Source organism: Stutzerimonas decontaminans, from assembly GCF_000661915.1.
GTDB lineage: Bacteria > Pseudomonadota > Gammaproteobacteria > Pseudomonadales > Pseudomonadaceae > Stutzerimonas > Stutzerimonas decontaminans.
This window is the reverse complement of record NZ_CP007509.1, coordinates 1584127-2038492: the sequence shown is the minus strand read 5'-3', so window position 1 is coordinate 2038492 and position 454366 is coordinate 1584127. Positions and strand designations below refer to the sequence as shown.

Genomic DNA, 454366 nt, shown 5'->3' with positions numbered 1-454366 from the left:
ACCCGCTGGTCGAACTGCCGATGTCGACCCAGGAGATCCTCGCTGGGGTGGACGCAATCATCGTCACACACACCCACCTCGACCATTGGGACGATGCTGCCCAGAAGCTGCTGCCCAAGGATCTGCCGCTATTCGTACAGAATGAGTCGGATGCCAAGATCATCCGCGATCAAGGCTTCAAGGATGTCCGCATCCTTGAAGATGGGACCGAGTTCGGCGGGGTCACGCTGAGCAAGACTGGTGGGCAGCACGGCACCGACACGATGTACGCCAATGCACAACTTGCTGCTCTTCTCGGGGAAGCGATGGGTGTTGTGTTCCAGGCCCCGGGCCAGAAGACCATGTACCTGATCGGCGACACCATTTGGCGTGACGAAGTCGACCAGGCGCTGGCGCGGTACAAGCCGGAAGTAGTCGTCGTTAACGCCGGCTATGCCTTGGTAAACGGTTACGAGGGCGCCATCATCATGGGCAAGGAAGATCTCGCCCATGCAGCGCAGGCTGTGCCCAACGCCCGCATCGTGGCGACCCACCTAAACGCTATTAATCATATGAGTCAAACCCGCCAGGAGCTCAAAGCCTACGTCGTCGAGCAGGGTATTCAAGACCGCGTGGACATCCCGGCAGACGGGGCTGTGGTCAAGTTCTAAGTGCAACGCCAGGCCGCCCTACTCAGGGCGGCCTTTGTGCTTATCGACGTCCAAGCCTAGCGCCCGAAACCTGCGACTGCCGTAGCGTTTGCGGCTGCGGGGCTTTTGCCGAGTTTGGCCGCGCACTCATGCGCACCGTCCCGTCGCCGTCAAGGTGAATGACGTAGTCGGCCTTGGCGGCGACCGACGGGCGATGGGTGATCAGCACCAGCGTCCTGGCGTTGGCCTTGAGCACATCGATGGTGCGCTCCTCGCTCTCGACATCCAGGGCCGAGGTGGGCTCGTCCAGGAGGATCGTCGGTGTTCCCCGCGCCAACGCCCGGGCGATCGCGATGCGCTGCTTCTCGCCGCCCGACACGGCCGCGGCATCGAACCCCACGTGTCTGTCCGTGGTCGGGGTGTCGCTGGCATGGGCGTCGAGTCCGAGCTGGCCGAGTAGGCTGTCGAGCCGGTCGTCGCTCAGGTTTCCCTTCGCGCCGTAGCGGACGTTTTCAGCCACGCTGCCGGCGATGAGAAGCGGGTGCTGGGTAACGACCGAGACGGCGTCGAGCAACGCAGTGCGATCTAGGCTTCTTGTGTCCGTGCCGAACGCCCTGACCGTGCCCTCCTCCGGCTTGATCAGTCCAACCAGCAGGCGCAGCAGCGTCGTCTTGCCGGCGCCCGAAGGGCCGGTGATCGCATAGGTATGGCCCTGGCGTATCTGCAGGTCGACCTTGCTGAGGATCGTCCGGCCTTCGGCGCGATAGGTCACCCCCACAAGCTCGAATAGGACTTCGGCGTCGATGTCGGGGGTCCTATGACCTTGGGGCTCGGCTTCCAGGTCCAGGTAATGAAAGCCCCTGCCCAGCAGGACCAGTTGGTTGCGCAGTTCGATCAGTACGCTCGCCAGCAGCGCCAGGCGCATCGTGAGCTGCATGACGTAGCCGTTGATCATGACGAAGTCACCGACGGTGTAGGTGCCCTTCGCGACCTCACCGACGACGTAGAGCGTCGAGGCCAGGAGCAACGCACCAACGAGGGTGACCTGCAGCAGCATGAGCAGGCCGATGCGCAGGTTGCCCACGGTGACGCTGTCGATGAAGCCGCCCACCTTTGTGCCGAAGCGCTGCTGCTCCAGCGGCTGGGCATTGTTGAGCTTGATCTCCTCGACCAGGCGCATCCGCTCGGTGAAATGCGACATCACCCCGTTGTTCGATTCCATGATGCGCTGGTGGATGCCCTTGGCCTTGCGTGACAGCAGCACGGAAAGCCCAACCAGCCCGACGATGGCTGAAATGAAGAACGCAGCGAAAGCGACGCTGATCAACGTGGCGAGCACCGCGAATACGAACAGCAGCTCGATCAGTGTGGGCAGCACGATCCAGAACAGCGTGCTGGTCAGCGCACTGAAGGCACCCTTGGAACGCTGCGCATCGGCGACCAGCACGCCTTGGTCGAGCTTGCGCAGCTCGGCCTGTGGCACCTTGAGCAGGTGATCGAAGAACGCGCGGTAGAACGCTGCATCGCAGCGCACCAGCACCGCGGCCGAGAGGATGTTCTTGGTCCACTCCAGCACCTGCGCGCCGGTCCAGCACAGTGCATAGGCTGCCGCCGTGACCAGGATAACGCTCATGGCATCGCCTGCGGCGAGTCGGTTGGTTGCCTCGCGAAGCAGGACCGGAACGGTGGCGTTCAGTAGCGCCAACGCCAGCAGGATCGCAGAGGCGATCGCGAAGTAGGTAAAGGCCTTCGGGTAGTAGGTACGGGCCAGGGTTAGGGCTCGGCGGTATTGCTGCAGCGCTTGCGTCATTGGCTACCAGGCCGTGGGGAGATCGGGCGACATGGTTCGGCTCCCCTAGGGGGCTGGCCGTTTTTTCCAGCCAGGCATGCGTCATGAAGCCGTACTACTCCACGCCAATCATGAGGGATTGCGTTAACGTGGTGGCGGACTCGCACGGCGCGAGAGAATCCGAGCCCACTTTGGTTGGCTAGCGTCCGGCACGATGCCGCGCCCATGAGCTTAAAGGTCTCTCTCGGAAAAAATAGCTGTCAGACATGCCAGGGCGACCCTGGGGCTGGGAGCGTCCTCCCTCTTGGAGCATAAGGCCTTCCGCCGCCCACCCTTTCGCGTGAGCGAACGCAAAGGGGCTCCGGAAGCTATCTGACGCGCGACGTCAGCCGCGTGGTGTCGTTCGGCTGTGGGGCTGCTCGTCCGTTACCTTCCTGCGCGCCGACGATGAGTACCAGGAGTCTGTTGAGCGACCGGACTGCCGCGGTACCAAGCGGTCGCTCAGTTGCTCTCGACCAACCATTGAAGGTCGTCGGCGCGTGAGCGTGTCCGCTCCAGGTAACAGCCCGAAGCGTTCAGGCTGTCCATCGTGCCTCCGGTCAATCCGCCCATCAGATTGCAATCGTTGTCACGAAACACAATCCAGGCGCGCTGGGCTGCAATCAGGAGGTCGCGCTGCGATGGGTCCAGCTGGCGCCTGGCGATGCCGTAAAAGTGATTGAGCCGGGCATCCTGCTGCGCATGTTCGGCAGCGTTGCAGTCGAGCATCTGCACGGTGACACCGCCCGAGGCTTCCATACACGACTCGTAGGCTGGCGAATATTCGGAGCCACGAGCGGCCTGTGTCGCAGTTGCGGTCACGGAGATCGCGAACACCATCTTGACCATGGCGGAGTTCATCCGGTGCTTCCCTATGCATGTGACTGGCGGCCAAGTCGGGGTCGCCTGGCGATAGATGATGGCCTCATGATATCATCAATGTCATTCGGAACGAGCGGCGCGCTCGTGACGCACTTTCAAGGAAGAACCGAACCATGACGCGCAAGACGTTCGCTTATCGCCCCAACATGATCAAGATGTTCTTGATTACCCTCGTTTTCGCCCTGCTGAGTTCATTTGCCGCGCTCGGTTCCCACCATGCCAGTGGACCCAGAGTTCTCATTCGTCTGTTCAACAGCATGGGCCTGGATATAAACCAGGTCATCAAACTTGTGGGCTTTCTCGGCATGGGAATGAGCCTGGTGGCACTTGCCATGCTCGTCTATGCCATGTTTGCCACGGGCCGCAGTGTTTCGATCGGCGACGGCAGAGTGAGGATTCCTGGCAGCATCTTCTCGTCCAAGGTTCTGGAAGTCAGAACGAGCGATATTCATGACGTCAGCCTGATCGATGTTTTCGGACAGAAGATCATCCGGCTGAACCATCTGGCTGGCACGATCGATATGCCAAGCAGCATGTTTCCTGACAAGCAGACTTTCGACGATTGCTTTGCTGCGCTTTCGTCCGTTCGTTAAGCCAAACGCTTCAAGGAACGAGTACGCATACTCACAGGGGGTAAAAATGGCTTTCAAGCACACGCTGGCGTCTGCCTCATTGATAACGGCGATCACCACTCTGAGTGGCTGCGGTTCGGGTGTCCCTGGCTGTGGAGACCAGGAGACGAAAGATCTCGTCTCGAGCATTGCCGATCGGGAATTTGCCAAGCAAATGGGGGCCGAAGCGGCACAGTTGATCAAATGGAAAGTCATTGCGATCCGAACCACCGACGAAAACGAGAAGACCGGCGCGTTCGAATGCGCGGCAAACCTGGAGGTCTCCGGTCCGGGTGGTACCCACGAGGCGCCTATCACCTACACGGTTGAAAAGACCGACGACGGCGACTTCTACGTCAACGTATTCGGGCTCTGACCAAGGTCGGCCTCTGCGCTTGCCGTCGCTACCCCGCTAGCGCCCCCTTCACGCCTTCGCCAGGCCGTGGGTGGGCAGCCCATCTCCTGGCGGAACATGTAAGTGGACGCCGACGTCGAGGCGTAGCCCAGATCCAGCGCGATATCCGTGACGTTGCGTCCGGCGCATAGCCATTCCAGGGCAAGGAACAGGTGCAGCCTGTGGCGCCAGACTTGACGGGGTTGGGCTGGCGGACGAAGTGCATCGCCTCTATCCGAAGATCCACATCCTCCTCGCCACCGGTTTTACGACGCGGCTTTCACCTGAGTCCCGATATCGAGTATTGGCAAAGCCTTTCAGTCGCCAGCCCCTTGCTGAGACCCTAGCGGAGGTCCTCGCCTCGGATGGGCCCGGCTTCCCGCAGCGACGTGAATGCGCCGGACCGCGGCCCAATGGCGAACGGCAGTCGCTCCAGACTTGGCTTCGATATCAAAGGCGTAATGCGGATGTGGCCGGAGCGCCTTTCCATACTGTATATTCGTACAGACACATGGATAGGTGCCGTATTCACTAATGGCTCGTTTGCTTGTCCCCCTTCTGCTGGTTTTCCTCGTCTCAAGTGCCCAGGCCGCCGCGCCACGGACCTTCGCCGAAGCCAAGAAGGCAGCGTGGAAGCTGTATGCCTCCCATTCCGTTGAGTTCTATTGCGGCTGTCGCTATTCGGGGAACCGGGTGGACCTGGCAAGCTGCGGGTACGTGCCGCGCAAGAACCCGCAACGTGCAGCCCGTATCGAGTGGGAGCATATCGTGCCCGCATGGGTGATCGGCCATCAGCGCCAGTGCTGGCAGAACGGTGGTCGCGCCAACTGTGCGAAAAAGGACGCAACCTATCGCCGGGCCGAGGCCGACCTGCACAACCTGGTGCCCAGTATCGGCGAGATCAATGGTGACCGGAGCAACTACAGCTTTGCCTGGCTGCCGCACAAGCCGACTCAATACGGCGCTTGCTCGATGGTCGTCGACTTCAAGGCTCGCAAGGCAATGCCGCGCCAACCGATACGCGGCATGATTGCGCGCACCTATTTCTACATGGCTGATCGTTACAAGCTGCGACTGTCCAAGCAGGATCGACAGCTGTTCGACGCCTGGAGCAAGACCTATCCACCGCAGCCGTGGGAGCACGCGCGCAACCAGCGAATCGCATGCGTGATGGGACATGGAAACGCTTTTGTCGGGTCCGTGGAGCTGGCCAGATGCCGTTGAGTTTTCTTTGCCAACATAAACCAGCGATACGGAGACGAACGCCAGGAGCCCCCTGCAAACGGTAACGAATCGGGAATAAGCTGGCCGGCTAACCGAGCTGGCCGCCGCAAAGCCGCGCCGACTCTAGGATTTAGTTCCTTATCCACAGAAGCTGTGGATAAAGCTGTGAACATATCTTGGATTCTTGCCGCAAACGCCCGCCTGGTGCGGACTGGAAACGGATCGGCGAGATTTTGCGCAGCCTTTCATAGCTCTTTTAAATCAATCACTTACGCTGTTTCGTCCATTTGCCGAAGGACTCTCTCGCAGCTAGTGATCCCCTGCAGGCCGGAATGTGCATAATTGTTGGTGTCAACCGCTTTTTAAGACGTTTTGCTGCTTATCACACGGGCGGCGCGTCTTGACTCTCGGTTCGAATAAGCCGGATCACCGCCACCACAAGGTCCCGATTCCCTTCCGAACGGTCAATTGAGTCAATGAAAATCGCGGCTGCGCACATCCAGCCCATCGAGCAGATCGCTTCGGTCCTGAAGGTGTCCGGCGATCAGGTGCCTCACACCGGCCTGGTCCTCGAGCTTGCCCTTGACCTGCAGCAGCCGAGACTGCATCAGCGCTGGCCGGTAGCGCTCGGCCAGATCCCGCCAGACCACGACGTTGACCATACCGTACTCGTCCTCCAGCGTGACGAAGGTGACACCCGACGCCGTCGACGGACGCTGCCGGCCGGTCACGATGCCGATCACGGTAATGAACTGGCCATGGACCGACTCGGCTAGGTCCCTGGAGCTGCGAGCCCGCATCGACCTCAGCGTGGCGCGCAGCAGCGACAGGGGGTGTGGGCCCAGTGTCGTGCCGGTGCGCGCATAGTCGGCGTGCATGTCCTCGACCAGCGTGGGTGCAGGCAGCGCGATCGGCCGGTCCGTCTCGGCGCATTCGAACAGCGGTAGCGGTGCCTGGACACCGGCGATGTCCCAGCGTGCCTGATGCCGATGCCCTGCCAGCGCACTGAGTGCATTGGCCTCGGCCAGCAGTTCGCGAGCCTTGGTATCGAGCCCCGCGCGAAGGCACAGGTCGCCAACGTGGCGAAATGGGGCGCTGTTGCGCTCGGCTTCGATGCGGCGTCCGACCGGCTCCGAGAGCCCGCGCACCATCCGCAGCCCCAGGCGAATTGCCGGTAACGCTTGCTGAGGTTCTTCGAGCGTGCAGTCCCAGTCGCTGCGGGTAATGTCCACGGGCCGCACCTCGATGCCATGCCGGCGCGCATCCTGCAGCACCTGGTCGGGCGAATAGAAGCCCATGGGCCAGCTGTTGATCAATGCACAGGCGTACGCCGACGGCTCGTGGCATTTGAGCCAGCAGCTGGCATAGGTCAGAAGTGCAAAACTCGCGGCGTGAGATTCGGGAAAACCATAGCTGCCAAAGCCTTTGATCTGCTCGAAGATGCGTTCTGCGAAGGCCTCGTCGTAGCCGCGCTCGAGCATGCCCTGTTTCAGCCGCTGCTGGTGGGGCTCGAGCCCACCGTGGCGTTTCCAGGCGGCCATCGAGCGGCGAAGCTGGTCGGCCTCGCCGGCGGTATAGCCGGCCGCGACGATGGCCAGGCGCATGACCTGCTCCTGGAACAATGGCACCCCCAGCGTTCGCTCGAAGACCTCGCGCAGCTCCTCGCTCGGGTAGCTCACCTCCTCCTCGCCATTGCGCCGGCGCAGGTAGGGATGGACCATCTGCCCGACGATCGGCCCTGGCCGAACGATGGCAACCTCGATCACCAGGTCATAGAAGGTCTTGGGCTTGAGCCTGGGCAGCATGGCCATCTGGGCCCGGGACTCGATCTGGAACACGCCGAGTGTGTCGGCACGGCTGATCATCGCGTAGGTCTGCGGGTCCTCGGCCGGGATGGTGGCCAACGTCAGGTCGCGCCTGTCGTTGGTGCGCAGCAGGTCCAGGCAGCGCCTGATCGCACTCAGCATGCCCAATGCCAGGACATCGACCTTCATCAGCCCAAGCGCATCGATATCGTCCTTGTCCCACTGGATGATGGTCCGGTCCTTCATGGCCGCGTTTTCCACCGGCACGAGCGTGGACAGCGGATGCTCCGATATTACGAAGCCACCCGGATGCTGCGACAGATGCCGCGGAAAGCCGACCAGCTGCGAGGTCAGCACCAGCACCCGGTGCAGCGTCGGGTTCTGCGAATCGAATCCGGCTTCGGCAAGCCGTTGTGGCGATGGCATGTGGTCGCTCCAGCTACTACAGCACCTGGCCAGCGCGTCGACGTGTTCGGGTGGCAGGCCAAGGGCCTTGCCCACGTCCCGAATCGCGCCGGCGAAATGGTAGGTGCTGGCCACCGCCGTCAGGGCCGCCCGCTCGCGCCCGTAGCGGTCGAAGATGTACTGGATCACCTCCTCGCGCCGCTCGTGCTCGAAGTCCACGTCGATATCCGGCGGCTCGTTGCGCTCCTTGGAAATGAATCGCTCGAACAGCATGCTCATACGGGTCGGGTCCAGCTCGGTGATGCCCAGTGCAAAGCACACGGCCGAGTTGGCAGCCGATCCCCTGCCCTGGCACAGGATGGCCCTACTTCGGGCGAAGCGGACGATGTCTTGGACCGTCAGGAAGTAGCTCTCGTACTGCAGGTCCTCGATCAGTCCGAGTTCCGCCTCGAGTTGCGCCAGGGCCTTGTCCGGGATCCCGTCCGGCCAGCGCCAGTTGGCCCCTTCGAACGTTAGTTGCCTCAGCCATTCGGAGGCCGATCGTCCTGGGGGTACGACCTCGTGCGGGTACTCGTAGCGCAGCTGGCCCAGGTCGAAGGTGCAACGCGCTGCGATCCGGACCGACTCGTGTAGCAACCCTGGCGGATAGAGATCGGCCAGCGCCTGCAGCGTACGAAGGTGGCGTTCGCCGTTCTGGAACAGATAGGCACCGGCGTCGGCAACCGCGCAGTGATGCCGGATCGCGGTCACGGTGTCCTGCAGCGCCCGTCGTCCCCTCACATGCATGTGCACATCGCCCGAGGCCACGAGGGGCATCCCAAGCCGCTCACCCAATGCGATGAGATCCGACCGCTTGCGCTCATCGTCGCACTCACGATGCAGCTCCACCGCAATCCAACAGCGGTCGGCAAAGCTCGATTCCAGCCACCTGCCTTGCTCGTCAGCGTTGTCCGAGGTCGGGACCCAGAGCGCAAGCATCCCCTCGGTCCCGCTGTCGAAGTCGGAGCGGTAAAGCACGTAGCTGCCCTTCCTGGCACGCCGTCGTGCCTGGGTGATAAGCGCGCAGATCCGCTGATAGCCGACCAGATCCTGAGCCAGCAGCACCAGCCGAGCGCCATCAACTAGCCTTACCTCGGTGCCGACGATCAGGCGAACGCCGGTCGCCTTCGACGCCTGCCATGCCCGCACGATGCCGGCCAGGCTGCACTCGTCGGTGATGGCAAGCGCCTCGTAGTTCAGTTGACGGGCCCTTTCGAACAGCTCGGCCGCGCTGGATGCACCGCGATGGAACGAGAAGTTGCTCAGGCAGTGCAGTTCCGCATAGCGAGTGGGAGTGGAATCGGCGCTGTCCATGGAGAAATCACAAAACTGTATATGCATACAGTATATTTTGAGCGAGTCCAAACGCGTCAATCGAGAAGCGACAGGAGGAAGGATCAATGTGCGGACGACTGGCCCAGCATCGTGCGGCCGAGAAGTACCTGGCATCGCTCGGGGTCCAGGCAACCCTGTTCGGGCGTGCGCCCACCGAGGAGATTGGCCGCTACAACGTCGCGCCGCACTCGCGTGTGGACCTGCTCAGGCGTGTTGGCGCGGGTCTGGTATGGAACCCTGAACGGTGGGGCTGGACGCCCAGCTGGGCGCAGGCCCCCGTGCGCAGCGACATCAATGCGACCCGCGAGAAGGTCGCGCATAGCGCGTACTTCCGGCAGGTCTGGCCGAACCGAGCGCTGCTATGTGCCGACGGCTGGTATGAGTGGTGCTCGGTAGAGGGTCAGAAGACCAAGCAAGCCTATTACATTCGCCGGCGCGACAACGAACCGCTGTTCATTCCCGCGATCGGTCAGTTCTCTGCCGCAGCAAGCGAGCCCCGCGCAGACGACGGCTTCCGGATCATCACGGCAGACTCGCGAGGCGGAATGCTCGACATTCACGACCGGCGCCCCGTCGTACTCAACGCACTGGATGCGCGTGCGTGGCTTTCGGACATCGGCCCCGGCGACGCCGATGAACTGCTTCAGGCCCATGCGATTGCTGTCGATGCCTTCGTCTGGCATCCGGTGGGGCGAGACGTCGGCAACCCGCGAAACGAGGGTCCTCATCTGATCGAGCCGATTGCCTGGTCGACCTACTAAGCCGGTCGGCCAGCCACGGCGATCCATCACGCTTGTTGGTCGCGATCAGCGTTCTGCAGACCCGCAGCGCGGCGCGCTACTGGTACCGTTCTAGAACCGCGCGAAGTGGAGTACGGTCCTGGTTGGGCACCTTGTTCATGAGCAAATGAAGGAACTCGAACGCATCCAGGCCGTCGATGCTCGCCCTTGAGCTGACGATCCTCCTGTAGGGATCAGCGCCGGCCTGCAGGAAGTGCTCGACCAGAGCGGGCTCGTTGTAGAGGATCGCGGCGTTCAAGGGCGAAAAGCCCAACTCATCGGGCTCGTCGATGTCGCAGCCGGCGTTGATGGCCGTATCGATGACTTTAAGCACGGCGACCTTATCCTTGGACAGCTTGTCGTAGGCGCCTGTCATCAGGACGATGGTCGGCGCCTCGAAGCCTCTGCCGTCGGTCAAGCGACAGGGATTCTTATCCTTCGTGCGCAGGCCGAATGAGGCCAGCGAGTCGGACCAGGCGTTGCCGCCCAGCAGCCCGAAGACGACGATGGTCAGCCCAGCGGTGATGGTTTTGGCAGGCATCTAGGAACGCTCGAATCCAGCCGTGAGTTTCACGAACGACTCGCGGCTCGGAATCAGCTCGTCGCGCAGGACCAGCAGTTGCTCGGGCGCCTCGATGGCCAGGCGGGCCCGGCCTCCATCAGTCTGGACGACGGTAATCCAGATGCCGACCTGCTCCAGCTCATCCAGAAAGTCGTCGATCGATGCCCCGGGCTTCAACGTCAGCCTTATCTGCTCATCGGCTCGCCTGCTCAATACCAACCTGCCCATATGCGCTCCTTGCTTGGGTCATCCGTCGAGTTCGACAGTAGCGCATCGCGCGACGGAATCTGAATCGAGTTCCCAGGTTTAGGCAGCCGTTCACAGTCCGCCTTACCCGTGGTCGAGAACGAAAGACAGGGTGTCGTGCAATTTCTTGAAGGTTGCTGACGCGTAGCCCGCGGGACACAAAGTGCGCCGCCCTGTCCATTTTTGTAGCCCGTGGGCCACAAAAAGCAGGTGTTGTCTCTAGGGTCCCAGCGGCTCCGAGCGCCTCCTGCGGTCGGTCTACGCCGTCGCGCAACGTTCATGCAGGAGTTATGAGTTGCTCTTTTGAATTGTTCCGTATACGTTACATCTCTCTTTGTATGTTACGCAAACAAGACATGGACCATGCCTTCATTACAGCTCGCCTTGGCCAGCAGGTCAGGCAGCGTCGACTGAACCTCGGCCTGACCCAGGCGAAGCTTGCCTCCTTGGCGGGCATCACCCGCCAGAAGGTTATCGCCGTCGAGAGAGGCGACTTGTCGGTTGGCATCGCGGCTTATGCGCGGGTGCTGGGCGCGTTGGATTGCGAGTTCGCGGTAACGCCGGCCGCGATGCCCACACTCGATGAAATCCAGGGAGTGTTTGATTGATGACAGCCGTGCTTCAAGTGTCGACGCCAGAAGGCGGCAGCGGGAGGATCCTTAGCAGTGGTGGCGACTATCTATTTCGCTATCACGAAAGCGCCCGGGCGCAGGCGGCGATCAGTTTGCTCATGCCCGTGCGGCAGTAGCCCATCGGCGACCGAGCAAGGCGGTTGACGCTCAAATGGTGACTGCAACTGTGAAGGCGTACGCGGGAGCATTGAGGGCAGAGTTCAAACGCCAAAGGCAGGGGTTCTTGCCCCCTCAAAATCAAGATAAATAGACGGTTTCCACCCGGCCGCTGCGCTGGGCGGAGCCTCCGCGATTTTTCCTGATTTTTTCACGACGGCCTTAGTCGCCCTAGTCGGCAGGGGTTCATGCGCGGCGAAACGCGCAGAACCTTCCAGACAAGGAGCGCAAGCATGAGCAAGCCCATCCGGATCTACCTTGCCGATCTCGCTGCCTACAATGCCGGGCATCTACACGGCGTGTGGGTTGAGGCGACCCAACCCCTGCATGAGATTCAGAAGCAGATCGAGTCGATGCTCCGAGCATCCCCGGTCCCTGGCGCTGAGGAATACGCGATTCACGACCATGAGGGTTTCGACGGTTACCGCCCGGGGGAATACGAGTCGCTCCAGGCCATACACGAGATTGCCTGCCTGATCGAAGCGCATCCCGAGCTAGCCGGCGCTCTGCTGGCCTACTTTGGCGAGGTGGAACCAGCACGCGTTGCCATCGAAGAAAACTACTGCGGCTGCTATACCTCCCTCGCTGACTACGCCCAGGACGTGACCGAGCAAACAACCGATATCCCTGAGCACCTCGCGCCGTATATCGACTACCAGGCCATAGCGCGCGACATGGAATACGGCGGCGACGTGTTCACCATCGAAACGGGCTTCGAGCAGGTGCACGTTTTCCACGCCAACTAGCGGGTCACCTGTGGACGCTTACGAGGTCCGCAACCTGTCCCCTGAGCGCCGCCGCCTCGCACACCCGGTGGCGGTGTCATCCAATTGCAATGCGCCACGGCCTTCAATACATCGCCATCGCCAATCACCGAGGCCAGCGACATGCCCGAGAAAGCCCTGTGCGGTCTGGTAGCCCGCTCCCCGTTCAAGCAGTTGCGCTGCCAATTTGAGCAAGTGCATGGTGCGGTCCAGTTGCTGCTTCCCCTGCTGCGCAGCGCCCTCGACGAGGACTGGCAGCGCGTACAGCTGATCGAGCAGCAGGTCCGGGAACTCAGCCAGGAAAGCGAGCGGGTGTCGCGGGATGTCTGCCTGCACTTGCCGAGCACGCTTTTCATGCCAATCCCGCGCAGCGATGTGCTCGATCTGCTGCGGGCGCAGAACAGCCTGGCCCACGGCGCCAGTGAATTCGCCCGTCTCGTCGCGTTGGGCAGGATGCGCTTTCATCCGGCGATGCAGGATGAAATCAGGATCCATCTGCTGCGGGCGGTCGATACGGTCGCGCACGTCATGGCTGTCGTGGAAAAGCTCGACGAGTTGCTCGAAAGTCGTTTCCGCGGCCACGAGGCCGTCCTGGTGCAGGCGATGATCAATGAGCTAATCAACATCGAGTACTCGTCGCGACAGCGTCGGGACGAGGCAACCATCAAGTTGCTTGGAATGAAGGACCAATTGCCGGCGGCTGAACTGATAACACTCGATAAGCTGATCGAGTATATCGCCGACATGGCAGCGCAGGCCAAGCAAGTTGGTCTGCGCCTGGAGCAACTGTTGGCAAACTAGCGGAAACTTTCGTTCAGGCGACCCAGGACTTCACCGCCTCGGCGCCGTACTGTTTTTTCCAGGCGCTGAGGACCCTATGGTTACCACCCTTGGTTTTGACCACCTCACCGGTGTGCGGGTTGGTATACCTCTTAATTTCACGGGCGCGACGGCGGCCGGCGGGCGCTACATCCCCGGCCGACGCCGGGTCGAGGATATCGAGGACGGTGCGGGCATTGAAACCGTACTCGTTGATCAGGGCCTTGAGCTTGTCTTCAAACTCCATTTCCCGTTTCAGTTGGCCATCGGTCTTGAGCTTGTCCAGCGCCGCGAGTTGCTCGGCAAGTTGGGCTTCAAGGCGTTTGTACTCGGCGATCTTGCTCATCATTTTCCTCTTCAAAGCCATAAAACATAATTGGCCTGGCGATATACCGCGGGCAAACTAACACGGCCACTAGTGGATAACCAGAAGACGCCACGGTAAATCAACTTCCGCCCCGTATTAAGACGAAAACGTAAAGGCGTATTTACTATTAGCAGCACAGTACGCGAACGCACATTTGCGGCTTTGTGTGTATACGCATTTCAGTAATTGCAGTTCTACTGAAATGCGCAATTTCGCTTCTGTTAAAAGTGCATGCGTCGCACCCGCTTGCAGGACATGCGGGCAACGTCGATCACCATGTCTGCCCGGTTGGCGTTGTGACGCAGCAATCGGACCAGGCACGCTGCAATTGGTTTTGTGCCGCGTTGCCGTCTGGTCCGAGACCCAGTCCGGCATGATCGGCACGGGCTGATCGGCACAGGGTAGGCCTCCATTTACAGGAGACCTGCCCATGTCCCTCCAACCTCACCACGCTGCGCCCTCTTCTACCGACCATGACCGGCAAACCCTGCCTGGCCAACCGGTCGCGCCAAGATTGCCCAGGGCTTCGGCGCCGGATCACCCGACCTACCTCAACAATGCTGAGGCCGCGGTCTTCCTTCGGCTTTCACCACGCACCCTGGAAAAGCAGCGTGTCATCGGGGGTGGGCCGCGCTTTCGCAAGTTTGGCCGGCGCGTCATGTATGCCCTGGCCGATCTGCAGGCATGGGCCGACGTGCGCAGCTTCGAGACCACCTTCGACCCCGAATATCTGCAGCATCACTGCGGAGGTGCGCGCCATGAACGTTGAGACGCTCGATACCGATGAGCGGACGTTCCGAGCCGCCTGCCCAGGAACGGCCGCTAGCCCCGTTTCGTGCCCTGCCCGGCGACATGGCCCCGCGCGATGCCCAGGACCTGATGGCGCACCCCTTCTTCTCGCTCGGCAAATCGCGTCGCACGGTGCCGATCGACTTTCGCTCCGGGAGCGTGACGGTACGCGTGGAAGGCACGCACGAGCATGGCATCGCGACGATATGGGATGCGGATATCCTGATCTGGGCCGCCAGCCAGATTGTCGAGGCGCGCGATGCGGGAATTGCGACGTCCCGCCTGATCAGGGCGACGCCCTACGAGATCCTGCGCTTCATCGGGCGTGGCACCTCCCGGCGCGACTATCTGCGGCTGAAGGCTGCCCTGGATCGGCTACAGACCACGAGCGTTGCGACGTCGATACGCGAGACCTCCGGACGCCGGCTGCATCGCTTTTCATGGATCAACGAGTGGAAGGAGCTGGCCAATGCCGATGGCAAGCCCCTGGGTATCGAGTTGATCCTGCCGGACTGGTTCTATGCCGGCGTGCTGGATCGCGCCCTCGTCTTGACCATCGACCGGGCGTATTTCCGGCTGACCGGCGGGATCGAGCGCTGGCTCTATCGCCTCGTGCGCAAGCACGGCGGGCACCAGCCGGAGGGTTGGCAATTCGACTTCAGGCACCTGCACCGAAAGTCTGGCAGTGCTGCCCGCTACTCGGACTTTGCCCTCGATCTTCGTGCACTGGTCGCCCGCCAGTCCCTGCCCGGCTACCAGCTGGACATCGTGCGGATGGACCCTTCCACCGAGCTGCTGGCGTTCAGGCCCGTGCCGTAGGCGGCACGGGGATAAGCCGGGGACAAGCTGTGAAACCCGTCGTGCTATCAGGCGCAAATACACTCGTGCCATCAGGCGCAGGCCTATCGTGCTATCAGGCGCACCGAATTGGATGCAAACCAGCAAACGCGCGGCCTGCGGCGTGCCTTAACTTAACTAACACAGAATCTCTAACTTGTTGTTGTGGGATCGAGGCTACCCGGATCATCCGCGCCGGTTGGCACGCACACGTGGAGGCCGGGTCATGATCCTCGCCCTGCTCAACCAGAAGGGCGGGGTCGGCAAGACCACCCTGGCCACCCATATCGCCGGCGAGCTGGCACGACGCGGCAAGACCGTAATCCTGCTCGATGCCGACCCGCAAGGCTCTGCGCTGGACTGGGTGCAACGGCGTGCCCAGCAGGGCCTGGCGAGGCTGTTCGGAGCGGTGGGCCTGCCACGCGAGACACTCCATCAGGAGGCGCCTGAGCTGGCCAGACGTGCCGACCACCTGATCATCGACGGCCCACCGCGCATCGCTGCCCTGGCCCGATCGACGTTGATGGCAGCCGACCGGGTACTGGTACCGGTCCAGCCCAGCCCCTTCGACTTCTGGGCCAGCGCCGAGATGGTCGACCTGATCCGCGAGGCACAGGTCTTTCGTCCCGCGCTGCGCGCGGCGTTCGCAATCAACAGGCGTGTCAGCACCACGGTGATCGGGCGCGAGGCCAGGGAGGCACTGGCCGACCAGCCGCTACCGGCGCTTCGCGCCGAAGTGCGCCAGCGAATCGTATTTGCCGACAGTGCGGCAGCCGGCCGCCTGGTGCACGAACTCATCCCCGACGGCGCAGCGGCCCGTGAGATCAGCTCGCTGGTCGACGAACTGCTCGGGTGGGCGGCATGAGCGCGAAGCGCGTCGACATAGGCGCGCGGCCCATGGCCGATGCCCAGGCCCGGGCATGGATCCGTCAAGCGTCGGTACAGCTCCCTGCAAAGGGCAGCATTTACACGGCGCGCCTTACGCTCGACATCACCCCCGACCTGCGGGCTCGAATCAAGGTGGCCGCGTTTCAGGAAGGCATTACGGTGGCCCAGATGCTGCGCGAGTTGCTCGAGGCGCGTTTTCCGGAGCGCGAGGCATGAGGCACCGCAAGGCAGTCCTCCTGCTGGCGATCGTGGGCACTGCATGGGTGGCGTCGTCGGGCCTGTTCGAGCTACCGGTGAGGGTCGTCTACAACGCTTCGGACAGCGTGCCACCCGGCTGGTACCGCATCGACCCGGACGCGCTGCCAAAGGTCGGGGACCTGGTCCTGGTACGCCTGCCAAGCGACGCGGCCCAGCTTGCATCTCGCCGTGGATACCTTCCGATTGAGATACCGATGCTCAAGCCGGTTTTCGCAGCGCCGCCACAGCGCGCCTGTGCGATCGGCTCGCGTCTACTGGTGGACGGCGCTACGGCAGTAGAGGCGCGTGCATACGACCGCCGCGGCCGCCCCATGCCGCAGTGGCGAGGATGCCGCCCTCTGGTGGATGACGAACTCCTGCTGCTTTCCCCGCGCCATGACGACTCGTTCGACAGCCGCTATTTCGGTCCCGTCAGCACGCATACCGTGCTGGGCACGGCACATCGTTTGTTTGCCGATTAGTGGCGAATGGCGGAGCTGAGAGGCATGAAAAGCGGAGGGCAAGATAAAAGGAGGCGGCACGAGTGACGCCTGGAGCCAGTCTGCACGTGGGGGTGGGAGCGGCACGGCTGCGCCACGATACGTGCCGGGATCATGTCAAAAGGCGCGCCGCCCGTGATACGCCCGGGTGCACCACGCGCTACTGCGCCGACACGGGAGCGCAACATGAATGACACGCGAGATCGGTCGCTCGAGGAGCGGTTTCAGCCCGAGGCGGGGCCACCCGGACACCGCGGCCAATCACTGGTGACGCAGGTCCTGCGCCAGGCCGGCAAGGCCGGTGGCCGTCGGCGCCCAGGCGCGTACCGACCCGGCGCCGGCCTCGGCCGCGGCCATGTCGCCGCGCGATTCGTCGCCGGCCGCTCGCCACGCAGTCGCCGGGTGACGATCAAGACCCGGCTGGTGAACCTGCGTCAGGCCGGCAGGCGGTCGGTCTCGACGCACCTTCGCTACATCGAGCGCGAGGGCGTCGGACGCGAGGGCGAACCCGGCCAGGCATACGATCCGATGACGGATCGCGCCGATCTCGAGGCATTCGAGGCCCGGGGCCGGGAGGATCGCCACCAGTTCCGCCTCATCGTGTCCCCAGAGGACGCCGGCTCGCTGGAGGAGCTGCGCACCTTCACCCGGCACCTGATGGAACGCGTGGCCGGCGACCTGGGCACGCGCCTGGACTGGGTGGCCGTGGACCACTGGAACACCGACAACCCCCATACCCACGTCGTCCTGCGTGGAAAGGACGAAACCGGGCGGGACCTGATCATCGCACGCGACTATATCGCGCAGGGCATGCGCCACCGGGCCTGCGAGCTGGCCACCGAATGGCTGGGGCCGCGTACCGAACGGGAGATCCGACAGGGACTGCAGCGCGAGGTCGGGCAGGATCGATGGACCGGCCTTGACCGCGAGCTGCTGCGTCAGCGTCAGGCCGATGGGATACGGTTGCAAAGGCTCGCCCAGCATCCCCGTCGCCAGCCGCTGATCGGTCGGCTGCAGAATCTGCAGCGGCTTGGCCTGGCGCGGGAGCTGCGACCCGGGCACTGGCATATCGACGATCGCGCCGAGCGGACACTGCGTGCCATGGGCGAACGGGGCGACATCGTGCGGACGATGCAGCGCGCCATGTCCGGCATGCAGCGAGAGCTCAGCATCCTCGAGCCCGGCTCCGATCAGGTCGTGGTGGGCCGGCTGGCTGCCAAGGGCCTGGCCGGCGAGGCGCATGACCGGGTCTATCTGGTGATCGACGGCGTCGACGGCAAGGCCCATCACCTGCGCCTACCGGCCGGTGCCGATCCGGCCGACTACCCAACGGATGCCGTGATCGAGGCGCGGGCCTCGCAAGCGCCGAGCGCGGTGGACCGACGAGTCGTCTCGCTCGCGGTAGAGGGGCTCTATCACCGCGAGCACCATCGGACGCTCCTGGCTCGAGAGGATGGATTGAGCGGTGAGTCCCAGGGCCTGCTGAACGCCCATGAGCGACGGCTGGAAGCCTTGCGTCGGGCGGGTATCGTCGAGCGAACGGGTGAGGGTCCATGGCGCGTCCCCGCCGACCTGGTCGAACGGGGGCAACAGTACGATGCCCGACGCACAGGCGGCCTGTCGGTCGCGGTGCGCAGCCCGCTGTCGATCGAACGGCAGATCGGCGCCAACGGGGCCACCTGGCTGGACACGCAGCTGATTGCCGGTGGCCAGGCCATCAGTGACCGGGGGTTCGGGGCCGAGGTCCGGGCCGCTCTGCATCGGCGCACGGACTGGCTGGTGGAACAACGCCTGGCGGAGCGCCGAGGGGCACGCACGCTGTTCGCCCGCAACCTGCTGGCCACCTTGCGCGAGCGGGAACTGGCGGCCACGGCCCGCGACATCGAGGCCCGGACGGGCCTGCAGCACCGCCCGCTGGTCGACGGCAAGCCCGCCAGCGGCATCTATCGTCGCCGCATCGAGCTGGCCAGCGGGCGCTATGCCCTGCTCGACGACGGCCTGGGATTCAGCCTGGTGCCCTGGAGGCCCGTGATCGAACCCAGGCTGGGGCAACGGCTGACGGCAAGGGTCCAGGGCGCCCATGTCACCTGGCAGATCGGTCGCTCACGCGGTCCCGCCATCAGTTGAGGACGTCGGCATCGCGTGCCGCCTGCTCCCGCTCGGCCTGGAGCCACTGCTCGAACGCGCGACTCTGCGCCTGCCCTTCCCTGGCGGCGTAATAGACCAGCCGCAGGTCGCGATCCACATCGATGGACAACGAGGTATGGTCGAACACGACCGGGCCGATGGCCGAATAGTGCTCTCCCTTCTGGTCTCTGGCGGGCGAATTCGAGCACCTAGGTGCCCGAATCCGCTGCATCATTTAGCGAGCCGAACGGGCCAGACCACGCTGTTTCACCAGCGTGTAGATCGCTGGAATGACGATCAGCGTAAGAATCGTCGAAGAAACCATCCCGCCCACCATCGGCGCGGCGATGCGCCTCATTACCTCCGATCCTGTACCGGTGCCCCACATGATCGGCAGCAGACCGGCCATGATGGCAACCACAGTCATTATCTTCGGCCGCACTCGATCCACCGCGCCAGTCATCACCGCCTGGTAGAGGTCATCCACTGTCAACTTCTCACCGGCAGCCTCCCGCTCGGCTCGGCGCTCATCGAGCGCGTGGTCGAGGTAGATCAGCATGATCACGCCGGTCTCGGCGGCTACGCCAGCCAGTGCGATAAAGCCCACCGCTACTGCAACAGAGAAGTTGTAGCCCAGCGCCCACATCAGCCAAACGCCGCCTACCAACGAAAATGGCACTGAGAGCATGACGATCAGCGTCTCGGTAAGCCGGCGGAAGTTCAGGTACAACAGCAGGAAGATCACCACCAGCGTCAACGGCACCACGATCTTCAGCCGCTCGGCAGCCCTTTCCATGTACTCGAACTGGCCACTCCAGGTGACGTAGTAACCGGGCGGAAAGCTCACCTGCTCCTGTACAGCCTGCTGCGCCTCGCGCACGTAGCTGCCGATATCCCGGTCTCGAATGTCCACATAGATGTACGCCGATAGCAACGCATTCTCGGTACGAATGCTTGGGGCACCCTTACTGATGCTGATCGCGGTGAGCTGACCGAGCGGTATGTGTGCACCGCTCGGCGTTGGCACTAGCACCTCGGTAGCAATCCGCTGCGGATCGGAGCGCAGCTCGCGCGGGTAGCGCACATTAACGCCGAACCGTTCCCGCCCTTCGACAGTGGTGGTCACAAGCTCTCCGCCGAGAGCGGTGCCGATCACCACCTGCACCTCTCCCACCGTAAGGCCGTAGCGGGCCAGGGCGTCGTAATCAGGCGTGATGTCGAGGTAGAAGCCGCCTGTTATGCGCTCGGCAAACGCGCTGGTTGTGCCGGGCACCGCCTGCACCACTGCTTCAATCTGCGTTGCCAGCCGCTCGATTCCCGCGAGATCCATGCCGAATACCTTGATGCCAATGGGCGTTCGGATGCCGGTGGAGAGCATATCCAGGCGCCCTTGAATGGGCATAGTCCAGCTGTTGGCCACGCCGGGAAATTTCAGCGCCTCGTTCATCTCGGCGATGAGCTTGTCCACCGTCATCCCTGGCCGCCACTCTTTCTCCGGCTTGAGGTTAACCACGGTCTCGAACATCTCCACCGGTGCCGGGTCGGTGGCCGTGGCTGCGCGGCCCGCCTTGCCAAACACCGAGGCCACCTCTGGGAAGCTCTTGATGATCCGGTCCTGCGTTTGCATGAGCTCAGCGGCCTTGGTAATAGACATGCCAGGAAGCGAGGCTGGCATATACAGCAGCGTGCCCTCGTTGAGTCGCGGCATGAACTCGCTACCGAGCTGCCGCGCCGGCAAAATGCTAACGACCAAAACCACCAGCGCCACAAAGATGGTGATTACCTTCCAACGCAGCACACCTTGGATGATCGGGCGGTAGACCCAGATCAGAAAGCGGTTCACCGGGTTCTTGTACTCGGGGATTATCCGCCCACGCACGAACAGCAGCATCAGCACCGGCACCAGGGTCACTGATAGCAGCGCCGCCGCACCCATAGCGAAGGTCTTGGTGAACGCCAGCGGCGAGAACATCCTCCCCTCCTGCGACTCCAGCGTGAACACTGGCAGGAAGGAGACGGTGATGATCAGCAGCGAGAAGAACAGCGCCGGGCCTACCTCCCGACAGGCCTCGATTATGATCTGAACACGTGGCTTCTCCGGCGGCGCTCGCTCCAGGTGCTTGTGGGCGTTCTCGATCATCACAATAGCGGCGTCCACCATCGCGCCGATGGCGATCGCGATGCCGCCCAAACTCATAATGTTGGAGTTGAGCCCAAGCCAACGCATGACGATGAAAGACATCAGGATGCCAATCGGCAGCATGAGGATGGCCACCAGCGCACTGCGCACGTGCAGAAGAAAAACAATGCACACCAGCGCAACGATGATCGACTCCTCAAGAAGGGTGAACTTGAGATTGTCGACAGCGCGCTGGATAAGATCCGAGCGGTCGTACACCGTCTCGATATTCACTCCTTCCGGCAGGCCGGGACGGATCTCCTCTATTTTGGCCTCAAGATTGTCGATCACGGACATAGCATTCTCGCCGTAGCGGGCAACGGCGATGCCGCCGACCACCTCCCCCTCTCCATCGAGCTCAACGACGCCACGTCGCTCGTCCGGGCCGAGTTCGACGCGAGCTACATCACGCAGCAGAACCGGAATTCCGCGTGAAGCTTTCAGCACCAGTTTCTCGATGTCCTCTGCACCGCGCAGGTAGCCGCGACCGCGCACCATGTACTCGGTCTCGCTCATCTCTACGATGCGGCCACCGACGTCGGCATTGCTGGTACGGATGACTTCAGATATCCGGCTCAACGGGATGTCGTAGGCTTGCAGCTTTTGCGGGTCAACGGTGACCTGATACTGCTGGACAAAGCCGCCGATGCTTGCAATCTCGGATATGCCCTCGGCCTTGGTGAGCTGATAGCGTACGAACCAATCTTGCAGGGTGCGCAGCTCAGCAAGGGTATGACGCGTGCTGGTCAGGGCGTATTGGTAGACCCAGCCCACACCGGTGGCATCTGGCCCTAACGCGGGTGTCACCCCGGCTGGCAGGCTCTTCGAAGCGAAGTTGAGGTACTCCAAAACCCGCGAGCGGGCCCAGTAGATATCGGTGCCGTCCTCGAAGATCACATAGACGAAGGAGGCACCGAAGAATGAGAAGCCTCGCACCACCTTGGAGTTGGGCACCGATAGCAGCGCTGTGGTTAGCGGATAGGTCACCTGATCCTCTACCACCTGCGGGGCCTGCCCAGGATATTCGGTGTAGACAATCACCTGCACGTCGGACAGGTCCGGCAGTGCGTCCAGTGGGGTTTTGATTACCGCGTAGATGCCGGCGCCGATAATGATCAGCGTGGCGAGCAAAACAAGGAAGACGTTGCGCACCGACCATTCAATGATTTTGGCAAGCATGCTCAATGCCCTCCATGGGAATGGCCGCTGCCGTCCGGCATCACATGACCGGAGTGAGTCTCAGACTCAGCGCGACTACCGTAGCCCGCATCCACATCCGGCGTACGCTCGTTTTTTTCGTAACTGCCGCTATCACTGTGAGCGTCGTGTCCAGCATGACGATCATGTGCGTCGGCATCGCCTGGCGCGACAGTATCGCCATGAGCATGGGTATCCGTCGCCAGAGCCGCCTGTGCAGCCGCCTGCGCAGCCGGCTTCGCGCTCATGCCGCTCAGCGCTGCCTTGAGGTTGCTCTCGGCATCGATCAGGAAGTTGGCGCGTGTGACCACTGACTCGCCCTCCCTCAACCCTTCCAGCACTTCGAGGTAGCCGTCGGCACGCCTGCCTGTGCGCAGTTCGCGCGGCTCAAAGCGACCTTCGCCCAGGGCAACCAGTGCAATCCGACGAGTACCGCTGTCGATCACCGCTGAGTCGGGCACGGCGAGCACAGGCACCTGTTCACCTGCTGCGAGGTGGGCGGTACCGAACATGGCCGGCTTGAGCAGGCCGTCGGGATTGGGCAGCTCGATACGAACCTTGGCGGTACGAGTCTCCGGCGACAGGCCGGGATAGATGAAGATCACCTCACCCTGGAAGGTCCTATCGGGATAGGCGCTGACCGAGAGCTGCGCCTCCTGCCCAGGCCGAACCAGCGCCAGATCCTGCTCGAAAACCTCAGCGATGAGCCAGACGGTATCGAGGTCAGCAATTCGATAAAGAATATCCCCTGGCTGAAAGCGCATACCTTCCACCGAGGGCTTCTCCAGCACCACGCCGCTCACAGGCGCGGCGATCGTCAGAGTGCGAGTGGCCTTGCCGGTACGGCGCAGCCGCTCAAGCTGTGCTTCTCCGATATCCCAGTTGCGTAGCCGCTCTAGAGCAGAATCGGAGAGCGAGGCGAGCCCCTTCCGCGCGACCGCGCTGCCACCGGCAAGGCTTTGCCGTCCGGCATTGGCGATCAGGAACTCCTGCTGCGCCGACACCAGCTCGGGGCTGTAGACCTCCATAAGTGGCTGGCCTTTGCGAACCGGCTCACCGGTCGTGTTGACGTGGAGCCTTTCGATCCAGCCCTCGAACTTGGGCGCCAAGGTGTATTGGCCACGCTCGTCGACCTGCACCGTACCGACGGCGCGCACTGTACGGGTGAGCACGCGGCGCTCGACTGGCGAAGACAGTACACCCAGCAACTGCACCTTCTCAGGGCTGATGACAACGGTGTTACCCGATTCATCACCCTCATAAACGGGGATGTAGTCCATACCCATGGAGTCCTTCTTCGGCACCGGGGAGGTGTCCGGCAGACCCATGGGATTGCGGTAGTAACGGATCTTGCGCTCGCCCTGCGCGGCAGCATGCGCCTTGTCGGCGTAGACCGGGATGTAGTCCATCCCCATCGGATCCTTCTTGGGCACTGGCGAGGTATCGGGCAGGCCCATGGGGTTGCGGTAGTAGAGAACCTTGCGCTCTTGTGGGGCAGTGCTGCCAGCCGCCTCCGAGGAACTTGTCTTCTGCGCTGCCATGTAGCCGCCACCGAAGCCGGCGATTGCCGCAACGAGGGCAAGCGTGCCTGCGCCGAAAATCATGCTGCGTTTCATAGTTCTGCTCCGACAAGACGTTCCAATTCCACCACTTGCACTCGTTGCTCCAGTGCCAGCGAGAGCAGCGACAGCCGCAGCTGGCGAATCTGTCGCTGGGCATCGAGCAAGGTCGCGAAGTCGACGTTGCCGGTCTGATAGCTGGCGAGCGCCGATTGATAGGTGAGCTCCGCCTGCGGCAGGAGCGTTCTGTCGGTCAGTTCGTGCTGTCGAAAGGCTGTCTCCAACGCCGACCACGCTTCACCTACGCTGCCCGCGAGACGGCTGCTGACTGCCTCGCGTCGAGCCTCGGCGGCGTAGCGCAAGGAAACGGCCTCGCGCTGCTCTGCGTTGCGGCGTTTGCCCCACAGCGGGATGTTCATCTCCACCATCAACTCGAACTCTTCGGCCCGGTTGCCCGTCTGGACGACGGCAGTGCCGACGGTGATATCCGGAATCCAGTTTCGGCTGGCAAGCGCCTCGGCACGCTGGGCCTCTTGAACTCGTGCACTGAGCTCAGCCAATTGAGGATTGCCACCGAAGATACGCGCCTGCAGCTCAGCCAAGGTCGGCACCGATGCAGGCAGAGCAGGCCAACCGGCGGGCTCCGCCAGCGGCGAGTTCGCTGGGCGAGCTAAGATGCCGTTCAGCCGCGCCGCCGCGCCGCGCCGGTCACGCTCCAGAGTCAACAGCTCGCTCTGCAGACTGGTGTGCTCTGTCTGAGCCTTGATCACGTCCTGTTGCGGCACAAGCCCCACTCGGTAGCGAGCCTGGGCAATGCTCTCAAGCTCATCCACCAGAGCCTGCAGTTCCTCGGTGACCTGGATGGCCGCGTGGGCGTATTGATATTCGTTGAAGGCAAGCTTGACGAGACTCCTGAGCTCGACTCGACTCAGGCGCTCCCGGGCCACCGCCTGCTCGGCACCCGCCTCTGCGATCTCGCGGGCAAGCCCTCGCTTGCCGCCAATAGGGAATGTCTGACGGAACGCGTAGCGTGTGCTGCCGACGCCGCTGGGCGATAGGGTCGGGTCGTCGCGGGCGATGCCCATTTCCTCGAAAGTGAGCATCGGATCCGGGAGCGCACCGGCTACATCGGGCCGCTCCCAGGCAGCCTGCCTCTCATGCCCGACGGCCCGCAGCTCTGGGCTCTGCCGTTCGAGCAGGTCTAGCAGCGGAGGCAACGAGGCGCCGAGCTCGGCTGACCCTGGCGAGGCCTGCGCGCCGCTGCTCAGAGCAAGGCCTAGGATGACGGGTGCTAGCAGCCCCCAACTGCGACAGGGCAGCGGCTGAACGATCCAGTTCATAGAATCCCCTTGCTGCTGTGCCGGCCCCTTTGATTGCAGCAACGACAATTAGAGTCTTCGCGTACTTCGGCTACGGCACCACGCCAGTCCTGAGCGGGGAGCGGAAACAGGTATGCCAACCAGGCACGGTATTTGTTCAAGACATTCATCATGTTTAGCTCCGAAGCACGCAAATGTCGGCACAAGGGGAATGCATGGACCCGTTCATGATCGAGCCTCGAATAGTTCATAATTTATTGTTTGGCTTTATTGCAGATCAGGCCTGTCGGGTAGATGACCTCAGCATTACATTCATGTCAGCTTCTTAGACAAAGATCGCTGATGTCATCTTGTGCCAAGTAGTCGCCACCAGCGTCATCGAATGGCATCGGCTGACGAAAGCGCCAATAGGAAAAGGAATACATCCCCCAGCCGTCATGCGCAAATAGCGAGGGTTCAGAACCATTGAATGGCCTGTACTTGTTATTATGGAGGGCTATTACCTAAAGGTAATCCGCTTGATTACGTCTATGTAATTTCGATGTCATCCGACTAACAGTTCGTAATATTTATAATTCCGGTAACATTTTAAATAGGAGCCGGATATGAACACGTTAAAAATCATGGCCGCAGTATCATTTATGACCGCAGCTTCGTTTGCCATGGCGGAAGGCAATTCAGATCGTGTCTATGGAAAAATGATTCGCGCGAACGAAAAGGCCATACAGGAATACGCCGTTTCCATCGGAAAGAACCGTCCCGAAGTAGTCCATTACCGCTATGGAATGAAGCTGGACATTGCCAAAGTTATTCGTACCACGCGGACTGACATGACCTGCAATGAAGTGATGCCAGCCCAGATGACTTACGAGGACTCCAATGGCGATCTGAATATCCTCGAGTACCGGGTCGCCGGAACGAATTGTCGGAGATAGACATATGGCCCCTAGGGATGCCCCATCCCTTATTTCCGGCCCACTTCGGTCCTTCCCGTTTAAAAGCGGCGACATGATATAAGAAGGATCAAGTCGCCCGCTCATTTCTGCGTTTTAACCGCCGCGATAACCTCGCAGCGACCACTTCCCACATTACAGACGCAGCTCTCACGCATTCGTCACTAGATATCGGCGCGCTATCCACAGGGTTCGACAGGACGAACAGTGTGGATGGCGCCGTGCTCTTCTCCAGGCTGCGGAAGCGCGTCTTCACATAACCGAACTGGTATTTGACCCGTAACGGGTGCTCGACCTAGCGCGCACTTGCGCTTGGCTTTGTGCAGTGCGCTGCGCTTACTCAGCTTCTTGTACATGCTGCGGCGGGCCGCGATCTGCCGGATGACTGAAGGCCTGGACCTCAGCAGCCAATTCGTACGCCGGGTCGCTGTAGCCAAACCAGTTCTGCATCAGATGAACCCGAAGCATCACCATCGGCGAATAGGCTAGCGATCACCTTCACCCTTGGGATAATGGGGCAATCAAACCCCTCCACGATTCAGCCTGATTCATCTCGATCAGGAACCGATCCGTGCGGGTCTGCTTGCACTTGTCAGCATACTCGGCGTCGGCGAAGGTCATTTTCTTCGCCGGAAAACTCGAGGCAACGGGACCGGCGTATATCAACAGAGCCGGCTCCCTTTTTCAGACCAACCCTCGATGGCATGCGGCACATTTAGTTCGACTGGCAAAACAGAGCAAAACTGTGGACGAGTTAAGCTTGGTGAAGATTACATTTTTGTAAGATTTTTAAATAGTCGAAACCTCATAGCCTCTCGGCTTGTCCGTTTCTAAGTAACACCGCAGCTCATTTCAGATCTGGGCTCTGACGGCATTCGTAACGCAGCTGCCCGGCATGATCGCGCAAAAATACGCAGATTTTAGTAAGCGCAGTTCAGTGGCAGCACATCACCAAGAGGAGTTGATATGCAAATGTCTTATTGGCGTTTCGCTGCGATGGTGGCCACATCAACCGTCATCATGTACGGCGTTATGTATTTGAATACTTACGCTTTTGAGCATGTTCTATGGAGTGAGACCCGTGCTTGGATGGCGTTAGTAATGGGAGCTGTCATGGCGATAGTCATGCTCGCCTTCATGCTCAATATGTACAAGAAAAAGCCCATGAACATAGCGATATTCGCCGGCGGAGCAGCTTCCTTTGCTATTGCCCTGTGGCTTGTTCGTAGCCAGGCAACTGTCGACGATACGGACTATATGAAGGCCATGATTCCTCACCATTCCATAGCCATCATGACAAGTGAGCGCGCTCAGATTTCAGACCCGCGCGTTCGCAAGCTGGCAGATCAAATCATTGAGGCTCAGCGCCGAGAGATCTCTGAGATGAAGTTCCTGATCAATGATCTAGAGAGGGCTAACTGAAAAAACGTATCGAGCAACTTTCTCGCCCCGGCCCGTTTTTCCTTCAAGCGTCACGCGATCCCGACGAGGTCATTGCGCTTATTGAGTTCGCTGACCTGAGCGGCCAGCACACGAACTAACCCGCGATGACGGCGGTGTAGCAAGACGCTCGTCGCGGTAAAAGCTCAACTACTGCTTGACCACCAAACGTGCCCCGTTGCTTTTAGCTGTCATGTACGTGCTCTTTGCCATCCGCATGAGTGTGAGCGTTGGACGCCGGCTCGGCATGATGGTCGCTGGCGCTACTGCCTTTCGTGCTGGAGTTACTTCCACCATGGTGATCATCGCCGTTACTGCTCGAAGAATGGTGATCGGCCTCTGGAGCTGAGCCGCCGTGGTGGTCTGCAGCCGCTATACCGCGACGTCCAGACTCTCCTCCAGCGGCAGCATTGCCATGATGGTCAGAATTGCTGCCATCCAAGCTTTCATGATTGTGCGTCTGGCTCTCACCGCCACCATGCTGGTGACCGCCACTCGCAGCGACGAGCGCTTGGTATTGCGTAGCGTCGATCTTGGGCAACTGGCTGATGAAGGCAACCATGCCCCAGATATATTCGTCGCCCATACTCTTACCCCAGGCCGGCATGCCTGTTGCTTTGATTCCATGCTTAATGACCCAGAAGGCGGATGCAGGGCCTGCGTCAATGCCGATCTTGGCCAGGTTAGGCGGGGCTGGATACAGCGCCTGACTCAGCTCTGTTTGTTCGACACCGGGCGCCAGATGGCACCCAACGCACATGGCGTTGTAGTTCCCGGCCCCGCCACGAATGAGAGCCTCGTCATCTAGATTGGGAATCTCAATGTCCTTGGACCGCGCTTCGATAGAGCGATCACGCGCCATTGAAAGGAACGCATGCACGGCTGGGTAATGAGGATCGTCAGCACCAACGTTGATCAAGCCGGAATAGGCTCCGGCTAATATTGCTGCACTACCGACAGCGCCTGCTACCACCAGGGTTGTAATTGTTTTTTTCATATCAGGCTCTAAAACCACATTCGAATGCCGGCGACAAAGCGCGCCTCTTCAACATCTTCTCCTTCGTCGCGCAGCATGTCTGCGGTATTACCGTATGAGCGACTCCAAGAAATCCCGATGTAGGGCGCAAACTCGCGAACGATTTCGTAGCGCAGGCGCAAACCCAGTTCGGTATTCGCCAGGCCCGAGCCCACTCCTCTTTCAGAATCATTCTTACCGTAGAAATTGGCTTCCGCAGTTGGCTGGAGGATCAGCCGATTGGTAAGCAAGATGTCATAGTCGCCCTCAAGACGCGCCGCAGTCTGGCCGTTTTCGCCGACGAAGGCTGTGGCCTCGGCTTCAAAAGCGTAAAGCGCCATGCCAAGTCGGAGTACTCGGCAACGCATGAAAACAGGGGCATTGTTCGATCCCCCTCGAAATACCCGTTAATTCGGTTTCCGTTTGAACGGAGTGCTTTGTTCTTCAGGCACGACGCCAACTTAACCGCGGCATCCTGTCACAGGCCTTAGCGAAACATTACAGTTCTGTCAGGTTCTAGTTTTTCTGACTGTTAAGTTCCGGTGTGGCTGTTCAACAAATGGCTGACTTCAGCCGTCACGGATTTTGAAAGTGGAGCATCGGTAAAAACGATCAAGTCATCTGCCCACGTCTTAGCTTTCAGCCGCCGCAAGTACATGCTGCGGCGGGCTGCGATCTGCCAGCTGACGTCGACTTCCGGGAGCGACCAGGTTGCATGCTTTACATTCGGTCGTCGGCTTGACGCAGTCGTTCCAGAAAACTCTCGGCGTCGGTTTCACCAACCGTGCGAAGGTCCTGCCACTCATCACCACTGGGGGCAAACAATTGCAGTGCCGGCGGGCCAAACAGCTGGTAGCGATCAAGCAGCGCGCGTTGCTCGGCATCGCTACGCGTCATATCGAAGCGCACCAGCCGGTAATCAGCCAGCTGTTCGCGCACAGAGGACACTTCGAGTACTTCTCGTTCGATTACTTTGCAACTGATGCACCAGTCGGCGTACCAGTCCAGCAGCAAAGGTTGGCCGGCAGTTTTCGCTGACAACAGTGCCGCATCCAGGGCTGCTGGGGTGTCCAGGGTCTGCCAGCCGACGGTTGCGCCGATTTGAGGCAAGCCTTGGGCGTCCAGGCGACCCAGTGGGCGCAGCGGGTCGGTTTGACCTTGCAAAGCGCCCACCCAACTGCTGATGCCGTAAACCAGCAAGGCCACACCAAGCAACTGGGCAAGCTTCTGCTTGCCGGGCTTAGGAATAAATTCCAGGGCGCCCAGCCACAACGCAGTGCCAACCGCCAACAGGCCCCACAAGGCCAGCGTCACGGGAGCTGGTAACACACGCTCCAGCAGCCATACAGAGACACCCAGCAACATCAGACCGAAAACCTTGCGTACGCCGACCATCCAGGTCCCGGACTTGGGCAACAAGGCGGCGCCACCAGTGGCGAACAACACCAACGGCGCCCCCATGCCCAGACCCAGCGAAAACAGCTTCAGCCCGCCGCCCAGGGCATCGCCGGTGGCGCTGATGTACAGCAGCGCACCGACCAGTGGTGCTGTCACGCAGGGTGATACAAGCAGGCTTGACAGCACGCCTAGCGTTGCGGCCCCTATCATTGAACCCCCGCGGGTTCGGCTGGCCAGGCGATCCATTCGTTCGGTAATAAAGCGCGGCATACGCAACTCGAACACCCCGAACATGGCCAGGGCAAATACCGAAAAGAACAGCGCAAAGGGCACCAGTAGCCACGGTGACTGCAGGCGCGCCTGCAGGTTGAGGCCAGCTCCGAACATGCCCATCAGCGCTCCGAGCAGTGCGAAGCAGGCAGCCATGGGAAGTACGTAGGCAAGCGACAGGCGAAAACCTCGTAGCCCACCGAGTTGTCCTCGCAGCACTACGCCGGAAAGGATGGGCAGCATCGGCAGCACGCAGGGAGTGAAAGTCAGCCCCAAACCGGCCAGAAAGAACAGTGCCAGACTTCCCCAGTCCAAGGTCGTCTCCGGTTGCGCAGGCGATACCGGGGGCGAGTTACCGATCTGAAAAGTGCGCATTTCAGGTGGGTAGCAAAGTCCCAGATCGGCGCAGCCCTGGTAGCTCACCTGCAGGGTGAACGGCCTGTTCTGAGGGTTATCAATCGGTAGTTCTAAGTCCGTAATGCCGTAGAACACCTCGACATCGCCGAAATACTCATCGGTTTTCGGTTCGGCTGCAGGCCATTGCGGGGTGCCGATTGTTACTTGCGGATGGTCGCTGTTGAAGGCGAAACGATGTTTGTAGAGGTAATAGCCATCGGCATTTATGAACCGCAGGCGAATACTGTCGGTGTCGGCTTCTATCAGATCAAGGCCAAAGGCCAGATCCACCGGCAGGAAGTCCTGGCTGTTATTCAGGGGGGCGTTGAACAGGGCCGGCTGTGAGCGAGGCAGATCAAAAATCCCAGCACTGACCGGCAGTGGGATCAGTAAAAGCAGGCACAGCAAAAGGCGGAACATGGGTATCTCGCGGAACAAGAGTTAACGAAAGGCTCCGGACATAATTCCGCCTCGCAAGTCAGGAAACTGTCCTGAGCAAGCGAGCCGGACGGGGTGATCGCTGCGATCATCCAGTGATCACCCCCGCGTTCTCTTTGCTGCCACCCGCCTGGGAAAGCCGGTCAGCGGCACGGAGCCTGAATTTACGGGTACTTGGCGAGGACCTCATCCTGCCCTGAACGGGTAAGCCCGATTACCTCGTAGGCATGTTTGGCATCACCGTGCTCCATACCGGGCGATCCAGCCGGCATGCCGGGCACGGCAATACCTAGCAGGTCGGAACGCTTGCGCAATTCGAGTATCTGCGCCACCGGCACGTGGCCTTCAACGAACTTGCCGTTGATCACACCGGTGTGACAGGACGCCAGACGCGGCTCCACTCCTAGGTCTTGCTTCACCGAACGCATGTTGCGTTCAACATGGTCGCGGACCGCAAAGCCGTTGTCCTCCAGATAGGAGATCCAGTCCTTGCAGCAACCACAGTTGGCGTCTCGGTGTACATCGATGATCAAGGGTTCAGCGGCATGGATCGCCCCACTTACCAGCAGCGCCGCAAGGGCTGATATACGCAGTTTTCTAGACATATAAGAACCTTGTTTGCCTCTCGTTTTCAGTTGCAGCCGCAGCCACCGCTGCCACCGCAACCCGTCTTTTTCATGTTGTTCGTCCCGGCTGCCGGACTGGCCAGCTGCGCGGGATATCCCGCATCAGTCAGGGAAGCAATCAGCACTTGGCTGTCGCTCTGGCCGCTAACCCGCACCCTGGCGGCTTGCAAATCGACATCCACCTTGGTGACGCCCTCGACAGTGTTGAGCGCCTCGGTGACATGCTTGACGCACGAGCCGCAGCTCATGCCTTCGACGTTCAGTTCAATGGTGCTCATGAGAATCTCCTGGGAAGTCACCGTAATGGTTGAGCAGATGTTCAACCTTGCCAGAGCGGCAAGGTCAAGCGTTTCAATCGATCGATACCTTGCGCAGCCTCAACGCGTTAAACACCACTGAGGCCGAACTCAGGCTCATCGCCAGCGCGGCGATAATCGGCGACAGCAGCAGGCCGGTCAGCGGGTAGAGCAGGCCTGCGGCCAGCGGGATGCCCAGAGCGTTATAGAGAAAAGCAAAGGTCAGGTTCTGGTGCATATTGCGCACGGTGGCCACTGACAGGCTCCTTGCGCGCAAGATGCCCAGCAGGTCGCCCTTGACCAGCGTGACTTGAGCGCTGTTCATCGCCACGTCGGTGCCGGTGCCCATGGCAATGCCGATATCGGCGCGCGCCAGGGCTGGGGCGTCGTTGATGCCGTCGCCGGCCATGGCCACGCGGTGCCCTTCTTGTTGCAGGGCGGCGGCCAAGCGTTCCTTGTCCTGTGGTTTGACCTCGCCGTGCACCTCTTCGATGCCTAGCTCGCGGGCCACTGCGCGAGCAGTAGTCAGGCCATCACCGGTGGCCATGATCACCCGCACGCCGTCTGCCTGCAGGCGCTCTACCGCCAGTTTCGACGTCGGTTTGATCGGATCAGCCACTGCCAGCAGACCAGCCAGGACGCCGTCCACCGCCAGGAACATGATGCTCACGCCTTCGCCGCGCAACTGTTCGGCCCGCGCACTGAGGGAGCTGGCATCCACGCCGGCATCATTCATCAGCGCGGTGTTGCCCAGTTGCAGGTGGTGGTCATCAACCTGGCCACGTACGCCGATGCCGGAGGCTGATTCGAATGTCTCGGCCGTGCTCAGTGCCAGGCCGTGCGCGCGGGCATGGTCGACGATGGCGTGGGCCAGGGGATGTTCGCTGCCCTGATCGAGGCTCGCTGCCAGGCGCAGCACCTCATCCGGAGTGAAACCAGGCGCCGCCTCTACACTGTGAAAGGCCGGGCGACCTTCAGTCAGGGTGCCCGTCTTGTCGACGATCAGCGTGTCAATCTTGCGCAAATTTTCGATGGCGCCCGCATCGCGGAACAGTACGCCGCTGCCGGCCGCCTTGCCGGTCGCGACCATTACCGACATTGGCGTGGCCAGGCCCAGGGCGCACGGGCAGGCAATGATCAGCACCGCCACCGCGTTGATCAAACCGAAGACCCAGCTCGGCTCCGGACCCCAAAGCCCCCAGACAAGGAAGGTTAGTATGGCGATAGCGATCACCACCATCACAAAGTAACCAGCAATAACATCAGCCAGTCGCTGCATCGGTGCTTTGGAGCGCTGCGCCTGGGCAACCATCTGCACGATCTGCGCAAGCATGGTCGAGCTGCCGACCTTCTGCGCCTGCATCACCAGACTGCCGTGGGCGTTAAGGGTGGCACCGATGAGACTGTCACCGACGTGCTTCATGATCGGCACCGGCTCGCCTGTCAGCATTGACTCGTCCACCGCGCTTTCGCCTTCCAGCACCAGACCGTCGACTGGCACCTTCTCTCCAGGGCGTACGCGTAGCCTATCGCCCGCATGAACATGGGTGAGCGGAATGTCGTCCTCTGTACCGTCGGGATTGATGCGTCGCGCGGTCTTCGGCGCCAGGCCGAGTAGTGACTTGATCGCCGCCGAGGTCTGCGAGCGTGCCTTCAGCTCGAGGAGCTGGCCGAGCAGAGTCAGTGAGATGATCACCGCCGCCGCCTCGAAGTACACGCCGATGCGCCCGTCTTGTACAAAGTCGGCAGGAAACACGCCTGGCGCCAGAGTGGCAACGACGCTGTACAGGTAGGCGGCGGCGGTGCCGAGGCCGATCAGCGTCCACATGTTCGGACTGCGCAGCACGAACGAGCGTACGCAGCGCTCGAAGAATGGCCAGCCAGCCCAAAGCACTACCGGAGTGGTCAGTACGAGCTCGACCCAGTTCTGCGTGGTGCCGTGGAACAGGTTCAGCGAATGCCCACCCATGGCCAGCACGGTGACGATCACCGTCAACGGCAGGGTCCACCAGAAGCGCCGAGAGAAGTCCTTAAGCTCCGGGTTCTCTTCTTCGTCTAGTTCCGGAATGACAGGCTCCAATGCCATACCGCAGATTGGGCAGCTTCCTGGTCCTGCCTGGCGAATCTCCGGATGCATCGGACAGATGTATTCGGTGCTAGGTCCGGACGGCGCTTGAGCTACATCTTGATGCTGCTCATGCGGCCGGCCGCTTGCGAACCGCTGAGGGGCAGCCTGGAATTTCTCCTGACACCTTGCGCTGCAAAAGCGATAAGTCTTCCCTTCGTAGGTCTCGTGATAAGAACTATCAGGCTTAACCGCCATTCCACACACCGGGTCGTACTGTTTGCCGTTTTGATCGTGCGAATGGTTGGCCTGATGCCGGTCGTGGTTGCAGGAAGAACTGTGCATGCGATCTATGTCCTATCTTCGTCCTTGGAGACACCGGTACCGCTGGAAATGGAATGGCCACCATGGTTGTGGCCAAACAAATGGATCATTGCTATAGCAACCGGATCAGGTACGACGGCCCTTGGAGAGATGACGGTGATGCTCACGTGCCGTATGAAAGGTTCCGATTACGGCCAGCATGATCAGGGCTATGCCGGTCTTGCTCTGCCAAAATGGCAGTTCAGTAGCGCGGTGAAGATGGGTGTGATTCACGGCAGTGACCTCGGGTGACTGGTTACTGTTTGATCCGCTGGGTCAGAATGAGTCGCTCCTCCCGGTGGACGTGACCCCAACCAAAGGGGGGATTAACGTATCTCCACCTTGCCGACCATTCCAGCTTGATAGTGCCCTGGAATATTGCAGGCGAACTCCAGCCCCGTGGCTTTCGAGAAAGCCCAAATCAGTTCTTCGCGTGCCCCAGGCTCGATCAGCACGCTATTCGGATCGTCGTGCTCCATAACGGCACTCTTATTGCCCATGTCATGCCCAATATTGCTCATATCGTGGGCACCAGTCGGGGTAAGCGCGCCGGTCTGGAACATTGCAGTCATTTCTTCCCGGTGTGCAGCATGAGTCGCCGCGTCGCCCAGATTGAATTCATGTAGCAGGGCGCCGTCGTTATGCAGTACGAAACGGATGGTCTCACCGGCTTTAACTTCAATCGCCCCAAGATCGAAAAAGTTATCGCCCATCCGTAACTCGATAGTGCGGTCTACAGCCTGCGGATCACCCGGCTGGCCGAAATCGTAAGCATGGCCATGGTCGGGGCCGGCCATTGCGGCAGTAGCGCTGAAGATCAAACCCATTGCGGAAAAAAAAGAAACGAACTTGATTTTCATTGGTTGGGGTCCTCATTCAAGTCGTCGAAGGAATGACTTAAGGTTATTCAGGCCAGGCTGCCGACAGGCTTACACTGGGATTACATTTCTGTAAGGCTCAACAGCCATGACCAGATCAACAAAAAAAAGGCGCCAGTGAGGCGCCGTTAGGCCAAGGGAGCAATGTGGAAGGCCTGGAAAATTCCGCTGCTGGTACTCTCACAATCTTCTGCTCGTATTTGCTCGAGCAGAGATCTCGACTATGCGAACACTAGGCGCCTCCTTCTGTCAGTGAGCTGAACCGGACGTTACATTTTCGTAAGCTTCTAGTTGGCGGCCTCGTTTGCCTCCAAACTGAGCCAATCGACTCTCGGAATCTGCCCGCATGAAATTACTGGTAGCTGAAGACGAACCCAAAACCGGGGCGTACCTGCAACAAGGACTTACCGAGGCCGGATTTACCGTCGACCGCGTCATGACTGGTACAGATGCGCTCCAATACGCGCTGAGTGAGGTCTATGACCTTTTGATCCTGGACGTGATGATGCCGGGGCTTGAGGGATGGGAGGTGCTGCGCATGGTCAGAGCAGCAGGGAAAGACGTACCCGTATTGTTCTTGACCGCACGTGATGGCGTAGAAGACCGCGTCAAAGGCCTGGAGCTGGGCGCGGACGACTACCTGATTAAGCCGTTCGCGTTCTCCGAACTTCTGGCAAGGGTTCGGACGTTGCTTCGCAGGGGCAGCGGCTCCCCCACCCAAACCACCGTGAAAATTTCAGATCTCGAAGTGGACCTGCTAAAGCGCCGCGCCGTTCGTGCTGGGAAGCGGATTGATCTGACGGCGAAGGAATTTTCATTGTTGGAGTTGTTGATGCGCCGGCGCGGCGAGGTGCTTCCGAAGTCCCTGATTGCCTCTCAGGTATGGGATATGAACTTCGACAGCGACACCAACGTTATCGAGGTCGCGGTACGCCGCCTGCGCGCAAAAGTCGACGACGACTTCGATCACAAACTGATCCATACCGTGCGTGGCATGGGCTATATGATGGATGCACCAGAGTGAGCCTGCGCCACCTTTCGCTGACCGCCCGCATGAGTCTCATGTTCATGTCTGTGGTGGTTGTAGTTCTCACCATAGCGGGGCTGAGCTTCAATTTGCTCAGCCAGCATCACTTCGAAGTGTTAGATCGGCAGGCCCTGGTTGAGAAGCTCGAATCGACCAAACACATTCTCAATAACGCACGCAGCAGCGCGAACCTTGCAGAGGAGCTACCGCAGTTGCGAGCCCTGCTCGGTGCTCATCATGATTTAGCGGCGACCATCTTGAGCGGAGATGGCAGAGTGCTCTTTTCTGATCCCAAGGCAGTCGACGTCCCGGAAAGCTTCAGGCACGCAGAACAGCAGAGCATGTGGGAATGGAAATATGCCGGACACCTGTATAGAGGGATGACTGCCCGAATCTCGGTAGCAGACCAGCCCGAACCGCTTACAGCACTGCTGATTCTCGATGTCACTAACCACGCGCATTTCTTTCAGACTTTGCAGCGTTGGTTCGGCGTTGGATTGATCATCAGCGCCCTGATTAGTGCTGCGCTTGGCTGGGTGGTTGTTCGAAGTGGCCTCAGGCCGCTGAGGCAAGTTACCCATCTCGCCGCATCGATGTCAGCTAGGTCGTTACAGGAACGAATACCCCTTGAGCCAGTACCGTTAGAGCTGCAGCAACTGGTTCTATCCTTCAACGCGATGTTGGGTCGCCTAGAAGATGCCTTCGCCCGGCTCTCGAATTTCTCTGCGGACATTGCTCATGAATTGCGAACCCCTGTCAGCAATCTCATGACCCACACTGAGGTAGTGCTGACCAAAAAGCGGGATATTGATGCTTATGAGGAGAATCTGTACTCCAATCTAGAGGAATTGAAGCGTATGTCACGCATGATTGACGACATGCTCTTTTTGGCCAAATCCGACAATGGCTTGATTATCCCCGAACAAGCGCCTACCGAACTCGCTGATGTCGTTGTTAAGCTGCTTGAGTACTATCACTTACTAGCCGACGAACGCGATATCCGTCTCTCAGTCTCAGGCGCAGGCAATGTGCTTGGAGATAAATTGATGCTCGATAGAGCGGTCTCCAATTTGTTATCCAACGCGCTGCGTTACACCCCGGTTGGGGAAACTATTTCTGTAACCATTCACGAGACGGAAAGGACGGTCACCCTCAGCGTCGAGAATCCCGGAGGGACGATCAAGCCCGAGCACCTGGACAAGCTTTTCTATCGCTTCTACCGGGTCGATCCTGCCCGACGCGAGGGTAGCCCAAGCAACGCTGGCCTTGGCCTGGCAATCACCAGATCCATCGTTGAGGCCCATAAAGGCAGAATCTGGTGTACCTCAGTAGACGGCGTGACGGGCTTTCACATAGAGCTTCCCCGTCTAAATAAATAACATGTCAAAATCAGCCGCATAGCACTCATGAGCAACCTTACAAGATTGTAATTTCAACTATTGAAACGGACGAACTCTACACGTGTCGGATTTATGTGCTACCTGAGGAATGCCTCGGGCCGGCTCAAGGCTGAACGCTTAAATACGAACTTTGGAGGAAGTCATGACTAATACAATGTTCAATAGCTGCATTCAAGCTTGTTCAAACTGCGCACTAGTGTGCGAAGCATGCGCATCTGCCTGTTTACGCGAAGAAAACGTACAAGCGATGGCTCGTTGCATTGAGCTCGACAGGGATTGTGCTGACATGTGTGCTCTGGCAGCCAGACTCATGAGTCGCCAGAGCGAGTTGGCTAAAGAGTTTTGTGCATTGTGTGCAAAAATTTGCCGGGCCTGCGGTGAAGAGTGTGCCAAGCATCAGATGGATCACTGCCAAGAATGCGCGAAAGCCTGTATGAATTGTGCTGAAGAATGTGAGCGTATGGCTGTATAACCAGCAAGCCGCCTCCTGCCAAGATAGTGTTTATGGTCTTGGCAGGATGGCGCTGTTATTCAGCAGCGGAACACCTACTTCTTATACCCAAACCAACGCGCTTGGCTTTACTACTGCCACTCTTATGCAGAGAAATCGGCCACTTTAAAAATAAGTGATAAGCCAATCGCAACGATCATGCGACTGGCTTATAACGACTTTTTAAATCATTAACCGTTATTTATTCCAACCGGCACGCTACGGAACTCAACTGAGTGAACGAGTCCATCAGGAGTACGAATTTTGATTTCGTATGGCTGCACGCGACCACTTGACCTGCCTACAACACTCTTGCCACCCATTGGAGACACACTTAGAACATCACCGCTTTCAAGAAGGACTTTTAGAGCCTGCCTGCCCTCGGCGGTCGAATAGTCATGCTGCATCGTGGAATTTCGATCCACTTCAGCCATTGCGAAGGAAGAAGTGATGGCTATAACAACAGCAAAAACAGCTGCAATATTTTTCATCGGTAACACCTCTTGGTAGTTGATGCTAGATAGCTTAAAGGTGCCAACCTTACGCAAAGATGTTCCTTGCATTACAATATTGCAATGCGGAGCATGTTTCTAAAACGTACTAAAGCAGCGAACTAGTCCTAACTCAGTAAATGCTCTCGCGGAGCAAGTATTCTAGAAACTTGGCTTATCCAGCGAATCTACTAGCCTAAGTTTGACTCCGTACCAATGAAGCGAGTACATGAGTCGCGCTCGCGCAATCCCGCCCAAGTGCCTTGGCAGATCGGTCGCTCACGCGGTCCCGCCATCAGTTGAGAACGTCTGCATCGCGTGCCGCCTGCTCGCGCTCGGTCTGGAGCCACTGCTCGAACGAGCGACTCTGCGCCTGCCCTTCCCTGGCCGCGTAATAGACAAGCCGCAGGTCGCGATCCACATCGATGGACAGCGAGGTATGGTCGAATACGACGGGCCCGATATCGGCCACCTGGAAATGACGAATGCCCTGGCAGGGGCCGTGGATGTCCTGCTGCCGCCACCACGTCCGGAAGTCGGGATCGACCTTTTCCAGGCCCCTGACCAGGCTCCCGATATCCGGGTCCTGCGGGGCGCGGACGAAGTCGCGGCGAAAGCTCGACAGGATTTGCAGCGCCTGATCCTGCCAGGGATCGAACAGGGTGCGCATCGAGGGGGCGGTAAACAGCAGCCAGAGCAGGTTGCGGCGCTCGGCCGGAAAGCTCGAGAAGCCAAACAGCCGATCGGCCGCAGCATTCCAGGCCAGCACGTCCCAACGCAGGTTCAACACATACGCCGGGCGCAACGGCAGATCGGCCATCAGCCGGTGCACGAGGGGCGGAACCACGCACCACGTCTTGCCCGGCTCTGGCGGCAAGCGCTGATGGGCCAGCAGGAACAGATGGCGACGTTCTGTCGCATCGAGCTTGAGCGTGCGCGCCAGGTTCTCGAGAAATGTCGCCGATACGCCGATATCCCTGCCCTGCTCCAGCCAGGTGTACCAGGACAACCCCACCCCAGCGAGCGCGGCCACCTCCTCTCGTCGAAGGCCCGGCGTACGGCGCCTGACGCCCGACGGCAGGCCAACCTCCTCCGGCGTAATGCGTTCACGGCGGCTGCGCAGGAAGTCGGCAAGCTCGGTGCGGTTTCGTTCGAAGCTTCGCGGTGCGCTCATCCAATTACCTCCAGTAACAGCATAACTAGTCAAATTGTAACCCCCTGGCATCGGTACTAAGAATAGCGCCTCGTCGCGCAAAACCCCATTGCAGAGCAGTCCGTAGGGGCAAGGCGGCCAGATCGCTAGGAGAGATACGGATGTACCAATCATTGCTTCGCGAACAGCTGGAGTCATTGAAGTCCTCCAACCAGTACCGCACGTTCACAACGCTCAGCCGCATCTGTGGCCAGTACCCACTAGCCAAGCTCCACGGCAGCGACCGGGAGCCGGTCGTTGTCTGGTGCAGCAACGACTACCTGGGAATGTCCCAGCACCCGGCGGTGCGCCAGCAGATGCACGTCGCACTCGAGACCTACGGCGCCGGCTCCGGCGGCTCGCGCAATATCGGCGGATCCCATGAGCTGTATGCCCGCCTGGAAGCCAGCCTTGCCGAGTGGCATGGCAAGGAGGCCGCGCTGGTCTTTCCAACCGGCTTCGGCTCGAACGATGCGACCCTGCAATGCCTGCTGCGCCAGATTCCAGACTGTTTGGTGGCGAGCGACGCCATGAACCACGCCTCGATCGTCAATGGCATTCGGGCAACACCCAACGAGCGCAAGGTATTCAGGCACAACGATGCCCGTCATCTCGATGAGATCCTGGCTGGCTACCCACTCGGGCAGCCAAAGCTCGTGGTGTTCGAGTCGATTTACTCAATGGACGGCGACATCGCGCCAATCGAACGTATCGTCGAGGTTGCCAAGCGCCACAACGCGCTGACGTACCTGGACGAGGTTCATGCGGTGGGCATGTACGGTCCGCGCGGTGCCGGCATTGCCGCGCAGCTCGGACTGGCCGGCGAGATCGACATCATCCAGGGCACGATGGCCAAGGCCATCGGGGTCATTGGCGGGTACATCGCCTCGAGCCAGGTCATCGTCGATGCCGTGCGTTCCTTCGCAACCGGCTTCATCTTCACCACTTCGCTGCCACCGGCGGTTACGGCCGGCTGCCTTGCAAGCGTCGAATACCTCAAGGCTCACGACGACGAACGCACCCAGCTGCACGCCAAGACCGCGCTTCTTCGTGAACGGCTCAAGCAGTACGACATCCCGGTCATGCCCTGCTCGCAGACGCACGTGTTGCCCGTTCTCGTTGGCGAGGCCGAACGGTGCAAGGCTGCCGCCCAGCGCCTGCTCCATACCCACCGCGTGTACCTCCAGCCAATCAACTATCCGTCGGTACGCGTGGGCACCGAGCGCTTTCGCATCAACGCCACGCCCAACCACAGCGAAGCGCAGATCGCGCAGCTCGCCGCAGCGCTGGACGAGACATTCGCGCGCTTCGACATCCCCAGGGCTTCGCGTGCCTTCAAGACGGAGGTGGCGTGATGGGCGATTCGTTATTCAACGTGCGCAGCGCGACCGCGCTCGACATCCCGATGCTGATCGAGCTGCGCGGCGTACTGCTCGACGGCACCGACGCCAGCTACTCAAGCCGCACGCCAGAAGCGTGCGCTCGCTGGCGAGCGGCGTACCGGACTTGGCTGAGCAGCATCCTCGGCGCGAACGACAATGTCCGTGTGCTTGCCGTCGAGCATCGCGACTCCGGCCAGGTGATTGGGTGCGCGACCGGCATCATCGACGCGAGGGCCCCCACCGCCGCGAACCCGAACGGGTTGTCAGGGTGGGTGCAGTCGGTCGTGGTAGCACCGCAGTTCCGTGCCAGAGGCATAGCCCGCGAGCTCATGACCACTTTGCTGCGTTGGTTCGACAACCGCGAGGTGCGCACCGTCGTGCTGCAAACCACAGAAGACGGGGCGCAGCTTTACTCGTCGCTAGGCTTCCAGCCCAGCGGCGAGCGCTTGCTGGTCCGCCAGGAGACGCCGACATGAAGGTGCTCATTATCGGCCTGGGTTATGCCGGACTGCGATGGCAGCACGCACTCGAATACGTCGGTCGCACATGCGGTGTCGGGATGTCGATCGCCTATCTGGATCGCCGAGAAAGGCCGAGCACGCTAGAGCGAATCGGGACCATCGAGCAAGCGCTCGAGGCGTTTGGACCCGATCTGATCGTGGTCAGCGTCAATGACGTGAGCCATGCCTCGGTGCTTGGCCAACTGCGCGGCTATCACGGATTCGTCATTTGCGAAAAACCGCTGGTCACACCGGCTGACGACCTTAGATCCATCGACACCGCCCTCGCTTCGCTCAATGGCTTCGCGCTCAACCTGGTCGAGCGCTACTCGGCTGCGAGCCAGACGCTTCGCGAGTGGGTCGCTCGACATCGGTGGCGCCTGGTGCGGGCCCACTTCAACTGGGGCAAGGACCGTATCAACGATTATCGCCCGACCTGCGGCGTTACAAGTGAAGTGATCCATGCACTAGACCTCGTGAACTGGATTTGCCCCATCGAAGGTCCGTGGTCAGTCGACGAGGTGATCGGCGTTCGATCGGACTTCTCGATATCCGGCCCCGCCGTGCTCGACACGGTGATGGTCGGCGCAACGCTCGGCGAGGCCCCCGTCACCGGCTACAGCAGTTTCGTCCATGTCGTACGCCAGCGCACCGTCGACTGGTCGTTCGTGGATGACCAGGCGCATGTCATCCACGCACGGCTGACCTTCGATACGCCCTGCTGGGACCACGATCACCTGAGGATCTGGATGCGCGATAGCGACGGAACGCCGTTGACGCTGCACGAAACAAGTGAGGCGCCCAGCAAGCCGGGTCTGGAAACGCTCCACAAGCTCTCGCGCTTGTGCCGGGACGCCGTGCTCTGGATAGCAAGCCGACGCGAGCCCGACCTGCCCTTCGCCGACCTGAACACCGCCATCGAACTGCAGCGCCTGCTCAACACGCTTGAGACACGCGCCAAGGCAATCGCTGTTCCCGCGCACTACAACCGCGCCCTGGACCGGGTCCTGCTCGCCGAAGACAGCGACCTCGAAAGCCTTGGCTAATCAGGAGACGACTATGTGTGGAATTACAGGATGGCTGTCCTACAGCCAGCAAATGCAGGCACAAGAAAACACCCTGCAACGCATGACCGACTCGATGGCCCGTCGGGGCCCGGATGCGCAGGGAATCTGGATCGACGGCCCAATCGGCCTCGGCCATCGCCGCCTTTCGATTATCGATCTGGAGGGCGGCAAGCAGCCGATGTTGGCTCGCCAGGCGGATGGCAAACAGGCAGCGGCCATTACCTATAGCGGCGAGATCTACAACTTCCGCGAACTGCGTGCAGAACTGCAGTTGCGCGGGCATCGTTTCGAAAACCGCAGCGATACCGAAGTGGTCCTTCGCGCGTATCTCGAATGGGGGGAAAACTTCGTCGACCGTCTCAACGGCATGTATGCCTTTGCCATCTGGGACCGACGTCAGGAAAGCCTGCTTCTCGTCCGCGACCGCATGGGCGTCAAGCCCCTGTACTACTACCCCACCGCGGACGGTGTCATTTTCGGTTCCGAGCCGAAGGCCCTCTTGGCCAACCCGAGCGTGCCACGCCGCGTCCGTGCGGACGGTCTTCGAGAAATACTGGAGATGGTCAAAACCCCCGGCCATGCCGTCTTCCATGGCATGTACGAGGTTCTGCCCGGCGAAGTCGTTCGAGTCGATCGCCGAGGGCTGACGCGGCGGCGATACTGGCGCCTCGAGGCGCGCGAGCACGCCGATTCGCTAGAGCAAACCGTCCGGCATACGCGTGATCTGCTGGAAGATATCGTCGAGCGTCAGATCGTCGCGGACGTTCCCCTGTGCAGCCTACTATCAGGCGGTCTGGACTCGTCCGTGATCACTGCGCTGGCTTCAAAGAAACTACTCGAGGCGGGCAAACCGAACATTCGTTCCTTCTCGGTGGACTTTCGAGATCACGGCCAGGGCTTCGCCGGCGACGCGGTTCGGGGAACGCCGGATGCGCCCTTCGTTCGCGAACTGGTTGCGCGAATCCATAGCACGCATGGCGAGATCATCCTGGACAGTGCCGAGCTTGCCGACCCGACCCTGCGCCGACAGGTCGTGCACGCACTGGACCTTCCACCGGCGTATTGGGGCGACATGTGGCCGTCGCTGTATCGCCTGTTCGAAGAGGTGCGCAAGCATTCGACCGTGGCGCTTTCTGGCGAGAGCGCGGACGAGGTGTTTGGCGGCTATCGGTGGTTCCATGACCCCGAGGCAATCGAGGCAGATACCTTTCCGTGGCTGACGTCCGTCACCGGCAAGTACTTCGACGGCAAGACGCTGTTCGACCGTGGGCTGCTGCGCCAGCTCGACATGCCTGCATTCCTTGCCGACAGCTACCGCCAGGCGATTGCCGAAACACCCATGCTTGTCGGCGAGAGTCCGGTCGAGCAGCGCATGCGAGAGCTCAGCTACCTGAACCTCACTCGCTTCGTGCAAACGCTGCTCGATCGCAAGGACCGCATGAGCATGGCGGTCGGACTGGAGGTCCGGGTTCCATTCTGCGACCACCAACTGGTCGAGTATGCCTTCAACATCCCATGGTCGCTTAAGGCCTTCGATGGCCGCGAAAAGAGCATCCTGCGCGCAGCGACACGCGACCTGTTGCCGCCATCGATCACCGACCGCGTCAAGAGCCCCTACCCCTCTACGCAGGACCCAGCGTACGAACACGCGCTGCGCCAGTCGCTGGCCGCGATCATGCAAAGCCAGGATGCCCCCGTCCGACCGCTGCTGGACACCATGCACGTCCAGGAAACGCTTAACCGGCCGCTGGGCGACGTCTCGCCCATGTATGACCGGATGGGCATGGAACTCGCCGTCGGACTCAACACCTGGCTGACGGACCTTGACGTAACACTGGATCTTTAACTCTTCGGGCGTGGCCCGACGGGCCGCACTGCCCTGTCACGACGTGGAGCCCTCATCCGTCATGAGCACCCCCTCAACCAATCCACTTTCCATCTACCTGATCGCGCTCGGCGCCTTCGCACTCGGCATGGCGTCCTACGTGACGGCCGGGCTGATACCCTTGATCGAAGACGCCTTCACGGTTTCAGTTGCCGTAGCCGCGCAGCTGGTTACCGCCTTCACCCTGGCCTATGGCCTAGGCTCGCCCATCTTCGTGGCACTGACACCACCAGACCGCCAGCGCAGTGGCCTGCTTGCCGCACTGGCCCTGTTCGTCATCGCAAACGCGGCCAGCGCGCTTTCCACCAACTTCAATGCACTGCTGGCCTGGCGCGCCGTTGCTGGAATTGGCGCGGGCGTTTACCTGGCGATGGGCATCGGCGCATCGGCTGCCCTTTCGACTGCCGAGCGACGCGGCAAGTCCATCGCGATCATCATGGGCGGAATGGCCAGCGGCGTGGTTCTGGGCGTACCGCTTAGCCTCATGATCGCCGACCACATGGGTTGGCAGGCCGCGCTCTCGCTGGTCACGCTGCTCGGGCTTCTGGCCTTCGTCGGGCTCCTACTGCTGCTGCCGGCACTGCCCGCCGCACCAGCCAGCTCCCTTCGCGAGAAACTCGCCATCCTCGCCGATGGGCACGTAGTCACCATCCTGCTCGTTTCGCTGCTCGCTGCCATCGCCAGCCTCGGCATGTACACCTTTATCGCACCACTGCTGCGCGACCCCGAGTTTGGCGGCGTCCGCTCGGTTACCCCTTTCCTCTGGGCGTGGGGGATCGGCGGCGTACTCGGTAGCTTCCTGATCGGACCGGTCGTGGATCGCGTGAGGGGGCCGGTGCTGGTCCTGGCCATCATGCTTATCCTGGGCGTATCGCTGTTCCTGCTACCCATGGTTGCCACGTTCAGTGCGTGGCTCGCCATGCTACCCATCGTGCTGTGGGGAGCCGTGGGCTGGGCACTGCAGGTGCCGCAGAACAACGAACTGATCCTGGCGCGCCAGGCACAGGGCGACGGCAATCTCGCCATCGCGCTCAACGAGTCCGCGCTGTACCTGGGCAGTGCGATCGGTGCCGCCGCAGGTGGGTTCGTTCTTCTACTGCAGCTGCCCACCTGGTCTCTGGCTGCCAGTGCCGGCGCCGTTGCGCTGGCCGGGGCCCTGCTGCAAACGCTCAACCTTCGTCGCCAACCCGATGGGGCTGCTGCACAGCGGGCTGAATCGCATCACTAATCGCTGAGAGGTAGTAGCCGTGGAGCTTCGTCACCTTCGCTGCTTTGTCGTCGTTGCCGAGGAACTGCATTTCGCTCGGGCAGCCGCACGATTGCATATCGAGCAGTCACCCCTTTCACGCATCATCAAAGACTTGGAATACAGGCTTGGCGTACAGCTCTTCGAGCGCACTACCCGACGAACCCGCCTAACCTGGGCAGGCAGCGTACTGCTTGAGGAAGCCCGCCGGATCTTCGCCGTGGTCGAACAGGCCAAGGCCAGCGTCAAGGGCGCTGCCGCGGGTTTTCGCGGCAAGCTTCGTGTCGCACTATCCGATGGCGTACCGCAGTCCCGTCTCGCTGCGCTGTTGGCCCAATGCCGGGAGGAGGATCCGGACGTCGAGATCTTTCTTCGCGAGGTGCCGTCCTCGGTACAGGCCAACGGCCTGCGCGAGGACCTCTTTGACGTGGGATTTGCACAGACCTCCGCCAACGAAGGTGATGGGCTCCTGTCCGAGCCTGTCTGGCAGGACCCGCTTGTCGTCGTCCTACCTGCTCGGCACCAGTTGCTTGCACACCGACAAATTCCAGTCGACGAACTAGCCCGGCATCCACTTGTGCTATGTGAGCCGGAGGTCTGCGAGGGCTTCTGGCAGCAACTTCAACCCGTGCTCAAACCGATCGAAACGCAGATGACGATTGCCGACCGTGTGCCCACCCTTGACCTCCTGATGGCGCTCGTCGCCGCGGGTTACGGCCTTGGCTTCTCGAGCCTTGCTCGCGTCACCGAACTCAACAACCCAGATGTGACGACCCGGCCGTTGGCAGGCGACAGGACCATGATCACCACATACCTGATCCGGCGTGACGTCGAGCCCAGCGAGCAACTGAGACGTTTCATCAGTCGAGTCGTGAAGGCCGACGATGAGCTAGACACCGTTGCCTGTGCGGACGAATCTGCGACGCCAATGACTCAGGCTGGGATATAGGGTGCCAGGAACAGATGACAGTCAACCCGAGTCGCCCTTCCACGCTAGGAAACACGACGCATGTGCTTCCAGACTGCTTTGCGAAGCGAAATGGCGCGCCCAAAGGTGCTATCATATGACGTATCAAAGTACGTCATATGAGGGTTTCGCAATGACTACCGCAGCGAAGCGATCGATCAAACGGTCCTCCAGCACTCCGGAGACGCCTAGTTTCTGGAGCATGGCGCACGAGCTGTCGAAAAACACCGAGTACGAACGGCTTGAGCGAATTCGCGCGGGCTTCGAGCCCTACTGGCTCCTCGCAACCAAGGCAGCGTTCGGGCTAACCATTCCGATGATCGCAGGCATCGCAAACGTGTCGGCGTCGACAATGGAACGCAGACTGAGAAGTACCGATGCCCTTGATCCAGTAGCATCGGAGCGAATTGACCGATTGGCTCAGGTCGCAGTGCTGGCCGAGGACGTGTTCGAGCAAAGGGACGCCGCGAGCCGCTGGATGGCAACACCGAACGATTCGCTAGGAGGAAACACGCCCCTCTCCCTTTGCGAGACAGAGCTCGGCGCGCGGCAGATCCGTCGGGTCCTGCATGCGATTGAGTGGGGCGGCGTTGTCTGATGCGCGCATGGCGTATATCCAAAGCCAAACGTGCTGCAGACCTGTCCGGCCTGGGCGCTGCGATTGAGGGTGGACGCTGGAATGATGCCGAAGTAGCAGCTGTTTACTTGGGACTATCTCCCGCTATCTGCTGCCTAGAAACGTTTGTGCATCAGAACCAGCGTCCGGTGATTCCCATGAAAATTACCGAACTCGAACTGCCAGACGATCCTGACCTGTATTTTGAACCCGCTGAAAGCGAACTACCGGTGGGCTGGGCAGCATTGCCGGCCGACACGCCCAGCATGTCCTTTGGCACGGACTGGTTGAATCGCGCCTCCCATCTGGGACTGATCGTGCCTTCTGCCGTTCTGCCGCTCGAGCGAAACATCGTACTTAACCCAAGACACCCGGCGATCACGCGCGTAAAGGTCAGCCGGATAATTGACTTTACGTACGACGATAGGCTTTTCGCAATTCGGCCGTAAGAGAAACAAATCCAAGACAGTCCTCGTGCGTGGACTGACCGAAAGCGTCACGCGTCTCGGGCCTGCGACCAATCGTCATCCTCCCTTTGCCCGTTCGAATCGCCCGCGCTCGGCCATCACAGCCAAACGCCCGAACATGCCCGGATGAGATTCCCAGTTATCGACGGCAAGACGAGCCTTGCATCATTTGCATTCGATAATAATTCTTATTACCATCGGTCACTTCACTTAAGCCGATACGTTCTAGCCAGCCAGGGACAGTCCCCAGCCAGCCATCTCATTCTTTCTTAGGGGGTGAATATGCGCAGGCACGCGCTGGCAATGGCATGCATCATGGTTTCCGGAGCGGGGGCAGCCGCCGAGACGACCGAGCTCAATCCGATGGTGGTTACGGCCACCCGCAGCTCCGTCTCATTGGCAGACGCGCCAGCTGCGATGACCGTTATCACCGCCGAGCAGATCCGCGCGCGAGGTGCGACCAACCTGCTTGAGGCGCTCCGTGGGACACCGGGCATCACCCTCAATGGGCGCCAGGTTGGAGGTCGCAAGACCTTGAGCATTCGCGGCGCCGAAGATCGCCACACGCTCGTGCTGATCGATGGCCGACGCATCTCCTCGACCGATGACACGATTGGCCACTCCGACTACCAGTACGGGTGGGTCGGTATCGAGCAGATCGAGCGCATCGAGGTAGTCCGCGGCCCGATGTCCGCCCTTTACGGCTCCGAAGCGATTGGCGGGGTGATCAATATCATTACCCGCCAGGCCCAACGCGAATGGAGCGGCGGGGTAACCCTGCGTGGGGATGTGGGTGAAGGCGACACCGGCAATGGCCATCGTTTGGCCGCGCGGGCGTCAGGCCCACTGGCCGAAAGGTTGAATGTCGCTGTGGCCGTCGAAGAGGTGCGCCGCGAATCGACACCTTGGGAGCAGGATCGGCGAGTGTCGGAAATGGAGGGGCAGGATCGCCAGACGGGAAGCCTTGCGATCAGTTACCGGCCGTTTGAGGGACAGACGCTTAAGCTGGACCTGCTTCGCAGCGATGAAACCCGTGATCGTGACCAGCAGTACGCCTATTACACTCGTCCGATCTACCTGGATACCTACGAGCTTGAGCGACGCCAAAACTCGATGGCCTGGAACGCCGACTGGGGCGACCTGCAGTCGCAACTGCGCTTTACCCGTTCGGAATTCGACGTCACCAACAAGCGTACGCAAAACCTGGCCCCAACGCGCCCCCAGTCGATCCGTGATGACGTATGGGACGGCAGCCTCAATGTTCACATCGGCGAAGACCATGCCCTCACCGTAGGCGGAGAGCATCGGGACGAACGCTTGGAGAACGCCGGCCTGATCGGCGGCTCGGACTCCGCAACACACCAAGCGGTGTTCATCCAGGATGAGATTGCATTGGCGACGGATTGGGCATTGACTCTGGGCGCGCGCCTCGACGATCACGAAATCTTCGGGCGCGAGACCAGCCCCCGCGCATGGCTCGTCTGGCGCGCCACCCCAGAATTGACGTTCAAGGCAGGATACGGCGAGGCCTTCCGCGCACCGACGCTCAAACAGATCTCGCCGAACTACGTTGGGGCCGAAGGCCCACATACGTTTCTCGGAAACGCCGATATCAAGCCGGAAACCAGTCGGTCGTTCGAGCTGGGCGTCGATTGGCATGACGAGCGTGGCGCCTATACCGCAAACGTCTACCGCAACGAGATCGACGATCTGATCTATTACCGGCGCCTGCGCACCGAGCCCGGCATACCGCCGCGCACGATCTATCAGTACGACAACATCGAACAAGCTCGAATCGAGGGCTTGGAGCTCACCGGGCGCCGCGAGTTGGGATACGGCATTGCATTGGGCGCGACGGTCAACTGGATGGACCCGCGCGACGCTCGGACCGAAGCCAAGCTCAACGGACGTCCAGAGTTCACAGCTACGCCTTCGCTGGAATGGACCATGGCGAGGTGGAACGCGCTGGTGCAGTGGGAGTATATCGGCAAGCAGTACCTGGAAGGCTCGAACGGGCAGGAGCGCGCACCCAGCTACAGCATCGTCAACGCAAGCCTCGGGTACAGACTGCAAGACAACCTGACGCTACGTGGTGGCGTGCTTAACATCGGCGACGTGCGACTGGAGGACAAATCCGAACTGTTTGGCTACGCCGAACAGGGTCGCACCGGTTGGCTGGCGGTGGAGGCCGGGTTCTGATGCGCGGCCTACTACTGCTCACTAGAACAACAGTGATGCTCGTCTTCGGCCTCCTGGCGCTGAGCCTGTCGATGCGGGTCCAGGCCGAGACCATGCAGGCCAAACGTTTGCTGTTCGTGGCGGCGGCGCCAGTCCAGGCGGGCAAATTCGAGCGCCTGAAACCCATCGCCCGTGATGCAGGCTTTAGCCTCGAGTATCGGATGATCGACGGCGTAGATGGCAATCCCAACCTCGCACAGCTCGACAGCTTCGACCTGATTGCAATCGACGCGCCCTACGGCGCTGCCCTGGGAGCAGTGCAAATGGGGCTTGGGTCGGCGCTCGACGGCCTTGCGACGCCCTGGATCTGGCTGCGCCGGGATGGCAGCCGCGGCAACGGCCTGCCGCCCGCGCTGATCGAGGAGCTCGACCTCTATTACACAAACGGCGGCGTAGCGAACTTCAACGGTTTCTTCTGCCGTCTCGACGCTCATCTCACTAGCAAAGCGTCACCCTGCCCGTCTCCGGATATTCATCCGCAGGCAGGCATCTATCATCCCCAGGGGGACGGGAGAATCTTCACCAGCCTGGACGACTACCTCAAGTGGAAAGGTGTTGAGCTACGCACCGAAATACCGGTGATTGGCGTTCTCTTCCACAAGGCGTACATGGACTCCGGGCTCACAGGCTTCGTCGACGACACGGTCCGGCGCATCGAAGCGGCCGGTGCGCTGGCAGTACCGCTCTATACCACGGCGATGGGCAACGATGAGATCACCACGTTGCTCGGCACTTCCGGCACGCCCCGTGCGGATGTGCTGATCAACATGCAGATCATGCTCAACGGCTCGGGGCGCAAGGCGGAATTCGAACGACTCGGCATTCCGGTTCTCCAGGCCATGCCCTATCGCGGTGGCGAGCAGGCCGATTGGGAAGCCGATGCAGTCGGGTTGGAGGCCCAGGACATCCCGTTCTATCTCGCCCAACCGGAGTATGCCGGGCTCGTCGACCCGCTGTTCGCTGCCGCAACGAGCAAGGCCGATGGCGACATCGTGCCCATCGACCGCCAACTGCAGGCGGTAGTCGACAAGGCGCTGCGGCTCGCGCACTTGCAGCGGCTGCCAGCCCAAGAGGTGCGAACAGCGATCATGTTCTACAACTACCCACCGGGCGAAACAAACCTTGGCGCGTCGTTTCTCAATGTGCCACGCAGTCTCGAAACGCTGCTCGCCGCCTACGCCGAACGCGGCTATGGCGTGCAGCAGCTCGACGAGCAACAGCTGATCAACGAGCTGGCCCGCTTGCTTGCCCCCTTCTATCGCGACGATGCGCTTGAGGGTCTGCTGATCGATGACCGCGGCGCGCCGTTGTCGCTCGCGGCTTACCAGTCCTGGTTCGACAATCTGCCCGAGGGGGTTCGCCAGCCGATCCTTGAGCGTTGGGGATCGCCAGAAGATGCCAGCTTGTTCTTACCGGCACGCAACGTCTTTGTCATTCCACGCCTTCAGCTTGGCAAGCAGGTGATCATGCCCCAGCCGCCGCGAGGCGAGCGGCTGGACGATCGCGAGAAGGCGCTGTATCACGACACGAAGTCTCCCCCTTCGCACAGCTATCTCGCGGCCTATCTCTGGTTGCGCAACGAGTTCGCCGCCGACGCGCTGGTGCATTTCGGGACACATGGTTCCGCCGAATGGCAACCGGGCAAGGAGCGGGGGCTCGACGTGGTCGAGGCGCCCTACCTCGTGCTGGGCGATCTGCCGGTGATCTATCCCTACATCGTGGACAACATTGGCGAGGCGCTGCAAACCAAGCGCCGGGGCCGAGCGGTCACTATCAGCCATAACACGCCGGCCTTTGGCCCGGCCGGGCTACATGGCGAGCTCAACGAGCTACACGACCTGCTCCACCAATGGCTGAGCATGACCGAAGGCGAGGTGCGGACTGCTACCGCCAATCGGATCCGCGAGCTGACCGAACGGCTGAAGCTCGACCGAGACGCGGCAATCGATACGGCAACTATCGAAAGCAATTTCGCTGCCTTCATCGACTCCCTGCACGTGCAACTGCATGACCTGGCGCTGGAACAGCAGCCGTTGGGGCTCGCACGCTTCGGAATGCCGGCCGATGAAAACGTGCGTCTGTTGACCGTGCAACAAATGCTCGGCAAGCCGCTGCTCCAGGCCATCGCCCCGGACGATCCGGAAGACCTGTTGCTGGTGGACTATGAGAGCATCCAGACAACCCCGGTGTGGCATCTCCTGGACGAGCACGTACGCCAGGGGCAGCCCTGGACCGGCGACCCGCAAGTCGGAGCGCTGCTCGAGCGCGGCCGCACCTACTGGCAAAGCCTTGGCAACGACAGCGAGCTGGACGGCTATTTCGCCGCGTTGCAGGGGCGCCACGTGCCCACGAGCTACGGCGGCGATCCCATAAAGAACCCGGACAGCCTCCCGACTGGCCGCAATCTGTACGGCTTCGATCCTTCACGCATTCCAACGCCCGAGGCGTGGGAGGCCGGCCAACTGGCCGCGACACGACTGCTCGAGCAGCATCGCGAGAAGCATGGCCAATACCCCAGCAAAATGGCCTTTACGCTATGGTCGGTGGAAACCATGCGCCACTTCGGCATGCTCGAAGCCCAGGTGCTGGCGATGATGGGTTTCCGCCCGGTCTGGGACAGCGCAGGTCGGGTCACCGGCATTGAGGTCATCCCTGCCGAAGAACTCCAACGGCCGCGCATCGACGCGGTTGTTTCGGCGACCGGCCTCTATCGCGACCAGTTTCCGCAGGTCATGCAGTGGCTCGCCCAGGCGGCTGACCAGGCCAGCGCGCTGGACGAGCCGAACAACGCGATAGCCGCCAACAGCCGGAGAATCGAACGTACATTGCGGGAGTTTGGGCTGTCACCGGAGGATGCATCGCTGGCAGCCCGAACGCGGATCTTCTCTTCCGAATCGGGCGCGTACAGCACCGGCCTGGAGGACGCCACCCTGGCCAGCGACAGCTTCGGCGAGGCGCCCAATGGTGGCCAGGACCGCATCGCTGGCGAGCAAAAACTGGCCAACCTCTATCTCGATCGTATGCAGTTCGCCTATGGGCCGGATCCGGAACGCTGGGGAGAAAAGCCGGACGTCAACCTCTACGCAGAGCAGCTTCGCGGCGTGGAGGGTGCAGTGCTGTCCCGTTCGTCCAATCTGTACGGAATGCTCACCACAGATGACCCCTTCCAGTACCTGGGTGGCCTCGGCCTTGCCGTACGGCACCTGGATGGCAAGTCGCCCGAGCTTTACATCAGCAACTTGCGCGACGCGGACAATCCGCGCAGCGAGACGGCGGCCGGCTTCCTCGCACGCGACCTGCGCGCACGCTACTTCCATCCCGGCTGGATCAAGGCGATACAGCAGGAGGGCTATAGCGGCACGCTGGAGGTCTTGGGCGCAGCCAACAACCTCTGGGGTTGGCAAGTCACCGCACCGGAAACCGTTCGCACCGACCAATGGGACGAGTTCAAGGCGGTGTATGTCGACGACAAGCTTGGACTGGGCATCAACGAATGGTTCGAGCAGAACCATCCGCAAGCCCAGGCGCAGCTGATCGAACGGCTACTGGAAGCGGCTCGAAAGGAGTACTGGCAGGCGGACGCGCAAACGCTACAGCAGTTGGCGCAGCGCTGGAAGGACCTTGCAGAGCGCCACGACGCGGTCAGTGACAATGCCAAGTTCAGCGCCTACGTCCAACAGGCAGCGGCGGGCTTCGGGCTTGCCGCGCCAAGCGACGCGCCAACCGACGCGCAAGCCTCAGCCGCAAGCGATGCTGCGGATACCCAGCCCGTCACGGGCCAGAAGCTGGAGCGTCAACAGGCCCAACCGCAGCCGTTCGACTGGGCACCGCTAGCGGTGCTGCTGATGATCGCAGTGGCGCTGCTGGCCGGTATATACAACCAGGGCCGGCGCCTGCCGGCTCGCGCATGACTCAGGGAGACACCATGCAACTGTTCATCGAATCCGCGCTGTACAGCGCCAGCCAACTCTTCATGCTGCCGGTGCTGCTAGCCGTGATTGTCATGTTCATCTATGCGTTTTTTGCAGTGGGCCAGTTCCTCACGCAGGCGCGTCAGCGGCACCAGGGCCATCCGCGTGGGTACGACCTTGTCGAGAGCTGGCGCCTCGCGCCGTCCATGAGCGCAACCGAGCTCGAGACACTGGCGTTCAAACGCCTCGAGACGCCGCGCATCGTCACGCGCGTTACGCCGATGCTGGGTCTGGTGGCGACCATGATTCCAATGGGGCCCGCACTCAAGGGCCTGTCCAACGGCCAGCTCGATCAGGTGAGCGACAACCTGACGGTTGCCTTCTCCGCAGTGATTCTCTCCCTGCTCGCTGCCTCGCTCACCTACTGGGTCGTGAATGTGCGTCGGCGCTGGTATGCCGAGGAACTCGTACAGATCGAGCATGAACAGCGAAACGGTACCGGTGCTGCAGCTGAGGTCGCCCACGAGATGACAGTGGAGATGAGCTGATGAGCGTGCGCTTGCTTGAGGAGGCGGAAGCCGATGATCCGATCCTTTCGGTTGTCAATCTGATCGATGTATTCCTGGTGATCATCGCTGCACTCCTGATCGCGGTGGCGAACAACCCAGTCAACCCGTTTACCAGTGAGGATGACGTCACGGTTATCAAGAATGCCGGCAAACCGAACATGGAAATTTTTATCAAGGAGGGCAAGACCATGGAGCACTACAAGTCCACTGGTGACATCGGCCAAGGACAAGGCGCCAAGGCAGGCGTGGCGTATCGCCTCGAGGATGGGTCAATGGTCTACGTGCCGGAGGGATCGAAGTGACGGTCATACGAGCACCGCAGCACCCGTTTGCGGAGCCGGTAGGCAAACACATAGGCGATTCGAACGGCTCGGCTGGTCCCCGCCGCAGGGCCGCGAGCGAATACCTGCTGCAAGGCGCTCGCGAGCTGGTCATCCTCCATGACGGTTGCGAGTACATCCTGCGCGTCACTCGGCAGAATAAGCTGATCCTCACCAAGTAGTTCGCAGTAGGGCTTCGCCGGACGGCGCACGCGTATCCGAGCAATCCGATCACGACGCCGCCAACGGACATAATCGTTGCCCAATCGGTCTTTGAATTCAGGGACCTGATTATCGAACCTTATCCATACGGCACGCCAAGGTGCCGTATGGATCAGGAGCGCAACGGCGGTGAACCAGGCATCGAACGTGCTGTACGGACAGGTGGTGACGACGGTCTCGGTCGTGCTCGCCAGCGTCTGGATTGCGACGCAGTCGGCTGCCTCGTCGCTGGACTATGACCAGCAGCTCGGCCGCCCCTGGTTCGAACTGCGGGGCTATCCCGTGTATCAGCCCTGGCGTTTGTTCGGCTGGTGGTTTCGGTTTGGCGATGCGTCCCCATCTACCTTCGACAGGGCGGGTTTGATAGCAAGCGGCGGCAGCGCAACTGCCGTGTTGCTCGCATTCGGCATGTCTATCTGGCGGGCCCGCCAGTCCAGTACAGCCACTACCCATGGTTCGGCGCGCTGGGCCATGCCCAGAGAGGTACGTGCGGCTGGGCTGACAAAGGACGCGGGTGTCTGCCTGGGCCTTTACCGGGGCCGCTATCTGCGCCACGCAGGACCCGAGCATGTACTTGCCTTCGCCCCCACCCGCTCTGGAAAAGGCGTCGGGCTAGTCGTGCCAACCCTGCTGACGTGGACAGGCTCGGCCGTCATTCACGATATCAAGGGCGAAAACTGGAACCTGACCGCAGGTTGGCGCTCGCGCTTCTCCCACTGCCTACTGTTCAACCCGACCGATCCGGCCTCCGCGGCATACAACCCCCTGCTCGAGGTTCGCCGGGGCGATCATGAGGTCCGGGACGTCCAGAACATCGCGGATATCCTCGTCGATCCCGAAGGTGCAATGGAGCGGCGCAACCACTGGGAGAAGACCAGTCACTCTCTGCTGGTAGGTGCCATCCTCCATGTCCTGTATGCCGTCGAGGACAAGACGCTGCGAGGCGTTGCCAACTTTCTTTCAGATCCCTCCTGCACCTTCGAGCTGACGCTCCATCGCATGATGGCTACCTCCCATCTGCCGGAGGGTCCCCATCCGGTCGTCGCCTCTGCGGCACGCGAGGTATTGAACAAGAGCGAGAACGAACGCTCGGGCGTGCTCTCGACGGCCATGTCCTTTCTTGGTCTGTACCGTGACCCGACGGTGGCCCAGGTGACCTCTCGATGCGATTGGCGCATTGCGGATCTGGTTGCCGCTGTGCATCCGGTGTCGCTCTACCTCGTCGTTCCGCCGTCGGACATCAGTCGCACCAAACCGCTCATTCGATTGATCCTGAACCAGATCGGGCGGCGCCTGACCGAATCGCTCGACGGCGCCGACGGTCTCAGGCGCAGGCACCAACTGTTGCTGATGCTCGACGAGTTCCCCGCGCTGGGACGGCTGGATTTCTTCGAATCGGCCCTGGCATTTATGGCCGGTTACGGCCTGCGGGCGTTCCTGATCTCGCAGTCGCTCAACCAGATCGACAAGGCATACGGACAGAACCACTCGATCCTGGACAACTGCCATGTCCGCATCACTTTTGCCACCAACGACGAGCGTACGGCCAAACGCATCTCCGAGACCTTGGGCACCGCGACGCAACTGCGCGCGCAACGCAACTATGCAGGCCACCGCCTGGCACCCTGGCTGGGGCACCTCATGGTCTCTCGCCAGGAAACGGCACGACCTCTGTTGACGCCCGGCGAGGTGATGCAGCTGCCGGTCGACGAGGCCATCGTGATGCTCTCGGGCGTGCCGCCCATTCGCGCCAGGAAACTGCGCTATTACGCGGATCGCAACTTCGTCCGAAGACTCTACAGCGCCCCGGTGCTCAGCCCGGGTCCCTACCCGGATGCGCCAGACGTAGCACCTCACGACTGGTGCGGCGTCGTTGTGACCGGCGAGCCCTGTCAGCCGGTCAGCGCAATTGGGGACGATGCCGGTGGCCTCGAGCACAGCTCCCTGCGCGAGTCGTGGGACGAGGCACGGCCAATGCCGAACCTGTCGCCCCTGACCAACGACCTCGCGCTGCTGGACGACGATGCGGGAGTCGATTCAGTCGGAACGCCGCTGCGGCTATCGGCGGCGATTGGTCCTGACGATGGAGTATCCCTATGAGACGCGCGCGACTAAACCTCTTCATCGAGCCCGGGCACGCCAAGCGTCTCGATGAGCTGGCAACCAAGAAAGGTGTATCGAAGTCCTCCCTCGTCGCCGCCGCACTGGCGAGTTGGTTGTCGCCCGCTTCGGGTGAACAGCGTGAAGTTGCCATGGGCAAGCGTCTGGATCGCCTGTCGAGGCAGTTCGAGCGGTTGGAACGTGACCAGAACATCCTCATCGAGACGGTTGCTCTGTACGTGCGTTACTACCTGACCGTCAGCACGCCGGTGCCCGAAGCGCACCAGGAAGCCGCGAGAGCCCAAGGTCGCCTGCGCTTTACCCAGTTTGTCGAGCAGTTGGGCAGACGATGGCAGAAGGGCCGACGTCTGATAGACGAAATCGAGCGTGAAGGCCAGGCATTCGAAACACCTGATCACACCATGACAGCGTCGGGAGATCGGCCATGACCGCCCTCCCCGCCACGGCTCTCATGCGCAGCGCAGCGATGTTGCGCACCGCCTTGGGCGCGCGGATCGCGACCGCCCTCGATGACGCAGATGTCGCCGAGGTAATGCTGAACCCCGATGGACGCCTTTGGATCGACAGGCTAAGCGGGGGCCGGCACGAGATCGGAACCCTGTCGGCTTCCGAGGGCGAGCGCGTTGTCCGACTGGTGGCGGCGCACGTGGGGCGGGCCATCAACGCGGCCAGCCCCCTGCTGAGTGCCGAGCTGCCGCAGACCGGGGAGCGCTTCGAGGGTGTGCTGCCCCCCGCCTCGCCCGCTCCCGCCTTCTCAATCCGCAAGCGCGCAATCCAGCACCTCACCCTAGACGACTATGTCGATGACCGTGTCATCACGCCCGAGCAGCGTGACGTGCTGCATAAGGCGGTGCACGAGCGCAGGAACATCCTCATCGCCGGCAGCACCAGCAGTGGCAAGACCACGCTGGCCAACGCCCTGCTCGCGGAGGTGGCCGGCACCGGCGATCGAGTCCTGGTGCTCGAGGATACGGTGGAACTCCAGTGCACGGCCCGCGACCAGGTGTGCCTGCGGGCAATCTCCGGAGTCGTCACGATGAAGGACCTCGTGCGCAGCACCCTCCGGCTTCGGCCGGACAGGATTGTCGTCGGTGAGGTGCGGGGCGCGGAGGCGCTTGACCTCGTCAAGGCATGGGGCACCGGCCACCCTGGTGGGATCGCCACGATCCATGCCGGCTCCTGCCACGGCGCGCTGCTTCGTCTGGAGCAACTGATTCTCGAGGTCGCCCTCGCCGCACCCCGGCCGCTGATCGCCGAAGCCGTCAATCTCGTCGTGTTCCTCACCGGTCGTGGCTGCGAACGCCGCGTACAGGAGATGGTGTGGGTCACAGGGTACGACCATCAGGGCTACGGACTGACAGCAATCGGCGTCCCACTCGCCAACACACCAACCAACCGTCAGGAAGCCCCCGCATGAACCGACTCTTACGCATTCGTCCGAGCCTGGCCGCCGGTATCTCGGGTATTGCATCGGGCCTGCTGGTACTGGGCCTTGCGACGCCAGTCCTTGCCGCCGGCTCGGGGATGCCCTGGGAGGCGCCGCTTGAGTTGATCCTCAAATCGGTTCAGGGTCCGGTGGCCAAGATCGTTGCGGTGATCATCATCGTGGCGACCGGACTGACCCTTGCCTTGGGTGACACCAGCGGAGGCTTCCGCAAGCTCATCCAGATCGTCTTCGGGCTGTCGATTGCCTTCGCCGCTTCCTCGTTCTTTCTCACCTTCTTCAGCTTCGCCGGCGGCGCGGTGATCGCATGAGTGAAGCGGGCCCACACCTGCCCGGCTTCGAGCTGCCGCTGCACAGGTCATTGTGCGAGCCAATCCTGCTCGGCGGCGTGCCCCGCAGCGTCGCCATTCTCAACGGCACCATGGCCGCGGTGGTTGGGTTGGGCCTGCAGCTCTGGCCGGCCGGCCTCGCACTGTGGCTGACAGGCCACATGCTGGCGGTATGGGGGACCCGGCTGGACCCGCAGTTCCTGCCGGTGTTTGCCCGCCACCTCAGATTCCCACCCTTGCTTGACGTGTAGGCCGACCATGCTGAATCTGCGTGAATACCGGGCGCTGCCCGCCAGGCTGGCCGACTGGCTTCCCTGGGCAGGCCTCGTGGCGCCTGGGGTAGTACTGAACAAGGACGGCTCCTTTCAACGGACCCTGCGCTACCGGGGCCCGGATCTCGAAAGTTCGACCGAAGCCGAGCTACTTGCCATAACGGCCCGGCTGAACAATGCGTTACGTCGCCTCGGATCCGGCTGGATGCTCCATATAGAGGCAGACCGGCACGCATCCGAGGCGTACCCCACCAGCCAGTTTCCCGATGCGCTGTCCTGGCTCGTTGACGAGGAACGCAGAGCGACGTTCGAAGCTACTGGCCGCCATTTCGAGAGCCAGTACTACCTGACCCTTACCTACCTGCCGGGCGAGCAAATCCGGGCGCGCGCGTCTGGCCTGCTATACGCCGGCCGGGCCGCACCCGGTGCGGACTGGAAGCGCGAGCTTGGCGCCTTCGTTCGCGACAGCGACCGCTTTCATGATTTGATTCAAGGGGCGATGCCCGAGTCCGCCTGGCTGGATGATAGGCAGACGCTGACCTATCTACACCAAACCGTATCGACACAGCGGCAGGAGGTAACGGTTCCGATTGTCCCCTTCTACCTGGACGCCCTCCTCGCCGATTGCCCGCTCGTAACAGGGACCGCGCCCATGCTGGGCGATCAACACCTGAGGGTCGTCTCGGTCAGAGGCTTTCCGGGCATGACCTGGCCCGGCGTTCTCGACAGCTTGAACCACATCGCCATCGCGTATCGCTGGTCCACCCGCTTCATCTGCCTCGACAAGCAGGAAGCCCTCGCCGAACTCACGCGGCTTCGCCGACAGTGGTTCGCCAAGCGCAAAAGTGTTGCGACGCTCCTGCGCGAAACCGTCTTCCAACAGGAAAGCGCACTGGTCGACAACGACGCGTCCAACCAGGCCGCCGACGCTGACGCTGCACTGCAGGAACTCGGCGCCGACATGACCGCCTTTGGGTATGTCACGACAACCGTGACGGTTCTCGGCGATACCCGTGAGCAAGCCGAGGAGAAACGTCGGCTGGTGGAGCGAACCATCCAGAGCCACGGGCTCGTCACCATTGCCGAGCAGCTCAATGCAGTCGAGGCCTGGCTCTCCTCCATCCCCGGCAATGCCTACGCCAACGTACGCCAGCCACTGATCTCGACCCTCAACCTTGCGCACCTGATGCCGGTCTCGGCCGTATGGGCAGGCCCCGCGCGAAACCAGCACCTTGACGGCCCGCCCCTGATGATCACCCGTACCGAGGCCTCGACGCCTTTTCGGCTGGTTACCCATGTCGGCGATGTCGGCCATACGCTGATCGCAGGCCCAACCGGCATGGGCAAGTCCGTGCTGCTTGCGACCCTTGCCCTGCAATTTCGGCGCTACCCGGGCGCACGCCTTCTGATCTTCGACATGGGTCGCTCGCTGAGAGCGACGACGCTGGGACTCGGCGGCGTCCACTATGATCTCGGGCACAGCGCTTCGATCGCGTTTCAGCCGCTGGCCAACATTGATGATGATCGCCAGCGCACGTGGGCGAGCGAGTGGGTCCAGGCCCGCCTGCTGCAAGAGGGTGTCCAGGTGGGACCCGAAGAACGGTCGGCCATCTGGACGGCGCTGCTGAGCCTGGCCGGCGTGCCCAAGGCCCAGCGGACCCTCACGGGTTTCACCCTGCTGCTGCAGGACCCCACCCTTCGCGAAGCACTCGAGCCCTATCTGCTCGGCGGCCCACATGGCCATCTACTCGATGCGGACCAGGACTGCCTGGCCGATGCGCCGGTGCAGTGCTTCGAGATGGAGGCGCTCATGTCGAGCAAGGCGAGCGTCGCCGCGGTGCTCGGCTACCTGTTTCATCGGTTCGACGATCAATTCGATGGCGCGCCGACGCTGCTCATTCTCGACGAAGCCTGGCTATTTCTGGACGAGCCGCTATTCGCGGCCCGCATCCGGCAATGGCTAAAGACGCTGCGAAAGAAGAACGTCTCGGTGATCTTTGCCACCCAATCGCTTGCCGATATCGACGCCTCGAGCATTGCCTCGGCCGTCATCGAAAGCTGCGCGAGCAGGATCCTGCTGCCCAATCCGCAGGCGCATGAGCCACAGGTCCGCGAACTCTACAAGGCGTTTGGCCTGAACGATCGCCAGATCGCAATGATCGCCAGTGCCGTACCCAAGCGCGAGTACTACTACCAGTCCCGTCAGGGCAACCGCCTGTTCGAGCTGGCACTCGGTCCGGTAGCGCTCGCCTTTGCGGCCGCAGCCACGCCCGAAGACCAGCGCCGGATCGATCAGGTGCTCTCGAGCGGAGCGCCCTTCGCACATTCCTGGCTGCAGAACCGCGGACTGGGCTGGGCGGCCGGGCTGCTTGCGTCCCATCAATCGGCACAGGACCACCAGCCATGACGCTGCAGCGCCTGGTCCTACACACGGTAGTTTTGCTCTGCGCCTCGTCCATCGGACGCGCAGGCGCGATAACCGTCATCGATCCGACCAACCTGGCCCAGAACACGCTCACCGCCGTGCGCACGCTGGAGATGACCAACAACCAGATCAGCCAGCTGCACAACGAGACCCAGATGCTGCTGAACCAGGCGCGCAACCTTGCCGCACTGGACTTCAATGCCGTTAACCGGCTGCGGCAGTCGATCAGGCGAAGCGAGCAACTGCTGGCCGAGGCAACCGGTCTCGCGTACGAGATTTCAAGGCTCGACCAGGCTTTCGCTCGACTGTACCCCGAGCGGTATGCCGCCTCGATCACTGGGTCCGACATGGCCGCACACTCGATCGAGCGTTGGAGCCAGGCACGCGAAGGCGTGCATACAGCCCTCCGGATGCAGGCGCAGCTCTCGCAGGATCTTGCCTTGGATGAGGCTGCGCTCACCGACCTAGTCAGTCAAAGCCAATCTGCAGTGGGGGCGCTTCAGGCTTCGCAGGCGACCAACCAGTTGCTAGCGCTGCAGGCCAAACAGGTCATCCAGGCCCAGCAATTGGCGATCGCACAGCACCGCGCCGTGTCCATCGGGCAGGCCCGCCAGGTTGCCGCCGAGCACGAGGCCCGAGAGCAGCGCAAACGCTTCATGTCTATTGGCACGGCCTATTCGCCTCGCCCCATCCGGGTCTTCGCACCATGAAGCCGCGCGTGTTCGTCCCGGCTCTTTTGGGTGCTGCGCTTGTACTGGCGTGCGGCTGCCAGCAGGCGGATTCGAGCAGCGATGCTGCGCGCCATGCGAAACCTGATGCAACACAGCGCTTCTTCTCCGGGCGGGCACGGCCCGATGAGTTTCAACGGCTGCATCAGCTGCCGGACATCCCGCCGACCTTCGAGGAGGCGGAACCATGAACGACGTGGGGGTCATAGACCGCTTTCTCGAAACCTTCTCGCTCTACATCGACTCCGGCTTCGGGCTGCTCAATGGGGAGATAGCCTTTCTGTCGGCGACCCTGGTCGTCATCGACGTCACCCTTGCGGGCCTGCTGTGGGCCAACGGCGGTGACGATGCCATTGCGAAGCTGCTCAGGAAGACGCTCTACGTAGGCGCATTCGCCTTCATCATCGGCAACTTCAACTGGCTGGCCAAGATCGTCTTTACGTCCTTCGCAGGCCTTGGCCTGCTGGCATCAGGCTCTTCCATGACGCAAGAGCAGTTTCTGCAACCGGGACGGATTGCAGCGCTAGGCATCGAGGCGGGACGCCCCCTGCTCGAACGCATCGGTGGCCTGACGGGGCTCACCGAGACGATGGCCAATTTAGACATGATCGTCGTGCTGTTCCTGGCATGGCTCGTGGTGCTCGTCAGCTTCTTCATTCTCTCCATCCAGCTATTCGTCACCCTGATCGAGTTCAAGCTGACCACGCTCGCAGGCTTCGTATTGGTGCCCTTCGCGCTCTGGAACAAGACCGCCTTCCTCGCCGAGAAGGTCCTCGGCAACGTTGTCTCGTCAGGGATAAAAATCTTGGTGCTCGCGGTGATCATCGGAATCGGAAGCGGGCTGTTCGACGAGTTTCTATCAACACCGGAGGAGCCCACTCTCGATCATGCACTGGCCACGATGCTCGCCTCACTCGCCATGCTGGGGCTTGGAATCTTCGGCCCCGGAATTGCCGCTGGGCTCGTCTCCGGCGCGCCGCAGCTCGGAGCAGGCGCCGCCGCCGGTACCGCCCTAGGGGTTGCCGGCATGGCTGTCGGTGGAGTTGCCCTGGCATCCGGCGCAGCGTCTGCGCTCCAAGGGTCGCGCGTCGCCGCCGGTGTGACGGGCGCAACAGGGGCAGCGAGCGCGGCGCGCATGGCAAGCGGCTCCCTGACTGAAGCCACCATGGGGCGAGGTTCGGATGGGCAGTCAGAAACCTCGACCGCACAACCGGCCTGGGCCAAGCGCCTGCAACGTCGACAGCAGCTCAGCCAGGCGACCGCCACCGTGGCCCACACCCTGCGCGGCGGGGACACTGGCGGCTCGGCACAGGGACCTCGACTGAAGGACCCGTCGGATGGGTAAGGGAGACCGCCTCTATGCGCTTTAGACGTGCTCGCACGCGCTACTCGCAAGCGCCTGCACCCGCGACGCCCTACCAGGCTGCGGCGCAGGTCTGGGACGAGCGCCTCGGGTCCAGCCGCTTCCAGGCCAGGAACTGGCGGCTGATGGCGTTCGGCTGCCTGGGTTTGGCACTGCTGATGGCGGCGGGTTTGGTCTGGCGTTCGGCACAGTCGCTGATCATTCCGTACGTTGTGGAAGTCGACAGTGCCGGCCAGGTTCGTGCGGTGGGCGAAGCTGCGACCGACTACCAGCCAGGCGATGCGCTGATCGCCCAGCACCTGGCCCGCTTCATCACCCAAGTCCGCGCGCTGCCCATCGACCCGATCGTGGTCCGAAGCAACTGGCTTGGCGCCTACCAACTGACCACGAACCGCGGTGCCACGACGCTCAACGAGTTCGCTCGCGAGAGTGATCCGTTCTCACGCATCGGCAGGGAGTCGATCACGGTTGATATCACGAGCGTTGTCCGCGCCAGCGAGAACTCCTTCCAGGTGCGCTGGACGGAGCGCCGCTACGTCGATGGCGCTGCGGCAGGTTCCGAGCGCTGGACCGCCGTGCTAACGGTCGTCCTCAAGCCGCCACACAGCGAAGAAAAGCTTCGCCAGAACCCCCTGGGCATCTATGTCGATAGCCTGTCCTGGAGCCGCGAACTGAACACCAGTCAATGAGGCGAACCCACGATGATGCGGTACCTGCGCTACGTTTGCTCTTTCCTAGTCATTGCAACAACCGGTTGCGCCAGCCGAAACGAAATACCTCCGGCGATTCCACTGGAGGAGCCGGTTGCAGCCCAGCAGATGGCGGAGCCTCCCAAGCCGGTCGAGGTAGTGGCGATACCCCAGCCGCTGGCGCTCCCGTCACAGCTCAAGCCACTGCCGAAGCCGGTCAGTCAGTCGGGACCTGCCTCCCCTGAAGCAAGCGTCTCGCGCGCCAACGATGAAGCCAGGATTGCACCGAGCCAGGAGGGCTATCTCAACGCAATTCAGGTATGGCCTTTCTCCGATGGTGCCCTATACCAGGTCTTCGCGAGTCCCGGCCGCGTCACCGCGATCAACCTCGAACCCGGTGAAGAACTCGTCGCCGTCGCCGCCGGTGACACCGCACGCTGGATCGTTGGCGACACAACGAGCGGGATGGGCGAGAAGCTGCGGATCAGCATCATCGTCAAACCGACCCGCGTCGATATCATGACGAACATGGTGATCACCACCAACCGACGCACCTACCTGATCGAACTGACCTCCACTGAGCAGGCCTGGATGGCATCGGTATCCTGGGACTATCCACAGGATCGACTTCTTGCCCTCAAAAGGCAGGCCGCCGAGGCCCTCGAAGCGGCCCCCGTGGATGCCGGCCTCGCCCTCGAACAGCTGCAGTTTCGCTATGTGATCCGCGGCGACAACCCGTCCTGGAAGCCACTTCGTGCATTCGACGATGGTCGCAAGGTCTACATCCAGTTTCCTCCCGGGATTGCCCAGGGCGAGCTCCCGCCACTTTTCGTCATTGGCGCTACAGGCGATGGCCAGTTGGTCAACTACCGCGTCCGCACGCCCTACTACGTCGTCGACCGGCTCTTCGCCGCGGCGGAGCTTCGGCTGGGCGGCGAAAAAAATGCGGTCGTTCGGATCGAACGCAGCGACGTCCAATCAGGTGGTCATCGATGACGAGCGCGACCGATGCCGCGGAGAACGACGGCCCAGTGCAGCCGCAGACGAAGGTGGCGGCCGAGACGCTGGCATTGCGCGCCCGACCGGATCGCGTCACGCGGCTAAACGCACGAACAGTGCTGGCCATTGCCGGGAGCCTGGCGACTGCGACGCTCATCGCCCTACTCCTGGGACTGAATCCGCAGGATCAAACGCGCAAGAACGCGGCGGGAGAACTCTTCAACGTCGATCACAATATGCGACCGGAGCGACTCGAAACACTTGCAAAGGACTATTCGCAATTGGCGTCGCCCCGCCCAGCGTCGAGTAGCCGTACCGATAGAGCCGATATCGCGACAACCGAGCCTTTGGCTTATGCCCCATCGCACCCAGGCGACGTCGAGCCGAAAACGGCCGAACTGGCGGACGCGGAAGAGGACGAGCAAGCGCGCCTCTCACCTCTCTTCTTCCAGGCCAACAACACCCGGTCAGCAAGCGAGCCCGTCATTGATCCGGGTCGCCCTGGCCGCTCTGTTCAGAGCCCCAGTGGCAACCAGGCGCTTGTCAGTAAAACCTCAGACGCACAAATGAGCGAATCCGCATTGGTGCAGAAGCCGGCCTCGCCCTATCAGGTCATGGCAGGGAGCGTGATCGCGGCCGCGCTGGTGACCGGCATCAAGTCCGACCTGCCAGGCGACGTGATCGCCACGGTAACCGAGCCGGTCTACGACACGGCGACCGGAGCACATGTGCTCATTCCCCAGGGTGCTCGTCTGCTTGGCCGCTACGACAGCCAGATCCGCCACGGGCAGAGCCGTATCGACGTGGTCTGGCACCGACTCATTTTCCCCGACACCTCGTCGCTGAAACTCGACAACCCGATCGCAAGTGACCCCCAAGGCTATGCCGGCCTCGAGGACGGCGTTGATTGGCACTGGGATCGAATCGTTGCCGGCGCGGCTCTGACCAGCCTGTTGGGAATTGGCGCCGAACTGGCGGCCCCGGCCAGTCGCAACGAGGGGGATCGAATCGTGATAGCCGGTCGTGACAGCTTGCAAGACTCGGTCAACCAGGTCGGCCAGGAGGTCACCCGTCGGAACGTGGACATCCGGCCGACACTCAGCCAGCGGCCTGGTCTTCCCCTGCGAATCATCGTCAACCGCGATATCCCGCTGCGCCCGTATCGGCCGCGTTCCGCACCGATACATGGCCGGCCATGAAAATCGAGCGAGACGACGAAGACTCAATCTCCAGACCTGCCCGGCGCTAGTCCACCTATCTTCGTTCGCCGCCCTTATCGGGCGGAGCCGCCATCGCCCCTGCTCACCGTTCGACGTGCTTGCGGCGGGGGTTGGCTCCGCGGACCGGGCGGGCCACATCCGACGACGGCTCACGCAGAGAAACGGACGAGGCGGGTATGCCCGCAACGAGCCCAAGGCGAAGCCCGAATTTTCTCAGGATCGCCTCGATGGTGCCGAGGGTTGGATTACCTTTGTCGGTCTCTAGCTTGTACAGGGCCTTGACGGAAAGGTTGCACATCGCGGCGAAGGTCGCCTGGTCGAAACCGGTCACCTCGAGGCGCAACCGGCGTATAGAGGTCCCCAGCGTTTCCCTTCCCGACGCATGGCCCTGCATGATGTCGTTGATGATCTGCTTTCTTTGCTCGCTATTGGGCGTGCTCATCTGAACCCCCATTCCGCCAGGCGTGTGTCCAGGTTGTTCAGCGGGATGGTCCGGGCCTGCCGCACCTCTGCGGGCAAATCGATCAACAGATCGGGCAATGCTCTGAATCTCTGCGCAGCCGCCCGAAGGCGCTCGAACAGCGCAGCCGGATCGGTAATGGCGTGGAAATAATCGCAGACCGCTCGCCAGTCCGGGCTTCCCATGTGTTCCGGCCTCCACTTGGTCACCCGCGTGACACCCTCCGGATCCAGCACCATCGGCGCGAGGTCATAGATGGGCGCGAGCTCGAATCTGCCGTGATGTCGGAAAATCGCCATGTTGCGTCCGTGGTTGTCAGAGTTGCCGAGGATCCGATTCAACAGATCGCGCTGCAGGTACTCGAAGACAAGCTCCTCGAGTTCGCCGACCTGGTTGTTGGAGGCCCAGAGCCCGATCAACCGCCCCAGCACGTCCTCATGGTTCATCCTTGACCCCGGAACGGTATTTGCGCAGACCGAGTAGATCGACTCGACCGGGATCCTTTCGACCGCACCTTGCTCGACTCGACGATCGAAGCGTGGCATCCACAGGCTTGGCTTCTCGGCTTCCTCAAGCACGAGGCCGTCGGTCGAGACCGTGTTCAAGCCGAGGGCCGAGACCGCCCGGTAGTAGTGGAATTCGGCGCGGAGGATGTTCTTGTCCCGCTCGGTCACCTGGTTGCGCGCGAACTTGACCAGCCAATGACGCCTGGCCAGATCGTCGGACAGCATCGCGTCTGCATACAGCGCCCCATCTACGCCTTCGACCATCAGCAGCTTCGGCGCCTCGCCCTGTGCACCGGTGGCGCCGCCCAGCGCAGCCCCTGACTCGTAGGCGTACTCGAGAAAATCGTTGGTCCTGTCCACGACTTCGCGGCGAGGAAAAGCTTCCCGGCGCGTCTGGTCCACGTGGTCGAAAGACTCTTTTACGCGCAGATGGCCGATCGACGACGGGGTACAGCGGCTTAGCAGAAAGAAATCGAGATCGACTCCGTCGGGCTTCTCACCGCCGAAGCGCTTCTCCAGCGATCTGCGAGCGGCACCGGCTGGCATTAGGTCATAAACGAAAGCCGGATAGCCCCTGGTCTCGACCAGATTCCAATTCACCGGCAGGTTTACGCTAATGGCGGGCTCGAGAAGCGAGTCCAGGTCACCAATGAAGTCGACCAGGTACGGCTGCAGGTAGGCGGTCGTGCATCTCGCTTCCCCCACATGACGAATGTCCGTGATCGAGAGCACCAGCGCATCTCGCCAGCGGCCCTCGATGTGGGTCTGGATCGTAAGTTTTTCAACCATAAGCCTGCCCAATATACAACCGGCACTTTAGTTCCGAATATATCGCAAAAAGCCTGCCTAGTCAGTATTAAAATACCTACAGAAAGAGAAGATGGGCGATATCAGGTATTATAGTACTGGTTGCTGGTCCGACGAAGCCGTCGAGACCAATTGCGAAACGATCAAACGGGATGATGGGAAAGCTACCGCTCTTCAGGTGTTTTCCAGCCAAGCAGCGCTGCCAGAGGATCCGGCTCGCCGATCAATGAGCGAGCGTTGTCCAGCCGCTCGAGAAGCACATCATGCGCGTCATCGTTTCGCTGTCGAAGTTGCGCTCTTGCCGCTGCAAAGAACGAGTCGATACGCTGCGCTTCGTCCCAGCTGGCAATGATCTGCAAAAGCTCATTCCGTGCGTCCTGCCTGGCCTTCTCGCGCCGTTGCCGCTCCCGCTCCTCCAAATGGCGCTGCCATTGCGCTTCTTGTTCCCGGCGTCGGACTTGCTCGGCGAGCTCTCCCTCCTCCACAAGCTGCGCCACGAGGGGCGCAGCTGCACGCACCGCACGAACGATGGTGTCGAGGCGTTTTCGCAGGTCGCCGGACTTGCGCTCGCGCCAGGTTTCGGACCAGTCGGCCAGCGGATAGGGAGAATAGGCCTGCAGACAGAACCGCCCCGTCGCGAAGGCATGCTGGGTCGTCCAGGGCCAGTGCGGCCATCCGTGCCGGGGCCGATGTTGCTCGGCCTGCTCAAGCGGCACGTACTCGCCGTCGATGTAACGCGCCTCTTTCGTTTCCGTCAGCTCGAACAACGTCAGCCCAATGGCAACGGTTCCAATGAAAACGACCGTTGGCTTCGACGGCACCCACAGCGAGGGATAGCGGTGTTCGGCGGTCTTGCCCGGGTTCTCGCGCACATCCACCCCGACCCGACGATAGATCCGATCTCCGGGTGACAAGCTGACCGGGTGCCCTTTTAGCTCGAACCGTCGAAACAGTTCATCGAGCAGCGCGATTCCTTCATCGAGCATCGGACGGGTCACCACGAGATCGGCGAGACGGCGCTTGGAGGGCTTGAGAAAACCCTGGTCGATCTCTTGCCCCTGCCCGAACACTTCCTTCGCACCGGCGAGCACCGGATGGGGACCCGGGCCATCGCGAACCACGGCCTTGAGTCGACGCGACCGTGCGGGCGGCTTTGGCAGTGAACGAGGACCGCTCATATCGACCCGCTCGCCACGGCGCCACGACACGCGCATTCCAGGCCCCAGCGCAGGCAACGGCGGCTGCGGACTGGGTTTGCCGTGACTGAGCTTCGCCCAGTGACCGCGCGGCGGTCGCGGCACTCCCATGCATTGGCAAACCCGAGCCATGAAGCTGGACGATACCCTGTAGCGCTCAGCGACCCTGAGCATGGGTTCGCTCCAGACCAGTTCGTACAGCGTCTCTCTAGTAATCCGCTCGTCGTTGCTCACCTCTACCTCCAGCCAATCGGCACTGCGTCTCCTACCAGGCCCGCTCCAACATGCCAGAGCCGGTTGAGCACATACAGCGTAACGCCCAGCATCTAGCCGATGGTGCCAACCGCACCCTGTCGTTTCGAGCAACCGGTGCCAAAGGCCATGGCAAACCCCAGCAGCCCCACCCTAGCGCCCCTTCCCCCGCGCATTCTGCGAGCCAATTCAGCTCCGGGGTACCTGGGCATGTGTCGCAGCGAGTTCAACAGGACCGTACGTCCCTTCATTCGCGAATTTCCCATTGGGGTCCAGGGCGTTGGCTTCGATCGCCAGGAGCTCGACGCCTGGGCAGATGCCTATATCGCCAGAGCCAGCATTGAAAAGAGCGGTGCGCAGGGGGAAGATCGGCCCTGCAGTAGGCGCCGTGGAGGACAACCATGGCGAAAAGAACAATCAGCGGTCTCTATCAACGCAACGGCGTCTGGTACATCGACAAGATCTACCGAGGTCAGCGCATTCGAGAAAGCACTGGCTCAGGTGACCGGAAGGAGGCGGAGCAATACCTGATACATCGCCTGGAGCAGCTAAGGCAACAGCACATCTATGGCGTTAGAAGGGTAAGAACATGGCGTGAAGCGGCTACGCGCTATCTGGTGGAGTACAAGGACCAGCCATCCATAGGCTTGACGGCGTTGTATCTCGAGCAACTCGACCCCTACATTGGTGATCGACCGGTCGACCACATCGACGACGAGGCGCTCGCACCCTACGTGAAGGACAGGCTCGCCGGTCGCCTGCGCGGATCGCCCGAAAAAGGCAGAAGCGTGGCACCTCGAACCATAAACATCGCGCTGGAGCGAGTTATACGGGTCCTGAATCTCTGCGCCCGTAAGTGGCGTGATGAAGCGAGACGTCCCTGGCTTGATACCGTCCCGATGATCACGCGGTTGGACCTCAGGCGCTCGACGCGTCAGCCCCATCCGCTGTCGTGGGAGGAGCAGAGCCTGCTGTTTACAGAGCTGCCCGATCACCTGAAGAGGATGGCGCTCTACAAGGTCAACAGCGGCTCCCGGGAACAGGAAGTGGTCAAGCTTCGCTGGGATTGGGAGATCCCGGTACCGGAGCTCGGAACCAGCGTTTTCCTTATCCCGGCCGATTTTGGCGGGCGACACGAAAACGCGGGCGTGAAGAACGGCGACGAGCGCCTGATCGTTCTGAACTCGGTCGCCAAGTCGGTGATCGAGGGGCAACGCGGACTGGACCCGTTATGGGTGTTTCCCTACGGCCAAGTCGACAAAGATGGCAACGCCACTCCGATGCACCGCATGAACGACTCGGCGTGGCGCAAAGCAAGGAAACGAGCGGCCGCGATGTACGAGCAGCGCTTCAAGCGAACAGCACCGTCGGGTTTTGCGTCGATCCGCGTGCATGACCTGAAGCACACGTTCGGTCGCAGGCTTCGCGCTGCAGGCGTGACGGAGGAAGACAGGAAGGTACTTTTGGGCCACAAGAACGGCAGCATCACCAGCCACTACTCGGCGGCCGAACTGGGCAAGCTGATCGATGAGGCCAACAAGATTTCGGCGACGGATTCGAGGGGACCGGCGCTGACAATACTGAGGAGAAAGGCAGGATGAAAAAAGCCCCCCCAAAAGTCCCCACATCGATGAGCGTCGACCGCGCAAAAAAAATCCAGCCACCGTTAAGTAACTGGATTTTCTAGGGAATTTTGGTCGGGACGGAGTGATTCGAACACTCGACCCCTTGCACCCCATGCAAGTGCGCTACCAGGCTGCGCTACGCCCCGACTGTTGCTGCCAGCTCTGCTGAAAGCGGAGCGAACTATACAATAACCGCCTGAATATGTGAAAGTTTTTTACGCTCCAGCCGCTACTTCTTCAGCACCTGAAGAACCTCCTCCAGCTCAGAGATCATCTGCCGGATAAGTTGCTTGTATTGAGTCGTGTCGTCACGTGCTTCGTCGCCCGACATACGCTGCCTGGCGCCGCCGATGGTGAAGCCCTGATCGTAGAGCAGCGCACGAATCTGACGAATCAACAGGACATCCTGACGCTGGTAGTAACGCCTGTTGCCGCGGCGCTTTACCGGGTTGAGCTGGGGAAATTCTTGCTCCCAGTAGCGCAACACGTGCGGTTTCACGGCGCACAGCTCGCTTACTTCACCGATAGTGAAATAGCGCTTGCCGGGGATCGACGGAAGCTCGTCGTTATGACTTGGTTCCAGCATAGGCCTCGACTCTCGCTTTGAGCTTCTGCCCTGGGCGGAACGTCACCACACGACGCGCCGTGATAGGTATCTCCTCACCTGTTTTCGGATTGCGACCCGGCCGCTGACGCTTGTCGCGCAGGTCGAAATTGCCGAATCCGGACAACTTGACCTGCTCGTTATGCTCGAGCGCCTGACGGATCTCCTCGAAAAACAGCTCCACCAACTCCTTGGCCTCGCGCTTATTCAAGCCCAGCTCTTCATATAGACGTTCCGCCATTTCAGCTTTCGTCAGAGCCCCCATACGCTATTTCCTTAACGTGGCGTTGAACCTTTCTTCCAGGGAGGTGAGGATTTTCTGCATCACACCGTTCACCTCATCGTCGTTTAGAGTGCGCGAAGGGTGCTGCCAGGTCAAGCCGACTGCCATACTTTTGCTAAGGGGATCAATACCTTTCCCCTGATAGACGTCAAATAGCTTGAGGTCCGTCAGATTCTCGCCCGCAGCCTCACGAATGCAACTCAGGATATCGTCGGCTGCGATCTCCCGCCCGACCAGCACGGCAAGGTCGCGCCGGACTTCTGGGAAGCGCGAAAGCTCTGCAAAGGAAGGCATCCGCCCCTCGGCGATCTCGCTGAGCTTCAGCTCGAACATGTAAACCGGTTGGTCTATACCCAAGGTGCCTGCCAACTCAGGATGGAGACTCCCAACGAACCCGACCAATCGACCGTCGCGCTCGATACGTGCCGTCTGCCCCGGGTGCAGCGCCGGGTGCTCTCCCGCAACGAAACGATAGACGCCAGCATTTCCGGCAAAAGCCAGCAGCGCCTCGACGTCTGCCTTGATGTCGTAAAAGTCCACCGCCTCACGCGAGTTCGTCCAACCCTCTGGCTGACGGCTCCCGGTTAACACGCCAGCCAGCATGCTTTCTTGCTCAAGCTCCTGCAACTGACCGACAAAGCGCAGTCCCGCCTCGAACAAGCGCACACGTGGTTGCTGCCGGTTGAGATTGTACTGCAGCGCCTTAACCAGCCCCGGCCAGAGCGACGCGCGCATGGCCGCCATATCAGCGGAGATTGGATTGGCCAGCTGTAACGGTTTCATGTCAGGACTGAACAGTTCGAACAGCTTGGGATCGATGAAGCTGTAAGTGATCGCCTCCTGATATCCGCGGGCGACCAGCAAACGTCGGAGCAACGGCAGCTCGGCACGAGCCTCGGGCTTCGCCTCAGGCGCAAGCCGGGCCTGCGGATAACGCACAGGCAGTCGGTCGTAGCCATACAAACGACCCAGCTCTTCGATCAGATCGACCTCAAGGCCGATATCGAAGCGGTGACTCGGAACACAGACCTGCCAGCGTCCTTTAGCCTCTTCGGCAACCACCAGGCCCAAGGATGTCAGCAGGCGCACCACTTCGGCGCCATCCATTTCGAGCCCCAGCATCTGTTTGATGCGCTCAGCGCGCAAGGTTACCGGAGCGACTTTCGGCAAGTCGTTTTCGCTGACCACCTCAATAATCGGCCCTGCCTCGCCGCCGACGATATCCAGTAGCAGACTCGTTGCGCGCTCCATTGCCTGGCGGGCAAGCTGCGAGTCGACGCCCCGCTCGTAGCGATGGGACGCATCGGTGTGCAAACCGTAGGAACGAGCCTTTCCGGCCAGCGCAATGGTGTCAAAAAAGGCACTTTCGAGAAAGATATTCTGGGTAGCAGTGCTTACGCCGCTATGCTCTCCACCCATGACACCAGCGATGGCAAGAGGGCGCTGATGATCTGCAATAACGAGCGTATCCGCACGCAGGGTGATTTCCTGGCCGTCGAGCAAGACCAGCTTTTCACCCTCTTCGGCCATCCGAACCCGAATACCACCCTTAATCTCGGCGAGATCGAAGGCATGCAGGGGCTGGCCCAGCTCGAGCATTACGTAGTTGGTTACATCGACGACAGCGTCAATGCTACGGATATCGGAGCGTCGAAGACGCTCAACCATCCAAAGCGGCGTCGGACGCGACAAATCAACATTTCGCAAAACGCGCCCGAGATAACGCGGGCATGCCTTGGGAGCCAGTACCTCGACTGGACGGGTGTCGTCATGATGTACCGGCGCCAAGGCGAATTGCACCGGACTGACCGCTGAGCCATAGATAGCGCCAACTTCACGAGCCAAGCCGGCAATGGACAGGCAATCACCACGATTGGGGGTTAAACCGATTTCGATGCTTGCATCATCGAGACCGAGATACTCCCGAAAATCAGTCCCCACCGGCGCGTCGCCGGCCAGCTCCATCAGACCGCTATCGTCACTACCCACCTGCAACTCGGTTTCTGAGCAAAGCATGCCGTTGGATTCGACACCGCGGAGCTTGGCCTTCTTGATTTTGAAGTCGCCCGGTAATTGAGCGCCAATCATCGCAAACGGGATCTTCAGGCCGGGCCGCACGTTTGGCGCTCCGCACACGACCTGAAAGGTTTCATTTCCATTGCTAACCTGACAGACCCGGAGCTTGTCGGCGTCAGGATGCTGCACGGTTTCAAGGACCTCACCGACAACCACACCGCTGAAGCTGCCAGCAACGGGTGTTACAGCATCAACCTCAAGCCCGACCATTGACAGACGAGCAACCAGCTCGTCGCGGGAAACTTGCGGATTTACCCAGCTCCGCAGCCATTGTTCACTGAATTTCATCCTGCTCTCCTAATAGTTCGTTGACGGGCGGCGGCACTAGCGAAATTGCGCAAGAAACCGCAGATCGTTATCGAAGAACAGGCGCAAGTCATTGACACCGTAACGCAGCATAGCGAGACGCTCGACACCCATGCCGAAGGCGAACCCCGAGTAACGCTCCGGATCGATTCCAGACATCCTCAATACGTTCGGATGCACCATGCCGCACCCCATGACCTCAAGCCAGCCGGTCTGCTTGCACACCCGACAGCCCTTGCCGCTACACATCACGCACTGCATATCGACTTCTGCAGAAGGCTCGGTGAACGGAAAGAATGAAGGCCGGAAGCGAACACCCAGCGGCTTCTCGAAGAACACCCGCAGGAACTCTTCGATAGTGCCTTTCAGATCTGCAAAGCTGACGCCCTCGTCGATCAGCAGCCCTTCGACCTGATGAAACATGGGGGAATGAGTGATATCGGAATCGCAACGATAGACGCGCCCAGGGCAGACGATACGAATGGGCGGCTGGCGTGATTCCATGGTGCGCACCTGAACCGGCGAAGTATGCGTGCGCAGCAACATGTTTGCGTTGAAGTAGAAGGTATCGTGCATCGCCCTCGCCGGGTGATGCCCTGGAATATTCAGCGCTTCGAAGTTGTGGTAATCATCTTCAACCTCGGGACCTTCTGCCACGCTATAACCAATGTGGCTGAAGAACTGTTCGACCCGCTCCAGCGTGCGTGTCACTGGATGCAGTCCGCCGGATGCTTCACCGCGCCCCGGCAGGGTTATGTCGATTCGCTCAGCTGCCAGCTTCGCTCCCAGGGCAGCTTGCTCAAGGTCGGCCTTGCGAGCATTGAGCACATCCTGCACTTGATTCTTCGCAGCATTGATCAGCGCACCGGCCTGCGGACGCTCGTCCGCAGAAAGCTTGCCCAGCGTTTGCATCAGCTGAGTGAGTTCACCCTTCTTACCCAGGTACTGAACGCGCACCTGCTCGAGAGCACCGATATCCTCGCTTCGTTGCACAGCCTCTAGCGCTTGCGAGACCAGTGCATCCAAATTTTCCATGTACACAACCTCCAGAGGTTCTTGCAGAACCGCGCTGGTCAAACGCCTTTATTGGCCGCCACCATACGCATTTTTGCAAAAGCCCCTTCCAGATACGAAATAGGGGAAGAGCACAAGGCTCTTCCCCTATCGATGACGTTGCAACGGACCCGAAGGCCCGGATTGCCGGGGCTTAAGCCAGAGAAGCTTTGGCTTTTTCGACAATCGCAGCAAACGCCGCTTTTTCGTTCACTGCCAGATCGGCCAGAACCTTGCGGTCGATCTCGATGGCCGCCTTTTTCAGGCCGGCGATCAGACGGCTGTAAGACAGACCGTTGACACGAGCACCTGCGTTGATACGGGCGATCCACAGAGCGCGGAACTGACGCTTGCGCTGACGGCGGTCACGGTAGGCATACTGGCCAGCCTTGATTACCGCCTGCTTGGCAACGCGGAATACGCGCGAACGCGCACCGTAGTAGCCTTTGGCGAGTTTCAGAATTTTCTTGTGACGGCGACGGGCAACGACGCCACGCTTAACACGAGCCATGAGTTATTCCTCTGAGTCTTGACCGGATCAACGAACGCGCAGCATGCGCTCCACCTTTGCAACGTCGGACGGGTGCACTTGCGAGCAACCGCGCAGCTGACGCTTACGCTTGGTGGTCATTTTGGTCAGGATGTGGCTCTTGAAAGCGTGCTTGTGCTTGAAGCCGTTAGCAGTCTTCTTGAAGCGCTTCGCAGCACCACTTTTAGTCTTCATCTTTGGCATGTTCGGTACTCCACATTGTGGGTGATTACAAATAACCGCAAGGCCTGCCAGTGCCCTGGAGGTTACTTTTTCTTCTTGGGAGCGATGACCATGATCAGCTGGCGTCCTTCCATCTTCGGATGCTGTTCGACCGAGCCATATTCAGCGAGATCGGTTTCGACCCGCTTCAACAACTCCATCCCCAGCTCCTGATGGGCCATCTCACGGCCGCGGAATCGCAAGGATACCTTGGCCCTGTCCCCGTCACTCAGAAAACGCACCAGATTGCGCAGCTTGACCTGGTAGTCCCCTTCTTCCGTCCCTGGACGAAACTTTACTTCTTTAACCTGAATCTGCTTCTGATTCTTCTTCGCCGCAGCTACCTGCTTCTTCTTCTCGAACAGATGCTTGCCGTAATCCATGATCCGACATACCGGAGGATTCGCATCGGCGGAAATTTCAACCAGATCCAGCTTGGCTTCTTCAGCTACTTGCAGCGCTTCATCAATCGAGACGATGCCAATCTGCTCGCCGTCAGCACCAATCAAACGGACCTCACGAGCCGAGATATTCTCGTTGATCGGGGCCTTGGGTGCAGCTCGTTTATCCTGTCTCATTTCACGCTTAATAGTCATTACTCCAATTCTTGGCGACCACGCCGGGAAACCGCCTGTGCCAACAACTGCGCGAACTGCTCGAGGGGCATGGAGCCCATATCGACGCCTTCACGGGTGCGCACAGCAACGGATCGTGTCTCAACCTCCCGATCCCCGATAACCAAGAGATAAGGAGTCTTGAGCAAAGTATGCTCGCGGATTTTAAAGCCGATCTTTTCGTTTCTCAAGTCGCACTTGGCACGAAATCCGCTTTGGACGAGCGTTTTTTCGACTTCAGCGGCAAAAGGCGCCTGCTTATCGGTGATATTCATGATCACCGCCTGCGTCGGCGCGAGCCAGGCAGGAAAAGCCCCTTCGTAGTGCTCGATCAGAATGCCGATGAAACGCTCGAACGAGCCGAGGATAGCTCTATGCAGCATGACCGGATGCTGCCGATCGTTGTTCTCGCTGACATACTCTGCGCCCAGCCGTACCGGAAGATTGAAGTCCAGCTGCAGGGTACCGCACTGCCACACCCGACCGAGACAATCGCGCAAAGAGAACTCGATCTTGGGGCCATAAAAAGCTCCCTCGCCCGGCTGCAGATCGTACGGCAGCCCAGCACTTTCCAGCGCCGCCGCCAGCGCCGCCTCTGCCCTGTCCCAGAGCTCATCGGAGCCGACGCGCTTCTCAGGACGGGTCGACAGCTTCAACTCGATATCCGAAAAACCGAAATCGGCATACACGGCTTGCGTCAACTTGATGAACGCCGCCGACTCGGCCTGCATCTGCTCTTCCGTGCAGAAGATGTGCGCATCATCCTGAGTAAAGCCACGCACCCGCATGATGCCGTGCAGCGCACCAGACGGCTCGTTACGGTGGCAAGCGCCAAATTCGGCCAGCCGCAGCGGTAGTTCGCGATAGCTCTTCAAGCCCTGGTTGTAAACCTGCACATGACACGGGCAGTTCATCGGCTTGATCGCATAATCACGACTTTCCGACTCAGTCGTGAACATGTTTTCGGCGTAATTCGCCCAGTGCCCGGATTTCTCCCAAAGCACGCGATCAACCACTTGCGGGGTCCTGATCTCCAGGTAACCGTTTTCGCGCTGAACCTGGCGCATGTATTGCTCAAGCACCTGATACAGCGTCCATCCATTGGGATGCCAGAAGACCATCCCAGGCGCCTCTTCCTGCGTATGGAACAGATCTAGACGCTTGCCGATCTTGCGATGGTCGCGCTTTTCGGCCTCCTCGATACGCTGAATATAAGCAGCCAGCTGCTTCTTGTCGGCCCAGGCCGTACCGTAGATACGCTGGAGCTGCTCATTCTTTGCATCCCCACGCCAATAGGCGCCAGACAGCTTGGTGAGCTTGAAAGACTTCAGAAAGCGCGTATTCGGCACGTGCGGACCACGACACATGTCGACGTATTCTTCGTGGTAATACAAACCCATAGCCTGCTCATCGGGCATATCCTCGACCAGGCGAAGCTTGTAATCCTCACCGCGCGAGGCGAACACCTCAATTACCTGAGCTCGCGGCGTCACCTTCTTGATGACATCGTAGTCGCGATCGATCAACTCTTTCATACGCTGCTCGATGGCAGCGACGTCATCCGGCGTGAAAGGCCGCTCATAGGCGATGTCGTAGTAGAAGCCCTCATCAATAACCGGCCCAATGACCATTCGGGCGGCCGGGTAAAGCTGCTTCACAGCGTGCCCGATGAGGTGCGCACAGGAGTGGCGAATGATCTCCAGCCCCTCCTCATCCTTTGGCGTGATGATTTGCAGCACTGCATCTTTTTCGATCAGATCACAAGCATCGACCAGCTTGCCGTCGACCTTTCCTGCCACGGTCGCCTTGGCCAAACCAGCGCCAATAGCCTGAGCCACTTCAGCCACGGTAACCGGATGATCGAACGAACGCTGACTGCCATCGGGAAGAGTAATGGTGGGCATGGCGCCTCCTCTCCTAGTGGTGACCCGTACCAAAGGCCACATGGGTTGGGATGAGCCAGTAAAGCGATTCAGCGAGCATACCTGCCGCACAATGGCAGGCGCCTAGGGCTCACCCGACCGAATCGAAGTCACTGGAAGGAAAACAAGACCGGCGATGCTTTCAGAAACGCCGGGACCTGACAAGCAGGCCAAAAAAAAGGGTCGCCTAAGCGACCCTTTTATTCGAATTGGTAGGCACAATTGGATTCGAACCAACGACCCCCACCATGTCAAGGTGGTGCTCTAACCAACTGAGCTATGTGCCTTCGATGGGGGCGCATTCTAAAGCCAGGAAAAAAAGAGTCAAGCAGTTTTTTCTTCTAACCCACTGATATTTGGAAATTTTGAAAATCTCTGCCCGCCCTGCCTTCGTACTGGCGAACTGCAGACTCAAGCGCTAGCATGCGTAAAAAATTCAGAACAGGGAATCCAAGATGCTGCACAACAGCTATCCCGCCTCCTACTACGCAGCGACGGCCAACCCGACAGCTGCTCGGCCGGAACTCCAAGACAACAAGCAGGCCGACGTGTGCGTGATCGGTGCTGGATACACCGGCTTATCTACGGCCCTGTTTCTCCTAGAAAAGGGTTTCAGCGTAATCGTATTAGAGGCCGCGAAGGTTGGCTTCGGCGCTTCTGGGCGCAATGGCGGCCAGATCGTCAACAGCTACAGCCGAGACCTTGACAGCATTGAGCGTAGTGCGAGCGCTTCGGCAGCGAAGCTAATCGGAGATATGGCATTCGAAGGCGGACGAATCATCCGTGAGCGTGTAGCACGCTATGGCATTCAGTGCGACCTGAAAGACGGCGGCATATTTGCGGCCTTCAACCAGAAGCAGATGCATCACCTCGAAACCCAAAAGGCACTGTGGGAGAGATACGGTTACCAGCACCTTGAGCTACTGGATGGCCAAGGCATACGACAAGTAGTCGCCTGTGACCGTTACGCTGGAGGGATGCTCGACAAGCAAGGCGGCCATATTCATCCGCTCAATCTGGCACTCGGTGAAGCAGCTGCCGTCGAATCGCTGGGCGGAGTTATCCACGAACACTCCCCCGCCATCCGAATCGAGCGAGGCGAAACACCACTAGTCCATACCCCAAATGGAGTCGTACGTTCTAAGTTCGTTGTGGTCGCAGGCAATGCCTACCTCGGCAATCTGGTTCCCGAGCTGGCGGCCAAATCAATGCCTTGCGGCACTCAAGTAATAGCAACCGAGCCGCTAGACGATGAGTTCGCGCGCAATCTTCTGCCGCAGGACTACTGTGTCGAAGACTGCAATTACCTGCTCGATTACTACCGGCTTTCTGCCGATAAGCGCCTCATCTACGGCGGCGGTGTTGTCTATGGCGCGCGCGATCCGGCCGACATCGAATCCATCATCCACCCCAAAATGCTGAAGACCTTTCCGCAGTTGCAAAAGGTGAAGATCGACTACGCCTGGACCGGCAACTTCCTGCTGACGCTTTCACGATTGCCCCAGGTCGGACGACTGGGCTCCAATATTTACTACTCGCAAGGGTGCAGCGGTCACGGCGTTACTTATACGCACGTCGCCGGAAAGGTTATCGCCGAAGCCCTCAGCGGCCAAGCGGAGAGATTCGATGCGTTTGCGAGCCTGCCTCATTATCCATTTCCAGGAGGGCAGCGCTTTCAGGTTCCGCTCAGCGCGCTCGGCGCAATGTATTACAGTCTGCGCGACCGGCTCGGGTTCTGAAAATCAGGGCGGAGAACAGGGTGGAACTGGCAGGCACTGAGCCGCTCGGCCGCCCTCTCCCACGGGCAGCGGGACTCTGAGGCGCTCATCATTCGGAGCAATGCGTATAGCACACGCATGCGCGTCTCGAGCAAGGGAGGCACAACCCTGCTCGGCCAGCACCTGCGAGAGATTGAACCATCCGATGGCGAAACCAGGATCGAGAAGTACGCTCGCACGCAACGACTCTTCGGCTGCAGTCTTTTCTCCAGCCGCATATTGACTGTTCGCTAACGCGAACAGTGAGAGCGCGGAATCCCAGCGCTCCGCAGCAGCCTCGTAAGCGATGCGGGCAGCACGCGCTTGACCTACCTCCTCCAGATCGCTCGCGCTACGCAGCCAGACTGTTTCCTGTGCGGTGTGCGGCATCTGATCAGGTTTGAGCGTAACAACGGCCCAGCGTTCGGCCTTGGCCCAAGACCGTTCGAATTCTCCAAAACTACCTACCCAACGTTTCGTCGTGCCGGAACGTAAAACAATCCGCTGCTTAGAAAGGTCATAGCCCACTACCACAGCGAAGTGCCATTGCGGCCAACGATCAAACGCCAGGTTCTGCAGTACCAAGACCGGATTGCCCGCCGCAACTTCGGCAAGCAAATTGTCCAGACGGGGTTGCAGCGGGTATACGAGAAGCCCACTTGAGCGAGCGGCAGCGACCATTTCTACTTGCAGGCTGCCTTTGCGCTGGGGGATGTACACCTGATCCACCAGAGCATCCGGCGTTGCGGTGATACCCCGCTGCGAGAGCATTGTCGCTAGCGCAGCGGGTCCGCACTGGTAATCTTCCTGCGGGTAGAACGGCACATCGAGCAGCTCAGCTCGCGCCGGAAGCTGTGGATCGTCGACAGTTGTCACCGTCGTCCGAGCACAGCCACCAAGCAGACCGATCAGCAGCAGTATGAGTAGCCGCTGACTCAACGGTTGATGCAGTTGACGAAGTTGAAGATGTTAGTAGCGCAGAGCATGTCGGTAATGATGAAGATCACCAAGAAAAGCACGATCACACCAACCACACCCGCGCCAGCCGGCGCTTGATCAAGTTGCTGATTGAACTGAGCCAGCTCCGCAGCGGTCAGTCCGTTGATGCGCTTCTCGACCTGCTCACGCTCGACTCCCATCGACTCGAGCTTCTTCTGCACATCCTGATCATCCAGCATGGTCAGCAACTGCTGCCTGTCTACCTGCTGCTGATGCTCTGCAACGACTTCCGGCGTGCCGATCATGGCTGCCTGAGCCAGCGGAATCTGCGCCACCAGAAGAAGATGCAAAGCAGCCAGCACTGTCGCGACTCGCTTGAGCAGAGGGGAATTGAACATAGCGAAACTCCTTGTTTTTTTCGTCAACTGAGGATTGCAAAGCGCCATCAGCCAATATGACGAGTCAGCGCCGCTTCGGTTCCCTGACCGTGATCGATTTTTCAACCTCCCACTACGTCTTGCTAGTCCGTCCTTTAACCTAGCTGCTCGCAGCTTTAATAATAGCTTCGATCAAAGATAACGAATGAATAGGGAACGCCCGTGAATCGACACACACTTTCCATGCTGCTGTTGCTGACATTGCCAACGCTGGTGACTGGCTGCAAATCCGGCGCTACGCCTCCAAGCGGATCCCACCACACACAAGAGACTTGCAACTCCGAGGCCGTGAGCAACCTCGTAGGCAAAACAGCGACGCCTGAGCTACTCGAGCAAGCCAAGCACCAATCAGGGGCGAATACTGCTCGCATAATCGGACCCGATGACGTTGTCACGCTGGAATACGATTCCCGGCGCTTGAACCTCAATACCGGTGCAGGCATGACAATAGAGCGAGTCAGCTGCGGCTGACTGCCAGGACCAACCAGGCGCACGTCGATTACCGCCTCAACCTAACAACCGGTGAGGCGGCTTGAGGGCAAGACCCGCTATGCCATTGCCTTGCGCATGCGTAGATGGGACGCAGAAATCCGCTTTGGGGGGGCAAGCAGAAAATGCAGTTTGAAGCGATCTATCACGACCTGAGCAAGTAGAGGCGCGGCGATACCAATCAGAGTTCCAACCACAAGGTGCGCAGCAATCGAGTCAATGCCGAGGAACTTGCTGAGTATTACCCGCACCCCACTGCCCGCCAGAATGTGCATGAGGTAAATCGTCATTGAAGATGCGCCGATGAACAAGAACCAATCGACCCGGAACTGCCCCAGCCACATGGACAACGCAATCATGAAGAAAATGGACACCGTCGCGAGCGCCAGCACCGGAAGCCCGCCGTCGGTGTAGTTCATGCCGAACGTCACATGGAACAGGTACTGCCCTATGACGAACAAAGCCCCGAAGAACAAAGCCAACTGTGCATAGCGCGCCAAGAAAAAAGCCTTGACCTCGTTGAACCACACACCCAGCGCGAAGAACACCGTATTCCCTAGGATAAAGCGCGTCATATTATTGATCGTCAGGTCTTGCTGAAAAACGAACAACACCCCGAACAGCACCACGAACGGAAGGAAATATCGCCTGTCAGCTCGCGCATAAAGGAATGTGCAAACCACGAACACCAAGAAGAGAGCATAAAGGAACCAGAACTGGGCGCGCGGCATCCAGAGCAGCGACAGCACTTCAGTCAGTGTCACCTGCCCATTGGTGTAATTGGAAAGCGCAACCTCGAAAAGGCCCTGCAACAACGACCAGACAATAAAGGGGTAGACGATGGTGTCCACCTTATTGATGATCAGCCCACCCCTGCCCCGTTTTTGTAACGAATCGAAGAAGAACAAACCCGACAGAAAGAAGAAAAGCGGCATATGGAAGCTATAGATGATGCTGTCCACGAGCACGAACTCAGCCTCGTCCATCGGCAGCCCGGCGTTGAAAACTCCGCGCGCGACATGCCCGTAGACAACGAGAATGATTCCGATCGCCTTGGCATAATCAACCCAAACGTTTCTCTCCTGCATGTGCTTGTTCTCCTTTTCTGGCCAATAAGCAGGCGGCATCCACTTTGCTCTGGAGAAAGCAGATGAAGCAGATAGACAACAGATTTTCAGGTTCGTTTAAGCCTGCTCTCAGCTCATCGCATGCCTTTCAGGAGCCCGCAGCAGCCTCGCATCGCAAATGCTGCGGTTGCTGCCGATCGACACCGCTGCTATTTCGGGCTTTTTTCGGAGCGCCTTTATGACCGACCCTTTATTGCCGTCCTGCTCTATCCTGCTCCTGGCTGGCGGTCGAGGGCAGCGCATGGGCGGACAAGACAAGGGGCTGATCGAATGGCAGGGCCGCCCGCTCATCGAGTGGCTGCACGACGTTGTTCGCCCCCTCACAGACGAGTTGCTGCTGTCTTGCAATCGCAATCAGCCTCGCTATGCCGTGTACGCAGACCGCTTGATAACAGACGAAGAGGAAGGATTCCCGGGCCCACTGGCAGGAATACGCGCGGGCCTTGTAGCTGCTCGCAACCCCTGGATGCTGTTGCTCCCTTGCGACACGCCACTGATCGACCGAGCGTTACTACACTCGATTTACTCAGCTGCACTCAGTACTCCGGACAAGCCGCTCATGCTCCGCCGCGGCGCGCAATGGGAGCCACTCATCAGCATTATCCCTACCGACCTACACGAACAGATCGACGAGTACTGGCGTGACGGTGAACGGAGCCCCCAACGCGTCCTGCTTAAGCTAGGAGCGAATGAACTTCGAATAGAACCGGACGATCCACGCCTGGCCAATATCAACACGCCAGAATTGCTCAAGACTGGCATGCCAACAACGGGAACTTCGCGGTGACGTGCTTCGTCCGATGGGTAACGATATCCGCAGAAGGAACAGCGTCATGCAATCAATCACTCTTCCCGCACTTGCCCTAGCGATGAGCTTTGGCCTCCTGGCTGGCTGCGCCAACCCGAGCGTAATTACCCTAAACGACGGCCGCGAAATCCAGACGCTGGACCGCCCGGATTACGATGACGAGTCCGGTTTTTATGAGTACGAGCAGATCGACGGCAAACCGGGGAAGGTAAACAAGGACCAAGTTCGCACCGTGCGAGAACTCTAACCCCTGATCCGCCGCGCCCAGCGAAAAGAGCGACCCAGCAGCGCGGCGGACCGCCCACCGGGCGATATCTCCGACAGATCACCTAGAAAAAATCCCGCCTAACACCTTGTGCAACAAAACTTTTTCTGTAGAATGCGCGCCATCTTCGGAGCGTAGCGCAGCTTGGTAGCGCGTCTCGTTCGGGACGAGAAGGTCGCTGGTTCGAATCCAGTCGCTCCGACCAAATCCCGTCGTTCAGTTATTTATCTGAACTGGACAAAAAAAACCGGCTGACTTAGCCGGTTTTTTTTATGCCTGTAGCTTATGCCTTAGGGCACGGCGCTCCAACAAAGCTCACCACCTGTTCGGCCTCAAACGGCCAATCCAGCTCGGCCCCAGTATCAACACGGCGAAGCACTGGGATTCGCAAGCCATAAAGCTCCACCCAGTCGGACCGCTCAGCGATATCGATTAACTCGACCAGCAGCCCATATTCGACCAAAGGCATGAGCACCTCCTCAGCCTGCTCGCATAGATGACAGCCTAAAGTCCCGAACAGTTGGCATTCCGGCAACATTCTATGTTCTCGCCTTAAATGCATGAATTCTAGCAAGCGCTCCTCGGCTCGCCATTGATTAATGGGCACCAATAAGCAGATATGCTCACAACAAAATGTGAATTCAGCCGCACTCGCCAGGCGATTATGCGATGGCCATTCGACTCCGCCCGAGCAAAACGCTAGGATGCAGCCACCCGCGGCGACGCAGATTGCCCGGTACACCCTTTAGTCTTTAACCGCCAGGCCATTGTCTTGTGCAAGATTACGAGTCGGACGCGAATGTCGAGCAACTGCGCGACTTACCTGCGACCGTCTAGCACGTTGACTTGAGGGACTTGGCGACTAAAGTCTAAAGGTTGAAAAACCTCTGTAATGTTTTATTGCATGGCGCCGTAAAGAGCGACTTCAGAGCATCATCCAACGAGGAGAAATAAGAAATGCTCAAGACCCCCATCGCCCGGGGCGTGGCCCTCGCCACTCTGGGAGCAACACTGGCTATCCCAACCATGGCCCAAGCCGCCTTCATCGAAGACACCAAGGCTGGCCTGGAACTGCGTAACTTTTACTTCAACCGTGATTACCGCGAAGATCCCGGTCAGAGCAAGCAAGAAGAATGGGGCCAGGGCTTTCTGCTCCGCGTCGAGTCTGGCTACACCGAAGGCACAGTAGGATTCGGTGTCGATGCGCTCGGCCTGCAAGGTGTGAAGCTGTACTCCAGCGAAGACACTGGTGGCAGCGGACTTATGCCCAGCTCCTATGGCAATGAAGCACCTGGTGACTGGTCCTCGCTCGGCCTGACCGGCAAAGCCAAAGTTTCGGAAACCGTTCTGAAAGTTGGCACCCTGCAATTCAAGAACCCTGCAATCGGCACTAGCGATAGCCGTTTGCTGCCGCAGACAATGCAAGGCGCCCAGATCATCTCCAAAGAGATCAAGGGGCTGACACTGGATGCAGGTTATGCCAACCGCATCAACCATCGCGACTCCACCAATAACCAAGTAATGGCAGTAAACACAGGCGGCCGCCGCGGTGTTGCCGCCGACGCTGGTTTTGCCAATGAGTCGGACGACTTCCGATTCCTCGGCGGTAGCTATCAGGTGACCAAAGACCTGACCGCGACTTACTACTACAGCAACCTGGAAGACCTGTACAAGCAGCACACGTACAACCTTGTACATGTACTGCCAATCGCTGATGGCCAGTCGCTGAAGACGGATCTGCGCTACTCCCGCTCCAAAGATGACGGCAACACCAACGTCGATAACAAAGCTCTTGGTGCCATGGTCACTTATTCGCTGAGCGGCCATAGCTTTGGTCTCGGCTATCAGAAAATGAGTGGCGATACTGGCTTTGCCTACGTCGGCGGCGCTACTGACCCGTACTTGGTCAACTATGTCCAGATCAACGACTTTGCGAACGAAGACGAGAAGTCTTGGCAGGCGCGCTACGACTTCAACTTTGCCTCCATCGGTGTTCCGGGTCTGACCTTCATGACTCGCTATATCACTGGCGACAATTTTGAGCGCGCTAACGGTACCGAAGGCAAGCAGTGGGAGCGCGACATGGACATCGGCTACACCTTCCAGGAAGGCGCGCTGAAGAACCTGAATATCAAATGGCGTAACGCGACTGCTCGCAACAATTATCTTCGTGCGACCAACGTGGACGAAAACCGTCTGATCGTCAGCTACACCATTCCGCTGATGTAATTAGCGGCTATAGCATGATCGTGCTGTAGAACAAGAAAACCCGCTTCGGCGGGTTTTCTTTTGCGTGCCTTCCAATCATACCGCATAGCGAGAAGCCAATCCCCACTTCGGCCAAGTCTCAATACCAAGTGGAAACCCCCAACGAAACGGGAACCTTTCCAGCGGCAGCATGCTCGAAACTTAAGGCAAAGGGGCCTTTCGCCCTGAAGAATCAAGAGGAGCTGCGCATGTCTACCGAGTCCACTTTCGGCACCAGCGATAACACCCCGATTCCCGAGGGTCCCGCCGGGAGCACCCGCCCACTGTTCGACACATCCGCCCATCGCCGTAACCTGCAAGCAGCGCAAAACGCGCTGATCGAAGAGTTCCACACTCTGATCGGTGACACTGAGCGCTTGCTCAAGCACACGCAGGAAACTGCAGGCGGCCAGACCGAAGAACTGCGCAGCAAGATCAACGCGAACATCGCTAAAGCGCGTGAAATGCTTAAAGAACGCGAAGGCTCAATGCGCGAGCAAGGCCAGGCGGCCATCCAGTGCACCGAGGAATATGTACACACCCATCCCTGGCAATCGATCGGCATCGCTGCCGGCGTCGGCTTTCTGCTTGGTCTGATATCACGCCGCTGATGGGAGAGCCAGCAATGGAAGCGAAGCCCGGCACCGAAGCCCCAAAGCCGTCGCTGAAGAAGCTGGGCGGCGCATTCGTTGGCCTGCTTCAAGGACATCTGGAATTGGTGGGCATCGAGGTTCAGGAAGAAAAAGCCCGGACGTTTCGGCTTTTTCTCCTGGCAGGCGTCAGCCTGATTCTCGGTCTGCTAGTTCTGGTTGGCCTCTCGGCCGCGATCGTAATCGCGTTTTGGGAAACCCATCGAATGGCAGCAATCTTGGCATTGTGCGCCATTTATGCGGTGATCATGATCATCTGCGTCAGCCGAGCCATTTCGCTAGCCAAGCAATGCGCAGCACCTTTCCAAGCGACGCTCGAAGAGCTGGAGCGTAACCGGGAGCGTCTATTGCCATGAGCCGACCTCTGAGCACCTCGAACGAGTTGAGCATGCGCAAGGATCTGGTGCGCCTTCGAATGGAAATGCATCGCCAGCAGATGCTCTATCATGCACAACCACTTTCCCATCCGCTTCAGCAGATCAAGGGTTTCGTGACTTCACGGCGCTCATCCACCGAGTCATCTTCAGGCAAAGGCCCGCTGATGATTGCCGCCACGGTTGTACTGGCTCTGTTCGGTCGTCGGATGGGCAGGCTGGGCAAGTTGGCTCGTGTCGCCTTGACGGTCTATCCCCTGATCAAAGGCCAGCAAAAGTTGCGCAAAAAGCTGCACTGAACGCTGAGACACACAACCTGCAGCACTAGCAGCTCGATCCAGCTCCACGCTGGGTCAAGCTGCCTGCGCGCGCTCGGGTCGCATAGTGCGATAGTAGCGATCAGCGACTGGACGGTTATGGTAGCTTTGCACCAGCCCGCTAATGGCAATATGGAGATGGTCTTTGGACTGGCACACACTGCTTACCCGCGAACGACTCGGAAAATCTGCGCATAGCAGCGATGAGCTCGGTCGTAGCCCGTTTCACAAGGACCACGACCGTATCATTTTTTCTGGCGCCTTCCGTCGGCTCGGGCGCAAGACCCAGGTGCATCCCGTATCCAGTAATGACCATATTCATACCCGCCTCACTCACTCGCTCGAGGTGAGCTGCGTCGGACGATCACTGGGAATGCGAGTCGGCGAAGTCCTGCGTGACGACCTGCCTGAATGGTGCAGCCCGGCCGACCTCGGCATGATCGTGCAGTCGGCGTGCCTGGCTCACGACATCGGTAATCCGCCATTCGGTCACTCGGGAGAGGATGCCATCCGCTGTTGGTTTCAGCAGGCCGCAGGTCGCGGCTGGCTGGATGACATGAGCGATGCGCAGCGTGCGGATTTCCTCAATTTCGAGGGCAATGCCCAGGGCTTCCGCGTACTGACGCAGTTGGAATATCACCAATTCGACGGCGGCACTCGACTCACCTACGCCACGCTGGGCACCTACCTCAAATACCCATGGACGTCTCAACATGCCGAGGCGCTGGGGTACAAGAAGCACAAATTCGGCTGTTATCAGAACGAGTTGTCGTTGCTGGAACAGATCGCGCAAAAGCTGAACCTGCCGAAGGTTGCCGATCAACGCTGGGCTCGCCATCCGCTCGTTTACCTCATGGAAGCAGCAGATGACATCTGCTACGGCCTCATCGATCTCGAAGACGGGCTTGAGATGGAGCTGCTGGAGTATTCGGAAGTCGAAGCGCTGTTGCTGGCGCTGGTTGGTGATGACATTCCCGAAACCTATCGCCAGCTCGGCCCTCGTGATTCCAGGCGGCGCAAGCTGGCTATCCTGCGAGGCAAAGCAATCGAACACCTGACTAATGCTGCCGCTGGTGCGTTCGTGGAGCAGCAGAGCAGCCTGCTGCGTGGTGAGCTTCACGGTGACCTTGTCGAGCACATGCACGGCCCGGCGAAAGAATGCGTACTGCAGGCAAAAGCGATGGCGCGGCAGAAGATATTCCAGGACAAGCGCAAGACCTTACACGAGATCGGTGCCTACACGACGCTGGAAATACTACTTAACGCGTTTTGCGGTGCGGCGCTGGAGCAGCATCGAGGCGGCACCCCCTCATTCAAGAATCAGCGAATCCTCGATCTCCTGGGTCGTAGCGCGCCCTCCCCTGAGCTCCCGCTGTACCAGTCATTCCTGCGCATGATCGACTTCATCGCCGGTATGACCGACAGTTACGCCACGGAAATGGCCGGCGAAATGACCGGTCGCTCCAGCCCGGTCTGAACCCATGAAGCGTCTGCTGCGGCAAAGCATCCATTGGCATCCCGGGCGCCCCGCCTGGGGCGCAGCGATGGTCGCAGGCTTCGGCTGTGCGCTGCCGTTGTTGCTGGGCCTGTTCAGCGGTCACCCAGGCTTTCTCTGGGCGACCGTAGGAGCATTCCAGGCTGCCAAAGCCAACCCGCTACATCGTTTCGGCATGCTACGCATGCTGTTACTTATCGCACTAGGCGCCGGTAGTGCCGGGCTCGGCTTCTGGTCCGCGACTCACCCGCTGATCAGTCTCGGATTATTCGCTTTCTACGGCTTGCTTCTAGCCTGGCTGCAACGCTACGGCAGTGAAGCGGGAAAGCTTGGTATCGGCCTGGCAATCTGCCTGTGTCTTGGCCAGGGGCAATATGGCATCGGCGAGTTCAACAACCCTTACGCGATTGCCGTGCTGTTTGCACTCGGGGGGCTATGGGTGACTTTGCTGGCGTTCGGCATGCGCGGGATGCACGGGCTTCGCATGTGGCCGTACATGCCCAGGCTGATGAGCATTCTGCGGGTGCTGCGCCGGCATGCGCGACGTACACCAATCCGGCAATGGCGCGTGCATGCACTGACCTACACGTTAGCGGGTGCATTGGGCGGGGTAATCGTGAACATGGCGCAATTGCCGAGAGGCTACTGGCTGACGCTGGCGGTGTTCACCACGCTACAGATGGACCTGGAGCGCAGTCTGGTGCGGGCGCTGCAAGCAAGCCTGGGGATATTGGCTGCTGCGGCAATTCTGATCTACATCGGCCATGGCCTAGCCGATCCACCGCTGATGGTGATGATCCTGCTTCCGCTGGTGGTGCTGGGGAGAGCTTTTCAGGCGAACCACTACGGGTTGTTCGTGCTGCAGACAACTCTACTATTCCTGCTCCTGGCAGAGACGCTGGCTCAGGATTGGAACCTGCCGCAGATTCGCCTTGTAAACGCGGCTATTGGAGTAGGTGTCGCGCTGCTCATCGCAACACTTATGCATCTTCTGCATATGCTGCTGGCCAGGCGTTCGCGAAGGAAGGCCCAGCTCGCAGCAGCGCGACGATCAGACGAGCAGACTACTTCTCAGCCCTGATCGGGTTTTCCGGATACCACACGTCCATCAATGGGCTTACGCTGTACTCAGCCAGCTCGCTGCGACCTTTGAGCCAGGCATCGACTGTCGCGCGCTGCTCTTCGCTGACTGAACCGCGGCGACCGAGGCAGACGAAACCGTAATCTTCGCCGCCGATGTAGCCGAGCTCGTTGGCCTCCATCGCTTCGCTGATGAACGCCTCGAGGAAGTCATCCACGGCCTTGCTTTCGATCCCTTCGCGATAGGTGAGATTGATCTCGAAGCCCAGTTCCTGGAACTCATCGACACAGAGTTTCTTGCGCAGGCGGCGTGAACGATTGGTAGCCATTTGGTGCGATCCTTTTTCTACTTGATGACGGCGCGCACTCTAACAGCAAGCCCGCGCCAAGGCGATGACCGGTGAAGAACCGCAGCGCTGGAACAACCAACCCACGCATATCCCTTTGCAGTTACTCCTGTACCGCAGCTACGCTTATCGGATAGAGGCACGGCGCCTCTACTGCCCGGGCATAATGGCCCGCACTCGTTCCCTAATAGCAGTGGGAAATCGTATGTCAGACCGCATCGCCAACAGCCCCCTGTGTTTGCCCAGAGGTGCTCGCATGAAGAACATCCTCCGCGGTATCAGCTTCGCCATTCTTACTTTGCCTGTGGCCTTGCCATCACTCGCCGCAGGGGTGAACCAGACGCTGCCCAGCCGTGTCGAGCAGGCGCTCAAAGCGAACAAGATCAACAACGAAGCACTGTCGTTGGTCATGCTGCCCCTGACGGGGAATGCCGCATCCACCTTCGTCAACGCCGATGTTTCGGTGAACCCCGCCTCGACCATGAAGCTGGTCACGACATATGCCGCGCTGGAGCTGCTGGGGCCCAATCACCAGTGGAAGACCGAATTCTATGCTGATGGCCCCCTGGTGGACGGCACGCTCAACGGCAACCTCTATCTCAAAGGCGGCGGCGACCCGAAGCTGAACATGGAAAAGCTCTGGCTGCTGCTGCGAGATCTGCGCGCCAATGGTGTGAATAAGGTTACGGGCGACCTGGTGCTGGATCGCAGCCACTTCGTGCAGCCCGACCTCCCCATATTCGATGACGATGGAGGCGACCAGAACAAGCCATTTCTGGTCGGACCGGATTCGCTATTGGTCAACCTGAAGGCACTGCGCTTTATCGTGCGCAACGATGGCGGCAGGGTAAATGTCGCAGTGGAGCCCCCAATCGCCAGCGTTCGCATCGACAACCGCGTGCAAGCACTGCCAGCAGCGAAATGTCCTGGCTGGCCGGACGTGCTCTACAACCCGGTAGCAGATGCCGATGGCGTAACCGTGGTGGTCACCGGCAAGCTTGCCGACGGCTGCAGCTCCCAGACCTACCTTTCGCTGCTGGACCATGAGCGCTACGCCGCTGGCGCTGTACGGGCGATCTGGGGTGAACTCGGCGGCAGCATCCTTGGCCGCGATCGCGTGGCTCAGGTGCCCAGCAGCGCACGACTGCTGGCAAGGGCCTACTCGCCGGATCTCACGGAGATCATTCGCGACGTCAACAAGTACAGCAACAACACCATGGCCAAGCAGCTATTCCTCAGTCTGGGCGCGGCGTTCCGCAACGAGGCGGACGCCGATGACGCCAAGGCGGCGCAACGGGTGATCCGTCAGTGGCTGGCAAAGAAGGGCCTGATTTCCCCGCATCTGGTAATCGAGAACGGTTCGGGACTGTCACGCGCGGAGCGCGTTAGCGCACGTGAACTGGCCAGCTTGCTCCAGGCTGCATGGCGTAGCCCGTACTCCGCCGAGTTCATCTCTTCGATGCCGCTGGCGGCCGTAGACGGGACCATGCGCAAGCGCTTGCGCAATACGCCGGTCGCCGGCAAGGCTCATGTCAAGACAGGCACTTTGAATACCGTGCGTGCCATCGCCGGCTACAGTCGCGACGGCGACGGCAATGTCTGGGCGGTCGTGGCCATCCTCAACCATCCGCGACCCTGGGGTGCGTCGTCGATCCTCGATCAGGTGCTGGTCAGCCTCTACAGCCAGCGCAACGAAAACACCGCGCAACGCTGATAGCGAACCGGGCAGGCTCTGTGCCTGCCCGGCACGCCAGGATCAACGCGCCTGCAGCTTCCAGGCGCGGTGGATCCGCGGATTGCGCCGGAAGTCCTCATCCAGCGTCGAGGCGGTGATTTCCTCGACGGCATAGCGTTCGCTCACGCTCGCATCCAGCACGAACTTGCGAAAGTTGTTGGAGAAGTACAGCGCGCCGCCTGCGGCTAGCCGTGCCATGGCGAGATCGAGCAATGCGACGTGATCGCGCTGCACGTCGAATACACCTTCCATGCGCTTGGAGTTGGAGAACGTCGGCGGGTCGATGAAGATCAGGTCGTACTCGCCACGATCCTCCTCCAGCCAGGCCATCACATCCCCCTGCTCCAGCCGCTGCCGGTCCGAAAGCCCGTTTAGCGAGAGATTACGGCGCGCCCAGTCAAGATAGGTCTTCGACAAATCGACGCTGGTAGTGCTCCGCGCCCCACCCTTTGCCGCGTGCACGGTTGCGGTGGCGGTATAGCAGAACAGGTTGAGGAAGCGCTTGCCGGCCGCCTCGCGCTGGATCCGCAAGCGCAGGGGGCGATGATCGAGAAACAGTCCGGTATCGAGGTAATCGGTCAGGTTGACCAGAAGCTTGACGCCACCTTCGGCCACCTCGAGGAAATCTCCCTGGGAGGCCTGGCGCTCGTACTGACGTGTTCCTGTCTGGCGCTCGCGGCGCTTGACCACGACCTTCTCGCGCGGAATTCCCAACGCTTGTGGAATGGCCGCCAAGGCATCCAGCAGCCGCACTTGAGCTTTTTCCGGATCGATGGAGCGTGGCGGAGCATATTCCTGCACGTGCACCCAATCGCGATACAGGTCGATCGCCAGCGCGTATTCCGGCATGTCGGCATCATACAAGCGGTAGCATTCGATGCCTTCGCGACGCGCCCATTTGCCGAGCTGACGCAGGTTCTTCTGGAGGCGATTGGCAAACATCTGCCCGCCTTCGCTGAGGCGTGCTTGCTCCACTGGCGCCTGCTGCTGAGCATGTTCCTCGCTAGCGGTGCTGCGCTGACCGGTGACGAACTGATCCAGCTCGACCTTGATCAGTAGCAGCTTGCACGGCAGCGCACCGTTCCAGAACGCGTATTGCTTGTGGCTGCGGATGCCCATGCGCTTGCCGAGATCCGGCGCGGCAGTGAACACAGCCGCTTCCCAGCCGAGGCAAGCCTGACGCAGGCGTTCGCCCAGGTTTTGATAGAGATAGAGAAGACTCGCCTCATCACCGAGGCGCTCGCCGTAAGGCGGATTACAGATGACCAGGCCCTTCTGATTCTGGTCCGGGCGCGGTTCGAAGTCGCCGACGTCGCCCTGATAGATCTTGATCCAACTGGCCAGACCGGCGCGCTCGATGTTGTTGCGTCCCGGCTGAATCAGCCGTGGGTCGGCCTCATAGCCGCGAATCCACAATGGCGGTTTTGCCAAGCCGGCCTCTGCTCGCGCCAGGGCCTCAGCATGCAGACGGGACCAAAGCGCAGGCACATGTCCCAACCAGGCGCTGAACCCCCAACGTTCGCGCTTGAGGTTCGGAGCGATGTCCGCTGCCATCATCGCCCCTTCGACGAGAAAGGTACCAACACCGCACATGGGGTCAGTCAACGCACCACCGGCAGCAGCAATACGCGGCCAACCGGCGCGGATCAGAATCGCCGCAGCGAGGTTTTCCTTCAGCGGCGCCGCGCCCTGCTGCAGGCGATAGCCCCGCTGGTGCAGGCTGTGTCCGGAGAGGTCGAGCGAAAGCACCGCTTGCCCCTTGTCCAGGCGCAGATGGACACGCAGATCCGGGTCGAGCTTGTCGATGCTCGGCCGTTCGCCGGATGCGGTGCGCAGACGATCCACGATGGCATCCTTGACCTTGAGTGCGCCGAAGTGAGTGTTGTCGATGCCCGAGCCTCGGCCGCTGAACTCCACCGCCAGGCTTCCGGCAGGCTGCAGGTGATCCGCCCAGTCGACAGCGTGTACGCCTTGATAAAGCGTCTCGGCGTCGACAGTAGGAAAACGGCTGATCACTAGCAGTACGCGGTTGGCCAGACGTGACCACAGACAGAGTCGGTAGGCTACTTCCAGCGCAGCGAATCCGCGAATTGCGGAAGTCTGCTCGCGCGCTTCCTCTAGCCCGAGTGCGGTTGCTTCGTCGAGCAGCAGGCCTTCGAGTCCTTTGGGACAGGTAAGGATCAGTTCATGGCGATCGGTCATGGTGCTTCCACAAAAAGTGCTTCGGACCGCTGCGACCCTTTCGTCGGAACAGGCCCAGCAGAAAAGAGAAAAAAATCTGTACGAAAATGATGCGTTGCCAAGAAAGGGCAGCTCAGCAGCGCGTTCTGATGCCTCGCCCGTTCGGGCTTATGGGGAGAACCATAGATTCGTTACCTACTTATGACAAAACGATCATTCCAGCCTTCAGGGCATTAGGTTAGAACTCACCTCAGGACCGGCATCGCAATGGTGTCGGTGAAGTGCGCCACGCCGGCAGCGCGCTTCAAGGCAGTCTATCTGCCCGGTCTCGCCATGAGGCCACAGGAACACCAGTCAACCACTGAGGGCAATACCCAATGAGAAGACTCAAGCGTGATCCGATGGAACGAGCATTTCTGCGCGGTTATCAACATGGCATACATGGCAAATCTCGCGACCTCTGTCCTTTTTCCCATCCCCAAGTTCGCCAAGCCTGGATCAACGGCTGGCGGGAGGGTCGCGGCGACAACTGGGATGGTCTGACCGGCACGGCCGGTTTGCATAGACTCAACGAACTTCACGCGGTCGGCTGATTCACCGATCCATCCGACTTCATATGACGCGCCCTACCCGGGCGACGGGCTAGAAGCCGAGGGGCTCCAACAGGAGCCCCTTCCCAGGCAATCTCAATGCGCCTGTGAGCGTAGCGCCGCAATCGCATCCACCGCCTCGCGGATCAACGCCGGTCCCTTGTAGATAAATCCCGAGTACAACTGAACCAGGCTGGCACCCGCCTCGATCTTCTCTGCCGCATGCCGGCCCTCGGTGATACCACCCACCGCAATAATTGGCAGTCTCCCGCCAAGCGTCTGAGCCAGCACCTTGACGGTATGGGTGCTCTTCTCCCTGACGGGCGCACCAGAAAGGCCGCCGGCTTCGTCAGCATGAGCCAGACCGGCCACGCCTTCCCGGCCAAGCGTAGTGTTGGTCGCAATGATCGCATCCATCCCGGCCTGAAACACCGCCTCGCCCACCAGTGCCGTTTCTTCGTCGGTCATGTCGGGCGCGATCTTGATGGCAAGCGGCACGCGTTTGCCATGCATGATCTCTAGATCCTCTCGACGCAGCCGCAAGGCATCGAGCAAACGCTTGAGCGAGTCACCGAACTGCAGGCTACGCAAGCCAGGCGTATTCGGCGAACTGACGTTTACGGTGACATAGCTGGCGTGGTGATAGACCTTGTCCAGGCAGATCAGGTAGTCCTCGTCTGCGCGCTCGACAGGCGTATCGAAGTTCTTGCCAATGTTGATACCGAGTACGCCCTTGAACCTGGCGGCTTCGACCCGAGCGAGCAGCGCGTCGACGCCATGGTTGTTGAAGCCCATGCGATTGATGATCGCCTCCGCCTCGGGCAGACGGAAAATCCGCGGCCTGGGATTGCCGGGCTGCGGGCGCGGTGTCACGGTGCCCACTTCGATGAAACCGAAGCCCAGCTGCGACATTCCGCGAATGGCTTCGCCGTTCTTGTCCAGACCTGCGGCCAGACCGACCGGGTTCGGAAAATCGAGCCCCATCACTCGCACCGGGAGACTGGCCGGAGCTTTGCCCAGCATTGCATTGAGCCCGAGACGGCCACCGGCGCCAATCAGCTCGAGGGAAAGTTCATGGGAAGTTTCCGGAGATAACTTGAACAACAGCTGGCGGGCCAGGTTATACATACGCAGCCTAAAGTCTCGGTAAATGTGGAGGCGGAGTATAGCAGCCCAAGGTGGGCGCGGCGGAGGTCGCCAGCCACGAAAGAACGTTGCTGAAACGCGATTGCCTGGCAGTCATTTCAAGCGTCTCAGGCATAGCAACTGGCCCTGCTCGGCAAATTCCAGCTCAAAGGAACCATATACGCCTTCGTGGGTCAGAAACGGGCGCAGATGGTGCGCAGGCAGGCTGACTCGCCGGCCGTCGCGGCTGCGAACCAGGACACGATTCGCATGGCCCTGATAAACCGCTTTCATCCGTTCGGCAGATAGCGCGATATCCAGCACCAGATTTGGCATGGAGGCTCCTTAGTGATCGACTCAGCGATATTGCCACATCGGCAGGCGAGGATTGACCCGCCCTGGTCAGGGCGCAGTCGTCAATGGCGCAAAGGCCGTGCGCAATCGTCACAGGTCTGCCACACTTCGGCCGTAGCCCTGAGAGCTCAAGCAACATGATGAGCCTGCCCGAGTCCATGCCCTCACTGACATCTCAAATCGCCAGACTTGCGCAACGCCTCGGGCTGCGCCCCAAGGCTTCGCTGCCGATTCAGGAGCGCGCCAGCAGTTTGCAGCTGCCCTTTTCCCGCTTACCGGAACCCGAGCCCAGCATCTTCTGGAATGACGGCCCTTGCCTACAGCGTCTGCTCGAGCTTCCACGCGGCGCACTATCCGGCCCGGTTCAGGAAGACAAGGCGCGCGCCCATGCGGCCCTGACCCGACTGATCAGCAAGGAATGCGTCCAGTCACAGCTCGACTTGCGACAGATCGACGGCTTCGGTGGCCAGCGTAAAACCGGCCCGAGCTATCCGACCTTCGAGGCCTTCGCCAGTACCTCTGCCTGCCGGCAGGTGCGCATCATCAGTTACAAGGATTTCCTTCGGGCACTCGGTAGCGCCTTGCCCGGATTCGACAAAGGCACCCGGATAGATGTCCGTCAGGCCAGCTGGCTCGGTGAGCGGCTTTACTGGGCCGGCGAGCACCATCTCGAAGCATTTGCCTGTGCGGTCGCCTATGCCCGCTTGCGCGGCCTTGAAGTGATGCTCCGAGCCGACGTAACCGATTACCGACTCGACCGTTCCGGCGTCCACGCGCTGGATACTCAATACCATGCCGTGACGATGCCGGCTCAAGCCTGGAGCGACCGCGAGTTCATGGCGTTGCTTCTCGACAGCCAGGTCCCCTACGCCCGCCTGACACTGCTGCGCGATACCAGAAACTCGGAACTGCTGTTGCTGGAAAAGCGTGATCCCACCGCCAATGCGATCGGCGAGGGGCTGAAGAATGCTGGCGCGCCAGACCTCATCCGCTACCTGCGTGATCTGCCGCAGATCACCCGCTTCACGGTCGGCCTTCCTGTGCAGGACTGATGCACTTGCTGCCGCTGATCCTCGCTACGTCTCAATCCTGACCTGAACAACAAAACAGCGCACCGCCGGGGGCGGTGCGCTGTTCGTCATGGCAAATCGGAGGCAGCCCCTCCCTCGGACCGGATTAGCCGTGGGAGGGTCGACGAGACGCCATCAGCTATGTCCCACCGACTGCGCAAGCCCCTGCAGTTCCCGACTGGCGACGGCGTATATCGCGTAGTCATTGCCGCTCGCACCACGCAACTCCGCCAGCATTGATCGCCACCGCTCCAGCTGTGCGGGTCGTTGAGCCAGCCAGGCATCCACTCGCTCACTGATCGACTCCGGGCCGTTCTCCATCTGCAACACCGATACCGTAATGCTGCGTTGCTGCGAGTCGAGATCATCTCGGAACCCTTCGCGCGCCAGCGCCTGCCAATTGTTGGCTACCGGTAGATTGGTCAGCTGGTGGAGATACCACGGCAGCTCCAGGGCACCCCCAACGGCAAAGTAAGCCGCAGCAACCTGCGCGGGAACCTGCCCGGTTTCGTCGGCCGCCTCCAGAATCGGCAGGAGCGTGTAGAGGTGGTTGGTCCCTGCAACCATGCGCGCCAGCAGCTCGGGCACGCCGGCTTCGGTGTATCGCCGGTAGCGTTCCTGCCAATGGTCGCGAGTCGAACCTTGCAGCAGTTCATCGAGTTTCAAACCAAGGGCAGCAACACGTGGGCCGAAGTGCGCGACATCCCTCGCGGCATCCAGCTCGCTGCGACGATTGCGCAGGAACCAGCGTGTGGCCCGTCGTCCCAGACGCATCAACTCGTCCATCAGGCTCAGTTGCAGCTCGGCGGGAACCTTGTGATCCAACGCCTCGATCTGCCTGAACCAGTGGGGCAGATGGAAGATATCGCGCACGATGACGTAGGCACCGGCGACGTTCGCCGCGCTCATACCGGTTGCTTCGTTCAGACGCTGAACGAAGGTGATGCCCATGTTGTTGACCAGATCGTTGGCGATCTGGGTCGCGACGATTTCGCGCTTGAGGCGATGCTGCAGCATGGCATTGCGGAAACGCTCGGCCAGCTGCTGCGGGAAGGCGCTGTCCATTTCGCGGGCGAGATAATCGTCATCCGGCACACGCGAATCCAGCAGGGCTTTCTTGAGCTCGATCTTGCTGTATGAGATCAGCACCGAAAGCTCCGGCCGGGTGAGCCCCTTGCCGGTAGTCGCGCGCTCGGCCAGCGCCTCATCGGTCGGCAGAAACTCCAGCGCACGGTCGAGCTGCCCGGCAGCCTCCAGCGCGTTGATCAGCCGAACGTACTCGGCAGCCCGCTCACGCGAGCGATGCTGCGCCTGGGACAGCGCCTGGGTTTGCTTGTAGTTGTTTTGCAGCACCAGCTCGGCGACCGCGTCCGTCATCTCGAACAACAGCTGGTCGCGCTGCTTGGCGGTCATGTCACCGGCACTAACCACCTCATTGAGCAGAATCTTGATGTTCACTTCGTGATCCGAGCAATCGACGCCGCCAGCGTTGTCGATGAAGTCGGTATTGCTCGAACCGCCATGCAGGGCGTACTCGACACGCCCCAGCTGGGTCATGCCGAGGTTGCCGCCCTCGCCCACCACCTTGGCGCGCAGATCGGCGCCATTGACCCGCACCGCATCGTTGGCCTTGTCGCCGACTTCGGCGTGGCTCTCGCTGCTGCTCTTCACGTAAGTGCCGATGCCACCATTCCACAGCAGATCCACTGGCGCCTTGAGCAGCGCATTGATCAGCTCGGCGGGAGTCAGCTGGTCCGCTTCGATGGCGAAACGTTCTTTCATCTGCGGCGTGATCGCCACCCGCTTGGCCGAACGCGGGAAAATCCCGCCGCCCTCGGATATCAGCGAGGCGTCGTAATCCGTCCAGGACGAGCGCGGCAATTCGAACAGACGCTTGCGCTCGACGAAACTGCGAGCCGGGTCGGGATTGGGATCGATGAAGACATGCAGGTGGTTGAACGCAGCCACCAATTGCAATGTTTCGGACATCAGCAAACCGTTGCCGAACACGTCGCCGGCCATGTCGCCGATGCCGATGACGCTGATCGGGTCGGTCTGCACGTTGATGCCGCGCTCGCGGAAATGTCGCTGCACGGAAACCCAGGCACCGCGTGCGGTGATGCCCATCTTCTTGTGGTCGTAACCTGCCGAACCACCCGAGGCAAAGGCGTCGCCGAGCCAGAAGTCGTATTCGGCGGCGATGCCGTTAGCGATGTCCGAGAAGCTCGCCGTGCCCTTGTCCGCGGCAACCACCAGGTAGGGGTCGTCACCGTCATAGCGCAACACGTTCGCCGGCGGAGCGACCTGGCCTTCGCGCAGGTTGTCGGTGATATCGAGCAGCCCGCTGATGAAGATGCGATAGCAGGCGATCGCCTCTGCCTGAATATCGTCACGCGTACCGCTGGTAGGCAGCCGACGCGGCACGAAGCCGCCTTTCGCGCCGCCGGGAACGATCACGGCATTCTTGACCTGCTGCGCCTTGACCAGGCCGAGCACTTCGGTGCGGTAATCCTCCTCGCGGTCGGACCAGCGCAGCCCGCCGCGTGCGACCTTGCCGCCGCGCAGGTGCACGCCCTCGACCCGCGGCGAATAGACGAAGATTTCGTACATCGGCGCCGGCCGGGGCATCTCCGGGATCGAGCGCGGGTCAAGCTTGAAGCTGAAATATGGCTTCGGTTTGCCGCTGGCATCCGGCTGATAGAAGTTGGTCCGCAGGGTGGCCTGGATCAGCGCCAGATAGCGCCGCAGAATCCGATCCTCGTTGAGTACCGCCACGTCATCCAACGCCGAGAGAATCGCCTGTTCCAGCCGTTGCTGCTTGTCGGCCAAATCTTCGTCGCCCAACTTGCGCGCCAGGTAGAAGCGCATCTTGAACAGCCGCACCAGCTCGCGGGCGATGTCCGTGTGGTTGAGCAGCGCGCTGGCGATGTAGCCCAGGTCGAAGCCCATGCGGATCTGCTTGAGATAACGCGCATAGGCACGCAGCAGCGCCACTTCACGCCACGCCAGCCCGGCGGTCAGCACCAGACGGTTGAATCCATCGTTCTCGGCGAAGCCACCGTAGATGTGGATGAACGCATCCTGCAGCGCCTCGTTGATCTCCAGCAGGTCGATTTCCAGACCTTCGGCATAGGTGAAGGCGAAGTCGTGTATCCAGTATTCGCGGCCACTGCGGTCGCGCAACCGGAACGGAAACTCACCGAGCACCCGCAGCCCCAGGTTCTCCATGATTGGCAGGATGTCCGACAGCGGCAGCGGCGTATTCAGGTGATAAAGCTTGCAGTGCAGGCGATTCTCTTCAGCCGTGATTGGCTGATAGAAGCTCATCACCAGCGGGCGCTCTTCACTTAGATCAAGCACATGCTGCATGTCGACGGTGGCCGACTGCGGCGAGAAGCGCTCGCGATAGCCGGCCGGGAAGCCCTTCGGAAATTCGCTGAGCAGATGGGTGCCCTTGGCCTCACCGAAACGTTCGACGATCAGGCTCTGATAGTCGTCCTGCCAGGTGCGGCACGCCTGCAGTACCTCCTGCTCGAGACGCGCCGGATCGACTTGCACCGCCCTGCTGGGGTCCAGGCGCAGGATGAACTGGACCCGGATCAGCACCGATTCGGAGAAATAGGTGGAGAATTCGCAATCGCTGGCTTCCAGCCGCTCCTGCAACACTTGCTGAATCTTCAACCGTGTCTCGGTGGAGTAGCTGTCGCGCGGCACATAGACCAGGCAGTAGCAGAATCGTCGATACGGATCGAAACGCAGGAACAGCCGCAGCCGATTGCGTTCCTGGATCTGCACGATGGCGATAGCGTTTTCGAACAGCTCGTCGATCGGCGCCTGGAACAATTCATCGCGCGGCAGCACCTCAAGAACCTGCACCAGCTCCTTGGCCAGGTGCGCGGAGCTGCCGAAATTGGCGCGCTGCACCACCGTCTCTACCTTGCGGCGAATGAACGGAATGCGCCTCACGCTCTGGGTGTAGACCGACGAGGTGAACAGCCCGAGGAAGCGGCACTCGCGAACCACGCGCCCCTCGTCATCGAATTCACGCACGGAGACGAAGTCCGGGTAAGCCGGACGGTGCACGCGGCTGGGCATCGCCGCCTTGGCAAAGGACAGCAGCAGCGGGTCACGCAGATAGCTCACCGATTGCGCGGTGAGTGATTGCTCTTCCTCGGAAAGCCCGGTGCGCATCGTGCGCGACAGCCCCAGCAGCGAGCTTTCGTCGTAGACGATTCGTCCACCGTCGGCCTGCTCCTGCACGGAGAACTCTTCGTAACCGAGGAAGGTGAAGTGGTCATCAGCCAACCAGCGCATGAAGTCACGAATCTCGTCCAGCTCGTCGCCGTCGATACTCAGGTTGACCTGCTCCAGGCGCCCCTGCAGCTCGACGGCCTTGCCCTTCATCGCAGCGAAATCACCGACCACCTGGCGCACGTCGGCCAGCACGCCCAACAGTGATTGCTCAAGTTCACGCAATGCCGATGGGCTGGCGCAGCGGTCGATTTCGACGAAGATCAGCGATTCGGCGTGGCTATCGCCAGCACGCTCATCCTTGGGCAGCAGTTCCAGCAGGCTGCCGTCGGCGGCACGACGGACCTGCAGCACACTGGTCTGCAGGGTGTGGATGCTATAGCCGCGCCGGGTCAGCTCCATGCGCACCGAATCGACCAGAAACGGCATATCCGGATGCAGCACCTCGACCACACTGTGGGTCGACTGCCAGCCATGCTTTTCGAAATCCGGGTTGAATACCTGCACCTCGGGCGTGGAAGGATCGAAGCGCTCCAGCAAGCGCCAGCTGGCCAGCGTCGAACCGACCAGGTCGCTCATGCGCCGCTCGGTGAGCTCGGGCAACGCGACGATACCGAAGAACTGTTCGGCGAACAGATTCAGTTGCGGCAGGATTTTCGTGTCTACGTGTTGCGCTAAGGCTGTCTGCAATTGCTGCTGAAAGTCGGCCTTGCTGGCCGCTGAAAAGAACGCCATGTATGGCTCCGCTTGGCTTGCTGGGGAAAGGCTCGTCGGTAGTGACTGACGGCACAGGTCGAAGGTTCAAGGTTAGTCTAGTCGAGGGTTAATGCAGTAAAGTGGCGCCTCTGCAACAGTCATCTGCGACTGTCTGTAGCAGTCGATAGCAGCCGGCGGCTCCGCCAGCCACGCCAGCCGATTTGCCGCCTACCCTGGAAGAAGCGAAACGATGGATCACCGTGAATCGATAATCGCGCTGCGACAGTTCCTGTCCACCCAGATCCTGGGCCAGGAGCGACTGATCGAACGCCTGCTGATCGCCCTGCTCGCCGACGGCCACATGCTCGTCGAAGGTGCTCCGGGCCTGGCCAAGACACGTGCCATCAAGGAACTGGCCGAAGGTCTGGAAGCCGAGTTCCATCGCATCCAGTTCACCCCCGACCTGCTGCCCGCCGACATCACCGGCACGGAAATCTACCGGCCGGAAACCGGCAGTTTCGTCTTCCAGCAGGGGCCGATCTTCCACAACCTGGTGCTCGCTGACGAAATCAACCGCGCACCGGCCAAGGTGCAGTCGGCACTGCTCGAAGCGATGGCCGAGCGGCAGGTCAGCGTCGGACGGAGCACTTACGATCTGCCCCCGCTGTTCCTGGTGATGGCAACGCAGAACCCGATCGAGCAGGAGGGCACCTACCCGCTGCCCGAAGCACAGCTGGACCGCTTCCTGTTGCACGTGAAGATCGGCTTCCCCGACGCTTCCGTGGAGCGCCGCATCCTTCAGCAGGCCAGGGGCGAAGCCATCAACGGCGAAGCTGCGCCGGAACACCGTGTCAGTCAGCAGGCGATATTCGCCGCACGCAAGGACATTCTCGGCCTGTACATGGCGGACGCCGTGGAGGAGTACCTGGTGCAGCTGGTCATGGCCACCCGCACACCCGCCAAGTTCGACGCCGAGTTGGCCGAGTGGATCGCCTATGGCGCGAGTCCGCGCGGCTCTATCTCGCTGGACCGCTGCGCTCGCGCTCATGCCTGGCTGGCTGGGCGCGATTTCGTCAGCCCCGAGGATATTCAGGCGATGCTCTTCGACGTATTGCGTCACCGCCTGATCCTTTCCTTCGAAGCAGAAGCGGCCGGGATCGACCAGGACCGTGTGATCCAGCGCATTCTCGACGTGGTCGCGGTGGCCTGATGCAACCGCAGGCTTCCGGCAGCCGGCAGCCGAACGAGCAGGACGCCGGGATCAGGGTGAGCCTGGCCGAGCTGATCGATATGCGCCATCGGGTCCGTGAAGTGCCCATCTTTTCCACGCCCCATCGTCGCAGCCCGCTGGTGGGTTTGCATCATTCCAAGCTGCGCGGGCGTGGCGTGGATTTCGACCAAGTGCGTGTTTATCAGGCCGGCGATGATGTGCGCACCATCGACTGGCGAGTCACCGCGCGCACCCAGGAGCCGCATACCAAACTTTTCCACGAAGAACGCGAGCGCCCGATCTACATCGTCGTCGAGCAGAGTCCACGCCTGTTCTTCGGCAGCGGCCGCCTGCTCAAGTCGGTGCTGGCAGCCCAGGCCGCAGCACTGATTGGCTGGGCAGCGCTCAGCCACAACGACCGGGTCGGCGGCCTGGTATTCGGCAGCGAACAGCAAGAGATCAAGCCTCGGCGCAGCAAGCAGAGCCTGCTGCAGCTGCTCGATCGCGTCACGCAAGCCAACAACCGCCTGCACCCGGAGAGCCCGCTCGACACGGAAGCCTTCAGCATGGCGCTGCGCAGGACGCGCGAAGTGTTACGCCCCGGCAGCCTGTCGGTAATTCTCTGCGACGAGCGAACCCTGACCGATGCCGCCGAACAGCAGCTAAGCCTGCTGGCACGGCATGTCGATCTGCTGTTGCTGCCGCTGTTCGACCCGCTGGATCACGCTCTGCCTGCCGCGGGCCTGCTGCGCTTCAGCGAAGGCAACGCACGGCTGGAACTGGACACCCATGACGCAGCCCTGCGTCAGCGCTACCGGGAGATGGGAGAAGCACGCGGTGCGCGTTGGCAACGCCTGGCCGATCGCCTACGGGTGCCACTGATGCCACTCGACACCCAGCATGACCTGGTCGAACAGTTACGCGAGCATCTGAGCGTCCGGCATCCGAGTGCACGACCATGAACCCGCTCGACGAACTGGCCCCCCTGATCAACCCGGAACCTGTCCACTGGTGGCCCCCTGCGCCGGGCTGGTGGCTGCTCGGGTTGTTGCTGCTCTGCGTGTTTGCGGCTTTCTGGCGTTTTCGCCATCAGCTGATCCGGCGTAAACCTCGTGCTCAGCCAGAGGCGCCGCTGGACCCAGAGCGTCAGGAGGCACTGATCGAGCTGTCTCGCCTGAGCAAGCCTTACGGCAGCCAGCCGGCCAGCCAATGGCTGCAGCAGCTCAATGGGCTGCTCAAGCGCCTGTGCCGCATCCGTTATCCCGACGACCACCCGCACACGCTCAGCGGGCGAGCCTGGCTAGCCTTTCTCGACAGCCGCTGTCCGGCTGCCGGACTGACGCGCTGGATGATCCTGGTCGAAGGCGCCTATCGGGCCGAGTGCCGGCTCGACGACAAGGCCATCGACGGCCTGGAACAATCCGTCGATATCTGGATTCGCAAGCATGTTTGAACTGGCCTGGCCCTGGATCTTGGTGCTGCTGCCATTGCCCTGGCTGCTGCGCGCACTGCTGCCGCCGGCGGACAGTGGCGAAGCCGCCTTGAAGGTCAGCTTTCTAGACGAACTGCAGCAGCTGTCCGGTCGCCGTGCTCGCGTCGCCCTGCCCGCCTGGCGCCAGCAATTGCCCTACCTGACCATCTGGTTGCTGCTGCTGTTTGCCGCCGCTCGCCCGCAGTGGCTCGGTGAACCGCTACCACTGCCCACCAGTGGCCGCGATCTGCTGCTGGCCGTGGATGTTTCCGGCTCGATGGATTACCCCGATATGCAATGGCAAGGCGAGGAGCTGACACGCCTGGAGCTGGTCAAGGTGCTGCTGGGGGACTTCATCGAACAGCGCCACGGCGATCGCGTCGGCCTGATCCTGTTCGGCAGCAAGGCCTACCTGCAGGCCCCGCTGACCTTCGACCGCCGCACCGTAAGGGTTTGGCTGGACGAGGCGCGGGTCGGCATTGCCGGCAGCAACACCGCCATCGGCGATGCCATCGGCCTGGCGGTGAAACGCCTGCGGGACCGTCCAGCGAACAGCCGTGTGCTGGTGCTGATCACCGATGGCGCCAGCAACGGCGGCGAGATCGAGCCGCTGCTGGCGGCATCCCTGGCCGCCGATGAAGGCGTACGCATCCACACCATCGGCATTGGCGCTGTTCCAGAGGAAGGCGGCGTGCTCAGCCGCTTCGGCTTCAACCCGGGTCTGGATCTGGACGAGCCCACCCTTCGCGCCATCGCCGAACAGACCGGCGGGGAGTACTTTCGCGCCGCCACCAGCGCAGAGCTGAAGGCGATCGGCGCTACACTGGATCGGCTCGAACCAGCCGCTCAGCAACCGACCCAGGCGCGCATCGCCGAAGCGCTTTACGTCTGGCCGTTGTCGGCGGCGCTGCTGATCAGCCTGCTGATGGTGGCGGCCAGCCTGTGGAGCGCGCAGCTGCAACGGCTGGCATGGCGGCGGGAGCAGCGCCGATGAACGAACTGCTGCCCCACCTACTGCGGCCCTACTGGCTGATCGTCCTGCCCCTGCTGATCTGGTTGCTGTGGCGGCTCTGGCATCGTCAGTTGCAGATCGGCCGCTGGCAGCGCCTGCTCCCGGAAGCCTTTCATGCTGCCCTGCTGACCCGCGGCCGGCTGCGCCACAGTCGCCTGCCCTGGCTGGTGCTTGGCCTTGCCTGGCTGTTGGCCGTCATCGCATTGCTCGGCCCCAGCTGGCAGCGCTTCGAGCAACCCAGCGTGAAGCGCAGCGATCCGCTGGTGGTGCTGCTGGAACTGACCCCCCCGATGCTCGCCGGCGACGTTCCACCCACGCGCCTCGAGCAGGCCAAGCGCAAACTGCTGGATCTGCTGGAGCGGCGACAGGATGTACAGACCGCCGTCGTGGTATTCGCCGGCAGCGCCCACACCGTGGTGCCACTGTCCGACGACCTGGCAACCACTCGCAATCTGCTGGATGCCTTGCATCCGGCGCTGATGCCCGAGCCCGGCCAACGTGCAGACCTCGCTGTCGCCAAGGGTCTCGCCCTGCTCGAGCAGGCGGGGCTGGGCCGGGGGCGTTTGCTGCTGATCGGCAGCAGTCTGGACGAGCACGAACGCAGCGCCATCGGCACCTTGATGCAAGGGCGCGGCGAGCGCCTGCTGATTCTCGGCGTCGGCACCGAACAGGGCGCGCCGATTGCCGGAGAGAGCGGCAGCTTTCTCAAGGACGCCCAGGGCGCAATCCTGATCCCGCGTCTGGATAACGCACGGCTGCAGCGCCTGGCCACAGAACTGGGCGGACGCTACCAACAGGCACGCCTGGGGGACGACGATCTCGCAGCGCTCGGCCTGTTCGATAAGGCCGGATCGCTGCAGCACGACGACGAAATGACCCGTCTGGAAGCCTGGCTCGACCAGGGCCATTGGCTGCTTCTGCCATTGCTTCTGCTTGCTGCCCTTGCTGGCCGCCGCGGCTGGCTGTTCTGCCTGCCGCTTCTGCTGTTGCAGCCGCAACCGGCCAGCGCGCTGGAGCTGGACGACCTCTGGCTGCGGCGCGATCAGCAGGGCCAGCGCCTGCTCGAGGCACAACAGCCGGCCGAGGCGGCCGAGCGCTTCGTCGATCACCGCTGGCGGGCAACCGCCCTCTACCAGGCCGGTGACTATGCCGGCGCCGCAGAGCTGTTCGCCGCAGGCGATACGGCTGTCGACCACTACAATCGCGGCAACGCCCTGGCCCGCGGCAACGAGCTCGAGGCCGCCATCGATGCGTACGACCAGGCACTCGAACTGCAACCCGATCTGCAGCCGGCACAACGCAACAAGGCACTAATCGAAGAGCTGCTACGCCGCCGTGAGGAACAGTCTGAGTCCGAGCAAGATCAGGATCAGCAGGCCGAGCAGACCGAAGAATCCCTGCCGCAGCCGCAGCCACAGCGGCTGCAGGAACCAGGCTCGACCAGCTCACCTTCGCCTGACGACGCCGAGGGCGAACCGGATCGTGAGGCCAGTGGCGCGGCGCAGCCTTCGGCGAGCGAAACGACTTCAGAATCGCAAGGACAGGATGCCGCTGCAGCGCTGGCGCAGCACGAGGCGCTTCCCGAGCAGGAGCGGCAACAGGCGATGGAACAATGGCTGCGACAGATTCCGGATAACCCCGGCGAGCTGCTGCGGCGAAAATTTCTCTACGAACAACGCAAGCACCAGGAAACCAGTCGATGATGCGCCTGATGGCCTTTGTTCTGCTCAGCATCCTTGCCGGCCAGGCTGCTGCAGTCGGTCTTTTTGCCCGAGTCGACCGCACCCAGCTGAGCATCGACGAAACCCTCGAGCTAAGCCTGGAAAGCCAAGGTGGAGCAGTGTTCGGCAAGCCCGACCTGCAGCCGCTGGATGAGCTATTCGAGGTCTTCGATACCCGCCAGGTCAACCAGCTCTCCAGCAGCAACGGCGAGGCGCGTGCGATCACCCGCTGGTTGATCACCCTGCGTCCGAAGCAAACCGGCTATGTGGTCATTCCGCCACTGCAGCTGGGCGACTGGCGCAGCGAGCCGATCACCCTGCTCGTCCAAGAGTCGTTGAAAAGCAGCGAAGGCGATCAACTGGCACCGATCTTCATCGATGCCAGCGTCGATCAGGAAAGTGTTTATGTGCAGGCACAGGTGATTCTCACGCTGCGCATCTACCATTCGGTTTCGCTTTACGATGACAGCACGCTGTCGCCCCTGCAGATGCCCGAAGCACTGGTGGAGCGCCTCGGTGAACCGCGCACCTACGAGAAAACCATCAACGGGATACGCCATGGCGTCATCGAGGTGCGCTATGCCCTGTTTCCACAGAAATCCGGTGAGCTGACGATCCCTGCCCAGCTGTTCAGCGCCACTACCGTGACCAAAGGCAGCAACTCGCTGTTTGGCTCGCGCTCGGGGCGTTCGACCCAGGTCCGCTCGCCGAGCATCCCGCTCAAGGTCAAGGCCAAGCCGGCCGATTATCCCGCCGGCGCCCCCTGGCTGCCGGCAAGCAGTCTGACCCTGGTAGAAGCCTGGAGCCCGGAGCCGGACCAGGCGAAAGCCGGCGAATCGCTCACTCGCAGCCTGCTGCTCAAGGCCGAGGGCCTGACCAGCACGCAGCTGCCCGCCATCGGTTCTGCGCAGAGCGCCGAGTTGCGACGCTATCCGGATCAACCAAGCCTGGCGAACGAAGTCAGCGGCGGCGGGCTGGTCGGGAGTCGCGAGCAGCGCGAGGCGCTGATCCCCACGCGCAGCGGCACGCTGCAGCTGCCTGCACTGGAAGTGGTCTGGTGGAATACCGTTGAGGATCGCCTCGAACGCACCACGCTGGACGAGCGCACCCTGAGCGTCGCCGACAACCCGAATCTCGTGCCGCCCCCTGCGGAGATGCCCGCCGCGGCACCGGTGCCGGTCGACCAGCCAGCCATCTGGCCCTGGCAACTGAGCACCGCGCTCTTTGCATTCACCACGCTCATCGGTTTCGGCCTCTGGTCACGTGCACGGCGACAGCCAGCCGTGCAACGCGCGTTGCAACCCGGCCCGACCCCGCGCAGCCTGCTCGATGACCTGCGTCGCGCCTGCCAGGCCAACGATTCCCAGGCCACTCGCCAGGCACTGGACGCCTGGGCGCGGCAGCAGCCGGAGACGCTGGCGGACATGGCCGCGCGCTTCGTGCCGCTGTCCGATGCACTGGACGGTCTCAACGGTGCGCTGTATAGCGAAGCCGGACAACGTTGGCAGGGCGAGGCCCTATGGCAGGCAATCCAAGCATTACCTCCAGCGACCAGTCCCAGCGTCGAACAGGACCAGAGCGCCCTCCCACCACTCTATCCGCGCTGACCAAACGCTTCCTGACTGGCCACAATCACGCCACCAACCGACGCGGTGCATGCTCACCGCGCCGCGCACCATTTTCACGCTGGCATATCGCTTGCTTCAGGCTGGGCATAGTCCACCTCCTGAGAGGTGGCGCTGTTCATTGAACGGTGCCGCGTACCTCGCAATCGAAAGGCCCATACAGCATGACCGAACCCTCCACGCCGCACCGCCACGATGCACTGGCCTGGGTCGCCGGCAGTGATGCACCGGAAAAGAGCTCGGTCAATCTCGGCTTCCTTCCCCTCACCGACGCCGCATCGCTGATCGTCGCTGCTACCCAGGGCTTCGCCCAGCCATTCGGCCTGACACTCAACCTGCAGCGACAGAGCTCCTGGTCGGCCCTGCGCGACAAACTGATCGGCGGTGAACTGGACGCAGCCCACAGCTTGTATGGGCTGATCTATGCCGTGCACCTGGGCATTGGCGGTAGCCCGGCGACCGACATGGCAGTGCTCATGGGCCTCGCGCAGAACGGCCAAAGCATCAACCTGTCGGCGTCGCTGAAAGCCGCAGGCGTGACCGATCCGGAGGCGTTACGCAAAAGCGTGCGCCAAAGCGGTGCACGCCTGACCCTAGCGCACACCTTTCCCACCGGCACCCATGCGCTTTGGCTCTACTACTGGCTGGCCGCCAACGGCATTCATCCGTTGCGGGATGTGCGGACGCTGGTCCTGCCGCCGTCGCAGATGGTGGCGTACCTGCAGGCCGGACGCATCGACGGTTTCTGCGCCGGCGAGCCCTGGGGCGCGCAAGCGATTGCCGAAGGGGTCGGTTTCACCCTGGCGACCAGTCAGTCGATCTGGCCGGATCATCCGGAGAAGGTACTCGGCTGCACCCGGGCATTCGTCGAGCAGTACCCCAACACGGCCCGTGCGCTGGTGATGGCCGTACTCGAGGCAAGCCGCTTCATCGACCAGAGCCGGGAAAACCGCCGCAGCACGGCACAGCTGATCGCCGGGCGCGAGTACGTCGACGCGCCATTGGCGGCGATCGAATCACGCTTCCTCGGCGAGTATGAGGATGGATTGGGCAACGTCTGGAACGACGAACACCCACTGCGTTTCTTCGCCGGTGGCGCGGCAAACGTGCCCTACCTGTCCGACGGTCTCTGGTTCATCACGCAACTGCGGCGCTGGGGCCTTTTACGCCAGGACCCGGACTACCAGCAGGTTGCACAGCAGGTGCAGCAGATCGAGCTGTATCGACAGGCTGCCGAAACGCTGGGTATCACCGTGCCGGAGTCGCCCATGCGCAGCGCCACGTTGATGGATGGCAAGACCTGGGACGGCACCGAGCCAGCAGCCTATGCCCGCAGTTTCACCTTGCATGCCATGGCCGACCAGGCCGCGGAAACCGCACTTTGATCATGGGACCAAGCATGTTGCGCATCCTGCTGATCGACGACACCCCGCGAAAGATCGGGCGTCTGAAAAGCGCGCTGATCGAGGCTGGCTTCGAAGTCATCGACGAGTCCGGCCTGAGCATCGACCTGCCAGAACGGGTCGAGGCCATCCGCCCTGATGTGGTGCTGATCGATACCGACTCACCCGGCCGCGATGTGCTGGAACAAGTGGTGTTGGTGAGCCGCGACCAACCGAGACCCATCGTCATGTTCACCGACGATAGCGACCCGGGAGCCATGCGCCAGGCCATCCGCGCCGGAGTCAGCGCCTATATCGTCGAAGGCATACAGGCCCAGCGACTCAAGCCGATCCTCGATGTAGCGATGGCGCGCTTCGAGACCGACCAGGCGATTCGCGCGCAGTTACAGGCCCGCGAGCAGCAACTCGCCGAGCGCAAGCGCATCGAGCTGGCCAAGGGCATGCTGATGAAGATGCGCGACTGCAAGGAGGAAGAGGCCTATACATTGATGCGCCGCCAGGCGATGAGCCGGCAGCAGAAGCTGATCCAGGTCGCCGAACAGATCATCGCCATGAACGAGTTGCTTGGGCAGTGATCCGCCCGCCCGCCGTGCATCACTCAACCAAACATCGCTCCCGCAAGCGGTCACCTGACCTGGGCGTACGACACAGCGCTAGAATGCGCGCCTTCTATCGATAACCGAGCGACCCATGGCGCGCCTGAATCTACAGTTCCCGGAAGACCAGTACTGCTTTTCCACTCAGCTCACCGTGCGAATCACCGACATCAACGCGGGTAACCATCTGGCCAACGATTCGATGATCTCGATGATTTCCGAGGCGCGGGCGCGCTTCCTGTTCGCCTACGGCGTTGCCGAAACCCGTCAGGACGGGGCTGGCATCATCGTTACCGACCTGGCCACGACCTACAAAGCCGAAGCCCATGCCCGTGATGCGCTGCTGTTCGAAGTCGGCGTGATGGATTTCAACAAGTACGGCGGCGACATCATCTTCCGCATCACCCGTCCAGCCGACGGCACGCTCATCGCCATGGCCAAGTCCGGTTTCGTGTTCTACGACTACGCCCAAAGCCGCGTCGTCGCCATGCCCGAGTCGTTCGCCAGCAAGTTTCCGCGGGTCAACCGGCTCGACTAGGGGCGCTTTCCGAGGTCTGCAGCAACCGCTGGACATCCTCCCGATGGCATAGCTCGGTGCCCGGACGCATCACGGTCGCGGCACCAGCGGCGATGCCCCGGCGTACCGCATCCTGCAACGTGCGCCCCTCGGCCAATGCCAGCACGATGGCACCGAGCATGCTGTCGCCCGCTCCAACCGCGCTGATCACCGGGACATCCGGTGATGGCAGCCGCTCCAACGCATCGGCGCTGGCAAAGAGTGCCCCTTCGGCACCCAGCGACAGCACGATCATTTCCGCGCAGCCCTGAGCGATCAGGTTGCGCAGTGCTTGTTCCTGCTCGGTTTCGCTGGTGACTGCGCCGCCCATCAACGTGGACAGCTCGTCGAGACTCGGTTTCATCAGGTAGGTGCCGCCTTGCCGAGCCGCGTAGCGCAAAGGCTCACCGGACAGATCAACGACCAGACGGGAACCGATACGTCGGGTAAGCGCCAGCAACTCGTCGTAAAAATCCAGGCCAACTCCGGGTGGAAAGCTGCCACTCAATACCACGAACAACGGGGCGGGCCGCAGTGCCGCCAGGCCGTCGAGGCAGCGTTGAAGCTCCTGTGCGGACAGTGTCGGACCAGGCAACACAAAGCGATATTGCAGACCTGACTCCAGCTCATCGACGGTAAAGCTCTCGCGGGTATCGCCGGCAATCGACACCGGCCGATGCACTAGGCCCGTTTCGTCCAGCGAGCGTTGCAGCAAATCACCGAATGGCCCGCCCGCCGGGTAGATGGCAACCGCCTTGCCGCCCAAGGTCTTTACCACTCGCGCCACGTTGATCCCGCCGCCACCCGGATCGTGGCGCGGCAGCGAACAACGCAGCTTTTCGGTACTGGTCACCCGGGCAGTGCTGACGGAAAGATCCATCGCGGGGTTGAGGGTCAGGGTCGCAATCAGGGGCATCGCTCGCTCCTTGGGCAAAAGCAGGCCAAGCCTATCAGCAACCGCAGTGCCTGAGCTTTGCGTAAGCAAATGAAACGTGCCCCGATATGGCGCGCAGTTGCGCGCTATCTGTGCGCTTCGCCGCCATGGACTGCCCGCGAGGCGCGTCGAGCCCGCACAGGAAGAGGCCCTCGCCGGCTGGCACGCTAGATGCTAGATCCACTTCAGGCAGGCCAACGGCGGTCTGCGAAACACGACAAAGGCGTCGCATCATTCCTGCTCCGGCAGGCGTGCTGCGGCGCCTTTTTGTTTTCCGCCTCGACGACGGGGCGGTATGAGCAGCCCTGGCGGCAGACGCCGCGCCACGCACGCCCTGGAGCAGATTCAATGAGCACGAGTTTCTGGAAAGCCGGCCACACGCCGACCCTGTTTGCCTCCTTTCTCTACTTCGACCTGAGTTTCATGGTCTGGTACGTCCTTGGCCCGCTGGGCGTTCAGATCGCCGCGGACCTGGGCCTGACCACACAACAGCGCGCAATGATGGTAGCCACACCGATTCTCGCCGGCGCGGTATTGCGCCTGGTGCTGGGCATCCTGGCCGATCGCACCTCGCCGAAAACCGCCGGCCTGCTCGGTCAGAGCGTCGTCATCGTCGCGCTATTCGTTGCCTGGCTGCACGGCATCCACAGCTATGAACAGGCACTGCTGCTCGGCCTGTTTCTCGGCATGGCTGGCGCGTCCTTTGCCGTCGCGCTGCCGCTGGCCTCGCAGTGGTATCCGGCGGAGCACCAGGGCAAGGCCATGGGCATCGCCGGTGCCGGTAACTCCGGCACCGTGCTGGCGGCGCTGTTCGCGCCGGTGCTGGCGGCCATCTTCGGCTGGAACAATGTGTTCGGCCTGGCATTGATTCCCCTGGTGCTGACGCTGGTCATCTTCGCCAGCGTGGCGAAGAATGCCCCCAACCGCCCGGCACCAAAGTCGCTGGCCGACTACATGAAGGCGTTGGGCGACCGCGACAGCTGGTGGTTCATGTTCTTCTACAGCGTGACCTTTGGCGGCTTCCTCGGCCTGGCCAGCACCCTGCCCGGCTACTTCCACGACCAGTACGCCTTCGACCCGGTCAAGGCCGGCTACTACACCGCCGCCTGCGTCTTCGCCGGCAGCCTGCTGCGTCCGTTGGGCGGCGCCCTGGCCGACCGCATCGGCGGCATTCGCGCGCTGCTGGTGATGTACACGGTCGCAGCCATCTGTATCGCCGCGGTCGGCTTCAACCTGCCCAGTTCCACGGCTGCCCTGGCGCTGTTCGTGGTCGCCATGCTCAGCCTCGGTGCCGGCAATGGTGCGGTGTTCCAGCTGGTGCCGCAGCGTTTCAACAAGGAAATCGGCGTGATGACCGGACTGGTCGGTATGGCCGGCGGTATCGGCGGCTTCCTGCTCACCGCCGGGCTTGGCGCAGTCAAGCAATCGACCGGTGACTACCAGCTCGGCCTCTGGCTGTTCGCCAGCCTCGGTGTGCTCGCCTGGTTCGGCCTCTATGGCGTCAAGCGTCGCTGGCGCACCACCTGGGGTTCGGCGGCAGTGACCGCGGCTCGGGTGTGATGCACACGCAAATCCGGCAGGGCGCGAATATTGCTCTGCTGCAATGCGCAGCAATTCGAGAACGACCATGCCCCTGCGATTGAGCTATGGCGAGGCCAGCGCCGCCGGGCCGCGCCCGGAAAATCAGGATGCGATACGCATCGTCACCCCGGCGCCCGGGCTGGCAACCGGCAAGGGCTATCTGTTCGCCCTGGCCGATGGCGTCAGCCAGTGCGCCGATGGCGGGCTGGCTGCGCGGGCGACCTTGCAGGCGCTGGCCTTCGACTACTACACGACGCCGGAAACCTGGGCCGTCGCGCAGTCGCTCGATCGCGTACTGGTGGCGCACAACCGCTGGCTGCAGGCCAATGGCGGCAATCAGCCGCTGTTGACCACGCTCACCGCGCTGGTGCTGCGCGGTCGCCGCTTCACCCTGGCCCACGTCGGCGATTGCCGTGCCTATCGCTGGAACGGCACTCAGCTCGAGCGGCTCAGCGAGGACCATGTCTGGGAACAGTCGGGCATGCAGCATGTGCTCAAGCGTGCGCTGGGGCTGGATCAACACCTGGTGATGGACTACCTCGACGGCGAGCTGCAGGAAGGCGACAGCTACCTGCTGCTCAGCGACGGCGTCTGGTCGTGCGTCCCCGAGCGCGACATCGCGCATATCCTGCACGATCAGCCTGACCTCGGCGCCGCAGCACGGGCGCTGGTCAATCTGGCGCACCAGAGCGGCAGCCAGGACAACGCCAGCGCTCTGCTGCTACGAGTGGATGCGCTGCCCGAAGCGGTGCTGGCCGACGCCCTCGCCCAACTCGATCATTGGCCATTGCCGCCGAAGCTGCGCCCCGGCCAGGTGTTCGAGAGCTGGCAGGTGAATGCACTGCTGCACGAGTCGCGACAGTCACTGATCTACCGGGTACAGGATGCCCAGGGCCAGGCCTGGCTGCTGAAGACGCTGCCACCCAGCCGGCAGGACGAGGCAGACGCCGGGCCGGCGTTGCTGCAGGAAGAATGGTTCATGCGCCGGGTTGCCGGGCGCAACTTCGCCGAACTGCATCCGCTGCCAGAACGCCAACACCTCTATTACGTGCAGCGCGAGTACAGCGGGACGACCCTGGCGCAACGCTTCGAACGAGACGGCCCGCTGCCACTGGCCGATTTGCTGCAGGTCGCCTCCCGGCTGATCCGCGCGGTGGGCATGCTGCATCGGCGCAACATCCTGCATCGTGACATCAAGCCGGAAAACCTGCTGCTGGGTGAGGACGGCGAGCTGCGCATCCTGGATTTCGGCCTGGCGTTCTGCCCAGGGCTGTCTCGCGACCTGCCCAACCAACTGCCCGGCACCCCGAGTTTCATTGCCCCGGAGGCATTCACGGGAGCCGAACCCAGCGCAGCGCAGGACCTCTATGCGACCGGCGTGACGCTCTATTACCTGCTGACTGGGCACTACCCGTACGGCGAGATCGAAGCCTTCCAGCGTCCGCGCTTCGGCAACCCGACACCGGTCAGCCGTTATCGCCCGGACGTACCGAGCTGGCTGGAGGAAAGTCTCTGCCGCGCGGTCGCGGCCGACCCACGGCAGCGCTTTGAAACGGCCGAGCAATGGCTGCTTGAGCTGGAACAGGCTGAGCAGCGCAGCGCCAGCCTGCGGCCACGTCCGCTGCTCGAACGTGAACCGCTCAAGGTCTGGCGCGGCATGGCGCTGCTTTCGCTGCTGCTCAACCTGCTGCTGGTCGTGCTGCTGATAAGGGGCGCGTGATGTTCAGCGCCGGGTAATCAGCCCCTGGCGCGCCACTCGGGTCAGCTCGCGCACGCATTCCTCCAGGCGCTCAGCGCTCGGTGCCTGGATGACGGCCAGATCGAAACTGTCGGTGGCGAAACGTGCCAGCGACTCGTCGGCCGTAGCGAACTGGATAAGCAGGGCGCGGGATTTGCGATGGCGTCGCGGCCACCCTTCGAGGTAGCGCAACAGGGACGGCTGGTGAGTACCACCAAGAAGGATTTTCGGATTACTGGGGTGCAGACCACTGGTGATCGGGGCCAGGCGCAACTGGGCGTGCTTTGCGTTCATCGATTTCAACTTCCGCCTCGAGGATTCCGCTGGGCAGCGGTGGGAGGCGACACCGGAACCAGCGCTTTAGCGGTATTTCGAAGCGATCGGCTCCAGGCGCCCCGCAAGTAGCTGACTAAATCGGCGCATGGGCGAAACTTTAGAAAGCTGGTCGCAGCATGTCAACGGCGTTTTTGGAGTCGCTTCGATGGCGATTCGCACCATCAGGGCGCAAGCCGCTGCATATCAGTGCAACGAACGGCCTCGACTGCTCCGTAGCAAGCCCTCAAGCCCTTGAAAAACGAGGACATTGCAAGTTGGCACAGCCTCTGCAAAGCAGAACCTCGAAGAATCATTACGACCTGACCCTCAACGTGGAGCGGCAGGTCTCCCGATAGAGCGGGACACGGACAAAGGCGTCCTCACTGGGTAACCGGTGGGACGCCTTTTTTGTTGTTGAAAAATTTCGAGCAGGCCGGACGGCAGCTGTCGACTGGCACGGAGAACGGGCATGAAGAAACTCAAACTGGTGATGATCGGCAACGGCATGGCCGGCGTGCGAACCCTCGAAGAGCTGCTCAAGCTGACCAACGAGCTCTACGACATCACTGTGTTCGGCGCCGAGCCGCATCCCAACTACAACCGCATCCTGCTCTCCCCCGTTCTGGCTGGCGAGCAGCAGTTCGAAGAGATCGTGCTCAACGACCTGGACTGGTACGCCGAGAACAGCATCCGCCTCATGCTCAACCGCAAGGTGGTGAAGATTGACCGGGTCAAACGCCGGGTGATCGCCGATGACGGCAGCGAGGCCGAATACGACCGCCTGCTCATCGCCACCGGCTCCAACCCGTTCATTCTGCCCATTCCGGGCAAGGACCTGCAGGGTGTGATCGGCTACCGCGACATCGCCGACACCCAGGTGATGATGGAAACCGCCAAGACCCACAAACACGCGGTGGTCATCGGTGGCGGCCTGCTCGGCCTGGAAGCGGCCAACGGCCTCAAGCTGCGCGGCATGGACGTCACCGTGGTGCATATCGGCGACTGGCTGATGGAGCGCCAGCTGGACAAGACCGCCGGCACCCTGCTGCAGAGCGCGCTGGAAAGCCGCGGCCTGAAGTTTCTTTTGCCCAAGCACACCGCCGAACTGCTCGACAACGGCGAAGGCCGGGTCTGCGCGGTCAAGTTCAAGGACGGTGAGGTGATCCCCGCCGACCTGGTGGTAATGGCCGCCGGCATCCGCCCCAACAGCGAACTGGCCGAACAGGCCGGCATTCCGTGCAACCGCGGCATTCTGGTCAACGACACCCTGCAGACCTACGACCCGCGCATCTATGCCGTCGGCGAATGCGCCAACCACCGCGGCACGGCCTATGGCCTGGTCGCACCGCTGTTCGAACAAGCCAAGGTCTGCGCCAATCACCTGGCCATGCTCGGCTTCTCCCGCTATCTGGGCTCGGTGACCTCGACCAAGCTCAAGGTCACCGGCATCGACCTGTTCTCGGCCGGCGATTTCATCGGCGGCGAAGGCACCGAGACCATCACCCTCTCCGACCCCATCGGCGGCGTCTACAAGAAGCTGGTGATCAAGGACGACGTACTGGTCGGCGCCTGCCTGTACGGCGACACCGCCGATGGCGGCTGGTACTTCCGCCAGGTCCGCGAGGGGCAGAACGTCGCGCAGATCCGCGACCATCTGATGTTCGGCGAGGGCGCCATCGGCGATGCCGGCCACCAGGGCCAGAGCAAGGCCATGTCGATGCCGGACGACATGGAAGTCTGCGGCTGCAACGGTGTGTGCAAGGGCACCATCGTCAAGGCGATCCAGGAGCACGGGCTGTTCTCGGTGGACGAGGTGAAAAAGCACACCAAGGCCGCGAGTTCCTGCGGCTCCTGTGCCGGGCTGGTCGAACAGATTCTGATCAATACCGTGGGCGGCGCCGCCGACGTCAAGCCGAAGAGCGAGAAGGCCATCTGCGGCTGCAGCGACCTCAACCACGGTCAGGTGCGCAAGGCCATTCGCGAGCACCACCTGACCAGCATTCCCGCGGCCATGGCCTTCATGGAATGGCGCACGCCGAACGGCTGCGCCACCTGCCGCCCGGCGCTGAACTACTACCTGATCTCCACCTGGCCGGGCGAAGCCAAGGACGACCCGCAATCGCGCTTCATCAACGAGCGCGCCCACGCCAACATCCAGAAGGATGGTACCTATTCGGTCATCCCGCGGATGTGGGGCGGCGTCACCAATGCCGCCGAGCTGCGGCGCATCGCCGATGTGGCGGACAAGTATCAGGTGCCAATGGTCAAGGTCACCGGAGGCCAGCGCATCGACCTGCTGGGTATCAGGAAGGAAGACCTGCCGGGCGTCTGGAAAGATCTGGATATGCCTTCCGGCCACGCCTACGGCAAATCCATCCGTACCGTGAAGACCTGTGTCGGCAGCGAATTCTGCCGTTTCGGCACGCAGAACTCGACGCAGATGGGCATCGATCTGGAACACGCGCTGTTCAACATGTGGTCGCCTCACAAGGTCAAGCTGGCCGTCTCCGGCTGCCCGCGCAACTGCGCCGAATCCGGCATCAAGGACGTCGGCATCATCGGCGTGGACTCCGGCTGGGAGCTGTACATCGGCGGCAACGGCGGCATCAAGACCGAGGCCGGCGAGTTCTTCGTCAAGGTGAAGACAGCCGAGGAGGTCATGGAATACAGCCTGGCGTTCCTCCAGCTCTACCGCGAAGAAGCCTTCTACCTCGAGCGCACCGTGCACTACATGCAGCGCGTCGGCATGGACCACATAAAGAAGGCCGTGTTAAACGACGCCGAGCGACGCAAGGCGCTGCATCAGCGACTGCTGTTCTCGCTTTCCTTCGAGCAGGACCCGTGGCAGGAGCAGCTCTCCAAGCCGCAGCTGAAGAAGGAATTCGACCGCATCGCCGTCTAGCAGCTGGAAAACGCCTGAGAACCCGATCTGGAGAGACACCGCATGAACTGGCTCGATATCTGCGCACTGGATGAAATCAACCCGCTCGGCTCGCGCATCATCGCCGGCCCCAAGGGCGACATCGCGATCTTCCGCACTTCGGACGATCAGGTCTTTGCCCTCGACGACCGCTGCCCACACAAGGGCGGCCCGCTGTCGCAGGGGATCGTCTACGGCAAGCAGGTCGCCTGTCCGCTGCATAACTGGCAGATCGATCTGGCCAGCGGCGAGGCCTTGGCCCCGGACGTCGGCTGCACCCATCGTCACGCGGCGCGCGTCGAGAACGGGCGTGTGCAGCTTTCGCTGAACCCACGCAAGGAATGCGCGGCCTGAACACGCGCAATTGACCAGCACCTTTTTCCAGGAGACGACGCCATGCGTATGACAACCGCCTCGACCTGCTGCTACTGCGGTGTCGGCTGTGGCGTGCTGATCGAGCACGACGGCGAGCGCATCCTCGATGTGGCCGGCGACCCCAACCATCCGGCCAACCTCGGCAAGCTGTGCAGCAAGGGCTCGACCCTGCACCTGACCGGCGATCTGGACGCTCGCGCGCTCTACCCCGAGCTGCGCCTGGGCAAGAGCCTCGCCCGCAGCCGTACCGACTGGGACAGTGCCCTGGAGCACGCGGCCAGCGTATTCGCCGAGACCATCCGCGAGCACGGGCCGGACAGCGTCGCCTTCTATGTCTCTGGCCAGCTGCTGACCGAGGACTACTACGCCTTCAACAAACTGGCCCGCGCCCTGATCGGCACCAACAACCTGGATTCCAACTCGCGGCTGTGCATGTCCTCGGCGGTGGTCGGCTACAAGCGCAGCCTGGGCGCCGACGCCCCGCCCTGCTCCTACGAAGACATCGAGCAGGCTGATTGCCTGCTGATCGCCGGCAGCAACATGGCCTACGCGCATCCGGTGTTGTTTCGCCGCCTGGAAGAAGCCAAGGCGAAGCGACCGGAGATGACCATCATCGTCGTCGACCCGCGGCGCACCGACACCAGCGAGCTGGCCGATCTGCACCTGCCGATCCTGCCCGGCACCGATGTCGCGCTGTTCCACGGCCTGCTGCATATCCTCATGTGGGAAGGCTGGATCGACCGCCGCTTCATCGATGCCCATACCGAAGGCTTCGATGCCCTGAAAAGCCTGGTGCGCGATTACAGCCCAGCGATGGTCGCCGAACTCTGTGGCATTTCTGTAGATGATCTGCAGACCTGTGCACGGCTGATTGGAAGCGCTCCAGCTTTTCTCTCCCTATGGTGCATGGGGCTGAATCAGTCCACTGCCGGCAGTGCGAAGAACAGTGCGCTGATCAACCTGCACCTGGCCACCGGGCAGATCGGCCGCCCGGGCGCCGGTCCCTTCTCGCTCACCGGTCAACCGAACGCCATGGGCGGCCGCGAAACCGGCAGCCTGTCCAATCTGCTGCCCGGCCACCGCGACGCAACCAATGCCGAACACCGCGCAGAAGTGGCGAACTATTGGGGTGTCGAGCAGCTGCCCAAACAGCCTGGATTGTCCGCCATCGAGCTGTTCGAGGCCGTGCGCGCCGGCAAGATCAAGACGCTATGGATCGCCTGCACCAATCCGGCTCAGTCGCTGCCGGACCAACAGAAAGTCCATGAGGCCCTGGCCGCCTGCCCCTTCGTCGTGGTGCAGGAAGCCTTCTTCACCACCGAAACCTGCCGCCACGCCGACCTTCTGCTGCCGGCCGCGAGCTGGGGCGAGAAGGAAGGCACGGTGACCAACTCCGAGCGCCGTATCAGCCATGTACGCCGCGCCGTACCGGCGCCCGGCGAAGCCCGTGCGGACTGGGCGATCGCCTGCGATTTCGCCCGGCGCCTAGAACGCTACCTGCGCCCCGGTGCGCCGAGCCTGTTTGCCTTCGAGAATGCCGAAGCGCTGTTCGAGGAGTACAAGCCGCTCACTGCCGCCCGCGATCTGGACTACAGCGGCCTGAGCTATGCACTGATCGACACCTTCGGTCCGCAGCAGTGGCCATTCCCGCCGGGCAGCGAACAGGGCACCGCGCGGCTGTATGGCGACGGTGTGTTTCCCACTGCCAACGGCCGCGCGCGCTTTATCGCTGAGCATTATCAGGCGCCGAAGGAAAAGCGCGAGGCGCGCTATCCGCTGACGCTCAATACCGGCCGGCTGCGCGATCAGTGGCACGGCATGAGCCGCACCGGCACTGCGGCGCGGCTGTTCGGTCATGTCGAGGAAGCACTGCTTGGCATGAACGCCGAGGACATGCGTCGCCGGCGTCTGCTGGACGGTCAGCTGGTGACGGTGAAAAGCCGTCGCGGCAGCCTGATCCTCCCGGTGCAGAAGGACGACAGCCTGCGTGCCGGCCAGGCATTCCTGCCGATGCACTGGGGCGATCGCTTTCTCAAGGGGCTGGGCAGCAACGTATTGACCCTGGCCAGCGTCGATCCGCTGTCGAAGCAGCCGGAACTCAAGCACGCCGGCATCGAAGTCGAACAGGTCGAATTGCCCTGGCAGTTCTTTGCGCTGGTTGAAGGCGATGTGCAGCGACGCTTCGAGGCGCTGCGGCCATTGTTCGAAACGTTCGACTACGCCAGCTTCAGCCTCGGCGGTCGCGAGCGTTCGGCGCTGCTGATCCGCGGCGCCAGGGATGCGGCGCCAACGGCCGTCGAGCTGGACGCCATCGACCGCCTGCTCGGCCTCGACGAAGGCCCGGTGCTGGCCTATGACGACCCGCGTCGCGCAGTCGGCAAGCGCGTACGCATCGAGGACGGCCGCATCGTTGCCCTGCGCCTGGCCGGCGAAACCGCCGCCCGGCAGTGGCTGCGCGGGCTCTGGGCAAGCGGCAGTGCCGACGCCGAACTGCGTCGCTGGCTGCTGGCGCCGCTCAGTGCACCGCCTGGTGGCGCGACCATCAACACCGACCGCACCCTGTGCAACTGCATGAACGTCAGCCAGAGCAAGGTCCGTGCAGGCATCGAGCGCGGGCTCGACCTCGAAGGACTGAAGCAGGAGCTGGGTTGCGGCACCAACTGCGGCTCCTGCGTTCCCGAAATCAAGCGCCTGCTGGCCAGCCAGCCGGAACGCGCACTTTCCTGATACCAACCAAGACGAGGATTACCCCATGAGCGCAAAAGTCTGGCTGGTAGGCGCCGGCCCTGGCGACCCGGAACTGCTGACCCTCAAGGCCGTGCGCGCGCTGGGCGAGGCACAGGTGGTGATGATCGATGACCTGGTCAACTCCGTTGTGCTCGAACACTGCCCCAACGCACGCATCATCCCCGTGGGCAAGCGCGGCGGCTGCCGCTCCACGCCGCAGGCCTTCATCCACCGTCTGATGCTGCGCTACGCCCGCCAGGGCAAGTGCGTGGTGCGCCTCAAGGGTGGCGATCCGTGCATCTTCGGCCGCGGTGGCGAAGAAGCCGAATGGCTGTCGGCGCACGGCATCGAGGTCGAACTGGTCAACGGCATCACCGCCGGCCTGGCCGGTGCCACGCAATGCGGCATCTCGCTGACCCAGCGCGGCGTCGCCCGCGGCGTCACCCTGGTCACGGCGCACACCCAGGATGACAGCAGCCTCGAATGGCAGGCGCTGGCGAAAAGCGGCACCACGCTGGTGGTGTACATGGGCGTGAGCAAGCTGGAACAGGTCCAGGCCGGGTTGCTGGAAGGCGGGATGAACGCCAGCACGCCGGTGGCGATGATCGAGAACGCCTCGCTGCCCCAGCAACGTGAATGCCGTTCGAGCCTGGCCACCATGTGCCGCGATGCCTTGACCTTCAAGCTGAAGAGCCCGGCCATTTTGGTGATCGGCGAGGTTGCCGCGCAGGCGGCGATGGAAGCCATAAGCCAAAGCGCCTGATCACTCAGCCGACCCGTCACGATCCGCCATAAAAAAACGCGGCCCTAGGGCCGCGTTTTTTGTTGCCACTTGAACATCACGCCTTCTGACGAAGCTTCTCTGGGTTGATCAGGAAACGAGCCAGGGCTGGCAGCAGCCAGATCGCGCCGACCATGTTCCAGAGGAACATGAAGGTCAGCATCATGCCCATGTCGGCCTGGAACTTGATTGCCGAGAACACCCAGGTCACCACACCGATCGCCAGACAGACGCCGGTGAAGATCACCGCCTTGCCGGTGGATTTCAGTGTCTGGTAGTAGGCTTCCTGCAGGGTCATGCCTTGGCGCAGGAAGGATTCCAGACGGCTGTAGATGTAAATGCCGTAGTCCACACCGATACCCACGCCCAGCGCGATCACCGGCAGCGTAGCTACCTTCACCCCGATGCCCATGAAGGCCATCAGCGCATTCCCGAGGATCGAGGTCAGCACCAGCGGCATGATCACGCAGAGCGTGGCCGCCAGCGAACGGAAGGTCAGCAGGCACATGATGCTCACGGCCAGGTAGACGGCGATCAGCATGGTGGTTTCCGACGCGGCGATGACCTCGTTGGTGGCCGCCTCGATACCGGCGTTACCCGCGGCCAGGACGAACTCCAGACCTTCGCGGTTGTTTTCCTCGGCGAAGTCCTTCGCCGCAGCGACCACATGTTCCAGCGTCTCCGCCTTGTGGTCGTTGAGGAACACCAGTACCGGTGCCAGCGAGCAGTCACTGTTGTACATGCCTTCAGCGCGGGCGATGGAGTTGTTCAGCACATGCTGGTTACGCGACAACGTTTCCCATTTCAGGCTGCCCTCGTTCATGCCCTTGATGCCCTGGCGCGCGACCGAGACCATCGACACCGCCGACTGCACGCCCTCGGTGTTCTGCATCTTCCACATCAGCTCGTCCATGGCGGCGAGCGTGTCGTAGTGCGAACAGCCTTCCGGCGCCGTCTTGACCATCACCACCAGTACGTCGGAGCTGGTCGAGTAATTGCGGATGACGAAGTCGTTGTCCAGGTTGTAGCGCGAATCCGGATGCAGTTCCGGTGCGCCCTGATCGAGGTCACCGATCTTCAGGTTCTGGCCGTACCAGAGGCCACCGGCCAGCGCGACCACCGCAATGGTGATGGAGATCGGCGCCACCTTCGGGCTGGCGAAGTTCGACAGCGCGCGCCAGAACGGATGATCACGCGAGGCTTCTTCGCGGGCCTGCTTGATCGCCCGCTGGCTGATGCCCATATAGGAAATCGCCACCGGCAGCAGGATCAGGTTGGTCAGGATGATCACCGCCACGCCCAGCGACGCGCCGATGGCCAGCTCGCGGATCACGCCGATGTCGATCAGCAGCAGGGTGACGAAACCCACCGCATCCGACAGCAACGCCACCATGCCGGGAATGAACAGCTGACGGAATGCCATGCGCGCCGCCGTCACCGGGTCTTCGGTGTAGCCGGAGGCCATGGCGATGCCGTTGATCTTCTGCACGCCGTGGGAAATACCGATGGCGAAGACCAGGAACGGTACCAGCATCGAGTACGGATCGAGCCCGAAGCCCAGCGTGTGCAACAGGCCGAGCTGCCAGGTCACGGCGATCAGCGTGGTGATCAACACCGCGATGGTGCTCTTCAGGCAACGGGTGAACCACAGCAGCAGGACGAAGGTGATGCCGATGGCGACGATGAAGAACAGCGCCACACCGACCAGCCCGTCGATCAGATCACCGACCTTCTTGGCGAAGCCGATGATATGCACCTTAACGTTCGGGTTCTGCGCCTGGTACTTCTCGCGGATCTTTTCTTCCAGCTCGTGGGAGAACTTCTGGTAGTCCAGCTTGATCTGCCGGCTCTGGTCTTCCGGGTCCGGATAGGACTCGAGCAGCGGCACGTCGATGATGCTCGACTTGAAGTTGTTCGCCACCAGACGGCCGATCTGGCCGGACTTGAGGATGTTGTCGCGCAGATCATCCAAGCTCTCGGGCGAGCCGTCGTAGGTCTGCGGGATCACTTCGCCACCGGCGAAGCCTTCCTCGGTAACCTCGGTCCAGCGCACGCTCGGGCTCCACAGCGACTTCATGTTGGAGCGGTCGACGCCGTGGATGTAGAACACCTCGTCATGGATCTGCCGCAGCGTCTCCATGTACTCCTTGGAGAAGATGTCGCCCTCCACCGCTTCCACGGAAATCCGTACGGTGTTGCCGAGGTTGGCCAGGTCGTTCTGGTGCTCGAGCATCTTCTGGATGTAAGGATGCCCCAGCGGAATCATCTTCTCGAAGCTGGTCTGCGGCCGAACCTGGGCCGCCTGATAGAAGAGAAACGCGCTGATCAGCAGGCAGAGTACGACGACTGCCGGCCGGTTGTTGAAGATCAGGCGTTCGAGGAACGACGCCGGCTTCTGTTGGTGCTTGGTCATGCAGACTCTCCCGGCTTTATTGTTTTGGGGCCAGATCCGCGCCCGATGGCGAGGCGATGCGAACACCGCCCTGCCCTACCAGGATCAGGTTGCCTTGGGAATCGGAGGTAACGCCCGACAGCGAACGGCGGTCGGGACGGTTGACGAGTTTGAAGCTGCGGCCCTGATCATCGCTGGTGAGCACGGCACCGCCGTGGCCGACCACCGCGATGCGACCATCGCGCAGCAGGCTGCCATCGGCCAGACCTGACTCCAGCGCCTGGCCGTTGCCGTTCCTGAGCTCGATGGCCTGCCAGCTGTCGCCGAAATCAGTGGAACGGAACAGGTGGCCGCGCAGGCCGAAGGCGATCACCACGCCCGGCTCCGAGCCGCCCACTACGCCGAAAAACGAGCCGTTGTAGGGCGATTCGACCCTTTCCCAGGTTTCGCCCATGTCGGCGGAGCGGAACATGCCGCCCATTTCGCCAACCACGAACAGGCCGGAGCCTTCGATATGGGTGATGGCGTTGAGATGGAAGCCGTCTTCGTTGTCGAGACGCTCGCTGATGTCATCCCAGCTCTGGCCGCCGTCGATGGTCTCGATCAGCGCACCATAGGCGCCGACGGCGATGCCGTGTTGAGTATCTTCGAACCAGACATCGAGCAACGGTGCCTCGCGCTCACGCTCCTCGTACTGCACGGCCCAGCTTTCACCGCCATCGGCGGTAGCCAGCACCAGCGCATCATGGCCGACTGCCCAGCCATGTTTCTCGTCGACGAAATCGATGGCCGTCAACAGCTGACGGGTCGGCACCTTGGCCTGGGTCCAGCTGGTGCCTTCGTCGTCGGAATAGAGGATGTGGCCTCGATCACCCGCCGCAACGATGCGGTCACCGGCCTGGGTGATGTCGAGCAGAAGATTGGATGCGGCCTTGGCCGACTCGATCGAATAGCGAGTCTGGCCATCGGTAGCGGCCTGAGCGGGCGCCGATGCCGCGAGCAGCAGGAGCGAGAACGTGCCGCATAGCGAAAGCATGCCGGCAACCGATGAGTGAAAACGCGACGCCCTCGCCTGGTTTGAAACCTTGGCGCGGCCGGATAGTGTGCGCCGCAGAACGGGCTCACTCATACATACCCCCTTTATTCTTATTAGGTAAGGCCTGTAGTGCAGGCTCGGCCATCCTAGCCAGCTTACACAGACAGGCACAATTGGCCGGACGTTATGAATTGTTAACTCTCACGCAATGATTGACGCGTGATCACCCAAGCTGATTGGGCCAGTGGCCAGTATGGCGGCTGGCTGAGTCGGCGTCGAAGTGACGATCGGACGCGGAGTGCCGGCGCATAGTCACGATATGCAGAAGGTAGTTTTCGGGGACAGCAGCCCGGCAACAGGCTCTAGTCAGAGAAAGGCCGATCGCATTGCACGATCGGCCCAGGTGAATCAGGCGAGGCTCTTGCTCACCACTTCGTAGACGTCGCTGGAAAGCTCGCCGGAAGCAAGGATGCGCTCCAGCTCACCCTTCATCAGCGCCTGGCGCGCGCTGTCGTACTTGCGCCAGCGGGTCAGCGGCGCCAGCAGGCGAGAGGCGATCTGCGGGTTCAGGGCATTAAGGGTGATCACCTGATCGGCAAGGAAGCGGTAGCCCGCACCATCAGCGCGGTGGAAGTTGACCAGGTTCTGGTTGGCAAAGGCACCGATCAGCGCGCGCACCTTGTTCGGATTCTTCAGCGTGAACGCCGGGTGCTGCATCAGCGTCTGCACGCGCTCCAGGCCGCCGGGCAACGGGTTACCGGCCTGTACGCTGAACCACTGATCCATCACCAGCGGGTTGTCCTTGAAGTGCTCGGCGAACGTCTGCAGGGTCTTGTCGCGCTCTGCTTCGAATGGCGAGTTGACCAGCACGGCGAGCGCGGTCAGGCGCTCGGTCATGTTGTCGGCCTGCTCGAACTGCTCCAGACAGGCTGCGACGACCTCCGCTTTCTCGCTCAGCATCAGGTACGACAGGGCGATGTTCTGCAGCGCGCGACGGGCGAAATGTTCGGCCGAAGCGACATACGCGGTGTTGCGTGAGGTTTCGCGATTGGCCTGGTAGCGCTGCCACAGCGGCTCGAACAGCGCATCGGCGATGCGCTTGCGGGCGAACTCGCGTGCAGCGTGGATGGCGTCGATGTCCGCCACTTCGCTGATTTCGGTCAGGTAGGCTTCACCCGGCAGCGACAGCATCTCCGCGACCATCGCAGCATCCAGCTCGTCGTTCTGCAGCAAGGTGCGCAGCGCCGAGATCAGGCGCTCGTCCATCGCCAGCGCTTCACCACGCTGATGCTGACCGATCAGTTCCTGCAGCACCTGCACCGACAACTGCTGCCCGGCCTCCCAGCGGTTGAAGCCATCGGAATCATGCTGCATGAGGAACATCAGCTGGTCGCGGCTGTACGGGTAATCCAGCTTCACCGGCGCAGAGAAGCCACGCAGCAGCGATGGCTGCGGGCGCTCGGCGACGTCGACGAAAGTGAAAGTCTGCTCGGCCTCGGTCACCGCCAGCACCCGGCTGGTGCCTGCTGCCTGCGGCTCGCCTTGCAGGCGCAGCGGCATGTCCGAACCATCGGCAGCCAGCAGCCCCAGCTTCACCGGAATCACGAAGGGCTCTTTGGTCGGCTGGCCCGGCGTTGGCGGGCAGCTCTGGCGGAAGGTCAGACTGTAGGTCTTCGCCGCCTCGTCGTATTGCTCGCTGACCGTCAGGCGCGGCGTGCCGGACTGGCTGTACCAGCGCTTGAACTGGGTCAGATCGGCGCCGTTGGCGTCCTCCATGGCCTTGACGAAATCGTCGACGGTCACCGCCTGACCGTCATGCCGTTCGAAATAGAGGTCGCTGCCTTTGCGGAAGCCCTCTTCGCCCAACAGCGTCTGGATCATGCGCACCACTTCGGCGCCCTTCTCGTAGACGGTCAGGGTGTAGAAGTTGGAAATCTCGATAAAGGATTCCGGGCGCACCGAGTGCGCCATCGGGCCGGCATCCTCGGCGAACTGATGGGTACGCAGGTAGGCGACGTCCTCGACGCGCTTGACCGTCGCCGAGTTCATGTCGGCGCTGAACTGCGAATCGCGGAAGACGGTGAAGCCTTCCTTGAGCGACAGCTGAAACCAGTCGCGGCAGGTCACGCGGTTGCCCGACCAGTTGTGAAAATACTCGTGGCCGACGATCGCCTCGACACGCTGGTGCGCGGCATCGGTGGCGGTTTCGGCGCGGGCAAGCACGGCGCTGGAGTTGAAGATATTGAGGCCCTTGTTCTCCATGGCGCCCATGTTGAAGTCGTTCACCGCGACGATCATGAAGATGTCCAGGTCGTACTCGCGGCCGTAGGCTTCCTCGTCCCACTTCATCGACTTCTTCAGGCTGTCCATGGCGTGCTGGCACTTGTCGACGTTCTCCGGCTCGACATAGATGCGCAGCGCCACGTCGCGACCGCTCATGGTGGTGAAGCTGTCTTCGATGGCCCAGAGGTCACCTGCAACCAGGGCAAACAGGTAGGCCGGCTTCTTGAACGGATCTTCCCAGGTTGCCCAGTGACGACCGTTGTCCTCGCTGCCGCTGGCGATCGGGTTGCCGTTGGACAGCAGCACCGGATAGGCCTTCTGCTCGGCGCTCACGGTGGTGGTGAACTTACTCATCACGTCCGGGCGGTCGAGGTAATAGGTGATCTTGCGGAAGCCCTCGGCCTCGCACTGGGTGCAGAACATGCTGCCGGACTTGTACAGCCCTTCCAGCGCGGTGTTGGTTTCCGGGTGGATCACCACCGAGCTGTCGATGACGAAGCTGTCACTGTCCGGCTGCAGGGTCAGGCAGTCTTCGCTGAGCTGGTAGTCGCCTGCCGCCAGTTCGCGGTCGTTCAGCGCGATGGACAGCAATTCGAGTTCCTGCCCGTGCAGGTCCAGCGGTGGCAGTTTGCCGGCCGGACGCTCGGGGTTGCGGCGCATCACCAGCTGGGCGTGCACCAGGGTGCGATCCTCGTACAGCTCGAAGGTCAGGTGGGTTTCATCGATCAGGTACTCGGGAGCCTGGTAATCCTTCAGATGAATGACTTTCGGTTGTTCGGTGCGCATGGAAACCTCGTCGGCTGAGCTTCAAGCAACTAGCTTCAAGCGAAATGTGCGATGGATTACAGCCCTGACGCAGGGCTGCGGATGAGTTCGAGCTTAGCGTCTGTCGCAGCGGACTTGTAGGGTGGAGAACGGCGCAGCCTTTTCACGCGATCGCCAGACAGCTCATCCTTGAGCCGGCAGCCCTTGGCGCCGTAGGGTGGATGTCGCTTCTTACATCCACCGTATGCACTCACTGTGTCCTGCCCAGCGGTGGACAAGGCTGCGCCGTTGTCCACCCTACGCAGCAGTGCTTGCGGCGACCTGATAAGCGGTGAACTTGCGGATATTGATCACCCCGGTGTCGAGAATCAGATACTGACCCTTGATGCCCTTGAGCGTCCCCTCGACCACCGGTGTCTTCTCCAGATCGAGGCTGACCACCTTGGTTGGATAGGCCTCCACTGGATAGCGAATCTCCAGCACCTCGGCATCGGCCACTGGCTGGATCGCCTGCAACCCGTAGCGCTGCTGCAAGTCGCGCAGACCATCGGCGCAGGCATCGAAGATCTGCTCGCGCATTTCGATCAGGTCGATCGGCTCGGCGTCACTTTTGAGGAGTGCCCGCCAGTTGGTGCGATCGGCCACCTGGCTGCGCAGCAGGTCTTCGACCATGCCCGACTGCTGACGCGTGGCGACGCGCATGATCGGCAGCGCCTGGCTGGCACCCTGATCGAGCCAGCGCGTCGGCAGCTGCGTGGCGCGGGTGATCCCGACCTTGATGCCCGACGAGTTGGCCAGATAGACCACGTGGTCGGTCATGCAGAAGTCCATGCCCCACTGCGGATCGCGGCAGGTGCCGAAATCGTGATGGCACTTTTCCGGGCTCATGATGCAGACATCGCACTGCGGCAACTTCTTGAAGCACGGGTAGCAATACCCCTGGCTGAAGCTCTTGTTGGTCTTGCGACCGCAATGGGTGCAGTTGATGGCGCCGAGGTATTCCAGCCGCAAGGTCTTGCCGATCAGCGGATTGACCGGCACCAGTTCGTCATTCAGGCGGAAGGAATACTGCGCCGGTGCGCCCAGCTGGATCGACATCTTGCTCAGCGCACCGCGTCCCAATTCAAGCATCAGTGGCGGGTTCCCGAAGCGGGAGCGAACAGGCTGGTATCGATGGCCGGATCGGCCTTCTTGCTCTTCGAGCCGCATTCCTGACCGCCCATGAAGCCGGTGCGCTGATCTTCAGGGAGGTTCTTCAGCTCCCAGGCGATCACCGCCTGCATGCAGGTTTCCTTTTGCTCGGGGGTCAGCTTGCGGCCGTCAGCCCATTTGCCGAGTTCGAGGGCCTGCTTGAGGCTTTGGTAGATTTCCGGGGTGATGTTTTCGGCGGTTTGGATAAAGGTCGACATGGCCAGCTCCGAGGGAAACGAGCGGCCATTCTACCGGGCTGTGGCGCTTTAGGGAAAAGCGCAGCCTGCTAGCGGCGCCGCACCAGGGTGCCGCCTATCACACCGGTCACGCAGCCTGCGACGAGGCCACCGACATGCGCCGCGTTGGCGATGGCCAGCGCACCGAAACTGAGCACTTCGATGACGCCAGTGAGGCAGATCACCAGCCAAACCAGCATCAGCACCACCACGCCTGGCGGCAGCCGGTAGGCCTCGTTGGGGGCGAGTTTCTGGTACAGCCAGCAATGCCCGAGCAGGCCGTAGAGCACACCCGACAGGCCCCCGAAGATGCCCGGCCCACCGAACAGGTACTGGGCGAAGTTGGATACCAGGCCGAACAGCAGCGTCAGCGCCAGCAGCATCCAGGCGCGCTGAAGGGCCTCGATGCGTCGCCCCAGCTCCCAGAACCACATGCTGTTCATCGCCAGATGCAGAATGCCGAAGTGCACGAAGATCGGCGTGATCAGCCGCCACCATTGTCCGGCAGCGAGTGTCTGCTCCAGCGAGGCGAAGTAGGCGTATTCACCGTCGATACGGAAGTCGACGAAGTTCAGCCAGCGGATCGTCGCGAAGTTCTCGCCAAGCATGGTGATAGCCGCGACAATCAGGGTGATGACCAATACCGCCGCAGTCAGCGGGCTGGCGCGCAGGGCGGCGACGAAACCGCCGCGGCGACGCGGCTGTTCGATGACGACGCTGTCGTCGCCATGGGGATGCCGCGCGTACAGGTCACGAACCTGCTCGACGACCTCGACCGGCACACGCAGCACCTGTTGATCGCCCTCTTCCGAAACCCGGCACGGCACCCGCAGACGGCGCAGCAGGGCGATGAAGCCACTGAGGTCTTCCGACAGCGGCAGGCGCAGCGCTTCACTCACCTCGACACTCATGTTCGGAACACCGCGCAGACATCGACCCAGACGAACTTCGCCGGGTCCAGACGGACTTCCTGATCCAGCCGATAGGCCACCAGTTTGCCGTTCTTCACCGCGCTGTAATCCAGGCAGGCCAGATTGTCGCGCAGCGGCCCCGGCTGGCCACGCCGCCAATAGTGACCGACGAACAGCAGCGGCTCGTCCGGACCGTAGAGGAACAGACGATTCTTCTGTTGCGCAGACAGAGGCATGCGCGCCGCATGGTCCGGCAGGCCGTCGGGCTGGAACACCACGTCACCGTAGGTCTGTGGGTTCTCTTCCCAGAATTTGGTGCGGAAGAAGGTCCGCACGAAGCCTTCCTCACTGGTCAGGGTCATGCCTTCGGGCAGCGGCATATCGGTGCCGCGCAGCAGACGATCCAGCGCCTGGCAGATGAAGGTGCCCGGCAGGCCGGCTTCGCGCAGGATCGCCGGATTGATGCAGGCGTCGTTGAGAAACGGACGCAGCCGTGCGATCACGCTGCTGTCCCAGCAGGCATGCACGGCACGGAAGCGTTCGGATTCCAAGAACAGTGGCAACTCGTAGAACCATTCGCGGAAGGCTTTCCACTCCTCGGGATAGGGTTCGAACTGCTGGAAGGTTTCCTGCAACAGCCGGGCAAAACGAGGCGAATGCTCGCGCACGAATTCCCGGCCGCTGCCCGGCGGTGCCGGCATGTACCAGCCCAGCGCATTGAACTCGTGGTTGCCCATGATGCAATAGGCGTAGCCATGGTCGACCATGTCGTAGACCAGATGCAGCGCTTCACGGATATGTGGCCCGCGATCGATGATGTCGCCGAGGAAGATCGCCTGCCGCCGGGAATGGCGCCAGACACCGCTTTCCAGACGATAGCCGAGGGTGTCCAGCAGACGCGCCAGCGCACGGCCGCAGCCATGCACATCACCGATCAGGTCGTAGCCGCGTTCGGGATCGAGCTGCATCAATCGCCCCCGCCGAGGCGACTGCCCCAGCCCAGCTTGGTCCGGCACACTTCGTAGTAATTGTGATCCAGCGGGTGAATCAGGTGCAGCTTCTGCGGCTTCTTGCGCACCGTCACGGTGTCGCCTGGGGCACAGGTGAAGTGGTTCTGGCCGTCGCAGGAGACCTGCGGATAGATCTGCATGTTCGGCGACACCACGATTTTCAGCTCGCTGTTGCCGTCGACCACGATCGGGCGGCTCGACAGGGTGTGCGGGTACATGGGCACGACGACTATGGCATCCAGCCGCGGATGCATGATCGGCCCGCCTGCGGACAGCGAGTAGGCGGTGGAGCCGGTCGGCGTTGCCACGATCAGGCCGTCGGCCTTCTGGCTGCAGACGAACTGGCCGTCGATATACAGCTCGAATTCGATCATCCGCGTGGATTTGCCGGGGTGCAGCACCACGTCATTAAGCGCGTCGCCCTCGCCGATCGGCTCATCGAAGCGTCGCGCCTGGGCTTCCAGCAAAAAGCGGTTTTCCAGGGTGTACTGCCCGTTGAGCACCTCGGCCACCTTCTCTTCCAGCTCATCCGGGCGGATATCGGTGAGAAAGCCGAGGCTGCCACGGTTGATACCGAGCACCGGCACCCGGTGCTTGGCCATCGCCCGCGCCGCGCCCAGCAGGCTGCCGTCGCCGCCGACGACGATCACCAGGTCGCAGGATTCGCCAAGACGCTGCCGCGACGAGGTTTGCATACCGTGGCCCGGCAGCACCTCGGCGATGTTCTCTTCGAGAATCACATGCAGATGGCGTTCGACGAGGAATCGCTTCAGCCGGCGGATGGTATCCAGCACCTGGGAGCTACCCAGGCGGCCGATGATGCCGATATTGCGGAATTGCTCCATTGAGGTTCCCTGGTGTGGCTGGGCGGATGGTTGCGGGCAGTCGCAACGCTCGAAAAGTACCATGCAGCGCGCCGGCAACGTGACCGATCAGCGATCTGCGCCAGTCTGCATTCCACCAACAGGCGTTAGAGCGCCTGAGTGGCGGCGGTGTTCAGCGGCAGCGGATTATCGGCGAAACGCCAGACCATCAGCAAACCGACGGCTATGCTGCACCCATGAGCCTTTGCAGTCTTGCCGACCTCCCCAGCCGACTTCAGCACCCACAGGTGCGTGATCTCGCCTGGACGATTATCTCTCCACCCTTGCTGAGCGAAGCGCCGCAATGCCAGCGGCATCCGCTGAGCGCAAGCTGCTGGAGCAGCGAAACGGGATTGCTGGCCGACTGGTTGCTTCGCCAGGATGCCGACCCATCCATCCTCGAGGCTTGGCTATCGCTGCACAGCATTCGGCGGTTGGGTCTGTATTACGAGCGTCTCTGGCAGTACGCACTGGCCCAGGCGCCAGACATCCAGCTGCTCGCGGCGAATCTGCCGATCCGCCAGAACGGCAGCACCCTCGGCGAGCTGGATCTGCTGTTCTGCGACGATCAGGGCGTGCATCACCTGGAACTGGCGGTGAAGTTCTATCTAGGCCCCGACCGCGGCGATGGCGGAGCACATACGGATTGGCTCGGACCTGGCAGCCACGACCGTCTCGACCTGAAGCTCGCTCATCTGTGCCAGCATCAACTGCCGCTGAGCAGCCAGCCGGCAACGCTCGCGGTCCTCGCTGAACTCACCGGCCGAGCCGTCCAAAGCAGCTTCTGGCTCGGCGGCTATCTGTTCCAGCCCTGGCCGCGTGGGTGCAGACCGCCGTTTGGTGCCAATCCATACCATCTCCATGGGCAATGGCTGCGCCAGTCCGATTGGCCAAGGTTCAAGGCGGCAAAACCCGACTCGGTATGGCAACCCGTTGCCCGCGCCGCCTGGCTTGCGCCGGCGCGCATCCCGGCACTGGAGTTGTGGGACGCACCGCGCTATGACGACTGGCTGGCAGGCAATCCGGCACAGTCCCGGGCGCAGCTCCTGGCACGGCTGGAAGCGGATGCATCCGGCTTCTGGCTGGAACAGGAGAGAGTCTTTCTGGTTGCCGACGATTGGCCTCGAAACGGCGTAGCAACGCTGGGTACGTCACCAACCTGACACCTTCGCCGGCTAGAATGCCGGGCCGACTCTACCCTGCAGATCGATATCCGACGGCCCCGCATGCCCACCGACCCACAGCATCACTCAGCCCCCTCCCGCCTCGACGCCTGGACGATCTTTCTGGTGTTTCTGCGCCTCGGCCTGACTTCCTTCGGTGGGCCCATCGCCCATCTGGGCTACTTTCGCGAAGAGTTCGTCCAGCGTCGCCGCTGGCTGGACGAGCGCAGCTACGCCGATCTGGTCGCGCTCTGTCAGTTCCTTCCCGGCCCGGCCAGCAGTCAGGTCGGCCTGGCGATCGGCCTGCTGCGCGGCGGTTATCGTGGCTCGCTGGCGGCCTGGGCGGGCTTCACCCTGCCTTCAGCTATCGCTCTGACACTGTTTGCTCTGGGCATCGCCCGTTGGGGCGATGCCCTGCCAGACGGCTTTCTCCAGGGTCTTAAGATCGTCGCCGTGGCGGTGGTCGCGCAGGCAGTCTGGGGCATGGCGCGATCACTGTGCACCGACGGGCCACGGGTGCTCATCGCACTGGCTGCGGCGAGCGCCGTACTGCTGCTGCCTTTTGTCTGGAGTCAGGTTGGCGTAATCGTTGTGGCCGGCCTAGTAGGGCTGCTGATTTTCCGCCCAGCCGCCACGCTGGCGCATCCAACATTGCCAATCACCGTGACGGCGCGCATGGCGATGCTGGCGCTGACATCCTTCTTTGGGCTGCTCGTCCTGCTGCCGCTATTGGCCAGCGGCACGGGCAGCCAGGTCCTGGCCCAGATCGATGCATTCTTCAGAACCGGCGCGCTGGTGTTCGGCGGAGGCCATGTCGTGCTGCCACTGCTGCAAGCGGAGGTGGTGCCGTCAGGCTGGGTAGACAACGATTCCTTCCTCGCGGGTTACGGCGCAGCACAGGCGGTACCAGGGCCGCTGTTCACCTTCGCCGCCTTTCTCGGCGCCTCGATGAATGTCGGCGCGAGCGGCTGGCTGGGCGCAGCGCTGTGTCTGCTGGCAGTGTTCGCGCCCTCCTTCCTGCTGGTGATCGGCGTACTGCCGTTCTGGGAAAAACTGCGCGGCAATCGACGCACTCAAGCGGCGCTGGCGGGCGTGAACGCGGCCGTGGTCGGTCTGCTGCTGGCCGCGCTGTACGACCCGGTCTGGACCAGCGGCATAAAGGCGCCAGAGCATTTCATCCTGGCGTTGCTCGCACTTGCCGGGCTGATGTATTGGAGACTGCCACCGTGGCTGGTGGTGGTCGCTGGAGCCTTTGGCGGCTGGGCGCTCACGCTGGTGGTTTGACCGTTCAGCTTTCCAGCGCGAGCAGCACGGCGCTGGCGACCAGAAAAATGCTGAACAGCAACCGCAGCAAGCGTTCAGGCAGGGCATGCGCGAGGCGGACGCCCAAGCTGATGCTGAGCAATCCGCCGACGGCCAGCGGCAGGCCCAGTAGCCAGTTGACCTGACCATGCAGCGCGTAGGTGACCAGCGTGACCCCGGTGCTCGGCGCTGCCAATGCCAGCGAGAGACCCTGGGCGACCACCTGCGAGGCGCCGAATACGCTGGTCAGAATCGGCGTGGCGATGACCGCACCGCCGACGCCGAACAGGCCACCCGCGGCGCCGGCACCTGCACCGAGCAGGCTCAGCCAGGGCCAGGGATGGCGTAGCTGCCCGTCACCGGGTGCCGGGCGAAGGAACACCCGCAGCAACGTGTATGCAGCCAGCGCCAGAAGAAAGCCGACGAATGCCAAGCGCATGCGCCCGGCATCCAGCGACACGGCCACGGCCGCTCCGAGGATCGCAAAAATAAAGCTGGTAGTGCCGAGCGCAGCTGCGTTGCGCCAGTCGATGCGATTGCGCTGGTGGTAACGCCAGATGGCGAGCAGCACATTGGGCACGACCATTACCAGAGCGGTACCCTGCGCCAATTGCTGGTCCAAGCCGAACAGCACGCCCAGCACCGGAATCGCGATCAACCCGCCGCCAATACCGAACAAGCCGCCCAGCGTGCCCAGCGCCAGTCCGAGCAGTACGTTCAATCCGACATCCAGCAGCATTCCGGCGCTCCATTTTCATAGGGGCGCTCATCGTACGCCGCCACCGCTGGCGCCGGTACGCATAGCCACGCACAATGGCTTTGCGCACCTCGCACAAGCCAGGAATTCAAATGCTGCCCGACGCCCTTTCCGCCCAGCTCAGCCTGTTCATCGACGTGCTTGATGCGGGCAGTTTCTCGGCCGCGGCGCGCCGCCATGGCCTGACACCTTCAGCCGTCGCTCGCCGCATCGACACACTGGAACAGTCCCTCGGCTGTCAGCTGTTCAGCCGCAGCACCCATGCGGTTCGGCCCATGCCTGCCGCGCTGGCATTTGCCGAGCGCGCGCGACGCATCGTTCGGGAATTGCATCTGGCACGCGCAGAAGCGACGTCGCTGGACAACGCGCCGGAGGGCCGTATCCGGATCGACGCGCCCGCGCCGTTCGGTCGTCGCCATCTGGCCCCGGCGCTGGCTGAATTTCTCCAGGCCTATCCAGGAGTCGATATCCAGCTGCGCCTGATCGACAGCTTCGTCGATCTGCACGGCGAACATCTGGGCGAAGTCGACCTGGTGCTACGCATCGGCCCATTGGCCGACACCCGCCTGGTTGCCACGCCGTTGGCGCCGATGGTGCGCATCGTCTGTGCCAGCCCTGCCTACCTGGAGCGCCGCGGGGTGCCGCTACGACCGGAAGAGCTACCCGAACATGACGGACTGGACTGGGATGCGTTGGCGCCGCCGTACGCCTGGCGCTTCGAGCGCGACGGGCGACCGCAGCTGCTGCGTCCGGGTCGACTTCGCATGGTGGCAAATAACGCCGAGGCGCTGCTGGCCGGGGCGCTAGCCGGGCTCGGTATCGCCCACCTACCAACCTGGCTGATCAGCGATCAGCTGCTGCGTGGCGAGTTACTGCCACTGTTCTGCGAAGGTGGTTTACCGCAACCGGAAGCCAGCGGCATCTATGCATTGCGCCTGACCCGAGAGGCCGATTCGCGCAGTCGCCTGCTGCTGGAGTTTCTGAAGAATCGCTTCGGCCCGGTCCCTCCCTGGGACCAGGCACTTCATAGCGGTTTCAAGAAAGAGTGAAGGAAATCAGACGCTCAGGCCTTCGAGCTCCTGGGTGACGCCCCAGCCATCGAGCACACCGCCGAGGGGCTCGACGAGATGCTCGAGATCCTGCTCGAAGTCACCGATGCCGTCGAACGTTGCGTACATCACCTTGCTTACCTGCAGATTCCAGCTTCCGTCCTCACGCGGAAAGACCTGGGTATTGATGGTTTCGCCGCGAAATTTCTGCGCGGCCGTCTGGGCGCGGTCCTGTTCTGGAAATACCGCATAGAACTCGATGGGATGGACTCGGGCGAAATCGAAACCGCCCTCCTTCATCCGGCGCAGAACGGTGCTGCTGACATCCTCGTGGAAGGTGGTGCTCATAAATCAACCTCCTCTCATACCTGGATGAAGTTGCCACGAGCTCAGCGGGAGGTCGGCTCCGTCGTCAAGACATCGGGCAAACGGGAGTCGCAACAGCTAATCGAAGTGAAGCGGTGGACACTGTCCACGGTGACAAGCTAGCAGGCCGTGAAGCTGACTGCGAGAGCTATATGGCGTCACGCCACATCAGCGGCCAATCACGGCCTCCTACTCAAGATAGAGGGCCGGAGCTGATGGCAGTTCAACCAGCATCCGTCGCAGGTTGCTACACCACTGCTCGCGAATCCCCTCGTAATAGGCGTCGCCCTCCGCCACGCGATAGCCGGCGGGCAGTTCGAGACTGTCCTTGCGATAAACCAGCACATCCAGAGGCATACCTACCGAGAGATTGCTGCGGATGGTCGAATCGAAGGAGATCAGCGCACAGCGCAACGCCTGTTCGAGGCCCGTGGCGTGCTTCAGTGCACGATCGAGAATGGGTTTGCCGTATTTGCTTTCACCGATCTGGAAGTAAGGCGTGTCTACCGTCGCGCTGATGAAATTGCCCTGCGGGTACAGGTTATACAGTTCGGGGACGTCACCCTTGATCTGCCCACCCACCAGGAAAGAGCTGCTCATGTCGATTCCCGAATTCATGCTCGGTGACGCATCGTGCTCCACGACTTCGCGCAGCGTATCGCCAACCAGGCGTGCGGCGGCAAACATGCTGGGAACGTTGTTGAGATTGACGCCGTCGGCCGCTAACCGATGGCGCAACAAGCTCACTACCGCTTGCGAGGTAGCCAGATTACCGGCGGTCTGCAGCACGATCAGGCGCTCGCCCGGTATGCCAAAACGGTAAAGCTTGCGGAACGTGGCGATATGATCGACACCGGCGTTGGTCCGCGAGTCGGACACGAACACCAGTCCGTCGGCGAGATTCATGGCGACACAGTAAGTCATTACTCGGACTCTTTTGATTGAGGAACCGACCTCAGGCAGGCGCGGATGGTAACCCAGCCACGCCGTGCCGCAAGGCAACGCCCGGAGAACTACTGCTGCGCCATTTGCATCGGCATCACCTGCACCCGCGCATGCATCGACTCGCAGCCACCGCCCCGGCGCATCCCGCGCACGGGGCAGGCGTCGAGATAATCCAGCCCCACAGCCAGCTTGAGATGGCGATCCGGACGGATCAGTCGGTTCGATACATCGAAGCTGTACCAGAGCCCCTCCACCCATGCCTCGACCCAGGCGTGACTGGCCAGGTGGTCACTGTCATCGGTGAGCAGATAGCCCGATACATAACGCGCCGGTATACCCAGGCTGCGAGCACAGGCGATGAAGGCATGACTGTGGTCCTGGCAGACGCCTGCACGACCCGCAAATGCCTGCGCGGCCGTGCTTTCTACGTGCGTCGCACCCGGCGTGTAAACCATATGATCGGCAAGCGCGTGCATCAGCTGCTCCAGCGAGTCCCGCTCGGGACGGCTGCCGCACTGCTGCCGAGCGAAATCAGCCAAGGCGTCGTCAGCCTGGGTCAGCGGGCTGACCCGCAAAAACGGTAGCGGCGATGCGTCCTCGGTTTCGCATTCACAGGCTTCATCGATTTCCACCTGACCGCGGGCGCGAATGACGATTTCGTCATGGGGTTCGTCGAGGGTCAGTACATGCAGAACGTTGCCGTAGGGATCAAGCTGCGCACGCACCGGGCGCGGCAGCTCGAGCGCCCAGCTGAATACACGCTGGCGCTGGCTCTGCTGCGGTGTCAGGCGCAGGTACTGGATGCTCGCGCGAACCTGATCTTCGTAGCGGTAGCTGGTGTCGTGGCTTATCGATAGCTTCATGCTGCCTCCAGATAGGACGAGTGAATGGCGCTGCCGAGCCGGCCGATATGCTCGATGTAGACGCTGATCCAATCGTGCAGACCGAACTCGACCACCTCGTCGATTGCCGTATAGCGCAACCCCGCTTCGAGTTCGGAAGCCAGACGTTGCGCGGGGCGCCCGTTCTCCCCCGGCAGACTGGCCAGGATCAGTTGCAGCTCCACCAGACAGGCGCGTAATGAGCGCGGCACGTCCGCACGCAACAGCAGCAGCTCGGCGACCTTGGCCGTACGTGGGGACCCACGGTAGATCTCGGCAAACGCCTCGAACGAGGACAGCGCGCGCAGCAGCGCGCTCCACTGGTAATAGGCACGAGCAGAACGGTCATCGAGCAGTTCGCTTTCCTCGCCAAGCAGCTCGTGGCGCGCATCGAGCAGACGCAAGGTGTTGTCCGCGCGCTCGATAAAGGTGCCCAGCCGGATGAAGCGATAGGCATCGCTGCGCATGATGGTGCCCACGGTAGCCCCGCGAAACAGGTGCGAGCGCTCCTTGACCCACTCACAGAACCGGCTGATGCCGTAGCGCCCCAGGCCCTGCTCGGCGATGCCACGCATTTCCAGCCAGGCCGCATTGATGTTCTCCCACATATCCGAGGTGATGCGGCCGCGCACGGCATGGGCGTTGCTGCGAGCCAGGCGCAGGCAGTTGAACAAGCTGACGGGGTTGGCTTCCTCAAGTGCGAAGAAGTGCAGCATCCGCTCGGCATTCAGCTGGCCGTGGCAGCGCAGGTATTCATCCAGGGTGCCGGTGATCAGCAGCGGCATCGCCAGCTCGTCGAGGCCATCGCCGCGTCCGCTTTGCGGCATCAGCGACAGCGAATAGCTCACATCCATCATGCGCGCCATGTTCTCGGCACGCTCCAGATAGCGGGACATCCAGTACAGGTCGGCAGCGGTTCTACTCAGCATTCAGCAATCCTCCACAACCCAGGTGTCCTTGGTTCCGCCGCCTTGCGACGAGTTGACCACCAGCGAGCCCTCACGCAGCGCAACTCGGGTCAGCCCTCCAGGGACCAGACGTGTCTCGCGGCCACTGAGCACGAAGGGTCGAAGGTCGATGTGTCGTGGTGCGATGCCGTTTTCGACGAAGGTTGGACAGGTCGACAGGCTCAGTGTGGGTTGAGCGATGTAGGCTGCCGGATTGGCCTTCAACCGGGCACGAAAGGCTTCGATCTCGCTCACGCTGGCCGCAGGGCCAACCAACATGCCGTACCCGCCGGAGCCTTGGGTTTCCTTGACCACCAACTCCGGCAAGTGGGCCAGAACGTGGGACAGCTCGTCTGGCTTGCGGCACTGCCAGGTCGGCACATTGGCGAGAATCGGCTCCTCGTCCAGATAGAAGCGGATCATGTCCGGGACGAATGGGTAGATCGATTTGTCATCCGCCACGCCGGTACCGATGGCATTGGCCAGCACCAGGTTGCCTGCCCGATAAGCCGAGAGCAGGCCTGGCACACCCAGGGTCGAATCGGGATTGAAGGCCAGCGGATCAAGAAAACCATCGTCGAGTCGGCGGTAGATCACATCCACCTGGCGCGCGCCGGAGGTGGTACGCATGTACAGGTGCTCGTCGCGAACGAACAGATCCGCCCCCTCGACCAGTTCGACACCCATTTCCCGCGCCAGAAAGGCGTGCTCGAAAAAGGCGCTGTTGAACCGACCTGGCGTCATCACCACCACGCAGGGATTATCCATCGGGCTCGAATGCTTGAGCGTTTCCAGCAGCAGATTCGGGTAGTGGTTGATCGGCGCAATGCGCTGTGCGGCGAACAGCTCGGGGAACAACCGCATCATCATCTTGCGGTCTTCGAGCATGTAGCTCACGCCGCTGGGTGTGCGCAGATTGTCTTCGAGTACGTAATAGGTGCCGTCGCCGTCGCGCACCAGATCCACGCCAGCGATGTGCGCGTAGATGTCCCCGTGCAGGTCGAGCCCCTGCATGGCTGGTTGATAGCCCTCGTTGGTGAGCACCTGCTCCGGTGCGATGACGCCTGCCTTGAGGATGCGCTGATCGTGGTAAATATCGGCAAGGAACAGGTTGAGCGCCTGGACCCGCTGGACACACCCGCGCTCGACCATGCGCCATTCGCTCATCGGGATGGAGCGCGGAATGGTATCGAAAGGAATCAGACGCTCTGTGCCCTGCTCATCGCCGTACAGCGTGAAGGTGATGCCAGCCCGGTGGAACAGTAGATCGGCCTCGCGTCGGCGCTGGTCCAACATATCGGCCGGCGTGCTCGACAGCCAGCTGGAAAATGGCTGGTAGTGAGGTCGGCAGCCGCCCTGGGGGTCGAACATTTCGTCGTAGAAAACGCGGTCCATGCAAAGCCCTCGAGCGCATACGTGCCCAGTCACAGTGCAAACCCCGCGCCACGAGAACAATCCCTTTCAAAACAGGAAGTTACGACCTAGTACAAAAAAGCCCGCACCGTTTTCGGGCGGGCCACGTCATCTACTGAGGCATAGCGCCCCGTTTCGAGACGCTCGTCACACTTGACCTCAGTCGTTGCTGGGCTTGGCGATCGCGTGCAACACGTACTGAGGCAGTGCGAAAGCACCGAGATGCACGTGCGGGTTGTAATACCGCGTAACGATGCCGCTGCCGGCGTATCGCTGTAGTAGGGTTTCCAGAGGCAGCTTGCGGCTCTCTGCGCAGCAGGCTCCCCAAGCGAAGGTCATGGCGCCGCCGATGTAGGTCGGCACTGCGGCCTGAAAGAAATGCCAGTCCGCAAACAAGCCATGCAGGCGCTTGGCAGTGGTCTGTACCTCGCCCAGCCGCATGAACGGCGTGCCGTTCTGCGCGACGAAGATGCCGCCTTCGTTCAGGCAGCGGCGACAGGCCTGATAGAAGTCCTCCGAGAACAGCACCTCGCCGGGACCGACGGGATCGCTGGAGTCGGAAATGATGACGTCGAACTTCTCTTCGGTGCTTGCCACGAAGCGCATGCCGTCTTCGATCACCAGCCTCAGGCGCGGGTCATCGAAGGTGCCGGCGGAATGGTTCGGCAGCAATTCCTTGCACACGTCCACCAAGGCGCCGTCGATCTCGACCATGGTGATGCTTTCGATATCGCGGTGGCGTGCCACCTCGCGCAGGATGCCACCGTCACCGCCGCCGATGATCAGCACGCGACGTGCCAGCCCGTGCGCCAGTACCGGCACGTGGGCAAGCATCTCGTGGTAGATGAATTCGTCGGCTTCGGTGGTCTGGATCACTCCGTCGAGGGCCATGACGCGTCCCATGCGGGCGTTCTCGAAGATGACCAGATGCTGGTGCCCGGTACGCACCTCGTGCAGCAGCTTGTCCACCTGGAACCGCTGCCCGTATCCCTCATAGAGGGTTTCCTGGAAGTCGCTCATAGGGGTATCTCCCTTGGCAGGCACCGAGCAGAGCGCTGCGACCCCTGCAAGCTGGCTGGGACAGGCGATCGGATCGCCCACCGGAAAGAGGCGCATTCTACGTTGGCCAAGATGACAGGGGGAATCACAGGGGCTCGAAAGCACACTTCGGGGCGACAAAGCGGCGCACAGACGCTAGGGTCTGGAAATGAGCGAAACCATACTCCTGCCCTACCTCGAACCCTGGGATTGGCAACAGTTCCAGCGTCACTTCGCGCTGCGTCTGCTACCCGGCGTGGAGCGCCTGGACCCAGGTGGCTATGCCCGCACGCTGCGCCTGGGCGATGCCAGCGGCTGGCTTAGCGTGAACGCGGCGGACGACCGGCCCGTTCTCGAGCTCATGCTCAGCGACTCGCTGCGGCGCGCCACCCAGCCGCTGGTCGCCAAGGTGCGCAAGATGTTCGACCTGGACGCCGACCCGCAGGCGATCGCCGCGCATTTCGTCAGCGACCCGGCACTCGGCCCGCTGGTTGCGGCGCAACCCGGCCTGCGTCTGCTGGCGGCCTACGACCCGTTCGAGCAGGCTGTACGCGCGGTGGTCGGCCAGCAAGTTACGGTCAAGGCGGCTGTGACGATTACCCGCCGAATCGTGGAGCGTCTCGGCGAACCATTGCCGCAGGCGCCAGCCGGGCTGGAGATGCTATTTCCCACGGCGCAGGCAATCGCCGATGACCAGTTGGAAAACATCGGCATGCCGGCCAAGCGCGCCCAGGCGTTACGCCGACTGGCCGCTGCAGTGGCCGAGGGTGCGTTGCACCTGCACGTGGAAGATGGCGCCGATACGCTGGTCCGGCGGCTGTGCGAGCTGCCAGGAATCGGGCCATGGACTGCCGAGTACATTGCGCTGCGTGGCTTTGGTGTCGCCGACGCCTTTCCCGCCGCCGATCTGGGCCTGCTCAAGGCGCCGCTGTGGGGGCCGGATGGCATCAGTGCCAAGGCACTGGCAGACCGGGCCGAAGCCTGGCGTCCATGGCGCGCTTATGCAGCGATCCATATCTGGGACGACTACTCCCAAGGGGCCAAAGAGACCAAGGGCGGCTAAGGCGGCGCGAGACGCAACAGCACCCTGGGCGGGCTAGCCAACGGCAGCTCGAGGATCAGTCCCTCGCCGGATTGCGGAAATATCCCGGTCAGCGCGGTGATATTGACCTGATGGGTGACCAGAATCGCCACCTCGGACGGTTGCAACTGACCGACGGCCTCGCGCAGTGCCGCGGTATGCGATTGCTCGCTTACAGGAGAAGCAAAGAACGAATCCAGGGCCGGCAAAGGCTCCACCGGCGCGAGCGCCATGTGCTCGGCGGTTTCGAGCGCGCGACACCAACGGCTGCTGAACAGACGCACTCCGGTCAGGCCCGCTTCGCGCAGTCGGACGCCCCAACGCTGGGCTTCCGCGCGGCCCTGCTCATTCAGATTTCGTTGAGTTTTACAGTCTTCGAGGACAAAGCCCGGCGGATCGCCTAGCCCAGGCGCGAATGCATGGCGCATAACCAGGATGGCCCGCCCTTCACGCAGCGCCTGCCATGCCACCGCGTCGTCAGCCAGTGCGGCTTCCATAAAAAGGATCAGCAGGCCGATCACCAACCCGCTGCACCACATGCGTCAGAGCCGCGCCTTGCCGAACGGCCCCGCCGCTGCCGCCCACATGATCAACCCGACCACAGGCAGCAGCAGGATCACAAATGACCAAACGACTTTGCGACCGATTTCGATACGACTGCGCCAGACATAGGCGATTGCCAGGACGTCCAACACCAGCACCACAATCGCTAGCGGTCCACTCAGGCTTTCCATCAATCGTTACCGATAAGGTCCACGGGCATCGGGCCGATTGCCGCGCGGCCCCATGATCCCCCAGATGATCAGGCCGAGCACTGGCAGCAGAACAATCAGAAGAACCCAGAGCACCTTCTTGCCGCCGGTGCTGTCGCTACGAACAATGCTGATGATCGCCCAGATATCCAGTATCAGAATGAGCAGGCCGAAAATACCGCCGAAGGCGTCTCCCATGGGTACGCTCCTGTTTGGGTGAGTACCTAACTTAGGATGCCAGCACGGCGGCAGGGTTCAGTTCCCTTGGCCAGGGCAGCTCAATAGCGAGCGGGCCGATCTGCGCAGCGCTGACGACGATTTCTGCTCGCCTAGCGCGCCGCCATCACGCCCAGCCCCCAGACCTGCGTACCGCCTGTTGTGTGGCATTGAACCCATCGACTACATCGGAAAGAACAAACACCTCGCACTGTCTCGATCTGCGCAGCTACCGCGGGCTACGGCACGGCAGGCGGTGTACACCGGCAGATGCGCGCGAGCTCAGGGGTCAGCACGTCGAAAACGAAGCTGACCAAGCTGATGGTGCCTTCGATGTCGGTGAGGATCACCTTGACCGGCAGTTCAGTCGTCCAGTCGCGGGAACTGATCGGCGATGCTTTCGCCGGTGTACTCGGCGACCCAGCCTTCGGGGTTTTTGAACAGGCGGATGGCGACGAAGTGCGGCTCCTCGCCTATGTCGAACCAGTGGCGTGTGCCGGCGGGCACTGAGATCAGGTCGTGCTTTTCGCAGAGTACGGCGTAGACCATGTCCTCGATGTGCAGACTGAACAGCGCGCGCCCGGCGACGAAGAAGCGCACCTCGTCTTCAGCGTGTCGATGCTCGTCGAGGAACTTCGCGCGCAGCTCGTCCTTCTGTGGATGGTCGCGGGTCACGCTGATCACATCGACCGTGACGAAGCCGCGCTCGGTCATGAGCTTGTCGATCTGCGGCCGGTAGGCGGCAATCACCTCTTCCTGGCTGGCACCGGCGGCGATCGGCGCGCTGGCCTCCCAGCGCTCCAGCTGCACGCCGACCTCGGAGAGGGTCGCGGCGATGTCTTCGGCGTGGGTCAGCACCTTGAGCGGCTGGTCGGGTCGGGTCTCGTGATAGACGCTGAGGACACTCATGTTCGGCTCTCCGAAAAGTCGTCTGGTCGGTCGCTACCGGCCAGGCAGGAATTTGCTGGGCTGCGGGGCGCGCATTTTTCAGTTCGCCCCGAAACGAAATTGGCGACGCGTGGCAGTCAGGCTCGGTGCTCCTGCAAGCGGAAGGCAATGATAACGGCTGCAGCCAATGCCGCCAGGCTGGCGATGGCGAACGACCAGCCCGGCCCGAGGCCGGACCAGGCATAGCCGGCGTAAAGCGCCCCCAGGGCCCCGCCGATGCCGGACAGACTGGCGTATAGCGCCTGACCCTGGCCCTGCTGGCGGTGGCCGAAACTGCGCTGGACAAAGTGAATCGCGGCGGCGTGGAAGCTACCGAAGGTCGCCGCGTGCATCAGCTGCGCGATCAGCAGCACGGCAAGATGATCGGCAAACTGCCCCAGCAGGACCCAGCGCAGCGCGGCGATCAGGAAGCTGGCCAGCAGCACCAGGCGAAGCGAGAAGCGCGCCAACAGGCGCGCCATCACCAGAAACAGCAGAATTTCGGCCACTACGCCCAGCGCCCACATCAGTCCAATAAAGCTGCGGCTGTAACCGAGCGCCTCCAGGTGGATGCTGAAGAAGGTGTAGTACGGCCCGTGCGCCAACTGCATCAGCGCCACGCAGGCATAGAACGCCAGCACCCCCGGTCGGCGCAGCTGGGCGAGAAAACCACCCTCCCCGGCCACTTCGGCGCGCTGACGCGGATGGGCATTGGGCACCCAGAGGCTGCTCAGCACGATACCCACCATGACCACGGCCACGGCTGTTGGGTAGAGATCAAGACTCAGCCGCTGGAACAGCAGCCCGAGCCCGACCACCGCGAGGATGAAACCAATGCTGCCCCACAACCGGACCTGGCTGTAGCGCTCGGCCTGCTCATGCAGATGGGCCAGGGTGATGACTTCGAACTGCGGCAGGACGGCGTGCCAGAAAAAGGCATGCAACGCCATCACCATCGCCAGCCAGGCAAAGCTCTTGTCGAAGAAGATCAGACCGAAGGACAGCAAGGTGCACAGGGCACCGAGACGGACGATTTCCAGACGTCGCCCGGTGGCATCGCCCAGCCAGCCCCAGAGATTCGGCGCCAGACAGCGCATCAGCATGGGAATGGCGATCAGCTCGCCGATCCGCTCCGGCGAGAAACCCAGATGATCGAAGTACAGCCCGAGAAACGGCGCCGTGGAGCCGAGCAAGGCGAAGTAGAAAAAATAGAAGCCGGACAGGCGCCAGTACGGCAACGGAGCATTCATGCGCGGCAGGCTTCAGGCCGCAAGCGGAGGCATCGAAGCCAACCGCGTGCGGCTCGCAGGGTGCCGATTGCTGGTCAAAGCTGGCCCAGCACCGGCGTCGTTACCTGCACATCGGCGTTCTGTCCGCGATGACGCAGCAGGTGATCGAGCAGCACGATGGCCATCATCGCTTCGGCGATCGGCGTGGCACGAATGCCGACGCAGGGGTCGTGGCGACCCTTGGTGATGACATCCACTGGCGCGCCGCTGACATCGATCGAGTGCCCTGGTGTGGTGATGCTGGACGTCGGCTTGAGCGCCAGATGAGCGACGATCGGCTGACCACTGGAAATGCCGCCAAGAATGCCGCCGGCATTGTTGGAAAGGAAACCCTGCGGCGTCAGCTCATCGCGATGCTCGGTGCCACGCTGGGCGACCGAGGCGAAACCGGCGCCGATCTCAACGCCCTTGACCGCGTTGATGCTCATCAGCGCATGGGCCAGCTCGGCATCCAGGCGGTCGAAGATCGGCTCGCCAAGTCCCGGCGGCACGCCTTCGGCAACCACGGTGATCTTCGCGCCCACCGAATCCTGGTCGCGACGCAGCTGGTCCATGTAGGCCTCAAGCTCCGCCACCTTGTCCGGATCGGGGCTGAAGAAAGCGTTCTGCTCGACGCTATCCCAGGTCTTGAACGGGATCTCGATCGGGCCGAGCTGGCTCATATAGCCGCGAACGACGATACCCAGGGTCGCCAGATACTTCTTGGCAATGGCACCGGCCGCCACGCGCATGGCAGTCTCGCGCGCCGAGCTGCGGCCACCGCCGCGGTAGTCGCGCACACCGTACTTGTGGTGATAGGTGTAGTCGGCATGGGCCGGGCGGAACTGGTCCTTGATCGCCGAGTAGTCCTTGGACTTCTGATCGGTGTTGCGGATCAGCAGGCCGATCGGGCAACCCGTGGTCTTGCCTTCGAACACACCGGAAAGGATTTCCACCTCGTCGGCTTCCTGACGCTGGGTGGTATGCCGGCTGGTACCCGGCTTGCGACGGTCGAGGTCGCGCTGCAGATCTTCCAGCGACAGCTCCAGCCCGGGCGGGCAACCGTCGACGATAGCCACCAGCGCAGGACCATGGCTTTCGCCGGCAGTGGTGACGGTGAACAGCTTGCCGTAGGTATTGCCGGACATGCAGGACGCTCCGCGATCGACCGAAAAACAGGGGCCGGAAGTATACCTGAGGGCGCTGCGGTGTCATCGCCCCTGTTGCCGGCGCATACTGACCTTTGCGCCGATTGCTGCGTCCAACCTGCTCCGTGACCAACGAAGTCCATCCATGCGTGCCCTGCTGATACTGCTGCTACTAACCATGCCCTCTCTCTCGCAGGCGCAGACCCTGCTCAATCAGACCCTGAATCTGGACACCGGCAACGGCGTACTGCAGGGCAGCCTGCTGTTGCCCAAGAGTGAACAACCGGTGCCAGTGGCACTGCTGATCGCAGGCTCCGGGCCGACCGACCGCAACGGCAACAACCCGGCCGGGCACAACGACAGCCTCAAACGCCTCGCCCAGGGCCTGGCGCGACAAGGCGTGGCCAGCCTGCGCTATGACAAGCGCGGCGTCGGCGCCAGCCTGGCAGCCGCACCGAACGAGCGCGACCTCAGCGTCGACGCCTACGTCAGCGACGCGTTGGCCTGGAGCACGAGGCTCAAGGGCGACCCCCGCTTCAGCGAGCTGATCCTCGTCGGCCACAGCGAGGGCGCACTGATCGCCAGTCTCGCCGCGCCGAAGTCGGGAGCCGCCGCGCTGATCAGCATCGCCGGCAGCGGCAGGCCGATCGACGAAGTGCTGCGTGCGCAGTTGCAGGGTCGCCTGCCGCCCGCGCTGCTCGCCACCAGCCAATTCCTGATTGACGAACTCAAGGCCGGACGCGCCCACGCCGAAGTGCCCGAACCACTGCAGGTGCTGTTCCGACCCAGCGTGCAGCCTTATCTGATCTCGTTGTTCGCCTACGACCCGGCCGCGGCCTTCGCGGCGGTGGATGTTCCGGCGTTGATTCTTCAGGGGCGCCATGACATCCAGGTTGGCGTCGAAGACGCTGAAGCGCTGCAGCGAGCGAAGCCTGACGCCAGACTGGCACTGATCGACGGCATGAACCATGTGCTGCGCATCGTGCCGGCGAGTGCCGCGCAGCTGGCTTCTTACGACGACCCGAATCTGCCGCTCGCACGCGGCGTGCTCGAGCACATCCAGCACTTTTTGCGAGCTAATGGCATCCTGCCAGCCTCCAGTTAGGCGCTGCGCAGCCGATAGCCCCGTGACGATGGCACGATATCACTCCGGAACGAGCCGCCGCGCAGGCCAGGAACGCGCAGATGACTGACACCGAAACCGCCCAGAGCACCGACAACACACAGCCGGCACCGCCAAAGCATCCGTGGGCGGAGCTTAAGCCTGACCGTTTCCGCTTGCTGCGCCTGGCCCCGCTGCCAACCGAGCGCGACGGCGGCGCGCGCCCGCTGTGCTTCGTCGAGCTTGCCCAGCTGGAACGGCATACACCTGAGCAGAGCCTGCTACGAATGTTCATCAACATTCCCGGCCAGGTGCGCTCGCGCAAGAACAACGTGCTGGAGGTCTGGGCCGATCACCGCAGCAAGGAGCTGCGCTTCGGGCCGGACTCGGGTTTGCGGCTGGAACCGGCCAATCGCGGACTCGGCCGTTTTTTGCTGGCGCAAGGCGCCGCGTGGGCACAGCGACGCTGGGGCCATTATCTGGTCGAGGGCGGATCGCTGCCCAAGGACGTAGCGAGTGACGATCAGCGCCTGCGCCGTGACCACTGCCTGCGCACCCAGGGTTTCGATATCGACTTCCCCAAGGATCAGGCGGCCAAGGCGACCTACGGCGCGCCGCGGGTCAGCGCGCTGCGCCCCGACTGGAACGGCGAGAAGGTACAGGTCGTTGAACTGCAGGATGCCGCGGCGATGCTGGAGCAGGCCGACCGCAACCTGCAGGCGCAGGAAAACCAGATTCGTGAACTGCAGGAGCGAATCGCCCGCTTCCGCCGTGAAGACGGTGCGCTGCGATTCACCATCGTTTGCCTGATCGCGCTGGCGCTGTTCCAGGCCGGACTGCTGATCTGGATGGCGACGCGCTAAGGCGCGACTCTTACCACCAGTGTTCTACCTGTACGCCGAAGTTCGAACCGTGCTGCGCATTGCCGAACGCACCGGTGTCGGACAACGCAGAGCCCTCAGCCATCAGGTTGGCGGCACGCTGCGCGGCATCGTTCCAGCTGGCGTAGGTGTAATACAGACGGAACTCGGGCCGCGCCCAGAAGCCAGGACCGGCGGGTGACCAGGTCGGCGCGACGGTGAACTTGCTCAGCTTGCGCGTGCCGTCGGTGGCATCGATCTGGTCATGCCCTACTTCGGCGACGAGTTTGAACTGCTCGCTGAACGCATAGACCGGGCGCGCACCCACCGACCACCAGTCCTGATCGCCGCCGTCAGCACGCTTGTCCTTCTGGTAGACCACCTGGAACTGGCCGCCGAAGCGCGGCGTCAACTGCCAGTCGAAATACTCCACCACGCGCCAGCTCTTGGCGCTTTCGTCCAGGGTCACGTCGCCGGTATAGCCGAGGCCGGTGCCGGGCCCTTCGCCATATTGCAACGCCAGGGTGTTCTTGCCACCGAGAAAGTCGGACTGCACGTGCTGCACCGTCAGCGCCCAACCACTATTGGCGTCGTCTCGACTGGGTTTGTCGATGTAGCTGAGGCCAAATTCCAGCTCCCCGCCCGGGTTGCTGTCGAAGCCGCCAACGTTGAAGTCGTGGCGATTGACGTAGTCCTTCTGGAATACGCTGTCCTTGCGCGAGAAGGCGTAGCTGTACTTCAGCCCGCCAATCTCCATGTCCTCGACACCGGCGCCGGTGGCGCTCTGGTTCCAGTAGTAGAAATCGGAGATATGGATGTCGTTACGCTTGTAGAAGCGGCGACCAGCCCAGAAAGAACCGTTGTTCAGCGCCGGCACCTTGCTCCACTCGGCATAGGCCTGCACCATCCGCGCCCAGCCATGATCACCGGTGAACTTCGGGGTATGGTTGTACTGGTTGTACAGCGCCGCCATGCCCTCCACGCTCAGCACCGAACCATCGGCAAAGGTGTAGAGGTCGTGACGAAGGTCCAGCTCGCCGTACTGCTCACATTCGTTACCGAGGCGGTACTTGGTCGGTGCGCCGGGCAGTTGGAAGCACGATTGCGAGTCGCTGTTGACCGATTCACCGACGCCGCTACGCATGTAGCCGGTGAATTCCAGGGCATGGCCGCTCAATGGCAGGGCCATCGCGGCAACGGCAGTCGCTACGCCCAGGGCTGTCAGGTTTTTTTTCATATCCACTCCGCTTTTGTTGTTATTGATCGCTGGATCGAGCCGAGACGACTCTGTTCATTCCTGTAACCATCCACCTTTCGCACCGCCTGCTGGCAAGGCAGGCGGCATTTCACTGCGCGGTACCCGCTCCGTTGGAAACCAGTCGGGTGACCTTGCTCTCACGCACGGGCGCAGGCTGCACCACGCCCAGCCGCTCGCCGGTCTGGGCATCGAACAGCAGCGCCCGGCGCGGATCGAATTGCAGATTGAGCGTTTCCCCCACCCGCGGCGCCTGATCCGGCGCCAAGCGGCAGCAGGCCTTGACCTGATTCAGCGTGAACACCACCAAGGTGTCTGGCCCGGTGGGTTCCACCACTTCGATGTCGACCGCCAGAGAAAAATCCGCTGATCCTGCTGGAGCCAGGCCGATCTGTTCCGGTCGGATGCCGAGAATGAGTTCGCGATCACGCAACCCGTCGTCGCTGATAATCGGCAACGGCAATTCACAGCTGCCCTGCTCGCTGTTGAGCACACCCACCCAGCGCCCGTCACGCTGACGGATGCGCAGCGGTACGAAGTTCATCGGCGGCGAGCCGATGAAGCTGGCGACGAACAGATTGGCCGGGTTGTTGTAGATCTCGTGGGGCGTGCCGAACTGCTGGATCACGCCATCTTTCATCACCGCGACCTTGTCGCCGAGGGTCATCGCCTCGATCTGGTCATGGGTGACGTACACAGTGGTGGTCTTCAGCCGCTGGTGCATCAGCTTGATCTCGGTGCGCATCTCCACCCGCAGCTTGGCATCGAGGTTCGACAGCGGCTCGTCGAACAGGTAGATCTTCGGCCGCCGCGCCAGCGCCCGGCCCATGGCCACGCGTTGCTGCTGGCCACCGGAGAGCTGCGACGGCTTGCGCTCGAGCAACGGTTCGATCTGCAGCAGCTTGGCGACCCGCGCCACCTCCTCCTCGATCTTCGCCGCCGGCACCTTGCGCATCTTCAGGCCGAAGGCAATGTTGTCGCGCACGCTCATGGTCGGATACAGCGCATAGGACTGGAACACCATGGCGATGTCGCGATCCTTCGGACTGGCCTGGCTGATGTCCTCGCCGTCGACGAGAATCTCGCCGCCGGTGATGTTCTCCAGCCCGGCGATGCAGTTCATCAGGGTGGATTTACCGCAGCCCGAAGGGCCGACGAGGATGAGGAATTCACCGGCGTCGATCTTCAGCGCGATGTCTTTCAGCGTCGCTATCTGGCTGTTGCCATAACTCTTTTGAACGTTGCGCAGTTCCAGGGAAGCCATTGTTGTTCTCCTCAACCCTTGACGGCGCCGGCAGTCAGCCCGCGCAGGAAATATTTGCCGGCGACCACGTAGACCACCAGTGTGGGTAGGCCAGCGATCATCGCGGCGGCCATATCGACGTTGTATTGCTTGGCACCGGTGCTGGTGTTCACCAGGTTGTTCAGCGCCACGGTGACCGGCTGGGTGTCGCCACTGGCGAACACCACGCCGAAGAGGAAGTCGTTCCAGATCTGGGTGAACTGCCAGATCAAGCAGACCATGATGATCGGCACCGACATCGGCAGCAGGATGCGGCCGAAGATGGTGAAGAAGCCGGCACCATCCAACCGCGCCGCGCGCACCAGCGCATCCGGCACGCTGACGTAGAAGTTGCGGAAGAACAGTGTGGTGAAGGCCAGACCGTAGACCACATGGACCAACACCAGACCGGTGGTGGTATTGGCCAGGCCGAGCTTGCCGAGGGTGAAGGACGCCGGCAGCAGGATCACCTGGAACGGCAGGAAGCAGCCGAACAGCAGCAGACCGAAGAACAGCTGCGAACCACGGAAGCGCCACATCGACAGCACATACCCGTTAAGTGCGCCCAGCGCGGTGGAAATCAGCACGGCTGGAATGACGATCTTCACCGAGTTCCAGAAGTAGCCGCCGATGCTGTCCCAGGCGGTCAGCCAACCCATCGCACTGAAAGCTTGCGGCCAGCTCAGGAGGTTGCCCGTGCGGATGTCTTCCGGGGTCTTGAAGCTGGTCAGCAGCATCACGATCAGCGGCACCAGGTAGACGGCGCACGCCAGCAGCAGGGTGGCATGGATGGCCAGGCGCCCGAGGGTCAGGCGCGGTTGCGCGAAGTCAGACATGGCGCTTGTTCCTCAGCTCGGAGTACAGATAAGGCACGATGATCGCCATCACCGCGCCGAGCATCAGCATGGCGCTCGCCGCACCCAGGCCCATCTGGCCGCGGGTGAAGGTATGGGCGTACATGAACATCGCTGGCAGATCGCTGGAATACCCCGGACCACCGGCAGTCATCGCCGCCACCAGGTCGAAGCTCTTGATCGCGATATGGGCCAGAATCATCAAGGCACTGAAGAACACCGGGCGCAGGCTCGGCAGCACGATGCGCAGGTAGATGGTCGGCAGGCTCGCACCATCCACCTGGGCTGCGCGGATGATCGATTGATCGACGCTGCGCAGACCGGCGAGGAACAGCGCCATGACGAAGCCCGAGGCCTGCCAAACCGCGGCGATCACCAGGCAATAGATGACCCGATCCGGATCGACCAGCCAGTCGAAGCGAAAGCCTTCCCAGCCCCAGTCGCGCAGCAACTTGTCCAGGCCCAGGCCGGGATTGAGCAGCCACTGCCAGGCGGTGCCGGTGACGATCATCGACAGTGCCATGGGATACAGGTAGATGGTGCGGATCAGCCCTTCGCGACGAATACGCTGATCCAGCAGTACGGCAAGCACGACACCGATGGTCAGGCTGATGGCGATGAACAGGCCGCCAAAGACCAGCAGGTTCTGGCTGGCGACCCACCAGCGGTCGTTATCCCACAGTCGCTCGTATTGCTGCAGGCCGACCCACTTGTAGCTGGGCATGAAGCGTGAATTGGTGAACGAGAGCAGGAAGGTCCAGCCGATGTAGGCGTAGAAGCCGACCAGCACGATCAGCATGCTCGGCGCCAGCACCAGCTTGGGCAGCCAGCGCTGCAGGGCGTCGAGCGGCGAGGCCTTGGCGGGCCTGGCTTGAAGCGCGATGGAGCTCATGGATTTGATCCCTCATGGAAATCCGGGATGTCGTCGCCCGCGGCACAGGCCAAAGCCTGTACCGGGACGCACGTTTCGGGAACCGGGCGGAGGCGGTCCGCCCTTGGCGTTACTGCACGGCCTTGATCGCCGCCGCCAGCTGCTTGGCCGCCTTTTGCGGGTCGGCCTTGGGGTCGTTGAAGAAGTTGGTGACGACGTCGAACACCGCGCCCTGCACGTAGCTAGAAGCAGCCATGCCATGAGTCAGACTGGGCTGCAGACCGCTGCCCTTGGCGGCTTCCTTGAAGTCGGTCATCGACTGCTGGGCACAGGCATCGAACTCGCTCATGTCCTGGTCCTGGCGAACCGGAATCGAGCCCTTGTTCTGGTTGAAGAAGGTCTGGAATTCCGGCTCCAGCACGGTGCGCGCCAGGTCTTCCTGAGCCTTGCGGTTGTCGTCGTTGCTGAGCTTGAACATCGCCAGGGAGTCGATATTGAAGGCGAAGCTGCCCTGGGTGCCGGGGAATGGCAGGCACTGGTAATCCTTGCCGGCGACCTTGTTGGCGGCGGTGAACTCGCTCTTGGCCCAGTCGCCCATGATCTGCATGCCAGCCTTGCCGTCGATGACCATGCCGGTAGCACGGTTCCACTCGCGCCCGGCGGCATCGGCATCGATGTAGTCGCGCAGCTTTTTCAGGGCGGTGAAGGCCTGGACCATCTTGTCGCCGGTCAGGGTGTCGTTATCCAGCTCGACGAAGGCCTTGTGATAGTCGTCCGGGCCGAGAATGCTCAGTACGAAACCCTCGAACACGGTGCCGTCCTGCCAAGGCTGGCCGCCATGGGCGACCGGAATGAAGCCGGCGGCCTTGAGCTTGTCCGCCGCGGCGAAGAATTCATCGAGGGTCTTCGGCGGCTTGGCGCCGGCCTTCTCGAACACCTCCGGGTTGATCCACAGCCAGTTGACCCGATGCACGTTGACCGGCACGGCCACGTAGGAGCCGTCGTACTGCATGATCTTGCGCACCTGCTCGGGCAGCAGTTCGTCCCAGCGCTCGGCCTTGGCGGTGTCATCGAGGTTGGCGAGCAGGCCGAGTTCGCCCCACTCCTGAATGTCCGGGCCCTTGATCTGTGCGGCGGATGGCGGGTTGCCGGAAACGGCGCGGGTTTTCAGTACGGTCATGGCAGCCTCGCCACCACCGCCGGCGACGGCGAAGTCCTTCCAGCTGTGGCCTTTCTGCTCGACCAGCTTCTGCAGGGTATCGGCCGCGCGCTTTTCACCGCCGGAGGTCCACCAGTGCAGAACTTCGACTTCACCAGCGTGGGCGAGTACAGGCAGGGCAAGGGAAACGGATAGAGCGAGACGATGGAACGCATTCATGGAGGGGCACCTTCTTGTTTTTATCCTGCAAGTCATGGTCGCTTGCGATGGATCGAGTCTATGCGCAGAAAAATGGACACTGGGTAACGAAGGGATGGCCGATGGTCACGAGGCCGTTACAAAGGGACGCTTCAGGTAACGCGGGGCGGACGCAGGACTCAGCGCGGCAGAGTCAGGGTTACCCTCAGCCCTCCCTGCTGCAGATTGCGCATGCTCAGCTCGCCGCCGTGGGCATGGGCGATGTTGCGCGCGATACCCAGGCCTAGCCCGTAGCCCTGCTGCTGCCCCGAGAGCCGCACGTGGGGCTCGAAGACCTGTTCGAGACGCTGTTCCGGCACACCGGGGCCCTCATCATCGACGTGCAGCACCAGCGCGTCCTTGCCATCCTCGACATGCAGGTGGGCGCGCTCACCGTACTTCAAGGCGTTATCCAGCAAATTGCCAATGCAGCGCTTGAGCGCCAGTGGCTTGCCGGGATAAGGCGCCGAAGCGTGGCCGTCGAGGGTCACGCGGGTGCGGTCACAGGCCTGATACGGCTCGACGATGTGCTCGAGGAGCAGATTGAGATCCACCGCCTCGACGTTCTCGTGAATATCGGTGTCCTTCACGCATTGCAACGCGCCCTTGACCAGCAACTCCAGCTCGTCGAGGTCACGGGTGAACTTGATCTGCTGGGCTTCATCCTCCAGCAGCTCGACGCGCAGACGCAGCCGCGTGATCGGCGTGCGCAGGTCGTGGGAAATCGCGCTGAACAACTGGCCGCGCTCGGTCAGGTAGCGGCTGATGCGCTCGCGCATGTTGTTGAAGGCGCGACTCACCTCGACGATCTCACTGGCCCCGGCCTCGGTCAGAGGCCGCACTTCGCCGCCTACCGACATCTCCCGCGCCGCCTTGGCCAAGCGCTTCAGCGGCCGGCTCTGCCAGCGCACCAGCAAGCCAATGAACAGCAGCAGAAAGGCGCTGGTGAGCACAATGAACCACAGCTGCTGAATCGGCAGACCCTCGTCTTCCAGGCTGACGTAGGGTGCCGGCATCAGCGAGGCCAGATAGAGCCACTCCTGCGGGGCGATCTGGATCTGCGTCACCAGTACCGGTGGCGACAGCGGCTCCAGCCCCAGCGCGTAGTGCGCCCAGGAGCGCGGCAGTTCATCGAGCTTGATGCCGCTGTTGAAGATGCGCAGGTCGTCCGGGCTGACGAACTCGATGGTCAGGTCCACCTCGCCACCGAGCCGTTGGCGCAACACCTGCTCCACCTCATGCAGGACGGCCCGCTTGCGCGGCGTTTCGGGGAGGATTTTCATGTCCAGCGGATTGTCGTTGAGCGAGACGAAGAAGCGCGTGCCGCCCATGCTGCGCAACTGATCGAGTACCAGCGGACGATAACCCAGCGGCAGGGAACGGAAATAGCTGACGCTGGCGGCCATCGACTGCGCCAGGCTGCGGGCGCTGGTCAGCAGGCCCTCCATCTGGCTGGCGCGCAGCTGTGACAGCCAGATCAGGCTCGACAGGCCCTGAGCCAGCAACACCGCCAGCAGGGTCAGGAGCAGCATCCGTCCGAGCAGCGAGCGCGGCACCAGCCGCAGGCGCCGCCGCTCAGTGCGCAGATTCATGGTGCGGCGTTACCTGGGTGGCCAAGAGATAGCCGCTGCCACGCACGGTGCGGATCAGCCGCGGCGATTTGCCGGTGTCGCGCAGGCGCTGGCGCAGACGGCTGACCGCCATGTCGACGATGCGCTCCAGCGGCATCACCTCGCGGCCGCGCGTGGCGTTGGCGATGGTGTCGCGGTCGAGGATCTGCTGCGGATGGTCGAGAAACAGCTTGAGCAAGGCGAAATCGGCGCCAGAGAGAAAGACTTCTTCGCCGTCGGCGTGAAAGAGACGGTGGCTGATCATGTCCAGCCGCCACTCGTCGAAGGCCAGCACATCGCTGCCACGCTCCTGGGCGAAGCTGACCCGCCGCAGCAATGCCTTGATCCGCGCCAGCAACTCGCGCGGGCTGAAGGGTTTGCCCAGGTAATCGTCGGCACCCAGCTCCAGGCCGACGACCCGATCGGCCTCGTCGGAGCTGGCGGTGAGCATGATGATCGGCATGGAAGCCAACCGTTCATGCTGGCGAATCCAGCGACAGAGGCTGAAACCGTCTTCGTCGGGCAGCATCACGTCGAGAATCACCAGATCGGCCGGCTCGGCGCACAGGGCAGCGCGAAACTGCCCGCCGTCCGGCACGCCGCGCACCTGAAAGCCCGAGCGGCTGAGATAGGTCTGCAACAGTTCGCGGATTTCCTGATCGTCATCGACCAGAAGGATGTTTTTACCTGCTTGGCTCACGTCACGTCCCTTTTCTTGTTGTTATGGGGTCACCCGTCGACCCGCGATGCCGCAGCCTAGGCTCCCTCCAACAACGGTTGCAATGCCACGCCCGCACCTTCGAGGCCCGGATACGGCGCGGTCACCAGCCATACTGGCAGGTGATCGAAATAGCGGCTCATCTGCCCCTTCTCGCGCAGCGCCTCGCTGAAACCGCTGCGCAGGAACATCTCGGCGAAACGCGGCACCACGCCACCGACGATGTAAACGCCGCCACGGGCGCCGAGGGTCAGCACGTTGTCGCCAACGATGCGTCCCAGCCAGCAACAGAACTGTTCCAGCACCGCGGTCGCGTAGGCGTCGCCGGCTAGCGCGGCCTTGGTGATACCCGCGGGCGAATCGAACTCCACCTGCCGCCCGTCCAGCGCACAGCAGGCGCGGTAGAGCGTCAGCAGCCCCGGGCCGCTTAGCACCGCTTCGGCATTTACATGGCCGAGCGAACGATGCAGATGCGCCCAGATTGCCGCTTCGCGCTCGCTGCCGATCGGCAGGCAGATATGCCCGCCCTCTCCGGGCAACGCGCGCCATCCGCCGCCCGACAACGGCAACAATCCCGCAACGCCAAGCCCGGTACCGGGCCCTATGACCAGCCTCGGGCGTCCTGGTTCAGGCTCGCCCTGGCAAACCGTGATGCGCTCACCATCATGCAGGCGCGTCATGCCGAGGGCCATGGCGGTGAAGTCGTTGATCAGCAACAGCTCCTTCACGCCCAGCTCGCGGCAGAAGGCTTCGCGGCTCAGCTGCCAATGGTTGTTGGTGAAGCGAAACAGATCGCCGCCCACCGGCCCGGCACAGGCCAGGCACACCGCTTCGAGCGCCTCCAGCGGCTGGTCGACTTCACGCAGATAGGCGCGAATCGCCAGCTCCGGGCTCGCGTAGTCCGCGGTGGGGAGCACGCGAATCTGCTCGATGCGCTGATCACGCCAGAGGGCGAAACGTGCATTGGTACCGCCGATATCTCCAACCAGCGCCGTCTTCACTTCAGCGCCTCCAGGCTCTCGGTAAATGCACTGGCGCCCTGCTCCGCCGTGCTGAACGAGGCGCGCATGAAGGCAAAGAGCTCCCGGCCGCAGCCGATGCCCATGTCTTCAGGTCGAATCGCCGGTTCCCGCGCATCCCATTCGGCGGGATCGACCAGCGCTCGCAATTCGCCAGTCTCGCCGTCGACGCGGAGAATGTCGCCATCGCGCACCCGCGCCAGCGGCCCGCCGTCCAGCGCCTCAGGGCAGACGTGAATGGCTGCTGGCACCTTGCCGGAGGCGCCGGACATGCGCCCGTCGGTGACCAGCGCCACCTTGTAGCCACGGTCCTGCAGCACACCGAGGAACGGCGTGAGCTTGTGCAGTTCGGGCATGCCATTGGCTTTCGGCCCCTGGAAACGCACCACGGCGATGAAATCGCGCTCCAGCTCGCCGGCCTTGAACGCCGCTGCCAGCTCGCTCTGATCGATGAATACCCGCGCCGGCGCCTCGACCACACGGTGCTCGGGTGCCACGGCGGAAATCTTCGTCACGCCGCGGCCGAGGTTGCCCTCCAGCACGCGGAGTCCGCCTTCCGGCGAGAATGGCCGCTCTGCAGGGCGCAGGATGTTTTCATCGAGGCTCTGCGTCGGGCCGTCGCGCCAGACCAGCTTGTCACCGTCGAGAAACGGCTCCTGGATGTAGCGGCGCAGGCCCTTGCCGACCACGGTGTGCACGTCCTCGTGCAACAGCCCGGCGTCGAGCAGCGTGCGCACCATGAACGGCACCCCGCCACAGGCGTGGAAATGGTTCACGTCGGCCTGGCCGTTGGGGTAGACCTTGGCCAGCGTCGGCACCACCTCGGAAAGATCGGCCATGTCCTGCCAGGTCAGCTGGATACCAGCCGCGCGGGCGAACGCAGGGATATGCAGGGTGTGGTTGGTCGAACCACCGGTGGCGTTGAGCGCGACCACCGAGTTGACGATGGATTTCTCGTCGACCACCTGACACAGCGGCGTGTAGTTGCCGGCCTGATGGGTCAGGCGCGTGACTTGATGCGCCGCTTCGCGAGTCAGCGCATCGCGCAGCGGCGTGTACGGGTTGACGAACGATGAGCCCGGCAGGTGCAGGCCCATGATTTCCATCACTACCTGATTGGTGTTGGCGGTGCCGTAGAAGGTGCAGGTGCCGGGGCTGTGATAGGACTTCATCTCCGAATCCAGCAGCTCCTCGCGGCTGGCCTTGCCCTCGGCGTATCGCTGGCGCACCTCGGCCTTCGCCTTGTTGGGAATCCCCGAGGGCATCGGCCCACCCGGCACGAAGATGGTCGGCAGATGGCCGAAGCGCAGCGCGCCGATCATCAGGCCCGGTACGATCTTGTCGCAGATGCCGAGCATCAGCGCGGCATCGAACATGTTGTGCGACAGCGCAACGGCGGTGCTCATGGCGATCACTTCGCGACTGGCCAGGCTCATCTCCATGCCCGCCTCGCCCTGGGTCACGCCATCGCACATGGCCGGCACGCCGCCAGCGAACTGGCCGACCGAACCGATCTCGCGCAGCGCCTGGCGAATCATTTCCGGAAAATGCTCGTAGGGCTGATGCGCCGACAGCATGTCGTTGTATGCGGAAACGATTGCGACATTCGCCGCGTTCATCAGGCGCAGACTCTGCTTGTCCTGGGGCGAATTGCAGCCGGCGACGCCATGGGCGAAGTTGGCGCATTGCAACCCACCTCGCTGCGGGCCTTCACTGGCGGCGGCGGCCATCATCGCCAGATAGCGCTCGCGGGTCTTGCGGCTGCGCTCGACCAGGCGCTCGGTGACTTCCAGAACTCGCGGGTGCATGCGTCTCTCCTGCTGCGGAATTTTGTTCTTCGACAACCATAAACCATCCGAAGTCGGTTGGCGTTCGGACAGGACGCAAGGCCAATGGTTGCGCGCGACATGCAGCCAGACAGTGCGGGCGCCTCGGGCGAGCGTTCGCAGCGAGACGCTCTCGGCATCCGGCGATAGCCGCACTCAGGGGCTCGACTGTTCCTCGTCGGGGTCGCTGTCCGCGGCTTGCGCTTCGAGCAGATCGTCGAAGTCGGTTTTCAGGCCCTGCTCCATGCCGTCGAGTTCGGCCAGCAGGCTGCGGAAGCTGGTCTGCTCACGCAGCGGCGCCGCCTCCTCGTCGGCCACCTCGTCGGCCCGCGCCTGCAAGGCGACGGGCACCGGAGCGTCCTCATCGTCGAGTATCGGCCGCAACTCGGGCTCCATTTCGCGCAGCACGGCGAGCGGCGGCAGCTCATCGAGGTTCTTCAGGTTGAAATGGTCGAGGAACTGCCGGGTCGTGGCGAACATCGCCGGCCGACCCGGCACGTCACGATGGCCCACCACACGAACCCACTCGCGTTCCAGCAGTGTCTTGACGATCTGACTGTTGACCGCGACGCCGCGGATGTCCTCGATCTCACCACGGGTGATCGGCTGGCGATAGGCGATCAGCGCCAGGGTTTCCAGCATCGCCCGGGAGTAACGCTGCGGACGCTCTTCCCAGAGCCGACCGACCCACGGCGAAAAGCGCTGACGCACCTGCAGGCGGTAACCACTGGCGACCTCCTTGAGCTCGAAGGCGCGGCCCTTGCAGGACTTTTCCAGCACCTCGAGCGCTTTTTTCAGCTGCGCCGATGACGGCCGTTCGTTTTCTTCGAACAGCTCGCCGAGGCGCTCCAGGGATAGCGGTTTGCCGGATGCGAGCAGAAAGGCTTCGAGCAGCGAAGCGAGATCCTTGGGATCGGACAGGTCCACGATTGACTCCTGCAAATGCCTATTCGGTACGGCTGCGCACATGGATCGGCGCAAAGGGCTCGTTCTGCACCAGCTCGACCAGCGACTCCTTGATCAGTTCGAGCACGGCCATGAAGGTCACCACCACGCCGAGGCGCCCTTCCTCGATGCGGAACAGCGCTACGAAGGGAACGAAGCCACCATTCTTCAAGCGTTCGAGCACCTCGCTCATGCGTTCGCGGGTCGACAGCGCTTCGCGGGTAACCTGGTGACTCTCGAACATATCGGCGCGGCGCAGCACTTCGGCCATCGACACCAGCAGCTCTTCCAGACTGACTTCCGGAAGCAGCTTGCGCGCCCGTGCCTCGGGCGCATCGAGACGCGGCACCTGCAGGTCGCGGCCGACCCGCGGCAGCTCGTCGATGTCTTCGGCGGCGGCCTTGAAACGCTCGTACTCCTGCAGCCGGCGGATGAGCTCCGCGCGCGGATCGTCTTCCTCTTCGGCGACCTCCGCCGAGCGCGGCAGCAGCATGCGCGACTTGATCTCGGCGAGCATCGCGGCCATCACCAGATACTCGGCGGCCAGCTCCAGGCGCACTGATTTCATCAGCTCGACGTAGCCCATGTACTGACGGGTGATCTCGGCGACCGGAATATCGAGGATGTCGATGTTCTGCTTGCGGATCAGGTAGAGCAGCAGATCCAGCGGGCCTTCGAACGCTTCGAGAAAGACTTCCAGCGCATCCGGCGGGATGTAGAGGTCCAGCGGCAGCTCGGTCACCGCCTCGCCATAGACCAGCGCCAGGCGCAATTGCTCGCCGGGTTGGAGCGCGTCGGTGCTGGGGGACTCGGTTTGCTGCATGGACATCCTCAGAGGCTGCGGGCGCGCGTCAGCGGTAATTCAGGCCCATCGCCTGACGGACTTCGATCAGCGTCTCACGGGCTTCGTCACGGGCCCGCTCGGCACCTTCGGCGAGGATGCTGCGAACCAGATCGGGGTTCTGCTCGTAGTCCAGCGCGCGCTCCTGCAACGGCGCCAGGTCCGACTTGATCGCGTCGATCAGCGGCGCCTTGCACTCCAGGCAGCCGATGCCGGCAGTACGACAGCCTTGTTCGGCCCACTGGCAAACGCCCTGGTCAGAGTGCACCAGGTGCATCTGCCACACCGGGCAGCGCGTCGGCTCACCAGGGTCGTTGCGATGTACGCGCGCCGGGTCGGTAGGCATGCGGCGAATCTTTTCGTCGATCTCGTTAGGCGTGTCGCGCAGATAGATCGCATTGCTGTTCGACTTGGCCATCTTGCCGCCGTCGAGGCCGGATATCTTCGGTGACTCGCCGAGCAACGCCTGCGGTTCGGGCAACAGCAGCTTGCCACAGCCTTCCAGGTAGCCGTAAAGCCGCTCCTGATCGCCGATGGTGATGGTCTGCTGTTCTTTGATGATGGCGCGCGCGGTGTTCAGCGCTTCGACGTCACCCTGCTCCTGATAGCTTTTGCGCAGACTCACATAGAGCCGCGAAGTCTTCTTGCCGAGCTTGCGGATTGCCGCCTCGGCCTTTTCCTCGAAATCCGCTTCGCGCCCATAAAGATGGTTGAAGCGCCGCGCGACATCGCGGGCAAATTCGATATGCGGCAGCTGGTCGGCACCGACCGGCACCAGCCCGGCGCGATAAAGAAGGATGTCCGCCGCCTGCAGCAGCGGGTAGCCGAGAAAGCCGTAGGTATCCAGATCCTTGTGCTGCAGGCTCTGCTGCAGCTCCTTGTAGGACGGCACCCGCTCCAGCCAGCCCAGCGGGCAGATCATCGACAGCAACAGGTGCAGCTCGGCGTGCTCCGGCACCTGTGACTGGATGAACAGCGTCGCAGAGCTCGGACTAACGCCTGCGGCCAGCCAGTCCACCGCCATATCCATGATGTTCTGCGAGATTTCGCTGGAAGTTTCGTAGTCGGTGGTCAGTGCGTGCCAATCGACAATGCAGAAGAAGCATTCGTACTCGTGCTGCAGTCTGACCCAGTTCTTCAGCACACCGTTGTAGTGACCGAGGTGAAGCCGACCACTCGGGCGCATACCGGATACCACGCGCCGCTGCGAATCCATGGAGCTCAAAAGGGTGTCCTTAGTTGATAGTGTACGGGCACGCTGCCTTTCAGCCTCAGGCCATGAACGGTGCCGGATCGCCACAACCGACCCGGACCACCTCGGGCTGGTCGTCGACCAGGCTGACCACCGTCGATGCCTCGACGCCACCGTAACCGCCATCGATGATCAGGTCTACCTGGTGCTCCAGCACATCGCGCATCTCGTACGGATCGCTCATCGGCAGCTCCTGTCCGGGCAGGATCAGACTGACACTCATCAACGGCTCGCCGAGTTCTTCCAGCAGTGCCTGGGCGATCGGCTGCGCAGGTACTCGCAGACCGATGGTGCGGCGCTTGGGATGCAGCAGCATGCGCGGCACCTCACGGGTCGCCGACAGGATGATCGTGTACGGCCCCGGCAGGTGAGCCTTGAGCAGGCGAAAGGCGGCGGTATCGACCTTGGCGAACAGGCCCAGCTGCGACAGATCGCGACAGGCCAGGGTGAAGTTGTGCTTGTCATCGAGCTGGCGCAACCGACGGATGCGCTCGATGCCCGCCTTGTTACCCATCGAGCAGCCGACGGCGTAGCTGGAATCGGTCGGATAGACCACCACCCCGCCCTTGCGGATGATTTCCACGGCCTGCTTGATCAGGCGCGGTTGCGGGTTATCCGGGTGAATCTGGAAGAACTGGCTCATTGAAACTCCCTGTTCAGCTGGCAGCAGGTGTGCGGCGCTCATGATCGAAATGTCTCCAAAGCGGCGACAGGTCTTCCGGCAAGCTGCGGTACAGCCCAAGCTCCGACCAGTCGCCGGGTGCATGGAAATCACTGCCAACTGTGGCCATCAGACCCAGCTCACGTACCAACGTCGACAACCCGCCGACCTGTTCCAGCGGTTGCATGCCGTTGACCACTTCCAATGCGTGTCCGCCGGCCTGGGCGAAGTCGATGACCAGTCGGCGTCGCTTGCTGCGGGTGAAATCGTACTGCCACGGATGCGCCAGGCTGATCCAGGCGCCGGAATCACGCAGGGTCTGTACCGTCTGCTCCAGGCTCGGCCAATGCTGCTTGACATCGCCGAGCTTGCCCGAACCCAGCCATTTGCGAAACGCCTCGGCTCGATCACGCACATGACCGGCGCGTACCAGAAAGTCGGCGAAGTGCGGTCGTGCCGGTGCATTGCCACTGTCGCCGAGTTCCTGCTGGATCGCTCGGGCTCCTTCAAGCGCACCGGGCATCCCCTTCGCTTCCAGTCGCTGAGCGATCAGCTCAGCGCGGTGCCAGCGCCCATCGTGCAACTGCGCGATCGCCTGCTGCAATGCCGGTGCTTCGGCGTCGAACGCATAGCCCAATATATGGATGGTAGCCCCGTTCCACAGGCACGAAAGCTCGATGCCGTTGACCAGCTGCATACCGAGCCCTTGCGCGGTGAGCCGCGCTTCGGCAAGACCGTCCACCGTGTCGTGGTCGGTAAGCGCCAGCAGCTGAATACCACGTGCATGAGCGCGCTCCACCAGCCTGGCAGGCGCCAACGCACCATCTGAGGCGGTGCTGTGGCAATGCAGATCGACAATCATCTGGTAACGCACTCCAGTGAGGTGCTGGCACCTCGAGAAAAAACCGTAAGCCGTGGCGATTGGCGTTTTACCAGCCCGAACAACAGGCACTCACATGCAAACGGCGGGCTAGTCTAACGCCGCGCCGAGGCTTTGGCTTGCATACGCGCCCTCGGCGCAGCGCCGGAGCCTGGAAACTCGTTCCTGCTTCGACCGCCGATCCCGTTCACCGTGCGATCTAGCTGCGCCCCGAACAAGCGCGGCACTTCCGCCACAAGCGCCGTTTGCTATGATGCCGCGCTGCACGGCAGGCAATGCAACGCGTGCGGACTAGCGCACCGGCAACGCTGCTGCCACCAACATGTATGCGCTTAGCTTTTCTACCGCTACACCGCAATCCACGCGAACGAGGACCGACCATGCTGTACGCCGTTATCGCCACTGACGCACCGAATTCCCTGCAGGACCGCCTCGCCACGCGCCCGGCCCACCTGGCACGCCTGGAGCAGCTGAAGAACGAGGGACGCCTGGTGCTCGCCGGCCCGCACCCGGCCATCGACAGCAACGATCCGGGCGAAGCCGGCTTCAGCGGCAGCCTGGTTGTTGCCGAGTTCGATTCCCTGGAAGCCGCCCAGCAGTGGGCAGACGCCGATCCGTACAAGGCCGCTGGCGTATACGTGAACGTGGTGGTCAAGCCGTTCAAGAAAGTACTGCCCTGAGCCGACACAGCAGGGAATAGCGATTCTGCCCGGCCGCTGGGAGTCCACGGCCTCGTAAGGAAATAGGAGTTCCGATGCGTCAACGACCGCTTGCCCTGCTGTTTGCCTTGACCCTGCTCGCCCCGGCGCTGTACGCCGAGGAAACGATAACGGACGCTCCTGCTCCATCGACCGAGCCCATCGAATTCGAGCCATCGGAAGCCGCGCCAGAACCGCAGGCCGCGGCCCTGGGTACCGACACCGCCGAGGCGCTGCTGCTGCGCCTGCGAGAGGAAAATCGACGCCTGCGCCTGCAATTGCAAACCGAGCAAGCGAAAGAGTTGCCGGTAGTGCTGAACGAGCAGCAACAATGGTTCGTAGTGGGCGGCGCGGTCGGGGTCATCAGTTTTACCCTGGGCATGCTGGTCTCGCGCGGACGTCGCCGGCGCCAGTGGCTCAACTGATCAACAGAGCCGACATGAGTGAATTACTGCTTATCGACGATGACGAAGAGCTCTGCGAGCTGCTGATCAGCTGGCTGGCTCAGGAAGGCTTCGTCGCTCACGCCTGCCATGATGGCAAGAGCGCGCGCCAGGCCCTGGCGCAACACCAACCAGCGGCGGTGGTGCTGGACGTGATGCTGCCCGATGGCAGCGGCCTGGAGCTGCTCAAGCAACTGCGCAGTGAGCATCCGGATCTGCCCGTGCTGATGCTTTCGGGGCGCGGAGAGCCGCTGGATCGCATCCTAGGCCTGGAACTTGGGGCCGACGATTACCTGGCGAAGCCTTGCGATCCCCGCGAACTCACCGCACGCCTGCGCGCCGTGCTGCGCCGCAGCCAACCGACGACGACACCGAGCCAGATCGAACTCGGCGACCTCTGCTACAGCCCTGCGCGCGGCATTGCCAGCGTCGGCGGTGTCGAAGTCAGTCTGACCTTATCCGAAGGGCGAATTCTCGAAGCGCTGCTGGCCCAGCCTGGAGAGCCGATGGACAAGCAGGCGCTGGCTCAGCATGCGCTGGGTCGCAAGCTGACGCTCTACGACCGCAGCCTGGACATGCACGTCAGCAATCTGCGGCGCAAACTCGGACCGCATGCCGACGGCAGCCCCCGGATCGTCGCGTTGCGTAGCCGTGGCTATCTTTACGCCGTCTGAGCGTCTTTACCGAGGCTTTACCCTGGGCTGACCGCCCTTGACCTTGCCCTGCGTAGACTGAACTCATCCGGTCACAGCCCGCCGCCAGCAATCAGGCAAATCACGCTGCGGCAAGGCCGGTGTCCACTACTTAGGAGAGTATTCAGATGCGCAAATCACTCGTAGCCCTGCTGTTCGCCGCTGCCCTCCCCGCGCTCGCCGTTGCCATGCCTGGCGGCATGCAAGACGGTCATCACGGTGGCAAGCGCGCTCCCCATATGTTTCATGGCCTAGACCTGACCAAAGAGCAGCAACGCGACATGCGTAAGCTGATGGGCGAACAGATGAAACAGCGCCAGGAAATCACCCAGCGCTACCTCGACAAGCTGCCCGAAGCCGAGCGCAAGGCCATGCAGAACGATCTGGACGCCAGCCGGGAAAAGACCCACGAAAGCATGCGCGCCCTGCTCAAGCCCGAGCAGCAGAAAGCCTTCGATGAAGGTCTGAAGAAAATGGAAGAAAAGCGCGCCGAACGCGCCGAGTTCCTCAAGTGGAAGGCCGAGCGCGATCAGAAGAACTGATCCGGCGTCCATCTAAGACCCCGCCCGGCAACTTCCGCCCGTCATCCCGCGATGGGCGAAGCGTGCCGGGCTTTTGCCGTGGAGAGACCCGGTGCGATCACTGTTCTGGCGCATACTCGCAACCTTCTGGCTGGCCATCGCGCTGGTCGCCGGCCTGGCGATGCTGCTTGGCCACGCGTTGAATCAGGATGCCTGGATTCTCGGCCGCCACCCGGCGCTCCAAGGCCTTGCTGAGACCTGGACGGAGGTCTACGAGCGCCAAGGCCCACTGGCTGCACAGCGCCTGCTGGAACAGCACCGGCATCGCTCCCGCGTTGATGTGCAGGTACTGGCGGAGAACGGCCAACCAATCATTCGCGGTACCTTCCCCGCCCGTGCCGCCGCCTTCGAGGCGCGTCATCAGGATCGCGAGCGCCAGCTACCCTGGCGGCGGCTGACCGCCGATTACACCAGCCCCACCAGCGGTGAAACCTATCTGTTCATCTACCGCATCCCCTATCCCGAGTTGCAGGCCTGGCACCGCGGCAGCCTGGCCTGGCCGCTCAGCGCACTGGGTATCGCTCTGGTGGTGCTCACCGGTTTCAGCCTGCTCTTGACGCTGTCGATCACCCGGCCGCTGGATCGGCTGCGCCGCGCAGTGCATGACCTTGGACAGACCAGCTATCAGCAGCAGTCCCTCGCCCGTCTGGCGACACGTCGCGACGAGCTAGGCGTGCTGGCAAGCGATTTCAACCGAATGGGCGCTCGGCTGCAGGCACTGATCGGCAGCCAGCGTCAGCTACTGCGCGATGTGTCCCATGAACTGCGCTCGCCGCTTGCACGCCTGCGCATTGCCCAGGCACTGGCCGAGCGCGCCAGCCCGAGCGAGCGGGAGGTGATCTGGCCACGTCTGGCCAAGGAATGCGATCGGCTCGAAGCGTTGATCAGCGAGATTCTCGAACTCTCGCGCCTGGATGCCGAACCCGGCACGGCGGCGACCGTCGATCTACCCGCTATGTTCGACCAATTGAAAGACAACGCCCGTATCGTCTGTCCTACTCAGTGCATCGATAGCCACGTACAACCCGGTCTTCACCTGACCGGCTGGACGGATATGCTGGAACGGGCACTGGATAATCTGTTGCGCAATGCCCTGCGATTCAATCCGGAGGGCGTGCCGGTGGAGCTGCATGCGCAGCGCGAAGCAGACGAAGTGGTAATCAGTGTGCGCGACCACGGCCCCGGCGTCGCCGATGAGTATCTACCGCAGCTCAGCGAACCCTTTTTCCGCGCACCTGGGCAAACGGCTGCCGGGCATGGCCTCGGACTGGCCATCGCCCGCCGCGCAGCCGAGCGTCACGGCGGGCGATTGCAACTGGCCAATCATCCTGATGGCGGCTTTGTCGCCAGCCTGCGCCTGCCACTGGCAGATGAATCACCCCGAGAGTCCGATTTTCAGGCGTCTGTTTGACCGTCCCAGCCGGAGACGAACGCCTGCGGCTCGAGCACCGGCGCGGTACGTACTCGGCCTTCCGGTGTCCCGAGGTAGAAGAAGCCCAACAAGCGCTCCTGCTCGGATAAACCCAGCCCCTCGAGTACATGAGAGTCATAGGCGAACTCACCGGTTCGCCACACCGCACCGATCCCCTGGGCATGTGCAGCCAACAACATGCCGTGAGCCGCACAGCCCGCAGCGAGCAACTGTTCCCCTTCCGGCACTTTCGGATGCACCTTGAGGCTGGCGACCACCACGACCAGCATCGGCGCACGCAGCGGCATGTTCCGCGCCTTCTGCAAGGCTTCGTCAGAGACTGCAGGATTGCGCGACTGCAAGGCAGCGGCGAACAGCTCACCGAGCTTGTGCCGCGCATTACCTTCGATGGTCAGGAACCGCCAAGGGTGCAGCTGGCCATGGTCCGGCGCACGTAACGCCGCACGGAACAGCAGATCGAGTTGAGTGGCATCGGGGGCCGGCTCGCACAGGCGAGTGACCGATACACGATTGAGCAGCAGGTCCAGAGCGTCCATCCATTACCTCCTAAAGCGGTCGGACATTCTAGAGTGTGTTGCCGCGGTATCGCGAGTGATGGCCGGCTGGCAACGCACTATTCGCTGCTCTGCTCAGGCCACACGATCCGGCGAAAGCTGTGGCTGCAATGGCGGCATCAGTGGCGGCAATCCGTGCGCCGCCCGTGCCGCGTCACAGTTCGGATTGTGCTCGCCGCTCTCCCAGGATGCTTCGAACTCGCGACAGGTGCTCGCCCGCTGCTCATACATGCTGCAGCGAACCCCGCATCCCACATCGCCAAGCAACCCGGCGCAACGGGCCGGCTTGCTGTCAGTACCGAGCATGGCGACGTGAAATGGCGATACCTGTACCGTCAGATGATCCGGAACCACGCCTCCGGCTGATACGCATTCACCAAAATAGAAGGACACACGGAAGTACGCGCAGCAGGCGCCGCACGTCAGGCAGGGATTGTCGATGGACATGGCAGGTGAACACCCAGAGACCGGAAAGGGCCGGCGCCCGGGCGGCTATTCTATTCATGCCGTTTGCCTTGGGAAGAGGCGGCGAGCGTGCAGTGAAAACATTTTTCCGCGAGCAGCCGAGCGGTTTACTGCGCCGACGACGCGAGTAGAATGACCGCCCTCTTTCACCGTGCCGAGCACCTCTACATGGCCCTGCCGACTCTGCGCATCATCGGTTTCATTCTCGGCATATTTCTGATCACCCTCGCGGTCAGCATGATCATCCCGATGCTGACGCTGTTGGCTTACGAACGCACCGACGACCTACAGGCATTCATCTGGGGAAGCCTGATCACCTTCTCATGCGGCTTTGCCCTAGTCGCGCCCGGACGGCCGGCCAATACCAATCTGCGCCCGAGAGACATGTACTTCCTGACAACCATCAGCTGGGTAGTGGTCTGCTGTTTCGCCGCGCTGCCACTGATGCTGATTCAGCACATCAGTTATTCAGATGCCTTCTTCGAAACCATGTCGGGGATTACCACAACCGGCGCGACGGTGCTGTCGGGTCTGGACAGCGCTTCGCCGGGCCTGCTCATATGGCGCTCGCTATTGCACTGGCTGGGCGGCATCGGCTTCATCGGCATGGCGATTGCGATTCTTCCGCTGCTGCGAGTCGGTGGCATGCGGCTGTTCCAGACCGAGTCGTCAGACTGGTCGGAGAAGGTCATGCCGCGTTCGCATGTTGCCGGCCAGTATTTGCTGGTCATCTATCTGACCTTCACTGTCGCGGCGTTCGTGGCGTTCCTGTTGACCGGCATGAGCATGTTCGACGCCATCAACCATGCGATGTCGACGGTTGCGACGGGGGGCTTCTCCACCTCCGACGCGTCAATGGGCAAGTTCGGGCCCTCAGCCCATTGGGTCGCGATCTTCTTCATGCTGCTCGGCAGCCTGCCGTTCACCCTGTATGTAATGACGCTGCGCGGCCATCGCACCGCACTGCTCAGGGACCAGCAGGTAAGAGGTTTCGTCGTGATGCTCGCCATCACCAGCCTACTGTTCAGCGGTTGGTACTGGCTGAACAACGATATTCCGGCGCTGGATGCCCTGCGCATCGTCACGTTCAGCGTGGTGTCGGTGGTGACCACCACCGGCTTTGCGGTGGACGACTACACCCAGTGGGGCGGCTTCGCCGTCATGGCGTTCTTCTATCTCACCTTCGTCGGCGGCTGCTCGGGCTCGACGTCCGGCGGGCTGAAGATGTTCCGCTTTCAGGTTGCCTATTCGCTGCTGCGGGCCAACTTCAAGCAGCTGATTCATCCCCGCGCGGTGATTCGCCAGCAATACAACGGCCACAACCTCGACGAAGAAATCGTCCGCTCGATCCTCACCTTCTCCTTCTTCATCACCATGACCATCGGTGTGCTGGCGCTATGTCTGGCATTGCTCGGGCTCGACCCGATTACCGCGCTGACCGGCGCGGCGACCGCCGTCTGCAACGTAGGCCCAGGGCTGGGCGAAATCATCGGCCCGGCGGGCAACTTCTCCACGCTGCCCGACACTGCAAAATGGCTGCTGTCGATCGGCATGCTGCTGGGCCGACTGGAGATCATCACCGTGCTGGTGTTGCTGACTCCTGCATTCTGGCGTCACTGATCAGGCTGCGGCACCTGAGCCGCGCTTGAACAGCCGACCGCCAAGGCTCACCAAAGCCAATACCACGCCGCCTGCAACGATGCCGAACGCGGCGTCGAGTAGCGTCGGCAGCAGCCCACCCAGCACCGCCCCGACGTATGGCAGCCCAAGGGCGTCGTGGGCGCTGGTCTCGATGAAATGGTGCACGGCACGGATACCGTGGGTGAGGATGCCGCCGCCCACCATGAACATTGCCGCGGTGCCGATGACCGACAGCGATTTCATCAGCCAGGGCGCGACCCTCAGAATGCCGCGACCGATGGCGCGGGCGAGGCTACTCGCCCGTTTGCTCAGAGCCAGGCCAAGATCGTCGAGCTTGACGATCGCAGCCACCAGCCCGTAGACACCCACCGTCATGAGGATGGCGATACCCACCAGCACCATGACCTGCTGACTGAACGACGCCGCCGCGACCGTACCGAGGGTGATGGCGATGATTTCAGCGGAGAGGATGAAGTCGGTACGCACTGCGCCGCTGATCTTTTTCTTCTCGAACGCCACCATGTCCACGGACGGGTCGGCGAGCGCCTTCACCGTCTCCGCGTGATCGCTGCCGTCGTTATGGAGAAAACGGTGGGCCAGCTTCTCGAAGCCCTCATAACAGAGAAAGGCGCCGCCGAGCATCAACAGTGGCGTGATCGCCCAGGGCAGAAAGGCACTGATCAGTAACGCCGCAGGGACCAAAATCGCCTTGTTGCGAAACGAGCCCTTGGCCACTGCCCAGACCACTGGAAGCTCCCGGTCGGCATTCACTCCGGTCACTTGTTGGGCGTTGAGCGCAAGGTCATCGCCCAGCACGCCAGCGGTCTTCTTCGCTGCCACCTTGGTCATGACCGACACGTCGTCGAGTACGGTTGCAATATCGTCGATTAGAGCAAGCAGGCTGCTGGCCAATTGGGTGACTCCATCTCATGAGAATGGCGCATACAAGTAACCGATATGCTGTAAGTAAGGCTACGTGCGCAATCACAGGTTCCTAGAGGCGCGAACGTGCGGCTAGGCGGTATTCGCCGGGCGTAACGCCAAACCAGCGCTTGAACGCCCGGTAGAAATTGCTCGGGTCAGCAAAGCCCAGCAGATAGGCGATTTCCAGCGGCGCCAGATCCGGCTGAGCCAAATACTGGACTGCCAGATCGCGACGGGTATCGTCGAGCAGCTGCTGGAAGCTGCTGCCCTCCTCCTGCAGACGCCGTTGAAGGGTTCGCTCCGACAGGCACAGGGCCTGCGCTACCATTTCGCGCCGCGGCTCGCCCTGCGGCAACAGCCGGCAGAGTATCTGCCGCGCGCGATGCATTACACGGGAGTCGGCGAATCGTGAAAGGTACTCGCCAGCGAAACGGTCGTGCAGCTGCGCCAGTGCTTCGTTGGCTGTTGGCAGCGGGGTCTCGACGTCGACCTGGCGGAACAGCAGCCCATAGCGAGGCGCATCGAAGCGCAGCGGCGCCTGGAACAGCTGCCGATAGGGCTCCAGATCGTCCGGTGCTCGCCCCTGGAAGCTCACCTCTAGTGGCTGCAGCATCGTTCCGGACAACCAGCGGCAGAACGTCAGACACCCGGCCAATGAGCCTTCGGCACTCTGCCGAGCCGGTGGCAGCCGATCGCCGAGGATCGTAAGGCTCAGCCGATAACCCTGTGCGCAGGGCTGGAAATCCAGATCAGCGCCCTCGGCGATGATCCGTTGATAACGCACCAGCCGGGCGAAACCTTCCTTCAGATTGCGACTGGACATCAGCGCATAGCCAACCACGTTGAGCGCCGCGGGGCGAACCTGGCGCGCCATGTCCAGGCCAATCGCCGGGTTGCCGGAGACGGCCACGGCGCGATGCCAGAGGCGGGTCATGTCGTCTTGCGCGAAGCGCGCATCGGGGTCGTTCAGCGCTGCGTAATCAAGGGCCAGTTCGTCGAACAGCTGGCGGCAGTCGATCCCTGCAGACTCCAGCGTCTGGACGATCCCCTGCGCCCAGCTTGAGGAAGTGGTGCGTTCGATCATGTGCTTCTTGTTCTTCGGATGGCGGTCAGCAGCGCTCAAGGCTACTAAACTGGCCGTGATTGTCACTGACTCGGAAGGCCTGAGAAGCCTAATCTGTCCACGACAATAACAGGAGGTACGCCATGAGTACGCAAACCGCCGAACGCTTTACCCGCTTTGCTGACTTCTACCCGTTCTATCTCGCCGAGCACAGCAACCCAACCTGCCGACGATTGCACTTTATCGGCAGCCTGCTGGTGCTGGCCATTCTCGGCTACGCATTGGCCACTCAGCAGTGGCTATGGCTGCTCGCCATGCCATTGGCCGGCTACGGCTTCGCCTGGATCGGGCATTTCATTTTCGAAAAGAATCGCCCGGCGACGTTTCAATATCCGCTGTACAGCTTTCTTGGCGACTGGGTCATGTTCAAAGACATGCTGACCGGTCGTATCCGCTTCTGAGAAGGCGGCGACAAATCCGACGGGTGTGACCGCTGTTTACTCCCTCTGGTTTGGCGATGCGACCTGGCTTGGTTATGATCTGTCGGCTGTTGTGCGGGCCGACTGTCGCCGAGTCGGCTCCGTGACCGCGAGACTGCATGCCGAAGTGCCCTATTTCCGCCGCCATCGTTGCGGACGGAAAGGGCTCGACGTCAGTCTGCAAGGCGCATAGAGAAGGCGTCGAAAAAACTACCAGGGATCGCACGCACATGACTTCCACCACGGTTGAGCGCCGCAACGGCCTCGCCACTCGCCCATTGCGCGAGTACTACTCCCGCGTGCTCGCCTACCTGATCTGCGCCGCGACGCTTGCTGCTGGAACCTACACCCAGTATTTCTCGATGGACCTGCTGTGGATGGTGCCGTATGCGCTGCTCTATCCGCACCTGGCCTATCACCTGAGCTACCGTTTCAAACGCGACCATCCCGAACGTACGGCACAGGTGCTGCTCTGCCTGGATGCCATGAACGCCGGCGCCGGCATCCTGCTGCTCGGCTTCTCCATCGTGCCCAGCCTGATGTTTCTGCTGACCCTGAGCTTCAGCGCTCTGGTGAGCGGCAGCCTGCGCAACCTGGCCATGGCGCTGGTTTGCGTGGGGTTCGGTGTAGCCCTGGCCTATCCGGTGGTGAACCTGCATTACCAAGGCGTGACGCCGCCGCTGGTTTCGCTAGTCAGCATCCTGTTCACAACCCTCTACGTCTGTGCCACGGCCTATTTCGTGCACCAGCAGGGTCAACGCCTGGCCCTGGCGCGCAAGGAGATCGAAACGGAACAGGCCAAGGCCGCACGCCTGGCACGCAACCTCGCCAAATACCTTTCGCCTCAGGTCTGGGAGTCGATCTTCACCGGCAAGCGCAGTGTTCGCCTGGAAACGCAGCGCAAACGACTGACCGTGTTCTTTTCCGACATCAAGGGTTTCACCGAGCTCGCAGAAGAGCTGGAAGCCGAAGCGCTGACCGACCTGCTCAACAACTACCTGAACGAAATGTCGAAGATCGCCCTCAAATATGGCGGCACCATCGACAAGTTTGTTGGCGATTGCGTGATGGTGTTCTTCGGTGACCCCAGCAGCCAAGGCTCGAAGAAGGACGCGGTGGCGGCAGTGTCCATGGCTATCGCCATGCGCAAGCACATGAAGGTATTGCGCCAGCAGTGGCGCGCCCAGGGCATCACCAAGCCCATGGAAATCCGCATGGGCATCAACACCGGTTATTGCACGGTGGGCAACTTCGGCGCCGATACGCGAATGGACTACACCATCATCGGCCGCGAAGTGAATCTGGCCAGCCGCCTGGAAAGTGCAGCCGAAGCCAGCGAGATCCTGGTCTCCCATGAAACCTACTCGCTGATCAAAGACGTCATCATGTGCCGCGACAAGGGTCAGATCCCGGTAAAGGGATTCTCCCGCCCGGTGCAGATCTATCAGGTTGTCGACTTCCGCCGCGACCTTGGCGCGACCTGCAGTTTCGTCGAGCACGAGCTGCCCGGTTTCTCCATGTATCTGGACACCAACGGCGTGCAGAACTTCGATAAGGAACGGGTCATCCAGGCTTTGCAGCAGGCTGCGGATAAACTTCGCGACAAGGTCATCCTCTGATTTTCTGATCCACTGGCCGCCTTCCTTCGATTGCCGATACCGGCCAACCACGCGCCCGCTTTCGAGACTGCTGCCCGATGTTATCGCTGCGCAACTACCATGATGACCTCATCGCCCACAGCCACGACCACCCTCAACTGGTGTTCGGGCTGAAAGGACTATTGGAGTTCGAAATTGCCGGGCGCGCCAGTTGCATCGGCGAGCAGGGCCTGGCGGTAATTCCCTCTACGACTCATCACGCCTGTGCCAGCACTACCGGCAGCCAATGCCTGGTGCTGGACCTTCCCTCCGAAAGCTGGGTCCGTGAGAACCTGGGCCACCATGCCGAACGCAGCCTGCGTCTGCTCGACCAGCCGGATACGCTACGCCTTGCACCTGCACAGCAGAGCCTGGTTGCCTGGCTGGCGCGAAGTCCGATCAATGATTCGGTGATCGCCGCGCAAGGTACCGTGCTGTTGCTGGCCAGCCTGGCCGACGGGCATGAAGCATTACGAGAGCAGTGCGGGCTGCCTTTGGCGGCAATTGATGCATTTATCGACCGGCACCTGCCCTACCCGCTGCAGGTCGCCGACCTGGCCCGCATCGCAGGCCTGTCTGTGGCGCGGCTACATGCACGCTTTCTCCATGAAACCGGTAAAACGCCGATGGAGTACGTGCGCCAGCGCCGCCTGCACCACGCAGAAGCCTTGCTACATGAAACCCCGCTGCCGGTGGGAGAGATTGCTGCAAGAGTCGGCTACACCTCGCAAAGCGCCTTCACCGCAGCGCTGGTGCGCGTGCGAGGTTGCACGCCGCGCATGCTGCGCCGCGAGTTGCGCGACAAAATGAATGACTGACGCGAAAGACACAGCCTTCGCTGTCGACCTAGCATGACTGCACACCACCATACCTGGGCAGCCATGAACCCCCTGCAGCACTCCCGCCTTGCCTGCTCCGATCCTGCATATCAGTCAGGTCGACGACCAAATGACCCCGCGTAACGCTCTGCTGGCGATCCATCTCGGCGCGTTGATGTTTGGCCTTTCCGGCGTGCTCGGCAAGCTGGCCGAAAGCTCGGCGCTGATCATCACCTTCGGGCGCGCGCTGTTCGCCGTGCTGGCCCTGCTGCTGGTCGCACAGCTGTTGCGGCCCAGCGGCGTCTCGCCAAACTGGCGGCAACGTGGCGGCTTGGCGTTGGGCGGTCTGCTGCTCGGTGCCCATTGGCTGACCTTCTTCATCGCCGTGAAGATCGCCGGCGTCGGCATAGCCACCCTGGGCTTCGCCAGCTTCCCGGCCTTCACCGTGCTGCTCGAAGGGCTGTTGTTCCGCGAACGCACGCGCGCGGTCGAGTTCGCCATGGTCGGACTGGTTTGCGCCGGCCTGCTTCTGGTCGCGCCGGTATTTGATCTCAGCAGCGGGCCGACTGCCGGCTTGCTCTATGGCGTGCTGTCAGGGCTGCTGTTCGCCCTTCTGTCGCTGCTCAATCGCGCCGTAACCCGGGGCCTTGATCCGGTTCGCGCGGCGCTGTGGCAGAACCTGGCGATTCTCACCGGCCTGCTGCCATTCAGCTGGCAGGCGATTCCTGCCATTCCGGCGCAGGACTGGCTCTGGCTGGCACTATTGGGCGTGCTCTGCACCGGGCTCGCACACAGCCTGTTTGTAGCCAGCCTGCGGGTGCTGAAGGCGCGTACGACTTCGGTGATCTTTGCCCTCGAACCGGTCTACGGCATCGCCTTCGCCTGGTGGCTGTTCAACGAAGAGCCAACGCTGCGCATGCTGCTGGGCGGCGCCTTGATAATCGTCGCCAGCGTCGTCACCAGCCGGTTGAAAACCCAGCCGATCACTATTCCGAAGTCCGCCAGTTGATTCTCAGCGATCGTTGTGACCCAGCGAGCGCTGCGGGTCGATGCGGTCACGCACGCGCTGCTTGAGCTCTTTTGCCTCGGGGAAGCCGCCGTCCTGTTTGCGCTCCCAGATCTGTTCGCCATCGCAGCTGATATGGAAGGTGCCACCCGTTGCAGGCACCAGGCAGACGCGCCCCAAGTCGTCGGCAAAGGTCGACAGCAACTCCTGGGCGAGCCAGGCGGCGCGCAGCAGCCACTGACACTGGGTGCAATAGGTGATGACAATTTCCGGCTTGCTTGGGGTCATTCGGGGCGTCTCCCACTGGTTCACGGCGGCCTATAATAGCCGGCTTCCTCATGCATCCCCCTGGTTCCGCCATGCTCCGCCTGTTCGTTGCCCTGCTGTTGCTGCTTGTCCTTCCTGCGTCATTCGCCGAACCAGCCCAGCCGAGAACTGGCCTGGTGCTCTCGGGCGGCGCTGCACGCGGGCTCGCCCATGTCGGCGTGCTCAAGGCATTGGAAGAGCAAGGCGTGCGCATCGACGCCATCGCCGGAACCAGCATGGGCGCAGTGGTCGGCGGGCTATACGCCGCGGGCTATAGCGTCGCGGAGCTCGAACGTCTGGCACTCACACTCGATTGGCAGCAGGTGCTCTCAGATGATCCACCCCGCCAGGAGATCCCTTACCGGCGCAAACAGGACGATCGCGATTTTCTCATCAAGCAGAAGCTCAGCTTTCGTGACGATGGCAGCCTCGGGCTGCCGTTGGGCGTGATTCAGGGCCAGAACCTCGCGCTGCTGCTTGAGCGCCTGCTGGTACATGCCAGCGACACCCGCGATTTCGATCAGTTGCCTATCCCCTTCCGCGCGGTTGCTACCGACATCGCTAACGATGAGAAGGTAATTTTCCGCCGCGGCCACCTGCCCCAGGTCATCCGCGCCAGCATGTCGATTCCCGCCGTATTCGCTCCCGTGGAAATCGACGAGCGTCTGCTGGTGGATGGCGGCATGGTCGACAACATTCCCATGGACGTCGCGCGCGACATGGGCGTCGACCGACTGATCGTGGTGGACATCGGCACACCGCTCAAGCCGCGCAAGGAGCTGCTCACGGTGGTCGATGTGCTCAACCAGACCACCACGATGATGACCCGCCGCAACTCCGAGGCGCAGCTAGCCACCCTGCAGCCGCAGGACGTTCTGATCCAGCCTCCCTTGGCCGCATACGGCTCTACCGACTTCGCCCGCGCCGAGCAGCTCGTCGATGCCGGTTACCGCGCGACTCAGGCGCTAGAAGGCCGTCTGGCCGAGATGCGTGCAACATCGGGCGGCAACCCAGCCCTGAGCCTTGCGCGCTCCAGCGACCCGCGGACGCCAGTCATCACGGCGATCCGTGTGGAAAACGACTCCAAGGTCAGCGACGCGGTGATCCGCCGGTATATTCGTCAGCCGCCCGGCGAACCACTGGATCTTGAGGATCTGCAGAAGGACATGGGTACGCTCTACGGCCTCGATTACTTCGAGCGTGTCGAGTACCGCGTCCAGCGCAGCAAACGTGGCAACACGCTGGTGATCAACGCACGCGAGAAGCGTACCGGCACCGATTACCTGCGTCTCGGCCTGAGCCTGTCCGACGACTTTCAGGGCGACAGCGTGTTCAACCTGGGCGCGAGCTATCGCAAGAATGGCATCAACGAGCTCGGTGCCGAATGGCTGACGCGCCTGCAGTTGGGTGATCGGCAGGAACTCTACAGCGAGTTCTACCAGCCGCTGGATGCCGGCTCACGCTGGTTCGTCGCGCCAAACCTGTTCGTCGAGGCACAAAACGTTGAGTCCATTCTCGATAATGACCCGATCGCCGAATACCGGCTGCAGCGGTATGGCTATGGCCTCAACGTCGGTCGGCAGATTGCCAATAATGGCGAGATCCGCTTTGGCATCGGCCAGGCCTGGGGCGAGGCCGACGTGCGCATAGGCGAGCGTGATCTGCCCGATTTCAGTTTCACCGAGGGCTACTACGAGCTGCAGTATTCGTTCGACACCCTGGACAACATTGATTTTCCCCGTGAAGGCGAAGACATCCGCCTGACCATGCGCCAGTACGATCCAAGCCTCAGCTCAGACCAGCGCTATCGGCAGTGGAATATCAAGCTGGACAAGGCGCTCAGCCACGATGCCAATACCTGGGTACTCGGTGGCCGTTATGGCCGCACCCTGGACGATGCCGAAGTGGTGACCTCGAGCTTCCTGCTCGGTGGTGCCCGTCAGCTGTCGGGCTTTCGCCAGGACGCACTGGCCGGACAGAACATCAGCCTGGCACGCATGGTGTACTACCGCCGCGTTACCCCACGGGCGTTCCAACCATTGGACTTTCCGCTTTACCTCGGCGGATCACTGGAACGTGGCCGCGTGTGGAACAACGAAAACGCCTTTGACAGCGGCTACATAAACGCCGCCAGTATCTTTCTCGGCTATGACACGCCGCTAGGCCCGCTGAACTTCGGCTTCGGCTTCAACGACGAGGATGAACGCGCGCTGTATATGAACCTGGGCCGCAGCTTCTAAGCGGCAGCGCACTTGCTCGGCCATACCACGGGTAGCAGCGCTACAGATAAGGCAAAGACGCGCAATAGTGAGGGAAAGCTAAAAACGGCTGCCGATCAGCCCGACCAATGATGACACCGACCGGCAGCCATCAGCGCTTGTCTAGATTGGCGAGGATGCGCGCATGCACCTGCTGGCATTTGCGCAGATCTTCCTCATCAATCCCGGCGAATGCATCATGGCGAACCTGAGTGGATATGGCCTCGATCTTCTCGATCAGCGGCAACGCCGGTGCACCGAGGGATATCCGCTTGGCGCGACGATCCTCGGCCGAAGCCTTGCGGTGTACCAGGCCCTGCGCTTCCAGGCTATCGAGCAAACGAGCAAGAGTCGGGCCCTCTACCGCAACGCTCTGCGCCAACTCTCGCTGGGTAGGCTCGTGATCGAAACGAGCAAGATGCAAAAGAACCAGCCAGCGCGCCTGGGAAAGGCCAAGATCAGCGAGACGTCGATCCAATTCTGCGCGCCAGCCACGCGACAGTTGAGCCAATTGCATGGCGAAGCGATGTTGCTCGGCGTACATGTACGGCCATTCCTGCAAAAACTAATTATTAGTTAGCTAACCACAGCTCCAAAAAGCAGGCAAGACGACCTTCGAGCGGTGATGGGTCGACAAAAGTCGCAATGATGGCAGTGGGACAGTCGAGCTAACCGAGAAGGCTCTAGCACCGGCCCGTTGCGGGCCAGCGCAGCGGATGCACCTCGTTACAATTCGAACTCGACCTGCAGCGCGGCGCGCACGCAATAAAGCACCTGCTCCGACACCCTCCCGGCGAACTGCTCGGCTACCGCACTGACCGCCGGCAGCTCACCCTCACCGTCGAGGAAAGCCTCCTGTATCTCTCCTAGCAGGTCTTCGGGCAGGTCCAGCGCCTGTTCGAGGCTCAACTGCTGTAGCCCGATAGCCTCGGCGAGCATTGCGTAGACGTTTTTCTCACTGCAAGCGAGCTGACGAGCGATCTGCGCTGGCGTCATGCCTGCCCGCGCCAGGGTAATCAGCTCGTGGCGTAGATCGCTAGGCGACTTGGCTACCGTCGCGACACCTTGCAGCACTTCCAGGAATGCCTGGCCGTAACGCTCCAGCTTGCGCGCGCCGACGCCGCTGATCATCGCCATGTCGGAAAGCGATGCGGGCTGGCTACGCAACATTTCTAGCAGGGTGGCGTCCGGAAAGATCACATAGGGCGGTACGCCGTGTTCCTCGGCCAGCTTGCGACGCAACGTGCGCAGGGCTTCCCAGGTCTCGCGTTCTTCGCCACGCACCAGTTGGCTGGCCGCACTGGCGGCAGGTTTTGGCGCTTTGCTGGACAGGTCCCGGCGCAGCTCCAGACTGACCTCACCGCGCAAAAGCGGACGGCAACTGTCGCTCAGACGCAATCCGCCAAAACCGTCTAAATCCACGTCGACCAGTCCGCGCGCGACCAGCTGACGGAACAACGAACGCCATTCCGCTTCGGCAAGCGTTTTGCCCATGCCGAACACAGAGAGGTGCTGATGACCGAGCCCGCGCACCTTCTCGTTGTCGCGACCCAGCAGGATGTCCACCAGATGGCCGACGCCGTAACGCTGACCGCTGCGATAGATGGCCGAAAGCGCCTGCCGCGCGGGCTCGGTGGCGTCCCAGGTCTGCACGCCGTCGACGCAGTTATCGCAATGGCCGCACGGGTTGGGCAACTCCTCGTCGAAGTACGCCAAAAGCGCCTGGCGCCGGCAGCGAGTTTCCTCGCACAGAGCCAGCATGGCGTCGAGCTTGTGCTGCTCGACCCGCTTGTGCCGCTCATCGCCCTCGGAGTTGTTGAGCATCTGCTTAAGGAAGATCACGTCCTGCAGGCCGTAGGCCATCCAGGCATCCGCAGGCAGGCCGTCACGCCCTGCCCGCCCGGTTTCCTGGTAATACGCTTCCAGGGACTTGGGCAGATCGAGGTGGGCAACGAAGCGCACGTTGGGCTTGTCGATCCCCATGCCGAAGGCGATGGTCGCTACCATGATCAGCCCCTCCTCATTGAGGAAACGCTTCTGGTGATAGGCGCGCAGCTCGTTGGGTAGACCTGCGTGATAGGGCAGCGCCGGGAAGCCCTGCTCGCTCAGGAAGGCGGCAAAATCGTCGACCTTCTTGCGCGACATGCAGTAGACGATGCCAGCGTCCCCGCGGCGCTCGGCAAGAAAACCGAGCAACTGCTTGCGTGGCTGCTCCTTGGGAACGATGCGATAGAAGATGTTCGGCCGGTCGAAACTGGAGAGAAACCGCTCGGCGTTCTCCAGATGCAGGCGCTGGACGATCTCCTCGCGGGTGCGCATGTCCGCCGTGGCAGTCAACGCGATACGTGGGACGCCCGGAAACAGCTCAGCGAGCTGACCCAACTGCATGTACTCGGGGCGGAAGTCATGTCCCCACTGGGATACGCAATGCGCCTCGTCGATGGCAAACAAGGCGACGTCCAGCCGCTGCAGAAAAGCCAGCATGCGCGGCTGGACCAGCCGCTCCGGTGCGAGATAGAGCATCTTGATCTCATTACGCCGGATGCGCTCGGCGATATCGCGATGCTCATCGGCGCTCAGCGTCGAGTTCAGCGCGACGGCCGACACCCCGAGCTCATCGAGGGTGGCCACCTGATCATCCATCAACGCGATCAAAGGTGACACCACCACCGCCAAGCCTTCGCGTAGCAGCGCCGGCACCTGATAGCACAACGACTTGCCGCCGCCGGTTGGCATCAGGACCAATGCGTCACCGCCGCTGCCGACACGCTCGATGATCGCGCCCTGGTTGCCACGAAACGCGTCGTAGCCGAAAACGTCTTTGAGGATGCGCTGTGCCTGGTCGAGCATGCCGGTCTCCGAAACAAGGCGCGCAGTATACGCGAGCGAACCCATGGAGTTCAGGATCGCGCTGCCATTACGGACGAGGTGTCGCCTGCAACGGCTCATCCGAAGGCGCGAGTAGCCTGCGCCCCGCGCCTCGTCTAGAATCCCGGTTGTCTTCCAGCCCCCAAGGTAGTTCCCGATGTCATTCGCCGAGCAACTCGCCCGCCTGCAAGTCTTTCTTGATGCAGATGACCTGCACGAGGAAGCACTGGATTACATCGCCGCCCATGGCTACCTGACAGCGCTGTGCATCTGCTCCGAGCAGGTACCCGAGCGTGAGTGGATCGACGCACTGTTTTCCGAGCCGCCCAAGTACAAGGACGACACCGAGCGCGAGGCTATCGAGGCCACGCTTATCCAGCTGAAGGCACACATTGCCCGCCAGCTGGCCAGCGACGAGGACATGGAGCTGCCCTGCGAACTGGACCTGGGCGACGAGCCTGACGACTCGGACCTGCGCGGCTGGTGCATCGGCTTCATGGAAGGCGTATTCATGCGTGAGGCAGTCTGGTTCGAGGACTCCGAGGAGGAGGTCAGCGAGCTGCTGCTGCCGATCATGGTCGGCTCGGGCCTGTTCGACGAGCAGCCGGAATTCGCCGATATCGCCGACAATCCCGAGTTGGTCGACGAGATGGTCGCGCAGATTCCGGAATTGCTGACGGCGCTGTATCTGATCTGTCATGCGCCGGAAGAAAAGCCAGCCTTGCTCAAGCCGCGCCGACACTGACGGCAGCTTCGCCACAGGCGACAGCGGTCGACACCGCCCGTCAACCAGGGGACGTCGGTAAATCTGCAGGAAGGAGGAAGCCCTTGCTTTTGCGATCACTCTTTCCGGCCCGGCAGCCCGCTGGCCCTGCCGATCCTGACCGGCACCGCAGCGAATCCGGACGCGACGGCGGGTAGCATCATGGCCCATCGGGACATTCAGCAGCATCGCAACCCTCTGGTTCGCTCGGCATTGCTGGCCGCTGGCTGGCTGGCTGTCGCGCTGGGCGTCATCGGCATATTCCTTCCGGTTCTTCCGACGACGCCGTTTCTGCTGCTTGCTGCGGCCTGCTTCGTACGCAGCTCGCAGCGCTTTTACGACTGGCTGGTGGGCCACCCGCACCTCGGCCCATGGCTTCGCGATTACCTGGAAGGCAATGGCATCCCGCTTAAGGGCAAGGCGTATGCTATCGCCACAATGTGGATCAGCATTGGCATTTCCTGCTGGCTGGTTCCGTTATTCTGGGCGCGCGTCGGCATGCTGCTGAGCGCGACGCTCGTGTCGCTGTACATCCTCAGGCAAAAGACATTGCCGGTGAGCAACGACACCGGGACCAAGTAAGACGACGCCCCGGGACCATACCGTCCCCCTTCTATACATCGACGTGATTACGCCGATATACCTCCTGCCCCATCGCACCGATCTGCCCTTCGATCAGCGCGTCGAAAGGCCGAAGCAGTTCATCGAATCGGCTAGGGCCTTCCAGAATGTTCAGTGCTGCAACGATCGCCTCAATCGTGGACAGCGCACCGGGCATGGGGGCCTTGCGCAAGCGATAGCGCGAAGTCAGGCCATCTGGCAGCGCCACACGCGGCAGCGCGGCTACCCATGGATTGATGTGAAGGATCTTGCGCGCCTTGCGCCAGGTGCCGTCCGGCACGATCAGACGTATGGGGCGCCCGATAGCGGCAAGCGTGCTGATCGGTACGGCACCCTCGCCGGGAAACAGCAGGTAGCTCCGTTCGTTGCCGTCAGAGTCGTCCTCAAAGCATTCACCGACTTCCAGCTGTGCATTGCGCAACCCCAGTACCGCCAACCGCGCTGTATTCAGCGCATGGCTCGCTTCGTTGGAATGCTGAAGAACGAGCACTCGGGTGCGACTATCCAGCGTCGGTATCAGCGCACACAGGCAGAGAGACAAAGGGCGCTGGCAGCGCGAACATCGTGGACGGGACATGGATCACCTCGGCGGCGGAGTCTGCCATATCCGGCATCAGTGTGCAGACCGACTATGCTTGCACCGACCCAATAACAAGGAACCGGCATGATCACAGTCCATCACCTGAATCACTCCAGATCCCATCGCGTCCTCTGGCTGATGGAGGAACTGGAGCTGCTCTATGAGCTGAAACGCTACGCCCGTGATCCGAAGACGATGCTCGCTCCAGCCGAACTCAAAGCCATTCACCCGCTGGGAAAATCGCCAGTGATTACCGACGACGACCTGACGCTGGCCGAATCGGCAGCCATCTTGGAATACCTGCTGGAACGGTACGGTAATGGTCGGCTTGCACCGCAGCATGACAGCGCGAACTACCGTCGATTTCGCTATTGGATGCACTACGCTGAAGGCTCGGCGATGCCACCGATGCTACTGAAGCTGGTATTCGACCGGGTCGCCAGCGGGCCGCTGCCGTTCTTAGTCCGCCCGGTAGCACGCGCCATAGCCAAGGGCGCCAATCGGGCCTTCATCGGACCGCAGCTAAAGACTCACCTGGATTACATGGAGGCGGAGCTGGAGAAATCCGACTGGTTCGCCGGAGACACATTCAGCGCAGCGGATATACAGATGAGCTTTCCGATCGAGGCGGCACGTGCCAGAGCGGGACTGGACGAGAGTCGCCCAAGGTTGATGGATTTCTTGCGACGCATACAAGAGCGGCCCGCCTATAAACGAGCCGTGGAGCGCGGAGGACCTGCCTTGCCCGCCGCCTAGAGACCGACCAGTCTTAACGGGAAGAGCGGCGATCCTGCTCGCGCCGGGCGCGCATGGGAATCGGCTGCATACGCGGCGGTTCAATCAAGCCAAGAGCGACCGCCAGCTTCCAGAACATCTCGTTGAGCCTTGCTTTCATGGTCATACCCTCCTGCGAAATAACGGGCTACATCGGAGCCATGCGGGCTTCGTGAACAGCATAATCCAACTTTCCCAGCCGCGCTCGTGCGCATTGCTGTCGCAGGCTCGTTAAGCGACGCCGCTTTGTTACGGCGCTTTACAACTGCGACCGGGGCGGCGCAAAGGCGCTCAACCAAATGCGCCGCGTTCACTCGTCGGGCGGAGCTCAGTTACGGTCAGCCTTGCGCCGATAGGGAAAGACGTCGATCACTTTGCCGCCGCGAATGGCATCCTGTAGGCCCTTCCAGTAATCAGCGTCGTACAAGTCGCCATGCAGACTGGCGAAAAGCCGGCGCTGCCCATGGTCGGCGAACAGAAAGCGCGGGAATTCTTCCGGGAACACATCATTCGGCCCAACCGAGTACCACGGCTCTGACGCCATTTCGTCTTCGGGGTAACGCGGCGGCGGGATGTGGCGGAAATTCACCTCGGTGAGAAAGCTGATCTCGTCGTAATCGTAGAAGACCACCCTTCCATGGCGGGTAACGCCGAAATTCTTCAACAGCATGTCGCCAGGAAAGATATTGGCCGCCGCCAGCTGCTTGATCGCAAGCCCATAGTCTTCCAAGACCTCGCGCACCTGCTGTTCGCTGGCGTTTTCCAGATAGAGATTCAGCGGCGTCATGCGCCGCTCGGTCCAGCAGTGGCGTACCAGCACCGTATCGCCCTGGACCTCGACCGTAGAAGGTGCAACCTCCAGCAACTCGGCGAGGCATTCGGGATCGAACTTGGCCTTGGGAAAACGGAAGTCGGCGAACTCTTGGGTGTCGGCCATGCGCCCTACCCTGTCGACACTTTTCACCAGGCGATATTTCTCGATCACGGTGGCGCGATTGACGTTCTTGATCGGCGAGAATCGATCCTTGATCAGTTTGAATACGGTGTTGAAACCCGGCAGCGTGAACACCGTCATGACCATTCCGCGCACGCCGGGCGCCATGACGAAACGGTCGTCGGTGTTGGCAAGATGATCGATCAGCGCTCGATAGAACTCGGACTTGCCGTGTTTGTAGAACCCTATCGAGGTATACAGCTCGGCGATGTGCTTGCCGGGGAGGATGCGCTTGAGAAAACCGACGAACTCCGCCGGGATCGGCACCTCGACCATGAAGTACGAGCGAGTGAAGGAAAAGATGATCGACACCTCTGCCTCGTCGGTAATCAGCGCATCGGCGACGATGCCGTCTCCCTCGCGGTGCAGCAGCGGAATAACCAGCGGCCACTGCTCGTCACGAGTGAAGATCCGACCGAGCAGATAGGCACCTTTGTTGCGGTATAGCACCGAGACGAACAGCTCCACCGTCAGCTCAGGGTCCTTGCAGACCCAGTCGGGCAGCGTTTCACACAACTGCGTTTGCAACCGCTGCAGATCACCCGCCAGATCGCGGTACGGTACGGCAAAGGCGTAATCACGCAGGATCTGCTCCAGCATGCCAGCCAGATCGCCGTTGGGCTGATAGCTGCGCGTCTGCGCCAAGCGCTCGTGGGCTCGTACAGCGGGCCGGGTGGTATGAATGAACATGGTGCCATCACGGATGCAGTCATGGCTGAACAGCCCGCAGAAGATCGAGTTGTACCAGGTCTCCGACAGCTCATCGTCGAAGCGTGGGTTGATCAGCTCGATGTAGGCGCTTTTGATCTGCGGCCACGCCTCTACCTGAAGCAGGTCGGAATGCTCATAACCGGTCAGCAAGCGACGCCGTGTTTCACTGACCTTCTCTTCGTAGAGATTGATTCGCGCGGCGGAGGCACGCTGTGCTTCCTGCCACTGCGCCTGCTCGAAGCGGGCCCGGGCGCCTTCAGTGATCAGCCGAAAGTGCTCACGGTAGCCGTCAAAACCGAGAAGGATTTGCCGAGCAATTTCAGCGGCCAGTTTCTGCTCCACCATGATGCACCCACTGCAGATGAACGTCCGCCGAGCTTAGCAGCACGCAGTTTGAAAGTCGGTTTCGGATTGCCAGTTGGCGGACGGACGACAACACTTGCAGCTCCTTTTGGTGGAAGCCACCCATGCGCCCGCTCGACATGTTTCGCCTGCTTGCCCTCGCCGCCATCTGGGGTGCGAGTTTTCTTTTCATGCGGGTCATCGCGCCGGTGCTCGGCACCTTCCCCACGGCTTTCTTCCGCGTACTGCTGGCGACGGCCGGACTGCTGGCGATCCTCGCCCTGCTCCGCGCCCGCTGGGATTTTCGCGGCAAGTTCGGCTTGTGCCTGGTGCTTGGGGTGATCAATTCAGGCATACCCTTCGCTCTGTATGCAGTGGCGGCTCAACTGGTGCCGGCCGGCTATTCGGCAATCTTCAACGCCACTACGCCGATGATGGGTGTGCTGATCGGCGCGCTGTTCTTCGCGGAAGAGCTGACCCTGGCCAAGGTGCTTGGCGTATTCAGCGGGCTAGGCGGCGTAGCGCTGCTGATGCGCATCGGGCCGGTGCCGCTGGATATGGGCCTGCTGCTCGGAGCGCTGGCCTGCCTGGGCGCCACCGCCTGTTATGGGTTCGGCGGCTTTCTTACGCGGCGCTGGATCAACGGGGACGGCGGACTGAACAGCGAGATGGTCGCATTCGGCAGTCAAGCCGGCGCGGCACTCTGCCTGCTGCCGCTGTTCGGATGGTCACTGCTGAATGCCCCGCCACCGAGCTGGGGCGGCGCAAGCGTCTGGCTCAGCCTGCTTGGACTGGGTCTGGTATGTACGGCGTTTGCCTACATTCTCTACTTCCGCCTGCTGGCGGATATCGGGCCAGTGAAGACGCTGACGGTGACGTTTCTGATCCCACCGTTCGGTGTGCTATGGGGCGTACTGTTTCTCAATGAGCCGCTGTCCTGGGCCTACGTTCAGGGCGGCGCGCTGATTGCGGTGGCGTTGTGGCTGATCCTCCGCCAGGCTCCGGCGGCCCGGCAACCGATCGATGCGCGACGCGGCTGATCGGCTCAGCCGCGTCGCGACGCCTTACTGCACCAGTTCCTGTTCGCTGAACATGTCGCTGAACAACATGCTGGAAAGATAGCGCTCGCCAGAGTCGGGCAGGATCACCACGATGTTCTTGCCCTGCATTTCCGGCCGTTCGGCCAGGCGAACCGCTGCCGCCATCGCCGCACCACAGGAGATCCCGCAGAGAATGCCCTCCTCGCGCATCAAACGCAGTGCCATCTGCTTGGCCTCCTCGTCATCGACCAGCTCGACACGATCGATGATAGACAGATCCAGATTCTTCGGCACGAAGCCGGCACCGATGCCCTGGATCTTGTGTGGGCTGGGTTTGACCTCTTCGCCCGCCAGGGTCTGGCTGATTACCGGCGAACTGGTCGGCTCCACCGCCACGCTGATGATCTGCTTGCCCTTGGTGTTCTTGATATAGCGCGAGACGCCGGTGATGGTTCCGCCAGTGCCTACACCTGCCACCAGCACATCAATGCTTCCATCGGTGTCGTTCCAGATTTCCGGGCCGGTGGTCTTTTCATGGATAGCCGGATTGGACGGGTTCTCGAACTGCTGCGGCATGTAGTACTGCTCGGGGTTCGAGGCGGCAATCTCCGCAGCCTTCTCGATTGCGCCCTTCATGCCCTTGGCCGGCTCGGTGAGCACTAGTTCGGCTCCGAGGGCTTTCAATACCTTGCGTCGCTCGAGGCTCATGGACGCCGGCATCGTGAGCATGAGTTTATAGCCGCGTGCAGCAGCAACGAACGCCAACCCAATGCCGGTGTTGCCCGAAGTAGGCTCGACCAACGTCATGCCCGGCTTGATCCGACCGCTGTCCTCAGCGTCCCAGATCATCCCGGCGCCTATTCGGCACTTGACCGAATAGGCGGGGTTGCGGCCCTCGATCTTGGCCATGATGCTGACGCCCTTCGGGCCGAGGCGATTGATCATTACCAGCGGGGTGTTGCCGATAGAACGTGCGTTGTCTGCGAATATGCGACTCATGGGAATGCCCTGTCCGAGGAGTATCAGGCCAATCAGCCTATGCGCAGTCCATGCGACAGTCCAGCCGAACTCGTAGCCTCCGCCTGGGTCCATCGTCAACACCCAGCACATCCTCGGACTGCCATGACCCGTCGCCTGCTTCCCCTGTGGATCCTGCTCTCGATTGGCCTGCTACTGCTCCTGCTGCATGTCGCCCTGCCTCACTTGGTACGCAATTACCTGAACGAGAAAATGGCTGACATGGGCGACTATACGGGGCACGTCGAAGACGTCGACCTCACCTGGTGGCGCGGCGCCTACCGTGTCGAAGGCTTGCTGATCGAGAAGAAGGACAAGCGCGTACAGGCGCCCCTGCTCAAGGCGCCGGCGATCGACATCGCCATCAGCTGGAATGGCATCCTGCGCCACCGAGAGATCGTCGGCGAAGTCGTTTTCGAGCAGCCTCATTTGAATTTCGTCGATGGTGGTGACAGCGGCGACTCGCAAAATGGCGAAGGCGTCGACTGGCGCGACCAGCTCGACGCCCTGGTGCCGATCACACTCAACGAGATCCGCGTCGTCGATGGCCAGCTGTCGTTCCGCAACTTCACTTCTGATCCACAGGTACACGTCTACGCCAGCGGTATCCAGGCCAGCCTGTACAACCTGACCAATACAGACGATGCCGACGGCACCCGGACAGCATTTTTCGAGGGCAAGGGAAAGCTGTTCAATCAGGCCCCCATCGAAGCGACCGCCAGCTTCGATCCGTTCACCGACTGGGAAGATTTCGAGGTCAACCTGCGTGTCACCGGCGTACCGCTGAAACAGCTGAACGACCTCAGTCGCGCCTACGCCAATTTCGATTTCGCCGGCGGGACGGGTGACCTCGTTGTCGAAGTCGAAGCCAATGACAGTCAGCTCGACGGTTACATCAAGCCACTGCTGCGCAACGTCGACATCTTCGACTACGACCAGGACGTCAAGAACGAGGACAAGGGGTTCCTGCGCGGGCTTTGGGAGGCCGTGGTCGGCGGCGGTCAGGAAGTGCTGAAGAACCAGCGCAAGGATCAGTTCGCCACCCGTGTGGAGCTGTCCGGCACGACCAAGCAAACCGATGTCAGCCCGTTCCAGGCCTTCGTCGCAATACTGCGCAACGCATTCGTCGAAGCTTTCACCGCGCGCTTCGAACGTGCGCTGGACGAAGACGAATGACTGGCATGCGTCACTGGAAACGCACGACCGGCCATTCAGTGACTGAATGATGCACTCGCGTTCACAGTCGCACGACCTTCCCTTATAGTCGTCCACCTGACTACAACGAGTGCCTGCGTGCCAGGCCCCGCCGAAGGAATCTGCAATGAAATTCGAAGGCACCCAGTCCTACGTCGCCACCGACGACCTGAAACTCGCGGTCAACGCCGCCATCACCCTGCAGCGCCCGCTGCTGGTCAAGGGCGAACCGGGCACCGGCAAGACCATGCTCGCCGAGCAGCTGGCCGAATCCTTCGGTGCCCGGCTCATCACCTGGCACATCAAGTCCACCACCAAAGCGCATCAAGGCCTCTACGAATACGATGCGGTCAGCCGCCTGCGTGATTCGCAGCTGGGCGTGGACAAGGTCCACGATGTGAAGAACTACATCAAGAAGGGCAAGCTGTGGGAGGCCTTCGAAAGCGAGGAGCGGGTCATCCTGCTGATCGACGAGATCGACAAGGCCGATATCGAGTTTCCCAACGATCTGCTGCAGGAACTCGACAAGATGGAGTTCTACGTCTACGAGACCAACGAAACCATCAAGGCGACCCAGCGGCCGATCATCATCATCACCTCCAACAATGAGAAGGAACTGCCGGACGCCTTCCTGCGCCGCTGCTTCTTCCACTACATCGCCTTCCCTGATCGCGAGACGCTGCAGAAGATCGTCGACGTGCACTACCCAGGTATCAAGCAGTCACTGGTCAGCGAGGCGCTGGACGTGTTCTTCGATGTGCGCAAGGTGCCGGGGCTGAAGAAGAAGCCCTCGACCTCCGAACTGGTCGACTGGCTCAAACTGCTGATGGCCGACAACATCGGCGAAGCCGTGCTGCGCGAGCGCGATCCGACCCGGGCTATCCCGCCACTGGCCGGCGCGCTGGTGAAGAACGAGCAGGACGTGATGCTGCTTGAGCGTCTAGCCTTCATGAGTCGGCGTGCCAACAGCCGCTGATCGATGCCGGCTTCGGTGAGCCGGCCGCGAACTCACTGGAGGAAGAACCATGCAAACGCATACCGGTAGCTGCCTGTGTGGCGTCGTGCGCTATCGCATCGACGCGCCCATCAATGAGCTGACCCATTGCCACTGCAAGATGTGCCGCAAGGCTCACGGTGCCGCTTTCGCCACCTACGCGAGTGTGCCGCTGGAAGCCTTCCACATCATGTCAGGCAAGGACCAGCTGGGCGTCTACCACTCTTCCGATCACGTGACACGCACCTTTTGCATCCGCTGCGGCTCGAATCTGCAGTTCGTCGACAACCGCGAACATGAGCTCGGGGTTGCCGCCGGCACCCTCGATTCACCGCTGCCGGAGCCGCCGCAATCGCATATCTACGTCGACTCCAAGGCCGACTGGTACGAGATTCGCGACGGCTTGCCCCAACACAACGGCGACAGCCCCCGCTGAGCGCCCCGAACATCGCGCACCACCCGCGGTGCGCCAGAGGTTTCTGCCATGCTGCTTGGCCTGTTCAACGAGATGCGCGCCGCCAAGGTGCCGGTGTCGGTACGCGAACTGCTGGATCTGATCGATGCGCTCAAGCACCGCGTCGTGTTCGCCGACATGGATGAGTTCTATTTCCTTGCGCGCACCGTGATGGTCAAGGACGAACGCCACTTCGACAAGTTCGACCGCGCCTTCGGCGCCTACTTCAAGGGCCTGGAAAACCTCGACCAGCATCTCGAGGCGCTAATTCCCGAAGACTGGCTGCGCAAGGAATTCGAGCGCAGCCTGACCGATGAAGAGCGCGCGCAGATCCAGTCCCTCGGCGGCCTGGACAAGCTGATCGAGGAATTCAAGAAGCGCCTCGAAGAACAGAAGGAACGCCATGCCGGTGGCAACAAGTGGATCGGCACCGGTGGCACCAGCCCGTTCGGCTCCGGCGGCTACAACCCCGAAGGCATACGCATCGGCGATGCCGGCAAGCGGCAGGGCAAGGCGGTGAAGGTCTGGGACCAGCGCGAGTACAAGAACCTCGACGATCAGGTCGAGCTGGGCACGCGCAACATCAAGATCGCCCTGCGCCGCCTGCGCAAGTTCGCCCGCCAGGGCGCGGCGGACGAACTGGACATCGACGGCACCATCGACCATACCGCGCGCGATGCCGGCCTGCTGAACATCCAGATGCGTCCGGAGCGGCGCAATGCAGTGAAGCTGCTGATCCTGTTCGACATCGGCGGTTCGATGGATGCGCACGTGAAGGTCTGCGAAGAGCTGTTCTCGGCCTGCAAGACCGAGTTCAAGCACCTGGAATACTTCTACTTCCACAACTTCATCTACGAATCGGTATGGAAGAACAACTTCCGGCGCACTTCGGAGCGCACCTCGACATTGGACCTGCTGCATAAGTACGGCGCCGACTACAAAGTGGTGTTCGTCGGCGACGCCGCGATGGCGCCCTATGAAGTGACCCAACCCGGCGGCAGCGTCGAGCACTGGAACGAAGAAGCTGGCTACGTGTGGATGCAGCGCTTCATGGAGAAGTACAAGAAGCTCATCTGGATCAACCCCTACCCCAAGGACACCTGGGGCTACACCACTTCTACTGGCATCATCCGCGAACTGGTGGAGGACCGGATGTACCCGCTGACGCTAAGCGGACTCGAGGAAGGCATGAAGTTTTTGGCGAAGTGATCACGTGCGGGAGGGCGTTCGCACCGCTCCAGCCGAGCGGCAAGCGCACACCCGCGGGTCAGCGATACGACTTGTAGCGTCGCGCTCGCGACCTGAGTGGAAAGCTCGCCGCCAAGAACAGGCTTTCCACCAGCCAGGCTAGCAGCAGCGCGCAGCTCAGGCCCCAAGCGATGGCTTGCGGGGCGAGCAATACCTGGAATCGGTAGCTGCTCCATACCTGCGCACGCAGGCTGCGCTCGGCGCCGAGCAATACGTGAACGGCCCGTGCGTACCAGGGTCGCTGCATCGCCTGCCACTCGCGCTCCAGCATTCGCGCGCGGCTCAGCAGCTGTTCGACACTTTGCGCATCGCTCTGGAACACCGGATCGTTACTGCCGCGATAGTGTTGTACGAGCGCATCCAGATCACCGTTGAAGAAACGCTGCGCCGTATCCTGAAAGCCCTGCAACCCCTCCTGCGCCTCCAGGCGTCTCGCTTCCACATGCTGAGCATAGGCCTCGATAAAGCCGGGAACCTGAATGCCTATCAGCAGGCCTAGGGTGAACAGGGTCAGGCGCAGGTAACTTCTCAACATCCGGCCACCTTGCCCTGAGCTATGCATTCGCCGAGGCGCCACAGGCTCCATTGGCCAGGCTCATGCACGGTCCACTGCTCGTTATCGGTGAGCGGCTCGGTGGCCAGTACAGTGACGACATCATCGGGCGTGGTTTCGGCTTGGAAGTTCACGGTCAGTTCAGTATCTCTGAGCTGGGCCGGACCGAATGGAGCGCGCCGGGTAATCTCCGCCAGCTTGGTGCTGCAGAAGCTGAACAGCCACTCGCCATTGCTCAGCAAGCAGTTGAATACGCCTTTGCGGCGGTATTCGACACAGGCTCCAAGCAGGATGGGAAGCAGGTCCTCCGGGGCACAATGGTCCGGAAAATCCAGACGGATACGGTTCAGCAAATCACAGAAAGCGCGCTCGCTGTCGGTGTCGCCAACCGGACGATAGGTGCCTTTGGGGGGCTCGAAATCAGCGAGCTGGCCGTTATGGGCAAAACACCAGTGCTGCCCCCATAGCTCGCGAACGAAGGGATGCGTGTTGACCAGCGAGACCTTGCCGACGTTGGCATGACGAATGTGACCTATCACTACCTCGCTCTTGATCAGGTAGCGCTGCACCATCTTTGCCACTTCCGACTCACAGCTGGCGACCGGATCCTGGAACAATCGCAGCCCGCGACCTTCATAGAAGGCTATGCCCCAACCGTCCTTGTGTGGCCCGGTCTTGCCGCCTCGCTGCATCAGGCCGGTAAAGCTGAAAACGATATCGGTGGGAACGTTGGCGCTCATGCCAAGCAGCTCGCACATGCGTCATCTCCCGATAGTGATCTGATCGGTGCGCCAGACTAGAGCCGCGGCTCTGTGCGCATCCGCCCACGCGACGGTGCGTAGTCGCGCGCGTAATCATCGTCGTCCTGGTCTTCCATGCGCTCACGCAGCGTTCGACTGTCTTCGTCTGCGACATGGTTTTCAGCGCGGCGCCCGTATTTGCGCTCGATAGGCCAGCGAATGGCTACCAGCAGTAAATACAAGGCGAAGGCGATCAGTCCGTACATCGCCAGGTCCGCCACAGCACGCCAGGCGTTGTTCCCCACCTTGAACGCCAGATCCATGGCAGTAATGGCCACAGCAGGCGCGAACAGTTCCTTCGCCGGGTCGACGATAGTCGGCGTAAACAACAATACGGCCACGATCAGCCGCAGCGGTTCGCGCAGCCAGCGCCACATCCAGCGCGTTACCCGGAACCAGAACAGCAGGCACCCAAGTGCAGCTATCCCGTACAGGGTCCAGGCGAGCGAATAGTCGGAGTCGAACATCGGCATGGCGGTTTTCTCGATACAGCACGCGGTAACAAAGGCGGCATGATAGCAGCCAGCGCCCCCTCGCCGTCATTGATGGTGACAACAAGCCACTGGCGGACCCAGGAGCAAGATCGTATAACCTCTTAAACGAAAGGGTGGTCCCTCATACCGCCGGACCCGCCACCGTCTCTGGCGATGGCACGCAAGGAGAAAGTACGCCATGCCCTACCAACACATCCTGGTCGCCATCGACCTGACCGAAGAATGCCATCCCGTTGTCGCCCGCGCGCAGATGCTCGCCAGCACCTCGGACGCCAAGCTGAGCCTGGTACATATCATCGAGCCAATGGCCATGGCCTTCGGCGGCGATGTACCAATGGACCTGTCGATGTTGCAGCAACAGCAATTCGACCAGGCCCGCGAACGCATGAACGGCTTTGCCGACAGCTACCCCGGCTTAGCCCCGGAGAACCGTCACCTCGCCTATGGCCAGCCGCGTCAGGAAGTGCACCGCCTAGCGAAGGAACAGGGCTGCGACCTGATCGTGGTCGGCAGTCATGGCCGCCACGGGCTTGCCCTGCTGCTCGGTTCGACTGCCAACGACATCCTGCATGGCGCGCCTTGCGATGTGCTGGCGGTACGCCTGAAGAAAGACGAATAGAGTTCGTCATCGCGCAGAGTGAAACCACTCTGCGCTAGAGCGAATGGATCAGACCGCTTCGACGCCCTCTCCGGCGCTCATGACCAGCGGACGAATCTTCTGCAGCTGGGTTTCAAGCGAATAGGTCAGGCTGGACGCCATCGAAAAGAAGGCCAGAAAGGCCTTGAGGTTGGAGTCGGCGTGACAAGTGTCGTGAATGCGCTGCCAGAATGCCTGATTGACCAGTTGCAGCTGCTGGAAGGAGCGCACCAAGCCGCGGAGCTCCCAGTCGGCATGCCGTCCTTCGCGCAAATTGAAGTATTGCCGTGCCAGATACAGCGATACCGCGCGCAGCACGAATTCGTGATTGCTGGCAAAGGGAAGATGCTGCTGGGCCATGGGCTTGAGTCGACCAAGCACCGGGCAGGCGCTGGTCGCCATGATCACACCGAGCAACGCACGCAGGCCCTCGTCGAGGCCAACCTGCTTGGTGTACTCACGCTCCGGCGTGCGCACCCACACCAAAGCCTTCTTCACGGCCGGCAACCCCTGGAAATCCTCGATTACCCGGTGCAGGTCGACTGCGGCCGGGCAATGGCTGAAATCGTCCTTGCTCAGCGGGCAGTTCGAACACCGCTGATGATCGAGCCGAGTCCATTTCGGCGCCTGCGCAGCGACTTCCCTGTCGTACTCACGATCCAGCTCGATCCGGTAACTGAAGTCGTGTTCATCGTCCAGGGTGATGCGGTATTCGATTGCCATTAACGCTCCATCATGACTGCATGATCCGATGCGGATACTAACTACGCCCCAGCACGCAGGGCATTGATCCATCTCATAAGCCGTGTCCGAGAACCATCTCCACCGCACCACCCTGCGCTGACCAGTGCAGCCATGAAAAGGCTGCACCGCTCGCCAACTCGGCCGATTACTCCTCGAGTTCTGCCCAGCGCTCAAGCAAGCCATCGAGATCGGCCTGCAGCGCCTCGAGACGGCTCAGCACGGCAGCAGTCTTATCAGCTGCCTGCTGATAAAAAGCCGGATCGGATATCTCCGCCTGCAGGGCCTCGATAGCCTTTTCCGCTTCGTCGATCAGACCTGGCAAAGCCTCCAGCTCACGCTGCAACTTGTAGCTGAGCTTCTTCTTGACCGGCGCGGCCTCGGCAGCAACCGGGGCGACGGGCGCCTGTTGCACCTTCTTGGCATCCTTCGCTTCGCCACCGGACTCGGCAACGCCCAACAGGCGCGGTGAACCACCCTGGCGCAGCCAGTCCTGATAACCACCGACGTACTCGCGCACTTCGCCACCACCCTGGAACACCAGGGTGCTGGTGACCACGTTGTCGAGGAAGGCCCGGTCGTGGCTCACCATGAGCACAGTACCCTGGAAACCAAGCAGTACTTCTTCGAGCAACTCCAGCGTTTCCACGTCAAGATCGTTGGTGGGCTCATCCAGCACCAGCAGGTTGGCCGGCTTACTAAAGAGCTTCGCCAGCAAGAGCCGTGCCCGCTCGCCTCCAGACAGCGCCTTGACTGGCGTCCGAGCCCGCTGCGGGCTGAACAGGAAGTCCCCCAGGTAGCTCAGAACATGGCGATTCTGCCCATCGATAGTGATGAACTCGCGGCCCTCGGCGAGGTTGTCGACGACCGTCTTCTCCAACTCCAGCTGGTGACGCAATTGGTCGAAATACGCCACTTCGAGTTTGGTACCGAACTCGATGGAACCGCTGCTTGGATGCAGCTCACCGAGCAGCAGCTTGAGCAAGGTGGTCTTGCCGGTGCCGTTGGCGCCGAGCAAGCCGATGCGGTCACCGCGCTGGATGACCATGGAAAAGTCCTGGATCAGTGGCTCCCCACCGACGTGGGCGAACGACACATTTTCAGCGACGATGACCTGCTTGCCAGATTTGTCCGCCGTTTCCACCTGAAAGGTCGCTTTGCCCTGCACATTACGGCGTTCACTGCGTTCAGCGCGCAGCGCCTTGAGCGCCCGCACGCGGCCTTCGTTGCGGGTGCGCCGAGCCTTGATGCCCTGGCGAATCCACACTTCTTCCTGGGCCAGCTTCTTGTCGAAAAGCGCGTTGGCCGTTTCCTCAGCCGCGAGCTGCTGCTCCTTGTGCACCAGGAAGCTGGCGTAGTCGCCATTCCAGTCAATGAGATGGCCGCGATCCAGTTCGAGAATGCGGGTTGCGAGATTCTGCAGGAATGCCCGGTCGTGGGTGATGAACAGCACGGCGCCGTTGAAGCCGGTCAGCGCCTCCTCAAGCCAGGCAATAGCGCCGATGTCCAGGTGGTTGGTAGGCTCGTCGAGCAGCAGCAGATCGGGCTCGGACACCAGCGCCTGGGCCAGCAGCACTCGGCGCCGCCAGCCGCCAGACAGTTCGGCGAGCGTGCGGTCGGCGGGCAATTGCAGGCGACTCAGGGTGCTGTCGACCAGTTGCTGCAGACGCCAGCCATCCTTCGCCTCGAGCGCCTGCTGCACATGCATCAGCTTGTCGAGGTCGGCTTCGTTCTGAATGTTCTGGCTCAGGTGATGGTACTCGGCAAGCAACTCGCCGACTCCGGACAGGCCTTCGGCAACCACGTCGAAGACGGTGCGGTCATCCGCACGCGGCAGCTCCTGCGGCAGCTCGCCAATCTTCAGGCCCGGGGCGCGCCAGATTTCACCGTCATCCGCACTACGGTCGCCCTTGACCAGGCGCAGCATGCTGGATTTACCGGTGCCGTTGCGGCCAATGATGCAGACCCGCTCACCCCGCGCGATCTGCCAGGACACGCCGTCCAGCAACGGCGTGGTGCCGTAGGCGAGGGAAACATCGGTGAACTTGAGCAGGGTCATGACTACCTCCGGAAAACAGGGCGCGCATTCTAGCAGATAGCGGTGGTCTGCCCGTTGTAAGCGCCGTTTTATCGGCCGTGCGGCTCTTTCGAATGGCGTTGAACGGCACGTTACGAAGCACGCTCGTCGGAAGTCCGCTTTTGTTTGTTACCGGAGCTTAATGCGCGTTTAACTGGGCCCTGCGGCAGGCTAAGCTAGCCGCTGCAGCAAGCCGCTTTCTGTGCCATTCGCGCAGCAGGCCGCCTGTCTTATCAATGCCCCGTTTTACGGATGTACCATGCGCGGCCGACTCTCCAGTTTGTGTTTCTGCCTGTTTGTTTCAGCCATTGGCCTGGATGCGTCCGCCGCCAGCCTCAGTCAACAACGCCAGTACTACGACGAGGCCAAACAAGCCCTCGCCAAAGGCGACAGCGGACCGTACCGCCGCTACCAAAGTGCGCTGCGCGACTATCCCCTGGAACCCTATCTCGCCTATGACGAGCTGACTCATCGCCTGAAGTCGGCGAGCAACCAGGAAGTAGAGAAGTTTCTCGCCGAGCATGGTGATCTGCCGCAGATCAGCTGGATGAAGCTGCGCTGGCTGCGCCTGCTGGCAGCACGTGGCGATTGGCAGACATTCACCCGCTATTACGATCCGAAGATGAACTTCACCGAGCTGGACTGCCTGTTCGGCCAGTACCAGCTGCGCAACAACATGCCGGGGGCTGACGCCACTGCCGAGCGGCTGTGGCTGGTCGGCAAGTCGCAGCACAACTCCTGTGATCCGCTGTTCGAACTCTGGGAAGCCAAGGGCCTGCTGACCGAAGAGCGACGCTGGAAACGCACCAAGCTTGCCGTGGAGAGTGGCAACTACGGCGTTGCCAGCTTTCTGGTGAAACGTCTGCCGACGCTGCAGAGCCAGGGCCAGCTGATGATTGATGTCGCGCAGAAGCCACAGATGCTCCGCCAGCCGGAGCGTTTCGCGCCGACCAGCCCGGCGATGGCCGACGTCGTATCGATCGGCCTGCGGCGCCTCGCCCGCCAGGATCCGGAGCAGGCGCTAAGCCTGCTCGACAGCTACGCCCGCCGCTTCGCCTTCTCGTCCGAGGAAAAAGTCGCCATCGCGCGGCAGATCGGGCTGACCCTCGCCAAACGCTTCGACGCACGCGCGCTCAAGGTGATGGCCGAATACGACCCCGAGCTACGCGACAATACCGTTACCGAGTGGCGCACCCGTCTGCTGCTGCGCCAGGGCCAGTGGGATGAAGCCTACAAACTGACCCAGCGCTTCCCCGAGGACCTGGCGAACACCAACCGCTGGCGCTATTGGCAGGCGCGCAGCCTGCAGCTGGCCAAGCCCGAAAGCAAACAGGCGGCGGTGCTCTTCCAGCCGGTGGCGCAAGAGCGCGACTTCTACGGCTTTCTTTCCGCCGATCGCATCCAGGCCCCGTACAAGCTGAACCATCAACCGTTGCCCCTGGATCCGAAGGTCGTACAGAAAGTACGCAACACCGCGGGCATTCGCCGCGCGCTGGAGTTTCATGACCGCGGGCAGATCGTCGATGGCCGCCGCGAGTGGTATCACGTCAGCCGGCTGTTCAGCCGTGACGAGATGGTCGCGCAAGCCCGCATCGCTTACGAAAAGGAATGGTACTTCCCGGCAATTCGCACCATCAGCCAGGCGCAGTACTGGGACGACCTGGATATCCGCTTCCCCATGGCGCACCGCAACGCGCTGGTCCAGGCGTCACGGGCGCGCCAGATCCATCCCAGCTGGGCATTCGCAGTGACCCGTCAGGAAAGTGCGTTCATGGCCGACGCCCGCTCACACGTCGGTGCCACTGGACTGATGCAGCTGATGCCCGCCACCGCCAAGGAAACCGCCAAGCGCTTCAACATCCCGCTGGCCTCACCGCAGCAGGTGCTCAATCCGACCACCAACATTCAGCTTGGCACCGCTTATCTCAGCCAGATCTACGGGCAGTTCAACGGCAACCGTGTGCTCGCCTCGGCCGCCTACAACGCCGGGCCCGGCCGCGTCCGCCAATGGCTGCGCAACGCCGAGCACCTGTCGTTTGATGTGTGGGTAGAAAACATCCCGTTTGACGAGACCCGCCAGTACGTGCAGAACGTGCTGACCTATTCGGTCATCTACGGGCAGAAACTGAACTCGCCGCAACCGCTGGTGGAATGGCACGAGCGCTACTTTGAATCCCAGTAGAGCGGCGCGGCGATGGCCGGCCCGCGCTTGCCATCGACATGCCTGCCTTGGTCAGTCGAGCACTTCCACCGGCGCCCCCACAGCCAGTTCGCCGATGCCCTCGGCGATCAGGTTCTGCCCGAAGAAGACCCCGCCCTGGCCCTTGCGATACGACAACAGCGTATTCAGCGGTTCCCGATCGGGTTCGCGCTCCGCGGTGAACGGATCAAGCGTGGGTATGACGCAGCGCGAACAGGGCTTGACGACACGAAAGGTCAGCTCGCCGATACGGATGCGCTTCCAGCTGTCCTCCGCATAAGGTTGCGCGCCGCTGACCACCAGATTCGGGCGAAAGCGCAGCATGTCCAGCGGGCGCCCGACTCGGCGAACCAGGTCATCCAGCGATGCCTGGCCGATAAGCAAAAATGGGAATCCATCACTGAACGCGGTGCGCTCGCCCAGCCGTGCGAAATCCAGATCCACCTGAATACCGTCGTCCAGCGGCAGGTGAACCAGCCGACAGGCCTGTCCAAGAAAATCCGATAGCCAGGTGGCTGCCACCTCGCCTGCATCCGGCACTACGGCATTGGAGCTCCAGATCTGCACGCAGCGCATCGCCCGCGCATCGGGCACCGGCACCAGCAGTTCCGGCATGCGCGGTGCAGTCAGTCGCAGGGTCCGTTCGCCCTGCCAGCGCGCCTGCAACAGCGCCATCCGGGGTGCCACACGCTGGGTGAGAAATCGCCCGGTTGCGGCCGCGACCACCATCCAGCGCCGATCGCCGACGAGGCCGAGTGCATCGCTGGCGCAATGCTGCAGCGCGTCGCCGGCGCCGGACTTGAGAGGAAAGCGGTAGAGCGATGAGAGATGCATGCCGCGCCTCCAGCAGGGAAAGCGCAGCAGCATATCAGGGCTCGGCTGCGTTATTCAGCAGCCGGCAGAGAGCGATCAGTCAGTGCTGCTCGTCCATCTTCAGGCGATCCTGGATCACGTCCACGAGCTTTTCCGGCTGGAACTTGGAGAGGAAGTTGTCGCAGCCGACCTTCTGCACCATCGCCAGGTTGAAACTGCCGGACAGCGAAGTGTGCAGCACCACGTACAGATCACGCAGGCGCGGGTCGTGACGGATCTCGGTGGTCAGCCGATAGCCATCCATCTCTGGCATCTCGGCATCGGTGAAGACCATCAGCAACTTGTCGGTCAGCACCTCACCGGCATCGGCCCAGGCCTTGAGCATGTTCAAACCCTTCAGGCCGTCGCTGGCGGTATGAATCTTCAGACCGAGTTGGCCCAGGGTTTCGCGCAGCTGTGACAGAGCGACGCTGGAGTCATCGACGCAGAGCACTTCGCGACCGCGAGCGCGCTCGAGAATAGGATCGGCCAGCCTCTCGGGTGGGATGCTGGTGTCGTAGGGCACGATTTCCGCGAGCACCTTCTCCACGTCGATCACCTCCACCAGCTCGTTATCGACCTTGGTGATGGAGGTCAGGTAATGCTGACGGCCGGCCGTGGTCGGCGGTGGCATCACCTCCTCCCAGTTCAGGTTGACGATGCGCTCCACGCCGCCCACCAGGAACGCCTGCACGGTGCGGTTGTACTCGGTCACGATGATGGTGCTGCGCTCATCCGGCACCAGAGGACGCAGACCGATAGCCCGTGAGAGGTCGACCACCGGCAACGTCTGACCACGCAGATTGACCACGCCGCAGACCGAGCTATGGCGGTGAGGCATCAGCGTCATCTTCGGTAGCTGGACGACTTCCTGAACCTTGAAGACGTTGATGGCGAATTTCTGCCGCCCGCCAAGCCGGAACATGAGAATCTCCAGGCGATTTTGCCCCACGAGACGGGTGCGTTGATCGACTGAATCGAGAATGCCGGCCATTTCCAGGCTCCTTGGGAAAACGTGGTGATATGAGTATCGGCCGCGTCGCCCATCGCTTTATGCATCGCCGGGGCTTTTTTTCACAATCGGAAGCCCGGTCGGCGCCGTTCCTAAGGCGCCGTGGAAGCCGGACCCAGCAACGGGCAGTCGGCTGGCAAGTGCAGGCGCAACGCCCCGGAACGCACATCGAAGCGCAGATGTGCGGCCGTGGAGGGCTCGCCATCCAGATTGATATCGATTGCGCTGGGTGCTTCTACCTCGAGCCAAGGCACCCGGGCACTGACCGACACCGCGTCGACCCCCAGCAGACCGCCGCTGAGCAACGTCCCGAGGGTACCGACCGCATCCGCAGGCGCCGGCACGATGCACACGTCCAGCAGGCCGTCATCAATCCTTGCCTGCGGACAGAGCAGCTGACCGCCGCCGGCCTGTCTGCCGTTACCGATACCAAGGGCGAGGAAATCCCCCTCCCAGTCAAACCCTGGTCCACGGAAACGACCATGGCTCGAATGGATCTCGGAAAAGCGCGTCAGGCCGGTCAACAGATAAGCACCACCGCCCAATACTCGTTTGAGGTCTTCCGACGTATTGGCAGTGACATTGGAGCCGAAGCCTCCGGTGGCCATATTGACGAACGGCTGACCGTTCATATCGCCAACGTCGACCCATCGGGCTGGCTGATCCATCAGGACAAGCGCCTCGAAGGGGTCCAGCGGTATGCCGGCCGCTTTGGCAAAGTCGTTGGCGCTGCCAAGCGGCATCAGAGCAAGACTCGCCTGCCCTTGCGCTTCGAGCAGCGCTTCAGCCACCTCTCGTAACGTGCCATCACCGCCGCCAGCGATCAGCGTCGAATAGCCGGCATCCAGCGCTTCGATCACCAGGCGTCGTGCATCTCCCGCCTCCCAGGTAACCCGGACAGCCAGGTCCCAACCATTTTCGCGCTGCCGTCGTACAGCCTCGCGCACCTCATCGTTCAGGGCCTGTTTCCCGTGCAGGATCAGCAGCGCCTTGGCTTCGTTCATGGCCGTTCCTTTCTCTCGACTCACACCGCTGCATACGACCCGGCCCACGGGCGGAAGTTGTGGGAAGCATGCGCCGCAGGATTAATCCAAATCTTCGATCAATCGTGCCATTGGTCACCACAGCCGATTTTGATTAGCCCGGCCAGGTGCAGCGGCGCTCTACGCAAAGCGCTTTTAAAACAGCAGTTTGCGAGCTTTTCGAGGATTCGCTCAATTTCTTGGCACCCCGCTGACTACTACTGAACTCATCCCGAGAGGCACGGTCGGAGCAGGAGTCCCGATCACGGTTGCGATGGCGGCCTGCTATCAACCCCCCGCGTACCGCGGCGATTAATTCGAGATTTGAGCCAGCTTTGAGCTGAGGATGGAGCCTTGTATGCGCGTACAGTCAGTTGGAACCCTTGAATATGCTCACCCGAGTTTCGTCGATTACTTCCTGGCCAGCATTCGCCTGATACATGGCCTCACGGCCATACTGCCGGGACTCCTGCTCCTGGCGTTCATGGACTTGCCCACTGGTGGCACGTTCAGCGCTTTTCTGGGCTTCTTCGCCGTTCTCAGCATCGTCATCTTCCAGACCGCAGGCATCTACAGCGAAGAGGTGTTCAGCACCCTGCTGCGCTTCCGCGTGATGCTGATCGCCTGGGCTGCAGCATTCAGCTTCCTGGTGTTCATGCATCAGGGCATGGGCCTGTTCGGCTATCTGGAAGCCAAGCATCTGGCCTTCTGGTTCTTCACCAGTGCCGCATTGTTTGGCGCAGAGCGCCTGGCAATGCTCGCCCTGTTCCGTCGCCTGATGGCGCGCGGCATGTTTCTGCAGAATGCGGTCATCCTCGGCGGCACCGACAACGGTGTACGCGTTGCCGAATACCTGCAGAACCATCGCGACATCCGCACCGGCGTGCTCGGCTTTATCGATGACCGCCTGGAGCGCCTACCCAAAGAGCTGGCCAACCTGCCGCTACTGGGCAATACCCGCGATCTGGAGCAGATGATCCGCGAGGAAAAAGTCACTCAGGTGCTGGTCGCGCTGCCCTGGTTCGCCGACAGCCGAATCGGCCAGCTGATCGCCGAACTGCGCAAGCTGCCGGTGAACGTTCTGCTGGTGCCCGATATGGTCGCCTTCCGCCATGCCGACAAGCGCATCACCGAGATCGGCGGCCTGCCAACCCTCAGCGCATCGGATCTGCCGCTACGCGGCTGGTCACCGATGTTCAAGCGCCTGGAAGATATCGTCATCTCCAGCATTGCGCTGCTCGCCGCCGCCCCGGTCATGCTGGCAATCGCCCTGGCGATCAAGCTCGACTCGCCCGGCCCGGTGCTGTTCAGGCAGAAGCGCTACGGCTACAACAATCGCCTCATCGAGGTGTTCAAATTCCGCTCGATGTACCACGAAAAGTCCGATGCCAACGCCGATCGGCAAACCACGCGTGGCGATGACCGCATTACCCGTGTGGGTCGCTTCATCCGCAAAACCAGTCTTGATGAACTGCCCCAGCTGTTGAACGTCTTCCTCGGCAGCATGTCCATGGTCGGCCCGCGTCCACATGCCACCGCGACCAAGGCGGCCGGCGTGCTGTTCGAGGACGCCGTAGCCGAGTACTCCGCCCGGCATCGCGTCAAGCCAGGTATCACCGGCTGGGCGCAGATCAACGGCTACCGGGGCGAGACCGACACCTTGGAAAAGATCGAGAAGCGCGTCGAATTCGACCTCGATTACATCGAGCGCTGGTCGGTCTGGTTCGACCTCTACATCCTCGTGCGCACCCCGCCAGCGCTGATCTTCAACAAGGACGTGTACTGATCGCAGCACCCCTGCGTGGTGCCGAAAAATACTGCAAGAAGCCACGCCGCCCACAGGCGTGGCAGGAAGGAACTAATGACTCTCGGAAAAATCTCACATTCGTTCACCCCGGGCGCTACCCCGGCGGCTGCGAACCAGCAGCCACGAGGTTGAACTCATGTTCAAGAACATCTTGATCGTCTGCGTCGGAAACGTCTGCCGAAGCCCTGCTGCCGAGGCGCTGTTCGCGGACAGATTACGCGGCCAGGACCTGACGATCAGCTCAGCAGGGATTGGTGCATTAGTAGGTAACCCGATGGACAAGACCGCCCATGAAGTACTGCAGGACAACGGGCTGGAGTTGCCAGCCCACTGCGCGCGCCAGGTAGACAGCCACATGCTGCATCAGGCCGACCTGATCCTGGCGATGGAGCAAAGCCACATCCAGCACATCCGCCAGATTGCACCCGAGGTGCATGGCAAGACTTTTCTCATCGGCAAATGGCAGGACGACTTGGAAATTCCGGACCCGTACCGCCAATCCAAACCCGCGTTTGAACATGTCCACAATCTCCTGACGAAATCCGTCGAGAGCTGGCTTCCTTACCTGAAATGAAGAAGGAACTTCGATGACAACCATGCCCCGCCCAATCTATGAAACCAAAGAGGACAAGGACATCGACCTGGCCCACCTCTTTGACACCTTCATCAACAACCGTGTGCTGATCATGAGCATCACGGGGTTCTTCGCTGCCCTGGGTATCGCTTATGCGTTGCTCGCTACACCGGTCTATCTTGCCAGCGCGATGATTCAGATCGAGCCCAAGAGCGGCCTGCCAAGCCTGACCGATGTGGTCAACACCAACCCGCCAGTGTCCCCTGCGCAAACCGAAATCGCGCTGCTCAAGTCACGCTCGGTAGTGGGTGGCGCGGTCAGCAAGCTGAATCTCGACATCAGCATCACCCCGCATCACTTCCCGATCATCGGCGGCTTCATGGCTCGCCGGTTCGAGCCGAGCGAAGAAGGCGAGCTGGGCTGGCACCCGGCCGGCCTGGGCGGCTACGCCTGGGGTGGCGAGACCCTGAAGGTCACCCAGCTGGAAGTGCCGGACAAGGTGCACGGTAAGGAACTGACCCTCGAAGCGGCCGAGAACAACGGCTTCATCCTGCGCGACAAGGACGGCGAAGTCGTCGTGCAAGGCGTAGTCGGCGAGCCGGTTGAAAACGAAGGCTACCGTGTCACCGTGGGCGAGCTGAATGCACGCCCCGGCACTACGTTCACCGTGGTCAAGAACCGCACCTACAATACGACCGAAAGCTTCCAGCAGCGCCTGTCTGCTGCAGAGCGCGGCAAGCAGTCGGGCATCGTCAACGTAACCCTCGAAGATACCGATCCGGCCCACGCCATCCGCGTACTGGAAGAGGTCGCCAATCTGTATGTCGAGCAGAACATCGCCCGAAATGCGGCCGAAGCAACCCAGAGCCTGGAGTTCCTCAACGAGCAGATTCCGACCGTACGTCGTAACCTCGAAGCGGCCCAGACGGCACTGAACAAGTATCAGACCGGCTCGCGCTCGGTGGACATCACTGCGGAAACGCAGTCGGTGCTCGACCGCATCGTTGACATGGAACGTCAGATCTCCGAACAGAACCTCAAGCGCACCGAGATGGAACGCCGCTTCACCCGCCAGCACCCGAACTTCCAGGCGCTGATGAACCAGATCAACCAGCTGCAGGTGCAGAAGGAAGAGCTGGAGAAGCAGATCGGCACCCTGCCATCGACCCAGCAGGAGCTGCTGCGCCTGACCCGTGACGTGGAAGTTTCCTCGGAAACCTACTCCATGCTGCTGAACAAGACCCAGGAGCTGGACATCATTCGCGCTGGTACCGTCGGTAATGTGCGCATTATCGACCATGCCGCAGCGGATCTGGAAAACCCGGTCAAGCCGAACAAGCCGCTGGTCGTGATCGTCGCCACCCTGCTGGGCGCTTTGCTCGCCACCGCCTTCGTCTATGTGCGTGAAGCGCTCAAGCGCGGCGTAGAGAACCCGGAAGACATCGAGCGCACTGGCACACCGGTCTACGCCTCGATTCCGTTCACCGAGAAGCAGGCTGCGCTGGAGAAACGCCTGGCCAACTTCAAGCGCGACAAGAGCACCGCCTCTTACCTGCTGACCATCAACGACCCGGCCGACCTCGCCACCGAAGCCATGCGCAGCCTGCGTACCAGCCTGCACTTCGCGATGATCGAGGCCAAGAACAACGTGCTGATGATCACCGGGCCAAGTCCGGCGGTGGGCAAGTCCTTCGTCACCACCAACCTGGCTGCCGTGGTCGCTCAGTCCGGCAAGCGAGTACTGCTGATCGACGCCGACATGCGCAAGGGTTACCTGCACAAGGTCATGCGCTGTGATGGCGACAAGGGTCTGTCGGACATCCTCTCCGGCCGCATCACCCTGTTCGATGCCATCCAGAAGACCCAGCTGAACAACCTGCACGTGATCACCCATGGCCAGCTGCCGCCGAACCCGTCCGAGCTGCTGATGCACGAGAACTTCTCGCGCTTCGTCAAAGAAATCAGCCACATGTACGACCTGGTGATCTTCGACACCCCGCCAATCCTCGCGGTGACCGACGCGGCACTGGTTGGCAGCCAGGCGGGCACCACGCTGATGGTCACTCGCTACGGCCTGAACGGTCTGAAGGAAATCGAAGCAGCCAAGCGTCGCCTCGAGCAGAACGGTCTGCTGGTCAAGGGCGTCATCTTCAACGCCGTGGTTCGCAAAGCGTCCACCTACGGCGAGTACGGCTACTACCAGTACGAGTACGCCAGCACCACCAAATAAGGTGCCTCGCATGGCGACGGTCAGCCGTCGCCATGCCGAGCCGGCGTCCCCAACTTCCCGACTGTCCTACAGCTGACCTCTCAAGGGTCAGTGGACGTTTTTTTGCCTGGAGAATAGGTGTAGCGATGACCAGACACCCTAACCGGCCAGCCATGCACTCCACTCGCCTGGCTGTGGCACTGGCCACCGCGCTGTCGGTAACCGGTGCAGGCGCTGTTGAGTGGCCGACCGGTGATCAAGGCCTCGCGCTGCTCGGGGTCAATATCTCCGGGGCCGGTTTCGCCCCGCACATCACGCCGGGCAAGAACGGCACCCACTACTTCTACCCGGAAAAAAAGCATTTCAAGTACTACGCCGATCAAGGCATTCAACTGATTCGCTTCCCCTTCATTTGGGAACGAGTTCAGCACTCACTTGATAAAGGATTGAACTTCGACCAGATCCGGTTGTTGAAGAAGACCCTGGATCTGGCTGCCATGAACGGCCAGAAGGTCATTCTGGACATGCACAACTATGGTCGGTACCACGGCGAGCTCATCGGCTCGAGCAAAGTGCCCTACGAGGCTTATGCGTCGGTGTGGCGTCAATTGGCGGAGCAGTTCAAGGGCCATCGCGCGCTGCTCGGTTACGACATCATGAACGAGCCGCACGGTACCGTAGGTCTTTGGCCGGGCGCCGCCCAGGCGGCGGTCGATGCGATCCGCGAAGTCGATGATCAGACGCTGATCTTCATCGAGGGCGAACGCTGGTCGAGCGCCTATCACTGGCCTCAGGTGAACGCCAACTTCCTCATCAACGACCCGGCCGACCGCATCGTCTATGAAGCGCACCTGTATTTCGACCAGGACTTCTCCGGCAAGTACATGGAAAAGACCAGCCGCAACATTGACCCGATGATCGGCGTAGAGCGCGCCCGCCCCTTCATCGACTGGCTGAAAAAGCACGGCCAAAAAGGCTTCCTCGGTGAGTACGGCATCCCCGACGACCTGCCCGAGGCGGCTGCGGCGATGGACAACCTGCTCGCCTACCTCAATGACAACTGCGTCCCCAGTGCCTACTGGGCAGGCGGCCCAGGCTGGGGCACCTACAAGCTTGCGATTGAGCCGCGCAACGGCAAGGACCGTCCCCAGATGGAACTCATGCGCAAACACCTGGCGAACGACTGCACTGCCATCGGCCCCTTCCCTGCGCAAAACGCTGACTGATTCTGGAGTGAACTCGAACATGAAATTCGGACTGCTGTGGCACTCGTTCTCATCTGGCAACCTCGGGGTTGGCGCACTGAGCATCTCGAACATGCTGCTGATCGACGAAGCCGCTCGCAAGTGTGGGATCACGCCGGAATTCCTCATCATCGGTTCGTCCGGCCCCTGCGCTTACCCGCCCTCCACCGAGCGCTTCAAGTACGAGTTCATAGAATTCAACGAGAGCGCCCTGCTGAAGAATCCCCACGGCCTGTACCGGGCGATCAGCTCCTGCGACGCGGTATTCGATATCGGCGAAGGCGACAGCTTCTCCGACATCTACGGTGCCAAGCGCCTGATCAAGTTGTTGGTCAGCAAAGGCATGGCTCTGGGCGGTCGCGTACCACTGATTCTCTCCCCGCAGACCATCGGCCCGTTCAAGTCGGACTGGGCCACCAAAGCTTCGGCCTGGGCGATGAAGAAAAGCACCATGGTCTTCGCCCGCGACCACCAGTCCTTCGACGTGCTCAAGCAGCTGAACATCCCCAATCGCGACGAGGTGATCGACGTCGCCTTCGCCCTGCCCTTCGAGCGCCAGAGCGAGCATCGCGATCCGAACAAGCTGGCCGTAGGCCTCAGCGTATCGGCGTTGCTGCACCACGGCGGTTACGAAGGCACGGCCAATCAGTTCGGCCTGCGTGCCGACTACAAGGCGCTGACCGACCGCCTGATCCGCACCCTGCTCGAGCGCGGCCACGAAGTGCACCTGGTGCCCCACGTGATCCCGATCGGCTTCCCCGCCGAAGACGACTACACCGTGTCCCAGCAACTGCAGCAGCAGTATCCCGAGCTGAAGTTGGCGCCACGCTTCAAGGGTCCGATCGAGGCCAAGTCCTATATCAGCGGCATGGACTTCTTCGTCGGCGCACGTATGCACGCGACCATCGGCGCGTTCTCCGCCGGCGTACCGGTCGTGCCGCTGGCCTACAGCCGCAAGTTCGCCGGTCTCTATCAGTCGCTCGACTACCACCGCGTGGTCGACCTCAAGACCGAGGACACCGAGAGCGCGCTGGAACTGGTTCTGGCCCATCTGGACAACCGTGAACAGCTCAAGGCCGAGGTTGCCGCCAGCGGCGCCATCATCCGTCGCAAGCTGGACGCCTACAGTGCAGGACTGGAGCAGATCCTCGCCACCCTGCATCAGCCCCAGGCCGCGTATCAGAGATAAAACATGCGCGATCATGCCCTGATGGGGGTTACCACGGCGGCTCGCACCGCCGTGCAGCTCGGCACCCTGCTGATCCTCGCTCGCACGCTGGGGCCGAGCGACTTTGGCTTCATTTCGATCGTGATCACCTGGTCGACCATCGTCGCCCTGGTGACCGACTACGGCTTCGGCATGCGCGCGCTGCGAGACATCGGCGCCGAGCGCCATCGGGCGGGCGGGATCATGTCGGCCAGTCTCGCGGCGAAATCCGTACTGGTCCTGCCGGCCTGCATCGTGCTGCTGCCAATCATTCTGTTCGTCCTCGATCTGCACACCACCGAACGCTTCGCCGCGGTGCTGTTCCTGCTCGGCACCCTTGCTTCGTCCTATGGCGATCTGGGGTTGACGGTGTTCCGCAGCATCGGTCAGTTCCACCGCGAAACAAAGATCGTGGTGGCAACCGCGCTGGTGCATTTCGTGCTCATCGGCGCGGCAATCCTGCTGCGCAACGACGTGTTGGCCATCGGCGTGGCGTTCCTGGTGTCGCGGCTGATCTATGCGACCTTCGCCCTTCGCGCGCTGTCGAAGATCCTCGCGCTGGGCGGCATCCTGCGCAGCTCCTGGCAGGTGCTGGGGGAGCGCTTCAAGTCCTCCACCAGTTTCGCCATCGACAGCGGTGCCACCAACATCTTTGCCCAGCTGGACGTCATCCTGGTCAACCACCTCGCCGGCCGCGAAGCTGCAGGTATCTACTTCGCTGGCTCGCGCCTGATCCAGGGCGCGGTGCCCTTCAGCGTGCTGCTGGCCAGTGTGCACATCCCACGTTTCGCCTATCAGCTGCACAACAACACAGCCGGCCTGATCCGCTACGGCGCACGCATTCTCGGCGAGTACACCGGCATGGGCCTGATCTTCGCCCTGGCGTTCTTCTTCATCGGCCCGCTGTTCACCGACTACTTTCTCGGCGCCGAGTACGTGGAGCTGAACACGCTATGGCTGGCCTTTGCCTGCTTTACCGCGGCGCGCTTCGTCGCCGCCGGGCTGGGCGTGCAGCTCCTGGCCATGGGCACGGGCTTTCTGCGCACCTTCGGCATCATCGCCTCGGGCGTGATCACGGTGGCCTGTTACTGGTTTTTCATCCCCTCGCACGGGATACAGGCGGCTCCCTGGGTGTCCACTCTGGGCATGGTCGTCCTGACGCTTATCTACGGTTATGCGGTGCTCAACATCTATCGCAAGCGGCACCAGCCCGCATGACCGCACTCGTTAAATACTGCCGGTCGCGCCTCGCGCTCGACTGGCCGCTCAAGGGAAGGCAGGTATGAAAGCTTCATTGAATCGCGTGCTGAACAACGACTTGTGCAGTGGCTGTGGCATGTGCAGCTCGGTCGCCGACGACGACGCCATCAAGATTCGCCTGACTGGTGACGGCTATCACCGCCCGGTGCTCAACAGCCAGTACCAGAACAAGCCGGTGGCCAACGAACAGACCAGCGCCGCTTTTGCCAAGTCCTGCCCGGCGCTGAACCTGGATATTCGCCCGTACAAATCGGCGAACTACCACCCGATCTGGGGCGAAATCCTCGACACCATGAAGGGCTACGCAACCGACAACGAAATCCGTCAGGCCGGCTCGTCCGGCGGCGTGATCTCGGCGCTGGCGCAGTACTGCCTGGAGAACAAGCTGGTCGACGGAGTGATCCAGATTCAGGCCTCGCAGACCGATCCGCTGGAGAACGTAGCCACCATCAGCCGCTCGCGGCAGAACGTCATCGCCTCTTCCGGCTCGCGCTACGCGCCTGCCAGCCCGGGGGAAGCGTTGAAGTGGGTGGCCATGTCCACCGAAAAGTACCTGTTCATCGGCAAGCCGTGCGACGTTGCCGCCGTGCGCCAGATGCAGCAGCACAACCCACGGCTGAAGGAGAACATCCCCTACATCGTCTCCTTCATGTGCGCCGGTACGCCGAGCCTGCAAGGCACCGAGCAGGTACTGGACAAGCTGGAAGTCAAACGCAGCGACGTCACTGCCTTCCGCTATCGCGGTGACGGCTGGCCGGGGCTGACCAAGGCCACGCTGAAGAACGGCGACGAACGCACCATGACCTACAACGACTCCTGGGGAAAAGTGCTCAACCGCCACCTGCAGACCCGCTGCAAGATCTGCCCGGACGGCATTGGCGAGTTCGCCGATATCGTCTGCGCCGACGGCTGGGAAGGCGATGAAAAAGGCTACCCCTCCTTTGAGGAGCGCGAAGGCAACTCGCTGATTCTGGTACGCACCGCAAAAGGCCGCGAACTTTTTCGCAACGCGGAGGCCGATGGCGTTGTCAAAGCCGAGGCTTTCGATACGAACAGCATCTTTGCCATTCAGCCGTTCCAGTACTACCGCCGCACGACGATCCTGCCGCGGTTGTGGGCGATGAAGCTGCTGCTGCTCAAAACTCCTTCGTACAAAGGCTTCGAGCTCGGCAAAGGAATAAGGGAGATCGGGTTCTATCAGAGCTTCAAGGCATTCACCGGTCTACTGGTGCGGCGCAAGAAGATCAAGAAGCGAGCGCTGGAAACAGCTTGAAACGCTGTGGCGCTCAAGGAACCAATACCTAAGGACTCAGGTTGATGACGAATTTCAGTTCACGCTTCTTCTTTTTTCCGCTGCTGATCCTGGCACTGATACTGCACTTTTCAGTGTTCGGCGACAGCCCGCACAACCCCTATGGCATCAAGGGGCTGAACGAGCTGTACCTGGCGATCAGCATCGTGTTCACCGTGCTGCTACTGCTGGCTTCGGCAGAAAACGCGCCGCGTGAATTTCGCATCCTCATGTACTACTGCCTGTATAGCGCAGTGGTGTTCCTGATTTTTCCGGCAATTTTCGCCTATTACACCTATGGGCAGCCGGTGGTGTTCGGGCTCATCGAAGAGCGCCGCGTCCTGTTCTGCCTGGGCTTCGCACCGCTGCTGTTCCTCGGCAAGCGCGTCAGCACACTGCAGTTCGAACGCGGCCTGCTGTATGCGGCACTGATCGCAGCGTTCTTCTCGTGGTGCTTCAAGTTCGGCTTGATCCCGGATATGCGCGCTGAAGTGCGCTCAGATGACCGCCCGGACCGCTCGTCCATCGGGCCTTACCTGATCTGTTTCGGCTATTTCTACTGCATCCAGATCTGGTCGAAAGGAATCTCTCCGATCAACGGTGCGGCTCGTAGCAAGACCCTTTATATGGTGATTGCCGCCCTGCTGCTGCTGACCCTGGTATTCGCTACTCAGACCCGTCAGCTGATCGTGCTGTGCCTGCTATTCACACTCTTTTGCCTTCGCGCCAAGGCGGTCATCTGGGCCGCTTCGCTGTCGATTCTGCTGTCGCCGTTCTACTTCTTCCCGAGCCTGCTGGAGATCCTCGGCCTGAATACCGAGTTCTACGACAGCACGCTGGAAGGCGTCGAGGATGGCGTACGGACGCACACCATTTCGTCGATCTTCGCCCATCTCGATCAGGTCAACTGGTTACCCAGCGGATCGTTGTCGCTGATGTGGCAGGACGGCTTCATCCCCTATTTCGGTGAGCACTTCTTCCTGTCCGATGTCGGCGTCTTTGGCACGCTGTTCCGCTTCGGCTTCCTCACGTTCTTCGTCATCCCGATGACGCTGTTCGTCTACCACCGCATCGCGAAGAACATCACCACCGACATGACCTTCATCTACTCGACGATGCTGGCGTTCTTCGCGATCTGGCCACTCAACGGACTGTTCGAGTACGGCCAGCCAGTCATCACGATGCTTTTCGTCATTCACGCCCTCAGGGCCCGCCACCTTCGCAGCCAGGAACCCATCCATGAACGTCGCGCTTATCCTCAACTACAAGGCAGCTACTGAAACCATCAGTTGCGTTGAGAGCCTGCTCGCTCATTGCCCGGCTCTCGACCACGTGGTGGTCATCGACAACGACTCCCAGGACGGCTCCGTCGTGGCATTCAACCAGTGGCTGGAAGCTCAGCCACGCCACAACGTGACGCTACTCGCCAACCCCGAGAACAACGGCTACGCCGGCGGTAACAACTACGGACTGCGCTGGGCCCTGGACAACCTGCCGGTAACCAACTTCTGGATCGTCAACAACGACACCTATGTCGACAGCGACGCTTTCACCCCGCTGCTTGATGCGTTGAAAGAGAACGACCGTCAGTTCGTCGGCTCGGTCATCCTCAGCGCTGATACGGGCCGCCTGGAATGCTACGGCGGCGGCAAGCTCTACCCGCTGCTGGGCAAGGCCAAGCTGCTGGGCAAGGACCAGACCCTCGAGGCAATGGCGCAGAACAGTGAGCAGCCCGATTACCTGATGGGCTGCAGCCTGGCGTTTTCGGCCAAGCTGGTCGAGCGCATCGGCCTGATGGATGAGGCGTACTTCATGTACTCCGAAGAGGTCGACTGGCAGTTCCAGGCAAAGAAGAAAGGCGTTTCGATCCGCGTCGTGCCCAGTAGCCGCCTGTTTCACTACGGCTCGCTCAGCTCCGGCGGTCGCTCGGCCTTCTATCACTACTACCGCAACCGCGCGGCGACTCGTTTCAACAAGCGCTTCTACGGCCAGGGCTTCGCCTTCGCGTCGGCCTGTTTCCTGTCGGCGATCACCGTCATCAAGGAGTTCAACCACCCTAGCCTCGCCTGGTCCGGCATCAAAGGCGCTTTCAAGGGAGTAACGATGAGTGTCTAACGAGACTAACCACGCGTTCGGTGTGAATTTCTACACCGGCAGCAAAGCGACGTTGCTGAACTGCATTCGCGAGGGGGTCAAGCAGCCCTACTCGTTCGTGGTGACACCCAATGTCGATCACCTCGCACAGCTACAGGACAACCCTGCGCTGCGTGAAGCCTATGCCAAGGCGCGCCTGCGTCTGTGCGACAGCCGAATCCTGCAACCGCTTCTGCAGCGTCTCGGCGTGCAGATCGAAGAGGTGATTCCTGGCAGCGACCTGACCGTCGACCTGCTGCAGTGGGCCGATCGCGAGCGCCTGCGCATCGTCCTGATCGGAGCAACCGAAGAAGAATGCGCAAAACTGCGCAGGCTCTACCCCGGCATTACGCTCTATCACCACAACCCTCCGATGGGTTTCATCAATCGTCCGGACGAAGTTCAGCGGGCGTTGCAGTTCGTTCGGGATAACCCGTCCGAGCTAGTGCTTTATGCCGTTGGTGCGCCACGCCAGGAAATTCTCGCCAGTTCCATCGAAAGCCATGAACGAACCGGCATGGGCTTTTGTATCGGCGCATCCATTTCATTCGCCACCGGCAGTATTAAACGCGCCCCGGTGTGGATGCAGAACTGCAAACTCGAATGGCTGCACCGGATGATGTCCGAGCCCAAACGCCTGGTTAAGCGCTACGCCCATGACGCGATGTTCATAGTTCCAGCATTCATGCGGGAAAAAAACTACCGCGTGCAGAAAGCTAAGCCGGCAAAACAGGACAGCTAATCCCAATGATCGAAAAATTGGCTGCAATTGCACTGAACGACGGTGAACCCAGTGAAACCGAGACGGTCTATCCCTTCTGTGTGAGCGTCACAGGATGGCAATTCAACATCTAACTAAACATCAGCGCCATCCCGCCTTGTTGGTAATGCAGCAGCCGTATGTGAAGAACTTTGGAATTAAACCTGCCCAAACCAAACAGCCGCTGACTTTGCAACCAGGAGGGAAATACAACGCGTCTACGTAGCTGAATCTAGAGCTGCTGGAGATGAACAATTCAGGAAGGAGAGAAACTTTGGCTACCGATCCAATCTGGTCGCTGAGGAGTGTGGAGTGATGACTCCGGTCCTCTTGGAAAGGCGAAAAGAGTACTCAAGCGCCTCAAGCAGAAAAGTGAATCAAGCCGTCTCACTCTTTGAACAACAACCACTCCGTCAAGGATGAACAAACCCATGAAACCATTTATCGCTCTTGCTTTTACTTCCGCTCTGGCACTGCAGGGTTGCGCTTTCGCCCCAGGCCAGTACCTCGATCCCGACGAGTTCAAGGAGGGTGCCGAAGCCGAACACGGCACGGTACAGCTGATCCGCATCACCCCTGAGATGCTCAAGGGAGAACTGGCTTCCGACATGGGCACCTCGAGCAAGCAGGAACTACTGAGCTACAAGCCCAGCGCTTACCGCATCGGCGCCAACGACCTGCTCTATATCACCGTGTGGGACCACCCCGAGTTGACCGCGCCGTCCGGCCCGCAACAGCAGCTGGATGCCAACGGTCGCCTGGTACGCCCTGATGGCACCCTCTTCTACCCGTACATCGGCAATGTCGAAGCAGCCGGTAAGACCATCGAAGAGCTTCGCTCCCAGATTGCCCGTCGCTTGACCAACTACATCGACAGCCCGCAGGTAGACGTGTCCATCCTGCGCTTCGGCAGCCAGCGCATCATCGTTTCCGGTGCGTTCAACACCGCTGGCGAAGTACCGGTCACCACCGCACCGATGACCATCACCCAGGCCATCGGCCAGGCGGGCGTGGACACCGAAACGGCAGATCTAACTGGTCTGACCCTGAAGCGTGACGGTCGTGAGTACATGCTCGACGTCGACTCGCTGAACCGTCCGGATTCGTGGCTGCACCAGGTCTACCTGAAAGATGGCGACCAGCTGCACCTGCCGTATAACGACCAGCGCAAGATCTACGTTCTAGGCGAAGTGAACCTGCCGCAAGCCCTGTCCTTCAAGGCCACCAGCATGAACCTGATGGACGCAGTCGGTACCGCTGGCGGCATTCGCCAGGAGACCGCCGATGGTGAAGCGCTGTACGTAATCCGCGGTGCGGAAAACATGGCCACCGAACCGGCCAAAGTTTTCCAGCTGAACGCCAAATCCCCGACCGCATTCGCCCTGGCCAAGCACTTCCCCCTGCAGCCGCAGGACGTGGTGTTCGTGGGTCCCGCCAACATCACCCGCTGGAACCGCTTCATCAGCCAGCTGCTGCCATCGGCTAACGTTATCGGCATCGGCGCCGCTGCGGAATACAACATCAACCGCTAAACCGTATCGGCTGACCGGCTGACGGTCAGGAAAAACAGAAGCCGCAGAGTCAATCATTGATTGCTCTGCGGCTTTTGCGTTTCAGCCAATAAATACGCCCTACTTCTGCAGGAAACACACCCTTCTAGGGAGGCTTGCAACCTCCATTCGCCGCGAGGGCGCGCCTCCTACAGAGCGGTGTGCATGGTCTGCTTGTGGGAGGCCCGACCCTGGGGCGAAGCTTTTAGCGCTTAAAACTCGCGAAGCCCTAAGGCGGGCACCCACGCGGGGTGGGTTTTAGCCCACCACAGACGGCGTTACGCTTGAATTACCGATCCAATGCAGCTCAACGGACCGCTTCGAACAGCCCAGCAGCGCCCATACCCCCACCGACGCACATGGTCACCACGCCATAACGCAGGTTGCGCCGCTGCAGTTCACGGACGATATGCCCTGCCGTACGCGAGCCGGTCATGCCGAACGGGTGACCAATCGAGATCGAACCACCATTGACGTTGTACTTCTCGTTGTCGATGCCCAGGGTGTCGCGGCAGTACAGGCACTGCGATGCGAAGGCCTCGTTAAGCTCCCACAGGTCGATATCGCCAACCTGAAGCCCCTTGGCTTTGAGCAGACGCGGCACCGCGTATACCGGCCCGATACCCATCTCCTCCGGCTCGCAGCCTGCCACAGTGAAACCACGGAAGAACGCGCGCGGCTTGAGGCCTAGCTCGATAGCTTTATCCAGGCTCATCACCAGCGTCATGGATGCGCCATCGGACAGCTGCGAGGCATTACCGGCGGTAACCGAGCCGTCTTCAGCGAACACGGGCTTGAGCCCCGCCAAGCTTTCCAGCGTGGTGTCCGGGCGGTTGCAATCGTCGCCCTCGACCACGCCCTGATGCAGGGTGCGCTCGCCGGTGTTCTTGTCTTCGGTGAAGTACTGAACGTTCATCGGCACGATCTCGTCGCTGAACAGCCCCTCGGCCTGCGCGCGTGCGGTGCGCTGTTGGCTCTGCAGCGAGTAGAGATCCTGCTGCTCGCGGGTGACGTTGTAGCGGCGCGCTACCAGTTCGGCGGTCTGCCCCATGGTGTGGTAAATGCCCGGCACACGTTCCTGGATGATCGGATTGAACAGGTGATCGGTATTGCGGCTCTTGAGCGTCAGGGTGATCGACTCCACCCCGCCGGCGACGATGATGTCGCTGCAACCGGAGGCAATCTGGTTGGCCGCGACGGCGATGGCCTGCAAGCCCGACGAGCAATAACGATTGAGCGTCATGCCGGCACAGCCGATGCCCAGACGCGACAGCACGGCGACGTTGCGGCCGATGTTGTAGCCCTGCGCTCCCTCATTGGAGCCAGCACCGACGATGCAATCTTCGACCAGCGCGGGGTCGAGATCGTTACGCGACAGCAGCGCATCGACGCAATGCGCTGCCATGTCGTCGGGACGGGTCATGTTGAACTTGCCGCGGAAGGACTTGGCCAGGCCGGTCCGCACGCTATCGACGATCACTACTTCACGCATGACATACCTCGGAGACTAGGAGCGATCGCGGGGATGTTGTGACGGCGCTACGCGCACGCATTGTTCCACGACCGCGGGGTGGACGGTGACCGGAGCATAGTTGCGGCCTCTCCAGACTGGCGACGAACATTCAGCATGGATATGCACGGCCATCGCGTCCTCAGCCAGAAGCGCTCTTCGGCAGGGGGTTAATAGCAGCATATGAGTGCGAGCAAACTCCTGGCCGGCGATCTCGTTAAAGATCGGCTCGCGGAGACGTCCGCCATAGACGCGTGGCGCGCCGGTCGCTGTTCGTCGACTGCGAAAGCGCCCGCCGCATTGAGGACGCTGTGGCTACAGATACCGAAACCGCAGCCACTGAAGAGCCGACATGGCGTGGAAGCGGCGTTCACCGCACGCGCGCCCAGCCGCTCCACGGCCAAACCTCACCGGCGACCCTAGACGTCACCGCCTGGCAAGCCTCCGCCGGTTAACGCCCCTTGTCGATCGCCGCTTCCAACGCCTCATTCAACGTGCGCAACACCTTGACCCTGGCGAAGCGCTTGTCATTGGCTTCCACCAATGTCCAGGGTGCGATTTCGGTACTGGTGCGGTCGACCATATCGGCTACGGCATGCCCGTAGTCGTCCCAGCGCTCGCGGTTGCGCCAGTCCTCCTCGGTGATCTTAAAGCGCTTGAACGGGGTTTCCTCGCGCTCCTTGAAGCGCTTGAGCTGCGTTTTCTTGTCGATGGTCAGCCAGAACTTGACCAGCACCACGTCCGCGTCGACCAGCTGCTCCTCGAAATCATTGATCTCCGCATAGGCGCGCAGCCATTCGTCCGGTGTGCAGAAGCCTTCCACCCGCTCAACCAGCACGCGGCCATACCAGGAACGATCGAAGATGGTGAATTTGCCGCGCTCCGGCACATTGCGCCAGAAACGCCAGAGCCACGGCTGGGCACGCTCCTCGTCGGAGGGCGCGGCGATCTGTACGGTCCGGTACATCCGCGGGTCGAGTGCGCCAGTGACACGGCGGATTGCACTGCCCTTGCCAGCCGCATCATGGCCTTCGAACAAGGCCAGCACGCCACGCTTGCGCAGTCGAGGATCGCGCAACAGCTGCGACAGCCGCGCCTGCTCCGCAACGAGCTGCTGTTGGTAGTCCTCCTTTCCGAGCTTCTGGCCCATATCCAAGCTATCCAGCAAACTCAGGTGATCCAGATCTATCTGCAACGGAGCCGAATGAGGTTGGGATGTCACCGGCCCCGGCTGCTCCACTGCCGCAAGCGCAGCCTGCAAACCCTCCAGCAGAATGCGCCCGACGGTGAGACTGCGATAGCGCTCATCGGCACCCTCGATCACGTACCAGGGCGCAAAATCCCGACTGCTGAGGCGCAGAATCTTCTCGCCGTGGTGCACGAACTTGTCGTAAGTCTTGGACTGCTGCCAATCCAGCGCACTGATGCGCCAGCTGTGCAGCGGATCGTTCTTCAGCGAATCAAGTCTGGCGTTCATCCGCTCCTTGGACAGGTGAAACCAGAACTTGAAGATCAGCGTGCCCTCGTCGCAGAGCATCCGCTCCAGACGCTGTGCCCGCGCCGTGGCCAGCTTCAGCTCGGCATCCTTGATGCGCCCGTGCACACGATCCTCGAGCATCTTGCTGTACCAGTTACCGAAAAAAATCCCGGTATGCCCCTTCGGCGGCAAGCGGCGCCAGAACCGCCAGGCCAGCGGACGAGCCAGCTCCTCGTCGCTCGGCACATCGAAACTGTCGACCCGTATCAGCCGCGGGTCCATCCACTCGTTGAGCAGCTTGATGGTCTCGCCCTTGCCAGCACCCTCAATGCCATTGATCAATATCAGGACGGGGAATTGCGCCTGCGCCTTGAGCCGGTACTGTGCCTGCAACAGCGCCTCACGCAGCTCAGGCACGGCGGCGTCATAGGTTTCCTTATCGATCGAGTGACCAATCTCAGCTGATTCGAACATCACGGTCTCCGCACTGGTAATGCGCCAAACCCTAGCAGTCAGGCCGGGCACATAGCGAGCGGAACGGAAAAATAGAGCGCGTAAGACGAACGGCAGTTAAACCTCCCAAACACATGTTTCTGGAGGGTTAATCTCAGGACGACGCTTTGTGGGCCCGCGCGGAGGCGGGGCTTGGATCATGGCGGGCCTACAGCTGCTTTTGTTGGAGGCCCGCCCCCAGGGCGGGGCAGTGGGACTTCGCCGGCTTGCGGCTACATGCGCCGCGAGGGCGCGCCTCGTACACCTTGTTTGCTATGCAGTTGTGGGAGGCGCACCCTCGCGGCGATGCTGCTGACCATGGTCAGCCACCTTAAGGCAGAATAGCGGCCATGAACGACCAGCCTCCCTATCCACGCTGCTGCACGCCACTCACCGACCACTGGCCGCTGCCTCTAGCCCTGCCTGGCGTACGCCTGCTGAGCACGCACTTTGATCCGGCGCTGCTCAATCCCGAGGACTTTGATCGCTGGAAGATTCCGCAGCAAAAAGGTGTCAGCAAACGGCAGGCGGAATTTCTTGCCGGTCGTCTGTGTGCGCGGGAAGCCCTGCGAGGACTGACCGGCACGGCATTCGTGCCGCCAGTGGGCGAAGATCGCGCGCCGCAGTGGCCGACAGGCCTAGTCGGCTCCATCACACACGGCACAGGATGGGCCGGCGCAGTGGTGGCGCGCCAGCAGGAATGGATTGGACTGGGCCTGGACATCGAACGCCTGCTGACACCCGAACGAGCCGACCGCCTGGCCGCCGAGATCCTCACGCCTCGTGAACTGGATATCTACTTACCGCTAAACGCAGGCGAACGCGCCCAACTGGTCACCCAAACGTTCTCGCTCAAGGAAAGCCTTTTCAAGGCCCTCTACCCTTTGGTGAAGCAACGTTTCTACTTCCAGGATGCCGAGGTGCTAGATGTCACTCATCAAGGCATTGCGCGCCTGCGCTTGCTGATCGACCTCTCCAGGACCTGGCGCAACGGTGTCGAGCTCGATGGCCAGATATCCACATTCGATGGCTACCTGCTCAGCCTGATCGGCATTCCTGCTCAGCCTGGGGCCACCACCTAAGCTCAAAACACACACCCAATCCGTAGGCGGCGCGCCCTCGCGGCGATTACAGACAGGCCGGCCAATCAGGCAGCCGCAGCCCATTAATCGGCGCCTCGCATCCGAAAAGTCGAACCGCCAGGCTCCGCGCGAGTCAACCAGACACCCCAATTACCCGGCGCACACGCCTATAATCGCGCCCCATCAAACCCGACACAGGTGCACCATGGCCAATCCATACCACGATCACAACCTGGCCCTGCTGGCCCATCTACGCGGCATCCTGCTCGCCATGGGCGAGGCCGAACAAGTTTCGGAAGAAAGCCACGCACTGTTCCTCGAGCGCTTCGACGAACTGATCATGAACCTGCAGAACGTGCCGGAAGAGCGCCATATGGGTCAGGACCTGATCTGCCAGGTTTTCCACCGCTATCCCCAGATCGCTCACCTGGTACCGCGCGACCTGCTGTGGTTCTTTGGCGGCGACTGCCTGCACTTCATGCCCGATGACGAGATCGCCGTCTTCCAGCAGCTGGAAGAACGCCGCTACGAAGCCGAACAGAACGACGAGCCGTTCGACTGGAACCGTGAAAAGCAGCTGTTGAGCATGCCGGATGAGGGTGCGCGGCACTGATAGCGCAAGGATTCAGCGAAACGGGCTTGCTACTTATCGCGCAGTAACAAGCGGGAAGATCGTTTATCGGCCAAAGGCTGATCAGCCAGTAAGCCCTGCCCCCCACAAAAGCAAAAGGCATTCCCCCAATCGCGTGGGAGGCGCGCCCCCGCGGCGATTAGCGAGCCAAACACCCGCTTAAAAAATCAAAAGGCTCGCCCCGAGTCCAGCCTCCACACAAAAGCGAAAAGCCACCACCAAACCCGTGGGAGGCGCGCCCTCGCGGCGAATAGCGAGCCACGCGCCAGCTCAAGATCACAAGGCTCGCCCCGAGCTCAGACCTCCCACAAAAGCGAAAAGCCTCCACCAAACCCGTGGGAGGCGCGCCCTCGCGGCGAATAGCGAGCCACGCGCCAGCTCAGGATCACAAAGCTCACCCGGAGTTCAGGCCGCCCTCAAAGCACAGCACTATTCCGGCTCCACCCGCCGCTGTTGATAGATCCAGTCGACGATCTCCCCCTCCGGCACATACCCGCTCACCACCTCCCGCAGCAGCTGCCGAACCTGCGGATAGTCGTCGTTCTCCACGGCCTTGACCAGCTTCGCCAACCTGTTCTTCAGCGCATCCCAATCAAGATGCTCTTCATTGGCCCGCATGATCATCGGGTGCTCGGTGGGGCTCACGTTGTCGCCGATCAGCAGCTCCTCATACAGCTTCTCGCCGGGACGCAAACCGGTGTACTCGATCTTGATATCCCCGTGCGGGCACTTCTCCGAACGCACGCTCAAGCCAGAAAGATGGATCAGCTTCTCGGCCAGCTCGGCAATACGCACCGGCTGCCCCATGTCCAGCACGAACACGTCCCCGCCCTGCCCCATCGAGCCCGCCTGGATCACCAGCTGAGCCGCTTCGGGAATGGTCATGAAGTAGCGGGTAATCTTCGGATGCGTAACCGTCACCGGCCCACCCGCCCGGATCTGCGCATAGAAACGCGGGATGACCGAACCCGACGAGCCGAGCACATTGCCAAAACGAACCATCGTGAAACGGGTCTTGTTGACGTGATGCAGGGCGTCCGCAACGCCAAACAAGCTAGGCGCCGGTTCACGACTCAGCGCCTGCAAAATCAACTCGGCAACACGCTTGGTACTGCCCATGACATTCGTCGGCCGCACTGCCTTGTCGGTGGAAATCAGTACGAAGTTGCTGACCCCGGCCTGCACGGCCGACTGCGCCGTATTCAAGGTGCCGATCACATTGTTCAGCACGCCTTCCGCCACATTGTGTTCGACCATAGGTACGTGTTTGTAGGCAGCGGCGTGATAAACCGTCTCGACCTCCCACGTGCGCATCACGTCGAGCAGCCGGTCCGGATTGCGAATCGACCCCAAGATCGGCACCAACCTCGTCGCCAAGGATGATCGCTCCACCAGCCGTTCAAGCTCGAGATGAATACTGTAGAGGTTGAATTCGCAGTGCTCAAACAAGAGCAGCGCCTGAGGTTTGGTGGAAATAATCTGACGGCACAACTCCGAGCCGATCGACCCACCGGCACCCGTCACCATCACAACCTTGCCGCGAATGCACTTCTCGAACAGGGCCTGCTGCGGCGGCACCGCGTCACGTCCCAGCAGGTCGGCGATATCCACCTCCTGGATGTCTTCAACCTGCACTTTGCCGCTCGCCAAATCCATAAAGCCCGGCACGCTACGTACGTGCAAAGGGAAACGTTCCAACATTTCCAGAATTTCACGGCGGCGAGCCCGTGATGCGGAAGGAATGGCCAGCAGGATTTCTCCAGCGCTGGTCTCCTCGACCAGCTGCGCGATCTGCTTGGCCGAATAGACACGCAGCCCGGCAATGACTCGGTTGTGCAAGTTCGGATCGTCGTCGATAAACGCCACAGGCCGCATCGCCCGGCCCATGCGCAACGCCGCCACCAGCTGATTGCCCGCTGCACCCGCGCCATACACGGCGACCTTGGGTAGTCCTGCCTCTTTGCCCTTGAACTTGGTGGCCGTGTTCGGTGAAAACCAGTCCCCCATGAAGTACTGGCGCATCAGCAGGCGCAAGCCACCAATCAACATGAGGCTCAACCACCAGTAGTTGAAGACCATCGAGCGTGGAATCAACTTCGGTGCATCGGTACGCCAGTACACCGCAAGAGAAAGCAGCAATGCGGAGAGCGTGACGGCCTTTGCGATTGCGATCAGCGCATCGTTGCCGAAGTAACGCATGACCGCGCGATACATGCCGAAGCGAACGAAGAGCGGGATGGAAACCAGCGGCGCGATGCCGAACAGCCAGGCGTGTCCTCCGAGCGGATCTACGAAACTTGCGTTCCCAAGTCGGATGTAAAAAGACAACCACAGCGCCATCCAGACCAGCAGCACGTCCGCGGAGACCTGGATCAAGCGTTTATGCTGCCGCGGCAAACTTACCAGTCTCGCCCTTAGCTCTTCAGCACGTCGTAACACAATAACCTCTCGTTATGGCAGCCCACTCAAGCGACTGGATTCGTGGCAAAGGTCATGACCTGCGTTAGGACGGAACAAGTCTTCTTCATCTCTGAATCCGTCAATGTCGGGTGCACCAGGAACATAAGGCTGGTTTCCCCTAACTCCCGGGCGACTGGTAGGCGTCGATCAGGCCGCCAGCCTGTCCCCTCAAAGGCTTTTTCCAAATACACCTCTGAGCAGGAGCCTGAATAGCAAGGAACTCCCTGCTTCGATATTTCTTCCAGAATTCGATCTCTGCTCCAACCAGCCGCTAGCTGCGTGGGCTCAACGAACACATAGCATTTATAGCCGGCGTGGCCGATAACTTGGGGAATTTGCGGGACGCGCAATCCCCGCAATGCTTCGGCTGTGGACCATATCCGCTGACAGTTCGCCAAGCGCGCCGCATGCCATTCCGGCATGCGGCGAAGCTGGATTCGACCGATCACTGCCTGGACCTCCATCATCCGCCAGTTAGTACCAAAGCTTTCATGCAGCCAACGAAAACCTGGGGCATGCTCCCGCTCATAGACCGCCTCCCAGCTTTTGCCGTGGTCTTTGAACGACCACATCTTCGACCACAGCTCGCGATCATTTGTGGTGACCATCCCACCTTCTCCCCCGGTGGTCATGATCTTGTCCTGACAGAAGGACCAGGCAGCTATATGGCCGATCGAACCAACCGGGCGCCCCTTATAAGTCGCACCATGAGCCTGCGCGCAATCTTCAATGATCTTAAGGTCGTACTCGGCAGCCAAAGCCATGATCGGGTCCATATCGCATGGCCAACCGGCCAAGTGAACACAGACAACTGCCCGAGTGCGAGAGGTAAGTGCAGCCTGAATCGTCTCTCGCGTAATATTTTGAGACTCTCTATCAACGTCAGCAAACACCGGAACTGCCCCGGTGTTCACGATGCTGGAAACCGAAGCAAGGAAAGTGCGCGGCGTCACCACAACTTCATCACCAGCACCAATGCCTAACGCCTGTAGCGCTAAATCTAAAGCGACAGTACCGTTAGCTAGTGCGATGGCGTACTCAGTGCCGCTCCACACAGCAAACTCTTTTTCGAAAGCACGGCATTCCTGCCCGGTCCAATAGTTCACCTTGTTGGAAAGAATCACGTCACGAACGGCATCGGCCTCTTCTTCGGTGAAGCTCGGCCAAGAGCTGAACGGTGTGTTAAGCATAAAAATAACTACCTCAGTCGTTTAGCCGGTACGCCAGCAACCGTCACATCGTCCGGAATATCACCGACAACTGCCGCACCAGCCCCCACCATCACCCGCTTCCCGATCGCGACCAATTGACGAACGCTAGCGCCTATACCTACCCAGCTTTCGTCACCAATATGAACGCCGCCAGCTAGGTGAGCGCCGGGGCTAATATGAACAGCCTCACCCAGTACACAGTCGTGGTCGATGCTGCACCCGGTATTAAGAACAGCACCCATCCCTACGGAAGCATCAGCGTTGACCACCGCCCCCGCGAAGATGACGGAGCCAAACCCGATGGAAGCGTACCGGCTGACGCTAGCAGCGGGATGCACCAACGTTGCTAACGAAGCTCCTGCCGCTCGCAACTGGAGTAACTTAGCGTGACGAATAGAGTTATTACCGATAGCAACCACCACACCGTCGAACTCAGCGAAGCGCTCGATGAGCCTCGTCGTATTGCCCGCAACAGGCCAGACGCCGTTATGTCCAAGACGGGGCCACGCATCGTCAAAGAAATCAATTGATTGCCAACCACAGCATTCGGCCGTATCCGCCACCACCTTGCCGTGACCACTAGCGCCCAGAATCGCAAGTTGTTTCATGGCTTGCGCCCCGTGAACTTGGGCATGGTCACGTCACCATCGGCACTGATGCCATCACGAACCACCACAGTCTTGATGGTTAAGAAGATGATTTTCAGATCCAGCCAGAATGAACGGTTGTCCACGTACCAGACATCCAGCTTGAACTTTTCATCCCAACTCAACGCGTTGCGACCATTGACTTGAGCCCAACCGGTCACTCCAGGGCGTACCTCATGGCGCCGATACTGCTCGGGACTATATAGCGGCAGGTACTCCATCAATAGTGGACGCGGACCGACTAGGCTCATTTCCCCTTTGAGCACGTTCCACAATTCCGGCAGCTCATCCAGGCTACTGGAGCGCAGGAATTTGCCAAACGACGTCATACGCTCAGAATCTGCCAGTGGGTTGCCTGCCGCATCCGCGGCATCACTCATGGTGCGGAACTTGATCATCTCAAATGGCCTGCCATTCAGGCCAGGACGGACCTGACGAAAGAAAAGCGGCGAGCCTAATTTCCGGCGAACTTGCCAGGCGACAATGGCAATGACTGGCGCTAGAAGCAATAAACCGAAAGCGGAAGCGGCAATATCGAAAAGGCGCTTGAGCATCAGACTCCCATCTCCTTCAGCATCACGGCATTGACCCGATGTACGTCGTACTTTTGTTCAGCGATCAGTCGTGATCGGGCACCCATGCGAACTACTAGCTCTCGTTCAGCGATGAAACGCTGCATAGCGGCAACCAGCTCATTCACCGCTCTAACAGGCACCAATAAGCCATTGTCGTCGTCCACCACCGTCTCACGACAACCGGGTGCGTCAGTAGTGATGATGGCGCGCCCCATAGCCATAGCTTCCAACACTGTGCGCGGTGTGCCTTCTCGATAAGAAGGCAGCACATAGACGCTGCATGCAGCAATTGCTGGACGTACATCGCTCAGGCGACCGAGGAATTCAAGAGTGCCTTCTGCCACCCAGGCATCCAGCTCTTCTTGCTTAATCGCATCCGGGTTCTCGTCAATCCAGCCGACTAGACTGAATACTGCTTCAGGATGGCGTGAACGTACTTGTCGCGCGGCCTCGGCATACTCGCGAACGCCCTTGTCGCCCAGCAGGCGGGCGATCAGCAAAAAGCGCGGAGCAGGCGGCAACGGCGCTAAGCTGTACTCCGCCACATCAACTCCGGACCCGTTCACCACGAAGGACGGCGTCGCCGGCGGAAGGAGCCCTGACTCAAGGAACAATGCCTGATCGTCGGGATTCTGAAAGAACACTTTATGCGTACCGTGCAGCGCGACGGCATACAAGCGCAGCACCATTGAGCGCAACAAACTACGCCAATGTCCGCCGTCCTCCTGACCTTGGAATGCATACCCCAAACCGGTGATCAAGGCGAATCGCCGTGGAACGCCAGCCAACCGTGCCGCAAGCGAACCGTAGATCACCGGTTTGATGGTGTAACCCAGTACGTAATCGGGACGGATCCGACGCATCAGGCGCCACAAATTCAGCAAACTGCACAAATCAGAGAGTGGATTCATTCCAGTACGGCGCAGGGGAATCTCGTGCACCTGCAGGCCCTTCGCCTCCAGGCGCTGGCGAATGGTGCTGCCTGCAGGAAGGTCCGGGGCCGCCACATGTACAGATAGGCCCCGAGCCAGTAGAGCATTAATCAAAGCACCACGGAACCGCAGGAGCGAGTCGGGGAAGCTTGCGATCAGGAGGAAGGTCATGCTGTAACTACTCCACAAACCATATCTCAAAAATCAGCACATACCCAAAATCATGCTGTTAGTTACATCGCGAGCGGAGGCTTGCGCCCCCCGCATTTGCGCAGACACGGCAATGCCAGTGCTGGGCTGTAAGCAAAACGAAAACACATACAAAACTGGGTAGTTACGCCAAAAAAGCACCAACCTAATACAAACCTTTACATGAAAAATAATTAATTTACACCTAAACTTTATCACCACCCGCGAAGCACTACGAACGCTCGATCATAGATCGCCACTAAAATCTTAACTAATACGTCCTTGCAATACCCGCCCGAGACAATAGTATAAATTCAGCACCATGACACTACAGCTGCGCAAGTGGAAATCGGCAAATAACACGAATTCCAAGTTTTAACCAAATTAGAAACTACGGATCTTAAGCCGGCCGAATTTAAACTCCGAAGCATATCAGACCGTGCGTCATTGGCCTCACCTTTAAAATTTATACCATATAGTGCGGTTTATGTAGTCGGTGTAACTGAGTACGACTCTGACGACCTGCTTCGATACCGGCCCTGCTTGATAGTCCCGCACCACAGGAATCACCCGCCGGTCACGCTCATGCTGGCTGGTTACCACGCGTACCGCATCCAGCACACCTTCTTTTTTCAGGCCACTCATGACCAGCGTGCCCTCATCCATGCCCTCAGGCCGCTCATGGGCATTGCGGATCGTGATCGCTGGCAGGTTCAGCAGCGAAGCCTCTTCGGTAATGGTTCCGCTATCGGACAGCACGCAAAAAGCCGACATCTGCAGCTTGATGTAATCCAGCAGGCCGAATGGTTTGACAAAACGAATTTGCGGGTGCTCCTGCGACTCGCCCAGCGCCTCAAGACGCTTTCGCGTGCGCGGGTGAGTGGAAACGATGATTGGATACTGGTACGTATCGGCGAGAGCTCGCAGGGTTGCCAACAAATCGCGGAGGTTTTCCGGCGTGTCGACGTTCTCTTCGCGGTGGGCACTGACGATAAAGAACTTGTCTTCGTGCAAACCTTCGCGCTGCAGCACATCGGAGGCCTGGATGCGGGGCATGTAGTAATCCAGAACTTCCTCCATGTGCGAACCGGTCTTGATGATGGTTTCCGGGCGAATGCCCTCGGCAATCAGGTAGCGGCGCGCATGCTCGGTCAGGACCATATTGATATCACTCAAATGATCGAGCACCTTACGGTTGAGTTCCTCTGGCACGCGCTGGTCAAAACAACGATTGCCTGCCTCCATATGAAAGACAGGAATTTTCCGGCGCTTGGCCGCAATAATCGCCAAGCAGGTGTTGGTATCGCCATACAACAAGAGTGCATCGGGCTTCTCCAGCTCGAACACCTCGTCAGCCTTGGCAATCACCTCGGCAATGGTCTTGGCTGCGGTATCACCAGCAGCACCAAGAAAATGATCGGGTTTGCGAATTTCTAGCTCATCGAAAAACACCTGGTTCAGCTCGAAATCATAGTTCTGCCCCGAATGAACCAGAATATGCTGGACCTGCTTATCCAGCTCCGCGATCACGCGGCTCATCTTGATCAGTTCCGGGCGGGTGCCGACTAGCGTCATGACCTTAAGCATTGAGCTGCTCCTGAATGTAACCCAGCTTCAGCAATACATCCTTGATGCCTTGAATACTCAGGCGCTCGGTGTTGTGCGAGGTATAGTCATCTAGCTCGGAAATATGCTGTTCACCCTCGACAAAGAACTTCTTGTAGTTCAGGTCGCGGTTGTCTGCCGGAATGCGGTAATACCGGTCCATGTCTTCAGCTTTGGCCATTTCCTCACGGGAGATCAGCGACTCATACAATTTCTCGCCATGGCGAGTGCCAATAACCTTGACTGCATTATCACAGCCAAACAACTCTTTAAGTGCTTGCGCAAGATCCGCCACCGTCGAAGCCGGAGCCTTTTGCACAAATATGTCGCCCTGCTTAGCATGCTCGAAGGCATGCAACACCAAATCGACCGAGTCCTCCAAAGACATGAGAAAACGGGTCATATTCGGATCGGTGACAGTCAGCGGTTCTCTATTCTTGAGCTGACTGATAAACAGCGGGATCACCGAACCGCGTGAGGCCATGACGTTACCGTAGCGGGTCGCACAAATAACCGGACCGCTTTCCGGAATCATCCGAGACTTGGCGACCATGAGTTTCTCCGCCATCGCCTTGGAAATACCCATGGCATTGATCGGATATACAGCTTTATCAGTGCTGAGTACCACCACACGTTTAACGCCAGTAGCAATTGCCGCATTCAACACATTCTCAGTGCCGATAACGTTAGTTCGGACAGCCTCCATGGGATAAAACTCACAAGAGGGTACTTGCTTTAGGGCCGCTGCGTGAAAGATATAGTCAACACCGATCATCGCTTGGGAAATGCTGGTATAATCCCGCACGTCTCCGATGTAGAATTTTACCTTGTCGTTGGCCAACGCAATTCGCATGTCCTCCTGTTTTTTCTCATCGCGGCTAAAGATACGTATCTCGCGTACACCAGTATCCAAAAAACGCTTGAGTACGGTGTTTCCAAAAGAGCCCGTACCACCCGTTATCAGCAAGATCTTATCGTCGAACATATAAAAATCTCAATATAATTAAGCAAATCCAAGGTTAGCAACCAGAACTTTGCAGCGGAATCTAAAATACCAGGCAACAATTATTCGACTCCAAACAGAACCGGTCAAACTATCGAGCAGGTCTTCTGATACATGATTGAAACATCTTCTCCACTAATTCAGGCCAAGCCGGTGCAACATAACCGGTAGCTTGGCGGAAGCGTTCGCAATTGAGAGAGCGGTCAATCACCAGCCGATCGTCAGGCTGTATATCAATATCCTTTTGATATTGACTGGAAATCAGACGCAATAACTCCAGCTTTGAGATAGGCTCCGCGGCAACGTGATACAGCCCGTAAAGGTCCGCATGAGTTAATACGCGATCTTTGATGACCGTAGCCAACTCAACCGTGGGCAAACCGGAAAAGATTGCCTTGGCATACCCCCTAACTTCTCCCCTCTGTGAAAGAAACCAATCCACCAGCGCGAAGTTTGAATTCAGTTCATGCCCGATGATCGAAGTTCGAAGCGTGATCGCATGCTTCAGATCATGGAGCTCGCCGATGAACTTGGATTTGCCGTACAGGTCTTCCGCATCCGATGGATCGGTTTCCGCGTAGGACCCTGCCCGCCCAGAAAAGACACAATCCGTGCTGACGTGAATCACCCGGATGCCGGCGAGCCCACAGAGCCTGGCAAGGCGGTGCGGGAACATCGCATTCACCGGCAGCGTAGAAAGCGGATCCTGGGCGTCGGCCAACTGCTTGATCAACCCGACGCAATTTATAACCGCGCCCGGGCGCACCATATCCAGTGCCCGCACAAGCGCATCTTGGTCCAGAACATCGACGCCCACCAGCAACCGGGCACGCTGCTCTTCCGCGAAATAGCGCAGAGCAGAGGAACTGCGAAGCGTTCCCCAGACCTCGTAAGACGAGTCCTGATTGAAAACATCAATCACAGCGTTGCCTAACATCCCGGAGGCCCCAAGGACTAATACTCGCATTACTCTGCCCCTCTAATTTCGTAAAATGACGCAATAGCGATGTAATGTTATGGCATTCAAATTTTATCCAATCCTATCTGCTTACTCGACATAAAGCTCAGCCAACTCAAGTAGCTAACTCACGCCAGCCGCCTGCGCAGCAGCTGAGCCAAGGACTGCGCCTCCGCTATCCGAAATATCAGAAGACAAATGAAATAAACCAAAGCAAAAGGAATAGCTAAAACCATCCAATAATTAAAAAACATAACATGTAGCCAACTCAGCGAAAAATAAGCAGCGACACCGCAAACGCTGCATAGCGCCAAAAATTTCAAGCATGGAACGAGTAGATAAAACTTCATCTTACGCTCAACCAGAAAGGTAATGAGAACGCTATTAAAAATAGTGGATACCACTACAGCAAAGGCCAATCCAACCAAACCATGCCGCTGATATAGCGCATAACTAAGCGCAAAGTTAATGAACAGAGCGAACAGCGATAACAAAACAGGCGTGAACGTATTACCATATGAAAAGAAAACGCGATTCATAATATCGCGCACCAGACAGAAAGGCAGGGCAAGCAAAACCACTGAAAAAACTGATGCGACCTTGACAACATCGTCTATCAGAAAGTTTCCACGCTGAAACAAAAGCCCTACGATCTCAACAGAGTAGAAACTCATATAGATAACGGCTGGAACCGAACAAATAACGACCAATCGGATACACCCCATCAAGTAGCCAAATAATTCAGCCTGTTCATTTCGCGCTGACACCGCCGCAATACGAGGAAACAGTGAAGCAGTCAAAAACACCAAGAACACTGAAAGAAATATCAAATTCAGTTTATTCGAGTAAGCAAGGACTGATATAGCACCGACACCGAGCTTCGACGCAAAATAAACACCCACGAAACTATTAACCTGCTCTACGTAAAACGCTATGACCGCCGGAAGAAACAGGAGCATAAACTTGCTATCTACAAAAAAAATCAATGCCTGTCGAAATTCGAACGAAAAGCTCTTGCGCGATATAAGATAATTTACAACCACCAACACAAACCAAGCCAAGACTCCTAACACAAGTATTTTATAGAACTCACCAGCCGAACTAAAAAAAAACAAGCCCACACAAAAAACCATATTATTAATAATCGGCATAGCATAGGACGGGACGACAACCTTATTGACTGTCTGTATGGCGTTAAAGAAAGATACGAGAGTCGAAAGCGCAAAAGTCATAGCCATAATAGACAAATAATTTACAGCCAAACCCTTAACCTGTTCATTAATGCCACCAGAAAATAAACTCACCAAAAAACCAGCCGCATAAAAAACATAAACAGCCACACAAAGAGACACAACCAAAAAGAAAAATACCGCTGCAGAAAGATCTCTATTGATACGTATGCGCGTTTCATCTGCTACCAGACGGGCATAAAGTGGCACTACAATCACGGGGATGGCCGAATATATAGCCATGTACAACACTGAAGATATAGAGCTCGATAAAAAATAGGCATCCGTAACAACCGAGACACCATGATAAAAAGTTATTAGAATATCCTTAGCGAACCCGCTCAACTTTCCGAGAAAAATGAGCAAAAGTATGAGAATAAACCTCCAACGCTTACTCATCTTTTCTCCTCTCGGCGACTAAGATCATCCCGGTAGAACGGTGTTGTCGCGAAAAAATACGCGAAAGAACCCATCCTGCAAGTAACACCACCAGTACAATAACGCCAGCCAAACCATGCATGATTTGGTTATTGGCAAAGCTAAATATCAATCCCAACGACAGGTAAATAAACAAAGGGCCGGCAAACGGGTTGCTAGCCCTTATAGCCTCTAACCAAAGCCTTGCATACAAGAACGAGAACAGAGGTGTAAAGAGTAGAATACCAAAAAAGGTAATATCCGAAGCCAACCAAGAAAACAGCGAATGCCACTTATCGAACCCCCATCCATAAGTTAGATCAACACGATAGGGGTACGTGCGCTTCAGAATAGCACCATCCGCCGAGAAGACTATCTCAACAATTCTCCCAAGGGAATACGAATTACCGACAAAATAAGTCCATTCAAAAGGCAGCGTTAGACTTAGATACAACCCATATAGACCGCTGGTAAAATAACTAAGAAACACCCCTAACGCCAAAGCATAGTCCGAACTGACAAGCCCTAACACCAATGCCCCGTCATCCCAAGTAATCAAAGGGTGAGTTTTCTCGTAAATATTATCAAGACCGATACCAGCGGCCGAGTAACGTTGCCGAAGAACCTCCACAAACATAATAAATACGAAGACGGCACCCACAGCAACAGCAGCCAAAGTTCGCAACTTAAACTTCTGCCCCTTGGTGGCGAGATTTATTATCATGCAGAAAAAACCAAATATGACCACATCACCCAAATATTTCTGCTTGCCGGTACCAACCACATTGATTAAAAGATACGTCGCCACCACAAACAAAAAAGCATATCTCGCCGCCCCCCCCATTACCCGAAAATAGTAAAAGGAAAATAGAAGCACAAGGCCAGCCAACGCCTGATCAATAATATTTAAAATATAGAAAAAATCAATTTTGGCTTGCCCACGCTCATACCCCTCATATCCTTTGACGTAACTATCTCCGATGTCGCTTAGACTCAAGCCGCCGCCCGAATCAAAAAATGAATACCATTGCGCTATAGAGCTAATCACACCGAAAGCCAAAAGCCACGCAAGGAATGGCTTAATCCTCCGGTAAGAAATAAAGCGTGACTCAAAGCAGTTCGAGCACTGGCGGTATTCCCCACGAGCACCAATCACATACCCTAGCCAAAACAATAAAACCAAAACCGAAACAAAAGAAACCAAAATAAAATAATCTAGGTCCTTGTACTTCATAGGACCCAGAAACAGACTCGACAAAACAAATATCGAATACCCCACATATATATTCAGAGGAAGATATCGATAGCCAAATATTTTCATTTCTTATTAAATATCTTTTTATAAGCCAGTATCTTTTCAAGACCCGTCAAATGTCCAATCTTTAAAGATTTTTCTTGAGCGCGAATTAGAAAATCTTCCGTCTTACTTACCACTCGAGCCGGATTACCGGCAACAATAGAGCCGTCAGGCACGCTCCTTGTTACAACAGAGTTAGCTCCTACAACGCAATTACTTCCAATAGTCACATTCGGAAGAATCAATGCCCCTGCACCTATAAACACATTATCCCCCACTCTGACTTCTCCCGCCAATTCAAGGTCGGGAATATCCTTTCGGAAGGGCAGTGTCGAACCATCATGACAAATAAAACACGCCCCAATGCTTATATAAACATTATCACCCAAGGTTACTAAGTACGGTTCAGAACTAAACATAGCATAACTAGACCCATATATTGTTACACGACCTTTTAGCTCAACCCCTATTTTTTGTGCATATGACACAGGGTACAAGGCTGCATATAGCATATTTACGGGAGCAGTGAAAAGTTTCAGCAATCTTCTTATCTTCATTTAAAGCTCCACCTTAGCTAGAAATACTGAGACCTTGGCCAAGTAGTTTCTGTAATCAAATTTTCGTGAGCGGTAAGCACGCTGTTTGATGGCATTTATTTCGGCGGAGGAATAATTCATAACTTGCTTAACCAATGCTAGTTCTTCGCCCCGTGAAGTAAGAAGAAGCCCCTCGCTTTGCGCATAATTCTCTAGGCTCATCATCTTGTTTGAAATTACTGGCGTACCGCAGCTAATCGACTCTGCCAATTTCGAGGGGAATCCAGCCAAGGTCACCCGCGTTTCGTCACGAAAGAATATGCTGAAATCACACTCAGCGATGCGCTTCAACACTAACTGGTTAGGTTGTCTACCCCTGAAAAAGGTACACCGCACCATCTTTTTCAACATAGTGGAATGCTCAGGAAACACATGCAAATAATCTTCTGCACTGATGCCATATATTTCAAAACAGAAGTCTTCGCCAGCACAGTACAACTGGTAAAACATTTCAACACATACATCAAGTCGCTCTTTAACGTTACTGCGCGCCTTGTTTATTCGGCCTGCATCAAAAGGCGACCCCACGTAAATGAAATATTTCCGCGTAAATTTTTCGCGTACTGGTGGCGGCTTGAAGTTATTTGCATCGAATAGCGTAGGGAGTTCGACTGTCACCTTACCCATGCGATCATAAAATTGCGTCAAATATTTGCTGGTGGTTATGACTCCATCCGCAAGCCGGTGAACGATGTGCATACGCAGCGAAGTATCGATAAATTTAACGACTCGATGAACGAGACTTCCTGCGCTTGCGTCATACCACTCTGTAGCGTCAGCAATCATTTTTACGCCTGCGCGCTGACACAGCAGTTTTATACGACTTTGGGCCACAGCTGGGTAATTATAGCAAATTACACCCGAAATTTTAACGGAGCGGCTCTTGCGAAGAAACTTGATGATCGTGGACAAACCCATAATATATTTCAGCCACGCCACTCCCCCTATAGGATAGGGAACGCTCCAACATTCAAAGCCGAAAAAGTCGCGACGGGAAAGTTCGGCCCCAACAGATCGAGCGCTGTCGACACCCAAGAAAACAACTTCGTAACCGAGTTCTCGCAGGATTTTGCCATTCGCTAGAACGCGATGCGCTGCAGCATTTCTGTCAGGCAGTTCGAAGCCGCCGATGTAGACTATTGTCCCTTTACTCATATTCAGCCGGTAGCCTTCATGTTATTAACCGCTACTCTCAGGCGCACGTCATGGACGTTCACGGAATTTTAATGGCGATAGAAATCTTACCCACCTAAGAATTTACTTAAAGAGCCCGATGTACCAAGGCATTGCTTGTTCAATGCCAGTATTAATATCAAACTTTGGATCGTAGCCTAATATACGCTGAGCCTTGCCTATATCAGCTTGAGAGTGTCGCACGTCCCCGGCGCGAAAATCTCGATAGACCGGCTCTTTATCGTAGAGAACGCCATTTTTACTCAAGCTAAATTTGAGAGCACTGAACAATTCATTAAGGCTCGTACGAGCATTTACGGCGACGTTATAGACTTGATTACGGGCTGCCGTATCATTGCTTGTAGCCGCCAACAGGTTTGCTTGCACGACATTCGCGATAAAACAGAAATCGCGACTGGTTTCTCCGTCTCCGTTAATAAATACGTCCTCTCGTTTAATCATGGCAGCCGTCCACTTAGGGATGACGGCGGCATAGGCGCCATCTGGGTCCTGGCGTCTACCGAATACGTTGAAGTAGCGCAAGCCGATGGTGTTAAAACCATAGGTTTTTGCGAAAACTTCAGCGTAGAGCTCATTGACATACTTCGTTACCGCATACGGCGATAGGGGTTTACCAATGATGTCTTCTACTTTCGGGAGGCCGGGGTGATCACCGTAGGTCGAGCTTGAAGCAGCGTAAGTAAAGCTTTTCACCTCTGCATCACGGGCGGCGACCAACATGTTGAGAAAACCGCTGATATTGGTTTCGTTGGTGGTAACCGGATCGGCGATAGAGCGCGGGACTGACCCCAGTGCGGCCTGGTGCAGGACATAATCGACGCCTTCAGTGGCTTTTTTACAGTCTTGCAGGTTGCGAATGTCGCCTTCGATGAAGTGGAACCGCTTCCATTGTTCTGCGGTAACTACGGCTTTAACCTCGTCGAGGTTACGCTGGTGGCCTGTGGCAAAGTTATCCAACCCAACCACGCGCTGGTCGAATTTAAGCAGTGTTTCTAATAGGTTAGAGCCAATAAACCCAGCTGCCCCGGTAATGAGCCAAGTCTTGGGGGCTTTGGGTAGTTCTTGCAGCATGGATTCGTAACGACTCATAACGTACTCATTGGTAAATGAAGAAGGAATCCATTATGGAATATGTACTTGCTGCGCCGCAGGTGCGTTTCATTACAGGCGCAGATCTGCTTCCTCAGCAAGCAAAAGGTACTTTAGATCGTAAATGATTTGCTTGGCCTTGCCATACTTTCGGATAGCTTCAACGCCAAGCTCACGGAATTCGTTGTGAGCCACGGCTAGGACAACACCGTCATAGGCATTGACAGCCGGCTCGGTGATTGGGGTAATTCCATACTCGTGCTGTGCTTCCACAGCCGACACCCAGGGGTCATAGACATCGACCTGAATGTTGTATTCCGCCAGTTCACTAACGATGTCCACCACTCGCGTATTACGCAGGTCGGGGCAGTTCTCCTTAAAAGCCAGCCCCATCACCAACACGCGGGCACCATCTACATGGATACGGCGCTTTAGCATGGCCTTGACCAGCTGGGAAACCACGTAGGCGCCCATGCCGTCATTAAGCCGCCGGCCTGCAAGGATAATCTCGGGGTGATAACCGATGCTTTGCGCTTTATGTGTTAGGTAGTAGGGATCAACGCCTATGCAATGCCCCCCGACTAACCCTGGCCGGAAAGGTAGAAAATTCCATTTTGTTCCAGCCGCCTGCAACACGGCTTCGGTATCGATACCCATCCGGTTGAAGATGATTGCCAGCTCGTTGATCAAGGCGATATTGAGATCGCGCTGGGTGTTCTCGATTACTTTTGCCGCTTCGGCAACCCTGATACAGCTAGCTTTATGGGTGCCGGCGATAATGATTTCCCCGTACAAGGCGTCCACCAGATCAGCCACTGCCGGTGTCGAGCCCGAAGTGACCTTCTTGATCGTCGTAACCCGGTGCTTCTTGTCACCCGGATTTATACGTTCTGGGCTATAGCCTGCGAAAAAGTCCACGTTGAACTTCAAGCCGGAAACCCTTTCTAGCACGGGGACGCAATCTTCTTCAGTGGCGCCAGGGTAGACGGTGGACTCATATATGACGATATCGCCCTTCTTCAAAACCGAACCGATAGTTTCTGAAGCCTTGATCAAAGGGGTGAGATCGGGCTGTTTGTGTTCGTCGATGGGCGTAGGTACGGTAACGATGAATACATTGCAGCTTTTCATGTCGTCGTGACTGGCGCTGTAGATAAGCTTCGCAGCTTCTTTCAGCTCGTCATCGCTGACCTCCAGGGTGGCATCGTGGCCAGCCTTCAGTGCATCGATGCGCTGTTGGTTAATATCGAAACCCACCACCGAGCGTTTCTTACCGAATTCGACGGCAAGTGGCAGGCCGACATAGCCAAGACCGATAACAGCGAGTTTTACTTCTTGCAAGCTGAGCATATGAAACGTCCATCTAAACGAAAATTGCTGATATAAGCCCGGGCCGCGCTGTATTTCAGGGTTCCTTCACCTGAGCACGTCGAGCGCACGATTCAATCGTCCGTGTTGCTTTCGCAACTGAGCAGTCAATGTCTGCTTGGCCTGTGGCTCCCCATGCACCACCCGTATCTCCGCCGGCCACTCCCGCATGCCCGTCACAACTCCAACAATCCCTTTTGATCTGCATGAGCCGAGTAGCCACCGATGCTGCTCACCTTTGCTCGGATATCGAAACGCTCACCATCCAGCTCAACATAGCCACCCTTGGGCCCGAATTGCTGGATGGTATGACCGGGTGTGCCCTTGGCCTGGTAGCCAACGAACAGAACGTCATGCCTTGGGTCATGCAGCATAGCTTTCAGGTAGTTGACGATGCGCCCACCGGAGCACATGCCATTGCCGGCAATGATGATCGCGGGGCGTGCGGTTTGGGCAAGGCGGTTCAACACGGCGATATGGTCGGCGTGGTTATCGATCATGATCAGGTTGTCGAACGCCAACGGGTTGCGGCCGGCTTCGACGCGCTCGCGCGCCTCCTGATTCCAGTAGGGCTGCAGGCTTCGGTAGGCCTCGGTGAAGCGTGTGGCCAAGGGGGAATCGAGGATGATTGGGAGTTGCGGCCAGTTTGTTTCGAGATTGCCCTGAGCGTTGTGGCTATTGCCCCTCACCCTAGCCCGCTCCCCTGAGGGGATAGGGGACTGGCTGTGCGGGGCGCGCCCGTTATTTGCAAACTCGTTACCACCCTCATCGGCGTTGACGGGCGGCTTATCTGTATGGGCGTGCAGTTTGCTGTGAATGATCTCTTCAAGCTCGTATAGCAGCTCCTGAGTGCGGCCGATGCTGAAGGCGGGGATCAGGACAGTGCCTTGATCCTGCAGGGCGTGTTCGATGACGGCTTCCAAGCGCTGACGACGGCTAGCACGGTCTTCATGCAAACGATCACCGTATGTGCTTTCCAGCACGAGGATATCGGCGCGTTCGGGTGGTTCAGGCAGCATTAGCAACGGCGCATGAGGCGCGCCGAGATCACCAGAAAAGACGATGCGTTTGGTGTCACCCGTGCCGGGGTAGAACACGTCAATTTCCACGTAAGCCGAGCCGAGAATGTGGCCGGCACGCTGCAGGCGAATACGCACGTAAAGCTCATCGGTTTCGATGAGAGTGAACCATTGTTTGTAGGGCAGTGGTTGAAGGCGCTGCTCGACCAGCTTGATATAGCGCTCCACCTCTTTGTGGTCACGGCTGAAACCCAGTCTGAAGGCATCTTCCAGAACGATGGGTAGCAGTTTGGCCGAGGGCTCACTGCACAGAATCGGCCCTTTGAAGCCGGCGGCAAGCAGGTAAGGAATTCGCCCTACGTGGTCGATATGCACGTGAGTGACCACTAGCGCCTTGACGGTAGCCAGCGAAAACTCGATGGAGGGGTGGTCTGCTCCACTGCGCCCATCGGCTAATGCCTCATTCCCCTGGAACAAGCCACAGTCGATGAGCAGGCTGTTCTCAGGATGCATACATAGCTGGTGACAGGACCCCGTTACACCGCCTTGCGCACCATGATGCTGGATATGCGGGAAGCGCATGGTTAGCTCCTTTAACGCTGCACTTGGAAGGTTGCAATTGTCAGCGGTCGCCCGTTGTTTTCCAGTACAGCGTAATGAGCGTTGAACTAGTGCAACCAGATTTCAGGAAAAGGCTGGCGTTCCGCTCTCCCGTTTAAGCAAAGCGCGCATCATAACAATGAAAGCGCCAGCCATCGTCCCGAGCACGAATCCAAGGGTAATGATTAACAGCGGTTTGGGATGGACAGGCGAACTGAGCTCGTACGAGGGAGACTCCACTCGATACAACATGCTGGACGCAGCTTCATAGTGCAGCTCCATACCCGTGAGGAAGCCATTGAGCTCTGCCGACGCACGAGCTGATGCGAAAGCAAGATAAGCGTCAAGAAATCTGCCGGGGTGGCCGCTCTGGCCAGCCCTAGCAATTACGGTAACCGGGTCGCCTTCAGCGCGGCCTCGTTTGATTTCCAGCGTTACATTTCGCGGCGCTTCGACATGAGACTCATCGAACTCCGCTTTTGACGCTTTCGACTCAAGCTGAGCGATCAGCAACTCGAACGAATCGACAGCCAGCTGCTTACTATCGGCTATGGCTACCGCTACAGGCTGGGATGAACGTGCCTGTATTTGCCCGGCAAGGCTGCCGAAATTGGCGAGCACTCCCGGTGCTATCACGACCTGAGCGCGATAGATGGACGGCGTATAGATGGACGGCGTCCACAGCGCGTAAGCGACCGCAACTATAGTTGCTAGCGCCGCCGCAAGCAGGATGATCACGCGGTCTTTCCAACACTGACGAAAGAGCTCAAGCAAATCGATCTCATCAGACTCCAGTCGTTCCAAACCGTTACGCATTCGCCGCCCCTTGGCCTTAGTAAAAAGCGGGGCATTCTGCCACAAGGTGGAATGAATTTGGACCAACAAGTCATTTCGAGATCAGATCGGCTGTACACGGCTATTGCTCATCAAAAGTGCGCGAACAAGTGCCACAAATATGCCAACCATCAAGCCTAAAACCAGGCCCAGCGCGACTACTAATGCCCGCCTCGGCTTAAGCGGACCAGACGGAGTCATTGCTGGCTGATCGAGGCGAACCAACTTGAGTGCCTCGACATCGAGGTCTATCGCCTTAAGATGCGCAGCTTCCTTGCGCCAGTTCGCCAGATCAGCGAGGAAAAGGTCATCAGTGTCGCGCTGCCGCATCAGCTCTACCTGCGGATTTCGTCCCAGTAGAGCGAGCTCTTTTTCAATTTCAGCGATACGCGGCTCGGCAAAGTCGTCGCTCTCTCGGGCCAGCAGCGCTTCGCGCTCAGCCGACAGCGCCTCTGAGCCGAGAAAGTAAAGCGGCGTTTCCAAGCCATCCGTATTTGGCGTTTGGCCAGTGCCGCGATCGATAGTTGCGGTATTCAGCGCCAGCAATGGGCTAGGTTTTTTGATGCCGAGCGATTCGGCAATCCCTATCGCTTCTTCCAATTGCACAATGCGGTTGTCGCGCTTGGTTCTCAGCTGAATACGCAGTGCATCGCGCTCGGCTTGAAGCTCTGCTGCCTTGATTGCGTCCTTCTCGAGCAGCGCCGCGATCTCCGACTCCTTGCTCGACTCATAGGCTGCTCGACCAGCCGCTATCTGCCCTTCAAGCCCGACAAGCCGATTGGCTGCCAGATGCGCCACTTCGCGGCCAATCGCTTCTCGCTCATGATCCAGCACGAAGTCAACGAACTCATTGACTACGGAGACACCATCCATCTGTGCCGGATAGGCAAGCGCCAGGCCCACGTACGCGTTGCGATCGTCAGTCCGCTTTGGGTCCGGGCGCAATACTTCGAATGCTTTTTCGTTGAAGTCGCTGAAAGAAAGCTGGTCAGGGCGGCCATCACGCATAATCGGCTCGAAAAGATCAGGGTGCTGCCTGAAAAACTCCCGACGTAAATCGTAGGAAGAGAGGCTTGCCGCAACGCGTCCAAGTGCTTCATCCGGCGCCAACTTGTAGATGCCGGTTTCGTTCAGCTGGTCGAGACTGCTGCGATCGGACGGTCGAAGATAGGTGGTTGTCTTGTAGTAAGGCGTTGCTAGAAACGCATAACCAACTGCAACGACTGCACAAGCCAGGGTAATTACCAGAATGAGGATTTTCTGTCGCCAGAGCGCTTGAAATAGCGCTACCAGGTCGATTTCGTCAGTGGAAGCGTTCACCTGCTGCATGGCCATGCCCACGGTTGTTCCCTCGTTGATCATTCATCCTGAAATACAGGCAACGGAGGTCCGACAGGCAATTTGTGACAAGGTTCACTAGATGCTCGCTAGAAACGACGGTTATTCGTCTTCGTTTACTCGATCCCGTAACTCCTTCCCAGGCTTGAAATGAGGAACGAACTTGCCGTCAAGGCTGACCGACTGGCCGGTCTTGGGGTTGCGGCCGACGCGAGGGGCGCGGTAGTGCAGAGAAAAACTGCCGAAGCCGCGAATTTCGATCCGGTCGCCAGTGGCCAATGCTTGAGCCATTTGCTCGAGCATGGTCTTGATGGCCAGCTCGACATCCTTTGACGAAAGCAGGCCCTGCTGGGTGACGATACGCTCGATCAACTCCGACTTGGTCATGGTTTTCCCTTCGTTTTCAAGCGGCTAGATGATTCGGGTTGCGGTCGTTTGTAGCATGTTGTTCAGAGTTTGAACAGCCCGGGCGGGATTGACGGACGAAGGTCTAGCTTGTACTGCGAGGGCAGGGTGAAAGCCTGAGCAGGTTGTTGAACTGCTTTCGCCGCGGGGGCGCGCTTCCTACGTTTGGTGAGCGCTGCTGCTTCTGTGGGAGGCCCGACCTCGGGGCGAAATTTTGGCTTTGGCAGGCTTGCAGTCTGCTTTCGCCGCGAGGGCGCGCCTCCTACGTAGGCGTGCACTGCTGCCTCTGTGGGAGGCCCGACCTCGGGGCGAAGCTTTTAGTTGTGGCAGGCTTGGAGCCTGCGTTCGCCGCGAGGGCGCGCCTCCTACGTAGGAGTGCACTGCTGCTTCTGTGGGAGGCCCGACCTCGGGGCGAAGCTTTTAGTTGTGGCAGGCTTGGAGCCTGCGTTCGCCGCGAGGGCGCGCCTCCTACATTTGGCGTGCACTGCTGCTTCTGGGGGAAGCCCGGCGTCGGGACGAAGCGTTTGGTTTGACGGGCTTGCAGCCTGCGTTCGCCACTACTCTAGATAGAATTAGCGCTTTTCAAGGAGGTGAAAATGAGCAAGGAAGCTTGTGCCGCATCCAATCGGTTACGCCGCGGTCGCTGTTCAGTCGTCAATCAAATTTATCTAGTTACGGCAGTAACGCAGCGCAGGGCCAGGGTTTTCGAGGATCTCTCGGCTGCTCGCACGCTGATACTCACCATGCGCGAGGATGCCAGGTGGGGGTCGCACGAGACGCTGGCGCTTGTGGTAATGCCCGACCACCTGCACTGGCTGCTGCAACTTCAAAAAGGATCGTTATCCGAACTGGTCGGCAGGGTGAAGTCGATATCCGCCAGGCGCTTAGATACGCGCGTTTGGCAGGATGGCTTTCACGACCGGGCGCTGCGGGATGAAGATGATTTACAAGCAGTTGCAAGGTACATCGTCGCCAATCCGCTACGTGCAGGATTAGTTGAGCGCATTGGGCGTTACCCTCACTGGGACGCGGTTTAGCTTTGAGCCTGAATTACGCAGTGAAGTACTCGGTGGGCTGCTGGCGGCCTTCGCCGCGAGGGCGCGCCTCCTACGTTTGGCGTGCACTGCTGCTTCCGCGGGAGGCCCGACCTCGGGGCGACGCTTTTAGTTTTGCAGGCTTGGAGCCCGCTTTCGCCGTGAGGCGCGCCTCCTACGTTTGGCGTGCACTGCTGCTTCTGTGGGAGGCCCGACCTCGGGGCGACGCTTTTAGTTTTGCAGACTTGGAGCCCGCCTTCGCCGCGAGGGCGCGCCTCCTAAGGGCTTGGTGGGCGCACGATGCTTTGTAAGCGTACGCTCGCTACCGTCTTGACCCTCAGGTCTTAATCCGCTTCAGGCGCTGGTTGATGGCGTCGCGGTCAAAAGCCGTGGGATCGAAGGTATCGCCGTACCAGTCGAGCATGTTCAAGTATTCGGGATGCTCGGGGTCGGCAAGCGCATCCAGAAAATCAGCGTAGCCCGGTGCGCCGCCAACATCCTCCGGCGGACTGGCATTGGCGCCGTCGATGCAATACGGCACTTGCGGGCACGCAATGGCCGGCAACAGCCGCTCGGTCTTGATCCGGTGCTCCCAGTTGTCGCCAAAGTCATAGACGTAACGAAACGTCTTCGACCCATACAGCACCTTTGTCAGTGTCTTGCGCTGTTCCGAAACGACCGAAGGGCCCCAGTCGGGATCGGGAATACCGTAGCTTTCGCCAGCGATTTCAAATTCGTGAAGATGGGTGTCGCTCCAGCCCATCACCACCTGAATGACCTGGTGCAGCTTGCTTAGGGTGATGCGCTCGGGCACGGCGACCCGGCGCCAGATGGCGGGTTTTATCCACGTCAGCTCGATGTGCAGTTGCAGGAGACGGTCGCTGGCCGGCTGGCGCAAACGGGTGACGTTGGGCATGGGTCAAGCGGCCTCATGTTCTAAGGTAGGCAGAGCAATATTCCAGGGCAGCAAATCGTCGAGCTGATTGATTGGATAGTCGGCGATGCGCTCCAGCACGTGCGTCAAATAAGCCTGTGGGTTCAATGCGTTGAGCTTGGCTGAACCGACCAGGCTATAGATCGCCGCCGCTCTTTCTCCGCCGGCGTCGGAACCGACGAACAGATAATTCTTGCGACCCAGGGCGACTGTACGCAGGGCACGTTCGGCGGCGTTGTTGTCGATCTCAATGCGGCCATCCGTGCAGTAGCGCGTCAGCGCCTGCCAACGTGCGAGGGCATAGTGGATCGCACCGCTCAGCGCCGATTTGGACGGCAGTTGCGTCAGCGTGTGGTTAAGCCAGGCGTGAAATTGCGCTAGCAGCGGGCTGGCTCGCCGCTGCCGCACTGCGCGTCGTTGATCGAGCGGTTGTCCACGAATTTCCGCCTCAATGGCGTATAGCGCACCAATCCGCTGCAAGGCTTCAGCGGCGATCGGTGAGGCCAATGCCTTGTGCAGGTCGAAAAACTTGCGCCGGGCATGCGCCCAACAAGCCGCCTCGTGAATCGTGCCCGCGGCATAGAGTTGAGCGAAACCGGCATAACCATCGGCTTGTAATGTCCCGGCGAAGCCTTTGAGATGGGCTCGCGGGTGCTCGCCTTTGCGATCCGGCGAGTAGGCAAACCAGACCGCCGCAGGTGTGCTACTACCTGTGGGGCGCTCGTCACGCACATACGTCCACAAGCGTCCGGTCTTGGTTTTACCCTGGCCGGGGGCGAGCACGGCGATCGGCGTATCGTCGGCGTGGACTTTGTTGCTGGTCATGACGTGCTGCCGCAACCGGCCGACCAATGGCTGCAAGAGCCGGCTCGCTTCGCCGACCCAGTCGGCCATGGTCGAGCGCTCCAGGGACACGCCCTCGCGCGCATAGATTTCGGACTGCCGATACAGCGGCAGATGATCCACGTATTTGGACACCAGCACATGGGCCAACAATCCCGGCCCGGCAAGACCCCGGGAAATCGGTCGGCTCGGGGCCGGCACCTGCACGATCCCGTCACAGCAGCGGCAGGCCAACTTGGGCCGCACGTGGCGAATCACCTTGAAGCGCGCCGGCACGTACTCCAGAACTTCGGCCACGTCATCGCCCAGATGACGAAGTTCGCCGCCACAGCCTGGGCACTGCGCATCGGGTCGATGGACGTGGATTTCACGGGGCAAATGCTCGGGCAATGGCTTGCGGCGTACGGGTGTACGTGGGCGCGATTGGGCTGGTGGTGGCGAGGCCAATGCGGCCTGGCTGACCTGCAACTCTTCGAGCGTCAGTTGCAGTTGGTCGAGCATGCCATCGAGTTGCTCGGAACGCCGACCGAACTGCATGCGCCGCAGCTTGGCGATCATCAGTTTCAGGTGCTCGATTTCCCCGCGCTGGGCGGTAACCAAGGCTTTCAAGGCCTGGATGTCGTCAGGAAGGAAGTCGGTCGCGCAAGTCATGGCGCGATGTTACTGGTGTTCTCAAGCGTTGAACATCAGACTGCTCGTACCGGTGCGGTGCGCAGCGGTCGGCGCCAATCGATGCCCTCCAACAGCATCGCGAGTTGTGCCGTCGTCAAGGAGACGCTGCCGCTGGTGGCTTGCGGCCAGACGAAGCGCCCCTGCTCAAGCCGCTTGCAGAACAGGCACAAGCCATCGCCATCCCACCACAGCAATTTGATCCGGTCACCGCGCCGTCCCCGAAACACGAAGATCTGGCCGGAGAACGGATCCGCCTCAAGTTGGGTTTGCACCAGGGCCGCCAGGCCATCGAACCCCCGCCGCATGTCGGTGGCTCCAGCCACGATCCAGATGCGAGTCCCGATGGGCGGGGCAATCATCGCAACACCTGCTGCAAGACCAGTTGCAAGGTTTGCGGGTCGGGCACGCCCTCAATGCGCAAGGTGACCCGACCGCACTCCACAACCAGTCCGCCCGGACTCGACGGCAGTGGCATTGCCTCTTCCGCTGAGGGCGTCGGCGCCTTGCTCAGGTTGACCGGCAACAAAGTAACCTGGTGGGCAACTGGCCTCAGCTGCCCCTCCCGATAGTGACGGCGCCATTTGAAGACGAGGTTGGCGTTGACCTCATGCTCTCGGGCGATCAACGCGACGGATGCGCCGGGCAATAGCGTGGCCTCGACGACACGAAGCTTGAACTCCACCGAAAAGTTGGGGCGGCGACTGCGGCGAGGAGTAGAGGGGGGCGTATCCACAATGGTGTCCACTAAAAAATGGTGGGCACCATTGTGGCTATTCAAGGCTAGGGCAGGCAGTGGGTGCAGGGCGGACGCTTACGATGCTTTTGGGGGGAGGACTGACTTCTGGACGAGGCTTTGCCCAGACGAAAAAAAGGCGGGCTATCGAGCCCGCCTTTCGATATCTACCGCTACGAATCAATCTTCGCGATAGCGGCGCAGCTTGAGCTGTTTGCCACCAACACGGGTGTCTTTGAGCTTGCCGAGCAGGCGGTCGAGGCCGTCTTCAGGCAGTTCGACCAGGCTGAAGCTGTCGCGCACCTGGATGCGGCCGATGGCTTCGCGGGCAAGACCGCCTTCGTTAAGGATCGCACCGAGCAGGTTGCGAGCGGCGATGCCGTCACGCGCACCCAGCGGGGTACGGCAGCGGGCGCGGCCTTCGGCCAGTGGGATCGGAGCGCGACGCTCACGATCACCGCTACGCTCAGGACGATCCGAACGCTCGCTGCGCTCACGCGGGCTGCTGGTCGGAACCAGCGGCTGCTCTTTTTCGACTTCGGCCAGGGTCAGCGCCTGACCATTGGTGGCCTTGCGCAGCAGTGCGGCGGCCAGGGCGCGCGGGCTGCAGCCGATGTCGGCGACCAGCTTGTCGAGCAACTCGCCATGGGTCGCTTCGGCATCAGCCACCAGCGGCGCGAGGCTGTTGGTGAGTTTCTTGATGCGCGCGTCCAGCACCTGCTGCGCATTCGGCAGACGGGCTTCAGCGACCTTCTGATTGGTCACGCGCTCGATGACCTGCAACATGCGACGCTCACGCGGGGTGACCAGCAGCAGTGCACGGCCTTCGCGACCGGCACGACCGGTACGGCCGATACGGTGCACGTAGGATTCCGGATCGTAGGGCATGTCCACGTTGAATACGTGGGTGATGCGCGCCACGTCGAGACCGCGAGCGGCGACGTCGGTGGCGACAACGATGTCAAGGCGGCCGTCCTTGAGCGATTCGATGACGCGCTCACGCTGGTTCTGGGCGATGTCGCCGTTCAGCGCAGCAGCCTTGTAGCCCTTGGCTTCCAGCGCGGCGGCCAGATCCAGGGTGGCTTGCTTGGTGCGAACGAAGGCGATCAGGGCGTCGAAATCCTCGACTTCCAACAGGCGCAGCACGGCCTGGATCTTCTGGTCGGCATGGACCATCAGGTGCGCCTGCTCGATACGAGCGACAGTCTGGGTCTTGGCGGCGATCTTGATGTGCTGCGGTTCGCGCAGGTGCTTCTCGGCGATGGCGCGGATGGAGTGCGGCAGCGTCGCGGAGAACAGTACGCTCTGGCGACTTTCCGGCATGGCTTCGAAGATCACTTCGAGGTCATCCATGAAGCCCAGCTTGAGCATTTCATCGGCTTCGTCGAGGACCAGGAAGCGAATGGTCGACAGCAGACCACTGTTGCGGCTCAGGTGGTCGACCAGGCGACCCGGGGTCGCGACGATGACCTGCGCGCCCTGGCGGATGGCCTTGAGCTGCGGGCCCATCGGCGCACCACCGTAGACTGCGACAACGGTCAGGCCGGGCATCTGCTTGGAATAGGTTTCGAATGCAGTGGCGACCTGCAGGGCCAGCTCGCGGGTCGGCGCGAGGATCAGCGCCTGCACTTCCTTGCGAGCCGGATCGATCTTGGACAGGATCGGCAGCGCGAAGGCTGCGGTCTTGCCGGTACCGGTCTGCGCCTGGCCGATCATGTCGTGACCGCCAAGGATCACCGGGATCGCCTGGGACTGAATAGGGGATGGTTCTTCGTAGCCGACCGCGCTGATGGCAGCCAGAACAGCGGAGTGAATACCGAGTGCGGCAAAGCCGCCGATTTCTTGGGTCATGGGTCTTGTCTCTGATGCTCCGCAAGACCCATTGTTCCGAAGCTGCGCATGCCGTGCAAAACCCGAAGGTCACCCTGGCAGCCTGGTCGGCGGGGTTGCGAAAACGAATGAATGATGAATCGTCAAGGATAGCCCGCTCGAAGCGGACAGCAGCCGAAGCAGCGCTTCGTGTGTTGCAGTACCTGAACGCAGGCTGGTTTACAGCCGGCGCGTACTATACCGGATTAACGTGACGCTGTGCGGTTATTTTGTGCCCTTGATTGGTGTTTTCAGCATGGGTCGCTGGCACGCATTCGCCGCGGGGGCGCACCTCCTACAGCGGTGAGCGCGTTCTGCTTTTTTTGGGAGGCCCGACCTCGGGGCGAGTCTTTTAGACTTGGCAGGCTTGCAGCCTGCGTTCGCCCAGGGCGCGCGCCGCCTACAGGTTTGGTGCCCGCTTGCCACTTTTGTAGGAGGCCCGACCTCGGGGCGAGTCTTTTAGACTTGGCAGGCTTGCAGCCTGCGTCCGCCGCGAGGGCGCGCCTCCTACAGGCTTGGTGCCTGCTTGCCACTTTTGTGGGATGCCCGACCTCGGTGTCAGGCGGCTTCGCTGTTGGCGGCGCTGACGCGGAAGCGGCCCACCAGCTGGTGCAGCTTGCCTGCGGTGTGACGGACGCGCTCGGCGCTGTCCTGCAGCACACCGAGGGTCTGGCCCATTTCGCTGGAGGCCTGATCGACGCCACGAATGGTCTGGCCGTAGTGCAGACTGCGCTCGTTCAGGCCCTTGATGATCTCGAACATACGCTCGACCGTCTGGTGCAGATGTACGTTTTCCGACGATGCTTCTTCGGTCAGGCGCAGACTGCTATCGACATTCTGGACACCCCCTTCCATGAACGACACCGCCTGGCGTGTTTCCGCCTGCAGGCTCTCGACTTTGTGGCGAATGTCCTCGGCCGCCTTGGCGGTGCGCAGGGCCAGCGAGCGCACCTCGCCCGCCACCACCGCGAATCCGCGGCCATGGTCCCCTGCCCTGGCGGCTTCGATTGCCGCATTCAGCGCCAGCAGATTCGTCTGGTTGGTGATATCGCTGATCAGCCCGACAATCTCATCGATCTCGCCCATACGACTATCGAGCAGCTGCACGCTTTCGGCCGAACGCTGCACCACGTCACGGATCGATTCGGTGCCTTTGCGCACGGTGTCGAAACGCTCGCGGGCATGTTTCATCACATCGTCCATCGCGGCCTTCATTTCCTCTGCGGTCATCGAAGCCTGCTGGATCTCTCCCAACTGCTCTTCCACTAGCAACAGCAGCTGATGAATGGACTCCGCGACTTCACCGGTGGTCTGCCCGGCTTCGCTGCTGCGCTCAAGCATCAGCTCGTTATCCTGGCGGACGTGCTTCGACACCTGGATCACTTGGCCGACCACCCCGTCCAGGCTGTCGATGAAGCTGTTGATCCAACGTCCCATGTCACCGCTCTCGTCGTGCTGCATGGTGTTGCTGTCGACCCGCTGACGCAGATTGCCCTCGCCTTCAGCCAGGGTACGGATCACCTCGGTCATCTCCTGCATGCGCGCCGCCAGCCGACGCGGCCCGAACGAAGCGAAGGCCCAGGCACCCAGCATGAGCAGCAAGCCGTTGACCACGTGAAGCGCCGACGTGGGTAGGCCGCTGTATTCCTGCAGCAGACCGCCAATGGCGAACAACGTGGTCACGGTGACCAGGTAGGTCTTCATCAGCCCGACGCTCAGCGAACGTCGGCGATAAACCTCCTCCAGATCCGCCTCGCACATCATCCCCCAGCGGTCCGCCGAACCGGGCAACTGAAAGGTAACGCCCTTGCCGATGACTGGGATGTGGCGGTAGTCCGAATAGCCCGGATAGGTGACGAACAGGTTGGAACCCTTGGCAATGCTTTCACGTACGCCAGGGTGCAGCTGCCCGGTGGCGGGATCAGTAAAGCGCAGCTCGAGTTCGGTATGCTGCTGCACGCACACGGTGCCCCAACGAGTGTGCACGCCGCTCTTGAGGTTCTCGCCATGGCTGAAGGTGGCGTCCTCGAAGCGCGAGCGTGACAGCGCCGTGCCGGTCTGAACGCTGTTATCGAAGCGCGACTCGACCATGAACAGGTAGTTGTCCCCGGATTCCGGGTAGATATGGCCGGCCTCGCGCTGGATCAGGTCTCCGATCACATCGTTGGGTACGCGCGCACAGATACAGCCAAGGTGTTTTCCACCCACCTGCACCGGCTGATAGAACATCAGCGTCACCGCATCATGGAAGCGCGAGGTGCTCGCCCCCAGGCGCTGGGTCAGCGGATCACGATATGGCCCATGCAGGAACGGCTCGCTCAGGCCGCGTGCCACGGCCCTGCCGTCGAGATCCTGCTGTCCGACATGGGCTGCGCAGGTAGAGGCCAGCACGCGCCCTTGCGGGTCGATTACGAATAGCTCGGACAGATCCGGCATCTGCGCACGCTTCTTCTCCAGCAGATCGACATCCACATGGGCAAAGCCTTGGCCCAGGCCTGCAGCGAGTTCGGCGAGGTGGCCCCAATGGCTGTTCGTCCAGTTCTGCAGAATGCGCACACGGGATTGCGCCACACCCTCGAAGACCTGTTCCACCACCGGATAAACACCGCGATTCAACCAGCACGACCAGCGCATCGACAGCTTGCCGGTTGGCCCCAACCAAGGGAGCCACTGGCGTTCGCTGGCGGACAGGTGCATGTGGTCGCTCTGAAGATGGGGCACGGGCGGTTCCTTACTGCCGACAAAACATGCTGGCGCTCTGCAATTAGCAGACCAGCCGCCCCTACGCGAGCGCGCATAAGTGCCACCGGCGGTATCACCCAAGCAATGAATGCACAGCAAAGGTGCAACAGCGACGAGGTTTCGGGTTGCCTGCTAACTGCCGCGCCAGAGCGCTGCGCTATCTGGGCGACAGAAGAGGCACAGGAGCAGTGCGCACCGATTCGGGACAGATTAGGCGCACCGACTGAAGCCTTGCACCAACATGACGCAACATTCAGCTCGCAGGCCGCAGCGCCGCAATCAACGATTCCAACGAATAGCCCAAGCGCGAGGCCAACGCTTCAGCCCGATGGCGCAGCCCCGCCATATCCAGCTGCTGATCGAGATCGGCCGGCACCAGCAACACCACGTTGCCCTCCTTCACCGGGCACTCCCAGTAATGCCGATGGTAGAGACCGCGCAGCAGCGCCGCGCCCAAAGGGCGGTCGTCATCAGTGCCCCACTGATTGATGATCAGCCAGCCACCCGGATTGAGTTTTTCCTGACACCGCTTGAGGAACGACCAGGCCAGATGAGCGGCATCCGGCCCGCAATCGTTGTAGAGGTCGACAAAAATCAAATCGGAACTCTCCGCCGTATCCAGCAGCTCGGTGGCGTCGCCGATGCGTATGTACAGGCGCGAATCGTTCTGCAATCCCAGGTACTGCATCGCAAGCTCCGGCACCGCCGGCCGCAGCTCGATGACTTCGACATCTTCCAGCGGCAGGAACTGCAGGCAGGCCTGGGTCAGGTTACCGGCGCCGAGCCCGAGAAACAGCGCCGTCTCCGGATCCGGGTGACAGAGCCCCCCTAGCAGCATGGCGCGGGTGTAATCGTACTCGAGCCACGTGGGATCGGCGGTGAAGACGCAGCTTTGCTCGACTGCCGCGCCGAACTCGAGAAAGCGGTATTCACCCACCTCGATTACGCGAATCATCCCGAATGCGTCATGCACTTCGGCAAGCAAGCGCTCCTCTTTATCCATCATCTGCTCCACAGCTATCCGATCACCGGCGTATCGGCGAAGCGCATCTTACGCAGCCCCATAGGCCATCGCTATCTCCGAGGCCCGGACGCTTCAGGTAAAATCACCGCACTTTTAATGATTGGAACGACCATGAACGACGCCTGGAGCCCCGATAGCTGGAGACGCAAGCCGATCCAGCAGCAGCCCGAATACCCGGATGCCGAACACCTCAAGCGCGTTGAACAGACCCTGGCCGGATTGCCGCCATTGGTTTTTGCTGGAGAAGCGCGCGAGCTCAAGCGGCAGTTCGCTGAAGTGACCCAGGGCCGTGCTTTCCTGCTCCAGGGCGGCGACTGTGCAGAGAGCTTCGCCGAGTTCTCCGCCACTAAGATTCGCGACACCTTCAAGGTGCTGCTGCAGATGGCTATCGTGATGACCTTCGCGGCCGGCTGCCCGGTGGTCAAGGTCGGGCGCATGGCCGGCCAGTTCGCCAAGCCGCGCTCGGCGGGTGATGAAACCGTTGATGGCGTCACCCTGCCCGCCTACCGCGGCGATATCGTCAATGGCATCGACTTCAACGGCAAAAGCCGCATACCGGACCCGGAGCGCCTGCTGCAGGCCTACCACCAGTCCACCTCCAGCCTGAACTTGCTACGCGCCTTCGCCCAAGGCGGGTTCGCTGACCTGCACCAGGTGCATCAGTGGAACCTGGACTTCATCGCCAACTCGCTGCTGGCCGAGAAGTACCACCAGCTCGGCGCGCGCATCGATGAAACACTGAAGTTCATGCGCGCGTGTGGGCTGGATGGCGCGCCGCAGCTGCGTGAGACCAGCTTCTTCACCGCCCATGAGGCGCTGCTGCTCAACTATGAGCAGGCCTTCGTCCGCCAGGACAGCCTCAGCGGCGGCTGGTACGACTGCTCGGCGCACATGCTGTGGATCGGTGATCGCACCCGTCAGCTGGACGGCGCTCACGTGGAGTTCCTGCGCGGCGTCGGCAACCCCATCGGGGTGAAGGTCGGCCCCAGCATGGATACCGACGAGCTGATCCGCCTGATCGACATCCTCAACCCGCAGAACGATCCAGGCCGTCTGAACCTCATCGTGCGCATGGGCGCCGACAAGGTCGAAGCCGGCCTGCCACGCCTGGTGCGCGCCGTGCAGAACGAGGGCCGCCAGGTGCTGTGGAGTTCCGATCCGATGCACGGCAACACCATGAAGGCCTCCAGCGGCTACAAGACGCGCGACTTCGAGCGCGTACTCGCCGAAGTCCGCCAGTTCTTCGACGTGCACCGCGCCGAAGGCAGTTATCCGGGGGGCATCCATATCGAGATGACAGGGCAGAACGTCACCGAGTGCATCGGCGGCTCGCGCCCGATCACCGAGGCCGGCCTCTGCGATCGCTACCACACCCACTGCGACCCGCGCCTGAACGCCGACCAGTCACTGGAAATGGCCTTCATGATCGCCGAAACCCTGAAGCAGGTCCGGCCGGACTGAGCCTCCCGCCCCTCTGCGCGGGCAGCACCGCCCGCGCGCACGAAACGAAACGAAACCCCGCCGGCCCTGTCCGCCCTAAGTAGTAGGGGCTGCGCGGGCTCAGTCCGTACGGCCCACTTCCATAGGCAGCTCCAAAGAGGACGAAAATGGCGGAATCATCTCAAAGCCGTGGCGCCGTACTGGCCGCGTGGATCGGCCTGATCCTGGGCCCACTGCTGTTGCTGGCCTGCATCCTGACCGACCCACCCGGCGGCCTGTCGGAAAAGGCCTGGCTGACCGTGGGCCTGGCCGCGCTGATGGCGGTCTGGTGGTCGACCGAGGCCATACCGATCCCGGCCACATCGCTGCTGCCGATCCTGCTGATCCCCCTGCTCGACATCGACACCCTGGCCAAGGCCACCGCGCCCTACGCCAACCCGACCATCTTCCTCTTCCTCGGCGGCTTTCTGCTCGGCCTGGCGATGCAACGCTGGAACCTGCACAAGCGCATCGCCCTGGCGACCCTGCTGGCGGTGGGCAACCAGCCTAGCCGGCAGATCGCCGGCTTCATGATCGCCACGGCGTTCATCAGCATGTGGGTGAGCAACACGGCAACCAGCATCATGATGCTGCCGATCGGGCTGTCGGTGATTGGCCTGCTGATCGCCGGCAGCGAGGAAAAGGAAGGCGCCCGTTTCGCCGTGGCGCTGCTGCTGGGCATCGCCTATTCCGCCAGTGTCGGTGGTATCGCCACGCTCATCGGCACCCCACCCAATGCTCTGCTGGCAGCATTCATGCGGGAGAACTACGACGTCCAGATCGGCTTTGGCCAGTGGATGCTGCTGGGCTTGCCGCTAAGCATCGGTATGCTGATTTTCATCTGGTGGTCGCTTACCCGTGGCGGTTTCCGCCTGACGGGGGGCGACAGCAGCGGTCTGCTCAAGAAGGAAATGGCCGCGCTCGGCCCGATGTCGCGTGCCGAGAAGATGGTCGCCGTGGTATTCGTGCTGGCAGCGGCGGCCTGGATCTTCCAGCCCCTGCTCGCCGACTACATCGACGGCGTGAACGACACCAGCATTGCCATGGCCGCGGCGATCGCACTGTTCCTGATTCCAGTGGACCTGCACAAACGGGTGTTTCTGATGGATTGGGAACAGGCCAACAAAGCGCCGTGGGGCGTGCTGCTGCTGTTCGGCGGCGGCCTCTCGCTGGCCGGCGTCATTGGCGCGTCCGGGCTGGCCGAATGGATCGCCAGCAGCCTCGGCGCCTTCGATGCCCTGCCCCTGCTGCTGATGATCGCGCTGGTGGTAACGGTGATCATCTTCCTCACGGAGATCACCTCCAACACCGCGACTGCAGCGGCATTCCTGCCGTTGCTCGGCGCGCTCGCCGTCGCCCAGGGACTGTCACCTGAAATGCTGGCGATTCCGGCCGCGGTCGCCGCCAGCTGCGCCTTCATGATGCCGGTCGCGACGCCGCCCAACGCCATCGTATTCGGCACCGGGCAGCTGCCGATTCAGGCAATGATCAAAGCCGGCTTCGTACTCAACCTGTTCGGCGTGCTACTGGTTTCGCTGCTCTGCTACGCGCTGGTAGGGTGGATCTGGAGTAGCTAAAGGTGTCACCGCAGAAACGAAAAAGCCCAGCATATAGCTGGGCTTTTCCTGTCCACCGAAGGCCGAGGGATCAGGCCTTGACGCGGGACTTGTACTCGCCGGTGCGGGTATCGATTTCGATCGAATCACCGATTTCGCAGAAGGCCGAAACCTGCAGTTCGGCACCGTTCTTCAGGCGGGCGGTCTTCATGACCTTGCCGGAAGTGTCGCCACGTACGGACGGCTCGGTGTAAACGATTTCACGAACGATGGTGGTCGGCAGTTCGACGGAGATCACCTTGTCGTTGTAGAAGACTGCTTCGCAGACGTCGGTCATACCGTCTTCGATGAAGGTCATCACGCCTTCCAGGTCGTCTTTTTCGATTTCGTACTGGTTGAACTCGGTGTCCATGAAGACGTACAGCGGGTCGGCGAAGTAGGAGTAGGTCACTTCCTTGCGCTCGAGGATGACCGGCTCCAGCTTGTCGTCGGCCTTGTACACAGTCTCGGTAGCCGAACCGTTGAGCAGGTTCTTCAGCTTCATCTTGACCACGGCACTGTTACGACCGGACTTGTTGAACTCGGCTTTCTGGATGACCCAGGGTGCGCCGTTGATGATGGCCACCTGGCCGGCACGGAACTCTTGTGCGGTTTTCATACGAAATATCCGAAGGGAATTAGAGACAAAAAAACAGGCCGCGTATCATAGCCAATCTGTGTAAAAAAACACCAGCTTTCCAGCCAGATCCCCATTGGCGACCTGTGCGTGGGTCCAGGCCTCTGCATGCTCCAGCAGCGCCGGATATTGCTCCAGCAGTCCGGTCCACGCCTGCTCGGAACCCTTTCCATCATTCCAGGCATGCCAGAATCCTCGCAGCGCCGAATCAGCCACGGGCGAGAGCCCCTGTGTATAGAGATCGAGAAACGCATTGAGCTTGTCCCAGTGCGCATCATCCTCCTGCGGGTAGATATGCCACACCAGCGGGCGCCCCGCCCATTGGGCTCGGATGAAGGATTCCTCGCCGCGCACGGCGTTGAAATCGCAGCTCCACAACAGCAGGTCGTACTCGTCCTGAGTCATGAACGGCACGATGGATATCTGCAGGTTGCCGCGCTGGTAGCTCGTCCCCGGCTCGAGCTTCGGCTCGCCCAGCCAGGCCGCGACGTCGCCGAGCACCCGCCCTTCCGGGACCAACAGCTGATTGATGCATGAGTCAGCGGCAAGTACATCCAGCCATCCGGCGACGGCCGTGTTCTCATAAGCGAACAACGACAGCAGACGTGCCTCGGGCTGGCGCACCACCCCCAAGGTGGCGAGAAAATCGATCTGCTGCTGAGAGTCGCGCTGGAAGCTGGCGCGCCGCAGCATCAGATCAGCCTCGCGAATGAGGCCACCGGTCTCGGCCTCGAAGCCCGGGAAGAAGAAGTACTTCTGGACCCCGTTTGCCTGCAGCGAAGGCAACGCATGGCAACCGACGATCCAGTCCTCGGCGCTCAGGTATTCGAGATTGAGCCAGAGAATGCGGCGCCCGCAAGCGGCCATGGCATTTATATAGGCGGGCGGCAGGTTGCAGGCGAAAGCCTCGATCACCACATCGGCCGGCTCGGCGCCCTGCCACTGGCTGGACCAGCGCCTGACATCCACCCCCTCATGGAACTGCTGATCAGCATCGGCACTGGTCGCCGGACAAAGCCGGGCAAAGGTATGCAGATCATCTACCCACAGCCGAACCTGCTGGCCATGCTCGGCCGCCAGCTGCCGGGCCAGCCGCCAGGTGACGCCGATGTCACCGAAGTTATCCACGACCGCACAGAAGATGTCCCACTTCGCTTTGACAGACAAACCCGTGCTCCTCGAATAAGTATAGGCACATCCTGCATTTGGTAAATGCAGCCCAGAATACAAGGTTCAGGCAGCCGCCGGCCTGCAGCCAGCGCAGAGAGAGATTTGCTGCCATCCCACCGTTAAAAAAGACAGACGTGCGTCTACGCCCGAGCCTGTAATAGGTCAGCTGCAGTCGAATAAAAAGAGAAGGAAAACGAACAAGATGGTCGTTATGGAGGTGAACCCTACCAGCCACACCCCGGCACACAATGTCACCGCTGCGGCTGCTCCCTTCCGGGCCTGACCGGGTTCACGGCTGATCGTTGCGAGGGGACCGGCAGCCCTCTCAAATCCTGGCTTCCAGCGACTTTCGCTCATCACACTGCTTTCAAGTTGGGCGCCATTCTATAGACCTGATGTACGCCATTGCGAGCACTTTGGATCACCGTTTCGGATCACTTCTGGATCCCTTTTGGATCACCTGGCCACACCCCATCGGCTATTTTTTGAACAAAAATGCGAGGCGGTATCTATGACGTCGCGGCGCTACTTTCCCCCCGGCACCCTGGGGTGGGTCGGAGCAAAAAGCGGCACCCCCGGTATCACCAACGATGCCTTTGTTAGAACTGCTCGCGGTGACTTCTACCAAGAGAAACGGCGTCAGGCTTGTTGACCCTGCCGAAACTCCCAGGTCGCGAGCAGGAAGGTTGCCATGGCACCAGCGAGGTTCACTGCTAGCTCCGCATGGCGAGGTGCTGGCTTGACCCAGCTAGCGCCCTTACCGTGGGAATCGCCGAGCCTGTTTCTAAGGCCGCCAAGCCCCTCAACCACTGATGTACAGCCTCCAAGGATGCGCTTGAAGTCCTTATCAGCGTGCTGGCTCGGAGAGAGATTCAGTTGCTCTGCCGCCAAGCTGTAGAGCTTGTTTATGTCGGGAGCATCGCCATAGCTCACCCCTGCGCCATCGAGGATGAGCTTGCAGACAGCCTCCAGCAGACTTCTGGCCATCGTGATGGCTCCTTCTGGATCGCTGTTCCTACGCTCAAGAGCTTTGCCCCAGGCAGCGTGAACATAGGCACCATCCAATCTCTTCACCGAGCCACTGATCAGCTCGTCTGAAGGCGAGCCGGTCGCAAGCTCAAGGTGATCAATAAGAGGCTGAAACTCAGCAAAAAGGAAGTCCCTTCGTTCTTGGTAGGTGCTGAACTTCTGTTTGATCGCTCCCCAGAACTGCCCGAGAGAGCGGCAAGTCTGCACTGTCCGAGGCACCAGATCGCCCAGCGTTGTAGCCTCAAGAATCTGCTTCCGTAACTTGGCATAGTCGGCGTCACTTCCAGGCGATCCTGTGGCGTGGCCAATCAGTATGTTCAACAGCGACTCGGCAGCTATCAGAAGGTCGTTGCGCATGGCATCCCTGTCTCGCCTCTCGTGGGTAATCGACGAACTATACCGGACGGGAGCGACATGGATCAGAAGGTGTACCTTCCGAGCCAACCTGGGCACAGCTTGAGCCGGACGAAACGCCGAGCCCTCTAGGTGGATCAGAATTGTTGATTTCTACCGATCCACACAATAGCATCTTGAGCCAGCTTTGTGATCCACATAGCGCTCAAGGAGCTATCAGCCATGACCGCCACCATCGCCTACGTCCGAGTCAGCACCGACGACCAAACTACCGAGGCCCAGCGCCACGCCATCAGCCAACGCTTCAACGTGAGCGAGTGGTTCTCTGATGAGGCCACTAGCGGGGCCACCAAGGCACTGCAACGGGAGGGCTTCAAGGCACTCCACGCATACGCCAGGAAGGGAGACACGGTTGTCGTGGCAGCCATCGACCGATTGGGCAGAGACACCATCGACGTTCTGGAAACAGTCGAAGCCCTGAAGGCCAAGGGAGTGACGGTGGTATCCATGCGCGAGGGATTCGACCTATCCAGCCCAGTCGGCAAGGCCATGCTCGCCATGCTGGCTGCCGTAGCGGAGCTGGAACGAGCCAACATCAAGGCACGTCAGATGGCCGGGATCGAGCGGGCCAGGGCACAGGGCAAGAAGCTGGGCGCTCCGAAAGTAATCGATGATCAGGCAGTGGCTGTCTGGAGGAAGGAGAACGAGGCCAGCATTGCGGATACCGCCAAGCACTGGGGGATCTCAACGGCTGCCGTGAAGCGGGCTTGCAGGGTGCTGCGAGTGCCAGAAGCGGCAGCCGTGTAGACGAGGTTGTGGGTTTGGGGGTGCATTATTTTTTGCTCCCCCCAAAGCACCGTTACCGCATGGCCGAGTACACGCTCTCACCAGCCCCGTAGTAGCTCGTGAAGATGTGGTGGAAGGCCAGCTCGCACTTCTCGTTGTAGATCCCCTCGTCATAGCTCTCAGGCAAGCCCCGGTCGAAGACGATCTCCAGAGTGCGCCGCACATCACTCCTGGCTCTATCTTTCTTGCGCCAGTCGAGCACCAGCTTCTCGGCCTTCAGGGTCTCCAGAAGCTCCTTGCAGACCTTCTTCACCTGCGCCTTTTCCTTCTCCGCAAGCTCAGGTACTGGCTTGGTCAGGATGTCGAACAGAGCCAGCTCTTCCTCGGAGAGGTTCTCGCGGATAGCTCGTTGATCCTCGACCTGCAGATCAGCAGTGAGATCCACCAACTTCTTGAAGAACACCTCGATGTTCAGGCTGCCAGAGTTATAGGCGTCGATCAGCTTCTGGAACTTCTCCATGAAGTCCTTGCGAGTGGGGTTCTCGGTCAGCATGGTTTCCAGCTTCATGCTCAGCAAGGCCCGGAGCTTCTCGGCCTCGGTGCGCTTACGTCCCTGATTGAACTTCTCCTTGAGCTTCTCGAAGTCGATCTGGCTGAGGTCATGCAGTGGCTGATCATCGTCTTCCTTGATGATGTAAGGCACCGGAGCGATGGAGCGATCCAGCAATTCCTCGACCTGCTGCATTACCTCGGAGATGTCGACAGGAGGGGCCAGAGCTTTGATCTTCTGGGCAATCACGGAGATCAGCACAGCGTCAGGAGCAAGCTCATTGGCATCAGGGTCGGGAAGAATCGCTCTGTAGACCCGAGACACAATCCGGGCCTGACTCATGAAGCTGTTCTTGGTTTCCTCATTAGCAATGAGTTGCTCAACAGCATCGTCCAGCTTGGCCACCTTCTCGAAGCCTTGAGCATCCTTGATGGCCTGGGCATTCACACCATGCTCGGACAAGAACGTGATACCCCTGGCAAGCAGGTGCTTCAAGTACTCGACCAACTCGGCCTTGTTCTTGATTGGCTCTCCCTCACCACCTTCGCCAGAAGAAGCCCCACCGTAGATCGCCAAGGCTTCCTGCAGCTTACGGAAGACCCCCACATAGTCGACGATCAATCCCGCTTCCTTGCCCGGATACTTCCGGTTGGCCCGAGCAATGGTCTGCATCAGGGTGTGGTTCTTCATCGGCTTGTCGAGGTAGATGGTCGAGCAAGACGGCACGTCAAAGCCGGTGATCCACATGGCGCACACGAAGACCAACCGCAGCGGATCCTTGGAGTCCTTGAACTTCTCGCCCAGGTTCTCTTCATTCATGCGCTTACGGTGCGGGATGATGTCCAGCCCTTTGTCGGCTAGCTCCTTCACCTCGTTCTGACCTTGGGAGACAACCACCGCCATGTCGGTCGATGTCATCACCTGGATCTTGTGCTGCAACTTCTCTTGCTGCTCCTTGGGAGCCTTTGCGAGCTGAGCTTTCAAGTCAGCCAGATACGTCTTCCAGTGATCCTGAACCTTGTTGTACATGCGGACGGCGGTGGCCTTGTCGATGCACACCAGCATGGCCTTGCCCTGGTAACCACGACCAACGAAGTGGTTCACCAGATCCTTGGCGATTGCCTCCAGTCGATCCTCTCGGGTGATGAGGTGGTACTCACGGGCGAAGACCTGCTCGACTTTGCGCTCCTGCTCCTCGTCCAGCTCGGCCTCTTCGAGTAGAGCCGCCATGTCCTCGTTGAGGTTGTCATTGATGAGCTGCATTTCGGGAATGCGGTTCTCGTAGTACAGCGGAACCGTGGCACCGTCAGCGATGGACTGGCCGAAGTCATAGACGGAGATGTAGTCACCGAAGACCTCTTTGGTCTTCTCCTCGCCAGCCATAAGTGGCGTCCCGGTGAAGCCCAGGAAGGCGGCATTGGGAAGTGCCGTCCTCATGTTCATGGCCAGCGTGTCGTACTGGGAACGGTGAGCTTCGTCGGTGATGACGATGATGTCCTGGCGATCCGAGAGCTGCGGGTAGACCTCGCCTTTCTTCGTGCCGAACTTCTGGATCAACGTGAAGACGTAGCGGTGGTCTTCGCTGAGCAACTGCTTGAGGTGAGCACCGCTGGTGGCATGGGCCTCGACCTCACCTACAGCACCAGTAGCAGCGAAGGTCTTGTAGATCTGCTCGTCCAACTCGTTGCGGTCGGTGACGATCACGAATGTCCAGTTGCCTGGGATCTTGCGCAGGATCTTCTGAGCGAAGAAGACCATCGATAGAGACTTGCCTGAGCCTTGGGTGTGCCAGAAGACGCCAAGCCGCCCAGCCTGATCCTTGGGGCGATCCTTGGTGCGCCAGACCTCGGCGATGGCCTTATTGACCCCCAGGTACTGGTGGTTCTTGGCGATCTTCTTGATCACACCACCAGCTACGTCCTCGAAGACGGTGAAGTTCTCGACGATATCCAGCAGCCTGGAAGGCTCACCGATGCCCCTGATGGCCGTCTCCAGGGAGACAACGCCCTTCTCACCTTCATCGTTGATCCGCTTCCACTCGAACAGATGCTCCCACGGCGAGAAGGTGCTACCCACCACCGTCTGGGAACCGTTCGACAGCATCAGTGCGCCGTTGTAGGTGAAGAGCTGCGGGATGACAGTCCGGTAGTCGGTGAGGTTGTCGTCGTAGGCGGCCTTGAGCGTCTTGTGGGTCGCCTTCAGTTCAACGAACAATAGCGGGATACCGTTCACGAAGCCCAGCAGGTCAGTGCGCCGCGTGTGGTAGTCCCCCTTCACCCAGAACTGGGAGGCGAGGAAGAAGTCGTTCTCCTCGACATTGCCCCAGTCGATGACCCTGGCCACCTTGAGTGTGTTGTGCCCATGCTCATCGGTGACCGAGACAGGTACTCCATCCTTCAGCAGCCGGTAGACCTCCTGATTGGCGTTGACCGGCAGCAGCTTGGAACGATCTCGGGCCAACTCCTCGACTACCAGATTGATGGCATCGCTGGGCAAGTCGGGGTTGAGCTTGCAAAGCGCAGCCCGCAGACGCCCCTCCAGCACCACATCCTGCTGGGTCTGTCGACCTTCGCTGGAGGAACTACCTGTCCACTCTGCGTAGAGGTTTCCAGTTTCCCAGCCGAGAGACTCGAACAGAGCAATGGCTGGCTGCTCGACCAGCGTGTCCTCGGAATAGTCGTGCGAATGTGGTGCTGCTGGACTCATGCGCCTGAACTCCTTTTAGGTCGGCATGGGGATGTCGGATACGTCGATCTCACCGGAGATTAGCTTGGGAAGCAGCAGATCTCTCTGGGCTCGGAGATTCTTTTGCCTGTTATATTGCTTTTTTATCCAACTCAGAAACGGAGAGGCCAGTTCATCGTATCTTTTTAAGAGCTCATCTGGGGGTATAACTATTGGGAAATCCTCCAAAGACCCCTCCCAAGCTGCATACGGAATAGTTGCCCCTTTGCTATGAGCAGCAGCATGATCAACAACATCTTCGCGAAACGCGGTTAATGCACTAAATGCCCAGGAATTAGGCTTTCTTGGGCGTAGAACAAAGCATGTAGATCTTGTTACACCACTCAGGGGAGCAATAGCTACTTTGTGAAAATAGGGGCGCATTGCACCAAAAAGAATGTCATTTTCCTCAAACAGGACGAGGCTACTCTGGGCTTCCTGCCAGCTCTTTACCTCGCTTAGAGCAAGAGTCTTTTTAGCAATACAGTCTATAGGCACATACGCTCTATCTGACAAATGATCACCAGAACTCGTTTTATTACTATGCTTTTCCAGCACATCACCAAGCCGACCTACACCCCAGCCTTCAGGAATCAGCCCAAGCTCGCTCTCCTTGAACTCCACCCCCTCATGACCCGGAAAGCGGAACTGAACGAACCACTCCTCGTACAACCGCCGCGCCATTTCTTCGAGGATCTCGATGCGGCGTGTGTTGTTTTCGATGAGGTCATCGTAGGCACCGAGAATGGAAACGATACGATTCTGGTCGCTAAGGCTAGGAACCCTCACCTTAAGAGCGTTCAGTATTGTCAGAGTAAGGAACTTAGTTGCAGACCCTGTTGAAAGAGACTGCAACAAATCAAGCTCAAGCTGCAGTGCATAGAACAGATACCTATTATTCAGCACGCCCTCGTCTACAGAGCGAATAACATACGTCCGCTGATAAGCATCAAACCTACCTTTATAATACTTTACAGGATAGACACCGTTGGCATTATTCCCTGCCAATAAAACTGCTTCGCAATCAAAAGAATAGGTGTCAACCTTGTAGGTTTCGCGAGAGCATGTAAAGAAAGGATATGCACCATTCTCAACTGCCGCATTGGAGTTCAACTTGCCAGTCTTTATAGAGACCAAGTCAGCGAGCGCGGCAATACCACAGGGTTCATTTCCATATTGCATGATCACTTCACCATAAGCTCACTAATACTCTGAGCTATGTTGGCCTCCAGCTCACGCGCCTCAGAATTCAGAACCTCAAGCTCCTCAGCCAACTCCTCAAAACGCTCCATGAAATCCACATCCTCAGCCTCCCTTGCAGCCGCTCCCACATACCGCCCAGGGTTCAGCGACCAACTCTGAGACTCGATAAGCTCGCGAGAAGCAACCTTGCATAGTCCGGGTACATCCACATAACCATCTCCCAGCCCTCTCTCGGCCAGCAACTCAGCACTTCCCTGCTCCAGTTCGGGCGCTTGGCCACGGTACAGCCGCACGACGTTGGCAAGAAACTCGATCTGTTCAGGCAGCCAGTCGCGGTGAGCCCGGTCGATTTGCCGGTAGATGTGGCGAGCATCGATAAAGAGAACCTTGTCTGCTCGCTCCGCATCACGTTCTTTCGCCCTGTCGAAGAACCACAGCGTGCACGGCAAGGTCACGGTATAGAAGAAGTTCGAGCCGACCGAAACGATCACATCGACTGCGCCGCTCTCAATCAGCTTCTGCCGGATCACCTGCTCGCTGCCTCGGGCATCACCTGCTGAGTTCGCCATAACGAAACCAGCGCGACCGTTCTTGTTCAGCGAAGCGTAGAAGAGCTGGATCCAGAGGTAGTTGGCATTGTCAGTCTTAGGCACACCGAACGGGAACCGCAGGTCGCCTTCAAGACGCTCCTTATCGACACCCGATACGTTGAACGGCGGATTGGCCATAACGAAGTCGAAGCGCCCGCCATCACGAGTAACGGCCTCGTGTGGGTCTTCGTAATAGGTGTTGGCAATACGCACATCACCCGACAGGCCATGCACAGCCAGGTTCATCTTGTTCAGATTGACCGTGACCTGCTCTTTCTCGGTGCCGAAGATGGAGATTTCTTCCATCGCCGTCTTGTGGTGACGCTTAACGAAGTCAGCCGACTGGGCGAACATGCCGCCCGAACCACAAGCCGGGTCGAAGATCCGCCCATGGAACGGCTCGATGATCTCGACGATCAACTTCACGATAGACTCGGGGGTGTAGAAGACCCCGCCCTTTTGGCCTTCCTTCAGCGCGAAGTTGCCCAGGAAGTACTCGTAGACCTTGCCGAAAGCGTCCCCGCTGAGATCCACAGGCCCGAGCAGCTTGATCAGCTCCAGCAGTACCTTGTTGCCAAGCTGGACGTAGTTGCGAGGCAGAGCGCCTTTGAGATCGACGTTCTCTTCCTCAACCGCCTTCATGGCTTCGTTGATCGCCAATCCGATGACATCGCCCTCGGTAAGGGTCTGCAGATAGGAGAAGCGGGCCTTCTCTGGAAGGAAGATCACGCCCTCGGCCAGATAGTCATCTTTGCTGACCTTACGGCGACCACCAGAGCCAATCGGCCCCAGCTTCTCTTCGGCAGCGGCGTACATCTTCTCGGCATATCGCAGGAAGATCAGCCCCAGAACAGGCACCGAGAACTCCCCCGGCCTCAACCCCGTGTTGGCCCATAGTTGGTCAGCTACAGCCCACAAACGCTTCTCTACATCTCCAGTGACCAAGGCACATCTCCACGCAGTAATACACAAATGCCGATGAGCTTACTACAGACGAGAGCCGATCAAACGCATGGCTATAACCGGAACAGACCAGAGTGCCATCACGCGCTCTGCTACCAAAGAGGAGCAGCCTACTTGCCACCAACGCCATGCTAGCAAGATCGCAGCACGTTCGACGAAGATCGATTACCACACTGTTATGGAGGAAAGAACGCGCAATCTCGCACGTTCGATCCTCAACCATGACGCTCGATCTTCACCGCCGCAAACCGCCGGAGGAGCTGATCGAGCCAGGGAAAGGCAACAGCCCAGCGAGGCGACCGCCGAGTACCTACTGCTACTTTGAGCTTCAGGCGTACAGCCCCTCTCACTGCCCCGACAAATCGGCAAGCAGTCACGGGTGATGACGAACCTGACATAGCTGGCTGGGAGGTGATGGCACCCAGTCGAGGCTGGCTACCTGCGATGACTCGCGGGGTGTAGCGGTGGATGGCGAAGCCACTCTATGAGTGTCTTTGAGCTGTCCTTCATCCATGGCCATTACCATCAATCCATCAATGAAGAACGAAGCAATGAGACAGCATCAAGTCTGTCTTGCGGAGAACACTGGCAGGTGCTCTTCAAGGTGCTCTTCAAGCTGCACCGCAAGTTGCTCTTGATGCCTCCCCAACTCTGCTGACACAGGATCGATGATCACCGATGACGACGTTGTCAGTGACCATCCCCGTCAGTGGTTGTCAGGAAGCCCAAGCCTCTCTGTCAGTCCACCTCCTGCTCATCTTCATGTACCTCCAGATGACTCTGCCCAGGAGTTTCCCCTTTCGCCTCTGTCATCCATCAGCCCTGGCCTCAGCACAGTAGCGACCTAGGCAACCACTGCTGCCCAGGCTTTGGCCCATGGATGGCATCCAGGCACCGGGGAACTCCTGGGCCAGTCACCAGCATCAACCCTGCATCCCTTGCAGATACCCTCAAACCCAGCCCGTTTTGTCCAGCCGTCCGAGCCGTCCGTGTTTCCCTTGTAGATGGGAGCTGGTGGCATGGATGGAAGGGACTCTGACGGCTGAACAAAAAGGAACATCTACGCCATGAAAAGCAAACGAACTGGCAAGTCCTTCAACTACACCCCGGCTGATTGTCCGAAGCATGTGATGCTGACTCTCGGTTTCACCGAGGAACAGACTACGAGGATGACCAAGGTTCGCCGCATCCTCCCGTTCGTTGAAAGCAGAACTGCACCCTGCATTGATGCCCGCAAGTTGTGGGAGAACATCGGCAAGCCCGAGGGGAAGTTCGCAAACTGGGTAACTCGCGGAGCTTCAGCCATATTTCACAGATTCGGGAAAAATGGGGAAGTCCTAGAGCACCAGACTCCGACAGGCAAGCGCCCTCGCACTGACTACACCCTCAGCCGCGACTGTGCTGCACATCTAGCGATGACGGCAAACACTAACGAGGGTTTTTTCGTGCGCGACTACTTCCTCGATATGGAGGAACTCGGAAACAAGCTCCTGAGGTACACGCCGATCCGTGGCTCCATGATCACCACCATCGACAACCAAGTGGCCCATCAGGCATTCGTGGTTGCTGGTAACAAGGCCAAGGCTGGTGAGCTACCGAAGAGCCTGGTCAAGCAGGAAGCCTTCAATACCCAGAAGACACTCATGTCGCTGGTGTGCAGGGTGATGACTGGTCTCTCTGCAGGTGAATGGAGGGCCAAGGTAGGCAAAGGCATCCGTGATGTACTCTGCCCAGAAGACCTAAACCAGTACGCCCGAGCCTACGACTCCGCCCTGACCATGTTGGCTGGCGGCCTCACGCTGTCGCAGATCGAGGCAGTACTGAACCTGCCTTACGGAAACAGCGTCGACCCGAGCGACTACATCAAGACCCCAGAGGAGGTAGCCTGATGCGTCTACCTGAACTGATCTTCCTGGGTGCTCTGTTGCTATGGCCTCTGGTTCCCCTGGTGTACCTGCTCTGCATCGCCTGGCAGACCGACTTCAAGCTGGTAGCTCGATCCAAGCAGAGAACCACAGAAGGGTCTCGCTCATGAAGAGCATCGCCAGCGAAGTAAGGAAGGCCAGGAGTCGGAGAGCTTCGGGCTTGGCTACGACTGCCGGAGGCACCGTCCAGCATCCGCTGCTGAGCGAGATCCTGGCCGCAGACAAACGCAGATGGAAAGCAGCCCAGCAGATGAACCTTCCGGTGCTACGGCTGGCACCTACAAGCAGCGACTAACAGAACCCCCATCGCCCTTCGCCTGGAGAGCCAGGAGGCCGACTTATCGGCTTGGTGCTGGGGGTTATTTTTTACCGTGCCGCCTTCGAGAACGACGACAGTCGAACCGGGTTCATCACCGCCTCGGTCAGGGAGACGGCCAGTTGCTTCCCCTTATCGGTCAAGTGGACGACCTTCCTGCGACGCTCCATCGGATCTGGCGTTGCCACTATCAGTCCGAGTCCTGGCTTTTCGAGACGGTGCCACTCCGACAAGGCCGAGACATTCCTTGAGCAGGACGCTTGGCTCATCCCGAGATTCGTCTGCAGATCCGTCATCGTGCAGCCTGGGTAGATCGCCGAATAGAGAAACAATGCAGCACTTTGTGATGGCATCTCAGGGTCAACGGCACGGAACTCTTCTATCGCTTTGAAAAGCTGGACAAGGGCATACCGATCATAAGCCAGGGCGTGTTTGCTGAATGTGGTTTCCATGTGCGTCACGCTCCATCCTTACCGAAATAGAAACCAGTGCCATTCCAGGCCAACTCAAAGCACCTCGGCACTCGGACGTACACGTCACCGATGAATAAGCAAAGACGTGCTTTGCCAATAGAGACGCTGAAGCCAAATTGATTGCCGCTCATTGGCTGAAACCTCCGATTCATTTGTCGTGTTCGCTACAGATAGCAAACCGTATCGGGGCGCTTCAACGTTCCCACTTTCGCGTTATTTTCACTGCAGAATCAATTGCATAACTCAATAGTTGGCCGTGCCAGTCTTTATCGAGGCTGCAGCGGCATCGTGTCCCAACCAGCCAGTCCAACTAACCGCGCGCGCATAGTTCGCCTCTCGCTCTTGCCTCCCGACGAGAGGCCCGCATGATCCAGCTCAACAAGATCCTCAAGTCCTTCAAGAAGACCATCGACCAGCTCGAACAACTGACTGCCAGCAACAACATCGAGGTCAGCCGTAACACCGAGCAGATCGACCGACTGCAGGAGAAGAACCTGCTGCTGATGGCGGAAGCCCAGGCAGCAAAGGACACCGCCGAGAACCTGAAAGCCCTGGTCAGCCCAGCCCTCTGACCTTTTTCCACGATCACGGAAAAACCCTCACTACAAACGAACACCCATAGCCCGCCTCTGAGCGGGCTTCGTCTTTTCTGGAGGACAGAACATGAGCAACGCACTGGTAACCAAGCCGGTAACCATGAGCAGCCGCGAGATCGCAGAGCTGACCGGGAAGCGTCACGACAACGTCCGCCGCGACATCGAAAACATGGCATCAGAGCTTTCCCTCAGTTTTGAGGAAAAGGTCATCCCCACTGGTGGGCGCCCGATCAAGGAGTACCTGCTGGAGCGCCGCGAGGTTGAGATCCTGCTGACCGGCTACAGCATCCCGCTCCGCGCCAAGGTCATCGACCGTCTGCATGAACTAGAGGAGCAAGCCAAGGGCGCTGCCTTCCGTGTCCCGCAGTCGCTGCCCGAAGCCCTGCGTCTGGCTGCCGAGCTGGCAGAGAAGAACGAGCAGCTCGCCCTGGAGAACAAGGAGATGGCACCGAAGGCTGTCGTCTTCGACAACTGCGTGGCGTTGCGTCAGGAATCCCTGGCCACCTTCGTGCGTACCCTGGAAGGTGTCAACACGATGGCCATCATCACCAATCACCGCAGCCACTCAGCAGCATCAAAATCCACTGCCTCAATCACCGGAGCCAGCACCTCCGGCCTGAAGTCCTTTCCGTATCGACTGAAGGTAATCCCACCGCTCTGATGGCCAAGAATGCCGCCAACCAGCGACTCGACTATTCCCTTCTGCTTCAGATGATCAGCAAGCGTGTGCCGGAAGCTGTGGAAGTCCTTGCGCTCTGCCCCATCACGGAAGCCCAACTGATCACGAACCCGAGTGAACCACTTGGAGGGAGCGGCAGCGTAGCCATGCGCCTTGTGCAAGGTCAGCTCCGCGAAAAGACGTTGGTGGCCAGCCTCCCGCTGCGACCGGACGAACTCAAGGAACCCCAGCGCTTTCAACTTCGAGTGGATCGGCACGAGTCTTTCCGAAGTGACGGTTTTCAGCTTCTGATCGGACCTGGTCGCCCGGATGTGTAAGCAATCGATGCCGTTAATGCAGACCACATCATCCAGATAGAGCTGGCATAGCTCATTGAGTCTCGCCCCGGTGTACAGGCCGAGCAGTGGCAGCCAGTACTTGTGCGGCTGAGCTGAGTTGGCTGATGCGTAAACCTGCTTCGAGAACAGACGGCGCAGATCGTCCTCGGTGAAGACACTGCGCTCCTCGCTGACCTTGCCTCGCTGCCTGACTCGAAGCCCGTCGAACGGGTTGCGCTCGCAGTAGCCCTCACGGATGGCATAGGAGAAAAAGGTCGTCAGGTTCTTCACGTAGTTGTTGAACGTGGTGAGGCTGATCGTGGTGGTGGCAGTCTCGATGATCTGCTCCAGCGATTGTCCCTCGGGAAGCTGATTCATCCTCGGCGGCAGCTTGAGTGCCACCTCTCGGAACTTGCGGGCATCCTGGCGAGTGATGAGATCGACCGGCAAATCACCCACGATCCGAGTCATCAGCTCAGCCACGGAACGCTTGTCGGATAGCGTCTTCGCAGCCACGCCTTCATGAGACTGCTGCTCCAGGCACTCCTGAACCACCTTGGAGAAGCGTGGAGCGTTGCTTGGCGCATCTGCTACTAGCCTATCTGGCTGCCCCTGTTTGGCTCTTGAAGGGGCACTGCGGGGCTTCTGTGGCCCACTCACCTTACCTCCCTCCCCTTGCCCCAAAGGCTTCTCCGCAAGCGCAACCAACTGCTGCTGACGGAGCCACGCAGCCCAACTAGCAACTCGCTTACCGCCCGCCTCCCAGGCGCCGCGTAGGGAGTCGAGGGATGGCCGAATGCCTTGGAACGCCTGGGTGTAGAGCTGCTGAACCTGCAGAAGCAATTCGCGGCCACGGATCAGCGCTTCGCGCTTGCAGCGTGTCTGCAGCGAACGGCGGATCTCGGAACAAGGGAAAAGCGGACGCAGAACTCCAGGCACTACGATCCTGAAATAAAAGATTGAGTGTCGGGACAACCAGAGGTAGGAAGGTACAGAAGACACGGTGGATCACCCTATGGATCACTGGCGTGATCAGAGCGAAAAACCGTTAGAAATCAAGGAGATACGTTATGGAGGTGAACCCTACCAGCCACACCCCGGCACACAATGTCACCGCTGCGGCTGCTCCCTTCCGGGCCTGACCGGGTTCACGGCTGATCGTTGCGAGGGGACCGGCAGGGCCCACCATAACGAAACCCGCCTGGCGGCGAGCGGCGCCATTGTACCGGCTTATCAGCAACTTACAACCACCGGCTGCAGACGGCGCGCGAGGTTGGCCGATCGCCCCCTGCCCACGAGCAAGCTACCGCCGGTCAGCAACACCCGAAACCGCCGGATTGTCTGTCGCATTGCGTCAAAACCCTCTAGCCAAAGGCGGACGTCTGTCCGAGGATGGCAAGGCTCAAGCGCTGTATCGAACGCTTGTCATGAAACCATGCTGCACAGCGATTCGCCGTGCAGCTGATGGCATCAGCACACGAGGTAAACATGAGCAAGGCTCCAATCGCCATCATCGGAACCGGGATCGCGGGACTCTCCGCGGCAGGTACGCTCCACAATGCCGAACAGGCCGTACATTTGTTCGACAAGAGTCGCGGCAGCGGTGGCCGCATGGCCAGCAAACGCAGCGACGCGGGCTCGCTCGATCTCGGCGCGCAGTATTTCACCGCGCGGGACAGGCGCTTCGGCGAAACCGTACGCCAATGGCAAACCGAGGGCTGGGTCGACCAGTGGTCGCCGAACATGTACCAGTGTCGCGACGGACAGCTAACCCCTTCTGCCGATGAGCAGTTGCGCTGGGTCGGCACGCCAACCATGAGCTCGATCACCCGAGGCCTACTCGGCGAACTGCCGGTGACATTCAGCTGCCGTATTACCGAGGTCTTCCGCGGCGAACAGTACTGGACGCTGGTCGACGCTACGGGTGCCAGCCATGGCCCCTTCAGTCACGTCGTCGTGGCCGTGCCCGCGCCACAGGCCGCTGCGCTGTTGGCAAGTGCGCCCAAGCTGGCTGCAGTGGCGGCGAGTGTCGCCATGGAGCCAACCTGGGCGGTCGCACTAGGGTTCGCGGCACCACTGTATACCGCGTTGGAAGGATGTTTCGTCCAGGACGATGCGCTGGACTGGATTGCCCGCAACCGCAGCAAGCCAGGGCGCGATGGGGCGCTGGATACCTGGGTGCTGCACGGCACCAGCAGCTGGAGTCGCCAGCATCTGGATCTGCCCAAGGAGGCGGTGATCGAGCGGCTGCACGGGGCATTTGCCGAATTGATCGACTGCGTGGTGCCTGCCCCGGAGTTCACCCTGGCGCATCGCTGGTTGTATGCCAGACCGGCGCAGGCCCATGAGTGGAATGCTCTGGCCGACGCCAGTCTGGGCCTTTATGCCTGCGGCGACTGGTGCCTGTCTGGCCGCGTGGAAGGCGCCTGGCTCAGTGGTCAGGAAGCGGCGCGCCGACTGCTGGAGAACCTCTAGCCGCACAAACGCGAGAGCGGCTGCCCCGGCGCTGACCCAGGTCAGCCGCGCTCGATTGGCGAGCGGGTATCATCGCGCGTTTTCCGTAAGACCTTCCTTGCAGCGGAGTCTCGATGAATCCCTCCACCCTGATCGGCATCCTTGCGAGCATCGGCCTGCTGGCTGTCGTCATGCTCTTTGCAGCCAAGGAGCCCGCGCTGTACATCGATGTTCCGAGCCTCGGGATCGTTCTGGTCGGCACCCTGGCAGCAACCTTCATCAGCTATCCGCTGCGCGAAGTCACTCGGGTGTTCGGCCTGCTCTGGACGGTCCTGCGTAACGAGCGTCTGTATACCCGCCAGGACCTCGACGAATTGGTGCAGATTTCGCGCCTGTGGATCGGCGGCGACCTGCAGGCCGTTGAAAAGGCCATGGAGAAGGTCAGCAACCCCTTTCTGCGCACCGGCGTGCAGCTGGTAATCGACAACACGCCGGAAGAGGACATTCTGGAGCTCCTGCAATGGCGCATCGCCCGCCTGCGCGCCAGAGAGAATGCCGAGGCGCAGCTATTCCGTGCCATGGCCAGCTACGCGCCGGCGTTCGGCATGATCGGCACGCTGGTTGGGCTGATCAACCTGATGTTCATGCTCGGCAGCGGCGACATGGACCTGATCGGTCGCAGCCTTGCCGTTGCATTGATGACGACCTTCTACGGCGTGCTGCTGGCCAACCTCATCCTCAAGCCGGTCGCGGTGAAGCTCGAGCGGCGTACCGAACAGCGGGTCGCTCTGATGAACCTGGTGATGCAAGGCATCTCGATGATGTGCAACCGGCGCAGCCCGGCCTACATGCGTGAAACGCTGAAATCCTTCATTGCCCATCACGACGACGAGATACGCGATGGCAGCCCCGCCGCGCCACGTATCAAGCCGCAGGAAGACTGAACGTGAACGGGCCGACATCCCAGGGCAGCCGCTTCTCCAAATGGCATATCGAACCGCAACGGGAGGAGGAGCAGGAAGCCTGGCTGGTCACCTATCTGGACATGCTTACCCTGCTGCTGGTGATGCTGGTCATCATGCTGGCGATGGCCGGCAAAGGTGACGGCAAGCAGATTGAACAGGCGCAGCTTGCTTCGACGGCTCTTCAGATCGCTGACGGGCCGAGCGCTTCACCAGACCTTTCGGCCACCCCGATACCCTTGATCGCAGCGTTGCCGACGCCGCCCATTGAGGCCGAGCCAAGCGGTGCTGACGTCCCAGAGACGCTGTCGGACATGGCCCTTGGCGACGACATCGAGGTGATCGTCAACGAAGGCAGCATCAGTTTCCGTATCAGCAGCGAGATCCTCTTCGGCTCCGGGCGGGCAGAACTGGAGGATGCCGGGCTGGATGTGATCGACCGACTGGTTCCGACGTTGGCCGCTAGTCGTTATCGGATCATCGTCGAGGGCCACACGGACAACCTGCCGATCCAGACCGAGCGCTTCCCTTCCAACTGGGAGCTTTCCGCCAGCCGCGCGAGCAGCGTGGTGCGCTATCTGCAGCTGGCCGGTATCGAAGCGACGCGCCTGAGTGCGACTGGCTATGCCGATACCCGCCCGATTGCCGACAACCGCGAGGATCGCGGTCGCGCCAGCAATCGCCGCGTCGAGCTGATCATGCAGACCGAGCCGGACAAGCCCTGACTGCATTGCCCTCCTCTCACTCAGCCCAGTGCGGTATCGAGGAACATCATCACCGCGAAGCCCACCATCAGGCCCAGCGTGGCGGGCGTCTGGTGGCCGTTGCGATGGGTTTCCGGAATCACCTCATGGGACACCACGAAGATCATCGCCCCCGCGGCCAGCCCAAGGCTGATGGGATAGGCAATGGCAAATCCGCTGGAGATGCCGATACCCACCAACGCACCGATCGGCTCCATCAGTCCGGATGCCGCAGCAACCAGCACCGAGCCCAGCGCCGACAGACCGGTGGTGCGCAAGGCCAGCGCAACGGCCAGCCCTTCCGGAATGTCCTGGATGGAAATTGCGGTGGTCAGTGGCAGACCGACACTCAGGTCGCCATTGGCAAAGCTCACCCCGATAGCCATGCCTTCCGGGATGTTGTGCAACGCGATGGCAAGCACGAACAGCCACACACGGTTGAGCCGCTCGCACTCGGGGCCGCATGGCCCAGTGCTCTCGTGCTCGTGCGGCGTGAAGTAATCCAGACCGAGCATCAGCAGCACGCCAAGGCCGAGCCCCACCACCACGGTCAGCGCTGCAGCAGGACCGCTGCCGAACAGTTCACGCCCTGCCTCGATCCCCGGAAGGATCAGCGAGAAGGCACTGGCTGCCAGCATCATTCCGGCTGCGAAGCCCAGCATGCTGTCCTGAGTGCGCGTCGAAATGTCGCGCAAGCCAATCGCCAGAAAAGCGCCAACGGCCGTCGCCACGAAGCCCGCAGTACCGCCCAGCAGCGCATTGCGAACATTATCCGACTCGCTGCTCTGCAAGGCGTTGGTGGTACCTGCCACGAGCAGAACCAGCACCGCTACTGCCGTAGCAGCAAGGCCAGTCGTGATCCAGGGGCTGGCTTGCGCCTGCGCGAGCCAAGCGGCACGCAGGGTGGCCGCCGGACTTTGAACGGTGGACGCCATGATTAGAGATCCTTGATGCGGGCCCTCAGTGTACCCCGCCAAGGCCTTTCCCAGAGCCTATGGCTGCGATAGGCGCAGGCCATCACACAGCGCGCAGATCGCAACGCCTGCGTTGTACCCCCGCGGGTATGACCGTAAGCTTGGGGCGTTCGATGGCCCTCGAGGGCCGCATCCAGGAGTGGTCCGTCGTGCCCGCCGCAAAATCCATTCGTCGCGTGCTTTTGCTCATCAGCGTGGCCCTGCTGTTTGGCGGCTGGCTCGTCTGGCGTCAACTGCAGGGGCCAGAACTACCCGGTTATCGCCTGGAGACACGGCCGCTGGTGCAGCGGGTGGTCGCCAGCGGTGAGGTGGACAGCCAGTCACTGGCCCAGGTCGGCAGCGAAATCACCGGCGTCGTTGCAGTGCGCCATGTGCGCGAGGGCGACGCGGTGGAAGCTGGCGACCTGCTGCTCGAGCTGCGCGACGAAGAGCAGCGCGCGCGCCTGCGCGAGGCCGAAGCTGCGCTGCAGCAGTTGATCGATTCCACCCGCCCACAGGCACAGGCAACCCTGCGCGAGGCACAACACAATCTTGAACAGGCAAGCCGTGAGCTGAAGCGCCGCGAGACGCTCTTCGAACGCAAGCTACTGGCGTCCGAGCCGCTGGAGCAGGCGCGCCGTGCGGAGCTGACCGCCCGCGTGATACGTGATCGTGCGCGCTATGCCGCCGCAGCCCTGGCCGAGGGCGGCAGCGAAGAGCAGGTCTTGCGTCAACGGCTGGAAGCTGCTCGCGCCGCGCTGGCGAAAACCCGCATTCATGCGCAGGTGGCTGGCATCGTCCAGACACGCGACGTCGAGCCGGGTGATCTGGTCCAGCCGGGCCGCACGCTGCTCGCCATCGCTCGTTCGGGCAGCAGCGAAATTCTACTGCCGCTGGACGAGAAGAACCTGGCGCCCATCGAACTCGGGCAGGCCGCGAAGATCATCGCCGATGCCTACCCGGAGCGAGTGCTGCCGGCCCGGGTCAGCTTCATAGCGCCGAGCGTCGATACTGCGCGCGGCACCATCGATGTCCACCTGGACGTCGAGGAGCCGGCTGACTTTCTGCGCCAGGGCATGACCGTCTCGGTGAACATCGAAACCGGCCGCCGCGAGCAGGCGCTGGTACTGCCAAACGATGCGCTGCGTGCCCGCGACGGTGTGCGGGCGCAGGTGCTACGGGTCAACGAAGGCGTCGTCGAACGGGTAAACGTGCACCTTGGCCTGCTCGGCACGGCACTTAGCGAGGTGATGGAAGGCCTGACCGCCGGTGATCTGGTGCTGATCGGCGACGCCGAAGACGGCCAGCGCGTGCGCGTGAAGGAACGGCCGATCCCCAACGGCATTCAGGACTGACCGCATGCGCCTGGCCGACTCGCTGTGGACCGAATGGAAGATCGCCCTGCGCTTCCTGCTGGACAACCGCATGCAGACGCTGCTGATCATCTTCGGTATCGCCGTAGGCTCGGCGGTGATCGTCTTCATTACCGCACTGATCACCGGCCTACAGGCCAACGTGGTGGAGCGCACGCTCGGCACCCAGGCGCATATCCGCATCCTGCCGCCGGATGAGATCAACCGCACCCTGCCTGCCGGTGACGACAACTGGTCGCTGGTACTGGAGAGCCCACGGGCGCAACGCCTGCGCTCGATCATCAACTGGCAGGACATTCGCGATGTGCTGGATCAGGACCCGCAGGTCCTGGCCGTGTCACCGGTGATCAGCGGTCCGGCCATTGCCCGACGCGGCGTGGCGCGGGCTTCGGTGGCGCTGCTGGGAATCGACCCACCGCGTTATCAGCGCATCATCCCGCTTGCCGATGACCTGATCGCCGGGCGCTTCGTGGTCGGCGCGGGCAATGCGATTATCGGCAAGGAACTGGCTCGCGACCTTGGCCTGGGCATCGGCGACAAGCTGCGGCTGGATGCGGGCGAAGGCCGGGAAGCCGTGGTGGATGTTGCAGGCATCTTCGAGCTGGGCGTGCGTGATCTGGATGCACGCTACGTCTACCTGGATCTGAAGCAGGCGCAGACGTTGCTCGACCTGCCCGGCGGCGTCACGGTGATCGATACAACCGTCGCCGAAATCTTCGAGGCCGATCGCATCGCCAGCCGCCTGGCCCGGCTCACCGGCTTGCGCGCGGAAAGCTGGATGGAAACCAATGGCCAGCTGCTAAACGCGCTCAGCTCACAAAGCATGACCACCGAGATGATTCGCGTCTTCGTCGGCATTTCGGTCGCCTTCGGCATCGCCAGCGTACTGGCCGTAAGCGTCGTTCAGCGCACGCGCGAGATCGGCATCCTGCGCGCCATGGGAAGCCCGCGCGGGCAAATCCTGCGGGTGTTCCTCCTGCAGGGCGGCCTGCTCGGCCTCCTCGGTTCGGCCTGCGGCGGAGGTGTCGGCTGGGGGCTGGTCCAGGTATTCAATCTGTTCGGGCCGCGTCTGTTCGAAATCCCCGTCGATCCGACGCTGGTACCGCTGGCGATGCTGGTGGCGACCATCACCGGCGTGCTGGCGGCGGCTATGCCCGCACGACGCGCGGCGCGTTACGATCCAGCGGTAGCGATCCGCTATGTCTGAAGCGACGATCAAGCCCAACGCTGCAGAAGTCTTGCGCCTGGACCAGGTACGCAAGGCCTTCAACCTCGGCACGCCACTGGAGACCGAGGTTCTGCACGGTATCGACCTGTCGCTGTCGCGCGGCGAGTTGGCCGCATTGATCGGGCCGTCCGGCTCCGGCAAAAGCACGTTGCTTAACCTGATTGGCCTGCTCGACACGCCCAGCTCAGGTGAGCTGTACCTGCTTGGGCAACCCACGCGCAACAGCGATGATGAAGCCCGCACTCATCTGCGCAACCAGGCGATCGGGTTCGTTTTCCAGTTCCACCACCTGATCTCGGCCTTCAGCGTTCTTGAAAACGTGCTGATGCCGCTGATGATCCGCCACGGCAAACCGTCGCCTGCGGATATCGACCTGGCGCGCGGCCTGCTCGATGAAGTTGGGCTGGGCCAGTTCGCTGACAATAAACCCACGCAGATTTCCGGTGGCCAGCAACAGCGGGTCGCCATCGCCCGGGCGCTGGTGACCCGCCCTCCGCTGCTGCTGGCCGACGAGCCGACCGGCAACCTCGATACGCGCACCGCACAAAGCGTGTTCGAGTTGTTTCATCGCATCAATGCGCAGTTCGGCTGTGCGGTGCTGGTGGTGACTCACGACCCACGACTTGCCGCGGATTGTGCACGGACCATCCAGCTCGTCGATGGCCTGATCGTCAGCGACGAAGCCAACGCCGCCAGCCGCTGAACGTCGATTGCCGCAGTTCGGCACAGCCCCTTCCACCCCGCGCTCAGCGCGCATGTTCAGCCAGACCCCTAATAACTAATAATTCTAAGCATATAACCTTATTTCAGACTAAGATCATCCTCACGCAGATACCCCTACCGGTATATAGAATCAATAAGGAGCACGCGATGAATGCCCATGTTGAAGCCTTTTTCGATCCAGCAACCTTCACCTACAGCTATGTGGTCAGCGACCCGGAAACGCATCAGTGCGCAGTGATCGATTCAGTGCTGGACTACGATCCGGCTTCGGGGCGCACTTCCCATGCCACAGCCCAGCGTCTGGTCGACTATGTGCGCGAGAAGGAGCTGACCGTGCAGTGGTTGCTGGAAACCCACGTGCATGCCGACCATCTCAGCGCTGCGCCCTACCTCAAGCAGCAGCTGGGCGGTCAGCTGGCGATCGGCGATCAGATCACGGTGGTGCAAGACACCTTCGGCAAGTTGTTCAACGCCGGTACCGAGTTCGCCACCGATGGTCGACAGTTTGACCACCTGTTCCACGACGGTGACACCTTTCAGGTCGGCAAGGTACAAGCGCGCGCCATCCATACCCCGGGCCACACGCCGGCCTGTATGACTTATGTGATCGGGGACGCCGCGTTCGTTGGCGACACGCTGTTCATGCCGGACTATGGCACCGCTCGCTGCGACTTTCCCGGCGGCAATGCGCGCACGCTGTACCAGTCCATTCAGAAGCTGTTCGCCCTGCCAGACGAGACGCGCGTCTTCATGTGTCATGACTACAAGGCACCCGGCCGCGAGGAGTTTCTCTACGAAACCACCATCGCCGCGGAGCGCGAGCACAATGTGCACGTGCATGCCGGCATCACTGAAGAACAGTTCGTCGCCATGCGTAGCGCCCGCGACGCCACACTGGGCATGCCCACCCTGATCCTGCCATCAGTACAGATCAACATGCGCGGCGGCGAGCTGCCCAAGCCCGAGAGCAACGGCACGCGCTACCTGAAAATCCCCCTGGACGTGCTGTAACTGCGAACGCGGAGGACGTCGACATGCAAACAATAAAACGCCTGACACCTTTCATATCCGTTGCTGCTCAGCTGCAGCCGGCCGACATGGCTCTGCTGGCAGGCATCGGCTTTCGTTGCGTCATCAACAATCGTCCGGACAACGAGGATGAAGGTCAGCCCGCCAGCGCGGCTATGCGTGTCGCCGCCGAAGCCTCGGGCCTCGAATACCACCATCTGCCAGTCGTATCGGGACAGATCAGCGACGCCGATGTCGCCGCGTTTTGCTCACTGCTGGAACGCGTCAGGGGCCCGGTCCTGGCGTTCTGCCGGACCGGAACCCGCTCAGTCTCACTCTGGGCATTGGCCGAAGCGCATCACCTTGATCCGCAGGTGCTGTTACAGACCGCCCAGCAGGCAAACTATGACCTCAACGGGCTGCTGCCTCGGCTGGAACAGTACTGGCAATCGGCGAACGACCAGCCGCTACCGGCCGCGGGGAAGTTCGCGGTTACGCCGCGCTACGACGTACTGGTGGTTGGAGGTGGCGCAGCCGGCTGTGCGGTTACCGCCAGCCTGCTAAAACGCGATCCGGATTTGCGCATCGCGATTATCGAGCCGCGCGATCAGCACTATTACCAGCCCGGCTGGACGCTGGTGGGCGCCGGGGTGTTCGACCGCGCCAACACCGAGCGTGCGATGAGTCGCTGCATTCCGGCCAAGGCGCAATGGATCTGCGCTGCTGCCCAGGCCTTCGAGCCAGAGCATCAGCAGGTCGTGCTCGAGGACGGCAGCCGCATCGGCTATAGAGCGCTCGTGGTTTGCCCCGGTTTGAGCCTCGACTGGGACGCCATCGAAGGCGCACGCGAAAGCCTCGGCAAGTTCGGCGTGACCTCCAATTACGCATTCGAACTGGCACCCTACACATGGCAATTGGTGCAGAGCCTGCGCCACGGCAAGGCCTTGTTCACCCAGCCACCGATGCCTATCAAATGTGCCGGCGCACCGCAAAAAGCGATGTACCTGTCGTGCGACCACTGGCTCAAGCAGGGCGTATTGAAGGATATCCAGGTGGACTTCTGCTCGGCGGGCGCCGTGCTGTTCGGCGTTGCCGACTTCGTGCCCGGCCTGATGAAGTACGTTGAACGCTACGGCGCACAGCTCCAGTTCAACAATCGCCTGACGGCCATCGATGGGCCTGCGGGCAAAGCCTGCTTCAACGTCGTCGATGCTGATGGCCAAAGCCGGACCGAGGAACGCGAGTTCGATCTGCTACATGTAGTTCCACCGCAGCATGCGCCGGAGTTCGTTCGCCAGAGCGCACTGAGCAATGCTGATGGCTGGTTCGAGGCCGAGCATGAAACCCTTCGCCATCCGCGCTTCGGCAACATCTTCAGCCTGGGTGACGTCTGCTCTGCGCCTAATGCCAAGACTGCCGCCGCGGTACGCAAGCAGGCACCGGTTGTAGCAGAGAACGTTCTCAGCGTGCTCAATGGCAAGGGACCGCGAGCGATCTATGACGGCTACGGTTCGTGCCCGCTGACCGTGGAGCGTGGCAAGGTCATCCTGGCCGAGTTTGGCTATGGCGGGAAGCTGCTACCAACCTTCCCGCTCGATCCGCGGGTGCCAAGACGCCTCGCCTGGCGACTGAAGACGCAATGGATGCCTTCGATCTACTTCGACATGATGCTCAAAGGGCATGAATGGCTGGCCGAACCGAAGCACCTGGATTTCGAGCCACGCCCGGCCGAGGCGCCGAACGCCTGCGACTTCACTCAGGAGAAAAAGGGATGATGAAGCGGCTGGCCCGCTTTCTGCCATGTCTGGACTGGGCGAAGCAATACGATCGCGCAGCCGCCGCCAAGGACGGACTGGCCGCGTTGATCGTGACATTGATGCTGATCCCGCAGAGCCTGGCTTACGCCATGCTTGCGGGCCTGCCGCCGGTGACCGGCCTGTACGCCAGCATGCTGCCGCTGATCGCCTACACCCTGTTCGGCACCAGCCGCACCCTGGCCGTCGGCCCAGTGGCGGTGGTTTCGCTGATGACCGCCGCCGCATTGGGGCCGCTGTTCGCGGCGGGCAGCGCGGAATACGTCGGCGCGGCCATGCTGCTGGCGATGCTGTCTGGTGCGGTGCTGCTGATCATGGCGGTGTTGCGCCTGGGCTTTCTGGCAAACTTCCTTAGCCACCCGGTGATCTCCGGCTTCATCAGCGCCTCGGGCATCCTCATTGCCCTCGGTCAGCTCAAACACATCCTTGGTATTTCCATTGTCGGTGACAATGCGCTGCAACTCGCTGCAGGGCTGATCGCCGGCCTGCCACAGACTCACCTGCCGACTCTAGCCGTAGGCGCCAGCAGCCTGCTGTTTCTCTATCTGGTGCGCAGCCAGCTAGGTGGTTGGCTGCATCGCCTGGGGATGAACCCGCGCACAGCCGCCACCCTTACCAAAATCGGCCCCGTCGCCGCCCTGCTTCTTGCGATAGCTGCGGTCGGTGCTTTTCAGCTCACCGACGTCGGCGTGCGGGTAGTCGGCGAGGTGCCGCGCGGGCTGCCGTCACTGAGTGCGCCGTCACTGGATCTTGCGCTCGCCGTACAGCTCTTACCGGCCGCGGTACTGATCAGCCTGGTAGGCTTTGTCGAATCGGTGTCGGTGGCCCAGACGCTGGCAGCCAAGCGCCGCGAGCGAATCGAGCCCAACCAGGAGCTGGTCGCACTCGGCAGCGCCAATATCGCCGCAGCGTTCAGCGGCGGTTTCCCAGTCACCGGCGGCTTCGCCCGCTCGGTAGTGAATTTCGACGCCGGCGCCCAAACCCCACTGGCCGGCGCCCTGACCGCCGTCGGCATTGGCCTCACGGTATTGTTCTTCACACCGCTGTTTCATAACCTGCCGCACGCCGTCCTGGCCGCTACGATCATCGTGGCTGTACTCAGTCTCGTGGACCTCGCGGCGCTGCGGCGAACCTGGCGCTATTCACGCCAGGACGCCGCGGCCATGACCGCCACGATGCTCGGTGTATTGCTGGTCGGAGTGGAGAGCGGGATTATCCTGGGCGTAGGCCTGTCGCTGCTGCTCTTTCTCTGGCGCACCAGCCAGCCGCATGTTGCCGTGGTTGGGCAGCTGCCAGGCAGCGAGCACTTTCGTAACATCGAGCGCTTCGCCGTAGTGCAGAGCCCGAAAGTACTTTCGGTGCGTGTAGATGAAAGCCTGTACTTTCCCAATGCGCGCTTTCTGGAAGACCGCATCGCCGAACTGATCGGGCGCTATCCTCAAGCCGAGCATCTGGTGCTGATGTGCCCAGGGGTGAACCTGATCGATGCCAGCGCATTGGAAAGTCTCGAGGCCATCACAGCCCGCCTTCACACCGCCGGCGTCCAGCTCCATCTTTCCGAGGTCAAGGGACCGGTAATGGATCGGCTGCGGCGCACCGACTTTCTCGAGCACTTCGGTGGCCAGGTATTCATCAGCCAGTACGAAGCCTTGCTCGCACTGGATCCGCAAACCACTCATCGCGCCCTTGAGCGACAGCGCGACCACCTTTCCAGCATCAAGGAGAACGCAGGATGAAGAGCGCCCATGATCTCGTCGAACAGGCCCGGACTGGCATCCGGGAAGTATCGATGATCGAAGCCGACGCGGCGATCCAGGCCGCAGACGTTGTGATCGATGTACGCGAGCCAGACGAGTTTCGCGAGGGGCATATCGACGGCGCCCTGAACATTCCGCGCGGCGTGCTGGAGTTCAAGCTCAGCAGCACGCCGGAGCTGGGCGCTCGGGACCTGAGCGTCGTGCTCTATTGCAAGACCAGCGGTCGCGCTGCGCTTGCCGCAGCGGCGTTGCAGGAGATGGGCTACATGAACGTCAAGTCCATAGCCGGCGGTTTTGATGCGTGGGCCGAAGCCGGTAGGCCGGTCATAAAGCCGAGCTTGCCAAGCTTCGACTGAGGCGCTCGTTAACCAAGCAAAAAGGCCGACATCGCTGTCGGCCTTTTTGCTTTATGCCCTAGTGGCCTGACACCCCGGCATTCAAGACTTGGTGCTGCACGCCTTGCAGGTCTTGATTCCCAGCAGCGTATACGCCGGGCAAAAGCGAAAGATGCCAGTGGCCAGCGGCAACAGGCCAATCCAACCCCACACTCCAATCACCCCGGCCAGGCTCAGGCCGATAAGCGCCAAACCGACGATGATGCGCAGTGTCCGATCAATGGTTCCAACGTTGGCTTTCATAATGACCTCCCGGTCAGCAAGTGCGCCGGCGTTCCAGCGCAGAGAACAACAGCATTCCGCCGAGCATGGCGGCTACGAAAAGCACCACTTGCCAGTGGCCGCTCAGCAATACGGCTACGGCCGGCCCTGGACAGATGCCCGCGATGCCCCAGCCCACACCGAAGAGCAGGCTGCCGCCGATAAGGCGTCCATCGAGCTCTCGCTTGGTGGGCAACTGCATCGGAGCGCCAAGCAGCGAGCGTTCACGTTTCCTGGACCAGGTGAAGGGCACAAGTGCCGTGCCTATGGCACCAGCCATGACCAAGGCAAGCGAGGGATCCCAGGCACCAGCCAGATCGAGAAAGCCGATCACCTTGGCGGGATTGGCCATCCCTGAAAGCAGTAACCCCAGGCCGAACAACAGGCCAGCGGCGAATGAAGTCAGTTTGCGCATACTCAGCCCCCCAGAAGATGACGCAGAACAAAGACGGTAATGAAGCCAGCCGTCATGAACATCAGAGTGGCGATGATCGAGCGCGGCGAGAGTCGCGAGATTCCACACACGCCGTGACCACTGGTACAGCCAGCGCCATAGCGCGTGCCGACACCGACCAGCAGCCCAGCTGCTACCAATCCGATCCATCCGGACTGAAACTCCATGACCGGCAAGGAGCCAAACAGCATCCAGAGCAAAGGAGCGAGCAGTAAGCCGAGAAGGAACACCAGCTTTTCGCCGCGACCTTCGGCGCCACGATCCAGGAGACTGGCCAACAGCCCACTGATCCCGGCGATGCGACCATTGAGCAACACGAAAAGACTTGCCGCCGCGCCGATCAGCACGCCCCCGGCGAGTGCGCTCCAAGGTGTGAAATTGCCCCAATCGATAGTCATTGCTGCCCTCTCTCGCAAAACAGCTGGTACAGGGTGGTGATCACGGCCAGCGCCTCAGCGCTACTGATCCGATAGTGGATCTGCTTTCCCTCGCGCCGGGTTGCCACAAGCCCCTCGCGCCGCAGCACAGCAAGTTGTTGCGAAAGGGTCGGCTGCTGGATACCCAGCAACTGCTCGAGCTCAGTGACGTTCCGCTCACCCTGGGACAGCTGGCACAGAAGCAATAGGCGATCAGGGTTTGCCAGTGCCTTCAACAAAGCACCGGCCGAAGCGGCGTTGGCTCGCAGTTGCTCGATATCCAGATCGGGAGTCATGATCGCGGCCGATACGATTAAGTTAAAAACAATATATTTTTTTATATATTGTTATGCAAGTGCTTACCGAAAGAAGTTGGCCCCGGACTTCACCCTCGATAGCATGCCCCTACCCGTATACGATGCAGGCGATCCCAGCTCAGGCCCATCGCCGCCTTCCCTCCCGTGATGTAGAGGTACTCGCATGAATGACCAGACCACGCTCAGCGAATCTGCAGACCTGCAGGATCAACAGCAGGCCATGCTGAAGCGGCTAGCGAGAGTAGAGGGTCAGGTGCGCGGCATTCAGGCGATGATCAAGCGCGGGGAGGATTGCGAGGCGATCGCCCAGCAGTTTTCCGCCGCTCGCAGCGCGCTGGACAAGGCCTATCGGCTGATGCTGACTTGCCTGATCGAGGAGGCCCTGCACGATCAGGCACAGGACACTGGCGAGACACTGGCCAGAGTGCGCGGCATTTTTACCAAGTACACCTGAGGCACGCGCGCCTTCAAGCAGCGTGAACGGCAAGGCGGCCGACTAAGCGCATTCGATGGATGGCCCTGCCGGGACGCGCACCGGCGAGGCGGGCGCCGACCATCAAGCATGAGCTAGTGCGTGCCGCTTCAAATAGCGGCTGGCAGAAACGAAAAAAGCGACCATTAGGTCGCTTTTTCGATCTTCACAACTTCTAAGAAGCCTGAAGAGAATTTGGAGCGGGAAACGAGACTCGAACTCGCGACCCCGACCTTGGCAAGGTCGTGCTCTACCAACTGAGCTATTCCCGCAAATATGGCGTCCCCTAGGGGACTCGAACCCCTGTTACCGCCGTGAAAGGGCGGTGTCCTAGGCCACTAGACGAAGGGGACGCTGCCCGGAAACCTCAACTTCATTCCGGCTTCCAGCGCTCTGCTTAGTGCTTCACGCTGCAAGTGGCGCGCATTTTATGGAGGCCTCCCAGGGTCGTCAAGCATAGTTTGAAAAAATTTTACCGATATAACCAAACGGCAAGCAGAACTATCAGCCACACCGCCGAGCCACTACACTCAGGCCAAAAACCAGCGGCTCGAGAGGTGTAGTTCGTGTCTCCACTAATGATCACAGGATTGATCCTGGCCGGTGTGTTTCTGCTGGTCACCATCGTCTACACCATCCAGATCGTCGAAAAAAGCAATCTGGAAAAAGCCCGGCAGCGAGCAGATCTCAATGATCGTTGCCGTCGGTGCGCCAACTTGTCCGATGGCCTACCAGGTCAGATGATGACGCCAGCTCTCAAGCTGTTGCTCACGCACCTCGAGCTGAACCTGAGCGAGCGCCTGCTACCGCTGGACAAAGGAAACGACAAATTGAGCGCGCGCATCCAGGCATTGCGCAGCGAAGCAGCCAAGGGCGAAGCCATCCAGATAAGCAATCCGCCACGGCAGATACTGACCGAAGCACAGGCCAAGGAAAGCCGCTTCATGCTCGAAGACCTTCATGCGCAGATCGTTCGCGCCACCAAAGAGGGGCTACTGCAGCAAGCCGAGGCCAAGCGTTGGGCGCAGGATATCCAGCGTATGCTGGCGATACTGCACATCGAGTACTTCACCGGCCTGGGCCGACTGGCGCTGCAACAAAACCAGCCCCAGCGCGCGCGCCTGGCCTTCGAGCGAGGCATTCAGCATATCCGCCGCCAGCCTGCACCCGCGCCCTACCAGGCCCAATTGAAGCAACTGGAGGCGCTGCTGGAACACTCCAATGCGCTGGTACTGAAGCATGAACGGCCGTCGGCAGATGAACCAAGCGAGCTGGCCGAAGGGATGAAAGCCTTCGATGACGAAGATCTCTGGAAGAAGAAAAACGTCTACTGATGGCTCGAGCGCCTATCGAGCGCCCTGATCGAGCACCCCACCTATTACGGAGAACCATATGTCGCTCACCGTGTTTGGCGCCCCTCTCTCGCCCTTTGTGCGCAAGGTACGTCTTTGCCTGCTCGAAAAAGGCCTCGAATATCAGCTCGAAACGGTAATGCCCTTCACACCGCCACAATGGTATCTGGAACTCAATCCTCTCGGCCGCATCCCGGCACTCAAGGATGACGATTACACCCTCGCAGACTCGAGCGTGATCTGTCAGTACCTTGAAGAAGCCTATCCGGAGACGACGTGCCTTTACGGCACCAATGCCCAGGAGCGAGGGCGTGTACGCTGGCTGGAAAAGTACGCGGACTACGAACTGGCGCCACTGACTACCTTTGCCATCTTCCGTAATCGCATTCTCAAACCCACATCCGGCCAGCCCTGCAACGAAGAAGCCGTGCAGGCCGCGCTGCAGCAAAAGCTCCCGCCACACTTCGATTATCTGGAGCAGCAGCTCGGTCAGGGGGACTTCTTCGTCGGCGACAGCCTTTCAATGGCGGACATCTCTATCGCCTGCCAGCTGATCAATATGGCGCACGGCGGCGAGCAGCTCGACACCCAACGCTGGCCGGGCCTTGCCGCCCATCATGCGCGGATGCTGGCGCTGCCATCGGTTGAATGCCTGCTACCGGACGAACAGCGCATGAACGCCAAGCTCAAGGAAATGGGCAAGGCCGCTACTGCCTGATCGACGTCTGCCCCCTCAAGGCCCGCTGCCAACACAACGCAGCGGCGCGCCAAGGTGTTTGCAACCCGCGCTCAGCCGCGCGCCTCGAGCAGGCGCTTGCCTACCCATTGGCGGGCGTACTGGTAGGCGCAACGGCCATTACGATTGCCCCGCCCGGTGGCCCAGCGAATCGCATCCTTCTCCAACGCTTCGTCCCAGTCCCACTGCAATTGGGCGCCGCGCGCCAGCGAATCGATCCAGTGGTGCACCACACTGAGGTAATGCTGCTGAGTAAAGGGATAGAACGACAGCCACAGGCCAAAACGATCAGACAGCGCAATCTTGTCTTCCACGGCTTCGTTCGGATGCAACTCCCCGTCGACCATCTGCCAGTTCTCGTTATCGCTCTGACGCTCCGGAACCAGATGCCGGCGATTGGAGGTCGCGTACAACAACACGTTTTGCGGTGCTCGCTCCAGCGATCCGTCGAGCACACTCTTGAGCACCCGATAGTCGCCCTCTCCCGCTTCGAACGAGAGATCGTCACAGAACAGCACGAACGCCTGCTGCAGCTCAGCGAGCTGCTCCACCACCCGAGGAAGATCCGCCAGGTGGTCACGCTCGATCTCGACCAGGCGGAGCCCACGTCCGGCATATTCGGCCAATAGGGCACGGATCAACGAGGACTTGCCCGTGCCTCGGGCGCCCCAGAGCAACACATGATTGGCCGGCAGCCCATCTACGAACTGGCGGGTGTTGGCTGCCAGCAGATCGCGCTGGCGATCGACACCGATCAGGTCCGCGAGGCTCAGGTCCAGACTGACCTCCAGCGGCGCCAAAAAGCCCCTGCGAGCATCCCGCTGCCAGCGCGCCGCCAATGTGCACCCCCAATCGATCACCGGTGGCTGCGTGGGCAACAGCGGCTCGATACGTACCAGCAAATCCTCGGCACGCTGCAAGAAGGCCTTCAACTCGACATCCATTGGATCACTCCAGATACGAAAAGGCCCGGCTTGACCGGGCCGAACAATACCCAACTAAAACATCTCGCGCGTTTGATCCGCGGCAATCACAGCAACGCTTCGATTTCCGCCGCCAGCGCCTGCGGCGCAGTACGGGAGGCATAACGCCTGACTGTCCTACCCTGATCGGAGATTAGGAACTTGGTGAAATTCCACTTGATCGCCTTGCTACCCAGAAGGCCAGGCGCGCGCTTCTTCAGTTCGATAAACAGCGGGTGCGCCTCCCCGCCGTTGACTTCGACCTTGGCGAACAGCGGAAAAGAGACGCCAAAACGCCGCTCGCAGAACGCGGCTATCTCCTGTTCAGCGTCCGGTTCCTGTCGGCCGAACTGATTGCAAGGGAAGCCGAGCACTACCAATCCGCGTTCGCCATAACGCTGCCACAGCTCCTCCAGCCCCTTGTACTGCGGCGTGAAGCCACACTGGCTGGCGGTGTTCACCACCAGCAGCACCTTGGCGCCGAAGTCGGCAAGCGTCTTTGTCTCGCCCTCGATGGTGACACAGGGGATATCCAGCAATGGATCGTGCATGCGCGGCTCCTTGCGACCGACGAGACTTCAGGCCTCGCGCGGTTTCAGGTTGAGAGAGGCTGAATTGATGCAGTAGCGCAATCCGGTTGGCTTCGGGCCGTCAGGAAATACATGACCAAGATGGGCATCGCAGCGCGCGCATCTGACCTCGATCCGGTGCATACCGTGACTGAAATCGTCCAGGCTGGCGATCGCTGTATCACTAACGGGCTGGAAGTAACTGGGCCAACCACAGCCGGAGTCGAACTTGGCGTCTGCATCGAACAGCGGCGCGTCACAACAGGCGCAATGGTAGATGCCGGGCGTCTTTGTGTCGTTGTACTTACCGGTGAAGGGCCGCTCTGTGGCGCCCAGCCGGCAAATTTGGAACTGTTCATCGGACAGCTCCTCGCGCCAGACGTCGAGCGGTTTTTCCAGCTTATCCATCGATACACTCCTCAGCTCAAAAAAGGCCGATCTGTACCTTTTCCGGTGGTCGGGGCGCACGTATCATGCGTCCCTCTTCGACGCCTAGTCTGGCAGCGGGGTTTCCGACTGCCAAGGCGCCCGGGTTCATGCCAAGCGCGGCCAGCCATTTCCGGAACTGGCGCGTTTTCACTTCGGGACACTCAGGATCATGCAGGTCAGCAAATCGAACAAGCTCGCCAATGTCTGTTACGACATCCGTGGGCCCGTGCTCAAGCACGCCAAACGCCTGGAAGAGGAAGGCCATCGCATCCTCAAGCTGAACATCGGCAACCCGGCGCCGTTCGGTTTCGAAGCACCGGAGGAAATCCTCCAGGACGTGATCCGCAATCTGCCAACTGCACAAGGCTATAGCGACTCGAAAGGCCTGTTCAGCGCCCGCAAGGCGATCATGCAGTACTACCAGCAGAAGCAGGTGGAAGGCGTCGGCATCGAGGATATCTACCTGGGTAACGGGGTGTCCGAGCTGATCGTCATGTCCATGCAGGCCTTGCTGAATAATGGCGACGAAGTGCTGATTCCCGCCCCGGACTACCCACTGTGGACTGCAGCGGTCAGCCTGGCTGGCGGCAAGCCCGTGCATTACCTCTGCGATGAACAGGCCAACTGGTGGCCTGACTTGGCCGACATCAAGGCAAAAATCACGTCAAACACCAAAGCACTGGTGCTGATCAACCCGAACAATCCCACCGGCGCGGTCTATCCGAAGGAAGTGCTCGAAGGCATGGTGGAACTGGCACGCCAGCACAAGCTGGTGCTGTTCTCCGACGAGATCTACGACAAGATCCTCTATGACGATGCGGTGCACATCTCCACCGCCTCACTGGCGCCGGACGTGCTCTGCCTGACGTTCAACGGCTTGTCCAAGTCCTACCGGGTTGCCGGCTTCCGTTCGGGCTGGGTGGCGATCTCTGGCCCCAAACACAGGGCACAGAGCTATATCGAAGGCCTGGACATCCTCGCCAACATGCGTTTGTGTGCCAACGTGCCATCGCAGCACGCGATACAGACCGCACTCGGCGGCTATCAGAGCATCAACGACCTGATTCTGCCCCCGGGCCGCCTGCTCGAGCAGCGTAACCGCACCTGGGAACTACTCAACGACATCCCGGGCATCAGTTGCGTCAAGCCCATGGGCGCGCTGTATGCGTTTCCCCGGATCGACCCAAAGATCTGCCCGATCCACAACGATGAAAAATTCGTGCTCGACCTGCTTCTGGCTGAGAAGCTGCTGATTGTTCAGGGCACCGCGTTCAACTGGCCGTGGCCTGATCACTTCCGCGTGGTCACCTTGCCCCGCGTAGATGATCTGGAGCAGGCCATCGGCCGCATCGGCAACTTCCTCAAGACTTACCAGCAGTAGCGCCGATGGATCTGCAGATTGACGATTTCTACAAGGACGCAGCGGGCGGCCTGCTCATGCTCTACCAGGCTTTCCCGCGCAAGGTTGCGCTGTACATCGAAGATCTGATCGGTCGGGAAGAGCCGGATGAATTCGGCCTTCCCTCCAAACGCCACCAAAGCTGCCTGGGCGCCATGCTCTGGCTAGCCGAAGAAGGCTATATCCGCTTCGACAGCACCATTCAGTTCCAGGCCCTGGACCAGGCGGTGCTCACCGAGAAAGCCTTCATGCGCCTGACACGGGCAGTGCCGGGGCAGATGACCAGCGACCTCAGCCTACCCCTCAGCATCCTGCGCATTCAGGCCAGTCTCGCCCACCAGCTTCGTACCGCCATCAAGGACGGGCACGGCGAGCGCATTGCCCAGCTTGCCCGTTTGCTGTTCGAAAACGACTCCGGCGCGCCGTTGCACTCCAGCCTGTCCGGGCAGGCGACATAGCTTGAAATAGTCGCTCGGTTGAATAGCTCAAGGGCGCACCTTATATAGCCTATCGTTCTTCAATTCCTACCCGGAGTCTGCCGCAACATGATGCGCATTTTCTTGTTCCTGGCCACCAACCTTGCGGTACTGGTCATCGCCAGCATCACCCTGAAACTTCTTGGGGTCGATCGCTATACCGGCCAGAACTACGGCAGCCTGCTGGTCTTCTGCGCGGTCTTCGGCTTCGCGGGCTCGCTGATTTCGCTGTTCATCTCCAAGTGGATGGCGAAGATGAGCACCCGCACCGAAATCATCAGCCAGCCGCGCACCCGTCACGAGCAGTGGCTGCTGCAAACCGTCGAGCAATTGTCGCGCGAAGCAGGCATCAAGATGCCGGAGGTCGGCATCTTCCCGGCCTATGAGGCCAACGCCTTTGCCACCGGTTGGAACCGCAACGATGCACTGGTGGCGGTCAGCCAGGGGCTGCTCGAGCGCTTCTCGCCGGATGAGGTGAAAGCGGTGCTTGCCCACGAGATCGGCCACGTGGCCAACGGCGACATGGTGACCCTGGCGCTGATCCAGGGTGTGGTGAATACCTTCGTGATGTTCTTCGCTCGTATCTTTGGCAACTTTGTCGACAAGGCCATCCTGAAGAATGAGGACGGCCACGGCATTGGCTACTTTGTCGCGACTATTTTTGCTGAACTGGTACTGGGCCTGCTCGCCAGCATTATCGTCATGTGGTTCTCGCGCAAACGTGAATACCGTGCCGACGAGGCCGGTGCTCAACTGGCCGGCACCAACGCCATGATCGGCGCCTTGCAGCGCCTGCGCGCCGAACAGGGTATGCCGGTCCACATGCCCGACACCCTCAAGGCATTCGGCATCAACGGCTCACTGAAGCATGGCCTGGCCGGGCTGTTCATGACTCACCCACCGCTGGAAGATCGCATCGAAGCCCTGCGCCAGCGCGGCTGAGAGCAGCAAACGCAGCAAGGGCGACGCAAGTCGCCCTTTTTATTTGTCTACGTAATCTCATCCTGCGCCCAAGGAACTGCCATGCGTCGCCTCATATTCGCCTGCTGCGCCCTCCTCACCCTCATTGGCTGTCAGAGCGCCTACTACTCGGCCATGGAGAAGGCCGGCATTCATAAGCGCGACATTCTGGTCGACCGAGTGGAAGATGCCCGTGACTCCCAACAGCAAGCCAAGCAACAGTTCAAGGACGCCCTGGAGCGCTATCGCAGTGTCGTCGAGGTCAAGGGCGGTGACCTGGAGAAGCGTTATGACGCACTCAACAGAGAGTACGAAGCCAGCGTGGCAAGCGCCCGCGATGTTCGACTTCGCATCGAGGCGGTCGAAGACGTGGCTGACGCGTTATTCAAGGAGTGGGAAAGCGAGCTCAAGCAATACAGCAACGCCAGCCTGAAAGTCGCCAGCGCAAAGGAACTAAGCCGTACCAGAGCCGAATACCGGACCCTGCTTCAGCGCATGAAGGCGGCCGAGAAGCGCATCGATCCGGTGCTTAGCGTACTGCGCGACCAGGTCCTGTTTCTCAAGCACAACCTCAATGCCCGCGCGATCAGCGCATTGCACGGCGAATACCGAACGCTGCAGGGCAATGTCGACCAGCTGATGGCGGACATGCAGCGCGCCATCGACGAAGCCGACACTTTCATTCGCCGCTTACAGGCCGACAGCTGATCGTTTCAACGTTACCTGCGTCGGGTCATACCCGCCGTTGTAGCCAATGGAAGTGCTCCTCGAGGCGCGTCAGGCCGCGCTCGCGCATCTTGGGATTACGCTGCAGTACCTCCTTGGCTTCCAGCAGCTCCACGTTCCATTCAGAGGCATACAGATCGCTCACTTCGCCGCGACTCACGGCGAAGGGCGGGCCGTCCATCTCCGCCTGGTCATAGTCCAAGGTGACCAATAGCTGCTGACAACCGGTCGGCAGGATGGCCGACAGAAGCGCCGCATAGCGCTGACGCATCGGCGGGGGCAGTGCGATCAGCGCAGCGCGGTCGTAGACAGCCCGGCACCCGACGACATCGGCCGCGCTAAGCGCGAAAAAATCTCCGCAACGAATTTCCAACGCACCGGAGCGATAAATCCTGAACGGCCCGCTCTGGGATACTTCAGCTTCGAGCTGCTGCTCCGAAAAGAACGTTTGGACGGCCTTCTCGCTCAGCTCCACCCCCACGACCTTAAACCCTTGCCCGGCAAGCCAAACCATATCCAGGCTCTTGCCACACAGCGGCACCAGCACCGTCGCACCCTCGGATAGAGCAAGTCGCGACCAGTGACGGCGCAATCCAGGATGAACATCGTCAAGGTGAAAACCGATCTCGTTGCGAGCCCAGCGCTCCTGCCAGAAGTCTTTATGCACCTGGAATTCTCCATCATGAGGTTGGCGGCAGCTTATCAGAGCGACGTTGAGCGAAGCGCGGTCAGCTCGCGTAGAGCGATGCTTCGACATCCACTCCAGCATCGCGCATCTGTGCCAGTTTGTAGCGCAGCGTGCGCGCGCTGATTCCCAGCCGATCAGCCGTCTCCTTGCGGCGCCCGCGCTCGGCACGCAAGGTATCGATGATCAGCTGGAACTCACGACGACGTAGATCATCGCCCAAGGCCGAACCCGCTCCGCTCTCCGAGGCAGGCTCCTCACACGGCTGCGCCACGCTGGACCCGACCGGCATGCTCGCGACACCATCCAGGCCCGCTAGGCAAAGGTCCTGAGGCTGGATCACTCCGCCCTGCTGCAGAATCAAGGCCCGCTGTATCGCATTGTCCAGTTCGCGCACGTTTCCTGGCCACGCATACTCGACCAGGCAGCGCTGCGCCTCAGCCGAGAGCCGCGCAGGGGCCTGGCGCATCTTCCGTGCATGGCTGGCCAACAGGCGCTCGGCCAGTGGCAAAACATCCGCCGGGCGCTGCCGCAGCGGCGACCATGCCAGGGGGAAGACTGACAGCCGGTAATAGAGATCCTCACGGAAGCGACCTGCCGCAACCTCACCGGCGAGGTCACGGTTGGTGGTGGCGAGCACGCGAATATCCAGAGCAATAGGTCGCCGGCCACCGACTCGCTCCACCTCGCGCTCCTGCAGCACGCGCAGCAGCTTCGCCTGCAGACCCAGCGGCATCTCGGATATTTCGTCGAGCAACAAGGTGCCGCCATCGGCCTGTTCGAACTTGCCCGGCCGGCTGGCGATCGCGCCAGTGAAAGCGCCTTTTTCGTGCCCGAACAGGGTCGCCTCGAGCATGTTGTCCGGAATCGCAGCACAATTGATGGCGATGAATGGCTTGCCGTATCTAGGCGACTGCTGGTGGATATAGCGCGCCAGCACCTCCTTGCCCGTGCCGGACTCACCGGAGATCAGCACTGTCGAGTCACTTTGCGCCACCCGCCGAGCAAGACTCAGCAATTGTTGGCTGGATGGCTCAAGCGCCACCGGCCCTTCCGCCTCGGAGGTACCAATAGTGCCGTTCACGTGCCGCCCCAACAGTTCAAGCAAAGTACCTGGCTCGAATGGCTTGACCAGATAATCGACAGCGCCCAAGCGCATCGCGTCCACCGCCCTCGTTACAGCACCAAAGGCAGTCATCAGCAGCACAGGCACCTGTGGGTAGCGTTGCCGTACCAGCGCAAGCAGCTCGTGGCCGTCCATGCCAGGCATGTTCACGTCACTGATGATCATGCCAAATGGCTCTTCCTGCAGCGCACACAAGGCCGCTTCAGCGCAATCGACGCCACGGTACTCGTAGCCACCCAGCTGCAGCGTGATACCGAGGGCTTCGCGCAAGGCGTGATCGTCTTCGACCAGCAGTATCGTGGCAGTCATACAGGTCATCCCGGTTTGTGAGTGGCTGGAATCAGCGGCAGGCTCATCAGCGCACAGGTCCCGCGCCCGGGCCGCGATTGCAACTGCAGATCACCTTGATGGGCTCTGGCAACGGCCTTGGCCACTGCCAGCCCGAGGCCGGTTCCCGTAGTTCGGGTAGTAAAAAATGGCTCCCCCAACCGTCCCAGCGTTTCGGCATCAATGCCTCTACCGCGGTCGCTTATGCAGATCCGCAACGTTTCTTCGCGGCGATACAGGTGCACCTTCAGACGCGGGCCCCCAACGCTCGCTTGTAGCGCATTCTCGATGAGATTGAGCAATGCCCCGACCAACGTATCGCGATTGCACAACACCTCCACCCCCTGCACGTCACACTGCCAGCGCACGCTGACGCCCTGCAGACGTGGCTCGCCGGCCGAACGCAGCGCCGACAACAGCGCAACCGGACTCAGTCGGTCGTTCAGCGGCAGATCACCGCGGGCGAAGATCAGCATGTCACGGACCTGATGCTCCAGTTCATGCAGGCGAGCCTTGAGGCTACCGGCGAAGCGCTGCTGTTGCTGTTCGCTCAGGCCACCCTGTTCGAGGTGACTGGCATATAGCAACGCGGTGGACAGCGGCGTGCGAATCTGGTGGGCAAGCGAAGCCACCATTCGCCCTAGCGACGACAGCCGTTCATGGCGCGCCAGCTGATCCTGGAGGCGACGGGTCTCGGTAAGGTCGGTGAGCAGCACCAGCTGACCAGGTTCCCCGGCAAGCGAGCGCGTAGCGATCGATAGGCGGCGACCATTGCGTAGCGAGATCTCGTGCCCGTCGTCCCGCCGCGGCGCAAAACAGCGGCCAATCACCTCGCGCCAGGGGTGCCCCACGAGTGGCTCGCCCAACAGCTCAAGACCAACAGGGTTCGCATCGCGCACCACACCCTGCCCATCGATCACGATGACGCCACCTGGCAGCAGGTCGAGAACGCTCTGCAATCGCTGCGCGAGACGCTCTTTCTCCTCCAGCTCCTGTCGTCGAAGCTCGCCGGCCTCGGCAAGTTGCCCCTTGAGCTCGGCGACGCGTACCTGCAACAGCTCTTCGGATTCACCGAGCTGCCCGGAGACCTGGCGAAAGAGCTCGAGTGATCGAGTCAGCGCCAGCACATCTGGGGCATCGAGTGAACTCTCGGATGGCTTGGTGACGGAATTCACGGGTCGCTTGCGCCTGTCAAAAGAAAGTCGGTTGACGGGGACCAGCAATCTTCGTGCCCACCACTCAGCACTTCCCAGCGCCCGTCATCGACACGACCAGGCCAAAACGAAAAAGGCCACCTGATCCAGGTGGCCTTTTTTGAAACGCATTTTTAGAATCGCCTAGCAGCGTGCTAGTCGCCCATATCGTCGTCGCGACGATTCATACCGTACTTACGCATTTTCTCGACCAGCGTGGTCCGCCGAATCCTTAGCCGTTCCGCGGCCCGAGCCACCACGCCGCCTGCGTCTTCAAGAGCCTGATGAATAAGGCCCTGCTCCAGATTGCCGAGGTACTCCTTGAGGTCCAGCCCTTCGGTCGGCAGCATCGCCTGCGCTTCGGGTACGACCATGGGCGCGCTAATTGCTGCACGCTCTTCCATTTCATCGTGCAGGCTTGTTGCGTATTGCTCGTCGTCGTCATCGACGTGGCGGAATTTCTTCGGCAGCTCCATCACACCGATGACCCCATAGGGATGCATGATCGCCATGCGCTCCACCAGATTCGCCAGCTCGCGGACGTTGCCCGGCCAATCGTGCCGACACAGCGACATGATTGCCGCTGAATTGAATCGGATAGAGCCGCGCTTTTCATGCTCCATTCGCGAGATCAGCTCGTTCATCAGCAGCGGAATATCTTCGACACGCTCCCGTAGTGGCGCCATCTCGATTGGGAAGACATTCAAGCGGTAGTAGAGATCCTCGCGGAAGGTCCCCTCCTCGATCATCTTCTCCAAATCTTTATGCGTCGCCGCGATGATACGGACATCGGCATTCTGCGTGCGGTTGCTGCCGACTCGCTCGAAGGTGCGCTCCTGCAAAACCCGCAGCAGCTTGACCTGCATGGGCAGCGGCATATCGCCGATTTCATCGAGAAAAAGCGTGCCGCCTTCTGCAAGCTCGAAGCGGCCTGCACGTGCAGTGATGGCCCCGGTAAAGGCGCCCTTCTCGTGGCCGAAGAGCTCGCTTTCCAGCAACTCCGCCGGGATTGCCCCGCAGTTGACGGGCACGAAGGGCCCCTGACGCCGCTTCGAGTGATAGTGCAGATTTCGCGCGACCACTTCCTTGCCGGTACCGGATTCGCCAAGAATCAGTACGCTAGCCTCCGTATCAGCGACCTGCTCCATCATCTGCCGGACATGCTGTACCGCTCGACTGGTACCGACCAGGCTACGAAAGAGATTGGGCTCGCGCTGTCGACCCCGGGACTTGGCCTGATCGTACATTTCACGATAAATCTGAGCGCGATGCAGGGAGTCGAGCAGCTTGTTATAGCTAGGCGGCATTTCCAGGCTGGTGAGCACTCGACGGCGAACATCGTCCGGCCAGTCGGCATGGGCTGGCTCGCCGATGAGCATCAGTGGGACATTTTCATCCCATTTGCCCATCTGCTTGATCAGTTCGACGGCTCCGCCTTTGGAGGACACATCACCCAGCATAACGCCATTGACGACGCGGCTGGATTCCAGACCGGCGACAGCGCCCTGCCACTCGCTGCTGGAGCAAGCCAAATGATCTTCACTGAGAAAATTCAGAATGACTGCCAAGTCGCGGCGGCGGTCGTGATCATCATCTATCAACAAAATCTTGGTTTCACGCCACATCTTGTTTATAGGGCTCTATAGAGGCTGAAAGAAAGCCTGCGCTCGCATCCATGGAAGAACGGCGATCACACTCATGGCAGATGGGCGTAGATTAATGAAAAAATGAACTGAGTCAAATTTATGGCGTGAATTAGCGACCAAAGAACGAGCTTAAAATCAACACCCTGTGCGATATCGCAGCGTTGACGTAGGCAGGTTCGACGCACGATGGCAGCTATAGCCGCTATTTAAGGCGCAATAAGTACCACGTAATCGCTGACCAACGGTTTGATAGCGACCTAATGACACATACTTTGTAATGATAAAACCAGGAGCTTGAGCGCGCCCGTTGCTCGGACGACGATATGGAAATAGCTGCCTGGTTAGGTAGTTGGCAAGCGTCAAGCGAACAGCTGGTAGACCTTGGCGCCTTGTTGGGATTGGCTTAGCTGACGCAGTTCGCCTGCGACTCGCGCCTGCTCGATCTGACAGGTCATCACCAACTCCCCATAGAGATCAAGCAGTTCCTGCAGACGCTGACGGACCATGCTGCTATCGCGCTCGTGGGCTCGCATCGCCTCCTCCACCGCATTACGGCATTCGCGATCGAGCATGCCTATTGCGGCCCAGTCCTGATGATTCAGCGCATCGCGCAGAGCGGTGCCGGTTTCTTCGAGGCGCTTGACGGAAGCATTCATGATCGACTCCGGGGCATAAGCCCGATGAGGCGGCGTGGGCCGAACCAGCTGGGAACATTGCGAAGCAACGGTGCTAGTTAGTTATCGGCAATCGCCGAGTGGCCTTTAGGCTGAAGCGCTAAAAGTTGTCCTGCCACTGCGACCAGCCATCCCATCAGTAGCGATCACGCAACCCTGGAGGCACGCTGGGGGGTGCAACTGGTTCCCAAGGGCCTTCTGGACGTCCGGCACAAAACCAATCGCCGTCCCACCGGTAGTACAGTCGCTCCCGATAGAAGAGATCGCGACCTTCAACGACGTAGACCCCCAAGCGATTGTCCCAGTGCGCCGCAACATGCGGTGGAGGGGCGTAACGAGGGTGGCTTCGCTGGGTAGCTGGAGCCCGCGGAGCAGGCGGCGCCTTAATAGGTGGAGGGGCGATCACCGGGCCGCTTGGCTCGGGCGTGCGCGGGGTCGGTGCGGGCACTGGCCCCTGCGGTGCGGAATCATAGGGAGTGCCTGCACAGGCGCCGAGCAACAGCGTCAATCCGAGCAGCATAGCCCGCTGACCAAATCGCACAAGCGTAAGCGGGGGTGCTGCCGGTAACCTGTTCATCTACACCTCATGAGCAATCAGGGAGCCTCGGCGCGGTCAATCACCAGGCGCACGGGGCTGTGCTCACCCTCTGTGTCGAGCGCTTCGCTTTGACCCATCCATTCCCCTTTTGTTGCATCACCGGATCGCGAGACTCGCGCCATCACCATGACCTGCTCGACACTGGATATCTTCATTGATGGAACCATCGCGTCGGCGTCGCCAAGCGTAATGGTCGCAGGCAGATCGGCGATTACCAGACGCTTGGCCGCTAGCGGAACCGGCGGCCCTGATACTGCCCGAACGAAAACGAACACCGCATCCTGTGGTGATACGGCCGCGGCTACTGTCGGGTCCAACGCTACCTGGATCTGCAGCGTGGCCCCTGCCGCGTCGCTAGCCGCCTGACCTTGCTCGGCTGCGGGCTCGCCATCGATCTGCTGCCGGGCACGTTCGATACCGCCACGGATAGCTTCACGCGAAGGGTCTTGCTCGGGGAGCGCCGCGACCAGCTGCTCCCAGAAACGTACCGCATCCTGATAACGCGACTCCTCGAACGCGGCAATACCGAGCAGACCAAGGCTAGTCAGCTCCTGCGGATCGCCCTGCAGCGCTTCGTCAGTCAGCGCTTGCAACTGCTCGGACCACTGCCGGTCACGCGCGAAGTACAGCGCCTGGGCCCACTGGCCAAGGAGCTCAGGCTGGCGGCCGGCGATTTCCACAACGCGCGCGAACGCCTTGGCTGCATCACCTGGCCGCTCCTGATTCATGTAAGTGCGGCCCAGGAAATACCAGGCTTCAGCCGATTCCGGCTGTTCCTGTACAGCCTGTTCCAAATGCGCTGTCATTTCTTCAACGGTGCGCGGCTGCTCCGAAAACTGGCGAGCCATCTGTACTTTGTCTATGGAGCCCCAGTGCGCGTAGAGCCCATAGCCCACCAACGGCACCAGCACCGCGGCGATCAGCGGCACGCTGCGGCCCAGCTTGGCAATTCTTGGCCTGTCGCTGCCCTCGGTATCCTCCAGGAGCTCGCGCGCCGCGTCCGCACGGCCAGCATCCAGCTGTTCGTCACTCAAGGTTCCGGCACCGTGCTGAGCTACGAGCTCGCCCAGACGTTCTTCGTACAGAGCGACATTCAGCGCGGTACGGTCTTCTTCGGCTTGGGCACGACGGCCGTGAAGAATAGGTACCAGCAGGAAAGCCAATGCCACCAGCAGCAAAGCGCCAGCGGCTATCCAAAAATCGGTCATGAGTCTTTTTTATCCAGAAGCTGGGCGAGACGTTCGCGCTCGGTCTCGGAAAGAGTGTTCGCTGCAGGAGCCTTCTCGACTCGACGGCGGCGCACCAAGATGACGGTCAACACGCCGAAACCCAGCACCAGCAATCCAGCTGGCCCATACCAGAGCAACAAGGTCTTCGCGTTTACCGGCGGGTTGTAACGGACGAAGTCGCCATAGCGATCGACCAGATAGTCGACGATCTGGTCGTTGCTTCGGCCCTCCTCCAGCATGCGGAAGATTTCCTGGCGCAGGTCCATGGCGATCGGCGCATTGGAGTCGGCAATGTTCTGATTCTGGCACTTGGGGCAGCGCAGTTCTTCAGTCAGGGTGCGATAGCGCTCGCGCTCGGCCTCATCCCTGAATTCGTAGGTATCAATCGCGGCCTGGGCCGTCGTGGCCAGAAAAAGACCAAGCAGCGCGCCATGGATCAGTCGTTTCATTCGTCCACCAGCTCCTGATAGAGCGCTGCCAGCTGTTCGCGCCAAACACGATCGTCGATCACCCCAACAAATTTGTGTCGAATGATGCCCTGCTTGTCGATCAGAAACGTCTCGGGTGCGCCATAGACGCCCAGGTCCAGGCCGAGGCTACCGCGCTCGTCGCGAATGTTCAGTTGATAAGGGTCATGAAATTCGTTCAGCCACTTCAGCGCCGCGGCATTGTCGTCCTTGTAATTGACCCCATGAATAACCACGCCTTGGGCAGCCAGGCGGTTCAACACCGGATGTTCGACCTTGCAGGCGACGCACCAGGTTGCCCACACGTTGACCAGCGCCGGCTTGCCCTTGAGGTCAGCAGCGGTGATGACGCGCTGCTCGTCTTCCACCGAAGGCAACGAAAACTCGGGGAGCGGCTTGCCGATCAGTGCCGAAGGCAGCTCGGAAGGATCGAGAAACAGGCCGCGATAAAGGAACACTGCAACCACCAGGAAAATCACCAGCGGCAGCAACATCAGCAATCTTTTCACATCAGGCTCCTTGTGCGGCCATGCCCAGCGCTTCACGCACGCGGGTCTTGACCTTGACTCGATAACGACGATCACTCGCCGCCAGCACACCGCCAAGCCCCATCATCAGCGCTCCGAGCCAGATCCAGCGAACGAAGGGTTTGATGTGAACGCGCACTGCCCACGCCCCATCACCCAGCGGCTCACCCAGCGCGACATAGAGGTCGCGGGTGAATCCGGCATCAATACCCGCCTCGGTCATCGGCATCTGTTGCACGGTGTACAGGCGCTTTTCCGGGTGCAGCGTGGCGATCTGCTTGTTCCCGTCGAGCACGCGAATGGTCGCCTTGTCCGAAGTGAAGTTCGGTCCTTCGTGATGTACGGCGCCCTCGAAGACAAACTCATAGCCCCCCAGGGACAGCGATTCGCCAGGCGCCAGACGAAGATCCCGCTCGGCGCTTTGGTGGCTGGTGAGTACCACGCCGATCGCGCAGACCGCCAACCCGAGGTGCGCCAGATGCATGCCCCAGTAGCTGGGTGCCAGACTTCGCATACCCTTGAACAAGCCCTTGTGGCGCGTCTTGTCCAGCAGATCACGAATGCCGGCTATCACAACCCAGGCCGCCAACAGCGACACCGCGAGCACTGCCCAATTGAAGTCGCCGAACAGCAAGGAGCCGAGGCCGCCGAGTACTACGCTGGTGATCAACACCGGCGTAAGCATGCCGAGCAGCCACTTAAGCGGTGTGTCCTTCCAGCGGACCAGGATGCCAACGCCCAGCGTCACCATCAGCGCGCCAATCAGCGGTACGAACATGGCATTGAAGTACGGAGGCCCGACGGAAAGCTTGGCACCGGACAATGCATCCAGCAGCAGCGGATAGAGCGTGCCGAGCAGAATCATGGCCGTCGCGACGACGAGCAGCAGGTTGTTGACCAGCAGCAGGGTTTCGCGCGACCAGAGACCGAAGCCAACCTGGCTCTTGACCACCGGAGCGCGCAGAGCGAACAGCGTCAGCGAGCCACCAACGACCATCAGCAGGAACACCAGAATGAACACGCCGCGTTCGGGGTCGGTAGCAAACGCGTGCACCGACGTGAGTACCCCGGAGCGGACCAGGAAGGTACCCAGCAGGCTCAGCGAGAACGCCGCGATTGCCAGCAACACGGTCCAGCTCTTGAACACGCCGCGCTTCTCGGTCACCGCAAGCGAATGAATCAGCGCCGTGCCGACCAGCCAGGGCATGAAGGAGGCGTTTTCCACCGGGTCCCAGAACCACCAACCACCCCAGCCGAGCTCGTAGTAGGCCCACCAGGAGCCCAGCGCAATACCCAGGCCGAGGAAGGCCCAGGCAACGAGTGTCCACGGGCGCGACCAGCGCGCCCAGGCGGCGTCCAGGCGACCGCCGAGCAACGCAGCAATTGCGAAAGCGAACGCCACCGAGAAGCCCACGTACCCCATGTAAAGCATGGGCGGGTGGACGATCAAACCGAAATCCTGCAGCAATGGATTAAGGTCACGTCCATCCATTGGCACCTGCGGAAGCAGCCGCTCGAAGGGGTTCGAGGTGACGATAAGGAACAACAGGAAACCAATGCTGATCAAGCCCATCACGCCGAGCACTCGCGCCAGCATGTCTTCCGGCAGCTGACGGGAAAAGATCGCCACGGCGAAGGTCCAGCCGGCCAGGATGAAGGCCCAGAGCAACAAGGAACCTTCATGCGCACCCCAGACGGCACTGAACTTGTAATACCAGGGCAGAGCACTGTTGGAGTTATGGGCTACATAGGCGACAGAAAAGTCATCGACCATGAAGGCATAGGTCAGGCAGGCGAAGGAGAAGCCGAGAAAGGCGAACTGTCCCCAGGCCGCCGGTTGCGCCAGCCCCATCCATTGCCGATCGCCGCGCCAGGCACCGATCAGTGGGAGCGTGGCCTGGACCACAGCCAGGCACAGCGCGAGGATCATCGCCAGATGGCCAAGCTCGGGAATCATTTCGCGTACTCCTGCTTGCCACCTTCGTAGTGCTTCATCATGCCGCTCTTCTCCAGCGCCTGAGTGACCTCTGGTGGCATGTAGTTCTCGTCGTGCTTGGCCAGCACTTCGTCAGCCACCAGCACACCGTCAGCGTTGACCCTCCCCAGCGCGACGATGCCCTGCCCTTCGCGGAACAGGTCCGGGAGAATTCCCTGGTAGGTGATGGTGATCGCCTGGGCACCGTCAGTGACACGGAAAGCGACGCTGAGCGAGTCGTTGGTACGCTTCACCGAGCCCTCTTCGACCAGGCCTCCGGCGCGAATCCGGGTGCCCTCTGGGGCTTCCCCCGCTGCGATCTGGGTCGGCGTGTAGAACAGGTTGATGTTCTGCTGCAGAGCGGACAACGCCAGCGCCACGGCGATACCGACACCAGCGAGAATCGCCAGGACGATGAAAAGACGCTTCTTGCGCACCGGATTCACTTCGACTCCTCCCGGCGCAAACGACGCGCCTCATCTTGCAGGTAACGCCGACGAGCCAGCACGGGCAACGCGACGTTGAGAATCAGGACAGCCAGGCTGATGCCGTAAGAGGTCCAGACGTACACGCCATGATTGCCCATGGCGATGAAATCGGCGAAGGACGAAAAGTTCACGAGTTGTTTCCTACCAGAGCCTTGACCTCGTTCTTCACCCAGCTGGCGCGCGATTCGCGGCGCAGCACTTCCAGGCGCATGCGCATCAGCAGCACCACGGTAAAGAAGCAGTAGAAGCCAATCACCATCACCAGCAGCGGCAGCCACATTTCCACTGGCATTGCCGGTTTCTCGGTGACGGTAAATGTCGCCGGCTGGTGCAGCGTGTTCCACCACTCCACCGAATACTTGATGATCGGGATGTTCACCACTCCGACGATGGCCAGCACAGCGCACGCCTTGGCCGCGCTGTCACGATTGCTGATTGCCTGTCCGAGCGCAATGATGCCGAAGTACAGAAACAGCAGGATAAGCATCGAGGTCAGCCGCGCGTCCCATACCCACCAGGCGCCCCATGTCGGCTTGCCCCAGACCGCGCCGGTCAGCAGGGCGATGAAGGTCATCCAGGCGCCGATGGGTGCAGCCTGCTGCAGAGCCACATCCGCCAGTTTCATCTTCCAGACGAGCCCAACCACGCCCGCCACTGCGAGCATCACGTAGATCGACTGAGCGAGAAACGCAGCTGGCACGTGGATATAGATGATCCGGAAACTGTTGCCCTGCTGGTAATCCTCGGGCGCGAACGCCAGCCCCCAGACCACACCGACGCTGACCAGCAACACAGCTGCCCAGGCCAGCCAGGGCAGCCAGCGGCCGCTGATCTCGTAGAACCATTTGGGTGAGCCCAGCTTGTGAAACCATGTCCAGTTCATCGGATGACTCGTCGTCCAGCGAGACCTTTCAATGCAGGCCCCAAGATTCGTTACATCGACCGGGCGTGAGCGCCGGCCATCTGGGTATGTCGCTATTCGCCGACGCTGATCTTCAGCCCGGCAGCTATCGCAAAAGGTGTAAGGGTAACGGCCAGCGCAGTCAGGCTGGCCAGCCAGAGCAGATGCCCGACTGCCGGCAGGCCCTGCAGCGCCGCTTGCAGCGCGCCGCTGCCGAGAATCAATACCGGGATGTAAAGAGGCAGAATGAGCAATGCCAGTAGCAGCCCGCCGCGCTTGAGCCCTACTGTCAGCGCCGCACCAACCGCACCGAGAAGACTCAGGATCGGCGTACCGAGCAACAGCGAAATCAGCAGCACCGGAATGGTCCCAAGCGGCAGCCCCAACATCAAGCCCAAAAGTGGCGCCAGCAGGACCAGCGCCAGTCCTGAAAATGCCCAGTGTGCCAGCACTTTGGCGAGGACGAGGAGCGCGAGAGGGTGCGGCGAAACGACCCACTGCTCAAGCGAGCCATCCTCGAAATCGCTGCGAAACAGGCCGTCCAACGAAAGCAACACCGCCAGCAACGCCGCGACCCAGACCAAGCCAGGTGAAATGGTTTGCAGAAGTTGCGTTTCCGGCCCAACCGCCAAAGGGAACAACGCAATGACGATGGCAAAGAACACCAGCGGGTTGGCCAACTCGGCCGGGCGGCGGAACAATAGCCGCGTCTCACGTGCCAACAACAATGTGAATACGCTGCTCATGCGGCCCGTAGTCCCAGATCCAGCTCACGATAGCCGGCAGGCTTTTCCGTCAGACTGTGGTGAGTGGTCAGCACGACCAGGCCGCCCTGCTCGCAGTGCGTTGCCAGATGTTTCTCCAACTGCGCCACGCCATGCTTGTCGAGGGCAGTAAAGGGTTCGTCGAGAATCCACAACGGCGGTGGCGAGAGATAAAGGCGCGCAAGACCCACGCGACGCTGCTGTCCGGCAGAGAGCGTGTGGCACGGGACGTCTTCGAAACCGCGCAGTCCAACTTCGGCGAGCGCGTGCCATATGGCTTCGCGACTGGTCGGCTGATGCAATGCACAGAGCCAGGTGAGATTCTCTTCTGCCGTCAGCAAACCCTTGATTCCGGCGGCGTGGCCGATCCACAACAGGTTGCGCGCCAGTTCGCCACGCTGGAGATTGAGTGACTGTCCGTTGAGTAATACTTCGCCAGCAGTTGGTTGCATCAGTCCGCAGAGCAAACGCAGGAGACTGGTCTTGCCGCTGCCGTTGGGCCCAGAAATCTGCAACATCTCGCCGCTCTCAAGGCGCAGATCGAGCTTGTCGAACAGCAGGCGCCAATCCCGCTCGCAAGCGAGCGCTACAGCTTCGAGGAAGGGAGTTGACACGCTAGCGACACCTCAAGATGAAAAAGGCGTGGCCGCTATACTCTTGGAGCATGGCCAGGCGGGCGGAATTATACATGGCAACCCTTGGTGCCGAGGGCCGCAAACGCGAAAGGTTGTAAGAGCATTTGAGGAAAGATGACCGAGATCAAGAGTACCACTGCTCTGCCACCGACCAGCGCGCCACGCCAGCCGATAGCGGCCAGCGACCTTGCGCTCAAGCTGCTGCAACCAATGCAGGGCCTGCTCGCGGCGGGCGAAAATGCGGAAGCCGAAGTAGTCAGCATCAGGGAGGCGGCGCAGGCGTTTCGGCTGGTGTTGCGCCTGACCATGGGCAGTGGGCGCCAGGCCACCGTCGAGGTCAGCAGCAACAAAGCCCCCGCCCTCGGTACCGCATATGTTATCACCGCGCTGTCGGACACCCGCCTGCTGGCTTCCGCACAACCGGCCGGGCGCCAGCCGGTATCGATGATCGACCTTCAACAACTGCCACCCGGCAGCGTCATTCAGGGCCGGGTAGTCGCTACCAGTCAACAGCAGACTGAGGACGGGCAGAAGATCTTCAAAGCGGTTATCAGCCTGCTCAACGCTTCTGTGACCGGACAAAAGCTGAATATCGAGTCGACCAACCCGCTCACACTCGGCAGCCTGCTGACGGCGCAGGTCAAGGACGGCCAATCGCTGGCGTTTCTCCCGCTGAGTGGGCGCCTCGATCAGCTGCACCTCGGCGAACAGCTAGGCGCCCAGCAGAATCGCCAGGCATCGCTGGAAGGCCTGTTCAAGGCATTGCAGGGTGGGACCGCTGCGCTACCCGAGGGGCTGCGCGGCGCCGCCGAGAAGCTGCTGGGACTGATACCGGAAATGCAGCAGCTAGGCGACGCCAAGGCGGTCGCGGCAGCGCTGGCCAGAAGCGGCGTGTTCCTTGAGGCACGCCTCCTCGCCGGGCAGACCGAAGGGCTGCAGGGCGACCTGAAGGCCGGCCTGCTCCGGCTGCTCGCCCAGATGCCCAACCTTCCGGGCAGTACCCCGCTCGCCAGCGCTCAGACAGGCGCGCTTGGCCAGGCACTACCCGCGTTCGCTCGCCAGGCACTGGGTTCGCTGGCGCAAAGTAACGCGCGCCAGCTCGCAATCGGGTTTCCGTTGCCCACCAGGCTGCCCCCGGGCCTTGATGAAGAGGCGGACCTTGAAATGCTGCTCAAGCTTGCAGCTGCTGCCGTGTCGCGGCTCCAGACCCATCAGCTGTCCAGCTTGGCGCAGACGCAGGTCGGACCCGACGGAGCACTGCTCACTACCTGGCAGCTGGAGCTTCCGATGCGCGATCAACGCGACATCGTGCCGCTGCAAATCAAACTGCAGCGCGAAGAGCAGCCTAAAAGGCAGGAAAAGGAACGCGGCGAGCCGCTCTGGAAGATCGAACTTGCGTTCGATGTCGCGCCCCTCGGTCCGCTGCAGGTCCAGGCGCAACTGACCCGCGGCACCCTGTCCAGCCAGCTCTGGGCCGAACGTGGCGCTACGGCGCAACTGGTCGCCGCTGAGCTGACCCATCTACGTGGACGATTGCAGGCGGCGGGACTGAACGTCGGCGAACTGTCCTGCCGACAGGGCACTCCGCCGCAGGGACCAAGCACTACGCTCGAACAACGCTTCGTGGACGAAAAAGCATGACCGACAAACAATCGCGCCAAGCCATCGCGCTCAGCTACGACGGCGTCAATGCGCCGAGCCTGAGCGCCAAAGGCGATGATGAGCTGGCCGAAGCAATCCTCGCAGTCGCTCGCGAACACGAAGTGCCAATCTACGAAAACGCCGATCTGGTCAGGCTGCTGGCAAGACTGGAGCTAGGCGATGAGATTCCCGAAGCGCTGTATCGGACCATCGCCGAGATCATCGCCTTCGCCTGGTATCTAAAGGGCAAGTGCCCACCTGGCTTTCAGGCATCAAACCATGAGCCATCAGGAACGCTGCCTTTGCTCAGTGGGCCTGAGCATTGAGCGTTGCACCTGCGCGATCTTCGCCGGTGACCTGTGGGAAATCATGCAGCTGCCAGGCGAAGTAGCCCGAGCGGAAATAGAAGACCTGCTTGTAGCCCCAAGCAACGGCCATGCGAGCGGCTTCTGCGCTTCGTGGGCAGATCTCGCTGTCGCAATAGATCACCAAAGGCAATTGGCGAGGCCACTCCTGCGCCGCCAGATTGATGAAGTCGCTAGCGAGGTCGAAATGCACGGCACCTTCGACGTGCCCCCATAACCATTCCCGGTCGTTGCGCACATCGATAAACACCGCACCCAACTCATGCAATCGCTTGGCCTGGAATACGTTGACGGTCATCGCCCCTTCGACGTCTTCCGGTGCTTCCGCAGCCTGTACGACCGCAGGCGAAACCACGAAAAACAACAGCAGAACCAGTATGCGCCGCATCACTGCCCTCCTCGTCCCGAAGCCGAGACCTGGACAAGCCCGGCAAAGCCAAGCCGATGAGGTTTGGAATGGGTGCAGGTCAGGAGGTTCCGGCAGGCTGACGGAAGACAGCCCAAAACAAGGTTTTCGGCCGCTCAGGGCTTCTGGCGATTCTGATGCAACTTGCTCATCAGCTCGGCTTCGGACTGGGAAAGGCCACAGGTTTGCGTCAGATCGTCGATGCTGGCCCCCATACCAACCAGCTTCGCGGCCTGTGACAGAGCAAAATTGTTGGGATCGCGTTGTTCCAGCTGGGTGAGCTTGTCTGGCAAGGGCGCGACCAGACGGCCCAGCTCACGGAGCTCGTCGCCCATGCGCAAGTTGCCTTCCAGATAGGCATCCAGACGGCCGCTCAGCTCTTTGATTCGTTTGTCCCTGCTCGCATCACGCTGCTGCTGTTGCTCTGCCAATAGACGCTGTCGTCTGAGCAGCCACAGGCAGAAGCCCAGCAGCCCCAGACAACAGAAGGCCAGCGCAACCAGCGATGCGACCAGAGACGCAATCAGCATCTGTCAGATGCTCTCAAGCTCGGCCCACTCTTCTTCGCTCATCATCTTGTCGAGTTCGACCAGAATCAGCAGCTCGCCGTTCTTGTTGCAAACACCCTGGATGAACTTGGCCGATTCATCATTGCCGACGTTGGGCGCGGTTTCGATCTCGGATTGGCGAAGGTAGACAACTTCGGCAACGCTATCGACCATGATGCCGACGACCTGACGATCCGCCTCGATGATCACGATACGGGTATTGTCGGACACTGGCGCAGTATCGAGGCCAAAGCGCTGACGGGTGTCGATCACCGTCACAACGTTGCCGCGCAGATTGATGATCCCCAACACGTAGCTCGGCGCGCCTGGCACCGGAGCTATCTCGGTGTAGCGCAACACCTCCTGCACCTGCATTACGTTGATGCCATACGTCTCGTTGTCCAGACGGAAGGTCACCCATTGCAGAACAGGATCATCGGAACCCTGCGCAGACGTCATCTTCATAGTCCCACCTTCTTCAGTTACCGCTATGGCGGTCGATTCTATCGCTGGGTCGCGCCCAGGGCGCGACCGTCATTTTTAGTGTATTCAGTGCGGCCGCGGCGTCACTGCGCCCGGCATCTGCTTGACCGCTCCACTGGCGATCAACTCGGCGAGCGCAGTCACATCGACCAACGCGCACATGTGTTCGATTACCGTGCCGGCCAACCACGGGCGCTGACTGCGTTGCGTGCGCCACTTGACCTCACTCGGGTCGAGGCGAATAGAGCGACTGACCTGATGCACCGCCAGCCCCCACTCATAGCCTTGAACCGAAATAACGTACTGCAACCCTTCACGGAAATCGTCGCGGTAACGATCAGGCATCACCCAGCGCGCAGTGTCGAGCACCTTCAGATTGCCTGCCTGGCTGGGCAGTATGCCAAGAAACCAATCAGGCTGGCCGAATAGCGGCGTGAGTTCCTGACCGGCTAGTGGATAGATCGAGCCCAGGCATACCAGCGGCACCGCCAGTGTCAACCCGGCAACGTCGAACAACAGACATTCGAAGGGCTCATCACCCCAACCTGGATGAGTCTCAGAGGCCACGCTGACCGGCTCGCTCGGCGGCGGCGTAATTTGCAGCTCGACGACCGGCTCAGGGTTAAGCACCGGCGCCGGCGGCGACGGCACCTCAGCAGGAACGCTCACGGACGGCACCGGCTGGACTATCTCCAGCCGAGGCGGCTGATTCTGCCGTGTGTCGCGCAGCTGCTCCTCGAGCACCGCGGCCTGAAACTCATCCTGACTGACCGAATCCGCCAACTCGATGGCAGCGTCCTGCAACAAGCCATCGAGATAGGACTGCAGCGCCAGCTGGGAACGGGTTTCTGTAAGGACGGTGCGGCTCATGGAACGAACTCGAGAAGAGAATCTGAAGAGGCTATCGGCCACCTGCGCGACAAACTTGAGCCTTCAGGCGCCGAGCGGCACGGCATTTCATGCCACCTGCGGTGACGCTTGCGTCGCCAGCAGGTGCTTGAGCAACGCCCGGTACGCAAGCACCGCACGGCTAGCAGGATCGAACTGCGAAGGCGTGAGGCCGGCTCGGCTGGCGTCGCGCAGGCGCGTGTCGATTGGTATGAACGCCGGCCACAGGTGGTCAGCGTAACCGGCACGCAGCACCTTCAGCGTATTCATCGAGGCCTGGGTACGGCGATCGAACAGCGTCGGGACAATGGTGTAAGGCAGCGCCTGCTTGCGCGACCGATTGATCATCGCCAGCGTACTGACCATCCGTTCGAGGCCCTTCATCGCCAGGAACTCAGTCTGCACTGGGATGACCAGCTGCTGACTGGCAGCCAGCGCATTGACCATCAGCACACCAAGCAATGGCGGGCTGTCGATGATCGCGTAATCGAAATCCTGCCACAGCTGCGACAAACTCTTGGCAATGACCAGACCCAGGCCGTTCTGCCCGGGCGACTGACGCTCCAGCGTCGCCAGCACGGTACTTGAGGGCATCAGCGAAATACGCTCATGGCTGGTGGCCAGCAGCAGTTGCCAGGGCAGGCCGTCAGGCACTGTGCCCTGATGCTGGAACAGATCGAAGACACTGTGTTCGAGGTTATCCGGATCGTGACCGAAGTAGCTGGTCATCGAGCCGTGCGGATCCAAATCCAGCACGACGACGCGCTTGCCGGAAGCGGCTAGCAAGCCCGCCAGGGCGATCGACGTCGTGGTCTTGCCCACTCCACCTTTTTGATTGGCTACAGCCCAGACTCTCATGTTCTTCCACCCGGTTCGCTGCTGACCGGCATTGCATCACCCACCAGGGGTAACACGACGGTGTTTTGACGATTGCGCCTACCGACGCCTACATGGCCCGAGCCGGTGCAGATTGTGTGCCAGCACGACGCAACGCATCGTCGGGACGCGCATTGCCGCTGCCTGTGCCACTGACGCTACGGCGCACGTCGAGATTGCGCGACACCACCAGAATCACCCGACGATTGCGCGCCCGCCCCTCGGCGGTCGCGTTATCGGCCACGGGCTGGAACTCGCCATAGCCGACCGCTGCCAGCCTCGATGGATGTACGCCCTGCGCCGCGAGCATTCGCACTACACTGCCGGCACGCGCAGCAGACAGCTCCCAATTGGTCGGAAACTTGTCGGTGCTGATGGGAAGATTGTCGGTAAACCCCTCGACATGAATCGGGTTATCGAAAGGAGCCAGAATCCCGGCCACCTTCTCGATGAGCGCAAATGCGTGATCGTTAGGTAGCGCATCACCACTGGGAAACAGCAGGCTGGAGTTGAGTTCGATTTCGATCCACAGCTCGTTGCCGCGTACCGTCAGCTGCTCGTTGGCGATCAGCTCACCGAAGGTCTCACGCATGCTCTGCGCAATACGCTCCAGCGGGTCGAACACTGGCTCTCCGCTCAGTACCGATTGGGCGGATGGATCGTCGACCTGCGATACGTCCGGCTCGGTGGTACGCGGTCGTTCCTCGCCGATCGGGATGGGCTTGACCGAGCGATCGACCTGATTGAACACGCCAACCAGGGAGTCCGAAAGGATCTTGTACTTGCCCTCGTTGATCGAGGAGATCGAGTACATCACCACGAAGAAGGCAAACAGCAGGGTGATGAAGTCGGCGTAGGAGACCAACCACCGCTCGTGATTCTCGTGCTCTTCCGGCGCTCTGCGTCTGGCCATGGGGTCAGTCCATGAAGCCTTGCAGCTTCATCTCAATCGAGCGGGGATTTTCGCCCTCGGCGATGGAAAGAACACCTTCGAGCAGCATCTCGCGATAGGCGGTCTGACGCTGGACTACACTCTTTAGCTTGTTACCGACCGGCAGCACCAGCAGGTTGGCGAACGCAACGCCATAGATGGTTGCGACGAACGCCACGGCGATACCGCTACCCAGCTGGCTAGGATCTGCGAGGTTGCCCATCACGTGGATCAGCCCCATGACCGCACCGATGATGCCGATGGTAGGCGAGTAGCCACCCATGCTTTCGTAGACCTTAGCGGCGCGTAGATCGCGGCCTTCCTGGGTATACAGATCGACCTCGAGGATGCTGCGGATCACTTCCGGTTCAGCGCCATCGACCAGCAACTGCAGGCCCTTGCGCGCATAGGGGTCAGGTTCCGTCTCGGCGACCGGCTCGAGGCCGAGCAACCCCTCCTTGCGCGCGGTATTGCTCCAGGAAGTGACCATCAGGATGCCGCGCGCGAGATCGATGCGCGGCGGAAAGAAAATCCAGCGGCCGATACTCATCGCCCGCATGAATACGGCGATGGGGGTTTGCAGCAACACGGCGCCCAAGGTGCCGCCAAGTACGATCAATGCCGCAGGCCCGTTGAGCAGAGCCGAGATGTGGCCGCCCTCGAGAAAGTTGCCTCCGACGATGGCAACGAACGCCAGCAACAGCCCGATAAGGCTGAGTACATCCATCAGATGCACGCCTCAGCAAGGTTGCGGCCGATGTCGTCCAGCCCGTAAACCGCGTCGCTCAGGTTAGCCTTGACCACTGCCATCGGCATGCCATAGATCACGCAGCTGGCTTCATCCTGCGCCCACACCTGGCTACCGCTCTGTTTGAGCAACCGCGCCCCTTCGCGACCATCGGCGCCCATGCCGGTCAACACTACGGCGAGTACCTTGTCATGAAATGATTTGGCCGCCGAGCCGAAGGTCACATCGACACAAGGCTTATAGTTGAGGCGATCATCGCCCGGCAGGATGCGCACCGCACCGCGCGAGTCGATCATCATCTGCTTGCCACCCGGGGCCAGCAACGCGAGCCCAGGGCGCAGCACGTCGCCGTCTTCGGCTTCCTTGACGCGAATACGACAGAGCTTGTCCAGACGGTCAGCGAAGGCCTTGGTAAACGCGGCGGGCATGTGCTGGATAAGCACGATAGGCGCCGGAAAATTGGCCGGCAACTGGGTAAGTACGCGCTGCAGCGCTACGGGCCCGCCGGTCGAGGTACCGATGGCGACCAGCTTGTAGGCCTTGCGCTTGGGTGCAGGCGAGCGGGCTGCTGGCGTAGCGGGCGCTGACGCTGTACCGCCAGTCCGCGGCGCCGTCGTAGCCAACGTCGACGCAGCTCCACGCGACGATGCCGGTGCGGTACCTGCGCTGGAAGTACAGAACGTGCTGTAGCGACGGTTACTGCGCGAAACGGTGTGCACCTTCTCGCAGAGCAGTTGCTTGACCTTGTCCGGGTTACGCGAAATATCTTCGAAGTTCTTCGGCAAATAGTCGACCGCGCCAGCATCCAGCGCATCGAGGGTCACTCGCGCGCCTTCGTGCGTCAGCGAGGAGAACATCAGCACTGGCGTCGGGCAACGCTGCATGATCTGCCGCACGGCCGTGATGCCGTCCATCATCGGCATCTCGTAATCCATGGTGATGACGTCCGGTTTCAGCGCCAGCACCTGATCGATTGCCTCCCGACCGTTGGTGGCGGTACCGACGACCTGAATATTAGGATCAGAGGATAGGATTTCCGAGACACGCCGGCGAAAGAAGCCGGAATCGTCGACGACCAGGACCTTGACTGCCATACATCACTCCTAGCGGCAAGCGCCCCCACCTGCGGGCGGGCGGCGCTGCCTGACCGAATCAAATCCTGCGTGCGTACCGCTTGAGCATGCTGGGAACGTCGAGAATCAGCGCGATGCGGCCATCGCCAGTGATGGTGGCACCAGACATACCTGGCGTGCCTTGCAGCATCTTGCCCAGCGGTTTGATGACCACTTCCTCTTGCCCAACCAATTGGTCGACGACAAAACCGATGCTCTGGTTGCCAACACTGAGGATCACGACGTGCCCCTCTCGCTGCTCATCTTGAGCCGCATCCTGAATCAACCATCGCTTGAGATAGAACAGCGGCAGCGCCTTGTCGCGCACGATCACCACCTCCTGACCATCCACGACGTTGGTGCGCGAAAGGTCGAGATGGAAGATCTCGTTGACGTTGACCAGCGGGAAGGCGAAGGCCTGGTTACCAAGCATCACCATCAGGGTCGGCATGATCGCCAGAGTCAATGGCACCTTGATCACCACCTTCGAGCCTTGGCCCTTGGTGGAGAACACGTTGACCGTGCCGTTGAGCTGGGAAATCTTGGTTTTCACCACGTCCATGCCGACACCACGGCCGGACACATCGGAGATCTCGGTCTTGGTCGAGAAGCCCGGCGCGAAGATCAGGTTGTAGCATTCCAGATCGCTCAGGCGGTCAGCGGCATCCTTCTCCAGCATGCCCTTTTCCACGGCCTTGGCGCGCAGGACGTTGGCGTCCATGCCCTTGCCGTCATCACTGATGATCAGCAGGATGTGGTCGCCTTCCTGTTCAGCCGACAGCACCACCCGCCCGGTACGCGGCTTGCCAGCGGCCTCGCGCTCCTCGGGCATCTCGATACCGTGGTCGACCGCGTTGCGCACCAGGTGCACCAGCGGGTCGGCCAGCGCCTCGACGAGGTTCTTGTCGAGGTCGGTTTCTTCACCGACCAGCTCGAGGTTGATCTCTTTCTTCAGGCTGCGCGCCAGATCACGTACCAGCCGCGGGAAGCGCCCAAAGACCTTCTTGATCGGCTGCATGCGGGTTTTCATCACCGCACTCTGCAGATCGGCTGTGACTACGTCGAGATTGGAAACGGCCTTGGCCATCGCCTCGTCGCCACTGTTGGAGCCCAGGCGCACCAGACGATTACGCACCAGCACCAGCTCGCCGACCATGTTCATGATTTCATCGAGGCGCGCGGTATCCACGCGCACCGTCGTCTCGGCTTCGGCCGGCGCTTTTTCTGCCGGAGCCGCGGCAGCAGGCTTGCTCACCGCGGCCGCTGGTGCAGCCTTGGCTGGAACAGCAGCACGAGCGGGCTCGGGCTTGGGTGCCGGCTTGCTCGGCGCGGCAGCCGCTACCTCGGCAACCGCAGGCTCAAATTTGCCTTTGCCGTGCAGCTGATCGAGCAGCGCTTCGAACTCGTCATCGCTGATCTCATCAGTGGCGCTGGCACTGCCGACCGGCGCAGCACTCGACGGCGCAGCGGGTTCAGCGCTTACGCTGCCAACGGGCTCGAACTTGCCCTTGCCATGCAGCTGATCGAGCAGAGCCTCGAATTCGTCGTCGGTAATCTCATCGCTGGTCGGTGCAGCGACCTCAGGCTCGGGTGCCGTGCTGGATGCACTGGCCGAGAACTGACCTTTGCCATGCAGCTGGTCGAGCAACGACTCGAATTCGTCGTCAGTGATTTCGTCAGCGCCACCGCTTGCCGGCGCGGCTGCAGACTCGCCGGCTGGCGGCTGAACGGCGTCGAGCAGCTGCTCGAATTCGCTGTCGTCAGCTTCGACCTGGGGCTCGGGCATAACCGGCGTCTCGACCGGAGCCGCCGGTTCGTCAGCAGAAGCGGGTTCTGCCAGACGCGCCAGAGCGGCGAGTAGCTCGCGTGAGGCGGGAGTCGGCTCGACGCGCTCGCGGACCTGACTGAACATCTCGTTCACGGAGTCGAGGGCCTGCAACACGACATCCATCAGTTCGGAGTCGACGCGACGCTCACCCTTGCGCAGGATGTCGAAGACGTTTTCGGCGATATGGCAGCACTCCACCAGCTCATGGAGCTGAAGAAAGCCCGCACCGCCCTTTACCGTGTGGAACCCGCGAAAAATCGCATTGAGCAACGCCATGTCATCGGGGCTGCTTTCCAGCTCCACGAGTTGCTCGGACAATAGTTCGAGAATCTCGCCGGCCTCTACCAGGAAATCCTGGAGGATTTCTTCATCGGCGTCGAAGCTCATATTCACTTCCCCTAAAAGCCCAGGCTTGAAAGCAGATCATCGACATCGTCCTGGCCGGAAACGACGTCTTCACGCATATCGGCATGCATCTGCGGACCTTCACCGTTGGAAGGCATTTTTTCTTGTTTTTTCTTCTCTTGCTCGGCACGCATGGCATCGCGGTCGTGCTGGATGCCGGCGACGCGGTCGACCTGCCCCGCCATGAGGACGAGATTGAGCAGGTTGCTTTCAAGCTCGGTGATGAGGCGGGTCACCCGCTTGATCACCTGGCCGGTCAGATCCTGGAAGTCTTGGGCAAGCATGATTTCGCTGAGATTCTGCGACAGCTGGCTGCCGTCATTCATGCTGCGCTGGAGGTATTGGTCGATGCGCTTGACCAGCTCGCGGAATTGCTCGGCATTCATTTCGCGACGCATGAAGCGCTGCCAGTCGGCCGTCAAGCTCTGGGCCTCGTAGCTCACGTAGTTCACCAGCGGAGCGGACTCCTCCACCAGATCCATGGTGCGATTGGCGGCCTTCTCGGTCATCTCCACCACGTAGGACAGGCGATCGGTCGCATCGGTAATCGGTGACGGATCGCCCCCGGTAGCGCAGGTATCCATCTCGAGCTTGACGATAGCGTTGTGCAGCTCGCGGGTGAGCTTGCCAACCTCCAGATAGAGCCCGTGATTGCGCACCTGATTGAGCTCGTTGAACATCTGCGTCGCTTCATCGAAGCGGCCCTGCTGCAGACTTTCGATCAGCTTGGGTGCATGGGCCTTCAGAGTCGCTTCGAACTCTGCCAGGCTTTGATCTGCTTGCGTCATAGTGCCCTCGCGGCGTTGCTGCTTCAGCCGTTGACGCGCTCGAAGATCTTCTCGATCTTCTCCTTGAGCACCTGGGCAGTAAAAGGCTTGACCACATAGCCGTTAACCCCGGCCTGTGCCGCCTCGATGATCTGGTCGCGTTTCGCCTCGGCTGTCACCATCAGTACTGGCAGGTGCTTGAGGCGCTCATCAGCGCGCACGGTGCGCAGCAGATCGATACCGCTCATGCCCGGCATGTTCCAGTCGGTGACGAGGAAGTCGAAGCTGCCGCTCTTCAGCATTGGCAGCGCGGTGGTGCCGTCATCCGCTTCGGCGGTGTTGGTGAACCCCAGATCACGCAGGAGGTTCTTGATGATTCGTCTCATCGTCGAGAAGTCATCGACGATGAGGATTTTCATGTTCTTGTCCAAGTCGACCTCCGTAAGTCCAAAAATGCCTCAGCAAACCGAGCACGTCATACCGCAAACAATCGTCAATTGGCGCGCCATTCGCCGAGGCGTGCACGCAAGCGCGCAGCACACTGGCTATGCAACTGGCTCACACGCGACTCGCTAACTCCCAGCACCTGCCCAATTTCCTTCAAGTTCAATTCTTCGTCGTAATACAGCGACAGCACCAGCTTCTCGCGCTCGGGCAGGTTGGCAATGGCGTCGGCCAGGGCCTGCTGAAAGCGTTCGTCCTCGAGATCGCGGAAGGGCTCAGGGTGGGTACTGGCAGCATCCTCCTGAAGCTCGCCGTGCTCACCCTCCTGCAGCAGATCATCGAAGCTGAACAGGCGGCTGCCCAGCGTATCGCCGAGAATGCCGTAATACTCATCGAGGCTTAGCTTAAGTTCGGCCGCAACCTCGTGATCTTTAGCGTCGCGACCGGTTTTCGCCTCGATCGCCCGAATCGCCTCGCTGACCATCCGCGAATTGCGGTGCACCGAGCGCGGCGCCCAGTCGCCCTTGCGCACTTCGTCGAGCATGGTGCCGCGAATGCGGATACCGGCGTAGGTTTCGAAACTGGCACCCTTGCCGGCGTCGTATTTCTTAGCTGCTTCCAGCAGTCCGATCATTCCAGCCTGAATCAGATCGTCGACCTGCACGCTGGCAGGCAGACGCGCCAGCAGGTGGTAAGCGATTCGCTTGACCAGCGGGGCGTACTGATCGATCAGGCGGTACTGCGCATCCTTTGCCTGAGCCTTGCTGTAATACATAGCGGATCCGGCACCTGTCATTCGTGGCTTTGTGAAGCGGGGGTGATGAGACGCTCTACGAAGAATTCGAGATGACCACGCGGCGTGGCGGGCAACGGCCAAGTATCGACCCTCTGCGCGATGGCCTTAAACGCCAGCGCGCATTTAGATCGCGGGTAGGCTTCATAGACCGCACGCTGCTTCTGTACAGCCTTGCGCACAGCCTCATCGTAAGGCACGGCACCGACATACTGCAGCGCTACATCCAGAAAGCGCTCGGTGACCTTGGTCAGCTTGGCGAACAGGTTGCGCCCTTCCTGCGGAGCATGAGCCATATTGGCGAGCACCCGGAAACGGCTGATGCCGTAATCACGGTTAAGCAGTTTGATCAGCGCGTAGGCATCGGTGATCGAGGTCGGCTCATCGGTGACGACCAGCAGCACCTCCTGCGCGGCGCGCACGAAGCTCACTACTGAATCGCCGATACCAGCCGCGGTGTCGATGATCAGCACGTCGAGCTCGTCGCCGAGCTCGCTGAACGCCTGGATCAACCCCGCGTGCTGCAGCGAAGACAACTGCACCATGCTCTGCGTGCCGGATGCGGCCGGCACTACGCGGATGCCGCCCGGCCCCTGGATCAGCACGTCGCGCAGATCACATTCGCCGGCGATGACGTCGGCCAGGGTGCGCTTGGTGGTAAGCCCCAGCAGCACGTCGACGTTGGCCAGGCCGAGGTCGGCGTCAAGCAACACCACACGTCGGCCAAGGTCAGCCAGCGCCAGTGCCAGATTGACCGACACGTTGGTCTTGCCGACGCCACCCTTGCCGCCGGTCACCGCAATCACCTGTACGGGATGCATACCCATGTTCACATGCCTATATCTTGCTGGGGCCTTGCGGCCGGCGATGCGCCCGCATGGCACGCATCTGATTCATTCAGGTACTGCTGTCGCAGCATCATCCGGCCCGCCGTGACGAGCCGTTGTACAACCCGGCGAACATATCGGCCATGGTTTCCTCGCTCGGTTCCTCGCCGGATTGCAGACTCACCGCGCGACTGACCAGTTGATGGCTGCGTGGCAGGTGCAAGTCGTCCGGAATCCGGGGGCCGTCCGCGAGGTACGCTATCGGCAAGTGCTGGCTGATCGTGAGCCCAAGCACATCACCGAGGCTGCCAGCCTCGTCCAGCTTTGTCAGGATACAGCCAGCCAGGCCACAGCGACGATAGTTGTGCCACGCCGCCTTGAGCACCTGGCTCTGGCTGGTTGCAGCCAGCACCAGATAATTCTTCGATTTGACGCCCTTGTCGGACAGCGCCTCGAGTTGCATACGCAGCGTCGGATCGCTGGCGGGCAGACCGGCGGTGTCGATCAGGATCACCCGCTTGCGCGCCAGTGAGGCCAACGACTTGTTCAGCGGCTGACTCGGATCGAGCTGCAGCACCGGCACATCGAGGATCCGCCCCAGAGTCTTGAGCTGCTCCTGCGCGCCGATCCGGTAGTTGTCCATGCTGGCCAGAGCAATGCTCTGTGCGCCGTACTTCAATACGTAGCGCGCCGCGAGCTTGGCCAGCGTGGTGGTCTTGCCGACGCCAGCTGGGCCTACCAAGGCGATGACACCACCCTCTTCCAGCGGCTCGTTCTTGCTGACCTTGATCGCCTGCGCCAAGTGCGCCAGCACCATGCGCCAAGCCTGGCGCGACTCGTTGATGCCGGCAACTTTTTCCAGCAGGCTGCGCGACAGCTCAGCCGGCAGCCCCATGCGCTGCAGACGGCGCCAGAGGCCAGCCTGTTGCGGCCGACGGCTCTGCTCCTGGCCCCAGGCAATCGAACCGAGCTGCACTTCGATCAGCTCGCGCAGACCATGCAGCTCCGAATACATCGCTTCGATCGCACGCGAATCGACCGCAGCGGTAGCCTCGGCAACCGGAGTGGGTTGCGGCTTGCTCGCTGCGGCGGCCGGCTTCTCGTCAACCAGTTGACGATCCTGCATCTTCGCCCGCGGTGCGGCGCTCAGCTCGGCGTGGGCATTGGCCAGACGGGCCTGAGTCTTGCGCAGCTCGGCTTCCAGCGCCGGGTTGGGCTTGTTGGCGGCCGGCGCAGATTGCATCGGGTAATCGAGCACGGCAGTCAGCTCGACGCCACCGGCCACCCGGCGATTGCCGATGATCACGGCATCGGCGCCCAGCTCGTCACGCACCATTTTCATGGCGATGCGCATATCGGCGGCGAAGAAACGTTTGACCTGCATGGCCTGTACCCTCGGTTAATTCTGACCCACCGTCGAGACGATGGTGACCTGCTTGTTGTCCGGTATTTCCTGGTAGGCCAGAACATGAATGTTCGGCACTGCCAGGCGCGCGAATCTCGACAGCATCGCCCGTACCGGGCCGGCCACCAGCAGAACTGCCGGCTTGCCGAGCATTTCTTGACGCTGTGCCGCTTCTACCAGAGACCTTTGCAACTTTTCGGCCATTCCCGGCTCCAGCAGAATTCCGTCTTCGGAACCCTGCCCAGCCTTCTGCAAGCTATTGAGCAAAATCTGTTCCAACCGCGGCTCCAGCGTAATCACAGGCAGCTCCGGCTCTAGTCCCACAACGTTTTGCACGATCGCCCGAGACAGCGCAACGCGTACCGCAGCGACCATTGCGGCGGGATCTTGACTCTTGGCCGCCACGTTGGCGATGGCTTCGGCAATAGTGCGGATATCGCGGACCGGCACCTGCTCCTGCAACAGCGCCTGCAGCACCTTGAGCAGGGTCGACAGCGAAACCATACCTGGCACCAACTCCTCGGCCAGCTTGGGCGAACTCTTCGCCAGCAGCTGCAGCAATTGCTGAACCTCCTCATGGCCAAGCAGTTCGTGCGCATGCTTGTGCAGCACCTGATTGAGATGGGTGGCAACCACGGTGCTGGCGTCCACCACGGTGTAGCCGAGTGATTGGGCCTGATCGCGTTGACTGGCTTCGATCCAGACCGCTTCCAGGCCGAACGCCGGGTCCTTGGCGGCAATGCCATTGAGCGGGCCAAACACCTGCCCTGGGTTGATAGCCAGCTCACGGTCCGGGTACACCTCGGCTTCGGCCAGGCTCACCCCCATAAGCGTCAGCCGATAGGCATTGGGTAGCAGATCGAGATTGTCACGGATGTGTACCGAGGGCATGAGAAAGCCAAGATCCTGGGACAGCTTCTTGCGTACCCCTTTGATGCGAGCCAGCAGCTGCCCACCCTGATTGCGGTCAACCAGGGGAATCAGACGGTAGCCGACCTCCAGGCCGACCATGTCCACCGGGGTCACGTCATCCCAACCGAGCTCCTTGGTTTCCGCGGAGCGCTGGGCCGGGAGCATTTCCTGCTGCTTCTGCACTTCCTGCTCGGCTTTTTTCTCACCCTGCTTCTTGCGATGCCAGATCCAGTACGCACCCGCTGCGGCGGCCGCGCCGAGGCCGAGGAAGGACAGGTGCGGCATGCCCGGAACCAGGCCCATCGCTATCATGATCGCGGCAGCCACAGCCAGCGCCTTGGGCGAGGCAAACATCTGCCGCTGCACCTGCTGGCCCATGTCCTCGGAACTGGTGACGCGGGTCACCATGATCGCTGCTGCGGTCGACAACAGCAGCGACGGGATCTGCGCGACCAGACCATCACCAATGGTCAGCAGGGCGTACACCTGACCGGCTTCGCTGAAATTCATGCCGTGTTGCGCCATGCCGATGCCGACGCCGCCGATGAGGTTGATGAACAGAATCAGCAGACCGGCAATGGCGTCACCGCGCACGAACTTGCTCGCACCATCCATCGAGCCGTAGAAGTCCGCCTCGGAGGAAACCTCGACACGGCGCTTCTTGGCTTCATCCTGATCGATCAGGCCGGCGTTGAGGTCGGCGTCGATGGCCATCTGCTTGCCGGGCATGGCATCCAGGGTAAAGCGCGCACTGACCTCGGAGATCCGCCCGGCGCCTTTGGTCACCACGACGAAGTTGATGATCATCAGGATCGCGAAAACGACGATACCGACCACGTAGTTGCCGCCGATCACCACATTGCCGAACGCTTCGATCACGTGACCGGCGGCAGAGCCACCTTCATGGCCGTTGATCAACACCACGCGGGTCGACGCCACGTTCAATGCCAGACGCATCAGGGTGGCGACCAGCAGAATGGTCGGGAACACCGCGAAATCCAGCGGGCGCAAGGCGTAAACGCTGACCAGCAGCACGACGATCGACAGCGCGATATTGAAGGTGAACAGCAGATCCAGCAGGAACGGCGGCACCGACAACATCATCATGCCCATCATTACGAGCAGCAGCAGCGGCACGCCGAGGTTGCCGCGCCCCGCGCCCGTCAGGCCATTGCGAATATTGATGAGTTGCGTGCGATCCAACGTAGCCCCCGGCGTGCAGAACGAATTCTTGACGCAAAATGCGCCTCGCCCGGGTTATAGCAAGAAGGGGTCCAACTTTTTCGCCCCGCCCCAGAGCCCGCCCCACGGTTTGCGCCAGCGGGACAGGCGGCACGGCAGAGCTGGCGAACGCGACCGGCAACTGGCAGTCACACTAGCACCGGCGACAGCCCGTCGCCGTTCGTACAAAGGAGCTTCCAGATGAAACAGTGGATCATCGCCGCGCTCGCCGGCTGCACGGCCCTCGCCGCTCAGGCCGAAACGTTGAGCGTCAAGGTCAACACCGTAAGCGCCCAGGGCATCGGCGAATCCGTCGGCAGCGTGAAGATCGAAAGTAGCGAGTACGGTCTGGTATTTCGCCCGGAACTCACCGGCCTGCAGCCAGGCGCTCACGGATTCCACATCCATGCCAAGGGCAGTTGCGAGCCGGCTGAGATAGATGGCAAGCAGACCCCGGCCGGCGCCGCCGCCGGACACTGGGACCCGAAGAACAGCGGCAAGCATGGCGAGCCTTGGGGTGACGGGCATCTGGGCGACCTGCCTGCGCTGTATGTAGACAGCGAAGGCAAGGCCAACCAACCGGTGCTGGCCCCGCGCCTGAAGAGTCTGGGCGACATCAAAGGCCTGGCGCTGATGGTCCACCAGGGCGGCGATAACCACTCCGACCACCCGCAACCACTCGGCGGTGGCGGCGCAAGGGTTGCCTGTGGCGTGATCGAATAACCGCAGCGATACGCGGCGCGCTCGAGCGGGCGCCGCGTGACCGAATCATTCGTCGCGGCGCAGATCCGGCGGAATGGGCACGTCGTTCAGCGGGTCCGGCCGCCGCCCCTTGCCAGCTCGGTACTGCCGCAGCTGATAGACATAAGCCAGGACCTGCGCCACTGCCAGGTAGAGGCCGGCGGGAATTTCCTGATCCAGCTCGGTGGAGTAATACACCGCCCGCGCCAGCGCCGGCGACTCCAGAACCGTAACCTTGTGCTCCTGCGCAATCTCGCGGATCTTCAGCGCCACGAAGTCGCCGCCCTTGGCTACCAGCCGCGGCGCCCCGCCCTTGTCGCCATCGTATTTCAGCGCGACGGCGAAGTGCGTCGGGTTGGTGATCACCACGTCGGCCTCCGGCACGGCCTGCATCATGCGCCGCTGCGCAGCTTCGCGCTGCAGCTGGCGAATCCGCGATTTGACCTCCGGCTTGCCTTCCGAATCCTTGTATTCGTCCTTGACCTCCTGCTTGGTCATCATCAGCTTCTGCTTGTTGTCCCAGAGCTGAAACGGCACATCCACAGCGGCGATGACGATCAGCCCGCAGGCCATCCATAGGGCACACCAGCCGACGATCTCCGCACTGTGCATGATCGCTAGATCCAACGGCTGCTTTGCGATCGACAGCAGGTCGTCCTGATAGGCCGAGAGCACCAGCAGCGCGACGCCAAGCACCACGAGGAATTTGCCCAGCGCCTTGAGCAGCTCAACCAGCGCCTTGGTAGAGAACATGCGCTTGAGCCCGGCAGCCGGATTCATCCTGCTGGCCTTCGGCGCCATGGCTTTGGCGGAGAACAGCCAGCCGCCCAGCGAGACAGGGCCGACAATCGAGGCGATCAACAGCGCGATGAGCAGCGGCATGATTGCCTCCAGCGCCATCAGCCCGCTGCCCATCAGCAAGCGCACCATCGAGCCTTCGTCGAGCAGGGTTTCCCGGCTCAGCTCAAAGGTGCCCTGCATCATTGCCATCAGGGTCTGCGCCAGACTTCCGCCGGACGCCAGCAAGCCACCGATGCCACCGAGCGTCACCGCGACCGTGCTGAGCTCGCGAGAGCGCGCCAGCTGCCCCTTCTCGCGGGATTCACGCAGCCGTTTCTCGGTGGGTTCCTCGCTTTTGTCGGCACCGCTTTCGCTCTCAGCCATGAGCGACCTCCGGCAGATACGGGAAGCAAGGCATCAGCGGGCCCCGGCCAGCTCGCGCAGCATCAAGAGCGCCTCGCTGACGAAGATCTGGTACTGCGCGAAGATGTCGGCCATGCCGATCCAGACGATAATCAGGCCCAGCACCAGCGTCAGCGGGAAGCCGATGGAGAAGATGTTCAGCTGCGGAGCGGCCCGCGTCATCAGGCCGAACGCCAGGTTGACCACCAGCAGCGCAGTGATCGCCGGCAGGACCAACAGCAGGCCGGCGCCCAGTACCCAGCCAAGCTTGCCCGCCACCTCCCAGAAATGATTGGTCGACAGCCCACCGCCTACCGGCAGGGTCACGAAGCTCTCGGCGAGGATTTCAAGCACTACCAGATGCCCGTTGACCGAGAGGAACAGCAGGATCACCAACATGTTGAAGAATTGACCAAGTACCGGCACCGAGATGCCGTTGGCCGGATCGACCATCGAAGCGAACCCGAGGCCCATCTGCATCGCCAGCATCTGCCCGGAGACGATGAAGACGTGAAAGAACAGCTGCAGGACGAAACCGAGCATGACGCCGATCAGCAACTGTTCGGCAATCAGCAACAGCGAGGCCAGACTCAGCGATTCAACCACCGGCATTGGCGGCAATGTCGGCACCAGCACCAGCGCAATGGCCAACGCCAGATACAGCCGTACCCGCACCGGTACCAGCTGAGTGCCAATAATTGGCATGCTCATCAGCAGCGCAGCGATGCGAAACAGCGGGAGGAGGAATTGCCCGACCCAGCCGCCGATCTGCGCATTGCTCAGCTCCAGCACGGCGCTACCCGATCAGCAACGGGATGTTGTGGACCAGGTTCTGCGTGTACTCCATCAGCTCGCGTACCAGCCAGGGGCCGGCCCAGATCAGCGTCAACAGCATCACCAGCAGGCGCGGGAGGAAGCTCAGCGTCTGCTCGTTGATCTGCGTCGCAGCCTGGAACATCGCCACCACCAGACCCACCAGCAGGCTCGGCACCACTAGCACACCGACGATCATCGCGGTCATCCACAGGCCTTCGCGAAACAGGTCCACCGCAACTTCTGGAGTCATCTGCTTGCTTCCCTAAAGGGTGCCGAAGCTTCCGGCGAGGGTACCAATGATCAACCCCCAACCGTCCACCAGCACGAACAACATGATCTTGAACGGCAGCGAGATGATCAGCGGCGAGAGCATCATCATGCCCATCGCCATCAGCACGCTGGCCACCACCATGTCGATGATCAGGAACGGGATGAAGATCATGAAGCCGATCTGGAAGGCGGTTTTCAGCTCCGAGGTAACGAACGCCGGCACCAGGATCGTCATCGGCGCAGCTTCCGGCGAAGCGATGTCGCTGCGGCGGGACAGCCTGACGAAAAGCTCCAGATCGCTCTCGCGGGTCTGCGCCAGCATGAAGTTCTTCAACGGCACCTCGGCTCGGGCAATCGCCTCCTGCGCCGGTATCTGCTCGCTCAGATACGGCTGCAGCGCATCCTGATTAATCCGCTCGAACACCGGCGCCATGATGAACAAAGTGAGGAACAGGGTAAGACCGACGAGAATCTGGTTCGACGGCGTCTGCTGCAGCCCCAGAGCCTGACGCAGAATAGAAAAGACGATGATGATCCGGGTGAAACTGGTCATCAGCATGACGAACGCCGGAATGAAACTCAGCGCCGTCATGATCAGCAGAATCTGCAGGCTGACCGAGTATTCCTGCTGCCCTTCGGCGTCGGTAGTCAGCGTTATTGCAGGAATCGACAAGGGGTTGTTGCCCTGCGCCAGGATGCCGGACGGCTCCTGTGCCATGGCAAGCGGGCCGCACAGCATCAACGCGGCCACGAGCAGAATGCGCAACATCAAGGCTTGTCCTTGTGATCCTTGCCGAGCAGCTCCATCAGACGCTGGGCGAATTCGGGATTGGCCGGCTCGGCATCCGGAAGGTGTACCGGCTCCTGCATTACGTGCAGCGGCGTGATGCGCCCACCACTCAAGCCGATTAGTACCTGCTCGCTGCCAACCTGTACCAGCACGAGCCGCTCGCGCGGCCCCAGCGCCTGAGTGGAAATCAGCTTGATCACCTGGGTGCCGCGCGGATTCAGCTGCTGCACGCGGCGCAGCAGCCAGGCGAGCAGAAAGATCAGTCCGACCACCAACAACAGCCCGAGCATCAGCTTGGTGAGCTGCGCGCCCATGTCGGTACTGCTCATGTTGCCAGCCGGCTCCGCAGCCAGCACCGGGAGCGCAATCAAGGCGCTCAGGAATGCAAGCGCGCGCATATCAACGCAGCTTCTTGATGCGTTCGGTGGGGCTGATCACGTCGGTCAGCCGGATGCCGAACTTCTCGTTGACCACCACCACTTCACCATGCGCGATAAGCGTTCCGTTGACCAGCACGTCCAGCGGCTCCCCGGCCAGACGATCCAGCTCGACCACCGAGCCCTGGTTGAGCTGCAGCAAGTTGCGAATGCTGATCTCGGTGCTGCCAACCTCCATGGAGATCGAAACCGGGATATCCAGAATCACATCCAGGTTGGGCCCTTCCAGCCCCAGCGGCACGCCAGTGGATTTCGGCGCGCTGGCGAAATCCTCCAGCGGCGCACGTGGCGCTGCCGGCGCCGCAGCTGCGGGCGCCTGGTTCAGCAGCGCATCGATGTCGTCCTGACTGGCGTCGCCGGCTTCGGCCAATGCCGCCGCCCACTCGTCGGCCAGCGCCTGTTCCTCGGGGGATGTGTTGTCGTGCTCGTCTGCCATCGCTAATCCTCGACCGGCTCGAATTGAGTAATGGGCTGGCTCAACGTGGGCGAACCACGGGCTCCAGCACCTGCAACGCCAGGTTGCCCTTGTGGGCGCCCAGCTTGACCTTGAAGGCCGGCATGCCATTGGCACGCATGATCATGTCTTCGGGCATTTCCACCGGGATCACGTCACCGGGCTGCATGTTCAGAATGTCGCGCAGCTTCAGTTGCCGCCTGACGACGGTGGCGCCCAGCGGTACGTTGACGTCGAGAATGTCCTCGCGCAGGGCCTTGACCCAGCGCTCGTCCTGATCGCTGACGTCCGACTGGAAACCGGCGTCGAGCATCTCGCGGATCGGCTCGATCATCGAGTACGGCATGGTCACGTGCAGATCGCCACCGCCGCTGTCCAGTTCGATGTGGAAGGTGGAGACCACCACCACTTCACTGGGGCTGACGATGTTGGCCAACGCCGGGTTCACTTCCGAGTTGACGTATTCGAAGTTGACGTCGAGCACCGCATGCCAGGCTTCCTTGAGATCGGCGAAGGCCTGATCCAGCACCATGCGCACCACGCGCAGCTCGGTGGGTGTGAACTCGCGCCCCTCGATCTTGGCGTGGCGACCGTCGCCGCCGAAGAAGTTGTCCACCAGCTTGAACACCAGCTTGGCGTCGAGGATGAACAGTGCCGTGCCGCGTAGCGGCTTCATCTTCACCAGGTTGAGGCTGGTAGGCACATACAGCGAATGCACGTACTCGCCGAACTTCATCACCTGGACACCACCGACCGATACATCAGCCGAACGGCGCAGCAGGTTGAACATGCTGATCCGGGTGTAACGGGCGAAGCGCTCGTTGATCATTTCCAGCGTGGGCATGCGCCCACGCACGATGCGGTCCTGACTGGTCAGGTCGTAGCTTTTGATGGACCCCGGCTCGGAATCGCTCTCGGTATCCACCAGACCGTCGTCGACCCCGTGCAGGAGCGCATCGATCTCGTCTTGCGAGAGCAGGTCTTGAACAGCCATCTGGGCAGCCTTCTATTGCAATACGAAGTTGGTGAAAAGCACTTGCTCGACGGCAAGCTTGCCAATTTCCTTCTGCGCCAGCTCCTGCACGCTAGCAGTGGCCTGCTGACGCAGCATCTCCTTGCCGACGGGCGTTTTCAATGCCTCGAAATCCTGGCTGGAAAACAGCATGACCAGGCGATTGCGCAGCAACGGCATATGCACTTTGAGGGCATCCAGCGCGGCCTGATCGCGGGACATCAGTGCGATGCTGACCTGCATGTAGCGCTGCCGCCCATTGTGGCTGAAGTTGACGACGAAGGCCGGCATCAGCACCTCGTAGATCGCCGGCTGCTTGCCGGACACTGCTGTCGATTCCTGCGCCTTGCCGGCATCGAGATCGTCACCTTTGCCCATGAAATACAGCGTGCCGCCGATGGAAAGCCCTACGGCCACTAACATGGCGACCACGATCACGATGATGAGTTTCAGCCGGCCCTTGCCTGCCGAACCCGCTTCCGGACCAGTTGGCGGTACCGTCGGTGGAGCCTGTTTCTTAGCCATGCCAAATATCCGTCATCAACAGCGTTTCGATCCGAGTTTCCGAGTTAAGAGCAACAGCTGTGCCAACGCTTCGACACGGCCGTTGCGCCACGCTGTGTTACTGAGTCGACACCGTATCAGGAATAGAGGACCTGCACTGCCAGGGCTGACCGCGCCCAACGTGTTGCTGCGACAGGCGGCAGAAAACCGACGCTGCCAGTGCAGCAGCGTCGGTTCTAGAGATAAAACGGGTAAACCACGCGTTACGCGTAGTAGTCCACCAGGCCGCGATCGCCCGCGCTGCGATTGCTGGAAATCTCGCTGACACCCTGCTGCAGCTCGCCTTCGCCAGCCTCGCCATCAGCTGAGGAGCCACCGCGTGAGGCCCCACCATCCGCGCCGCCTTGCCAGCCCCGCGCAAGCGACTGATCGGAGACGTTGACGTCCATGAGATTCATGCCCTGCTGAGTGAACATCTCGCGCAAACGCTGCATCTGGCCTTCGAGCGCGTCACGCACCCCGGCATGGGGGCTAAGGAAGGTGACCTGGGCCTGGTCCTTGGTCAAGTCGATACGCACCTCCATGCGCCCGAGCTCAGCGGGATCGAGCTGAATCTCGGCCGATTTCAGATTCTGACTGGACAGCCACATCACGCGGTTCACTACAGCCTCGCTCCAGCCGGACTGCTGCATCTGCACCGGCTGCCCGGGTACCAGAGCTGGCCGCTGCGCCTGCTGAACCTGCTGGGTGATCGCCTGGCTCAAGGGATTGAGACGCGCTGCGGCCAATTCACTGGCACTCGAGGAGCGGCTTTCCTTGGGGGCCTCAACGCTGTCCAGCAGATCCTTTACTGCAAGCTCCAGTTCAGGCTCTTCGCTATCCGCCGAGTCCTTGCCCGCCAGCAGAACGCTGGCAAAACCATCGTCCGCCTCGGCCTTTGCCTGCGCATCAGCCAGCGGATTCTGCAATTGCTGCGTCGACTTCTGCACGCCCAGCGTCTCAGCCGATGTCTGCAAGCCGGTGACCGCTGGCTCATCCGCGACCAGCTCCCCTTCCCCGGCAGTAAGGCTTTGCGCCACTGGAAGCCCGGCCAGCAGCGAATCGCCCTCCGGCTCCCCTGCCGGCTGAGCGTCTGCCTGGGTCACGAATTGTCCGCCCAGGCCCAGCAGCAACAGCGGGTCCAGCTCGGTCTCAGGCAGTTCTTCGGAGGCTGCGTCCGCGGGCAATGCATTGCCGCTTTCGGCAACTGCCGACTTTTCGTCGGCATTTACGCCGGCTGCTTCTTGCCGGCCTTTGTCGTCAACGGGCTTGTCGCGACCACTGTCATTGCGCGCCGAGCGCTCGACAGGTTTGCTCTGGCGTTCCTTGGCGTAGACGTCCGAAAAGCTGGCGCTGCCGCTGTCCCGCCCTTCGCGCGGCGCGTCCGGGGCCTTGGCCGAAGCCTTGGCTCGGGCATCAACGGAAGGCGTTTTGAGTAACAGGTCGGGGGAAACAGCCATGAGGTCATTACCGCTACGGGTGGATCGTAGCGGTAGTAGAGCAAGTTCCGGGCCAGGATCAAATGATGCTCAGCGCAACGACAAAGGGGCTCGCAGGGCCTGCCACATGCAGCAACTGCGGGGTTTCGCGGCATCGCAAGCCGCGTCGACGGCGGTTGAGTAGGCGACCCGCGTCAGAGATTTGGCCATCAGGCGTAGCGTTGGCGCTCCGCTCTGAACAGAATGCCGACAATAGCGAATTCGCGTTCGATGGACGCGATGAGGGCAGGCGCCTGCGCAAGCTGCTCACCCCGAGCGGCCGCTTCCAGCTCCTGGCAGAGCTCTGCCAGGAGCAAAGCGCCCATGTTGCTGCAACTGCCCTTGAAGCTGTGCGCGGCACGGCGCAGCGTTTCGGCCTGCTCGGCTTGGCAGGCCTGGCGCAGCAGCCGGACACGCTCTTCGGAATCGGCGAGAAAGGTATCCAGCAGTGCCGGATACTCACTCTCCATTACGTCCTGCAGCGTGGCCAGCACGGCGCTATCGAGATGAGTGTTGGACACCGGCACACCCCTGATTGAAAGCGACGGATTATGCCTCAGCCGGCCAGATGAACTCCACGCTCAGCCCCTGACCGTCCGACTGCCAGTCGAATCCGTCGCTCAACTGGCGTATCAGGTGCAGCCCCCTGCCACTGAGGCGGTCCCCAGCCAGCTGAACCTGCAACGCTTGCGTCACGTCGAACCCGCCGCCACTGTCGTCGATATCGATGCGCAAGCGCCCGCCGCGGGCGTCCGTCCTGATGGCCAGCTCCAGATGAACATGCCCTTCGGCCAAGGCCTGCAGCCGTTGCTGGCGTAAGTCGTAGTAGCGCTTGAAACCCTCGGCATCGCACTTGAGCGCCGAGTCGAGACCAAGCACGCCATGTTCCAGAGCATTGGAATAAAGCTCGCCAAGTACGGCATAGATGGCACCGGCGCGCGGACGTAGCTGATTGACCTGCAACAATAGCTGCAGCAGCATCGGAAGCGGATTGCCGCTGCGCAGGCTTTCGGCTCGCATTTCGAGTCGAATCGACCAGTCCATGGGCCGCGAGCGATGTGCAGTAGCCGCCGCAGCGAGCGGCGCGGCGATCGTCCCGTCAGTTACCACCACCTCGACCAGACTGAGATCGTCATGCTGCTGACCATGGAAATCCAGCAGCGCCTGCTCGACCTCATCAAAGAGCTGCGCCGGATCGCGATTGGCGGTCAGCGCAGCCAGCAAGCGCTCCTCACCAAAGAGCTCATCATCGGCATTGCGACTCTCCACCACGCCGTCGGAGAGCAATAGCAGACGGTCGCCGGGTGCCAGCGGGTAATGCTCGAACTTATCGTCGAGCGCCGCGGCGGACACCACGCCCAGCGGCAAATGACGGGAAACCAAAGCGGTGCGCTGGCCATTGGCGGAGATCAGGTAACCGTCCGGCAAGCCACCGTTCCAAACCCGCAACGTGCCCTGCTGGGGGTTGATGTCGAGCAGGGCCGCGCAGCAGAACATTTCCACCGGGAGGATCTGCTTGAGCTTGGCATTCATCTCGCGAAGGATATCGGTGCTGGAATAACCCTTGGCGGCCATCCCATAAAAGGTTTCCGCCAACGGCATGGCCCCGATTGCTGCGGGCAACCCATGCCCCGTGAAGTCGCCGAGCAGGACGAACATCTGCCCTGCTGGCGCCTGGACCGCCAGCAGCAGGTCTCCATTGAACAGGGCCTGGGGCGACTGCCGGTAACGGATGTTCGGCGCGCTCAAGCAGCCGGCATGGGCGACCTTATCGAAGATCGCCTTGGCTGCCCGGTGCTCGGCAAGCAATTGCTGGTTACGCCTTGCAATCAGGTCACGCTGCTCTAGCACCGTCGCCTGGAGTCGGCGCAGGCGGTGCATGGCCTGGATCTTGGCTTCGAGGATGATCGGGTTGTAGGGCTTGGCTATGAAGTCATCGCCGCCCGCTTCCAGGCAGCTGGCCAGCGCTTCGTGCTCGGTCAGCGAGGTCAGAAAGATGATCGGTACCAGCTCGTCACCAGCCAGCTGCTTGATGCGCCGCGCCGCCTCGAAGCCGTCCATCACCGGCATCAGCGCATCCATCAGCACCAGCTGCGGACGCTCCTGCTGAAACAGCTCGACTGCTTCCTGACCATCAGCCGCGGTAAGTACCCGATGACCCTGTTTGGCGACGATGGTGGAAAGCAGCATCCGATCGACCGGGCTGTCCTCGGCGATCAGGATCGACAGCCGCATCGGCATGTCAGGCAATCACGAACAACTGTTCGAAATTGGATACCGAAAGGATCTTGCGTACATCGGGACTACAGTTGAGCAGGCGAATATCAGCTTCATCGCCGCCGGCGTGGTCACGCAGCAACAGCAGCATTCCCAGCGCCGAGCTATCCATATAGGTGGTGCCCTGCAAATTCACCACATAACGCTGGGGATTCACATCCTGACGCTGGTAGGCATCGCGGAAGGCCTGATGCGCATTGAAGTCGAAGCGTCCGCTAATGGAAATGGTCAGCTCCTGCCCATCCACCGAAGGCTGCGAGTTAATGGTCATGCGGGACTCCCTGATCCGGAACATCTAGAAGGCTGCTCGCGCTGGCGGCCGTCGCTTATGCGAAGTGGACAGCCGTATGCGGGCTGAATATGCAGTGATCCGAACCAGGCCGGACCGACCGTCCATCAAGGGCTGATGAACGCTGCGTAAGGAACGGGTGAAGATTTATCACTCAAGGCGCAACACGGCAAGCACGAATCCGGCGTGGGCGCACACCGGGTCGAGGCGACGGGCAGGCAGGCGGCGGATCATCGATCACGAGCACGGCCGGCCAATCGCTGAGCAAATTCGTCGAGCAGCTTCTGTTCACGCTTGTCCGCGGCGATGCGAGCCTCGCGCTGATAACTTTCGATCAGCTTGCTCAACCCTTCCACTCGCGCATGCTTTTGATGCCATTGCTGGCGCAGCTTGAGCAAATTGTCGCGATACCAGTTGACGCTGCGCTGCTGCTGGCCGATAGCCGATTCCAGCTGGGACAGAAAGCGCTGATAGTTCATCAGCCACTGCCCGGAAACGCCCTGGCTGCCCTGCTGCATCCATTGCTGCTGATAATCACCGAAATACTGCTCGAGTTCGGCGAGCTTGGTTTCGGCCTGCGTCAGCTGCGTCTGGGCCTGCCCGAGCAGCCGTGCGGCATCACGTTCGGCACGCTCGGCCATTTCGATGACCGGCGCCAGGCGCGCCGCTCGACTGGCCGCCATCGGTTAGCCCGCTTGCCGAGGACTGAAAACCGCAGCCAGCTGCGCGGCACTCTGGTTGAGGTCCTCGCTTTCATCTAGCCCCTGGCGCAGGTAGCGGACCATCTCCGCCTGCCGGGCGATGGCCAAGTCGGTTTCCGGGTCGCCACCCGGCACGTAGGCGCCGACGCTGATCAGATCGCGGCTCTGCTGATAGCGCGACCACAGCTGCTTGAAGCGTTGCGAGGCCCTGACATGATCGGCGCTTACCACCTGCGGCATGACCCGGCTGATGGAGGCCTCGATGTCGATCGCCGGGTAGTGGCCTTCCTCGGCCAGCCGACGCGACAGCACGATGTGCCCGTCGAGCACGCCACGAGCGGCATCCGCGATTGGGTCCTGCTGGTCATCACCTTCCGACAACACGGTATAGAACGCGGTGATGGAACCACCACCCTGTTCGGCATTGCCGGCGCGTTCGACCAGGCTGGGCAGCTTGGCGAATACCGATGGCGGGTAGCCCTTGGTCGCCGGCGGCTCGCCGATGGCCAGGGCGATCTCGCGCTGGGCTTGGGCGTAGCGGGTCAACGAATCCATCAGCAGCAGCACGTTCTTGCCCTTGTCGCGGAAGTATTCCGCGATACGGGTGCAATACTGCGCGGCACGCAGGCGCATCAGCGGCGCTTCGTCGGCAGGCGATGCGACGACTACCGAACGCTTGATGCTCTCCTCGCCGAGGATGTTCTCGATGAACTCCTTGACCTCGCGGCCACGCTCGCCGATCAACCCGACCACGATGATGTCGGCCTCGGTGAAGCGGGTCATCATGCCCAGCAGTACCGACTTGCCGACGCCTGTGCCGGCGAACAGACCTAGACGCTGGCCACGCCCGACGGTGAGCAAGCCGTTGATGCTGCGGATACCGACGTCCAGCGGCTCGCTGATCGGATGGCGCTTGAGCGGGTTGATCACCGGGCCGTCCATCGGCACCCAGTCCTCGGCCCTCATGCCGCCCTTGCCGTCCAGCGCACGCCCTGCCCCATCGAGCACACGGCCTAGCATGGACATGCCCATGGGCAACCGTCCGGTATTTACCAACGGCACGACCCGCGCGCCAGGCGCGATACCAGCAAGACTGCCGACCGGCATCAGGTACAACTTGCCGCTGGAAAAGCCCATCACCTCGGCCTCGACCTCGGTGGGGTGATAGCTATCGTCGTTGATCACCAGGCAGCGACTGCCGACCGCTGCGCGCAGGCCCTCCGCCTCCAGCGTCAGGCCGACCATACGTAGCAGGCGCCCCTCCAGCATCGGCTGGCCGGGCAGCTTGATCGCTTCGCTGTAGGCTTCGAAACGCTTGGCGAAACTGACTCGCTCAAGGCGCATCGGGCACGTCCAGTTCGATGGTCAGATCCGCCGCAGGAGGACGGGTAGCGTTCTCCCGCTGCTGTTCGAACAGTTGCTTGATGGCCTGGGTGAGGCGCGTCTCGATGCTGGCATCGATTCGGCTGTGTTCGGTTTCGATATGGCAGCCGCCAGGCAGCAGGCTACTGTCCTCGAGAATTCGCCAGGTTTCCTCGTGCCGCTCACGCAGCGCCTTGATCAGCTCGAAATCCTGCGGATTGACATGAATGCGCACGTTGTTGGCGCCCATGGGCAACAGCTTCAGCGCTTCGCGCAATACCTGGCGAATCTGGCTGGAATCGATCAACAGATCGCGCTGAATCACCTCGCGCGCCATATGGCTGACCAGGGTGGCCATGGCGTGCTCTAGATTACGATCCTGATCGGCGATCGGATCGAGTAACTGCTCCATCAGCCGTTCCAGGCTCTCCACCCGTGGCGCCAGCGCCGCATCGGCTTCCTGCCGCGCCTTGAGCTGCCCGGCGTGAAAGCCGTCTTTCTCTCCAGTAGCAAAACCTTCGTTGTAGGCCTGCTGGCGGATCGCTTCGAGCTCGTCGAGCGTCAGCGGTTTGACTTCCTCGACCGGCACGTCTTCGCTACGCGCCAACTCTTCAACAGGTTCCTCCACGGCCTGAACCGCAGGCACCACCTGTTCCTCACCTTGCGGATCGAAACTGGGCAAAGACCAGCGATCGAACAGGCTGACATCTTTCGCACGAATGACGTCGCTGGGGTTGTCCTTGGCCATGTGAGGGATTCGTACCTGCTTAGATCATTTCCTCGCCGCCCTTGGAGCCCAGAACGATTTCTCCGGCCTCGGCCATGCGGCGAGCAATGGTAAGGATTTCCTTCTGCGCGTTTTCGACATCGCTGACGCGCACCGGACCCTTGGCTTCCAGATCATCGCGCAACAGTTCGCCGGCGCGTTTGGACATGTTCTTGAAGACCTTCTCTTTGATGCCGTCGTCGGCGCCCTTGAGCGCCATCACCAGCACATCGGAGGATACCTCACGCAGCAGCACCTGGATGCCACGGTCGTCGACTTCGGCGAGGTTGTCGAAGACGAACATGAGGTCCTCGATCTGGCTGGACAGATCCTCGTCCACGTCGCGAATGGCGTCCATCAGCTGGCCTTCGATGGAGCTGTCCAGATAGTTCATTATGTCTGCGGCACGCTTCACGCCACCCAGGCTGGCCCGGCTGGTGTTGGTACTGCCGGAGAACTGCTTTTCCAATATCAGGTTCAATTCCTTCAGCGCAGCCGGCTGCACGGTATTGAGCGAGGAAACGCGCAACACGATATCCAGTCGCACCTTGTGGTCGAAGTGCGAGAGCACTTCGCCGGCCTGATCCGGATCGAGATAGGCCACCACGATGGCCTGGATCTGCGGGTGCTCGTAGCGGATCACGTCGGCCACTGCACGCGGCTCCATCCACTTGAGGCTATCCAGACCACTGGTATTGCCGCCCAGCAGGATACGGTCGATGAGCCCACCAGCTTTATCCTCGCCCAGTGCCTGGGTGAGCATCTTGCGGATGTAGCCATCGGAGCCCACACCCAGACTGGTCTGATCACCGACGATCTCGACGAATTCGCTCATCACCTGTTCGATCTGGACTTTCTGCACATTGCGCATTTGTGCCATGGCAGTACCGACCCGCTGCACCTCCTTCGGACCGAGATGGCGCAGAACCTGCGCGGCATCGGTTTCACCCAGCGAGAGCAGTAGAATGGCGGCCTTGTCGACCTTGTTGAGCTTGGCTTGAACTCGATTGTCACTCATCGGCGTTGATCCACTCTTTCACCACCTGGGCTACCCGTCCCGGGTCATCGGCCACCAGGTTCTTGATCGCGTTCAGCTGGGCTTCATATCCCTCGCTGGGGCTTGGCAACAGGATGTTCTGCGGGCCACTCAGGCTGACCCGGTCATTCGACAGGCCCGACTCCAGGCCTTCCTCGTCGCCCAGATCACCCGGACCATTGGCGACTTGCAGCTCCTTGCCACTGGTGGGGTTGGTCAGGCTCTTGAGCACCGGACGCAGAACACCGAACACCAGCACCAGGATGAACAGCACGCCGAGCACCTGCTTGACGATGTCCCAGAACCAGGGTTGCGAATAGAACGGAATCTCTTCGAAGGTTTCGCCAAAACTGTCGGCCACGAATGCCGTGTTGATCACGCTGACGCTGTCGCCGCGGCTTGCATCGAAGCCCACGGAGTCCTGCACCAGACGGGTAAAGCGCGCCAGATCGTCGGCAGTCCATGGCACGCGGACCATCTCACCGGCGGCGTTGATCGACATCTGATCGTCCACCACGACGGCTACCGACAAGCGACGCAGGCGGCCGTGCTGTTGCTTGGTATAGCTGATGGAACGGTCGAGCTCATAATTGCGCGTGGCCTGTTCGCGCTTGTCGGCCGGGAAAGGCGCGAGCATCGGCTGGCCGGTTACCGGATCCATGATCTGTTGGCCATTGGCATCGAGCAGCGGCTGGCCGGGAGCCACGGCGCCAGCGGCAGCGGCGGCCTGATTGGCCTGCTCAGGCGCAGCAGCCGGCCCAGGTGGCTGGTTGCTCAGGGCGCCCGGTACGCCTTGGGGCGGCAGGCTGCTCTGGCGCTGTTCATTGACGCTCTGCTCGCTGCGCAGCGCCGGCTGATCTGGATTGAAGGTTTCCGAGGTGGACTCAACCGCGCTGAAATCAACATCTGCCGATACTTCCGCCTTGTAGCGACCGCTACCCAGTACCGGTTGCAGGATGTTGTGTACGCGCTGGGTGTAAAGGCTCTCCATGCGGCGGCTGTAGTCGAACTGTTTGCCGGCCATGCTCAGCTCGGTCAGCTCTTGCTGGTCGGACAGCAGGGTGCCTTTCTGGTCCACCACGGTGATCTGCGACTTGTTCAGCTCCGGCACGCTGGTCGCGACCAGATTGATGATCGCCATCACTTGGCTCGGCTCCAGCGCGCGGCCCGGATACAGCTCCACCAGGACTGAGGCGCTAGGCTTGCGCTCGTCGCGGACGAACACGGAGCTTTTCGGAATGGCCAGGTGCACCCGGGCACCCTTGACGTTGTTCAGGCTGGAGATAGTACGACCCAGCTCGCCTTCGAGGCCGCGACGATAGCGAGTCGCCTCCATGAATTGGCTGGTGCCGAGGCCCTGATCCTTGTCGAGAATCTCGAAACCGATATTGCTGTCGGCCGGCGCAACACCGGCACTGGCGAGTTTGAGGCGGGCACGCGCCAGATCATTGGCTTTGACCAGCAACGCGCCGGAATTGGGCTCGACGGTATAGGCGATATCCGCGGCGGCCAGGGTTTCCATTACCTGGTTGGCATCCATCCCGGCCAGGCTGCCAAGCAGCGGGCGATAGTCGGGCTGCTGCGACCAGAGCACCACAGCAAAACCGATCGCCACACTCGCCGCCAGACCGACCAACAGGCCGACCTGCCGCAGCATGGACATATCCGAAAGGTTTTCCAGGAAGGACAAGCCCAGCAGGGGCTTCTTGACGCCCTCGACGGTAGCCGGCACCGGAACGTTGCTCAACGCTTCAGCCATGATTCAATCCGCCTCAAACCGGCATCTGCATGATGTCTTGGTAAGCCTGAACCAGCTTGTTACGCACCTGGGTCATGGCCTGAAAAGAAACGCTGGCCTTCTGCGAGGCGATCATCACTTCGGTCAGGTCAACACCGCCCTGCCCCATTTCGAAGGCAGACGACAGCTGGCTCGAAACCTGCTGGGTTTCGTGCACCTTGTTCACCGCCTGGCCAAGCATGTCGGAGAAGCTCGGAGCGCCGACCTCCTGGGTCTTGACCTCCGGCTTGCTGCGCGCCATTGCATCGGTCTGCATGGCCCGCATTTCCAGCATCAAGCGATTGAATTGAACACCCTGACTCATCTAACCCTCCAACAGCCGCGGTTTTTTTGACGCATCGCGGCAGGCATGGAGTAGATAGCAACAAGGGTGCCAGATCGAGCCGCGTCGCACAGGCGCGGCGATGACCTGCACTCGGACTGACGACTGTTACGCCCAATGCACTCGCCGCTGTACCGCGACGCTTCCCGTGCGGGGCCCATAGGCTTGTAGGATAGGTGCGCTCTAGCGCGCCGCCGCGCCCTCATATAAGTAGAAACACAGAATGAACCAGATCAGCCGCACCGCCTTGCACCCCCTGAGCGACAGCTCGCCTTCTACCGTCGTGGCCGGTTTCATCGCCATGCTCACCGGCTATACCAGTTCGCTGGTGCTGATGTTCCAGGCCGGCCAAGCCGCAGGCCTGAGCGCGGCGCAGATATCCTCATGGATCTGGGCGCTATCGATCGGCATGGCGATCTGCAGCATCGGTCTGTCGCTGCGCTATCGCACGCCGGTGGTGGTTGCCTGGTCGACGCCGGGCGCCGCCCTGTTGATCACCAGCCTGCCCGGCGTGCCGTACGCAGAAGCCATCGGCGCGTTCATCTTCGCCTCGGCGCTGATTGCCCTGTGTGGCATTACCGGCAGCTTTGAACGGCTGATGCGGCGAGTCCCGGCATCGCTGGCAGCGGCACTGCTGGCGGGCGTGCTGTTCAATATCGGCAGCGAGATTTTCCGTGCTGTCGAGGTTCAGCCGCTGCTGGTGCTTAGCATGTTCTTCAGCTATCTGCTGGCCAAACGCTTGCAACCACGCTACGCCGTGCTCGCCGCCCTGCTGGTCGGCTGCTTGATCGCTGGAGTCTTCGGCCTGTTGGACTTCCAGCGTTTCAGCCTGCAGGTCGCGGTGCCGGTATGGACCACGCCGGCGTTTTCCCTCGCCGCGATCTTCAGCATCGGCATACCGCTGTTCGTCATCGCCATGGCGTCGCAGAACATGCCGGGCCTGGCCGTGCTGCGTGCCGAGGGCTATCAGGTGCCGGCTTCGCCACTGATCTCGACCACCGGCATCGCCTCGGTGTTGCTGGCGCCATTCGGCTCCCATGGCATCCACCTGGCGGCGATCACCATGGCGATCTGCGCAGGCCCCGAAGCCCACCCCGATCCGAACAAACGCTATACGGCGGCTGCCTGGTGCGGCGTGTTCTACGGAATCGCGGGGATCTTCGGCGCAACCCTGGCGGCTTTGTTCGCCGCCTTTCCGGCGGCACTGGTGTTGTCGGTCGCCGCGCTGGCGCTGCTCGGCTCGATCGGCTCGGGGCTGACCCAAGCCATGCAGCAGCCCAACGAGCGCGAGGCGGCGCTGATCACCTTTATGGTGACGGCGTCGGGGCTGACACTGTTCGGAATAGGCGCCGCGCTATGGGGGCTGATTGCGGGGGTGTTGACGCTGGTGATTCTGGGCCGCCGCAGCTAGGCCCGCGTCAAAAGTGTTGCCCGGCCCAGAGAGCGCCGGGCAGACTCGCTAGACCGCCGTCGCACCACCATCCACCGCCAGCGCTTGGCCGGTGGTGAACGCGGCACCATCGCTGCACAGGTACAACACCGCGGCTGCGATCTCCTCGACCTTGCCGATGCGCCCGACCGGGTGCATTGCGGCGGCAAACTCAGCCTTGCGCGGATCGGCCTCGTAGGCGCGACGGAACATGTCGGTGTCGATCACCGCCGGACATACCGCATTCACGCGGATCTGCTTCTTGGCGTACTCGATGGCCGCGGATTTGGTCAGGCCGATCACCGCATGCTTGGATGCCGCATAGATGCTCATCTTCGGCGCGGCGCCCAGGCCCGCGACCGACGCGGTATTGACGATGGCGCCACCGCCCTGCGCCAGCATGACCGGCAGTTGGTGCTTCATGCACAGCCAGACGCCCTTGACGTTGACGCCCATGATCGCATCGAACTCCGCCTCGCTGCCTTCGGCCAGGCGTCCCTGCTCGATCTCGATGCCGGCGTTGTTGAATGCGTAATCGAGTCGCCCGTATTGCCCCAGCGTCTGCTCGATGAGCGCCTTGACCTCCGCGTCACGCGTCACGTCGCAGCGCACGGCGATCGCCTGGCCGCCAGCAGCACGAATGCTTTCTGCGCCATCGCAGATGCCCGCTTCGTCGATGTCGGCCAGCACCACCTTGAGGCCCTGCTCGGCGAACGCCTGCGCCGTGGCGCGACCGATGCCTGCTGCTGCGCCGGTAACCAGGGCAACCTGCCCGGAGAATGTCATGCTCATGATTGTTCTTCCCGAAGAATTCGTCTCACCTTGATGCCCGCGAAATGACCGCACAAGGCTTCCCGGTCGAACTTATACCGCCATGCGCTCGCGCATTTCACTGCTGCCAGGGTCATATCACCGAACTGGATGCCCATTCATTCCAGCCTGCTGACGTACCTTGCGGCGCCGCGCTGGCCGGGCTAAACCAAACCTTTCGCAAACACGAGGCTTATTTCATGACCCTGCTCAACCAGCAATTCCTGCTAGCCCAGCGGCCGATCGGTGCGCCGACCCGGGAAACCTTCGACTACGTCGAGAAGCCGGTGAGCGAGCCTGGCCCCAATCAGATTCTGGTCAAGGTCGAATACCTGTCCATCGACCCGGCCATGCGCGGCTGGATGAACGATGCCAAGTCCTACATTCCGCCGGTGGGCATCGGCGAAGTGATGCGCGCCCTCGGCGTCGGCAAGGTGATCGCCTCGCAGCATCCGGACTACAAGGAAGGCGACTATGTAAACGGTGCGCTGGGCGTGCAGGCGTACTACCTCGGCGAGCCGAGGGGCTTCTACAAGGTCGACCCGCTGCAGGCGCCGCTGCCCCGCTACCTCTCGGCACTGGGCATGACCGGCATGACCGCCTACTTCGCTCTGCTGTCGGTCGGTCAGCCCAAGGCCGGCGAGACCGTGGTGATTTCCGGCGCCGCCGGTGCGGTCGGCAGCATTGCCGGACAGATCGCCAAGATCAAAGGCTGTCGCGTGGTGGGCATCGCCGGCGGCGCAGATAAATGCCGCTTCCTCACCGAGAAGCTCGGCTTCGACGGTGCCATCGATTACAAAAACGAGGATCTGGCGGCTGGCTTGAAGCGCGAATGCCCGAAAGGCGTGGACGTGTACTTCGACAACGTCGGCGGCGACATCTTGGATACCGTGCTGCAGCGCATCAGCGTCGGCGCGCGTGTGGTGATCTGCGGCGCCATCAGCCAGTACAACAACAAAGAAGCGGTGAAAGGCCCATCCAACTACCTGTCGCTGCTGGTCAATCGCGCACGGATGGAGGGCATGGTGGTGACCGACTATGTTTCGCGCTATCCCGAAGCGATGCGCGACATGGCGGAATGGCTCGCAAGCGGCCAACTCAAGAGCAAGGAAGACGTCATCGAAGGATTGCAGACCTTCCCCGACACGCTGATGAAGCTGTTCACCGGCGGCAACTTCGGCAAGCTGGTGCTCAAGGTCAGCTGATCACCTTTTCCACTCAACAAAGGCTGAGCCGCAAGGCCCAGCCTTTTTTCGTCAAGCAAGCTCGGCCACTACAGCTGCCAGCGCTTGCGCCGGATCGGCTGCCTGCGCGATCGGCCGGCCGATCACCAGATAATCGGACCCCGCAGCCATGGCCTGGGCCGGAGTCAGGATGCGGCGCTGGTCGTCCAGCGCACTGCCGGCCGGGCGGATACCCGGAGTGACCAGCTGCAGCGTCGGGAACTGCGCCTTGAGCGGCACCGCCTCCTGCGCCGAACAGACCAACCCATCCAGCCCGGCTTGCGCGGCCAGACCGGCCAGCCGCAACACCTGCTCCTGCGGCGTGATATCCAGACCGATTCCGGCGAGATCGTTCTGCTCCATGCTGGTCAGCACTGTCACGCCAATCAGTAGCGGCGCGGGTCCGGCCATACCGGAAAGCGTTTCACGGCACGCCGCCATCATCCGCAGCCCGCCGGAGCAGTGCACATTGACCATCCACACACCCAGCTCGGCAGCGGCCTTCACCGCCATCGCGGTGGTGTTGGGGATGTCGTGAAACTTGAGATCGAGGAACACCTCGAAGCCCATTCCCTGCAATGCCTCGACCACCGCCGGACCACAACGCGTGAACAACTCCTTGCCGACCTTGACCCGGCAAAGCCGCGGATCGAGCTGGCGCGCCAAGGCCAACGCGGCATCGCGGGATGGAAAATCGAGCGCTACGATAATCGGAGTCTGGCAGGTCATGGCACGTCCTCGGAAAAGTCGGCGCGCATTGTCGCAGAAAACACCGGGCGCGACGAAAGCTGCAGATCGCGGTCAAAATCTCATGGGGTTTGACCTAGAGCGGTGACCCCAAAGCCGCACCGACGTAAAGTGCGCGGGGGGTCGCCACCCGAGCGGCCCCATTCACCACCCGCCTGGAGGAATAGCATGCCCTGGTATTTCTGGCTGATTCTGGTCGTCGCATTAGGGTCGATCGTCGGCAGTCTGTTGATGTTGCGCTCCACTGCCCGGAAAATTCCGCTGACCGACGAGCAGAAGAAGCGAATTGCCCAGCGCAATGCCGAGGCCGACGCGCAGGAGTCGCGCGATCGCTGACCGCCGACGAATGCCGGACCGCGATACCGGCTGACGTTTACAGATGCCCGCTGCGCTCAATAATGGCACTATGCCCGTTTGCCGCGTACATGCAGTTCTGGCAGGACTCCTTTAATGCAATCTCCCTACTCCATTGACGGCCCGGCCAAACCGAAGGCTAAGGCGATCTTTGCCCGTCGCATTCTCCCCGGCATGGTCGCGCTGCTGGTGGCGGCGATTGTTGCCGCCGCTTTTGCCATCGCTCATATCGCCCGCAAGATCGACCAGGACGCCCTGCAGCAGAGCCATTTCCTTGCCAGCAAGGCATTACAGGCACAGCACGACTGGATGAATCGCTCCATCGTCGATTACGCCTTCTGGGGCGACGCCTATTTGCATCTGAGCAAGCAGGTCGACGCGAACTGGGCTTACGCCCAAGCCAATCTTGGGCCCTCGCTGTACAAGGATTTCGGCTATGAGGCGATACTGGTAATCACCCCGTCGGGCGACACCTCGTACGCCGTGATTCACGGCGAGCTGCAGGCGGTGGATGCTTTCCAGTATTTGCAGCACGGCCTATCTGAGCTACTTGCTCGGGCCCGTGAGGCAGCAGAAGACGATGCCGGAGCCTCGGCCTTACTCTGGCTACACGGGCAACCTGCATTGGTCGCGGCTGCATCGCTGGCCACGGGTGGCGCCGACATCGAAGAGCACGAAGGGCCGCCATCCACGCTCGTCTTCGTCGACGTACTCGACGCCGAACGGCTTGAGGCGATCGGCGAGCAGTACGCTGTGGAGAAACTGAAGTTGCTTACCGATCCAGCGGATCATGCCGGGCCGGCGATTAGCCAAACCCTGGAGGATGGGACTGCGGTCTACTTCACCTGGACAGCCGCGCAGCCGGGCCGCCTGCTGCTACTGGTCACGCTGCCCGTTCTCGCCGCCGTGGCGCTGGGTCTTGGGCTGCTCGCCTGGCTGCTAGTGCGCCATGCGCTACGCGCGATGCACCTGCTCGATCTGAGCTACGCACGCCTCGCCTCCAGCCGCAGTGCATTGGCCGAGAGCGAGGAGCGTTTTCGCGATGTAGCCGAAGCGGCCTCCGACTGGATCTGGGAGACCGACGAGCAGGCCCGCCTGACCTTCCTCTCCAACCGCTTTCGGCAGATCACCGGCTACGAACCGAAGCAGTGGCTGGGCCGCCCCTTGCTGGAGCTGCTGATCACCGACAGCGCGGCACTGCGGAGCTGGCTCGAAGCGCCGGAGATCACGCCATTGCGCAGCAGTTACCGAGCAGCCGATGGCTGCGAGCGCTTCTGTCGCCTGGCCGCGCGCAGCATCCGGCACGACGGCGCACTGGTCGGCTACCGCGGAACGGCCAGCGACGTCACCGAGGAAACCAAGGCGCAGGCACGCGTCCAGTATCTTTCCCAGCACGATCCGTTGACCGGACTGCCCAACCGCAGCCGGTTGCGCGACTACCTCGAGCAGAACCTGGCGTCGCTGCGTAGCGGCTCGACCCTGACTCTGCTCTATATCGACCTCGATCGCTTCAAACCGGTCAACGACACCCTGGGACATGCGGCAGGTGATGAGGTCCTGATGGGCGTAGCGTCTCGCCTGCGCGAGCGCACCCGGGATGGCGACCTGGTGGCACGTCTCGGTGGCGACGAGTTCGTCGTCGCGCTGCACCGCATGAGCGAGGACGGCGGCATTGATCGCCTGTGCAATCGCATCATCGAGGCGCTCAGCGCACCCTTCATCTACGAAGACCAGCAAATCAGCATCGGTGCGAGCATCGGCGTTGCCCTGGCGCCTGACGATGCCTCCCAGGCCAACGAACTGCTACGTTGCGCCGACATCGCGCTCTATCAAGCCAAGGACGCCGGGCGAGGCACCTGGCGGGCGTACGGCAGGGAGATGGACCAGCGCCTGCATGAACGACTCAGGCGTGAAGAGGAGCTGCGCGTTGCGATAGCCGAGCAGCAACTGGAAGTCCATTACCAGCCACGCTACTTGAGCCAGAGCATGCAGATCATTGGCGCCGAGGCCCTGGTGCGCTGGCACCACCCCACGCAGGGCATGCTGCTCCCCGAACAGTTCATCCCTCTGGCCGAAGAGGCCGGATTGATCATCCCGCTCGGACGTTGGGTGTTGCACCAGGCCTGCCAGCAAGCCGCCAGCTGGCCGGTCGAAATGACCGTGTCGGTCAACCTCTCGCCGCTGCAACTGCACGATGATCGTCTGCTCGACGAAATAGCCCGCGCGCTTCGCGAGAACGGTCTGCCGGGAGAGCGTTTGGAGCTGGAGGTCACTGAAAGCGCGCTGCTCCAGGAGACGCAAAGCACGCTGGACGCACTCAAGCGCATCAAGGCGCTCGGCGTTCACCTGGCGGTAGATGACTTCGGCACCGGCTATTCGTCGCTGACCAACCTGCGTCATTACCCGTTCGACGTCATAAAAATTGACAACAGCTTCGTGGCTGGCATCGAGCAATCGACGGAAGACCACTCAATCGTGCGCGCGCTGATCGAGCTGGGCCGCGGGCTGCAGATGCGAGTAACCGCCGAAGGGGTAGAAACCGAGGAGCAACTACGCCTGTTGACAGATGATGGCTGTACTGAGGTACAGGGATTCCACATGAGCCTGCCAATGCCAGCCGAGGAACTGCGGCGGCTGCTCGCACGCCCGACTGATATCAGCTGAGGCCAGAATTGCAGGCGCGCTCCAATCAGCGCTTGAACTCGAATCGGATTTCGGCGCCGTCGATCAGTGCCTCGTCTTCATCCTCACCGGAGATCAGACGACCGCCGATCTGCATCGACTGAGACGCCTTGCCTTTTTCAAAAAGTGGCGGCAGCAACCGTGCAGCCTCGGCGCTGGGCGCGGGCATCAGCTCCTCGGCGAGCTCCTCCGGCAAGTGCAGATCAAGTTCGGCCTCGGGAAGGTCAACGTCCTCCGGCTTCGCTGGCGCAGGGCGTTTGGCTGGTGCAGCCCGCGGTACGGGTTCCGGTTCGGGAATACTGATCTGCACGTCTGGCGAAGCCGAGTCTTCGGACTCTTCGGGTGCAGCCAGTTCAATCTGCAGATCTGGCGGCTCCTCCGCTGGCTCAGAGGCAACCGGGGCCTGCTCTGGTTGCTCGACCGGCCTCGGCACATCCTCAGGCTCGGGCCTCGGATCATCACCACAGCCACTCAGCAAGGCCAACGAGATCAACAGCAGCAGCGGCCTTTGCATGAAATGAACCTCAGGACTGCGGGGTCAAAACGTTATTGTGCGTCCTGGCACAACTCCGAAGCCAGCTGCCCAAGTGTGCGCAGCGCGCGCTCGGTCTCGTTGTTCCAGGGCAGCCCACAGTTGAGACGAATGCAGTGATTGAATTGTTCAGTGTTACTGAAGATCAACCCCGGCGCGATGCTGATGCCCTGCGCCAGCGCCCGCACGTGAAGCTCCTGGGTATTGACCCGCACCGGTAGGCTGACCCACAGAATGAAGTTTCCCTTGGGCCGCGTCATCTGGGTGCCTTCCGGGAAGTAGCGTTGCACCGCCAGCTGGAAGGCACTGAGGTTCTTGCGGTACTCCTGGCGAATCGCCCGCAGGTGGCGGTCGTAGCCGCCATTCTCGAGATAAGCCGCCACGCCCATTTGCGTGACGCTGCAGGCGGAGTGAGTGCTGAACGTCTGCAGGCGCTCGATCTCCGGCTGATGCCGGCCAGCGATGACCCAGCCGATCCGCACGCCAGGCGAGAGCGTCTTGGAGAAGCTGGAACAGTAGATGACACGTCCGTCCCGATCATTGGACTTGAGCGCCTTGTACTGGCCCTGATCGAACATCAGTTCGCCGTAGATATCGTCCTCGACGATCTGGATGTCGAACCGCGCGGCCAGGCTCAGCAGCTGCTTCTGGCGATGGTCCGGCATGCTAACACCCAGCGGATTGCTCAGCCGCGCGGTCAGGACCAGCGCCTTGATCGGCCACTGTCCCGCCGCCAACTGCAAGGCTTCCAGACTCATGCCGGTATCCGGGTCGCTGGGTATTTCGATGACCTTGAGCCCCAGCAGATCGGCCAGCTGCAACAACCCGTAGTACGTCGGCGACTCGGCAGCAATCAGATCACCGGGCCTGGTAAGTACACGCAGCGACATCTGCAGCGCATCGACGCACCCATGGGTGATGACGATTTCACCGGAATCGACCACCACTCCGGCGTCACGCATTCGAATCGCTACCTGGCGACGCAAGGGCTCATAGCCAGGGCTGAACATGTAGCTGAACGCCCGTGGGCTCTGGAAGCGCGTGACCCTGGCCAGCTGCTGATGCAGCGCGCGAACCGGCAGATAGTCGACATGAGGTACTGCAGCCCCCAGCGGGATCAAACCCTCGCGGCGTGACTCGCTGAGCACCTGATTGATGATGCTACTGCGGGTAACCAGGGTTGGCCGTTCGACCTGGGCAATATCCGGCGTTGGCGCGGTGAGGACCGGCGTCTGGTGCACATAGAAGCCGGACTGCGGCCGTGCACGGATCATGCCCTGATCCTCGAGATTGGCATACGCCTGCAACACCGTCGCATGACTGACGCTGAGCCGCTGGCTCATCTTGCGCACCGAAGGCACGCGCTCGCCGGGCCGATACACACCGCGTCGGATGTCCTCGGCGAGCTGCTGGGCAATGCGCTGATAGAGCAACAGATTGGTCATCTCGCCGGTCTCCTGCCAACTGAACCGTAACAGTAGCTCAGGGCAGCCGCAGCGGACCAATACAGTTAAGCTGCGGATGGGCGAAACAGTCTATGCAGACAGCCTACTAGCGATCGGGGCCGAGATTGCCCGCAGCATCGGAAAACAGTATTTCTACGCGCCGATTCTGCGCACGCCCGCGCGCCGAAGCGTTTTCGGCGATCGGAAAACGCTCGCCGTAGCCGCGTACCTCGACGCGCTCAGCTTCGATGCCTAGGCTGATGAGCAGCTCGGCCACCGTTTGCGCCCGCGCGCGCGACAGTTCGAGATTGGCATGCGGGTCGCCACGGCTGTCGCTGTAGCCCTCGATGCGCACCTTGCGCTGCGGATTGAGCTGAAGGAAGTGCACCAGCTTGAGCAAGGTGCGGTTGGCCGAGTTGCCAAGCTCGGCACTGTCAGGGTGGAAGAGCACGTCACCCAGCGTCATCACCAGGCCGCGGTCGGTCTCACTGGCCGCCAGGCTCATCATCTGATCTTCCAGCCAGCGCCCCTGCTGTTCGGCAGTCATAAGACGGGCATCCTGCAGCATGCGCCGCAGCCGGTCGCGCTCCATCTCCAGACGCGCCACCTGCTCCTGATGCTGCAGCAATTCACCCTGTTGCGCGGCGATTTCGCTGTAGCGTCGGCTCAGGTAAGCGTAGTGCCGAGCATCCTCGGCCCCGCCCCAGTAGTCATTGAAGCGCTCGGCGCGCTGCAGGGTTTCCAGCGCACGCTGCAGGTCCTTCGGCGCGCTGCGCTGAACCATACTGTCGGCCTGGACGCGCTCCAGCGCTGCGGACGCCTGGGCGATTTCGTTTTCGGTGTCCGGGCTTGTGCAGCCGACCAGCGCCAGCGCGGCCAGGAGGAGGGAAATACTAGCCTTCACCGAACCTCTCCCAGCTGCTGGCGTAGACGCTGGATACGCCGAGTCAGATCGTCAATCTGCGCCTGGCGCTGATCCTTTAGCACTCGTGCCTCCGCCAGCCGCGCATCCAGCTCCGCCTGCTCGGCCAACATGCGCGCCTCGCGATTGTCGCCAGCCGCCAGCGCTGCACGAGCTGCGCTCAGGTTGCTTTCGGCCCTTACCAGCTCCTCATAAGCTTCGGAAGCTTCCATGGAACGGGCTTGTGCCACGGCCTGCTCGCTTAGGCGCAGCTGTTCGGTCGGGACGGGATCATTGGCACAGCCGCCCAGCATGAGCAAGGCGAGCGAGGCACTAAGGACTAAACATTTCAACACGGCGAATCCTAGTTCTTCGGAGCGCTTGCCCGCTCCGACTGCTGGTTCTTCCAGACTGTCAAATTATGCGCCACCAACTGCTCCGGCACGCCGGCGGCACGCAATTCTGTCATCTTCCGCGCCAGTTGTCCGCGCAGCCAGGGATCATTGCAGGCGGAGTCATGTGAGATGGCAAGGTGCATGTCTCTGGCGGCAACCGGAGGTTCAAGACGCTGAACCTTGTCCAGCACGCCTGCCGCATCGGCTGCAGCGATAGCGCTATAGCGCTCATGCAACAGGTAATCGGCACCACCCGCCACTAGCCTCTGCAGCCCCTGAGATAGACTGGCAACCTGTTGCAACTGCAGATTGCCCTTGGCGAAGGCGTCGAACTCACTGCCCAAGCGGCTCGCCCCAACCGTCATACCTGTGTGGCCTCGCAAATCTTCGCGACTCGCGTAGAAAAACCCAGGCTCATTTCGCACCCAGGCCACGGTCTGCAGCTGCAGGATGGAGGGGTGGACGAAATCCATCTCCTCGAGCCGCTGCACGGTCAGGGTCGCATCCGCCAGCACATCGACCCGCCCACTGCGCACTTCGTCGAGCGCCTTGGTCCGGTCCCCGGTGTAAAGCAGATCCAGCTTCAGATTGAGCGACTTGGCGATCTGCCCGAGCAGATCGGCATTGGCGCCCATCAGGCGCTTCGGATTCTGCGGGTCGCGCCAGAGAAACGGTGGGTTGTCGGCTGCGCCGGTAGCGACCAGGCGGTCGCACTTTCCCGCGGCTGCTGCCGGAAGTGGCGTTGCCAACACCAACGCGATCAACACCGTTTTCAACGGAAAAGCGAAACGCATGAAAATCCCCTTGTTGCGCGATTGAACCGATGCCGATCGGGTTTAGCCGATGTTACACCGGCAAACCCGTCCATCCCCCATGAAAAAACCCGCTACATGAGCGGGTTCTTTCCTGCAGCGCTGGGCTTCAGACCAGCTTCTCCAGCTCCGGCACGATCTCAAACAGATCGCCAACCAGGCCGTAGTCAGCTACCTGGAAGATCGGGGCTTCCTCGTCCTTGTTGATCGCGACGATCACCTTGGAGTCCTTCATACCGGCCAGGTGCTGGATGGCACCGGAGATGCCGACCGCGATGTACAGCTGCGGTGCGACGATCTTGCCGGTCTGGCCGACCTGCATGTCGTTGGGCACGAAGCCCGCATCGACCGCGGCGCGCGAGGCACCAACCGCAGCACCGAGCTTGTCGGCCAGCGAGTACAGGTGCTTGAAGTTGTCACCGTTCTGCATGCCACGGCCGCCAGATACGACGATCTTGGCAGCGGTCAGCTCAGGACGATCCGACTTGGCCAGCTCTTCGCCAACAAAGGCGGATTTGCCGGCATCACCGGAGCCGGAGATCTGCTCGACCGCAGCCGAACCTCCAGTGCCATTGACGGCATCGAAGCCGGTAGCACGCACGGTAATGACCTTGATCGCGGCGCTGGACTGCACGGTAGCGATGGCGTTACCGGCGTAGATCGGGCGCTTGAAGGTATCGGCGCTTTCAACCGCGATGATCTCGGAGATCTGGTCGACGTCCAGTTGAGCGGCAACGCGCGGCAGGAAGTTCTTGCCGTTGGTGGTCGCTGCAGCCAGCACGTGGCTGTAGTTCTTAGCCAGGTCGGCGATCAGCGGTGCAACGTTTTCCGGAAGCTGATTGGCATAGGCCGCATCGTCAGCGACCAGTACCTTGGCCACGCCTTCGATTTGAGCGGCTGCTTCGCCAATGGCACCGCAGCCGCTGCCGGCCACCAGTACGTGAATGTCGCCACCGATGGCCTTGGCTGCGGCAACGGTGTTCAGAGTAGCGGCCGCGAGGACGGCGTTGTTGTGTTCAGCGATAACCAGGATAGTCATTTAGATTACCTTCGCCTCGTTCTTCAGTTTCTCGACCAGTTCAGCCACGGACTTGACCTTGATACCGGCGCTGCGGGCAGCCGGTGCTTCGACTTTCAGGGTCTTCACGGTAGAGGCGGTGGCGACACCCAGCGCATCGGGAGTCAGCACTTCCAGCGGCTTCTTCTTGGCCTTCATGATGTTCGGCAGCGACGCGTAGCGCGGCTCGTTCAGACGCAGGTCGGTGGTGACAATCGCCGGCAGGCTCAGCGCGACGGTCTGCAGACCGCCATCGATTTCGCGGGTCACGTTGACCTTGTCACCAGCCACTTCCACCTTGGAAGCGAAGGTGCCCTGGGCATAACCGGTCAACGCACCAAGCATCTGCCCGGTCTGGTTGTTGTCGCTGTCGATGGCCTGCTTGCCGAGGATGACCAGCTGCGGCTGCTCCTTGTCGACCACGGCCTTGAGCAGCTTGGCGACAGCCAGGGAGTTCAGTTCATCGTTGGACTCGACCAGCACGGCGCGGTCGGCGCCCAGCGCCAGCGCGGTGCGCAGCTGCTCCTGGGCAGCGGTCGGACCGATGGAGACGACAACGATTTCGCTCGCCACGCCCTTCTCTTTCAGGCGAACGGCTTCTTCCACGGCAATTTCGCAGAAGGGGTTCATCGACATCTTGACGTTGGCGAGGTCAACGCCGGAATTGTCCGCCTTGACGCGAACCTTGACGTTGTAATCGACCACTCGTTTGACAGCTACAAGAACCTTCATGGATTCCTCGTTACTCTCCGGTGAATAGAATTCCGCCGAGGCGAACCGAGCCTTGCTCGTGGCTGGGGTTTTGATAGCCGCTGCCCTGTTCGGCGAGTGCAAACCGTCCGTATCTTGACCGCAGGCCGCGGACGGGGTCAACAACGCATATGACCCGTCATAACGACGCGGTTCGAGCGATTCTAACAGGCTTCCAGAAAATTCAAACAAACGTTTGTATTGGACCGATTCGAGCGTCTATATATAATGCGCCGGCCCGGCTCGGTCAGGGACCGATCACAGCCCTCCACCACTTATATAACAACCAAGCCCTGAGTAGGAGAAAGCCCAATGGAACGCGAATACATGGAATTCGACGTTGTCATCGTCGGCGCCGGCCCTGCAGGCCTATCCGCAGCCTGCCGCCTGAAGCAGAAAGCCGCCGACGCTGGTCAGGAAATCAGTGTATGCGTCGTTGAGAAAGGCTCCGAAGTAGGCGCCCATATTCTATCCGGCGCAGTCTTCGAGCCGCGCGCACTGAATGAGCTGTTCCCTGACTGGAAAGAGCTCGGCGCCCCGCTCAACACGCCGGTCAAGCGTGACGACATCTACCTGCTCAAGACCGCCGAAGCCGCCAGCAAGCTGCCCAACGCACTGGTCCCCAAGACCATGCACAACGAAGGCAACTACATCATATCCCTCGGCAACCTGTGCCGCTGGCTGGCCCAGCAGGCCGAAAACCTGGGTGTCGAGATCTACCCCGGCTTCGCCGCTCAGGAAGCGCTGATCGACGAGAACGGCATTGTGCGCGGTATCGTCACTGGTGACCTCGGCGTCGACCGCGAAGGCAATCCCAAGGAAGGCATGTACACGCCAGGCATGGAGCTGCGCGCCAAGTACACGCTGTTCGCCGAAGGCTGCCGCGGTCACATCGGCAAGCAGCTAATCAACCGCTTCCAGCTCAACGCCAACGTCGACCCTCAGCACTACGCCATCGGCATCAAGGAACTCTGGGACATCGACCCGGCCAAGCATGAGCAGGGCCTCGTCGTGCACACCGCGGGCTGGCCGCTGAACGACGAAAACACCGGCGGCTCCTTCCTGTATCACCTGGAAAACAACCAGGTGGTCGTCGGCCTGATCGTCGACCTGTCGTACAGCAACCCGTATCTGTCGCCGTTCGACGAATTCCAGCGCTACAAGCATCATCCGGTGATTAAGCAGTACCTGGAAGGCGGCAAGCGCGTTTCCTATGGCGCACGTGCGATCGCCAAGGGCGGCATCAACTGTCTGCCCAAGATGGTGTTCAACGGCGGCGCGCTGATCGGCTGCGATGCCGGCACCCTGAACTTCGCCAAGATCAAGGGCAGCCACACGGCGATGAAGTCCGGCATGCTGGCTGCCGAAGCCGCTGCGGACGCGCTGCTGGCCGGGCGCGAAGGTGGCGACGAACTGACCGCGTACGAAGAGGGCTTCAAGTCCAGCTGGCTGTACGACGAGCTGTACAAGAGCCGCAACTTCGGCGCTGCCATTCACAAGTGGGGCGCAATCAAGGGTGGCGCGTTCAACTTCATCGATCAGAATATCTTCGGCGGCAAGATCCCCTTCACCCTGCATGACACCAAGCCGGACTACGCCTGCCTCAAGACGACTGCCGAGTCGAAGAAGATCGACTATCCCAAGCCGGACGGCAAGCTGAGCTTCGACAAGCTCTCCTCGGTATTCCTCTCCAACACCAACCACGAGGAAGAGCAGCCGGTTCACCTGAAGCTGACCGATCCGAGCATTCCGATCGAGAAGAACCTGCCGATGTACGACGAGCCAGCACAGCGTTACTGCCCGGCCGGCGTTTACGAGGTCGTAAGCAACGACGATGGCAGCAAGCGCTTCCAGATCAACGCGCAGAACTGCGTGCACTGCAAGACCTGCGACATCAAGGACCCGGCGCAGAACATCACCTGGGTGGCGCCGGAAGGTACTGGCGGGCCGAATTACCCCAACATGTAAGCAACAAAAAAGGCTCCCTCGGGAGCCTTTTTTTATCGCCGTTGAAAGCGACATGCAGCGATCGCTATTCGGCACGACCAATGGGAAAGAACAGACCGCCGCTCCACACACCGAGCCAGCTCTCGCCATCCACGTCACCCGGCACGGCCAGATCCACCAGCTGATAGAACACGTTGCGATGAACAAGCGCCTCGAGATTGGCGCGCACGTGAATGTAGGGCGACGGCTCCTGGGTCTGCGGATCGAGGCTTACCCGCAGCGGATGCTCCTTACCCACCTCAACCTCATCATCGACGTTGGTGACGAAGCGCAGCAGCTGCCCTTCGCCCTCCCCACTAACATCCAGTCGCACCGCGACGAAGGGCGCGTCATCCACCCGGATCCCGACCTTTTCCACCGGCGTGACCAGAAAATAATCGTCGCCGTCGCGGCGAATCACGGTGGAAAACAGACGCACCATCGCTGCACGCCCGATTGGTGAACCCTGATAGTGCCAGGTCCCATCGCGCGCAATGCGCATGTCCAGATCACCACAGAACGGAGGGTTCCACAGGTGCACCGGCGGCAACCCTTTCTTCTCGCCAGCGGAAAGCTGCGCCAGCAGATCCCCAGCCTTGCCTGTATCGGTCATTCGGTCCTCCTCGGTTGAATGAGGTAATCGCCTGCTCCCGATACTGCCACATCACTCAACGTGACAGGCCCAACAACCGACGAGCATAGTCCTGCAAAGGCGGACGCAAGAGTTGTTCTGGTCTAGCGTCGTAGATGCCAAGCACACCGCCACGACTGCGAATACGGGCCGTATCGACCAGATAACGCGTACCGGTTTCCACCAGCATCAGCTGTACCACCCCGCTGTCGACGCCAAGCCGGTCCAGCGCGCGCTGATCATTCAGCTCATCGAAGCTGCCGATGCGGTCATCGGCGGCAGCGAATCGCAGGTACAGCAGATAATGGGCGCCAGCCTCAGAAGCCTGCCCCATCGCCTCCTCCAGCCCCATAGGATCTCGGGCCCGGCGGACCATCGGAAAGTATTCAACAAAGCCATTGAAGGCCTCTTCCGCGACGACATTTGGCCTCGGATAAACGTCCCCTGGCGGCACGAAATGGCCCTGAGCGATATAGATGAAAGAGTCAGGCTGCAGCCGCCAGGAGCTGGAACGGCGGGTCTCGCTATGATCGAGAATGCCAGCATCGCGCAGGTGATAGCGGGTGCCCTCGGCCATGTCGCTGACCTTCATGCAGCCCGCCAGCGCGAGCATTGCCAGCAGGCCTGGCACTCCTAACAGATAACGCATGGAACTTACCTCCAGTGGCCGGCGACGAAAAACCGACGATCCGACAGCCAATGCAGCATCCACGCCACTTCATGCCCTGGCAGGTCCGTTCCCGCAACGCTCTCTGCCCGAGAATCCGTATTGCCGCTTCGGTTACAGCCCGCGCTGCCACTCCTGGCGCAGCGGAGCGTTACGCGGGTCCTCGATAGCTTCACGGACTCGACGTAACAGGCCTTGCTTATCAACGCCAAGCACGCCCTTGAGCACCAGATAGTTAGACGCATGATCGCTGCGAAAAACCGTGTCGCTCAACTCGAGATCGCCCAGCAGCCATTCCAACTCACGAAGCAGCTCGTCCGGCGGCAGCATTTCGAAATCTTCAAAGGCTTGCCGAAAGCGGGTCTCGCCCTGCGGAAAACTGACCACCAGCGTGGACAGAAACTCGGGCTGTGCTTCGTTCATCAACCGCGCGGAGTTGCGTGCGTGCTGCCGGCTCAGACGGCGCCCGCCCAGGCCGTTAAGAATCATCACCGAGCGGGTGATTCCCGCCTGCCCCAGCTTATCCAGCGCACTAAGGGTCGATTCATAGGTTTCGCCCTTGTTGACCAGCGCCAGCACCTCATCATCCCCGGACTCAGCGCCGACATAGGCCATGCCAAGTCCGGCATCTGCGAGCTCCCGCAGCTCCGAAACGGACTTCTTGCGCAGATTGCGCGGCAGGCAATAACTGGAGACGCGCTGTACTTCAGGCAAACACAGGCGAACCTGCTCAAGGATTTTCAACAGCCTGCGAGTTGGGAGCACCAGCGCATCGCCGTCAGCGAGGAACACGCGCTGCACGATCAGTTGCTCGCCGCAGCGACGGATCTCCTCAAGCACCTCAGCCTCATCGCGGGCGCGAAACTTCTTCTGCGCCGCGGTATACATTTCGCAGAAGGTGCAGCTGTTCCAAGAACAACCATTGGTTACCGGCAGGATCAGCGAATGCGCCTCGCTGGGCGGCCGAAATACCGGTTCTATGTAGCGAATGGGAAACTCGCTCGCGCTCATTGCGTCCATGTCTGTTCGATCTTCACGCTGCCAGCAATTCAGTCACGCTTGCGCTTGTTGCCCATGCGCACGCCGATGTCCATCAGGAACTGAAAGAAGCCGTCCTGATCTTCCAGTACGTTGCTCCAGAACGGCGAGTGGTACAGCGCCACCGCACCATGCACCAGCGCCCAAGCGGCGCAATAGTGGAAGTACGGCGGCACGTCTTCGAGCTTGCCTTCGGCGATGCGACCTTTGATCAGCTGGGTCAGATGCTCGAAGTTGGAGGCGCGGATGCTGTGCAGCTGCTCGACCATCTCCGGCACCTGATTGCCCTTGACCACTTTTTCTTCGAGGCGGTCGAACAGCCGATAGCGCTGAGGATCACGCATGCGGAATTCGAAGTAGGCGCGCGAAAGCGCTTCCTTGTCGTGGTCCAGATCAGGCGAGTGGAGGATCTGATTCAGGTCGCGCTCGTAGTCGAGCATCAGCCGCAGGTAGATTTCGGCCTTGGACTTGAAGTGCTTGTAGATCGTGCCTTTGCCGATACCGACCGCATCGGCAATCATCTCGACAGTAACGCTGTCCTCTCCCTGGTCGAGAAAAAGCTGCAACGCGGTATCGAGGATTTCCTGTTCGCGGCGACGAAATTCGCGGACCTTACGAGGTTCATTCTGCATAGGAAGGCTGCTTGAAGGCTGATTCGAGGCAGCCATTATGCCTAACCGGTCATGAAATGCACGGAACATCCAAACATGATTCAAATAAATGACGAATTTCCGCAAATAGTCGATTTGCGATATCTGAACCATGCCGCCGTCGCGCCCTGGCCGCTGCGAGCAGCGCGCGCCGTCAGCGCTTTTGCCGAACAGAACGCGACCCTCGGTGCGCGCGACTATCCATCTTGGCTGACAGTAGAACGAAGCCTGCGCCAACGCCTGACGCGACTGTTGAACGCACCCAGCAGCGCCGATGTGGCGCTGGTGAAGAACACCTCTGAAGCGCTGTCGTTCGTTGCATTCGGGCTGGACTGGAGAGACGGCGACCAGATCGTCATCAGCGATGAAGAGTTTCCGTCGAACCGCGTTGTCTGGGAGGCGTTACGGCCGTACGGCGTAGAAGTGATTCAGGTCAACCTCCAGGGCACCGACCCTGAAGGCGACTTGCTGGCGGCATGCGGCCCACGGGTACGCCTGATGGCGATCAGCGCCGTTCAATACGCCAGCGGCATGCGCCTGGATCTGGTCCGCCTAGGTGAAGGCTGCGAGCACCGCGGCGTACTCTTGTGTATCGATGCGATCCAGCAGCTGGGCGCCCTGCCCTTCGATGTGCAGCAGAACCGCTGCGCCTTTGCCATGGCTGACGGCCATAAATGGATGCTCGGCCCGGAAGGGCTCGGCGTTTTCTATTGCCGCAGCGACCTGCGCGAACGACTGAAGCTGCACGAATACGGCTGGCACATGCTGGAACACGCTGGCGACTACGACCGCACCGACTGGGAGCCCGCACGCAGCGCCAGACGCTTTGAGTGCGGCAGCCCGAACTTGCTGGGTGCGATGGCCCTGGAAGCCAGCCTGTCGCTGCTGGAGGATGTCGGGATGGAGCAAGTCGCCAAATCACTAGGCGAACGAATCGAGTGGCTGGCTCAGGGGCTCACCAAGCTGAACGGAATCGAGACCATATCCCCAGTCCAGGCGGAACGCCGCTCCGGCATCATCACATTTCGTCTCGAGGGCTGGAAAAATGCCGAGCTGTTCGAACGACTCAAAGCAGAACAGGTGGTATGCGCAATGCGTGGGGGGGGTATCCGCTTCTCGCCACATTTTTACACCCCAGAACGGGTGGTCGAAGAAACGCTTGCTTTGCTACGGGACATGGCTGCGCACTGATGGCGATCAACCACTGAGACATGTATTCCAAATGCGTTTAAGAATCGTGCAAATGCGCCTGCAGGGTGCAGATGCAGCGCTAATACTTGAGTAACTGGCCGGGCAATCCCCCCACTACCCAGCCAGATGAGGTCGCTAGGATTGCGATTTCATACTCCTAATGGTCTTGGCCCGGCTTCTCAGGAAACCGGGTTTTTTTTGTCCGCGCTCGCCGTGAAACGCTTATACCGCTTTCGCCAGCAAACGAGCCCGCAGCCGGTAGCACAGCCAGAGAAACCCGACCCAGACCGGAATGGCGAATACCGACATGCGGATGCCGGGCAGCCATAGCATGATGATCAGGATCCCGCAGACGAAGGCTAGGCATAGGTAATTGCTCAGTGGGAACCAGAACGCCTTGAAGCTCGGCTCAACGCCTTGGCGTTGCATGGCACGACGAAATTTCAGATGCGCAAGACTGATCATCGCCCAGTTGATAACCAGCGCAGCCACCGCAAGGGACATCAGCAGTTCGAGCGCACCTTGTGGGAACAGGTAGTTCACCCCCACGCAAAGCAGCGTCACCAATGCCGACACCCCGACCGCGAGAACCGGCACACCGCGGGAGTTGATTTTCATAAGGCTGCGCGGTGCATCGCCCTGCTCTGCCAGGCCGTACAACATTCGGCTGTTGCAATACACGCCACTGTTATAGACCGACAGCGCTGCAGTCAGCACGACAAAGTTCAGCAGGTGCGCCGCCGTATCGCTGCCGATCAGCGAAAATATCTGCACGAAGGGGCTGCCACTGTAAGGATCGCCCGCCGTACCCAGCGTCAACAGCAACGCATCCCAAGGGTAAAGCGCCAGCAGCACCGTCAGCGCACCGATGTAAAAGATCAGTATGCGATACACGACCTGATTGATAGCCCTGGGAATGACGGTTTTTGGCTCGGCCGCTTCTGCCGCCGTGATGCCGACCAGTTCCAGCCCGCCGAAGGAAAACATGATGATCGCCAACGCCAGCAGCATGCCACTGAAGCCATTGGGGAAGAATCCGCCGTGCGTCCATAGGTTGCTGATGCTTGCCTGCTCGCCCCCTTGGCCACTGACTAGCAGGAACAGCCCGAGCAGGATCATGCCGACAATGGCGGCGACCTTGACGATGGCAAACCAGAACTCGGCCTCACCGAAGGCTTTGACGTTGCTGAGATTAATCAGATTGATCAGCACGAAGAACGCCGCGGCTGTGGCCCAGGTCGGAATATCAGGCCACCAGAACTGCACGTACTTGCCGACCGCCGTAAGCTCGGCCATGCCCACCAAGACGTACAGCACCCAGTAATTCCAGCCGGAAAGAAACCCCGCATAACCGCCGCCATATTTGTGCGCGAAATGGCTGAACGATCCTGCCACAGGCTCCTCGACGATCATCTCACCGAGCTGGCGCATGATCAGAAAAGCAATGAAGCCACCGATTGCGTAACCCAGGATCATTGATGGCCCGGCACTTCTCAGAACCCCGGCCGACCCCAGGAACAGCCCCGTCCCAATTGCCCCGCCCAGGGCGATCAGTTGGATATGACGATTCTTCAGACCGCGCTGGAGCGGTCCGGTGTGCAGCGTTTCAGCGGTCATACGCCACCTTGTGGATCTTCAGGGCAAGAAAAGCGCCGCTTGTGTCGGCGCGAAAGAAGGCAACGCGCCAGGCGCGCTCAAGAAGCATGAATCCTGCGCGGCGGTTACGTCAGCTGCGCACCCTGGCCAGCGGGAACAATGCCTTGAAGTTGGCGGTGGTTTGCTCAGCCAGCGTCTCGAATGGAACGCCACGCAGCTCCGCAAGAAACTCGGCAACCTCCCGCACGTACTGCGGCAGGTTGGCTTTGCCTCGGTGGGGAATCGGCGCCAGATACGGCGAATCGGTTTCGACCAGCAGGCGATCAGCCGGAACTCTGCGGGCCACATCGCGCAACGCATCCGCATTGCGGAACGTGACGATCCCCGACAACGAGATATAGAAACCGAGATCAAGCGCAGCCTTGGCCATGTCCCAGTCTTCGGTGAAGCAATGCAATACACCCGCCTGCGGCAGCGCCGCTTCACGTAGCAGATCCAGCGTATCGGCGCGGGCCGCCCGGGTGTGCACGATGACCGGTTTGCCGGTCAGCCTGGCTGCCTCGAGATGCAGCCGGAAGGACTGTTGCTGCATCTGCGCAGCTTCGGGCTCGTAGTGGTAATCCAGGCCAGTTTCACCGATGGCAACCACCTGTGGGTGCTGCAACTCGCCAAGCAACCAATCCAGCACCGGCTGGCTGGTCGGCTCGAGATCCAGAGGATGAACACCAATCGAGCAGTCCACATCGGCATAGCGCTCGGCCAGCGATCTGACCGCCGCTGCGTTGTCCGCGCTGACGCCGATGCAGAGGAAATGCCCGACACCGCGCGAGCGTGCGGCTTCCAATGCGGCATCGAGTGAGCCGTTATGGGCGGTGAGATCGAGGCGATCGAGGTGACAGTGGGAATCTACCAGCATGAAATGCACTACTTGCTATCGCGAAAAGGGGCGATTGTAGAGCAAATAAGCGGCACTCAGGAGAGGATGGCGGGCCGCACGGAACGTGACTGGCCCATGCATTACATCGTATGGGTCGGGCGATCCGACTTGAGCGCACCGGCCAGATAGGTTTCGATCTTGTTGCGTGCGGTGCTGTCGCCCTCGTTGAACTGCACGCCGATGCCCGCGGCGCGACTGCCCTGAGCGCCTTTCGGGGTGATCCAGACCACCTTGCCGGCGACCGGGATCTTCTCCGGCTCGTCCATCAGATTGAGCAGCATGAATACTTCATCGCCAAGCTTGTAGCTCTTGTTGGTCGGGATGAACAGCCCGCCATGCTTGATGAAGGGCATGAACGCGGCATAGAGCACCGATTTGTCCTTGATGGTCAGGGACAGGATGCCATTACGCGGACCAAGATTTGCTGGCAGGCTCATGCGGTGTTCCTAACGAAAATTCGAGTCGATTCTAGCCCGCGCTGGGCAACGTTGCCCACTGCACCAGCAGCGCTTCGAGAAGCAACACACGGTTGAGGTTGGCTTTGCCTAGCACTTTCTGCCGATGTTCGAGCAGCCAGTCCTGCATTGCCATCACTTTGTGCTGCGCTGACTTCTGCGCGAGGTACTGCAACACCTTCTGCATATCGGCAGCGCCGAGCTCGGCATCATCGCCGGCCATCTGATAACGCAGGATCAGATGCACCCATTCGCAGAACCAGTCGAAAAGCAGAATCAGCGGCAATGCATTCCAACCCTCGGCCAGCTGACTGGGCGATTGCTGTTGCTTGAGCAGCTTCTTCACCCCGTCGACGACCTGAGCGCGCAGGTCCAGCACTTTCTGCTCATGAAGTTTCAGGGCTGCCAAAGGCGACCCAGCTGCCAATGTCAGCAGCTGTTCACGTAGCTCAGGCGCCAACTCAGGCAGCTGTCCAGCCAGCCAATCGAGACTTTGCTGCCGCCCTGGCAGTGGGCAGGCCTGCTGCACGCAGCGACTCTTGATGGTTGGCAGCAAACGGCTGGGCTGATGACTGATGAGCAGCAGCACCGTATCGCCGGACGGCTCCTCGAGGCTTTTCAGCAATGCGTTGGCCGCGTTGAGGTTCATCGCCTCGGCCGGCTCCAGCAATATCACCTTGCGCCCGCCCAACTGCGCCGTCTGGGTGACGAAGCCGACCAGATCACGCACTTGATCGACGCGAATGGCCTTGTCGACCTCCTCCGGCTCGAGAATGTAGTGGTCCGGATGCGTATGTGCAGCCAACAGCTGACAAGCCTTGCAGGTGCCACAAGCCATGCCGTTCACGGGGCGCTGGCAAAGCAGCAGCGCCATCAGCTGCTCGGCCAGCAGCCGCTTGCCGATGCCTCCGGGGCCATGCAGCAGGTAGGCATGAGCATGCTGCGTACGCCCTGCCAACTGCCGCCAGAGTTCCGCCTGCCAGGGTAGGACGTCAGCCATTGAGGCGCTCCATCAGGTCGGGAATCAATGCCTCGACGTCCTGCTGCACCGCGATGAGCGACTGGCCGGAGTCAATGATCCGGTAGCGCGATGGTGCGGCTTGCGCTCGCTCCAGGTAGGCACGTCGTACCGACTCGAAAAAGCGCATGCCTTCCTGCTCGAAGCGATCCAGACGCCCCCGAGCAGCCGCTCGTGCCAGACCGACCTCGACCGGCAGGTCGAAGACCAGCGTCAGGTCAGGACGCAGATCTCCCTGCACAAACGTTTCCAGCTGTGCAATCCGCTCGACAGGGAGACCACGGCCGCCGCCTTGGTACGCATAGGTGGCATCGGTGAAGCGATCACAGAGCACCACGGCCCCACGCTCCAGCGCTGGACGGATGACCTGCGCCAGGTGCTGGGCGCGCGCTGCGAATACCAGCAGCAGTTCGGTATCCACCGCCATCGGCTCGTCGGATGGAGTAAGCAACAACTCGCGAATGCGTTCGGCCAGCGGCGTACCACCGGGCTCGCGGGTCAGTACCACATCCAGGCCCCGGGCCCGTAAACGTTCGGCGAGGTATTCGCGATTGGTGCTCTTACCGGCACCTTCAGGGCCCTCAAGGGTGACGAAGAGTCCTTTCATCGAGCGCTCTCACTGTTGTCCGCCGGCTGCCGCGGCAGGGGGCTGGAACGATAGTCGGCGCGTCGCTTGAGCTGGTACTCGCGCACCGCACGGTTATGCTGATCGAGCGTGTCACTGAAGACATGGCTGCCATCGCCACGGGCGACAAAGTAGAGGCTGGTACCGTCCGCAGGATGCAGCGCGGCATGAATCGCCTCGCGCCCGACCATGGCGATCGGCGTCGGCGGCAGGCCGGCGTTGGTGTAGGTATTGTAGGGCGTCGGCGTGCGCAGATCGGTGCGAGTGATTCGACCCTTGTAGCGCTCGCCCATGCCGTAGATCACGGTCGGATCGGTCTGCAGCAGCATGCCGCGTGCCAACCGGCGCACGAAGACGCCGGCGATCTCGCCCCGCTCTTCCGGCACACCGGTTTCCTTCTCGATGATGGAAGCCATGACCAGCGCCTGGTAGGCGTTCTGGTAAGGCAGGCCTTCGCTCCGCTGCTGCCATTCCTCCTCTAGGACCTGCTCAAGGCGCGCATAGGCACGGCGCAGCAGGTCCGCGTCGGATGTGCCGCGGGTGAATCGATAGGTATCAGGAAAGAACCGCCCTTCCGGGTGAAGCTCCGGCGCGCCGATGTGCGCCATGATCTCGGCATCCGACAGGCCGTCCAGTGTTTGCTGCAACTTAGGCTGATTCTGCAGCGCGCTACGTAGCTGACGGAAATTCCAGCCTTCGACGAGCGTCAGGCTGTACTGCACGACCTCGCCGCGCTTCCACAGCCCGATCATTTCTCGCGCAGTCATGCCTGGAGTCAGTCGGTATTCACCGCTATGCAGGCTCTGCCCGGACAAATTCAACCGCCAGTACAGCCGCAGCCAAAAGGCATCATCCAATACACCCTCTGCCTCCAGCCGCTGAAACACGCCGCTGGGCGTATCGCCGGGGCGCACGTCGAGCAGGAGGGCTTCGTCAGTTACGGCCAGAGGCTGCTCCAATGCTGAATGCTGCTTCCAGGCGAACAGTCCGAGTGAAATTGCTGCCAACAGTACGATTACCAGCAGCAGAACAAGAAATTTACGAATCACGAATCACTCAACAGGTCGGCGACAACGGACTGCAGTTTACGGGTCAGCGGACCGACGGGCCAGACGCGCTCGGCCAAACCTGTGACAGGCCAGATACCGTAAAGACTGTTGCAGAGGAAAATCTCATCCGCCTGCAACAGCTCGGCATAGCTGATGTCCAGCTCGGCCACCGCAAACCCCTGCTTCGATGCGCGGGCCATAATCTCCGCACGCATGACTCCGGCAACTCCGCAGCGCGTCAGAGACGCTGTGCGCAGCTCACCACCGACAGCCAGAAACAAATTGCTGAAAACGCCTTCCACCACCCTGCCGGACATGTCGCGCATCAGCCCCTCGGCGAAGGCGGGATCATGCCATTCGGCACGCGCCAGCACCTGTTCCAGCCGGTTGAGATGCTTGATTCCAGCGAGCCGCGGCTGTTCCGCAAGGCGTGTGATGCAGGGAAAAAGCCGCACGCCGGCTTCAGCGTGTCGCGGTGGATAAGCAGGAAGTGGCGAACCTAGCAGCACGCGTTGTGGCTGACAGGGCTGTGGTGGCGCATAGCCGCGCTGCCCGGTACCGCGGGTAACGATGAGCTTGGCGATGCCCTGCCCCAGCGCCTGGCAGAACCGCGTCAGCTCGTTGCGCAGCTCAACTGTATCAACGGGAATGGCGAGACGCTGACAGCCAACGGTCAAGCGCTGCAGGTGCCGATCGAGCAGTCGTGCCCGGCCGCCTACGACGCGGATCGTCTCGAACAGTCCATCGCCGTAGGCGAGACCGCGATCATGAACGGACAGCCCTTCACAGGGCTGCCCGTTCAGCCAGCTCAATGTCACTCGGCAAACCGGCGGAACACCAGCGACCCGTTGGTCCCACCGAAGCCAAAGGAGTTGGACACAGCGACGTCGATCAGTCTCGGCTTAGCCTCATGCGGCACGAAATCAAGGTCGCAGCCTTCATCTGGTTCGTCCAGATTGATGGTCGGCGGCGCCACCTGATCGCGAATCGCCAATACACTGAAGATCGCCTCCACGGCGCCGGCAGCGCCGAGCAAATGCCCAACCATAGACTTGGTCGAACTCACCGACAATTCGTAGGCGTAGTCACCGAATACGTTGCGAATCGCCGCAGCCTCGGCCTTGTCACCCGCGGGAGTCGATGTGCCGTGTGCATTGATGTACTGCACCTGGTCACCATTCAGCTGGGCATCCTTTAGAGCATTGCGGATACAGCGCGCCGCGCCGGCCCCGTCTTCCGGCGGAGAGGTCATGTGGAAAGCATCGGCGCTCATGCCGAAGCCGATCAGCTCGGCATAGATGTGTGCGCCCCGGGCCTTGGCATGCTCAAGCTCCTCGAGGACCAAAGCACCCGCGCCGTCCGACAGTACGAAGCCGTCACGCCCTTTGTCCCACGGACGGCTCGCCGCAGCCGGGTCATCGTTACGCGTGGACAGTGCCCGCGCTGCCGCGAAGCCACCGATACCAAGCCCGCTGGCCGCCATTTCGGAGCCGCCGGCCACCATGACATCGGCCTCGCCATAGGCGATATTGCGCGCGGCCATGCCGATGCAATGGGTACCCGTTGTGCAAGCGGTGGCGATCGCATAGTTAGGGCCCTGCAATCCCAAATGGATCGACAGGAAGCCAGACACCATATTGATGATGGAGCCCGGCACGAAGAAAGGTGAAATACGCCGCGGCCCCTGCTCGATCAGCGCCTTGCAGCTGTTTTCGATGTTAGTCAGGCCGCCGATACCGGAACCCATCGCAACACCGATGCGCTCCCGATTGGCATCAGTTACCTCCAGCCCGGAATCGCGCACGGCCTGAAAGCTCGCCGCTAGACCGTATTGGATGAAAAGGTCGAGCTTGCGCGCCTCCTTTGCCGGCAGATACTGCTCGACATCGAAGTCTTTGATCGATCCGCCAAAACGAGTGGAGTAGGCAGAAAGATCCATGTGCTCGATCAGGCCGATACCACTGCGGCCGGCAAGAATTCCCTGCCAGCTGCTCGGCACATCGTTACCCAGTGGCGATAGCATGCCCATCCCGGTGACTACGACGCGTCTACGCGACACAGCGATTACTCCTATACCTAAACGTACTGGCTCGACTCTTGCCGAGACAGGACGATCATTCAGCCCGGATGCCAGATCGCGCCCGTGACCTGAACGAATCCTTCTCAAAGAAAAGCCGCACTACCTCGATCAAGGCAGTGCGGCTTTCCTGTTTCCGAAGCGGATTACAACTTACTGCGCATGCGCATTGATGTAATCGATGGCTTCCTGAACGGTGGTGATCTTCTCAGCCTGCTCGTCCGGGATCTCGGTCTCGAATTCCTCTTCCAGAGCCATCACCAGCTCAACGGTGTCAAGAGAGTCGGCACCCAGGTCTTCGACAAAGGAAGCGCTGTTGGTTACTTCCTCTTCTTTAACGCCAAGTTGCTCGGCAACGATTTTCTTGACGCGTTCTTCGATGGTGCTCATACCTTGTTTTCACTCCTATGGAAAAATCAGGCAGCTGGTTTGCGCGGTAGTGTATAGAAAGCGTTTTCCGCATTTCAAGCTGGAAGCAGGCAAGCATGATACCGCCTTCAACCATCTGTCTATAAACCAGCTGAGGTTTTATAGCTAATTTAAAGACAGCCTCTATGACTGTCCTCCTGCGCCGGGCGTCACACTCAACTCATGTACATGCCGCCGTTCACCGGAACCGTAGCACCGGTGACGTACGCAGCACCGTCTGATGCGAGAAACGCGACGACCTTGGCAATCTCTTCGGCCTGACCGAGACGTCCCAGGGGTATCTGCCCCAAGAGCGCATCACGCTGGGCTTCCGGCAACTCGCGAGTCATATCGGTATCGATGAAACCAGGCGCCACGGAGTTCACCGTGATACCACGAGAACCGACCTCACGAGCCAATGCACGGCTGAAACCCTCCAGACCGGCCTTGGCTGCCGCGTAGTTTACCTGTCCGGCGTTGCCCATGGCACCAACCACCGAACCGATATTGATGATTCGCCCCCAGCGGGCTTTGGTCATGCCGCGCAGGACGGCCTTGGAGAGGCGGTACAGGCTGTTCAAGTTGGTGTTGATGACGTCATACCACTCATCATCCTTCATGCGCAGCATGAGGTTGTCACGGGTAATACCGGCATTATTGACTAGAATCGCCGGCTGTCCGAGGTGCTGCTGAATGTGCTCCAGAGTGCTGCTGACCGACTCATCATTGCCAACGTCTAGCACCAGGCCGGCGCCTTCGATACCGTTTTGCTTCAGCGTCTCGGCGATGCGCTCGGCACCGGATGGCGTGGTCGCAGTACCGATGACTATCGCGCCCTGGCGGCCCAGCTCAAGGGCAATGGCCTGGCCAATACCGCGGCTCGCGCCGGTTACCAACGCCACCTTACCTTGCAGATTCATAGCATTCTCCTTGTTCAAGCCAATGCGGCACGAGCGGCCGCGAAGGCCTCGGGGGTATCCAGATTGTAGGTGTTGACGCCCTTGACGCAGCGTTTGTTGAGGCCCGACAGAACCTTACCGGGACCGCATTCAACCAACGAGGTGACGCCGCGATCCCCCAAGACCACCATAGATTCGACCCAACGCACTGGACTATAAAGTTGTGCCAGCAGGTCACGCTTAAGAGCGTCCAGGTCCGCAACGACTGCCGCGCTGACATTCTGTACCAGCGGAATCTGCGGCGCCTGCCACGCAATTGCCTCTACCGAGGCAGCAAAGCGTTCTGCAGCCGGGCGCATCAGATCGCAGTGCGACGGCACGCTCACCGGCAAGGCCATCGCACGCTTGGCACCCTTGGCCTTACACGCCTCGATCGCACGCTCCACGGCTGACACACTACCGGCGATCACGACCTGACCGGGGGCGTTGAAGTTGACCGCACTGACGACTTCACCCTGCGCAGCCTCAGCACAGGCGGCCAGCACATCGACATCATCTAACCCAAGAATGGCAGCCATGCCGCCCTGCCCGGCCGGCACTGCCTGCTGCATCAACTGACCACGCAACTCGACCAACTTGACCGCATCGGCAAACGGAAGACTGCCGGCGGCCACCAAAGCCGAATACTCTCCGAGGCTGTGACCCGCAACGAAGGCAGGCTGCGCACCACCTTCAGCCAGCCACAGACGCCAGATTGCAACCGAAGCCGCCAGAATCGCCGGCTGGGTCTTGTCGGTCTGATTCAGCTGCTCTTCCGGGCCGTTCTGGGTCAATGCCCAAAGATCATAGCCCAGCGCCGAGGAAGCTTCGGCAAACGTATCGACGATCACGCTCTGCTGAGCACCCAATTCGGCCAGCATGCCAAGGGACTGAGACCCTTGACCGGGAAAGACGAAAGCAAGTGATGCGGACATGAAAACGACTCTCTTGTGGTTCTGTTCGTCTAAAGAATACGCCAGTGACAGGCGCAGCGAATTTCAGTTGGATGGCGCGCCATCAGCTGCAGTCACATCATCGCCCGCAACGGAAGGGCGAGAGCCACCAAGATAATGCCCCAGCCGGCGCGCCAGCTGCCCGGGAAGATCATGCTCGACGTCCTCCGCTGCGCGCCGAACGGCTGCCTTGAAGCCGTCCGCACCAGCACCGCCATGACTCTTGACGACGATGCCCTGCAAGCCGAGAAAACTGGCACCGTTGTATTGCGCAGGATTTAGCTCCGCGCGGAGCCGACGCAAAAGCGGCAGCGCCATAGCACCGACGATGCGCGCCCCAAGTGACCGTCTGAAAAGCGCCTCGACCTTGGCGACCAGCATGCCCGCCAGCCCCTCGCTGGACTTGAGCAATACGTTACCGACGAAGCCATCGCAAACGACGACATCGGCCTCACCGCGATAAAGCCCATCCCCCTCGATGAAACCCCGGTAGTTGATGTCCGGCGCCTGCTGCAGAAGGACAGCTGCCTGTTTGACTTGCTGGGTACCTTTGATTTCTTCGGTGCCGACATTCAGCAGCGCGACTCTTGGCTGAGCCAGCCCCAAGGACTCGGCTGCAACCACCCCCATCACCGCAAATTGGTATAGCTGGTCGGCCGGGCAGTCGACATTCGCGCCGAGATCCAGCAACAGACAGGGGTTACCCTGCGTGGGTAGCGCTGTCACCATCGCCGGCCGGTCGATACCCGGGAGAGTCTTCAGTATCTGACGCGCCAGCGCCATAAGCGCCCCGGTATTACCGGCACTCACACAGGCCTTCGCCTTACCGTCGCGCACCTGCTCTAGTGCGACTCGCATCGATGAACGAGGCTTTCCGCGCAACGCCTGAGCAGGGCGCTCATCCATGCCGATCGTTTCGGGTGCATCGACGATTTTCAGGCGCGACTGATCGACCCCTGGATGCTGGGCAACGAGCTGTTCGAGTAGAGAGGCTTGGCCGACGAGGACCAGATGTAGCGAGGAGTTTTCAACCAGGCAGGAAAGACTGGCCGGAACAATGCAGTGGGGACCGAAGTCCCCACCCATTGCATCAATCGCAATGATCGGAGCGGACAAGGATTACTCGTCAGCGCCCTTGTCGATCACCTTGCGACCACGGTAGAAACCATCCGGGGAAACGTGGTGACGCAGGTGAACTTCACCAGTGCTCTTTTCCACGGACAGAGCGTTCGGCTCGAGAGCGTCATGGGAACGACGCATGTCACGGGCGGAACGGGATTTTTTGTTCTGCTGAACAGCCATTTGGATCAACTCCTAAACGTTTGGGTCACGCTTTAACTGCGCCAGTACGCTGAACGGGTTGGACCGCGTTACCTCGTTCTCACTCGGTTCGGGCTCATCTGGCCCAACCGGCGGCTGGCAAATTTCAGGGTCATGGAGTGGAACAATCGGCAGAGCGAGCAACAGCTCGTCTTCGACCAGCGCCAGCAGATCCAGAGGATCCTCTCCCACTTCCAGCACGTCATAGCCTTTGGGCAGGTGCTGGCTGCTCGCCCCTTCATTCACAACCGCATAGTCGCACTCGCTGTGAATCGGCAGAACAACCGGCTCCAGACAACGCTGGCAAATCATCTTGACCTCAACGTCGAGCTGACTATGGATAACCACAGTACGCTGCTCGTCGCGCCCGAAGGAAAAACTGGCGCGCACCACACCCTTATCATCCTCAAGAGGATCGGCGAGCCGCTTCAGCTGCGACAACTGCAGCTCACCTGCAAGGGTGGCCGCTCGGTCAGCGAGCTTGCGCGGATCAACGTGCGGAGGTATCGGTCCTTTCAACATAAGCGCGGCATTCTAGGGACGCACCCGCGACCTGTCAAAGGAATTCCACCCCGCCTTACGACGCAACGCATACAATCTTCTACCTATATAAGGAGGGAATCATGCGCCGCCTGCTGCTCGCATCCAGCTCACGTTATCGCCAGGAACTGCTGTCCCGTCTGCGACTACGCTTCGACAGCTGCGCACCGGAAATCGACGAGACCGCCTTACCCAATGAGAATGCAGAACAACTCGTGCGCCGACTCGCAGAATACAAGGCACGAGCACTGGCCGCACGCTATCCCGACCATCTGATCATCGGCTCCGACCAAGTGGCGGTGCTGGGCGAGGAGATTCTTGGCAAACCACACACGTTCGAACGAGCGAAGCAGCAATTGCTGGCCGCCAGCGGAGAAAGCGTAAAATTCCTGACCGGGCTTGCCTTGCTCGACAGCGTGAGTGACAGGCTGCAGGTGGACTGCGTGCCATTCACCGTACACTTCCGAACACTGGATGAAGCGCGGATCGAGCGCTACCTGAATGCCGAGCAACCCTACGATTGCGCCGGCAGCTTCAAGGCCGAAGGGCTAGGCATCAGCCTTTTCCGCAGCACCCAAGGCGAGGACGCTACCAGCCTGGTGGGCCTGCCGCTGATCCGACTGGTAGACATGCTTCTTATCGAGGGCGTCGAAATCCCCTGAATAAAAATCAGGGGAAATTACCGCAAAGCCGGCCCCTGCAGCCCAACCAGCAGCGCCAGGCGCTCGGCGACCCCAGCACCCAACTTCTTCGTGAAACGATCCAGCGGTGATTCCTTGATAGTGAAATCGACCATCTCGGGCTCACCGATCACCTCGCGAGCCACATGAGCCGTGCTGCCCAGACCATCGATCAGCCCCAGCTCAAGAGCTTGCTCTCCCGACCAAACCAAGCCAGAGAACAGCTCCGGATGCCGCGCATCCTGAAGGCGATCACCACGCCCCCGCTTGACGCTATCGATGAACTGCTGATGGGTGGTTGCGAGCACTCCCCGCCAGAATTGACTCTCCTCAGGCTTCTCGGGTTGAAACGGGTCAAGGAATGCCTTGTGCTCACCTGCGGTGTAAACACGACGCTCCACCCCGAGCTTCTCCATGGTATCGACGAAACCGAAGGTAGCGGCAGTTACCCCGATCGACCCCACCAGACTGGATTTATCCGCATAGATCTCGTCCGCTGCACTGGCGATATAGTAGGCGCCCGACGCCCCCAGATCGGTGATTACCGCATAGACCTTGACGGCCGGATACTCACCACGCAAACGCCGGATTTCGTCATAGATGTAGCCCGACTGAACAGGACTGCCGCCAGGACTATTGATGCGCAGCACAACACCCTTGGTATTGGCATCCTCGAAGGCAGCCCGCAAGGCCCCTACTATATTGTCGGCGCTGGCTGATTCTTCATCCGCGATCATCCCACGCACATTGATCACCGCTGTATGGCTTTCCTGAGCCCCCTTGCTCTTGCCGAACTGCAAGGCCGGCGAGAATAGGGCCAATGCGCCGAACAAGTATGCGAATGTCAGCAGCTTGAAGAATATGCCCCAACGCCTTGCACGCCGCTGCTCCTGAACTCCCGCTAGCAGAGTTTTTTCCAGCAGCTTCCAGCTATTGCGATCTTCCTTTGATTCGTCCACCGGAGCCTTCCACTCATCCGACATTTGCATTCACCTCAATACCAGCCACGGAGCACAACCAGTCGCCAAGCTCCGAAAAATGATTGATTGCAGCGCGGGGCTCATAGCCTTGCAGGATATGCAGCGGCTGCGCCCCATAGGCGACTGCCACACTGTCCACACCGGCTCGCCGCGCCATCTGGAGATCGAATATGGAATCACCGACCATCAAGGCATTCTCTGGCCGGGCACCGCAGTGAGCGAGGATCTCCTGAATCATTTGAGGATCAGGTTTGCTCGCCGTCTCGTCTGCACAGCGAGTGATATCGAAGAAGCCCTCCCAGCCCTGCCCGGCCAACACACGATCAAGACCGCGTCGACCTTTACCAGTCGCAACCGCAAGCAGATACCCTGAATCCCGAAACTCCGACAGTGCTTTTGCCACACCCGGGTAAAGCGCCGAGGGCTCAGCCTCCAAAGCAAGATAGTGCTCGCTGTAACAGTGACGGAAATCTTCAATGAGCCTTATATCGACCTGCTCCGGGTACAACGCGGCAATGGCCTCAGGCAATGCCAATCCGATGATACCCCTGACCAGACCATCATCGACCTGCGGTAGGCCACAACTGCGGGCCGCGACATGTATCGACTCGACGATGCGGCCAATGGAATCGACCAGCGTGCCATCCCAATCGAATATGAGTACCTGATATTTACTCACCGAGGCGCTCCAACGTACGCGCCCACATTTCATCGACCGGCGCCTCAAATGACAGCTCACCCCCATCAGGTAGCGGGACCTTCAGTGCGTATGCATGCAGGAACAAGCGCTTGCCGCCTAGCTCGCGAATCTCGCGCGTGAACTCCTCATCACCGTACTTGCTGTCGCCTGCGATGCTGTGCCCAGCATGTCGCGCATGCACGCGAATCTGGTGAGTGCGCCCGGTCACCGGTTTGGCCTCGACCAGCGTGGCGAACTCACCGAAGCGACGCAGTACGCGAAACAGCGTCAGCGCCTCCTTGCCGTCCTCGGTCACTTCGACCATACGCTCGCCGGAGCGAAGCGTATTCTTTAACAAAGGCGCATTAACCTGCTTCTTGGAGGTTTCCCACCGCCCACGGACCAGAGCCATGTAGCGCTTGTCCACACCATCACCACGAAGTGCCTGATGCAAGTGTCGCAACATGCTGCGCTTCTTCGCGACCATCAGCAGGCCGGAGGTATCCCGGTCCAATCGATGCACCAACTCGAGCTCTTTGGCATCGGGACGCAACTGGCGTAGAGCCTCGATCACCCCATAGCTGAGCCCGCTACCACCATGCACGGCTATTCCGGCTGGCTTGTTAAGCACAATGAGTGCTTTGTCCTCGTAGACGATGGCCTTTTCGAGCCGCTCCAGCAGGCCCTGCGCTAGCGGCTCCGGCTCATCCCGCTCAGCTAGGCGCAGCGGCGGCACCCGCACCAGATCACCGGCCTGCAGCCTGTACTCGGGCTTGATGCGCCCCTTGTTCACTCGCACCTCGCCCTTGCGCAGGATCCGGTAGATCAGCGTCTTGGGCACACCTTTGAGCTGGTTACGAAGAAAGTTGTCGATTCGCTGGCCGGCAAGTTCCGGCGCGACCTCGAGTATTTGCACACCGGAGGTCTGGGAGGGGGTATTGGTCATCGCGGCATCATATCAATTTTCATGGAATTGAAGCACTTAAACATTGCTGTTATAGTCGCGAACGCCGCCAAAAGCGGACAGGCCCTGGGATGCCAGCGATATCGCCAACCCGGGCCGGCAAAAAAAATGTTCTAGGACGTGAGGCCGTCCGACGGAGCTTCCCTCAAGTAGCGGTGAAGTTGCGAAACAAGCCTTGAAGACATGATGCGTGCCCCCTCTGGGGAATCGCGATAATCGCCAACCCGCTCCCTGGATTCTGCGAGCGGCACCCGATTTTCAAAGTATGCGTGTTGGGTGGAGATGCACAGCATCGGATTGCGTAGCAAAGGCTTTCACAGACGCTTCATTCCGTCCGCTACCGATGCCTGATTCCTCCTCCCGAACCATTGCTTCTGTTCCGACAGCAAGCAGGAGACGTCGTCGCGACGCCGGCCCATTTGGCCGCACATCGCTGGACACTGGAGTGCCTTACAACCATTCCTGACTCACCTGACACCGACCGCGAGAGTCGTGTGTGCCGAACGCCGTTTCCGGATGCCACGGAAACCGACGGTACTACATGAAAAGAATGCTAATTAACGCAACTCAGCCTGAAGAGTTGCGTGTCGCACTGGTCGACGGCCAACGTCTGTTCGATCTGGACATCGAATCAGGTGCCCGCGAGCAGAAGAAAGCCAACATCTACAAAGGCAAAATCACCCGCGTAGAACCCAGCCTTGAAGCCGCCTTCGTCGATTTCGGCGCCGAGCGTCACGGCTTCCTCCCCCTCAAGGAAATTTCCCGCGAATACTTCAGCAAATCACCTGAAGGCCGCGTGAACATCAAAGACGTCCTGCGCGAAGGCCAGGAAGTCATCGTGCAGGTTGAAAAGGAAGAACGCGGCAACAAGGGCGCCGCGCTCACTACCTTCATCAGCCTCGCCGGCCGCTATCTGGTCCTGATGCCGAACAACCCGCGAGCAGGCGGCATCTCCCGCCGCATCGAAGGTGAAGAACGCAACGAATTGCGCGAAGCTCTGAATGGCCTCGACATCCCTGCCGACATGGGCCTGATCGTCCGCACGGCCGGCTTGGGCCGCTCCAGCGAAGAGCTGCAGTGCGACCTGGATTACCTGCTGCAACTCTGGACTGCAGTCAAGGATGCCTCCAAGGACCGCGCCGCACCGTTCCTGATTTATCAGGAGTCCAACGTCATCATTCGCGCGATTCGCGATTATCTGCGCCAGGACATCGGCGAAGTGCTGATCGACAGCGTCGAGGCTCAGGACGAAGCACTGAGCTTCATCCAGCAGGTGATGCCGCAGTACGCCAGCAAGATCAAGCTGTATGAAGACTCCGTTCCGCTGTTCAACCGCTTCCAGATCGAAAGCCAGATCGAGACAGCCTTCCAGCGCGAAGTAAAGCTACCTTCCGGCGGCTCGATCGTGATCGATCCGACCGAAGCACTGGTATCCATTGACATCAACTCGGCTCGCGCCACCAAAGGCGGCGACATCGAAGAAACCGCACTGCAGACCAACCTGGAGGCTGCGGAAGAGATCGCACGTCAACTGCGGCTGCGCGACATCGGTGGCCTGATCGTCATCGACTTCATCGACATGACGCCGGCCAAGAACCAGCGCGCCGTCGAAGAAAAAGTGCGCGAAGCGCTGGAAGCCGACCGCGCACGCATTCAGGTTGGCCGCATCTCCCGCTTCGGGCTGCTGGAAATGTCCCGTCAGCGCCTGCGCCCCTCCCTCGGCGAGACCAGCGGCATTGTCTGCCCTCGCTGTAATGGCCAGGGCATCATCCGCGATGTGGAATCCCTATCGCTGGCAATTCTGCGCCTGATCGAAGAAGAAGCCCTGAAGGACCGTACCGCAGAAGTGCGCGCTCGCGTGCCATTCCAGGTCGCCGCATTCCTGCTTAACGAGAAGCGCAACGCGATCACCAAGATCGAGCTACGCACTCGCGCCCGCATCTTCATCCTGCCGGACGACCATCTGGAAACGCCGCATTTCGAAGTACAGCGCCTGCGCGACGACAGCCCGGAGATCCTGGCCGGCCAGGCAAGCTACGAGATGAGCCAGACCGAAGCCGAGGAAGCTCAGCCGGTCAGTTCCACCCGCACCCTGGTGCGCCAGGAAGCGGCGGTCAAGACCGCCCCGCAGCGCACCGCACCGGCAGCCGCCGCAGCGCCAGCAGAAGTACCCGTTGCCGCGCCGGCACAGGAACCAAGTCTGTTCAAGGGCCTGATCAAGTCCCTGGTCGGCCTGTTCGCAGGCGAGACGAAAGAACCGCAAGCCACTGCCGAAGTCGAGAAGAAGCCCGCTTCGCCGCGCCCGCAGCGCAATGACGAGCGCCGCAGCGGTCGCCAGCAGAACCGCCGTCGTGATTCACGTGGAGGCCGTGACGAGGAGCGCAAGCCGCGCGAAGAGCGTCAGCCGCGTGAGGAGCGTCAAGCCCGTGAGGAACGCCAGCCACGTGAGGAGCGCCAGCCACGCGAAGAGCGCCAGCCACGCCCGCCGCGCGAGGAGCGCAAACCACGCGAGCAAGTTGAAGCCACCGAGGCCCAGCCGCGCCGCGAGCGAGCCCCACGCGAGGAGCGCAAGCCCCGTGAGGAGCGCAAGCGCGAACTGCGTGCGCCGATCGACGAAGCACCGGTAGTTGCGGAGGAAGAGCAGGTTGAGCGGCAGCCCCGTGCGCCGCGCGAAGAGCGCAAGCCGCGCATGGAACAGCAGACTGCGGCAGCCGCTGCCGACGAGTTGCTGCAGCAAGCGGACGACACGAACGAAGTCGAAGATGCCCAGGACGCCAACGAGGGTACCGAAGGCAATGATGGTGAGCGTCCACGCCGCCGCTCTCGCGGTCAGCGTCGTCGTAGCAACCGCCGCGAGCGTCAGCGCGATGCCAACGGCAATGAGATCGACGAGGTCGACGAGAGCAACGCTCCGGTGAAGACCGAGGAGATTGCCGTCGCTGCAACCGCAGCCGCCCTGGCCGCAAACACGGCCGACACCGAAGCTGCTCCCCAGGCGAAGCTAGCCGATGATGCCGTGATCCAGACGAGCACCGAAGGGGTTGCAACCATCGTCGAGCAGACGCCGGCCGCGCAGAGCGCTCCGGAACCTATGGCTGCCGAGAAGCCGGCAGTGGTCGCGACTGCAATCGAGGTTCCGTCACAGCCTACCGAAGCCGCACCTAGCGCAAGCGAGGCAGCGCCAGCCATCCAGGCCGATTTGACTCCGCAAGCAGCTCCCGAGCCGGTTGTCGAGAAAACCGAATCAGCACCGGTTGTCGCACCCGCACTGACGCCTAGCGGTCGGGCACCCAACGATCCGCGCGAAGTCCGTCGCCGCCAACGTGAAGCTGAGCGCCTGGCCAAGGAAGCAGCTGAAGCCGAAGCCAGGGCCGCAACCGAGCAGCCACTGGCCAGCCCAGAGATCGTTGTCAGCGAGCCGGCCGTAGATACCCAGGCGGAAGCTGTTGCACAGCCGAAGGCCACCGAGTTCCAGCCGGAGCAAGTGGAACAGCCCATACCTGCCGCGGTTCAGCCCGCTATCGAAGAGCAATCGGTCAGTCTGACTGCCGAGCCCGCTCAGCAGGCGCAAGCTCCGGAAGCGGAAGCGACCGAGCAAAAACCAGAAGCTCCGGTAACCGAGCAGGCACCTCAACGTGCACCCGGGGAGTCGGTAGAGACTGCCGAAGGCGACGAGCCAGATAATCGTGATAAGCCGCAAGGCTAAAGACCTCTGGCACGTAAAAAAGGGATGCTTCGGCATCCCTTTTTTGTGCGCGTCTGCCCGGAAATAAGGTCTACACCCCCAGCGTACTCATCGGCAGAACGCTGGCATGCAGCGCAGTTCAGCGGGACTATTCACCCCTTGTTCCGTCCTGCGGTTTACAGCGGCCCACCCTGAAGCAGACCAGGCACATACGCCCATACGCGGCAGCTCGGGTGCTATTTCGGTTTTGGCTGAACACGTTCGGTTGGCAGAACGAATTCCGAGGCACATCAGTGGTGCTGGGCGACAGGGCCGCGGACCTAGCACATCGAGGCAATCACACGGTAGCAGCGGCTACCCCAGCCGCAGAGCAGCCATAGCCGACCGCGACCGGGACACTCAGAACACGTTCGGCTCGATTTCAAGCGCAACCCCGAAGCGCTCGCGCACGTCGAACTGGATTCGGCGCGCCAGCTCAAGCAACTGCTCGCCGGTGGCCTGGCCATAGTTCACCAGCACCAGCGCCTGCAGCCGGTGCACACCAGCGTCGCCATCTCGAAACCCCTTCCAGCCAGCTTTGTCGATCAGCCACCCCGCGGCCAGCTTCACCTGGCCGTCGACCTGGGGATAGGCAACCAGATCAGGATGGCTATGGCGAAGCGCCTGGGCAACGCCCGCCGTTACCAGAGGGTTCTTGAAGAAGCTGCCTGCGTTGCCGAGCTGCTGCGGATCCGGCAGTTTTTCACTGCGAATGGCGCAAACCGCCCGACTCACATCTTGCGCGGAGGGCGTGGTTACCCCCTGCTCCATCAGGCGCTGGCGAATCGGCCCATATTCGAGATGCAGCACTGCGTGGCGGCGTAACGCGAAGCGCACGCGCAGGATCAGGTAACGCCCGGGCTGCTGCTTGAACAGGCTGTCGCGGTAGTCGAACAGGCAATCGTCGAGGGTGAACTCGCGCAGTTCCCCGGTCTGACTATCCAGCGCAGTGAGCCCCGCGAAAACATCCTTGATCTCGACGCCGTAGGCGCCGATGTTCTGAATGGGAGATGCGCCTACCGTCCCCGGTATCAGGCTGAGGTTCTCCAATCCCGCCAAGCCCTGCTCCAGCGTCCAGAGTACGAATGGATGCCACGGCTCGCCTGCCTCGGCCTCGACCACCACCTGCTCGGCGGACTCGTCGACGATACGCCTTCCGCGGCTAGCCATATGCAACACCAATGCGGGGACATCACGAGTCAGCAGGAGGTTGCTGCCACCGCCGATAACCAGCAACGGCACATTGAGCGCTCGCGCTTGAGCGAGCGCATCACGCACATCCTCATCGCTATTGGCTGAAGCGAAGTACTGTGCGCGCTGGTCGACTGCGAAGGTGTTAAACGGTTTGAGCGAGCGGTTTGATTCCAGGGTAAGGCTCACAGGCGCCCCTTCACTTCTGTGAGCAACGCGTCACAGGCCTCTTCGATAAGATCCAGGACCTCTTCAAAACCGTCGGCGCCACCATAATACGGGTCTGGCACCACATCCGCCTCCAGGCCATAGCGACGTAGCAACAGGTCGAGCTCAGCCTGGCCACGAGCTGGGCGCAGGGTCTGCAGCCGGCCGAGATTATCGTGATCCATCGCCAGGATCAGATCGAAGTGTTCGAAATCTGAGGGCTGGACCTGACGTGCTCGCAGCGCAGCGAGCGGATAGCCACGCCTGCCAGCCGCCTCGCAAGCGCGCGCGTCAGGTGCCTTGCCGACATGCCAGCCACCGGTTCCGGCAGAATCGATCTCGATCCGGCCGCTGAGTCCAGCCTGCTCAACGCGTTGGCGAAACACCCCTTCGGCCGTAGGTGAACGGCAGATATTGCCCATGCAGACGAACAGCACTTTCACCTCAGCCACCCAGCAGACGGCGAACCCGCTCCAGATCTTCCGCCGTATCGACCCCGGCAGAAGGTGCCTCTACCGCGTCGGCGACGTGTATACGCTGGCCGTGCCAAAGCGCACGCAGCTGCTCCAGGCACTCGGTATCCTCGAGCCAGCAAGGCCCCCAGGAAACAAAATCAGCAAGGAATCCGGCTCGATAAGCGTAGATCCCGATATGTCGACGGAATGGCACTCCGGCGGGCAACTGGTTGCGATCAGCCGCAAACGAATCGCGCGCCCAAGGCAATGGTGCCCGGCTGAAGGTCAGCGCCAGACCATTGATATCAGAGAGGACCTTGACCACGTTGGGATTGAACAGCGCCTGCACATCGGTCAACGGTTCGGCAAGCGTCGCAATGGCAGCCTCGGAATGCGCAGCCAGATTCGCTGCAACCTGATCGATCACAGCAGGAGGAATCAGCGGCTCGTCGCCCTGCACGTTGACCACAATAGCGTCACTTGGCAGCCCGAGTTGCTCGGCCACCTCGGCGAGGCGATCGGTACCAGAATTATGATCGACACGGGTCAGCACGACCTGAGCACCGAATACCGAACAGGCTTCGACGATACGCGGGTCGTCGGTGGCAACTACGACGCGCTGAGCGGCGCTTTTGCTCGCCTGCTCCCATACGTGCTGGATCATCGGCTTGCCAGCGATATCCTGCAGCGGCTTGCCAGGCAAACGAGTCGACGCATAGCGGGCGGGAATCACGACGGTATAAGCGCTGCTCATTTGTCCAGGCGCTCATCCACATCCAGGGTGCGGGCCTCGCTCTCGAGCATCACCGGGATGCCGTCGCGCACAGGAAACGCCAGGGCGTCGGCCTTGCAGATCAATTCCGACTTGTCATCGGTCAGCTTCAGCGGCCCCTTGCATAGCGGGCAAGCCAGAATATCGAGCAGTTTGGTATCCATGCGCAGTCCTTGGAAGCAGTCGACTGCATTGGCAGATCGAGCCGCTTTAAGAGTGATCGGGCAACAATCGCGTCAACTGACCATCGAACCAGGTGACAAAGGCCGCTGATGGCACAGCCTGCACCTGCAGATACGACCAGCCTGACGGGGCGAAAGCCCGGCATTTCACCGCGTCCTTCTCGGTCATCACCAGCGGCAACTCGGGGCTGAATTTCAGCTGCTCCGAACTGTAGGCTGCATGATCGGCGAAGGCATGCGGAATCGGTCGCCAGTGTAGCGTTTCGAGCGTAGTGAAGAAACGCTGCGGGTTGCCAATGCCAGCTACCGCATGCAGCTGTTGGCCGACCGGAAAGTGATCGAGGGGCCAGCGCTCACCAGAGCACAGCTCGACCAGCGCGACGGGCTTGAGGCTAAATGCATAGCCACGGGCAGTATCCGCATCAGCGCCATTGAATAGTACTGCATCCACGCTATCCAAGCGTTCGGCGGGCTCACGCAGCGGGCCCGCCGGCAGGCAGCGTCCGTTGCCAAGCCCCCGCGCCGCGTCGATCAGTACGAGTTCGAGGTCACGTGCCAGACGGTAGTGTTGCAGGCCGTCATCGGAAAGAATCAGGTCGAGCGATTCGCTCTCAAGCAAAAGGCAAAGGGCGCGCGATCGATCAGGGTCGATCACCAAAGGCACGCCTGTACGCTGAACGATCAACAGCGGTTCGTCGCCGGCCTGTTGCGCCGAGTCCCCCGAGCGGACCCGCCAAGGCAGCGATGGAGGCGTCGCACCGTAGCCCCGACTGACGACGCCGACACGAAGACCACGGCTTCGGCAGTGCTCGATCAACCAGAGGATCAGTGGCGTCTTGCCGGTTCCACCTACGGTGATGTTGCCAACCACGATGACCGGCACCGGGGCGCGATAGGCAGCGCTTTCGCCCTTGAGAAAGCGCTGCCGCTTAGCCTCGACCACGCGGCGATAGAGCAGCTCCAGAGGAGCCAGCAAGCGCAGGGCCGGATGCCCTTCGTACCAGGCGCGGTGCAGGCGGTCGGCGAATGACATCAGGGCGACGCCTGCGCCTCGACTGTAGTGATGCGCAGCTGGCCGAAACCCAGCTTTCCGGCGGCGTCCATCGCAGTGATCACCGCCTGATGCGGTGTCTTGCCGTCGGCACTGATGATCATCGGCATCCGGTTGTCGCCGCCGGACTCCTTGCTCAAGGCTGCCATCAGCGAATTGAGATCATTCTTCAACAGCGCTTTGCCGTTGAGCGAGTAATTGCCGGCCACATCGATCAGCACTTCCAGCTGGCGCACCTCGGCATCCTGCGGCGGGGTGCCGCTGGCTGCTTCCGGGAGATCCACCTTGAGCTGCGTTTCACGGGTGAAGGTAGTGGTGACCACGAAGAACAACAGCAGGATGAACACCACGTCGATCAGCGGCGCGAGCCCAATCTCCACGTTCTCGCGGGGTTTGCGACGGAATTTCACGCCTTGTCCTCACCGAGATCGACATCGCGGTCACCCTGCACCACCTCTACCAGCTTGATCGCCTCCTGCTCCATGCCAATGACCAGCTCGTCGACACGACGCTGGAGGAAACGGTGGAAGAACAGCGCTGGGATACCGACCATCAGGCCAGCAGCGGTAGTTATGAGCGCCTTGGCGATACCGCCAGCGAGCAGTGGCGCGTTGGCCATGCCTGAGCCCATGAACGCACTGAAGATTTCGATCATGCCCAGTACGGTTCCCAGCAGCCCTAGCAAGGGGGCGATACCGGCGATAGTACCCAACGCATTGAGATAGCGCTCGAGGTCATGAACCACACGGGCCGCTGCTTCCTCGATGCACTCTTTCATGATCTCGCGACCGCGCTTGGAGTTGCTGAGGCCGGCGGCGAGGATCTCACCTAGCGGAGAGTCAGCACGCAGCTCCTTGAGCTTCTGGTTGCTGAGTTTCTTGTCCTTGATCCACTTCCATACCTGCCCAAGCAGATGCGGAGGTGTGACGCGGCTTGGACGTAGCGTCCACAGTCGCTCAGCGATGATGCCGGCAGCTGCGATGGAACACAGGATGATTGGCAGCATTATCCAGCCGCCTGCTTTGACCAGCTCCCACACGAGATGAATCTCCCTCGAAAAAGTGGCGCCACTCTAGCATAGGGTCGTGGGGTCGCCGACGGCCGCCGTTCTCATTTTTCCCGCCAGAATCGACGTTGCGTCCGCATCACCTCGGCCGCCGAAAAATCACCTAGATCGATCCGGATAGCGCCGTGCAATGCGGTGTCGTAGGCGTTGATATCCAGAGCCAAGAGCCGCGCACTCACACTTGGGTGAGGATGCCCGAACGCGTTGTGTAGGCTGCGGGAGATAAGTGCAGCGGTCGGCCCTACCGCTCGCAGGAAAGACTCTGACGAGGAGCTGCGACTGCCGTGATGCGGCAACAGCAGCCACTGCGCCTGCACGTCCTGCCTGCTACGCACTAAAGCCTGCTCCGCTGCCTCATCAATATCGCCCGTGAGCAGGACGCGCTCACCGTTCGCCTCGATCAGCAAAACGCATGAAGTCTGATTGCTGTCGCGGGCCGCCTGCCATTGCCAGAGACTGAAGCGCACATCGTTCCACTGCCACGCCAAGCCACTTTCGCACGGCTCCGCCGGCAGATCAGCTGCGTGTCGTTGCGGCTCACCACTGATGATCTTCGCCACCGGCATCAAGCGCTGGATTGCCTGGGCGCCACCAGAATGATCATTGTCGGCATGACTAAGCAGCAACTTATCCAACCGAGCCACACCCAAACTTCGCAGTGAAGGAAAGACGACCCGCTCGCCCGTATCGAAGTCGCCTTGGCGCGGCCCGGCGTCGTAGAGCAACGCATGCTCGCGGGTGCGCACCAGTACCGACAACCCCTGCCCCACATCCAGCAGCCACACCTGCGCTCGCCCCTCCGGCACCGCAGTAACAGGAGGGAAGACCAAGGGTAAGAGCAACATCAGCCCCAGCGCGCGCGGAGGAATGCCGGTCGGCATCAGCAGCAGCAAAGCGCCCATGCCGATCATCAGTAACGCCCAAGACGGCAAGCCGACGGCCAACCACGCCGGTCGCCATGCCGCGATGAAGCTCAGCAACTCGAACAGCAGTGCCAGCGAACCGCCCACCAACCACAATATGGCTTCGCCGACGCCCCCTAGCGGCAGCAGCGCCGTGCCAAGCAGTGCAAAAGGAACCGTCAAGCTTACCCAGGGCACGGCAATCAGGTTGGCCAGCGGGCTGCTCGCGCTGACCGGAAGCCCCAGCGCCAGCAGCAAAGGAAGCAAGCCCAGGGTGGCAGCCCATTGGGCCCGTAGCAGCGTCTTCCACCAGACCCACCGCCCAAGTCTGCCGGCGAAGACCAGCGCGAGCACCGCCACCGCACCGAAGGAGAGCCAAAACCCCGGCTGCAGGGTTACCAGAGGATCGATCAGCAGAACGCCATTGAGCGCAAACAGCAGCGGCTGCCATACACCCAGGTGACGAAAGCGCAAGCGCCAGAGCAATACCACCGCAACCATGAAGCAGGCACGACGGACCGGAACGTCAAACCCGGCGAGACAGCCGTAGAAAAGCGCGCCGGCAAGCGCCAGCCCACACGCCCAAGGGAGCCACGGCCACTGCCTCGGCCAGATGCCCAAACGGGCCAGCAAGGCGACCAGCCCGTACAGCAACCCCGCCAGCATGCCGATGTGCTGCCCGGAAATGACCATCAGGTGCACGGTGCCGGTGTCCTGCAGCACCTGCCAATCGCTGCGACTCAAACCTGAGTCATCCCCCACCACCAGCGCGGCGATCGCGCCCTGCCGATCGAACGCCGGAACATCCATCAGGCGCGCCCGCAGCCGGTCGCGCCAGCCGTCGGTGGCAGCCGACGCCGACAGACGCCCCCCAGCCTTGACGCTGCCGGTGGCGCCAATACCACGCGCCAGCAGCCAGGCTTCGTAGTCGAACGATTGTGGATTGACCAGGCCACGCGGACGCTTCAGTCGTGCCGCCAGCCGCCAGCGCTCACCGGCTCGCAGCTGCGGTCCGCCATACCAGGACAATCGTACTTTCGACGGCAACCCGACATGTCGCGACTCGATATCGACGAGCTCGAAGCGCACCACATCGCCTACCGCACCAGGCAGACCGACCACCCGACCCTCGATCCAGAAGGTACGGCCATCCATCGACGCCGGCAGGCGATCATCAACGGCGTTCTGGCCTTGATAACAGGCCCAGCTCAAGCCAAGGAGAAACAAGCCTAGCGCGACCGTCCTCCTGCACATGAGCATCAGCACGCCGACCATGGCAAACACTACGCAGGCCCAGATCCCTGGCAGCATCGGCAAAAAGCGTGGCAGAACAAGACCGGCAGCGAACGCCAGCATCCATATGCGCATGATTCAGACTCCAGGAATCCATTCCGGGACCGCTATTTGCGGATGGTCGTTTTGTCGCAGGCGTAGATCTAATGTCACAAAACTACTGTCAGCGCCGCACCGCGATTCGAGGCATAATCGCCGAGCTGCTGCCTGCCAGAGAACCTTCATGCCGCGTCGTTTTTTCAAGCGCTACATGCCGCACCCTGATCGCATAAAGACTAACAAGTCGCTGCGTTTTCTCGGAGCGCTGATTCACGATCCCAATCTCTGGCATCTCAATCGGCACTCGGTAGCGCGCGCGATGGCGATCGGTCTGTTCTGGGCGATGATACCGATGCCCCTGCAGATGCTCGCTGCAGCATTGTGCGCGCTGCCATCGAGAGCGAACTTGCCGATTGCAGTGGGCCTGGTCTGGCTGACCAATCCGCTGACCATGCCGCCAGTGTTCTATTGCAACTACAAGGTTGGCACCTGGCTGCTCGACACGCCGGCTAACAGCATGCCTGCCGAGCTGAGCCTGGCTTGGGTACGGCACATGCTGGAGCACAACTGGCAGCCGCTGTACCTCGGGTCACTGGTCACCGGGACGGTACTGGCCGTTGTTGGCTACGCCTTCACCCAGGCCTACTGGCGCTGGTGGGTTGGCCGCAGCTGGCGCAGGCGGCAGAACGGCCGTCGTTAGAGCCGATCACTCGTAGCGCAACGCCTCGGCCGGCTGGGTCTGTGCGGCGCGCCAGGCCGGATAGATGGTAGCCAGGAAGCTCAGCGTCAGCGCAGCGACCGATACCAGCACGACATCCTCTAGGCGCAGCTCCGATGGCAACGTATTGATGAAATACACATCGGAACTGAAGATGTGCTGACCTGACACTTTTTCCAGCCAGCTCACCAGCGCGCTCACATTCAGCGCACCCAGTACACCCAGGATCACGCCGATCACGGTGCCGCTGAAGCCAATGATGCTGCCCTGCACCATGAAGATCGCCATGATCTGCCGCGGCGTAGCACCCAAAGTGCGCAGGATGGCGATGTCGGCGCGCTTGTCAGCGACCACCATGATCAGCGTTGCGATGATGTTGAAGGCCGCCACCGCGACGATCAGCATCAGCAGCAAACCGATCATGGTCTTTTCCATTTTCATCGCGCTGAACAAGCTGCCCTGGGTGTACGACCAGTCTTCCACTCGGTAACCGTCGCCCAGCGTTGCGCCAACCTGCGCAGCGACTTCCGGTGCACGATACAGATCGCTCAACTTGAGCCGCACGCCCTGGACCTGCTCCGGCGCCCATCGATGGATCTGTGCAGCGTCGGCGCGATGGATCATGCCCAGACTGCCGTCCAGATCGGCACCAACCTTGAACACCCCGACCACGTTCAGCCGCTGCATGCGGGGCGTTACGCCGCCCGGCGTCGAACTGACCTCCGGCACGATCAGCGTCAACTTGTCGCCCAGCTTCAGCCCGAAACGTCGCGCCGTCATCAAACCGATGATGACCCCGAATTCGCCAGGTTTGAGCTCATCGAGACTGCCGCCGACCAGTCGCTCGCCGACGATGGATACCTGCGCCTCGGCCTGCGGGTCGATGCCGCTGATCTGAATGGGCTGCATGCTGCCTTTGAATGACAGCATGCCTTCAAGCTGGGTAACCGGCGCCATGCCGACGATCTGTGGATGCGATGACAGACGTGCCGCGACGGCCTGCCAGTCATCCAGCGGCTTGTCACCTATCACCGTGGCATGAGGCACCATGCCGAGGATCCGCGCGCTCATTTCGCGCTGGAACCCGTTCATGACCGACAACACCATGATCATTGCCAGCACGCCCAGCGCCAGGCCAATCAGCGAAGTCAGGGAGATGAACGAGATGAAATGGTTGCGTCGCTTGGCCCGCGTATAGCGGCTGCCGATGAAGACACTCAGGGGCCTGAACATCATTCAGCCACCAGGCGTCCGTCTTCCAGACGCAGGATCTGGTCCATCTGTGCGGCCAGTTGGCGGTCATGGGTAACCACCAGAAAGGCGGTCTGCAGGGAATTGCTGAGTTCGAGCATCAAGTCCTGAATGCCTTGCGCGGTGTGGTGATCGAGGTTGCCGGTTGGCTCGTCGAGCAGTACCAGCGCCGGCTCGTTCACCAGCGCCCGGGCGATCGCCACGCGCTGGCGCTCACCGCCGGACAGCTCCGCCGGCTTGTGTTCGAGGCGATGGCCGAGCCCGACCCGTGTCAGCAAGGCGGCCGCCTTCTGGCGTGCCTCTGGAATCGGGGTGCGGCCGATCAGCAACGGCATGCAGACGTTTTCCAGCGCGGTGAACTCGGCCAGCAGGTGGTGGAACTGATAGACGAAGCCCAACGCCCGGTTACGCAACAGCCCGCGGTCCTTCTCGTTGAGTGCCGAAAGCTCTTCGCCTGCTAGCCACACGCTACCCTCGCTGGGCGTATCCAGCCCGCCTAGCAGATTCAACAGCGTGCTCTTGCCCGAGCCGGAGCTGCCGACGATCGCCACGCGCTGCCCAGGGAACAGCTCCAGCTGAAGGCCGGATAGCACCTCCACCGACTCCGGCCCCTGTTCGTAGCGTTTGCCGAGATTGCGGCAGCTCAGCACCGCATGCTTTTGCGAAGACAGCTCGTTCATAACCTGTTCACTCATAACGTAGCGCCTCAGCCGGCTGGGTGCGGGCGGCACGCCAGGCCGGGTAAAGAGTCGCAAGGAAGCTCAGGACCAGCGCGGCAACACAGACCTGGATGACATCGGCAGCCATCAGTTGCGAGGGCAGGTAGTCGATGAAATAGACATCCGCACTGAGAAACTTGTGGCCGATCAGCCGCTCCAGGGCAGCGATCCAGCTGCTGACATTGAGCGCCGCGAACATGCCCAGCAGCGCGCCAACCAAGGTGCCGACGACGCCGATCACCGTACCCTGCACCATGAAGATCGCCATGATCTGCTGCGGCGTCGCCCCCAGCGTACGGAGGATGGCGATGTCGCCGCGCTTGTCAGTCACCACCATCACTAGCGTCGAAATGATGTTGAACGCCGCCACCGCCACAATCAGCAGCAGCAACAGTCCGATCATGGCCTTCTCCATGCGGATCGCCTGGTACAGGTTGCCATGGGTACGGGTCCAGTCACGGGAATAGAAATCATCGCCGAGCTGACCGGCCAGCTCCCAGGCAATCCGCGGCGCCTCGAACAGGTCGTCAAAACGCAGACGCAGGCCTTGCACCTGGTCCGGCTGCCAACGCTGCAGGCGCGCCATGTCGGCGATGTTCGCCAGCGCGACGTAGCCGTCGATCTCACCTGCGCCAACATGGAAGATGCCGGTTACGGTGAAGCGCTTCATGCGCGGGAACATGCCCGCCGGCGTCACCGTGACCTCGGGCGCGACAAAGGTGATCTTGTCGCCTACGCCAACCCCGAGCTTGGCGGCGGCCTTGTCGCCGATGACGATGCCGAAATCACCCGCGGCCAGGTCGTCCAGCGAACCTTCGCGGAAGAACTGATCGATGATCGAGACCTGCCGTTCGGCCTTCGGGTCCACGGCATTGATCAATATTTTGGTGACTTGCCCCTGATGCGTCAGCAGCCCCTGGCTCTGAATGAAAGGCGCACTGGCAGCGACCTGCGGGTGGCCTTCGAGGCGCGCACCCAGCGACTGCCAGTCGTTGATCGGCGTCGGGCTTTCGATGGTCGCGTGCGGCACCATGCCGAGCACACGGGTGCGCATCTCGTGATCGAAGCCATTCATCACCGACAGCACCACGATCATTACCAGCACACCAAGCGCGAGGCCGATCATGGACGTCAGGGAAATAAAGGAGACGAAGAGGCTACGACGTCTGGCGCGGGTGTAACGCGCACCGATGTATACGGACAGCGGTCTGAACATAAATCGACGGGTTCGCTGGCGGGGAAAACAACATGCAGCTGACGCAACCACGGGGCCTGATACACTCTGGCCATTACTGCTATCCGGGTACCGCCATGCCGACACAAGACACTGAAGAACGCCGCGAATACTACCGTATCGAGGATCGTGTGGCACTGGAAATCATGCCGGCGAACCCGGACCATACCGAGGCTAACGAGCCTCTGCCAGCGCTTTTCAGTCTGCTTGGCGAACTGCACCAGCTCGATTTCGAAGCACAGCATTTGTTGCGTCAGATTGCCGAAAGCAACCGAACGCTGGCCAATTACCTGAAGGTGCAGAACAAACGAATCGAACTGCTGGGTCAGGCCCTGGCGCAAGACCTGCTGAAGGATCAAGGCGCGCCGCAACCCGTGGTGCTCTCCGAGGGAGGCATCAGCTTCGCCAATGACAAACCGTTAAACAACGGCGAAGCCCTTAAATTGAAGCTGGTATTGCTACCGCAAGGGCTGGGTCTGCTTTTGGCAGCCCGCGTCATCTACTGCACCCCCATGGAAGACGGGCAATACGACATCGGCACCGAGTTCGAAGCGTTGACTGATGCACAGCGTCAGCTGCTCGCACGGCATATCCTGCAGAAACAGGCGCTGGAGCGGCGTCTGGCCCTGGAAAGCCTGCAAGGAGATTGATCGATGCGCCGCCTGGCGACCCTGCTGTTCACGCTGACATTCAGCCCCGCCCTTTTCGCTGAAGACATTCGCATTCCGGTAGGCCAGCAAGGCCTGCCGGACATGCCGATGCCAGCCCGCGGAGATTCTAAGAGTCTCGTGCTGGATCGCTTCGGCCTCGCCGACGAGGAACATCCGGCAGTCGGCCAACCGCCAATCAGCCGCTGGGATTACCGGGAGTTTTCCGTGTACTTCGAAGGCACCCGAGTGATCAACAGCGTGCGCCATCACCAACGTACCCAATCACCGCCAAAGGATGACTTGCAACCGTGACACTCATTTATGGCCATCGCGGCGCCAAAGGCGAAGCACCGGAAAACACGCTGGTGAGCTTCGAGCAATGCCTGCAGCACGGCGTGCGCCGCTGCGAGCTGGACCTGCACCTGTCCCTCGATGGCGAGCTGATGGTCATTCACGATCCGACCCTCAAACGCACCACCGGTCGGCGCGGCAAGGTGGCCCAGCATGAAGCCGAGGAACTGGTCCGCTACGACGCAAGGCTGGGAGGGCCCGGCTGGAAGGCCCCCTGCCCTATACCCAGGCTGAGCGAACTGTTCGAGAAATGCGATTTCGAACACTGGCAGCTGGAGGTCAAGAGCGCATCGCGCGTTCGCGCGGCGCGCACGGTAATGGCGATCAGGGAGCTGGCCGAACGTCATCGGCTGCTTGAGCGCATTACCGTGACGTCCAGTTCCCGCGAGGTGCTACGTGCGTTGAACCAGCTTGCTCCGGAGATTTCCCGGGGTCTGGTTGCCGAGTACAACTGGCTCGATCCACTCAAGGTGGCTCGTCAGTATGGCTGTGAGCTACTGGCGTTGAAGTGGACGCTGTGTACGCCGGAGCGGCTGGAGAGAGCCCGTAAGCAGGGCCTGCATGTGTCGGTGTGGACGGTAAACGAGCCTGCGCTAATGCGCCGCCTGGCAGACTTCGGAGTCGACAGCCTGATCACCGATTACCCTGGACTGGCAGTCAGTACGCTGGCGCGTTCCTGACAGCGAGCCTCGAACATCAAGAATATCCGGCAGCCAGAGCGCTGCCGGAACCGTTTTCACCTGATCAGAAGCTCTCTCGGTTCGGCCAGTGCCAATTCCGGGAGTCGCCACCCTCTCCAGCCGCCTCAGGCCGGCGGCCGGAGCCGCTCAAAAAAGCCGGTTAAGGCCGTCGAACGCTGCAACCCGGTAGGCTTCGGCCATGGTTGGGTAGTTGAAGGTGGTGTTGACGAAGTACTTGATGCTGTTCGCCGGCCCCTTCTGATTCATGATCGCCTGGCCGATGTGCACAATCTCCGAAGCCTGATAGCCGAAGCAATGCACGCCTAGCACTTCGAGCGTCTCGCGGTGGAACAGGATCTTCAGCATACCCACCGGCTCGAAGGAAATCTGCGCCCGCGCCATGCTCTTGAAGAACGCCTTGCCAACCTCATAAGGGATTTTGGCCTGGGTCAGTTCCCGCTCGTTCTTGCCGATCGAGCTGATCTCGGGAATGGTGTAGATCCCGGTCGGCACATCATCGACGAAGCGCCAGGAGTCATTCTCGACGATGCTACCCGCCGCAGAGCGGCCCTGGTCATAAGCAGCACTGGCGAGCGACGGCCAGCCGATCACGTCGCCTGCAGCATAGATGTTGCCGATCTCGGTCCGGTAATGCTCGTCGACCTGAATCTGTCCGCGGCTGTTGGCTTTGAGACCGATATTCTCCAAGCCAAGCTTATCGGTATTACCGGTACGCCCGTTGCTCCAGAGGAAGGCGTCGGCCTTGATCTTCTTGCCGGATTTCAGATGAAGAATGACGCCATTCTCCAAGCCCTCGACCCGCTCGTACTCTTCGTTGTGACGAATCAGTACGTTGTTGTTGCGCAGGTGATAACTGAGCGCATCGGAAATCTCGTCGTCCAGGAAGCTGAGTAACTGCTCGCGGTTATCGATCAGATCGACCAACACGCCAAGGCCGCTGAAAATCGACGCGTATTCGCAGCCGATCACACCGGCTCCGTAGATGATCATCCGACGTGGCGTGTGGCTCAGAGTGAGAATGGTATCGCTGTCGTAGATACGCGGATGGCTGAAGTCGACGTCAGCCGGACGGTAGGGGCGCGAACCGGTGGCGATCACGAACTGGTTGGCGACAAGTTTTTCCACCATACCGTTGAGGCAGACCACTTCCACACTCTGCTCATCGGAGAAGCTGGCGGTACCGAAGAACGTATCGATTCGGTTACGCGCGTAGTAGCTGGTGCGGGAGGTGACCTGCTTACTGATGACTTTCTCGGCGCTTTTCAGCACATCCGGAAAGGAAAACCAACGCGGTTCACCGATCTGACGGAACAGCGGGTTGGTGTTGTACTGCATGATCTGCCGCACCGAATGGCGCAAGGCCTTAGACGGGATGGTACCGAGGTGTGTGCAGTTGCCCCCTACCAGCGGTCGGTTGTCTACCACGGCGACCTTGCGTCCCGCCTTCACGGCGTTCATCGCCGCGCCCTCCCCGGCCGGACCGGAACCCAGTACCACCAAATCGTAGTTATAGACCGCCATATACACTCCTGAAAACGCAGCGGGACACGCCGCTGCTGTCAACGAATTCGCCGGGGTTCAAGGAAGCATCCAGCACCAACCCTCGAGCACGGCGCCGTCGCATCTGGCGAAGGCGCCACCATGGCCGCGAGCAGCGCCTTCACATCAACGCTTGGTGGCGTCGTAGGCAAGATCGGTACGAGCCGCGTTCTTCGCCTCGTTCACTTCTTCGCATTTCTCGCGACTTCCGCCACAAATGGAACACTCTTTCTCGATACCCAGGTTGGCGATACCACCGCAGGAACCCGCGATGGGCTTTCGGCCCATGATCACACCAATGGCCATGCCGAACACCACGAGCAGCATCACCACGAAAACCAATAACCAAGTCATTGCTCTACTCCTGCACCGAACAGCTCATCAAAAGCGCTGGTGCTCTTTGTTGCGAAGCCCTGTCCTTCACGGATGACGAAGAAAGCGGCAATCGCATTACGCTCAGCCAGTGCCAGCCCCCGCTCGGGACCCAGCACCATTAGCGCGGTAGACAACCCATCCGCACGCAAAGTCGATCTATCAATCACCGTTACTGCCGCCAGATGATGGTCAATCGGCCGGCCACTCTGCGGGTCCAATGTGTGCGAATAGCGTCGGCCGTCCTGCTCGAAATAATTGCGATAGTCACCGGATGTGGATACACCCAGGCCATCGAGCTCGACGATTTTCTGCGCTACACGCTGATCATCTCGAGGCGCCTCAATGGCAATACGCCAAGGTGACCCATCGGGTTTGCGGCCCTCTGCCTTGAGTTCACCGGTGATTTCCACAAGGTAACTCTGCACGCCGAGAGCCTTCAAACGATCAACAACACGATCCACGGCATAACCGGCAGCGATGCTGTTGAAGTCCAGCTGCACAGCAACCGCCTTGCACAACTGCTCTCCATTGATGCGCAGGTGCCGATGGCCGGTGAACGCTTTCGCCGCCTCGATATCTTCTGCCGACGGAACGCGCTCACCACGGCCCTGCGGACCGAAGCCCCAGATGTTCAGCAAAGGCTCGAGTGTAAGATCGAACGCACCCTCGCTGTCCGCTGATAGCCGTTCGCCCGCTGCGACCAATTCGCGCACCATCTCCGGCATCGGCTCGCAACTACCCGCAGGCAATGCGTTGAAGCGCTCGACATCGGAATCACTGCGGTAGGTAGAAAGCTGTTTGTCGATGTCGTCGAGAATCGCCTCGACCTCACCGTGCAGCTCCTCCTTGGACGGGACAGCGCCACTGCGTACGTATTTGACGGTATAGGTGCTGCCCATCGTGGGGCCGGTGAAGGCTTCGACTTTGTCCTGAAACAGACAGCCCGTCAGGGCTGTCGCGAGCGCGACAGCGATGACGGGCTGGAGAGACGCAACAGCAATGGATCTGAGTGAAGCTCGGATCATGCTAGCCGCCGAAGTCGTCGAGCAGAATGTTCTCCGGCTCCACACCCAGGTCGGTAAGCATCTTGATGACCGAGGCGTTCATCATGGGCGGACCGCACATGTAGAACTCGCAATCTTCCGGAGCAGGGTGATCCTTCAGATAGTTCTCGTACAACACGTTGTGGATGAACCCGGTCGGGCCTTCCCAATTGTCTTCCGGCAGCGGGTCGGACAATGCCAAATGCCACTGAAAGTTGGGGTTCTCCGCCTGCAGCTGGTCGTATTCTTCTACGTAGAAGGCCTCGCGCATGGAGCGGGCGCCATACCAGAAGCTCATCTTGCGCTTGGATTTCAGGCGCTTGAGCTGGTCGAAGATGTGCGAGCGCATCGGCGCCATACCCGCACCACCACCGATGAAGACCATCTCGGCATCGGTGTCCTTGGCGAAGAACTCACCGAACGGTCCGTAAACGGTGATCTTGTCACCCGGCTTGAGGCTGAACACGAAGGACGACATCTTGCCCGGCGGGATATCGTCACGGCCTGGCGGCGGCGAAGCGATACGGATGTTGAACTTCACCAGACCGCGTTCTTCGGGGTAATTGGCCATGGAATACGCACGAATGACGGTCTCGTCGCACTTGGATACGTACTTCCACTGATCGAACTTGTCCCAGTCGCCGCGATACTCTTCCTGGATGTCGAAATCCCGATAACGCACTTCGTGCGGCGGGCACTCCAGCTGCACGTAGCCGCCAGCGCGGAAATCGACGTTCTCGCCTTCCGGCAGCTTGAGCGTCAGCTCCTTGATGAAGGTCGCGACGTTCGGATTGGACTCGACGGTGCATTCCCACTTTTTCACGCCGAAGACTTCTTCCGGCACTTCGATCTTCATGTCCGCCTTGACCGGGGTCTGGCAGGACAGGCGCCAGCCTTCGCCCGCTTCGCGGCGGGTGAAGTGCGACTCCTCGGTGGGCAGCATCTCGCCGCCACCGCTCTCGACGATGCACTTGCACTGTGCGCAGGTACCGCCGCCGCCACAGGCGGACGAAAGGAAGATGTTGTTGGCGGCCAGCGTCTGCAATAGCTTGCCGCCGGCAGGTACGGTGATGGTTCGCTCACCGTTGATTTCGATGGACACGTCGCCGCTGGATACCAGCTTGGCGCGCGCAGCCAGGATGATCACCACCAGCGCAAGCACGATGGCGGTGAACATACCGATGGCGAGGAAAATTTCGTAACTCATCAGTTCGTCCCGTCCTTACAGCTGTACGCCAGAGAAAGACATGAAGCCCAGCGACATCAGTCCGATGGTGATGAAGGTGATGCCCAGCCCCTGCAATCCATCCGGAACGTCGCTGTACTTCAGCTTTTCGCGAATACCGGCTAGCAAAGCGATGGCCAGCGCCCAAGACAGACCGGAGCCCATGCCGTACACCACGCTCTCGCCCAGGTTGTAATCGCGCTCGACCATGAACAGGGTGCCACCCATGATGGCGCAGTTCACGGTGATCAGCGGCAGGAATACACCCAGCGCGTTGTAGAGGCTCGGGACGTACTTATCGAGCGTCATCTCGAGAATCTGCACGATGGCCGCGATCACGCCGATGTAGCTCAGCAGACCGAGGAAGCTGAGATCTACTTCGGGCAATCCCGCCCAGGCCAATGCGCCGCTCTTGAGCAGGTAGGTGTAGATCAGGTTATTGGCAGGCACAGTGATGGTCTGCACCACGATGACCGCGATACCCAGACCAATCGCGGTTTCCACTTTTTTGGAAATCGCGATGAAGGTGCACATGCCGAGGAAGAACGCCAGGGCCATGTTCTCGATGAACACGGCGCGGACGAACAGGCTGATGTAGTGCTCCATTAATAAGCCTCCTTATTCGAGACTTGCGGCGCCATCTTGAAGGCAGGCTTCTCGACCTGCTCCTTCTTCCAGGCGCGGATGCCCCAGATGAACAGACCGATCAAGAAGAACGCCGATGGCGGCAGCAACATCATGCCGTTCGGCAGATACCAGCCGCCGTCATTGACGGCCGGCAGGATGGTGTAGCCCATCAGTTTGCCGGCACCGGTCAGCTCGCGAATGAAACCCAGCGCAATCAACATCGCGCTATAGCCGAGACCGTTACCAATGCCGTCGAAGAACGACAGCACCGGCGGGTTCTGCATGGCGAAGGCTTCGGCACGACCCATCACGATACAGTTGGTGATGATCAGCCCGACGAATACCGACAGCTGCTTAGACAGCGAGAAGGCATAGGCCTTGAGCACCTGGTCAACCAGGATTACCAGCGAGGCGATGATCACCATCTGCACGATCATGCGAATCGAGTTCGGGATCTGGCTGCGGATCATCGAGATGAACAGGTTGGAGAAGGCGCAGACCAGAGTCAGCGCTACCGACATCACCAACGCCGTGTTCAGGTTAGAGGTTACCGCCAGTGCCGAACAGATCCCGAGAATCTGCAGACCGATGGGGTTGTTGTTGAAGACCGGGTTTAGCAGTACTTCTTTGACAGTGGGTTGCGACATGATCAAGCCTCCCCAGCGCGCAGATTAGCGATGAATGGACCGAAGCCGTTTTCGCCCAGCCAGAACTGCAACAGCGAGTTGACGCCGTTGCTGGTCAGGGTTGCGCCAGCCAAGCCATCGACCTGGTGAGTGGCGCGCGGGCTTTGCGGATCGACGCCGCCCTTGACGATCTGCACGGCCAGCTTGCCGTTGTCGTCGAACAGTTCCTTGCCCGGCCACTGGCCGCGCCACTTCGGATTATCGACCTCACCACCCAGGCCCGGCGTTTCGCCGTGCTGGTAGAAGCCGAAGCCGGCGACGGTGTCCAAGTCGCCCTGCACAGCCATGAAGCCGTACAGCGTCGACCACAAACCGTAGCCACGAACCGGCAGGATCAGTGTGTCGATTTCGCCTTCACCCTGACCTTCGACGATATAAACAGTGCTGTAGCGCTCGCGACGCTTGATCGAGGCGATATCCTGCTCACCAGGAAGGCGCTTGGACAGCGCCGGATCCTTTGCTGCCGCCAGCGGATCGAAGGTCTTGGCGTCGAACTCGTCGCTGAACTTGCCGGTTTCCAGATCAACAAGACGAGCAACGATGCGGTCATTGAACAGCTGCTTGACCTGATTGCCGGACATGCCCGCCTCGCCCAGGCCAGCGATGGCCAGGATGCTGCGCTGCTTGTCGAGCAGTCGGTTTTCCTGCTGGGTCGGACGAAGCGCCACAGCGGCGCCGGCCACGAAGATGGAGCACACCAGGCAGACCAACAGGGCTACCGTCAGCGTGCGAACGGTGGATTCTTTCTGACTAGACATTACGTGCCAGCCTCCGCTTGATATTGGCCTGAATGACGAAATGGTCAATCAGCGGCGCACACAGGTTGGCGAACAGGATCGCCAGCATCATGCCTTCCGGGAAGGCGGGGTTGACCACACGGATCAGCACGACCATCACACCGATAAGGATGCCGAACACCCACTTACCGGTATTGGTCATCGAAGCCGATACCGGGTCGGTCGCCATGAAGATCATGCCGAAGGCGAAACCACCAACGACCATGTGCCAGTACCAGGGCATACCGAACAGCGGATTGGTCTCGGAGCCGATCAGGTTGAACAGCGTGCTCAGACCGATCATGCCCAGCATCACGCCGGTAACGATGCGCCAGGAGGCGATCTTGCTGCCGATCAGAATGACGCCACCAATGAAGATCGCCAGCGTGCTGGTCTCACCGATCGAGCCATGAATGGTGCCGACGAAAGCGTCCATCCAGGTGATACCGCTTTCGATGACGTTCTCGATGCCACCGGCGAAGCCCAGGCTCAGCGCGGTTGCGCCGGCATAGCCATCGACGGCGGTCCAGACCGCATCACCAGACATCTGCGCCGGGTAGGCGAAGAACAGGAACGCCCGCGCAGTCAGCGCCGGGTTCAGGAAGTTCTTGCCGGTACCGCCGAAAATCTCCTTGCCGATCACGACACCGAAGCTGATGCCCAGCGCAACCTGCCACAGCGGGATGGTCGGCGGCAGGATCAGGGCGAACAGCACTGAAGTAACGAAGAATCCTTCGTTGACCTCGTGCTTGCGGATCGAAGCGAACAGCACTTCCCAGAAACCGCCGACGATGAAGGTCACCGCATAGATCGGCAGGAAGTAGGCCGCGCCCTGGATGAAGTTATCCCATAGGCTGTTCGGATCGAAGCCGGCGAGCGCACCGATCAGACCGAAGCGCCAGCCCTCCTGAGCCGCCAGCAGATCAGGGCTCTGCGCGAAGATCAGGTTGGCCTGGTAGCCGGTGTTCCACATCCCGAAGAACATCGCCGGGAAGGTACACATCCAGACGGTGATCATCATGCGCTTGAGGTCGATGCCGTCGCGCACGTGGGCGGTGGTCTTGGTGACGCTACCGGGACGATAAAGGAAGGTGTCGGCTGCTTCGTACAGTGCGTACCACTTTTCGTACTTGCCGCCTTTTTCAAAGTGATGCTCGATCTTGTCGAGGAATGCGCGGATGCCCATGCCTTAACCCTCCTTCTCGATGCGGGTCAGATTGTCCCGCAGGATCGGGCCGTATTCGTATTTCCCGGCACAGACGTAGGTGCACAGCGCCAGATCTTCTTCATCCAGCTCCAGGCAGCCGAGCTTCTGCGCCACCTCGGTGTCGCCCACGATCAGCGCACGCAGCAACTGGGTCGGCAGAACATCCAGCGGCATGACCTCTTCGTAGTTACCAACCGGCACCATCGCGCGGGGGCTGCCATTGGTGGACGTTGAGAAAGCGAACTTCTTGCCCGCCATCAGCTTGGAGATATAGATATTGAGGATCGAGTGTTTTTCGACGCCGGGACGCATGTAATGGAGCATTTCGCGCTCCTTACCCTCACGCAGACAGGAAACCTGCTGGTGGTAGCGACCGAGATAGGCGAACGCGCCATGAGCGGTACGACCGCCCAGCACCGAGCCGGAGACAACGCGATTCGCGCCGGGCTGCAGCTCACCGGCGGTCAGCTCGTCGAGGTTCGCACCAAGACGGGCACGTACCAGACGCGGCTGCTCAACCACCGGACCGGCCAGCGACACCACGCGCTCAACCGACAAACGCCCGCTGGTGAACAGCTTGCCGATCGCTATGACGTCCTGATAGCCAATGGTCCAGACGCTTTTGCTGGCGCTCACCGGATCGAGGAAATGGATATGGGTGCCAGCCAGCCCCGCAGGATGCGGACCACTGAAGCTTTCAACCTGAACCTTGGCCAGGGACTCACCCGGCAACGAGACGTTCGGAGCCTTGCACAGGAACACCTTGGCCAGGTTGCCGAGGACTTTGAGGCCCGCTTCGAACGCATCGGACTGTTCGGCAATGATGATCGCCGGATCGGCGGCCAGCGGATGCGTGTCGATTGCCGTCACGAAAATCGAGGCCGGCGTAGCGTCGACGGCTGGCACCTTACTGAAAGGGCGCGTGCGCAGCGCGGTCCACAGGCCGGACTGCTGCAGGTTCTCACGAACCTGTTCGCTGCTCAGACCATCCAGCTGAGCTGGTGAGTAGCTCGCAAAAGTGATTTCCTCATCGCCGTCGAGGTCGATCACTACCGACTGCAGCACTCGCTTCTCGCCGCGATGCACTGCGCTGACGACACCAGCACCAGGCGCGGTGTAATGCACGCCTTCGGACTTCTTGTCGGAAAAAAGGATCTGCCCCAGCTTAACCCGATCACCGACCTGAACAGCCATGGTCGGCTTCATGGTCGGATAGTCGAAGCCAATGACAGCGACGCTACGTACGGGCCTTCCGGCCTCGATACGCTGCGCCGGCGCACCGGCTATGGGCAAATCAAGCCCTCGTTTTATATTGATCATCGGTTTGCCTAACCACTGATTTTAGAAAGCTTTTTTTTTGCAGACCCAACGGCATGGCGCAAAGTAGGATTGCGCTGCGCGCACCAATACGTTATTGGCGCGACACCATGTCGCGGACCCAGGTAAAAAATCCGCCCGATTATAGAGGTCGCGGACCTTGACTGACCACCCAAGCGTTGCGGATTTTTGACTCGAAACAAGAGGAGCAAAAATGGCGCTCCACACTATTGGGCGACCATTCGACCACTCAAGCCCGGCGCGCGCGCCACCACCCAAAAACGCAAAACGGGAGCCGAGGCTCCCGTTTCTGCTTCATCCACCGCAGCGCTTAGCGCGGAAACGCCGGCGGGTTAACCCCTGCCATGTCTTCCATCACCCGCACCACCTGACAGCTGTAGCCGAACTCGTTGTCGTACCAGACGTAGAGCACGACACGATTGTCGTTGCAGATCGTCGCTTCGGCATCCACGACACCAGCATGGCGCGAGCCGACGAAATCAGTGGATACAACTTCCTGCGAGTTGACGAAGTCGATCTGCTTCTGCAGATCCGAGTGCATGGCCATCTGGCGCAGGTACTCGTTGATTTCTTCGCGACTGGTAGCCTTCTCCAGGTTCAGGTTGAGAATGGCCATCGACACGTTCGGCGTCGGCACGCGGATCGCGTTGCCGGTCAGCTTGCCTTTGAGCACTGGCAGCGCCTTGGCGGCAGCGGTGGCGGCGCCAGTCTCGGTGATGACCATGTTCAGCGCTGCGCTGCGACCACGACGACTGCCTTTGTGGAAGTTGTCGATCAGGTTCTGGTCGTTGGTGTAGGAATGCACGGTTTCAACGTGACCGTTGACGATGCCGTACTGATCGTTGACCGCCTTGAGCACCGGCACGATGGCGTTGGTGGTGCAGGACGCAGCGGAGATGATCTTGTCATCGGCAGTGATATCGCCATGGTTGATGCCATGCACGATGTTCTTCAGCTCGCCCTTGCCCGGCGCGGTCAACACGACGCGAGCGACACCTGGGCACTTGAGGTGCTGCCCCAGGCCTTCGGCGTCGCGCCACTTACCGGTGTTGTCGACCAGCAACGCGTTCTCGATACCGTACTGGGTGTAGTCCACCGATGACGGATCGTTGGAATAGATCACCTGGATCAGGTTGCCATTGGCGGTGATGGTGCTGTTTTCTTCGTCGATGGTAATGGTGCCATCGAATGGACCATGCACCGAATCACGACGCAGCAGGCTGGCACGCTTGACCAGATCGTTGTCGGCGCCCTTGCGCACGACGATGGCGCGCAAGCGCAGGCCGTCGCCACCACCGGTTTTCTCGATCAGGATACGCGCCAGCAGGCGACCGATTCGACCGAAACCGTAAAGTACGACGTCGGTGCCTTTGTGGCCGGAGGCGGCGTGACGCTTGTCAGCCACTTCGGCCAGCTCTTCGCGGACGAACTGCTCGAGGTTGCGGCCGTTGCCCGCTTCCTTGTACTTGGCGACCAGCTTGCCCAGGTCCACCGAAGCGGCGCCCAGGTTCATTTCGCTCATCGTCTTGAGGATCTGGAAGGTGTCGTGCACCGACAGCTCGGTTTCGTCGGCAATGCGGTGACGGGCGAAACGGTGTGCCTTGAGGATGGCGATCACCGAACGATTGATCAGGCCACGGCCGTAGATCGAAGTCACCACGTTGTTGTTGCGATACAGCTGACCAATCAGCGGAATCATCGCTTCGGCGAGGGCTTCGCGGTCAATCCATTCACCAAGACACTGGTCGGGCTTCTGAGTCACGGGCAGTTCCTTCCAACATGTAGGGGCTGAGAAAAGGGGCTACATTATGACGGCGCACCCTAGCGCCGGCAATCTGCAGCGGACGAAACACTGACAGCCAAGCGCCTCGATAGTTACAATCCCGACGGCCTATTTTTCTATCGGAGCCACGCCCACTCGTGTCCGTCTTGCGCCTTCCACCCCTGCCTGCCGCCAGCGGCAAGCAACACTGGGGCAATCTTCCAGGAGCCGCGCTGAGCCTGGCGATTGCCGAAGCAGCCAGCAACGCCAAACGCTTCACGTTGCTCCTCACTGCCGACAGCCAGAGTGCCGAGCGCCTGCAGGAAGAGCTCGCTTTCTTCGCACCGGGACTGCCGGTGCTGCATTTCCCCGATTGGGAAACGCTGCCCTACGACATATTTTCGCCACATCAGGACATCGTCTCCCAGCGCATTTCCGCGCTCTACCAACTGCCGGAACTGAGCCACGGCGTGCTGGTAGTGCCGATCACCACCGCCCTACACAGGCTGGCGCCGAAGCGCTTCCTGCTGGGTTCGAGTCTGGTGCTGGACGTCGGGCAGAAGCTCGACGTCGAGCAGATGCGTCTGCGTCTGGAAGCGGCCGGCTATCGCTGCGTGGACACGGTCTACGAGCATGGCGAATTCGCCGTACGCGGTGCGTTGATCGATTTATTCCCCATGGGCAGCCCCCTGCCCTACCGCATCGACCTGTTCGATGACGAGATCGAAACACTGCGCACCTTCGATCCGGAAAACCAGCGTTCGATCGACAAGGTGGAGTCGATCCGCCTGTTGCCGGCACGCGAGTTCCCCCTGAAGAAAGAAGCGGTCACTGGCTTCCGCGCGCGGTTCCGCGAGCGTTTCGACGTCGATTTCCGCCGCTGCCCGATCTATCAGGATCTCTCCACCGGCATCACCCCAGCAGGTATCGAGTACTACCTGCCACTGTTCTATGAAGAAACCGCGACGCTGTTCGATTACCTGCCCGAAGACAGCCAGGTGTTCTCGCTGCCCGGCATCGAACAGGCCGCCGAGCAGTTCTGGAGTGATGTACGCAATCGCTACGAGGAACGTCGCGTCGACCCCGAGCGCCCGCTGTTGCCGCCTGCCGAGCTGTTCATGCCGGTGGAGGACTGCTTCGCTCGCCTGAAACTCTGGCCACGGGTGGTCGCCAGCCAGCAGGACGTCGAGCCAGGTATCGGCCGTGAACGCTTCAATGCCCACGCGCTGCCAGAATTGGCCATCGAGTCCAAGGCCAATGAGCCGCTGGGCAAGCTGCGGCAATTCCTCGAAAGCTATCCGGGACGCGTGCTGTTCACTGCCGAATCCGCTGGTCGCCGCGAGGTGTTGCTGGAGCTGCTGGCACGGCTGAAGTTGCGTCCTCAGGAAGTCGACGGCTGGCCGGGCTTTCTCGCCAGCGACGAACGTCTGGCCATCACCATCGCCCCGCTCGACGAAGGCCTGCAACTGGACGACGTGGCACTGGTCGCGGAAAGCCCCCTGTTCGGCCAGCGCGTCATGCAACGCCGACGCAGGGAGAAGGGTCGCGACGCTGGCGAAAACGTTATCAAGAACCTCACCGAGCTGCGCGAAGGCTCGCCGGTGGTGCACATCGATCACGGTGTCGGTCGCTACCAGGGATTGGTCACCCTCGAAATCGAAGGCCAGGCGCAGGAATTCCTGCTGCTGCAGTACGCCGAGGACGCCAAGCTCTACGTGCCGGTCGCCAGCCTGCACCTGATCGCCCGCTATACAGGCAGCGACGACGCGCTCGCGCCACTGCACCGGCTCGGTTCGGAAACCTGGCAGAAGGCCAAGCGCAAGGCCGCCGAGCAGGTCCGCGACGTTGCCGCCGAGCTGCTCGACATCTACGCCCGCCGCGCGGCACGCGAGGGTTATGCATTCAAAGACCCGCAGGTCGACTACGAAACGTTCGCCGCAGGCTTTCCGTTCGAGGAAACGCCCGATCAGCAGGCCGCCATCGACGCGGTGCGCGAGGACCTGTTGTCGGCCAAGCCGATGGACCGCCTGGTCTGCGGCGATGTCGGCTTCGGCAAGACCGAAGTCGCCATGCGCGCCGCGTTCATCGCCGTCCATGGCGGCCGGCAGGTTGGCGTACTGGTGCCGACCACCCTGCTCGCCCAGCAGCATTACAACAGCTTCCGCGACCGCTTCGCCGACTGGCCGGTGCGGGTCGAGGTGATGAGCCGCTTCAAATCCGCCAAGGAGGTGCAGAACGCTATCGCCGAGCTCGCCGAGGGCAAGATCGACATCCTCATCGGCACCCACAAGCTGCTGCAGGACGACGTCAAGTTCAGCAACCTGGGCCTGGTCATCATCGACGAGGAACACCGCTTCGGCGTACGCCAGAAGGAACAACTCAAGGCGCTGCGCAGCGAGGTGGACATCCTCACCCTGACCGCCACGCCGATTCCGCGCACGCTGAACATGTCCATCGCCGGCATGCGCGACCTGTCGATCATCGCCACGCCGCCGGCGCGCCGCCTGTCGGTGCGCACCTTCGTCATGGAACAGCAGAACACCGTGATCAAGGAGGCGCTGCTGCGCGAGCTGTTGCGCGGCGGCCAGGTCTATTACCTGCACAACGATGTGAAGACCATCGAGAAATGCGCCGCCGATCTGCAGGCACTGGTGCCGGAGGCACGCGTCGCGATCGGCCACGGGCAGATGCGCGAGCGTGACCTCGAACAGGTCATGAGCGACTTCTACCACAAGCGCTTCAACGTGCTGGTGGCCTCGACCATTATCGAAACCGGCATCGACGTGCCGAGCGCCAACACCATCATCATCGAGCGCGCCGACAAGTTCGGCCTGGCGCAGCTGCACCAGCTGCGTGGCCGGGTCGGGCGCAGTCACCACCAGGCCTATGCCTATCTGCTCACCCCTACTCGCAAGGCCATGACCGACGACGCGCAGAAGCGCCTGGAGGCCATCGCCAATGCCCAGGACCTCGGTGCAGGCTTCGTCCTGGCCACCCACGACCTGGAAATCCGCGGCGCCGGCGAGCTGCTCGGCGAGGGCCAGAGCGGACAGATCCAGGCCGTCGGCTTCACTCTTTATATGGAAATGCTCGAGCGCGCGGTCAAAGCCATCCGCAAGGGCGAGCAGCCGAACCTGGAGCAGCCGCTCGGCGGCGGCCCGGAGATCAACCTGCGCCTGCCGGCACTGATTCCGGAGGACTATCTGCCGGACGTGCACGCCCGTCTGATCCTCTACAAGCGTATCGCCAATGCCGCCGACGAGGATGGCTTGAAGGAACTGCAGGTGGAGATGATCGACCGCTTCGGCCTGCTGCCCGAGCCAACCAAGAATCTGGTGCGCCTGACGCTGCTCAAGCTGCAGTCGGAAAAGCTCGGCATCATCAAGATCGACGCCGGCCCGCAGGGTGGGCGCATCGAGTTCTCGGCAGATACCTCGGTCGATCCGATGGTGCTGATCAAGCTGATCCAGAGTCAGCCCAAGCGCTACAAGTTCGAGGGCGCCACGCTGTTCAAATTCCAGGTGCCGATGGAACGCCCGGAAGAGCGTTTCAATACCCTGGAAGCGCTCCTCGAACGACTCGCGCCCAGCGAACTGGGATCCTAGATGCCGGCTCGTTGGCTGCTTTGGCTGCTGTTCCTCTGCGCGCCTTCGGCGTTTGCCGAGGCGCTGTATCGGGTCGAGGTACTTCTGTTTCGCCACGACGCTCCGTTGCTGGCCAGTCAGCGTGCGCCCTCTGGATGGGCGAAAGACACGCAGATGCTGGAACGCAACGCAGAGCGTCCACCAATGCTGGAGGCCATCGCCGAAAGACTCTCCGCCGAGCCCGGCTATCAGCTCTTGCTGCACCGGGCCTGGCGACAGCAGATAAGCGATGACGGCAAGGCAATTGCGCTGCATCAGGGACCGCGCCACTTCGAGCACTACCCGATTCAGGGCGTACTGAAAATACGCCCCGGACGCTATATGCGAACGGATGTGACGTTTTGGGTAAACCGTTTCGGCGACTATGGCCAGCTGCTCGCCAGCGAACGCCTGACCCAGCGGGTACGCCTGGTGCCTGGCCGGCTGACCTATATCGATCACGACAGCCTCGGGCTGCTGATCGAACTGAAGCGGCTATGAGCAAGCGCCGCCGCTCTTCCCAGCCCAAGACTGGCCTGGTGCACCTCGCATTTGCAGGGAGGAGCTGAGCCTTGGCCCCTCCTCTGGCTCCCCGCAAGGAGCGACTGATCGACGACCTGCGCCCAGTCCCGCTGCTCAGCCTCGGCAGCCACCTGGCAATCAATTACCAACCAGGCAACCAGCGCATGGTCAGCGAACATCAGCATCGCGCCGGGCTGTCGTTCATCTACGGCGATGCCTGCGTCCATGGCAAGCGCGACGGCGAGCGCATCCGCCATCTGGCCGGTGACGAGCTGCAGCTGATCGCCCGCCATGCCCAGGCCGAACAGGCACTACGCAAGCACCTGGAGCAGCTCGGCTTTCGCCCGGCACTGCGCCAGAGCCTGGCGCTGCCAAAGGACTCGGCGGAAATGTTCCAGCTGCCCGGAGAAGAAGCCTGGCTCGGTTTCGTTCAGCAGCAGCTGCCCGAACTGCGCCGCCAGGGCTGGCAGCTCGACATCCATCCAGGCTTCGCCTATGACCTGGCGGCCATCGACAGCTGGTACGCGGAAATCGATGAGTCAGCCGATGACGACTGGTTCGATCTTGATCTGGGCATCGTCGTGGACGGTCAGCGCATCGGCATATTGCCGGTGCTCTTGCGCCTGATCCGCCAGAACCCGCAATTGCTGACGCCGCGCGCCCTCGCCCAGCGCAGTGGCGAGGAGCAGTTGCGCGTCCAGCTCGATCGGCCGGGCCAGCGTGACGGGCAAACCCTGCAGGTCGCCCTACCGTTCGCGCGAATCAAGCCGATCCTGGCGACCCTGGGCGAGCTGTACCTGCGTGAGCCGATGGATGGCGCTTCGCTGCGCCTGAGCAAGGCCGACGGCGCGCGGCTGGCCGGGCTGGAGGAGCTCAGGCCAGACTGGCGAGGGGGCGAGCGGCTGCGTCGGTTCGCCGGGCGACTGAACAGCCCGAGCGCTCAGGCATGCCCGGCACCAGACGCACTCAACGCCACGCTGCGCCCCTACCAACTGCAGGGGCTGGCCTGGATGCAGACCCTGCGCGAGCTGGGCGCCGGCGGCATCCTCGGCGATGACATGGGCCTCGGCAAGACGCTGCAGAGCATCGCCCACATCCTGGTCGAAAAACAGGCCGGCCGGCTCGACCGACCGGCGCTGGTGGTGATGCCGACCAGCCTGATACCCAACTGGCAGGACGAGGCCAGGCGTTTCGCGCCGCAACTGCGGGTGCTGACCCTGACCGGCACCAGTCGCCAGAAGCACTTTGGCGAACTAGCCGAGCACGACTTGTTGCTGACCAGCTATGCGCTGCTGACCCGCGACATCGCCGTGCTGCGCGAACAGCCGCTGCATGTGTTGATTCTCGATGAGGCCCAGCACATCAAGAATCCCTCCAGCAAAGCGGCCCAGGCCGCGCGGGCTCTGCAGACGCGTCAGCGCCTGTGCCTGACCGGCACGCCGCTGGAAAACCATCTTGGCGAGCTCTGGTCGCTGTACCACTTCCTCATGCCCGGCTGGCTCGGCGACGCCAAACGCTTCACCCAGGACTACCGCAATCCCATCGAAAAGCATGGTGACGAGCCTCGCCTGGCGCACCTGCGCGCGCGCATCCGGCCGTTTCTGCTGCGCCGCACCAAGGAACAGGTGGCCACCGAGTTGCCGGCGAAGAACGAGTTCGTCCACTGGGTCGAACTCAACGATGCCCAGCGCGAGCTCTACGAAACGCTGCGTCTGGCAATGGATCGCAAGGTGCGTGACGAGATCGAGCGCAAGGGCCTGGCACGCAGCCAGATGGTCATCCTCGAGGCGCTGCTCAAGCTGCGCCAGGTCTGCTGCGATCTGCGCCTGCTCAAGGGCGAGTCCACACGGGCCATACGCGGCAGCAGCTCGGGCAAGCTGGACAGCCTGCTGGAGATGCTCGACGAACTGATGAGCGAAGGCCGTCGCGTGCTGCTGTTTTCCCAGTTCACCTCGATGCTGGCACTGATCGAGCAGGCGCTGCACAAGCGCGGCATTGCCTACGTCAAGCTGACCGGTGAAACCGATGATCGCCGCACGCCGGTCGAGCGTTTCCAGGCGGGTGAAGTCCCGCTGTTCCTGATCAGCCTGAAGGCCGGCGGCACCGGACTCAACCTGACGGCCGCGGATACCGTGATCCACTACGACCCCTGGTGGAATCCAGCGGCGGAGAACCAGGCGACCGACCGTGCCTACCGCATCGGCCAGGACAAACCGGTGTTCGTCTATCGTTTGATTACCCGCGGCACCGTCGAGGAGCGCATTCGCCAGCTGCAGGCGCGCAAGGCCGAACTGGCCGCTGGTGTGCTTGAGGGTTCCGGCGATGCCGGCTGGCAGCTTGGCGAGCAGGATATCGACGCCCTGTTTGCCCCGTTGCCGTGAACCAGGCACTCCAGCTGACGAACTTGTGACAGCGGCAAGGGCAGCACTTTGCGCTTTGCCAGATCATCGCCATCTCGATTAACGTTCCAACCTGCGGCGGTCCGCCGCCCCGTCACCGGTAGCGCCACAAGGAGCAGCACCCATGAGCCTCTACGAAATCGCCTTTTCCGGCCAACTGCTCCCCGGCGCCAGGCTCGAGCAGGTCGAAGCCAACCTGACCAAACTGTTCCAGGCGGATGCGCAGCGCATCGCACTGCTGTTTTCCGGACGACGCATCGTCATCAAGCAGAACCTCGACTTCGCTGCGGTGGAGAAGTACCGGCAGGCAATGGAACGTGCCGGTGCGCAGGTAGAGGTCAAACCGATGCCGGTGGATGTCGAGGAAATCGAATTGGCGCCGCCACCACCCGCAACCCCAGCGGCAAGCGTCGCGCCCACGCCACCTACCGTCACCAGCGCAAACGCCGCCCCGGCTGCGCTGAAGGTGACGCCCCGTGACGAATACATGGCCGCCTTCGCCGACGTCGAGGCGCCCGATTTTGGCATCGCGCCGGTGGGAGTCGACCTGCAGGATGCCCGTCCCGAGCCCGAGGCACCGCGGGTGGACCTGTCCCAGTTCAGTCTGGCCCCGGTGGGCAGCGACATGGGCGAACTGCCACGCGACACGGCAGGCGCCGTACCGGACATCTCGCACATCAAACTGCAGGACTGATCGCCGCATTACGAAGGCGCCGGGCTGAAGCAGAACGCTGCCTCGCCCCCGCGCAGCTGTATATTCGACGCAGCACGCTGCTGCGCACACCGCCGTCGGGTTGGCTGAACCCGGCCGCGCGTTATCCAGCGAACTCACAGCGCCGCGCCACGCTCCAACCTACAAGCCCGCAAAGTGCCTGTATTCATGGACCTCGTCGTTGCCCGCCCCGAAGGCCTTTATTGCCCACCCGGTGATTTCTACATCGATCCCTGGCGCCCGGTGGAGCGCGCCGTCATCACCCACGCCCACGGCGATCATGCGCGCTGGGGCATGAGCCATTACCTGGCCTCAAGCGACAGCGAAGGCATTCTGCGCTCGCGGATCGCCGCCGATATGCCGCTGCAGACGCTGGCCTATGGTGAATCCATCGAGCATTACGGCGTAAAGCTCAGCTTCCATCCCGCCGGCCATGTGCTCGGCTCGGCGCAGGTGCGCCTGGAGTACAAAGGCGAAGTCTGGGTCGCTTCCGGCGACTACAAGGTCGAGCCGGACGGGACCTGCGCACCCTTCGAGCCGGTGCGCTGCCATACCTTCATCACCGAATCGACCTTCGGCCTGCCGATCTACAAATGGCCGTCTCAGGCCGAGGTATTTAGCGACATCAACGACTGGTGGCGCGCCAATGCGGCAGCCGGGCGCGCCAGCGTGCTGTTCTGTTACGCCTTCGGAAAGGCACAGCGCATCCTGCACGGCCTGGACGAGAGCATCGGCACCATCGTCGTGCATGGCGCGGTCGAGCCGCTGAACAAGGTCTATCGCGAGGGTGGCATCTATCTGCCACCGACGGTGTATGCCGGCGACCTGAAAAAAGGCGACCCGCGCCTGAAGCACGCCATCATCCTCGCCCCACCCTCCGCTGGCGGCAGCACCTGGATGCGCCGTTTCGGCGACTACGCCGATGCCTTCGCCAGTGGCTGGATGATGCTGCGCGGCACCCGGCGCCGGCGCGGCGTCGACCGCGGCTTCGTGCTCTCCGACCATGCCGACTGGCCAGGCCTGCTCTGGGCCATCGAGCAGACCGGCGCCGAACGGGTGATGGTGACCCACGGTTCCGTTGCGGTGTTGGTGCGCTACCTGCGCGAAATGCGCGGCCTCGATGCCCAGGCCTTCGCGACCGAATACGGCGAAGAGGACGATGCCACCCAGGAGGCCGAATGAGCCGGCGCACCAACATCGCATCCCATAGACCCGTGCAGGCTCGCAACCCGGCCGCGCCATGGCGAGCGGGACGCAGCGCATGAAAGCCTTCGCCACCCTTTACAGCCGCCTCGACGCCACCACCTCGAGCAACGCCAAGCTCGCGGCGATGCGCGACTATTTTCGTGACGCCGATCCGGCCGACGCCGCCTGGGCGGTCTACTTTCTGGCCGGCGGACGGCCACGCCAGCTGGTTCCGACCCGCGTGCTGCGCGAAACCGCCATGCAGGCGTCGGGTTTGCCGGAATGGCTGTTCGAGGAAAGCTACCAGGCGGTCGGCGACATGGCCGAAACCATTTCGCTGCTGATGCCCGAGGCCGAACACAGCTCCGACGACGGGCTGGCCGTGTGGATGCAGGACAAGCTGCTGCCGCTGCGCGGCCAGCCGCCGGAGGAGCTGGCTGAACGCTTGCCGGCGCTCTGGGCACAGCTGGACCGGCTGAGCCTGATGGTCTGCATCAAGCTGATCACCGGCGCCTTTCGCGTCGGCGTGTCGAAGCTGCTGGTCACCCGCGCGCTGGCTTCGCTGGTCGATCTCGACCCCAAGCGCGTGGCGCAACGACTGGTGGGCTACACCGATCTGTCCCATCGGCCGAGCGCCGAGGGCTACCGCGCGCTGATCGCCGAGGAGTCCGAGCATGAGCACGCCCAGCGTGGCGGCCAGCCCTATCCGTTCTTTCTCGCCCACTCGTTGCAGGCACCGGTCGAGGAGTTCGACATGCTGCTCGGTGCGCCAGACAACTGGTTCATCGAATGGAAGTGGGACGGCATCCGTGCGCAGCTGGTCAAGCGCGACGGGCAGATCTGGGTCTGGTCGCGCGGTGAAGAGCTGGTCAGCGAGCGCTTTCCGGAACTCTGCGAACTGGCCGGCTGCCTGCCCGACGGCACGGTGATCGACGGCGAGATCCTGGTCTGGAAGCACGCGCCCGACGGGCCTTCGGCAGAACTCTTCGCGCAGCCAGAGAGCGATGACGCCGACACAACCGAACGCTTCGGCGTGCAACCCTTCGCGCTGCTGCAACAGCGTATCGGCCGCAAAAACCTCACAGCGAAAGTCTTGCAGGATGCCCCGGTCGCGGTGCTCGCCTATGACCTGCTGGAATGGCAGGGTGACGACTGGCGGCAACGCGAGCATCGTGAACGCCGGCAACAGCTCGAAGCGGTGGTCGGACAATGCCCCAACCCGCGGCTGATGCTTTCGCCGCTGGTGAGCGGCGATGACTGGGCCGATCTGGCGCGCCAACGCGAAGCGTCCCGTGAGCGCGGCGTCGAGGGCATGATGATCAAGGCCCGCGCCGCGCAGTACGGCGTCGGTCGGACCAAGGACGTCGGCGTCTGGTGGAAATGGAAGATCGACCCCTACTCCGTCGATGCGGTGCTGATCTACGCCCAGCGCGGTCATGGCCGCCGCGCCAGCCTCTACACCGACTACACCTTTGCCGTCTGGGACGGCGAGCCGGGCGACCCGGAGCGCAAGCTGGTGCCGTTCGCCAAGGCCTATTCCGGATTGACCGACGAGGAGATGCGCAAGGTCGACGCCATCGTGCGCAAGACCACAGTGGAGAAGTTCGGCCCGGTCCGCAGCGTCACCCCGACCCTGGTGTTCGAACTGGGCTTCGAAGGCATCGCCGCCAGCAGCCGGCACAAGAGCGGCATCGCCGTGCGCTTCCCGCGCATGCTGCGCTGGCGTCTCGACAAGCCGGTAGAAGAAGCCGATACCCTAGACACGCTGAAGGAGCTGCTTGGATGAGTAGCCAGGCCAGCCGCCTAACCGGGTCGTCGCCAATATTCGCGGCCAAGGCCGCTTCCACGAGGCGAACCTCGCGCTCGGGCTTCAACAGGCTGCTCCATGAGTGATGCAGCCGAGCTGTTGAGCGAGCAATGGTTCGCCAGCCGGAAGTGGCAACCCTTCCCGTTTCAGCGGGAGGTCTGGCAAGCCATCGACCGGGGCGAGTCTGGACTGCTGCACGCCACCACCGGCTCCGGCAAGACCTACGCCGTCTGGCTCGGGGCTTTGAATCGCTTTGCAACCAAGGCACCGCGCCCTAACACGACGGACAAGCCGGCGCCGTTGACGGTGCTCTGGATCACCCCTATGCGTGCATTGGCCGCCGATACCGCTCGCGCTCTGCAGGCCCCGCTGGACGACCTCGGCATCAACTGGAGCATCGGTTTGCGCACCGGCGATACCAGCGGTGCCGAACGTGCGCGCCAGGGGCGACGGTTGCCTAGCGCGCTGGTCACCACGCCGGAAAGCCTGACCCTGCTGCTGACCCGCGCCGATGCACGCCAGGCCTTCGCCGGTTTGCGCATGCTGGTGGTGGACGAATGGCACGAGCTCTTGGGCAACAAGCGCGGCGTGCAACTGCAACTGGCGCTAGCCCGGCTGCGCCAGTGGATGCCGGAGCTGATCGTCTGGGGCCTTTCCGCCACCCTCGGCAACCAGCCCCACGCGCTGGACGTGCTGCTGCATCCCGGCAGCGGCAGGCTGGTGCAAGGCAAGGTAGACAAGGATCTGCGCGTCGACACCCTGCTGCCGCCGAGCATCGAGCGCTTCCCCTGGGCTGGGCATCTCGGTCTGCGCATGCTGCCGCAGGTGGTCGAGGAGATTGATTCGGCCGCGACCACCCTGGTGTTCACCAACACCCGCTCACAGTCGGAAATCTGGTATCAGGCGCTGCTCGATGCGCGGCCGGACTGGGCCGGCTTGATCGCCCTGCACCATGGCTCGCTGGCCCGCGAAGTTCGCGACTGGGTCGAGCAGGGCCTCAAGCAGGGCGCGCTTAAGGCCGTGGTCTGCACCTCCAGTCTGGATCTGGGCGTGGACTTCCTGCCGGTCGAGCGCGTTCTGCAGATCGGCTCGCCCAAGGGCGTGGCGCGACTGATGCAGCGTGCCGGACGTTCCGGACATGCGCCGGGACGCACCTCGCGGGTAACGCTGGTGCCGACTCATAGCGTGGAAGTGGTGGAAGCCGCCGCCGCTCAGGTGGCCATCGGCGAACGCCGCATCGAAGCCCGCAGCGCAGCGCACCGCCCGCTCGATGTGCTGGTGCAGCACCTGGTCAGCATGGCCTTGGGCGGCGGCTTTCGACCAGACGAACTGTTTGCCGAAGTGCGCCAGGCCTGGTCCTACCGCGACCTGAACGAAGACCATTGGCAATGGGCGTTGGCCTTCGTCCGCCACGGTGGGCATTCGCTGACGGCCTACCCCGACTACCAGCGGGTCGAGCCGGACGAGGCCGGGCTGTGGAAGGTGCCGAGTCGCCGTGTGGCGCTGCGTCATCGCATGAGCATCGGCACCATCGTCAGCGATGCCAGCCTGTCCGTGAAATTCTGGGCCAAGGGCGGCAGCGGGCGCTCGCTCGGCACCATCGAGGAAGGATTCATCGCGCGCCTGCGACCGGGCGACAACTTTCTCTTCGGTGGTCGTCTGCTGGAACTGGTGCGCGTCGAGAACATGACCGCCTACGTCAGCCGCGCGACGGGCAGGAAAGCCGCGGTGCCGCGCTGGAACGGCGGGCGCATGCCCCTTTCCAGCGAGCTGGCCGATGCCGTGGTCGAGCAGCTCGGTGCGGCCTCGCGCGGCCATTTCGAAAGCCCGGAGATGGGCCTGATCGAACCTTTGCTGCGGGTGCAGATGGACTGGTCGGCGCTGCCTACCGAAACCACCTTGCTGGCCGAGGTGATGAAGTCGCGCGAAGGCTGGCACCTGTTCCTCTACCCCTTCGCCGGGCGTCACGTGCATCTGGGCCTGGCCAGTTTGCTGGCCTGGCGCCTGGCCAAGCGCGAGCCGCTAACCTTCTCCATCGCGGTCAACGACTACGGTTTCGAGCTGCTCTCGGCCACCGAAGTGGACTGGCAGCAGCTGCTGACGCCAGCACTGTTCAGCCAGGACGACCTCCTGCACGACGTACTCGCCAGTCTCAACGCTGGCGAGCTGGCGCGTCGCCGCTTTCGTGAGATCGCACGCGTTGCAGGCTTGGTGTTTTCCGGCTACCCCGGTGCGCAGAAGAGCGCGCGTCAGCTGCAGGCTTCCAGCGGGCTGTTCTTCGACGTCTTCCGCCAATATGACCCGTCCAACCTGCTGCTGACCCAGGCCGAAGAAGAGGTCCTGCGCCAGGAACTCGATGTCGAGCGACTGGAGCAGACGCTGAGCCGGCTACAGAGCCGCCAACTGACCCTGCACGTCGTCAAACGCACCACCCCGCTGGCGTTCCCGTTGATGGTCGAACGGTTCCGCGAAAGCATGACTTCGGAAAAACTGGCCGACCGAATCCGGCGGATGGTCGCTGATCTGGACAAGGCAGCCGGCCCGGGTGGCTATCAGCCGGAAGCGACCGCCGGTATCGCCGTCGAGCGCGAAACCAGCCCAAAGCGCAAACCCCGCGCGGCCAAAGACGGCACCCCACGCCCGAAAAGGGTCCGACGCGATGGCTGATGGGCTCGGCGCAAACCACGCAGCGCAAAAATGCTCACGCCATGTTGCTACGAGCTTGCTCGCGAATGCTGCGTCCACATCACGCCCGCGACTGCTCGCGATAGACTACGCCGCATGACATCCCACCTGCCCATCGAGCTGGAACGGACCGAACTCTGGCTGCTTGCCGACAAGGCCATCTACTGGCCCGAACAACAGGCACTACTGGTCGCCGACATCCATTTCGGTAAGGCCGCCGCCTACCGCCGCCTCGGCCAACCGGTGCCGCACGGCACGACCCAGGCCAACCTGCGCCAGCTGGACGAACTGTTGGCACGCTACCCCTGCCGCCAATTGATCTTCCTCGGCGACTTCCTGCATGCGCCGGAATCGCAGACGCCGACCACGCTCGGCCAGTTGCACGTGTGGCGCGCCACCCATGCCGAACTGGCGGTCACCCTGATTCGCGGCAACCACGACCGCCGGGCCGGCGACCCACCGGCCAGCCTCGGCATCGATGTGGTTCCCGAGCCGCTGCTACTCGGCCCGTTCGCCCTGCAGCACGAACCCGATCCGCATCCAACCTACCACGTGCTCGCCGGTCACCTGCATCCGGCGTTTCAGCTGCGCGGGCGCGGTCGCCAGCGCCTGCGCCTGCCGTGCTTCTGCATAGGCGAGCGGCTCAGCCTGCTACCGGCCTTCGGCAATTTCACCGGCACGATGACGGTGACAGCCGAGGACCACTGGCAGATCTACGTGATAGGAGATGGAGAAGTCTGGCCGCTGGCGCGCTCGGCGCCGATCAGGCCTGGGATATGCCCGTGATGGTGATGCCGTAACGCTCAGCCAGCCGGGTCGCTGGCGTGTCCTCCAGATCAGGCTCGTGCTCGTGCTCGATCTCCTGATCCGGATACAGCTCCTCCGCCCTGCGCGTGACGAGCTCGACAGCCTCGTCGATATCCGGTTGGTGCGCTGAGTCGATCTTCAGCGTCGAAGTGTTGCCATCTTTGTTGTACGCAATGATCCAGGTTGTCATGGAATGCCCCTCGCCTTGAATAAACCCGTGCGGGCGTAATAACGCACCTATTGGTTTTTGTAAGTTTTTAGACCCATCCGGCGCCGGCAGTTCGGTCCCTCACCTCAAACTTAGCAGCTTTAATTGCAGGACGAGGAACAACGACCCGGATGCCCAGTCATCCGTGAAGCCCTTCGCCGGAGTCCGAAAACATGAGCGCCGCCCGAGCACATTCGCCAGAGTTATCCGAGGACCGGCTGGTAGCCCTGCTGCGCCAGCATGCCGAACCCTTGCCTGCCGTGGACGACCCGCGCTTCGCCGATGCCTTCGAACGCTACGCCGACGCCCGAGTGGTGCTGATTGGCGAAGCCAGCCATGGCACCTCCGAGTTCTATCAGGCCCGCGCGGCGATCACCAAGCGCTTGATCGAACGGCATGGATTTTCCATCGTCGCGGTGGAAGCCGACTGGCCGGACGCCGCGCGCATCGATTGCTACAGCCGACAGCGCCAGCCCGTCGCCTGGGTTGACGACACGTTCAAGCGCTTCCCCAGCTGGATGTGGCGAAACCAGGAGGTCGAACACTTCGTCCGCTGGCTGCGCGAGCACAATGCGGGCCTGCCAGCCGAGCGACGCGTCGAATTTCGCGGCCTGGACGTCTACAGCCTGGGCAGCTCGATCCGCGAAGTCCTGCGCTACCTTGATCGCACCGACCCGCAGGCGGCGGCTGCGGCGCGTCGGCGTTACGGCTGTCTCAGCCCCTGGCAGGAAGATCCCGCCGTCTATGGCCGCAACGTCATGCTTGGCCAACCCTCCTGCGAGCAAGCAGTGGTCGAACAGCTGCAAGCCCTACTCGCGCAGCGTCTGGAATACATCGGCCAGGACGGCGAACGCTTCTTCAACGCCGAACGCAACGCCCATGTGGTCCTCGCTGCGGAGCACTATTACCGTGCCATGTACCGTGGCTCGACCGAGTCCTGGAATCTGCGCGATCGCCACATGTTCGACACCCTGAAAGCGCTGCTCGAACATCGTGGGCGGGACGCCAAGGCCGTTGTCTGGGCACACAACTCGCACATCGGTAATGCGGCGGCGACGTCGATGGGCTGGGGAGGAGAATTCAACATCGGTGAGCTCTGTCGCACCGCATACGGTCGCGCGGCGGTGCTGATCGGCATGGCGACCGATCGCGGCGAAGTCGCCGCCGCCGACAACTGGGATGAGCCCATGCAGGTGAAGCAGGTCATCCCCTCTAGATCGGACAGCTGGGAGCAGCTGTTCCTGCGGGCCGGGGTGCCGGTGTCGCTGACCGACTGGCGCAACGATCAAGATGAGCTGCGCCAAGCGCTCGCCCGGCCAAGACTGGAACGCGCCATCGGGGTGATCTACCGCCCGCTGACGGAGCGACAGTCGCACTACTTCCGCGCCATTCTGGCCGAACAGTTCGATGCCGTGATATGGATCGAGCAGACCGCTGCCGTCACACCGATCGGCCCGCAACAGGTCGATCCGGATATCGTTCCAGACACCTACCCGTTCGGAGAATGAGCGCTTAGCAAGCGAGCAGCCGGCCCTGCGCCGCGCCGCTTGGACGACGACGCTTGTAGCGGTGAATCACCGAGCGGTTTATGCAACTGGTGCGGGCGGTGGCTGATCGGGAACAGTGGGCTCACCAGGTTCGGAAGGCTGAGTAGGAACCCCAGGTTCTTCCGGGTCGCCCGGCACGCCAGCGGCGCGCCAGTACAGGGTATCGGCATTGGGGGTATAGCGAATTGACTGAGCAAGCATGATCTTCTCCACTGCATGCACCCGCGACGGCGGGCAGGTCTGTAGTAGAGACGTGGGCGGGGCTTTTCTATCCGACCTTCCGTCGGAGTTCGCACCCGCCCCGGCGCATCACCACATCAGGTCGTCCGGCACCTGATAAGCGGCGTACGGATCGTCGGCGTCCGGCTCCTCGGTGCGCACATTGAGCTGCACCACACGGTTGGGGTCGCGTTCCTGGATCTTCAGTGCCGCCTCACGCGGAATCACCTCGTAGCCACCACCGTGACGCACGATGGCGAGCGAACCGCTGGCAAGCTTGTCGCGCATCAGCTTGTTTACCGACAGGCGCTTGACCTTCTTGTCGTCGACGAAGTTGTAGTAATCCTCGGTGGTCAGCTTCGGCAGGCGGCTGGTCTCGATCAACTGTTTAACCTGTGCTGCACGGGCTTTCTGCTCGGCCTTCTCCTGCTGCTGACGATTGAGTTCCTGGTCGCGGGCGATCTTTTCCGCCTGTGCCTTCAGTGCCGCTTCGCGCTGGGAATCGTCCTTCTCGACCTGGCCCTTCTTCTCCAGGCGCTGCTGCTTCTGCTTCTGCTTGACGGCCTGCTTGGCCTGCTTTTCGTTGACCAGCCCGGCTTTGAGCAGCTGGTCACGGAGGGAAAGACTCATGTTTCGGCTCGTCTCGTCATGAATTCAAGTTGGGCACCGGTGGAATGCTGCTTCGCTCCACCGAGCGGCATTGTGGTGGATGTGAAAAGCCACATCCACCCGGAAAGTGCAGTTAGGCGCAAGAAGGCGATTGCTCGGCCTTCTTCGCCTCGCCCCAAAGCGCATCGAGCTCTTCGAGATTGCAGCTCTCGATGGGCCGCCCCGCGCCGCGCAAGGCCTGCTCAATGAAGCGAAAACGCCGCTCGAACTTGCCATTCGCGGCACGCAGGGCGTTCTCCGGATCGACCTTGAGATGACGCGCCAGGTTGACCACGACGAACAACAGGTCGCCCAGCTCTTCGGCGATGGCTTGCGGGTCGTTTTCGCTCATTGCCTCCAGCACTTCACCGAGTTCCTCGCGCACCTTGTCCACCACCGGCAGCGCCTCGGGCCAGTCGAAGCCGACCTGGGCGGCGCGCTTCTGCAGCTTGGCGGCACGACTGAGCGCCGGCAGTGCGCTCGGGACATCGTCGAGCAGTGACAATTGTTCAGGCGCGGCAGCCTTCTCGGCACGCTCCTCGGCCTTGATTTCTTCCCAGCGCTGCTTGATGGCCGTCTCGTCGAGGCGCGGTAGCTCCGGCGAGCCATACAGGTCGCCATCAGGGAACACGTGGGGATGGCGACGGATCAGTTTGCGGGTGATGGCATCGACCACCGTGGCGAACTCGAAGCGCCCTTCTTCCTGCGCCAGCTGGCTGTAGTAGACGACCTGGAACAGCAGGTCACCCAGCTCGCCGGGCAGATGATCGAAGTCGCCGCTCTCGATGGCATCGGCCACCTCGTAGGCCTCTTCCAGCGTATGCGGCACGATGCTCGCGTAGTCCTGCTGCAGGTCCCACGGACAGCCATGCTGCGGATCGCGCAGCCGGGCCATCAGGTGCAGAAGGTCGGGGAGTTGGTACATGGGATTCCTCAAGCCGGGCTATCGCAGCGGCGTTCCGGTGGATGTAAAAAGCGACATCCACCCTACGGATGTCAGGCCGATTGTAGGGTGGATGACGCTTCACCCATCCACCGTGGCGCTACCGGCAACACCGCCGGCCTTGCGCCTTACGTCGCTCTTTGGCGCTTGGCTTCGATGATGTTCGGCAGCTGCGAAATGCGGCTGAGCAAGCGACCCAGGGCATTCAACCCGGGAATCTCGATGGTCAGCGTCATCTGCGCGGTGCTGTCTTCCTTGTTCGAGCGGGTGTTCATCGACAGCACGTTGATGCGCTCGTTGAGCAGCATCTGCGAGATGTCGCGCAGCAGGCCGGCGCGGTCGTAGGCGCGGATCATGATTTCCACCGGATAGGTCTTCTCCGGCACCGGACCCCAGCTGACCTGGATGATCCGCTCCGGCTCACGCCCGGCCAGCTGCAGCACAGACGGGCAGTCCTGGCGGTGAATACTGACACCGCGGCCCTGGGTGATGTAACCGACGATGGGATCGCCCGGCAGCGGCTGGCAGCAGCCGGCCATCTGCGTCAGCAGGTTGCCGACGCCCTGGATCTGCACGTCGCCGCGCTTGCCCGGCTTGTACGGCGCCGAGCGCCGCGGAATCAGTTCCAGCTGGTCGTAACCGCGCTCCGGCTCGACCAGCTGCTGCGCCATGTTGACCAGGTGCGCCAGGCGCAGGTCGCCGGCGCCAAGGGCGGCGAACATGTCCTCGGCGTTCTTCAGGTTGGCCTTCTCGGCCAGCTTGTCGAAGTCCACCGGTGGCAGGTCCAGACGTCCCAGTTCGCGCTCCAGCAGCGCCTTGCCGGCCGCGACGTTCTGGTCGCGCGCCTGCAACTTGAACCAGTGCACGATCTTCGCCCGCGAGCGCGAGGTGGTGATGTAACCCAGGTTCGGGTTCAGCCAGTCGCGGCTCGGCGAGCCGTGCTTGCTGGTGATGATCTCCACCTGCTCGCCGGTCTGCAGGCTGTAGTTGAGCGGCACGATGCGCCCGTTGACCTTGGCGCCGCGGCAGTTGTGGCCGATCTCGGTGTGCACCCGGTAGGCGAAGTCCAGCGGCGTCGCGCCCTTGGGCAGGTCGATGGCATGGCCGTCCGGGGTGAACACGTAGACCCGATCCGGCTCGATGTCGACGCGCAGCTGGTCGGCCAGGCCGCCAATGTCGCCCAGCTCCTCGTGCCATTCGAGTACCTGACGCAGCCAGGCGATCTTCTCCTCGTAATGGTCGGAGCCGGAATTGACATCGGTGCCCTTGTAGCGCCAGTGCGCGCAGACGCCCAACTCGGCTTCTTCGTGCATGGCATGGGTGCGGATCTGCACCTCCAGCACCTTGCCCTCAGGGCCGATCACCGCGGTGTGCAGCGAGCGGTAGCCGTTCTCCTTAGGGTTGGCGATGTAGTCGTCGAACTCCTTCGGAATGTGCCGCCACAGCGTATGCACGATCCCCAGCGCGGTGTAGCAGTCGCGGACTTCCGGCACCAGTACACGAACGGCGCGAACGTCGTAGATCTGGCTGAACTGCAGGCCCTTCTTCTGCATTTTCCGCCAGATGGAATAGATGTGCTTGGCGCGCCCGTCGATGTCCGGCTGGATACCGGTAGCGGTCAGTTCGTCCCTGAGTTGCTGCACGACGTTCTGGATGTACTGTTCGCGATCGAGGCGACGCTCATGCAAAAGCTGGGCGATCTGTTTGTACTGCTCGGGCTCGAGGTAGCGGAAGGACAGGTCCTCCAGCTCCCACTTGATATGGCCGATGCCCAGGCGGTGGGCCAGCGGGGCGTAGATGTCGAAGACTTCGCGGGCGACGCGCTGGCGTTTATCGTCGTCGGCCAGCTTCACCGCACGGATGGCGCAGGTGCGCTCGGCCAGCTTGATCAGCGCGACGCGCACGTCGTCGACCATGGCCACCAGCATCTTGCGCAGGTTTTCCACCTGCGCCTGGGAACCGAGTACGAGGGATTCACGGGGATTGAGACTGGCGCTGATCGCCGCCATGCGCAGCACGCCTTCGATCAGCTTGGCCACCACCGGGCCGAAGCGCTGGTTCACATCAGCGAGCTGAATCTTGCCTTCGCGTACGCCACGATAGATGACGGCGGCAACGAGGCTGTCCTGGTCCAGCTTGAGGTCGGCGAGGATCTCGGCGATCTCGAGGCCGATCTGGTAGCTGGAGGTGCCTTCACTCCAGAGGTTTTGCGCCGCGTTGGCCTGCTGTTCCGCCTCGCGGGCAAACTCGCAGGCCTCCTTCAAGGCCGCGCGGTCGAGTGCCGGGTCCATCCCCAGCACATGATCGAGCCAGCCATCCAGGTTGATACTGCCGTCCGTATTGATCGGCTGAAGCGCTCTGACCTGTACCATCTAAACCTTCCCTTCTGCGCAGCTACTGCGCCATGAACGCCGGCATTCTGCGTGCCGGTCGGTTGAACCACAGGCAATTCGCCTGTCAAGAATGCAGCGTCGAGCGCTAACTCCGCTCGAACAACGCCATGGCCTCGACGTGGGCGGTCTGCGGAAACATGTCCAGCACACCCGCACGCTTAAGACGAAACCCTTGGCTGGCCAGCTCGCGCGCATCGCGCGCCAGGGTGGCCGGATTGCATGAAACATAGACCACGCGCTGCGCCTTCAGCATCGACATTTGTCGAACGATTTCCAGCGCGCCGTCGCGCGGCGGATCGAGCAGTACCGCAGCGAACCCGCTACCTGCCCAGGGTGCATCAGCCAGCGGCTTCGACAAGTCGGCCCGATAAAAGTGCGCGCGCTCCAGACCGTTGCGCCGCGCATTGTCCTGCGCCCGTCCGACCATTGCCTCGACGCCCTCGACACCCACCACGTGAGCGCCCGAGCGCGCCAGCGGCAGGCTGAAGTTGCCCAGCCCGCAGAACAGATCGAGCACTGCTTCATCCTTGCCGACGCCCAGCCATTTCAGCGCCTGAGCCACCATTGCATCGTTGACCGGGGCGTTGACCTGGACGAAATCCCCCGGGCGCCAGGTCAGCTCCAGATCCCAGGCTTCCAGTCGGTAACCCAGCGTCGTCGCCGCATCATCAGGCAGGGGCTCGCCTTCGCCCTGCCACCAGAGCTGCGCTCCATTAGCGGTGGCAAAGCTCCGCAGACGTGCCACATCCATCTCCGGCAGCGTCGCGGTGTGGCGAATCAGCACCGCCTCGGCCGTACCACTGAAGAGTTCGACATGACCGATAGCCTGCGGCTTGCTCAGGTCACGTAGCGCAGCCAGTAATGCCGGCAGCAGCGATTGCAAGGGCTGTACCAGAACCGGACATTCACTGATGGAGACGATTTCCTGGCTGGCACTGGCGCGGAAACCGATGTCCAGGTGCTTGCTCTTGACGTCCCAGCGCACCGCCAGCCGCGCACGGCGGCGATAGCCGAAGGCTGGTCCCACCAGCGGCTCGGCCCACTCTTCCGGCTGCAGATCGGCCACCCGCGCGAGCTGCTCGGCGAGCGTGTGCTGCTTCAGTGCAAGCTGATCGGCAAGGGGCGCATGCTGCAGGTTGCAGCCGCCGCATCGGCGGGCATGCGGGCAGGGTTCGAGCTGACGCTGTGCACTGGCCTGAAGCACGCGCTCGCAGCGCGCTTCGACGATCTGGCTGCGCGCAGCCAGCACCCGCGCCTCGACCTCTTCACCCGGCAGTGCGCCTTCAACGAACCAGGTGCGTCCTTCGATGAAGGCAATGCCGCGACCGTCATTGGCCAGCCGCTCGATGTTCAAGCGCTGCTTCTTGCCGACCGGGACCTGGGGTTTGCGCTCGCCGCCGCTGGGTTGGAAGCGCAAAGCGCCGCTACGTTTGGCCATCAGCTGGAACCTGCGCTGTTCTGTCTGTTAAGGAATGTCATGGATGGCGCCAATGCGGCGCGTGAAAGCGCGCCGCTGATGAGCGAGTCAATTGGGTGCGTTATACACGCCGGTCGACAGATAGCGGTCGCCGCGGTCGCAGATGATCGCCACGATCACCGCGTTCTCGACCTCCTGCGACAGACGCAGCGCCGCGGCCACGGCGCCACCGGAGGACACGCCACAGAAGATGCCTTCCTCACGGGCCAGGCGGCGCATGACCTGCTCGGCCTCGGCCTGCGACATGTCGACGACGCGGTCGACACGCTCGGCCTGATAGATCTTCGGTAGGTATTCCTGCGGCCAGCGACGGATGCCGGGAATGGCCGCGCCTTCCATCGGCTGCAGGCCAACGATCTGCACCGCCGGGTTCTGCTCCTTGAGATAGCGGGACACGCCCATGATGGTTCCGGTGGTACCCATGGAACTGATGAAATGGGTGATGCTGCCGTGGGTCTGCCGCCAGAGCTCCGGCCCCGTGCTGTTGTAATGCGCTTCGGGGTTGTCGCCATTGGCGAACTGATCGAGCACCTTGCCGCGACCTTCGGCCTGCATTTTCAACGCCAGGTCGCGGGCACCTTCCATGCCCTCTTCCTTGCTGACCAGGATCAGCTCGGCGCCGTAGGCAGTCATCGCCGCCTTGCGCTCGGCCGTGGAGTTGTCCGGCATGATCAGGACCATCCGGTAACCCTTGATCGCCGCCGCCATGGCCAGGGCGATCCCGGTATTGCCGGAGGTCGCCTCGATCAGCGTATCGCCAGGCTGAATGTCACCGCGCAGCTCAGCACGGTTGATCATCGACAGCGCCGGACGATCCTTGACCGAACCAGCCGGATTGTTGCCCTCGAGCTTGACCAGAATGGTATTGCTGGTCTTACCCGGCATCCGCTGCAGACGAACCAGCGGGGTGTTGCCGATGCAATCGGCAATGGTCGGATAGTGTGTAGTCATGGCGTCGCACAGCATCTGAAGAGGTCGCCATGATACCGGCAACGCTCGACGACGGGCAGACCGTCTCGCCTGACCGGTCGCACTTCGCTCCTCTTCGTTCCGCCCCGGCCGGGCTAGGGGCGCGCGAGAATCCTTGGTGCCGCCTCGATGATCTGCCGCGAAAGGTGCTCCATCCGCGGCGACTGCACCTTCCAGGTGTGCCAGTACAGCGCAATCTCCAGCGGTTCATCGGCGGCGAGATCGACCACCTCGCCAGCCTGCAGCGCATCATGCAGCAACAGTTCCGGCACCATGCCGTACCCCAGGCCGTAGCGGATCGCACTGAAATGTGGCTCGGCACCCGGCACGAAATGGCAGGGGTAAGCCCCCTCTGGCAGCCCGAAGCGGCGCAGCAGGAACGACGACTGCAGCGTGTCCTTGCGCGTATAGGCGACCACCGGCGCCTTGCGTGCCGCGTTGCGGGTCAGCCCATTGGCGAAGTGCTTCTGCCGGAACTCGCTCGACGCCACCAGTCGGTAACGCATGCTGCCCAACGGGCTGGCCGTGCAGCCGCGCATGGGCTTGGGTTCGGTACTGATGCAACCGATCGCCAGACCCGTCTCCAGCAGACTGTAGGTGTGGTCCTGATCCTCGACGGTGAGATCGAGCAGGACCCGCTCGCGGATCAGCACCTCGGCCAGGGCCGGGAAAAACCAGGTCCCCAGGCTGTCGGCATTGAGCGCCGCCACCACTACCAGCGGCGCATCGCTACGCTCGGCGAGGTCGGCCAGCAGATCGGCCTCGAGCAGGGTGGCGCGCTTGAGGTACTGCAGCAGGCGCTGACCGGTTTCGGTGGGGCGACAAGGTCGGCTGCGCACCACCAAGGCGCTGCCCAGCGCACTCTCCAGGGCGCGCACCCGCTGTGAAATCGCCGGTGGCGTCAGGTGCAGGCGCTGTGCGGCCTGCTCGAAGCTGCCGGTACGGATGACCGTGCGAAACGCTTCGGTCTGCTTGGGATCGAGATTCATGCCGCCCGCCGATTAAGAAAATGTTTGCATGGCCTAAAAATAGTTAGCCACGACAAATTTAGCCATCACTGCTCCATAATCGCGCATCCCTTGCTGCAGCGCCCCACCGGCGTGCAGCCCAGCCGTCCGGAGTATCGTCGTGGAATTGCTGCACACCATCTACCTGATCGCCATCACGGCCGAAGCCATGTCCGGCGCCATCATGGGCATGCGCCGCGGCATGGACCTGTTCGGCATCTGCCTGCTCGGCACCGTAACGGCGCTGGGTGGCGGTACCGCACGCGACGTGCTGCTCGGTCATTATCCGGTCGGCTGGATCGCCCATCCGGAGTATCTGACCTTCACCATTGGCGCAGCGATCGTTACCGGGTTCATCGCTCGCCACCTGCATCACCTGCGTATGGTGTTCCTGCTGGTGGACGGCCTCGGCCTGGTGGCATTCACCGTGATCGGCTGCGATGTGGCGATGGGCATGGGCGCCCACCCATCCATAGTGGTGCTGGCCGGCGTGATCACCGGCATCTTCGGCGGCCTGATGCGCGACGTGTTGTGCAACCAGGTGCCGATGGTGCTGCAACGCGAGCTGTACGCCACCGTGGCGCTGTTCACTGGCGTGTTCTACGTCGGCATGCTGTGGCTGGAGATCAACACCACCCTGGCCACCCTGGCGGCGCTGGGCAGCGGCTTCCTGTTCCGCGTACTGGCAATGACCTTTCACTGGAAGCTGCCGGACTTCAACGGCAAGGAAATCCGCGGTCTCGATTGAGGCTGCGACGCCAGGGCTAGACCTGGCGTGCAGATTCCACCGAGCCGAGTCGCTACACTAGCGCGCTGCAATCCAGGATCGGTGGACGGACAGTGCTGAAAGACCTAGGAATTCGTGGCCGCGTGCTGATGCTGACACTGCTGCCCAGCACCCTGCTGGCGGTGGTGCTCGGTGCCTACTTCACCTGGATGCAGCTGTCCGAGATGCGCCACCAGCTCGACGAGCGCGGCCAGCTCATCGCCGAGCAGCTGGCACCGCTCGCTGCGCCCGCCATGAATCTGGGCTACGACAAGCGCTTGCAGCGCATCCTGACCCAGGTGCTGGATCAGGCCGATGTTCGTGCGGTAACGATCCTCGATCCCGAGCGTACCCAGCGCGTACACGCCGGCCCACGCATGCTGACCCCGCCGCCACCAGGCGATCCGGAGAGCCTGACCCGCGTCAGCAGCATGGACCACACACGTATCCTGATGCCGGTGCTCAGTCGCCACCTCAACCTCGCCGATGAGACCCGCGGCCCGGAGGAGAAGCTGATCGGCTGGCTGGAACTGGAGCTGTCACACCACAACACGCTGCTGCGTGGCTATCGCAGCCTGCTGACCAGCCTGTTTCTGGTGGGTGCCGGCCTGCTCATCACCGCGCTGCTGGCGCTCCGCATGAGCCGCACCATCAGCCTGCCACTGCAACGTGTGAAAGCCGCCGTCGCGCAGCTCAAGGACGGCCATCTGGAAACCCGGCTGCCGCCCTTGGGCAGCCACGAAATGGACGAACTCGCGTCCGGCATCAACCGCATGGCCGAAGCGCTGCTCAGCGCCCGTGAGGAACTGCAGCAGAGCATCGACCAGGCCACCGAAGACGTGCAGCAGAACCTGGAAACCATCGAGATCCAGAACATCGAACTGGACCTGGCGCGCAAGGAGGCCCTGGAGGCCAGCCGGATCAAATCCGAATTCCTCGCCAACATGAGCCACGAGATCCGCACACCGCTGAACGGCATCCTCGGCTTCACCCAACTGCTGCAGAAAAGTGACCTCACCCCGCGCCAGCAGGACTACCTGGGAACCATCGAGCAGTCCGCCGACAGCCTGCTCGGGATCATCAACGAGATCCTCGACTTCTCCAAGATCGAGGCCGGCAAGCTGGTGCTCGACAGCGTCCCGTTCAACCTGCGTGATCTGATCGAGGACACACTGACCATCCTCGCCCCGGCTGCACACACCAAGCACCTGGAACTCGTCAGCCTGGTCTATCGCGACACACCGCTGTCGCTGCTGGGCGATCCGCTGCGCCTCAAGCAGGTGCTGACCAATCTGATCAGCAACGCCATCAAGTTCACCAACGAAGGCACCATCGCCGTCCGCGCCATGGTCGAGGACGACAACGCCGATCGCGCCCAGCTGCGCATCAGCGTGCAGGACACCGGCATCGGCCTGACCGATCAGGACCTGCGCGCACTGTTCCAGGCCTTCAGCCAGGCGGACAACTCCATGTCACGCCAGCCCGGCGGCACGGGCCTGGGCCTGGTCATTTCCAAGCGGCTGATCGAGCAGATGGGCGGTGAGATCGGCGTCGACAGCATTCCGGACGAAGGCTCGGAGTTCTGGATCAGCCTCAGCCTGCCTAAGGCACGCGATGACATCGAGGACCTGCCGCACCCCGCCCTGCAAGGGCGCCGCATCGCGCTGCTCGAGCAGCACCCGCTGGCGCGCCAGGCGCTGCAGCACCAACTGGCAAGCCTCGGCCTCGAGGTGCAGAGCTTCGATACGCTCGACCAGATGCAGGCAGCGATTGGCGCGCAACGCCAAAGCAGCCAGCTGATCGACCTTGCCGTACTCGGCGTCACTGGCCGCGAAATCGAGCCGGAGGCACTCAGCCGCAGACTGATGGAGATCGAGGCGCTCGGCTGCAAATGCGTGGTGTTGTGCCCGACCACCGAGCAGGCCCATTACCACGACGCACTGCCGGAAGTGCACAGCTATACACAGCTGCAGGGCAAGCCAGCCTGCACGCGCAAACTACAGCGGGTGCTGGTAGAGCTGGTGCGGCCGAATCAAGCCTACGCCACCCCTGCCGCCGCGGCCCCCAGCCGCGCCGCGCGAGTCCTATGTGTTGACGACAACCCGGCCAACCTGCTGCTGGTAAAGACCCTGCTCGGCGACATGGGCGCCGAGGTCGTCGCGGTGGACAACGGCCTCGCAGCGCTGGAGGCGGTCAAGCAGCACACGTTCGATCTCGTGCTGATGGACGTGCAGATGCCCGGCATGGACGGCCGGCAAACCACCGAAGCCATTCGGCACTGGGAACACACCAGTGGCAGCGCACCACTGCCGATCATCGCCCTCACCGCTCATGCGCTGGCGAATGAAAAACGCTCGCTGCTGCAGAGCGGCATGGACGACTACCTGACCAAGCCGATCAGCGATCGACAATTGGCCCAGGTGGTACTGAAGTGGACCGGTCTGGCGCTGCGCAGCCAACCACAGCACTCGGCGGAGCCGTCGCTACAGCCGGGGCCCAGCCTCAAGGTGCTCGACGAAGAAGAGGGGCTGCGCCTGGCGGCCGGCAAGGCCGACCTCGCCGATGACATGCTCGGCATGCTGTTGCAATCGCTGGAAGGCGATCGCCGCACCATCCGTGAGGCGAGGCAGGCCCGCGATCGCCAGGCGCTGATCGAGCGCGTGCATCGGCTGCATGGCGCGACCCGCTACTGCGGCGTACCGCAGTTGCGTAACGCCTGTCAGCAGAGCGAGACGCTGCTCAAGCAGAACCACCCGGACAGCGAGGCCGCGCTGGATGAACTGGACGCGGCCATCGAGCGGCTGGAGCAGGAAATCCAGATCGCTGGCTGATCGACCACGCCGGGCGTCGATGCGCCCGACCAGCCCCGTCGCGTTGCCCGCCCATTCAGGAATTAGCATGAACGACCGCCCCTCTTCCGATGCCTTCCAGCATGCCGAACTCGACTGGGATGAGAACGGCCTGCCGCAATCGCGCCAGTACGGCGACGTGTACTTTTCCCGCGCCAGCGGGCTGGCCGAAACCGAGCACGTGTTTCTCGCCCAGAACGAAGTCGCCCAGCGCTTCGCGGCGCTGCAGGGCAACCAGCATCTGGTGATCGGCGAAACCGGTTTCGGCACCGGTCTGAATTTCCTCTGCGCCTGGCAGCTGTTCGAACGCACCGCTGATAAGCAGGCGCGTCTGCATTTTGTCAGCGTCGAGAAACACCCCTTGAGCCGCGACGACATGCAGCGCGCGTTGGCACTATGGCCGGAGCTGCAGCAGCAGGCGACGCAGCTGTTGCAACAGTACGTCGCGCTGAACCCGGGCTATCAACGCTTCGTCTTTGCTGGCGGCCGAGTGGTGCTGACGTTGCTGGTCGGCGACGTGCTCGACTGCCTGCCCAGCCTGGATGCGCGGATCGACGCCTGGTTTCTCGACGGCTTCGCCCCCGCGAAGAATCCGCAGATGTGGCAGCCGGCGCTGTTTGCCGAGCTGGCCAGGCTGTCCGCGCCCGGAGCCACGCTGGGCACCTTTACCAGCGCCGGCTTCGTCCGCCGCGGCCTGATCGAGGCCGGCTTCGACATGCAGCGGGTGCCCGGTTACGGCCACAAGCGCGAGATCCTGCGCGGGCGCCTGCAGGCGGTCGCCAATCCGGTTTCAGACAAGCCCTGGTTCGCCCGTCCCAACCGTGGCATCACCGAACGCCGGGCCGTCGTGATCGGGGCCGGGCTGGCGGGCTGCGCCACCGCCGCATCGCTGGCGGCCCGGGGGTGGCAGGTCAGCGTGCTGGAGCGCCACGCCGAGGCCGCACAGGAAGGCTCCGGCAATCCTCAGGGTGTGCTCTATCTGAAGTTATCCGCCCATGGCACCGCGCTTTCGCGGCTGGTTGTCAGCGGCTTCAGCTACACCCGCCGCCTGCTCGCCAACCTGCAAGCGGGCCAGGACTGGCAGGCCTGTGGTGTGCTGCAGCTGATCTATGACGACAAGGAACGCCAACGCCAGGCCGAGCTGGCGGCGGCCTTTCCTGCCTCGTTGGTCCATCCGCTGACACGCGAAGCGGCCGAAGCGCTAGCGGGAGTGGCACTGCCCGAAGGTGGCCTGTTCTACCCCGACGCCGGCTGGGCCCATCCGCCCGCCCTGTGCCGCTGGCTGCTGCAGCAGCCAGGCATCGAGCTGCTGCAACATCATGAAGCGCTCGAACTGCAGCGCAACGGCCAGTCCTGGCAGGTGCTCGCTGGTGAAAAGGTTCTCGCCGACGCGCCCGTGGTGGTACTCGCAGGTGCTGCCGATGCTGCCCGCTTCAGCCAGAGCGCCTGGCTGCCACTCAAGCGCATTCGCGGGCAGATCTCCTGCCTGCCGGCCAACGCCGAAAGCGGGCAGTTGCGTACCGTACTCTGTGCCAAGGGCTATGTCGCACCGCCACGCGACGGCACGCACACACTGGGCGCGAGTTTCAACTTCCAGCAAACCGACGACGCACCCAGCATCGCCGAGCATCAGGCAAATCTGGAAATGCTGGAGCAAATCTCATCCGATCTGTATCAGCGACTTCAGGCGGACCCGCAGCAGACCGGCGCACTGCAAGGGCGCGTTGCATTCCGCTGCACCAGTCCGGATTACCTGCCACTGATCGGCCCGCTGGCCGAGCCGCAGGCCTTCGCCGACACCTATGCCGCGCTGGCCAAGAACGCGCGGCAATCCCAGCACGCTGCCTGCCCTTGGCTGGAGGGCCTGTACGTCAACACCGCCCATGGCTCGCGCGGCATGATCAGCGCGCCGTTGTCCGGTGAACTGCTCGCCGCCTGGCTGAATGACGAACCGCTGCCGTTGCCGCGGGACGTGGCCGAAGCCTGCCACCCCAATCGATTCCTGCTGCGCAAGCTGATCCGCGGCAGCTGAAAGCAGACCCTCTCAAGCCGTCGTTTTGCTGCGACGGCTTGCATCCTCGTCTGCGCCAAAATGATACTCCCGCCTATATATCAGCATGTCGAGGTTCCCATGAAACCACTGTCCTTACTCGCCCTTGGCTTTATCGCCCTCGGCGCCCACGCAGGTACTGCGGTGGATAACGAACAGCTGCAAAGCGAAGCCGCGGGGCTGATCCCAGCATTTCAGCAGCAACTGCTCGGCACGGTAAAACAGGCCATGGCCGAGGGCGGCCCGGCCCAGGCTGTCGAAGCCTGCCAAACGCTCGCGCCGAGCATTGCCGAGCAGCACAGGCAGGCGCCTTGGAAAGTTGGCCGCACAGCGCTCAAGCTGCGAAACCCGGATAACGCACCGGATGCCTGGGAGCGCTCGGTGCTGGAACAGTTCGCCAAGCGCGCCGAGGCTGGCGAGCCGATCCAGCAGATCAGGCACGCCGAGGTGGTCGATGGTCAGTACCGTTACATGCAAGCGATCGGCACTGCGGAAGCCTGCCTGGGTTGCCACGGCGAGAAGATCAAGCCAGAACTGCTGAGCCTGCTCGATCAGCGTTATCCGCAAGACCAGGCGCGAGGTTTCCGCGAGGGCGACCTGCGTGGCGCATTCACCCTCAGCCGCCCTCTGGCGCCCTGAGCGGCCTTGTAAGGATGATTGCGTGATACCACCTTGCTTCGCTGTTCGTGGCTGGGAACACGCACCGGCGTGAACGGACCAATGTCATGAACGACGATTCTGCTGAGCGACGGAGCATCACATGAACCCGGCAACACCAAACAGCACCCCGGCTCGCTCGATCGGCAACTTCGCCTGATGGACGTACTGCTGCTGGAAGCGCTGGGTATCGGCCTGATCCTCGGGCTGCTGCTCGGGCTGACCGGCGCCGGTGGATCGCTGGTTGCACTGCCGCTGCTGCTCAGCCTGCACCTGCCCCTACGCGATGCCATTGGCGTCAGCCTTGGTGCGGTGGCCATGTCCGCGCTGATCGGCGCGATTCCGCGGGCGCGCCTAGGCCAGGTCGCCTGGCGCCCGGTGATGCTCCTGGCTATCTGCGGCTTACCGGGCAATGCGGCCGGTCAATGGCTCGGGCAATTCATTCCGGAACGCGGGCTGATCGTCGCCTTCTGCTTGCTGGTGCTGTGGTCGGCCTGGCGCATGTGGCGCGGCGCCAACCTGCCGGCCAAGGAGAATGTCGCGGATCATCAGCTGGCGCTGCTGGGCATCGGTGTCGGGGTCGGCCTGTTGTCCGGGCTGATGGGCGTAGGCGGCGGATTTCTCATCGTTCCGGCTCTGCTCTGGTTCACCTCGTTGTCACTGCTGAGTGCCATGGCCACATCGATGGCCGTGATCGCCGTGGTCAGCGGCGGCGGTTTCCTGATCTACCTCACCGATGCCGAGCCACCGCTGCCGCTACTCGGTGGGCTGGCGCTCGGCGGTGCCTTCGGCGTGCTGGCCGGCAATCGCCTGGCGCAGTACCTCAACAGCAGCCTGCTGCAACGGCTATTCGCACTGATGCTGGTAACCGTCAGCCTGTCGCTGGGTGTGCAGAAGCTGCTGCTGGGCAACTGATCAGCGTCGCGCCGGATCATCCCAGAAAGGTCTGCTCGCTTCCCATTCGATATCGGCGCGACTGCGACCGATGTCCTTGAGCATCTCGTCACTGAGGCTTGCGAGCTGCCGCCGTTGCCGGGCCAATTGATTCCAGCGCCGCAGCGTTGTCCACGCCTGCGACAGCAGTCCGGGTGTGGACGCATTTGCTGCCTTGGGCAGATGGAACCGGTGCGAAGTAAGTTTCTGCGTGTTCATCACGGCACCCTCCTGTGGGATTGGCGCCAGTCTCTCGCTGGGTTTAAGATCAATCCAACGAATGTTACTGATGCCATGCATCTCGAGGATTGATGAATGGCCAACTACCCGAATATTGATACCGAGTTGCTGCGCAGCTTTGTGGCCATTGCCGATCATGGCGGCTTCACCCGCGCCGCTGCTGCGGTAAACCGCACCCAGTCGGCCGTGAGCATGCAGATGAAACGGCTGGAAGAGGATGTCCTGCAGCGCCCACTGTTCGAGCGTAGCGGTCGCCAGGTCAGGCTTACCGCCGAGGGTCAGATACTGCTGGGCTACGCACGGCGGATACTCAAGCTGCACGGTGAGGTAATGACCACCCTGCGTCAGCCGCACATGGTTGGCGCCGTACGCATCGGCACGCCCGATGACTACGTCATGCGCTTTCTACCCGGCATCCTCGCGCGCTTCGCCCAGGCATTTCCGCTGGTGCAGGTCGAGGTGCATTGCGAACCGTCGAGCCAGTTGCTGCAGCGACGGGATCTGGACCTGAGCATCGTGACCCGCGAGCCAGGCACCGAAATCGGCCAGCTACTGCGTCAGGAGCATGTCGTCTGGGCGGCTGCCCCGGGTTTCAACCTGCACGAGCATCGCCCCTTGCCGCTGGCCACGTTCAACAGCGATTGCTTCTGTCGGGCCTGGGTGTGCAATGCATTGGATGCGCGGGAAATCGAGTATCGGATCGCCTACACCAGCCCCAGCCTTTCGGCGATCATGGCCGTGGTCAACGCTGGTCTGGCGCTGACTGCGCAGCTGCAGAGCCTGATTCCTGCGGAGCTGCAGATACTCGGCGAAGCGGAAGGTCTGCCTCATCTGCCGCAGAGCAGCATCGTGCTGCTGCGCAATCCGCAGCAGCAGTCTCCGGTCAGCGAAACGCTTGCCGGCTATATCGTCGATGGCTTTCGTCTGTAAGCGGATCAGCCGCGCCCGGAGGCCATCTCGTCGAACACCTCCGGCACCAACGCCGCTTCGCCCTTATCGACTAGCCGCTGGCGCTGACCAACGTCCTGCTGGTTATCGAGGATTGCCAGCAAGCGCGTGCCGCGTTCGGTAAGGACGAAATTCTCGCCATTGCCGCCCTGCTCCTCCGGACGAGTGACGATAAATCCACCCTCGAACAGCAGGCTCTCGTAGTCGGCCGCTTCGGCGCGCAGGCTGTCCAGGTTCGGCATCGGCTGGCCGTCGCTTTCCATCTGCGCGGCATGTTCCTCGGCATAGCGGCGCGGCTTGAAGCTGTCGTTGGCGCTGGTCTGCACTTCATGAAGCAGGCGCTGGATCAGATCCCAGTTGTAGCTCATGGCCATTCTCCCGTAGCGGTTGCTCGCCCCAGAAACGAGGCGCCTGTACATACCGACCGTTTCCGGTGCCGAGGGGTTCGCCGCTGAACTAAAGCGGCCGCGCTGCGATCCACCGTTCAGACCGACTGAGCGAGGAACACACCATGAGAATGCTGACGATCACGCTGACTGCAGCCCTGCTGGCCAGCCCTGCCGTGCATGCAGCCTGTACCACCGACGAAGTGAATGCCAAGGCCGAGCAGCTGGCGCAGCGCATCAACCAGCTCACCGAGAGCAATCCGCAGCGGGCCAAGGAAATAAACGAAGAGATTCGCCAAATGGAAGCCAAGCGCACCGCCGACCAGTTGGGCGACGAGTGCGAGGCCTACGACAAGCGGCTGAAGCAGATCGAGGAAGCCGAACGCGAGGCCGACATTCCGCCGGCCGACACGCAGCGCTGAACCGAAAGGCCGAGGGTTACTCGGCCGTCGGCTTCTTACGTTTGAGTGGCGCCATGCCGTCCTGGCTCACCACCGGCGACGGAGCTTCGCGCTTGGCGCCATTCGGGCGCCTGCCGGCCGGTTTGGACTTCTTCTCGACGCCTTTTTTCTTTTCGACCTTTTTCTTCTTGGTGCCAGCGGCCTTGCCGGACGCCTTCAGATTCTTCGGCCCTTGATAGCTGCCTTTCAGTCCCTTGATCACCCGCCGCTCGAAACGCTGCTTGAGGTAGCGCTCGATACTCGACATCAGGTTCCAGTCGTTGTGGCAGATCAGCGAGATCGCCAGCCCTTCGCCACCAGCACGCCCGGTCCGACCGATACGGTGCACGTATTCGTCGCCCGAGCGCGGCATGTCGAAGTTGATCACCAGATCCAGCCCTTCGATATCCAGACCGCGAGCGGCCACGTCGGTCGCAACCAGCACCTTTACGCCGCCTTCCTTAACTCGATCGATGGCCAGCTTGCGGTCTTTCTGGTCCTTGTCGCCGTGCAATACGAAAGCCTTCACGCCCTCGGCGACCAGCCGTCCATAAAGACGATCGGCCTGCACGCGGGTGTTGGTGAAAATCACCGCCTTCTTATACGTCTCGTTGGCCAGCAGCCAGTGCACCAGCTTTTCCTTATGCTCGGTGTTCTCGGCAGTGATGATCTGCTGGCGGGTGCCTTCGTTCAGCTCGCTGACCCGGTTGAGCTGCAGGTGCAGCGGGTCGCGCAGCACGCTGGCGGTCATCTCACGCAGCGCAGCGCCGCCGCTGGTTGCGGAGAACAGCAGCGTCTGCTGACGCTTGGCGCACTCACCGACCAGACGCTGTACGTCCTCGGCGAAGCCCATGTCGAGCATGCGGTCGGCCTCGTCGAGGATCAGCATCTCGACATCCTTGAGAATCAGCGTGCCGGCATTCAGGTGCTCGATCATCCGCCCCGGCGTGCCGATGAGAATGTCGGGCACCTTGCGCAGGACGGCTGCCTGAACCTTGAAATCTTCGCCGCCAGTGATCATTGCCGACTTGATGAAGGTGAACTGCGAAAAACGCTCGACCTCCTTGAGCGTCTGCTGTGCCAGCTCGCGAGTCGGCAGCAGGATCAGCGCGCGGACGTCGGTGCGCACCACGGCATCGCCGATCAGCCGGTTGAGCATCGGCAGGACGAACGCGGCGGTCTTGCCGCTGCCGGTCTGTGCCGTCACGCGCAGGTCACGCCCTTCCAGCGCCGGCGGGATCGCCGCCACCTGCACCGGGGTCGGCTCGACGAATTTGAGTTCGGCGACGGCCTTGAGCAAGCGTTCGTGCAGGGCGAATTGGTCAAACAAGGGAGCTACCTCGGAGGTCAAAAAAACGATGGCATAGGTTAACCCGTCTGCCGGGCAAAGGCGCGTTCTGTAACAGCTGCCATGTTTTCCCCCGCAAACACCGGCTAAGCTGAACAAAGCGAAGCGGCTTAATGCCCAGGAGGTTCGCATGATCTCAAAAAAGCGAGTAGCGCTACTGACCGGCGCGCTTTCACTGGCGTTGTATGCCACCGTAGGTGCGGCGCAGCCGAACAACGGTCATCCCGGTAACAAGGGCAAAGCCGACCGCGGCGATAATTCCCCGCCCGGGTCGCAACAGCATTATCGCTATCGCGAACCGGCCGTCGATCTTGGAGCGGTCCGCATTACCCTTCGCGATCATCGCGACCTGTTGGCGCCGGCCTCTTCGCTGCCGCCGGGTATCCAGAAGAACCTGGCACGTGGCAAACCCCTGCCGCCAGGTATCGCCAAGAACATGGACGGCCGCCTGCTCGGCCAGCTGCCGCGCTATGACGGCTACGAGTGGAAACAGATTGGGCGCGACGTCGTTCTGGTCGCCATCGCAACCGGCATCGTCTACGAAATTCTGGAGAACGTTCTGGACTGACGGACAGGCCGCCGCGAATCACTCCGACGGCGCCATGGCTGTGCGCTTATTGCGGCTCGCAGGTCAGCTTGATACGCAGGCGGATCACGTCGCGCTTGAACTTCGAGGTCAACGCCTTTCGCTCACCCGGCTGCACTTCCGTGCGCCGCGTGCGGGGTGCTTCCGGGCCGTTCTGGAATACGGCGGTGCACACCGCGGCCGTTTCCCCGTAATTGAGCAACAGCAACCCGGCCAGGTCGCGGTCGATGGCTTGCGGAGTGACATCGATATCCGCCCCATTGAGCTGCTGATCGACATCTATCGGATAGGTCGCGGCATGGGCGGCAAGCGGTAACAGGGCAAAGAGCAGGTAACCGATTGTTTTCATTTGACTGGGCTCCTCGATAGAGGGGCCAGCGTAACAGACCCTAAAGGAAGCGAAGGAATGAAAGTGCCCCGTGTGACTCTCGATCAGTGGCGCACCCTGCAGGCGGTCATCGATCACGGCGGCTTTGCTCAGGCGGCCGAAGCACTGCATCGGTCGCAGTCCTCGGTCAGCTATACCGTGGCGCGCATGCAGGAACAGCTCGGCGTGCCGCTGCTGCGTATCGATGGCCGCAAGGCAGTGCTGACCGAGGCGGGCGAAGTGCTTTTGCGACGTTCCCGGCAGCTGGTCACCCAGGCCAGCCAGCTGGAAGAACTCGCACATCACATGGAACAGGGCTGGGAAGCCGAGGTGCGACTGGTCGTCGATGCCGCCTACCCCAGCGCCAAGCTGATCCAGGCACTCAGCGAGTTCATGCCGAAGAGCCGCGGTTGCAGGGTTCGCCTGCGCGAGGAAGTGCTCTCCGGCGTCGAGGAAGTATTGAAGGACGGCACCGCGGACCTGGCGATCAGCGGGCTGGACATCACCGGCTACCTGGGCAGCGAGCTCAGCACCGTGGAATTCGTCGCCGTCGCCCATGCAGAACACCCGCTCCATCAGCTGGGCCGCAAGCTCAGCGTGCAGGACCTGCAGAGCCAGATGCAGATCGTGGTGCGCGATACCGGCTTGCGCCAACCGCGCGATGCCGGCTGGCTGGGCGCCGAGCAGCGCTGGACCGTGGGCAGCCTGGCCACCTCCGTGGCGTTCGTCAGCAGCGGCCTGGGCTTCGCCTGGCTGCCGCGCCATCTGATCGGTCGCGAGCTGGCCGAAGGCGTGCTCAAGCCGCTGCCACTGGTCCAAGGCAGCATTCGCCGGCCGTCTTTCTATCTCTACACTAACCACGATAAACCGCTCGGGCCGGCTACCCGGATTCTCATCGAGCTGATCAAGACGTACGATGCCGGACAGGCCACGACTCTGGCTGGCTGACAGCTTCCCCACCATCAGGAAAGACATCATGTTGAAACGCATTGCCCTCGCCGCCTGTACCGTTCTGCTGGCCGGCAACCTGTTCGCCGCGGAAAACCCGCGCGTGCTGCTGACCACCAGTCTGGGTGAAATCGAGCTGGAGCTCGAAGCGGAAAAGGCACCCATCAGCGTCGAAAACTTCATCGGTTATGTGGAAAGCGGTTTCTACGACGGCACTGTTTTTCACCGCGTCATTCCCGGCTTCATGGTCCAGGGCGGCGGCTTCGGTGAAGGGTTGAATCAGAAGCCCACCAAGGCGCCGATCAAGAACGAGGCGGACAACGGTCTGCACAACGTGCGTGGCACTGTCGCCATGGCTCGCACCCAGAATGTGAACTCAGCGACCAGCCAGTTCTTCATCAACCATCGCGACAACGATTTCCTCGACCACGGCAGCCGCGACTTCGGCTACGCCGTGTTTGCCAAGGTCGTACGCGGCATGGACGTGGTCGACCAGATCGCCCAGGTGCCCACCGGCAATCGCGCCATGATGCAGAACGTGCCGCTGACCCCGGTGAAGATCATCACCGCGAAGAAGCTCTGATCCCCGAGGGGCCGGTTCACCGGCCCTTTTCATTTTTGACGGCATTCCCCAGCTGCCGCCATCGTGCGAAACCCTCAACCGACAGGAGATCGCGACATGACTGAGCCGCAAAGCCCGCTGAATACCCCGGAAGGCGAAGCCCAACTGCTGCAGGACCTGCTCAGCGCCGAACGCGCCGGGGCCAGGGTAGCCGGCGATTCGTTGCAGCACCCCTGCACGCCGGAGCAACGGCAGCTGCTCGAGCAGGTCCGCCAGGGCGAGATCGAAAGCTGCAAGCTGCTGCTCAACTGCCTGCAGCATCTTGGGTTGGAGCCCAACAAGGACACCGGCGCCTTTTACGGCAAGGCGATGGCCATTGAATCACTGGACGAGCGTCTGCCCTTCATCGACAAGGGCCAGCAGTGGGTGATCCGCAAACTGCGCGAGTATCTGCCCGGCTGCCAGGACCCGTTGCTGCGCAGCGAGCTGGAACGCATGCTGCAGATTCACGAGGAAAACAGCGCCGCCTCCCACGCCTGAGACGAACGGTTAGCTGCCGGCCTGCCGGTACGGCAGCGCCTGGCGCGCCGCCTCGGCGTACGCCAGCACACCCGCACGTTCCTGCTGCAGGAAATCCGCCACCGCGGCGCGCAAGCCGGGATGCTGAAGATAGTGCCAGGAGCGCGTGATGACCGGCTCGAAGCCACGAATGAGCTTGTGCTCACCCTGCGCCCCGGCATCGAATCGCGGTAATCCACCGGCAATCGCCTGGTCGATGCCCTGGTAGAAGCACGTCTCGAAGTGCAGCCGGTCGAACTCCGCCAGACAGCCCCAGTAACGACCATACAGACCAGACGCGCTATGCAGGCTGAAAGCCATCGCCACCGGCCTTGGGCCCTGCAACGCCAGCACCACGCGAATCGCCTGGGGCATGCGCTCGGCCAACAGACTGAAAAACTGCCGCGTCAGATACGGCGCCTGGCCACGCACCTGATAAGTATTGGCATAGCAGGCATAGACGAAATCCCATTCCGCCTCGCTGAGCTGGTGCCCTTCACGCCAGTCGAACGTGATGCCCTGCCCCGCCACCTGCTCGCGCTCCTTGCGCAGCTGCTTGCGCTTGCGCGAGGTCAGCGCATCGAGGAAGTCCTGAAAGTCGCGATAGCCCCGGTTGTGCCAATGAAACTGACAGCCAATTCGCTCCAGCCAGCCGTCCCGCCCCGCCAGCAGCTGATCGGCCTGCGGCTCGGTAAAATTCACGTGCAGCCCCGATAGCCCTTGCACTTCCAGCCCTTCGGTCAAGCCATCGAGCAGCTCGCCAGCTGCTTGCACATCACCCAGCAGACGGCCGCCGGTGACCGGCGTGAACGGCACGGCGCAAAGCAGCTTGGGGTAATAGCGGATGCCTGCTCGCTGACAAGCGTCAGCCCAGGCCCAGTCGAAAACATACTCGCCGTAGGAATGGCTTTTGCGGTAAAGCGGCAACGCCGCCTGCAACTCGCCCTGTCCGTCGCGCATGACGACGTGGGCCGGCTGCCAGCCGCTGCGCCCTCCCACGCTGCCGCTGTCTTCCAGCGATGAGAGGAAGGCGTGACGGAGAAACGGCTGCGAGTCGGTCAGCAAGGCATCCCATGCGACGGGCGCGAGCTCGGCGAGGCGGTACAGGGTCTGGATAGGCATGCGCGCAGTCTGGCCTGTCACGCGGACGAAAAAAAGCCCCGCCAATGGCGGGGCTCAAGGGAGCATCACGGATGAAGTGATGTTTTAGAACACGTACTGGGCGCGCAACACGATGCCGTCGCCATCGTCGTCGCCATTGGCGTTCTGCTGATTGTCGACCTTGGCCTTGACGTAGGCGCCGGTCAGGCGAACGTTGTCATTGGCGTACCAGTTCAGGCCGACGTTGTGGACCTTGCCTTCGACAGTGCTGCTGGCGGTGGTGCCAACGGTGTCGTCATCACCTTCGATGTAATCGTAGCGGTAGAAGACTTCCCAGGCGCCGGTCTGCTTGTTGCTCGGCTTGATCGCATCGAAGCGACCCAGCTTGTAGTCACGCGCTTCACCGGTGAGGGTGTAGGCGATCTGAGCGTAGTAACCCTTGGCTTCGATGTCTTGATTAGCGCTGGAGTCGGCATCCAGCTCACGCTTGATGTATTCACCTTGCACCGACAGCGGGCCCATGGCCCATGCAGCTTCCAGGCCCCAGGCGGTGTCGTCGCCGTAGGAGCCGGCAACCTGGTTGTTGGCACCGGCCAGCAGCAGGCGGTTGCCGTTGGTGCCGGCGTCGTTGCCGCCCGAGGTGGAAACGCCGCGCATGCCCAGACGGCTGCGGATACGAGTGTCCAGACCACCGACGTCGTCGAGATCACGCTTGGCGAAGTTCACGCCCAGGTGCAGAACGTTGCCAGCCTCGTGCATCGGAGCGAACACGCCGCGCACGTTGAATTGCTTCACGCTGTCGCCGTCTACGTCGTTCTGATCCTTGGCGTGCAGGCCGAGGGAGCCGTACAGGGAAGGGCCAGCGGTACCGTTGACCTGAATGCCGAGACCGTTCTGATGGCCATTGGCCCAGTCGATCAGGTCGTAAGCGGCGTTACGCTCAGGAGCGGTCACCCACTTGGAGCTGGTGGCTTTTTCCAGGCCGAAGTCGGGGTCGAAACGACCAACCTTGACGTTGACCGGGCTGAAACCGGAGTACTGGATGGAAGCTTCATCCCAGTAACCGTCTTCGCTGCTGCCGGCGTTATGCGACAGGTCGTAGCTGAACTGATATTTCCAGTCGGTGAACGCAACGCCACCGATCTCGATAAAGGCACGGCGGAAGTAGGCGGCATCGGCACTGTCGCCATTAGCGGTGTAGAAGCCGTCGAACTGGCTGTAATCGGCCTGCACGCGACCGCCTACCTTGAAGCTGAACTGTTTGTCCGTCGTGGCGACTTCCAGGCCACCCTTGGTCTTGACAACGATATCGGCTCCGTCAGTGGTAACGGTGCCGGCGAAAGCCTGGGCGGAAACGGCCAGAGCGAGGGCGCTGGCGGCGAAACCGGCGAAGTGCTTACGGATCATCAAAATTCCCCTTTATGTTTAGCGTCGGAAACACTCGAGATGGGCTCTTTGTGTTCGGGGGAATCTTGGCGACGGTGTATGTCAGCCAAATGGCTGATATGTAAAGCTTTTGTGACAGCGGAACTTTCCGTGGAGCCGCATCACAGAGCGGCTGCGGCAGTTTTTCATCAGCGGTGGACGTTGCGCTCGCTAGGCCGCCGAGCTCCAGCGACCAGTTTGTCGACGGCCTTCGCGGCGGCGACCATGCCGAAGCTGGCGGTTACCATCGTCACCGCACCGAAGCCTCCGGCGCAGTCGAGTTTTACTCCTTCGCCGACAAAACTCTTGCTCTGGCATACGCCGCCGTCCGGCTTCGGATAACGCAACTGCTCGGTGGAAAACACGCAAGGCACGCTGTAGGTGCGCCCCGGTGTGCGCGAGAAGTTGTATTCACGACGCAGCAGCGAGCGCACCTTGGCCGCCAGCGGATCGTTGAAGGTCTTGTTCAGGTCGGTGACCTGAATCTGCGTCGGATCAACCTGCCCGCCGGCACCGCCAGTAGTGATGATCTGGATCTTGCGGCGCTTGCACCAGGCGATCAGCGCCGCCTTGGCCGGCACGCTGTCGATACAGTCGATGACGCAATCCATGTCTTCGGTGATGTACTCGGCCATGGTTTCGCGGGTGACGAAGTCAGCAACGGCATGCACGCGGCAGGCAGGGTTGATGGCACGAATGCGCACGGCCATCTCATCGACCTTGGCTTTGCCTACAGCCCCATCCAGCGCGTGAATCTGCCGGTTGGTGTTGGTGATGCACACGTCGTCCAGGTCAAACAGGCTGATCTCGCCGACCCCGCTGCGTGCAAGCGCCTCGGCTGCCCAGGAGCCGACGCCGCCGATGCCGACCACTGCCACGTGCGCATTCACCAGCCGCTCGAGGCCGACGCGGCCATACAGACGGGCAATGCCGCCGAAACGCTGATCATCGATAGACATGCCGACTCCCCGGAAAAAACCTGGCGATTATAAGACCTCGTAGCCCCACGGCCACTGCATCCGGCCGTCACCGAGGCCATGGCTTTGCTTTAATATGGCGCCCTTTCCCCGCCGCATCGGAGCCGTGATGACCGCCCCCGCCCTTTCCCCTACGCTCGAACTCGCCTGCGAGCTGATCAACCGCCCATCGGTGACGCCGCTGGATGAAGGCTGCCAGCAGCTGATGAGCCAGCGCCTGGCGGCCTGCGGCTTCGCCATCGAGCCGATGCATATCGAGGACGTGGAGAATTTCTGGGCGATTCGCGGCAGCGAAGGCCCGGTACTGTGCTTCGCCGGCCATACCGACGTGGTCCCGACAGGCCCGCTGCAGGCCTGGCAGAACCCGCCGTTCAGTGCACGCATCGATGAGCAGGGCATGCTGCATGGCCGCGGCGCCGCGGATATGAAGGGCAGCCTGGCGGCCATGGTCGTCGCGGTGGAGCGCTTCACCGCTGCTCATCCGGATCACAAGGGGCAGATCGCCTTTCTCATCACCAGCGACGAAGAAGGTCCGGCGCACCACGGCACCAAGGCCGTGGTCGAGCGTCTGCGCGAACGTGGCCAGCGCCTGGACTGGTGCATCGTCGGCGAACCGTCGAGCACGACGCTGGTAGGCGACGTGGTGAAGAACGGTCGCCGCGGCTCGCTGGGCGGCACACTCACCGTGCGCGGCCAGCAAGGCCACGTCGCCTATCCGCATCTGGCGAAGAATCCCATCCACCTGGCTGCGGCGGCGCTGGCAGAACTGGCCGCGGAGCATTGGGACGATGGCAATGCGTTCTTCCCGCCAACCAGCTTCCAGATCTCCAACCTGAACGCCGGCACCGGCGCCACCAACGTTATTCCCGGTACGCTGGAAGCGGTGTTCAACTTCCGCTTCTCCACCGAATCCACCGTCGAACAACTGAAGCAGCGCACCGCCGCGATTCTCGACAAGCACGGCCTGGACTGGAACGTGGACTGGGCACTGTCCGGCCTGCCCTTCCTCACCGAACCGGGCGCGCTGCTCGACGGCGTCGCCAAGGCGATCCGCAGCGTCACCGGCCGTGAAACCACACCATCCACCAGCGGCGGCACCTCGGACGGGCGCTTCATCGCCACGCTCGGTACCCAGGTGGTCGAGCTTGGCCCGGTCAACGCAACGATCCACCAGGTGGACGAACATATCCTTGCCAGCGATCTCGATCTGCTGACCGATATCTACTATCAGACCCTGGTGAACCTGCTCGCATGCTGATCTGCCCGATCTGCCAGGCGCCGCTCAGCGCGGTCGACAACGGCGTGGCCTGTCCGGCCAACCACCGTTTTGATCGCGCGCGCCAGGGTTACCTGAACCTGCTCCCGGTACAGCACAAGAACAGTCGCGACCCCGGCGACAACCAGGCCATGGTCGAGGCACGCCGGCGCTTTCTCAACGGTGCCCATTACGCACCGCTGGCCCGGCGCCTGGCTGACCTTGCCGCCGAGCGTACGCCGCAGCGCTGGCTCGACATCGGCTGTGGCGAGGGCTACTACACCGCACAGCTCGCCGAAGCGCTGCCGGATGCCGAAGGCTATGCACTGGACATCTCCCGTGAAGCGGTCAAGCGCGCCTGCAAACGCGCACCGCAGCTCGAATGGCTGGTCGCAAGCATGGCGCGTGTTCCGCTGGCCGATGCCAGCTGCGACCTGCTCGCCAGCGTGTTCAGCCCGCTGGACTGGCAGGAGGCGCGACGCCTGCTCGCGCCCGGCGGCGGTCTGCTGCGCATGGGGCCGACCCGCGACCATTTGTGGGAGCTTCGCGCGCGGCTCTACGACGAGGTGCGCGATTACGACGACGAGAAACACCTGTCGTTGATCCCTGAAGGCATGCGCCTGGCTCATAGCGAAACCCTCTGCTACGAGCTGCAACTGGACGATGCCCAGGCCCGTGCCGATCTGCTGGCGATGACCCCGCACGGCTGGCGCGCCAGCGCCGAACGCCGCGCCGCAGTGATCGACAGTCACCTCAGCGTGCGGGTTGCGATACGCTACGACTGGATCGAACGCACAGCGTAGCGTTCGTATATTTTGCCGACGATCGAAAAACCCCGCTCCACCACATAAGGCAGTCGCCCATGCGTCAACCCGATATCGAGATCTACCTCAGGGATGCCAGCCAGCAAGCCGTCGGCGAGTGGCTGGCCCAGGCCATTGGCTCCTGCTCCGCCTGGCAACAGAAAGGTCAGACCTTCAAATGCAGCGCCGCCGGCATCCCCGTGACCTGGCTGCCGAAGGCGGTGGGCAAATGGCATTGCCTGCTGCTGGAAAGCGATGCCACCCCTTGGGACGATGACCTCGCCTGCGCGCGTGCGGCGTACCAGGCCCTGGGCGTGGAAATCCGCTGCGCCCCAGGCGGTTGGCAAGAAGAGGAAGCCGTTGAAGAAGCCGACCGCTGGATCCGCATCAGCGATGACGGTGAAGAGGAAATCGTCTGGCGGACCGGTTGATCAGTCGGCTTGCACGCTTTGCACCGAAGACAGAAACCCGCACCTGAAAAAACAAAGCCCGTCACTTTGGACGGGCTTTGTCGTAAAGCAACCGAAGTCAGACGCTGGCGACGTCTTCGGCCTGCAGGCCCTTCTGGCCCTGAGTCACCGAAAACTCCACCTGCTGCCCTTCGGCCAGCGAGCGGTGGCCGTCGCCACGGATCGCGCGGTAATGCACGAACACGTCGGCGCCATTACCCCGCTGAATGAATCCGTAGCCTTTTGCATCGTTGAACCATTTGACGGTTCCTGTCTCGCGCTCAGCCATTACCACTTCTCCAACTCGCTTTTTGTTATTCCTCGGAAGAGGGGTCTACGACCGCGTCTCGTGCAGTTGCTTCAGCGCAAATGCGACTCGAACGCAGCCGTTGCCGGAGTATAAAACAACGATTTTGGCTGTCAGCCTCTTTTTTCCAAGGCCCTTTCTTGCCTCTGCGCCAGCCCCGATCAGCACCGGGGCTGGCGCTTGGATCAGGCGCTGCGCCGGCGCCGCCACAGCCACAACGCCAGCACGCCCAGCGTCAGCACCAAAGGCACCAGCGCGATATTGGCGAACTTGAGCGTACGCCCGAGCGCCTCGATGTCGGCGTTGAGCTGGTAGCGCACCTCGCGCAGTTCCTTGCGGATACGGACCTTTTCCTGCATGAACTGGCGCAGCGCCTGCTCCTGCTCAGCGGTCAGTTCCAACGCCTGCTCCGGGTCCGGGCTCTGCAACTCGGCGAGCTTCTGCTCGGTATCGGCCAGGCGTTGCTGCAGCACCTCCTCCTTCTCGCGGAAGCGGTTCTCGGCCTGACGCTGCAACGTTTCCACCACCACGAACGGACGGGTGAAGCGACCACGGGAGCGCACGCTGATCAGCGCATCGGTACCGGACAGATTGTCCAGCGCATTGATCACGAAGGCTCCGTTGTCGGCCCACGGCTGCGGGATGCGCTGACCGAAGAAGTCCTGCACCTGCACCCACATCCGGTCGCTCAGCAGGTCCGTGTCAGCGACGGCAATGACGTTGATGCTCTGACTTTCCTGAATACCCTTCTCCCGGCCTTCTATCCCATTCGGGAACGCGGTCTTTGCCGGTCCCTGGATGCGTGCCGCCAGGGTATAGCGCTCACCGGTCGGTTCCAGGCCAAGCAGCAGCGTCTCCGGATTATCCAGCGTGGCAAAGCGCTCGGCTTCAACCGGCATGCTGTATTCGGAGCTGCTGAACAGCGGCGTGAAGCGCGTCGTCGCGCCTTCCAGTGGCTCGAGAATGCCAGCACTGGCGACGGTGATGTTCTCCAGCGCGGCAGTGGTCACGTCATCCTGGTCCAGCGCGCCTCGCGGCAGGCTCAACCAGCCCGCATGGCGAACCGGCCGCCGCTCCGCGCCCATGCCCACCGACATGGCATAGGCCGCATCGGCCAACGCACGCTGCGGCACCATGCGCACGCCCCACGCCTTGAACAGTGGTTCGAGGTCGGACGCACGTTCTTCGCCGAATTCTCCCGGGCCGATGCCCATGCCTGGATCGGCCTCGCTGTGCGGATCGACGAAGGCCAGCAGCTTGCCGCCACGCAGGACGAACTGGTCGATGGCGTAAAGCGTCTGCTCCGGCAGGTCCTTCGGATGAATCAGCAGCAACACCGACACATTGGTCGGAATCAGGTCCACATCACGACGCAGACTCTCGATATGGAACAGCTGGCGGACCTCCTCCAGCACCATCCACGGCGGCGTCGCCTGCTGTGTGCGCATGTCGAAGCCACCGGTCAGCTGCAATCCGGACAGCACTCCGACCACCGGCAGCTCGCCGGCAGCCAGGCCCTGCACCAAACGGCTTATTTCGTACTCAAGGAACTCCTCCTGATCCAGCGGGAAGAACGGAATGATCTGTGTGCTGCCTTCAGCATTGGTGCCTGCCAGGCCAAAGTAGACCTTGTCGCCGCCCTGGTTGAGCGGCACCGCCTGCAGACCGAACTCGGCCGCGCGGTCCTCCTCCTCGGAGAACGGTTGCGGATCGATCACGTGCAGCTTGAGCTTGCCGCCGGAGGCGCGCTGATAGGCTCTGAGCATCTCCTCGACGCGGCGCGCATAGTTGCGCAGCGCCACCAGCTCCTTGGCCGTCTCGTCCGAGTAGAAGAAGTGCAGCTCGATCGGCGTCTGCAAGCCGTCGAGAATGCGCTCGGTGCCCTCGGAGATCGTGTAGAGCTTCTGCTCAGTCAGATCAAGCCGCGCATTGGTGAACAACATGCCGGATAGGCCGTTGAACACCAGAAAGGCCAGCGCGATCAGCAGCAGCCCGGCACCGGAATAGATGACTCGTTTCATGTCTGTTCCCTCAGGCGGCTTTCTTCAGATCGACGACCACGGCGGTGGCCGCCAGCCAGGCGACGATCAGCGTGACGAAATACAGCAGGTCACGCAGGTCGATCACACCCTTGCTGATGGAATCGAAACGGATCAGGAAGCTCAGCGAAGCCACCGCATCGATCAGCCACTGCGGCGCCCAGGCCAGGGCATCCAGCACCATCGGCAGACCGCTGACGATGAACAGGAAGCACACCGCCACCGAGAGGATGAAGGCGATCACCTGGTTCTTCGCCAGCGCCGACATGCACGAGCCGATCGCCAGAAAGGCGCCGGCCAGCAGCCAGCTGCCGAGATAGCCGGCGGCGATCACGCCATTGTCCGGCTCGCCCAGGTAGTTGACCGTGATAACCATCGGGAAGGTCAACAGCAAGGCGATCCCGGCGAAAACCCAGGCCGCGAGGAACTTGCCGCCAACCGCCTCGAAACGGGTGATCGGCAGCGTCATCAGCAGCTCGATCGAACCCGATTTGCGCTCCTCCGCCCACAAGCGCATGGCGATTGCAGGCACCAGAAACAGATAGAGCCAGGTATGAAAGCTGAAGAACGGCGTCAGATCGGCCTGGCCGCGCTCGTAGAAGCCGCCAAGGTAGAAAGTGAACACCCCGGACAAGACCAGAAAGATGACGATGAACACATAGGCGAGCGGCGTGGCGAAGTAGCTAGCCAGCTCACGCTTGAAAATAACCGGCAACTGGCTCATAGCGATTCCCCACGGGTCAGGTTGCGAAACACCTCGTCCAGCCGGCCGCGCTCCACGTCCAGCTCCTTGACCACCCAGCCCTGCTGGGTGATCAGCGCATTGACCTGCGGGAAGATCACCTGCCCCGGCTGTGCCAGCACCGTCAGGCTGTGCTCGCGCTCGTTGAGCTCGACACCGGCGACACCCGGCAGCGCGGCCAGGGCAACGTCGTCCAGCGGGCCGTCGCTGACCAGCGTGACCGCCTGGTGGTACTTCGAACGGCTTTCCAGTTCCAGCGGCGTGCCGTCGGCCACCAGCCTGCCATGGGCGATTACCACCGCGCGGGTGCACACCGCGCTAACCTCTTCGAGAATGTGCGTGGAAATGATGACGATCTTGTCCTGCGAAAGGCCCTGGATCAGCTGGCGCACCTGATGCTTCTGGTTCGGATCGAGGCCATCGGTGGGCTCGTCGAGAATCAGCACCTTGGGGTCGTGAAGGATCGCCTGCGCCAGGCCGACGCGACGCTTGAAGCCCTTGGACAGCGTCTCGATGGATTGCCCCAGCACGTGCTCCAGTTCTACCTGCGCCACCGCAGCCTCGACCCGCTGACGCTTGTCCGCACCGCGAAAGCCGCGAACTTCGGCGATGAACTCGAGAAAGCCGCGCACCGTCATGTCGCCATAACAGGGCGCGCCCTCGGGCAGATAGCCGATCTGTCGCTGAGCCTGCAGCCGCTGCGTCTGGATGTCATGACCGAGGATGCTCGCCGTGCCGGAAGTGGGCGCGAGAAAGCCGGTCAACATCTTCATGGTGGTGGATTTGCCCGCACCATTCGGGCCGAGAAATCCCAGCACTTCTCCACGCTGGACCTGGAATGACAGGTCGTCTACGGCCGTGTGCTGGGCAAAACGCTTGGTCAGGTTGTTTATTTCGATCATGGACTCTCACCAGTGCGCTGAAGGCCTGGCGCGCCGCCCGTGCGACACGGCCCAGACCCTGCAAAAATGCCGGCGGAACTATAAGAACAGCAACTCGACGAATGCAACCTGTCACTAGGCTGTGAGGACTACTCTGATTAACTAATCATCAGCGATAAGAAATGAACGGCGCTGGCGACGAGCCGTGTAGGGGATTGATCGACGCTGCTTCATCAGCCTCTCTGCGCGCAAGTCCGTAAAGGCCATTGCCCCGCGCATCGCGGATGCTCTCCTGCAGGCAACAGGCGCACGGGTAGCGATCGAGTCGTTTCAATCGGTACTGACCGCCCATGACGCGACGCGCCCGACTGCTAGAAAGGACATGCCATGAAACTACGCTGGCCGAGAGAATTACCGAAAGTGCGCCTCTGCTTTTTACTAGGCACCATGGCATGTGCAGCGCAAGCCAGTGAGCCTACTCACTTTCCAGACGCACAAGCGAGCGATCCGGCGACGCTGGGCTGGATGGTCGGCTCACCGCCACCGGCTGATCGAATCCTGCGTTTCGAGGACGGCAGTTACTTTCGTTTCCCACAGATGCGCTGGAGCGTCGCCAACTTTCGGCAGCTGATGCCTACCGTCAATGTTTCACGCGGACTGGCTGGGCCCTCAATGCTGGAGCGCACGTCGAGCGGTGAGATCGATGCGCTCACATTCGTTCCTCTTGGCGGTGACGAGCCAATGACGTGGCAACAGTCGCTGCTAGCCAATTACACCGACGGCATCGTCATCCTCCACCGGGGGAAATTGGTGTACGAGCGCTATTTCGGCGTCCTGAAGCCAGAAGGACAGCATGCTGCCATGTCGATCACCAAGACCTTCACCGGTACGCTGGCGGCGCTTCTCGTGTCCGAAGGCAAGCTAGACCCCGAACGTATGGTCGCCGACTACGTTCCCGAATTGGCCGTGTCGGCCTTTGGAAATGCCAGCGTGCGCCAGCTCATGGATATGACCACTGGCATTCACTTCAGCGAAGATTATGCCGACCCCAAGGCCGAAGTATGGGCGCATGCCGCCGCCGGCAATCCGCTGCCGAAACCCGCTGATTACCAGGGGCCACGGACCTATTACGAATTTCTGCAAACGGTCAAACCGCAAGGTCGTCATGGCGAGGCCTTTCATTACCGCACCGCAAACTCCGACGCTCTGGGCTGGGTAATCGCGCGAGTGAGCGGGCGGAACGTCGCCCAACTGTTGTCCGAGCGCATCTGGAGCCGCTTGGGCGCAGAACAGGATGCCTACATGTCGGTAGACTCCATCGGCACGCCGTTCGCCGGAGGCGGCCTGAACGCCGGCCTGCGCGACCTTGCTCGTTTTGGCGAGATGATGCGCAATGAAGGTAGATACAACGGCACTCAGATCCTGCCACCGGAAGTCGTGACAGATATCCGAAATGGAGCAAGTCGCGAAGACTTTGCGAAAGCCGGTTACCGTCTGCTGCCCGGCTGGAGCTACCGCAACATGTGGTGGGTCACCCACAACGAGCATGGTGCCTTCATGGCACGTGGGGTACATGGGCAAGCGCTTTATATCGACCCACTGGCGGAGATGGTGATCGCGCGGTTTGCCAGCCATCCGGTGGCGGGCAACGCAGCAAACGACCCCACCTCGTTGCCGGCATTTGAGGCGGTGGCGAAGCATCTGCTAGAACAGCGTCAATAGCTTGCTGAAGCTACAAACAGCCCGGATGAGCGACTCGCAGTGACCGATCCGATCGAATTCCAGACCACACGTCTGCTCTTAAGGCAATGGAAGCCAGGCGATCGTGTGCCGTTCGCCGCGATGAATGCGGACCCCAGGGTCATGCAGCACTTCCCCGCCCTCCTCAGCCGTGCCGAGAGCGACGCGATGGCTGACCGCTGCCAGGCACTGATCGAAGAGCGCGGCTGGGGATTCTGGGCCGTCGAGCTGAAGGCCAGCGGCACATTCATCGGCTTCGTTGGCCTTCATACACCGGCGGCAGCTTTGCCGTTCTCGCCGTGCGTGGAAATCGGCTGGCGTCTGGCCGCTGATTACTGGGGCCAGGGATTGGCCAGCGAGGCTGCGCGGGCCGCGCTTGAGGTGGGGTTCGGCCGGCTCGATCTTTCTGAAATCCTGTCCTTCACCGCGGTCGAGAACCGGCGCTCACGTGCAGTGATGGAGCGCCTCGGCATGCGTGAGTCGGAGGAGTTCGAGCATCCAGGGCTGCCCGTCGGCCATCCGCTGCGCCTGCACTGCATGTATCGACTGGATCGCGAACGCTTTGCAACGCAGTTGGCTGCAGCTGACTGACCGTTCATTCACGATTGGCTGGACTTCGCTGGAAACCCTGTTAGAACGGCACGCGCACAGCCAGACTCTCATCCCTACCCCACGGATCTCTTTCAATGCCCCAGCTGTTCCTCGCGCTACTGTTACTCGGCCTTTCCTGCGTCACTCATGCGGAAGATGCCGATATCGCCCGGCTGTTCGACAAGGCCGGCGTCGAGGGGACGCTGGTGATCGAATCGGCTACAACCGGCGAGCGCTACGTTCACAACGAAGCCCGCGCGAAGCAGCCGTTCACCGCTGCATCCACATTCAAGGTGCTGAACACGCTG

At 61.2% G+C, this 454366-nt stretch carries 432 protein-coding genes, 5 tRNA genes, 2 other RNA genes and 6 pseudogenes (2 of these 445 running past the window's edge); 180 read left to right on the top strand and 265 right to left on the bottom strand.

Annotation, left to right across the window (positions count from 1 at the left end):
- Positions 1-650, top strand: the 3' portion of a protein-coding gene (locus UIB01_RS09580; RefSeq protein WP_439900402.1) for an MBL fold metallo-hydrolase. Its footprint begins 355 nt before the window's first position; only the last 650 of its 1005 coding nucleotides appear in the window; its start codon lies off the left edge, out of view; its stop codon occupies positions 648-650.
- 40 nt (positions 651-690) lie between these two features.
- Here the strand turns inward: UIB01_RS09580 and UIB01_RS09575 are convergent, their stop codons facing one another.
- Together UIB01_RS09575 and UIB01_RS09570 are read right to left on the bottom strand one after the other, a co-directional pair.
- Positions 691-2439, bottom strand: coding sequence for an ATP-binding cassette domain-containing protein (locus UIB01_RS09575; RefSeq protein ID WP_080695070.1), 1749 nt, complete (start codon positions 2437-2439; stop codon positions 691-693).
- Between the two features lie 480 nt (positions 2440-2919).
- Positions 2920-3318 (bottom strand): lysozyme inhibitor LprI family protein, encoded by a 399-nt coding sequence (locus UIB01_RS09570; protein WP_038659404.1) that lies wholly within the window; start codon positions 3316-3318, stop codon positions 2920-2922.
- A gap of 134 nt (positions 3319-3452) precedes the next feature.
- Here UIB01_RS09570 and UIB01_RS09565 point away from each other — a divergent pair, with 134 nt between their 5' ends.
- Entirely contained in the window at positions 3453-3932 is a 480-nt protein-coding gene (locus tag UIB01_RS09565; protein ID WP_038659401.1) for a hypothetical protein, read from the top strand.
- Positions 3933-3978: 46 nt separating this feature from the next.
- Positions 3979-4326 (top strand): hypothetical protein, encoded by a 348-nt coding sequence (locus UIB01_RS09560; protein ID WP_051605061.1) that lies wholly within the window; start codon positions 3979-3981, stop codon positions 4324-4326.
- Here the strand turns inward: UIB01_RS09560 and UIB01_RS23600 are convergent.
- Complete coding sequence (locus UIB01_RS23600; protein WP_437418014.1) at positions 4302-4523, bottom strand: helix-turn-helix domain-containing protein; 222 nt, start codon at positions 4521-4523, stop codon at positions 4302-4304. The genes UIB01_RS09560 and UIB01_RS23600 overlap by 25 nt on opposite strands.
- A gap of 355 nt (positions 4524-4878) precedes the next feature.
- On the opposite strand from UIB01_RS23600, the gene UIB01_RS09555 reads away from it, so the two are divergent.
- Positions 4879-5568 (top strand): endonuclease, encoded by a 690-nt coding sequence (locus UIB01_RS09555; RefSeq protein WP_038659398.1) that lies wholly within the window; start codon positions 4879-4881, stop codon positions 5566-5568.
- Positions 5569-6041: 473 nt separating this feature from the next.
- Here UIB01_RS09555 and UIB01_RS09550 read toward each other — a convergent pair whose 3' ends face one another.
- The gene (locus UIB01_RS09550) at positions 6042-9131 is read right to left on the bottom strand and encodes an error-prone DNA polymerase (protein WP_038659395.1); all 3090 of its coding nucleotides are present in this window, start codon (positions 9129-9131) and stop codon (positions 6042-6044) included.
- A gap of 86 nt (positions 9132-9217) precedes the next feature.
- On the opposite strand from UIB01_RS09550, the gene UIB01_RS09545 reads away from it, so the two are divergent.
- Positions 9218-9913, top strand: coding sequence for an SOS response-associated peptidase family protein (locus tag UIB01_RS09545; RefSeq protein ID WP_038659392.1), 696 nt, complete (start codon positions 9218-9220; stop codon positions 9911-9913).
- Positions 9914-9989: 76 nt separating this feature from the next.
- On the opposite strand, the gene UIB01_RS22500 is transcribed toward UIB01_RS09545, so the two are convergent.
- Positions 9990-10472 carry a hypothetical protein gene (locus tag UIB01_RS22500; RefSeq protein ID WP_051605060.1) on the bottom strand — a complete coding sequence of 161 codons (483 nt, stop codon included), beginning with the start codon at positions 10470-10472 and terminating at the stop codon, positions 9990-9992.
- Complete coding sequence (locus UIB01_RS09535; RefSeq protein ID WP_051605059.1) at positions 10473-10721, bottom strand: carbon storage regulator; 249 nt, start codon at positions 10719-10721, stop codon at positions 10473-10475. It abuts the gene before it with no gap.
- A 374-nt stretch (positions 10722-11095) separates the two neighbouring features.
- Between UIB01_RS09535 and UIB01_RS09530 the strand changes: the two genes are divergently transcribed.
- The 4 genes and pseudogenes from UIB01_RS09530 to UIB01_RS09520 all read left to right on the top strand — a co-directional run bounded on the left by UIB01_RS09530 (position 11096) and on the right by UIB01_RS09520 (position 13092).
- A complete protein-coding gene (locus tag UIB01_RS09530; RefSeq protein WP_038665611.1) occupies positions 11096-11347 on the top strand; it encodes a helix-turn-helix transcriptional regulator in 252 nt (83 codons plus the stop codon).
- Positions 11347-11481: pseudogene (locus UIB01_RS23420) on the top strand (type II toxin-antitoxin system HipA family toxin); the annotation flags it as partial. The gene UIB01_RS09530 and the pseudogene UIB01_RS23420, both read left to right, overlap by 1 nt.
- A 279-nt stretch (positions 11482-11760) precedes the next feature.
- Positions 11761-12273 carry an antirestriction protein ArdA gene (locus tag UIB01_RS09525; RefSeq protein WP_038659389.1) on the top strand — a complete coding sequence of 171 codons (513 nt, stop codon included), beginning with the start codon at positions 11761-11763 and terminating at the stop codon, positions 12271-12273.
- Between the two features lie 141 nt (positions 12274-12414).
- Complete coding sequence (locus UIB01_RS09520; RefSeq protein WP_051605058.1) at positions 12415-13092, top strand: DUF47 family protein; 678 nt, start codon at positions 12415-12417, stop codon at positions 13090-13092.
- Positions 13093-13105: 13 nt separating this feature from the next.
- On the opposite strand, the gene UIB01_RS09515 is transcribed toward UIB01_RS09520, so the two are convergent.
- Entirely contained in the window at positions 13106-13456 is a 351-nt protein-coding gene (locus UIB01_RS09515) for a histone-like nucleoid-structuring protein, MvaT/MvaU family (RefSeq protein WP_038659386.1), read from the bottom strand.
- Positions 13457-13907: 451 nt separating this feature from the next.
- Here UIB01_RS09515 and UIB01_RS09510 point away from each other — a divergent pair, with 451 nt between their 5' ends.
- From UIB01_RS09510 to UIB01_RS09485, 6 genes are all read left to right on the top strand, one after another.
- Positions 13908-14246, top strand: a complete 339-nt coding sequence (locus tag UIB01_RS09510; RefSeq protein WP_336509888.1) for a helix-turn-helix transcriptional regulator — start codon at positions 13908-13910, stop codon at positions 14244-14246.
- Positions 14247-14260: 14 nt separating this feature from the next.
- On the top strand, positions 14261-15085 hold the full coding sequence (locus UIB01_RS09505) for a replication initiator protein A (RefSeq protein ID WP_038659383.1): 825 nt from the start codon (positions 14261-14263) through the stop codon (positions 15083-15085).
- 244 nt (positions 15086-15329) lie between these two features.
- A complete protein-coding gene (gene parA, locus UIB01_RS09500; protein ID WP_038659380.1) occupies positions 15330-15968 on the top strand; it encodes a ParA family partition ATPase in 639 nt (212 codons plus the stop codon).
- Positions 15965-16207 (top strand): ribbon-helix-helix protein, encoded by a 243-nt coding sequence (locus tag UIB01_RS09495; RefSeq protein ID WP_038665601.1) that lies wholly within the window; start codon positions 15965-15967, stop codon positions 16205-16207. The genes parA and UIB01_RS09495 overlap by 4 nt, the downstream gene beginning before the upstream one ends.
- On the top strand, positions 16204-16710 hold the full coding sequence (locus UIB01_RS09490; protein ID WP_038659378.1) for a S26 family signal peptidase: 507 nt from the start codon (positions 16204-16206) through the stop codon (positions 16708-16710). The genes UIB01_RS09495 and UIB01_RS09490 overlap by 4 nt, the downstream gene beginning before the upstream one ends.
- A gap of 204 nt (positions 16711-16914) precedes the next feature.
- Entirely contained in the window at positions 16915-18855 is a 1941-nt protein-coding gene (locus UIB01_RS09485) for a relaxase/mobilization nuclease and DUF3363 domain-containing protein (RefSeq protein WP_038659375.1), read from the top strand.
- Here UIB01_RS09485 and UIB01_RS09480 read toward each other — a convergent pair.
- From UIB01_RS09480 to UIB01_RS09465, 4 genes and pseudogenes are all read right to left on the bottom strand, one after another.
- Positions 18848-19012 (bottom strand): annotated as a pseudogene (locus UIB01_RS09480) (helix-turn-helix transcriptional regulator); the annotation flags it as partial. The gene UIB01_RS09485 and the pseudogene UIB01_RS09480 overlap by 8 nt on opposite strands.
- Positions 19013-19090: 78 nt before the next feature.
- On the bottom strand, positions 19091-22213 hold the full coding sequence (locus UIB01_RS09475) for an efflux RND transporter permease subunit (RefSeq protein WP_038659371.1): 3123 nt from the start codon (positions 22211-22213) through the stop codon (positions 19091-19093).
- A gap of 2 nt (positions 22214-22215) precedes the next feature.
- Complete coding sequence (locus tag UIB01_RS09470) at positions 22216-23847, bottom strand: efflux RND transporter periplasmic adaptor subunit (RefSeq protein WP_014852997.1); 1632 nt, start codon at positions 23845-23847, stop codon at positions 22216-22218.
- Positions 23844-25130, bottom strand: coding sequence for a TolC family protein (locus UIB01_RS09465; RefSeq protein ID WP_038659367.1), 1287 nt, complete (start codon positions 25128-25130; stop codon positions 23844-23846). Before UIB01_RS09465 ends, UIB01_RS09470 begins: the two co-directional genes overlap by 4 nt.
- 584 nt (positions 25131-25714) lie before the next feature.
- Between UIB01_RS09465 and UIB01_RS09460 the strand changes: the two genes are divergently transcribed.
- Positions 25715-26044, top strand: coding sequence for a DUF2790 domain-containing protein (locus UIB01_RS09460; protein WP_038659364.1), 330 nt, complete (start codon positions 25715-25717; stop codon positions 26042-26044).
- Between the two features lie 168 nt (positions 26045-26212).
- On the opposite strand, the pseudogene UIB01_RS22720 reads toward UIB01_RS09460, so the two are convergent.
- Positions 26213-26683: pseudogene (locus tag UIB01_RS22720) on the bottom strand (transposase).
- A gap of 345 nt (positions 26684-27028) precedes the next feature.
- Here UIB01_RS22720 and UIB01_RS09450 point away from each other — a divergent pair.
- The gene (locus UIB01_RS09450; RefSeq protein ID WP_014853003.1) at positions 27029-27484 is read left to right on the top strand and encodes a DUF305 domain-containing protein; all 456 of its coding nucleotides are present in this window, start codon (positions 27029-27031) and stop codon (positions 27482-27484) included.
- 202 nt (positions 27485-27686) lie between these two features.
- On the opposite strand, the gene UIB01_RS09445 is transcribed toward UIB01_RS09450, so the two are convergent.
- From UIB01_RS09445 to UIB01_RS09410, 7 genes and pseudogenes are all read right to left on the bottom strand, one after another.
- The gene (locus tag UIB01_RS09445) at positions 27687-28499 is read right to left on the bottom strand and encodes a c-type cytochrome (RefSeq protein WP_014853004.1); all 813 of its coding nucleotides are present in this window, start codon (positions 28497-28499) and stop codon (positions 27687-27689) included.
- An 8-nt stretch (positions 28500-28507) separates the two neighbouring features.
- Positions 28508-28861 (bottom strand): annotated as a pseudogene (locus tag UIB01_RS09440) (copper resistance protein B); the annotation flags it as partial.
- A 376-nt stretch (positions 28862-29237) separates the two neighbouring features.
- Positions 29238-31001: a protein-disulfide reductase DsbD gene (locus tag UIB01_RS09435; RefSeq protein WP_003292141.1), complete on the bottom strand. Its 1764-nt coding sequence runs from the start codon at positions 30999-31001 to the stop codon at positions 29238-29240.
- Positions 31002-31183: 182 nt separating this feature from the next.
- Positions 31184-31624: a DUF411 domain-containing protein gene (locus UIB01_RS09430; RefSeq protein ID WP_014597615.1), complete on the bottom strand. Its 441-nt coding sequence runs from the start codon at positions 31622-31624 to the stop codon at positions 31184-31186.
- 26 nt (positions 31625-31650) lie between these two features.
- Positions 31651-31923, bottom strand: coding sequence for a heavy-metal-associated domain-containing protein (locus tag UIB01_RS09425; protein ID WP_003292143.1), 273 nt, complete (start codon positions 31921-31923; stop codon positions 31651-31653).
- Positions 31924-31996: 73 nt separating this feature from the next.
- Positions 31997-34351, bottom strand: coding sequence for a heavy metal translocating P-type ATPase (locus UIB01_RS09420; protein ID WP_177331117.1), 2355 nt, complete (start codon positions 34349-34351; stop codon positions 31997-31999).
- A 344-nt stretch (positions 34352-34695) separates the two neighbouring features.
- On the bottom strand, positions 34696-35229 hold the full coding sequence (locus tag UIB01_RS09410) for a cupredoxin domain-containing protein (protein ID WP_038659352.1): 534 nt from the start codon (positions 35227-35229) through the stop codon (positions 34696-34698).
- A 364-nt stretch (positions 35230-35593) separates the two neighbouring features.
- On the opposite strand from UIB01_RS09410, the gene UIB01_RS09405 reads away from it, so the two are divergent.
- The 3 genes from UIB01_RS09405 (at position 35594) to UIB01_RS22710 (ending at position 38146) form a co-directional block, all read left to right on the top strand.
- Positions 35594-36271, top strand: a complete 678-nt coding sequence (locus UIB01_RS09405) for a heavy metal response regulator transcription factor (protein ID WP_014853010.1) — start codon at positions 35594-35596, stop codon at positions 36269-36271.
- Positions 36268-37653, top strand: coding sequence for a heavy metal sensor histidine kinase (locus tag UIB01_RS09400; RefSeq protein ID WP_038659348.1), 1386 nt, complete (start codon positions 36268-36270; stop codon positions 37651-37653). The genes UIB01_RS09405 and UIB01_RS09400 overlap by 4 nt, the downstream gene beginning before the upstream one ends.
- Before the next feature lie 163 nt (positions 37654-37816).
- Positions 37817-38146, top strand: a complete 330-nt coding sequence (locus UIB01_RS22710) for a four-helix bundle copper-binding protein (RefSeq protein ID WP_080586036.1) — start codon at positions 37817-37819, stop codon at positions 38144-38146.
- Positions 38147-38355: 209 nt separating this feature from the next.
- Here the strand turns inward: UIB01_RS22710 and UIB01_RS22705 are convergent, their stop codons facing one another.
- Both UIB01_RS22705 and UIB01_RS09395 read right to left on the bottom strand, forming a co-directional pair.
- The gene (locus UIB01_RS22705; protein WP_080586075.1) at positions 38356-38655 is read right to left on the bottom strand and encodes a hypothetical protein; all 300 of its coding nucleotides are present in this window, start codon (positions 38653-38655) and stop codon (positions 38356-38358) included.
- A gap of 295 nt (positions 38656-38950) precedes the next feature.
- On the bottom strand, positions 38951-39829 hold the full coding sequence (locus UIB01_RS09395; protein WP_038659345.1) for a helix-turn-helix transcriptional regulator: 879 nt from the start codon (positions 39827-39829) through the stop codon (positions 38951-38953).
- Positions 39830-39969: 140 nt separating this feature from the next.
- On the opposite strand from UIB01_RS09395, the gene hemA reads away from it, so the two are divergent.
- From hemA to UIB01_RS09270, 25 genes are all read left to right on the top strand, one after another.
- Positions 39970-41202: a 5-aminolevulinate synthase gene (gene hemA / locus UIB01_RS09390; RefSeq protein ID WP_038659342.1), complete on the top strand. Its 1233-nt coding sequence runs from the start codon at positions 39970-39972 to the stop codon at positions 41200-41202.
- Positions 41202-41705, top strand: coding sequence for a GNAT family N-acetyltransferase (locus UIB01_RS09385; protein WP_038659339.1), 504 nt, complete (start codon positions 41202-41204; stop codon positions 41703-41705). The genes hemA and UIB01_RS09385 overlap by 1 nt, the downstream gene beginning before the upstream one ends.
- Complete coding sequence (locus UIB01_RS09380; protein WP_038659337.1) at positions 41702-42775, top strand: Gfo/Idh/MocA family oxidoreductase; 1074 nt, start codon at positions 41702-41704, stop codon at positions 42773-42775. Before UIB01_RS09385 ends, UIB01_RS09380 begins: the two co-directional genes overlap by 4 nt.
- Positions 42776-42788: 13 nt before the next feature.
- Entirely contained in the window at positions 42789-44642 is a 1854-nt protein-coding gene (asnB, locus tag UIB01_RS09375) for an asparagine synthase (glutamine-hydrolyzing) (RefSeq protein WP_038659334.1), read from the top strand.
- Positions 44643-44703: 61 nt separating this feature from the next.
- On the top strand, positions 44704-45909 hold the full coding sequence (locus UIB01_RS09370) for an MFS transporter (protein ID WP_080695069.1): 1206 nt from the start codon (positions 44704-44706) through the stop codon (positions 45907-45909).
- Between the two features lie 19 nt (positions 45910-45928).
- Positions 45929-46876, top strand: a complete 948-nt coding sequence (locus UIB01_RS09365) for a LysR family transcriptional regulator (RefSeq protein ID WP_038659331.1) — start codon at positions 45929-45931, stop codon at positions 46874-46876.
- A gap of 115 nt (positions 46877-46991) precedes the next feature.
- Positions 46992-47492: an Xre family toxin-antitoxin system antitoxin gene (locus UIB01_RS09360; RefSeq protein WP_230585301.1), complete on the top strand. Its 501-nt coding sequence runs from the start codon at positions 46992-46994 to the stop codon at positions 47490-47492.
- Complete coding sequence (locus tag UIB01_RS09355; protein ID WP_038659327.1) at positions 47492-47959, top strand: RES family NAD+ phosphorylase; 468 nt, start codon at positions 47492-47494, stop codon at positions 47957-47959. The genes UIB01_RS09360 and UIB01_RS09355 overlap by 1 nt, the downstream gene beginning before the upstream one ends.
- Positions 47960-48259: 300 nt before the next feature.
- Positions 48260-50176 (top strand): TonB-dependent receptor plug domain-containing protein, encoded by a 1917-nt coding sequence (locus UIB01_RS09350; protein WP_230585300.1) that lies wholly within the window; start codon positions 48260-48262, stop codon positions 50174-50176.
- A 35-nt stretch (positions 50177-50211) separates the two neighbouring features.
- A complete protein-coding gene (gene cobN / locus UIB01_RS09345; RefSeq protein ID WP_230585299.1) occupies positions 50212-54126 on the top strand; it encodes a cobaltochelatase subunit CobN in 3915 nt (1304 codons plus the stop codon).
- Positions 54127-54140: 14 nt separating this feature from the next.
- Positions 54141-54674, top strand: a complete 534-nt coding sequence (locus UIB01_RS09340; protein ID WP_038659322.1) for a MotA/TolQ/ExbB proton channel family protein — start codon at positions 54141-54143, stop codon at positions 54672-54674.
- 5 nt (positions 54675-54679) lie between these two features.
- Positions 54680-54997, top strand: coding sequence for a DUF2149 domain-containing protein (locus UIB01_RS09335; protein ID WP_230585312.1), 318 nt, complete (start codon positions 54680-54682; stop codon positions 54995-54997).
- A complete protein-coding gene (gene hemP, locus UIB01_RS09330; protein WP_038659316.1) occupies positions 54994-55197 on the top strand; it encodes a hemin uptake protein HemP in 204 nt (67 codons plus the stop codon). The genes UIB01_RS09335 and hemP overlap by 4 nt, the downstream gene beginning before the upstream one ends.
- Positions 55198-55366: 169 nt before the next feature.
- Positions 55367-57337 carry a conjugal transfer protein TraG gene (locus UIB01_RS09325; protein WP_038659313.1) on the top strand — a complete coding sequence of 657 codons (1971 nt, stop codon included), beginning with the start codon at positions 55367-55369 and terminating at the stop codon, positions 57335-57337.
- A complete protein-coding gene (locus UIB01_RS09320) occupies positions 57334-57786 on the top strand; it encodes a CopG family transcriptional regulator (protein WP_038659310.1) in 453 nt (150 codons plus the stop codon). Before UIB01_RS09325 ends, UIB01_RS09320 begins: the two co-directional genes overlap by 4 nt.
- Positions 57783-58775, top strand: coding sequence for a P-type conjugative transfer ATPase TrbB (gene trbB, locus UIB01_RS09315; protein ID WP_080695067.1), 993 nt, complete (start codon positions 57783-57785; stop codon positions 58773-58775). Before UIB01_RS09320 ends, trbB begins: the two co-directional genes overlap by 4 nt.
- Positions 58772-59113 (top strand): TrbC/VirB2 family type IV secretion system protein, encoded by a 342-nt coding sequence (locus UIB01_RS09310; RefSeq protein ID WP_051605056.1) that lies wholly within the window; start codon positions 58772-58774, stop codon positions 59111-59113. Before trbB ends, UIB01_RS09310 begins: the two co-directional genes overlap by 4 nt.
- Positions 59110-59382, top strand: coding sequence for a VirB3 family type IV secretion system protein (locus tag UIB01_RS09305; RefSeq protein WP_038659307.1), 273 nt, complete (start codon positions 59110-59112; stop codon positions 59380-59382). The genes UIB01_RS09310 and UIB01_RS09305 overlap by 4 nt, the downstream gene beginning before the upstream one ends.
- Before the next feature lie 7 nt (positions 59383-59389).
- Positions 59390-61810 (top strand): conjugal transfer protein TrbE, encoded by a 2421-nt coding sequence (gene trbE / locus UIB01_RS09300; RefSeq protein WP_038659304.1) that lies wholly within the window; start codon positions 59390-59392, stop codon positions 61808-61810.
- Positions 61807-62538 (top strand): P-type conjugative transfer protein TrbJ, encoded by a 732-nt coding sequence (trbJ, locus tag UIB01_RS09295; protein ID WP_038659302.1) that lies wholly within the window; start codon positions 61807-61809, stop codon positions 62536-62538. Before trbE ends, trbJ begins: the two co-directional genes overlap by 4 nt.
- Positions 62535-62747, top strand: coding sequence for a hypothetical protein (locus UIB01_RS22495; protein WP_080695066.1), 213 nt, complete (start codon positions 62535-62537; stop codon positions 62745-62747). The genes trbJ and UIB01_RS22495 overlap by 4 nt, the downstream gene beginning before the upstream one ends.
- Positions 62744-63901 (top strand): P-type conjugative transfer protein TrbL, encoded by a 1158-nt coding sequence (trbL, locus tag UIB01_RS09285; RefSeq protein WP_038659299.1) that lies wholly within the window; start codon positions 62744-62746, stop codon positions 63899-63901. Before UIB01_RS22495 ends, trbL begins: the two co-directional genes overlap by 4 nt.
- 14 nt (positions 63902-63915) lie before the next feature.
- Positions 63916-64608, top strand: coding sequence for a conjugal transfer protein TrbF (gene trbF / locus UIB01_RS09280; protein ID WP_038659296.1), 693 nt, complete (start codon positions 63916-63918; stop codon positions 64606-64608).
- A 12-nt stretch (positions 64609-64620) separates the two neighbouring features.
- Positions 64621-65604 carry a P-type conjugative transfer protein TrbG gene (gene trbG / locus UIB01_RS09275; protein ID WP_038659293.1) on the top strand — a complete coding sequence of 328 codons (984 nt, stop codon included), beginning with the start codon at positions 64621-64623 and terminating at the stop codon, positions 65602-65604.
- Positions 65601-66806, top strand: coding sequence for a TraB/TrbI/VirB10 family type IV secretion system protein (locus UIB01_RS09270; protein WP_038659290.1), 1206 nt, complete (start codon positions 65601-65603; stop codon positions 66804-66806). Before trbG ends, UIB01_RS09270 begins: the two co-directional genes overlap by 4 nt.
- Before the next feature lie 103 nt (positions 66807-66909).
- Here UIB01_RS09270 and UIB01_RS09265 read toward each other — a convergent pair whose 3' ends face one another.
- The 3 genes from UIB01_RS09265 to UIB01_RS09255 form a co-directional block, all read right to left on the bottom strand.
- Positions 66910-67269 carry a helix-turn-helix domain-containing protein gene (locus UIB01_RS09265; RefSeq protein ID WP_230585298.1) on the bottom strand — a complete coding sequence of 120 codons (360 nt, stop codon included), beginning with the start codon at positions 67267-67269 and terminating at the stop codon, positions 66910-66912.
- Complete coding sequence (locus UIB01_RS09260) at positions 67266-68582, bottom strand: type II toxin-antitoxin system HipA family toxin (RefSeq protein ID WP_038659288.1); 1317 nt, start codon at positions 68580-68582, stop codon at positions 67266-67268. Before UIB01_RS09260 ends, UIB01_RS09265 begins: the two co-directional genes overlap by 4 nt.
- A gap of 182 nt (positions 68583-68764) precedes the next feature.
- Positions 68765-70030 carry a hypothetical protein gene (locus UIB01_RS09255; RefSeq protein WP_230585297.1) on the bottom strand — a complete coding sequence of 422 codons (1266 nt, stop codon included), beginning with the start codon at positions 70028-70030 and terminating at the stop codon, positions 68765-68767.
- Positions 70031-70449: 419 nt separating this feature from the next.
- Between UIB01_RS09255 and UIB01_RS09250 the strand changes: the two genes are divergently transcribed.
- Positions 70450-71649, top strand: coding sequence for a tyrosine-type recombinase/integrase (locus UIB01_RS09250; protein ID WP_038659285.1), 1200 nt, complete (start codon positions 70450-70452; stop codon positions 71647-71649).
- 93 nt (positions 71650-71742) lie between these two features.
- Here the strand turns inward: UIB01_RS09250 and UIB01_RS09245 are convergent.
- From UIB01_RS09245 to UIB01_RS09200, 10 genes are all read right to left on the bottom strand, one after another.
- A tRNA-Pro gene (locus UIB01_RS09245) sits at positions 71743-71819 on the bottom strand.
- 83 nt (positions 71820-71902) lie between these two features.
- Positions 71903-72259, bottom strand: a complete 357-nt coding sequence (locus UIB01_RS09240; RefSeq protein ID WP_038659283.1) for a MerR family transcriptional regulator — start codon at positions 72257-72259, stop codon at positions 71903-71905.
- A complete protein-coding gene (ihfA, locus tag UIB01_RS09235) occupies positions 72240-72542 on the bottom strand; it encodes an integration host factor subunit alpha (protein WP_003282572.1) in 303 nt (100 codons plus the stop codon). Before ihfA ends, UIB01_RS09240 begins: the two co-directional genes overlap by 20 nt.
- A 3-nt stretch (positions 72543-72545) precedes the next feature.
- On the bottom strand, positions 72546-74924 hold the full coding sequence (gene pheT, locus UIB01_RS09230; protein ID WP_038659280.1) for a phenylalanine--tRNA ligase subunit beta: 2379 nt from the start codon (positions 74922-74924) through the stop codon (positions 72546-72548).
- 36 nt (positions 74925-74960) lie between these two features.
- The gene (gene pheS / locus UIB01_RS09225) at positions 74961-75977 is read right to left on the bottom strand and encodes a phenylalanine--tRNA ligase subunit alpha (RefSeq protein WP_038659277.1); all 1017 of its coding nucleotides are present in this window, start codon (positions 75975-75977) and stop codon (positions 74961-74963) included.
- A 172-nt stretch (positions 75978-76149) separates the two neighbouring features.
- Positions 76150-76506 carry a 50S ribosomal protein L20 gene (gene rplT / locus UIB01_RS09220; protein ID WP_003282569.1) on the bottom strand — a complete coding sequence of 119 codons (357 nt, stop codon included), beginning with the start codon at positions 76504-76506 and terminating at the stop codon, positions 76150-76152.
- Between the two features lie 27 nt (positions 76507-76533).
- A complete protein-coding gene (rpmI, locus tag UIB01_RS09215) occupies positions 76534-76728 on the bottom strand; it encodes a 50S ribosomal protein L35 (RefSeq protein ID WP_003298367.1) in 195 nt (64 codons plus the stop codon).
- A gap of 62 nt (positions 76729-76790) precedes the next feature.
- Positions 76791-77342: a translation initiation factor IF-3 gene (infC, locus tag UIB01_RS09210; RefSeq protein ID WP_180983564.1), complete on the bottom strand. Its 552-nt coding sequence runs from the start codon at positions 77340-77342 to the stop codon at positions 76791-76793.
- Positions 77342-79264 carry a threonine--tRNA ligase gene (gene thrS, locus UIB01_RS09205; protein WP_038659273.1) on the bottom strand — a complete coding sequence of 641 codons (1923 nt, stop codon included), beginning with the start codon at positions 79262-79264 and terminating at the stop codon, positions 77342-77344. Before thrS ends, infC begins: the two co-directional genes overlap by 1 nt.
- A gap of 228 nt (positions 79265-79492) precedes the next feature.
- Positions 79493-79569 (bottom strand) — tRNA-Val (locus tag UIB01_RS09200).
- A gap of 168 nt (positions 79570-79737) precedes the next feature.
- On the opposite strand from UIB01_RS09200, the gene UIB01_RS09195 reads away from it, so the two are divergent.
- On the top strand, positions 79738-81021 hold the full coding sequence (locus UIB01_RS09195; protein WP_038659270.1) for an NAD(P)/FAD-dependent oxidoreductase: 1284 nt from the start codon (positions 79738-79740) through the stop codon (positions 81019-81021).
- A 3-nt stretch (positions 81022-81024) separates the two neighbouring features.
- Here the strand turns inward: UIB01_RS09195 and UIB01_RS09190 are convergent, their stop codons facing one another.
- Together UIB01_RS09190 and UIB01_RS09185 are read right to left on the bottom strand one after the other, a co-directional pair.
- Entirely contained in the window at positions 81025-81978 is a 954-nt protein-coding gene (locus UIB01_RS09190) for a PA2778 family cysteine peptidase (RefSeq protein ID WP_038659267.1), read from the bottom strand.
- On the bottom strand, positions 81975-82376 hold the full coding sequence (locus UIB01_RS09185) for a PA2779 family protein (RefSeq protein ID WP_038659264.1): 402 nt from the start codon (positions 82374-82376) through the stop codon (positions 81975-81977). The genes UIB01_RS09190 and UIB01_RS09185 overlap by 4 nt, the downstream gene beginning before the upstream one ends.
- 222 nt (positions 82377-82598) lie before the next feature.
- Here UIB01_RS09185 and UIB01_RS22695 point away from each other — a divergent pair, with 222 nt between their 5' ends.
- Complete coding sequence (locus UIB01_RS22695) at positions 82599-82886, top strand: I78 family peptidase inhibitor (protein ID WP_080695065.1); 288 nt, start codon at positions 82599-82601, stop codon at positions 82884-82886.
- A gap of 77 nt (positions 82887-82963) precedes the next feature.
- Here the strand turns inward: UIB01_RS22695 and UIB01_RS09180 are convergent, their stop codons facing one another.
- The gene (locus tag UIB01_RS09180; RefSeq protein WP_038659261.1) at positions 82964-83992 is read right to left on the bottom strand and encodes an acyltransferase family protein; all 1029 of its coding nucleotides are present in this window, start codon (positions 83990-83992) and stop codon (positions 82964-82966) included.
- 217 nt (positions 83993-84209) lie between these two features.
- Here UIB01_RS09180 and mobA point away from each other — a divergent pair, with 217 nt between their 5' ends.
- The 3 genes from mobA (at position 84210) to UIB01_RS09165 (ending at position 85309) form a co-directional block, all read left to right on the top strand.
- Complete coding sequence (gene mobA, locus UIB01_RS09175) at positions 84210-84818, top strand: molybdenum cofactor guanylyltransferase MobA (protein ID WP_038665566.1); 609 nt, start codon at positions 84210-84212, stop codon at positions 84816-84818.
- A gap of 46 nt (positions 84819-84864) precedes the next feature.
- Complete coding sequence (locus tag UIB01_RS09170) at positions 84865-85086, top strand: YgdI/YgdR family lipoprotein (RefSeq protein WP_038659258.1); 222 nt, start codon at positions 84865-84867, stop codon at positions 85084-85086.
- Positions 85087-85232: 146 nt separating this feature from the next.
- A tRNA-Pro gene (locus UIB01_RS09165) sits at positions 85233-85309 on the top strand.
- 78 nt (positions 85310-85387) lie between these two features.
- Here UIB01_RS09165 and UIB01_RS09160 read toward each other — a convergent pair.
- The gene (locus UIB01_RS09160; RefSeq protein WP_038659255.1) at positions 85388-85642 is read right to left on the bottom strand and encodes a glutaredoxin family protein; all 255 of its coding nucleotides are present in this window, start codon (positions 85640-85642) and stop codon (positions 85388-85390) included.
- A 419-nt stretch (positions 85643-86061) separates the two neighbouring features.
- On the opposite strand from UIB01_RS09160, the gene UIB01_RS09155 reads away from it, so the two are divergent.
- From UIB01_RS09155 to UIB01_RS09130, 6 genes are all read left to right on the top strand, one after another.
- Positions 86062-87333, top strand: a complete 1272-nt coding sequence (locus UIB01_RS09155; RefSeq protein WP_038659252.1) for an OprD family porin — start codon at positions 86062-86064, stop codon at positions 87331-87333.
- A 227-nt stretch (positions 87334-87560) separates the two neighbouring features.
- Positions 87561-87962, top strand: a complete 402-nt coding sequence (locus UIB01_RS09150; RefSeq protein WP_038659249.1) for an ElaB/YgaM/YqjD family protein — start codon at positions 87561-87563, stop codon at positions 87960-87962.
- A 14-nt stretch (positions 87963-87976) separates the two neighbouring features.
- Positions 87977-88357, top strand: a complete 381-nt coding sequence (locus UIB01_RS09145; protein WP_038659246.1) for a phage holin family protein — start codon at positions 87977-87979, stop codon at positions 88355-88357.
- Positions 88354-88674, top strand: a complete 321-nt coding sequence (locus UIB01_RS09140) for a hypothetical protein (protein ID WP_038659244.1) — start codon at positions 88354-88356, stop codon at positions 88672-88674. Before UIB01_RS09145 ends, UIB01_RS09140 begins: the two co-directional genes overlap by 4 nt.
- A 163-nt stretch (positions 88675-88837) precedes the next feature.
- Entirely contained in the window at positions 88838-90169 is a 1332-nt protein-coding gene (locus UIB01_RS09135; RefSeq protein ID WP_038659241.1) for a deoxyguanosinetriphosphate triphosphohydrolase, read from the top strand.
- Positions 90170-90173: 4 nt separating this feature from the next.
- A complete protein-coding gene (locus UIB01_RS09130; protein ID WP_038659237.1) occupies positions 90174-91268 on the top strand; it encodes an FUSC family protein in 1095 nt (364 codons plus the stop codon).
- Here the strand turns inward: UIB01_RS09130 and UIB01_RS09125 are convergent.
- Entirely contained in the window at positions 91252-91596 is a 345-nt protein-coding gene (locus UIB01_RS09125; protein WP_038659234.1) for a YggL family protein, read from the bottom strand. The genes UIB01_RS09130 and UIB01_RS09125 overlap by 17 nt on opposite strands.
- A gap of 274 nt (positions 91597-91870) precedes the next feature.
- On the opposite strand from UIB01_RS09125, the gene dacB reads away from it, so the two are divergent.
- Complete coding sequence (dacB, locus tag UIB01_RS09120) at positions 91871-93328, top strand: D-alanyl-D-alanine carboxypeptidase/D-alanyl-D-alanine endopeptidase (protein WP_038659231.1); 1458 nt, start codon at positions 91871-91873, stop codon at positions 93326-93328.
- Positions 93329-93370: 42 nt separating this feature from the next.
- Here dacB and rlmKL read toward each other — a convergent pair whose 3' ends face one another.
- Positions 93371-95551, bottom strand: a complete 2181-nt coding sequence (gene rlmKL, locus UIB01_RS09115; protein WP_038659229.1) for a bifunctional 23S rRNA (guanine(2069)-N(7))-methyltransferase RlmK/23S rRNA (guanine(2445)-N(2))-methyltransferase RlmL — start codon at positions 95549-95551, stop codon at positions 93371-93373.
- A gap of 356 nt (positions 95552-95907) precedes the next feature.
- On the opposite strand from rlmKL, the gene rmf reads away from it, so the two are divergent.
- Complete coding sequence (rmf, locus tag UIB01_RS22690; RefSeq protein WP_011913504.1) at positions 95908-96123, top strand: ribosome modulation factor; 216 nt, start codon at positions 95908-95910, stop codon at positions 96121-96123.
- Positions 96124-96216: 93 nt separating this feature from the next.
- Here the strand turns inward: rmf and UIB01_RS09110 are convergent, their stop codons facing one another.
- Together UIB01_RS09110 and UIB01_RS09105 are read right to left on the bottom strand one after the other, a co-directional pair.
- On the bottom strand, positions 96217-97248 hold the full coding sequence (locus UIB01_RS09110; protein WP_038659226.1) for a quinone-dependent dihydroorotate dehydrogenase: 1032 nt from the start codon (positions 97246-97248) through the stop codon (positions 96217-96219).
- A 111-nt stretch (positions 97249-97359) separates the two neighbouring features.
- Positions 97360-97581: a DUF2835 domain-containing protein gene (locus tag UIB01_RS09105; RefSeq protein ID WP_038659223.1), complete on the bottom strand. Its 222-nt coding sequence runs from the start codon at positions 97579-97581 to the stop codon at positions 97360-97362.
- Positions 97582-97736: 155 nt separating this feature from the next.
- Here UIB01_RS09105 and UIB01_RS09100 point away from each other — a divergent pair, with 155 nt between their 5' ends.
- Positions 97737-98651: a DUF6685 family protein gene (locus UIB01_RS09100; protein ID WP_038659220.1), complete on the top strand. Its 915-nt coding sequence runs from the start codon at positions 97737-97739 to the stop codon at positions 98649-98651.
- A 153-nt stretch (positions 98652-98804) separates the two neighbouring features.
- Here UIB01_RS09100 and UIB01_RS09095 read toward each other — a convergent pair whose 3' ends face one another.
- A complete protein-coding gene (locus UIB01_RS09095; protein WP_038659217.1) occupies positions 98805-103655 on the bottom strand; it encodes an NAD-glutamate dehydrogenase in 4851 nt (1616 codons plus the stop codon).
- A gap of 211 nt (positions 103656-103866) precedes the next feature.
- On the opposite strand from UIB01_RS09095, the gene UIB01_RS09090 reads away from it, so the two are divergent.
- From UIB01_RS09090 to UIB01_RS09050, 9 genes are all read left to right on the top strand, one after another.
- On the top strand, positions 103867-104826 hold the full coding sequence (locus UIB01_RS09090; RefSeq protein WP_003298329.1) for an AAA family ATPase: 960 nt from the start codon (positions 103867-103869) through the stop codon (positions 104824-104826).
- A complete protein-coding gene (locus UIB01_RS09085) occupies positions 104826-105788 on the top strand; it encodes a DUF58 domain-containing protein (RefSeq protein ID WP_038659214.1) in 963 nt (320 codons plus the stop codon). Before UIB01_RS09090 ends, UIB01_RS09085 begins: the two co-directional genes overlap by 1 nt.
- Positions 105785-106279, top strand: coding sequence for a DUF4381 domain-containing protein (locus tag UIB01_RS09080; protein ID WP_038659211.1), 495 nt, complete (start codon positions 105785-105787; stop codon positions 106277-106279). The genes UIB01_RS09085 and UIB01_RS09080 overlap by 4 nt, the downstream gene beginning before the upstream one ends.
- On the top strand, positions 106272-107291 hold the full coding sequence (locus UIB01_RS09075; protein WP_038659209.1) for a vWA domain-containing protein: 1020 nt from the start codon (positions 106272-106274) through the stop codon (positions 107289-107291). Before UIB01_RS09080 ends, UIB01_RS09075 begins: the two co-directional genes overlap by 8 nt.
- A complete protein-coding gene (locus tag UIB01_RS09070; RefSeq protein WP_038659207.1) occupies positions 107288-109012 on the top strand; it encodes a VWA domain-containing protein in 1725 nt (574 codons plus the stop codon). Before UIB01_RS09075 ends, UIB01_RS09070 begins: the two co-directional genes overlap by 4 nt.
- The gene (locus UIB01_RS09065) at positions 109009-110637 is read left to right on the top strand and encodes a BatD family protein (RefSeq protein ID WP_038659205.1); all 1629 of its coding nucleotides are present in this window, start codon (positions 109009-109011) and stop codon (positions 110635-110637) included. Before UIB01_RS09070 ends, UIB01_RS09065 begins: the two co-directional genes overlap by 4 nt.
- Positions 110638-110819: 182 nt before the next feature.
- A complete protein-coding gene (locus UIB01_RS09060; protein ID WP_038659201.1) occupies positions 110820-112040 on the top strand; it encodes a CmpA/NrtA family ABC transporter substrate-binding protein in 1221 nt (406 codons plus the stop codon).
- A gap of 14 nt (positions 112041-112054) precedes the next feature.
- Positions 112055-112633, top strand: a complete 579-nt coding sequence (locus UIB01_RS09055; protein WP_038665562.1) for an ANTAR domain-containing response regulator — start codon at positions 112055-112057, stop codon at positions 112631-112633.
- Between the two features lie 115 nt (positions 112634-112748).
- Positions 112749-113192 carry a thioesterase family protein gene (locus tag UIB01_RS09050; protein ID WP_038659198.1) on the top strand — a complete coding sequence of 148 codons (444 nt, stop codon included), beginning with the start codon at positions 112749-112751 and terminating at the stop codon, positions 113190-113192.
- Here the strand turns inward: UIB01_RS09050 and UIB01_RS09045 are convergent.
- The gene (locus UIB01_RS09045) at positions 113176-114126 is read right to left on the bottom strand and encodes a 1-phosphofructokinase family hexose kinase (protein WP_038659195.1); all 951 of its coding nucleotides are present in this window, start codon (positions 114124-114126) and stop codon (positions 113176-113178) included. The genes UIB01_RS09050 and UIB01_RS09045 overlap by 17 nt on opposite strands.
- A 366-nt stretch (positions 114127-114492) precedes the next feature.
- On the opposite strand from UIB01_RS09045, the gene UIB01_RS09040 reads away from it, so the two are divergent.
- Together UIB01_RS09040 and UIB01_RS09035 are read left to right on the top strand one after the other, a co-directional pair.
- The gene (locus UIB01_RS09040; RefSeq protein WP_038659186.1) at positions 114493-115704 is read left to right on the top strand and encodes a nitrate/nitrite transporter; all 1212 of its coding nucleotides are present in this window, start codon (positions 114493-114495) and stop codon (positions 115702-115704) included.
- Between the two features lie 67 nt (positions 115705-115771).
- Complete coding sequence (locus tag UIB01_RS09035) at positions 115772-117445, top strand: bifunctional protein-serine/threonine kinase/phosphatase (RefSeq protein ID WP_038659183.1); 1674 nt, start codon at positions 115772-115774, stop codon at positions 117443-117445.
- Positions 117446-117448: 3 nt separating this feature from the next.
- Here the strand turns inward: UIB01_RS09035 and UIB01_RS09030 are convergent, their stop codons facing one another.
- The gene (locus UIB01_RS09030; RefSeq protein ID WP_038659180.1) at positions 117449-117757 is read right to left on the bottom strand and encodes a hypothetical protein; all 309 of its coding nucleotides are present in this window, start codon (positions 117755-117757) and stop codon (positions 117449-117451) included.
- Positions 117758-118247: 490 nt separating this feature from the next.
- Here UIB01_RS09030 and nirB point away from each other — a divergent pair, with 490 nt between their 5' ends.
- The 4 genes from nirB to cobA are packed head-to-tail and all read left to right on the top strand — an operon-like array spanning position 118248 to position 124563.
- Positions 118248-120680, top strand: a complete 2433-nt coding sequence (gene nirB / locus UIB01_RS09025; protein WP_038659177.1) for a nitrite reductase large subunit NirB — start codon at positions 118248-118250, stop codon at positions 120678-120680.
- 42 nt (positions 120681-120722) lie between these two features.
- Positions 120723-121052, top strand: coding sequence for a nitrite reductase small subunit NirD (gene nirD / locus UIB01_RS09020; protein WP_038659167.1), 330 nt, complete (start codon positions 120723-120725; stop codon positions 121050-121052).
- A 42-nt stretch (positions 121053-121094) separates the two neighbouring features.
- The gene (locus UIB01_RS09015) at positions 121095-123800 is read left to right on the top strand and encodes a nitrate reductase (RefSeq protein WP_038659164.1); all 2706 of its coding nucleotides are present in this window, start codon (positions 121095-121097) and stop codon (positions 123798-123800) included.
- A 25-nt stretch (positions 123801-123825) separates the two neighbouring features.
- Complete coding sequence (gene cobA, locus UIB01_RS09010; RefSeq protein ID WP_038659161.1) at positions 123826-124563, top strand: uroporphyrinogen-III C-methyltransferase; 738 nt, start codon at positions 123826-123828, stop codon at positions 124561-124563.
- Between the two features lie 76 nt (positions 124564-124639).
- Here cobA and UIB01_RS09005 read toward each other — a convergent pair whose 3' ends face one another.
- The 8 genes from UIB01_RS09005 to UIB01_RS08970 form a co-directional block, all read right to left on the bottom strand.
- Positions 124640-126994 (bottom strand): efflux RND transporter permease subunit, encoded by a 2355-nt coding sequence (locus UIB01_RS09005; protein WP_038659157.1) that lies wholly within the window; start codon positions 126992-126994, stop codon positions 124640-124642.
- A 16-nt stretch (positions 126995-127010) separates the two neighbouring features.
- Positions 127011-128009, bottom strand: a complete 999-nt coding sequence (locus UIB01_RS09000; protein ID WP_038659154.1) for a WD40/YVTN/BNR-like repeat-containing protein — start codon at positions 128007-128009, stop codon at positions 127011-127013.
- A 408-nt stretch (positions 128010-128417) separates the two neighbouring features.
- Entirely contained in the window at positions 128418-131078 is a 2661-nt protein-coding gene (gene pepN / locus UIB01_RS08995; RefSeq protein ID WP_038659151.1) for an aminopeptidase N, read from the bottom strand.
- 276 nt (positions 131079-131354) lie between these two features.
- Positions 131355-132188: a DUF2797 domain-containing protein gene (locus UIB01_RS08990; RefSeq protein WP_038659148.1), complete on the bottom strand. Its 834-nt coding sequence runs from the start codon at positions 132186-132188 to the stop codon at positions 131355-131357.
- Positions 132188-132466, bottom strand: a complete 279-nt coding sequence (locus tag UIB01_RS08985; RefSeq protein ID WP_038659145.1) for a YeaC family protein — start codon at positions 132464-132466, stop codon at positions 132188-132190. The genes UIB01_RS08990 and UIB01_RS08985 overlap by 1 nt, the downstream gene beginning before the upstream one ends.
- A 68-nt stretch (positions 132467-132534) precedes the next feature.
- Entirely contained in the window at positions 132535-133395 is an 861-nt protein-coding gene (locus tag UIB01_RS08980; RefSeq protein WP_038659143.1) for a rhomboid family intramembrane serine protease, read from the bottom strand.
- A complete protein-coding gene (locus tag UIB01_RS08975) occupies positions 133392-134363 on the bottom strand; it encodes a metallophosphoesterase (RefSeq protein WP_038659141.1) in 972 nt (323 codons plus the stop codon). Before UIB01_RS08975 ends, UIB01_RS08980 begins: the two co-directional genes overlap by 4 nt.
- On the bottom strand, positions 134363-135250 hold the full coding sequence (locus UIB01_RS08970; RefSeq protein ID WP_003280695.1) for an NAD(+) kinase: 888 nt from the start codon (positions 135248-135250) through the stop codon (positions 134363-134365). Before UIB01_RS08970 ends, UIB01_RS08975 begins: the two co-directional genes overlap by 1 nt.
- Positions 135251-135465: 215 nt before the next feature.
- Here UIB01_RS08970 and UIB01_RS08965 point away from each other — a divergent pair, with 215 nt between their 5' ends.
- Positions 135466-136431, top strand: a complete 966-nt coding sequence (locus UIB01_RS08965) for a DUF1853 family protein (protein ID WP_038659138.1) — start codon at positions 135466-135468, stop codon at positions 136429-136431.
- A 63-nt stretch (positions 136432-136494) separates the two neighbouring features.
- The gene (gene chrA, locus UIB01_RS08960; protein ID WP_038659133.1) at positions 136495-137715 is read left to right on the top strand and encodes a chromate efflux transporter; all 1221 of its coding nucleotides are present in this window, start codon (positions 136495-136497) and stop codon (positions 137713-137715) included.
- A 4-nt stretch (positions 137716-137719) separates the two neighbouring features.
- Here the strand turns inward: chrA and UIB01_RS08955 are convergent, their stop codons facing one another.
- Positions 137720-138472 carry a sulfite exporter TauE/SafE family protein gene (locus UIB01_RS08955; RefSeq protein ID WP_038659131.1) on the bottom strand — a complete coding sequence of 251 codons (753 nt, stop codon included), beginning with the start codon at positions 138470-138472 and terminating at the stop codon, positions 137720-137722.
- A gap of 110 nt (positions 138473-138582) precedes the next feature.
- Between UIB01_RS08955 and UIB01_RS08950 the strand changes: the two genes are divergently transcribed.
- Complete coding sequence (locus UIB01_RS08950; protein WP_038659128.1) at positions 138583-139539, top strand: LysR family transcriptional regulator; 957 nt, start codon at positions 138583-138585, stop codon at positions 139537-139539.
- Positions 139540-139545: 6 nt separating this feature from the next.
- Here the strand turns inward: UIB01_RS08950 and UIB01_RS08945 are convergent, their stop codons facing one another.
- From UIB01_RS08945 to speE, 6 genes are all read right to left on the bottom strand, one after another.
- The gene (locus tag UIB01_RS08945; protein WP_038659125.1) at positions 139546-139887 is read right to left on the bottom strand and encodes a ribonuclease E inhibitor RraB; all 342 of its coding nucleotides are present in this window, start codon (positions 139885-139887) and stop codon (positions 139546-139548) included.
- Between the two features lie 207 nt (positions 139888-140094).
- Complete coding sequence (locus UIB01_RS08940) at positions 140095-140829, bottom strand: proteasome-type protease (RefSeq protein WP_038659122.1); 735 nt, start codon at positions 140827-140829, stop codon at positions 140095-140097.
- A gap of 89 nt (positions 140830-140918) precedes the next feature.
- Positions 140919-141713 carry a transglutaminase family protein gene (locus tag UIB01_RS08935; RefSeq protein WP_038659119.1) on the bottom strand — a complete coding sequence of 265 codons (795 nt, stop codon included), beginning with the start codon at positions 141711-141713 and terminating at the stop codon, positions 140919-140921.
- Positions 141710-142660 (bottom strand): alpha-E domain-containing protein, encoded by a 951-nt coding sequence (locus UIB01_RS08930; protein ID WP_038659117.1) that lies wholly within the window; start codon positions 142658-142660, stop codon positions 141710-141712. The genes UIB01_RS08935 and UIB01_RS08930 overlap by 4 nt, the downstream gene beginning before the upstream one ends.
- Positions 142661-144073, bottom strand: a complete 1413-nt coding sequence (locus tag UIB01_RS08925; RefSeq protein ID WP_038659114.1) for a circularly permuted type 2 ATP-grasp protein — start codon at positions 144071-144073, stop codon at positions 142661-142663.
- 177 nt (positions 144074-144250) lie between these two features.
- Positions 144251-145111, bottom strand: a complete 861-nt coding sequence (gene speE, locus UIB01_RS08920) for a polyamine aminopropyltransferase (protein WP_038659111.1) — start codon at positions 145109-145111, stop codon at positions 144251-144253.
- A 187-nt stretch (positions 145112-145298) separates the two neighbouring features.
- On the opposite strand from speE, the gene UIB01_RS08915 reads away from it, so the two are divergent.
- Positions 145299-146192, top strand: coding sequence for a DNA-3-methyladenine glycosylase family protein (locus UIB01_RS08915; RefSeq protein ID WP_038659108.1), 894 nt, complete (start codon positions 145299-145301; stop codon positions 146190-146192).
- Here UIB01_RS08915 and UIB01_RS08910 read toward each other — a convergent pair.
- From UIB01_RS08910 to aroC, 7 genes and pseudogenes are all read right to left on the bottom strand, one after another.
- The gene (locus UIB01_RS08910) at positions 146189-146749 is read right to left on the bottom strand and encodes a histidine phosphatase family protein (protein ID WP_038659105.1); all 561 of its coding nucleotides are present in this window, start codon (positions 146747-146749) and stop codon (positions 146189-146191) included. The two genes, UIB01_RS08915 and UIB01_RS08910, sit on opposite strands and share 4 nt — an antisense overlap.
- Positions 146750-146752: 3 nt before the next feature.
- The gene (locus UIB01_RS08905) at positions 146753-146944 is read right to left on the bottom strand and encodes a PLDc N-terminal domain-containing protein (RefSeq protein ID WP_038659102.1); all 192 of its coding nucleotides are present in this window, start codon (positions 146942-146944) and stop codon (positions 146753-146755) included.
- Positions 146945-146950: 6 nt separating this feature from the next.
- Positions 146951-147160 carry a PLDc N-terminal domain-containing protein gene (locus UIB01_RS08900; RefSeq protein ID WP_023445151.1) on the bottom strand — a complete coding sequence of 70 codons (210 nt, stop codon included), beginning with the start codon at positions 147158-147160 and terminating at the stop codon, positions 146951-146953.
- 290 nt (positions 147161-147450) lie between these two features.
- A pseudogene (locus UIB01_RS23410) lies at positions 147451-147540 on the bottom strand (acireductone synthase); the annotation flags it as partial.
- A gap of 1 nt (position 147541) precedes the next feature.
- Positions 147542-148087: a 1,2-dihydroxy-3-keto-5-methylthiopentene dioxygenase gene (locus UIB01_RS08895; RefSeq protein WP_038659098.1), complete on the bottom strand. Its 546-nt coding sequence runs from the start codon at positions 148085-148087 to the stop codon at positions 147542-147544.
- A gap of 116 nt (positions 148088-148203) precedes the next feature.
- Positions 148204-149355 (bottom strand): MFS transporter, encoded by a 1152-nt coding sequence (locus UIB01_RS08890; protein WP_038659095.1) that lies wholly within the window; start codon positions 149353-149355, stop codon positions 148204-148206.
- Positions 149356-149429: 74 nt separating this feature from the next.
- Positions 149430-150521, bottom strand: coding sequence for a chorismate synthase (aroC, locus tag UIB01_RS08885; RefSeq protein ID WP_038659091.1), 1092 nt, complete (start codon positions 150519-150521; stop codon positions 149430-149432).
- 145 nt (positions 150522-150666) lie between these two features.
- Between aroC and UIB01_RS08880 the strand changes: the two genes are divergently transcribed.
- Both UIB01_RS08880 and UIB01_RS08875 read left to right on the top strand, forming a co-directional pair.
- A complete protein-coding gene (locus UIB01_RS08880) occupies positions 150667-151626 on the top strand; it encodes an alpha/beta hydrolase (RefSeq protein WP_038659088.1) in 960 nt (319 codons plus the stop codon).
- Positions 151627-151706: 80 nt separating this feature from the next.
- Positions 151707-152486: a hypothetical protein gene (locus UIB01_RS08875; RefSeq protein WP_038659085.1), complete on the top strand. Its 780-nt coding sequence runs from the start codon at positions 151707-151709 to the stop codon at positions 152484-152486.
- A gap of 10 nt (positions 152487-152496) precedes the next feature.
- Here the strand turns inward: UIB01_RS08875 and UIB01_RS08870 are convergent, their stop codons facing one another.
- The 14 genes from UIB01_RS08870 to UIB01_RS08805 form a co-directional block, all read right to left on the bottom strand.
- The gene (locus UIB01_RS08870) at positions 152497-153720 is read right to left on the bottom strand and encodes a maltoporin (RefSeq protein ID WP_038659082.1); all 1224 of its coding nucleotides are present in this window, start codon (positions 153718-153720) and stop codon (positions 152497-152499) included.
- Positions 153721-153829: 109 nt separating this feature from the next.
- Entirely contained in the window at positions 153830-155002 is a 1173-nt protein-coding gene (locus UIB01_RS08865) for an ABC transporter ATP-binding protein (RefSeq protein WP_038659079.1), read from the bottom strand.
- 11 nt (positions 155003-155013) lie between these two features.
- A complete protein-coding gene (locus UIB01_RS08860) occupies positions 155014-155856 on the bottom strand; it encodes a carbohydrate ABC transporter permease (protein WP_038659077.1) in 843 nt (280 codons plus the stop codon).
- Positions 155849-156766: a carbohydrate ABC transporter permease gene (locus UIB01_RS08855; RefSeq protein ID WP_038659074.1), complete on the bottom strand. Its 918-nt coding sequence runs from the start codon at positions 156764-156766 to the stop codon at positions 155849-155851. The genes UIB01_RS08860 and UIB01_RS08855 overlap by 8 nt, the downstream gene beginning before the upstream one ends.
- 109 nt (positions 156767-156875) lie before the next feature.
- On the bottom strand, positions 156876-158123 hold the full coding sequence (locus UIB01_RS08850; protein WP_038659070.1) for an ABC transporter substrate-binding protein: 1248 nt from the start codon (positions 158121-158123) through the stop codon (positions 156876-156878).
- Positions 158124-158281: 158 nt separating this feature from the next.
- Positions 158282-159733 carry an ATP-binding protein gene (locus tag UIB01_RS08845; protein WP_038659068.1) on the bottom strand — a complete coding sequence of 484 codons (1452 nt, stop codon included), beginning with the start codon at positions 159731-159733 and terminating at the stop codon, positions 158282-158284.
- Positions 159717-160451 (bottom strand): response regulator, encoded by a 735-nt coding sequence (locus tag UIB01_RS08840; RefSeq protein ID WP_038659065.1) that lies wholly within the window; start codon positions 160449-160451, stop codon positions 159717-159719. Before UIB01_RS08840 ends, UIB01_RS08845 begins: the two co-directional genes overlap by 17 nt.
- A 56-nt stretch (positions 160452-160507) precedes the next feature.
- Positions 160508-161470 carry a glucokinase gene (locus UIB01_RS08835; RefSeq protein ID WP_038659062.1) on the bottom strand — a complete coding sequence of 321 codons (963 nt, stop codon included), beginning with the start codon at positions 161468-161470 and terminating at the stop codon, positions 160508-160510.
- A complete protein-coding gene (gene edd / locus UIB01_RS08830) occupies positions 161467-163296 on the bottom strand; it encodes a phosphogluconate dehydratase (protein WP_038659059.1) in 1830 nt (609 codons plus the stop codon). The genes UIB01_RS08835 and edd overlap by 4 nt, the downstream gene beginning before the upstream one ends.
- 174 nt (positions 163297-163470) lie before the next feature.
- The gene (scpB, locus tag UIB01_RS08825) at positions 163471-164241 is read right to left on the bottom strand and encodes an SMC-Scp complex subunit ScpB (protein ID WP_038659056.1); all 771 of its coding nucleotides are present in this window, start codon (positions 164239-164241) and stop codon (positions 163471-163473) included.
- A gap of 19 nt (positions 164242-164260) precedes the next feature.
- Positions 164261-165082 (bottom strand): segregation and condensation protein A, encoded by an 822-nt coding sequence (locus UIB01_RS08820; protein WP_038659053.1) that lies wholly within the window; start codon positions 165080-165082, stop codon positions 164261-164263.
- Between the two features lie 28 nt (positions 165083-165110).
- The gene (locus tag UIB01_RS08815) at positions 165111-166316 is read right to left on the bottom strand and encodes a tryptophan--tRNA ligase (protein WP_180983575.1); all 1206 of its coding nucleotides are present in this window, start codon (positions 166314-166316) and stop codon (positions 165111-165113) included.
- A gap of 55 nt (positions 166317-166371) precedes the next feature.
- The gene (locus UIB01_RS08810; RefSeq protein ID WP_038659047.1) at positions 166372-166995 is read right to left on the bottom strand and encodes an L-threonylcarbamoyladenylate synthase; all 624 of its coding nucleotides are present in this window, start codon (positions 166993-166995) and stop codon (positions 166372-166374) included.
- Positions 166996-167008: 13 nt separating this feature from the next.
- On the bottom strand, positions 167009-167875 hold the full coding sequence (locus UIB01_RS08805; RefSeq protein WP_038659044.1) for a PHP domain-containing protein: 867 nt from the start codon (positions 167873-167875) through the stop codon (positions 167009-167011).
- A gap of 398 nt (positions 167876-168273) precedes the next feature.
- Here UIB01_RS08805 and UIB01_RS08800 point away from each other — a divergent pair, with 398 nt between their 5' ends.
- The 5 genes from UIB01_RS08800 to UIB01_RS08780 all read left to right on the top strand — a co-directional run bounded on the left by UIB01_RS08800 (position 168274) and on the right by UIB01_RS08780 (position 171718).
- On the top strand, positions 168274-168573 hold the full coding sequence (locus UIB01_RS08800) for a YciI family protein (RefSeq protein WP_003294265.1): 300 nt from the start codon (positions 168274-168276) through the stop codon (positions 168571-168573).
- A 74-nt stretch (positions 168574-168647) separates the two neighbouring features.
- Positions 168648-169016 carry a hypothetical protein gene (locus UIB01_RS08795; RefSeq protein ID WP_038659041.1) on the top strand — a complete coding sequence of 123 codons (369 nt, stop codon included), beginning with the start codon at positions 168648-168650 and terminating at the stop codon, positions 169014-169016.
- 14 nt (positions 169017-169030) lie between these two features.
- Positions 169031-169708 carry a response regulator transcription factor gene (locus UIB01_RS08790; protein ID WP_038659038.1) on the top strand — a complete coding sequence of 226 codons (678 nt, stop codon included), beginning with the start codon at positions 169031-169033 and terminating at the stop codon, positions 169706-169708.
- 146 nt (positions 169709-169854) lie between these two features.
- Positions 169855-170268 carry a Spy/CpxP family protein refolding chaperone gene (locus UIB01_RS08785; protein WP_038659035.1) on the top strand — a complete coding sequence of 138 codons (414 nt, stop codon included), beginning with the start codon at positions 169855-169857 and terminating at the stop codon, positions 170266-170268.
- A gap of 91 nt (positions 170269-170359) precedes the next feature.
- Positions 170360-171718: a sensor histidine kinase gene (locus UIB01_RS08780; protein ID WP_038659032.1), complete on the top strand. Its 1359-nt coding sequence runs from the start codon at positions 170360-170362 to the stop codon at positions 171716-171718.
- Here UIB01_RS08780 and UIB01_RS08775 read toward each other — a convergent pair.
- Positions 171703-172275: an NAD(P)H nitroreductase gene (locus UIB01_RS08775; protein WP_038659029.1), complete on the bottom strand. Its 573-nt coding sequence runs from the start codon at positions 172273-172275 to the stop codon at positions 171703-171705. The two genes, UIB01_RS08780 and UIB01_RS08775, sit on opposite strands and share 16 nt — an antisense overlap.
- Positions 172276-172368: 93 nt before the next feature.
- Positions 172369-172740, bottom strand: coding sequence for a YkgJ family cysteine cluster protein (locus tag UIB01_RS08770; protein ID WP_038659027.1), 372 nt, complete (start codon positions 172738-172740; stop codon positions 172369-172371).
- 186 nt (positions 172741-172926) lie between these two features.
- Between UIB01_RS08770 and UIB01_RS08765 the strand changes: the two genes are divergently transcribed.
- The gene (locus tag UIB01_RS08765; RefSeq protein ID WP_038665560.1) at positions 172927-174378 is read left to right on the top strand and encodes a TrkH family potassium uptake protein; all 1452 of its coding nucleotides are present in this window, start codon (positions 172927-172929) and stop codon (positions 174376-174378) included.
- Here UIB01_RS08765 and UIB01_RS08760 read toward each other — a convergent pair whose 3' ends face one another.
- A complete protein-coding gene (locus UIB01_RS08760) occupies positions 174379-175311 on the bottom strand; it encodes a DUF808 domain-containing protein (RefSeq protein WP_038659024.1) in 933 nt (310 codons plus the stop codon).
- 82 nt (positions 175312-175393) lie between these two features.
- A complete protein-coding gene (locus tag UIB01_RS08755) occupies positions 175394-176407 on the bottom strand; it encodes an AraC family transcriptional regulator (protein WP_038659021.1) in 1014 nt (337 codons plus the stop codon).
- A 122-nt stretch (positions 176408-176529) separates the two neighbouring features.
- Between UIB01_RS08755 and UIB01_RS08750 the strand changes: the two genes are divergently transcribed.
- The 4 genes from UIB01_RS08750 to UIB01_RS08735 all read left to right on the top strand — a co-directional run bounded on the left by UIB01_RS08750 (position 176530) and on the right by UIB01_RS08735 (position 180329).
- A complete protein-coding gene (locus tag UIB01_RS08750) occupies positions 176530-176847 on the top strand; it encodes an Mpo1-like protein (RefSeq protein WP_038659018.1) in 318 nt (105 codons plus the stop codon).
- Positions 176848-177095: 248 nt separating this feature from the next.
- Positions 177096-178484 carry an adenylate/guanylate cyclase domain-containing protein gene (locus UIB01_RS08745; RefSeq protein ID WP_038659014.1) on the top strand — a complete coding sequence of 463 codons (1389 nt, stop codon included), beginning with the start codon at positions 177096-177098 and terminating at the stop codon, positions 178482-178484.
- 77 nt (positions 178485-178561) lie between these two features.
- Positions 178562-179320: a helix-turn-helix transcriptional regulator gene (locus UIB01_RS08740; protein WP_038659011.1), complete on the top strand. Its 759-nt coding sequence runs from the start codon at positions 178562-178564 to the stop codon at positions 179318-179320.
- Positions 179321-179450: 130 nt separating this feature from the next.
- A complete protein-coding gene (locus tag UIB01_RS08735; protein ID WP_038665557.1) occupies positions 179451-180329 on the top strand; it encodes a DMT family transporter in 879 nt (292 codons plus the stop codon).
- Positions 180330-180332: 3 nt separating this feature from the next.
- Here UIB01_RS08735 and UIB01_RS08730 read toward each other — a convergent pair whose 3' ends face one another.
- Entirely contained in the window at positions 180333-180614 is a 282-nt protein-coding gene (locus tag UIB01_RS08730) for an Rdx family protein (protein ID WP_038659008.1), read from the bottom strand.
- 71 nt (positions 180615-180685) lie between these two features.
- On the opposite strand from UIB01_RS08730, the gene UIB01_RS08725 reads away from it, so the two are divergent.
- On the top strand, positions 180686-182872 hold the full coding sequence (locus UIB01_RS08725) for a patatin-like phospholipase family protein (RefSeq protein WP_038659005.1): 2187 nt from the start codon (positions 180686-180688) through the stop codon (positions 182870-182872).
- A 130-nt stretch (positions 182873-183002) separates the two neighbouring features.
- Here the strand turns inward: UIB01_RS08725 and UIB01_RS08720 are convergent, their stop codons facing one another.
- Both UIB01_RS08720 and recQ read right to left on the bottom strand, forming a co-directional pair.
- A complete protein-coding gene (locus UIB01_RS08720) occupies positions 183003-183434 on the bottom strand; it encodes a MarR family transcriptional regulator (RefSeq protein ID WP_003280620.1) in 432 nt (143 codons plus the stop codon).
- 182 nt (positions 183435-183616) lie between these two features.
- Positions 183617-185740, bottom strand: a complete 2124-nt coding sequence (gene recQ / locus UIB01_RS08715) for a DNA helicase RecQ (RefSeq protein WP_038659002.1) — start codon at positions 185738-185740, stop codon at positions 183617-183619.
- Between the two features lie 175 nt (positions 185741-185915).
- On the opposite strand from recQ, the gene UIB01_RS08710 reads away from it, so the two are divergent.
- On the top strand, positions 185916-186503 hold the full coding sequence (locus UIB01_RS08710) for a UPF0149 family protein (protein ID WP_038658999.1): 588 nt from the start codon (positions 185916-185918) through the stop codon (positions 186501-186503).
- A 180-nt stretch (positions 186504-186683) separates the two neighbouring features.
- Positions 186684-187103 carry a YbaN family protein gene (locus UIB01_RS08705; RefSeq protein ID WP_038658996.1) on the top strand — a complete coding sequence of 140 codons (420 nt, stop codon included), beginning with the start codon at positions 186684-186686 and terminating at the stop codon, positions 187101-187103.
- 31 nt (positions 187104-187134) lie between these two features.
- On the opposite strand, the gene UIB01_RS08700 is transcribed toward UIB01_RS08705, so the two are convergent.
- A complete protein-coding gene (locus tag UIB01_RS08700) occupies positions 187135-187719 on the bottom strand; it encodes a tRNA-uridine aminocarboxypropyltransferase (protein WP_038658993.1) in 585 nt (194 codons plus the stop codon).
- Between the two features lie 87 nt (positions 187720-187806).
- On the opposite strand from UIB01_RS08700, the gene UIB01_RS08695 reads away from it, so the two are divergent.
- Entirely contained in the window at positions 187807-188478 is a 672-nt protein-coding gene (locus tag UIB01_RS08695; protein ID WP_038658991.1) for a glutathione S-transferase, read from the top strand.
- 13 nt (positions 188479-188491) lie between these two features.
- On the opposite strand, the gene UIB01_RS23515 is transcribed toward UIB01_RS08695, so the two are convergent.
- Both UIB01_RS23515 and aceK read right to left on the bottom strand, forming a co-directional pair.
- Entirely contained in the window at positions 188492-188617 is a 126-nt protein-coding gene (locus UIB01_RS23515) for a PA1414 family protein (protein WP_256044323.1), read from the bottom strand.
- A 207-nt stretch (positions 188618-188824) separates the two neighbouring features.
- Positions 188825-190546: a bifunctional isocitrate dehydrogenase kinase/phosphatase gene (aceK, locus tag UIB01_RS08690; RefSeq protein WP_038658989.1), complete on the bottom strand. Its 1722-nt coding sequence runs from the start codon at positions 190544-190546 to the stop codon at positions 188825-188827.
- A 122-nt stretch (positions 190547-190668) separates the two neighbouring features.
- On the opposite strand from aceK, the gene UIB01_RS08685 reads away from it, so the two are divergent.
- Positions 190669-191583, top strand: a complete 915-nt coding sequence (locus UIB01_RS08685; RefSeq protein WP_038658986.1) for a DMT family transporter — start codon at positions 190669-190671, stop codon at positions 191581-191583.
- 24 nt (positions 191584-191607) lie between these two features.
- Here the strand turns inward: UIB01_RS08685 and cysK are convergent, their stop codons facing one another.
- Positions 191608-192582, bottom strand: coding sequence for a cysteine synthase A (gene cysK, locus UIB01_RS08680; protein WP_038665554.1), 975 nt, complete (start codon positions 192580-192582; stop codon positions 191608-191610).
- A gap of 123 nt (positions 192583-192705) precedes the next feature.
- On the opposite strand from cysK, the gene UIB01_RS08675 reads away from it, so the two are divergent.
- From UIB01_RS08675 to UIB01_RS08660, 4 genes are all read left to right on the top strand, one after another.
- Positions 192706-193776 carry a DUF748 domain-containing protein gene (locus UIB01_RS08675; RefSeq protein ID WP_038658984.1) on the top strand — a complete coding sequence of 357 codons (1071 nt, stop codon included), beginning with the start codon at positions 192706-192708 and terminating at the stop codon, positions 193774-193776.
- Between the two features lie 145 nt (positions 193777-193921).
- Positions 193922-194770 (top strand): AAA family ATPase, encoded by an 849-nt coding sequence (locus UIB01_RS08670; RefSeq protein ID WP_038658981.1) that lies wholly within the window; start codon positions 193922-193924, stop codon positions 194768-194770.
- Positions 194771-194819: 49 nt separating this feature from the next.
- The gene (locus UIB01_RS08665) at positions 194820-195224 is read left to right on the top strand and encodes a GFA family protein (protein WP_015276696.1); all 405 of its coding nucleotides are present in this window, start codon (positions 194820-194822) and stop codon (positions 195222-195224) included.
- A gap of 48 nt (positions 195225-195272) precedes the next feature.
- The gene (locus UIB01_RS08660; RefSeq protein ID WP_038658977.1) at positions 195273-196451 is read left to right on the top strand and encodes a vWA domain-containing protein; all 1179 of its coding nucleotides are present in this window, start codon (positions 195273-195275) and stop codon (positions 196449-196451) included.
- Positions 196452-196509: 58 nt separating this feature from the next.
- Here UIB01_RS08660 and UIB01_RS08655 read toward each other — a convergent pair whose 3' ends face one another.
- Genes UIB01_RS08655 through UIB01_RS08645 form a run of 3 tightly spaced genes read right to left on the bottom strand, consistent with a single transcriptional unit; the run spans position 196510 to position 198316 of the window.
- Entirely contained in the window at positions 196510-197025 is a 516-nt protein-coding gene (locus UIB01_RS08655; protein ID WP_038658975.1) for a DUF2937 family protein, read from the bottom strand.
- Complete coding sequence (locus UIB01_RS08650) at positions 197019-197801, bottom strand: class II glutamine amidotransferase (RefSeq protein WP_038658971.1); 783 nt, start codon at positions 197799-197801, stop codon at positions 197019-197021. Before UIB01_RS08650 ends, UIB01_RS08655 begins: the two co-directional genes overlap by 7 nt.
- A 38-nt stretch (positions 197802-197839) precedes the next feature.
- The gene (locus tag UIB01_RS08645; protein WP_038658968.1) at positions 197840-198316 is read right to left on the bottom strand and encodes a hypothetical protein; all 477 of its coding nucleotides are present in this window, start codon (positions 198314-198316) and stop codon (positions 197840-197842) included.
- Positions 198317-198515: 199 nt separating this feature from the next.
- On the opposite strand from UIB01_RS08645, the gene UIB01_RS08640 reads away from it, so the two are divergent.
- Positions 198516-198956 carry a universal stress protein gene (locus UIB01_RS08640; RefSeq protein ID WP_038658965.1) on the top strand — a complete coding sequence of 147 codons (441 nt, stop codon included), beginning with the start codon at positions 198516-198518 and terminating at the stop codon, positions 198954-198956.
- A gap of 48 nt (positions 198957-199004) precedes the next feature.
- On the opposite strand, the gene UIB01_RS08635 is transcribed toward UIB01_RS08640, so the two are convergent.
- Together UIB01_RS08635 and UIB01_RS08630 are read right to left on the bottom strand one after the other, a co-directional pair.
- Positions 199005-199697 carry a DUF6901 family protein gene (locus UIB01_RS08635; protein WP_038658963.1) on the bottom strand — a complete coding sequence of 231 codons (693 nt, stop codon included), beginning with the start codon at positions 199695-199697 and terminating at the stop codon, positions 199005-199007.
- A 166-nt stretch (positions 199698-199863) separates the two neighbouring features.
- Positions 199864-201774 (bottom strand): ATP-binding cassette domain-containing protein, encoded by a 1911-nt coding sequence (locus UIB01_RS08630; RefSeq protein WP_038658960.1) that lies wholly within the window; start codon positions 201772-201774, stop codon positions 199864-199866.
- A 277-nt stretch (positions 201775-202051) separates the two neighbouring features.
- Here UIB01_RS08630 and UIB01_RS08625 point away from each other — a divergent pair, with 277 nt between their 5' ends.
- Positions 202052-203974, top strand: coding sequence for a transglycosylase SLT domain-containing protein (locus UIB01_RS08625; RefSeq protein WP_038658957.1), 1923 nt, complete (start codon positions 202052-202054; stop codon positions 203972-203974).
- A gap of 51 nt (positions 203975-204025) precedes the next feature.
- On the opposite strand, the gene UIB01_RS08620 is transcribed toward UIB01_RS08625, so the two are convergent.
- From UIB01_RS08620 to yegS, 3 genes are all read right to left on the bottom strand, one after another.
- A complete protein-coding gene (locus tag UIB01_RS08620; protein WP_038658954.1) occupies positions 204026-204826 on the bottom strand; it encodes an MOSC domain-containing protein in 801 nt (266 codons plus the stop codon).
- Between the two features lie 79 nt (positions 204827-204905).
- On the bottom strand, positions 204906-205838 hold the full coding sequence (locus UIB01_RS08615; protein ID WP_038658952.1) for a chemotaxis protein CheV: 933 nt from the start codon (positions 205836-205838) through the stop codon (positions 204906-204908).
- Positions 205839-205948: 110 nt separating this feature from the next.
- Complete coding sequence (gene yegS / locus UIB01_RS08610; protein WP_038658949.1) at positions 205949-206860, bottom strand: lipid kinase YegS; 912 nt, start codon at positions 206858-206860, stop codon at positions 205949-205951.
- A gap of 376 nt (positions 206861-207236) precedes the next feature.
- Between yegS and UIB01_RS08605 the strand changes: the two genes are divergently transcribed.
- The 11 genes from UIB01_RS08605 (at position 207237) to UIB01_RS08555 (ending at position 220895) form a co-directional block, all read left to right on the top strand.
- On the top strand, positions 207237-208664 hold the full coding sequence (locus UIB01_RS08605) for an undecaprenyl-phosphate glucose phosphotransferase (protein ID WP_038658946.1): 1428 nt from the start codon (positions 207237-207239) through the stop codon (positions 208662-208664).
- A gap of 157 nt (positions 208665-208821) precedes the next feature.
- A complete protein-coding gene (locus tag UIB01_RS08600; RefSeq protein WP_038658943.1) occupies positions 208822-209259 on the top strand; it encodes a low molecular weight protein-tyrosine-phosphatase in 438 nt (145 codons plus the stop codon).
- 13 nt (positions 209260-209272) lie between these two features.
- Positions 209273-211489 carry a polysaccharide biosynthesis tyrosine autokinase gene (locus tag UIB01_RS08595; protein WP_038658940.1) on the top strand — a complete coding sequence of 739 codons (2217 nt, stop codon included), beginning with the start codon at positions 209273-209275 and terminating at the stop codon, positions 211487-211489.
- A 152-nt stretch (positions 211490-211641) separates the two neighbouring features.
- On the top strand, positions 211642-212694 hold the full coding sequence (locus UIB01_RS08590; protein ID WP_038658937.1) for a glycoside hydrolase family 5 protein: 1053 nt from the start codon (positions 211642-211644) through the stop codon (positions 212692-212694).
- 19 nt (positions 212695-212713) lie between these two features.
- Positions 212714-213901, top strand: a complete 1188-nt coding sequence (locus tag UIB01_RS08585) for a polysaccharide pyruvyl transferase family protein (RefSeq protein WP_038658934.1) — start codon at positions 212714-212716, stop codon at positions 213899-213901.
- Between the two features lie 3 nt (positions 213902-213904).
- Complete coding sequence (locus tag UIB01_RS08580; RefSeq protein ID WP_038658931.1) at positions 213905-215137, top strand: oligosaccharide flippase family protein; 1233 nt, start codon at positions 213905-213907, stop codon at positions 215135-215137.
- A gap of 64 nt (positions 215138-215201) precedes the next feature.
- Positions 215202-216452: a Coenzyme F420 hydrogenase/dehydrogenase, beta subunit C-terminal domain gene (locus tag UIB01_RS08575; protein ID WP_038658928.1), complete on the top strand. Its 1251-nt coding sequence runs from the start codon at positions 215202-215204 to the stop codon at positions 216450-216452.
- Between the two features lie 44 nt (positions 216453-216496).
- On the top strand, positions 216497-217750 hold the full coding sequence (locus UIB01_RS08570) for a hypothetical protein (RefSeq protein WP_038658925.1): 1254 nt from the start codon (positions 216497-216499) through the stop codon (positions 217748-217750).
- The gene (locus tag UIB01_RS08565) at positions 217710-218585 is read left to right on the top strand and encodes a glycosyltransferase family 2 protein (RefSeq protein WP_038658920.1); all 876 of its coding nucleotides are present in this window, start codon (positions 217710-217712) and stop codon (positions 218583-218585) included. The genes UIB01_RS08570 and UIB01_RS08565 overlap by 41 nt, the downstream gene beginning before the upstream one ends.
- The gene (locus tag UIB01_RS08560) at positions 218578-219345 is read left to right on the top strand and encodes a WecB/TagA/CpsF family glycosyltransferase (protein ID WP_038658917.1); all 768 of its coding nucleotides are present in this window, start codon (positions 218578-218580) and stop codon (positions 219343-219345) included. Before UIB01_RS08565 ends, UIB01_RS08560 begins: the two co-directional genes overlap by 8 nt.
- 449 nt (positions 219346-219794) lie before the next feature.
- Positions 219795-220895 (top strand): polysaccharide biosynthesis/export family protein, encoded by a 1101-nt coding sequence (locus tag UIB01_RS08555; RefSeq protein ID WP_038658915.1) that lies wholly within the window; start codon positions 219795-219797, stop codon positions 220893-220895.
- Positions 220896-221220: 325 nt separating this feature from the next.
- On the opposite strand, the gene UIB01_RS08550 is transcribed toward UIB01_RS08555, so the two are convergent.
- Complete coding sequence (locus UIB01_RS08550) at positions 221221-222405, bottom strand: thiolase family protein (protein WP_038658912.1); 1185 nt, start codon at positions 222403-222405, stop codon at positions 221221-221223.
- Positions 222406-222874: 469 nt separating this feature from the next.
- Positions 222875-224374, bottom strand: coding sequence for a polyphosphate:AMP phosphotransferase (gene pap / locus UIB01_RS08545; RefSeq protein WP_038658909.1), 1500 nt, complete (start codon positions 224372-224374; stop codon positions 222875-222877).
- 368 nt (positions 224375-224742) lie between these two features.
- Between pap and UIB01_RS08540 the strand changes: the two genes are divergently transcribed.
- The gene (locus UIB01_RS08540; RefSeq protein WP_038658906.1) at positions 224743-225474 is read left to right on the top strand and encodes a 4'-phosphopantetheinyl transferase family protein; all 732 of its coding nucleotides are present in this window, start codon (positions 224743-224745) and stop codon (positions 225472-225474) included.
- Between the two features lie 205 nt (positions 225475-225679).
- Entirely contained in the window at positions 225680-226087 is a 408-nt protein-coding gene (locus UIB01_RS08535; protein ID WP_038658904.1) for a PA2817 family protein, read from the top strand.
- A 447-nt stretch (positions 226088-226534) separates the two neighbouring features.
- On the opposite strand, the gene UIB01_RS08530 is transcribed toward UIB01_RS08535, so the two are convergent.
- From UIB01_RS08530 to ihfB, 18 genes and pseudogenes are all read right to left on the bottom strand, one after another.
- Positions 226535-228544 (bottom strand): polysaccharide biosynthesis protein, encoded by a 2010-nt coding sequence (locus UIB01_RS08530; RefSeq protein ID WP_038658901.1) that lies wholly within the window; start codon positions 228542-228544, stop codon positions 226535-226537.
- Between the two features lie 26 nt (positions 228545-228570).
- Complete coding sequence (locus tag UIB01_RS08525) at positions 228571-229755, bottom strand: DegT/DnrJ/EryC1/StrS family aminotransferase (protein WP_038658898.1); 1185 nt, start codon at positions 229753-229755, stop codon at positions 228571-228573.
- Between the two features lie 8 nt (positions 229756-229763).
- Positions 229764-230384: an acetyltransferase gene (locus tag UIB01_RS08520; RefSeq protein ID WP_038658895.1), complete on the bottom strand. Its 621-nt coding sequence runs from the start codon at positions 230382-230384 to the stop codon at positions 229764-229766.
- Positions 230381-230977, bottom strand: coding sequence for a sugar transferase (locus UIB01_RS08515; RefSeq protein ID WP_038658892.1), 597 nt, complete (start codon positions 230975-230977; stop codon positions 230381-230383). The genes UIB01_RS08520 and UIB01_RS08515 overlap by 4 nt, the downstream gene beginning before the upstream one ends.
- Positions 230977-232101 carry a glycosyltransferase family 4 protein gene (locus tag UIB01_RS08510; RefSeq protein WP_038658890.1) on the bottom strand — a complete coding sequence of 375 codons (1125 nt, stop codon included), beginning with the start codon at positions 232099-232101 and terminating at the stop codon, positions 230977-230979. The genes UIB01_RS08515 and UIB01_RS08510 overlap by 1 nt, the downstream gene beginning before the upstream one ends.
- A 477-nt stretch (positions 232102-232578) precedes the next feature.
- Entirely contained in the window at positions 232579-233706 is a 1128-nt protein-coding gene (gene wecB, locus UIB01_RS08505) for a non-hydrolyzing UDP-N-acetylglucosamine 2-epimerase (protein ID WP_038658887.1), read from the bottom strand.
- Positions 233699-234709, bottom strand: a complete 1011-nt coding sequence (locus UIB01_RS08500; RefSeq protein WP_038658884.1) for a polysaccharide biosynthesis protein — start codon at positions 234707-234709, stop codon at positions 233699-233701. Before UIB01_RS08500 ends, wecB begins: the two co-directional genes overlap by 8 nt.
- 109 nt (positions 234710-234818) lie before the next feature.
- Positions 234819-235694, bottom strand: a complete 876-nt coding sequence (locus UIB01_RS08495) for a dTDP-4-dehydrorhamnose reductase family protein (RefSeq protein ID WP_038658882.1) — start codon at positions 235692-235694, stop codon at positions 234819-234821.
- Between the two features lie 119 nt (positions 235695-235813).
- A complete protein-coding gene (gene murJ, locus UIB01_RS08490; RefSeq protein ID WP_038658879.1) occupies positions 235814-237313 on the bottom strand; it encodes a murein biosynthesis integral membrane protein MurJ in 1500 nt (499 codons plus the stop codon).
- Complete coding sequence (locus tag UIB01_RS08485) at positions 237306-238565, bottom strand: hypothetical protein (RefSeq protein WP_155268705.1); 1260 nt, start codon at positions 238563-238565, stop codon at positions 237306-237308. Before UIB01_RS08485 ends, murJ begins: the two co-directional genes overlap by 8 nt.
- 83 nt (positions 238566-238648) lie before the next feature.
- Positions 238649-239185, bottom strand: a complete 537-nt coding sequence (locus UIB01_RS23570) for an acyltransferase (RefSeq protein WP_080695064.1) — start codon at positions 239183-239185, stop codon at positions 238649-238651.
- The gene (locus UIB01_RS08480) at positions 239186-240379 is read right to left on the bottom strand and encodes a glycosyltransferase family protein (RefSeq protein ID WP_038658873.1); all 1194 of its coding nucleotides are present in this window, start codon (positions 240377-240379) and stop codon (positions 239186-239188) included. It abuts the gene before it with no gap.
- A 102-nt stretch (positions 240380-240481) separates the two neighbouring features.
- Positions 240482-241507, bottom strand: coding sequence for an NAD-dependent epimerase/dehydratase family protein (locus UIB01_RS08475; protein WP_038658870.1), 1026 nt, complete (start codon positions 241505-241507; stop codon positions 240482-240484).
- 72 nt (positions 241508-241579) lie between these two features.
- Positions 241580-242857 carry a Vi polysaccharide biosynthesis UDP-N-acetylglucosamine C-6 dehydrogenase TviB gene (tviB, locus tag UIB01_RS08470; RefSeq protein ID WP_038658865.1) on the bottom strand — a complete coding sequence of 426 codons (1278 nt, stop codon included), beginning with the start codon at positions 242855-242857 and terminating at the stop codon, positions 241580-241582.
- Between the two features lie 66 nt (positions 242858-242923).
- Positions 242924-244476: pseudogene (locus tag UIB01_RS08465) on the bottom strand (MBL fold metallo-hydrolase).
- A gap of 102 nt (positions 244477-244578) precedes the next feature.
- Positions 244579-245310, bottom strand: a complete 732-nt coding sequence (locus tag UIB01_RS08460) for a Wzz/FepE/Etk N-terminal domain-containing protein (RefSeq protein WP_155268704.1) — start codon at positions 245308-245310, stop codon at positions 244579-244581.
- An 81-nt stretch (positions 245311-245391) separates the two neighbouring features.
- A complete protein-coding gene (locus tag UIB01_RS08455; RefSeq protein WP_230585294.1) occupies positions 245392-246690 on the bottom strand; it encodes an LPS O-antigen chain length determinant protein WzzB in 1299 nt (432 codons plus the stop codon).
- Positions 246691-246768: 78 nt separating this feature from the next.
- Positions 246769-247053, bottom strand: coding sequence for an integration host factor subunit beta (gene ihfB, locus UIB01_RS08450; RefSeq protein WP_003280517.1), 285 nt, complete (start codon positions 247051-247053; stop codon positions 246769-246771).
- Between the two features lie 614 nt (positions 247054-247667).
- Here ihfB and UIB01_RS08445 point away from each other — a divergent pair.
- Entirely contained in the window at positions 247668-248108 is a 441-nt protein-coding gene (locus UIB01_RS08445) for an REP-associated tyrosine transposase (protein ID WP_038658856.1), read from the top strand.
- 334 nt (positions 248109-248442) lie between these two features.
- On the opposite strand, the gene UIB01_RS08440 is transcribed toward UIB01_RS08445, so the two are convergent.
- From UIB01_RS08440 to UIB01_RS08410, 7 genes are all read right to left on the bottom strand, one after another.
- Positions 248443-249021, bottom strand: a complete 579-nt coding sequence (locus UIB01_RS08440; RefSeq protein WP_038658853.1) for a plasmid pRiA4b ORF-3 family protein — start codon at positions 249019-249021, stop codon at positions 248443-248445.
- Between the two features lie 3 nt (positions 249022-249024).
- Positions 249025-250533, bottom strand: coding sequence for an IS66 family transposase (gene tnpC / locus UIB01_RS08435; protein WP_038658850.1), 1509 nt, complete (start codon positions 250531-250533; stop codon positions 249025-249027).
- A 35-nt stretch (positions 250534-250568) separates the two neighbouring features.
- Positions 250569-250913, bottom strand: a complete 345-nt coding sequence (gene tnpB / locus UIB01_RS08430) for an IS66 family insertion sequence element accessory protein TnpB (protein WP_003291615.1) — start codon at positions 250911-250913, stop codon at positions 250569-250571.
- Positions 250910-251287, bottom strand: a complete 378-nt coding sequence (gene tnpA / locus UIB01_RS08425) for an IS66-like element accessory protein TnpA (protein ID WP_170934318.1) — start codon at positions 251285-251287, stop codon at positions 250910-250912. Before tnpA ends, tnpB begins: the two co-directional genes overlap by 4 nt.
- A 180-nt stretch (positions 251288-251467) precedes the next feature.
- A complete protein-coding gene (locus UIB01_RS08420) occupies positions 251468-253138 on the bottom strand; it encodes a DEAD/DEAH box helicase (RefSeq protein WP_038658840.1) in 1671 nt (556 codons plus the stop codon).
- A 576-nt stretch (positions 253139-253714) separates the two neighbouring features.
- On the bottom strand, positions 253715-255877 hold the full coding sequence (locus tag UIB01_RS08415; RefSeq protein WP_155268703.1) for a methyl-accepting chemotaxis protein: 2163 nt from the start codon (positions 255875-255877) through the stop codon (positions 253715-253717).
- Between the two features lie 274 nt (positions 255878-256151).
- On the bottom strand, positions 256152-256901 hold the full coding sequence (locus UIB01_RS08410; protein ID WP_038658834.1) for a spermidine synthase: 750 nt from the start codon (positions 256899-256901) through the stop codon (positions 256152-256154).
- Positions 256902-257033: 132 nt separating this feature from the next.
- Here UIB01_RS08410 and UIB01_RS08405 point away from each other — a divergent pair, with 132 nt between their 5' ends.
- Complete coding sequence (locus tag UIB01_RS08405; protein ID WP_038658831.1) at positions 257034-258383, top strand: class II 3-deoxy-7-phosphoheptulonate synthase; 1350 nt, start codon at positions 257034-257036, stop codon at positions 258381-258383.
- A 146-nt stretch (positions 258384-258529) separates the two neighbouring features.
- Entirely contained in the window at positions 258530-259978 is a 1449-nt protein-coding gene (locus UIB01_RS08400; RefSeq protein WP_038658826.1) for an SLC13 family permease, read from the top strand.
- A gap of 70 nt (positions 259979-260048) precedes the next feature.
- On the opposite strand, the gene efp is transcribed toward UIB01_RS08400, so the two are convergent.
- The 4 genes from efp to UIB01_RS08380 all read right to left on the bottom strand — a co-directional run bounded on the left by efp (position 260049) and on the right by UIB01_RS08380 (position 263189).
- A complete protein-coding gene (efp, locus tag UIB01_RS08395; protein WP_038658824.1) occupies positions 260049-260615 on the bottom strand; it encodes an elongation factor P in 567 nt (188 codons plus the stop codon).
- A 45-nt stretch (positions 260616-260660) separates the two neighbouring features.
- On the bottom strand, positions 260661-261800 hold the full coding sequence (gene earP, locus UIB01_RS08390; RefSeq protein WP_038658822.1) for an elongation factor P maturation arginine rhamnosyltransferase EarP: 1140 nt from the start codon (positions 261798-261800) through the stop codon (positions 260661-260663).
- Positions 261801-262025: 225 nt separating this feature from the next.
- Positions 262026-262122, bottom strand: an RNA gene (gene ffs, locus UIB01_RS22680) — signal recognition particle sRNA small type.
- 320 nt (positions 262123-262442) lie between these two features.
- The gene (locus tag UIB01_RS08380) at positions 262443-263189 is read right to left on the bottom strand and encodes an abortive infection family protein (RefSeq protein WP_038658819.1); all 747 of its coding nucleotides are present in this window, start codon (positions 263187-263189) and stop codon (positions 262443-262445) included.
- Between the two features lie 219 nt (positions 263190-263408).
- Here UIB01_RS08380 and UIB01_RS08375 point away from each other — a divergent pair, with 219 nt between their 5' ends.
- Positions 263409-263993: a recombinase family protein gene (locus tag UIB01_RS08375; RefSeq protein WP_038658817.1), complete on the top strand. Its 585-nt coding sequence runs from the start codon at positions 263409-263411 to the stop codon at positions 263991-263993.
- A gap of 52 nt (positions 263994-264045) precedes the next feature.
- Here UIB01_RS08375 and UIB01_RS08370 read toward each other — a convergent pair whose 3' ends face one another.
- Genes UIB01_RS08370 through UIB01_RS08360 form a run of 3 tightly spaced genes read right to left on the bottom strand, consistent with a single transcriptional unit; the run spans position 264046 to position 269984 of the window.
- Complete coding sequence (locus UIB01_RS08370; protein ID WP_038658814.1) at positions 264046-267228, bottom strand: type I restriction endonuclease subunit R; 3183 nt, start codon at positions 267226-267228, stop codon at positions 264046-264048.
- Between the two features lie 15 nt (positions 267229-267243).
- The gene (locus UIB01_RS22490; RefSeq protein WP_051605053.1) at positions 267244-268428 is read right to left on the bottom strand and encodes a restriction endonuclease subunit S; all 1185 of its coding nucleotides are present in this window, start codon (positions 268426-268428) and stop codon (positions 267244-267246) included.
- A gap of 2 nt (positions 268429-268430) precedes the next feature.
- Positions 268431-269984, bottom strand: a complete 1554-nt coding sequence (locus tag UIB01_RS08360) for a type I restriction-modification system subunit M (protein WP_051605052.1) — start codon at positions 269982-269984, stop codon at positions 268431-268433.
- A 1085-nt stretch (positions 269985-271069) separates the two neighbouring features.
- Here UIB01_RS08360 and UIB01_RS08355 point away from each other — a divergent pair.
- Complete coding sequence (locus tag UIB01_RS08355; protein ID WP_196247253.1) at positions 271070-271891, top strand: antA/AntB antirepressor family protein; 822 nt, start codon at positions 271070-271072, stop codon at positions 271889-271891.
- Between the two features lie 402 nt (positions 271892-272293).
- On the opposite strand, the gene UIB01_RS08345 is transcribed toward UIB01_RS08355, so the two are convergent.
- Positions 272294-272695, bottom strand: a complete 402-nt coding sequence (locus UIB01_RS08345) for a MarR family winged helix-turn-helix transcriptional regulator (RefSeq protein ID WP_038658808.1) — start codon at positions 272693-272695, stop codon at positions 272294-272296.
- 386 nt (positions 272696-273081) lie between these two features.
- On the opposite strand from UIB01_RS08345, the gene UIB01_RS08340 reads away from it, so the two are divergent.
- Both UIB01_RS08340 and UIB01_RS22675 read left to right on the top strand, forming a co-directional pair.
- Positions 273082-273288, top strand: a complete 207-nt coding sequence (locus UIB01_RS08340; protein WP_038658805.1) for a hypothetical protein — start codon at positions 273082-273084, stop codon at positions 273286-273288.
- A 91-nt stretch (positions 273289-273379) separates the two neighbouring features.
- The gene (locus UIB01_RS22675) at positions 273380-273973 is read left to right on the top strand and encodes a Rha family transcriptional regulator (RefSeq protein ID WP_080695062.1); all 594 of its coding nucleotides are present in this window, start codon (positions 273380-273382) and stop codon (positions 273971-273973) included.
- Here the strand turns inward: UIB01_RS22675 and UIB01_RS08330 are convergent.
- The gene (locus UIB01_RS08330) at positions 273865-275247 is read right to left on the bottom strand and encodes a tyrosine-type recombinase/integrase (RefSeq protein ID WP_230585293.1); all 1383 of its coding nucleotides are present in this window, start codon (positions 275245-275247) and stop codon (positions 273865-273867) included. The genes UIB01_RS22675 and UIB01_RS08330 overlap by 109 nt on opposite strands.
- Before the next feature lie 142 nt (positions 275248-275389).
- Positions 275390-275486: signal recognition particle sRNA small type (gene ffs, locus UIB01_RS22670), an RNA gene on the bottom strand.
- 310 nt (positions 275487-275796) lie between these two features.
- Here ffs (UIB01_RS22670) and UIB01_RS08325 point away from each other — a divergent pair.
- The 3 genes from UIB01_RS08325 (at position 275797) to UIB01_RS08315 (ending at position 278449) form a co-directional block, all read left to right on the top strand.
- Positions 275797-276783, top strand: coding sequence for an NAD(P)/FAD-dependent oxidoreductase (locus UIB01_RS08325; RefSeq protein WP_038658799.1), 987 nt, complete (start codon positions 275797-275799; stop codon positions 276781-276783).
- Positions 276784-276896: 113 nt separating this feature from the next.
- A complete protein-coding gene (locus tag UIB01_RS08320; RefSeq protein ID WP_038658796.1) occupies positions 276897-277706 on the top strand; it encodes a motility protein A in 810 nt (269 codons plus the stop codon).
- 2 nt (positions 277707-277708) lie between these two features.
- A complete protein-coding gene (locus tag UIB01_RS08315) occupies positions 277709-278449 on the top strand; it encodes an OmpA/MotB family protein (RefSeq protein ID WP_038658793.1) in 741 nt (246 codons plus the stop codon).
- Between the two features lie 20 nt (positions 278450-278469).
- On the opposite strand, the gene UIB01_RS08310 is transcribed toward UIB01_RS08315, so the two are convergent.
- Positions 278470-279402 (bottom strand): ZIP family metal transporter, encoded by a 933-nt coding sequence (locus tag UIB01_RS08310; RefSeq protein WP_038658790.1) that lies wholly within the window; start codon positions 279400-279402, stop codon positions 278470-278472.
- A gap of 188 nt (positions 279403-279590) precedes the next feature.
- On the opposite strand from UIB01_RS08310, the gene UIB01_RS08305 reads away from it, so the two are divergent.
- The 7 genes from UIB01_RS08305 to UIB01_RS08275 all read left to right on the top strand — a co-directional run bounded on the left by UIB01_RS08305 (position 279591) and on the right by UIB01_RS08275 (position 287679).
- Positions 279591-280775: an efflux RND transporter periplasmic adaptor subunit gene (locus UIB01_RS08305; RefSeq protein ID WP_038658787.1), complete on the top strand. Its 1185-nt coding sequence runs from the start codon at positions 279591-279593 to the stop codon at positions 280773-280775.
- Positions 280776-280779: 4 nt separating this feature from the next.
- The gene (locus UIB01_RS08300; RefSeq protein ID WP_038658784.1) at positions 280780-282000 is read left to right on the top strand and encodes an ABC transporter permease; all 1221 of its coding nucleotides are present in this window, start codon (positions 280780-280782) and stop codon (positions 281998-282000) included.
- Complete coding sequence (locus UIB01_RS08295) at positions 281993-282724, top strand: ABC transporter ATP-binding protein (protein WP_038658781.1); 732 nt, start codon at positions 281993-281995, stop codon at positions 282722-282724. The genes UIB01_RS08300 and UIB01_RS08295 overlap by 8 nt, the downstream gene beginning before the upstream one ends.
- Before the next feature lie 167 nt (positions 282725-282891).
- Positions 282892-283755 (top strand): MBL fold metallo-hydrolase, encoded by an 864-nt coding sequence (locus UIB01_RS08290; RefSeq protein ID WP_038658778.1) that lies wholly within the window; start codon positions 282892-282894, stop codon positions 283753-283755.
- Between the two features lie 23 nt (positions 283756-283778).
- Positions 283779-285527, top strand: a complete 1749-nt coding sequence (locus tag UIB01_RS08285) for a bifunctional protein tyrosine phosphatase family protein/NAD(P)/FAD-dependent oxidoreductase (protein WP_038658775.1) — start codon at positions 283779-283781, stop codon at positions 285525-285527.
- Positions 285524-287302 carry a SulP family inorganic anion transporter gene (locus UIB01_RS08280; RefSeq protein WP_038658772.1) on the top strand — a complete coding sequence of 593 codons (1779 nt, stop codon included), beginning with the start codon at positions 285524-285526 and terminating at the stop codon, positions 287300-287302. Before UIB01_RS08285 ends, UIB01_RS08280 begins: the two co-directional genes overlap by 4 nt.
- Positions 287299-287679 (top strand): rhodanese-like domain-containing protein, encoded by a 381-nt coding sequence (locus UIB01_RS08275; RefSeq protein ID WP_038658769.1) that lies wholly within the window; start codon positions 287299-287301, stop codon positions 287677-287679. Before UIB01_RS08280 ends, UIB01_RS08275 begins: the two co-directional genes overlap by 4 nt.
- Before the next feature lie 81 nt (positions 287680-287760).
- Here the strand turns inward: UIB01_RS08275 and UIB01_RS08270 are convergent, their stop codons facing one another.
- Genes UIB01_RS08270 through UIB01_RS08255 form a run of 4 tightly spaced genes read right to left on the bottom strand, consistent with a single transcriptional unit; the run spans position 287761 to position 289145 of the window.
- Positions 287761-287961 (bottom strand): YgaP family membrane protein, encoded by a 201-nt coding sequence (locus UIB01_RS08270; protein ID WP_038658766.1) that lies wholly within the window; start codon positions 287959-287961, stop codon positions 287761-287763.
- Positions 287962-287974: 13 nt separating this feature from the next.
- Positions 287975-288394 carry a YeeE/YedE family protein gene (locus UIB01_RS08265; RefSeq protein ID WP_038658763.1) on the bottom strand — a complete coding sequence of 140 codons (420 nt, stop codon included), beginning with the start codon at positions 288392-288394 and terminating at the stop codon, positions 287975-287977.
- 2 nt (positions 288395-288396) lie between these two features.
- Positions 288397-288831, bottom strand: a complete 435-nt coding sequence (locus tag UIB01_RS08260; protein WP_038658760.1) for a YeeE/YedE family protein — start codon at positions 288829-288831, stop codon at positions 288397-288399.
- Positions 288828-289145 carry an ArsR/SmtB family transcription factor gene (locus tag UIB01_RS08255; protein WP_038658757.1) on the bottom strand — a complete coding sequence of 106 codons (318 nt, stop codon included), beginning with the start codon at positions 289143-289145 and terminating at the stop codon, positions 288828-288830. Before UIB01_RS08255 ends, UIB01_RS08260 begins: the two co-directional genes overlap by 4 nt.
- Before the next feature lie 184 nt (positions 289146-289329).
- Here UIB01_RS08255 and UIB01_RS08250 point away from each other — a divergent pair, with 184 nt between their 5' ends.
- Positions 289330-289620, top strand: coding sequence for a metal-sensing transcriptional repressor (locus UIB01_RS08250; protein WP_038658753.1), 291 nt, complete (start codon positions 289330-289332; stop codon positions 289618-289620).
- Between the two features lie 214 nt (positions 289621-289834).
- Here the strand turns inward: UIB01_RS08250 and UIB01_RS08245 are convergent.
- Both UIB01_RS08245 and UIB01_RS08240 read right to left on the bottom strand, forming a co-directional pair.
- A tRNA-Gly gene (locus UIB01_RS08245) sits at positions 289835-289910 on the bottom strand.
- A 5-nt stretch (positions 289911-289915) separates the two neighbouring features.
- Positions 289916-289991 (bottom strand) — tRNA-Glu (locus tag UIB01_RS08240).
- Between the two features lie 225 nt (positions 289992-290216).
- Here UIB01_RS08240 and UIB01_RS08235 point away from each other — a divergent pair.
- A complete protein-coding gene (locus UIB01_RS08235) occupies positions 290217-290972 on the top strand; it encodes a hypothetical protein (RefSeq protein WP_038658751.1) in 756 nt (251 codons plus the stop codon).
- Between the two features lie 58 nt (positions 290973-291030).
- Positions 291031-291708, top strand: a complete 678-nt coding sequence (locus tag UIB01_RS08230; RefSeq protein ID WP_038658748.1) for a glutathione S-transferase family protein — start codon at positions 291031-291033, stop codon at positions 291706-291708.
- 71 nt (positions 291709-291779) lie between these two features.
- Here UIB01_RS08230 and UIB01_RS08225 read toward each other — a convergent pair whose 3' ends face one another.
- From UIB01_RS08225 to msrB, 3 genes are all read right to left on the bottom strand, one after another.
- Positions 291780-292670 (bottom strand): ATP-binding protein, encoded by an 891-nt coding sequence (locus tag UIB01_RS08225; RefSeq protein WP_038658745.1) that lies wholly within the window; start codon positions 292668-292670, stop codon positions 291780-291782.
- Between the two features lie 86 nt (positions 292671-292756).
- Positions 292757-293239: a glutathione peroxidase gene (locus UIB01_RS08220; protein WP_038658742.1), complete on the bottom strand. Its 483-nt coding sequence runs from the start codon at positions 293237-293239 to the stop codon at positions 292757-292759.
- Between the two features lie 27 nt (positions 293240-293266).
- Positions 293267-293665 (bottom strand): peptide-methionine (R)-S-oxide reductase MsrB, encoded by a 399-nt coding sequence (gene msrB / locus UIB01_RS08215; RefSeq protein WP_038658738.1) that lies wholly within the window; start codon positions 293663-293665, stop codon positions 293267-293269.
- Positions 293666-293855: 190 nt separating this feature from the next.
- Between msrB and UIB01_RS08210 the strand changes: the two genes are divergently transcribed.
- From UIB01_RS08210 to UIB01_RS08195, 4 genes are all read left to right on the top strand, one after another.
- Positions 293856-295067: a pyridoxal phosphate-dependent aminotransferase gene (locus tag UIB01_RS08210; protein ID WP_038658735.1), complete on the top strand. Its 1212-nt coding sequence runs from the start codon at positions 293856-293858 to the stop codon at positions 295065-295067.
- Positions 295068-295072: 5 nt separating this feature from the next.
- Positions 295073-295543: a hypothetical protein gene (locus UIB01_RS08205; protein ID WP_038658732.1), complete on the top strand. Its 471-nt coding sequence runs from the start codon at positions 295073-295075 to the stop codon at positions 295541-295543.
- 87 nt (positions 295544-295630) lie between these two features.
- Positions 295631-296503 carry a protease HtpX gene (htpX, locus tag UIB01_RS08200; protein WP_038658729.1) on the top strand — a complete coding sequence of 291 codons (873 nt, stop codon included), beginning with the start codon at positions 295631-295633 and terminating at the stop codon, positions 296501-296503.
- Positions 296504-296584: 81 nt separating this feature from the next.
- The gene (locus tag UIB01_RS08195; RefSeq protein WP_038658727.1) at positions 296585-297229 is read left to right on the top strand and encodes a DUF2959 domain-containing protein; all 645 of its coding nucleotides are present in this window, start codon (positions 296585-296587) and stop codon (positions 297227-297229) included.
- Positions 297230-297254: 25 nt separating this feature from the next.
- Here UIB01_RS08195 and UIB01_RS08190 read toward each other — a convergent pair whose 3' ends face one another.
- The 15 genes from UIB01_RS08190 to ccmA all read right to left on the bottom strand — a co-directional run bounded on the left by UIB01_RS08190 (position 297255) and on the right by ccmA (position 310461).
- Positions 297255-297914 (bottom strand): thiopurine S-methyltransferase, encoded by a 660-nt coding sequence (locus tag UIB01_RS08190; protein WP_038658724.1) that lies wholly within the window; start codon positions 297912-297914, stop codon positions 297255-297257.
- 61 nt (positions 297915-297975) lie between these two features.
- The gene (locus tag UIB01_RS08185) at positions 297976-299367 is read right to left on the bottom strand and encodes a sigma-54-dependent transcriptional regulator (RefSeq protein ID WP_038665538.1); all 1392 of its coding nucleotides are present in this window, start codon (positions 299365-299367) and stop codon (positions 297976-297978) included.
- A gap of 5 nt (positions 299368-299372) precedes the next feature.
- On the bottom strand, positions 299373-300560 hold the full coding sequence (locus UIB01_RS08180) for a sensor histidine kinase (RefSeq protein ID WP_038658721.1): 1188 nt from the start codon (positions 300558-300560) through the stop codon (positions 299373-299375).
- Between the two features lie 173 nt (positions 300561-300733).
- Positions 300734-302203, bottom strand: coding sequence for a sigma-54 dependent transcriptional regulator (locus tag UIB01_RS08175; RefSeq protein ID WP_038658718.1), 1470 nt, complete (start codon positions 302201-302203; stop codon positions 300734-300736).
- 380 nt (positions 302204-302583) lie between these two features.
- Positions 302584-302880 carry a flagellar protein FliT gene (fliT, locus tag UIB01_RS08170; RefSeq protein ID WP_038658716.1) on the bottom strand — a complete coding sequence of 99 codons (297 nt, stop codon included), beginning with the start codon at positions 302878-302880 and terminating at the stop codon, positions 302584-302586.
- A gap of 154 nt (positions 302881-303034) precedes the next feature.
- Complete coding sequence (locus UIB01_RS23400) at positions 303035-303475, bottom strand: hypothetical protein (RefSeq protein ID WP_080695061.1); 441 nt, start codon at positions 303473-303475, stop codon at positions 303035-303037.
- Between the two features lie 17 nt (positions 303476-303492).
- Positions 303493-304704: a c-type cytochrome biogenesis protein CcmI gene (ccmI, locus tag UIB01_RS08165; protein ID WP_038658713.1), complete on the bottom strand. Its 1212-nt coding sequence runs from the start codon at positions 304702-304704 to the stop codon at positions 303493-303495.
- On the bottom strand, positions 304701-305174 hold the full coding sequence (locus UIB01_RS08160) for a cytochrome c-type biogenesis protein (RefSeq protein ID WP_038658710.1): 474 nt from the start codon (positions 305172-305174) through the stop codon (positions 304701-304703). The genes ccmI and UIB01_RS08160 overlap by 4 nt, the downstream gene beginning before the upstream one ends.
- Positions 305171-305701: a DsbE family thiol:disulfide interchange protein gene (locus UIB01_RS08155; protein ID WP_038658707.1), complete on the bottom strand. Its 531-nt coding sequence runs from the start codon at positions 305699-305701 to the stop codon at positions 305171-305173. The genes UIB01_RS08160 and UIB01_RS08155 overlap by 4 nt, the downstream gene beginning before the upstream one ends.
- A 1-nt stretch (position 305702) precedes the next feature.
- Positions 305703-307676 (bottom strand): heme lyase CcmF/NrfE family subunit, encoded by a 1974-nt coding sequence (locus UIB01_RS08150; protein ID WP_038658703.1) that lies wholly within the window; start codon positions 307674-307676, stop codon positions 305703-305705.
- Positions 307673-308140 (bottom strand): cytochrome c maturation protein CcmE, encoded by a 468-nt coding sequence (ccmE, locus tag UIB01_RS08145; RefSeq protein ID WP_038658700.1) that lies wholly within the window; start codon positions 308138-308140, stop codon positions 307673-307675. Before ccmE ends, UIB01_RS08150 begins: the two co-directional genes overlap by 4 nt.
- Complete coding sequence (gene ccmD, locus UIB01_RS08140) at positions 308137-308313, bottom strand: heme exporter protein CcmD (RefSeq protein WP_003299561.1); 177 nt, start codon at positions 308311-308313, stop codon at positions 308137-308139. The genes ccmE and ccmD overlap by 4 nt, the downstream gene beginning before the upstream one ends.
- Positions 308310-309065 carry a heme ABC transporter permease gene (locus UIB01_RS08135; protein ID WP_003299562.1) on the bottom strand — a complete coding sequence of 252 codons (756 nt, stop codon included), beginning with the start codon at positions 309063-309065 and terminating at the stop codon, positions 308310-308312. Before UIB01_RS08135 ends, ccmD begins: the two co-directional genes overlap by 4 nt.
- Before the next feature lie 92 nt (positions 309066-309157).
- Entirely contained in the window at positions 309158-309829 is a 672-nt protein-coding gene (gene ccmB / locus UIB01_RS08130) for a heme exporter protein CcmB (protein WP_015276603.1), read from the bottom strand.
- On the bottom strand, positions 309826-310461 hold the full coding sequence (gene ccmA / locus UIB01_RS08125) for a cytochrome c biogenesis heme-transporting ATPase CcmA (protein WP_038658695.1): 636 nt from the start codon (positions 310459-310461) through the stop codon (positions 309826-309828). The genes ccmB and ccmA overlap by 4 nt, the downstream gene beginning before the upstream one ends.
- A 135-nt stretch (positions 310462-310596) precedes the next feature.
- On the opposite strand from ccmA, the gene fliK reads away from it, so the two are divergent.
- Positions 310597-312123, top strand: a complete 1527-nt coding sequence (gene fliK, locus UIB01_RS08120; RefSeq protein WP_038658691.1) for a flagellar hook-length control protein FliK — start codon at positions 310597-310599, stop codon at positions 312121-312123.
- A complete protein-coding gene (locus UIB01_RS08115; protein ID WP_038658689.1) occupies positions 312120-312449 on the top strand; it encodes an EscU/YscU/HrcU family type III secretion system export apparatus switch protein in 330 nt (109 codons plus the stop codon). The genes fliK and UIB01_RS08115 overlap by 4 nt, the downstream gene beginning before the upstream one ends.
- Here the strand turns inward: UIB01_RS08115 and UIB01_RS08110 are convergent.
- The 15 genes from UIB01_RS08110 to flhA form a co-directional block, all read right to left on the bottom strand.
- Positions 312430-312876, bottom strand: coding sequence for a rhodanese-like domain-containing protein (locus UIB01_RS08110; protein WP_038658686.1), 447 nt, complete (start codon positions 312874-312876; stop codon positions 312430-312432). The genes UIB01_RS08115 and UIB01_RS08110 overlap by 20 nt on opposite strands.
- A 134-nt stretch (positions 312877-313010) precedes the next feature.
- On the bottom strand, positions 313011-313424 hold the full coding sequence (locus UIB01_RS08105) for a DUF2802 domain-containing protein (protein WP_038658683.1): 414 nt from the start codon (positions 313422-313424) through the stop codon (positions 313011-313013).
- A gap of 3 nt (positions 313425-313427) precedes the next feature.
- Positions 313428-313907, bottom strand: a complete 480-nt coding sequence (locus tag UIB01_RS08100; protein ID WP_038658681.1) for a chemotaxis protein CheW — start codon at positions 313905-313907, stop codon at positions 313428-313430.
- An 84-nt stretch (positions 313908-313991) separates the two neighbouring features.
- Positions 313992-314795: a CheW domain-containing protein gene (locus tag UIB01_RS08095; RefSeq protein ID WP_038658678.1), complete on the bottom strand. Its 804-nt coding sequence runs from the start codon at positions 314793-314795 to the stop codon at positions 313992-313994.
- A gap of 87 nt (positions 314796-314882) precedes the next feature.
- Positions 314883-315671 (bottom strand): ParA family protein, encoded by a 789-nt coding sequence (locus tag UIB01_RS08090; RefSeq protein ID WP_038658675.1) that lies wholly within the window; start codon positions 315669-315671, stop codon positions 314883-314885.
- A gap of 88 nt (positions 315672-315759) precedes the next feature.
- Complete coding sequence (gene motD / locus UIB01_RS08085) at positions 315760-316602, bottom strand: flagellar motor protein MotD (RefSeq protein ID WP_038658672.1); 843 nt, start codon at positions 316600-316602, stop codon at positions 315760-315762.
- A 4-nt stretch (positions 316603-316606) separates the two neighbouring features.
- A complete protein-coding gene (locus tag UIB01_RS08080) occupies positions 316607-317347 on the bottom strand; it encodes a flagellar motor protein (RefSeq protein WP_038658669.1) in 741 nt (246 codons plus the stop codon).
- A complete protein-coding gene (locus UIB01_RS08075) occupies positions 317347-318462 on the bottom strand; it encodes a protein-glutamate methylesterase/protein-glutamine glutaminase (RefSeq protein WP_038658667.1) in 1116 nt (371 codons plus the stop codon). Before UIB01_RS08075 ends, UIB01_RS08080 begins: the two co-directional genes overlap by 1 nt.
- Before the next feature lie 58 nt (positions 318463-318520).
- Positions 318521-320695 (bottom strand): chemotaxis protein CheA, encoded by a 2175-nt coding sequence (locus UIB01_RS08070; protein ID WP_038658664.1) that lies wholly within the window; start codon positions 320693-320695, stop codon positions 318521-318523.
- An 11-nt stretch (positions 320696-320706) separates the two neighbouring features.
- Entirely contained in the window at positions 320707-321501 is a 795-nt protein-coding gene (locus tag UIB01_RS08065; RefSeq protein ID WP_038658661.1) for a protein phosphatase CheZ, read from the bottom strand.
- Positions 321502-321524: 23 nt separating this feature from the next.
- Positions 321525-321899: a chemotaxis response regulator CheY gene (locus UIB01_RS08060; protein ID WP_011913679.1), complete on the bottom strand. Its 375-nt coding sequence runs from the start codon at positions 321897-321899 to the stop codon at positions 321525-321527.
- Positions 321900-321973: 74 nt separating this feature from the next.
- Positions 321974-322699 (bottom strand): RNA polymerase sigma factor FliA, encoded by a 726-nt coding sequence (fliA, locus tag UIB01_RS08055; RefSeq protein ID WP_038658657.1) that lies wholly within the window; start codon positions 322697-322699, stop codon positions 321974-321976.
- A 17-nt stretch (positions 322700-322716) separates the two neighbouring features.
- Positions 322717-323544: a flagellar synthesis regulator FleN gene (fleN, locus tag UIB01_RS08050; protein WP_038658654.1), complete on the bottom strand. Its 828-nt coding sequence runs from the start codon at positions 323542-323544 to the stop codon at positions 322717-322719.
- A 91-nt stretch (positions 323545-323635) separates the two neighbouring features.
- On the bottom strand, positions 323636-324928 hold the full coding sequence (gene flhF, locus UIB01_RS08045; RefSeq protein ID WP_038658651.1) for a flagellar biosynthesis GTPase FlhF: 1293 nt from the start codon (positions 324926-324928) through the stop codon (positions 323636-323638).
- Positions 324929-324943: 15 nt separating this feature from the next.
- Positions 324944-327064 (bottom strand): flagellar biosynthesis protein FlhA, encoded by a 2121-nt coding sequence (gene flhA, locus UIB01_RS08040; RefSeq protein WP_038658648.1) that lies wholly within the window; start codon positions 327062-327064, stop codon positions 324944-324946.
- 219 nt (positions 327065-327283) lie between these two features.
- On the opposite strand from flhA, the gene sodC reads away from it, so the two are divergent.
- Positions 327284-327805, top strand: a complete 522-nt coding sequence (gene sodC, locus UIB01_RS08035; RefSeq protein WP_038658643.1) for a superoxide dismutase family protein — start codon at positions 327284-327286, stop codon at positions 327803-327805.
- A 45-nt stretch (positions 327806-327850) separates the two neighbouring features.
- Here sodC and flhB read toward each other — a convergent pair whose 3' ends face one another.
- The 18 genes from flhB to fliE all read right to left on the bottom strand — a co-directional run bounded on the left by flhB (position 327851) and on the right by fliE (position 343338).
- Positions 327851-328987 (bottom strand): flagellar biosynthesis protein FlhB, encoded by a 1137-nt coding sequence (gene flhB, locus UIB01_RS08030; RefSeq protein ID WP_038658640.1) that lies wholly within the window; start codon positions 328985-328987, stop codon positions 327851-327853.
- Between the two features lie 33 nt (positions 328988-329020).
- The gene (fliR, locus tag UIB01_RS08025) at positions 329021-329797 is read right to left on the bottom strand and encodes a flagellar biosynthetic protein FliR (protein ID WP_015276583.1); all 777 of its coding nucleotides are present in this window, start codon (positions 329795-329797) and stop codon (positions 329021-329023) included.
- A 4-nt stretch (positions 329798-329801) separates the two neighbouring features.
- Complete coding sequence (fliQ, locus tag UIB01_RS08020) at positions 329802-330071, bottom strand: flagellar biosynthesis protein FliQ (protein WP_011913687.1); 270 nt, start codon at positions 330069-330071, stop codon at positions 329802-329804.
- 12 nt (positions 330072-330083) lie between these two features.
- Positions 330084-330860 carry a flagellar type III secretion system pore protein FliP gene (fliP, locus tag UIB01_RS08015; RefSeq protein ID WP_038658635.1) on the bottom strand — a complete coding sequence of 259 codons (777 nt, stop codon included), beginning with the start codon at positions 330858-330860 and terminating at the stop codon, positions 330084-330086.
- The gene (fliO, locus tag UIB01_RS08010; protein ID WP_038658632.1) at positions 330860-331279 is read right to left on the bottom strand and encodes a flagellar biosynthetic protein FliO; all 420 of its coding nucleotides are present in this window, start codon (positions 331277-331279) and stop codon (positions 330860-330862) included. The genes fliP and fliO overlap by 1 nt, the downstream gene beginning before the upstream one ends.
- A gap of 1 nt (position 331280) precedes the next feature.
- Positions 331281-331754: a flagellar motor switch protein FliN gene (fliN, locus tag UIB01_RS08005; RefSeq protein WP_038658629.1), complete on the bottom strand. Its 474-nt coding sequence runs from the start codon at positions 331752-331754 to the stop codon at positions 331281-331283.
- 40 nt (positions 331755-331794) lie between these two features.
- Entirely contained in the window at positions 331795-332766 is a 972-nt protein-coding gene (fliM, locus tag UIB01_RS08000) for a flagellar motor switch protein FliM (protein ID WP_013983226.1), read from the bottom strand.
- 12 nt (positions 332767-332778) lie between these two features.
- Positions 332779-333309: a flagellar basal body-associated protein FliL gene (gene fliL, locus UIB01_RS07995; RefSeq protein WP_038658623.1), complete on the bottom strand. Its 531-nt coding sequence runs from the start codon at positions 333307-333309 to the stop codon at positions 332779-332781.
- Between the two features lie 242 nt (positions 333310-333551).
- A complete protein-coding gene (locus UIB01_RS07990) occupies positions 333552-334787 on the bottom strand; it encodes a flagellar hook-length control protein FliK (RefSeq protein WP_038658621.1) in 1236 nt (411 codons plus the stop codon).
- A 188-nt stretch (positions 334788-334975) separates the two neighbouring features.
- A complete protein-coding gene (locus UIB01_RS07985) occupies positions 334976-335326 on the bottom strand; it encodes an Hpt domain-containing protein (RefSeq protein ID WP_038665535.1) in 351 nt (116 codons plus the stop codon).
- A gap of 28 nt (positions 335327-335354) precedes the next feature.
- Positions 335355-337046: an ATP-binding SpoIIE family protein phosphatase gene (locus UIB01_RS07980; protein ID WP_180983561.1), complete on the bottom strand. Its 1692-nt coding sequence runs from the start codon at positions 337044-337046 to the stop codon at positions 335355-335357.
- Position 337047: 1 nt separating this feature from the next.
- Positions 337048-337353, bottom strand: a complete 306-nt coding sequence (locus UIB01_RS07975; RefSeq protein ID WP_015276575.1) for an STAS domain-containing protein — start codon at positions 337351-337353, stop codon at positions 337048-337050.
- A 248-nt stretch (positions 337354-337601) separates the two neighbouring features.
- Complete coding sequence (gene fliJ, locus UIB01_RS07970; RefSeq protein WP_038658616.1) at positions 337602-338054, bottom strand: flagellar export protein FliJ; 453 nt, start codon at positions 338052-338054, stop codon at positions 337602-337604.
- A gap of 3 nt (positions 338055-338057) precedes the next feature.
- Positions 338058-339416 carry a flagellar protein export ATPase FliI gene (fliI, locus tag UIB01_RS07965; protein WP_038658613.1) on the bottom strand — a complete coding sequence of 453 codons (1359 nt, stop codon included), beginning with the start codon at positions 339414-339416 and terminating at the stop codon, positions 338058-338060.
- Positions 339406-340182: a flagellar assembly protein FliH gene (gene fliH, locus UIB01_RS07960; protein WP_038658610.1), complete on the bottom strand. Its 777-nt coding sequence runs from the start codon at positions 340180-340182 to the stop codon at positions 339406-339408. Before fliH ends, fliI begins: the two co-directional genes overlap by 11 nt.
- A gap of 19 nt (positions 340183-340201) precedes the next feature.
- Positions 340202-341218, bottom strand: a complete 1017-nt coding sequence (gene fliG / locus UIB01_RS07955) for a flagellar motor switch protein FliG (RefSeq protein WP_038658607.1) — start codon at positions 341216-341218, stop codon at positions 340202-340204.
- A complete protein-coding gene (gene fliF / locus UIB01_RS07950; protein WP_038658604.1) occupies positions 341211-342995 on the bottom strand; it encodes a flagellar basal-body MS-ring/collar protein FliF in 1785 nt (594 codons plus the stop codon). Before fliF ends, fliG begins: the two co-directional genes overlap by 8 nt.
- Positions 342996-343008: 13 nt before the next feature.
- Positions 343009-343338, bottom strand: a complete 330-nt coding sequence (gene fliE, locus UIB01_RS07945; RefSeq protein WP_038658601.1) for a flagellar hook-basal body complex protein FliE — start codon at positions 343336-343338, stop codon at positions 343009-343011.
- A gap of 241 nt (positions 343339-343579) precedes the next feature.
- Here fliE and UIB01_RS07940 point away from each other — a divergent pair, with 241 nt between their 5' ends.
- The gene (locus tag UIB01_RS07940; protein WP_038658598.1) at positions 343580-344767 is read left to right on the top strand and encodes a benzoate/H(+) symporter BenE family transporter; all 1188 of its coding nucleotides are present in this window, start codon (positions 343580-343582) and stop codon (positions 344765-344767) included.
- 48 nt (positions 344768-344815) lie between these two features.
- Here the strand turns inward: UIB01_RS07940 and UIB01_RS07935 are convergent, their stop codons facing one another.
- Positions 344816-345577, bottom strand: a complete 762-nt coding sequence (locus UIB01_RS07935; RefSeq protein WP_038658596.1) for an SDR family oxidoreductase — start codon at positions 345575-345577, stop codon at positions 344816-344818.
- A gap of 218 nt (positions 345578-345795) precedes the next feature.
- Between UIB01_RS07935 and UIB01_RS07930 the strand changes: the two genes are divergently transcribed.
- Entirely contained in the window at positions 345796-346800 is a 1005-nt protein-coding gene (locus UIB01_RS07930; protein ID WP_038665529.1) for an NADP-dependent oxidoreductase, read from the top strand.
- A 51-nt stretch (positions 346801-346851) separates the two neighbouring features.
- On the opposite strand, the gene pyrF is transcribed toward UIB01_RS07930, so the two are convergent.
- Complete coding sequence (gene pyrF / locus UIB01_RS07925) at positions 346852-347547, bottom strand: orotidine-5'-phosphate decarboxylase (RefSeq protein WP_038658593.1); 696 nt, start codon at positions 347545-347547, stop codon at positions 346852-346854.
- Positions 347548-347733: 186 nt separating this feature from the next.
- Here pyrF and UIB01_RS22660 point away from each other — a divergent pair, with 186 nt between their 5' ends.
- Together UIB01_RS22660 and UIB01_RS07920 are read left to right on the top strand one after the other, a co-directional pair.
- Positions 347734-347901 carry a DUF2897 family protein gene (locus UIB01_RS22660; protein WP_011913707.1) on the top strand — a complete coding sequence of 56 codons (168 nt, stop codon included), beginning with the start codon at positions 347734-347736 and terminating at the stop codon, positions 347899-347901.
- A gap of 114 nt (positions 347902-348015) precedes the next feature.
- Positions 348016-350583 (top strand): bifunctional diguanylate cyclase/phosphodiesterase, encoded by a 2568-nt coding sequence (locus UIB01_RS07920; RefSeq protein WP_038658590.1) that lies wholly within the window; start codon positions 348016-348018, stop codon positions 350581-350583.
- A gap of 25 nt (positions 350584-350608) precedes the next feature.
- On the opposite strand, the gene UIB01_RS07915 is transcribed toward UIB01_RS07920, so the two are convergent.
- From UIB01_RS07915 to UIB01_RS07885, 7 genes are all read right to left on the bottom strand, one after another.
- Positions 350609-351115: a hypothetical protein gene (locus tag UIB01_RS07915; protein ID WP_038658587.1), complete on the bottom strand. Its 507-nt coding sequence runs from the start codon at positions 351113-351115 to the stop codon at positions 350609-350611.
- Positions 351116-351147: 32 nt separating this feature from the next.
- Entirely contained in the window at positions 351148-352578 is a 1431-nt protein-coding gene (locus UIB01_RS07910) for an aminotransferase-like domain-containing protein (protein WP_038658584.1), read from the bottom strand.
- A 106-nt stretch (positions 352579-352684) separates the two neighbouring features.
- Positions 352685-353482 carry an OmpA family protein gene (locus tag UIB01_RS07905; RefSeq protein ID WP_038658580.1) on the bottom strand — a complete coding sequence of 266 codons (798 nt, stop codon included), beginning with the start codon at positions 353480-353482 and terminating at the stop codon, positions 352685-352687.
- Positions 353479-353793 carry a DUF4398 domain-containing protein gene (locus UIB01_RS07900; RefSeq protein WP_180983560.1) on the bottom strand — a complete coding sequence of 105 codons (315 nt, stop codon included), beginning with the start codon at positions 353791-353793 and terminating at the stop codon, positions 353479-353481. The genes UIB01_RS07905 and UIB01_RS07900 overlap by 4 nt, the downstream gene beginning before the upstream one ends.
- 50 nt (positions 353794-353843) lie before the next feature.
- A complete protein-coding gene (locus UIB01_RS07895; RefSeq protein ID WP_038658575.1) occupies positions 353844-354668 on the bottom strand; it encodes a substrate-binding periplasmic protein in 825 nt (274 codons plus the stop codon).
- A gap of 127 nt (positions 354669-354795) precedes the next feature.
- Positions 354796-355725 carry an electron transfer flavoprotein subunit alpha/FixB family protein gene (locus tag UIB01_RS07890; protein WP_038658572.1) on the bottom strand — a complete coding sequence of 310 codons (930 nt, stop codon included), beginning with the start codon at positions 355723-355725 and terminating at the stop codon, positions 354796-354798.
- Positions 355726-356475, bottom strand: a complete 750-nt coding sequence (locus tag UIB01_RS07885) for an electron transfer flavoprotein subunit beta/FixA family protein (RefSeq protein WP_024161593.1) — start codon at positions 356473-356475, stop codon at positions 355726-355728.
- A 330-nt stretch (positions 356476-356805) separates the two neighbouring features.
- On the opposite strand from UIB01_RS07885, the gene UIB01_RS07880 reads away from it, so the two are divergent.
- Positions 356806-358461, top strand: coding sequence for an electron transfer flavoprotein-ubiquinone oxidoreductase (locus tag UIB01_RS07880; RefSeq protein WP_038658563.1), 1656 nt, complete (start codon positions 356806-356808; stop codon positions 358459-358461).
- Positions 358462-358525: 64 nt separating this feature from the next.
- On the opposite strand, the gene UIB01_RS07875 is transcribed toward UIB01_RS07880, so the two are convergent.
- From UIB01_RS07875 to UIB01_RS07860, 4 genes are all read right to left on the bottom strand, one after another.
- Positions 358526-359092, bottom strand: a complete 567-nt coding sequence (locus UIB01_RS07875; protein WP_038658560.1) for a DUF1285 domain-containing protein — start codon at positions 359090-359092, stop codon at positions 358526-358528.
- Positions 359093-359147: 55 nt separating this feature from the next.
- Positions 359148-359759, bottom strand: a complete 612-nt coding sequence (locus tag UIB01_RS07870) for a DUF4823 domain-containing protein (RefSeq protein WP_038658557.1) — start codon at positions 359757-359759, stop codon at positions 359148-359150.
- Between the two features lie 132 nt (positions 359760-359891).
- Positions 359892-360788 (bottom strand): radical SAM protein, encoded by an 897-nt coding sequence (locus UIB01_RS07865; protein WP_038665527.1) that lies wholly within the window; start codon positions 360786-360788, stop codon positions 359892-359894.
- Positions 360789-360826: 38 nt separating this feature from the next.
- Positions 360827-361447, bottom strand: a complete 621-nt coding sequence (locus UIB01_RS07860; RefSeq protein WP_038658555.1) for a TetR/AcrR family transcriptional regulator — start codon at positions 361445-361447, stop codon at positions 360827-360829.
- Between the two features lie 75 nt (positions 361448-361522).
- Between UIB01_RS07860 and UIB01_RS07855 the strand changes: the two genes are divergently transcribed.
- Positions 361523-362656, top strand: coding sequence for an aminotransferase class V-fold PLP-dependent enzyme (locus UIB01_RS07855; protein WP_038658553.1), 1134 nt, complete (start codon positions 361523-361525; stop codon positions 362654-362656).
- 222 nt (positions 362657-362878) lie between these two features.
- Here UIB01_RS07855 and UIB01_RS07850 read toward each other — a convergent pair whose 3' ends face one another.
- The 14 genes from UIB01_RS07850 to UIB01_RS07785 all read right to left on the bottom strand — a co-directional run bounded on the left by UIB01_RS07850 (position 362879) and on the right by UIB01_RS07785 (position 374554).
- A complete protein-coding gene (locus tag UIB01_RS07850; RefSeq protein ID WP_038658550.1) occupies positions 362879-364273 on the bottom strand; it encodes an amino acid permease in 1395 nt (464 codons plus the stop codon).
- Between the two features lie 109 nt (positions 364274-364382).
- Positions 364383-365168 carry a TatD family hydrolase gene (locus tag UIB01_RS07845; protein ID WP_038658547.1) on the bottom strand — a complete coding sequence of 262 codons (786 nt, stop codon included), beginning with the start codon at positions 365166-365168 and terminating at the stop codon, positions 364383-364385.
- Between the two features lie 101 nt (positions 365169-365269).
- Positions 365270-365626 (bottom strand): PilZ domain-containing protein, encoded by a 357-nt coding sequence (locus UIB01_RS07840; protein WP_003283656.1) that lies wholly within the window; start codon positions 365624-365626, stop codon positions 365270-365272.
- Between the two features lie 31 nt (positions 365627-365657).
- On the bottom strand, positions 365658-366644 hold the full coding sequence (locus UIB01_RS07835) for a DNA polymerase III subunit delta' (RefSeq protein WP_038658544.1): 987 nt from the start codon (positions 366642-366644) through the stop codon (positions 365658-365660).
- Positions 366637-367269 carry a dTMP kinase gene (gene tmk, locus UIB01_RS07830; RefSeq protein WP_038658541.1) on the bottom strand — a complete coding sequence of 211 codons (633 nt, stop codon included), beginning with the start codon at positions 367267-367269 and terminating at the stop codon, positions 366637-366639. Before tmk ends, UIB01_RS07835 begins: the two co-directional genes overlap by 8 nt.
- Complete coding sequence (gene mltG / locus UIB01_RS07825; protein WP_038658538.1) at positions 367266-368336, bottom strand: endolytic transglycosylase MltG; 1071 nt, start codon at positions 368334-368336, stop codon at positions 367266-367268. Before mltG ends, tmk begins: the two co-directional genes overlap by 4 nt.
- Positions 368333-369148, bottom strand: coding sequence for an aminodeoxychorismate lyase (gene pabC, locus UIB01_RS07820; RefSeq protein ID WP_038658535.1), 816 nt, complete (start codon positions 369146-369148; stop codon positions 368333-368335). Before pabC ends, mltG begins: the two co-directional genes overlap by 4 nt.
- A gap of 2 nt (positions 369149-369150) precedes the next feature.
- The gene (gene fabF / locus UIB01_RS07815; RefSeq protein ID WP_038658532.1) at positions 369151-370395 is read right to left on the bottom strand and encodes a beta-ketoacyl-ACP synthase II; all 1245 of its coding nucleotides are present in this window, start codon (positions 370393-370395) and stop codon (positions 369151-369153) included.
- Between the two features lie 171 nt (positions 370396-370566).
- Entirely contained in the window at positions 370567-370803 is a 237-nt protein-coding gene (gene acpP, locus UIB01_RS07810; RefSeq protein WP_003283670.1) for an acyl carrier protein, read from the bottom strand.
- A 194-nt stretch (positions 370804-370997) separates the two neighbouring features.
- Positions 370998-371741, bottom strand: coding sequence for a 3-oxoacyl-ACP reductase FabG (gene fabG, locus UIB01_RS07805; RefSeq protein ID WP_038658528.1), 744 nt, complete (start codon positions 371739-371741; stop codon positions 370998-371000).
- 14 nt (positions 371742-371755) lie between these two features.
- Positions 371756-372694 carry an ACP S-malonyltransferase gene (gene fabD, locus UIB01_RS07800; RefSeq protein ID WP_038658526.1) on the bottom strand — a complete coding sequence of 313 codons (939 nt, stop codon included), beginning with the start codon at positions 372692-372694 and terminating at the stop codon, positions 371756-371758.
- 63 nt (positions 372695-372757) lie between these two features.
- Entirely contained in the window at positions 372758-373828 is a 1071-nt protein-coding gene (gene plsX, locus UIB01_RS07795; RefSeq protein WP_038658523.1) for a phosphate acyltransferase PlsX, read from the bottom strand.
- Positions 373829-373831: 3 nt separating this feature from the next.
- Positions 373832-374014: a 50S ribosomal protein L32 gene (gene rpmF / locus UIB01_RS07790; RefSeq protein WP_003293518.1), complete on the bottom strand. Its 183-nt coding sequence runs from the start codon at positions 374012-374014 to the stop codon at positions 373832-373834.
- Positions 374015-374026: 12 nt separating this feature from the next.
- Complete coding sequence (locus UIB01_RS07785) at positions 374027-374554, bottom strand: YceD family protein (RefSeq protein ID WP_038658520.1); 528 nt, start codon at positions 374552-374554, stop codon at positions 374027-374029.
- A gap of 101 nt (positions 374555-374655) precedes the next feature.
- Here UIB01_RS07785 and UIB01_RS07780 point away from each other — a divergent pair, with 101 nt between their 5' ends.
- Positions 374656-375234 (top strand): Maf family protein, encoded by a 579-nt coding sequence (locus UIB01_RS07780; protein WP_038658518.1) that lies wholly within the window; start codon positions 374656-374658, stop codon positions 375232-375234.
- A gap of 17 nt (positions 375235-375251) precedes the next feature.
- Here UIB01_RS07780 and UIB01_RS07775 read toward each other — a convergent pair whose 3' ends face one another.
- The 3 genes from UIB01_RS07775 to rluC are packed head-to-tail and all read right to left on the bottom strand — an operon-like array spanning position 375252 to position 377857.
- Positions 375252-376235 (bottom strand): S49 family peptidase, encoded by a 984-nt coding sequence (locus UIB01_RS07775; RefSeq protein ID WP_038658516.1) that lies wholly within the window; start codon positions 376233-376235, stop codon positions 375252-375254.
- Positions 376225-376911, bottom strand: coding sequence for an HAD-IA family hydrolase (locus tag UIB01_RS07770; protein ID WP_038658514.1), 687 nt, complete (start codon positions 376909-376911; stop codon positions 376225-376227). The genes UIB01_RS07775 and UIB01_RS07770 overlap by 11 nt, the downstream gene beginning before the upstream one ends.
- Complete coding sequence (rluC, locus tag UIB01_RS07765; protein WP_038658512.1) at positions 376904-377857, bottom strand: 23S rRNA pseudouridine(955/2504/2580) synthase RluC; 954 nt, start codon at positions 377855-377857, stop codon at positions 376904-376906. Before rluC ends, UIB01_RS07770 begins: the two co-directional genes overlap by 8 nt.
- Positions 377858-378416: 559 nt before the next feature.
- Here rluC and rne point away from each other — a divergent pair.
- Entirely contained in the window at positions 378417-381581 is a 3165-nt protein-coding gene (rne, locus tag UIB01_RS07760; RefSeq protein WP_196247252.1) for a ribonuclease E, read from the top strand.
- Between the two features lie 378 nt (positions 381582-381959).
- Here the strand turns inward: rne and murB are convergent, their stop codons facing one another.
- The 8 genes from murB to UIB01_RS07720 all read right to left on the bottom strand — a co-directional run bounded on the left by murB (position 381960) and on the right by UIB01_RS07720 (position 388793).
- Positions 381960-382979 (bottom strand): UDP-N-acetylmuramate dehydrogenase, encoded by a 1020-nt coding sequence (murB, locus tag UIB01_RS07755; protein WP_038658505.1) that lies wholly within the window; start codon positions 382977-382979, stop codon positions 381960-381962.
- On the bottom strand, positions 382976-383440 hold the full coding sequence (locus UIB01_RS07750; protein ID WP_038665524.1) for a low molecular weight protein-tyrosine-phosphatase: 465 nt from the start codon (positions 383438-383440) through the stop codon (positions 382976-382978). Before UIB01_RS07750 ends, murB begins: the two co-directional genes overlap by 4 nt.
- A gap of 1 nt (position 383441) precedes the next feature.
- Positions 383442-384206: a 3-deoxy-manno-octulosonate cytidylyltransferase gene (gene kdsB / locus UIB01_RS07745; RefSeq protein ID WP_038658502.1), complete on the bottom strand. Its 765-nt coding sequence runs from the start codon at positions 384204-384206 to the stop codon at positions 383442-383444.
- Positions 384203-384388, bottom strand: coding sequence for a Trm112 family protein (locus tag UIB01_RS07740; protein ID WP_003299639.1), 186 nt, complete (start codon positions 384386-384388; stop codon positions 384203-384205). Before UIB01_RS07740 ends, kdsB begins: the two co-directional genes overlap by 4 nt.
- A gap of 46 nt (positions 384389-384434) precedes the next feature.
- Positions 384435-385439, bottom strand: coding sequence for a tetraacyldisaccharide 4'-kinase (gene lpxK, locus UIB01_RS07735; RefSeq protein ID WP_038658499.1), 1005 nt, complete (start codon positions 385437-385439; stop codon positions 384435-384437).
- Positions 385439-385867, bottom strand: coding sequence for a flagellar polar localization protein PocB (gene pocB, locus UIB01_RS07730; protein ID WP_015276529.1), 429 nt, complete (start codon positions 385865-385867; stop codon positions 385439-385441). Before pocB ends, lpxK begins: the two co-directional genes overlap by 1 nt.
- Positions 385864-386496, bottom strand: a complete 633-nt coding sequence (gene pocA / locus UIB01_RS07725; RefSeq protein ID WP_038658496.1) for a flagellar polar localization protein PocA — start codon at positions 386494-386496, stop codon at positions 385864-385866. The genes pocB and pocA overlap by 4 nt, the downstream gene beginning before the upstream one ends.
- Positions 386497-386567: 71 nt before the next feature.
- Positions 386568-388793 carry a DNA internalization-related competence protein ComEC/Rec2 gene (locus UIB01_RS07720; protein WP_080695059.1) on the bottom strand — a complete coding sequence of 742 codons (2226 nt, stop codon included), beginning with the start codon at positions 388791-388793 and terminating at the stop codon, positions 386568-386570.
- A 148-nt stretch (positions 388794-388941) separates the two neighbouring features.
- Here UIB01_RS07720 and UIB01_RS07715 point away from each other — a divergent pair, with 148 nt between their 5' ends.
- A complete protein-coding gene (locus UIB01_RS07715; RefSeq protein ID WP_038658492.1) occupies positions 388942-389457 on the top strand; it encodes a DUF2062 domain-containing protein in 516 nt (171 codons plus the stop codon).
- A gap of 6 nt (positions 389458-389463) precedes the next feature.
- Here UIB01_RS07715 and UIB01_RS07710 read toward each other — a convergent pair whose 3' ends face one another.
- From UIB01_RS07710 to UIB01_RS07700, 3 genes are read right to left on the bottom strand one after another with little or no spacing between them, the layout of a single operon-like run.
- The gene (locus UIB01_RS07710; protein WP_038665519.1) at positions 389464-390708 is read right to left on the bottom strand and encodes a lipoprotein-releasing ABC transporter permease subunit; all 1245 of its coding nucleotides are present in this window, start codon (positions 390706-390708) and stop codon (positions 389464-389466) included.
- Positions 390708-391406, bottom strand: coding sequence for a lipoprotein-releasing ABC transporter ATP-binding protein LolD (lolD, locus tag UIB01_RS07705; RefSeq protein WP_038665516.1), 699 nt, complete (start codon positions 391404-391406; stop codon positions 390708-390710). Before lolD ends, UIB01_RS07710 begins: the two co-directional genes overlap by 1 nt.
- 7 nt (positions 391407-391413) lie before the next feature.
- Positions 391414-392661 (bottom strand): lipoprotein-releasing ABC transporter permease subunit, encoded by a 1248-nt coding sequence (locus UIB01_RS07700; RefSeq protein WP_038658490.1) that lies wholly within the window; start codon positions 392659-392661, stop codon positions 391414-391416.
- 32 nt (positions 392662-392693) lie between these two features.
- Between UIB01_RS07700 and UIB01_RS07695 the strand changes: the two genes are divergently transcribed.
- Genes UIB01_RS07695 through UIB01_RS07685 form a run of 3 tightly spaced genes read left to right on the top strand, consistent with a single transcriptional unit; the run spans position 392694 to position 394360 of the window.
- Positions 392694-393329 (top strand): PilZ domain-containing protein, encoded by a 636-nt coding sequence (locus tag UIB01_RS07695; protein ID WP_080695058.1) that lies wholly within the window; start codon positions 392694-392696, stop codon positions 393327-393329.
- A 3-nt stretch (positions 393330-393332) separates the two neighbouring features.
- On the top strand, positions 393333-393641 hold the full coding sequence (locus UIB01_RS07690) for a hypothetical protein (RefSeq protein ID WP_038658487.1): 309 nt from the start codon (positions 393333-393335) through the stop codon (positions 393639-393641).
- A complete protein-coding gene (locus UIB01_RS07685; protein WP_038658484.1) occupies positions 393638-394360 on the top strand; it encodes a glycerophosphodiester phosphodiesterase in 723 nt (240 codons plus the stop codon). The genes UIB01_RS07690 and UIB01_RS07685 overlap by 4 nt, the downstream gene beginning before the upstream one ends.
- 147 nt (positions 394361-394507) lie before the next feature.
- On the opposite strand, the gene sthA is transcribed toward UIB01_RS07685, so the two are convergent.
- The 10 genes from sthA to UIB01_RS07635 form a co-directional block, all read right to left on the bottom strand.
- The gene (gene sthA, locus UIB01_RS07680) at positions 394508-395902 is read right to left on the bottom strand and encodes a Si-specific NAD(P)(+) transhydrogenase (protein WP_038658481.1); all 1395 of its coding nucleotides are present in this window, start codon (positions 395900-395902) and stop codon (positions 394508-394510) included.
- Positions 395903-396046: 144 nt separating this feature from the next.
- Positions 396047-396274, bottom strand: a complete 228-nt coding sequence (gene nqrM, locus UIB01_RS07675; protein WP_038658478.1) for a (Na+)-NQR maturation NqrM — start codon at positions 396272-396274, stop codon at positions 396047-396049.
- The gene (locus UIB01_RS07670; RefSeq protein WP_038665510.1) at positions 396271-397194 is read right to left on the bottom strand and encodes an FAD:protein FMN transferase; all 924 of its coding nucleotides are present in this window, start codon (positions 397192-397194) and stop codon (positions 396271-396273) included. The genes nqrM and UIB01_RS07670 overlap by 4 nt, the downstream gene beginning before the upstream one ends.
- A 127-nt stretch (positions 397195-397321) precedes the next feature.
- Positions 397322-398548 carry an NADH:ubiquinone reductase (Na(+)-transporting) subunit F gene (nqrF, locus tag UIB01_RS07665; RefSeq protein WP_180983574.1) on the bottom strand — a complete coding sequence of 409 codons (1227 nt, stop codon included), beginning with the start codon at positions 398546-398548 and terminating at the stop codon, positions 397322-397324.
- Between the two features lie 12 nt (positions 398549-398560).
- Complete coding sequence (gene nqrE, locus UIB01_RS07660; RefSeq protein WP_011913759.1) at positions 398561-399169, bottom strand: NADH:ubiquinone reductase (Na(+)-transporting) subunit E; 609 nt, start codon at positions 399167-399169, stop codon at positions 398561-398563.
- Positions 399169-399843 (bottom strand): NADH:ubiquinone reductase (Na(+)-transporting) subunit D, encoded by a 675-nt coding sequence (locus tag UIB01_RS07655; RefSeq protein WP_180983559.1) that lies wholly within the window; start codon positions 399841-399843, stop codon positions 399169-399171. The genes nqrE and UIB01_RS07655 overlap by 1 nt, the downstream gene beginning before the upstream one ends.
- A complete protein-coding gene (locus UIB01_RS07650) occupies positions 399840-400634 on the bottom strand; it encodes a Na(+)-translocating NADH-quinone reductase subunit C (protein ID WP_038658465.1) in 795 nt (264 codons plus the stop codon). Before UIB01_RS07650 ends, UIB01_RS07655 begins: the two co-directional genes overlap by 4 nt.
- On the bottom strand, positions 400627-401838 hold the full coding sequence (locus UIB01_RS07645) for an NADH:ubiquinone reductase (Na(+)-transporting) subunit B (RefSeq protein ID WP_038658462.1): 1212 nt from the start codon (positions 401836-401838) through the stop codon (positions 400627-400629). The genes UIB01_RS07650 and UIB01_RS07645 overlap by 8 nt, the downstream gene beginning before the upstream one ends.
- Before the next feature lie 3 nt (positions 401839-401841).
- Positions 401842-403179 (bottom strand): Na(+)-translocating NADH-quinone reductase subunit A, encoded by a 1338-nt coding sequence (locus UIB01_RS07640; RefSeq protein WP_038658459.1) that lies wholly within the window; start codon positions 403177-403179, stop codon positions 401842-401844.
- 328 nt (positions 403180-403507) lie between these two features.
- Positions 403508-404959, bottom strand: a complete 1452-nt coding sequence (locus UIB01_RS07635; RefSeq protein ID WP_038658456.1) for a glyceraldehyde-3-phosphate dehydrogenase — start codon at positions 404957-404959, stop codon at positions 403508-403510.
- Between the two features lie 158 nt (positions 404960-405117).
- Here UIB01_RS07635 and mfd point away from each other — a divergent pair, with 158 nt between their 5' ends.
- The 8 genes from mfd to pdeM all read left to right on the top strand — a co-directional run bounded on the left by mfd (position 405118) and on the right by pdeM (position 418678).
- The gene (gene mfd / locus UIB01_RS07630) at positions 405118-408564 is read left to right on the top strand and encodes a transcription-repair coupling factor (protein ID WP_038658453.1); all 3447 of its coding nucleotides are present in this window, start codon (positions 405118-405120) and stop codon (positions 408562-408564) included.
- Positions 408565-409083, top strand: a complete 519-nt coding sequence (locus tag UIB01_RS07625) for a CsiV family protein (RefSeq protein ID WP_038658450.1) — start codon at positions 408565-408567, stop codon at positions 409081-409083.
- A 71-nt stretch (positions 409084-409154) separates the two neighbouring features.
- A complete protein-coding gene (locus tag UIB01_RS07620) occupies positions 409155-411485 on the top strand; it encodes a DEAD/DEAH box helicase (RefSeq protein WP_038658447.1) in 2331 nt (776 codons plus the stop codon).
- Between the two features lie 142 nt (positions 411486-411627).
- Positions 411628-412197 carry a hypothetical protein gene (locus tag UIB01_RS07615; protein WP_038658441.1) on the top strand — a complete coding sequence of 190 codons (570 nt, stop codon included), beginning with the start codon at positions 411628-411630 and terminating at the stop codon, positions 412195-412197.
- Between the two features lie 186 nt (positions 412198-412383).
- Positions 412384-413397, top strand: coding sequence for a ligase-associated DNA damage response exonuclease (locus UIB01_RS07610; protein WP_038658438.1), 1014 nt, complete (start codon positions 412384-412386; stop codon positions 413395-413397).
- A 79-nt stretch (positions 413398-413476) separates the two neighbouring features.
- Positions 413477-415186 (top strand): ATP-dependent DNA ligase, encoded by a 1710-nt coding sequence (locus UIB01_RS07605; RefSeq protein ID WP_038658435.1) that lies wholly within the window; start codon positions 413477-413479, stop codon positions 415184-415186.
- Between the two features lie 99 nt (positions 415187-415285).
- The gene (locus UIB01_RS07600) at positions 415286-417874 is read left to right on the top strand and encodes a ligase-associated DNA damage response DEXH box helicase (protein ID WP_038658432.1); all 2589 of its coding nucleotides are present in this window, start codon (positions 415286-415288) and stop codon (positions 417872-417874) included.
- Positions 417875-417988: 114 nt separating this feature from the next.
- Complete coding sequence (pdeM, locus tag UIB01_RS07595; protein ID WP_038658429.1) at positions 417989-418678, top strand: ligase-associated DNA damage response endonuclease PdeM; 690 nt, start codon at positions 417989-417991, stop codon at positions 418676-418678.
- Here pdeM and UIB01_RS07590 read toward each other — a convergent pair.
- On the bottom strand, positions 418656-418889 hold the full coding sequence (locus UIB01_RS07590) for a hypothetical protein (protein WP_038658427.1): 234 nt from the start codon (positions 418887-418889) through the stop codon (positions 418656-418658). The genes pdeM and UIB01_RS07590 overlap by 23 nt on opposite strands.
- A gap of 191 nt (positions 418890-419080) precedes the next feature.
- Here UIB01_RS07590 and UIB01_RS07585 point away from each other — a divergent pair, with 191 nt between their 5' ends.
- A complete protein-coding gene (locus UIB01_RS07585; protein ID WP_038658425.1) occupies positions 419081-420415 on the top strand; it encodes an erythromycin esterase family protein in 1335 nt (444 codons plus the stop codon).
- 78 nt (positions 420416-420493) lie between these two features.
- On the opposite strand, the gene UIB01_RS23395 is transcribed toward UIB01_RS07585, so the two are convergent.
- The 7 genes from UIB01_RS23395 to UIB01_RS07555 all read right to left on the bottom strand — a co-directional run bounded on the left by UIB01_RS23395 (position 420494) and on the right by UIB01_RS07555 (position 428092).
- Entirely contained in the window at positions 420494-420655 is a 162-nt protein-coding gene (locus UIB01_RS23395) for a hypothetical protein (protein WP_180983558.1), read from the bottom strand.
- 108 nt (positions 420656-420763) lie between these two features.
- Entirely contained in the window at positions 420764-421303 is a 540-nt protein-coding gene (locus tag UIB01_RS07580) for a DUF2058 domain-containing protein (protein WP_038658423.1), read from the bottom strand.
- A gap of 112 nt (positions 421304-421415) precedes the next feature.
- Complete coding sequence (gene mazG, locus UIB01_RS07575; RefSeq protein WP_038658421.1) at positions 421416-422246, bottom strand: nucleoside triphosphate pyrophosphohydrolase; 831 nt, start codon at positions 422244-422246, stop codon at positions 421416-421418.
- Positions 422247-422392: 146 nt separating this feature from the next.
- Positions 422393-424636 carry a GTP diphosphokinase gene (gene relA, locus UIB01_RS07570; protein ID WP_038658418.1) on the bottom strand — a complete coding sequence of 748 codons (2244 nt, stop codon included), beginning with the start codon at positions 424634-424636 and terminating at the stop codon, positions 422393-422395.
- A 106-nt stretch (positions 424637-424742) separates the two neighbouring features.
- Positions 424743-426095 (bottom strand): 23S rRNA (uracil(1939)-C(5))-methyltransferase RlmD, encoded by a 1353-nt coding sequence (gene rlmD / locus UIB01_RS07565; protein ID WP_038658415.1) that lies wholly within the window; start codon positions 426093-426095, stop codon positions 424743-424745.
- 87 nt (positions 426096-426182) lie between these two features.
- A complete protein-coding gene (gene cysM, locus UIB01_RS07560; protein WP_038665506.1) occupies positions 426183-427085 on the bottom strand; it encodes a cysteine synthase CysM in 903 nt (300 codons plus the stop codon).
- A gap of 113 nt (positions 427086-427198) precedes the next feature.
- Positions 427199-428092 carry an HTH-type transcriptional regulator ArgP gene (locus UIB01_RS07555; protein ID WP_038658411.1) on the bottom strand — a complete coding sequence of 298 codons (894 nt, stop codon included), beginning with the start codon at positions 428090-428092 and terminating at the stop codon, positions 427199-427201.
- A 139-nt stretch (positions 428093-428231) separates the two neighbouring features.
- Between UIB01_RS07555 and UIB01_RS07550 the strand changes: the two genes are divergently transcribed.
- The 5 genes from UIB01_RS07550 (at position 428232) to UIB01_RS07530 (ending at position 435347) form a co-directional block, all read left to right on the top strand.
- Positions 428232-428858, top strand: coding sequence for a trimeric intracellular cation channel family protein (locus UIB01_RS07550; RefSeq protein ID WP_003283735.1), 627 nt, complete (start codon positions 428232-428234; stop codon positions 428856-428858).
- A 92-nt stretch (positions 428859-428950) separates the two neighbouring features.
- A complete protein-coding gene (locus tag UIB01_RS07545; RefSeq protein ID WP_180983557.1) occupies positions 428951-431707 on the top strand; it encodes a response regulator in 2757 nt (918 codons plus the stop codon).
- 67 nt (positions 431708-431774) lie between these two features.
- Positions 431775-433757 carry a bifunctional tRNA (5-methylaminomethyl-2-thiouridine)(34)-methyltransferase MnmC2/FAD-dependent 5-carboxymethylaminomethyl-2-thiouridine(34) oxidoreductase MnmC1 gene (gene mnmC, locus UIB01_RS07540; RefSeq protein ID WP_038658405.1) on the top strand — a complete coding sequence of 661 codons (1983 nt, stop codon included), beginning with the start codon at positions 431775-431777 and terminating at the stop codon, positions 433755-433757.
- Positions 433758-433856: 99 nt separating this feature from the next.
- Entirely contained in the window at positions 433857-434414 is a 558-nt protein-coding gene (locus UIB01_RS07535) for a Tll0287-like domain-containing protein (protein WP_038658402.1), read from the top strand.
- A gap of 177 nt (positions 434415-434591) precedes the next feature.
- Entirely contained in the window at positions 434592-435347 is a 756-nt protein-coding gene (locus UIB01_RS07530; protein ID WP_038658398.1) for a sulfite exporter TauE/SafE family protein, read from the top strand.
- On the opposite strand, the gene UIB01_RS07525 is transcribed toward UIB01_RS07530, so the two are convergent.
- Positions 435348-435584, bottom strand: coding sequence for a DUF1127 domain-containing protein (locus UIB01_RS07525; RefSeq protein ID WP_038658395.1), 237 nt, complete (start codon positions 435582-435584; stop codon positions 435348-435350).
- Between the two features lie 96 nt (positions 435585-435680).
- Here UIB01_RS07525 and UIB01_RS07520 point away from each other — a divergent pair, with 96 nt between their 5' ends.
- Complete coding sequence (locus tag UIB01_RS07520) at positions 435681-436535, top strand: LysR substrate-binding domain-containing protein (RefSeq protein WP_038658392.1); 855 nt, start codon at positions 435681-435683, stop codon at positions 436533-436535.
- 5 nt (positions 436536-436540) lie between these two features.
- Here UIB01_RS07520 and UIB01_RS07515 read toward each other — a convergent pair whose 3' ends face one another.
- The gene (locus UIB01_RS07515; RefSeq protein ID WP_038658389.1) at positions 436541-436921 is read right to left on the bottom strand and encodes a hypothetical protein; all 381 of its coding nucleotides are present in this window, start codon (positions 436919-436921) and stop codon (positions 436541-436543) included.
- Positions 436922-437064: 143 nt separating this feature from the next.
- On the opposite strand from UIB01_RS07515, the gene UIB01_RS07510 reads away from it, so the two are divergent.
- Positions 437065-437361, top strand: coding sequence for a hypothetical protein (locus UIB01_RS07510; protein WP_038658386.1), 297 nt, complete (start codon positions 437065-437067; stop codon positions 437359-437361).
- Positions 437362-437377: 16 nt separating this feature from the next.
- On the opposite strand, the gene UIB01_RS07505 is transcribed toward UIB01_RS07510, so the two are convergent.
- A complete protein-coding gene (locus UIB01_RS07505; RefSeq protein ID WP_038658383.1) occupies positions 437378-438709 on the bottom strand; it encodes a DEAD/DEAH box helicase in 1332 nt (443 codons plus the stop codon).
- Positions 438710-438857: 148 nt separating this feature from the next.
- Between UIB01_RS07505 and UIB01_RS07500 the strand changes: the two genes are divergently transcribed.
- A complete protein-coding gene (locus UIB01_RS07500; protein ID WP_038658380.1) occupies positions 438858-439295 on the top strand; it encodes an anti-virulence regulator CigR family protein in 438 nt (145 codons plus the stop codon).
- A 46-nt stretch (positions 439296-439341) separates the two neighbouring features.
- Here UIB01_RS07500 and UIB01_RS07495 read toward each other — a convergent pair whose 3' ends face one another.
- Positions 439342-439662 (bottom strand): hypothetical protein, encoded by a 321-nt coding sequence (locus tag UIB01_RS07495; protein ID WP_038658379.1) that lies wholly within the window; start codon positions 439660-439662, stop codon positions 439342-439344.
- 57 nt (positions 439663-439719) lie between these two features.
- Between UIB01_RS07495 and UIB01_RS07490 the strand changes: the two genes are divergently transcribed.
- The 3 genes from UIB01_RS07490 to UIB01_RS07480 all read left to right on the top strand — a co-directional run bounded on the left by UIB01_RS07490 (position 439720) and on the right by UIB01_RS07480 (position 441730).
- Positions 439720-440628, top strand: a complete 909-nt coding sequence (locus UIB01_RS07490) for a LysR family transcriptional regulator (RefSeq protein WP_038658376.1) — start codon at positions 439720-439722, stop codon at positions 440626-440628.
- A 28-nt stretch (positions 440629-440656) separates the two neighbouring features.
- The gene (locus tag UIB01_RS07485; protein WP_038658375.1) at positions 440657-441211 is read left to right on the top strand and encodes a peptidylprolyl isomerase; all 555 of its coding nucleotides are present in this window, start codon (positions 440657-440659) and stop codon (positions 441209-441211) included.
- A 96-nt stretch (positions 441212-441307) separates the two neighbouring features.
- Positions 441308-441730, top strand: coding sequence for a DUF6306 domain-containing protein (locus UIB01_RS07480; RefSeq protein ID WP_038658372.1), 423 nt, complete (start codon positions 441308-441310; stop codon positions 441728-441730).
- A gap of 9 nt (positions 441731-441739) precedes the next feature.
- Here the strand turns inward: UIB01_RS07480 and UIB01_RS07475 are convergent, their stop codons facing one another.
- The 3 genes from UIB01_RS07475 to tcdA form a co-directional block, all read right to left on the bottom strand.
- Positions 441740-442870: a GNAT family N-acetyltransferase gene (locus UIB01_RS07475; RefSeq protein ID WP_038665499.1), complete on the bottom strand. Its 1131-nt coding sequence runs from the start codon at positions 442868-442870 to the stop codon at positions 441740-441742.
- Positions 442871-442954: 84 nt separating this feature from the next.
- Positions 442955-444256 (bottom strand): OprO/OprP family phosphate-selective porin, encoded by a 1302-nt coding sequence (locus tag UIB01_RS07470; protein ID WP_038658370.1) that lies wholly within the window; start codon positions 444254-444256, stop codon positions 442955-442957.
- Positions 444257-444423: 167 nt separating this feature from the next.
- Positions 444424-445233, bottom strand: coding sequence for a tRNA cyclic N6-threonylcarbamoyladenosine(37) synthase TcdA (gene tcdA / locus UIB01_RS07465; protein ID WP_038658368.1), 810 nt, complete (start codon positions 445231-445233; stop codon positions 444424-444426).
- A gap of 127 nt (positions 445234-445360) precedes the next feature.
- Between tcdA and dapE the strand changes: the two genes are divergently transcribed.
- The 3 genes from dapE to UIB01_RS07450 are packed head-to-tail and all read left to right on the top strand — an operon-like array spanning position 445361 to position 447740.
- Complete coding sequence (gene dapE / locus UIB01_RS07460; protein WP_038658365.1) at positions 445361-446509, top strand: succinyl-diaminopimelate desuccinylase; 1149 nt, start codon at positions 445361-445363, stop codon at positions 446507-446509.
- Positions 446503-447309 carry a putative RNA methyltransferase gene (locus UIB01_RS07455; protein ID WP_038658362.1) on the top strand — a complete coding sequence of 269 codons (807 nt, stop codon included), beginning with the start codon at positions 446503-446505 and terminating at the stop codon, positions 447307-447309. The genes dapE and UIB01_RS07455 overlap by 7 nt, the downstream gene beginning before the upstream one ends.
- Positions 447310-447368: 59 nt before the next feature.
- Positions 447369-447740, top strand: coding sequence for a hypothetical protein (locus UIB01_RS07450; protein WP_038658360.1), 372 nt, complete (start codon positions 447369-447371; stop codon positions 447738-447740).
- A 97-nt stretch (positions 447741-447837) separates the two neighbouring features.
- Here UIB01_RS07450 and UIB01_RS07445 read toward each other — a convergent pair whose 3' ends face one another.
- From UIB01_RS07445 to UIB01_RS07430, 4 genes are all read right to left on the bottom strand, one after another.
- Positions 447838-448047: a cold-shock protein gene (locus tag UIB01_RS07445; RefSeq protein ID WP_038658357.1), complete on the bottom strand. Its 210-nt coding sequence runs from the start codon at positions 448045-448047 to the stop codon at positions 447838-447840.
- 203 nt (positions 448048-448250) lie between these two features.
- Positions 448251-450086, bottom strand: coding sequence for a GldG family protein (locus UIB01_RS07440; RefSeq protein ID WP_038658354.1), 1836 nt, complete (start codon positions 450084-450086; stop codon positions 448251-448253).
- Positions 450087-450096: 10 nt separating this feature from the next.
- On the bottom strand, positions 450097-450828 hold the full coding sequence (locus UIB01_RS07435) for an ABC transporter permease subunit (protein ID WP_038658352.1): 732 nt from the start codon (positions 450826-450828) through the stop codon (positions 450097-450099).
- Complete coding sequence (locus UIB01_RS07430) at positions 450825-451748, bottom strand: ABC transporter ATP-binding protein (RefSeq protein WP_038658348.1); 924 nt, start codon at positions 451746-451748, stop codon at positions 450825-450827. Before UIB01_RS07430 ends, UIB01_RS07435 begins: the two co-directional genes overlap by 4 nt.
- 366 nt (positions 451749-452114) lie before the next feature.
- On the opposite strand from UIB01_RS07430, the gene UIB01_RS07425 reads away from it, so the two are divergent.
- The 3 genes from UIB01_RS07425 to blaOXA all read left to right on the top strand — a co-directional run.
- A complete protein-coding gene (locus UIB01_RS07425; RefSeq protein ID WP_102856913.1) occupies positions 452115-453449 on the top strand; it encodes a serine hydrolase domain-containing protein in 1335 nt (444 codons plus the stop codon).
- Between the two features lie 39 nt (positions 453450-453488).
- Positions 453489-454058, top strand: a complete 570-nt coding sequence (locus tag UIB01_RS07420) for a GNAT family N-acetyltransferase (protein ID WP_038658342.1) — start codon at positions 453489-453491, stop codon at positions 454056-454058.
- Positions 454059-454153: 95 nt separating this feature from the next.
- Positions 454154-454366, top strand: partial view of a class D beta-lactamase gene (blaOXA, locus tag UIB01_RS07415; RefSeq protein WP_038658339.1) — the beginning only. It continues 570 nt past the right edge of the window; the window shows 213 of its 783 coding nt (coding positions 1-213); it begins with the start codon at positions 454154-454156; the stop codon falls past the right edge of the window.

Bases quoted from the DNA above. Each gene is read 5' to 3' on its own strand.
- UIB01_RS09575 (WP_080695070.1), bottom strand. From the start codon at position 2,439: ATGACGCAAGCGCTGCAGCAATACCGCCGAGCCCTAACCCTGGCCCGT.
- UIB01_RS09570 (WP_038659404.1), bottom strand. From the start codon at position 3,318: ATGAACTCCGCCATGGTCAAGATGGTGTTCGCGATCTCCGTGACCGCA.
- UIB01_RS09565 (WP_038659401.1), top strand. From the start codon at position 3,453: ATGACGCGCAAGACGTTCGCTTATCGCCCCAACATGATCAAGATGTTC.
- UIB01_RS09560 (WP_051605061.1), top strand. From the start codon at position 3,979: ATGGCTTTCAAGCACACGCTGGCGTCTGCCTCATTGATAACGGCGATC.
- UIB01_RS09555 (WP_038659398.1), top strand. From the start codon at position 4,879: ATGGCTCGTTTGCTTGTCCCCCTTCTGCTGGTTTTCCTCGTCTCAAGT.
- UIB01_RS09550 (WP_038659395.1), bottom strand. From the start codon at position 9,131: ATGGACAGCGCCGATTCCACTCCCACTCGCTATGCGGAACTGCACTGC.
- UIB01_RS09545 (WP_038659392.1), top strand. From the start codon at position 9,218: ATGTGCGGACGACTGGCCCAGCATCGTGCGGCCGAGAAGTACCTGGCA.
- UIB01_RS22500 (WP_051605060.1), bottom strand. From the start codon at position 10,472: ATGCCTGCCAAAACCATCACCGCTGGGCTGACCATCGTCGTCTTCGGG.
- UIB01_RS09535 (WP_051605059.1), bottom strand. From the start codon at position 10,721: ATGGGCAGGTTGGTATTGAGCAGGCGAGCCGATGAGCAGATAAGGCTG.
- UIB01_RS09530 (WP_038665611.1), top strand. From the start codon at position 11,096: ATGGACCATGCCTTCATTACAGCTCGCCTTGGCCAGCAGGTCAGGCAG.
- UIB01_RS09525 (WP_038659389.1), top strand. From the start codon at position 11,761: ATGAGCAAGCCCATCCGGATCTACCTTGCCGATCTCGCTGCCTACAAT.
- UIB01_RS09520 (WP_051605058.1), top strand. From the start codon at position 12,415: ATGCCCGAGAAAGCCCTGTGCGGTCTGGTAGCCCGCTCCCCGTTCAAG.
- UIB01_RS09515 (WP_038659386.1), bottom strand. From the start codon at position 13,456: ATGAGCAAGATCGCCGAGTACAAACGCCTTGAAGCCCAACTTGCCGAG.
- UIB01_RS09510 (WP_336509888.1), top strand. From the start codon at position 13,908: ATGTCCCTCCAACCTCACCACGCTGCGCCCTCTTCTACCGACCATGAC.
- UIB01_RS09505 (WP_038659383.1), top strand. From the start codon at position 14,261: ATGAGCGGACGTTCCGAGCCGCCTGCCCAGGAACGGCCGCTAGCCCCG.
- parA (WP_038659380.1), top strand. From the start codon at position 15,330: ATGATCCTCGCCCTGCTCAACCAGAAGGGCGGGGTCGGCAAGACCACC.
- UIB01_RS09495 (WP_038665601.1), top strand. From the start codon at position 15,965: ATGAGCGCGAAGCGCGTCGACATAGGCGCGCGGCCCATGGCCGATGCC.
- UIB01_RS09490 (WP_038659378.1), top strand. From the start codon at position 16,204: ATGAGGCACCGCAAGGCAGTCCTCCTGCTGGCGATCGTGGGCACTGCA.
- UIB01_RS09485 (WP_038659375.1), top strand. From the start codon at position 16,915: ATGAATGACACGCGAGATCGGTCGCTCGAGGAGCGGTTTCAGCCCGAG.
- UIB01_RS09475 (WP_038659371.1), bottom strand. From the start codon at position 22,213: ATGCTTGCCAAAATCATTGAATGGTCGGTGCGCAACGTCTTCCTTGTT.
- UIB01_RS09470 (WP_014852997.1), bottom strand. From the start codon at position 23,847: ATGAAACGCAGCATGATTTTCGGCGCAGGCACGCTTGCCCTCGTTGCG.
- UIB01_RS09465 (WP_038659367.1), bottom strand. From the start codon at position 25,130: ATGAACTGGATCGTTCAGCCGCTGCCCTGTCGCAGTTGGGGGCTGCTA.
- UIB01_RS09460 (WP_038659364.1), top strand. From the start codon at position 25,715: ATGAACACGTTAAAAATCATGGCCGCAGTATCATTTATGACCGCAGCT.
- UIB01_RS09450 (WP_014853003.1), top strand. From the start codon at position 27,029: ATGCAAATGTCTTATTGGCGTTTCGCTGCGATGGTGGCCACATCAACC.
- UIB01_RS09445 (WP_014853004.1), bottom strand. From the start codon at position 28,499: ATGAAAAAAACAATTACAACCCTGGTGGTAGCAGGCGCTGTCGGTAGT.
- UIB01_RS09435 (WP_003292141.1), bottom strand. From the start codon at position 31,001: ATGTTCCGCCTTTTGCTGTGCCTGCTTTTACTGATCCCACTGCCGGTC.
- UIB01_RS09430 (WP_014597615.1), bottom strand. From the start codon at position 31,624: ATGTCTAGAAAACTGCGTATATCAGCCCTTGCGGCGCTGCTGGTAAGT.
- UIB01_RS09425 (WP_003292143.1), bottom strand. From the start codon at position 31,923: ATGAGCACCATTGAACTGAACGTCGAAGGCATGAGCTGCGGCTCGTGC.
- UIB01_RS09420 (WP_177331117.1), bottom strand. From the start codon at position 34,351: ATGCACAGTTCTTCCTGCAACCACGACCGGCATCAGGCCAACCATTCG.
- UIB01_RS09410 (WP_038659352.1), bottom strand. From the start codon at position 35,229: ATGAAAATCAAGTTCGTTTCTTTTTTTTCCGCAATGGGTTTGATCTTC.
- UIB01_RS09405 (WP_014853010.1), top strand. From the start codon at position 35,594: ATGAAATTACTGGTAGCTGAAGACGAACCCAAAACCGGGGCGTACCTG.
- UIB01_RS22710 (WP_080586036.1), top strand. From the start codon at position 37,817: ATGACTAATACAATGTTCAATAGCTGCATTCAAGCTTGTTCAAACTGC.
- UIB01_RS22705 (WP_080586075.1), bottom strand. From the start codon at position 38,655: ATGAAAAATATTGCAGCTGTTTTTGCTGTTGTTATAGCCATCACTTCT.
- UIB01_RS09395 (WP_038659345.1), bottom strand. From the start codon at position 39,829: ATGAGCGCACCGCGAAGCTTCGAACGAAACCGCACCGAGCTTGCCGAC.
- hemA (WP_038659342.1), top strand. From the start codon at position 39,970: ATGTACCAATCATTGCTTCGCGAACAGCTGGAGTCATTGAAGTCCTCC.
- UIB01_RS09385 (WP_038659339.1), top strand. From the start codon at position 41,202: ATGGGCGATTCGTTATTCAACGTGCGCAGCGCGACCGCGCTCGACATC.
- UIB01_RS09380 (WP_038659337.1), top strand. From the start codon at position 41,702: ATGAAGGTGCTCATTATCGGCCTGGGTTATGCCGGACTGCGATGGCAG.
- asnB (WP_038659334.1), top strand. From the start codon at position 42,789: ATGTGTGGAATTACAGGATGGCTGTCCTACAGCCAGCAAATGCAGGCA.
- UIB01_RS09370 (WP_080695069.1), top strand. From the start codon at position 44,704: ATGAGCACCCCCTCAACCAATCCACTTTCCATCTACCTGATCGCGCTC.
- UIB01_RS09360 (WP_230585301.1), top strand. From the start codon at position 46,992: ATGACGTATCAAAGTACGTCATATGAGGGTTTCGCAATGACTACCGCA.
- UIB01_RS09355 (WP_038659327.1), top strand. From the start codon at position 47,492: ATGCGCGCATGGCGTATATCCAAAGCCAAACGTGCTGCAGACCTGTCC.
- UIB01_RS09350 (WP_230585300.1), top strand. From the start codon at position 48,260: ATGCGCAGGCACGCGCTGGCAATGGCATGCATCATGGTTTCCGGAGCG.
- cobN (WP_230585299.1), top strand. From the start codon at position 50,212: ATGCTCGTCTTCGGCCTCCTGGCGCTGAGCCTGTCGATGCGGGTCCAG.
- UIB01_RS09340 (WP_038659322.1), top strand. From the start codon at position 54,141: ATGCAACTGTTCATCGAATCCGCGCTGTACAGCGCCAGCCAACTCTTC.
- UIB01_RS09320 (WP_038659310.1), top strand. From the start codon at position 57,334: ATGAGACGCGCGCGACTAAACCTCTTCATCGAGCCCGGGCACGCCAAG.
- trbB (WP_080695067.1), top strand. From the start codon at position 57,783: ATGACCGCCCTCCCCGCCACGGCTCTCATGCGCAGCGCAGCGATGTTG.
- UIB01_RS09310 (WP_051605056.1), top strand. From the start codon at position 58,772: ATGAACCGACTCTTACGCATTCGTCCGAGCCTGGCCGCCGGTATCTCG.
- UIB01_RS09305 (WP_038659307.1), top strand. From the start codon at position 59,110: ATGAGTGAAGCGGGCCCACACCTGCCCGGCTTCGAGCTGCCGCTGCAC.
- trbE (WP_038659304.1), top strand. From the start codon at position 59,390: ATGCTGAATCTGCGTGAATACCGGGCGCTGCCCGCCAGGCTGGCCGAC.
- trbJ (WP_038659302.1), top strand. From the start codon at position 61,807: ATGACGCTGCAGCGCCTGGTCCTACACACGGTAGTTTTGCTCTGCGCC.
- UIB01_RS22495 (WP_080695066.1), top strand. From the start codon at position 62,535: ATGAAGCCGCGCGTGTTCGTCCCGGCTCTTTTGGGTGCTGCGCTTGTA.
- trbL (WP_038659299.1), top strand. From the start codon at position 62,744: ATGAACGACGTGGGGGTCATAGACCGCTTTCTCGAAACCTTCTCGCTC.
- trbF (WP_038659296.1), top strand. From the start codon at position 63,916: ATGCGCTTTAGACGTGCTCGCACGCGCTACTCGCAAGCGCCTGCACCC.
- trbG (WP_038659293.1), top strand. From the start codon at position 64,621: ATGATGCGGTACCTGCGCTACGTTTGCTCTTTCCTAGTCATTGCAACA.
- UIB01_RS09270 (WP_038659290.1), top strand. From the start codon at position 65,601: ATGACGAGCGCGACCGATGCCGCGGAGAACGACGGCCCAGTGCAGCCG.
- UIB01_RS09265 (WP_230585298.1), bottom strand. From the start codon at position 67,269: ATGAGCACGCCCAATAGCGAGCAAAGAAAGCAGATCATCAACGACATC.
- UIB01_RS09260 (WP_038659288.1), bottom strand. From the start codon at position 68,582: ATGGTTGAAAAACTTACGATCCAGACCCACATCGAGGGCCGCTGGCGA.
- UIB01_RS09250 (WP_038659285.1), top strand. From the start codon at position 70,450: ATGGCGAAAAGAACAATCAGCGGTCTCTATCAACGCAACGGCGTCTGG.
- UIB01_RS09240 (WP_038659283.1), bottom strand. From the start codon at position 72,259: ATGCTGGAACCAAGTCATAACGACGAGCTTCCGTCGATCCCCGGCAAG.
- ihfA (WP_003282572.1), bottom strand. From the start codon at position 72,542: ATGGGGGCTCTGACGAAAGCTGAAATGGCGGAACGTCTATATGAAGAG.
- pheT (WP_038659280.1), bottom strand. From the start codon at position 74,924: ATGAAATTCAGTGAACAATGGCTGCGGAGCTGGGTAAATCCGCAAGTT.
- pheS (WP_038659277.1), bottom strand. From the start codon at position 75,977: ATGGAAAATTTGGATGCACTGGTCTCGCAAGCGCTAGAGGCTGTGCAA.
- rplT (WP_003282569.1), bottom strand. From the start codon at position 76,506: ATGGCTCGTGTTAAGCGTGGCGTCGTTGCCCGTCGCCGTCACAAGAAA.
- rpmI (WP_003298367.1), bottom strand. From the start codon at position 76,728: ATGCCAAAGATGAAGACTAAAAGTGGTGCTGCGAAGCGCTTCAAGAAG.
- infC (WP_180983564.1), bottom strand. From the start codon at position 77,342: ATGACTATTAAGCGTGAAATGAGACAGGATAAACGAGCTGCACCCAAG.
- thrS (WP_038659273.1), bottom strand. From the start codon at position 79,264: ATGCCCACCATTACTCTTCCCGATGGCAGTCAGCGTTCGTTCGATCAT.
- UIB01_RS09195 (WP_038659270.1), top strand. From the start codon at position 79,738: ATGCTGCACAACAGCTATCCCGCCTCCTACTACGCAGCGACGGCCAAC.
- UIB01_RS09185 (WP_038659264.1), bottom strand. From the start codon at position 82,376: ATGTTCAATTCCCCTCTGCTCAAGCGAGTCGCGACAGTGCTGGCTGCT.
- UIB01_RS22695 (WP_080695065.1), top strand. From the start codon at position 82,599: ATGCTGCTGTTGCTGACATTGCCAACGCTGGTGACTGGCTGCAAATCC.
- UIB01_RS09180 (WP_038659261.1), bottom strand. From the start codon at position 83,992: ATGCAGGAGAGAAACGTTTGGGTTGATTATGCCAAGGCGATCGGAATC.
- mobA (WP_038665566.1), top strand. From the start codon at position 84,210: ATGACCGACCCTTTATTGCCGTCCTGCTCTATCCTGCTCCTGGCTGGC.
- UIB01_RS09170 (WP_038659258.1), top strand. From the start codon at position 84,865: ATGCAATCAATCACTCTTCCCGCACTTGCCCTAGCGATGAGCTTTGGC.
- UIB01_RS09160 (WP_038659255.1), bottom strand. From the start codon at position 85,642: ATGTTGCCGGAATGCCAACTGTTCGGGACTTTAGGCTGTCATCTATGC.
- UIB01_RS09155 (WP_038659252.1), top strand. From the start codon at position 86,062: ATGCTCAAGACCCCCATCGCCCGGGGCGTGGCCCTCGCCACTCTGGGA.
- UIB01_RS09150 (WP_038659249.1), top strand. From the start codon at position 87,561: ATGTCTACCGAGTCCACTTTCGGCACCAGCGATAACACCCCGATTCCC.
- UIB01_RS09145 (WP_038659246.1), top strand. From the start codon at position 87,977: ATGGAAGCGAAGCCCGGCACCGAAGCCCCAAAGCCGTCGCTGAAGAAG.
- UIB01_RS09140 (WP_038659244.1), top strand. From the start codon at position 88,354: ATGAGCCGACCTCTGAGCACCTCGAACGAGTTGAGCATGCGCAAGGAT.
- UIB01_RS09130 (WP_038659237.1), top strand. From the start codon at position 90,174: ATGAAGCGTCTGCTGCGGCAAAGCATCCATTGGCATCCCGGGCGCCCC.
- UIB01_RS09125 (WP_038659234.1), bottom strand. From the start codon at position 91,596: ATGGCTACCAATCGTTCACGCCGCCTGCGCAAGAAACTCTGTGTCGAT.
- dacB (WP_038659231.1), top strand. From the start codon at position 91,871: ATGAAGAACATCCTCCGCGGTATCAGCTTCGCCATTCTTACTTTGCCT.
- rlmKL (WP_038659229.1), bottom strand. From the start codon at position 95,551: ATGACCGATCGCCATGAACTGATCCTTACCTGTCCCAAAGGACTCGAA.
- rmf (WP_011913504.1), top strand. From the start codon at position 95,908: ATGAGAAGACTCAAGCGTGATCCGATGGAACGAGCATTTCTGCGCGGT.
- UIB01_RS09110 (WP_038659226.1), bottom strand. From the start codon at position 97,248: ATGTATAACCTGGCCCGCCAGCTGTTGTTCAAGTTATCTCCGGAAACT.
- UIB01_RS09105 (WP_038659223.1), bottom strand. From the start codon at position 97,581: ATGCCAAATCTGGTGCTGGATATCGCGCTATCTGCCGAACGGATGAAA.
- UIB01_RS09100 (WP_038659220.1), top strand. From the start codon at position 97,737: ATGATGAGCCTGCCCGAGTCCATGCCCTCACTGACATCTCAAATCGCC.
- UIB01_RS09095 (WP_038659217.1), bottom strand. From the start codon at position 103,655: ATGGCGTTCTTTTCAGCGGCCAGCAAGGCCGACTTTCAGCAGCAATTG.
- UIB01_RS09090 (WP_003298329.1), top strand. From the start codon at position 103,867: ATGGATCACCGTGAATCGATAATCGCGCTGCGACAGTTCCTGTCCACC.
- UIB01_RS09085 (WP_038659214.1), top strand. From the start codon at position 104,826: ATGCAACCGCAGGCTTCCGGCAGCCGGCAGCCGAACGAGCAGGACGCC.
- UIB01_RS09080 (WP_038659211.1), top strand. From the start codon at position 105,785: ATGAACCCGCTCGACGAACTGGCCCCCCTGATCAACCCGGAACCTGTC.
- UIB01_RS09075 (WP_038659209.1), top strand. From the start codon at position 106,272: ATGTTTGAACTGGCCTGGCCCTGGATCTTGGTGCTGCTGCCATTGCCC.
- UIB01_RS09070 (WP_038659207.1), top strand. From the start codon at position 107,288: ATGAACGAACTGCTGCCCCACCTACTGCGGCCCTACTGGCTGATCGTC.
- UIB01_RS09065 (WP_038659205.1), top strand. From the start codon at position 109,009: ATGATGCGCCTGATGGCCTTTGTTCTGCTCAGCATCCTTGCCGGCCAG.
- UIB01_RS09060 (WP_038659201.1), top strand. From the start codon at position 110,820: ATGACCGAACCCTCCACGCCGCACCGCCACGATGCACTGGCCTGGGTC.
- UIB01_RS09055 (WP_038665562.1), top strand. From the start codon at position 112,055: ATGTTGCGCATCCTGCTGATCGACGACACCCCGCGAAAGATCGGGCGT.
- UIB01_RS09050 (WP_038659198.1), top strand. From the start codon at position 112,749: ATGGCGCGCCTGAATCTACAGTTCCCGGAAGACCAGTACTGCTTTTCC.
- UIB01_RS09045 (WP_038659195.1), bottom strand. From the start codon at position 114,126: ATGCCCCTGATTGCGACCCTGACCCTCAACCCCGCGATGGATCTTTCC.
- UIB01_RS09040 (WP_038659186.1), top strand. From the start codon at position 114,493: ATGAGCACGAGTTTCTGGAAAGCCGGCCACACGCCGACCCTGTTTGCC.
- UIB01_RS09035 (WP_038659183.1), top strand. From the start codon at position 115,772: ATGCCCCTGCGATTGAGCTATGGCGAGGCCAGCGCCGCCGGGCCGCGC.
- UIB01_RS09030 (WP_038659180.1), bottom strand. From the start codon at position 117,757: ATGAACGCAAAGCACGCCCAGTTGCGCCTGGCCCCGATCACCAGTGGT.
- nirB (WP_038659177.1), top strand. From the start codon at position 118,248: ATGAAGAAACTCAAACTGGTGATGATCGGCAACGGCATGGCCGGCGTG.
- nirD (WP_038659167.1), top strand. From the start codon at position 120,723: ATGAACTGGCTCGATATCTGCGCACTGGATGAAATCAACCCGCTCGGC.
- UIB01_RS09015 (WP_038659164.1), top strand. From the start codon at position 121,095: ATGCGTATGACAACCGCCTCGACCTGCTGCTACTGCGGTGTCGGCTGT.
- cobA (WP_038659161.1), top strand. From the start codon at position 123,826: ATGAGCGCAAAAGTCTGGCTGGTAGGCGCCGGCCCTGGCGACCCGGAA.
- UIB01_RS09005 (WP_038659157.1), bottom strand. From the start codon at position 126,994: ATGACCAAGCACCAACAGAAGCCGGCGTCGTTCCTCGAACGCCTGATC.
- UIB01_RS09000 (WP_038659154.1), bottom strand. From the start codon at position 128,009: ATGCTTTCGCTATGCGGCACGTTCTCGCTCCTGCTGCTCGCGGCATCG.
- pepN (WP_038659151.1), bottom strand. From the start codon at position 131,078: ATGCGCACCGAACAACCGAAAGTCATTCATCTGAAGGATTACCAGGCT.
- UIB01_RS08990 (WP_038659148.1), bottom strand. From the start codon at position 132,188: ATGCTTGAATTGGGACGCGGTGCGCTGAGCAAGATGTCGATCCAGCTG.
- UIB01_RS08985 (WP_038659145.1), bottom strand. From the start codon at position 132,466: ATGTCGACCTTTATCCAAACCGCCGAAAACATCACCCCGGAAATCTAC.
- UIB01_RS08980 (WP_038659143.1), bottom strand. From the start codon at position 133,395: ATGAGTGTCGAGGTGAGTGAAGCGCTGCGCCTGCCGCTGTCGGAAGAC.
- UIB01_RS08975 (WP_038659141.1), bottom strand. From the start codon at position 134,363: ATGCAGCTCGATCCCGAACGCGGCTACGACCTGATCGGTGATGTGCAT.
- UIB01_RS08970 (WP_003280695.1), bottom strand. From the start codon at position 135,250: ATGGAGCAATTCCGCAATATCGGCATCATCGGCCGCCTGGGTAGCTCC.
- UIB01_RS08965 (WP_038659138.1), top strand. From the start codon at position 135,466: ATGAGCCTTTGCAGTCTTGCCGACCTCCCCAGCCGACTTCAGCACCCA.
- chrA (WP_038659133.1), top strand. From the start codon at position 136,495: ATGCCCACCGACCCACAGCATCACTCAGCCCCCTCCCGCCTCGACGCC.
- UIB01_RS08955 (WP_038659131.1), bottom strand. From the start codon at position 138,472: ATGCTGCTGGATGTCGGATTGAACGTACTGCTCGGACTGGCGCTGGGC.
- UIB01_RS08950 (WP_038659128.1), top strand. From the start codon at position 138,583: ATGCTGCCCGACGCCCTTTCCGCCCAGCTCAGCCTGTTCATCGACGTG.
- UIB01_RS08945 (WP_038659125.1), bottom strand. From the start codon at position 139,887: ATGAGCACCACCTTCCACGAGGATGTCAGCAGCACCGTTCTGCGCCGG.
- UIB01_RS08940 (WP_038659122.1), bottom strand. From the start codon at position 140,829: ATGACTTACTGTGTCGCCATGAATCTCGCCGACGGACTGGTGTTCGTG.
- UIB01_RS08935 (WP_038659119.1), bottom strand. From the start codon at position 141,713: ATGAAGCTATCGATAAGCCACGACACCAGCTACCGCTACGAAGATCAG.
- UIB01_RS08930 (WP_038659117.1), bottom strand. From the start codon at position 142,660: ATGCTGAGTAGAACCGCTGCCGACCTGTACTGGATGTCCCGCTATCTG.
- UIB01_RS08925 (WP_038659114.1), bottom strand. From the start codon at position 144,073: ATGGACCGCGTTTTCTACGACGAAATGTTCGACCCCCAGGGCGGCTGC.
- speE (WP_038659111.1), bottom strand. From the start codon at position 145,111: ATGAGCGACTTCCAGGAAACCCTCTATGAGGGATACGGGCAGCGGTTC.
- UIB01_RS08915 (WP_038659108.1), top strand. From the start codon at position 145,299: ATGAGCGAAACCATACTCCTGCCCTACCTCGAACCCTGGGATTGGCAA.
- UIB01_RS08910 (WP_038659105.1), bottom strand. From the start codon at position 146,749: ATGTGGTGCAGCGGGTTGGTGATCGGCCTGCTGATCCTTTTTATGGAA.
- UIB01_RS08905 (WP_038659102.1), bottom strand. From the start codon at position 146,944: ATGGAAAGCCTGAGTGGACCGCTAGCGATTGTGGTGCTGGTGTTGGAC.
- UIB01_RS08900 (WP_023445151.1), bottom strand. From the start codon at position 147,160: ATGGGAGACGCCTTCGGCGGTATTTTCGGCCTGCTCATTCTGATACTG.
- UIB01_RS08895 (WP_038659098.1), bottom strand. From the start codon at position 148,087: ATGAGTGTCCTCAGCGTCTATCACGAGACCCGACCCGACCAGCCGCTC.
- UIB01_RS08890 (WP_038659095.1), bottom strand. From the start codon at position 149,355: ATGAATGCTCCGTTGCCGTACTGGCGCCTGTCCGGCTTCTATTTTTTC.
- aroC (WP_038659091.1), bottom strand. From the start codon at position 150,521: ATGTCCGGCAATACCTACGGCAAGCTGTTCACCGTCACCACTGCCGGC.
- UIB01_RS08880 (WP_038659088.1), top strand. From the start codon at position 150,667: ATGCGTGCCCTGCTGATACTGCTGCTACTAACCATGCCCTCTCTCTCG.
- UIB01_RS08875 (WP_038659085.1), top strand. From the start codon at position 151,707: ATGACTGACACCGAAACCGCCCAGAGCACCGACAACACACAGCCGGCA.
- UIB01_RS08870 (WP_038659082.1), bottom strand. From the start codon at position 153,720: ATGAAAAAAAACCTGACAGCCCTGGGCGTAGCGACTGCCGTTGCCGCG.
- UIB01_RS08865 (WP_038659079.1), bottom strand. From the start codon at position 155,002: ATGGCTTCCCTGGAACTGCGCAACGTTCAAAAGAGTTATGGCAACAGC.
- UIB01_RS08860 (WP_038659077.1), bottom strand. From the start codon at position 155,856: ATGTCTGACTTCGCGCAACCGCGCCTGACCCTCGGGCGCCTGGCCATC.
- UIB01_RS08855 (WP_038659074.1), bottom strand. From the start codon at position 156,766: ATGAGCTCCATCGCGCTTCAAGCCAGGCCCGCCAAGGCCTCGCCGCTC.
- UIB01_RS08850 (WP_038659070.1), bottom strand. From the start codon at position 158,123: ATGAATGCGTTCCATCGTCTCGCTCTATCCGTTTCCCTTGCCCTGCCT.
- UIB01_RS08845 (WP_038659068.1), bottom strand. From the start codon at position 159,733: ATGAATCTGCGCACTGAGCGGCGGCGCCTGCGGCTGGTGCCGCGCTCG.
- edd (WP_038659059.1), bottom strand. From the start codon at position 163,296: ATGCACCCGCGAGTTCTGGAAGTCACCGAGCGCCTGGTCGAGCGCAGC.
- UIB01_RS08820 (WP_038659053.1), bottom strand. From the start codon at position 165,082: ATGCAGCAAACCGAGTCCCCCAGCACCGACGCGCTCCAACCCGGCGAG.
- UIB01_RS08815 (WP_180983575.1), bottom strand. From the start codon at position 166,316: ATGGATTCGCAGCGGCGCGTGGTATCCGGTATGCGCCCGAGTGGTCGG.
- UIB01_RS08810 (WP_038659047.1), bottom strand. From the start codon at position 166,995: ATGAGCCAGTTCTTCCAGATTCACCCGGATAACCCGCAACCGCGCCTG.
- UIB01_RS08805 (WP_038659044.1), bottom strand. From the start codon at position 167,875: ATGATTGTCGATCTGCATTGCCACAGCACCGCCTCAGATGGTGCGTTG.
- UIB01_RS08800 (WP_003294265.1), top strand. From the start codon at position 168,274: ATGCTGTACGCCGTTATCGCCACTGACGCACCGAATTCCCTGCAGGAC.
- UIB01_RS08795 (WP_038659041.1), top strand. From the start codon at position 168,648: ATGCGTCAACGACCGCTTGCCCTGCTGTTTGCCTTGACCCTGCTCGCC.
- UIB01_RS08790 (WP_038659038.1), top strand. From the start codon at position 169,031: ATGAGTGAATTACTGCTTATCGACGATGACGAAGAGCTCTGCGAGCTG.
- UIB01_RS08785 (WP_038659035.1), top strand. From the start codon at position 169,855: ATGCGCAAATCACTCGTAGCCCTGCTGTTCGCCGCTGCCCTCCCCGCG.
- UIB01_RS08775 (WP_038659029.1), bottom strand. From the start codon at position 172,275: ATGGACGCTCTGGACCTGCTGCTCAATCGTGTATCGGTCACTCGCCTG.
- UIB01_RS08770 (WP_038659027.1), bottom strand. From the start codon at position 172,740: ATGTCCATCGACAATCCCTGCCTGACGTGCGGCGCCTGCTGCGCGTAC.
- UIB01_RS08765 (WP_038665560.1), top strand. From the start codon at position 172,927: ATGGCCCTGCCGACTCTGCGCATCATCGGTTTCATTCTCGGCATATTT.
- UIB01_RS08755 (WP_038659021.1), bottom strand. From the start codon at position 176,407: ATGATCGAACGCACCACTTCCTCAAGCTGGGCGCAGGGGATCGTCCAG.
- UIB01_RS08750 (WP_038659018.1), top strand. From the start codon at position 176,530: ATGAGTACGCAAACCGCCGAACGCTTTACCCGCTTTGCTGACTTCTAC.
- UIB01_RS08745 (WP_038659014.1), top strand. From the start codon at position 177,096: ATGACTTCCACCACGGTTGAGCGCCGCAACGGCCTCGCCACTCGCCCA.
- UIB01_RS08740 (WP_038659011.1), top strand. From the start codon at position 178,562: ATGTTATCGCTGCGCAACTACCATGATGACCTCATCGCCCACAGCCAC.
- UIB01_RS08735 (WP_038665557.1), top strand. From the start codon at position 179,451: ATGACCCCGCGTAACGCTCTGCTGGCGATCCATCTCGGCGCGTTGATG.
- UIB01_RS08730 (WP_038659008.1), bottom strand. From the start codon at position 180,614: ATGACCCCAAGCAAGCCGGAAATTGTCATCACCTATTGCACCCAGTGT.
- UIB01_RS08725 (WP_038659005.1), top strand. From the start codon at position 180,686: ATGCTCCGCCTGTTCGTTGCCCTGCTGTTGCTGCTTGTCCTTCCTGCG.
- UIB01_RS08720 (WP_003280620.1), bottom strand. From the start codon at position 183,434: ATGTACGCCGAGCAACATCGCTTCGCCATGCAATTGGCTCAACTGTCG.
- recQ (WP_038659002.1), bottom strand. From the start codon at position 185,740: ATGCTCGACCAGGCACAGCGCATCCTCAAAGACGTTTTCGGCTACGAC.
- UIB01_RS08710 (WP_038658999.1), top strand. From the start codon at position 185,916: ATGTCATTCGCCGAGCAACTCGCCCGCCTGCAAGTCTTTCTTGATGCA.
- UIB01_RS08705 (WP_038658996.1), top strand. From the start codon at position 186,684: ATGGCCCATCGGGACATTCAGCAGCATCGCAACCCTCTGGTTCGCTCG.
- UIB01_RS08700 (WP_038658993.1), bottom strand. From the start codon at position 187,719: ATGTCCCGTCCACGATGTTCGCGCTGCCAGCGCCCTTTGTCTCTCTGC.
- UIB01_RS08695 (WP_038658991.1), top strand. From the start codon at position 187,807: ATGATCACAGTCCATCACCTGAATCACTCCAGATCCCATCGCGTCCTC.
- UIB01_RS23515 (WP_256044323.1), bottom strand. From the start codon at position 188,617: ATGAAAGCAAGGCTCAACGAGATGTTCTGGAAGCTGGCGGTCGCTCTT.
- aceK (WP_038658989.1), bottom strand. From the start codon at position 190,546: ATGGTGGAGCAGAAACTGGCCGCTGAAATTGCTCGGCAAATCCTTCTC.
- UIB01_RS08685 (WP_038658986.1), top strand. From the start codon at position 190,669: ATGCGCCCGCTCGACATGTTTCGCCTGCTTGCCCTCGCCGCCATCTGG.
- cysK (WP_038665554.1), bottom strand. From the start codon at position 192,582: ATGAGTCGCATATTCGCAGACAACGCACGTTCTATCGGCAACACCCCG.
- UIB01_RS08675 (WP_038658984.1), top strand. From the start codon at position 192,706: ATGACCCGTCGCCTGCTTCCCCTGTGGATCCTGCTCTCGATTGGCCTG.
- UIB01_RS08670 (WP_038658981.1), top strand. From the start codon at position 193,922: ATGAAATTCGAAGGCACCCAGTCCTACGTCGCCACCGACGACCTGAAA.
- UIB01_RS08665 (WP_015276696.1), top strand. From the start codon at position 194,820: ATGCAAACGCATACCGGTAGCTGCCTGTGTGGCGTCGTGCGCTATCGC.
- UIB01_RS08660 (WP_038658977.1), top strand. From the start codon at position 195,273: ATGCTGCTTGGCCTGTTCAACGAGATGCGCGCCGCCAAGGTGCCGGTG.
- UIB01_RS08655 (WP_038658975.1), bottom strand. From the start codon at position 197,025: ATGTTGAGAAGTTACCTGCGCCTGACCCTGTTCACCCTAGGCCTGCTG.
- UIB01_RS08650 (WP_038658971.1), bottom strand. From the start codon at position 197,801: ATGTGCGAGCTGCTTGGCATGAGCGCCAACGTTCCCACCGATATCGTT.
- UIB01_RS08645 (WP_038658968.1), bottom strand. From the start codon at position 198,316: ATGCCGATGTTCGACTCCGACTATTCGCTCGCCTGGACCCTGTACGGG.
- UIB01_RS08640 (WP_038658965.1), top strand. From the start codon at position 198,516: ATGCCCTACCAACACATCCTGGTCGCCATCGACCTGACCGAAGAATGC.
- UIB01_RS08635 (WP_038658963.1), bottom strand. From the start codon at position 199,697: ATGGCAATCGAATACCGCATCACCCTGGACGATGAACACGACTTCAGT.
- UIB01_RS08630 (WP_038658960.1), bottom strand. From the start codon at position 201,774: ATGACCCTGCTCAAGTTCACCGATGTTTCCCTCGCCTACGGCACCACG.
- UIB01_RS08625 (WP_038658957.1), top strand. From the start codon at position 202,052: ATGCGCGGCCGACTCTCCAGTTTGTGTTTCTGCCTGTTTGTTTCAGCC.
- UIB01_RS08620 (WP_038658954.1), bottom strand. From the start codon at position 204,826: ATGCATCTCTCATCGCTCTACCGCTTTCCTCTCAAGTCCGGCGCCGGC.
- UIB01_RS08615 (WP_038658952.1), bottom strand. From the start codon at position 205,838: ATGGCCGGCATTCTCGATTCAGTCGATCAACGCACCCGTCTCGTGGGG.
- yegS (WP_038658949.1), bottom strand. From the start codon at position 206,860: ATGAACGAAGCCAAGGCGCTGCTGATCCTGCACGGGAAACAGGCCCTG.
- UIB01_RS08605 (WP_038658946.1), top strand. From the start codon at position 207,237: ATGCGCGTACAGTCAGTTGGAACCCTTGAATATGCTCACCCGAGTTTC.
- UIB01_RS08600 (WP_038658943.1), top strand. From the start codon at position 208,822: ATGTTCAAGAACATCTTGATCGTCTGCGTCGGAAACGTCTGCCGAAGC.
- UIB01_RS08595 (WP_038658940.1), top strand. From the start codon at position 209,273: ATGACAACCATGCCCCGCCCAATCTATGAAACCAAAGAGGACAAGGAC.
- UIB01_RS08590 (WP_038658937.1), top strand. From the start codon at position 211,642: ATGCACTCCACTCGCCTGGCTGTGGCACTGGCCACCGCGCTGTCGGTA.
- UIB01_RS08585 (WP_038658934.1), top strand. From the start codon at position 212,714: ATGAAATTCGGACTGCTGTGGCACTCGTTCTCATCTGGCAACCTCGGG.
- UIB01_RS08580 (WP_038658931.1), top strand. From the start codon at position 213,905: ATGCGCGATCATGCCCTGATGGGGGTTACCACGGCGGCTCGCACCGCC.
- UIB01_RS08575 (WP_038658928.1), top strand. From the start codon at position 215,202: ATGAAAGCTTCATTGAATCGCGTGCTGAACAACGACTTGTGCAGTGGC.
- UIB01_RS08570 (WP_038658925.1), top strand. From the start codon at position 216,497: ATGACGAATTTCAGTTCACGCTTCTTCTTTTTTCCGCTGCTGATCCTG.
- UIB01_RS08565 (WP_038658920.1), top strand. From the start codon at position 217,710: ATGAACGTCGCGCTTATCCTCAACTACAAGGCAGCTACTGAAACCATC.
- UIB01_RS08555 (WP_038658915.1), top strand. From the start codon at position 219,795: ATGAAACCATTTATCGCTCTTGCTTTTACTTCCGCTCTGGCACTGCAG.
- UIB01_RS08550 (WP_038658912.1), bottom strand. From the start codon at position 222,405: ATGCGTGAAGTAGTGATCGTCGATAGCGTGCGGACCGGCCTGGCCAAG.
- pap (WP_038658909.1), bottom strand. From the start codon at position 224,374: ATGTTCGAATCAGCTGAGATTGGTCACTCGATCGATAAGGAAACCTAT.
- UIB01_RS08540 (WP_038658906.1), top strand. From the start codon at position 224,743: ATGAACGACCAGCCTCCCTATCCACGCTGCTGCACGCCACTCACCGAC.
- UIB01_RS08535 (WP_038658904.1), top strand. From the start codon at position 225,680: ATGGCCAATCCATACCACGATCACAACCTGGCCCTGCTGGCCCATCTA.
- UIB01_RS08525 (WP_038658898.1), bottom strand. From the start codon at position 229,755: ATGCTTAACACACCGTTCAGCTCTTGGCCGAGCTTCACCGAAGAAGAG.
- UIB01_RS08520 (WP_038658895.1), bottom strand. From the start codon at position 230,384: ATGAAACAACTTGCGATTCTGGGCGCTAGTGGTCACGGCAAGGTGGTG.
- UIB01_RS08515 (WP_038658892.1), bottom strand. From the start codon at position 230,977: ATGCTCAAGCGCCTTTTCGATATTGCCGCTTCCGCTTTCGGTTTATTG.
- UIB01_RS08510 (WP_038658890.1), bottom strand. From the start codon at position 232,101: ATGACCTTCCTCCTGATCGCAAGCTTCCCCGACTCGCTCCTGCGGTTC.
- wecB (WP_038658887.1), bottom strand. From the start codon at position 233,706: ATGCTTAAGGTCATGACGCTAGTCGGCACCCGCCCGGAACTGATCAAG.
- UIB01_RS08500 (WP_038658884.1), bottom strand. From the start codon at position 234,709: ATGTTCGACGATAAGATCTTGCTGATAACGGGTGGTACGGGCTCTTTT.
- UIB01_RS08495 (WP_038658882.1), bottom strand. From the start codon at position 235,694: ATGCGAGTATTAGTCCTTGGGGCCTCCGGGATGTTAGGCAACGCTGTG.
- murJ (WP_038658879.1), bottom strand. From the start codon at position 237,313: ATGAGTAAGCGTTGGAGGTTTATTCTCATACTTTTGCTCATTTTTCTC.
- UIB01_RS08485 (WP_155268705.1), bottom strand. From the start codon at position 238,565: ATGAAGTACAAGGACCTAGATTATTTTATTTTGGTTTCTTTTGTTTCG.
- UIB01_RS23570 (WP_080695064.1), bottom strand. From the start codon at position 239,185: ATGAAGATAAGAAGATTGCTGAAACTTTTCACTGCTCCCGTAAATATG.
- UIB01_RS08480 (WP_038658873.1), bottom strand. From the start codon at position 240,379: ATGAGTAAAGGGACAATAGTCTACATCGGCGGCTTCGAACTGCCTGAC.
- UIB01_RS08475 (WP_038658870.1), bottom strand. From the start codon at position 241,507: ATGAGTCGTTACGAATCCATGCTGCAAGAACTACCCAAAGCCCCCAAG.
- tviB (WP_038658865.1), bottom strand. From the start codon at position 242,857: ATGCTCAGCTTGCAAGAAGTAAAACTCGCTGTTATCGGTCTTGGCTAT.
- UIB01_RS08460 (WP_155268704.1), bottom strand. From the start codon at position 245,310: ATGCGTAACGGTTTGGAACGACTGGAGTCTGATGAGATCGATTTGCTT.
- UIB01_RS08455 (WP_230585294.1), bottom strand. From the start codon at position 246,690: ATGATCAACGAGGGAACAACCGTGGGCATGGCCATGCAGCAGGTGAAC.
- ihfB (WP_003280517.1), bottom strand. From the start codon at position 247,053: ATGACCAAGTCGGAGTTGATCGAGCGTATCGTCACCCAGCAGGGCCTG.
- UIB01_RS08445 (WP_038658856.1), top strand. From the start codon at position 247,668: ATGAGCAAGGAAGCTTGTGCCGCATCCAATCGGTTACGCCGCGGTCGC.
- UIB01_RS08440 (WP_038658853.1), bottom strand. From the start codon at position 249,021: ATGCCCAACGTCACCCGTTTGCGCCAGCCGGCCAGCGACCGTCTCCTG.
- tnpC (WP_038658850.1), bottom strand. From the start codon at position 250,533: ATGACTTGCGCGACCGACTTCCTTCCTGACGACATCCAGGCCTTGAAA.
- tnpB (WP_003291615.1), bottom strand. From the start codon at position 250,913: ATGATTGCCCCGCCCATCGGGACTCGCATCTGGATCGTGGCTGGAGCC.
- UIB01_RS08420 (WP_038658840.1), bottom strand. From the start codon at position 253,138: ATGACCCAAGAAATCGGCGGCTTTGCCGCACTCGGTATTCACTCCGCT.
- UIB01_RS08410 (WP_038658834.1), bottom strand. From the start codon at position 256,901: ATGGATAAAGAGGAGCGCTTGCTTGCCGAAGTGCATGACGCATTCGGG.
- UIB01_RS08405 (WP_038658831.1), top strand. From the start codon at position 257,034: ATGAACGACGCCTGGAGCCCCGATAGCTGGAGACGCAAGCCGATCCAG.
- UIB01_RS08400 (WP_038658826.1), top strand. From the start codon at position 258,530: ATGGCGGAATCATCTCAAAGCCGTGGCGCCGTACTGGCCGCGTGGATC.
- efp (WP_038658824.1), bottom strand. From the start codon at position 260,615: ATGAAAACCGCACAAGAGTTCCGTGCCGGCCAGGTGGCCATCATCAAC.
- UIB01_RS08380 (WP_038658819.1), bottom strand. From the start codon at position 263,189: ATGCGCAACGACCTTCTGATAGCTGCCGAGTCGCTGTTGAACATACTG.
- UIB01_RS08375 (WP_038658817.1), top strand. From the start codon at position 263,409: ATGACCGCCACCATCGCCTACGTCCGAGTCAGCACCGACGACCAAACT.
- UIB01_RS08370 (WP_038658814.1), bottom strand. From the start codon at position 267,228: ATGAGTCCAGCAGCACCACATTCGCACGACTATTCCGAGGACACGCTG.
- UIB01_RS22490 (WP_051605053.1), bottom strand. From the start codon at position 268,428: ATGCAATATGGAAATGAACCCTGTGGTATTGCCGCGCTCGCTGACTTG.
- UIB01_RS08355 (WP_196247253.1), top strand. From the start codon at position 271,070: ATGAAAAGCAAACGAACTGGCAAGTCCTTCAACTACACCCCGGCTGAT.
- UIB01_RS08345 (WP_038658808.1), bottom strand. From the start codon at position 272,695: ATGGAAACCACATTCAGCAAACACGCCCTGGCTTATGATCGGTATGCC.
- UIB01_RS08340 (WP_038658805.1), top strand. From the start codon at position 273,082: ATGATCCAGCTCAACAAGATCCTCAAGTCCTTCAAGAAGACCATCGAC.
- UIB01_RS22675 (WP_080695062.1), top strand. From the start codon at position 273,380: ATGAGCAACGCACTGGTAACCAAGCCGGTAACCATGAGCAGCCGCGAG.
- UIB01_RS08325 (WP_038658799.1), top strand. From the start codon at position 275,797: ATGAGCAAGGCTCCAATCGCCATCATCGGAACCGGGATCGCGGGACTC.
- UIB01_RS08320 (WP_038658796.1), top strand. From the start codon at position 276,897: ATGAATCCCTCCACCCTGATCGGCATCCTTGCGAGCATCGGCCTGCTG.
- UIB01_RS08310 (WP_038658790.1), bottom strand. From the start codon at position 279,402: ATGGCGTCCACCGTTCAAAGTCCGGCGGCCACCCTGCGTGCCGCTTGG.
- UIB01_RS08300 (WP_038658784.1), top strand. From the start codon at position 280,780: ATGCGCCTGGCCGACTCGCTGTGGACCGAATGGAAGATCGCCCTGCGC.
- UIB01_RS08295 (WP_038658781.1), top strand. From the start codon at position 281,993: ATGTCTGAAGCGACGATCAAGCCCAACGCTGCAGAAGTCTTGCGCCTG.
- UIB01_RS08290 (WP_038658778.1), top strand. From the start codon at position 282,892: ATGAATGCCCATGTTGAAGCCTTTTTCGATCCAGCAACCTTCACCTAC.
- UIB01_RS08285 (WP_038658775.1), top strand. From the start codon at position 283,779: ATGCAAACAATAAAACGCCTGACACCTTTCATATCCGTTGCTGCTCAG.
- UIB01_RS08280 (WP_038658772.1), top strand. From the start codon at position 285,524: ATGATGAAGCGGCTGGCCCGCTTTCTGCCATGTCTGGACTGGGCGAAG.
- UIB01_RS08275 (WP_038658769.1), top strand. From the start codon at position 287,299: ATGAAGAGCGCCCATGATCTCGTCGAACAGGCCCGGACTGGCATCCGG.
- UIB01_RS08270 (WP_038658766.1), bottom strand. From the start codon at position 287,961: ATGAAAGCCAACGTTGGAACCATTGATCGGACACTGCGCATCATCGTC.
- UIB01_RS08265 (WP_038658763.1), bottom strand. From the start codon at position 288,394: ATGCGCAAACTGACTTCATTCGCCGCTGGCCTGTTGTTCGGCCTGGGG.
- UIB01_RS08260 (WP_038658760.1), bottom strand. From the start codon at position 288,831: ATGACTATCGATTGGGGCAATTTCACACCTTGGAGCGCACTCGCCGGG.
- UIB01_RS08255 (WP_038658757.1), bottom strand. From the start codon at position 289,145: ATGACTCCCGATCTGGATATCGAGCAACTGCGAGCCAACGCCGCTTCG.
- UIB01_RS08250 (WP_038658753.1), top strand. From the start codon at position 289,330: ATGAATGACCAGACCACGCTCAGCGAATCTGCAGACCTGCAGGATCAA.
- UIB01_RS08235 (WP_038658751.1), top strand. From the start codon at position 290,217: ATGATCACAGGATTGATCCTGGCCGGTGTGTTTCTGCTGGTCACCATC.
- UIB01_RS08230 (WP_038658748.1), top strand. From the start codon at position 291,031: ATGTCGCTCACCGTGTTTGGCGCCCCTCTCTCGCCCTTTGTGCGCAAG.
- UIB01_RS08225 (WP_038658745.1), bottom strand. From the start codon at position 292,670: ATGGATGTCGAGTTGAAGGCCTTCTTGCAGCGTGCCGAGGATTTGCTG.
- UIB01_RS08220 (WP_038658742.1), bottom strand. From the start codon at position 293,239: ATGCACGATCCATTGCTGGATATCCCCTGTGTCACCATCGAGGGCGAG.
- msrB (WP_038658738.1), bottom strand. From the start codon at position 293,665: ATGGATAAGCTGGAAAAACCGCTCGACGTCTGGCGCGAGGAGCTGTCC.
- UIB01_RS08210 (WP_038658735.1), top strand. From the start codon at position 293,856: ATGCAGGTCAGCAAATCGAACAAGCTCGCCAATGTCTGTTACGACATC.
- UIB01_RS08205 (WP_038658732.1), top strand. From the start codon at position 295,073: ATGGATCTGCAGATTGACGATTTCTACAAGGACGCAGCGGGCGGCCTG.
- htpX (WP_038658729.1), top strand. From the start codon at position 295,631: ATGATGCGCATTTTCTTGTTCCTGGCCACCAACCTTGCGGTACTGGTC.
- UIB01_RS08195 (WP_038658727.1), top strand. From the start codon at position 296,585: ATGCGTCGCCTCATATTCGCCTGCTGCGCCCTCCTCACCCTCATTGGC.
- UIB01_RS08185 (WP_038665538.1), bottom strand. From the start codon at position 299,367: ATGACTGCCACGATACTGCTGGTCGAAGACGATCACGCCTTGCGCGAA.
- UIB01_RS08175 (WP_038658718.1), bottom strand. From the start codon at position 302,203: ATGTGGCGTGAAACCAAGATTTTGTTGATAGATGATGATCACGACCGC.
- fliT (WP_038658716.1), bottom strand. From the start codon at position 302,880: ATGAATGCTTCCGTCAAGCGCCTCGAAGAAACCGGCACCGCTCTGCGC.
- UIB01_RS23400 (WP_080695061.1), bottom strand. From the start codon at position 303,475: ATGAACAGGTTACCGGCAGCACCCCCGCTTACGCTTGTGCGATTTGGT.
- ccmI (WP_038658713.1), bottom strand. From the start codon at position 304,704: ATGACCGATTTTTGGATAGCCGCTGGCGCTTTGCTGCTGGTGGCATTG.
- UIB01_RS08160 (WP_038658710.1), bottom strand. From the start codon at position 305,174: ATGAAACGACTGATCCATGGCGCGCTGCTTGGTCTTTTTCTGGCCACG.
- UIB01_RS08150 (WP_038658703.1), bottom strand. From the start codon at position 307,676: ATGATTCCCGAGCTTGGCCATCTGGCGATGATCCTCGCGCTGTGCCTG.
- UIB01_RS08135 (WP_003299562.1), bottom strand. From the start codon at position 309,065: ATGAACTGGACATGGTTTCACAAGCTGGGCTCACCCAAATGGTTCTAC.
- ccmB (WP_015276603.1), bottom strand. From the start codon at position 309,829: ATGAGCAGCGTATTCACATTGTTGTTGGCACGTGAGACGCGGCTATTG.
- fliK (WP_038658691.1), top strand. From the start codon at position 310,597: ATGACCGAGATCAAGAGTACCACTGCTCTGCCACCGACCAGCGCGCCA.
- UIB01_RS08115 (WP_038658689.1), top strand. From the start codon at position 312,120: ATGACCGACAAACAATCGCGCCAAGCCATCGCGCTCAGCTACGACGGC.
- UIB01_RS08110 (WP_038658686.1), bottom strand. From the start codon at position 312,876: ATGCGGCGCATACTGGTTCTGCTGTTGTTTTTCGTGGTTTCGCCTGCG.
- UIB01_RS08105 (WP_038658683.1), bottom strand. From the start codon at position 313,424: ATGCTGATTGCGTCTCTGGTCGCATCGCTGGTTGCGCTGGCCTTCTGT.
- UIB01_RS08100 (WP_038658681.1), bottom strand. From the start codon at position 313,907: ATGAAGATGACGTCTGCGCAGGGTTCCGATGATCCTGTTCTGCAATGG.
- UIB01_RS08095 (WP_038658678.1), bottom strand. From the start codon at position 314,795: ATGAGCCGCACCGTCCTTACAGAAACCCGTTCCCAGCTGGCGCTGCAG.
- UIB01_RS08090 (WP_038658675.1), bottom strand. From the start codon at position 315,671: ATGAGAGTCTGGGCTGTAGCCAATCAAAAAGGTGGAGTGGGCAAGACC.
- motD (WP_038658672.1), bottom strand. From the start codon at position 316,602: ATGGCCAGACGCAGAGCGCCGGAAGAGCACGAGAATCACGAGCGGTGG.
- UIB01_RS08080 (WP_038658669.1), bottom strand. From the start codon at position 317,347: ATGGATGTACTCAGCCTTATCGGGCTGTTGCTGGCGTTCGTTGCCATC.
- UIB01_RS08075 (WP_038658667.1), bottom strand. From the start codon at position 318,462: ATGGCAGTCAAGGTCCTGGTCGTCGACGATTCCGGCTTCTTTCGCCGG.
- UIB01_RS08070 (WP_038658664.1), bottom strand. From the start codon at position 320,695: ATGAGCTTCGACGCCGATGAAGAAATCCTCCAGGATTTCCTGGTAGAG.
- UIB01_RS08065 (WP_038658661.1), bottom strand. From the start codon at position 321,501: ATGACGCAAGCAGATCAAAGCCTGGCAGAGTTCGAAGCGACTCTGAAG.
- UIB01_RS08060 (WP_011913679.1), bottom strand. From the start codon at position 321,899: ATGAAAATCCTCATCGTCGATGACTTCTCGACGATGAGACGAATCATC.
- fliA (WP_038658657.1), bottom strand. From the start codon at position 322,699: ATGTATTACAGCAAGGCTCAGGCAAAGGATGCGCAGTACCGCCTGATC.
- fleN (WP_038658654.1), bottom strand. From the start codon at position 323,544: ATGGGTATGCATCCCGTACAGGTGATTGCGGTGACCGGCGGCAAGGGT.
- flhF (WP_038658651.1), bottom strand. From the start codon at position 324,928: ATGCAGGTCAAACGTTTCTTCGCCGCCGATATGCGCATCGCCATGAAA.
- sodC (WP_038658643.1), top strand. From the start codon at position 327,284: ATGAAACAGTGGATCATCGCCGCGCTCGCCGGCTGCACGGCCCTCGCC.
- flhB (WP_038658640.1), bottom strand. From the start codon at position 328,987: ATGGCTGAGAGCGAAAGCGGTGCCGACAAAAGCGAGGAACCCACCGAG.
- fliQ (WP_011913687.1), bottom strand. From the start codon at position 330,071: ATGACTCCAGAAGTTGCGGTGGACCTGTTTCGCGAAGGCCTGTGGATG.
- fliP (WP_038658635.1), bottom strand. From the start codon at position 330,860: ATGTTGCGCATTCTGCTCGTGGCCGCGTTGATGCTGTGCGGCCCGCTT.
- fliO (WP_038658632.1), bottom strand. From the start codon at position 331,279: ATGCGCGCGCTTGCATTCCTGAGCGCCTTGATTGCGCTCCCGGTGCTG.
- fliN (WP_038658629.1), bottom strand. From the start codon at position 331,754: ATGGCAGACGAGCACGACAACACATCCCCCGAGGAACAGGCGCTGGCC.
- fliM (WP_013983226.1), bottom strand. From the start codon at position 332,766: ATGGCTGTTCAAGACCTGCTCTCGCAAGACGAGATCGATGCGCTCCTG.
- fliL (WP_038658623.1), bottom strand. From the start codon at position 333,309: ATGGCTAAGAAACAGGCTCCACCGACGGTACCGCCAACTGGTCCGGAA.
- UIB01_RS07990 (WP_038658621.1), bottom strand. From the start codon at position 334,787: ATGGCTGTTTCCCCCGACCTGTTACTCAAAACGCCTTCCGTTGATGCC.
- UIB01_RS07980 (WP_180983561.1), bottom strand. From the start codon at position 337,046: ATGCCGATGCGGCTGTCGATCCTGATCGCCGAGGACAGCCCGGTCGAT.
- UIB01_RS07975 (WP_015276575.1), bottom strand. From the start codon at position 337,353: ATGACCATTAACTCGCAGCCTTCGGTGGATGGGCAGGAGCTGACCATT.
- fliJ (WP_038658616.1), bottom strand. From the start codon at position 338,054: ATGGCGGCCAGTCGAGCGGCGCGCCTGGCGCCGGTCATCGAAATGGCC.
- fliI (WP_038658613.1), bottom strand. From the start codon at position 339,416: ATGCGCCTTGAGCGAGTCAGTTTCGCCAAGCGTTTCGAAGCCTACAGC.
- fliH (WP_038658610.1), bottom strand. From the start codon at position 340,182: ATGGCCAAGGACAACCCCAGCGACGTCATTCGTGCGAAAGATGTCAGC.
- fliG (WP_038658607.1), bottom strand. From the start codon at position 341,218: ATGAGTGACAATCGAGTTCAAGCCAAGCTCAACAAGGTCGACAAGGCC.
- fliF (WP_038658604.1), bottom strand. From the start codon at position 342,995: ATGGCTGAAGCGTTGAGCAACGTTCCGGTGCCGGCTACCGTCGAGGGC.
- fliE (WP_038658601.1), bottom strand. From the start codon at position 343,338: ATGAGTCAGGGTGTTCAATTCAATCGCTTGATGCTGGAAATGCGGGCC.
- UIB01_RS07940 (WP_038658598.1), top strand. From the start codon at position 343,580: ATGAACCAGATCAGCCGCACCGCCTTGCACCCCCTGAGCGACAGCTCG.
- UIB01_RS07935 (WP_038658596.1), bottom strand. From the start codon at position 345,577: ATGAGCATGACATTCTCCGGGCAGGTTGCCCTGGTTACCGGCGCAGCA.
- UIB01_RS07930 (WP_038665529.1), top strand. From the start codon at position 345,796: ATGACCCTGCTCAACCAGCAATTCCTGCTAGCCCAGCGGCCGATCGGT.
- pyrF (WP_038658593.1), bottom strand. From the start codon at position 347,547: ATGACCTGCCAGACTCCGATTATCGTAGCGCTCGATTTTCCATCCCGC.
- UIB01_RS22660 (WP_011913707.1), top strand. From the start codon at position 347,734: ATGCCCTGGTATTTCTGGCTGATTCTGGTCGTCGCATTAGGGTCGATC.
- UIB01_RS07920 (WP_038658590.1), top strand. From the start codon at position 348,016: ATGCAATCTCCCTACTCCATTGACGGCCCGGCCAAACCGAAGGCTAAG.
- UIB01_RS07915 (WP_038658587.1), bottom strand. From the start codon at position 351,115: ATGCAAAGGCCGCTGCTGCTGTTGATCTCGTTGGCCTTGCTGAGTGGC.
- UIB01_RS07910 (WP_038658584.1), bottom strand. From the start codon at position 352,578: ATGACCAATCTGTTGCTCTATCAGCGCATTGCCCAGCAGCTCGCCGAG.
- UIB01_RS07900 (WP_180983560.1), bottom strand. From the start codon at position 353,793: ATGCTGGGCGGCTGTGCCAATGATCCCGTCCCGACCGAACAGCTGCGC.
- UIB01_RS07895 (WP_038658575.1), bottom strand. From the start codon at position 354,668: ATGCGTTTCGCTTTTCCGTTGAAAACGGTGTTGATCGCGTTGGTGTTG.
- UIB01_RS07890 (WP_038658572.1), bottom strand. From the start codon at position 355,725: ATGACTATCCTGGTTATCGCTGAACACAACAACGCCGTCCTCGCGGCC.
- UIB01_RS07885 (WP_024161593.1), bottom strand. From the start codon at position 356,475: ATGAAGGTTCTTGTAGCTGTCAAACGAGTGGTCGATTACAACGTCAAG.
- UIB01_RS07880 (WP_038658563.1), top strand. From the start codon at position 356,806: ATGGAACGCGAATACATGGAATTCGACGTTGTCATCGTCGGCGCCGGC.
- UIB01_RS07875 (WP_038658560.1), bottom strand. From the start codon at position 359,092: ATGACCGATACAGGCAAGGCTGGGGATCTGCTGGCGCAGCTTTCCGCT.
- UIB01_RS07870 (WP_038658557.1), bottom strand. From the start codon at position 359,759: ATGCGTTATCTGTTAGGAGTGCCAGGCCTGCTGGCAATGCTCGCGCTG.
- UIB01_RS07865 (WP_038665527.1), bottom strand. From the start codon at position 360,788: ATGAGCGCGAGCGAGTTTCCCATTCGCTACATAGAACCGGTATTTCGG.
- UIB01_RS07860 (WP_038658555.1), bottom strand. From the start codon at position 361,447: ATGCAGAATGAACCTCGTAAGGTCCGCGAATTTCGTCGCCGCGAACAG.
- UIB01_RS07855 (WP_038658553.1), top strand. From the start codon at position 361,523: ATGATTCAAATAAATGACGAATTTCCGCAAATAGTCGATTTGCGATAT.
- UIB01_RS07850 (WP_038658550.1), bottom strand. From the start codon at position 364,273: ATGACCGCTGAAACGCTGCACACCGGACCGCTCCAGCGCGGTCTGAAG.
- UIB01_RS07845 (WP_038658547.1), bottom strand. From the start codon at position 365,168: ATGCTGGTAGATTCCCACTGTCACCTCGATCGCCTCGATCTCACCGCC.
- UIB01_RS07840 (WP_003283656.1), bottom strand. From the start codon at position 365,626: ATGAGCCTGCCAGCAAATCTTGGTCCGCGTAATGGCATCCTGTCCCTG.
- UIB01_RS07835 (WP_038658544.1), bottom strand. From the start codon at position 366,644: ATGGCTGACGTCCTACCCTGGCAGGCGGAACTCTGGCGGCAGTTGGCA.
- tmk (WP_038658541.1), bottom strand. From the start codon at position 367,269: ATGAAAGGACTCTTCGTCACCCTTGAGGGCCCTGAAGGTGCCGGTAAG.
- acpP (WP_003283670.1), bottom strand. From the start codon at position 370,803: ATGAGCACCATCGAAGAACGCGTCAAGAAAATCGTTGCCGAGCAACTT.
- fabG (WP_038658528.1), bottom strand. From the start codon at position 371,741: ATGAATCTGCAAGGTAAGGTGGCGTTGGTAACCGGCGCGAGCCGCGGT.
- fabD (WP_038658526.1), bottom strand. From the start codon at position 372,694: ATGTCCGCATCACTTGCTTTCGTCTTTCCCGGTCAAGGGTCTCAGTCC.
- rpmF (WP_003293518.1), bottom strand. From the start codon at position 374,014: ATGGCTGTTCAGCAGAACAAAAAATCCCGTTCCGCCCGTGACATGCGT.
- UIB01_RS07785 (WP_038658520.1), bottom strand. From the start codon at position 374,554: ATGTTGAAAGGACCGATACCTCCGCACGTTGATCCGCGCAAGCTCGCT.
- UIB01_RS07780 (WP_038658518.1), top strand. From the start codon at position 374,656: ATGCGCCGCCTGCTGCTCGCATCCAGCTCACGTTATCGCCAGGAACTG.
- UIB01_RS07775 (WP_038658516.1), bottom strand. From the start codon at position 376,235: ATGTCGGATGAGTGGAAGGCTCCGGTGGACGAATCAAAGGAAGATCGC.
- rluC (WP_038658512.1), bottom strand. From the start codon at position 377,857: ATGACCAATACCCCCTCCCAGACCTCCGGTGTGCAAATACTCGAGGTC.
- rne (WP_196247252.1), top strand. From the start codon at position 378,417: ATGAAAAGAATGCTAATTAACGCAACTCAGCCTGAAGAGTTGCGTGTC.
- kdsB (WP_038658502.1), bottom strand. From the start codon at position 384,206: ATGAGCAGCGCTTATACCGTCGTGATTCCCGCCCGCTATGCGTCGACT.
- UIB01_RS07740 (WP_003299639.1), bottom strand. From the start codon at position 384,388: ATGGATACCAAACTGCTCGATATTCTGGCTTGCCCGCTATGCAAGGGG.
- lpxK (WP_038658499.1), bottom strand. From the start codon at position 385,439: ATGTCATTCGCCGACCGCCTGCACCGCGCCTGGTACGAAGGGCATCCG.
- UIB01_RS07720 (WP_080695059.1), bottom strand. From the start codon at position 388,793: ATGCGCATATGGATGCTGGCGTTCGCTGCCGGTCTTGTTCTGCCACGC.
- UIB01_RS07715 (WP_038658492.1), top strand. From the start codon at position 388,942: ATGCCGCGTCGTTTTTTCAAGCGCTACATGCCGCACCCTGATCGCATA.
- UIB01_RS07710 (WP_038665519.1), bottom strand. From the start codon at position 390,708: ATGTTCAGGCCCCTGAGTGTCTTCATCGGCAGCCGCTATACGCGGGCC.
- lolD (WP_038665516.1), bottom strand. From the start codon at position 391,406: ATGAACGAGCTGTCTTCGCAAAAGCATGCGGTGCTGAGCTGCCGCAAT.
- UIB01_RS07700 (WP_038658490.1), bottom strand. From the start codon at position 392,661: ATGTTCAGACCGCTGTCCGTATACATCGGTGCGCGTTACACCCGCGCC.
- UIB01_RS07695 (WP_080695058.1), top strand. From the start codon at position 392,694: ATGCAGCTGACGCAACCACGGGGCCTGATACACTCTGGCCATTACTGC.
- UIB01_RS07690 (WP_038658487.1), top strand. From the start codon at position 393,333: ATGCGCCGCCTGGCGACCCTGCTGTTCACGCTGACATTCAGCCCCGCC.
- sthA (WP_038658481.1), bottom strand. From the start codon at position 395,902: ATGGCGGTCTATAACTACGATTTGGTGGTACTGGGTTCCGGTCCGGCC.
- nqrM (WP_038658478.1), bottom strand. From the start codon at position 396,274: ATGACTTGGTTATTGGTTTTCGTGGTGATGCTGCTCGTGGTGTTCGGC.
- UIB01_RS07670 (WP_038665510.1), bottom strand. From the start codon at position 397,194: ATGGGCAGCACCTATACCGTCAAATACGTACGCAGTGGCGCTGTCCCG.
- nqrE (WP_011913759.1), bottom strand. From the start codon at position 399,169: ATGGAGCACTACATCAGCCTGTTCGTCCGCGCCGTGTTCATCGAGAAC.
- UIB01_RS07650 (WP_038658465.1), bottom strand. From the start codon at position 400,634: ATGTCTAGTCAGAAAGAATCCACCGTTCGCACGCTGACGGTAGCCCTG.
- UIB01_RS07645 (WP_038658462.1), bottom strand. From the start codon at position 401,838: ATGGGCATCCGCGCATTCCTCGACAAGATCGAGCATCACTTTGAAAAA.
- UIB01_RS07640 (WP_038658459.1), bottom strand. From the start codon at position 403,179: ATGATCAATATAAAACGAGGGCTTGATTTGCCCATAGCCGGTGCGCCG.
- UIB01_RS07625 (WP_038658450.1), top strand. From the start codon at position 408,565: ATGCCGGCTCGTTGGCTGCTTTGGCTGCTGTTCCTCTGCGCGCCTTCG.
- UIB01_RS07615 (WP_038658441.1), top strand. From the start codon at position 411,628: ATGAGCCTCTACGAAATCGCCTTTTCCGGCCAACTGCTCCCCGGCGCC.
- UIB01_RS07610 (WP_038658438.1), top strand. From the start codon at position 412,384: ATGGACCTCGTCGTTGCCCGCCCCGAAGGCCTTTATTGCCCACCCGGT.
- UIB01_RS07605 (WP_038658435.1), top strand. From the start codon at position 413,477: ATGAAAGCCTTCGCCACCCTTTACAGCCGCCTCGACGCCACCACCTCG.
- UIB01_RS07600 (WP_038658432.1), top strand. From the start codon at position 415,286: ATGAGTGATGCAGCCGAGCTGTTGAGCGAGCAATGGTTCGCCAGCCGG.
- pdeM (WP_038658429.1), top strand. From the start codon at position 417,989: ATGACATCCCACCTGCCCATCGAGCTGGAACGGACCGAACTCTGGCTG.
- UIB01_RS07590 (WP_038658427.1), bottom strand. From the start codon at position 418,889: ATGACAACCTGGATCATTGCGTACAACAAAGATGGCAACACTTCGACG.
- UIB01_RS07585 (WP_038658425.1), top strand. From the start codon at position 419,081: ATGAGCGCCGCCCGAGCACATTCGCCAGAGTTATCCGAGGACCGGCTG.
- UIB01_RS23395 (WP_180983558.1), bottom strand. From the start codon at position 420,655: ATGCTTGCTCAGTCAATTCGCTATACCCCCAATGCCGATACCCTGTAC.
- UIB01_RS07580 (WP_038658423.1), bottom strand. From the start codon at position 421,303: ATGAGTCTTTCCCTCCGTGACCAGCTGCTCAAAGCCGGGCTGGTCAAC.
- mazG (WP_038658421.1), bottom strand. From the start codon at position 422,246: ATGTACCAACTCCCCGACCTTCTGCACCTGATGGCCCGGCTGCGCGAT.
- relA (WP_038658418.1), bottom strand. From the start codon at position 424,636: ATGGTACAGGTCAGAGCGCTTCAGCCGATCAATACGGACGGCAGTATC.
- rlmD (WP_038658415.1), bottom strand. From the start codon at position 426,095: ATGGCCAAACGTAGCGGCGCTTTGCGCTTCCAACCCAGCGGCGGCGAG.
- cysM (WP_038665506.1), bottom strand. From the start codon at position 427,085: ATGACTACACACTATCCGACCATTGCCGATTGCATCGGCAACACCCCG.
- UIB01_RS07555 (WP_038658411.1), bottom strand. From the start codon at position 428,092: ATGAATCTCGATCCCAAGCAGACCGAAGCGTTTCGCACGGTCATCCGT.
- mnmC (WP_038658405.1), top strand. From the start codon at position 431,775: ATGAACGACCGCCCCTCTTCCGATGCCTTCCAGCATGCCGAACTCGAC.
- UIB01_RS07535 (WP_038658402.1), top strand. From the start codon at position 433,857: ATGAAACCACTGTCCTTACTCGCCCTTGGCTTTATCGCCCTCGGCGCC.
- UIB01_RS07530 (WP_038658398.1), top strand. From the start codon at position 434,592: ATGGACGTACTGCTGCTGGAAGCGCTGGGTATCGGCCTGATCCTCGGG.
- UIB01_RS07525 (WP_038658395.1), bottom strand. From the start codon at position 435,584: ATGAACACGCAGAAACTTACTTCGCACCGGTTCCATCTGCCCAAGGCA.
- UIB01_RS07520 (WP_038658392.1), top strand. From the start codon at position 435,681: ATGGCCAACTACCCGAATATTGATACCGAGTTGCTGCGCAGCTTTGTG.
- UIB01_RS07515 (WP_038658389.1), bottom strand. From the start codon at position 436,921: ATGAGCTACAACTGGGATCTGATCCAGCGCCTGCTTCATGAAGTGCAG.
- UIB01_RS07510 (WP_038658386.1), top strand. From the start codon at position 437,065: ATGAGAATGCTGACGATCACGCTGACTGCAGCCCTGCTGGCCAGCCCT.
- UIB01_RS07500 (WP_038658380.1), top strand. From the start codon at position 438,858: ATGATCTCAAAAAAGCGAGTAGCGCTACTGACCGGCGCGCTTTCACTG.
- UIB01_RS07495 (WP_038658379.1), bottom strand. From the start codon at position 439,662: ATGAAAACAATCGGTTACCTGCTCTTTGCCCTGTTACCGCTTGCCGCC.
- UIB01_RS07490 (WP_038658376.1), top strand. From the start codon at position 439,720: ATGAAAGTGCCCCGTGTGACTCTCGATCAGTGGCGCACCCTGCAGGCG.
- UIB01_RS07485 (WP_038658375.1), top strand. From the start codon at position 440,657: ATGTTGAAACGCATTGCCCTCGCCGCCTGTACCGTTCTGCTGGCCGGC.
- UIB01_RS07480 (WP_038658372.1), top strand. From the start codon at position 441,308: ATGACTGAGCCGCAAAGCCCGCTGAATACCCCGGAAGGCGAAGCCCAA.
- UIB01_RS07475 (WP_038665499.1), bottom strand. From the start codon at position 442,870: ATGCCTATCCAGACCCTGTACCGCCTCGCCGAGCTCGCGCCCGTCGCA.
- UIB01_RS07470 (WP_038658370.1), bottom strand. From the start codon at position 444,256: ATGATCCGTAAGCACTTCGCCGGTTTCGCCGCCAGCGCCCTCGCTCTG.
- tcdA (WP_038658368.1), bottom strand. From the start codon at position 445,233: ATGTCTATCGATGATCAGCGTTTCGGCGGCATTGCCCGTCTGTATGGC.
- dapE (WP_038658365.1), top strand. From the start codon at position 445,361: ATGACCGCCCCCGCCCTTTCCCCTACGCTCGAACTCGCCTGCGAGCTG.
- UIB01_RS07455 (WP_038658362.1), top strand. From the start codon at position 446,503: ATGCTGATCTGCCCGATCTGCCAGGCGCCGCTCAGCGCGGTCGACAAC.
- UIB01_RS07450 (WP_038658360.1), top strand. From the start codon at position 447,369: ATGCGTCAACCCGATATCGAGATCTACCTCAGGGATGCCAGCCAGCAA.
- UIB01_RS07445 (WP_038658357.1), bottom strand. From the start codon at position 448,047: ATGGCTGAGCGCGAGACAGGAACCGTCAAATGGTTCAACGATGCAAAA.
- UIB01_RS07440 (WP_038658354.1), bottom strand. From the start codon at position 450,086: ATGAAACGAGTCATCTATTCCGGTGCCGGGCTGCTGCTGATCGCGCTG.
- UIB01_RS07435 (WP_038658352.1), bottom strand. From the start codon at position 450,828: ATGAGCCAGTTGCCGGTTATTTTCAAGCGTGAGCTGGCTAGCTACTTC.
- UIB01_RS07430 (WP_038658348.1), bottom strand. From the start codon at position 451,748: ATGATCGAAATAAACAACCTGACCAAGCGTTTTGCCCAGCACACGGCC.
- UIB01_RS07425 (WP_102856913.1), top strand. From the start codon at position 452,115: ATGAAACTACGCTGGCCGAGAGAATTACCGAAAGTGCGCCTCTGCTTT.